This window comes from Thalassobaculum litoreum DSM 18839 (assembly GCF_900102465.1).
In the GTDB taxonomy this organism is placed as follows: Bacteria; Pseudomonadota; Alphaproteobacteria; order Thalassobaculales; family Thalassobaculaceae; genus Thalassobaculum; species Thalassobaculum litoreum.
The window spans coordinates 1-424,609 of record NZ_FNBW01000002.1 but is presented as its reverse complement, the minus strand read 5'-3'; the positions used below and the strand labels follow the sequence as shown (position 1 = coordinate 424,609).

At 68.0% G+C, this 424,609-nt stretch carries 397 protein-coding genes, 4 tRNA genes, 1 other RNA gene and 1 pseudogene; 217 read left to right on the top strand and 186 right to left on the bottom strand.

The window, feature by feature from the left end:
• A partial coding sequence (locus tag BLS34_RS05175; RefSeq protein ID WP_175474102.1) for a helix-turn-helix domain-containing protein occupies positions 1-245 on the bottom strand: 245 nt, incomplete at its 3' end.
• A 321-nt stretch (positions 246-566) separates the two neighbouring features.
• Here BLS34_RS05175 and BLS34_RS05170 point away from each other — a divergent pair.
• Positions 567-752, top strand: a complete 186-nt coding sequence (locus tag BLS34_RS05170) for a hypothetical protein (protein ID WP_093148642.1) — start codon at positions 567-569, stop codon at positions 750-752.
• A gap of 345 nt (positions 753-1,097) precedes the next feature.
• On the opposite strand, the gene BLS34_RS25275 is transcribed toward BLS34_RS05170, so the two are convergent.
• A complete protein-coding gene (locus BLS34_RS25275; protein ID WP_175474101.1) occupies positions 1,098-2,084 on the bottom strand; it encodes a hypothetical protein in 987 nt (328 codons plus the stop codon).
• Between the two features lie 654 nt (positions 2,085-2,738).
• On the opposite strand from BLS34_RS25275, the gene BLS34_RS25270 reads away from it, so the two are divergent.
• Entirely contained in the window at positions 2,739-2,987 is a 249-nt protein-coding gene (locus BLS34_RS25270) for a hypothetical protein (protein WP_139189097.1), read from the top strand.
• A gap of 147 nt (positions 2,988-3,134) precedes the next feature.
• Here the strand turns inward: BLS34_RS25270 and BLS34_RS05155 are convergent, their stop codons facing one another.
• The 3 genes from BLS34_RS05155 to BLS34_RS05145 all read right to left on the bottom strand — a co-directional run bounded on the left by BLS34_RS05155 (position 3,135) and on the right by BLS34_RS05145 (position 7,354).
• Positions 3,135-5,648 (bottom strand): AAA family ATPase, encoded by a 2,514-nt coding sequence (locus tag BLS34_RS05155; RefSeq protein WP_093148636.1) that lies wholly within the window; start codon positions 5,646-5,648, stop codon positions 3,135-3,137.
• 159 nt (positions 5,649-5,807) lie between these two features.
• Positions 5,808-6,005 carry a helix-turn-helix domain-containing protein gene (locus BLS34_RS05150; protein ID WP_093148633.1) on the bottom strand — a complete coding sequence of 66 codons (198 nt, stop codon included), beginning with the start codon at positions 6,003-6,005 and terminating at the stop codon, positions 5,808-5,810.
• A gap of 110 nt (positions 6,006-6,115) precedes the next feature.
• Positions 6,116-7,354, bottom strand: coding sequence for a tyrosine-type recombinase/integrase (locus BLS34_RS05145; RefSeq protein WP_093148631.1), 1,239 nt, complete (start codon positions 7,352-7,354; stop codon positions 6,116-6,118).
• 399 nt (positions 7,355-7,753) lie between these two features.
• On the opposite strand from BLS34_RS05145, the gene BLS34_RS05140 reads away from it, so the two are divergent.
• The 3 genes from BLS34_RS05140 (at position 7,754) to BLS34_RS05130 (ending at position 10,729) form a co-directional block, all read left to right on the top strand.
• Positions 7,754-8,875 carry an FAD-dependent monooxygenase gene (locus tag BLS34_RS05140; RefSeq protein WP_093148629.1) on the top strand — a complete coding sequence of 374 codons (1,122 nt, stop codon included), beginning with the start codon at positions 7,754-7,756 and terminating at the stop codon, positions 8,873-8,875.
• Between the two features lie 354 nt (positions 8,876-9,229).
• Complete coding sequence (locus BLS34_RS05135; RefSeq protein ID WP_038013835.1) at positions 9,230-9,760, top strand: nuclear transport factor 2 family protein; 531 nt, start codon at positions 9,230-9,232, stop codon at positions 9,758-9,760.
• Positions 9,761-10,117: 357 nt separating this feature from the next.
• Positions 10,118-10,729 (top strand): PAS domain-containing protein, encoded by a 612-nt coding sequence (locus BLS34_RS05130; RefSeq protein ID WP_093148627.1) that lies wholly within the window; start codon positions 10,118-10,120, stop codon positions 10,727-10,729.
• A gap of 53 nt (positions 10,730-10,782) precedes the next feature.
• Here the strand turns inward: BLS34_RS05130 and BLS34_RS05125 are convergent, their stop codons facing one another.
• The 3 genes from BLS34_RS05125 to rfaD form a co-directional block, all read right to left on the bottom strand.
• Positions 10,783-11,919, bottom strand: a complete 1,137-nt coding sequence (locus BLS34_RS05125; RefSeq protein ID WP_175474100.1) for a zinc-dependent alcohol dehydrogenase family protein — start codon at positions 11,917-11,919, stop codon at positions 10,783-10,785.
• 117 nt (positions 11,920-12,036) lie between these two features.
• Entirely contained in the window at positions 12,037-12,861 is an 825-nt protein-coding gene (locus tag BLS34_RS05120) for a metallophosphoesterase family protein (protein WP_093148623.1), read from the bottom strand.
• 19 nt (positions 12,862-12,880) lie between these two features.
• Positions 12,881-13,864, bottom strand: a complete 984-nt coding sequence (gene rfaD, locus BLS34_RS05115) for an ADP-glyceromanno-heptose 6-epimerase (RefSeq protein ID WP_093148622.1) — start codon at positions 13,862-13,864, stop codon at positions 12,881-12,883.
• 150 nt (positions 13,865-14,014) lie between these two features.
• Here rfaD and BLS34_RS05110 point away from each other — a divergent pair, with 150 nt between their 5' ends.
• The 14 genes from BLS34_RS05110 to BLS34_RS05045 all read left to right on the top strand — a co-directional run bounded on the left by BLS34_RS05110 (position 14,015) and on the right by BLS34_RS05045 (position 25,938).
• On the top strand, positions 14,015-14,383 hold the full coding sequence (locus BLS34_RS05110; protein WP_038013840.1) for an accessory factor UbiK family protein: 369 nt from the start codon (positions 14,015-14,017) through the stop codon (positions 14,381-14,383).
• A 310-nt stretch (positions 14,384-14,693) separates the two neighbouring features.
• On the top strand, positions 14,694-15,197 hold the full coding sequence (locus BLS34_RS05105) for a type III secretion system chaperone family protein (protein WP_028793707.1): 504 nt from the start codon (positions 14,694-14,696) through the stop codon (positions 15,195-15,197).
• A gap of 42 nt (positions 15,198-15,239) precedes the next feature.
• A complete protein-coding gene (gene proC, locus BLS34_RS05100; RefSeq protein WP_093148620.1) occupies positions 15,240-16,058 on the top strand; it encodes a pyrroline-5-carboxylate reductase in 819 nt (272 codons plus the stop codon).
• Positions 16,059-16,125: 67 nt separating this feature from the next.
• Complete coding sequence (locus BLS34_RS05095; protein ID WP_139189095.1) at positions 16,126-16,770, top strand: hypothetical protein; 645 nt, start codon at positions 16,126-16,128, stop codon at positions 16,768-16,770.
• Positions 16,771-16,872: 102 nt separating this feature from the next.
• Complete coding sequence (locus BLS34_RS05090; RefSeq protein WP_028793709.1) at positions 16,873-17,820, top strand: ribose-phosphate pyrophosphokinase; 948 nt, start codon at positions 16,873-16,875, stop codon at positions 17,818-17,820.
• A 115-nt stretch (positions 17,821-17,935) separates the two neighbouring features.
• Positions 17,936-18,613: a 50S ribosomal protein L25/general stress protein Ctc gene (locus BLS34_RS05085; RefSeq protein ID WP_028793710.1), complete on the top strand. Its 678-nt coding sequence runs from the start codon at positions 17,936-17,938 to the stop codon at positions 18,611-18,613.
• Between the two features lie 122 nt (positions 18,614-18,735).
• A complete protein-coding gene (pth, locus tag BLS34_RS05080) occupies positions 18,736-19,386 on the top strand; it encodes an aminoacyl-tRNA hydrolase (protein ID WP_093148618.1) in 651 nt (216 codons plus the stop codon).
• A gap of 4 nt (positions 19,387-19,390) precedes the next feature.
• Complete coding sequence (gene ychF / locus BLS34_RS05075) at positions 19,391-20,494, top strand: redox-regulated ATPase YchF (RefSeq protein ID WP_093148616.1); 1,104 nt, start codon at positions 19,391-19,393, stop codon at positions 20,492-20,494.
• A 24-nt stretch (positions 20,495-20,518) separates the two neighbouring features.
• On the top strand, positions 20,519-21,187 hold the full coding sequence (locus BLS34_RS05070) for a dienelactone hydrolase family protein (RefSeq protein ID WP_028793713.1): 669 nt from the start codon (positions 20,519-20,521) through the stop codon (positions 21,185-21,187).
• Positions 21,188-21,384: 197 nt separating this feature from the next.
• Positions 21,385-21,924, top strand: coding sequence for a hypothetical protein (locus BLS34_RS05065; protein ID WP_028793714.1), 540 nt, complete (start codon positions 21,385-21,387; stop codon positions 21,922-21,924).
• Complete coding sequence (locus tag BLS34_RS05060) at positions 21,921-22,640, top strand: SDR family oxidoreductase (protein ID WP_093148614.1); 720 nt, start codon at positions 21,921-21,923, stop codon at positions 22,638-22,640. Before BLS34_RS05065 ends, BLS34_RS05060 begins: the two co-directional genes overlap by 4 nt.
• Before the next feature lie 11 nt (positions 22,641-22,651).
• The gene (locus BLS34_RS05055; protein WP_093148612.1) at positions 22,652-23,752 is read left to right on the top strand and encodes a mandelate racemase/muconate lactonizing enzyme family protein; all 1,101 of its coding nucleotides are present in this window, start codon (positions 22,652-22,654) and stop codon (positions 23,750-23,752) included.
• Between the two features lie 81 nt (positions 23,753-23,833).
• Entirely contained in the window at positions 23,834-25,042 is a 1,209-nt protein-coding gene (locus tag BLS34_RS05050; protein ID WP_038013845.1) for a CaiB/BaiF CoA transferase family protein, read from the top strand.
• The gene (locus BLS34_RS05045) at positions 25,042-25,938 is read left to right on the top strand and encodes an HpcH/HpaI aldolase/citrate lyase family protein (protein ID WP_093148611.1); all 897 of its coding nucleotides are present in this window, start codon (positions 25,042-25,044) and stop codon (positions 25,936-25,938) included. Before BLS34_RS05050 ends, BLS34_RS05045 begins: the two co-directional genes overlap by 1 nt.
• A 69-nt stretch (positions 25,939-26,007) precedes the next feature.
• Here BLS34_RS05045 and BLS34_RS05040 read toward each other — a convergent pair whose 3' ends face one another.
• The 6 genes from BLS34_RS05040 to BLS34_RS05015 form a co-directional block, all read right to left on the bottom strand.
• Positions 26,008-26,364 carry a DMT family protein gene (locus tag BLS34_RS05040; RefSeq protein ID WP_245701916.1) on the bottom strand — a complete coding sequence of 119 codons (357 nt, stop codon included), beginning with the start codon at positions 26,362-26,364 and terminating at the stop codon, positions 26,008-26,010.
• Between the two features lie 111 nt (positions 26,365-26,475).
• Positions 26,476-27,450, bottom strand: coding sequence for a class I SAM-dependent DNA methyltransferase (locus BLS34_RS05035; protein WP_093148608.1), 975 nt, complete (start codon positions 27,448-27,450; stop codon positions 26,476-26,478).
• A 243-nt stretch (positions 27,451-27,693) separates the two neighbouring features.
• Complete coding sequence (locus BLS34_RS05030; RefSeq protein ID WP_093148606.1) at positions 27,694-28,386, bottom strand: class I SAM-dependent methyltransferase; 693 nt, start codon at positions 28,384-28,386, stop codon at positions 27,694-27,696.
• A 5-nt stretch (positions 28,387-28,391) separates the two neighbouring features.
• The gene (locus BLS34_RS05025) at positions 28,392-29,606 is read right to left on the bottom strand and encodes a BtaA family protein (RefSeq protein ID WP_028793720.1); all 1,215 of its coding nucleotides are present in this window, start codon (positions 29,604-29,606) and stop codon (positions 28,392-28,394) included.
• A gap of 128 nt (positions 29,607-29,734) precedes the next feature.
• Positions 29,735-30,121, bottom strand: a complete 387-nt coding sequence (locus BLS34_RS05020; RefSeq protein WP_028793721.1) for a hypothetical protein — start codon at positions 30,119-30,121, stop codon at positions 29,735-29,737.
• Positions 30,122-30,316: 195 nt separating this feature from the next.
• Positions 30,317-31,918: an ABC transporter substrate-binding protein gene (locus tag BLS34_RS05015; protein WP_028793722.1), complete on the bottom strand. Its 1,602-nt coding sequence runs from the start codon at positions 31,916-31,918 to the stop codon at positions 30,317-30,319.
• Between the two features lie 237 nt (positions 31,919-32,155).
• On the opposite strand from BLS34_RS05015, the gene ettA reads away from it, so the two are divergent.
• Complete coding sequence (gene ettA / locus BLS34_RS05010; protein ID WP_028793723.1) at positions 32,156-33,838, top strand: energy-dependent translational throttle protein EttA; 1,683 nt, start codon at positions 32,156-32,158, stop codon at positions 33,836-33,838.
• Positions 33,839-34,105: 267 nt separating this feature from the next.
• On the opposite strand, the gene BLS34_RS05005 is transcribed toward ettA, so the two are convergent.
• The 4 genes from BLS34_RS05005 to BLS34_RS04990 form a co-directional block, all read right to left on the bottom strand.
• On the bottom strand, positions 34,106-34,729 hold the full coding sequence (locus BLS34_RS05005; protein WP_084618748.1) for an MlaC/ttg2D family ABC transporter substrate-binding protein: 624 nt from the start codon (positions 34,727-34,729) through the stop codon (positions 34,106-34,108).
• 92 nt (positions 34,730-34,821) lie between these two features.
• Entirely contained in the window at positions 34,822-35,592 is a 771-nt protein-coding gene (locus BLS34_RS05000) for an MlaA family lipoprotein (RefSeq protein WP_245565576.1), read from the bottom strand.
• Positions 35,593-35,836: 244 nt separating this feature from the next.
• Complete coding sequence (locus BLS34_RS04995; RefSeq protein ID WP_139189093.1) at positions 35,837-37,525, bottom strand: tetratricopeptide repeat protein; 1,689 nt, start codon at positions 37,523-37,525, stop codon at positions 35,837-35,839.
• Between the two features lie 226 nt (positions 37,526-37,751).
• Complete coding sequence (locus tag BLS34_RS04990) at positions 37,752-38,684, bottom strand: hypothetical protein (protein WP_093148604.1); 933 nt, start codon at positions 38,682-38,684, stop codon at positions 37,752-37,754.
• A 48-nt stretch (positions 38,685-38,732) separates the two neighbouring features.
• Between BLS34_RS04990 and BLS34_RS04985 the strand changes: the two genes are divergently transcribed.
• Positions 38,733-39,218, top strand: a complete 486-nt coding sequence (locus BLS34_RS04985) for a thioesterase family protein (protein WP_093148602.1) — start codon at positions 38,733-38,735, stop codon at positions 39,216-39,218.
• 35 nt (positions 39,219-39,253) lie between these two features.
• Here the strand turns inward: BLS34_RS04985 and BLS34_RS04980 are convergent, their stop codons facing one another.
• Complete coding sequence (locus tag BLS34_RS04980; RefSeq protein ID WP_028793729.1) at positions 39,254-40,423, bottom strand: iron-containing alcohol dehydrogenase; 1,170 nt, start codon at positions 40,421-40,423, stop codon at positions 39,254-39,256.
• Positions 40,424-40,618: 195 nt separating this feature from the next.
• Here BLS34_RS04980 and BLS34_RS04975 point away from each other — a divergent pair, with 195 nt between their 5' ends.
• Positions 40,619-42,502, top strand: a complete 1,884-nt coding sequence (locus BLS34_RS04975; protein WP_051244257.1) for a monovalent cation:proton antiporter-2 (CPA2) family protein — start codon at positions 40,619-40,621, stop codon at positions 42,500-42,502.
• A 173-nt stretch (positions 42,503-42,675) separates the two neighbouring features.
• On the opposite strand, the gene BLS34_RS04970 is transcribed toward BLS34_RS04975, so the two are convergent.
• Positions 42,676-43,821: an alpha-D-ribose 1-methylphosphonate 5-triphosphate diphosphatase gene (locus BLS34_RS04970; RefSeq protein ID WP_093148599.1), complete on the bottom strand. Its 1,146-nt coding sequence runs from the start codon at positions 43,819-43,821 to the stop codon at positions 42,676-42,678.
• Between the two features lie 123 nt (positions 43,822-43,944).
• On the opposite strand from BLS34_RS04970, the gene BLS34_RS04965 reads away from it, so the two are divergent.
• A complete protein-coding gene (locus BLS34_RS04965) occupies positions 43,945-44,688 on the top strand; it encodes a DUF1045 domain-containing protein (RefSeq protein WP_093148597.1) in 744 nt (247 codons plus the stop codon).
• 270 nt (positions 44,689-44,958) lie between these two features.
• On the opposite strand, the gene BLS34_RS04960 is transcribed toward BLS34_RS04965, so the two are convergent.
• Together BLS34_RS04960 and BLS34_RS04955 are read right to left on the bottom strand one after the other, a co-directional pair.
• A complete protein-coding gene (locus BLS34_RS04960; protein WP_093148594.1) occupies positions 44,959-46,224 on the bottom strand; it encodes an Hsp70 family protein in 1,266 nt (421 codons plus the stop codon).
• Between the two features lie 133 nt (positions 46,225-46,357).
• Entirely contained in the window at positions 46,358-47,386 is a 1,029-nt protein-coding gene (locus BLS34_RS04955; RefSeq protein ID WP_093148592.1) for a GlxA family transcriptional regulator, read from the bottom strand.
• A gap of 278 nt (positions 47,387-47,664) precedes the next feature.
• Here BLS34_RS04955 and BLS34_RS04950 point away from each other — a divergent pair, with 278 nt between their 5' ends.
• A complete protein-coding gene (locus BLS34_RS04950; protein WP_093148590.1) occupies positions 47,665-48,333 on the top strand; it encodes a ferredoxin in 669 nt (222 codons plus the stop codon).
• A gap of 29 nt (positions 48,334-48,362) precedes the next feature.
• Here BLS34_RS04950 and BLS34_RS04945 read toward each other — a convergent pair whose 3' ends face one another.
• A complete protein-coding gene (locus tag BLS34_RS04945) occupies positions 48,363-49,091 on the bottom strand; it encodes a VIT1/CCC1 transporter family protein (protein WP_093148588.1) in 729 nt (242 codons plus the stop codon).
• A 168-nt stretch (positions 49,092-49,259) separates the two neighbouring features.
• On the opposite strand from BLS34_RS04945, the gene BLS34_RS04940 reads away from it, so the two are divergent.
• Positions 49,260-50,933: a formate--tetrahydrofolate ligase gene (locus BLS34_RS04940; protein ID WP_093148585.1), complete on the top strand. Its 1,674-nt coding sequence runs from the start codon at positions 49,260-49,262 to the stop codon at positions 50,931-50,933.
• A gap of 264 nt (positions 50,934-51,197) precedes the next feature.
• On the opposite strand, the gene BLS34_RS04935 is transcribed toward BLS34_RS04940, so the two are convergent.
• Positions 51,198-52,061, bottom strand: a complete 864-nt coding sequence (locus BLS34_RS04935) for a LysR family transcriptional regulator (protein WP_175474098.1) — start codon at positions 52,059-52,061, stop codon at positions 51,198-51,200.
• Between the two features lie 103 nt (positions 52,062-52,164).
• Here BLS34_RS04935 and acdA point away from each other — a divergent pair, with 103 nt between their 5' ends.
• The 3 genes from acdA to BLS34_RS04920 all read left to right on the top strand — a co-directional run bounded on the left by acdA (position 52,165) and on the right by BLS34_RS04920 (position 55,892).
• On the top strand, positions 52,165-53,403 hold the full coding sequence (gene acdA, locus BLS34_RS04930) for a 3-sulfinopropanoyl-CoA desulfinase (RefSeq protein WP_093148580.1): 1,239 nt from the start codon (positions 52,165-52,167) through the stop codon (positions 53,401-53,403).
• 40 nt (positions 53,404-53,443) lie between these two features.
• Entirely contained in the window at positions 53,444-55,069 is a 1,626-nt protein-coding gene (locus BLS34_RS04925) for a thiamine pyrophosphate-binding protein (protein ID WP_093148577.1), read from the top strand.
• 97 nt (positions 55,070-55,166) lie between these two features.
• Complete coding sequence (locus BLS34_RS04920) at positions 55,167-55,892, top strand: class I SAM-dependent methyltransferase (RefSeq protein ID WP_093148575.1); 726 nt, start codon at positions 55,167-55,169, stop codon at positions 55,890-55,892.
• 156 nt (positions 55,893-56,048) lie between these two features.
• On the opposite strand, the gene BLS34_RS04915 is transcribed toward BLS34_RS04920, so the two are convergent.
• The 5 genes from BLS34_RS04915 to BLS34_RS04895 form a co-directional block, all read right to left on the bottom strand.
• A complete protein-coding gene (locus tag BLS34_RS04915) occupies positions 56,049-56,501 on the bottom strand; it encodes a MaoC family dehydratase (protein WP_093148572.1) in 453 nt (150 codons plus the stop codon).
• Positions 56,502-56,506: 5 nt separating this feature from the next.
• Positions 56,507-57,640 carry a threonine synthase gene (locus tag BLS34_RS04910; RefSeq protein WP_245701915.1) on the bottom strand — a complete coding sequence of 378 codons (1,134 nt, stop codon included), beginning with the start codon at positions 57,638-57,640 and terminating at the stop codon, positions 56,507-56,509.
• Positions 57,637-58,701 carry a tartrate dehydrogenase gene (locus BLS34_RS04905; protein WP_028793739.1) on the bottom strand — a complete coding sequence of 355 codons (1,065 nt, stop codon included), beginning with the start codon at positions 58,699-58,701 and terminating at the stop codon, positions 57,637-57,639. The genes BLS34_RS04910 and BLS34_RS04905 overlap by 4 nt, the downstream gene beginning before the upstream one ends.
• An 88-nt stretch (positions 58,702-58,789) precedes the next feature.
• On the bottom strand, positions 58,790-59,689 hold the full coding sequence (gene panC, locus BLS34_RS04900; RefSeq protein WP_093148567.1) for a pantoate--beta-alanine ligase: 900 nt from the start codon (positions 59,687-59,689) through the stop codon (positions 58,790-58,792).
• 131 nt (positions 59,690-59,820) lie between these two features.
• On the bottom strand, positions 59,821-60,120 hold the full coding sequence (locus tag BLS34_RS04895; protein WP_093148565.1) for a hypothetical protein: 300 nt from the start codon (positions 60,118-60,120) through the stop codon (positions 59,821-59,823).
• 395 nt (positions 60,121-60,515) lie between these two features.
• Here BLS34_RS04895 and BLS34_RS04890 point away from each other — a divergent pair, with 395 nt between their 5' ends.
• The gene (locus BLS34_RS04890) at positions 60,516-62,030 is read left to right on the top strand and encodes an ABC-F family ATP-binding cassette domain-containing protein (RefSeq protein WP_093148563.1); all 1,515 of its coding nucleotides are present in this window, start codon (positions 60,516-60,518) and stop codon (positions 62,028-62,030) included.
• Between the two features lie 189 nt (positions 62,031-62,219).
• Positions 62,220-62,295: transfer RNA gene (locus tag BLS34_RS04885), tRNA-Ile, on the top strand.
• Positions 62,296-62,380: 85 nt separating this feature from the next.
• Here BLS34_RS04885 and BLS34_RS04880 read toward each other — a convergent pair.
• Entirely contained in the window at positions 62,381-62,950 is a 570-nt protein-coding gene (locus BLS34_RS04880) for a PAS domain-containing protein (protein WP_028793743.1), read from the bottom strand.
• Between the two features lie 296 nt (positions 62,951-63,246).
• On the opposite strand from BLS34_RS04880, the gene BLS34_RS04875 reads away from it, so the two are divergent.
• Positions 63,247-64,056, top strand: coding sequence for an alpha/beta fold hydrolase (locus tag BLS34_RS04875; RefSeq protein WP_175474097.1), 810 nt, complete (start codon positions 63,247-63,249; stop codon positions 64,054-64,056).
• Between the two features lie 11 nt (positions 64,057-64,067).
• Here BLS34_RS04875 and BLS34_RS04870 read toward each other — a convergent pair whose 3' ends face one another.
• A complete protein-coding gene (locus tag BLS34_RS04870) occupies positions 64,068-66,191 on the bottom strand; it encodes a PAS domain S-box protein (RefSeq protein WP_093148559.1) in 2,124 nt (707 codons plus the stop codon).
• Between the two features lie 360 nt (positions 66,192-66,551).
• On the opposite strand from BLS34_RS04870, the gene BLS34_RS04865 reads away from it, so the two are divergent.
• The 8 genes from BLS34_RS04865 (at position 66,552) to BLS34_RS04830 (ending at position 75,102) form a co-directional block, all read left to right on the top strand.
• Positions 66,552-67,208: a flavin reductase family protein gene (locus tag BLS34_RS04865; RefSeq protein WP_028793745.1), complete on the top strand. Its 657-nt coding sequence runs from the start codon at positions 66,552-66,554 to the stop codon at positions 67,206-67,208.
• 131 nt (positions 67,209-67,339) lie between these two features.
• Positions 67,340-68,122 (top strand): SDR family oxidoreductase, encoded by a 783-nt coding sequence (locus BLS34_RS04860; RefSeq protein ID WP_093148558.1) that lies wholly within the window; start codon positions 67,340-67,342, stop codon positions 68,120-68,122.
• Between the two features lie 122 nt (positions 68,123-68,244).
• Positions 68,245-69,357, top strand: coding sequence for an NAD(P)/FAD-dependent oxidoreductase (locus BLS34_RS04855; RefSeq protein ID WP_093148557.1), 1,113 nt, complete (start codon positions 68,245-68,247; stop codon positions 69,355-69,357).
• A 125-nt stretch (positions 69,358-69,482) separates the two neighbouring features.
• Entirely contained in the window at positions 69,483-69,941 is a 459-nt protein-coding gene (locus BLS34_RS04850) for a FecR family protein (RefSeq protein ID WP_038013871.1), read from the top strand.
• A 4-nt stretch (positions 69,942-69,945) separates the two neighbouring features.
• On the top strand, positions 69,946-70,992 hold the full coding sequence (locus BLS34_RS04845; protein ID WP_093148556.1) for an OmpA family protein: 1,047 nt from the start codon (positions 69,946-69,948) through the stop codon (positions 70,990-70,992).
• Between the two features lie 44 nt (positions 70,993-71,036).
• On the top strand, positions 71,037-73,931 hold the full coding sequence (locus BLS34_RS04840; protein WP_093148554.1) for a CHASE2 domain-containing protein: 2,895 nt from the start codon (positions 71,037-71,039) through the stop codon (positions 73,929-73,931).
• An 11-nt stretch (positions 73,932-73,942) separates the two neighbouring features.
• Positions 73,943-74,410, top strand: a complete 468-nt coding sequence (locus BLS34_RS04835; protein WP_093148553.1) for a hypothetical protein — start codon at positions 73,943-73,945, stop codon at positions 74,408-74,410.
• Complete coding sequence (locus tag BLS34_RS04830; RefSeq protein WP_093148551.1) at positions 74,407-75,102, top strand: HTTM domain-containing protein; 696 nt, start codon at positions 74,407-74,409, stop codon at positions 75,100-75,102. Before BLS34_RS04835 ends, BLS34_RS04830 begins: the two co-directional genes overlap by 4 nt.
• A 168-nt stretch (positions 75,103-75,270) precedes the next feature.
• Here the strand turns inward: BLS34_RS04830 and BLS34_RS04825 are convergent.
• Positions 75,271-75,347 (bottom strand) — tRNA-Pro (locus BLS34_RS04825).
• A 245-nt stretch (positions 75,348-75,592) separates the two neighbouring features.
• Here BLS34_RS04825 and BLS34_RS04820 point away from each other — a divergent pair.
• Positions 75,593-76,618 carry an Ldh family oxidoreductase gene (locus tag BLS34_RS04820; protein WP_093148549.1) on the top strand — a complete coding sequence of 342 codons (1,026 nt, stop codon included), beginning with the start codon at positions 75,593-75,595 and terminating at the stop codon, positions 76,616-76,618.
• Between the two features lie 80 nt (positions 76,619-76,698).
• Here the strand turns inward: BLS34_RS04820 and BLS34_RS04815 are convergent, their stop codons facing one another.
• Both BLS34_RS04815 and BLS34_RS04810 read right to left on the bottom strand, forming a co-directional pair.
• Positions 76,699-77,331 carry a glutathione S-transferase family protein gene (locus BLS34_RS04815; RefSeq protein ID WP_028793751.1) on the bottom strand — a complete coding sequence of 211 codons (633 nt, stop codon included), beginning with the start codon at positions 77,329-77,331 and terminating at the stop codon, positions 76,699-76,701.
• A 108-nt stretch (positions 77,332-77,439) separates the two neighbouring features.
• A complete protein-coding gene (locus tag BLS34_RS04810) occupies positions 77,440-78,468 on the bottom strand; it encodes a polyprenyl synthetase family protein (RefSeq protein ID WP_028793752.1) in 1,029 nt (342 codons plus the stop codon).
• A 140-nt stretch (positions 78,469-78,608) separates the two neighbouring features.
• Here BLS34_RS04810 and BLS34_RS04805 point away from each other — a divergent pair, with 140 nt between their 5' ends.
• From BLS34_RS04805 to BLS34_RS26620, 6 genes are all read left to right on the top strand, one after another.
• Positions 78,609-78,827 carry a putative signal transducing protein gene (locus tag BLS34_RS04805; protein WP_093148547.1) on the top strand — a complete coding sequence of 73 codons (219 nt, stop codon included), beginning with the start codon at positions 78,609-78,611 and terminating at the stop codon, positions 78,825-78,827.
• 176 nt (positions 78,828-79,003) lie between these two features.
• Positions 79,004-79,747, top strand: a complete 744-nt coding sequence (locus BLS34_RS04800; RefSeq protein ID WP_342739407.1) for a tRNA1(Val) (adenine(37)-N6)-methyltransferase — start codon at positions 79,004-79,006, stop codon at positions 79,745-79,747.
• 24 nt (positions 79,748-79,771) lie between these two features.
• Positions 79,772-80,614, top strand: a complete 843-nt coding sequence (locus BLS34_RS04795; RefSeq protein WP_093148543.1) for a S49 family peptidase — start codon at positions 79,772-79,774, stop codon at positions 80,612-80,614.
• Positions 80,611-81,141, top strand: coding sequence for a GNAT family N-acetyltransferase (locus tag BLS34_RS04790; RefSeq protein WP_175474096.1), 531 nt, complete (start codon positions 80,611-80,613; stop codon positions 81,139-81,141). Before BLS34_RS04795 ends, BLS34_RS04790 begins: the two co-directional genes overlap by 4 nt.
• 45 nt (positions 81,142-81,186) lie before the next feature.
• Positions 81,187-81,426: a hypothetical protein gene (locus BLS34_RS04785; RefSeq protein WP_093148539.1), complete on the top strand. Its 240-nt coding sequence runs from the start codon at positions 81,187-81,189 to the stop codon at positions 81,424-81,426.
• A gap of 23 nt (positions 81,427-81,449) precedes the next feature.
• The gene (locus BLS34_RS26620; RefSeq protein WP_281241201.1) at positions 81,450-81,575 is read left to right on the top strand and encodes a hypothetical protein; all 126 of its coding nucleotides are present in this window, start codon (positions 81,450-81,452) and stop codon (positions 81,573-81,575) included.
• Between the two features lie 171 nt (positions 81,576-81,746).
• Here BLS34_RS26620 and BLS34_RS04780 read toward each other — a convergent pair whose 3' ends face one another.
• The 3 genes from BLS34_RS04780 to BLS34_RS04770 form a co-directional block, all read right to left on the bottom strand.
• Positions 81,747-82,214 (bottom strand): DMT family transporter, encoded by a 468-nt coding sequence (locus BLS34_RS04780; protein WP_028793757.1) that lies wholly within the window; start codon positions 82,212-82,214, stop codon positions 81,747-81,749.
• 4 nt (positions 82,215-82,218) lie between these two features.
• A complete protein-coding gene (locus BLS34_RS04775; protein ID WP_093148536.1) occupies positions 82,219-82,776 on the bottom strand; it encodes a helix-turn-helix domain-containing protein in 558 nt (185 codons plus the stop codon).
• Positions 82,777-83,041: 265 nt separating this feature from the next.
• Positions 83,042-83,524: a PaaI family thioesterase gene (locus BLS34_RS04770; RefSeq protein WP_028793759.1), complete on the bottom strand. Its 483-nt coding sequence runs from the start codon at positions 83,522-83,524 to the stop codon at positions 83,042-83,044.
• Between the two features lie 212 nt (positions 83,525-83,736).
• Between BLS34_RS04770 and BLS34_RS04765 the strand changes: the two genes are divergently transcribed.
• Genes BLS34_RS04765 through BLS34_RS04755 form a run of 3 tightly spaced genes read left to right on the top strand, consistent with a single transcriptional unit; the run spans position 83,737 to position 87,717 of the window.
• Positions 83,737-84,663: a methylenetetrahydrofolate reductase gene (locus tag BLS34_RS04765; RefSeq protein ID WP_093148533.1), complete on the top strand. Its 927-nt coding sequence runs from the start codon at positions 83,737-83,739 to the stop codon at positions 84,661-84,663.
• A 31-nt stretch (positions 84,664-84,694) separates the two neighbouring features.
• Positions 84,695-85,603, top strand: coding sequence for a methyltetrahydrofolate cobalamin methyltransferase (locus BLS34_RS04760; protein WP_093148530.1), 909 nt, complete (start codon positions 84,695-84,697; stop codon positions 85,601-85,603).
• A gap of 56 nt (positions 85,604-85,659) precedes the next feature.
• The gene (locus BLS34_RS04755; RefSeq protein ID WP_093148678.1) at positions 85,660-87,717 is read left to right on the top strand and encodes an ASKHA domain-containing protein; all 2,058 of its coding nucleotides are present in this window, start codon (positions 85,660-85,662) and stop codon (positions 87,715-87,717) included.
• A gap of 187 nt (positions 87,718-87,904) precedes the next feature.
• Here the strand turns inward: BLS34_RS04755 and BLS34_RS04750 are convergent, their stop codons facing one another.
• The gene (locus tag BLS34_RS04750) at positions 87,905-88,426 is read right to left on the bottom strand and encodes a GNAT family N-acetyltransferase (RefSeq protein ID WP_084618753.1); all 522 of its coding nucleotides are present in this window, start codon (positions 88,424-88,426) and stop codon (positions 87,905-87,907) included.
• A gap of 35 nt (positions 88,427-88,461) precedes the next feature.
• Between BLS34_RS04750 and BLS34_RS04745 the strand changes: the two genes are divergently transcribed.
• From BLS34_RS04745 to BLS34_RS04720, 7 genes are all read left to right on the top strand, one after another.
• Positions 88,462-89,376: an SDR family oxidoreductase gene (locus BLS34_RS04745; protein WP_093148528.1), complete on the top strand. Its 915-nt coding sequence runs from the start codon at positions 88,462-88,464 to the stop codon at positions 89,374-89,376.
• An 88-nt stretch (positions 89,377-89,464) separates the two neighbouring features.
• Positions 89,465-90,448, top strand: a complete 984-nt coding sequence (locus BLS34_RS04740) for a metalloregulator ArsR/SmtB family transcription factor (protein WP_051244287.1) — start codon at positions 89,465-89,467, stop codon at positions 90,446-90,448.
• A 13-nt stretch (positions 90,449-90,461) separates the two neighbouring features.
• The gene (gene metF, locus BLS34_RS04735; protein WP_028793764.1) at positions 90,462-91,328 is read left to right on the top strand and encodes a methylenetetrahydrofolate reductase [NAD(P)H]; all 867 of its coding nucleotides are present in this window, start codon (positions 90,462-90,464) and stop codon (positions 91,326-91,328) included.
• Positions 91,325-92,221 carry a homocysteine S-methyltransferase family protein gene (locus BLS34_RS04730; RefSeq protein ID WP_175474095.1) on the top strand — a complete coding sequence of 299 codons (897 nt, stop codon included), beginning with the start codon at positions 91,325-91,327 and terminating at the stop codon, positions 92,219-92,221. Before metF ends, BLS34_RS04730 begins: the two co-directional genes overlap by 4 nt.
• A gap of 18 nt (positions 92,222-92,239) precedes the next feature.
• Positions 92,240-93,301: a homocysteine S-methyltransferase family protein gene (locus tag BLS34_RS26725; protein WP_028793766.1), complete on the top strand. Its 1,062-nt coding sequence runs from the start codon at positions 92,240-92,242 to the stop codon at positions 93,299-93,301.
• Entirely contained in the window at positions 93,298-95,961 is a 2,664-nt protein-coding gene (metH, locus tag BLS34_RS04725) for a methionine synthase (RefSeq protein WP_175474094.1), read from the top strand. The genes BLS34_RS26725 and metH overlap by 4 nt, the downstream gene beginning before the upstream one ends.
• 407 nt (positions 95,962-96,368) lie before the next feature.
• Positions 96,369-97,931: a glycosyltransferase family protein gene (locus BLS34_RS04720; protein ID WP_093148523.1), complete on the top strand. Its 1,563-nt coding sequence runs from the start codon at positions 96,369-96,371 to the stop codon at positions 97,929-97,931.
• Here BLS34_RS04720 and BLS34_RS04715 read toward each other — a convergent pair.
• Both BLS34_RS04715 and BLS34_RS04710 read right to left on the bottom strand, forming a co-directional pair.
• Positions 97,892-98,596 (bottom strand): gamma-glutamyl-gamma-aminobutyrate hydrolase family protein, encoded by a 705-nt coding sequence (locus tag BLS34_RS04715; RefSeq protein WP_038013894.1) that lies wholly within the window; start codon positions 98,594-98,596, stop codon positions 97,892-97,894. The genes BLS34_RS04720 and BLS34_RS04715 overlap by 40 nt on opposite strands.
• Positions 98,596-99,513: an amidoligase family protein gene (locus BLS34_RS04710; RefSeq protein ID WP_093148520.1), complete on the bottom strand. Its 918-nt coding sequence runs from the start codon at positions 99,511-99,513 to the stop codon at positions 98,596-98,598. The genes BLS34_RS04715 and BLS34_RS04710 overlap by 1 nt, the downstream gene beginning before the upstream one ends.
• Before the next feature lie 96 nt (positions 99,514-99,609).
• On the opposite strand from BLS34_RS04710, the gene cydD reads away from it, so the two are divergent.
• Positions 99,610-101,373: a thiol reductant ABC exporter subunit CydD gene (gene cydD / locus BLS34_RS04705; protein WP_175474093.1), complete on the top strand. Its 1,764-nt coding sequence runs from the start codon at positions 99,610-99,612 to the stop codon at positions 101,371-101,373.
• Positions 101,366-103,024, top strand: coding sequence for a thiol reductant ABC exporter subunit CydC (gene cydC, locus BLS34_RS04700; RefSeq protein WP_093148517.1), 1,659 nt, complete (start codon positions 101,366-101,368; stop codon positions 103,022-103,024). Before cydD ends, cydC begins: the two co-directional genes overlap by 8 nt.
• A 422-nt stretch (positions 103,025-103,446) precedes the next feature.
• Here the strand turns inward: cydC and BLS34_RS04695 are convergent, their stop codons facing one another.
• Positions 103,447-104,970, bottom strand: coding sequence for an ArnT family glycosyltransferase (locus BLS34_RS04695; RefSeq protein ID WP_175474092.1), 1,524 nt, complete (start codon positions 104,968-104,970; stop codon positions 103,447-103,449).
• A gap of 124 nt (positions 104,971-105,094) precedes the next feature.
• Positions 105,095-106,003 carry a potassium channel family protein gene (locus BLS34_RS04690; protein WP_093148511.1) on the bottom strand — a complete coding sequence of 303 codons (909 nt, stop codon included), beginning with the start codon at positions 106,001-106,003 and terminating at the stop codon, positions 105,095-105,097.
• 137 nt (positions 106,004-106,140) lie between these two features.
• On the opposite strand from BLS34_RS04690, the gene BLS34_RS04685 reads away from it, so the two are divergent.
• The 6 genes from BLS34_RS04685 (at position 106,141) to BLS34_RS04660 (ending at position 115,518) form a co-directional block, all read left to right on the top strand.
• A complete protein-coding gene (locus BLS34_RS04685; RefSeq protein WP_093148508.1) occupies positions 106,141-108,129 on the top strand; it encodes a methylmalonyl-CoA mutase family protein in 1,989 nt (662 codons plus the stop codon).
• The gene (gene scpA, locus BLS34_RS04680; RefSeq protein ID WP_093148506.1) at positions 108,129-110,279 is read left to right on the top strand and encodes a methylmalonyl-CoA mutase; all 2,151 of its coding nucleotides are present in this window, start codon (positions 108,129-108,131) and stop codon (positions 110,277-110,279) included. The genes BLS34_RS04685 and scpA overlap by 1 nt, the downstream gene beginning before the upstream one ends.
• Before the next feature lie 171 nt (positions 110,280-110,450).
• Positions 110,451-111,470, top strand: a complete 1,020-nt coding sequence (meaB, locus tag BLS34_RS04675) for a methylmalonyl Co-A mutase-associated GTPase MeaB (RefSeq protein WP_093148504.1) — start codon at positions 110,451-110,453, stop codon at positions 111,468-111,470.
• Positions 111,471-111,567: 97 nt separating this feature from the next.
• Entirely contained in the window at positions 111,568-112,584 is a 1,017-nt protein-coding gene (locus BLS34_RS04670) for a thiamine pyrophosphate-dependent dehydrogenase E1 component subunit alpha (protein ID WP_245701913.1), read from the top strand.
• A 13-nt stretch (positions 112,585-112,597) separates the two neighbouring features.
• Positions 112,598-113,569 carry an alpha-ketoacid dehydrogenase subunit beta gene (locus BLS34_RS04665; protein ID WP_093148503.1) on the top strand — a complete coding sequence of 324 codons (972 nt, stop codon included), beginning with the start codon at positions 112,598-112,600 and terminating at the stop codon, positions 113,567-113,569.
• A 215-nt stretch (positions 113,570-113,784) separates the two neighbouring features.
• Positions 113,785-115,518 carry a thiamine pyrophosphate-binding protein gene (locus BLS34_RS04660; protein ID WP_093148500.1) on the top strand — a complete coding sequence of 578 codons (1,734 nt, stop codon included), beginning with the start codon at positions 113,785-113,787 and terminating at the stop codon, positions 115,516-115,518.
• A 29-nt stretch (positions 115,519-115,547) separates the two neighbouring features.
• Here BLS34_RS04660 and BLS34_RS04655 read toward each other — a convergent pair whose 3' ends face one another.
• Positions 115,548-116,429 carry a DUF305 domain-containing protein gene (locus BLS34_RS04655; RefSeq protein WP_093148499.1) on the bottom strand — a complete coding sequence of 294 codons (882 nt, stop codon included), beginning with the start codon at positions 116,427-116,429 and terminating at the stop codon, positions 115,548-115,550.
• Between the two features lie 202 nt (positions 116,430-116,631).
• Between BLS34_RS04655 and BLS34_RS04650 the strand changes: the two genes are divergently transcribed.
• The 3 genes from BLS34_RS04650 to BLS34_RS04640 are packed head-to-tail and all read left to right on the top strand — an operon-like array spanning position 116,632 to position 119,421.
• Positions 116,632-117,252, top strand: a complete 621-nt coding sequence (locus tag BLS34_RS04650) for a glutathione S-transferase family protein (RefSeq protein WP_028793777.1) — start codon at positions 116,632-116,634, stop codon at positions 117,250-117,252.
• Between the two features lie 32 nt (positions 117,253-117,284).
• The gene (locus BLS34_RS04645) at positions 117,285-118,505 is read left to right on the top strand and encodes a CaiB/BaiF CoA transferase family protein (RefSeq protein WP_093148496.1); all 1,221 of its coding nucleotides are present in this window, start codon (positions 117,285-117,287) and stop codon (positions 118,503-118,505) included.
• On the top strand, positions 118,495-119,421 hold the full coding sequence (locus BLS34_RS04640) for a DMT family transporter (RefSeq protein ID WP_245565578.1): 927 nt from the start codon (positions 118,495-118,497) through the stop codon (positions 119,419-119,421). Before BLS34_RS04645 ends, BLS34_RS04640 begins: the two co-directional genes overlap by 11 nt.
• A 131-nt stretch (positions 119,422-119,552) precedes the next feature.
• Here BLS34_RS04640 and BLS34_RS04635 read toward each other — a convergent pair whose 3' ends face one another.
• Genes BLS34_RS04635 through BLS34_RS04625 form a run of 3 tightly spaced genes read right to left on the bottom strand, consistent with a single transcriptional unit; the run spans position 119,553 to position 121,825 of the window.
• Positions 119,553-120,023: a GNAT family N-acetyltransferase gene (locus tag BLS34_RS04635; protein ID WP_093148493.1), complete on the bottom strand. Its 471-nt coding sequence runs from the start codon at positions 120,021-120,023 to the stop codon at positions 119,553-119,555.
• 2 nt (positions 120,024-120,025) lie between these two features.
• Positions 120,026-120,865: a thioesterase family protein gene (locus tag BLS34_RS04630; RefSeq protein WP_093148492.1), complete on the bottom strand. Its 840-nt coding sequence runs from the start codon at positions 120,863-120,865 to the stop codon at positions 120,026-120,028.
• Positions 120,866-120,925: 60 nt separating this feature from the next.
• The gene (locus BLS34_RS04625) at positions 120,926-121,825 is read right to left on the bottom strand and encodes an amidohydrolase family protein (RefSeq protein ID WP_038013900.1); all 900 of its coding nucleotides are present in this window, start codon (positions 121,823-121,825) and stop codon (positions 120,926-120,928) included.
• A gap of 93 nt (positions 121,826-121,918) precedes the next feature.
• Between BLS34_RS04625 and BLS34_RS04620 the strand changes: the two genes are divergently transcribed.
• On the top strand, positions 121,919-123,016 hold the full coding sequence (locus tag BLS34_RS04620) for an ATP-dependent 6-phosphofructokinase (RefSeq protein ID WP_093148491.1): 1,098 nt from the start codon (positions 121,919-121,921) through the stop codon (positions 123,014-123,016).
• Positions 123,017-123,040: 24 nt separating this feature from the next.
• On the opposite strand, the gene BLS34_RS04615 is transcribed toward BLS34_RS04620, so the two are convergent.
• Positions 123,041-124,153 (bottom strand): matrixin family metalloprotease, encoded by a 1,113-nt coding sequence (locus BLS34_RS04615; protein ID WP_175474091.1) that lies wholly within the window; start codon positions 124,151-124,153, stop codon positions 123,041-123,043.
• A gap of 168 nt (positions 124,154-124,321) precedes the next feature.
• Between BLS34_RS04615 and BLS34_RS04610 the strand changes: the two genes are divergently transcribed.
• Both BLS34_RS04610 and BLS34_RS04605 read left to right on the top strand, forming a co-directional pair.
• Positions 124,322-126,379: a molybdopterin-containing oxidoreductase family protein gene (locus BLS34_RS04610; protein ID WP_093148485.1), complete on the top strand. Its 2,058-nt coding sequence runs from the start codon at positions 124,322-124,324 to the stop codon at positions 126,377-126,379.
• A gap of 241 nt (positions 126,380-126,620) precedes the next feature.
• Positions 126,621-127,508 (top strand): division plane positioning ATPase MipZ, encoded by an 888-nt coding sequence (locus tag BLS34_RS04605; protein WP_028793785.1) that lies wholly within the window; start codon positions 126,621-126,623, stop codon positions 127,506-127,508.
• Positions 127,509-127,580: 72 nt separating this feature from the next.
• Here BLS34_RS04605 and BLS34_RS04600 read toward each other — a convergent pair whose 3' ends face one another.
• Together BLS34_RS04600 and BLS34_RS04595 are read right to left on the bottom strand one after the other, a co-directional pair.
• Positions 127,581-128,027, bottom strand: coding sequence for a hypothetical protein (locus BLS34_RS04600; protein ID WP_093148482.1), 447 nt, complete (start codon positions 128,025-128,027; stop codon positions 127,581-127,583).
• Between the two features lie 340 nt (positions 128,028-128,367).
• Positions 128,368-128,862, bottom strand: coding sequence for a GNAT family N-acetyltransferase (locus BLS34_RS04595; protein WP_093148481.1), 495 nt, complete (start codon positions 128,860-128,862; stop codon positions 128,368-128,370).
• A 143-nt stretch (positions 128,863-129,005) separates the two neighbouring features.
• Between BLS34_RS04595 and BLS34_RS04590 the strand changes: the two genes are divergently transcribed.
• From BLS34_RS04590 to pgmG, 5 genes are all read left to right on the top strand, one after another.
• A complete protein-coding gene (locus BLS34_RS04590) occupies positions 129,006-129,749 on the top strand; it encodes a vWA domain-containing protein (RefSeq protein WP_093148478.1) in 744 nt (247 codons plus the stop codon).
• Positions 129,750-129,752: 3 nt separating this feature from the next.
• Positions 129,753-130,469 (top strand): DnaJ domain-containing protein, encoded by a 717-nt coding sequence (locus BLS34_RS04585; RefSeq protein WP_093148474.1) that lies wholly within the window; start codon positions 129,753-129,755, stop codon positions 130,467-130,469.
• 103 nt (positions 130,470-130,572) lie between these two features.
• Positions 130,573-131,442: a UTP--glucose-1-phosphate uridylyltransferase GalU gene (gene galU / locus BLS34_RS04580; protein WP_028793788.1), complete on the top strand. Its 870-nt coding sequence runs from the start codon at positions 130,573-130,575 to the stop codon at positions 131,440-131,442.
• 65 nt (positions 131,443-131,507) lie between these two features.
• Entirely contained in the window at positions 131,508-132,851 is a 1,344-nt protein-coding gene (locus BLS34_RS04575) for a UDP-glucose dehydrogenase family protein (RefSeq protein ID WP_093148471.1), read from the top strand.
• Positions 132,852-132,863: 12 nt separating this feature from the next.
• Positions 132,864-134,261: a phosphoglucomutase/phosphomannomutase PgmG gene (gene pgmG / locus BLS34_RS04570; protein ID WP_093148469.1), complete on the top strand. Its 1,398-nt coding sequence runs from the start codon at positions 132,864-132,866 to the stop codon at positions 134,259-134,261.
• A 75-nt stretch (positions 134,262-134,336) separates the two neighbouring features.
• Here pgmG and BLS34_RS04565 read toward each other — a convergent pair whose 3' ends face one another.
• The gene (locus BLS34_RS04565; protein ID WP_093148467.1) at positions 134,337-135,581 is read right to left on the bottom strand and encodes a D-alanyl-D-alanine carboxypeptidase family protein; all 1,245 of its coding nucleotides are present in this window, start codon (positions 135,579-135,581) and stop codon (positions 134,337-134,339) included.
• A 314-nt stretch (positions 135,582-135,895) separates the two neighbouring features.
• Between BLS34_RS04565 and BLS34_RS04560 the strand changes: the two genes are divergently transcribed.
• The 3 genes from BLS34_RS04560 to clpA all read left to right on the top strand — a co-directional run bounded on the left by BLS34_RS04560 (position 135,896) and on the right by clpA (position 139,374).
• Entirely contained in the window at positions 135,896-136,420 is a 525-nt protein-coding gene (locus tag BLS34_RS04560; RefSeq protein ID WP_051244314.1) for a phasin family protein, read from the top strand.
• Positions 136,421-136,682: 262 nt separating this feature from the next.
• Positions 136,683-137,009, top strand: coding sequence for an ATP-dependent Clp protease adapter ClpS (clpS, locus tag BLS34_RS04555; protein WP_028793793.1), 327 nt, complete (start codon positions 136,683-136,685; stop codon positions 137,007-137,009).
• Positions 137,010-137,013: 4 nt separating this feature from the next.
• On the top strand, positions 137,014-139,374 hold the full coding sequence (gene clpA, locus BLS34_RS04550; protein WP_038013901.1) for an ATP-dependent Clp protease ATP-binding subunit ClpA: 2,361 nt from the start codon (positions 137,014-137,016) through the stop codon (positions 139,372-139,374).
• Positions 139,375-139,504: 130 nt separating this feature from the next.
• On the opposite strand, the gene BLS34_RS04545 is transcribed toward clpA, so the two are convergent.
• The 5 genes from BLS34_RS04545 to mobB all read right to left on the bottom strand — a co-directional run bounded on the left by BLS34_RS04545 (position 139,505) and on the right by mobB (position 142,807).
• A complete protein-coding gene (locus tag BLS34_RS04545; RefSeq protein ID WP_093148464.1) occupies positions 139,505-140,245 on the bottom strand; it encodes a metallophosphoesterase family protein in 741 nt (246 codons plus the stop codon).
• Between the two features lie 93 nt (positions 140,246-140,338).
• Entirely contained in the window at positions 140,339-140,788 is a 450-nt protein-coding gene (locus BLS34_RS04540; RefSeq protein WP_028793795.1) for a molybdenum cofactor biosynthesis protein MoaE, read from the bottom strand.
• A gap of 2 nt (positions 140,789-140,790) precedes the next feature.
• Complete coding sequence (gene moaD / locus BLS34_RS04535; protein WP_093148461.1) at positions 140,791-141,042, bottom strand: molybdopterin converting factor subunit 1; 252 nt, start codon at positions 141,040-141,042, stop codon at positions 140,791-140,793.
• Entirely contained in the window at positions 141,039-142,298 is a 1,260-nt protein-coding gene (locus BLS34_RS04530; protein WP_093148458.1) for a molybdopterin molybdotransferase MoeA, read from the bottom strand. Before BLS34_RS04530 ends, moaD begins: the two co-directional genes overlap by 4 nt.
• On the bottom strand, positions 142,295-142,807 hold the full coding sequence (gene mobB / locus BLS34_RS04525) for a molybdopterin-guanine dinucleotide biosynthesis protein B (RefSeq protein WP_028793798.1): 513 nt from the start codon (positions 142,805-142,807) through the stop codon (positions 142,295-142,297). Before mobB ends, BLS34_RS04530 begins: the two co-directional genes overlap by 4 nt.
• 122 nt (positions 142,808-142,929) lie before the next feature.
• Between mobB and BLS34_RS04520 the strand changes: the two genes are divergently transcribed.
• Positions 142,930-143,463, top strand: coding sequence for a DUF2062 domain-containing protein (locus BLS34_RS04520; protein ID WP_245565579.1), 534 nt, complete (start codon positions 142,930-142,932; stop codon positions 143,461-143,463).
• A gap of 1 nt (position 143,464) precedes the next feature.
• On the opposite strand, the gene BLS34_RS04515 is transcribed toward BLS34_RS04520, so the two are convergent.
• Positions 143,465-144,661, bottom strand: coding sequence for an MFS transporter (locus BLS34_RS04515; RefSeq protein WP_028793800.1), 1,197 nt, complete (start codon positions 144,659-144,661; stop codon positions 143,465-143,467).
• 86 nt (positions 144,662-144,747) lie between these two features.
• Between BLS34_RS04515 and BLS34_RS04510 the strand changes: the two genes are divergently transcribed.
• Complete coding sequence (locus BLS34_RS04510) at positions 144,748-145,653, top strand: LysR family transcriptional regulator (protein ID WP_093148455.1); 906 nt, start codon at positions 144,748-144,750, stop codon at positions 145,651-145,653.
• A gap of 134 nt (positions 145,654-145,787) precedes the next feature.
• Positions 145,788-146,366, top strand: coding sequence for a CDP-diacylglycerol--glycerol-3-phosphate 3-phosphatidyltransferase (gene pgsA / locus BLS34_RS04505; RefSeq protein WP_028793801.1), 579 nt, complete (start codon positions 145,788-145,790; stop codon positions 146,364-146,366).
• Between the two features lie 309 nt (positions 146,367-146,675).
• Here the strand turns inward: pgsA and uvrC are convergent, their stop codons facing one another.
• The 3 genes from uvrC to BLS34_RS04490 form a co-directional block, all read right to left on the bottom strand.
• Complete coding sequence (uvrC, locus tag BLS34_RS04500; RefSeq protein ID WP_093148453.1) at positions 146,676-148,643, bottom strand: excinuclease ABC subunit UvrC; 1,968 nt, start codon at positions 148,641-148,643, stop codon at positions 146,676-146,678.
• Positions 148,644-149,075: 432 nt separating this feature from the next.
• Entirely contained in the window at positions 149,076-149,855 is a 780-nt protein-coding gene (locus BLS34_RS04495) for an SDR family oxidoreductase (RefSeq protein ID WP_093148452.1), read from the bottom strand.
• Between the two features lie 24 nt (positions 149,856-149,879).
• Positions 149,880-150,851 carry a calcium/sodium antiporter gene (locus BLS34_RS04490; protein WP_028793804.1) on the bottom strand — a complete coding sequence of 324 codons (972 nt, stop codon included), beginning with the start codon at positions 150,849-150,851 and terminating at the stop codon, positions 149,880-149,882.
• Positions 150,852-151,134: 283 nt separating this feature from the next.
• On the opposite strand from BLS34_RS04490, the gene BLS34_RS04485 reads away from it, so the two are divergent.
• The 3 genes from BLS34_RS04485 (at position 151,135) to BLS34_RS04475 (ending at position 155,488) form a co-directional block, all read left to right on the top strand.
• Positions 151,135-153,180, top strand: coding sequence for a monovalent cation:proton antiporter-2 (CPA2) family protein (locus tag BLS34_RS04485; RefSeq protein WP_093148449.1), 2,046 nt, complete (start codon positions 151,135-151,137; stop codon positions 153,178-153,180).
• A 69-nt stretch (positions 153,181-153,249) separates the two neighbouring features.
• Positions 153,250-153,492, top strand: a complete 243-nt coding sequence (locus BLS34_RS04480) for an HP1242/YdcH family protein (RefSeq protein ID WP_028793805.1) — start codon at positions 153,250-153,252, stop codon at positions 153,490-153,492.
• Between the two features lie 88 nt (positions 153,493-153,580).
• Complete coding sequence (locus tag BLS34_RS04475) at positions 153,581-155,488, top strand: AsmA family protein (RefSeq protein ID WP_093148448.1); 1,908 nt, start codon at positions 153,581-153,583, stop codon at positions 155,486-155,488.
• A gap of 34 nt (positions 155,489-155,522) precedes the next feature.
• Here the strand turns inward: BLS34_RS04475 and uvrB are convergent, their stop codons facing one another.
• The 3 genes from uvrB to BLS34_RS04460 form a co-directional block, all read right to left on the bottom strand.
• Positions 155,523-157,715 (bottom strand): excinuclease ABC subunit UvrB, encoded by a 2,193-nt coding sequence (gene uvrB / locus BLS34_RS04470; RefSeq protein WP_028793807.1) that lies wholly within the window; start codon positions 157,713-157,715, stop codon positions 155,523-155,525.
• Positions 157,716-157,822: 107 nt separating this feature from the next.
• The gene (locus BLS34_RS04465) at positions 157,823-159,241 is read right to left on the bottom strand and encodes an ATP-binding protein (protein WP_084618760.1); all 1,419 of its coding nucleotides are present in this window, start codon (positions 159,239-159,241) and stop codon (positions 157,823-157,825) included.
• Positions 159,242-159,392: 151 nt separating this feature from the next.
• Positions 159,393-160,130: an SDR family NAD(P)-dependent oxidoreductase gene (locus tag BLS34_RS04460; RefSeq protein ID WP_093148445.1), complete on the bottom strand. Its 738-nt coding sequence runs from the start codon at positions 160,128-160,130 to the stop codon at positions 159,393-159,395.
• A 168-nt stretch (positions 160,131-160,298) separates the two neighbouring features.
• On the opposite strand from BLS34_RS04460, the gene BLS34_RS04455 reads away from it, so the two are divergent.
• The 3 genes from BLS34_RS04455 to BLS34_RS04445 all read left to right on the top strand — a co-directional run bounded on the left by BLS34_RS04455 (position 160,299) and on the right by BLS34_RS04445 (position 162,858).
• A complete protein-coding gene (locus BLS34_RS04455; protein ID WP_175474090.1) occupies positions 160,299-161,486 on the top strand; it encodes a pyridoxal-phosphate-dependent aminotransferase family protein in 1,188 nt (395 codons plus the stop codon).
• A 95-nt stretch (positions 161,487-161,581) separates the two neighbouring features.
• The gene (locus BLS34_RS04450) at positions 161,582-162,175 is read left to right on the top strand and encodes a carbonic anhydrase (protein ID WP_028793810.1); all 594 of its coding nucleotides are present in this window, start codon (positions 161,582-161,584) and stop codon (positions 162,173-162,175) included.
• Between the two features lie 203 nt (positions 162,176-162,378).
• Entirely contained in the window at positions 162,379-162,858 is a 480-nt protein-coding gene (locus BLS34_RS04445; protein WP_093148441.1) for a hypothetical protein, read from the top strand.
• Between the two features lie 4 nt (positions 162,859-162,862).
• Here BLS34_RS04445 and BLS34_RS04440 read toward each other — a convergent pair whose 3' ends face one another.
• From BLS34_RS04440 to BLS34_RS04410, 7 genes are all read right to left on the bottom strand, one after another.
• Complete coding sequence (locus BLS34_RS04440) at positions 162,863-164,263, bottom strand: dipeptidase (protein ID WP_093148439.1); 1,401 nt, start codon at positions 164,261-164,263, stop codon at positions 162,863-162,865.
• Positions 164,260-164,943, bottom strand: a complete 684-nt coding sequence (locus BLS34_RS04435; RefSeq protein ID WP_028793813.1) for a phosphoribosylanthranilate isomerase — start codon at positions 164,941-164,943, stop codon at positions 164,260-164,262. Before BLS34_RS04435 ends, BLS34_RS04440 begins: the two co-directional genes overlap by 4 nt.
• Positions 164,940-165,650 (bottom strand): orotidine-5'-phosphate decarboxylase, encoded by a 711-nt coding sequence (pyrF, locus tag BLS34_RS04430; protein WP_093148437.1) that lies wholly within the window; start codon positions 165,648-165,650, stop codon positions 164,940-164,942. Before pyrF ends, BLS34_RS04435 begins: the two co-directional genes overlap by 4 nt.
• Positions 165,650-166,018 carry a LapA family protein gene (locus BLS34_RS04425; protein ID WP_051244330.1) on the bottom strand — a complete coding sequence of 123 codons (369 nt, stop codon included), beginning with the start codon at positions 166,016-166,018 and terminating at the stop codon, positions 165,650-165,652. The genes pyrF and BLS34_RS04425 overlap by 1 nt, the downstream gene beginning before the upstream one ends.
• 159 nt (positions 166,019-166,177) lie before the next feature.
• Entirely contained in the window at positions 166,178-166,399 is a 222-nt protein-coding gene (locus BLS34_RS04420; protein WP_093148435.1) for a hypothetical protein, read from the bottom strand.
• 83 nt (positions 166,400-166,482) lie between these two features.
• Positions 166,483-166,833 (bottom strand): hypothetical protein, encoded by a 351-nt coding sequence (locus BLS34_RS04415; RefSeq protein WP_093148433.1) that lies wholly within the window; start codon positions 166,831-166,833, stop codon positions 166,483-166,485.
• Between the two features lie 34 nt (positions 166,834-166,867).
• Entirely contained in the window at positions 166,868-167,485 is a 618-nt protein-coding gene (locus BLS34_RS04410; RefSeq protein WP_093148431.1) for an FMN-binding negative transcriptional regulator, read from the bottom strand.
• Between the two features lie 89 nt (positions 167,486-167,574).
• Here BLS34_RS04410 and pdxR point away from each other — a divergent pair, with 89 nt between their 5' ends.
• Positions 167,575-169,065, top strand: coding sequence for a MocR-like pyridoxine biosynthesis transcription factor PdxR (pdxR, locus tag BLS34_RS04405; RefSeq protein ID WP_038013907.1), 1,491 nt, complete (start codon positions 167,575-167,577; stop codon positions 169,063-169,065).
• Positions 169,066-169,149: 84 nt separating this feature from the next.
• Here pdxR and ihfB read toward each other — a convergent pair whose 3' ends face one another.
• From ihfB to aroA, 4 genes are all read right to left on the bottom strand, one after another.
• Complete coding sequence (gene ihfB / locus BLS34_RS04400; RefSeq protein WP_028793816.1) at positions 169,150-169,431, bottom strand: integration host factor subunit beta; 282 nt, start codon at positions 169,429-169,431, stop codon at positions 169,150-169,152.
• A 222-nt stretch (positions 169,432-169,653) separates the two neighbouring features.
• Entirely contained in the window at positions 169,654-171,357 is a 1,704-nt protein-coding gene (rpsA, locus tag BLS34_RS04395; protein ID WP_093148429.1) for a 30S ribosomal protein S1, read from the bottom strand.
• A 242-nt stretch (positions 171,358-171,599) separates the two neighbouring features.
• Positions 171,600-172,226, bottom strand: a complete 627-nt coding sequence (cmk, locus tag BLS34_RS04390) for a (d)CMP kinase (RefSeq protein WP_093148427.1) — start codon at positions 172,224-172,226, stop codon at positions 171,600-171,602.
• Positions 172,223-173,551, bottom strand: a complete 1,329-nt coding sequence (gene aroA, locus BLS34_RS04385) for a 3-phosphoshikimate 1-carboxyvinyltransferase (protein ID WP_093148425.1) — start codon at positions 173,549-173,551, stop codon at positions 172,223-172,225. Before aroA ends, cmk begins: the two co-directional genes overlap by 4 nt.
• 342 nt (positions 173,552-173,893) lie before the next feature.
• Between aroA and BLS34_RS04380 the strand changes: the two genes are divergently transcribed.
• Together BLS34_RS04380 and BLS34_RS04375 are read left to right on the top strand one after the other, a co-directional pair.
• Complete coding sequence (locus BLS34_RS04380; RefSeq protein ID WP_084618916.1) at positions 173,894-174,316, top strand: TIGR02300 family protein; 423 nt, start codon at positions 173,894-173,896, stop codon at positions 174,314-174,316.
• An 88-nt stretch (positions 174,317-174,404) separates the two neighbouring features.
• Positions 174,405-174,480: transfer RNA gene (locus tag BLS34_RS04375), tRNA-Ala, on the top strand.
• 205 nt (positions 174,481-174,685) lie between these two features.
• Here BLS34_RS04375 and BLS34_RS04370 read toward each other — a convergent pair.
• The 5 genes from BLS34_RS04370 to petA form a co-directional block, all read right to left on the bottom strand.
• Positions 174,686-175,108 carry a tetratricopeptide repeat protein gene (locus tag BLS34_RS04370; protein ID WP_093148423.1) on the bottom strand — a complete coding sequence of 141 codons (423 nt, stop codon included), beginning with the start codon at positions 175,106-175,108 and terminating at the stop codon, positions 174,686-174,688.
• Between the two features lie 6 nt (positions 175,109-175,114).
• Positions 175,115-176,002, bottom strand: coding sequence for an S-methyl-5'-thioadenosine phosphorylase (locus BLS34_RS04365; protein ID WP_028793821.1), 888 nt, complete (start codon positions 176,000-176,002; stop codon positions 175,115-175,117).
• A gap of 108 nt (positions 176,003-176,110) precedes the next feature.
• Positions 176,111-176,893, bottom strand: coding sequence for a cytochrome c1 (locus BLS34_RS04360; RefSeq protein ID WP_028793822.1), 783 nt, complete (start codon positions 176,891-176,893; stop codon positions 176,111-176,113).
• Complete coding sequence (locus BLS34_RS04355) at positions 176,893-178,146, bottom strand: cytochrome b (RefSeq protein ID WP_028793823.1); 1,254 nt, start codon at positions 178,144-178,146, stop codon at positions 176,893-176,895. The genes BLS34_RS04360 and BLS34_RS04355 overlap by 1 nt, the downstream gene beginning before the upstream one ends.
• A gap of 16 nt (positions 178,147-178,162) precedes the next feature.
• Entirely contained in the window at positions 178,163-178,693 is a 531-nt protein-coding gene (gene petA, locus BLS34_RS04350; protein ID WP_028793824.1) for a ubiquinol-cytochrome c reductase iron-sulfur subunit, read from the bottom strand.
• A 189-nt stretch (positions 178,694-178,882) separates the two neighbouring features.
• Between petA and BLS34_RS04345 the strand changes: the two genes are divergently transcribed.
• Complete coding sequence (locus BLS34_RS04345; RefSeq protein ID WP_028793825.1) at positions 178,883-179,335, top strand: tRNA (cytidine(34)-2'-O)-methyltransferase; 453 nt, start codon at positions 178,883-178,885, stop codon at positions 179,333-179,335.
• A 153-nt stretch (positions 179,336-179,488) separates the two neighbouring features.
• Here the strand turns inward: BLS34_RS04345 and BLS34_RS04340 are convergent, their stop codons facing one another.
• Positions 179,489-180,892 carry a M20/M25/M40 family metallo-hydrolase gene (locus BLS34_RS04340; RefSeq protein WP_093148421.1) on the bottom strand — a complete coding sequence of 468 codons (1,404 nt, stop codon included), beginning with the start codon at positions 180,890-180,892 and terminating at the stop codon, positions 179,489-179,491.
• A gap of 108 nt (positions 180,893-181,000) precedes the next feature.
• Between BLS34_RS04340 and BLS34_RS04335 the strand changes: the two genes are divergently transcribed.
• The 3 genes from BLS34_RS04335 to BLS34_RS04325 are packed head-to-tail and all read left to right on the top strand — an operon-like array spanning position 181,001 to position 184,620.
• Positions 181,001-181,834: a ferritin-like domain-containing protein gene (locus BLS34_RS04335; RefSeq protein WP_093148419.1), complete on the top strand. Its 834-nt coding sequence runs from the start codon at positions 181,001-181,003 to the stop codon at positions 181,832-181,834.
• 28 nt (positions 181,835-181,862) lie between these two features.
• The gene (locus BLS34_RS04330; protein WP_175474089.1) at positions 181,863-183,671 is read left to right on the top strand and encodes an adenylate/guanylate cyclase domain-containing protein; all 1,809 of its coding nucleotides are present in this window, start codon (positions 181,863-181,865) and stop codon (positions 183,669-183,671) included.
• A complete protein-coding gene (locus BLS34_RS04325) occupies positions 183,661-184,620 on the top strand; it encodes a D-2-hydroxyacid dehydrogenase (protein WP_093148414.1) in 960 nt (319 codons plus the stop codon). The genes BLS34_RS04330 and BLS34_RS04325 overlap by 11 nt, the downstream gene beginning before the upstream one ends.
• A 278-nt stretch (positions 184,621-184,898) precedes the next feature.
• On the opposite strand, the gene BLS34_RS04320 is transcribed toward BLS34_RS04325, so the two are convergent.
• Complete coding sequence (locus BLS34_RS04320; protein WP_028793829.1) at positions 184,899-185,363, bottom strand: DUF3429 domain-containing protein; 465 nt, start codon at positions 185,361-185,363, stop codon at positions 184,899-184,901.
• Between the two features lie 102 nt (positions 185,364-185,465).
• On the opposite strand from BLS34_RS04320, the gene BLS34_RS04315 reads away from it, so the two are divergent.
• The gene (locus BLS34_RS04315; RefSeq protein ID WP_093148413.1) at positions 185,466-186,227 is read left to right on the top strand and encodes an SDR family NAD(P)-dependent oxidoreductase; all 762 of its coding nucleotides are present in this window, start codon (positions 185,466-185,468) and stop codon (positions 186,225-186,227) included.
• A gap of 108 nt (positions 186,228-186,335) precedes the next feature.
• On the opposite strand, the gene BLS34_RS04310 is transcribed toward BLS34_RS04315, so the two are convergent.
• Complete coding sequence (locus BLS34_RS04310; RefSeq protein ID WP_028793831.1) at positions 186,336-186,782, bottom strand: metallopeptidase family protein; 447 nt, start codon at positions 186,780-186,782, stop codon at positions 186,336-186,338.
• A gap of 159 nt (positions 186,783-186,941) precedes the next feature.
• Between BLS34_RS04310 and BLS34_RS04305 the strand changes: the two genes are divergently transcribed.
• The 3 genes from BLS34_RS04305 to BLS34_RS04295 all read left to right on the top strand — a co-directional run bounded on the left by BLS34_RS04305 (position 186,942) and on the right by BLS34_RS04295 (position 189,304).
• Positions 186,942-187,727 (top strand): 3-hydroxybutyrate dehydrogenase, encoded by a 786-nt coding sequence (locus BLS34_RS04305; protein ID WP_093148410.1) that lies wholly within the window; start codon positions 186,942-186,944, stop codon positions 187,725-187,727.
• The gene (locus tag BLS34_RS04300) at positions 187,727-188,881 is read left to right on the top strand and encodes a patatin-like phospholipase family protein (RefSeq protein WP_084618762.1); all 1,155 of its coding nucleotides are present in this window, start codon (positions 187,727-187,729) and stop codon (positions 188,879-188,881) included. The genes BLS34_RS04305 and BLS34_RS04300 overlap by 1 nt, the downstream gene beginning before the upstream one ends.
• 117 nt (positions 188,882-188,998) lie before the next feature.
• Positions 188,999-189,304 (top strand): 4a-hydroxytetrahydrobiopterin dehydratase, encoded by a 306-nt coding sequence (locus tag BLS34_RS04295; RefSeq protein WP_028793834.1) that lies wholly within the window; start codon positions 188,999-189,001, stop codon positions 189,302-189,304.
• 11 nt (positions 189,305-189,315) lie between these two features.
• Here BLS34_RS04295 and BLS34_RS04290 read toward each other — a convergent pair whose 3' ends face one another.
• Together BLS34_RS04290 and BLS34_RS04285 are read right to left on the bottom strand one after the other, a co-directional pair.
• Positions 189,316-191,388 carry an elongation factor G gene (locus BLS34_RS04290; RefSeq protein WP_093148409.1) on the bottom strand — a complete coding sequence of 691 codons (2,073 nt, stop codon included), beginning with the start codon at positions 191,386-191,388 and terminating at the stop codon, positions 189,316-189,318.
• Between the two features lie 212 nt (positions 191,389-191,600).
• Positions 191,601-192,917, bottom strand: coding sequence for an MFS transporter (locus tag BLS34_RS04285; RefSeq protein WP_175474088.1), 1,317 nt, complete (start codon positions 192,915-192,917; stop codon positions 191,601-191,603).
• A 137-nt stretch (positions 192,918-193,054) separates the two neighbouring features.
• Here BLS34_RS04285 and msrP point away from each other — a divergent pair, with 137 nt between their 5' ends.
• From msrP to BLS34_RS04240, 9 genes are all read left to right on the top strand, one after another.
• Positions 193,055-194,056 carry a protein-methionine-sulfoxide reductase catalytic subunit MsrP gene (gene msrP, locus BLS34_RS04280; protein ID WP_093148405.1) on the top strand — a complete coding sequence of 334 codons (1,002 nt, stop codon included), beginning with the start codon at positions 193,055-193,057 and terminating at the stop codon, positions 194,054-194,056.
• Between the two features lie 106 nt (positions 194,057-194,162).
• Complete coding sequence (locus BLS34_RS04275; RefSeq protein WP_093148403.1) at positions 194,163-194,912, top strand: SDR family NAD(P)-dependent oxidoreductase; 750 nt, start codon at positions 194,163-194,165, stop codon at positions 194,910-194,912.
• Positions 194,913-194,937: 25 nt separating this feature from the next.
• Positions 194,938-195,750: a prolipoprotein diacylglyceryl transferase gene (lgt, locus tag BLS34_RS04270; RefSeq protein ID WP_093148674.1), complete on the top strand. Its 813-nt coding sequence runs from the start codon at positions 194,938-194,940 to the stop codon at positions 195,748-195,750.
• A 10-nt stretch (positions 195,751-195,760) separates the two neighbouring features.
• Positions 195,761-196,846: a class I SAM-dependent methyltransferase gene (locus BLS34_RS04265; RefSeq protein WP_093148401.1), complete on the top strand. Its 1,086-nt coding sequence runs from the start codon at positions 195,761-195,763 to the stop codon at positions 196,844-196,846.
• A 44-nt stretch (positions 196,847-196,890) separates the two neighbouring features.
• Positions 196,891-197,655 carry a peptidoglycan editing factor PgeF gene (pgeF, locus tag BLS34_RS04260; protein ID WP_093148398.1) on the top strand — a complete coding sequence of 255 codons (765 nt, stop codon included), beginning with the start codon at positions 196,891-196,893 and terminating at the stop codon, positions 197,653-197,655.
• Positions 197,656-197,678: 23 nt separating this feature from the next.
• A complete protein-coding gene (locus BLS34_RS04255) occupies positions 197,679-198,830 on the top strand; it encodes a M24 family metallopeptidase (protein WP_093148397.1) in 1,152 nt (383 codons plus the stop codon).
• 104 nt (positions 198,831-198,934) lie between these two features.
• A complete protein-coding gene (locus BLS34_RS04250) occupies positions 198,935-199,759 on the top strand; it encodes a hypothetical protein (protein WP_093148394.1) in 825 nt (274 codons plus the stop codon).
• Between the two features lie 204 nt (positions 199,760-199,963).
• Positions 199,964-200,395, top strand: a complete 432-nt coding sequence (locus tag BLS34_RS04245) for a phasin family protein (RefSeq protein WP_028793843.1) — start codon at positions 199,964-199,966, stop codon at positions 200,393-200,395.
• A 310-nt stretch (positions 200,396-200,705) separates the two neighbouring features.
• Entirely contained in the window at positions 200,706-201,059 is a 354-nt protein-coding gene (locus BLS34_RS04240; RefSeq protein WP_028793844.1) for a tRNA-binding protein, read from the top strand.
• A gap of 83 nt (positions 201,060-201,142) precedes the next feature.
• On the opposite strand, the gene BLS34_RS04235 is transcribed toward BLS34_RS04240, so the two are convergent.
• From BLS34_RS04235 to BLS34_RS04225, 3 genes are all read right to left on the bottom strand, one after another.
• Complete coding sequence (locus tag BLS34_RS04235; RefSeq protein ID WP_028793845.1) at positions 201,143-201,793, bottom strand: RraA family protein; 651 nt, start codon at positions 201,791-201,793, stop codon at positions 201,143-201,145.
• On the bottom strand, positions 201,790-202,389 hold the full coding sequence (locus BLS34_RS04230; protein ID WP_215906038.1) for a PAS domain-containing protein: 600 nt from the start codon (positions 202,387-202,389) through the stop codon (positions 201,790-201,792). The genes BLS34_RS04235 and BLS34_RS04230 overlap by 4 nt, the downstream gene beginning before the upstream one ends.
• A gap of 119 nt (positions 202,390-202,508) precedes the next feature.
• Positions 202,509-204,875 (bottom strand): methyl-accepting chemotaxis protein, encoded by a 2,367-nt coding sequence (locus BLS34_RS04225; RefSeq protein WP_051244339.1) that lies wholly within the window; start codon positions 204,873-204,875, stop codon positions 202,509-202,511.
• A gap of 254 nt (positions 204,876-205,129) precedes the next feature.
• Between BLS34_RS04225 and BLS34_RS04220 the strand changes: the two genes are divergently transcribed.
• The 4 genes from BLS34_RS04220 to BLS34_RS04205 all read left to right on the top strand — a co-directional run bounded on the left by BLS34_RS04220 (position 205,130) and on the right by BLS34_RS04205 (position 210,428).
• Positions 205,130-205,720: a hypothetical protein gene (locus BLS34_RS04220; RefSeq protein ID WP_093148392.1), complete on the top strand. Its 591-nt coding sequence runs from the start codon at positions 205,130-205,132 to the stop codon at positions 205,718-205,720.
• 186 nt (positions 205,721-205,906) lie between these two features.
• Entirely contained in the window at positions 205,907-207,109 is a 1,203-nt protein-coding gene (locus BLS34_RS04215) for a pyridoxal phosphate-dependent aminotransferase (RefSeq protein WP_093148389.1), read from the top strand.
• Between the two features lie 161 nt (positions 207,110-207,270).
• Positions 207,271-209,007 carry an IlvD/Edd family dehydratase gene (locus BLS34_RS04210; RefSeq protein ID WP_093148388.1) on the top strand — a complete coding sequence of 579 codons (1,737 nt, stop codon included), beginning with the start codon at positions 207,271-207,273 and terminating at the stop codon, positions 209,005-209,007.
• A gap of 146 nt (positions 209,008-209,153) precedes the next feature.
• Positions 209,154-210,428 (top strand): MFS transporter, encoded by a 1,275-nt coding sequence (locus BLS34_RS04205; RefSeq protein ID WP_245701912.1) that lies wholly within the window; start codon positions 209,154-209,156, stop codon positions 210,426-210,428.
• Here the strand turns inward: BLS34_RS04205 and radC are convergent.
• The 3 genes from radC to sfsA form a co-directional block, all read right to left on the bottom strand.
• Positions 210,425-211,123: a RadC family protein gene (radC, locus tag BLS34_RS04200; protein ID WP_093148386.1), complete on the bottom strand. Its 699-nt coding sequence runs from the start codon at positions 211,121-211,123 to the stop codon at positions 210,425-210,427. The genes BLS34_RS04205 and radC overlap by 4 nt on opposite strands.
• A 160-nt stretch (positions 211,124-211,283) precedes the next feature.
• Entirely contained in the window at positions 211,284-212,087 is an 804-nt protein-coding gene (gene map, locus BLS34_RS04195; protein WP_093148384.1) for a type I methionyl aminopeptidase, read from the bottom strand.
• A gap of 70 nt (positions 212,088-212,157) precedes the next feature.
• Positions 212,158-212,868, bottom strand: a complete 711-nt coding sequence (sfsA, locus tag BLS34_RS04190; RefSeq protein WP_093148382.1) for a DNA/RNA nuclease SfsA — start codon at positions 212,866-212,868, stop codon at positions 212,158-212,160.
• A 73-nt stretch (positions 212,869-212,941) separates the two neighbouring features.
• Here sfsA and BLS34_RS04185 point away from each other — a divergent pair, with 73 nt between their 5' ends.
• From BLS34_RS04185 to BLS34_RS04165, 5 genes are all read left to right on the top strand, one after another.
• A complete protein-coding gene (locus BLS34_RS04185) occupies positions 212,942-214,435 on the top strand; it encodes an ABC transporter substrate-binding protein (RefSeq protein ID WP_093148379.1) in 1,494 nt (497 codons plus the stop codon).
• On the top strand, positions 214,432-215,199 hold the full coding sequence (locus tag BLS34_RS04180; protein WP_028793855.1) for an SDR family NAD(P)-dependent oxidoreductase: 768 nt from the start codon (positions 214,432-214,434) through the stop codon (positions 215,197-215,199). Before BLS34_RS04185 ends, BLS34_RS04180 begins: the two co-directional genes overlap by 4 nt.
• A gap of 99 nt (positions 215,200-215,298) precedes the next feature.
• Complete coding sequence (locus BLS34_RS04175; protein ID WP_028793856.1) at positions 215,299-216,099, top strand: competence/damage-inducible protein A; 801 nt, start codon at positions 215,299-215,301, stop codon at positions 216,097-216,099.
• Positions 216,096-216,848, top strand: a complete 753-nt coding sequence (locus BLS34_RS04170) for an enoyl-CoA hydratase-related protein (protein ID WP_093148376.1) — start codon at positions 216,096-216,098, stop codon at positions 216,846-216,848. The genes BLS34_RS04175 and BLS34_RS04170 overlap by 4 nt, the downstream gene beginning before the upstream one ends.
• Positions 216,845-217,294, top strand: coding sequence for a hypothetical protein (locus BLS34_RS04165; RefSeq protein ID WP_093148375.1), 450 nt, complete (start codon positions 216,845-216,847; stop codon positions 217,292-217,294). Before BLS34_RS04170 ends, BLS34_RS04165 begins: the two co-directional genes overlap by 4 nt.
• A gap of 4 nt (positions 217,295-217,298) precedes the next feature.
• Here the strand turns inward: BLS34_RS04165 and BLS34_RS04160 are convergent, their stop codons facing one another.
• A complete protein-coding gene (locus BLS34_RS04160) occupies positions 217,299-217,727 on the bottom strand; it encodes a c-type cytochrome (protein ID WP_028793859.1) in 429 nt (142 codons plus the stop codon).
• Positions 217,728-217,973: 246 nt separating this feature from the next.
• Here BLS34_RS04160 and bchI point away from each other — a divergent pair, with 246 nt between their 5' ends.
• Genes bchI through BLS34_RS25265 form a run of 7 tightly spaced genes read left to right on the top strand, consistent with a single transcriptional unit; the run spans position 217,974 to position 224,893 of the window.
• Positions 217,974-218,939 (top strand): magnesium chelatase ATPase subunit I, encoded by a 966-nt coding sequence (gene bchI, locus BLS34_RS04155; RefSeq protein WP_342739386.1) that lies wholly within the window; start codon positions 217,974-217,976, stop codon positions 218,937-218,939.
• The gene (locus tag BLS34_RS04150; RefSeq protein ID WP_093148369.1) at positions 218,924-220,666 is read left to right on the top strand and encodes a magnesium chelatase subunit D; all 1,743 of its coding nucleotides are present in this window, start codon (positions 218,924-218,926) and stop codon (positions 220,664-220,666) included. Before bchI ends, BLS34_RS04150 begins: the two co-directional genes overlap by 16 nt.
• Before the next feature lie 9 nt (positions 220,667-220,675).
• The gene (gene bchO, locus BLS34_RS04145) at positions 220,676-221,626 is read left to right on the top strand and encodes an alpha/beta fold hydrolase BchO (protein WP_093148366.1); all 951 of its coding nucleotides are present in this window, start codon (positions 220,676-220,678) and stop codon (positions 221,624-221,626) included.
• A gap of 20 nt (positions 221,627-221,646) precedes the next feature.
• On the top strand, positions 221,647-223,188 hold the full coding sequence (gene crtI / locus BLS34_RS04140; protein ID WP_093148669.1) for a phytoene desaturase family protein: 1,542 nt from the start codon (positions 221,647-221,649) through the stop codon (positions 223,186-223,188).
• Positions 223,169-224,245, top strand: a complete 1,077-nt coding sequence (locus tag BLS34_RS04135) for a phytoene/squalene synthase family protein (protein WP_093148363.1) — start codon at positions 223,169-223,171, stop codon at positions 224,243-224,245. The genes crtI and BLS34_RS04135 overlap by 20 nt, the downstream gene beginning before the upstream one ends.
• A gap of 11 nt (positions 224,246-224,256) precedes the next feature.
• On the top strand, positions 224,257-224,730 hold the full coding sequence (locus tag BLS34_RS04130; protein ID WP_093148360.1) for a TspO/MBR family protein: 474 nt from the start codon (positions 224,257-224,259) through the stop codon (positions 224,728-224,730).
• 4 nt (positions 224,731-224,734) lie between these two features.
• On the top strand, positions 224,735-224,893 hold the full coding sequence (locus BLS34_RS25265; protein ID WP_139189089.1) for an SURF1 family protein: 159 nt from the start codon (positions 224,735-224,737) through the stop codon (positions 224,891-224,893).
• A 4-nt stretch (positions 224,894-224,897) separates the two neighbouring features.
• Here the strand turns inward: BLS34_RS25265 and BLS34_RS04125 are convergent, their stop codons facing one another.
• On the bottom strand, positions 224,898-225,716 hold the full coding sequence (locus BLS34_RS04125) for a carotenoid 1,2-hydratase (protein WP_245701911.1): 819 nt from the start codon (positions 225,714-225,716) through the stop codon (positions 224,898-224,900).
• 23 nt (positions 225,717-225,739) lie between these two features.
• Positions 225,740-227,353 carry a 1-hydroxycarotenoid 3,4-desaturase CrtD gene (gene crtD, locus BLS34_RS04120; RefSeq protein ID WP_093148357.1) on the bottom strand — a complete coding sequence of 538 codons (1,614 nt, stop codon included), beginning with the start codon at positions 227,351-227,353 and terminating at the stop codon, positions 225,740-225,742.
• A gap of 105 nt (positions 227,354-227,458) precedes the next feature.
• Here crtD and BLS34_RS04115 point away from each other — a divergent pair, with 105 nt between their 5' ends.
• The 12 genes from BLS34_RS04115 to pufC all read left to right on the top strand — a co-directional run bounded on the left by BLS34_RS04115 (position 227,459) and on the right by pufC (position 238,314).
• A complete protein-coding gene (locus BLS34_RS04115) occupies positions 227,459-228,328 on the top strand; it encodes a polyprenyl synthetase family protein (protein WP_093148355.1) in 870 nt (289 codons plus the stop codon).
• A 14-nt stretch (positions 228,329-228,342) separates the two neighbouring features.
• Positions 228,343-229,491 carry a methyltransferase gene (locus BLS34_RS04110; RefSeq protein ID WP_093148353.1) on the top strand — a complete coding sequence of 383 codons (1,149 nt, stop codon included), beginning with the start codon at positions 228,343-228,345 and terminating at the stop codon, positions 229,489-229,491.
• A gap of 112 nt (positions 229,492-229,603) precedes the next feature.
• Positions 229,604-230,545, top strand: a complete 942-nt coding sequence (bchC, locus tag BLS34_RS04105; RefSeq protein WP_425441422.1) for a chlorophyll synthesis pathway protein BchC — start codon at positions 229,604-229,606, stop codon at positions 230,543-230,545.
• Positions 230,542-231,513, top strand: coding sequence for a chlorophyllide a reductase iron protein subunit X (locus BLS34_RS04100; RefSeq protein ID WP_028793870.1), 972 nt, complete (start codon positions 230,542-230,544; stop codon positions 231,511-231,513). Before bchC ends, BLS34_RS04100 begins: the two co-directional genes overlap by 4 nt.
• A gap of 11 nt (positions 231,514-231,524) precedes the next feature.
• The gene (gene bchY, locus BLS34_RS04095; RefSeq protein ID WP_084618766.1) at positions 231,525-233,018 is read left to right on the top strand and encodes a chlorophyllide a reductase subunit Y; all 1,494 of its coding nucleotides are present in this window, start codon (positions 231,525-231,527) and stop codon (positions 233,016-233,018) included.
• A 3-nt stretch (positions 233,019-233,021) separates the two neighbouring features.
• Positions 233,022-234,485: a chlorophyllide a reductase subunit Z gene (gene bchZ / locus BLS34_RS04090; RefSeq protein ID WP_093148350.1), complete on the top strand. Its 1,464-nt coding sequence runs from the start codon at positions 233,022-233,024 to the stop codon at positions 234,483-234,485.
• 31 nt (positions 234,486-234,516) lie between these two features.
• Positions 234,517-234,744 carry a hypothetical protein gene (locus BLS34_RS04085; protein WP_038013917.1) on the top strand — a complete coding sequence of 76 codons (228 nt, stop codon included), beginning with the start codon at positions 234,517-234,519 and terminating at the stop codon, positions 234,742-234,744.
• A 138-nt stretch (positions 234,745-234,882) separates the two neighbouring features.
• Positions 234,883-235,110, top strand: coding sequence for a light-harvesting antenna LH1, beta subunit (gene pufB / locus BLS34_RS04080; protein WP_028793872.1), 228 nt, complete (start codon positions 234,883-234,885; stop codon positions 235,108-235,110).
• Positions 235,111-235,123: 13 nt separating this feature from the next.
• A complete protein-coding gene (pufA, locus tag BLS34_RS04075) occupies positions 235,124-235,255 on the top strand; it encodes a light-harvesting antenna LH1, alpha subunit (RefSeq protein ID WP_084618767.1) in 132 nt (43 codons plus the stop codon).
• Positions 235,256-235,453: 198 nt separating this feature from the next.
• Positions 235,454-236,278, top strand: a complete 825-nt coding sequence (gene pufL, locus BLS34_RS04070; protein WP_028793873.1) for a photosynthetic reaction center subunit L — start codon at positions 235,454-235,456, stop codon at positions 236,276-236,278.
• Between the two features lie 18 nt (positions 236,279-236,296).
• Complete coding sequence (pufM, locus tag BLS34_RS04065) at positions 236,297-237,256, top strand: photosynthetic reaction center subunit M (RefSeq protein WP_028793874.1); 960 nt, start codon at positions 236,297-236,299, stop codon at positions 237,254-237,256.
• A gap of 14 nt (positions 237,257-237,270) precedes the next feature.
• Complete coding sequence (pufC, locus tag BLS34_RS04060) at positions 237,271-238,314, top strand: photosynthetic reaction center cytochrome PufC (RefSeq protein WP_028793875.1); 1,044 nt, start codon at positions 237,271-237,273, stop codon at positions 238,312-238,314.
• A gap of 291 nt (positions 238,315-238,605) precedes the next feature.
• Here pufC and idi read toward each other — a convergent pair whose 3' ends face one another.
• Genes idi through bchF form a run of 15 tightly spaced genes read right to left on the bottom strand, consistent with a single transcriptional unit; the run spans position 238,606 to position 254,820 of the window.
• Positions 238,606-239,139 carry an isopentenyl-diphosphate Delta-isomerase gene (gene idi, locus BLS34_RS04055; protein WP_093148347.1) on the bottom strand — a complete coding sequence of 178 codons (534 nt, stop codon included), beginning with the start codon at positions 239,137-239,139 and terminating at the stop codon, positions 238,606-238,608.
• Between the two features lie 5 nt (positions 239,140-239,144).
• On the bottom strand, positions 239,145-240,365 hold the full coding sequence (gene hemA, locus BLS34_RS04050; protein ID WP_093148344.1) for a 5-aminolevulinate synthase: 1,221 nt from the start codon (positions 240,363-240,365) through the stop codon (positions 239,145-239,147).
• A gap of 31 nt (positions 240,366-240,396) precedes the next feature.
• A complete protein-coding gene (puhE, locus tag BLS34_RS04045; protein WP_215906037.1) occupies positions 240,397-241,236 on the bottom strand; it encodes a putative photosynthetic complex assembly protein PuhE in 840 nt (279 codons plus the stop codon).
• A 6-nt stretch (positions 241,237-241,242) separates the two neighbouring features.
• Positions 241,243-242,316, bottom strand: coding sequence for a magnesium-protoporphyrin IX monomethyl ester (oxidative) cyclase (gene acsF, locus BLS34_RS04040; RefSeq protein ID WP_038013921.1), 1,074 nt, complete (start codon positions 242,314-242,316; stop codon positions 241,243-241,245).
• On the bottom strand, positions 242,313-242,618 hold the full coding sequence (locus BLS34_RS04035; RefSeq protein ID WP_245565580.1) for a hypothetical protein: 306 nt from the start codon (positions 242,616-242,618) through the stop codon (positions 242,313-242,315). The genes acsF and BLS34_RS04035 overlap by 4 nt, the downstream gene beginning before the upstream one ends.
• Complete coding sequence (gene puhC, locus BLS34_RS04030) at positions 242,615-243,145, bottom strand: photosynthetic complex assembly protein PuhC (protein WP_175474087.1); 531 nt, start codon at positions 243,143-243,145, stop codon at positions 242,615-242,617. Before puhC ends, BLS34_RS04035 begins: the two co-directional genes overlap by 4 nt.
• A gap of 19 nt (positions 243,146-243,164) precedes the next feature.
• Positions 243,165-243,854, bottom strand: a complete 690-nt coding sequence (gene puhB / locus BLS34_RS04025) for a photosynthetic complex putative assembly protein PuhB (RefSeq protein WP_093148341.1) — start codon at positions 243,852-243,854, stop codon at positions 243,165-243,167.
• Positions 243,851-244,621 carry a photosynthetic reaction center subunit H gene (puhA, locus tag BLS34_RS04020; RefSeq protein ID WP_028793881.1) on the bottom strand — a complete coding sequence of 257 codons (771 nt, stop codon included), beginning with the start codon at positions 244,619-244,621 and terminating at the stop codon, positions 243,851-243,853. The genes puhB and puhA overlap by 4 nt, the downstream gene beginning before the upstream one ends.
• A gap of 15 nt (positions 244,622-244,636) precedes the next feature.
• Positions 244,637-246,073, bottom strand: coding sequence for a BCD family MFS transporter (locus tag BLS34_RS04015; RefSeq protein WP_028793882.1), 1,437 nt, complete (start codon positions 246,071-246,073; stop codon positions 244,637-244,639).
• Entirely contained in the window at positions 246,070-246,771 is a 702-nt protein-coding gene (bchM, locus tag BLS34_RS04010) for a magnesium protoporphyrin IX methyltransferase (RefSeq protein ID WP_028793883.1), read from the bottom strand. Before bchM ends, BLS34_RS04015 begins: the two co-directional genes overlap by 4 nt.
• A complete protein-coding gene (gene bchL / locus BLS34_RS04005) occupies positions 246,771-247,670 on the bottom strand; it encodes a ferredoxin:protochlorophyllide reductase (ATP-dependent) iron-sulfur ATP-binding protein (protein WP_051244858.1) in 900 nt (299 codons plus the stop codon). Before bchL ends, bchM begins: the two co-directional genes overlap by 1 nt.
• A 20-nt stretch (positions 247,671-247,690) precedes the next feature.
• Positions 247,691-251,437, bottom strand: a complete 3,747-nt coding sequence (locus BLS34_RS04000) for a magnesium chelatase subunit H (protein ID WP_093148338.1) — start codon at positions 251,435-251,437, stop codon at positions 247,691-247,693.
• The gene (gene bchB / locus BLS34_RS03995; RefSeq protein WP_093148334.1) at positions 251,412-252,986 is read right to left on the bottom strand and encodes a ferredoxin:protochlorophyllide reductase (ATP-dependent) subunit B; all 1,575 of its coding nucleotides are present in this window, start codon (positions 252,984-252,986) and stop codon (positions 251,412-251,414) included. The genes BLS34_RS04000 and bchB overlap by 26 nt, the downstream gene beginning before the upstream one ends.
• A gap of 2 nt (positions 252,987-252,988) precedes the next feature.
• Positions 252,989-254,275 carry a ferredoxin:protochlorophyllide reductase (ATP-dependent) subunit N gene (locus tag BLS34_RS03990; RefSeq protein ID WP_093148332.1) on the bottom strand — a complete coding sequence of 429 codons (1,287 nt, stop codon included), beginning with the start codon at positions 254,273-254,275 and terminating at the stop codon, positions 252,989-252,991.
• Positions 254,272-254,820 (bottom strand): 2-vinyl bacteriochlorophyllide hydratase, encoded by a 549-nt coding sequence (gene bchF / locus BLS34_RS03985; RefSeq protein WP_051244363.1) that lies wholly within the window; start codon positions 254,818-254,820, stop codon positions 254,272-254,274. Before bchF ends, BLS34_RS03990 begins: the two co-directional genes overlap by 4 nt.
• Before the next feature lie 290 nt (positions 254,821-255,110).
• Between bchF and BLS34_RS03980 the strand changes: the two genes are divergently transcribed.
• The 7 genes from BLS34_RS03980 to dxs all read left to right on the top strand — a co-directional run bounded on the left by BLS34_RS03980 (position 255,111) and on the right by dxs (position 263,339).
• Positions 255,111-255,971 (top strand): cobalamin B12-binding domain-containing protein, encoded by an 861-nt coding sequence (locus tag BLS34_RS03980; RefSeq protein ID WP_084618769.1) that lies wholly within the window; start codon positions 255,111-255,113, stop codon positions 255,969-255,971.
• 129 nt (positions 255,972-256,100) lie between these two features.
• Complete coding sequence (gene ppsR, locus BLS34_RS03975; protein ID WP_215906036.1) at positions 256,101-257,510, top strand: transcriptional regulator PpsR; 1,410 nt, start codon at positions 256,101-256,103, stop codon at positions 257,508-257,510.
• Positions 257,511-257,646: 136 nt separating this feature from the next.
• Positions 257,647-258,549 (top strand): chlorophyll synthase ChlG, encoded by a 903-nt coding sequence (chlG, locus tag BLS34_RS03970; RefSeq protein ID WP_093148330.1) that lies wholly within the window; start codon positions 257,647-257,649, stop codon positions 258,547-258,549.
• A 12-nt stretch (positions 258,550-258,561) separates the two neighbouring features.
• Positions 258,562-259,899 carry a BCD family MFS transporter gene (locus tag BLS34_RS03965; protein WP_093148328.1) on the top strand — a complete coding sequence of 446 codons (1,338 nt, stop codon included), beginning with the start codon at positions 258,562-258,564 and terminating at the stop codon, positions 259,897-259,899.
• Between the two features lie 11 nt (positions 259,900-259,910).
• On the top strand, positions 259,911-261,092 hold the full coding sequence (locus BLS34_RS03960) for a geranylgeranyl diphosphate reductase (protein ID WP_093148326.1): 1,182 nt from the start codon (positions 259,911-259,913) through the stop codon (positions 261,090-261,092).
• Positions 261,093-261,101: 9 nt separating this feature from the next.
• Positions 261,102-261,377: a hypothetical protein gene (locus BLS34_RS03955; RefSeq protein WP_028793892.1), complete on the top strand. Its 276-nt coding sequence runs from the start codon at positions 261,102-261,104 to the stop codon at positions 261,375-261,377.
• Between the two features lie 30 nt (positions 261,378-261,407).
• Entirely contained in the window at positions 261,408-263,339 is a 1,932-nt protein-coding gene (gene dxs, locus BLS34_RS03950) for a 1-deoxy-D-xylulose-5-phosphate synthase (RefSeq protein WP_093148324.1), read from the top strand.
• Here dxs and BLS34_RS03945 read toward each other — a convergent pair.
• Entirely contained in the window at positions 263,325-264,356 is a 1,032-nt protein-coding gene (locus tag BLS34_RS03945; protein ID WP_093148321.1) for an amidohydrolase family protein, read from the bottom strand. The genes dxs and BLS34_RS03945 overlap by 15 nt on opposite strands.
• 71 nt (positions 264,357-264,427) lie before the next feature.
• Here BLS34_RS03945 and BLS34_RS03940 point away from each other — a divergent pair, with 71 nt between their 5' ends.
• On the top strand, positions 264,428-265,273 hold the full coding sequence (locus BLS34_RS03940; RefSeq protein ID WP_093148319.1) for a flagellin: 846 nt from the start codon (positions 264,428-264,430) through the stop codon (positions 265,271-265,273).
• A gap of 6 nt (positions 265,274-265,279) precedes the next feature.
• On the opposite strand, the gene BLS34_RS03935 is transcribed toward BLS34_RS03940, so the two are convergent.
• From BLS34_RS03935 to BLS34_RS03910, 6 genes are all read right to left on the bottom strand, one after another.
• Complete coding sequence (locus BLS34_RS03935; protein WP_093148318.1) at positions 265,280-266,107, bottom strand: SDR family NAD(P)-dependent oxidoreductase; 828 nt, start codon at positions 266,105-266,107, stop codon at positions 265,280-265,282.
• 109 nt (positions 266,108-266,216) lie between these two features.
• On the bottom strand, positions 266,217-267,599 hold the full coding sequence (locus BLS34_RS03930; protein ID WP_028793896.1) for an aspartate aminotransferase family protein: 1,383 nt from the start codon (positions 267,597-267,599) through the stop codon (positions 266,217-266,219).
• A gap of 104 nt (positions 267,600-267,703) precedes the next feature.
• The gene (locus tag BLS34_RS03925; RefSeq protein WP_093148316.1) at positions 267,704-268,624 is read right to left on the bottom strand and encodes a glutaminase; all 921 of its coding nucleotides are present in this window, start codon (positions 268,622-268,624) and stop codon (positions 267,704-267,706) included.
• 75 nt (positions 268,625-268,699) lie between these two features.
• Positions 268,700-269,065: a hypothetical protein gene (locus BLS34_RS03920; RefSeq protein WP_093148314.1), complete on the bottom strand. Its 366-nt coding sequence runs from the start codon at positions 269,063-269,065 to the stop codon at positions 268,700-268,702.
• Positions 269,062-270,333, bottom strand: a complete 1,272-nt coding sequence (locus BLS34_RS03915) for an MFS transporter (RefSeq protein WP_093148312.1) — start codon at positions 270,331-270,333, stop codon at positions 269,062-269,064. Before BLS34_RS03915 ends, BLS34_RS03920 begins: the two co-directional genes overlap by 4 nt.
• A 134-nt stretch (positions 270,334-270,467) precedes the next feature.
• A complete protein-coding gene (locus BLS34_RS03910) occupies positions 270,468-271,262 on the bottom strand; it encodes a VOC family protein (RefSeq protein ID WP_175474086.1) in 795 nt (264 codons plus the stop codon).
• Positions 271,263-271,409: 147 nt separating this feature from the next.
• Between BLS34_RS03910 and BLS34_RS03905 the strand changes: the two genes are divergently transcribed.
• From BLS34_RS03905 to BLS34_RS03875, 7 genes are all read left to right on the top strand, one after another.
• Positions 271,410-272,651 (top strand): NupC/NupG family nucleoside CNT transporter, encoded by a 1,242-nt coding sequence (locus BLS34_RS03905; RefSeq protein ID WP_028793899.1) that lies wholly within the window; start codon positions 271,410-271,412, stop codon positions 272,649-272,651.
• A gap of 211 nt (positions 272,652-272,862) precedes the next feature.
• Positions 272,863-274,455 (top strand): ABC transporter substrate-binding protein, encoded by a 1,593-nt coding sequence (locus BLS34_RS03900; protein ID WP_093148308.1) that lies wholly within the window; start codon positions 272,863-272,865, stop codon positions 274,453-274,455.
• Between the two features lie 89 nt (positions 274,456-274,544).
• On the top strand, positions 274,545-275,534 hold the full coding sequence (locus BLS34_RS03895) for an ABC transporter permease (RefSeq protein WP_028793901.1): 990 nt from the start codon (positions 274,545-274,547) through the stop codon (positions 275,532-275,534).
• Complete coding sequence (locus tag BLS34_RS03890) at positions 275,527-276,474, top strand: ABC transporter permease (protein ID WP_215906035.1); 948 nt, start codon at positions 275,527-275,529, stop codon at positions 276,472-276,474. Before BLS34_RS03895 ends, BLS34_RS03890 begins: the two co-directional genes overlap by 8 nt.
• 4 nt (positions 276,475-276,478) lie before the next feature.
• On the top strand, positions 276,479-277,519 hold the full coding sequence (locus tag BLS34_RS03885) for an ABC transporter ATP-binding protein (protein ID WP_093148307.1): 1,041 nt from the start codon (positions 276,479-276,481) through the stop codon (positions 277,517-277,519).
• A complete protein-coding gene (locus BLS34_RS03880) occupies positions 277,512-278,615 on the top strand; it encodes an ABC transporter ATP-binding protein (RefSeq protein ID WP_093148304.1) in 1,104 nt (367 codons plus the stop codon). The genes BLS34_RS03885 and BLS34_RS03880 overlap by 8 nt, the downstream gene beginning before the upstream one ends.
• 112 nt (positions 278,616-278,727) lie before the next feature.
• Positions 278,728-279,648 (top strand): ribokinase, encoded by a 921-nt coding sequence (locus BLS34_RS03875; protein ID WP_093148302.1) that lies wholly within the window; start codon positions 278,728-278,730, stop codon positions 279,646-279,648.
• Here BLS34_RS03875 and BLS34_RS03870 read toward each other — a convergent pair.
• On the bottom strand, positions 279,610-281,571 hold the full coding sequence (locus BLS34_RS03870) for a hypothetical protein (RefSeq protein WP_139189087.1): 1,962 nt from the start codon (positions 281,569-281,571) through the stop codon (positions 279,610-279,612). The two genes, BLS34_RS03875 and BLS34_RS03870, sit on opposite strands and share 39 nt — an antisense overlap.
• A 196-nt stretch (positions 281,572-281,767) precedes the next feature.
• On the opposite strand from BLS34_RS03870, the gene BLS34_RS03865 reads away from it, so the two are divergent.
• Positions 281,768-282,997 carry a metal-dependent hydrolase family protein gene (locus BLS34_RS03865; RefSeq protein ID WP_093148295.1) on the top strand — a complete coding sequence of 410 codons (1,230 nt, stop codon included), beginning with the start codon at positions 281,768-281,770 and terminating at the stop codon, positions 282,995-282,997.
• A 35-nt stretch (positions 282,998-283,032) separates the two neighbouring features.
• Here BLS34_RS03865 and BLS34_RS03860 read toward each other — a convergent pair whose 3' ends face one another.
• Positions 283,033-283,257 carry a hypothetical protein gene (locus BLS34_RS03860; protein ID WP_028793906.1) on the bottom strand — a complete coding sequence of 75 codons (225 nt, stop codon included), beginning with the start codon at positions 283,255-283,257 and terminating at the stop codon, positions 283,033-283,035.
• 372 nt (positions 283,258-283,629) lie between these two features.
• Here BLS34_RS03860 and BLS34_RS03855 point away from each other — a divergent pair, with 372 nt between their 5' ends.
• A complete protein-coding gene (locus tag BLS34_RS03855; protein ID WP_093148294.1) occupies positions 283,630-284,808 on the top strand; it encodes a M20 aminoacylase family protein in 1,179 nt (392 codons plus the stop codon).
• A 150-nt stretch (positions 284,809-284,958) separates the two neighbouring features.
• Here BLS34_RS03855 and BLS34_RS03850 read toward each other — a convergent pair whose 3' ends face one another.
• From BLS34_RS03850 to BLS34_RS03815, 8 genes are all read right to left on the bottom strand, one after another.
• The gene (locus BLS34_RS03850) at positions 284,959-285,369 is read right to left on the bottom strand and encodes a hypothetical protein (RefSeq protein WP_028793908.1); all 411 of its coding nucleotides are present in this window, start codon (positions 285,367-285,369) and stop codon (positions 284,959-284,961) included.
• A gap of 31 nt (positions 285,370-285,400) precedes the next feature.
• Positions 285,401-286,312 (bottom strand): ABC transporter permease, encoded by a 912-nt coding sequence (locus tag BLS34_RS03845; RefSeq protein ID WP_245701910.1) that lies wholly within the window; start codon positions 286,310-286,312, stop codon positions 285,401-285,403.
• Positions 286,309-287,280, bottom strand: coding sequence for an ABC transporter permease (locus BLS34_RS03840; protein WP_093148290.1), 972 nt, complete (start codon positions 287,278-287,280; stop codon positions 286,309-286,311). Before BLS34_RS03840 ends, BLS34_RS03845 begins: the two co-directional genes overlap by 4 nt.
• Complete coding sequence (locus BLS34_RS03835) at positions 287,277-288,512, bottom strand: NADH:flavin oxidoreductase/NADH oxidase (protein ID WP_093148288.1); 1,236 nt, start codon at positions 288,510-288,512, stop codon at positions 287,277-287,279. The genes BLS34_RS03840 and BLS34_RS03835 overlap by 4 nt, the downstream gene beginning before the upstream one ends.
• 27 nt (positions 288,513-288,539) lie before the next feature.
• A complete protein-coding gene (locus BLS34_RS03830; RefSeq protein ID WP_084618775.1) occupies positions 288,540-288,704 on the bottom strand; it encodes a DUF2256 domain-containing protein in 165 nt (54 codons plus the stop codon).
• Positions 288,705-288,736: 32 nt separating this feature from the next.
• Positions 288,737-289,474: a pyridoxine 5'-phosphate synthase gene (locus BLS34_RS03825; protein ID WP_093148286.1), complete on the bottom strand. Its 738-nt coding sequence runs from the start codon at positions 289,472-289,474 to the stop codon at positions 288,737-288,739.
• 103 nt (positions 289,475-289,577) lie between these two features.
• Positions 289,578-290,987, bottom strand: coding sequence for an MFS transporter (locus BLS34_RS03820; protein WP_093148284.1), 1,410 nt, complete (start codon positions 290,985-290,987; stop codon positions 289,578-289,580).
• A 110-nt stretch (positions 290,988-291,097) separates the two neighbouring features.
• The gene (locus tag BLS34_RS03815) at positions 291,098-292,618 is read right to left on the bottom strand and encodes a methyl-accepting chemotaxis protein (RefSeq protein ID WP_093148282.1); all 1,521 of its coding nucleotides are present in this window, start codon (positions 292,616-292,618) and stop codon (positions 291,098-291,100) included.
• 161 nt (positions 292,619-292,779) lie between these two features.
• Between BLS34_RS03815 and BLS34_RS03810 the strand changes: the two genes are divergently transcribed.
• A complete protein-coding gene (locus BLS34_RS03810) occupies positions 292,780-293,406 on the top strand; it encodes a helix-turn-helix transcriptional regulator (protein WP_093148657.1) in 627 nt (208 codons plus the stop codon).
• A gap of 63 nt (positions 293,407-293,469) precedes the next feature.
• Positions 293,470-294,444 (top strand): NADPH:quinone oxidoreductase family protein, encoded by a 975-nt coding sequence (locus BLS34_RS03805; RefSeq protein WP_093148280.1) that lies wholly within the window; start codon positions 293,470-293,472, stop codon positions 294,442-294,444.
• 105 nt (positions 294,445-294,549) lie between these two features.
• Here BLS34_RS03805 and BLS34_RS03800 read toward each other — a convergent pair whose 3' ends face one another.
• Positions 294,550-295,185, bottom strand: coding sequence for a flavin reductase family protein (locus BLS34_RS03800; protein ID WP_051244383.1), 636 nt, complete (start codon positions 295,183-295,185; stop codon positions 294,550-294,552).
• Between the two features lie 204 nt (positions 295,186-295,389).
• Between BLS34_RS03800 and BLS34_RS03795 the strand changes: the two genes are divergently transcribed.
• The gene (locus tag BLS34_RS03795; protein WP_093148278.1) at positions 295,390-296,277 is read left to right on the top strand and encodes an AEC family transporter; all 888 of its coding nucleotides are present in this window, start codon (positions 295,390-295,392) and stop codon (positions 296,275-296,277) included.
• 19 nt (positions 296,278-296,296) lie between these two features.
• The gene (locus BLS34_RS03790) at positions 296,297-296,824 is read left to right on the top strand and encodes a hypothetical protein (RefSeq protein ID WP_093148276.1); all 528 of its coding nucleotides are present in this window, start codon (positions 296,297-296,299) and stop codon (positions 296,822-296,824) included.
• Positions 296,825-296,833: 9 nt separating this feature from the next.
• On the opposite strand, the gene BLS34_RS03785 is transcribed toward BLS34_RS03790, so the two are convergent.
• Both BLS34_RS03785 and BLS34_RS03780 read right to left on the bottom strand, forming a co-directional pair.
• Positions 296,834-297,988 carry a CobW family GTP-binding protein gene (locus tag BLS34_RS03785; protein WP_093148274.1) on the bottom strand — a complete coding sequence of 385 codons (1,155 nt, stop codon included), beginning with the start codon at positions 297,986-297,988 and terminating at the stop codon, positions 296,834-296,836.
• 43 nt (positions 297,989-298,031) lie between these two features.
• Positions 298,032-298,532, bottom strand: coding sequence for a transcriptional repressor (locus BLS34_RS03780; RefSeq protein WP_245701909.1), 501 nt, complete (start codon positions 298,530-298,532; stop codon positions 298,032-298,034).
• A 154-nt stretch (positions 298,533-298,686) separates the two neighbouring features.
• Here BLS34_RS03780 and BLS34_RS03775 point away from each other — a divergent pair, with 154 nt between their 5' ends.
• Genes BLS34_RS03775 through BLS34_RS03760 form a run of 4 tightly spaced genes read left to right on the top strand, consistent with a single transcriptional unit; the run spans position 298,687 to position 302,205 of the window.
• Positions 298,687-299,481 (top strand): DUF6134 family protein, encoded by a 795-nt coding sequence (locus tag BLS34_RS03775; protein WP_139189085.1) that lies wholly within the window; start codon positions 298,687-298,689, stop codon positions 299,479-299,481.
• Positions 299,478-301,001, top strand: a complete 1,524-nt coding sequence (locus BLS34_RS03770) for a cryptochrome/photolyase family protein (RefSeq protein WP_093148270.1) — start codon at positions 299,478-299,480, stop codon at positions 300,999-301,001. The genes BLS34_RS03775 and BLS34_RS03770 overlap by 4 nt, the downstream gene beginning before the upstream one ends.
• Positions 301,002-301,013: 12 nt before the next feature.
• Positions 301,014-301,766: an SDR family NAD(P)-dependent oxidoreductase gene (locus tag BLS34_RS03765; protein ID WP_093148268.1), complete on the top strand. Its 753-nt coding sequence runs from the start codon at positions 301,014-301,016 to the stop codon at positions 301,764-301,766.
• Positions 301,767-301,779: 13 nt separating this feature from the next.
• Entirely contained in the window at positions 301,780-302,205 is a 426-nt protein-coding gene (locus tag BLS34_RS03760; protein ID WP_028793922.1) for a nuclear transport factor 2 family protein, read from the top strand.
• A gap of 38 nt (positions 302,206-302,243) precedes the next feature.
• On the opposite strand, the gene BLS34_RS03755 is transcribed toward BLS34_RS03760, so the two are convergent.
• The 10 genes from BLS34_RS03755 to BLS34_RS03710 form a co-directional block, all read right to left on the bottom strand.
• Entirely contained in the window at positions 302,244-302,813 is a 570-nt protein-coding gene (locus tag BLS34_RS03755) for a DUF3833 domain-containing protein (protein ID WP_084618777.1), read from the bottom strand.
• Between the two features lie 3 nt (positions 302,814-302,816).
• The gene (locus tag BLS34_RS03750) at positions 302,817-304,184 is read right to left on the bottom strand and encodes an MFS transporter (RefSeq protein WP_245701908.1); all 1,368 of its coding nucleotides are present in this window, start codon (positions 304,182-304,184) and stop codon (positions 302,817-302,819) included.
• Positions 304,177-305,400: an SAM-dependent methyltransferase gene (locus BLS34_RS03745; protein WP_093148265.1), complete on the bottom strand. Its 1,224-nt coding sequence runs from the start codon at positions 305,398-305,400 to the stop codon at positions 304,177-304,179. The genes BLS34_RS03750 and BLS34_RS03745 overlap by 8 nt, the downstream gene beginning before the upstream one ends.
• 35 nt (positions 305,401-305,435) lie before the next feature.
• Positions 305,436-306,254 (bottom strand): DUF1365 domain-containing protein, encoded by an 819-nt coding sequence (locus BLS34_RS03740; protein ID WP_093148263.1) that lies wholly within the window; start codon positions 306,252-306,254, stop codon positions 305,436-305,438.
• A 9-nt stretch (positions 306,255-306,263) separates the two neighbouring features.
• Positions 306,264-307,586, bottom strand: a complete 1,323-nt coding sequence (locus BLS34_RS03735; protein ID WP_093148262.1) for an NAD(P)/FAD-dependent oxidoreductase — start codon at positions 307,584-307,586, stop codon at positions 306,264-306,266.
• A 72-nt stretch (positions 307,587-307,658) separates the two neighbouring features.
• Positions 307,659-309,113 carry a cryptochrome/photolyase family protein gene (locus BLS34_RS03730; protein WP_093148261.1) on the bottom strand — a complete coding sequence of 485 codons (1,455 nt, stop codon included), beginning with the start codon at positions 309,111-309,113 and terminating at the stop codon, positions 307,659-307,661.
• Positions 309,114-309,199: 86 nt separating this feature from the next.
• Entirely contained in the window at positions 309,200-310,387 is a 1,188-nt protein-coding gene (locus BLS34_RS03725) for an EAL domain-containing protein (protein ID WP_093148258.1), read from the bottom strand.
• A complete protein-coding gene (pdeM, locus tag BLS34_RS03720; protein ID WP_093148257.1) occupies positions 310,384-311,115 on the bottom strand; it encodes a ligase-associated DNA damage response endonuclease PdeM in 732 nt (243 codons plus the stop codon). The genes BLS34_RS03725 and pdeM overlap by 4 nt, the downstream gene beginning before the upstream one ends.
• 64 nt (positions 311,116-311,179) lie before the next feature.
• Complete coding sequence (hemF, locus tag BLS34_RS03715; RefSeq protein WP_028793928.1) at positions 311,180-312,028, bottom strand: oxygen-dependent coproporphyrinogen oxidase; 849 nt, start codon at positions 312,026-312,028, stop codon at positions 311,180-311,182.
• A gap of 81 nt (positions 312,029-312,109) precedes the next feature.
• Entirely contained in the window at positions 312,110-312,898 is a 789-nt protein-coding gene (locus BLS34_RS03710) for a class I SAM-dependent methyltransferase (RefSeq protein ID WP_093148256.1), read from the bottom strand.
• 217 nt (positions 312,899-313,115) lie between these two features.
• Between BLS34_RS03710 and BLS34_RS03705 the strand changes: the two genes are divergently transcribed.
• Positions 313,116-313,520: a nuclear transport factor 2 family protein gene (locus BLS34_RS03705; RefSeq protein ID WP_028793930.1), complete on the top strand. Its 405-nt coding sequence runs from the start codon at positions 313,116-313,118 to the stop codon at positions 313,518-313,520.
• A 495-nt stretch (positions 313,521-314,015) separates the two neighbouring features.
• On the opposite strand, the gene BLS34_RS03700 is transcribed toward BLS34_RS03705, so the two are convergent.
• On the bottom strand, positions 314,016-314,390 hold the full coding sequence (locus tag BLS34_RS03700; protein WP_028793931.1) for a DUF2852 domain-containing protein: 375 nt from the start codon (positions 314,388-314,390) through the stop codon (positions 314,016-314,018).
• 112 nt (positions 314,391-314,502) lie between these two features.
• A complete protein-coding gene (locus BLS34_RS03695) occupies positions 314,503-315,150 on the bottom strand; it encodes a TetR/AcrR family transcriptional regulator (RefSeq protein WP_093148254.1) in 648 nt (215 codons plus the stop codon).
• Between the two features lie 132 nt (positions 315,151-315,282).
• Here BLS34_RS03695 and BLS34_RS03690 point away from each other — a divergent pair, with 132 nt between their 5' ends.
• The gene (locus tag BLS34_RS03690) at positions 315,283-315,981 is read left to right on the top strand and encodes a putative 2OG-Fe(II) oxygenase (protein ID WP_028793932.1); all 699 of its coding nucleotides are present in this window, start codon (positions 315,283-315,285) and stop codon (positions 315,979-315,981) included.
• A gap of 12 nt (positions 315,982-315,993) precedes the next feature.
• Here BLS34_RS03690 and BLS34_RS03685 read toward each other — a convergent pair whose 3' ends face one another.
• The 5 genes from BLS34_RS03685 to BLS34_RS03665 form a co-directional block, all read right to left on the bottom strand.
• Positions 315,994-316,929: a sulfite exporter TauE/SafE family protein gene (locus tag BLS34_RS03685; RefSeq protein ID WP_093148253.1), complete on the bottom strand. Its 936-nt coding sequence runs from the start codon at positions 316,927-316,929 to the stop codon at positions 315,994-315,996.
• A gap of 126 nt (positions 316,930-317,055) precedes the next feature.
• Positions 317,056-317,586 (bottom strand): PAS domain-containing protein, encoded by a 531-nt coding sequence (locus BLS34_RS03680; protein WP_175474085.1) that lies wholly within the window; start codon positions 317,584-317,586, stop codon positions 317,056-317,058.
• Positions 317,587-317,638: 52 nt separating this feature from the next.
• Positions 317,639-318,199, bottom strand: a complete 561-nt coding sequence (locus tag BLS34_RS03675; RefSeq protein ID WP_028793935.1) for a PAS domain-containing protein — start codon at positions 318,197-318,199, stop codon at positions 317,639-317,641.
• Between the two features lie 39 nt (positions 318,200-318,238).
• Positions 318,239-320,179, bottom strand: coding sequence for an acetate--CoA ligase (gene acs / locus BLS34_RS03670; RefSeq protein WP_093148248.1), 1,941 nt, complete (start codon positions 320,177-320,179; stop codon positions 318,239-318,241).
• A gap of 181 nt (positions 320,180-320,360) precedes the next feature.
• Positions 320,361-320,939 (bottom strand): regulatory protein RecX, encoded by a 579-nt coding sequence (locus tag BLS34_RS03665; protein WP_028793937.1) that lies wholly within the window; start codon positions 320,937-320,939, stop codon positions 320,361-320,363.
• Between the two features lie 370 nt (positions 320,940-321,309).
• On the opposite strand from BLS34_RS03665, the gene BLS34_RS03660 reads away from it, so the two are divergent.
• Genes BLS34_RS03660 through BLS34_RS03645 form a run of 4 tightly spaced genes read left to right on the top strand, consistent with a single transcriptional unit; the run spans position 321,310 to position 324,995 of the window.
• A complete protein-coding gene (locus tag BLS34_RS03660) occupies positions 321,310-322,479 on the top strand; it encodes an aspartate aminotransferase family protein (RefSeq protein WP_028793938.1) in 1,170 nt (389 codons plus the stop codon).
• Positions 322,469-323,410 carry an ornithine carbamoyltransferase gene (argF, locus tag BLS34_RS03655; RefSeq protein ID WP_245701907.1) on the top strand — a complete coding sequence of 314 codons (942 nt, stop codon included), beginning with the start codon at positions 322,469-322,471 and terminating at the stop codon, positions 323,408-323,410. Before BLS34_RS03660 ends, argF begins: the two co-directional genes overlap by 11 nt.
• Positions 323,407-324,363: an Hsp33 family molecular chaperone HslO gene (gene hslO, locus BLS34_RS03650; protein ID WP_093148247.1), complete on the top strand. Its 957-nt coding sequence runs from the start codon at positions 323,407-323,409 to the stop codon at positions 324,361-324,363. The genes argF and hslO overlap by 4 nt, the downstream gene beginning before the upstream one ends.
• 32 nt (positions 324,364-324,395) lie before the next feature.
• The gene (locus BLS34_RS03645) at positions 324,396-324,995 is read left to right on the top strand and encodes a hypothetical protein (RefSeq protein ID WP_093148245.1); all 600 of its coding nucleotides are present in this window, start codon (positions 324,396-324,398) and stop codon (positions 324,993-324,995) included.
• 88 nt (positions 324,996-325,083) lie between these two features.
• On the opposite strand, the gene BLS34_RS03640 is transcribed toward BLS34_RS03645, so the two are convergent.
• Positions 325,084-325,557, bottom strand: a complete 474-nt coding sequence (locus BLS34_RS03640; protein WP_093148243.1) for an Hsp20 family protein — start codon at positions 325,555-325,557, stop codon at positions 325,084-325,086.
• A gap of 182 nt (positions 325,558-325,739) precedes the next feature.
• On the opposite strand from BLS34_RS03640, the gene BLS34_RS03635 reads away from it, so the two are divergent.
• Entirely contained in the window at positions 325,740-326,177 is a 438-nt protein-coding gene (locus tag BLS34_RS03635; RefSeq protein WP_051244412.1) for a DUF1465 family protein, read from the top strand.
• A 65-nt stretch (positions 326,178-326,242) separates the two neighbouring features.
• Here BLS34_RS03635 and rpmE read toward each other — a convergent pair whose 3' ends face one another.
• The 4 genes from rpmE to BLS34_RS03615 all read right to left on the bottom strand — a co-directional run bounded on the left by rpmE (position 326,243) and on the right by BLS34_RS03615 (position 329,865).
• Complete coding sequence (gene rpmE / locus BLS34_RS03630) at positions 326,243-326,461, bottom strand: 50S ribosomal protein L31 (protein WP_028793943.1); 219 nt, start codon at positions 326,459-326,461, stop codon at positions 326,243-326,245.
• 112 nt (positions 326,462-326,573) lie between these two features.
• Positions 326,574-328,259: a peptidoglycan -binding protein gene (locus BLS34_RS03625; protein WP_093148242.1), complete on the bottom strand. Its 1,686-nt coding sequence runs from the start codon at positions 328,257-328,259 to the stop codon at positions 326,574-326,576.
• Positions 328,260-328,262: 3 nt separating this feature from the next.
• On the bottom strand, positions 328,263-329,399 hold the full coding sequence (locus tag BLS34_RS03620; RefSeq protein WP_028793945.1) for a hypothetical protein: 1,137 nt from the start codon (positions 329,397-329,399) through the stop codon (positions 328,263-328,265).
• Between the two features lie 64 nt (positions 329,400-329,463).
• Complete coding sequence (locus tag BLS34_RS03615; protein WP_093148240.1) at positions 329,464-329,865, bottom strand: OmpA family protein; 402 nt, start codon at positions 329,863-329,865, stop codon at positions 329,464-329,466.
• On the opposite strand from BLS34_RS03615, the gene BLS34_RS03610 reads away from it, so the two are divergent.
• Positions 329,843-330,226 (top strand): hypothetical protein, encoded by a 384-nt coding sequence (locus BLS34_RS03610; RefSeq protein WP_093148238.1) that lies wholly within the window; start codon positions 329,843-329,845, stop codon positions 330,224-330,226. The genes BLS34_RS03615 and BLS34_RS03610 overlap by 23 nt on opposite strands.
• A gap of 402 nt (positions 330,227-330,628) precedes the next feature.
• Here BLS34_RS03610 and BLS34_RS03605 read toward each other — a convergent pair whose 3' ends face one another.
• Positions 330,629-331,435 (bottom strand): inositol monophosphatase family protein, encoded by an 807-nt coding sequence (locus tag BLS34_RS03605; protein WP_093148235.1) that lies wholly within the window; start codon positions 331,433-331,435, stop codon positions 330,629-330,631.
• A gap of 54 nt (positions 331,436-331,489) precedes the next feature.
• A complete protein-coding gene (gene efp, locus BLS34_RS03600; RefSeq protein ID WP_028793948.1) occupies positions 331,490-332,056 on the bottom strand; it encodes an elongation factor P in 567 nt (188 codons plus the stop codon).
• Positions 332,057-332,321: 265 nt separating this feature from the next.
• On the opposite strand from efp, the gene BLS34_RS03595 reads away from it, so the two are divergent.
• A complete protein-coding gene (locus tag BLS34_RS03595) occupies positions 332,322-332,690 on the top strand; it encodes a hypothetical protein (protein ID WP_028793949.1) in 369 nt (122 codons plus the stop codon).
• A 4-nt stretch (positions 332,691-332,694) separates the two neighbouring features.
• Here the strand turns inward: BLS34_RS03595 and thiE are convergent, their stop codons facing one another.
• From thiE to tkt, 4 genes are all read right to left on the bottom strand, one after another.
• A complete protein-coding gene (thiE, locus tag BLS34_RS03590) occupies positions 332,695-333,318 on the bottom strand; it encodes a thiamine phosphate synthase (RefSeq protein ID WP_093148234.1) in 624 nt (207 codons plus the stop codon).
• A gap of 11 nt (positions 333,319-333,329) precedes the next feature.
• A complete protein-coding gene (locus tag BLS34_RS03585; RefSeq protein ID WP_093148231.1) occupies positions 333,330-334,256 on the bottom strand; it encodes a class I fructose-bisphosphate aldolase in 927 nt (308 codons plus the stop codon).
• Between the two features lie 27 nt (positions 334,257-334,283).
• Entirely contained in the window at positions 334,284-335,291 is a 1,008-nt protein-coding gene (gene gap, locus BLS34_RS03580) for a type I glyceraldehyde-3-phosphate dehydrogenase (protein WP_028793952.1), read from the bottom strand.
• Between the two features lie 77 nt (positions 335,292-335,368).
• Positions 335,369-337,372: a transketolase gene (gene tkt / locus BLS34_RS03575; RefSeq protein WP_093148229.1), complete on the bottom strand. Its 2,004-nt coding sequence runs from the start codon at positions 337,370-337,372 to the stop codon at positions 335,369-335,371.
• A gap of 288 nt (positions 337,373-337,660) precedes the next feature.
• On the opposite strand from tkt, the gene BLS34_RS03570 reads away from it, so the two are divergent.
• The 21 genes and pseudogenes from BLS34_RS03570 (at position 337,661) to thiD (ending at position 356,236) form a co-directional block, all read left to right on the top strand.
• The gene (locus BLS34_RS03570) at positions 337,661-337,882 is read left to right on the top strand and encodes a DUF4164 family protein (protein ID WP_093148226.1); all 222 of its coding nucleotides are present in this window, start codon (positions 337,661-337,663) and stop codon (positions 337,880-337,882) included.
• A gap of 3 nt (positions 337,883-337,885) precedes the next feature.
• Positions 337,886-338,215 (top strand): cell division protein ZapA, encoded by a 330-nt coding sequence (locus BLS34_RS03565; RefSeq protein WP_028793955.1) that lies wholly within the window; start codon positions 337,886-337,888, stop codon positions 338,213-338,215.
• A 106-nt stretch (positions 338,216-338,321) separates the two neighbouring features.
• Positions 338,322-338,480: non-coding RNA, 6S RNA (ssrS, locus tag BLS34_RS03560), on the top strand.
• Between the two features lie 94 nt (positions 338,481-338,574).
• Positions 338,575-339,174, top strand: coding sequence for a 5-formyltetrahydrofolate cyclo-ligase (locus BLS34_RS03555; RefSeq protein WP_028793956.1), 600 nt, complete (start codon positions 338,575-338,577; stop codon positions 339,172-339,174).
• 3 nt (positions 339,175-339,177) lie between these two features.
• On the top strand, positions 339,178-339,993 hold the full coding sequence (locus tag BLS34_RS03550) for a TIGR00282 family metallophosphoesterase (RefSeq protein ID WP_028793957.1): 816 nt from the start codon (positions 339,178-339,180) through the stop codon (positions 339,991-339,993).
• A 314-nt stretch (positions 339,994-340,307) separates the two neighbouring features.
• On the top strand, positions 340,308-341,057 hold the full coding sequence (locus tag BLS34_RS03545) for a YebC/PmpR family DNA-binding transcriptional regulator (protein ID WP_093148223.1): 750 nt from the start codon (positions 340,308-340,310) through the stop codon (positions 341,055-341,057).
• Positions 341,058-341,099: 42 nt separating this feature from the next.
• Positions 341,100-341,558, top strand: a pseudogene (gene ruvC / locus BLS34_RS03540) (crossover junction endodeoxyribonuclease RuvC); the annotation flags it as partial.
• Positions 341,559-341,710: 152 nt separating this feature from the next.
• Complete coding sequence (ruvA, locus tag BLS34_RS03535) at positions 341,711-342,334, top strand: Holliday junction branch migration protein RuvA (protein ID WP_028793959.1); 624 nt, start codon at positions 341,711-341,713, stop codon at positions 342,332-342,334.
• The gene (gene ruvB, locus BLS34_RS03530) at positions 342,331-343,419 is read left to right on the top strand and encodes a Holliday junction branch migration DNA helicase RuvB (RefSeq protein ID WP_093148219.1); all 1,089 of its coding nucleotides are present in this window, start codon (positions 342,331-342,333) and stop codon (positions 343,417-343,419) included. The genes ruvA and ruvB overlap by 4 nt, the downstream gene beginning before the upstream one ends.
• The gene (gene ybgC / locus BLS34_RS03525; protein WP_038013939.1) at positions 343,412-343,828 is read left to right on the top strand and encodes a tol-pal system-associated acyl-CoA thioesterase; all 417 of its coding nucleotides are present in this window, start codon (positions 343,412-343,414) and stop codon (positions 343,826-343,828) included. The genes ruvB and ybgC overlap by 8 nt, the downstream gene beginning before the upstream one ends.
• Before the next feature lie 156 nt (positions 343,829-343,984).
• The gene (tolQ, locus tag BLS34_RS03520; RefSeq protein ID WP_038014659.1) at positions 343,985-344,656 is read left to right on the top strand and encodes a protein TolQ; all 672 of its coding nucleotides are present in this window, start codon (positions 343,985-343,987) and stop codon (positions 344,654-344,656) included.
• A gap of 3 nt (positions 344,657-344,659) precedes the next feature.
• On the top strand, positions 344,660-345,115 hold the full coding sequence (tolR, locus tag BLS34_RS03515; protein WP_028793962.1) for a protein TolR: 456 nt from the start codon (positions 344,660-344,662) through the stop codon (positions 345,113-345,115).
• Positions 345,116-345,194: 79 nt separating this feature from the next.
• Positions 345,195-346,286 carry an energy transducer TonB gene (locus BLS34_RS03510; protein ID WP_093148217.1) on the top strand — a complete coding sequence of 364 codons (1,092 nt, stop codon included), beginning with the start codon at positions 345,195-345,197 and terminating at the stop codon, positions 346,284-346,286.
• Between the two features lie 92 nt (positions 346,287-346,378).
• A complete protein-coding gene (gene tolB / locus BLS34_RS03505) occupies positions 346,379-347,722 on the top strand; it encodes a Tol-Pal system beta propeller repeat protein TolB (RefSeq protein WP_028793964.1) in 1,344 nt (447 codons plus the stop codon).
• 157 nt (positions 347,723-347,879) lie between these two features.
• Positions 347,880-348,383 carry a peptidoglycan-associated lipoprotein Pal gene (pal, locus tag BLS34_RS03500; protein WP_028793965.1) on the top strand — a complete coding sequence of 168 codons (504 nt, stop codon included), beginning with the start codon at positions 347,880-347,882 and terminating at the stop codon, positions 348,381-348,383.
• A 144-nt stretch (positions 348,384-348,527) separates the two neighbouring features.
• Positions 348,528-349,520, top strand: coding sequence for a tol-pal system protein YbgF (gene ybgF, locus BLS34_RS03495; protein ID WP_051244420.1), 993 nt, complete (start codon positions 348,528-348,530; stop codon positions 349,518-349,520).
• Positions 349,418-350,911 carry a tRNA lysidine(34) synthetase TilS gene (gene tilS / locus BLS34_RS03490; RefSeq protein WP_093148215.1) on the top strand — a complete coding sequence of 498 codons (1,494 nt, stop codon included), beginning with the start codon at positions 349,418-349,420 and terminating at the stop codon, positions 350,909-350,911. The genes ybgF and tilS overlap by 103 nt, the downstream gene beginning before the upstream one ends.
• Positions 350,908-352,833 (top strand): ATP-dependent zinc metalloprotease FtsH, encoded by a 1,926-nt coding sequence (ftsH, locus tag BLS34_RS03485; protein WP_028793966.1) that lies wholly within the window; start codon positions 350,908-350,910, stop codon positions 352,831-352,833. The genes tilS and ftsH overlap by 4 nt, the downstream gene beginning before the upstream one ends.
• A gap of 41 nt (positions 352,834-352,874) precedes the next feature.
• Positions 352,875-353,978 (top strand): dihydropteroate synthase, encoded by a 1,104-nt coding sequence (gene folP, locus BLS34_RS03480; RefSeq protein ID WP_093148213.1) that lies wholly within the window; start codon positions 352,875-352,877, stop codon positions 353,976-353,978.
• Between the two features lie 75 nt (positions 353,979-354,053).
• A complete protein-coding gene (glmM, locus tag BLS34_RS03475; RefSeq protein WP_028793968.1) occupies positions 354,054-355,415 on the top strand; it encodes a phosphoglucosamine mutase in 1,362 nt (453 codons plus the stop codon).
• A gap of 8 nt (positions 355,416-355,423) precedes the next feature.
• Positions 355,424-356,236: a bifunctional hydroxymethylpyrimidine kinase/phosphomethylpyrimidine kinase gene (gene thiD / locus BLS34_RS03470; protein ID WP_028793969.1), complete on the top strand. Its 813-nt coding sequence runs from the start codon at positions 355,424-355,426 to the stop codon at positions 356,234-356,236.
• 30 nt (positions 356,237-356,266) lie between these two features.
• On the opposite strand, the gene ggpS is transcribed toward thiD, so the two are convergent.
• Genes ggpS through BLS34_RS03455 form a run of 3 tightly spaced genes read right to left on the bottom strand, consistent with a single transcriptional unit; the run spans position 356,267 to position 359,663 of the window.
• Complete coding sequence (ggpS, locus tag BLS34_RS03465) at positions 356,267-357,793, bottom strand: glucosylglycerol-phosphate synthase (RefSeq protein WP_051244429.1); 1,527 nt, start codon at positions 357,791-357,793, stop codon at positions 356,267-356,269.
• Positions 357,790-358,545: an HAD-IIB family hydrolase gene (locus tag BLS34_RS03460; RefSeq protein ID WP_028793970.1), complete on the bottom strand. Its 756-nt coding sequence runs from the start codon at positions 358,543-358,545 to the stop codon at positions 357,790-357,792. Before BLS34_RS03460 ends, ggpS begins: the two co-directional genes overlap by 4 nt.
• On the bottom strand, positions 358,542-359,663 hold the full coding sequence (locus tag BLS34_RS03455; RefSeq protein ID WP_169400842.1) for an NAD(P)H-dependent glycerol-3-phosphate dehydrogenase: 1,122 nt from the start codon (positions 359,661-359,663) through the stop codon (positions 358,542-358,544). Before BLS34_RS03455 ends, BLS34_RS03460 begins: the two co-directional genes overlap by 4 nt.
• 205 nt (positions 359,664-359,868) lie before the next feature.
• Here BLS34_RS03455 and gghA point away from each other — a divergent pair, with 205 nt between their 5' ends.
• Positions 359,869-362,247: a glucosylglycerol hydrolase gene (gghA, locus tag BLS34_RS03450; protein ID WP_093148211.1), complete on the top strand. Its 2,379-nt coding sequence runs from the start codon at positions 359,869-359,871 to the stop codon at positions 362,245-362,247.
• Between the two features lie 9 nt (positions 362,248-362,256).
• Here the strand turns inward: gghA and BLS34_RS03445 are convergent, their stop codons facing one another.
• Entirely contained in the window at positions 362,257-365,817 is a 3,561-nt protein-coding gene (locus tag BLS34_RS03445) for a glycosyltransferase (protein ID WP_093148208.1), read from the bottom strand.
• A gap of 198 nt (positions 365,818-366,015) precedes the next feature.
• Between BLS34_RS03445 and BLS34_RS03440 the strand changes: the two genes are divergently transcribed.
• The 5 genes from BLS34_RS03440 (at position 366,016) to pseB (ending at position 372,181) form a co-directional block, all read left to right on the top strand.
• The gene (locus BLS34_RS03440; protein WP_038013942.1) at positions 366,016-366,309 is read left to right on the top strand and encodes a hypothetical protein; all 294 of its coding nucleotides are present in this window, start codon (positions 366,016-366,018) and stop codon (positions 366,307-366,309) included.
• A 94-nt stretch (positions 366,310-366,403) separates the two neighbouring features.
• A complete protein-coding gene (locus tag BLS34_RS03435) occupies positions 366,404-368,431 on the top strand; it encodes a type I secretion system permease/ATPase (RefSeq protein WP_093148207.1) in 2,028 nt (675 codons plus the stop codon).
• A 15-nt stretch (positions 368,432-368,446) separates the two neighbouring features.
• Complete coding sequence (locus BLS34_RS03430; protein ID WP_051244434.1) at positions 368,447-369,805, top strand: HlyD family type I secretion periplasmic adaptor subunit; 1,359 nt, start codon at positions 368,447-368,449, stop codon at positions 369,803-369,805.
• A 40-nt stretch (positions 369,806-369,845) separates the two neighbouring features.
• Positions 369,846-371,066, top strand: coding sequence for a UDP-4-amino-4,6-dideoxy-N-acetyl-beta-L-altrosamine transaminase (pseC, locus tag BLS34_RS03425; protein WP_093148205.1), 1,221 nt, complete (start codon positions 369,846-369,848; stop codon positions 371,064-371,066).
• Between the two features lie 98 nt (positions 371,067-371,164).
• Positions 371,165-372,181 (top strand): UDP-N-acetylglucosamine 4,6-dehydratase (inverting), encoded by a 1,017-nt coding sequence (gene pseB / locus BLS34_RS03420; RefSeq protein ID WP_028793977.1) that lies wholly within the window; start codon positions 371,165-371,167, stop codon positions 372,179-372,181.
• 86 nt (positions 372,182-372,267) lie between these two features.
• Here the strand turns inward: pseB and BLS34_RS03415 are convergent, their stop codons facing one another.
• Together BLS34_RS03415 and BLS34_RS03410 are read right to left on the bottom strand one after the other, a co-directional pair.
• Positions 372,268-373,239: an alpha/beta hydrolase family protein gene (locus BLS34_RS03415; protein ID WP_093148203.1), complete on the bottom strand. Its 972-nt coding sequence runs from the start codon at positions 373,237-373,239 to the stop codon at positions 372,268-372,270.
• 99 nt (positions 373,240-373,338) lie between these two features.
• On the bottom strand, positions 373,339-373,545 hold the full coding sequence (locus BLS34_RS03410; protein ID WP_093148201.1) for a DUF2842 domain-containing protein: 207 nt from the start codon (positions 373,543-373,545) through the stop codon (positions 373,339-373,341).
• 262 nt (positions 373,546-373,807) lie between these two features.
• On the opposite strand from BLS34_RS03410, the gene BLS34_RS03405 reads away from it, so the two are divergent.
• Positions 373,808-375,085 (top strand): MFS transporter, encoded by a 1,278-nt coding sequence (locus BLS34_RS03405; RefSeq protein WP_028793979.1) that lies wholly within the window; start codon positions 373,808-373,810, stop codon positions 375,083-375,085.
• A 164-nt stretch (positions 375,086-375,249) separates the two neighbouring features.
• On the opposite strand, the gene BLS34_RS03400 is transcribed toward BLS34_RS03405, so the two are convergent.
• The 6 genes from BLS34_RS03400 to BLS34_RS03375 form a co-directional block, all read right to left on the bottom strand.
• On the bottom strand, positions 375,250-376,197 hold the full coding sequence (locus BLS34_RS03400) for a dimethyl sulfoxide reductase anchor subunit family protein (RefSeq protein ID WP_093148199.1): 948 nt from the start codon (positions 376,195-376,197) through the stop codon (positions 375,250-375,252).
• A 14-nt stretch (positions 376,198-376,211) separates the two neighbouring features.
• Complete coding sequence (locus BLS34_RS03395; RefSeq protein ID WP_028793981.1) at positions 376,212-377,012, bottom strand: 4Fe-4S dicluster domain-containing protein; 801 nt, start codon at positions 377,010-377,012, stop codon at positions 376,212-376,214.
• Positions 377,009-379,903, bottom strand: a complete 2,895-nt coding sequence (locus tag BLS34_RS03390; protein ID WP_093148198.1) for a molybdopterin oxidoreductase family protein — start codon at positions 379,901-379,903, stop codon at positions 377,009-377,011. Before BLS34_RS03390 ends, BLS34_RS03395 begins: the two co-directional genes overlap by 4 nt.
• A gap of 166 nt (positions 379,904-380,069) precedes the next feature.
• Positions 380,070-380,552: a universal stress protein gene (locus tag BLS34_RS03385; protein WP_028793983.1), complete on the bottom strand. Its 483-nt coding sequence runs from the start codon at positions 380,550-380,552 to the stop codon at positions 380,070-380,072.
• Between the two features lie 34 nt (positions 380,553-380,586).
• Positions 380,587-381,339 carry a TIGR02186 family protein gene (locus BLS34_RS03380; protein WP_028793984.1) on the bottom strand — a complete coding sequence of 251 codons (753 nt, stop codon included), beginning with the start codon at positions 381,337-381,339 and terminating at the stop codon, positions 380,587-380,589.
• A gap of 304 nt (positions 381,340-381,643) precedes the next feature.
• Complete coding sequence (locus tag BLS34_RS03375) at positions 381,644-381,970, bottom strand: rhodanese-like domain-containing protein (protein ID WP_028793985.1); 327 nt, start codon at positions 381,968-381,970, stop codon at positions 381,644-381,646.
• 125 nt (positions 381,971-382,095) lie between these two features.
• On the opposite strand from BLS34_RS03375, the gene hutI reads away from it, so the two are divergent.
• Positions 382,096-383,319, top strand: a complete 1,224-nt coding sequence (gene hutI, locus BLS34_RS03370; protein ID WP_093148195.1) for an imidazolonepropionase — start codon at positions 382,096-382,098, stop codon at positions 383,317-383,319.
• On the opposite strand, the gene BLS34_RS03365 is transcribed toward hutI, so the two are convergent.
• Genes BLS34_RS03365 through BLS34_RS03355 form a run of 3 tightly spaced genes read right to left on the bottom strand, consistent with a single transcriptional unit; the run spans position 383,285 to position 385,763 of the window.
• Entirely contained in the window at positions 383,285-384,100 is an 816-nt protein-coding gene (locus BLS34_RS03365; protein ID WP_093148194.1) for an ABC transporter ATP-binding protein, read from the bottom strand. The two genes, hutI and BLS34_RS03365, sit on opposite strands and share 35 nt — an antisense overlap.
• A gap of 14 nt (positions 384,101-384,114) precedes the next feature.
• Complete coding sequence (locus BLS34_RS03360; RefSeq protein ID WP_093148192.1) at positions 384,115-384,696, bottom strand: glutathione S-transferase family protein; 582 nt, start codon at positions 384,694-384,696, stop codon at positions 384,115-384,117.
• A gap of 26 nt (positions 384,697-384,722) precedes the next feature.
• Entirely contained in the window at positions 384,723-385,763 is a 1,041-nt protein-coding gene (locus BLS34_RS03355) for a hypothetical protein (protein ID WP_051244442.1), read from the bottom strand.
• Positions 385,764-385,925: 162 nt separating this feature from the next.
• On the opposite strand from BLS34_RS03355, the gene BLS34_RS03350 reads away from it, so the two are divergent.
• Positions 385,926-386,291, top strand: a complete 366-nt coding sequence (locus BLS34_RS03350; RefSeq protein ID WP_169400843.1) for a PilZ domain-containing protein — start codon at positions 385,926-385,928, stop codon at positions 386,289-386,291.
• 63 nt (positions 386,292-386,354) lie between these two features.
• Here BLS34_RS03350 and BLS34_RS03345 read toward each other — a convergent pair whose 3' ends face one another.
• Together BLS34_RS03345 and wrbA are read right to left on the bottom strand one after the other, a co-directional pair.
• On the bottom strand, positions 386,355-387,059 hold the full coding sequence (locus BLS34_RS03345; protein ID WP_093148189.1) for a pirin family protein: 705 nt from the start codon (positions 387,057-387,059) through the stop codon (positions 386,355-386,357).
• Between the two features lie 196 nt (positions 387,060-387,255).
• Positions 387,256-387,867 carry an NAD(P)H:quinone oxidoreductase gene (wrbA, locus tag BLS34_RS03340; RefSeq protein WP_093148186.1) on the bottom strand — a complete coding sequence of 204 codons (612 nt, stop codon included), beginning with the start codon at positions 387,865-387,867 and terminating at the stop codon, positions 387,256-387,258.
• A gap of 145 nt (positions 387,868-388,012) precedes the next feature.
• On the opposite strand from wrbA, the gene BLS34_RS03335 reads away from it, so the two are divergent.
• Complete coding sequence (locus BLS34_RS03335) at positions 388,013-388,924, top strand: LysR family transcriptional regulator (RefSeq protein ID WP_245701906.1); 912 nt, start codon at positions 388,013-388,015, stop codon at positions 388,922-388,924.
• Positions 388,925-388,939: 15 nt separating this feature from the next.
• Here BLS34_RS03335 and BLS34_RS03330 read toward each other — a convergent pair whose 3' ends face one another.
• From BLS34_RS03330 to BLS34_RS03310, 5 genes are all read right to left on the bottom strand, one after another.
• On the bottom strand, positions 388,940-389,275 hold the full coding sequence (locus BLS34_RS03330; protein ID WP_028793992.1) for a hypothetical protein: 336 nt from the start codon (positions 389,273-389,275) through the stop codon (positions 388,940-388,942).
• Positions 389,276-389,424: 149 nt separating this feature from the next.
• Positions 389,425-391,503: a hypothetical protein gene (locus tag BLS34_RS03325; protein WP_093148184.1), complete on the bottom strand. Its 2,079-nt coding sequence runs from the start codon at positions 391,501-391,503 to the stop codon at positions 389,425-389,427.
• Between the two features lie 10 nt (positions 391,504-391,513).
• A complete protein-coding gene (locus BLS34_RS03320) occupies positions 391,514-394,288 on the bottom strand; it encodes a DUF4159 domain-containing protein (protein ID WP_093148181.1) in 2,775 nt (924 codons plus the stop codon).
• A 13-nt stretch (positions 394,289-394,301) separates the two neighbouring features.
• Positions 394,302-395,159 carry a DUF58 domain-containing protein gene (locus BLS34_RS03315; RefSeq protein ID WP_038013945.1) on the bottom strand — a complete coding sequence of 286 codons (858 nt, stop codon included), beginning with the start codon at positions 395,157-395,159 and terminating at the stop codon, positions 394,302-394,304.
• Between the two features lie 10 nt (positions 395,160-395,169).
• Positions 395,170-396,198, bottom strand: a complete 1,029-nt coding sequence (locus BLS34_RS03310; RefSeq protein ID WP_028793996.1) for an AAA family ATPase — start codon at positions 396,196-396,198, stop codon at positions 395,170-395,172.
• A gap of 284 nt (positions 396,199-396,482) precedes the next feature.
• On the opposite strand from BLS34_RS03310, the gene BLS34_RS03305 reads away from it, so the two are divergent.
• The 5 genes from BLS34_RS03305 to sugE all read left to right on the top strand — a co-directional run bounded on the left by BLS34_RS03305 (position 396,483) and on the right by sugE (position 400,306).
• Positions 396,483-396,950, top strand: a complete 468-nt coding sequence (locus BLS34_RS03305; protein ID WP_281169159.1) for a DUF1285 domain-containing protein — start codon at positions 396,483-396,485, stop codon at positions 396,948-396,950.
• Positions 396,947-397,621 (top strand): CoA pyrophosphatase, encoded by a 675-nt coding sequence (locus tag BLS34_RS03300; protein WP_245701905.1) that lies wholly within the window; start codon positions 396,947-396,949, stop codon positions 397,619-397,621. Before BLS34_RS03305 ends, BLS34_RS03300 begins: the two co-directional genes overlap by 4 nt.
• Before the next feature lie 24 nt (positions 397,622-397,645).
• Positions 397,646-398,878, top strand: a complete 1,233-nt coding sequence (locus BLS34_RS26615; protein ID WP_093148178.1) for a CCA tRNA nucleotidyltransferase — start codon at positions 397,646-397,648, stop codon at positions 398,876-398,878.
• Positions 398,875-399,636, top strand: a complete 762-nt coding sequence (locus tag BLS34_RS03290; RefSeq protein WP_175474084.1) for a fumarylacetoacetate hydrolase family protein — start codon at positions 398,875-398,877, stop codon at positions 399,634-399,636. Before BLS34_RS26615 ends, BLS34_RS03290 begins: the two co-directional genes overlap by 4 nt.
• A gap of 349 nt (positions 399,637-399,985) precedes the next feature.
• Positions 399,986-400,306, top strand: coding sequence for a quaternary ammonium compound efflux SMR transporter SugE (gene sugE / locus BLS34_RS03285; RefSeq protein ID WP_028794001.1), 321 nt, complete (start codon positions 399,986-399,988; stop codon positions 400,304-400,306).
• Here the strand turns inward: sugE and BLS34_RS03280 are convergent.
• From BLS34_RS03280 to BLS34_RS03270, 3 genes are all read right to left on the bottom strand, one after another.
• A complete protein-coding gene (locus BLS34_RS03280; protein ID WP_093148647.1) occupies positions 400,303-401,346 on the bottom strand; it encodes an alcohol dehydrogenase family protein in 1,044 nt (347 codons plus the stop codon). The genes sugE and BLS34_RS03280 overlap by 4 nt on opposite strands.
• Before the next feature lie 98 nt (positions 401,347-401,444).
• Entirely contained in the window at positions 401,445-401,894 is a 450-nt protein-coding gene (locus tag BLS34_RS03275) for a GNAT family N-acetyltransferase (RefSeq protein WP_093148174.1), read from the bottom strand.
• 96 nt (positions 401,895-401,990) lie between these two features.
• Positions 401,991-404,462 carry a ligase-associated DNA damage response DEXH box helicase gene (locus BLS34_RS03270; protein ID WP_093148172.1) on the bottom strand — a complete coding sequence of 824 codons (2,472 nt, stop codon included), beginning with the start codon at positions 404,460-404,462 and terminating at the stop codon, positions 401,991-401,993.
• Between the two features lie 135 nt (positions 404,463-404,597).
• Here BLS34_RS03270 and bcp point away from each other — a divergent pair, with 135 nt between their 5' ends.
• Positions 404,598-405,065: a thioredoxin-dependent thiol peroxidase gene (bcp, locus tag BLS34_RS03265; protein ID WP_028794004.1), complete on the top strand. Its 468-nt coding sequence runs from the start codon at positions 404,598-404,600 to the stop codon at positions 405,063-405,065.
• 182 nt (positions 405,066-405,247) lie between these two features.
• Here the strand turns inward: bcp and BLS34_RS03260 are convergent, their stop codons facing one another.
• Both BLS34_RS03260 and BLS34_RS03255 read right to left on the bottom strand, forming a co-directional pair.
• Entirely contained in the window at positions 405,248-405,952 is a 705-nt protein-coding gene (locus tag BLS34_RS03260) for an alpha/beta fold hydrolase (RefSeq protein ID WP_093148170.1), read from the bottom strand.
• Positions 405,949-406,872: a dihydrodipicolinate synthase family protein gene (locus tag BLS34_RS03255; protein ID WP_093148168.1), complete on the bottom strand. Its 924-nt coding sequence runs from the start codon at positions 406,870-406,872 to the stop codon at positions 405,949-405,951. The genes BLS34_RS03260 and BLS34_RS03255 overlap by 4 nt, the downstream gene beginning before the upstream one ends.
• Positions 406,873-407,036: 164 nt before the next feature.
• Here BLS34_RS03255 and BLS34_RS03250 point away from each other — a divergent pair, with 164 nt between their 5' ends.
• Entirely contained in the window at positions 407,037-407,423 is a 387-nt protein-coding gene (locus BLS34_RS03250) for a DUF427 domain-containing protein (RefSeq protein WP_093148166.1), read from the top strand.
• Positions 407,424-407,590: 167 nt separating this feature from the next.
• On the opposite strand, the gene BLS34_RS03245 is transcribed toward BLS34_RS03250, so the two are convergent.
• Entirely contained in the window at positions 407,591-408,655 is a 1,065-nt protein-coding gene (locus BLS34_RS03245; RefSeq protein ID WP_093148164.1) for a TauD/TfdA family dioxygenase, read from the bottom strand.
• Positions 408,656-408,885: 230 nt separating this feature from the next.
• On the opposite strand from BLS34_RS03245, the gene BLS34_RS03240 reads away from it, so the two are divergent.
• The gene (locus BLS34_RS03240) at positions 408,886-409,086 is read left to right on the top strand and encodes a hypothetical protein (protein ID WP_093148162.1); all 201 of its coding nucleotides are present in this window, start codon (positions 408,886-408,888) and stop codon (positions 409,084-409,086) included.
• Positions 409,087-409,123: 37 nt separating this feature from the next.
• On the opposite strand, the gene BLS34_RS03235 is transcribed toward BLS34_RS03240, so the two are convergent.
• Positions 409,124-412,078, bottom strand: a complete 2,955-nt coding sequence (locus tag BLS34_RS03235) for a bifunctional [glutamine synthetase] adenylyltransferase/[glutamine synthetase]-adenylyl-L-tyrosine phosphorylase (protein ID WP_093148160.1) — start codon at positions 412,076-412,078, stop codon at positions 409,124-409,126.
• A 135-nt stretch (positions 412,079-412,213) separates the two neighbouring features.
• On the opposite strand from BLS34_RS03235, the gene BLS34_RS03230 reads away from it, so the two are divergent.
• A complete protein-coding gene (locus tag BLS34_RS03230) occupies positions 412,214-415,360 on the top strand; it encodes a YhdP family protein (RefSeq protein ID WP_139189083.1) in 3,147 nt (1,048 codons plus the stop codon).
• Between the two features lie 21 nt (positions 415,361-415,381).
• On the opposite strand, the gene tyrS is transcribed toward BLS34_RS03230, so the two are convergent.
• Positions 415,382-416,635 carry a tyrosine--tRNA ligase gene (gene tyrS, locus BLS34_RS03225; protein ID WP_093148156.1) on the bottom strand — a complete coding sequence of 418 codons (1,254 nt, stop codon included), beginning with the start codon at positions 416,633-416,635 and terminating at the stop codon, positions 415,382-415,384.
• A gap of 121 nt (positions 416,636-416,756) precedes the next feature.
• On the opposite strand from tyrS, the gene BLS34_RS03220 reads away from it, so the two are divergent.
• On the top strand, positions 416,757-417,878 hold the full coding sequence (locus tag BLS34_RS03220; protein ID WP_093148154.1) for an anhydro-N-acetylmuramic acid kinase: 1,122 nt from the start codon (positions 416,757-416,759) through the stop codon (positions 417,876-417,878).
• Here the strand turns inward: BLS34_RS03220 and BLS34_RS03215 are convergent.
• A complete protein-coding gene (locus BLS34_RS03215) occupies positions 417,833-418,492 on the bottom strand; it encodes an alpha/beta hydrolase (protein WP_028794013.1) in 660 nt (219 codons plus the stop codon). The genes BLS34_RS03220 and BLS34_RS03215 overlap by 46 nt on opposite strands.
• Positions 418,493-418,854: 362 nt before the next feature.
• Here BLS34_RS03215 and BLS34_RS03210 point away from each other — a divergent pair, with 362 nt between their 5' ends.
• From BLS34_RS03210 to BLS34_RS03180, 7 genes are all read left to right on the top strand, one after another.
• Positions 418,855-419,316, top strand: a complete 462-nt coding sequence (locus tag BLS34_RS03210) for an Rrf2 family transcriptional regulator (protein WP_028794014.1) — start codon at positions 418,855-418,857, stop codon at positions 419,314-419,316.
• Between the two features lie 138 nt (positions 419,317-419,454).
• On the top strand, positions 419,455-420,558 hold the full coding sequence (locus tag BLS34_RS03205) for a cysteine desulfurase family protein (protein ID WP_093148645.1): 1,104 nt from the start codon (positions 419,455-419,457) through the stop codon (positions 420,556-420,558).
• A 64-nt stretch (positions 420,559-420,622) separates the two neighbouring features.
• The gene (gene tenA, locus BLS34_RS03200; RefSeq protein ID WP_093148152.1) at positions 420,623-421,309 is read left to right on the top strand and encodes a thiaminase II; all 687 of its coding nucleotides are present in this window, start codon (positions 420,623-420,625) and stop codon (positions 421,307-421,309) included.
• Between the two features lie 61 nt (positions 421,310-421,370).
• Complete coding sequence (gene mnmA / locus BLS34_RS03195) at positions 421,371-422,630, top strand: tRNA 2-thiouridine(34) synthase MnmA (RefSeq protein WP_093148150.1); 1,260 nt, start codon at positions 421,371-421,373, stop codon at positions 422,628-422,630.
• Positions 422,621-422,697 (top strand) — tRNA-Met (locus BLS34_RS03190). Before mnmA ends, BLS34_RS03190 begins: the two co-directional genes overlap by 10 nt.
• Before the next feature lie 189 nt (positions 422,698-422,886).
• Entirely contained in the window at positions 422,887-424,287 is a 1,401-nt protein-coding gene (locus tag BLS34_RS03185) for a tyrosine-type recombinase/integrase (protein WP_093148149.1), read from the top strand.
• 60 nt (positions 424,288-424,347) lie between these two features.
• A partial coding sequence (locus tag BLS34_RS03180) for a helix-turn-helix domain-containing protein (protein WP_175474083.1) occupies positions 424,348-424,609 on the top strand: 262 nt, incomplete at its 3' end.

The following is a 424,609-nucleotide window of genomic DNA, read 5'->3' as shown; positions in this document are numbered from 1 at the left end:
ATGTCCGGGCGCGCATCAACAAGATCGAGAATCTCGTCGCCAACGGCCTCGATCCGACCAGATCGCCGATCACCGCCCATCGGACGTGCTGACCAGGTCCCCGTCGATCGCCATTTCTGCACCCATTTGATCGCGGTCGACACACCGACGCCAAAGCGCTCTGCCGCCGCACGGCGGGACATCCCGCCCTCGACCGCCTGGATCACACGTTCTCGAAGGTCATCGGAAAAGGCTCGCGTCATCATGGCTGGCCTCCAATCCCCAGCCATGATGGTGAATCAGATTCGTGCCAAAAACGGAATCCCCTACGATTCCCTCAGGTGCGAAAATGCTCTAGATTGGACGGTTCGCCGGCTCCCACCCCGTCCATCCCGATCCTCACCCCTCATCAACTGCGGCTGGGCGGTACCCCCGCATTTCGAAAAAAGGGGGGGGCACAGGGGTTGCCCCCGCCGATGGCTTTGGCCGGAGGGGGATCTGGTGGCCCGGTAGTTTTGGGCAATTTCTAAATGCTTTAGGTTGGTCTTGGCGGCCTGCTGCGGTTTGTCCGCACAATGGAGGTGTAGATGAAGTGCTTGGCAGGCGTCGTTCTGGGCTTGATGATCGGGTCGGCAGCCGTGGCCACGGCGCAGTTCTCAGGTCGGTTTTCAAGAAACGTGACCCAACTGAACGCCGACGATATCGAGCAGATCATGGAGACGGCATTGGAGGCCTGTTCCGTGGGCCTTACGGGCGCGATCAGTTGTAAGTAGGGGCGGTGCTCCGCTTGCCGGGCCTCTAGCTGTCCCCGCCGGCCGCGACGGCTTCAATGGCCTCAATCTCGGTCACAAGTAGCGGCCGGATGTGGTGGAGCGTGTCCTGGACATTGTTGTTCGAGATTGCTGAAGTGGCATCAAGGACCGCCGGCGTGGCCCAACTTTGGAAAGGCCTAGGACGTCTGCTGGGTCCATTGGTGGCGCGGTAGGGGCAACCCTCTATTTCCCGAGATGTTGCCGTGAGCCGAGTATTGGGTAGCAAGTGCACCTCGCTCGGAGACTGATGCTTACCCTCATATTCGGATGACTTGGGTGGTGTTCGAGAACGAGGACGCGCAGGTATCAATCTTGCCAGTCGCTGAACCTAGCAGAAAGTTGAACATTGCAGACCCAGTATTTGTTCGCCATAAGGCCCCCAAAGGAATGTGGGTCGTCATTTTTGACTGCTAGTCCAGAAAAAAATTGCTCCCCATAAATTACATTTCTAAATATATCTTCAGAAACAAATACAATTTTTCCCCTAACAACGACATGTTTATTTTTTCCGGCAAAATTATCAATTGACATATTTGGCACCATGCAGCTCTCCTTTATTCCGGTTTTATCTGGTGGAACGGAGGGTCCATGGCTTTCTTTCCATTTTTTATTAAATTCTCCTCGAAGGGACATTTTTTCTTTGGTGTTATACTCAATAATTACATTCCACCTAAAGTTACGCGCCGGAGAGTATCCGTCATTCTGTGCTATAACTGTAATGTATGGATGTGCCTGTGGAGAATAAAAATGAAAAATACATTCACGTATTCTTGTGTATGGACTGATTTGTGCTTGTCCAATTTTCGTGACTGCGTTTGTCGCTGCCAAGGTCCAATGTAAATAGCATATGCCGACGAAAGTAAGGAGGGCCTGTACAGCAGCAATGATGGCCATCGCTTTAGCCGAGTAGGCCATATCGCTCTGAGCGTGCAAATCCTTCTCTGCACGCTGTTGAGTCGTTTCAGCATATGGGTCTGTGCCTATGGCTTCAAGCGCGACAGCGATGCGCTCCAGAAGATCTACAGCAACGAGGCTGGTTCCTTGATTAGCTTTTTGTGCGGACTGTTGCTCAACCTGTTCGGCGTTACGGTTATCGCTTTGGCTTTCACTTTCCTTTTGCCGGGCCTCAGGCTCTTGTGAAAAAGCCGTTCCCGATGCCGCTAGGCATCCCCCAAGGGCAATGATGAGCAACCAATAGCGACCGGACATTGCACCATGAAAGCAGCAGTGAATTTTCGGTGCGATAGTTAATGTGGGTATCCACCCCTTTTTGGGCCAAGCCGATATCGGCATGCCGGTCCACAAGCTGGGTATATGTCGTGCCCTACCGCCTTATTCCGTTGTTAGTGAGTTGCGCCTTGAGAAGCAAATAAGAGCATATGTCCTCCAATCTAGACCGCCGTCTTCTCGCGCGACAGGGCCGATATGGCGTGTTCCGGCATGCTGCATAGACACCAAACTGGCGGCCGCTGCTGATATGGGGCTAGGGGTATATGATGCTCGAGACCGAGTGAGTCTCCGGGTCGGGGCGCTTTAGTTGTGGTCAGCCGTGCCTGGGTGAGTGATTTGAAACTTCATAAATAGTTTCAAATGATTGGACGCGTACCCCTTTGGGGTATCGAAGCCCCGACTAGCTCGATGTCTTTCAAATCATCCGCAGTTACTGGACGATCCGCCTGGGATTCTGGTGATCCACTTAGGCGTTCGAAGAAACACACCTTGGAGAACCAACCCATGGCCACCGAACTAAAGCAGGACGCAGCCTCCGGCCCCTTTACAGCCCCCCCCCCCTCCCTCCGGGCAGCCAGCCTTGGTAGGCCCACAGTTGGCCGACTTCTGACTGATCAGGAGCGGACTTTTGCGAAGGTCTACGCTCAGACCCGTGACATAGCCAAAGCCTATGAGGAGGCCGGCCTTTCGACTGGGCAGGCGGTACCTGACGCTCTGATGGCCACTGGCCTGTTGGAGGAACCAGAACTCCGCCATGAGGTATTGAAACACATGGCCCGCGATGGGCTTGCCCTAGTTGGCACTGCCATCTCCGCCCTGGATGACATGATGACCGACCCCAAGGTGCCGGCCCCGACCCGGTTGGAGGCGATCCGCATGGCCTTCGAGGTCGGCAGATCAGCCCAGGTGGCCGTGATTAAAGACGAAGCTGCCAAACAGAGGGATACACCGGAGATGTACCTGTGATCGGTTGAAGGCCTTCAGCCTCTTTGCTGGACACCAGAGGTGGGGACAGGTGGGCGGACATGTGACACCCCTTAAGGGGGGTGTCCATGTCCGTCACAGCCAGCACCTCGCGACAATGTCCGACATGTCCGTGACATGTCACGGATGTCACTCCGCCAGATACAGGTGGTCTTCATGCTGGCCAATGTGATCGGGGGCAAGCCTATCCAAGGAACGCCGCCAAGCTTGGCGCGCTGCATCGTCTTTCATCCCCTGTTCGGACCGCAGCTTTTCGATCACCTGTTGCCTTGCCTCGGCCACAGGGATTGCGGGTAGTGTCAGAGGTCCAACTTGGATGGGGACGCCGTTGGCTTGGATTAGGCCCTTGAGCACTTCGAGAACCAATTTTGCCTGATCACTGAGGACTGTAGAACCGGGTGTACCTGCCAGTGAGTCGGCCTCACGGAGTACTGGAGCGGTCACCGTAGACTTGATCACCGTGCCGTCTCTCCTATGCCACTCGGTCTCACCCACATTTAAAGCGTCAATCTCGAAGTGCCCAAGGTCGTAGCCCTGAGGGCCGCGCTTATTTTTTTCCACATGGACGCAATGGCGCCCATTCTTCGCTTCCGCCTTGAGGACCGTCTGACTGTTGGTGTTGGCCACAATGGAGCCCAGCATGCCACGCCCCTGGTCCTTGCCAGAATGGTGTACGACCAAGACGCAGGCTTTGGTGTTGTGGGCCACTTGTTTAAGCAGGCCTTCAATCTTGCCCATCTCCTCCATCGAATTGAGGTCCACGCCGCGTGCGGCAGCCAGAAGGGTGTCAAGGATGACGAGTTGGACCGGACGGCCAATATCCTCTGCCTCACGCTTGATCAAAGCGGTCAGCATTTCGGCAGCATCAAGAGACGGAACACAGAATAGGTTGTCCGCTGCCGCGAAGCGGATGGGCAGATGATCGTTGTCCTCGCTGGCGCCCGACGCGACCAGTCGCCAGCCGAGGCCTTCAGAGTCTTCGCTAACAAGCATTAGCACCGCGCCGCCCCGGACTTCCTTGCCGAACCAGGGACGCTCCCTGGCCACGCACTCGGCCAAGTGGCTAGCAACCAGAGTCTTACCGCTTCCCCAGGAGCCGTATAAGTGGGCGACGGTCCCCTTGAATAGGAGCCCTTGAACCAGGTCGGTGTTATGACCGCTCCGCGCCATGGACTTCATGTCAGCGATTGTGTGCGTCTTGAGTAAGGCCTCGCCTTCGGTGGATGGTTGGTCGTTCTGATTATGGCTGCCACCAGCCACCATGGCCTCGACGTTGGCCACAGTCATTCTGACCATCTCCTGAATTCCGTTCAGAGCCCCTGGCCCAATCGGAATTCCCTCTGTCGACCAATAGAAGTCATTGGCCCGTGCCTGATCGAAGAGGTGCCCCACCCCCTTGCTGCCGTTGGGGTTGAGGGTGTCCCACTGGTGGTCAGCTTCCTCCCGGTCGTACTTGTCGGAGAGAGCGGACCACGCATGAAAGAACTCTCGGCCGTGCTCGCCGCATTCGGCCTTGATACCCGTGGCACCCGCGATCCATACAGCACGATCATCTGGCACCTCAAAGACCGGCTTGTTCAGTCGCTCGCCTTCCCGCAGAACCCCCAGAAGGCGCTGCGCTTTACAACGAGCGTCGGTGTTGGCGATCACCCCACCCCCTCCGTCCGATCCTCCCCCGGTCTCGGACCTATCGGAGCCTGTCGCTCGTGGCAGGGGGGAGGTCGCCGGCGAGGACGGCGCGTCACCCCAGAGCTCCAACAAAACTTCGACCGACGCGGGGTCTACTTCGTCAGGCAGCGCGTTGTTGGGGCTCCAAACTAAATGAGTTTGGTAGGGGTAGGTGTCGGGATGCCCTGCGACCTTGTCTTTGCTGCCCCAATTGATGGAGCCCGGAAGCCGCCATGCCTGGACCGGCTTGAAGCTGGCCCCGTCGACGCCGCTGTTGGGGTTGTTCCACCGGGTAGCGAAGTATCGAGCCGTGGCCACGCCAACGGGTCGGTCCAGGATCAGGTGGGCCTGGAAGTTTCCGGGGCTGGTCTCGACAATGAACGACGGAGGGAGGGTGAGGGCGTCGCGGACGCGCTCCACAGTCCAAGTCCCACCATCGAAGTCCGAGACGAGAGCGGGGACCGCAACCGCTTCCTTTTCAGTGCCAGTAGGCGCTTCGCCGCAAAAAAGTGGGTATCGGAAGTAGACGTTGAGTCGATGCTTTGGATCGAAACTTTTTTTGACCGCACCACGGTTGACCTTCGGTAGTTCGCTGGGGAGGAGCGGCGGCAGGGGCTCCCAACGGCCGTCGAATGCCTTCATTCCCCATACAGCCATGCCCTGGTCATCGGGGGCCATGACCTTGCCGAGCCGGGTGAGCAGTCGACCAAATGAGTCCACCAGTTCCTGATCCAGGTCATTCGGGTCAGGGTGGTGCCCTGCGGAGGGAGCGGGGGGGTCGCTCACGTCTGCCTGCGCGGTGCTAGGAGACTTCTGGGCGGCTTCCGTCGCCATTTGGGCAGTAGGGGCGGTGCCGGGCTCTAGGGGCTGTCCGTGGGCTTCCTGGGGGCGCTGAGGGGTATCGGCTTCAGAGAGGCGGTCTGTGGCCGATGCTTCGAGGGCGGAGTGGTCATTGAGTGCATTGGTGGGCGTCATGGTCTCATCCTCTCGGAGAGGTCGCCCGGTCCTTCATTGAGGATGCACATACCGTACAATCGTCCTAGTATTAGGACTGCTGGAGTATGGTGCGCTTTCGAGCGACGATTAAGGAAGAGGCCGGGGAGGGTGAACCCCGGCCTTTTTCATTGGCGAGGGTCAGGCCGCCTGCGCGTCGTCCTTGGTCGGCAGGCCAGCCATCCAACGCTCGAAGTCGGCGGCAGAGATCAGGGAGCGGTGCCCCAGCTTTGTGATTTTCAACCCACCCTCTTTCGCGCGGCGGTACAGGGTGGGTTTGCTGATGCGGGCAGCGTTGGCGGCTTCTTCGATAGTCAGGTACGTTTGAACGGTGGGCATGGCCTACCTCCAGGGTGTGAATGCAGGCGCCCTGTCGGCGCCCGCTCCACCCGTTCACTAAGCGGAGGTCAGCGGGGCTATCGTCCTGAATTTTGTTGAGTCGAGTTTTTTTATCCGGCCTTCATAATCGGTACGACGTTGCCCGCCACCTGAGACTTGGCCACGCTGGCCAGTAGCACGTTTTCCCAGCGCCGCAGGGCCGCGCCGGTTTCGTCCAGGCGCTGTGAGCGTTCATAGGTCGCGGTTACCCCCATCATGGTGCGGGGGGAGTGGGCGAGGATGCGGCCGATGGTGCTCTCTGCGATACCGGCTTCGCCCATGGCCGTGGCCACCCCCCGCCGGATATCATGGACTGTCCATGGCGCTGCGAGGTCTGCGGCTTTGGAGATGCGCGCGGCGGCCCTGCGCCAGCCGGCAAAGGCCTTGTTCCCCTTGTCGGTGAAGATCCAGCCCGCGTCGCCAACGCGGGGCATTGTGCTCAGGATCGAGGCGGCAGTCGGAGGGAGGAGGAGGGCGTGAGGTCGCTTCCCCTTCATCCGGTCGGCGGGGATAGAAAGCAATGTGCGCTCGCCTTCGGTCGTAACCTCGCCCCATCGAGCCTCCGTCCACTCCTGGCGTCGAAGGGGTACCAGTAGAAGCAATCGCAAGAGGGCTGAGACGTTAACCGAGGTGTCGGCTTCTGCGGCCCGCCAGATGGCCGCCAGTTCGTCTAGGGAGAGGGTGCGGGCAGTCCCCTCCTGCTGGCGCTTCAAGCTTGGCTCCGTGGCCTTCTGAGTTCCAGCGACGGGGTTGTGATCGGCTTCGCCTTCCTGGATCAACCAGTTGAACAGCGCAGAGAGAGAGGCCCGAACGCGGTTGGCTTCGGCGGGTAGGCCTTTGGTGTTACGGACATGGGCCAGAACCCGCGCCACATCCTTCCGTTCAATGGTCGCCACATCGCGTTCCGCCAGCTTCTCGAAGCCCAGCACATGCAACTCGAAGCGACGCTTCTCCTGGTCGCGAGAGCGCTTAGTGCTGTCGTCGTGGAACTTGGCCACCGCCTGTTTCAGCGTGAGTACGGGCCGGGGTGCGGGCTGAGGCCGGGGGTCGATGCTCTTGCGGGCGATCACCTTCTTTTCTTCGCCCTCTTGGCGGGCTTTGGCGAGGCCTAGAGCGGGGTATTCGCCCAGGTCTACACGGACGCGCTGGCCGCCCTTCACGTTGGCCCTGACGGACCATGAGGCGGTACCGCTGCCCCCCTGCACCCGAAGCTCCAGGCCACGCACACGGTCATCTCGGATGGCCTGGTCGGCGCCGGAGGTCCTGGCCACGGCAATGAGGCGGCGGATGGTGGTGTCGGTGACGGACATGGGTGGCTCCTGGCCAGCTTCTGGTCCGTCTCTGGTCCGTAAATCTGTGAGCGTTGATGAAATCTGACGGACCAGACTGAGACGGCTTGATCCATAAGCATATGGGTTTACAGGGTATATATCGTCAAGGCCTTACGTGTTGATACGCCATGAAATGATAGGATCAACGTCTCCCAGACGTGAAGCCTCCCTGTTCAACTTGCCGGGAACCTCGTGTTCCCGGCAGTTTTTTTATGTGCGACAGGCACATAGCCTCCGATCGATATCCGGCCCGATTGATCGATTCGGACACCGTTCCCGCCGTCGATCGATAGATCGTGGACGTCGACCAGACCTTTGCTCCCGCGGATCCCGGACCCATATCCCTCGAAACGGATAGTTCGGGACGCGAGCGCACGGATGCAGGTCGACGCAGTCATCGTTGGAGACGGGCCTACCGGCCGTCTCGCCTACAGGGTCCTGAGCGCGCTGGGCCTTGATGCCGTCGTCGTTGCACCCGCGAACGCGCACGGGACCGATCCGCGCACCACGGCCCTGCTGCCGTCCAGCGTCGAGGGCCTAGACCGCCTCAGGATCGACGTCCGGCCGAAGGCGACGCCGCTGCCTACGATGCTCATCGAATCCGTGGGACCGTTCGGGCTTACCGCGGAGCGGTTTTCGGCGGCGGAGGTCGACACCCCCTATCTCGCCCTCAACCTGCCGATCGGCGATCTCGTCGCGCTCATGCCGGTGGCGCATCGGGTGGAAGACAAGGTCGTCGGGGTCCGTCACGGTCCCGGCCGTGTCTCCGTCCTCACCGAGGGTGGCGCCCAGATCTCCGCGCGGCTGGCGATCGCCGCCGATGGCGTCCGCTCGCCGACCCGCGAGGCGGCGCGCATCCGCATGTGGCGGCGGCCGCTCGGTCTGAGCGCCCTCTGCGCGCCGGTCGAACTGGACGCCCCCCATCAGGGGCTCTGCATCGAGCGCTATGACGATACCGGGTCGATCACCGTGATCCCGGTCGGAGGCCGGGAGGGCTCGCTGATCTCCATCGCCCCGACCGCCGAAATCCAGCGGCTCGCGGCCGCCGGCGCCCCGGCGATCGAGGCGTCCGCCCGGATGCGCCAGCCGGCCTATGGCGCGATCCGCCTGGCCGCGCCGCCGGTCGTCTTTCCGGTGTCGCTTGGCTGGGCGCCCGCACCCGTCCGTCGCCGCGTCGTCGCGGTCGGGGAGGCGGCCCACACCGTTCCCCCCATCGGCGCCCAGGGATGGAACCTGGCGGTGCGCGACGTGCTGGCCCTGGCGGACGTGCTGAGCGACGCGGTGCGCACGGGTGGCGATATCGGCGGCAGCGACGTGCTCTCCCGCTATGCCCGCCGGCGCCGCTTCGACCTGCCCGGTCGTCTGGCGGCGGTGGGCATGCTCGCCGGGGTGGCCACCGATACGTCGCTTCCGGGGCGTCTGGCGCGCCAGGTGGGGCTGGGCATGCTGTCCCGCGTCACGCCGATCAAGCACGCGCTCATGCGTCGAGGGCTTGCCTGAGGCCCCCCAACCGGAGCCGAGCCGGCTGGCTACATGCCCGATCCCGCGGCCCTGGGACGGCCGCATCGAGATCGCAGTCTGTACGCCCGCCGGCCTTAAGACCATCCCGGTCGCCCTTTGCACAGCCGGCCCGATCGACTTGGGGAAGGCTCACCGTCTACTACCTGTCTTTACTGTTTTGCAAAAATCCATCGGATATCGTTAAGAATCCATACCAGATATATTAATGGAACGACTTCGGACGTGGGCGTAAAAGACATCATGGACAAACAAAGACGAGTCGTTGTTGCCGGTCTCGCCACAGCGTTAGCTGGCAGCGTCATTCCCGGAATCAGCGCGACTGGAGCGCCTATCATGACCGATCCGGCACTTATCAAGAAACTCGATGCTGTCTTCAATGCGCACATGGACGCCGAGCTGGCGGGCGATCTCGACAAGACGCTGGCCACCATGTCCCCGAATCCGCACCTCGTGAACATCCCGACGATGGTGGGCGGCCAGGGGACGGATGGTGTGCGGACGTTCTATGCCAATCGGTTAATCGGTCAGTTCTTCCCGCCGGACGTGACGTTCGAGACCATCTCGCGTACCTACAGCGAGGAGCGTCTGATCGACGAACTCATCATCTCCTTCAGTCATACGACGAAGATGGACTGGATGCTTCCGGGGGTCGAACCGACCGGCAAGAAGGTCGAGGTTGTGTTCGTGGTGATCGTCGGCATCGAAGACGGCAAGGTCTCCTATGAGCACATCCTGTGGGACCAGGCGAACGTGCTGGTGCAGCTCGGCCTCATCGACCCGACAGGGCTGCCGGTAGCCGGTGCGGGAGCCGCGGCCAAGCTGCGTAACCCCTCCACCCCCGACCCGTTCTTCAACGAAGGCTGAGGCCGAGGCGTCCGGATCCTTTCTAAGATGCCCACGGGGGTGACCGACGGGCGGGCCGCGCCTCATGCCCTACACGTCGCCCTTGGGTGATCCATCGCGAGGCTTCGGTGCCGGACAGCCTGGAGGCCTGCCGGGTCCCCAAGAGGGGCTGCGGCTACGATTGCGCGCGTTCGAGGCTAACCGTTTCTTCATAAATCTGCCTTAACCTTTAAAAAGAACCATAGGTGCACATCAAAGGTCACTCGTTATCAGGCGAGGCCACATGTAGCTGCCGGGCCTGTGCCGGCGGCAGCGGCCCCGGTCGGTACGGCATCTGAGTCAGGTAGGTCGGTGTCCATTCGAGATAACAACGCAATTATGGCGCTTCGTGAGAGCTGGCCCGGTGCCTTTCTCGGCGAGCCTCCGGCGCGCGACATGCGCCTGGAAGCGGAACGGGTGGCGACCGGGTTGGTGGAGGGCGATCGCCGCGAGCTCGACCGGCTGTTCGACACCATGGACAGCAACGCTCCCGAACTGGTCTGGTCGCCGGATCAGGCGGAACTGTCCTGCGACATCCTGGGGTTCCTGCGGCGCTACTGGATCGAGCGAAAGCGCGGCGATGACTTGCCGCTGTCGAGCGGGATCGACGCCATGGATCTCGTGCCGGCCCTCGGCTACGTCATGCTGATGGAACCGATGGACGGTGGAAGCGACTTCCTCTACCGGGTCTACGGCTCTCGGATCGTCGACTACTCGAAGACCGAGATGACCGGCAAGCGGGTCTGGGACGTGCCGTCGCCCCTGGTCGCGGCCTATTTCATGGCGACGTACAAGGCTGTCTGCATCCGGCGCGAGCCGCTGTACACCTTCCACCGGTCGCGGCTCGCCCAGTTCCACGCCCAGTGGGAGCGGCTGATCCTGCCCTTTGCGAATGCCGACGGACAGATCGACCGGCTGCTGGTCGGCAATGTGCCGCGCCTGCAGCGCTGATTAGCAGGGCCGGTCCGGGCCAGGACGACCCGGCCCGGACGCATGCGGCGGCGTCAGGCCGCGTGGGGGGTGAGGATCTGGCGTACCGCCTCGCCCGACACCAGCTTGTCGAAGCCGGCATTGACCCCGTCGAAGCCCACATGCTCGCCGATCAACCGGTCGACCGGCAGGCGGCCCTGGCGGAACGCCTCCAGGTATTTCGGGATGTCGCGCACCGGTACGCAGGAGCCCATGTAGCTGCCGCGCACGGCGATCTCGCGGCTGACCAGATCGGCCGCCGGGATCGGGAAGTCCGCGCCCTGGGGCGACAGGCCGACGGTGACGAGCTGACCGCCGGTCTTCAGGATGTCGTAGCCGGTCTTCAGCGCCGGGATCACGCCGGCCCCTTCCAGTGACACGTCCACACCGCCGCCGGTCAGGTCCTTGATCTGCTGGACATGGTCCGGCTCGCGGGCATCGATCGTGTGATGGGCGCCGAGCTGGCGGGCGAGGCCGAGCTTGGCGGGATTGATATCCACCGCGATGACCTGGGCCGCCCCGCCGAGAATGGCGCCGAGCATGGCCGAGAAGCCGACGCCGCCGAGGCCGATGACCGCGACCTTGTCGCCCGGTGCGACGCGGGCGGCGTTCAGGGCCGCCCCCACGCCGGTCATCACCGCGCAGCCGAAGATGGCCGCGGTCTCCAGCGGGATGTCGCTGTCGATCTTCACCACCGAGCCGCGGTCGACCACGGCGTATTCGGCGAAGCAGGACACGCCGGTCTGGTGGTTGATCGGCGCGCCGGTGGAGTCCTTCAGGCGCTTGCCGCCGCCCATCAGGTCGCCCTTGGCGCGGGCCACGGCATGGGCCTCGCAGATCTGCGGCCGGCCTTCCAGGCAGCGGATGCAGCGGCCGCAGGAGGCGGAGAACTGGAACACGACCGGGTCGCCCGCCTTGATGTCGCGGATGCCGGGGCCGACTTCCACGACCTCGCCGGCCCCTTCGTGGCCGAGCACTACGGGCAGCGGCCGGGGACGCGATCCGTTGATCACTGACAGGTCGGAGTGGCAGAGACCCGCGCCGATGATCTTGACCAGCATCTCGCCCGGACCGGGCGGATCCAGCTCCACCTCCTCGATGGCGAGGGGGACGCTCTTGGCATAAGGCATCTCTGCCCCGATCTCGCGCAGGACGCTGGCACGCATCTTCATCTGAATTTTCCTCCGGGCGCCCTGGAAAGGCGTCGATGCTTGGTGGGTTTGTGTGCGAGCCTATCGCGGTCCGTCGCCTCCCGCCAAGCCACGGAAACGCCGATCGTGCTTCAGCCTTCAGCCCACGATCGTGCGCAGATAGGGGGCGATGCCGCGTCCGTGGTCCCATTGCCGGGGATAGCCCAGCGACACCTCCTCGAAGCGGGTGTCGCCGCGCATGTCGGTGCGTCTCGTGTGCAGATGGCCGGTCACCACGGCATAGGCGTCGAAGCGGGCGTGCCAGTCCTCGGTCCGCACCGTGCCGCACCAGGGGGTGAAACGCGGCACGCGGGGGATGCGCACGAGGTCGCGGCGCAGCGGCCAGTGGTTCACCAGCACGGTGCGGGTGCCGGCGGGGATTTCCGCCCGCAGCCGCCGCTCCGTCCGCGCCAGCCGGTCGTGGCACCAGGCGATGCGGCTTTCAAAGGGGGCGGGCGACAGCAGGATCTCGTCGCTGCACACGTTGTGGGTCTCCTCCGCCCATTCGACCACCGCGTCCAGGGGCACGTCGTCCGGGCGGAAGCTGTAGTCGTAGAGCAGGAACATCGGCGCGACGGCCAACCGCCCGACCCCGTGCGGCAGCGGGCCGGGCCAGAGCGGGAAGGGGTCTTCCGGCGTGACGACGCCGAGGGCACGCGCACGGTCGACCAGGGCCTCGTAACGGGCGGCGCCGACCGGTTCGTCCGAGCTGGGCCGCGACCAGAGCTCGTGGTTGCCGGGCACCCAGATCACCTTCGCGAACCGGTCGGCCAGCAGGGCCAGAGCATCGGCGACCATGTCGATCCGTTCGGCCACGTCGCCGGCGACGATCAGCCAGTCGTCGGGGTGCGGCGGCAGGGCGTCCAGCGCCTCGCGGTTGACCGCCCCCGCCAGGTGCAGATCGGCGATTGCCAGCAGTCGCATCCGGCCCGCTCCCCGGCGCTCAGCGGTATGGGTCGTCGGAGGTGAGGAAGCCCTTCACATAGCGCCGCACCCCTTCCTCCAGGGTGGTGAACTGGTCCGGGTAACCGGCCTCGCGCAGCCGGTCCATGCGCGCCTGGGTGAAGTACTGGTAACGGTCTCGGATCGCCTCGGGCATGTCGATGAACTCGATCCGCTCCTCCTGGCCGAGCGCCGAGAACACGGCGCGGGCCAGATCGGCGAAGCTGCGCGCCGAGCCGGTGCCCAGGTTGAAGATGCCGTTCACCTTCGGCGACTCCAAGAGCCAGAGCATCACCCGTACGCAGTCGTCCACATAGACGAAGTCGCGGAGCTGGCCGCCATCGGGATAGTCCGGGTGATGCGAGGTGAAGAGCTTGGCGGGCTCCCCGGCGGCGATCTTCGGGGTGATCTGGGCGACGACGCTCTTCATCGTGCCCTTGTGGTACTCGTTGGGGCCGTAGACGTTGAAGAACTTCAGGCCGACCCATTGCGGCGGATGCACCCCCGCCGCCGCCAGCTTCACCGCCTGGCGGTCGAAGGCGTGCTTGGACCAGCCATAGGCGTTCATCGGCCGCAGCCTGGACAGACCCGCCGCACTGTCGTCGTCGTCGAACCCGGCGTCGCCGTCGCCATAGGTGGCGGCCGAGGAGGCGTAGATCAGCCGGGTGCGGGTCTCCGCGCACCAGTGCCAGAGCTTCGTCGGCAGGGCGATGTTCTCGCGCACGATCAGGTCGGCATCGCGCTCGGTGGTGGCCGAGATGGCGCCCAGATGGAAGATCGCCTCCACGTCGCCGCGATGGTCGTCCAGAAACGCGAAGATGTCCTCCGGCGGCACGATGGCGGCGAGGTCGCGCTTGGCGACGTTGCGCCACTTGTCGTCGGTGCCCAGCCGGTCGACCACGACGATGTCCCCGCCTACCGCCTCCTCCAGGCCGGCGACGAGGTTTGACCCGATGAAACCGGCGCCGCCGGTGACGATGATCATGGCTTGGACAGGCTCCTGCACGGACGGATCTCAGTTCGGCGACACGCTACACGAAGCGTTCTCATGACCCAACGGTTTGCGGCCCGGCCAACCCCGTGCTTGATCCCGCGGGCCGCCGGTGACATATCCACATGATCCAGGAGGTGAGCCATGCAGACCCGCAGCCGTTTGTTCGACGATCTCGCCCGGGTGGCCAACGGGGCGCTGAGCGCCGCCGCCGGCGTGCGCGCCGAGATCGAGCAACTCGTCCATCAGCAGTTCGAACGTTTCCTGGCCGACCGGGATCTGGTCACCCGCGAGGAGTTCGAAGCCGTCGAGGCGATGGCCGCCAAGGCGCGCGGCGAGCAGGCGGCCCTGGAAGCCCGCATTGCCGAACTCGAGGCGAAGCTGGGCGAGACGAAGAAGCCGGCGCCGAAACGCAAGGCCGCGGCCGGCGATCGGCGGCGCACGACGGCGGCCTCCCGACGCACGCCGACGCGCAAGACCAAGAGCGACGATACCCCGCCGAAAGACGAGTGATTCGCCGCTTTGCCGGCGGCACGCCGGGGTGGCGGCGACCGCGGCGGGCGTAGGCGCGATTTTTCGCCGAACGGCTTTTCTTCCGATATCAATGGCTTCCAACGCGCACTGAATATCGAGTGTGAAGCATCTCGCTGACGCAAAATCTTGTGTTGAATGCGCGAGTCCAGTTTGTGAGGCTATTCCTCGTGGTGATTCGGCGGCCCACACCACAAGATGTGGCCGACCTGAACAGAGTGTCGTCCGCTCTTTCCCGACCCCGGGCTGTCCCGACGCGCCGGTTCGCGCGCCAAAGGGGGACCATTCCGCCATGTCGGTCACCTATGTCGACTCCACCGTCGTTCATCAGAATCCGCTGGATCTGCTCGAAGAGCTGGTCGGGGCCAACGAATGGGCTTTCGATCGCGCCGGATCCGACGAGATGGCCGTGGAGATCTCCGGTCGCTGGTGCGACTACCGACTGTACTTCCTGTGGCAGGAGGACCTCGGCGCGCTGCATTTCTCCTGCCTGCTGGAAAGCAAGGTCCCGGTCGAGAAGCGGCGCGAGGTCAGCGTGCTGCTCACCTTGCTGAACGAGAAACTCTGGCTCGGCCATTTCGACCTCGGCTCCGATGACGGGGTGCCGCTGTACCGCCACACCCTGCTGGTGCGCGGCACCGGCGGCGTGTCGGTCGAGCAGATGGAGGATCTGGTCGAGGTCGCCCTGAACGAGGCGGAAAGGTTCTTCCCGGCCTTCCAGTTCGTAATCTGGGGCGGTAAGACGGCGGAGGAGGCGGTGGCCGCCTCCATGCTCGACGTCGCGGGAGAGGCCTGACAGCCTCTCCTCAACGGAGGCTGACAAGAAAAGGCTGAGGAAATGTCCAAACCCCTGGTGCTCATCGGCTGCGGCAAGATGGGCGGAGCGATGCTGGCCGGCTGGCTGGAGAGCGGAGAGGCGGCCGGCGGCGTGCATGTCGTGGAGCCCCATGCCCAGGCGATGGGCGATCTGGCCCGGCGCGACGGCGTGACCGTCTATGACAGCGCCGAGGCCCTGCCGAACGATCTGGCGCCGGGCGTCGTGATCCTGGCGGTGAAGCCGCAGATGATGGACGAGGCGCTGGTTCCGCTGGCCAGGTTGACCGGGTCGGGCGCCTATTTCCTGTCGATCGCCGCCGGCAAGACCATCGGCTATTTCGAGAAGAAACTCGGGGCTTCGGCGCCGATCGTGCGGGCCATGCCGAACACCCCGGCCGCGGTCGGTCGGGGCATCACCGCCTATGTCGCCAACGACCATGTGAGCGAGGCCCAGAAGGCCCAGGCGCACCGGCTGCTGGAAGCGGTCGGCGAGGCGGTCGAGGCCGAGACCGAGGACCAGATCGATGCGGTGACCGCGCTGTCCGGCGGCGGACCGGCCTATGTCTTCCTGCTGATCGAGACCCTGGCGGCCGCCGGCGTGAAGGCGGGCCTGCCCGAAGTCATGGCCATGCGTCTGGCCCGGGCGACGGTGTCCGGTTCCGGCGAGCTGGCGCGGCAGTCCTCGGAGGAGGCCTCCCAGCTTCGGATCAACGTCACCAGCCCGGGCGGGACCACGGCCGAGGCGCTGAAGGTGCTGATGGCCGACGGCACCGGCATTCAGCCGATCTTCGACGCCGCCATCGCCGCCGCCACCGCGCGCTCGAAGGAACTGGCCGGCTGAGCGCGGAAGACCGGCTTGGTGGTGCCGGCGTCTTGATGCCGGGCCGCGCGGAGACATATTCACCGGTATGACAGACGCAAGCGACATGGCGGGTGAGCCCGCGACGGCTGCCGACCTCCTGGCGGACGCGGCCCTGGAGATCGCCGGAACCGAAGGCTGGCGGTCGGTGACCCTGGCCGGAGCCGCCGCGCGCGCGGGCATCGATCCGCTGACCGCGCGGCGCACCCTGCGTTGCAAGGCGGGACTGCTGGCGGCGATCTCGGCCCGGGTCGATGCCGGCATGCTGGCCGCCCTGGACGAGGACGCGACCGACCCGGCGATTCCGGTGCGCGACCGCCTGTTCGAGGCGCTGATGGCGCGGCTGGACGTGGTGTCGGCCAACCGGGCGGCGTTCGTGTCGATTCTCGACGGCCTGCCGCGCGATCTGGGCACGGCCCTGGCCAGCCTGCCGAGCCTGGGCCGCTCCATGGCGCGCACCCTGGACGCGGTCGGCGAGCGCACCTGGCCGCCTTTCGGCCCGTTGAAGGTGAAGGGGCTCGCGCTGGTGTGGCTCGCGACTCTGAGGGTCTGGCACCGGGACGACAGCCCGGATATGGCGGTCACCATGAAGGCGCTGGACGGATATCTCGCCCGGGCCGAAGAGATGGCAAACACCTTCATACCGGGGGCCCGGGTGGTTAACGGGCCGGCCGATGCCCCGGAAGCGGTGTAACCGAACCGACTTCTAACTTGCGGGCCGGGATGACGCTGGGTAAGGTCGCGCCGCTTTTCCTGGGTGCGCTTTCGCCCCGCCCGTTACCTCGTCGGTAGGTCCATGTCGACACGCGCCCCGAAGATCCTGGCCTGCAATTCCAACAGGCCCCTGGCCGAGGCCATCTCCGCCTATCTGAACCTGCCGCTGACCAAGGCGGATATCCGACGGTTCTCCGACATGGAGGTCTTCGTCGAGATCCAGGAGAACATCCGCGGCGAGGATGTGTTCGTGGTGCAGTCCACGAGCTATCCGGCGAACGACAACCTGATGGAGCTGCTGGTCACGCTCGACGCCCTGCGCCGCAGCTCGGCCCGCCGCATCACGGCGGTGATCCCGTATTACGGCTATGCCCGCCAGGACCGGAAGTCCGGCCCGCGCACGCCGATCTCCGCCAAGCTGGTCGCCAACCTGATCACCAAGGCCGGCGCCGACCGGGTGCTGACGATCGACCTGCATGCCGGTCAGATCCAGGGCTTCTTCGACATCCCGACCGACAACCTGTTCGCCGCCCCGGTGTTCATCGACGACATCAAGGCGCGCTACGGCGACGAGCCGCTGGTCGTGGTCTCTCCCGATGTGGGCGGCGTGGTGCGTGCCCGTGCAGTGGCCAGCCGCATCCATGCCGACCTCGCCATCATCGACAAGCGGCGCGAGCGGGCCGGCGTGTCGGAGGTGATGAACATCATCGGCGACGTGGACGGCCGGCGCTGCGTGCTGGTGGACGACATCGTCGACAGCGGCGGTACGCTGTGCAACGCCGCCGAGGCGCTGATCCAGGCCGGCGCGATCTCCGCCGACGCCTATATCACCCACGGCGTGCTGTCCGGCGGTGCGGTCGCCCGCGTGACCTCCTCGCCGCTGACCTCGCTGGTCACCACGGATTCGATCCAGGCGACCGAGGCGGTGCGGGTGGCGCACAACATCCGCAAGCTGACCGTCGCCCCGCTGCTGGGCGAGGCGATCCAGCGGATCAGCGAAGAGCGCTCGGTCTCCAGCCTGTTCAACTGAGCTGGATCCGGCAGGCCGCTGCCGTTTTGGGTGGCGTCGCGCGAGGTTTCGCGCTATACGCCCCGCCTTGTCCGCCCGGCACCCCTGGAGGCCGGGCTTTTCATAGGAGACTAGCATGGCTGACGTTGCCACGTTGAACGCCAGCGTGCGCGATCGGGTCGGTAAGGGGTCCGCCCGGGCTGCGCGTCGCGAGGGGTTCGTTCCCGCCGTTATCTACGGCGACAAGAAAGATCCGCTTCCCATTCAGCTGGAGAAGCGCGAGCTCGACAAGCTTCTGAAAAAGCCGGGCTTCTTCTCGCACCTGATCGACCTGAAGGTCGGTGGCGAGAGCCATCGTGTCCTGCCGCGCGACCTGCAGCAGCACCCGGTCAGCGACTTCGCCTGGCATGTCGATTTCCTGCGTGTGTCGGCCACCAGCGAACTGACCGTCGACGTTCCGGTCGAGTTCATCAACGAAGACAAGGCCCCGGGCCTGAAGCGTGGCGGCGTGCTGAACGTCGTGCGCCACACCGTCGAGATGAACTGCCGCGCCGACAACATTCCGGAGAAGCTGGTCGTTGATCTGACCGGTCTCGCCATCGGCGATTCCGTGCACATCTCCGCCATCGCGCTGCCGGAAGGCTCGACGCCGGTGATCGACGATCGCGACTTCACCGTCGCCACCATCGCCGCGCCGACCGTCGTCGCCGAGGCCGATGCCGAGGAGACTGCCGCCGCCGAGGAAGCCAAGGCTGAGGACGAAGCCGAGGACGAGGCCGAGGGCGAGGGCGAGGAGGAGAGCGAGGAGAGCTGATCTCCGCGCCCTTCCGCATGAGCTTCGGCGCCCGCGATCCAGACCCCGGATCGCGGGCGCTGGCATTTTGAGCCTCCGGATGGCATCACCAGCCTGATCTTTCCGAAGCGCGAGGATTCCCCATGCTGCTGTTCGTCGGCCTCGGCAATCCCGGACCGAAATACGAAGGCAATCGCCACAATATCGGTTTCATGGCGGTGGACGAGATCGCCCGCCGCCACAGTTTCGGCCCCTGGCGCGCCCGCTTTCAGGGGCTGGCCAGCGAAGGCGTGATCGCCGGCGAGAAGGTCATGGCCCTGAAGCCGATGACCTTCATGAACGAGAGCGGCCGCTCGGTCGGCGAGGCGGTGCGGTTCTTCAAGCTGCCGGTGGACGCGGTCTCCGTGTTCTACGACGAGCTCGACCTGGTGCCCGGCAAGATGCGCCTGAAGCGCGGCGGCGGCTCCGGCGGCCATAACGGCATCCGCGACATCGACCGGCATATCGACACGAACTACCGCCGGGTGCGGCTCGGGATCGGTCATCCGGGCGACAAGAACAAGGTCCACAGCTACGTGCTCTCCGACTTCGCCAAGGTGGAGCGGAGCGCGTGGCTGGAGACCCTGATCGACGCGGTGGCCCGGGAAGTGGGCGAGCTGGTGCGCGGCGACGAGGCCCGGTTCATGAGCCTGGTGGCCCATGCCGTGTTCCCCCCGCCGCCGAAACCGGCTAAACCCGCGCCGGACAAGACGACAGACACACCGAAAGACACTCCAGCCAGCGACGGAGCGTGAGCCCATGGGCTTCAACTGCGGCATCGTCGGCCTGCCCAATGTGGGCAAGTCGACGCTTTTCAACGCGCTGACCGCCACCGCGGCGGCCGAGGCGGCGAACTACCCGTTCTGCACCATCGAGCCGAATACCGGTCGGGTGGCGGTACCGGATCCGCGTCTCGACGATCTGGCGCGCATCGCCAAATCGGCCAAGATCCTGCCGACCCAGATCGAGTTCGTGGACATCGCCGGCCTGGTGAAGGGGGCGAGCAAGGGCGAGGGGCTGGGCAACCAGTTCCTGGCCAACATCCGCGAGACCCACGCCATCGTCCATGTGCTGCGCTGCTTCGAGGGCGACGTGACCCATGTGGACGGCTCGGTCGATCCGATCCGCGACGCCGAGACGGTTGAGACCGAGCTGATGCTCGCCGACCTGGAGAGCCTGGAGAAGCGCATCGTTGCGCTGGAGAAGCGGGTACGCGGCCAGGACAAGGAAGCCAAGGCGCTGATGCCGCTGGCCCAGAAGGCGGTCGAGCTGCTGCGCGACGGCAAGCCGGCCCGGCTGATGCTGGCCGACCTGGACGCCGAGGAGACCCGGCAGTTCAAGCTGATGCAGCTCCTGTCCGCCAAGCCGGTGCTCTACGTGTGCAACGTGGAGGAAGAGAATGCCGGCATCGGCAACGCGCTGTCCGCCAAGGTGGCCGAGAAGGCTGCGGCCGAAGGGGCCGAAGCCGTCGTGATCTCCGCCGCCATCGAGTCCGAGATCGCCCAGCTCACCGATCCGGAGGAGAAGCGGGAGTTCCTGGACAGCCTGGACCTGGACGAGCCGGGGCTGACCAAGCTGATCCGTGCCGGCTACAAGCTGCTCGACCTGCTGACCTTCTTCACCGTCGGTCCCAAGGAGGCGCGGGCCTGGACCGTGCGCCGGGGCGCGAAGGCACCGGAAGCGGCCGGCGAGATCCATACCGACTTCCAGCGCGGCTTCATCCGGGCGGAGACCATCTCCTTCGCCGACTACGTCGCCACCGGCGGCGAGCAGGGGGCCAAGGACGCCGGCAAGATGCGGGTGGAAGGCTCCGAATACGTGGTGCAGGATGGCGACGTCTTCCATTTCCGCTTCAACGTCTGATCACAGTTATCCGAGGGGAACTTCATGGCCGACACGCTCAAGCTGAAGGCGTCCGACGGGCACGCGTTCGACGCCTACCTCGCCCAGCCGTCCGGCAAGCCGCGCGGCGGCCTGGTGGTGATCCAGGAGATCTTCGGCGTGAACAGCCACATGAAGAGCGTGGCCGACGCCTTTGCCGAGGACGGCTATCTGGCGATCTGCCCGGCCCTGTACGACCGCTACAAGCCGGGCATCGACCTCGGCTATGACGAGGACGATGTCACCGAGGGCCGCGAGATCCGGGCCAAGGTCGGCAACGACGATCCGCTGCTGGACATCGCCGCCGCCGCCGATGCCGTGCGCTCGGCCGGCCGGGTCGGCGTGGTCGGCTACTGCTGGGGCGGTACCCTGACCTGGCTCGCCGCGACCAAGCTCGACGGCTTCTCCGTCGCCTCCAGCTACTACGGCGGCGGCATCGGCGGTCTGGTCGACCTGCAGCCGAAATGCCCGGTGATCTTCCATTTCGGCGAGCAGGACCACGCGATCCCGATGGATGAGGTCGAGAAGCTGCGCCAGGCGCATCCGGACCTGCCGGTGCATGTCTACCCGGCCGGCCACGGCTTCAACTGCGACGCCCGCGGCAGCTACGAGCCGAAGAGTGCGGAGATCGCCCGCGAGCGCACCCTGGAGTTCTTCAAGCAGCATATGGGCTGAGGTCCCGCCGCCTCTTCGAAACCGGTTCCATCGACTGCCCCTGCCGCCTAGAGCAGATCGTGCGGTGACGGGATCGCTTCGTGATCGCGTCAGCGTGCGTGAACCTGCTCGATCTTATTGTTTTAGAGACAAATTCACCGACCGTATTGAATCATGAAATGAGTCGATACGGTCGGATTTGGCTCTAGAATGGGTGCATGGGGAGAGGTGCCGAGGACGGCGGGTGGCCGACTGACTGCGCCCAGTGCTTTGGTCTGTGCTGCGTCGCGCTTGCTCATCAGCCGGCGGCCGGGTTTCCGGCCGTCAAGGCGTCCGATACTGTCTGCTGTCACCTGAACGACGACTTCCGCTGCTCCGTCTTCGAGCGCCTGGAGGCGGAAGGCTTCCCGATCTGCCGCGCGTATGACTGCTACGGGGCCGGCCCGGTCGTCAGCGACCGGCTGCGCGCCGAATGGGGGCCGTGGACGCCGCCGATGGTCGCCGGCGCCGCGGGCCATCTGCTCGGCTTTCGCGAGTTGGCGCGTCTGCGCATGCTGATCGTCGCCCTGCGCCGGGAGGGGTCGCCGGAGGCAGTGGAGCTCGCCGCGCGGCTCGATCCGGTCGCCGACGCCTTCCGCCGGACCGGTCGCGTCGAGATCGATGCCGAGACCGCGCAGTTCATGCGTTGGCACGAGCCCTTGATCTCGGCCATTCTGGCACCGCTCAAAGAACAAACCAAACCCAGGGAGGGACCATGAGCGGTCTTGAAGGCAAGGTCGCCGTCATCACCGGCGCGACCAGCGGGATCGGCCTCGCCACCGCCGAGGCGCTGTCCGAACGCGGCGTGAAGCTGGTGCTGCACGGCCGCCGCGGCGAGATCCTGCAGGCCCATGCCGCCCGTCTGCCGAACTGCGACGTGCTGGCCGGCGACATCGCCGATCCGGCTACACCCGACGCCCTGGTCGACCTCGCCATGAAGCGCTTTGGTCGGATGGACATCGCCTTCGCCAATGCCGGGCTGATCGCCAGCGGCCCGGTCGACGACATCGACCTGGACGCGATGTCCGACATGCTGCGGGTCAATATCGACGCCACCTTTCGCTTCGCCTACACCGCCCTGCGCCACATGAAGAAGGCGGGCGGCGGCGACATGCTGTTCACCGGCTCGGTGCTGGGCACCAAGACCCGGCCGAATGCCGGCCCCTATGCGGCGACCAAATACGCGGTCGAGGCGCTGGCGGAATCCCTGCGCATGGAACTGGCGGGAACCGGCGTCCGGGTCGCGGTGGTCGAGCCGGGGCTGGTGCGCACCGACCTGCACCGCGACTACGAGGTCCGCCCGGAGATCGCGCAAAGCGTCCCGCAGCCGCTGACCCCGGCCGACGTCGCCCGGGCGGTGGTCTTCGCGGTGGAGCAGCCGGCCTCGGTGCTGATCCCGCGGATCATGGTCCTGCCGTCCGGCCAGAACGTCTGAGGAGCCCCCCCGTGAAGATCACCGGCCTGCGCACCCGCGCCATCGAGATTCCGTTCGACAAACCGATCGGCACCGCCATCCATCGCATCGAGGGAGTGGCCGGCCTGCTGGTCTGGCTCGACACCGACGAGGGCATCACCGGGGAAAGCTATCTCTGGGCCATCGGCGCCCACCGCCTGCCGGTGCTCGACGCCATCACCCGGATGCTGGGCGAGCGGATGATCGGCAAGGACCCGCGCGACACCACCGCCCGGTTCGACGAGATGTGGGGCGAGATCAACTTCCTCGGCCATAAGGGCGTGTCGCTGTTCGGCATCGCCGCGATCGACTGGGCCTGCTGGGACATCCTCGGCCAGTCGCTCGGCGCCTCGGTGTCCCGCCTGCTCGGCCGCCGGCGCGACCGGGTGCGGACCTATGCCTCGGGCGGGCTCTGGGCGTCGATGACGATCCCCGAACTCCAGGCCCAGGCCCGCGACTTCCTCGACCAGGGCTTCCAGGCCATGAAGATGCGCATCGGCAAGCCGGATATCGGCGAGGATATCGAGCGGGTCGCCGCCGTGCGCGACGCCATCGGGCCGAAGGTGGACCTGATGGCCGACGCCAACCAGGGCCTGAGCGTCCCCCATGCCACCCGCCTCGGCCGGCGGCTGGAGGACTTCAACCTGGTCTGGTTCGAGGAGCCGGTGCAGGCCTACGACCTGGAGGGCTCGGCCCGGGTGGCCGCGGAGATCGACACGCCGATCGCCAGCGGCGAGACCGAATACGGCCGCTACGGTTTCCGCGACATGCTCGAGCGCAAGTCGGCCGACGTGCTGATGCCGGATCTGGAGCGGGTCGGCGGCATCACCGAATGGATCCGCGTCGCCAACATGGCGGCGTCCTACGACGTGCCGGTCAGCCCGCATCTGTTCACCGAGCATTGCCTGCAGATCTGCGGCGCGGTGTCGAACATCAGCTACGCCGAGCACATGCCCTGGTTCCGGCCGCTGTTCAGCGAGCAGGTTGAGCTGGTGGACGGCGACCTGCTGATCCCCGACGTGCCGGGTCTGGGCTTCCGGTTCGATCCGGATGCGGTGGAAAGGTATGCACTGGACCGCCGGGCCCAGGGATGAAAAACATAAGCTGAAGAGATTGAGACGGGTCGGCGGGTTCTCCGCCGCCGCGATAATCCGGAATCTGGAGGAAATGGACGCATGAGTGGCGTCGAGAAGGAGTGGGTGGGCGACGTTCCCGGCGCCCTGGATGGAATTCGTGTCCTCGACATGTCGCGCCTGGTCGCGGGCAACGCGGTGACCCATCTGCTGGCCGATCACGGGGCCGAGGTCATCAAGATCGAGAAGCCGGACGGCGGCGACGACCTGCGGGCCTGGAACACCGCCGGGGTCACGACCCACTGGAAGGTGATCTGCCGCAACAAGAAGAGCGTGACCCTGAATTTCCGCCAGGAAGGCGCCATCGATCTGATGCTCGATCTGGTCGCCTCGGCGCGGGTGCTGGTGGAGAACTTCAAGCCCGGCACGCTGGAGAAGATGGGGCTCGGTCCGGACGTGCTGCTGGCGCGCAACCCTAACCTGATCATCATCCGGATCTCCGGCTGGGGTCAGGACGGGATGTGGTCGCATCGCCCGGGCTTTGGCTCGCTGGTCGAGGCGATGAGCGGGTTCGCCGCCATGAACGGCTTCGCCGACCGGCCGCCGGTGCTGCCGCCGCTGGCCCTGGCCGACATGATCGCCGGCCTCTACGGCGCCTTCTCCGCCATGGTCGCGATCCGCGAGATCGAGGTGAAGAACGGGCCGGGGCAGGTGATCGACCTGTCGCTGTTCGAGCCGGTCCATTCGGTGCTGGGCCCGATCGTCGCCAATTACGACCTCACGCAGACGGTCCCCGAACGCACCGGGTCGCTGTCGAACCAGTCGGCCCCGCGCAACGTTTACCGCTGCAAGGACGGCAAGTACGTGGCGCTCAGCGCGTCCATGCAGGCCATGGCGCAGCGGTTGCTGCGCACCATCGGCCGCGGCGATCTGGTGGACGACCCGAGGTTCCGCACCAATACCGACCGGGTCGCCAACCGCCACGAGCTGGACCCCATCGTCGGCGCCTTCATGGCCGAGCGGACCCAGGCGGAGAACCTGGCGATCTTCGAGGAGGCGGGCGTCACCGTGGGTGCGGTGCCGGATGTGGGCGAACTCGCCGAACATCCCTATCCGATCGACCGGGAGGCCATCGTCTCCATGCCGGATGCCGATGCCGGACGGATCGCCATGCACAACGTGATCCCGCGCATGTCGGGCAGCCCGGCGCAGCTCCGCACGCCGGCGCCGGAACTGGGCGAGCACAACGAGGAAATCTGGCCCGCACTCGGCCACGAAACCGATGCCCTGCGGGCGAAAGGACTGATCTGATGACCGCTGAATCTTCCCGCGCGGCACCTCTGTGGCGGTCGCTGCTCTACGTCCCGGCCAATGCCGACCGCTTCGTCGCCAAGGCAGGCGAACGCGGTGCGGACGTGGTGATCCTCGATGTCGAGGACTCGATCCCGCCGGACCGCAAGGAAGAGGCACGGGCGGCTCTGCCGGGCTCCATCGCCACCGTGGCCAAGGCGGGGACGGTCGAGGTCATGGTCCGCATCAACCGGCCCTGGCGGCTGGCGATCGCCGACCTGGAGGCCGCCGTGATCCCGGGCCTGGACGCGCTCTGCCTGCCCAAGGTGGACAGCGCCGACCATATCCGCGCCATCGACGAGGTGGTCGGCGAGCTGGAGGCCGAGCGGGGCCTGCCGGTCGGCCATGTGCGCTATGCCGTGCTGGTGGAGACCGCCAAGGGCGTGCACGAGGCCCGGGCCATCGCCAAGGCCAGCCCGCGGGTGGCGGCGATCACCCTGGGGGGCGAGGACATGGCCGCCGATCTCGGCCTGCCGGAGCCTGACCCCGCCGTGCTCGATCCCTATGATGCGCTGGTGCGGCTGGCGGCGCGGGAGGCGGGCGTCATCCCGCTCGGCTATCCCGGTTCGATCGCCGAGTTCAGCGATCTCGACGCCTTCCGCCGCGGCGCGGAGCAGGGACGGCGCAACGGCTCGGAAGGCGGGATGGGCATCCACCCGGCGCAGATCCCGGTGCTGAACGCCGCCTTCACGCCGAGCGAGGAGGAGATCGCCAATGCCGAGGGTCTGCTCGCGGCCTTCAAGGACGCGCTGGCCCAGGGCAAGGGCGCGGTGGCCTACAAGGGTAAGATGATCGACAAGCCGATCGTCGACCGCGCCGAGCGGATCATGGCGGTGGCCGCGCGGCTGAAACGGTAGGCGACTTCCCCGCATCCCCCTCTCGTCTTGCCGGCGCAAGGTCAGGAAGACGAGAGGGGGAGGGCACCGTCACCCCCAGGGCTTGAAGAACACCAGCGCCGCGCCGCCGGCGATCATCGCCAGGCCGAGGAGCTGACTCGGGGCGATGCTCTCCTTCAGGTACAGGAAGGAGAACGCCACGAAGACGGCGATGGTGATGATCTCCTGGATCGTCTTGAGCTGAGCGGCGCTGTAGACCCCGTGGCCGATCCGGTTGGCCGGCACCGCCAGACAGTATTCCGCCAGCGCGATGCCCCAGCTCACCAGGATCACGACGAGCAGCGGCGTGGCCTTGAACTTCAGGTGGCCGTACCAGGCGAAGGTCATGAAGACGTTGGACGCCACCAGCATCAGCGGCGGCAGCAGATAGCTCATGGTCGGGGTCACGCGGGTCTCCGGGGATCATGGCGGCCGCCTCCGGCCGACCGGGGAAGGAACACGCCCCAGCATATGCCGCGCGGCGGCTCGATTTCGACGCGAGACCGCGGGGACGTACGGTCAGGAGCTGATCCTGGGCTCCGGATCCAGCTCGCCCGACCCGGCCGCCACGACCGCGCCGTCGGCCGGACGCTGCACGGTGAAGACATGCGCCGACAGCGGCTTGCCTGCCTCCAGGCGCAGGACCTCGGTGCGCTGGTCGAGCACGGTCAGCCGGGCCGCCGCCGCCATCGCCCGCACGTACTCGGCCGAATGGCCGTAGCGCAGGGTCGGCAGCAGGCGCATCACCTCGCGCTCGGCCGCGCCGGACGTGTCCAGCGCCTCCACGGTGAAGACGGCACGGCCACCGGAACGCAGGGCCAGGCCGAGACCGGTCATGACCTGATCCAGCGCGCCCACATAGTTCAGCACATCGACGGCGACGATCCAGTCGTAGAGCCGCGGCGGGTCGAACAGGAAGGCGGCGACGTCGCCCTGGTACAGGCCGTCATAGATTTTCTTCGCCCGCGCCTTCTCCAGCATGCCGTCCGACAGGTCGATGCCGTCGAGCCAGGCGCAGTGCACGCGCAGGCGTTCGCCGACCAGACCGGTGCCGCAGCCGAGATCCAGCACGCTGCCCAGGCCGTCCGGCCCGCCGGTGCCGATCAGCTCGGCCGCCAGGGCCGGCCCCCGATAGGCGAGATCCTGCAGCAGCGAGCGATCGAACCGGTCGGAGAAGTCGTCGAACAGCGCCCGGACATAGGGCGTCTGCGTCATGTCCGGCGCCGGGGCTGCGCCGAGCAGGGCGAGATGGAGCATCGCCCCATGGCGGTCCGCATCGCTGAGGCCGAGATAGCGCCGGAAGCTGGCCACCGCCTCGTCCCGCAGGCCCAGCCTGGCCTGGGTCTCGCCGGTCAGGACGATCAGATCGACCCAGTCCGGCGCCAGTTCCCGCGTCTGGTCGAGCAGCGACAGCGCGCCGGCCAGGTCGCCCTGGTCGATCAGCATGCGCGCATAGCCGACGCGACGGTCGGCCCTGGGATCCCTGGATGTCATGATGTGAGCGACGGTACCTGCGCGCGCGGTCTACGCGCCTGGGCTGCCCGACCCTCCGAAAAGCCTGAGATGACGAAACGTTTACTCCCAAGCGCCCCCGGCGGATAGGGCCTTTGCTGCGTATTCGGATCCGCTCAGGCGCATGGGTCGGGGCGACGCCCGGCATTGATGCTCGCGGCGTCATTCGCGGGGCTGCTGTCGGCCGTGGCGGCGATCCGATTGGAGCGCCGGCGGTAGGGCCGATCAGGGCAGGCGGCGCAGATCGGCGCGGAAGGCGTAGCCGCGGAAGATCGGCCGGATATCGACCTCGGCCCGCCCGGACGCCTTCAGCTCGCGCAGATAGCCGAGCAGCTCCGGGCGCACATGCACGCCGAACAGGTCGAGCCACCGGAACAGCATACCCCGGAACCAGCCGGGCAGGCCGGCCTGGTCGCCGAAATCGACGATATGGACACGGCCTCCCGGCTTCAGCGAGCGCAGGGCGTGCTCGATCGACTCCCGCCAGGGCGGGATCATCGACAGGGAATAGGAGAACACGATCCGGTCCAGCGGCTCGGCCAGCCCGAAGGCGGCGGCCGGGTCGAACTGCTCGGCGAAGCCGTGCACCAGCGGCAGGCGGCCGGCGAGCCCGGCGCGGTCTGCCTTGGCCCGGGCGGAGCGCAGCATCTCGGTCGACGCGTCCAGGCCCATCAGCCGGGCCTGCGGGTATCGCCGGGCCATCAGCACCAGGTTGCGCCCGGTGCCGCAGCCGATCTCGCACACCGTCTCGCCCGGGTTCAGGTCCAGCTCGGCGATGAGCTGGTCGCGACCCAGGAGATAATAGGCGCGGCTCAGGTCATAGATATGGCGCTGCAGGCGGTACATGTCGTCCATCTTGCGATGGACGACACTGGTATCGCCGCCGGTCCCGTCCTGGCCGCGGACATCGTCCGCCATGCTGGTCAGTCCTTGAGCGTGTACAGGTGGAAGCCGCCATAGATCGACGAGCGGTCGGCGGCAGTGTGCAGCTTGCTCTCGGCCTCGTGGTACTGGAAGCGGTCGAGCATCTCGTTGGGGATGCGGCCCGGCAGGATGCTGTCCTCGCCGGCGGTGCGGAAGATCACCCGGGTCCCCGGCTTGGCGGTGCGCAGGATCTCGCCCCACAGCTCGTTGAGCTGCTCCGTCGTCATCCAGTCCTGGGCGTCGAGCAGCACGTAGCGGTCCAGCGACTGATCCGGCTGGGTCTCCAGGTAGGAGGTCACCGACGTCTGCTTGAACTCCACCCGGTCGAGCTTGGTCTGCAACTCGTCGTAGTGATGCTCCTGCAGGTAGCGCGGCACGGCGATGCGGTCGACCTTGTCGTAGCCGCGGCCGAAGGCCTGCCAGGCGAAGTAGTTGTCGGTGAACGGGAAGTCGCAGGCCAGCCGTTCCAGCCGGGAGCGCATCAGCCCGGCCATGTTGCCGCCGGAGGAGGCGGACAGCTCCTGGAACTGTGCCGGCGGGATGCCGAGGCCGAAATAGCTCACCGGCAGGCGGCAGATGGCTTTCATGACCGCCGTCTCGAAGATCGGCTCGATCAGCGTCTCGAACAGCCAGCGCTGCTCCGCCAGATTGCGCGCGGTCAGCAGCCGTTTGGGGTTCTTGCCGCTCAGCCGGGCGACCAGATGCAGCAGGCCGATGAACCGGCCGAGCACCCCGTGCTTGTAGATGTTGCGGGCGAACAGGTTGATCCGCCGGCCGGTCAGGCCGCGGCGCATCCAGTAGGCATGGGTCTCGGGGTCGAGATGATCGCGCACATGCTTGTGGAAGGCGCGCACGTTGCCCTTCTCGTCGGCATGGCCGAACAGCCGGAAGAACGACTCGTAGCTCGGCAGGTGCTTGAGCGCGGCGATCTTCAGGTGGCACAGCGCGATGTGGTGCGGATTGAGATCGACGGCGGTCACCCGCTCCGGGCTCTCGGTCAGATAGTTCAGAACGTTGCAGCCGCCGGACGCGATCGTCAGAATCCGGCTCTCCGGCGTCAGGCGCAGGGCCTTAAGGTCGACCTCCGGATCCTCCCAGATCTGCGGATACACCAGGCCGTGGAACATCACGATGAAGGCACGATCGAGCACGCCCCGCTTGGTGAAGCGGCGGTGGGGGGTCACGGCGTCCGACAGCAGGGGGTTCTTTTTCATCTCTCACGCCTCCAGGGATCGACGGCACACACTAGCCGAGACACGGGTTCACAGCGTCCGATCGAATGGCGATTTCATCAAATCTTCACGCCTGCCGCCATTCACCACGGAACACGGCCGTTTTCAGGCTATTTGCCGGGCGCTTTCGCGGTCTCGGGCTTCCCGGCAGCGCCGCCTTCGAGGGGATAGTACCCTATTCTGAGCGCGAATCGATTGCGGATCGACTCCAGCACCTTCTCGCTGTCCCGCGGCATCGGGATCTTGCGGTCGAGGGCGAAGAGGAGCAGGGCGCCGACGACTTCCTGGGGCTCGAACTTGACCTTGATCTCCACGCCGGAGTCCGGCAGCAGACGCAGCAGGCCGGTCGGGGGCGCCTCGCCGGCCACCCCGCCGACCGGGTCCGCTCCGACGACGGTTCCGATCGGCAGCTTGCGGCCGCTCTTCTGGCAGAACTTCACCAGGGCCTGCGCCGCCTCGTGCGGCGTGAAGACGATGAACCGGAACTCAGAGGGCATGGGAGGGCCTTCGTCGGGAAGCGGGCAGTCGAGCAAAGCTGTAGGGGACCGACGGTTAACGTCCCCATAACGCCGTCTGAAAAATGGCGGGGTGACGGCGGTTTCTGAATGCTTCGAGGGGGTAGCGTGAAAACGACCGCACCGACATCTCGAAGTGAGACGTCGGTGCGGAAGGTGTGGGACGTGCGGCCGCGATCAGTCGATCGAGACGTACCGCATGTCGAACTGGTTGTCGGCCCGCTGCTCCAGGGACACGTTGGCGCGCTTGCCCCAGGCCAGACCCTGCTGGTGCAGCGGGATGTAGCCCCGCTCGTTGTGCAGGATGGTGAAGGCTTCGCGGATCATCGCATCGCGCTTCTCCGCATCCGTCTCCGACAGGACCATATCGGTCAGCTCGTCGAAGCGGGCGTTGGAGTAGCCGCCGATGTTGAACTTGCCGCGGCCGCTCTCGTCCGGCGTGGCGATGATGTTGTACATCACGTTCCAGCTGTCGAACGAGCCCGGAGTCCAGCCCAGCAGATAGAAGCTGGTGTCGCGCTTCGGCGCCAGGATCTTGGCGAAGTACTGGGCCTTCGGCTGGGCCAGCAGGTTCACCTTCACATTGGCCCGGGCCAGCATCGCCACGACCGCCTGACAGATCGCCTCGTCGTTGACGTAGCGGTTGTTCGGGCAGTCCATGGTGACTTCGAAGCCGTCCGGATAGCCGGCGTCGGCCAGCAGCTTCTTGGCCATCTCGGCATCCGGCTCCAGCCGGGTGAACTCGTCCGAATGGGTGAACAGGAACGGCGAGATCATCAGGGCCGACGGGGTCGACAGGCCGCGCATCACCTTCTTCTGGATCAGCTCGACGTCGATCGCGCGGTAGAACGCCTCGCGGACGCGGGCGTCCTTGAACGGGTTCTTGCCCTTGATGTTGGAGTACAGAAGCTCGTCGCGCTCCTGGTCCATGCCCAGGAAAATCGTCCGCAGCTCGGGACCGGCCAGGACCTCGGCGTTGGGGTCGCTCTCGATGCGCTCCATGTCCTGCACCGGGACCGGATACATCATGTCGATCTCACCGGAGAGCAGAGCCGCGACGCGGGTCGCGTCCGAACCGATCGGGGTGAAGATGACCTCGGTCAGGTTGTGCTGCTTGTTCGCCGCATCCCACCAGCCCTCGTGAGGGACCAGGACGGTTTTAACGTCGGTCTCGCGCGACTGGATCATGAACGGCCCGGTGCCGTTGGCGTTCCGGGTGGCGTAGTTCTCGGTGCCGCCGGTGACGTCGGTCGGAGCCTCGGCGCCATTCGCCTCGGCCCATTCCTTGTCCATGATGTACCAGGTCGCCCACTCGTAGTGGAGGATCGGGTTCGGGGCCTCGGTGACGAAATCGACGGTGTAGTCGTCGACCTTGATGATGTCGGTCACGCCGGCAAGGCGGGTCTTCAGGTCCGAGCCGTCCTTGCGCACGCGCTCGGCCGAGAACAACACGTCGTCAGCGTTGAAATCGTTGCCGTTCTGGAACTTCACGCCCTGGCGCAGGTGGAAGCGCCACTTGGTCGGCTCCAGGATCTCCCAGCTCTCGGCCAGCCCCGGCTGAATTTCCAGCGACGAGGAGCGCCGGATCAGGCCCTCGTATACGTTGCCGAGCAGGCTGAGGGTGAAAGTTTCGTTCAGCGAGTAGGGATCAAGGGACTGGGCGTCACCCTGGAAGGCCCATTTGAATGTCTTGGCCTCGGCGAATGAGGCCGTCAGGAGCATAGCCCCGGCCCCCAGTCCAGCGATCAGGTATTGGGCGATTCCGCGTTTAGACTTCATAGTGGTTTTCTCCTCCATCCCCTGCTTAATGGTCGATCATAACCAGCGAACCTACCGTATGGAGAGAATGTCACCTATTCAAGCGGATGTCTGCATATTCGGGTACCGGGATCGGTCCGGTTTCGGGCGTCCGCGCCGCGGCAACCCGCGCGGCCCCACACCCGCATTGCCGCACCCCCGGCCTATGGGCTAGAACCGCCCCGTTCACACATCTTCGCCGTCAAAGGATCGTGCCGCATGGCCTCCTACCAGTACATCTATGTCATGAACGGGCTCTCCAAGGTCTATCCTGGAGGGCGCGAGGTGCTGAAGGACATCCGTCTGTCCTTCCTGCCCGGCGCCAAGATCGGCGTGCTCGGCGTCAACGGCGCCGGTAAGTCGACCCTGCTGAAAATCATGGCCGGCGTGGACACCGAATATAATGGCGAGGCCTGGGCCGCCGATGGGGTGAAGGTCGGCTACCTGTCGCAGGAGCCGCAGCTCGACACCGACACGGACGTCCAGGGCAACGTGATGCGCGGGCTCGGGCCGATCAAGGAACTGGTCGACCGCTTCAACGAGGTCAGCGCCCGCTTCGCCGAGGAAATGACCGACGACGAGATGACCGCCCTGCTGGCCGAACAGGCCGAGTTGCAGGAGCAGATCGACGCGGCCGACGCCTGGGACCTGGAGCGCAAGGTCAATATCGCCATGGACGCCCTGCGCTGCCCGCCGGGCGACGCGGACGTGAGCAAGCTGTCGGGCGGTGAGCGCCGCCGCGTGGCCCTGGCCCGCCTGCTGCTGTCGCAGCCCGACATGCTGCTGCTCGATGAGCCGACCAACCACCTGGACGCCGAGTCCGTCGCCTGGCTGCAGCGCATGCTCGCCGACTATGCCGGCACCGTCGTCACCGTGACCCACGATCGCTACTTCCTGGACGAGGTGGCGGGCTGGATCCTGGAGCTCGACCGCGGCCGCGGCATTCCCTACGAGGGCAACTATTCCGGCTGGCTGAAGCAGAAGCAGAAGCGGCTGGAGCAGGAGGGTCGCCAGGAAGTGGCGCGGATGCGCACCCTCAGCAACGAGCTGGAGTGGATCCAGCAGGGGGCGAAGGCCCGCCAGGCGAAGTCCAAGGCGCGCGTGCAGGCCTATGAGGAGCTGCTGGCCCAGAGCAAGGAGAAGGCGCCCGATACCGCCCAGATCGTCATCCCGGCCGGCCCCCGCCTTGGCGACGTGGTGATCGAGGCCGAGGGGCTGAGCAAGGCGTTCGGCGACCGGCTGCTGATCGAGGACCTGACCTTCAAGCTGCCGCCGGGCGGCATCGTCGGCGTGATCGGCCCGAACGGCGCCGGCAAGACCACCCTGTTCCGCATGATCACCGAGCAGGAGACGCCGGATGACGGCGTGATCCGGATCGGCGATACGGTGAAGCTCGGCTATGTCGACCAGAGCCGCGACAGCCTGGATGCGAACAAGACGGTCTGGGAGGAGATCTCCGACGGACTGGACGAGATCGACCTTGGCCGCCGCAAGATTCAGAGCCGCGCCTATTGCGGCCAGTTCAACTTCCGCGGCGGCGACCAGCAGAAGAAGGTCGGTCAGCTCTCCGGCGGTGAGCGCAACCGCGTGCACCTCGCCAAGATGCTGAAGTCCGGCGCCAACGTGCTGATGCTCGACGAGCCGACCAACGATTTGGACGTCGATACCCTGCGCGCGTTGGAAGAGGGCCTGCTGGAATTCGCCGGCTGCGCGGTGGTGATCAGCCACGATCGCTGGTTCCTGGACCGCGTCGCCACCCACATCCTGGCCTTCGAGGGCGACAGCCACGTGGAGTGGTTCGAGGGCAACTTCGAGGCCTACGAGGCCGACAAGAAGCGTCGCCTCGGCGAGGATTCCCTGCAGCCGCACCGCATCCGCTACAAGCCGGTGGTGCGCGCCTGATCCGGCCGGGGCTCATCGGAGCCGATTTCTTCAACGGGCGGGCCTTCGGGTCCGCCCGTTTCGCTTCGGGGGATGGACGGTTCGGTTCCCGTGGTTCCCTTCCAGCGCTCCCTCTCCGGCGCTCTCTTCCCCCACCACACACTCCCCGGAGTGAATCCGGGGAGTGTGTGGTGGGAAGAGGGACGGCTTCTCGCGCTCTCCTGAAACGCAAAGAGCCGGCCCAGGGCGATCCGGACCGGCTCTCGATGCTTCAGCAGTGGACAGGCGTCAGCCTCCGGACGACCTCAGGCCGGCCATCTGGCGGTTGAGCGCATCGATCAGCGCCTGGACCTTGCCGCCGTTGTTCTGGATCACCGAGGCGTATTCCTGACGCTGGGTGACGCTCATGCTCACCCCTTCGATCACGATGTCGACGATCTTCTTGCCGCCCTCGGTCTCGATCACCCGCCACTCCAGCCGGTATTCCTCGTTGCTGTTCGGGGAGACGATGCGGCTGGAAACGACGTCGAACCGGCCGTCCTCGCGGGTGCCGTCGATCACCAGCTTCTGGCCGCCATACTCGTCGAACCGGCGCGAATAGGTGTAGATCATGTTCTCGGTGAAGGCCTTCAGATAGGCCTCCTGCTCCGCTTCGGTGGCGGTGCGCCAGTAGCGGCCCAGCAGGAACCGTCCGATGCCGGGCATGTCGAAATAGTCCCGCACCAGCTTGCTGAACGCGTCGCGACGCTCCGCCGTGCTGACGTCCGCCGACACCAGGGCGATCGCCTTGTCGGCGAACTCTCCAACGAAGGCGCCGGCATCCGACGCCGCCCGGGCGGGGGCGGCCGGCCCGGCGGTCAGACCTCCGGCGATCAGAACAATGAGGGTCAAAGCCCGGAGAATACTGCCCATTTACCGATCCTCGCGTGTCAATCGAGTTTGCGTGACGGCGTCAGTGCTGCAATGGTCGGAGCTGGCTGCGGGTGCAGGACCGGTCCGGGCCGTCAATCGATCGACCGGCTTCCGCTCTGTTCGATCGGCGCATTGGACGGCTGGTACTCCTCGAACTCGCCGGACGACGAGCCGCCGGCTGCCGCCATCGGCGGAGGAGTGTTGTTGCGGATCAACGCCTCCCGGCGCTGCTTGTAGATCGTGCGGACGCGGGCGTAGTAGTCGACCGACGTGGCCTTCAGGTCGTTGATCTGCTGGAAGTTCTGCGCCCGGAAATCGACCGCGCCCACAACCCGACGCGCGACCTGGAAGCGGAAGCGGGCGTCTTCGTCGTCACCGATATAGTTGATCGGATCCATGAAGTGATCGACCACGAGGCCGCCGGTGTCCCGCAGGTTGGAGGGGCCGAACAGCGGCAAAACGATATAAGGGCCGTCTTCCGCACCCCAGACGGCGAGCGTCTGGCCGAAATCCTCCGGCCGTCGCTCCAGGCCGAGCCCGGTGGCACTGTCGACCATGCCGAACATCGGAGAGTTGGCAACGAAACGGGCGGCGTTGTGCTTCAGGCCGTCGAGATCGCCCTGCAGGGCGCTGTTGGCGATGTAGACCGGAGAGCTCAGCCAGTCGAGGAAGTTGCGCACGACCTCGCGGATCGGCGCCGGAACCACTTCCTTGTAGACGTAGGCGGTCGGCTGCAGCACCACCGTGTCGACGGCGTCGTTCACCGCGAAGACGAGACGGTTCGCTGGCTCGATCGGGTCGTAGACGGCACCGTCCTCGACGGTACCTTGCGACGCGCAACCGGCCAGCAAGAACAGGGCCAATGAGGTTCCAAACGTTACCCGACGCATCGAGGCCTAGCCCTTTCAATCCGCGCGGCTCAGATCCACGCCTATTTACACTGCAAGCGAACCAATGTCGCCACCGTCGATCTCGACGCGACTGCTCCCAGCGACGTTCAATTCGAGTATCACAAGGTGATTTCGTTTGCCAGTCTGCGGCAGGGCAGCGCCAAGGCTTAGGCGGGGGTGTTGCAGAAATGTCGCGTTTTCCGCAAGTATTTGTGGGTTACCTCACTCGACGTGCAAGGCCGTGCGCTTTGCGCTGCCATTCCACTGCACCCACCGCTCGATAAAGTCGCCCGGCCTGCACCAAAAGTGCCGCAGCGGTGGCGTTGTCCCGGTTGACGGCCAGCAGCCCGATCTGCAGCGCGGCGTCGGCCTCGGCCAGCCGGTCGCCGACGCTCTGGAACAGGATGCGGGCCTCGGCATAGGCCTCCTGCGCCTGCTGAAGGCGTCCCTGGGCGGCCTCAAGATCGCCGATCGCCCGCACGGCCGTGCCCTCGCCATGGGGGTCGTTGAGCTTGTGGTACATGCCGCGCACCTGGGCGTAATCGACCCGGGCCCGGTCGAAGTTCTCCATCAGCATGTCCAACTGGCCGATGTCCATCAGCGCCTGGGCCGCGTCGCGGGCGCCGCCGGCATTCTGGTAGTGGCCGTAGGCTTCCTTCAGCACCTCGCGGGCGGACCGCTTCTGATCGCGGGCGATATCGACATGCCCGCGTCCCTTCTGGGCGTCGGCGAGGATCAGAAGGTCGTTGGAACTCTTCGACTGGGCGATCACCCGGTCGAACAGGTTGCGGGCGTCTTCCAGGTTCCCGGCCATGCGCTCCATCTCGCCCAGGCCGATCATGATGCGGCTTTCGTTGTCCCGCTCGCCGGTTTCCACGAACAGGTTGCGCGCGGAGGTGCCGTTGCTGCGGGCCCATTCGAAGCGGATTCGGGCGCGCCGGGTATCGCCCCGGCCGGCGATCAGCTCGCTGTTGCCGACGCGGCGGCCGGCCTGTTTGAAGCGCAGGCAGGCTTCCAGGGCGGTCTCGCGGGCGTCGTTGCCGCGCTGCATCCGTCGGTAGGCGTCGGAGAGACAGAGCCGCACCATGCCTTCGCCCACGTAATCGCCGGTGCGCCGGTACAGGGCGAGCGCGCGCTCGAAACGGTTCTGCGCCTCGGCCATGTTGCGCTCCTGGCGGAACACTTCGCCTCGGGAATAGAGCGCGTGGGCCTCGCCGATCCGGTCCCCGACCTGGCTGAACAGGAATCGGGCCTGGTCCAGATGGCTGCCGCCTTCCTCGTTCTTCGACAGTCTTATGCAGGCCTCGCCCAACCCCATGAGGGCACCGGCCTCGCCGAACCGGTCGATATCGGCGGAGAAGGCCCGGCGTGCGTCCTCGAACTGCTGACGGGCGGCCTCGTAGCTGCGCCGCTGCAGGTTCATGGAGGCGAGGCCGACAAGCGCCCGGCCCTCGCTGCGCACGTCCTTGAGGTCCTTGGCGCCGGTCTCGGCGGCTCTGTAGTGGCCTTCGGCGGTCTCGTATTCGCCGGTCTCGGCGGCCAGATCCGCCTGGCTCAGTTTGACCAGGATCTCTCCGGCCCGGTCCTTGACCTCGCGGAACAGATTGGACGCCTCGTTGAAGTTCTTGCGGGCGTCGTCGGCGAGGCCGCTGAGCCGGAACCCCTCGCCCTGGGCCCAGAGCCGGCCGGCGGAGGCGCCGGGTCCGGTGGACAGCATGCCGCCGGAGCGCATCGCCTGAACGCCGCCGGCGCGCTTGATGTCGCGCCCGATCCACCAGTCGATGGCGATCACGATCAAGCCGATCAACCCGACCGTCAGCGCCGCCATGTGCTGGAAGTTGATGTTGCTGTCGATCGTGAAGATGTAGCTCACGCCCGCCGCGAACAGCGTGAGCGCGAACAGCACCAATCGGCGACGGAGAGCGCCCAGGTTCCCGCGTCTGCGGGCACTGTTGATAGCTCTCACCGTCCGATGTCCCTGTTGTTGAGCGTCGTCGCTGCTGAAACGCCTGCGCCGGGCTGACGCGGGATCACGGTCGGAACCGGAAATGCGTGCCAGGGTCACGAGTGAACAGTATCGCCGATTTTGCCGTCCCCTCCAACCGCAAGCCGCCCGCGAGGGCGCGATTCCGTCAGGTGGAAAGCCGGCGATAGACCGGCCGCAGGAGGGCCGGCAGCAGATAGATCGGAAACTGCAGGACGGCCAGATACAGGAAGGCGTCCGGATGAAATGCCGCAGGCGCGGCGCCCAGCACGATCGCCATGTTCCGGTTGCCCGCGATCAGCGCCACCGTCGTCGCGGTCCGGCGTCCGGCCGGGAGGAACAGCAGAAAGCCGAGTCCCTGCAGGATGAGGCTGACGGCGAACACCAGGGCGATCATCCCGGCGACCTTGACCGGGTCGGCGATCGCCGCCTGGGTCACGCCGTCCATGACCGCCACCGCGAAGACCAGCATGACCAGGACGAAGGCGCCGTCGAGGGCGTCGGAATAGCGCTGGATGCGGGCGCGGCCGGCGACCGCGCGGATCACGGCGGCGATGCAGCCGGCCAGGGCCAGCATGCCGGTCAGCCGCAGCATCAGCTCGCCCACCCCGATATGCAGATCGACCCCGATCAGACCGAGGATCAGCGGCGGCAGGGTCAGCGGCATCAGCAGCCCGCCCAAGGTCATCACCATCAGCGACAGCGCACCGTCCAGGCGCAGGATCGTCGCCAGCGCGGTGACCGAGACCAGCGGCGGCGAGGCCGTCCACACCACGACTGCGACCGCCACGCCGATGCCGAACATGCCTTCCAGGTCGAACGCCGAGACCCCGGCCCAGCCGATCGCCGGCGACACCAGCAGCACGAATCCGACCACCGGCAGCACCCGGCCGGGAGACCGGGCGGCCTCGACGATGGCGGCGGGCTGCAGGCGCAGCAGCGAGAACACCAGCATCACGACGATCGAAGGCACCAGCAGTGGCCGCGCCATCGTGGCGAGGTCCGGCAGGGCGAGGCCGACGAAGACGCCGGCGGCCAGCAGGGCCGTCGCGTGTTTGCCCATCCAGGCAAGCGCGGTCATGATCCGCCGCTCAGACGGATCTTCGAAACGGAACTATTGGAGCAAGGCATGAACGACGCGGGATGGTTCGACTCGGGGGCGGCCAAGGTGCGCCCGGATTGGATCGACTACAATGGCCACATGAATGTCGGCTACTACCTGGTCGCGTTCGATATCGCGACCGAGGAAGTGTGCGTTCATCTGGGGATCGGCGAATCCTACCGTCGGGCCAAGGACGCGTCGATCTTCGTTCTCGAGGCGCATGTGACCTATGACCGGGAGGTGGGCGAGGGCGCGCCGCTGGCATTCCGCTCGCGGATCGTCGACCACGACGCCAAACGCTTCCACCTGATCCATCACATGTACCATGCCGAGGAAGGCTTCCTGGCGGCGACCAACGAGCTGATGTGCATGCATATGGACCTGACGGCCAAGCGCTCGGCGCCGATGCCGGCGGAGGCCCTGGCCAAGGTCGAGGCGCTGTACGCCCAGCATCGGGCAGCGGGCGAGCTCGACGGTATCGGCCGCAAGATCGGCATCCGCCGCAAGGGCTGAGGTGGGAGAGGGCCGCCGCCCTCTCCCCCTGAAGTTTACCGGTTGGCGGCCCAGACCTGCTTGTACAGCTCGACGATCTCGCCGTGCTCCGGGATGCGCGGGTTGTTGGCGTGGGAGCCCGACGCGATGCACTGGGACGCCATGGTCTCCATCAGCCCGGTCCACTTCGCCTCCTCGATGCCATAGGCCGGCGGCGTGGGGACCTGCAGATCCTCGTTGGTCTGGTACAGCCAGTCCAACAGCTTGTTGGCGGCATTCTCGTCGCTGTCCTTGGCGTCGGCCGCCCCGATCAGACGGCCCGCCTGGGCGTAGCGGTCGAGGGCCGCCTCCAGCGAGAACTTGGTCACCGCCGGCAGCAGCATGGCGTTGGACAGGCCGTGCGGCACATGGAAATGCGCGCCGATCGGCCGGCTCATACCATGCACCAGGGCGACCGAGGCGTTGGAGAAGGCCAGGCCCGCCTGGGTCGCCCCCAGCATCATCTGCTCGCGCGCCGCGCGGTTGTCCGGCTCGAAGCAGGCGGTCTTCAGGTTGGCGCCGATCCGCTGCATGGCGGCGATCGCCATGCTGTCGGAATACGGGTTCCGCTTCTGGCTGACGAAGGCCTCCAGGGCGTGGGTGAAGCTGTCGATGCCGGTATCCGCGGTCAGGCGGAACGGCTTCTTCATGGTCAGCTCGAAGTCGACGATGGCCGCGTCCGCCTGGCCGGCCAGGCACATGACCAGCATCTTCTCGTCGGTCTCCACATCGGTGATCACCGTGCCGCGGGTGACCTCCGAGCCGGTGCCGGCGGTGGTCGGGATGCAGAGCAGCGGCACGGCGGCGGTATCGACGCCGTTCGGCACCTTGTAGTCGCGCATCTGCCCGCCATGGGCGGCCAGGATGTTCATCGCCTTGGCGGTGTCCATCGGCGAGCCGCCGCCGAAGCCGATCAGCCCGTCGAACCCGCCGGAGCGCAGCCGCTCGGTGCCGGCCGACACCACTGTGGTGGTCGGGTCGGGCACGGTGTCGGAGAACACGTCATAGGCGATGCCCGCCTTGGACAGCGGGTCGGTGAGCTGCGCGATCATGCCGGAGGAGACCATGAACGGGTCGGTGACGATCAGCGGCCGGCTGACCTGCAGCTTCGCCAGCACTTCGCCGACCCGGCCGATCGACCCGCCGCCGATCAGCATGATTCTCGGCCCAAAGATCGTGGCGCTCATGACGCATCCCCCAATAGCATTGCGATGTTTGATGATTGTGTGGGCGCGCACGATACGCGAGGCACGGAAAAAGCCGCAAGCGCCGCTGCAGCACTCCCACTCGCGGGTCTCTCACCGCGCCGAGGCCCATCCATGTTAAACTGATCCGACCGGGCATCAATTCGGCCCGACACCGACGATTGAACGGGAACGCGCATGGCCGGCATCCAGGACACGGTGGTCTTTCTGACGGCGGCGGTCATCGCCGTGCCCGTGTTCCGTAAGGCCGGCCTCGGCGCCCTGCTGGGATATCTCGGCGCGGGGATCGCGATCGGCCCGTCGGTGCTGGGATTGATCGACGACGTCGATGCGATTCTGCACTTCGCCGAGTTCGGTGTGGTGCTGCTCTTGTTCATCATCGGGTTGGAGCTCATGCCGGCCCGTCTCTGGGCCCTGCGGCGGCCGATCTTCGGACTGGGCACCGCCCAGGTGGCGATCAGCGCGGCGCTCATCGGCCTCGGCTCCTATGCGCTTGGATTCGGCGTGCAGACGGCGATCGTCATCGGGCTCGTGCTGGCCCTGTCGTCCACAGCCTTCGCCGTGCAGACCCTCGCCGACCGGGGCGAGCTGCGCACCCAGCAGGGCCGCGCCGCCTTTTCCATCCTGCTGTTCCAGGACATGGCGGTGATCCCGCTCCTGGCCGTGCTGCCCTGGATCGCCCAGGCGCCGGGGCTGGTGGAGGAGGGGGCGACCGAGGCGGTGCTGGCGGATACCGACTATCTTTCCATCGCCTATTCCATCGTCACCGTCGCGCTGATCATCGTGGTCGGCCGCAAGGTGCTGCGGCCGCTGCTGCGGGTGGTGTCCAGCACGGGGGTGCAGGAACTGTTCACCGCCGCCGCCCTGCTGGTCGTGCTGGGCATGGCGCTGGCGATGGAGCGGATCGGCCTGTCCATGGCGCTCGGCGCCTTCCTGGCCGGCGTGCTGCTCGCGGACAGCGAATACCGCCATCGGCTGGAAGCGGATATCGAGCCGTTCAAGGGCCTGCTGCTCGGCCTGTTCTTCATTGCCGTCGGCATGTCGATCGACCTGGCGCATTTCTTCGACGCGCCGCTCAAGACCTTCGGCGCCGCACTCGGCCTGGTCGCGGTCAAGGGGCTGGCGATCTTCGTCCTGGCCCGGGCGGTGCGGATGAAATGGGAGGCGGCCCTGGCGCTGGCCGCCGTGCTGCCCCAGGGCGGCGAGTTCGCCTTCGTGCTGTTCGGCGAGGCGATCAATGTCGGCGCGGTGGATCGCTCGACCGCCGATTTCCTGATCCTGGTGGTGGCGATCTCCATGGCGATGACGCCCTTCGCCGTCCAGCTCGCCGATGCGGCGCGAAACCGGTTCTCCCGCAAGGTGGCCGGCCCCGCGACGACGGAGGAAATGGAGGATCACGACGCCCAGGTGATCATCGCCGGCTTCGGCCGCTTCGGTCAGATGATCGGCCGTATGCTGAACATGCGCCGGATCAAGTTCGTGGCGCTGGACAGCGACCACGATCGCATCGCCATCGCCCGGCGCTTCGGCAACGACGCGTATTTCGGCGACGCCTCGCGCCTGCAGATTCTGGAAGCCGCCGGGGCGGGGCGGGCCAAACTGCTGGTGATCGCGGTGGACGATCCGGAGCGTGCGGATTCGGTGGCGCGCGTCGCCGGCATGCATTTCCCGAACCTGAAGCTCTTCGCCCGCGCCCATGACCGGTTCCACGTCTACCGGCTGATGGAACTCGGGGTCGACCAGGTGGTGCGCGAGTATTTCGACAGCAGCCTCGACATGGCCGGTCGGGTGTTCCGCGAACTCGGCGTTCCGGGCCGCAAGGCCGACCAGATGGTGAAGCGCTTCAAGGAATACGACGAGCAGCTCCTGCGCGAGCAATACGCCATCCATCGCGACGAGGCGGAGATGATCCGCACCCAGAAGGAAGCCGCCGCCCATCTCGCCAGCCTGTTCGAGCACGACCAGGAAGCGGCCGAACTCGAGGCAGAAGAGGAAGCGGCCAAGGCCTCGGGCGAGGCCCCGCGTCCGGTGGAGCGTCCTCGTCAGACGGCGGCGGAGTGACGGCACAAGGAGCGGGTGGCAAAGCTTCTTACTAACTTGTCCCGTCATCCCGGATCATCCCCGGGCTTGCCCCGGGGTGAGGCCGGGACCGTGCTTCACCCGCTGGGTCCCGGCCCGCCCCCGGATCAAGTCCGGGCGCGTCCGGGATGACGATTATTTTCGGAAAAGGTCGACTACGCCGCCGTCCGATACGCGTCTCGTCCTTCAACCACCGTGGCCAGGACCTTCGCCGGCACGCCGTTGCGCTGGTCGAGCACCACCAGATCGGCCCGCTTGCCCGTCTCCACCGTGCCCCGGTCGTCCAGCCCCGCCGCCCTTGCCGGGTTGGTGGAGACCAGTCCCCAGGCCGTCGCGAAATCGCAGTCGCCGTCCTGCACCAGCCGGAACGGCGCCTGCACCAGCGCCGGATAGTAGTAGTCGGACACCAGGATGGTGCAGCGTCCTTCCTTCACCTCGGTCGCCGCCCGCACGCCGCGCGTCCCCATATGGCTGCCGCCGCGGATGATGTTCGGCGCGCCGCAGATCACCGGATCGCCCAGCGCCACCGCCTTCTCCGCCGTCGGCGTGTTCATCGGAAACTCGGCGATGCGGCAGCCCAGGCCGTGGTACCAGCTCCGCAGATCCGGATCGTCGTCGTCATGGCTGGCCAGCGCCACGCCGTTGTCCAGCGCCGCCTTCGACAGCCGCTCGATGGAGGCCGGCACGTCCGGCTGGCGGCCGCAGACCTCGCGCAGCAGGTCCATGAACTGGTCGTGGCTGAGGCCGGTGCGGCCGACATAGGTGGCGGTCGACTTCCCGTTCTGCTCGATCTCGCGCAGGCTCACATGGCTGTGGTCGTTGAAGGCCAGCAGGTCCACCGTGCCGTCGGCCAGCCAGTCCAGCACTTCCTTCTCGGCGGCGAGGTTGTGGGTCTCGTGGCGCAGGTGGAAGCGGGTGTCGCAGCCGAGACGCGGCTTGGCCGCTTCGATCGCCGCCTTGACCTTCAGGGTCGACTCCCGACCGCGCAGACCCGGCTCCCAGGAATAGGTGACGCCGTGATAGGCGGTGGAGATACCGTTCGCCAGCATCTGCGCGTCGGTATCCTGCAGGGCGAGGTCCATCGGGAAATGCACGCCCGGCCGCGGCATGATCTGGCGCTCGAAGGCGTCGCCGTGCAGATCGATGACCCCCGGCAGCACCCAGGCGTCGCCCGCGTCCCAGACATTGCCGGAACTTTCGGCGCCGATGGCGGAGATCGCACCGTCCTCGATCGTGACCACCGTATCCGCGACCGTGCCGTCGGCCAGCAGCACGCGCCGGCTCGCGATCCCTCTTTTCATCGCCGTCTTCTCCTGTGGGGGCACGCATGGCATAACCGGCGCGCCGAGAGGCTGGTGCTTCTAGATACCCGTTTCGGGCCGGTTCGCGCCATATGCCAGAGTGAATTTCACCGGAGTGTCACAATGGTCGAGTTCCCCAGCTTTCCTGGCGGCGCAACAGACGAACCGGACCCGGCGGCGCCGCGCTACGCCCTGTATGTGGCGCCGGAGCCGGGATCGCCGCTGGCGGAGTTCGGGGCCGACTGGCTGGGGCGGGACTGCGCGACCGGCGAGCGCCGGGTTCAGCCGGCCGTCGAGGGGCTGAGCGCGGACCGGTTGGCGGAACTGACCGAGAGCGCGCGCGGCTACGGCTTTCACGCCACCATCAAGCCGCCCTTCTACCTCCGCGCGGGACGCAGCGAAGACGAGCTGCTCGCCGCGTTTGCCGACTTCGCCAAGGGGCGTGAGCCGTTCGAGGTACAGCTCGGACTGCGCTCGCTCGGCGGGTTCCTGGCGCTGATGATGACGCCGCCGGACCATCGGATGAGCGCATTGGCCGCCGATGCCGTGCGCGATCTGGACCCGTTTCGAGCCCTGCCCGGCGACTCGGAGCTGGCGCGGCGGCGGACGGCCGGCCTGTCGGCCCAGCAGGAGACCCTGCTGCAGCAGTGGGGGTATCCCTATGTGATGGGCGAGTTCCGCTTCCACATGACCCTGTCGGCCCGCCTGCCGGACGGTCCGGAGCGCGACGCGATGGTCGCCGCCCTGACCCCGCGCGCCGAGACGGTCACCGCCGAGCCGTTCCGGGTGGACGCGGTGGCGCTGTTCAAGCAGCCGCGCAAGGGGGCGGATTTCATCCAGGTCGAGCGGTTCGGGTTTGGAGGGTAGCGACCGCCCTCACGCTCATCCCTCTCCCGTCATCCCGGAGAGCCCCGGACCTTATTCGGGGCTGGGGGCCGGGACCCGGTATACGGCGTTGGGGACTGGGTCCCGGCCGATCTCCGGGTCGAGCCCGGAGGTCGCCGGGATGACGGTGTTTTAATTAGTTAAATCATAGCTCTACCCGTCATCCCGGACGACGCCGGACCTGATCCGGGGACGGGCCGGGACCCGAACGTCAGCAGCTCGGTCCTGAATCAAGTTCAGGGCGACGATCGGCTATTTGACCGCAGCCGCCTTCGCCAGCCCGTTCACCACGCCGCAGAACGGATCCGACGACACCAGCTTGGCCCCCGGAACCCCGGCCGCCAGGGTGTCGCGCACCACCGGGAGCAGCGTGGTGCCTCCCGTCAGAACCATGTGGTCGATGTCGCGCGCGTCCACGCCGGCAAGCTCCAGCGTATGCGTCACCGCATGGCGCAGGCTCTCCAGCTCGTGGCGGATGGCGTGGCGCAGCCGACTTTCGTCGACCACCGGCGCGGGCGCACCGTCCAGATCCGGCAGGGCCAAGGTGGTCTCACCGCCGGAGCCCAGGCGGATCTTCAGCGCCTCCACCCGCGCCGCCAGCCGGTGACCGAGCCGGCGATCCATCACATGCAGCAGCCGGTCTATCTTCTCCGGCTCCAGCGCCAGGCGCTGGATATCGACGATCTCGCTGCGGTTCTTGGCCGAGTAGAACAGGTGGATCTTGTGCCAGGTCGCCAGGTCGCTGAAATACGACGCGGGCACCGGCAGGATCTCCTTCGACGTCAGGCTGCGGGTCTGCGAGCCCAACCCGAGCAGCGGCATCGCCGTGTCCAGGGAGATGCGCCGGTCGAGATCCGTGCCGCCGATGCGCACGCCGAAATTCGCCAGGATCTCGAACCGGTTCTCGCTGCTGCCGGTGCCGACCGGATGCCAGCGCGCGACCGAGAAGTCCGAGGTCCCGCCGCCGATATCGGCGACCATCACCAGCCTTGGATCCTCCATCAGGTCGCCCGCGTCGATCATCGCGGCGACCGGCTCGTAGACGAACCGCACCCGGGAGAAGCCGGCATCCCGGAAGATCCCGTGCAGATAGGCCTCGGCCTCGGCGTCGCGCTCGGGGTCGTCGTTGAACCGTACCGGCCGGCCGGCAACCAGGGTGGTGACGGAGGCGCCCTCCCGGCGTTCGACATCCGCCTTCAGGAAGGCCACGAAGCGCAGCAGAAGCTGGCGGAACGGCCAGGGGCGACCCCCGAGGATGGTGCGCTCCTCCGTCAGGCTGGTGCCCAGGATGCTCTTCAGCGCCCGCAGATAGCGGCCGTCATCCTCGGCCAGGAAGCAGGCTTCCGCCTGGGTTCCGAACAGCAGGGCGCGTTCGTCCTCGCTGTAGAACAGGGCGCTGGGGACCAGGGTGCGGCCGTCCTCGAAGCGGTGCAGCACCGGCGCGCCGTCGCGCACGAATCCGATCGCGGAATTCGACGTGCCGAAATCCAGCCCGGCCGCCAGCCCTTGCGCGCCCATGAACCCGTCCCCCCGCCCGATCGACCAAAGCATAAAAGGGCCCCTGCGTCGGCAGGGGCCCGTGAGATGTCCTGAAAATCGAGGCGGACCCTAGTCGATTTGCCGCCGGGCTGTCACTCGGAAGTGTCTCGGCTCAGGCCTGTCCGGCCAGCACCGGCAGCTCGTCGGCAATCAGCGCGATCCGCGCGCTGCCGGTCACCCCGCCGATCGCCCGCTCCGCCCGCGGCGTGCGGCCGAAGCATTCGCGGTAGCACTTGGAGAAGTGGCTGGCCGACACGAAGCCGCAGGCCAGCGCCACCGACAGGATCGACATCGACGTCTGGGTCAGCAGCTGCCGCGCCCGCTGCAGGCGCAGGGTCAGGTAATAGCGGGTCGGCGTGGCATTCAGATACTTGCGGAACAGCCGCTCCAGCTGCCGGGTGGACAGGCCCGCCCGCTCGGCCAGATCGGTCTGGGTCAGCGGTTCCTCCAGGTTGGCTTCCATCTCGCTGATCACCGAGATCAGCTTGGGGTGGCTGACGCCGATCCGGGCGCGCAGTTCCATGCGCTGGTGGTCGTGCGGCTCGCGGATGCGATCGTGGATGAACTGCTCGGACACCTGGTTGGCCAGGGTCTGGCCGTGCTGCCGGCCGATCAGGTGCAGCATCATGTCCAGCGACGCGGTGCCGCCGGAGCAGGTGAAGCGGTCGCGGTCGATCTCGTACAGGTCGGAGGAGACCTCGATCTCCGGGAACTCCTCGGTGAAGCCGCCCAGGTTCTCCCAATGGATCGTGCAGCGCCGGTCGTCCAGCAGCCCGGCCTTGGCCAGCACGTGGCTGCCGGTACACAGCGCGCCCACCGCCCGGCCCTGGCGCGAGGCGCGGCGCAGGAAGCCCAGCACCCGCTCGTCCTCGAATTTCTGCACGTCGATGCCGGCGACCACGGCGACCACCTTCTCGCGGTCGAGCTGCGCCATCGGCCCGTCCGGCACCACCTCGATGCCGTTGCTGGCGGAGACCGGCCTGCCGTCGACGCTGTACACCCGCCACTCGTAGAGGGTCTCGTTCGCCATGCGGTTGGCCGAGCGCAGCGGTTCCACCGCCGAGGCGAAGGCCATCATCGAGAAATTGTTGACGAGCAGAAACCCGATGCGCGTCGGAATTTCGTTTGGATCATCAAACATCGCGAGACTGCACTCCCAGCTAGCCTCATTGGACGCTTTGACGGCCCGGGTGCGTGAGCATCAGGTGTCGGGCGCAGACTACTGCGATTCCCGGATCCCACGCATTCACAAAATCGTCTCAGGTCCCGAAAAAGGGTTAACGCCGTATACACTTACAGCGGCCGAGAGCAAGTGCGATCATGCTTCGGCCGCCGGGAGACGGTCGCGCGAGGCCGGCCGGCGCCCGCGTCTTGGTCGGATCCTGGCAAGAGAGTTGCCGTCGGGGAGGGCGTCCGGGAATGATCGTGTCGTCCTATGCCGATCTCGCCGCCGAGCTGTCCGCGCTCGGCCTGATCGCGCGCGGCGGCCTCGCCGTTCGGCCCGAGGACGGCCTGGATGGCGTCGCGACTCTGGTGCTGGTCGGCAACGCGGGACCCGCATTCTGGCCGGCCTTCGCGGCGGGGCGTCGGGTCGAGCCGGATCCGCTGGATGCCTGGGTGCGCCGCGCGCTGGAGCCGGTGGCGCGCCGCGTCGGCGCCCGGGTTGCGATGCCGAATGACGGGCCGCCCTATCATCCGTTCCAGCAATGGGCGATGCGCGCCGAGCCGGTGCATCCCGCGCCGCTGGGCCTGCTGATCCATCCCGCGTACGGGCTCTGGCACGCCTATCGCGCGGCGCTGCTGTTCCCGACCGCGATCGGGCTGCCCGAGCCGCCGACGGCGGCCGGTCCCTGCGAGACCTGTGTCGGGCGGCCGTGCCTGTCGGCCTGTCCGGTCGGCGCGTTCGACGCGTCCGGCTACGACGTCGCCGCCTGCCGCAGCCATGCCGGCGGCCCCGACGGAGCGGCCTGTCGAGACGGCGGCTGCCTGGCCCGCCATGCCTGCCCGGTGGGCCGGGACTACGCCTATGGCCCGGAGCAGCAGGCCTTCCATATGGCGGCCTTCCTGCCCCGGTCCCGACAGCCTTAGATACGGGCCTCGGAGAATGGAGGCTGGCCTTAGAGGCCGGCGTCGCCGACCAGCCCGCGCAGCAGATGGCCGACCGCATAGGCCAGCCCGGCGGCGGCGAGGCCGATGGCCAGGGTCTCCGCACCCGAGCGCCACCAGGGGGCCAGGGACCAGCGCGCCTTGGCCGAGCCGATGGCGAAGAACACCGCCGCCGTCACCGCCGTCGACACCGCGAGTCCGCCGCCGGCCATGTACGGGATCAGCGGCACCAGTCCGCAGACCACGAAGGCGGAGAACGTCACCCACGCCGCCGTCCAGGGCGAGCGGGTGACGGGAGCCAGGTGGTGCTCCTCGACCAGCATGGTCTTGGCCCAGCGCTCCTCGTCGGCGGTGATGGTGTCGACGGCGCGCTCCAGGGCGCGGCCCTCGAACCCCTTGGCGGCGAAGATCTGCCGGATCTCCTCGCGCTCGCCGTCCGGTTCGGCGGCGATGTGTCGGTGCTCCATGGCGAGCACCCGGGCGGCGTCGTCCTTCTCGGCCTTGGTGCCGGAGTAGTTGGCGGCGGCCATCGAGAACCCGTCGGCGATCAGGTTGGCGAAACCGAGGATCAGGATGACTCCGACCGACAGCTCGGCTCCGGCCACGCCGGCAACGATGGCGAAGGTGGTGACGGCCCCGTCGATCCCGCCATAGATCCAGTCGCGCAGATACATCGCGTCCGGCCGCCCGGCGATGCGGCGGCGGATGGAGGCGGGGTCATGGGCGTGTTCGAGCGGCATGGGCGGTAGTGTAGCGGCGAACCCCGTTTCGCGACACGGCGTCCCTAAGCCCATGAGTGTCGCAATTCGGCAACCACATCCCCGGCCGTTGCCGCTAGTCTCCGGCGCGTAGCGTCAATCAACCCATCGAAACCGCCGATGGGGATCGCCCGAAGGGAGGGGCCGGCCATGGTGAAGTCCGACATCGAGATCGCCCGCGAGGCCAAGATGCAGCCGATCATGGAGATCGGCGCCAAGCTCGGCATCGCGCCCGAGCACCTCATGCCCTACGGCCATACCAAGGCGAAGATCGATCTCGGCTATATCGAGAGCCTGGCCGCCAATCCCGACGGCAAGCTGATCCTGGTCACCGGCATCAACCCGACGGCCGCCGGCGAGGGCAAGACCACCACCACCGTCGGCCTCGGCGACGCGCTGAACCGGATCGGCAAGAAGGCCGCCATGTGCCTGCGCGAGCCGTCGCTCGGTCCCTGCTTCGGGGTCAAGGGCGGGGCGGCCGGCGGCGGCTATGCCCAGGTGGTTCCGATGGAGGACATCAACCTCCACTTCACCGGCGATTTCCACGCCATCGCCGCGGCCAACAACCTGCTGGCGGCGCTGATCGACAACCACGTCTATTGGGGCAACGCGGTCGGGCTCGACCCGCGGCGCATCGGCTGGCGCCGGGCGCTCGACATGAACGACCGGGCCCTGCGCTCGATCGTCAACTCGCTCGGCGGGGTGGCCAACGGCTTCCCGCGCGAGGACGGGTTCGACATCGTCGTCGCCTCGGAGATCATGGCGATCCTATGCCTGTCGACCTCGCTGGACGACCTGAAGCGCCGGCTCGGCCAGATCGTGGTCGGCCAGACCCGCGACCGCGACCAGATCTTCGCCCGCCAGCTCGAGGCCGACGGCGCGATGACCGTGCTGCTGAAGGACGCGCTGTCGCCGAACCTGGTGCAGACGCTGGAGAACAACCCGGCCTTCATCCATGGCGGCCCGTTCGCCAACATCGCCCATGGCTGCAACTCGGTGATGGCGACCCAGACCGCGCTGAAGCTAGCCGATTACGTGGTGACCGAGGCCGGGTTCGGCGCCGATCTGGGGGCGGAGAAGTTCTTCGACATCAAGTGCCGCAAGGCCGGCCTGTCGCCGGCGGCCGCCGTCGTCGTCGGCACGGTGCGGGCGCTGAAGATGCATGGCGGGGTGGCCAAGGAGGATCTCGGCCACGAGAACCTCGAGGCGGTGCGCAAGGGCGTGTCCAACATCGCCCGCCACGTGGAGAACACCCAGAAATTCGGCGTGCCGGTGGCGGTCGCCCTGAACCGCTTCATTACCGACACCGATGCCGAGATCGAGGCGGTGCGCAAGGAGCTGGAGAGTCTGGGCGTGGAGGCCATCGAGTGCACCCACTGGGCCGACGGCTCGGCCGGTACCGAGGCGCTGGCCCATCATATGGTCGGTCTGGTCGAGGGCGGCACGGCGGCGTTCAAGCCGCTCTACGGCGACGAACTCGGCCTGAAGGACAAGATCCGCACCATCGCCAAGGAGATCTACCGGGCCGACGACGTGGTGTTCGAGGGCAAGGCGTCCACCGCCATCGCCGATATCGAGAAGAACGGCGGCGGTTCCTACCCGGTCTGCATCGCCAAGACCCAGTACAGCTTCTCCACCGACCCGAACGCCAAGGGCGCGCCGACCGGCCACACCCTGCCGGTGCGCGAGGTGCGGCTGTCGAACGGGGCGGAGTTCGTGGTCGCGGTCTGCGGCGAGATCATGACCATGCCGGGCCTGCCGCGCGTCCCGGCGGCGAACAAGATCACCCTGAACGCCGAGGGTCAGATCGAGGGGCTGTTTTAGGCCCGACCCTCTCCCCACAACTTGTCATCCCGGACAAGCCCGGACCCGATCCGGGCTTGGGCCGGGACCTTGATGGGCGCGGCGGTGCTGGGTCCCGGCCCGCCCCCGGATCAAGTCCGGGGCCGTCCGGGATGACGGGTTTGGTTTTCGGCCGTCCTATTCCTCAACCCCTCCCGTCGTCCTGATGAAGGTCAGGACCAAGCTGCCGGCGCCGGTGCACCGCAGATCCTGATTGCCATCAGGATGACGGGGGGAGATGCGGAGCTAGCCTCCCGCCCGCAGCTCCTCCAGCAGCAGCGCCGTCGCCGCGGTCACGTCGCCGCGCTCGCGTTCGACCAGGGCGACCCGGCGCACGACCGCCGGATTGCCGAACGGCACCGTGCGCACCGTCTCGCGCAGTTCCTCGGTCACCGACTCCGCCGGGGCCACCGCCACGCCGAGGCCGCGCGAGACCATCGCCAGGATCGCCTCGATCGAGTCCAGCTCCATCGCCTCCGACACCACGATCCGGCGCTGGCGTAACGCCGTGTCGATCACCCGGCCGACCCCCGTGCGCCGGTTGAAGCGCACGAAGGGCAGGGTGCGCAGCAGGTCCCGGTCGGTGCGCCCAGTGGCCCCGATCGGGGCGGCGACCACCAGCGGCTCCTCGTGGATCGGGTTCAGCACCAGTCCGCGCTCCAGCCGCGGTGTCTCGGTCACCACGGCGGCGTCCAGCGCGCCCTGAGCCACCCGGCGCAGCAGGTCGGCGGACAGGCCCGATTCCACCCGGATGCGCAGCTCCGGTGCCCGCACCGCCAGCCGGGCCAGGGCCGCCGGCACCAGCCCGGTCGCCGCCGTCGGGATGATCCCCAGCCTCAGCCGGCCCCGCGCGCTCGTCCCCGCCGCGACCGCGCGGATATCCTCCGACAGCCGTACCAGCTCGCGCACCCGGGACAGCAGCCCGTCGGCGGTGTCGTTCAGCACCGGCGGCCGCCGCGCCCGGTCGAACAGGGCGGCCCCCAGCTCCTCCTCCAAGGTCTTCATCTGCATGGAGACGGCCGACTGGGTCACGCCGACCCGCTCGGCGGCGGCGGCAAAACTGCCGCTGTCGGCGATGGCGAGCAGGGTCTCGAGATGCCGGATGTTCATGGCATAAAGTAAGGATAACTGAAGAAGATGATCAAGATTATTCGCTTGTTTGAAGTCGGGTGCGGCGCGAGGATAGCTCACGCTTTCGTGAGGGAGGAAATCCATGAGCTTTGCCCTGACCGCCGCCCAGGAAGAGTTGCGCGCCAAGGCCCGCGATCTGGCCGAGACCGTGATCGCGCCGCGCGCCGCCGAGGTCGACCGCAGCGAGCAGTATCCCTGGGACAACGTGAAGGCGCTGACCGAGGCCGGCTTCATGGGCATGACCGTGCCGAAGGAACTGGGCGGCGCGGGCCACAGCTTCCTCGACGTGGTGCTGGTCATCGAGGAGATGGCGGCACAATGCGGCGTCACCGGCCGCATCGTCGTGGAAGGCAACATGGGCGCGATCTCCGCGCTCCTCCAGTACGGCAGCGAGTGGCAGCGCAGGATCGCCGCCGAGCATGTGCTGTCCGGCGACAAGCTGGCGATCTGCATCACCGAGCCCGATGCCGGCTCCGCCGCCACCCAGATGACAACCCGCGCCGACCGGAAGGGCGACGCCTACGTCCTGAACGGCAAGAAGCACTGGATCACCGGCGGCGGGGTGTCGAAGCTGCACCTGATCTTCGCCCGGGTGTTCGACGAGAGCGGCGAGGAACTCGGCATCGGCGGGTTCATCGCCTTCCGCGACGAGGACAAGGGGCTGGTCATCGGCACCCGCGAGCCGACCATGGGCCTGCGCGGCATTCCCGAGACCGAAGTGCTGTTCCAGAATCTGGAACTCTCCGCCGACCGGCTGGTGATGCCGCCGAGCGGGCTGAAGCGCGGCTTCGCCGACCTGATGAACGCCTATAACGCCCAGCGAGTCGGCGCCGGCACGGTGGCGCTGGGGCTGGCCGAGGGCGCCTATCGCCGGGCGCTGACCTTCTCCAAGGAGCGCGAGCAGTTCGGCCGGCCGATCGCCGAGTTCCAGGGCCTGCAATGGATGCTGGCCGACATGAGCGTGCAGGTGGAAGCGGCCCGTGCCCTGATCTGGCGGGCGGCGGCGACCGAGGGCACCAACGGCAGCCCGTTTCCGGATAGTCTGGCGGCGGCCCAGTCGAAGATCTTCGCCTCGGAGATGGCGATCAAGGTGACGACCGACGCCCTGCAGGTGTTCGGCGCGCGCGGCTATTCCCGCAACTACCCGATGGAGCGGATCCAGCGCGACGCCCGGATGTTCACCATCGGCGGCGGCACGGCCCAGATCCTGCGCACGGTGGTCGCCTCGCGCCTGCTGGAGCGCAAGCTGCCGCAGACTCGCGACGGCCACCACAAGCTGGCCGAGGCCGAGCAGGCCGCCCGCATCCAGGCCGCCGAATAAACGCCGCCATATAGCCGCCGCCATACAGCCGAGGACTCCCATGACCGAGATGGTGCGCGCCGCCGACCTGCTCGCGCGGCGCCTGTACGAAGCCGGTTGCCGCTACGCCTTCGGCATCCCCGGCGGCGAAGTGCTGACCATCGTCGACGCGCTGGAGAAGGCGGGCATCGAGTTCCGCCTCGCCAAGCACGAGAACGCGGCTGGCTTCATGGCCGAGGGCGTGCACCACATGACCGGCGCGCCCGGCATTCTGGTCTGCACCGTGGGTCCGGGGGCGGCGAACGCGGTCAACGTCGCCGCCAATGCCGAGCAGGACCGGGTGCCGCTGATCGTCATCACCGGCTGTGTCGACGAGGACGAGACGGTCACCTACAACCACCAGGTCTTCGACCACCAGCAGATCTTCCGCCCGATCACCAAGGCGAGCTTCCGGGTCAGCGCCGGCGCGATCGACGCCCTGGCCGACAAGGCGGTGGCCATCGCCCTGGACCAGCGTCCCGGCCCGGTGCATCTGGATCTGCCGATCGCCGTCGCCGCCGCCGAGGTGCCCGTCCCCGCGCGGCCGATCCGCCGGGTGCCGGACATGGCCGCCGTGCCCGCGGCAGGCCCCGACCTCGAGACCGCCTGCGCGTGGCTGGCCGAGGCGGAGAAGCCGGTGATGGTCGTCGGCCTCGACGTGGTGACCCAGGGTTGCGCCGACGAGGTTCGGGCCTTCGCCGAACGGTTCGCCATCCCGACGGTCGCGACCTACAAGGCGAAGGGCGTGGTGCCCGACGACAGCCCGCTGTCGCTGGGCGGGGCCGGGCTCTCCCCGGTCGCGGACAAGCAGATCCTGCCGCTGCTGAAGCAGGCCGACCTGATCCTGCTGGCCGGCTACGATCCGATCGAGATGCGGGTCGGCTGGCGCGATGTCTGGGACCCGGCGGAACAGCGGGTGATCGACATCACCGCGGCGCCCAACACCGCTTATATGCACCAGGCCTCCCTCGCCTTCGTCGGCCATGTGGGCAAGACCCTGTCGGTAATCGGCGACCGTGTGACGGCGAAGCCGACCCGCTGGCCGGGGGGAGAGCCGGCGGCGGCCCGTCAGGCCCTGGCCGGCGCCTATGGCCAGAACGAGGCCTGGGGTCCTGCCGCCATCGTGACCACCGTGCGCAAGGCGCTGCCGCGCGACGGCGTGATCACCGTGGACAGCGGCGCCCACCGCATCCTGGCGAGCCAGGTCTGGGAGAGCTTCGTGCCGCATGCGGTGCTGCAATCCACGGGGCTGTGCACCATGGGCTGCGCCCTGCCGCTGGCCATCGGCGCGAAGATGGCGGCACCCGATCGTGGGGTGGTCGCCTTCACCGGCGATGCCGGGCTGGAGATGATCCTGGGCGAGCTGGTCACCCTGCGTGACGCCAAGGTGCCGGTGGTGGTCGTGGTCTTCGTGGATGCGTCCCTGGCGCTGATCGAGCTGAAGCAGCGCGCGATGACCTATGCCAATGCCGGGGTGGACTTCCCCGAGACCGACTTCGCCGCTCTGGCGAGGGTGCTCGGCGGCCGCGGCGTGGTCTGCGAGGACCGGGAAAGCCTGGGGACGGCAGTGAGCGAGGGTCTGAAGGCTGACACCTTCACCGTCTGCGCCTGCCGCATCGATCGCAAGAGCTACGACGGCCGGATTTGACGCGGGGGGACGCTCACCCTTCGGTTCAAATTTCGTCATCCCGGCCAAACCCGGACTTGATCCGGGATTGGGCCGGAACCCAGCACCGGAGACCGACATGTCCGATCCCGTCTGGACCGAAGACACCAGCGCCGCCTTCCGCGACCTCGCCCACTACGCCGTGCCGGAGCGCGAGCTGCAGGTGGAGACGATCCTCTCCCTGATCCCGCAGCCCGATGGTGCGGCCCTGGCGATGGATATCTGCTGTGGGGCGGGTGGGCTGACGGCGGCGATGCTGGAGCGGATTCCGACCCTGCGGGTGCTGGCGCTGGACGGGTCGCAAAGCATGCTGGAAACCACCCGGACGGCGGCCGGCAGGGACGCGGAGCGGCTGGACGCGGCACTCATCGACATCGCCGACACGGCCTGGCGAACGCCTCCCGAGCCGTTGCACGCGGTCGTTTCGTCGCTGGCGATCCACCATCTGGACGGGCCGGGCAAGCAGCGGCTCTTCGCCGACATCCATGCCGCGCTGAAGCCCGGCGGCGTGTTCGTCATGGCCGATCTGGTCGAGCCCGTGACGGCGGCGGGTCGCAGGATCGCCGGCGATGCCTGGGACGCCGAGACCCGCCGCCGGGCGCTGGACACCGACGGCACGCTGGGCGGCTACGAGCGGTTCGTGGCCGAGGACTGGAATTACTACCGCCTGCCGGGGCCGGACCCGTTGGACAAACCGTCGAGCGTGACGGACCTGCTCGACTGGCTGCGCGGCACGGGGTTCCAGGGCGTCGACCTGCACTGGATGAAGGCCGGCCACGTGATCATGAGCGGGGTCCGGGGCTAGGACCCGGTTCTGTTGCGCGTTCACCGTCATCCCGGACAAGACCGGGCTCGACCGGGGCTTGGGCCGGGACCAAGGGTTTGTTCGGCTGGGTCCCGGCCGACCTCCGGGTCAAGCCCGGAGCTCACCGGGATGACAAAGGTAGGAGTGATAAGGGCGTTATTCGCTGGGCCGCGTCGCCAGCAGGTGGTGCATCTCACAGGTCATCACCACCTCTTCGTTCTGGTTCTTCGTCGTATAGGCCAGCTTCACCCGGCCGAACGGGCGGGACGAGGAGGGTATCAGCTCCATCACCTCGGCCGTCGCCGACAGGGTGTCGCCCGGACGCACCGGGCGGGGCCAGCGCAGGTTGTCCATGCCGGTGCCGCCGACATTGGTCTCCTGATGCGGGCCGGCCTGCCAGATCAGGCGGAAGGTCAACGCCAGGGTATGGAAGCCGCTGGCGATCAGGCCGCCGAACATCGTCGCTTCCGCATCCGGCTTGGAAACGTGGAACGGCTGCGGGTCCCATTTGAAGGCGAAGTCGACGATCTGGCTTTCGGTCACCGTCACCCGCTGGCCGGTGAGCACGTCGCCGACCTGGAAATCCTCGAAATACTTCTTCTCGCGCACGCGGCCTACTCCATCAGGGCGTCGAGGCTCTTCAGCCCGTTGCCGGTCATCACCACCACCGTGTCCTGGTCCGGGGAAATCGTCCCGTCGGCGACGAGCTGGTCGTAGCCGGTGGCGGCGAGCGCGCAGGACGGCTCCACCAGCGCGCCCTTGGACGCCAGCATGCGGACCGCCGGCAGGATCTTCTCCTCGGCGACGGCCACGGCTCCGCCGCCGGTATCCCGCAGGGCGGCGACGCATTCGGCCGTGCGCACCAGCTTGGCGGCGGCCACGCCCTCGGCGATGGTGGGCTGCGGGGTGAAGTCGACCGGCGTGTCGGCATTCGCCACGAACGCCCGGACCAGGGCGCCGACATTGGCCGGCTGGGCGGCGAACAGGCGCGGCACCCGGTCGATCTCGCCGCGCCGCTTCAACTCGTCGAAGCCGATCCGGCAGCCCAGCAGGTTGGAGCCATAGCCGACCGGGATCACGATGTTGTCCGGCACGGTGAAGCCGGACTGTTCCCAGATCTCGTAGGCCAGAGTCTTCGTACCTTCGATGAAGAACGGCTGCCAGTTGTGGGAGGCGTAGAACACGCCCGCCTCGGCCAGCTTCAGCGCCTTGGCAGCCACGTCCTGGCGGGTGCCTTCGACCAGCTCGACCACGGCCCCATAGGCCCGCATCTGCGCCACCTTGGCGGCAGAGGTCCTGGCCGGCACCAGCACCGTGCATTTGATCCCCGACGCGCCGGCATAGCAGGCCAGCGAGCCGGCGGCGTTGCCGGAACTGTCGAGCATCACCTCGCTGATGCCGTGGGCTTTCAGGTAGGCGACGAGCACCGCCATGCCGCGGTCCTTGAACGAGCCGCTGGGCATCAGGGATTCCAGCTTCAGGCGGACATTGCCGCCCTCCAGCGCCATGGGGATCAGCGGGGTGCAGCCCTCGCCCAGCGGCACCCGGGACGCCTTGTCGACCCGGATCGCCGCCGCGTAGCGCCACAGCGAGCGCTCGGTCGTGTCGATGTCGCCCCGGCTCAGGCCCTCGCCCTCGGTGAGGTTGACCGGCGCCCCGGTTTCGGGGCACCGCCAGATCGGCGTGTCGACCGGATAGCGATGGGCGCCGTCGCGGGTGACATAGGCGGTCAATTCTGGCGCGCTCACTTCACGGCAGCCGCGATCGCATCGCCCAGATCCTTGGTCGCCGCCTGACCGCCGATATCCGGGGTCTTCGGGCCGGCCTCGGACAGCACGGTTTCGATCGCCTTGACGATGTCGTCGGCCGCCGCCTGATGGCCGAGATGCTCCAGCATCATCGCCCCGGACCAGATCTGGCCGATCGGGTTGGCGATCCCCTTGCCGGCGATGTCCGGAGCGGAGCCGTGCACCGGCTCGAACATGGAGGGATAGTCGCCCTCCGGATTGATGTTGGCCGAGGGCGCGATGCCGATGGAGCCGGCCACGGCCGGGCCGAGATCGGACAGGATGTCGCCGAACAGGTTGGAGCCGACCACCACGTCGAACCAGTCCGGATGCAGCACGAACTGCGCGGTCAGGATATCGATGTGGAACTTGTCGGTGGCGATGTCCGGGTATTCCTTGGCGATCGCCTCGAAGCGCTCGTCCCAGAACGGCATGGTGTGGATGATGCCGTTCGACTTGGTGGCCGAGGTGACCTTCTTCTTGCCGACCCGCTGGCACAGGTCGAAGGCGTAGCGCATGACCCGGTCGCAGCCCTTGCGGGTCATGACCGTCTCCTGCATGGCCATCTCGTTGTCGGTGCCCTGGAACAGGCGGCCGCCGATCTCGGAGTATTCGCCCTCGTTGTTCTCGCGCACGACCCAGAAGTCGATGTCCTCGGGGCCGCGGCCGGCCAGCGGGCACTTCATGCCCTTCATCATCCGCACCGGGCGCAGGTTGATGTACTGGTTCATCGACCGGCGGATCGGGATCAGCAGGGACCACAGGGAAACGTGATCCGGCACGCCGGGGAAGCCGACGGCGCCGAGGAAGATCGAGTCGTGGGTCTTGAGCTGCTCCAGCCCGTCATCAGGCATGAACTTGCCGGTCTTGTGGAAGCGCTCGCAGCTCCAGTCGAACTCGGTGAAGTCGTACTCCAGGCCGTGCTTGGCGCCGACGGCCTCCAGCACCTTGATGCCCTCGGGCACGACTTCCCAGCCGATGCCGTCGCCCGGAATCACCGCGATCTTCAACTTCTCGGCCATGCCGCCTGTCCTCCCGCGTGTCGATTGGCTCTCTTAAGACCTTGTCCGCGGTTATAGAGGGCAGGCGTTGGCGGCGGAAGGGGGCGACTCACACCCCGATATTGTCGATCAGCCGGGTTTCGCCCAGACGGGCGGCGGCGAACAGGCGGGCCGGACGGATGACCGGATCGGTGCCGGTGAGGGCGGCCAGGGTCTCGGCGTCGCGCAGCTCGATATAGTCGATCGGCCCGAAGCCCTCGGCGGACAGGGCGGCGATCGCATCGGCGCAGGCGGCGGAGATGTCCCCGTCGCCTGAGCGGATGCGATGGGCCACCTTCACCATCTCCTGGTGCAGCCGCGGCGCCTGGGCGCGTTCGGCGGCGGAGAGGTAAGTGTTGCGCGACGACAGGGCGAGCCCGTCGGCCTCGCGCACGGTCGGGCAGCCGATGACGTCGATGGGTATGTCCAGATCTGCGGCCATGCGGCGGACCACCAGGAACTGCTGGAAGTCCTTCTCGCCGAAGAACGCCTTGTCGGCGCCGGACTGCAGAAACAGCTTGGCGACCACCGTGGCCACCCCGTCGAAGAAGCCGGGGCGGGCGATGCCGTCGAGACAGTCGGTCAGGTTGGCGACGGAGACCGTGGTGGCATGACCCGCCGGGTACACTTCGGACGGGATCGGCGCGAAGACCGCATGGGCGCCGACGTCGCGCAGGGCGGCCAGATCGCTATCCCAGGTGCGCGGATAGGTGTCCAGATCCTCGCCCGGCGCGAACTGCTTCGGATTGACGAAGATCGACACGATGGTGCGGTCGCAGACGTCCTGGGAGGCGGCCACCAGGCTCAGATGCCCGGCATGCAGGGCACCCATGGTGGGGACGAGGCCGACCGATAGTCCCGCGCGGCGCCATGCGGCGACGAGGGAGCGGAGATCGGCAATTGTGCGGGCGACGACCGGCTCATCCTTCGGCGAGCGGGAGGCGGCCCCGGGGGCGGGGGTCTGGGTCATGGCGCCGGTCTATCAAACCGGTCGGCGGGCGAACAGTCTCCGACTGCGCATGACGTGATGCCCCGTTCCGCATACCGCCCCCGCATACCGCCCCGACACTGGCCGGGGCGGATGCGACGGGGTGTTGCCGCTCAGTGGTGCGGCTTGGCGGCGGGCGGGTTCAGATAGGCGCCCAGCGCCCGAAGGCCGATGATGGGCAGCCGGAACAGGCCCACGACACAGCGCCGGACTTCCTCGGCGCGCATGCGCTCGCCGCGGCGCATGTGCATGCGGATCACGGCGTCGTCGATCACGGCGACCGGCTTGGTGAGAGGGGGGACAGAGGCGCTGCTGGCCGAGGCTTCGCTAGCATTGCGGCCGGACAGCCACTCGTTTTCCTGCGCGGTATAGGGATGCATGTGGATCACCTTGGTGTGTTGGCAGACGTCCACCTCCCGGATCTAGGCTTCTTATTGCTCCCCTGACCATCGTTTCTCGACGGCTCACGCGATTACGTCCTGACGCTGAAGATAGCCTCTTTGCTGCGATGCACAAGGGAAATTGTGCATCGCAGCAAAGGTCAGTGATGCAGACCTATTTTGCAGTTTTGTGTCGGTCGCACGTTCGGCTTGTCACGATGCGCCGGTGTGGCTATCAATCGGTGTCCCTGATGCCGAAGAAAGAAGGGGGAAGCCGGTGCTCTACCAGCGCTTCCATGACCGTACCCGAGGACCTGTCCACGCCCCGCGCCTGATCTCGCGGGGCTGACCGGGAAACGCATCGCCGTCTCATCCGTCAGCCTCTCCGGCGCGCGTGTCGCGCCATCCTGACTTCCGATGAGACCGTCATGTCCCTGATCGCCGTCAAAGACCTTTCCCTGATTCGCGCCGAGCCCCTGTTCGCCGGGCTCGACCTCTCGATCGCCCGGGGCGACCGCCTCGGCCTTGTCGCCGCCAACGGGCGCGGCAAGTCCTCCCTGCTGCGCATCCTGGCCGGCGGGGAGGACGCCACCACCGGCGGCGTCACGCGCTCCCGGGGGCTGGTTGTTGCCTTCGCTCCCCAGGATCCGCCCGAGCGCCTGCTGTCCCTCAGTCTGTACGATGCGGTGCGCGACGCGCTCGCGCCGGAGATCGCCGACACGGAAAGCTGGCGGGTGGATATCCTGCTCGAGGACCTCGCCGTGGAGCAGGCGACCCGGGACACCGCAGTCGGCCGTCTGTCCGGCGGGTGGCAGCGAACCATGCTGCTCGCCCGCGCGGCGGTGGTCGAGCCGGACCTGCTGCTGCTGGACGAGCCGACGAACCATCTGGATATCGGTCGCATCGGCGTGCTGGAGCGGTTTCTGGCCGGCCTGCCGCGGGATTGTGCCGTGGTGGCGGCCAGTCACGACCGCGCGTTTCTCGACGATGTGACCAACCGCACCCTCTTCCTGCGCCCCCAGGAGAGCGCCGATTTCGCCCTGTCGTACACCGCCGCCCTGCACGCGCTGGAGGAACGCGATGCCGCCCGCGACCGGCAGTTCGAGAACGACATGCGCAAGGTGAAGACCCTGCGCCAGCAGGCGGCCAAGCTGAAGAACATCGGCATCAACTCCGGCTCCGACCTGCTGGTGGTGAAGACCAAGCAACTTTCCGACCGGGCCGACCGGCTGGAGGAGCGGGCTCGCCCCGCCCATCACGAGCGCTCCGCCGGCAACATCCGCCTGACCGCAAGCGGTACCCATGCGAAGGCTCTTGTCACGGTGGAAGGGGCCGAGATCGCCACGCCGGACGGACGCGTGCTGGTGAAGATCGGCAAGGCGCTGATCAAGAATGGCGACCGGGTGGCGCTGCTGGGTGAGAACGGCAGCGGCAAGACCCGGCTGGTCGAACGGATGCGGGCCGCCCTGTCGGACGCGGACCCGCAGATCCGCGGCGCGGCAAGCCTCAGGCTCGGCTATTCGAACCAGGCGCTGTCGCAGCTCGACGGGTTCGCCACGCCGTGGGAAGCGGTCAAGCAGTCCAGCGGGCTGAGCGACCATGTGGCGCGTTCGCAACTGGCCGGGGCGGGGATCGGCGTCGATGCGCAAACCGCCCCCATCGCCCGTCTGTCGGGCGGTCAGCGGGCGCGGTTGGCGATGCTGCTGCTTCGTCAGACGGAACCGAACTTCTTCCTGCTGGACGAGCCGACCAACCACCTGGACATCGAAGGGCAGGAGATGCTGGAGGAGGAACTGATCCGCCACCAGGCCGCCTGCCTTCTGGTCAGCCACGACCGCGCCTTCGTGCGGGCCGTCGCCACGCGGATCTGGGTGATCGAGGACAGGCGGCTGGTCGAGGTCGACGATCCGGATCCGGTCTTCGACCGGCTGATGGCCGGATGATCCGGTGCCGTGGGAACCGGGCGGCCGGGAGACGGCGCCACCGGGTCCCGTTCCGGGGCGCCTGTCATCGGCCCCGATGCGGGCGACGAAAGCGGCCCGGATGCGGTCGATCCGGTTACGCGCGTTGACAATGTGGCGACAGCGCGACGATAAGTGGTGGCGGAGGTTGCGGCTTCGCGCCGCGGCCGGGGGCCCGTAGTTCAGCGGTCAGAACGCGCCGCTCATAACGGTGTTGTCGCAGGTTCGAATCCTGCCGGGCCCACCATTTCCAGGGTGGCCCGGCTATCGGGCGTCGGACCTTGCGGGGGCGGTTCGCCCCGCCGTGTGGCAGCGCCGGTCGAGGTAGCCCCTCACAGCATCAGGCAGCCCGGGCAGGGCAGGTTGCGGATCGGCAGAACGATCGGCTTTGCGCCGTCGATGAATTCGGTGTCGGTGCTCGGCGCGGCGGTCGGACGGCGATACAGCGTCGCGCCGTAGACAGACGTCACCACGCCGTCCTCCGCCATCGGCAGGGCCAGGCGCTCGGTGTGCAGGGGATACATGCCGGCCCGGTAGAGCGGCCCCACCGCATAGTGGATCGCCGGGGTGTCGATCACCTCGCTCAGGGCGAGGTGCATCTCCGTCTCGTGGTCCTTGAACAGGTCGTCCACGTAAATGTCCGCCACGCGGCGGTTGAACAGCGCGCGGATCTGCTCGCCGGCCAGCAGGAACTTGTAGCGGCCGGTGCCGGGCTCGCGCTGAATGATCCAGAAGCGGCTCAGCAGGGACGGGACGCGCGTCGGGTCGAAATCCTTGCGCTCGGGCACGCGGCCGTCGACGTACAGCGTCAGCCAGTACCGCAGGAACCCCTTCAGCGTGTCGTCGCCGAACCTGGGAAAGGCCGCCGGGATGTCGCCGCGGTCGCACGCGCAGGCAGGCACGTATTCTCCGAGGGGCAGCTTGCGGCCGGCGCACAGCTCCCCACACTGAAGGTTATTGGTCCCAGGGTTCGGCACCTGCACATCCTCCAATCGCGATCTGTTGTGGACCGTAAGGGCCAAGTCATAAGAACTAATTAATTTAAATTGCTGCATATTCGTTACCGTCGAATCCCGCCCAGCGGAAATGGGGCGCGCGCGCGTTAAGCCATTGATGGGGAGCCAGGTTGGCTCTACGGATGGTAAAGCCCGCCTCAATGCCTCCCGGAACGGGCCGGACTTCTTCGGAGTTGACGCCCATGGCCTTCCCCGACCGCCAGACCCTCGACCTCGACCATGGCCGCATTTCGTACCGGCAGGCGGGATCCGGACCCGATCTGGTCCTGCTGCACGGCCTCGCCGGAAATTCCCGCACCTGGGAGGAGCAGATCGAAGCGTTTTCCGGCTCGTGGCGCGTGACCGCGTGGGATGCGCCCGGATACGGGCTGTCCGACACGGTCGCCCCGACCGCGGACGCCTATGCCGCGACGCTGGCGGCACTGGTGGACGCGCTGGATCTGCCGACCTTCGTTCTGCTCGGCCATTCGATGGGCGGCGTCGTCGCCGGACGCTTCGCCGGCACGTATCCCGGCCGGCTGCGCGCGCTGGCCCTGTCCTGCACGCTGCTGGGCCGGCGCCAACCGGCGGGCACGCCGCTCAGCGAGCCCTATCTCGCCCGTCTGACGGAACTGGAAACCCTGCCGGCACGGGAATACGGCGCGCGGCGGGCGAAGAGCATGGCGGCGCCGGGCTGCGCCCCGGAGATCATCGAGCGTCTGACCGGCATCGCGGCGGAGACCCGGCGCGAGGGGCTGGCGGAGGCCATGCGCCTGATCGCCGAGGCCGACAACGCCGACGCCCTGGCCGCCCTGTCGCTTCCGGTCCTGGTCCTGACCGGGGAAGAGGATCGCACGGTCACCCCAGATCTGAGCGGCGCTCTGCTGGATGCCCTGGCGCGCGGGTCGGCGCGGGTTCGCACCGCCGTCCTGCCGAGGGTCGGCCACGCGCCGTATCTGGAGGACACCGCCGCCTATAACGCCGCGCTGAAGTCCTTCCTCGACGGCCTCTGATCGCGTTCCGCTCACCCGTTGGTGCCGGAGCGGAACTGCTCAATCTGCTGCTGGGTCTCCGAGATCAGGCTGGCGATCTCCGTGGAGAGTTCGGCCGAGCGCGACGCCAGGATCTTCACCTCGGAGGCGACGACGGCGAAGCCGCGACCCGCATCCCCGGCCCGCGCCGCCTCGATCGTGGCGTTCAGGGCCAGCAGATTGGTCTGTTCCGACACGCCCGAGATGTTGCCGGCGGTGACATGGATGCGGTTCAGCACCTCGTCCATGATCTCCCGGGTCTTCTCGATCGAGGTCCGGCTTGCCGTGGTGTCGGTGGCGTACATGACCACCCGCTGCAGAGAGCCGTGCACGTCGCGCAGCGGCTGGACGGTCGCGGCGAGATAGAGCCGGGCTGCGTTGTCGATATTCACCGACAGTTCGCGCACCACGGCCTCTCCGGCATGGAGCTGATCGCGTGCCGCCGGGTCGAACAGGCTGTCGAGCGACAGCCCGGCGATGCTCCGCGCGGCGTCGACCGACCGCGCGCCGAGCGCGCTCAGGGCCAGTTCGTTCGCCGCCGACAGCCGGCCCTCGCTGTCCCATTCCAGGACGAGGTTCGACTGCTCGATCGCGGTGATCCGGGCGCCGGCTTCCAGGGCGCGCAGCTTCGTCTCGGTGATGTCGACCTGCACCGACACATAGCGCTCGAGCTCGCCCGTCTTGTCGAAGACCGGGTTGATCGACAGCGAGATCCAGTGGGGCTGGCCGTCCTTGGTGTAGTTCAGGATCTCTTCGACGAAGGGCTTGCGCAACGACAGGTTCTCGCGGATCCGCCGCACCGTCTCGGAATCGGTGTTCTCGCCCTGCAGCATCCGGCCCGGGATCTTGCCCATGGCCTCGTCCGCGCCGTAGCCGGTGAGCCGGGTGAAGCCGGCGTTCACATACTCGATCCGGCCTTCCGCGTCGGTGATGATGACGCTATTGTCGGTCTCGTTGGCGACCAGGGACAGGATGTTGAAATGCTCTTTCTGGCGGATATCCGCGGTGATGTCCGTGGCGTATTTCACCACCTTGAACGGCCGGCCGCTCATATCGAGGATGGGATTGTAGGAAGCCTCGATCCAGACCTCCTGGCCGTCCTTGCCGATCCGCTTGTACTGACCCGACTGGTAGTGGCCGAGGCCTAGATTGGTCCAGAAACTCTCATAGGCGGAGGCCTTGGCCTCGTTCGGCGCCACGAACATCCGGTGATGTCGACCGACCACCTCGTCGGCCGAGTAGCCCATGGTCTTCAGGAAGTTCTCGTTGGCCTTCAGGATCGTGCCGTCGAGGTCGAACTCGATGACCGCCTGGGATTTGTTGATGGCCTCGATCTGGCCCTCGACATCGGCGAACCGCAGCTTGGAACTGGTGATGTCGGAGGCGAACTTGACCACCTTGTACGGCCGGCCGGCGGCATCGAGGATCGGGTTGTAGGTCGCGCGGATCCAGATCTCGCGCCCGCCCTTGGCCAGCCGCCGGAATTGCCCTTCATGGAATTCGCCGCGGCCGAGGGAATCCCAGAACTGATTGTATTCGCCGGAGTGCTTTTCGGTGTCTTCGACAAACATCGAGTGGTGTTTGCCGACGACCTCCTCGGCCGAGTAGCCCATGGTCGTCAGGAAATTCTCGTTCGCTTCCAGGATCGTGCCGTCGAGCGCGAAATGGATCACCGCCTGGGACCGGCGGATGGCGTTGATCTGCCCCTGGACTTCGGCGGCGCGGCGCTTTTCCTCCGTGATGTCGGTGGCCAGCTTCACCACCTTCACCACGCGCCCGCCCAAGCCCTTGACCGGGTTGTAGGAAGCCTGCAGCCAGATCTCCGAGCCGTCCTTGCGGACCCGGCGGAATTCGCTGCGCAGGAACTGACCTTTGGCCAGCGTCTCCCAGAATTCCCGGTATTCCTTCGATCCCGCATAGTCCTTGCTGACAAACATCGAGTGGTGTTTGCCGATGACGTCGCCCGGCCGGTAGCCCATCGCGTCCAGAAAGTTCTTGTTGGCCCGCAGGATCTTGCCTTTCGGGGTGAACTCGATGATGGCCTGTGATTTGCTCAGCGCGCCTAGAGTCGCGCCAGTCGAGCGCATGCCCAGACCGCCGGTCAGAAGCTCAAACAATGCAACTCTCCTAGTGTGTGTATTCCGGAGTTCCGATCAGCCACATGCTGCTCTCTTGGGCGGAGCGGTGATGGGAAAGTTGAACGGGCGAAGATTGGCGCCGAGTGCTTAGCACTACTCTGCCCGCCGAGGGAATGGATTGTTGAATACAATCATACGATCCTCGGCTTTGATCGGATCATGCGAGGCCCAGGATTTTACAGCTGCCTATATTCGTAAAATCCTAGATATATTGGTTAATTTCTCCGTTGGGGTGAAATTTTCCGGCGGTCGTCGCATCCCCGGGCTCCGCGCATCGACGCGGTTTCGCGGCGCGCTGATCTCTCCTACGGTCTTGCGACAGCGACGAGGAGACACCCGATGCATTACGCCCCCGCGAGCGAGCCCTGCCCGCTGCCGTTCTCGCCCTTCAAGAGCTGCACGGTGCCGCGGCCGATCGGTTGGCTGTCGACGGTTTCCACCGACGGCGTGCCGAACCTGGCGCCGTACAGTCAGTGGCAGAATCTGACCTTCGATCCGCCGATGGTCATGTTCGCCGCCAACCAACTCAGCGACGGGCGGCGCAAGGACACGGTGGTCAACGCCGAGCAGACCGGCTGGTTCGTCTGGAACATGGCCACCTACGACCTGCGCGAGGCGGTGAACATCACCGCCATGGAACTGCCGTGCGAGGTCGACGAGTTCGAGCGCGCCGGGGTGACCAAGGCGCCCTGTATCGACGCCCCGGGACCGCGGGTCGCCGAGAGCCCGGCGCATTTCGAGTGCCGTTACCTGTCCACGCACCGTCTTCAGGGCAACTCGAACCACGGCTGGGTCGACGTGGTCTATGGCGAGGTGGTCCGTATCCACGTGGATGACGCGGTGGTGACGCCGGAGGGCAAGCTCGACATTCCCAGGATCCGGCCGCTCGCCCGCCTCGGCTATTACGACTACACCAGCGTGACCGAGGTCTTCGAGATGCGGGTCCCGGGAGCGAGCGGCGCGGCGGCGGCCGGGTTGGAGGGGCGGTCGCGCTGAACCGGCCCGGCCTCGGGAAGGCGACCGGTTGAAGCGACGGTCCGTGTGCTCCAGAGCCCGATCAGGTGTTTCCATCCGATCGGGATTTGCTCTAGGAGGCCATATCCGCATCCACCGCGCCGAGGCTTCCCATGTATAGCGAAGACACGTTCCGCGACGCCCGTGTCGTCATCACCGCCGGCGCGTCCGGGATCGGTCTGGTCTATGCCCGCCGCTTCGCCGCCGCGGGGGCCAGGGTGGCGCTGTGCGATGTCGACGCGGCCGCCGTGGCCGCCGCCGGCGCGGACATCACCGGGTCGATCGCCCGTCCGGCCGACGTCACCGACGAGGCCCAGATGGGGGCGTTCTTCCTGGAGGTGGAGGAGCGATGGGGCGGCGCCGACGTGGTGATCGCCAATGCCGGCACCGGAGGGCCGGCCGGCCTGATCGAGAGCCATAGCCTGGAGGCGTGGCGCGCCTGCATCGCCGTCAACCTCGACGGTGCCTTCCTGACCTGCCGCTGGGCGGCCCGGGTGTTGAAGGAGGGCGGCGGCGGCTCCCTGATCCTGATGTCGTCCTCGGCCGGGCTGCACGGTTATCCGAACCGCAGCCCCTATGCCACGTCCAAATGGGGCATCATCGGCCTGATGAAGACCCTGGCCATGGAACTCGGGCCTTACGGTGTGCGGGTGAACGCGATCTGCCCCGGCTCGGTGGAGGGCGAGCGCATGGACCGGGTGCTCGCCAACGAGGCGAAGGCGACGGGCCTGACCGAGGCGGAACTGCGGGCGCGATACGTCGCCGGCGTGTCCCTGCGCAGTTGGGTGAGCGCCGACGATGTGGCCGATGCCGCCCTGTTCCTGGCCTCGCCGGCGGGGGCGAAGATCTCCGGCCTGGCCCTCCCGGTGGACGGGCACACCCATTCCCTCGCCTGACGGTTCCGGCCCTGGCCTGACGGTCCCGGCCCGAGCCATCATACTGCATTCAGCCCCTGGCGCCCGGCCCGGGCATCTTCGAAGATGGCGCCGTCGCAACGGTACGGCCCACGGGAGATCGCATGACCCTCATCATCGGCGGCGGCGTCTACGGGGCGGCCGTGGCGTGGCATCTGGCCAAGCGTGGCGAGGCGGTCGAGCTCCTGGAAGCGAAGACGGTCGCCTCCGGCGCCTCCGGCGGGCCGGGACGGCGCGGCGTGCGGGCCAACTGCCGCGATCATCGCGAGCTGCCGCTGATGGCACGGGCGCGGCGGATCTGGCCCGAGCTGCACGAGACCCTGGGCACCGAGCCGCTGTTCGAGCAAACCGGACATCTACAACTGATCGAACGGCCGGTGGACCTGCCCAGGGCGCAGACCCGCGCCGCCCTGCAGACCCGGTTCGGCATTCCCACGTCGTTCCTGAGCGAGGCGGAAATGCGGGAGCTGGAGCCCGGCGTCGCGCCGTTCGTTCAGGCCGCCCTGCACTGTCCGGGGGACGGGGTGGCGTTCCACGCCCGAACCACAAAGGCCTATGCCGAGATGGCCGTGAAGGCGGGTGCGACGATCCGCGAAGGCGTGAAGGTTGAGCGCCTGGTGACGCGGGACGGCAAGGTGGTCGCCGTGGCGACCGCCGACGGCGATGAGATCCCGGTGCCGGGGCGCCTGTTCATCCTGGCCAACAGCGGCGTGCGGTCGCTGATCAGTCCGTGGCTCGACCTGCCGACCTGGAACCTTGCGCTGCAGGTGCTGGTCTCCAAGCCGCTGACCGACAACCCGGTTCGCCACCTGGTCGGCCATGCCAGCCGCATCCTCTCGCTCAAGCGCGAGCCCGACGGGCGGCTGATGATCTCCGGCGGCCGGCTCGGCTCCTGGAACCACGCCACCGGCCGCGGCACGCCGATCCCGGAGGAGGTCGCCGCCAACGTCGCCGACGCGGTCGCGGTCTATCCCGCCCTGGAGGGCATCGAGATCGACGCGGCGGATACCGATCACCTGGAGGCGGACTCCATCGACGGCATTCCGGTGATCGACCGGCTGCCCGGCAATCCGCATGTGATCTACGCGGCAGGCTGGACCGGCCACGGTTGGGCGATCGCGCCGGCGGTCACCGAACTGCTGGCCGACTGGGCGCTCGAGGATCGCCGCCCGGATCTGCTCGCCCCGTTCGCCTTTGGCCGTTTCGCGGCCGGCTGACAGGTCGTCGGTACGCGCTGTCCAGATTGCAGCGGAACTGTCGACCGCGTTGCTCCGGGAAGGTAGAGTTCCGCCTTAGCCCGCACGGGGGTGGGGGCAATAAGAAACGGACAAAGAGACAGAAAATGCGTGGGTTGCTCTTGGGGCTTCTCCTCGCGCTCTCGGTCGTGTTGCCGACAAGCGCGCAGGATTTCGGGCCGGCCATCGGGACGGTCAAGGTAGTAGATGGCGAAGCGGCCGTGGAACGGGCCGGCGCTGTGATCGTGGCGGTCGAGGGGCTGGATGTCCATCGGGCCGATACCTTGCGGACCGGTGCGGCCGGCGCGGTCGGCGTCACGTTGAACGACGGCACTCTTATTTCGTTGGGCCCGAACTCGCGGTTCGAGCTGTCCTCCTTCGAGTTCGCGCCGCAGCGCGACGCGTTCGGCTTCTTCGGCCAGATCCTGCAGGGAACCATGGTCTATCAGTCCGGCCGGATCGGGAAGATCGCGCCGGAGAACATCCAGATAAAGACGCCGCTCTCGGTCGTCGCGGTCCGGGGCACCCGGTTCGCGGTCCGCGTGCCGGCGCCGGCGGGGAACTGATGCCATGACCGTTCATCTCGCACCGCTCGTCCTTCGCCTCCGCCGCCTCGCGGTCGTGGGGGCGCTCTTGAGCCTTGCCGCCTGCGCGGTCGGCCCCTACGACACCGACGGCCTGTCGGACCTGCCGCCGCAGGACTCGCCGTTCCTTCGGGATCTGAGCCGCGAATACGCGGCGCTCGGCGACATGGAACGCGCCGAGTACGACTGGCCGGACACGGCCCGCTTCTACGACCGGGCGATCCGCGCCGCCAAGGGCGAGGCCTTCCCGCCGGAGCGGCTCGACGACCGCGCCCTGTCCGACGCGGCGCAGGAGGAACTGGGCGCCGCCCGGGCCCGTCTGGTCGCTCTGTTCGGCGCCGGCGCGCGCTCGATCGTGGGGCCCGACAGCGCCCGCGGCCAGGCGGCGTTCGACTGCTGGATGCAGGAACAGGAGGAGGGGCATCAGGCGGACGACATCGCCCGCTGCCGCGAGATCTTCCTGGCCGCCGTGACGGCGATCGAGTCGGCGGTCGACGGGGCGCTGATCGTGCTGCTGCCGGACACCGACGGGGTGGTCGGCATGATCCGGGTGGAGACCCCGCAGGGTTCTGTGGTGCTCGAGCGCGAGCGCGAAAGCGCGGTGACCGGCGATACCCAGAGCGCGCCGCAGTCGACCGGAACCTTCCTGGTCGCCGATGTGGAGGCCGTGTTCGGCGCGGCCCTGGCCGCCGGACCGACGCCGCCGGTCGCCTTCCTGCTGTATTTCGAGCAGGGGACGGACCGTCTGACGCCGGACTCGGCCCGCAAGCTGAGCGAGGTGCTGGAGGTCGTGGGCCAGCGCAAGCTGCCTCAGGTCGAGGTTTCCGGCCATACGGATCGGAGCGGCTCGGCCGCGTTCAACGACCAGCTCGCCCAGGATCGGGCGGAACTGGTGGCCCAGGAGGTCCTCGGCCTCGGCGTGCCGGAGCGGGTGGTGACGGTCGTCTCCTATGGCGAGCGCGCGCCGGTGGTACCCACCGCCGACGGCGTGTCCGAGGCCCGCAACCGCCGGGTCGAGATCGTGGTCCGGTAGGACGGGAGACGGGTCGCACGTATGGGTCAACGGCTGAGGGAGCGATGGAGAGCAGGACACCGGGCAGCGCCGACATCCGGCAGGTCGGGGTGACGAGCGAGTTCCAATGGCTCGACGAGCCGGAGGACGGCCGACTCTCCCGGCTCGTGCGCCATGGCCGGCTGATCGCCGCCGGCCTGCTGGGGGTTCTGCTGATCCTGCGCGTCCTCGACGTGGCCCCGCTGCAGATCCTGCGGCTCTGGGGGTTCGATCTGCAGCTGCAGACGCGCGCGCCCGCCGCCGATCCCTCGCCGGTCCTGGCGGTGGACGTGGACGACCGCAGCCTCGCCGCCATGGGCCAGTGGCCCTGGCCCCGGCGCCATCTGGTCGATCTCGTCGACCGGCTGTCCGCGGCCGGCGTCGGGACGGCCGCGTTCAACATCCTGTTCGCCGAGCCGGACCGGATGTCGCCGACCGTGCTGGCCCGGTCGCTGCCGGACCTCGACATCGAGCTGCGCCGGGAACTGGAAGCCCTCGGCGGATACGACGAGGCGCTGGCCCGCGCCATGTGGCGGGTGCCGAGCGTCATCGCCGTCGCCGCCATTCCGGGATCCGGCGATGCCACGCCCGGACAGGGCGCCCACAACCGGATCGCCGTACGCGGCCATCAGGATCTCGAGAATCTTCCGGCCATCGGCGCGATCATCGAGAACGTCGCCCCGATCCATCAGGCAAGTCGTGGGCAGGGGGTGGTCAGTCTGCTGCCGGAGCCGGACGGCACGGCCCGGCGGGTTCCGACGATCTTCCGGGTCGGCGCCACCCTGCAGCCGGGCATGGCGCTGGACATCGCGCGCGTGGCCCTGCAGCAGCCGAACATGCTGGTCGAGATGCCGTCGCCCCTGGGCATGACTGGCGTGTCGGTCGGCCCGCTGTTCGTGCCCACCGATTCCCAGGGCAGGCTGTGGGTCGATACCGCCCGGCCGGACCGCGTGCCGACGGTCTCGGCGCTCGATGTGCTGTCCGGCGGGGTTCCGGGGGCGGACGTCGCCGGGCGCATCGTGGTGATCGGCAGCTCCGCCGCCGGGGTGGGCGACCGGGTCCGCGTCGGCTTCGGGGGGGCGGTCTCCGGCCTGCAGTTTCAGGCGCTCGCGGTCGACACCATCCTCACCGGCCGCGCACCCTGGCGCGATCCGATCTTCGGCTGGGTCGAGCTTCTGGCCACGGCCCTGGCCGGGCTGCTGCTGATCGGCCTTCTGCCGCGCCTCAGCCCGCATCTGAAGCCCGCCGTCGGCGTCGGGCTCATGGCGGCCGCGCTCGGCGTGTCCGCCTATGCCCAGGCCGGTTTCGGCGCCCTGGTGGACCCCACCTTCTTCTCCGCGACATCGATCCTCCTGGTCGGCAGCTTCGTGATCGGCGACTACCGTACCGAGACCGTGCTGCGCCGGCGCAACGAGGCGGCCCTGAAGCGCCACGACGCCTATATCCGCGAGGTGATCGACGCCAGTTTCGACGCCATCGTGACGATCGGCGACGACGCCCGGATCCGCACGGCGAACCGGGCGGCCTGCGCCCTGCTGGGGTACCCACAACAGGGGCTCTTCGGTCAGCCGATCTATCAGCGGCTCACGGGGCCCTGGGCGGCGGAGCTGGAGCGGGAGCCGGTGGCGACCCTGTCACGCGCGGCCGACCGGCCGGAGACCATTGAGGTGGAATCGCACGGGCCCGAGTGTTCCGGGACGGTGCCGACCGAAATCACCCTTGCCGAATCCATGGCCGGGTCGGAGCGGATCTACATCCTGGTGCTGCGGGACGTCAGCGCCCGCCGGGCGGCGGAGGCCTTCGCCGCGCTGTCCACCCAGCGGCTGCACGACGCGGTCGATGCGATCTCCGACGGCTTCGCCCTGTTCGCGCCGGACGGACGGCTGCTGCGCTGCAACGACGCCTATTGCGACATGCTGGATGCCGAGATCGACGGCTCGGACGGTACTCCCTACGGCACGCTGCTGCAGACCCTGGTCGCCGGGCGCCATTGCCCGGCCGAGGCGGTCGGACGAGAGGCGGAGTGGATCGAGGCCCGCCTGTCGGTCTTCGCCGCCCACAGCCAGCGCTACGAGATGGCGACCACGGACGGCCGCTGGTACCAGGTGGACGAGCGGCGCACCGCCGAGGGCGGCATGGTCTGCATCTACTCCGACATCACGGTGATCAAGGACCGTGAGGGCGAGCTGCGGACGGCCATGGAGCGGGCCGAGCTGGCCAGCCAGGCCAAGTCCCAGTTCCTGGCCAATATGAGCCATGAGCTGCGCACCCCGCTCAACGCCATCATCGGCTTCGCCGACATGCTGCGCAGCCAGCCGTTCGGTCCGCTCGGCAGCGACCGCTATCTCGGCTATGCCCGTGACATTTCCGGCAGCGGGTCGCGCCTGCTGAAGATGATCGAGCAGATCCTGGAATTCGCCCGGCTGGAGCGATTGCAGTCGAATATCGACGAGAGCGGCATCGACGTGACGGCGGCGGTCCTCGCGGCGGTGACCGACCTGACCCCCACGGCGCGCACGCACGGCGTGCAGATCGATCCCTCGATCCAGCCGTCGCTGCCCGCCCTGCGCGCCGACCCGCAGATGCTCTACCAGATCATCCAGAACCTGCTGGCCAATGCCGTGAAGTTCTCCGCCGAAGGGTCCCGGGTCCGGGTCGCGGTCGGCCTGGACGAGCAGCGCCGCATCGTCCTGACCGTTGCGGACGAGGGCATCGGCATTCCGCAGGACCTGATCGGCCAGATTACCCAGCCGTTCTGGCAACACCCCGACGCGATGACCAGCTCGCACGAGGGGGTCGGGCTGGGCCTTGCCATCGTCAGCGGTCATGTGCAGGCCCATGACGCGGACCTCTCGGTGGACAGCAGGCTGGGAGAGGGCACAACCATGACGGTGACCTTCCCGTCCTATCGGACGGTCTGAGTCGGCCCGCCATGCTGCACGCGCTCAAACTGCTGATGCCGGCCCTGTTCCCGTCCTGGCGGTTCTTCGATGTGATCGCGCCGTCGCCGCGCATCGAGGTGGCGATGGTCGACACTCCGGCGCTGGGCGAACCGGACGAGGACGCCTGGCGCACGTGCCGGCCGGCGCCGGCGCGCCTGGGTCCGATGGACCGGATCGTGTCGTTCTTCTGGAATCCGCACTGGAACGAGACGCTGTACCTGGCCACCTGCGCCGAGCGGCTGATGCAGGACGCGGGCGAACACCCCGGCCGGGAGATCCGCCGCCGGCTGCGGCGCGATCTGGCCTCGCAGAGGGACGAGTCTCAGGCGGCCGAGGAGCCCCGCGCGGCCTATTTCCGCTTCCGCCTCGTTTTCGTCAGCCGGCAAGGCGAGCGCCTGCGCCGGGACGTGGCCTATGTCTCGCCGGCCTATCCCACGGTCGATCCGCAGGACCGATGATCCTCGACGACGCCATCCGCCTGACCGAGATCCTGCTCTCGGTCGCCCTGATCCAGCAGAGCCTGGAGCACCTGTTCGGCCTGCCGGACGAGCGCCCGCATTACGCCCTCCGCCTGATCCTGGCGGCCCTGCTGATCGCCGGCGTCCAGCCCGCCTGGATCTGTGCCGCCCTGTTCGTCAACGCCCTGTTGATCCTGCGCCGGTTCCAGGGGCCGTATAACGGGGGCAGCGACCTGCTCAGCCTGCTGCTGATCACCGCCCTGTGCGCGGTTCATCTGATGCCGACCGCGCGCTGGCAGGAGTATGTCTTCGGCTATCTCGCCCTGCAGGTGATCTTCTCCTACTTCAAGTCGGGCTGGTCCAAGGTCGTGCAGGCGGACTGGCGCAGCGGTCGGGCGCTGCGGGACGTATTCCTGTTCTCGGCCTATCCGGTCAGCGCGGCGACGCGCGGCTGGACCGGTTGGCCGCGCCTGCTCTGCGCCATGTCCTGGGCGGTGATCCTGCTGGAGCTGCTGTTCCCCCTGGCGCTGATCTCCCAGCCGGCGCTGGTCGCGGCCCTGGCGGCGATGCTCCTGTTCCACCTGGCGAATTTCGTGCTGTTCGGGTTCAACCGCTTCGTCTGGGTGTGGGTCGCGGCCTATCCGTCGCTGATCTGGCTGCAGGCCCGGCTGGAGCCCTTCTGGCAAGGGTGAGCAGACGGGGTTGAGCAGACGGGGTTGAGCAGGCGGGGTGAGCAGACGGGAGAGCCGGGGCATGGCGCCGCCGGATGTCGAGGCCAGGGACCGCGTCGTGAGCCGGCCCGGAGCTTTTTTCGGGGAGGCTGCGCGCAAGGCAGACACGTGCCTCGGGCAGCGAGAAGATGGTCGGGGAGAGAGGATTCGAACCTCCGGCCCCTGCCTCCCGAAGACAGTGCTCTACCAGGCTGAGCTACTCCCCGACCGGACCTTGAGACGGGCCGAATGATGGCCCGCCGGGAGGCGAGGGCGTCATATAGCGGACCGGCTGCGGCGCATCAAGAACGAACTCACCGCTCGATGCACTTCCTTGGCGATCGGCCCGGGCTTCGCGATCGGCGCGGATCCGGCAAACTCCGGGGTTCCGCCGGCCGCCCGGCTCTGCTTTGCTGGCTGCCTGGTCGGCGGGGCGCCGGCCCGATCCCAACGGCACCACGGAGGCCCGCCCATGTCCGCCGGCGACAGCGCGACCGTCACCCTCACCCTGGACGAGGTCCGCGACCTCACCATCCGGTGTTTCCTGGCCAATGGCTGCGACGCGGCCAATGCCGAAGCGGTCGCCGACGTGATCCACAATGCCGAACGCGACGGGGCGAAGAGCCACGGCCTGTTCCGGGTGCCCGGCTACGTAAAGTCGCTGAAGAGCGGCAAGGCGAACGGCCATGCCGTGCCGGTGCTGGAGGACCTGGCCCCGGCGGTGCTTCGGGTGGCGGGCGACGGCGGTTTTGCCCCGCTGGCCCAGCAGCTCGGCCGCGAGCCGCTGATCGAGCGCGCCCGGTCCCAGGGCGTGGCAGCCCTTGCGATCACCAACGTCCACCATTTCCAGGCCCTGTGGTACGAGGTCGAACCGCTGGCCGAGGCGGGGCTCTGCGCCTTCGCCTTCACCGCCGCCTTCCCCTATGTGGTCCATCCGGGCGGGCGCACGCCGATCTACGGCACCAACCCGATGTCCTTCGGCTGGCCGCGGCCGGGTAAGCCGCCGATGGTGTTCGACCAGGCCTCCTCCGCGCTTGCCCGGGGCGAGATCATGATCGCCGCCCGCGACGGCCACGACGTGCCGCCGGGCACCGGGATCGACCGGGACGGCAACGAGACCACCGACCCCAAGGCGATTCTGGACGGCGGCGCTCAGCTCCCCTTCGGCGGCTACAAGGGGGCGTCCATCGCGCTCATGGTGGAACTGCTGGCCGGCGCGCTGATCGGCGACAAGTTCAGCTTCGAGGCGTTCGAGAGCGATCCCAAGGACGGCGGCCCGCCCAATGGCGGCGAGTTCATGCTGGCGATCGACCCGGGGCGTCTCGGCGACACCAACGGCTGGGCCGCCCATGCCGAGCTGCTGTTCGAGCGCATCCTGGCCGAGGCGGGAACCCGCCTCCCGGCGGGCCGCCGCCACGCCAACCGGGCGAAGACGGCGACCGAGGGTGCCGCCATCCCGGCGGCGCTGCATGCGGAAATCGTTGGGCTCTGCGGGTAGGGAGCCGTTGTTCTGCGCGAGTCACCCACCGTCGTCCTGAATTCAATTCAGGATGACGGGTGGGGCCCGGGAGTGACCCCTTAAGGCAGCCCGTTCCTTCCGTGCTTCAGATAGGCCGGCCGTTCGCTCAGGGTCTCGTAGTATCGGGCGACGCTCGGATAGTCCGGCTTGCCGTCGAAGCGCAGGTTGAACCAGCGGTTCACCACCAGCCCGATCGGGATGTCGGCCAGGGTGAAGCGTTCCCCGGTCATATACGGCCCGGTCCGGGAGAGATGGGCGTCGAGCTGGCCGACTTCCCTGGTGATGTGCGCGCGGCCCTGCTCGACGAACCAGGGGTGGTTCCACGGCGGCTCGTCGAGCTGGCCGCCGAGAAAGGCGCCGCGCAGGGAGATGGAGGTCTCGTAATTCGCCCAGTCCATCCACTGTTCCACCCCGGCGCGGGCGACCGGGTCGACGGGATACAGGGCGGTGTCGCCGGACACCGTGGCCAGGTAGCGGATGATCGTGTTGCTCTCGCGCAGCACGGTGCCGTCCTCCAGCACGACGGCGGGGACCAGGCCGATCGGGTTGATCGCCTGGAACTCGGGATCGGTGGTCGGCCGGAAGCCGCGACCCCAGTCCTCGCGGGTATAGGCCACGCCGAGCTCGTCGCTGGCCCAGAGCACCTTGCGTACGTTGAAGGAATTGGCCCGGCCGAGAATGCGGATGGTCATGGGGTTTGCCCCTCTCTGTTGAGGAGCCATGCTCGGTTGCATGCGGTTGCCGGACAAGGGCGCTTCAGCGCATGAGGTCCATGCTTGCTGAGAAGAGGCGGCCGCCGCTCAGTACGCCCGGTCGACGCAGAAATCGATGACCTCCTCCATGGCCCGGCGGTGGGCGGTGGGGGCGAAGAGGTCGAGGTCGCGATGGGCCGCCTCGGCGTAGTCGCGGGCCCGGTTCAGGCTCTTCGCCAGGGTCCCGTGCTTGGCCATCAGCGCCTGGGCGAAGGCGAGGTCGCCCTCGTCCTGCTCCATGTCGCCGATCACCCGGCTCCAGAACGCCCGCTCTTCGGCGTCGCCGGCGGCATAGGCCAGGATCACCGGCAGGGTCATCTTACCCTCGCGGAAATCGTCGCCGACCGTCTTGCCCAGCGCTTCCTGCTGGGCCGAGTAGTCGAGCACGTCGTCGACGAGCTGGAACGCCACGCCCAGGTTGCGGCCGAAGGATTCCAGCGCCCGCTCCTCGCTCTCCGGGCGCTCGGCGACCACGGCGCCGATCTGCGAGGCGGCGGCGAACAGCACCGCCGTCTTGCTCTCGATCACCTGGAGATAGGCGGCTTCCGTGGTCTCGATGTCGTTGGTGGTGACGAGCTGATGCACCTCGCCCTCGGCGATGACGGCCGAGGCGTCGGACAGGATCTTCAGCACCTTGAGCGAGCCGTCGGCCACCATGAGCTGGAAGGCGCGGCTGAACAGGAAGTCGCCGACCAGCACGCTGGCCTGATTGCCCCAGACCGCGTTGGCGGTGTCCTTGCCCCGGCGCAGGTTGCTCTCGTCGACCACGTCGTCATGCAGAAGGGTGGCGGTGTGGATGAACTCCACGCAGGCGGCGAGGTCGATGTGCCGGCTGCCCTCGTAGCCGACCAGGCCGGCGGCGGCGAGGGTCAGCATCGGCCGCAGCCGCTTGCCGCCCGACGCGACGATATGGCCGGCGAGCTGCGGGATCAGCGCCACCGGGCTGTGCATCTCGCGGATGATGGTCTCGTTGACCTTGGCCATGTCGTCGGCGACCAGGGCGCGCAGGGCGTCGAAGCTGGGCCTGCGGTCGGCGGCCTCGGGGCCGGACTGGGATGCCGATGCGGTAACGGACACGGGTTCGCTCCTGCGGCGTCGCTTGACGCCTCTGTGTGCTGTGCGAGCATAGAAAGAGCGGTCGCGAGGCGAAGTCAACCGCGTCTCGCCCCGGCCCTGCGCCACAACCGTCCACCGCGAACGTCCGGAGGCAGTGCCGTATGCGGGAACTTCTGCGCACCAACGATCTGGTCCGGCTTTCCTATCTTCAAGCCCTGCTGACCTCGGAAGGCATCGAGCCCCTGGTGCTGGACGGCGGGATGAGCGTCATGGAGGGCAGTGCGGGGGCGATTCCACGCCGGCTGATGGTGGCAAACGACGATTTCGCCGCCGCCAAGGCGCTGCTGGAAGAGGCGGGCGAGGCCCTGGACCCGAAATAGGGCTCAGACTCCTTAACCTTCCTCCCCATACCCTTGTTTCACTCCCCGGATTCATTCTGGGGCCTACTTGTGGGCTTTCCGGATGCCGGCGTTCTATCTTCCGCAATCAGTGCCGCGTTTTGGGTAGGCCCCGGAATCAATCCGGGGAGCGACTGGAGGTTGGGGGTGAATGGTAGGTGAGTGATTTGGGCGCTATGGAAACCACCGAGGATCTGCTGCTCGACGGCCGGGTACGGCTGATCCAGCCGAAGACCGGATACCGGGCCGCCGTCGATCCGGTGCTGCTCGCCGCCTCGGTCCCGGCGCGGGAGGGGGAGCGGGCGGTGGATCTCGGCTGCGGCGCGGGGGCCGTCTTCGCCTGTCTCGCCGGCCGGGTGGCCGGGGTGGAGGTGATCGGCGTCGAGCGCGATCCGGCGATGGCCGATCTCGCGCGCCGCGCCCTGGACCTTAACGGCTTCACCGGACGCATCGAGACCGCCGATCTGACCGACCTGCCGGCCACCTGGGAGGCGGGCAGGATCGACCACGTGGTGGCCAACCCGCCCTATCTGCCGTCGGACCGGGCCGACCCCTCGCCGGATGCCGGTCGCGCGGCTGCCGGGGTGGAGGCGGGGGCCGACCTCGCCGACTGGATGGCGGCGGCGCGGCGCTGCCTGCGGCACAAGGGGACGGTGACCGTGGTGCACCGGGCCGACCGGCTGGACGACATCCTGTCGGCCCTGTCCCGGGGCTTCGGATCGGTCGTGGTCTTCCCGCTGTTTCCCAAGGCCGGACGGGATGCCGGGCGGGTGCTGGTGCGCGCCGTGCGGGGCGGGCGGGCGCCGCTGCGCCTGGCGCCGGGGCTGGTGCTGCACGAGGCCGATGGCGCCTATACCGCGGCGGCGGAGGCGATCCTTCGGGGCGCGCCTCTCGATCTTTGAGGTCCGCCGCCTTATCTATCCGCCATGGCAATTCTAGATCCCATTCTCGACCGGTTCCGCAAGCGTCCGCCGACCGTGTCCGTCGTCACCCTGCGCGGCGTCATCGGCGGCCTCGGCCCTACGCGGCGCGGCCTCTCCCTGGAAACCGTCGCTCCCGTGCTGGAGACGGCCTTCAAGGACAAACACACCACCGCCGTCGCGCTGATCGTCAATTCCCCCGGCGGGTCGCCGGTGCAGTCCGATCTGATCGCCCGGCGCATCCGCGACCTGGCGGCCGAGCACGAGAAGCCGGTCACCGCCTTCGTGGAGGACGTCGCCGCATCCGGTGGCTACTGGATCGCCTGCGCGGCCGACGAGATCCTGGTCAACCCGGCCTCCATCGTCGGGTCGATCGGCGTGGTCAGCGCCGGGTTCGGCTTCGTGGAGGCGCTGGACAAGCTGGGGGTCGAGCGGCGCATCCATACCGCGGGCTCGCGCAAGGCGCTGCTCGATCCGTTCAGCCCCGAGCGCGAGGAGGACGTCTCCTACCTCAAGGCGGTCCAGGTCGAGCTGCACCAGCTCTTCATCGACTGGGTCCGCAAGCGGCGCGGCGACAACCTCAAGGCCGAGGAGGAGCCGGAGCTGTTCGAGGGCAAGTTCTGGACCGGAACGCGCGGCATCGCCATCGGGCTGGCCGACGGCGAGGGCGAGCTGCGCAGCGTGATGCGCGCCCGCCATGGCGACAAGACCCGGTTCCGGCAGGTCGAGCGCCGCCGCTCGCTGTTCGAGCGCCTGCGGTTCGGCGCGTCGGCGGATCCGGTCGCGATCGGCGAGGGCACCCTGACGGCGATCGGGGAGCGGGCCGTGTGGTCCCGGTTCGGCCTGTGAACACGACGGCGGCGGTATTCGCCACGGTCGAGACCGACCGGCTGATCCTGCAGCCGGTGGACGAACGCCACCGGGCCGACCTGATCGCCTTTCTCGGCACGCCCGAGGTCATGAGCGTGCGCAAGCTTGGCGTGCTCGACGCCGCCGCCGCATCGGCGGTCGTCGATGACATGATCGTCCATTGGCGGGAGCACGGATTCGGCATGTACGCGGTGATCGAGCGCGACAGCGGCGCGTTTCTCGGGGAGTGCGGCCTGCGTTTCCTGGAGGACGGGACCGTGCCGGAGATCAGCTACGGTCTGCACACGTCGGGGCGCGGCAAGGGCTATGCCCGCGAAGCGTCGGTGGCGACCATGGGCCACGGCTTCGGCCCGCTTGGCCTGCGACGGATCGTGGCCTTCGCCCGCGGCGACAACGTGATCTCGCGCACGCTGCTCGAATCCCTAGGCTTCTCGCTCGTGTGGGAGCGGGAGAAGGGCGACTATTCGGTCGTCCATTATGAAGCGCTGGCACCGGCGGGACCGTGACCATGGGTCTTGCGCGGGGCCAGCTCCTGGGTCAATTCTAGGTTCATGTTCAGTATCTCTAAACTCGTAGCCCTTGCGGCCATCATCGGCATCGTCTGGTTCGGCTTTCGCCTGATCGGTCGCCTCGACGCGGCGCGCAAGGCCAAGGCTTCCGAGAAGACCGACGGGCGCCAGGATCGCGGCCGGCCCGAGGGGACCCATGGGCGCGACGATGTCGTCGACCTGGTCCGCGACGAGCGCACCGGCGAATACGTGACCCGCGACAGACGGGACGAACGGACCTGACCGAGCCGCCCTCCGTCGCCGCGGTGCGTCCGTTTTCCGACGCCGAATACGACGCCCGCCTCGCCATGGGCCTCGGCGAAACGGTGGTGGTCACCGACGGCGCGCCCGAGGTGCTGGATGGGTTGTCGCGGGAACTGGTGCGCGCGTAATCCGACGGTCTTTCTTCTGACACATCTCCTTATCTTCCAGCACTCCCCGGATTAATCCCGGGGCCCACCCCTCAGCGTGAAGGGTCGCCGGGAGCAGCTTTTCGGGTGCCGGTGCCATCCGCTTGCGTAGGCCCCGGAATAAATCCGAGGAGTGCGCGTGGAATCAATGAGCTACCGCTCCCATACGATCAGCGCCAGCCCGCCGACCAGCAAGGCAATCCCGACCATCTTCGTCACCGTCAGCGCCCGCACCGCCAGCCCGAAGGCGCCGAACTGGTCATAGGCAATGGCGGCCATGAGCTGGCCGGCGATGACGGCGGTCAGGAACGCGACGACGCCGATCTTCGGCACGGCGGTGATCGACAGCATCACCTGATAGGCGCCGATCAGCCCGCCGGCCCAGACCCAGACCGGGGCCGCGCGCATGTCGGCCAGCTTCGGGAACGGCGCGCCGGCGACCAGGATCAGGCCGATCAGCGCGCTGGTGCCGATGGTGAAGGACAGCAGGGCCGCCGGCAGGGTGCCGCCGACACTGCCGGCCAGCCGGGCGAAGATCGGCCCCTGGGCGGCGATCAGCGCGCCGCCGATCACGGCCAGCAGGATGAGCAGGGCGGTACCGGCCCCGGGAACGGCGGCCATCGCGCTACACCAGGAACAGCAGGTACCGGGCCGGCGCATCCGGTCCGGCCTGGAAGACGGTCGGCCCGTGCAGCCGGTAGCGCAGGCAGTCGCCGGGACCGAGCACGTGATCGGCCCCGTCCACCGTCAAGGTCAGGCCGCCCGACTGCATGACCAGATGGTGCTCCAGTCCCTCCACCGGCGGGACCTCGTAGGCGATCCGAGCACCGGCCGGCAACGTGCCCTCGATCACCTCGCCGCGCAGCGCCTCGGCCGGCGGGGAGACCGCGCGGCGGGCGAATCCCGTGGCCGGGTCGTGCCAGGCGGTCTGGGCTTCGGCCGGCACCTTGGCGGCGAAATCCTGCTCCACCATCTGGATCAGCCGCGACATCGGCATCCGGTAGGCGGCGCAGAGCTTGCCCAGCGCCTCCGCCGAGGGGCTGACCTCGGCATTCTCCATGCGAGACAGGGTGGCGCGGCTGACCCCACTGCGTTTTGCCAGGGTGTCCAGCGACCAGCCGGCCTCCTGGCGCAGACGCTTCAGCCGGTCGGCGAGGCGGGGAGTGAAGTCGTCGAAAGGCATGAGATTCTCATATCGGGGAGTATTTCCCGATTATGGGATAATGCGACGGCCGTCAGTCAAGCGACTTTCGCTCTCACGCTTCACCTTCCTCGTCTTCCCGGCCCTGAGCCGGGATCTAGAAGCGGGAGAAGCCGGAGCGGTCGAGAACGCTCTGCGGCGCTCCGGCGGGCGTCACCCTCGGTCCCGGCGCAGGGCCGGGAAGACGGGCGAGGGGAGGTGCGGCGGTCCTCTGCGGTGGGGCGGTCCTCTGCGGTGGGGCGGTCCTCTAAAGGATCAGGCACGTCGTCGTCGCGTGCGCGAAGACCTTGCCCGTGCCGTCGACCAGTTTCGCCTCCGCCGTTGCGGTGCGGCGGCCGCTGTGGACGACCTGTCCCTCCGCCCGCAGCACGCCCGTGTCCGGTCCGGCGCCCCGGGTGATGTGGACCTTGTATTCCAGCGTCGTATAGCCGGTGCCCGCCGGCAGCGTGGAATGCACCGCGCAGCCCATGGCGCTGTCCAGGATCGTGCCGTACCAGCCGCCATGCAGGGTGCCGGCCGGATTGGTGAGAAACGCCTGCCAGTCGCCCTCGAACACCGCCCGGCCCTGGCTGACCTCGGCCAGGCGAAAGCCCATGGTGGCGGCGATGCTCGGCGCCGGCAGGTCGCCGTCCTTGATCCGGGTCAGCAGGGTCAGGCCGTCCAGGGTACGGGTCGCCTCGCTGAGCGGGGCGGGGTCGGCCCAGGAATAGGTGCGGCTGCGCTCGGACATCGGGTCTCGCCTTCGTAAGAGTGATGGTCGCCGAGGTTCCTGTGCCCCAGGCGGTGCGGGCGCGCAATCCAATCCTCGTCATGGCCGTTTGTCGGATTTGGGATTGAGGATGGCGAGATGCGGCAATCCGTCTCGGCCGGCTGGCCTCATATAGGGCGGGAGACCGGCGCGACCCGAACGAACTGGGGCCGGCAGGGAAAAAGGGGATTGGGATGGCACCTGCGAGCGCGCGTGACGTGATCAGCCTGATCGACGGCTTCTCCGTCGAGACCACGCCGGCCTCCGCCGCGAAGGTCGACTGCTTCGCCGACCATCTGGCCCCTGGAACCACGGTCAACGTCACCTTCCTGCCGGGCAGCGCGATCGACGACACCATCGCCGTGGCGACACGCCTGCGCCGCGAAGGCTTCGAGCCGGTGCCGCATATCGCCGCCCGCTCCATCGCCGACAGCGCGATGCTGGACCGTACGCTCGGCCGGCTGAAGGACGAGGCCGGGGTGACCCAGGCCCTGGTCATCGCCGGCGGGCTCGACCACCCGCTGGGCGCGTTCGCGTCGTCCATGGATCTGCTGGCCACCGGCCTGTTCGAGGCGCATGGGATCGCCAAGATCGGAGTCGCCGGCCATCCCGAGGGCAGCCCCGATATCGACGAGACGGCCCTGAAGGACGCGCTGCTCTGGAAGAACCGCTTCGCTGCCGAGCGCGGGCTGGAGATGTATATCGAGACCCAGTTCTGCTTCGACGCCGCCGCCATCACCGCCTGGGACAGGCGGATCCGGAGCTGGGGCAACACCCTGCCGATCCATCTCGGCGTGCCGGGCCTGGCGACCCTGAAGACCCTGCTGAAATTCGCCCAGATGTCAGGCATCGGCCCGTCCATCCGCGTGCTGACCCGACAGGCGCGGAACCTCGCCAAGCTGATGCTGGTGCAGGCGCCCGACCGGCTGCTGCTCGATCTCGCGGCCTACCAGGCCGGCGACCCGGATTGCGGCATCGAAAAGCTGCACTTCTACCCGTTCGGCGGCCTCGCCAAGACGGCGGAGTGGGCCAACGCGGTGGCATCCGGCGACTTCATCGTGGACGACCGCAAGGCCGCTATCCTTCTCGGCGCGTCCGACCAGGCCCACGCGGCCTCCTGACCCCGCCATCCCGCATCCGGAGACGCGCCCCATGGTCGATACCATCGTCAGTTCCGCCACCAAGGAAATCGCCATCGGCTTCGAGCGGCCGTTCTGCGTGATCGGCGAGCGGATCAACCCGACCGGCCGCAAGCTGCTGGCCGCCGAAATGGCCGCCGGCGACTTCAGCCGGGTCGAGTCCGACGCCCGTGCCCAGGTCGAGGCCGGCGCCACCATGCTGGACGTCAACGCAGGCATCCCGCTGGCCGACGAGCCGGCGATCCTGGCCCAGTCGATCAAGCTTGTGCAGTCGATCACCGACGTACCGCTGTCGATCGACAGCTCGATCGTCGAGGCGCTGGAGGCGGGGCTCGCGGTCTATCAGGGCAAGGCGCTGGTCAACTCCGTCACCGGCGAGGAGGAGCGCCTGGAGGTCGTCCTGCCGCTGATCAAGAAATACGGCGCCGCCGTGGTCGCGATCTCCAACGACGAGACCGGCATCTCCGAGGACCCGGACGTGCGTTTCGAGGTGGCGAAGAAGATCGTCGAGCGAGCCGCCGATTTCGGCATCTCCCGGGCCGACGTGGTGGTCGATCCGCTGGTGATGCCGGTCGGCGCGCTGAACAGGGCCGGCCATTCCGCCATGCGCCTGATCCGCCGGCTGCGCGACGAACTCGGCGTGAACACCACCTGCGGCGCCTCGAACATCTCCTTCGGCCTGCCGAACCGCCACGCGCTGAACGCGTCGTTCCTGTCGATGGCGATCGGCTCCGGCATGACCTCGGCGATCATGAACCCGCTGCATGCCGAGGAGATGGCCGGCGTCATGGGCGCCGACGTGATGATGGGCCACGACCCCGAGTGCCGGCGCTGGATCAAGCGCTTCCGCGAGCCGGCGGCGGAAGGTCAGGACGCACTGGGCGCGCGCGGCGGCCGCGAGCGCCGGCGCCGCCGGGCCTGAGGAGAAACCGACGAGCCACACACCGGAGAAACGCCGCAGCGCCTATGGATGACGTGATGCCCACCGCCGGCCCGACCGGGCCCGCCTCGAACGACGAGGCGGGGGAGGCTTTCGTTGTCTTCACGCCATCCGGCCGCCGCGGCACCTTCCCGATCGGAACGCCGGTGCTGCAGGCGGCCCGGGCGCTCGGTGTCGATATCGACTCGGTCTGCGGCGGGCGCGGCATCTGCGGCCGCTGCCAGGTCACGCTGAGCGAAGGCAGCTTCACCAAGTTCCAGGTCGACAGCCGGGCCGCCAACCTCTCCGAGCCGGCGCGCAACGAGCTGCGCTACCGCGACAAGCGCGGCCTTGCTCCCGGCCGGCGGCTGTCCTGCTCGACCCAGCTTCTCGGCAATGCCGTCATCGACGTGCCGGAGACCAGCCAGGTCCACCGCCAGATCGTGCGCAAGCGCGCCGAGGTTCGGGCGATCGAGATCAACCCGATCCACAAGCTGCATTACGTGGAAGTGCGCCAGCCCGACATGCACGAGCCGTCGGGCGATTTCCGGCGCCTGTGCGAGAGCCTGCGCGAGCAGTGGCCGGACTGGGGCATCGCCGACGACGTGAGCTGCGACCTGCCGGTGCTGGGCTATCTGCAGAAGGCGCTGCGCGAGGGCGACTGGAAAGTGACGGTCTGCCTGCGCGAGGGGCGGCGGGTCACCGGCGTGTGGCCGGGCTTCAAGGGCAAGATCTACGGCCTGGCCGTCGATATCGGCTCCACCACCATGTCGGCCCATCTCTGCGATCTCGCCACCGGCGAGGTGGCGGCGTCCAGCGGCGTGATGAACCCGCAGATCCGCTTCGGCGAGGACCTGATGAGCCGGGTCTCCTACGTGATGATGAACCCGGGCGGCGAGGTCGAACTGACCAAGGTCGTGCGCGAGGCGGTGAACCACCTGTCTTCCCAGGTCGCCCAGGAGGCCGGGATCGACGTGGAGGACATCGTCGATCTGGTCTTCGTCGGCAATCCGATCATGCACCACCTGATGCTGGGCATCGATCCGACGGAGCTGGGCGGCGCGCCCTTCGCGCTGGCCATCGACACGGCGGTGAACGTGCATGCCGGCGAACTCGGCATCACCCTGCATCCCGACGCCCGCGCCTACGGGTTGCCCTGCATCGCCGGGCATGTGGGCGCCGATACCGCGGCGGTGATCCTGTCGGAGGGCCCGCACCAGCAGGATGAGATGACCCTGATCGTCGATGTCGGCACCAACGCCGAGATCGTGCTGGGCAACCGCCAGCGGCTGCTCGCCGCGTCGTCGCCCACCGGCCCCGCCTTCGAGGGCGCGCAGATCACCTGCGGCCAGCGCGCCGCCCCCGGCGCCATCGAGCGGGTGCGCATCGATCCGGAGACCCTGGAGCCCCGGTTCAAGGTGATCGGCGTCGATGTCTGGTCGGACGAGGACGGCTTCCAGTCCGAGGCCTGGCGCACCGGGGTCACCGGCATCTGCGGTTCCGGCATCATCGAGGTACTGGCCGAGATGGTGCTGACCGGGCTGCTGAAGACCGACGGTACGATCGACGGCGCCATGGCGGCGCGTACGCCGCGGATCGAGAGCGACGGCCGCACCTTCTCCTACCGCCTGTCGCCGGAGGTGGTGATCACCCAGACCGACGTGCGGGCGATACAGCTTGCCAAGGCGGCGCTTTATGCCGGGGCGGCGCTGCTGATGGACAAGCTGGGGGTGGAAACCGTCGACCGGATCATCCTGGCCGGCGCCTTCGGCAGCCATATCGACACCAAATACGCCATGATCCTGGGCATGATTCCGGACTGCCGCCTGGACAAGGTCTGGTCGGTCGGCAACGCCGCCGGTACCGGCGCCCGCATGGCGCTGCTCAACGCCGAGGCGCGGCGCGAGATCGAGCGCGTGGTGCGCCGGGTGGAGAAAGTGGAGACGGCGGTCGAGCCGAAGTTCCAGGAGCATTTCATCGATGCGATGGCCTTGCCGCACCGCACGGCACCGTTCCCGAATCTGTCGGCAGCGGTGACTCTCCCCGAGCGGTCCGACCCGGCCGAGGCGGGCAGCGAGGGCGACGGCCGTCGACGCCGGCGCAGACGGGGGGGGTAGGGCGGCTTCTTTCAGCCTCCCACCCGTCTTCCCGGCCTTGCGCCGGGATCCAGGGGGACGCTTGCCGGAACCCCTCAGAGATTTCTCGACCGCTCCAGCGGCTCTCATTCTCGGTCCCGGCGTAAGGCCGGGAAGACGGAATAGGGAGAGTGAGAGGGTGAGAGAGCGGGTAGAGAAAGCGCCCCCCTCACATCCCGCTCAGCTTCTTCGCCAGCTTTACCGACCCCCGTCCAGCTTCGGCCATCTCGACCCAGCCCTGGGCGCGGTAGAACCGCTCGGCCCGGGTCTCCCGGGCGGTGACCAGCCAGGCGATGCGGTGGCCGAGGCGGATCAGATCGCCCAGGGCCCGGCGCATCAGGGCACGGCCGATGGTCTTGCCCTCATGGGCGGGATGCACGTACAGCATCTCCACCGACCCGGCCCTTGCGTCGACGGCGACGAATCCGACGATGGCCGGCCCGATCGACAGCACCCAGCACAGCCCCGCCTTCAGAAACGGATGCACCGCCGCGTCGAAGCTGGCCGCCGTTTCGAACTGACGATTCTCGCGCACGGCGGCGACGATCTGGTACAGGCGCTCGATGTCCTCCGGCACACCGCGCCGCGACCGTGCCTCCACCGGCGGCGCTGCCTGTTTGCGTCCGATCAATCCCATGGCATCGACGATACCCGGGTGGCGGCGGGTGGCAATATGCCGAACGCGTGACATGTTGAAGGCGTCCCGTTTGATCCAGAGGCGCCGCCATGCCCGACCTTCCCGCTCCGACCGTCGCTCCCGGCCACGTCTTCTTCTTCGGCCTCGGCTATACCGCCCTGCGCCTCGCCCGACGGATGTGCGATGCCGGCTGGAGCGTCTCCGGCACCGTGCGCTCGGCGGAAAAGGCCGCCGCCGTGTCGCAGGCGGAAGGGATGACCGTCCACGCCTTCGACGGCACGGCCCCCATCGCCGCCGCCGACCCGTTCGCCGGGGTCACCCATCTGGTCGACACGGTGCCGCCGCGCGAGATCCTGGTGCCGGCACTGGACCGGCACGGCACCGACCTGCGGGCCTGCGAGACGTTGCGCTGGATCGGCTATCTCTCCACCCCGGCGGTCTATGGCGACCGGCAGGGCGGCGTGGTGACGGAGGACGAGCCACCGACCCCCGGCAGCCGACGCGGTGAGCTGCGGTCGGCGGCGGAGCGCGCCTGGCTCGACGCCTTTGCCGACTCGGACGTCGCGGTGCAGGTGTTCCGGGTCGCCGGCATCTACGGTCCCGGCGAGGGGCGCAACGCCATCGAGCAACTGAAAGCCGGCAAGGCGCGGATCATCGACAAGCCGGGGCAGGTCTTCAACCGCATCCATGTGGACGATATCGGCTCGATCCTGCTCGCCTCCATGGCCCGGCCGCGCGACGGGGGGATCTATAACGTGGCCGACACCGAGGCCTGTTCCCCCGCCGACCCGATCGTCTTCGCCGCCGGCCTGCTCGGCATCGACCCGCCGCCCGCCATCCCCTTCGACAGCGCCGAGCTGTCCGAGATGGCGCGCAGTTTCTACAGCGAATGCAAGCGGCTCGACACCAGCCGGCTGACCGGGGAACTGGGCGTGCGCCTCACCTATCCGACCTACCGCGAAGGCCTGCGGGCCATCGCTCGGGAGGCCGGTGTGTCGTCATGAAGACAGTTTCGGTCGAATGAGAACGGAATTCGGTCTTGCTTCGATAAACACATAAAGATATCCTTATGTTGTTATTGGAGGTGACCGCATGGATGACGTGCTTGCAGGACTGAGGGCGATTGCCGAGCCGACCCGGCTGCGGATTCTCGTTCTGTGTGCGCGCTCGGAGCTGTCGGTCACCGATCTGGTCGACATCCTGGGCCAGAGCCAGCCGCGGGTGTCGCGCCATCTCAAGCTGATGGTCGAGGCCGGCGTGCTGGAGCGGAACCGCGAGGGCGCTCGCGCCTACTACCGGGTGGCGGAGCGGAGTTCGGGCGGCGCTGTCGCCCGGGCGCTGACGCCGCTGGTGCCGGTGGACGACGCGATGATGGCCACCGATCTGGCCCGGCTGGAGACGATCCGTACCCGCCGCTCGGAGCGGGCCGTCGCCTATTTCCAGGAGAACGCGGTCCGTTGGGAGGATCTGCGCGGCCTGTATGTGGACGACGGTCTGGTGGATGCCAGCCTGATGGAAGCGGTGCGGGCCGAGCCAGTGGACAGCCTGCTCGATATCGGCACGGGCACCGGCCGGGTGCTGGAGCAGCTGGCCGATCACGTGACCAGTGCGGTCGGCATCGACAACGCCAAGCCGATGCTGGAGATCGCCCGCGACAAGCTGGACCGGGCCGGCGTGAACAACTGCCAGGTCCGCCTGGCCGACATGTATCACCTGCCGTTCCCGGCCGACCGGTTCGACGCTGTGACCCTGAACATGGTCCTGCATCACGCCGAGATGCCGGGCGAGGTCCTGCGCGAGGCAGCCCGGGTGCTGAAGCCGGGCGGCCGGGTGATCCTGGTCGACTTCGCCCCGCACGAGCTGGAGGAACTTCGCGAGCAGCATACCCATCGCTGGCTCGGCTTCTCCGGCGAGGAAATCGGCCGGATGGCGCACAGCGCCGGTCTCGGCCTGGAACCGGCGGTGAGCCTGACCGGCGACCCGCTGACCGTCTGCCTGTGGAGCGCCCGCAAGGCCGACAGCACTGATCTGACAACCGGAAACACCGGCGCCGCAGAATTGCGCGCGGCGTCCTGAGGGGATGAGCGTCATGTCCGACACTCCACGCGTTAGCTTCGAATTCTTCCCGCCCAAGGACGAGGACGGCGAGGCCAAGCTGTGGCACACGGTTGCCCGGCTGGAGCCCTACTGCCCGTCCTTCGTCTCGGTGACCTACGGGGCCGGCGGCAGCACCCGCGAGCGCACCAGCCGCATCGTCAAGCGTCTGGCCCGCGAGAGCAGCCTGACCCCGGCGGCACATCTGACCTGCGTCGGTGCCACCCGTGAGGAGGTCGACGACATCGTCCGCGAATGGCAGGCCGCCGGCATCAAGCATATCGTCGCCCTGCGCGGCGACGCCCCGGCCGATGCGGAGAAGTACGAGCCGCATCCCGGCGGCTACGCCAACGCGGCGGAGCTGACCGAGGGCTTGCGCCGCATCGGCGATTTCGAGATTTCCGTCGGCGCCTATCCGGACGTCCATCCGGACAGCCCGACCCCGGCGGCCGACCTCGACAATCTGAAGCGCAAGATCGATGCCGGGGCCACCCGGGCGATCACCCAGTATTTCTTCGACGCCGACACCTTCCTGCGGTTCCGCGATGTCTGCGACAAGGCCGGGATCACCGTGCCGGTCGTGCCGGGCATCCTGCCGGTGACCAACTTCAAGACCGTCGTGCGCTTCTCCAACGCCTGTGGCGCGATCGTTCCCGCCTGGATGGCCGAGCTGTTCGACGGTCTGGACGAGGATCCGGAGACCCGTCAACTCGTCGCTGCCACCACGGCCAGCGACCTGTGCATGAAGCTGATGGAAGAGGGGGTGGAGGATTTCCACTTCTACACCCTCAACCGGCCCCAGCTCACCGCCGCGATCTGCCGACGTCTCGGCCTGCGGCCGGAAATGGAGGCCGCGGCGTGACAACTCGCTTCACCGAACCCAAGGCTGGCTCCAGGACCGGCCCCGCGCTGGTCTCCGGCGGGTTCGGGGAGCTGTCGGCGCGTGCCGGGTCGTCCTGCCTGGAGGAGCTGAACATCACCGACCCCAAGGCGGTGATCGACGTGCACCGCCGGCATCTGGACGATGGCGCGGAGATCCTGCGCACCAATACCGGCGGGGCTTCGCCGGAGCGGCTGGACCGCTACCGCATGCATGACGAGGCGTTCATCGTCTCCTACATGGCGGCCGAACACGCCTCCAAGGCGGCACGGAGCCATGGCGGCGACCGGCGGGTGATGGGCGTGGCCCGGGTGGAAGCCCTGGCGCCGCTGATCGGCTTCCTGCCGCTCGACCGTGTGGAGGCGGCGTCGCGCACCATGGCCTCCGGGCTGGTGGGCGGCGGTGCCGACCTGCTGCTGCTGGAGACGGCGCAGTGTCCGGCGCGGATCGTCGCCGCCATGGCCGGCGCCCGGCGCGGCATGGCCGATGCCGGCCGCGCGGTCCCGGTGCTGGTGAAGCTGCGCTACGAGACGCGGCTGGGCGCGCTGGCGCGCGGTGCGATCACCGACGGGCTGGCCCGGGCGGCGGCGGCCGTCGCCGGGATCGGCGCCCAGGGCCTGGCTCTGGCGCCGGACAACCTGGACCGGCCGTATGCGGAGACCCTGCGGGCGGTGGCCACGGCCTATGGCGGCCCGCTCTTCGTCGATCTGTCGCCGTCCTCGCCCCATTGGGCGGCGGTGGCGGAGACGGATCTACGGCGCCGGATCGCCTGGGCTGCCGGGCGCCGCCTGGAGCCGTTGGACGATACCGAGGCGCCGGCCCGTCCGGCGCCGGCGAACGATGCGGGCCCGAGACCGGCCGCCCGCAGCTACTGACCGATTTGGAGAGTCCGAATGACTGAAGCGGCACGAGAACTCTCGCGCCTCGCGGAGCAGAGGGTTGTGATCCTGGACGGTGCCATGGGCACCATGATCCAGGGGCTCAGCCTGACCGAGGAGCACTTCCGCGGGGATCGCTTCACCGACGCGAACCACGACCTGAAGGGCGACAACGACATCCTCAACCTCTCCCAGCCGGAGATGATCGAGGATATCCACCGCCAGTATTTCGAGGCCGGCGCCGATATCGCGCAGACCAACACGTTCAACGCGACCTCGATCAGCCAGGCGGATTACGGCCTGTCGCACCTGGCCAAGGAGATCAACGTCGAGGGTGCGCGGATCGCCCGGCGCGCCGCCGACAAGGTGCGCGAGGAGGAGGGGCGCCCGACCTTCGTCGCCGGCGCCCTCGGCCCGACCAACCGCACCGCCTCGATTTCGCCGGACGTCTCCGATCCGGGCGCGCGCAACACCAACTTCGACGAGCTGCGCGAGGCCTATCTGGAGGCCACCCTCGGCCTGATCGAGGGCGGCGCCGACATCATCCTGGTGGAGACCATCTTCGACACGCTGAACGCCAAGGCGGCCCTGTTCGCCGTGGAGCAGGCGTTCGACGAGAGCGGCACCAGGCTGCCGATCATGATCAGCGGCACGATCACCGACCGGTCCGGCCGCACCCTGTCCGGCCAGACGCCCGAGGCGTTCTGGAACTCGGTGCGTCACGCCAACCCGTTCAGCGTCGGCTTCAACTGCGCGCTGGGCGCCAAGGACCTGCGCCCGCACGTGGCCGAGCTGTCGCGGGTGGCCGACGTCCGGGTCTCCGCCTACCCCAATGCCGGTCTGCCGAACGAATTCGGCGGCTATGACGAGAAGCCGGAACAGACCGCCGCCCATCTCGGCGGCTGGGCGGAGGACGGCTTGGTGAACGTCGTCGGCGGGTGCTGCGGCACAACGCCCGCGCACATCGCCGCCATCGCCCGGCAGGTCAAGGCGGCCGCACCGCGGGTGGTGCCCCAGCTCTCAATCCGCATGCGTCTGTCCGGCCTAGAACCTTTCGATCTGAGGAGTGCATTTTGACCGAGCGCCAGGGAACTTTTGTCAATATTGGCGAACGGACCAACGTCACCGGCTCCGCTCGCTTCCGCAAGCTGATCGCCGAGAGCGAGTACGAGACCGCGCTGGAGGTCGCCCGGCAGCAGGTCGAGAACGGCGCCCAGATCCTCGACGTGAACATGGACGAGGGCCTGCTCGACAGCGAAGCGGCGATGACCACCTACCTCAACCTGATCGCCAGCGAGCCGGATATCAGCCGCGTGCCGATCATGGTCGACAGCTCCAAGTGGAGTGTGATCGAGGCCGGGCTGAAATGCCTGCAGGGCAAAGGCATCGTGAACTCGATCAGCCTGAAGGAGGGCGAGGAACAGTTCCTGCAGCAGGCGCGTCTGGTCCGCCACTACGGCGCCGCCGTGGTGGTCATGGCCTTCGACGAGCAGGGCCAGGCCGATACGGCTGCGCGCAAGTTCGAGATCTGCAAGCGGGCCTACGACCTGCTGCTGGAGAAGGTCGATTTCCCGCCTGAGGACATCATCTTCGACCCGAACATCTTTGCCGTCGCCACGGGCATCGAGGAGCACAACAACTACGCCGTCGATTTCTTCGAGGGCACCCGGATGATCAAGGAGAACCTGCCGCACGCCCTGGTTTCCGGCGGCGTGTCGAACGTGTCCTTCTCGTTCCGCGGCAACAACGCGGTGCGCGAGGCGATGCACGCCTGCTTCCTGTACCACGCCATCAACAATGGCATGGACATGGGCATCGTCAACGCGGGCGCCCTGCCGGTCTATCAGGACATCCCCGAGGATCTGCGCGAGCGGATCGAGGATGTGCTGCTGAACCGGCGCGAGGACGCGACCGACCGGATGCTGGAGATCGCCGAGCAGTATCGCGGCGCCGGCGGTGCCGCCAAGGTGATCGACGACAAGTGGCGCGAGGAGCCGGTCGAAAAGCGTCTGGAGCATGCCCTGGTCCACGGCATCGGCGATTTCGTCGAGGCCGACGTGGAGGAGGCGCGCCTGAAGGCGGACCGGCCGATCCACGTGATCGAGGGCCCGCTGATGGACGGCATGAACGTCGTCGGCGACCTGTTCGGCGCCGGCAAGATGTTCCTGCCCCAGGTGGTGAAGTCGGCCCGCGTGATGAAGAAGGCGGTCGCCGTCCTGCTGCCGCATATCGAGGCGGAGAAGGACGAACATCAGAGCGCCAAGGGCAAGATCCTGATGGCGACCGTGAAGGGCGATGTCCACGACATCGGCAAGAACATCGTCGGCGTGGTGCTGCAGTGTAACAACTACGAGGTCATCGACCTCGGCGTGATGGTGCCCTGCGCGAAGATCCTGGAGGTCGCCGCCGAGGAGAAGGTGGACGCCATCGGCCTGTCCGGCCTGATCACGCCCAGCCTGGATGAGATGGTCTATGTCGCCTCCGAGATGCAGCGCGAAGGGCTCGACCTGCCGCTGCTGATCGGTGGGGCGACGACCTCGAAGATGCACACCGCGGTCAAGATCGACCCGGCATATGCCAAGGGTCCGGTGGTGCATGTGATCGACGCCAGCCGCGCCGTCGGCGTGGTGCAGGAGCTGCTGTCGCGCGACCGCAAGGCGGCCTACGCGGAGGGCATCCGGGCCGACTACCAGAAGATGGCCGAGAAGCGGCGCACCGGCCGCGTCGATCGCGACCGCATCAGCATCGCCGATGCGCGGGCCAACAAGGCGAAGATCGACTGGAGCGGCTACCAGCCGCCGAAGCCGGCCTTCGAAGGCATCAAGACCTTCGAGGATTATCCGCTGCAGGACCTGGTCGACCGGATCGACTGGCAGCCGTTCTTCGCCACCTGGGAGCTGCGCGGTCGGTTCCCGGACATCCTCGACGACCCGAAGGTCGGCGAGGCCGCACGGCCGCTGTGGAACGACGCCCAGGAGATGCTGAAGCAGATCGTCGAAGGCGGCTGGGCCAAGCCGCGGGCCGTGATCGGCTTCTGGCCGGCCAAGGCCGAGGGCGACGACATCCGCCTGAAGACCGAGGCGGGCGAGACGGTGGTGCACACCCTGCGCCAGCAGATGCCGCGCGGCGCGGAGTCCGAGAACCGTAAGCCGAACCTGGCCCTGTCCGATTATATCTCGCCCGAGGGCGGCGACTGGCTCGGCGGCTTCACGGTGACCACCGGCCTCGAGATCGAGCGCAAGGCCAAGGAGTTCGAGGACGACGGGGACATGTACAACTCGATCCTCGTGAAGGCCCTGGCCGACCGTCTGGCGGAGGCCTTCGCCGAGCACATGCACGAGCGGGTGCGCCGCGAGTTCTGGGGCTATGCCGCCGACGAGACGCTCACCAATGAGCAGCTCATCGCCGAGGATTACCAGGGCATCCGTCCGGCGCCCGGCTATCCGGCCTGCCCGGACCACACCGAGAAGGGCACGCTGTTCGAGCTGCTGGACGCGGAGAAGCAGACCGGGGTCGAGCTGACCGAGTCGTTCGCCATGTGGCCGGCGTCGTCGGTCTCCGGCTGGTACTTCTCCCATCCCGACGCCCGCTATTTCGGACTCGGTCGGATCGAGCGCGACCAGGTCGAGGACTATGCGCGCCGCAAGGGCATGTCCGTCGAGGAGGTCGAGCGCTGGATGGCGCCGTCGCTTGCCTACGATCCGGACGAGGAACGCAACAAGCGCGAAGCCGCCTGAGGCGTCGCGCGAGAGATCTGGGTCCCGGACGCCCCTTTGTGGGGACTCCGGTCGGACGAGGGAATGGCCTCACCTCTCCCTCGATCGGAGACGCGACAGCGTCGTCCGGGACCTGGTGCCCATTTTGGATGGTTTGACCTATCCGGTTACAAACCCACCCCGTTGCTCTCGGATCACTCCCCGGCCTTGTGCCGGGGTCGACCCGTCAAACGCGGATCGGCTGGACTTCCGATCCCGACCGCCGGTGCCGGGTGAGGCGTGGCCCCGGCACAGGACCGGGGAGTGCGGGTAGGGGGTACGGCAGCAACTCGCCGCTGCGGTTACCCCACCCCCGCCTGCCATCCCGCTTGCAGCCTTTGGCGTCCCGTGGTTGAAGCCTTGGGTCTTCGATCGCCGTCCCGTGGCCCATGTCCCGTCTGCTCAGCTTCCTCGACCGTCCCATCGCCGCGGCGCTCGCGCTGAGCCGTGTGCGGGTGTTCCTCGCCGCGGTCGCGCTGTACTACGGCGCCGGCTGGCTGATCCGGATGGTGCTGCTGTCGGGATCGTCGGGGGACGAGGCCCAGCTTATGCTGTACGGCCAGAGCTTCGCGCTCGGCTACGATTTCGGGAATCCGCCGGTCGCCGGGTGGCTGGCGGCGGTGGCGGAGTGGGCGGTCGGGCCGACCCTGGGGGCGACAGTGGCGATCCGCTACGGCCTGCTGGCCCTGTTCTTCGCCGCCATGCTGGGCGCCGCGCGCGAGGCGATCGCCGACCGCCGGCTGGCCGTCGCCGCCGCCCTGTCGCCGGTGGCGTTCTGGTTTCTCGGCTGGGCCTCGCTGACCGTCTACATGGACAGCCTCGCCCTGATCGTCGCCCTGGCCACGACCGTCTGGCTGATGCTCAGGCTGTCGCGTCTGCCCACGACGGCGGGCTTCCTCTGCCTTCTGCCGGTGATCGGCTTGGGGCTGCTCAGCAAGTTCAGCTATGGGCCGGTCCTGGTCCTGCTGATCCTCTCGGCCCTGGCGGTGCCCCGGATGCGGGCGGTGGTGGCCGACCGCCGGTTCTGGATCGCGGTCGCCGGCGGCGTGATCCTGGCCGCACCGGCCCATGGCTACGTCCTCGCGCAGATGGAGACCTGGCTGGCGGTGGCCGAGGCCCGCATCCTCGACGGTGCGATCGCCGAGCATCCGCCGGAGGGGCCGCTGGAGCGCGGGCTGCTGGCGCTGAAGGCGGCCTTTGACTTCTCCCTGCCGCTGCTGCCGCTGTTCGTTCTGTTCTTCGGCCGGGCGCTGTGGACGCTGCGCACGCAGGCGCTGCCCGACACCCAGCGCCCGATTGTCCTGTGGCTCGGCCTGTGGGTGGTCCTGGTGCTGTTCTCCCTGGGCCTGGCCATGGCGGTCGCCGGCGTCGACAAGCTGCGGGAACACTACCTGTTCGTGCTGATCCCGCTGCCGATCCTGCTGTTCGCGCTGGTGCCGCCGGGCGGGGTCGGGGGCCGGGTGGTCGGCGGGTATACCGCCGCGCTCTGCCTCCTGGCGGTCGCCGCGCTGGGCGGTCTGGCGGCCCAGGCAATGGTCGCGCCGTTCGACTGCAGCAAATGCCGCCTGGTGATGCCGTGGTCGGACTATGCAGGGCAGCTGCGCGCCGCCGGTTTCGAGCGCGGTACCATTGTCAGCTTCGACTCGCCGTCGACGGATGCGGGACCGAATCTGCGGCGCCATCTCGAGACCGTCCGCGTGTGGACCAACAAGCGCCCGTTCTATTCGCCACCGCCTCTGGCGGAGCCCGGCGGCTGCGTCGTCGTGTGGAACGAGACGCGCTATCCCGCCACACTCGCCTCGCTGCGCGCGGCGCCGGTCAGTCAGATCGGAGAGCCCCTGCCGGCGCATGCGGTGGTGGGCACATTGACCGCGGACCTGCCGCTGACCGGCCGACCCGCCCCCGTGCTCGGCTACGCGCTGATCGCCGAGGGGATCGGCGGCTGCCGGTAGTCGCGCCGGCGCGCGGCACCGATCAGGGTCGAGAAGACCGCCCGATGGCGGCTGCTCCAGGGCATGAGCTCCGGATGCCACTGGACGCCCAGCCGCATCGGCCCGTCCGTCGTCTCCACCGACTGGATGAACCCGGCGGTCTCCCGCGCGGCGACGACCAGCCCGTTACCGACCACGTCGACCGCCTGATGGTGCAGGGCGTTGATGGTCAGCGGCTTGGTTCCGGTGATCCGCGACAGCAGGGTCTGTTCCTTGATCTCCACCGTCTTGCAGGGGAACAGCGATCGCTTGTTCCGATAGCCCGGCTTGGCGGTCACGATATCGCGCAGCAGGGTGCCGCCGCGATGGACATTCAGAAGCTGCATTCCGCGGCAAATCCCCAGGATCGGCGCGCCGACCGCATCGGCCCAGGCGATTCCGGCCAGTTCCAGCGCATCGCGGTCCGGGTCGTAGGGCCATTCGTCGCTGGTGTCGACGCCGTAGAGCCGCGCCTCGATATCGACGCCGCCGCCGATGATGAGCCCGTCCAGATCGTCGAAGCTCTCGCGGATGCCAGGACCGATGGTCACGGGCCAGCCCCCGGCCAGCAGCACGTTGAACGCGTTGGCCAGACGCATCGCCCGGCCCTTGCGCTTGCCGGTGGTGATGCCGATACGCGGGCGCATCAGATGCGTTCCAACCACGGTCGGGCCCGCTCCCGGGCCCAGGTGTCGATCCGATCCGACAGCGCCCGGTCGTCGAGCGCCAGCGCCTCCACGGTCAGCCAGCGTTCCCACTCGCGGGTGATCGACCAGAACGGGCTCTCGAGATCGGCGTTCGGCAGGCGCCAGTGGAAGGTCGGACGGCTGGAGATCTTCTGGTCGTGCAGCCGCGCACGCACGCGCCGGCCGTCGATATGCGCGAAGACCGGCAGCATATCCAGCTCGCGATTGCGCGTCGGATTGAACGAGATGTAGTCGTCAATCAGGGTATCCATGTCCGGAGCATAGTCGTTGCGGAGCATATGACGCATGTAATCGTCGCCGAACGTGGCGACGAAGGGCAGAAGCGACCGGGTGAAATCGACCTGTATCGCCTCGCGCAGGCCGGCCGACATCAGCAGATAGGCCTGCAGCACTTTGCGGAGCGCCGTGGCGTTGAGGTCGGTTTCCCAGAGTTCCGGGTTGAGATGCATGCCGAAGCCGTTCAGCAGCCCGGCGCGGGTTCCCTTGGCACCGTTTTCGGCCAGCGCGCGCACCAACTGGTCCAGCTCCCCGATCCTGTCGCCCTCCAACGGTGGAGCCACGATCTCGGTCGGGACCACGTCGCGGCCGAGATCGGCCAGCAGTTCCTTGGTCTGATCGAGGATGCCGCCGTCGTCGCCGGCCTTCTGGATCCACGACCAGTCGAGCTCGACGGACACGTCGCCGATGGAGGTGTCGCGGATCACGGCGGCATACGGGCTGGAGTGCTCGACGGTGCCGCCCAGCCGGTCGGCCACGATCCAGGCGGTTTCCAGGGTTCCGACACCGCCGAATTCGATCTCGACGCCAACCTTTCGGTCGACGCTCCGGCCCAAGGCCGAGGGAGGGGGGACAGCCATAGTCTGGGAAATATGAACTTCTTTAGCCTTATCAACCAGCCCCCCGGAATACGGGCGGGTTTGACACTCCCCCGCCCCCGCGCTACCGCAACGCCGATGGTCGAGATCTCCGCTTCCGCCCCGGCACCCGCCGCCGCATCGCCTTCCACCGCCGCCGCCGGCGATCGACCGGCGGAGCGTCGGCGCACGGCCTGGTTGAAGCGGCTTGCCACCGGTCAGGGAGCGGCGCTCGCGGCGATGGTGGGCGCCGGTCTGCTGGCCGCTGGCGTCGCGGTCGTCCAGGCGTGGGTGATCGCCGGTCTGATCGCCGATGCCATAGACGGCGCCGGTCTCTCCGCCCTGTGGCCGCCGGCATTGTTGGCTCTTGTCCTGATCGTCCTGCGCGGTGCGCTCGCTGTCGCCTCGGAGGTCGTCGGTGCCGCCGCGTCCCATCGGATCAAGCAGGCGGTGCGCGGGCAGGTTCTCGCCGCCCTGTCCGATCTCGGTCCCGCCTGGTTCGACCAGCGCGCCAGCGGCGCCGTGGCGACGACGGCCGTCGATCAGGTCGAGGCCCTGGACGGATTTATCGCCCGCTTCTATCCGGCCCAGATCCTCGCCGGCGCGGTGCCGGTCGCCCTGCTGGTGCCGGTGTTCCTGGTCGACCCGCCCTCGGGCTGGATGCTGTTGGCGGCGGGGGCGCTGACCCCGGTGATCATGGGGCTGGTCGGCTGGCGCACCGGCGTGCACGCGCGCTCCCAGGTGACCGCGATGAAGCGCGCCAACGGCTACTTCCTCGACCGGCTGCAGGGGCTGGCCACCCTCAAGCTGTTCGGCGAGATCGACCGCGAGCGCGGCCGCATGCGCGCCGTCTCCGATGATCTGCGCCGCCGGACCATGGGCGTGCTGCGGCTGGCCTTCCTGTCCTCCACGGCGCTGGAGCTGCTGTCGTCCCTGGCCCTCGCGCTGGTGGCGGTGCATCTTGCCGGCGGCCTGCTCCAGGGCGACGGCATGGCGCTGGCCGAGGGGCTGTTCCTGCTGATCCTGGTGCCGGAGATCTTCCAGCCGCTGCGCCGCCTCGGCACCCACTATCACGACAAGGCCGCCGCCGTGGGCGCGGCCGAGGCGCTCCTGGAGATCCTCGACGCCGCTGCCGACCTGCCGGCACGCGCCGTCCCCGTGTCGCGCACCGGGGCGCCGGGTCTCGCGTTCGAGGGTCTGTCGCTGGCCTATCCCGGCGGGCGGCGGACGGCGCTGGACGGCGTGAGCTTCCAGGTGGCGCCCGGCGAGGTGGTGGCTCTGGTCGGAGAGAGCGGGTCGGGCAAGTCGACCCTGCTGTCCGTCCTGCTCGGTCTGCGCCGGCCGACCGCCGGTCGGGTGCTGGTCGACGGCGTGCCGCTGGACGGCAGGGCGCTGGTGCCGTCGCTCGCCTGGGCGGGGCAGCGGGTGCGCATCCTGTCGGCCAGCCTGCGCGACAATCTGACCCTCGGCCGGCCGGGCGCGGCTGATGCCGTGCTGACCGAGGCGCTCGACGCCGCCTCCCTCGGTCCGGTGGTCGACCGGTTGCCGGATGGGCTCGACACCGTGGTCGGCGAGGGCGGGCGGGCGCTGTCCGGCGGCGAGGCGCGGCGGGTGGCGCTGGCCCGGGCCCTGGTCCGCGACGCCCCGCTGGTGTTGCTGGACGAGCCGACGGCCAATCTCGACCGGGACAGCGAGGCGGCGGTGCTGTCGGCGCTGCGCCGCCTGACCCGGGGCCGCACGGTGCTCGTCGCCACCCATTCCCCCGCGGTGATCGCCCTGGCGGACCGGGTGGTGCGGCTGGAACGGGGCCGCGTGGTCGAAACCCGCGCGGCCGGGCATACCGAGGGGGCGCCGAATGGCTGACCTCCTGTATTTCCTGGGTCTGACGAAAGGTCGGGCGGGATGGATGCTGCTCGGCACCGTGCTTGCGGTGCTGGTGGTCGGGCTCGGGCTGGCCCTGCTCGGGCTCGCCGGGGCGGTCGCGGTCGGCGCGTTGGCGGGCGGGGCATGGCTGCTGCGGCCGGTGGCGCTGGGCCGGTCGGCGGCGCGCTATCTGGAGAAGCTGACCACCCACGAGGCGACCTTCCGCATCCTCGCCGATATCCGGCTGTGGTTCTTCGACCGTCTGGTGCCGCTGGTACCGGGGCGGATCGGCGGACAGGCGACGGGGGGATTGCGTGCCGGCGATCTGCTGTCCCGGCTGGTGGGCGACGTGGACGCGCTGGACGGGCTCTACATCCAGCTCGTGACGCCCAGCGTGGTGGCGCTGCTGGCGGCGCTGGCCCTGGCGGCGATCCTGTCGGCGGTGGCCCCGCCGGTCGCCGTCGCCGTGCTGCTGATCCTGGCGCTGGCCGGGCTCGGCGTGCCGGCGCTGACGGAGCGGGCGGGCCGGTCCGCGGGGCTCGAGCAGGTGCGGCGGGCGGCCGAGCTGCGCCAGCAGGTGATCGACCTGACCCAGGGTCTCACCGACCTGATCGCCCATGGCGCGGTCGGTCGGGCGCTGGCCGAGATCGATCGGGTGTCCGAGCGCCATGGCGCGGCGGTGCGCCGCCAGGCGGTGATCGCCGCCGTCGGCGCCGCGGCGACGCAGATGCTCACCCAGGCGGCGCTGGTCGCCGTGCTGCTGGTCGGCGTGGCGGTCGCCGGCGGGGCCGGAGAGGGCGTCGGGCCGATGCTGGCCATCGGCGCGTTCGTGACCCTGGCGGCGTTCGAGGCGGTCGCCCCCCTGCCGCTGGCCTATCAGATGCTCGGCCGCACGCGGGCGGCGACCCGGCGCCTGCGCGAGGTGGCGGAGATGGCGCCGACGGTCACCGATCCGTCCCAGCCCCTGTCCCCACCCAAGCCCCTCTCGGAGGGCAGCGATATTCGGCTGGAGGGTGTGCGCTTCGCCTATCCGGGCGCCGTCCGGCCGGCACTGGACGCGGTCGATCTGGAGATCGAGGCGGGCGAGCGGGTGGCGATCGTCGGGCCGTCCGGTTCCGGCAAGTCGACCCTGTTCGCGCTACTGATGCGGTTCCACGATCCCGACTCGGGTACGGTGCGGGTCGGTGGCGCGGACCTGCGCGCGCTGACCCAGGCGGATCATCACGCCCGCCTGGGCGTGCTGTCCCAGGGCACGCCCATCCTGGCCGGCACCCTGCGCGACAACCTGCTTCTGGGCTCCCCCGAGGCGGGCGAGGCGTCCGTGGCCCGCGCCCTGCGCATCGCCGGGCTGGACCGGATGGTCGCCGATCTGCCGGACGGGCTCGACACCTGGCTCGGCGAGGCGGGGGTGGCGCTGTCCGGCGGCGAGGCCCGGCGGGTGGCGCTCGCCCGGGTGATCCTGCGCGACGCCCCGATCCTGCTGCTGGACGAGCCGACCGAGGGCCTGGACGCGGAAGCCGAGCGGGCGGTGCTGGCCGCCCTGGACGAGGTGATGGCGGGGCGGACCGTGGTGATGATCACCCACCGCCCGGCGGTGACCGCGGCGATGGACCGGATCGTGCGCATCGAGGACGGGCGGCTGGTTCCGTAGGTCGAGGGTCTGCGGCGTTCCGGCCGTGCGCGGTGATTTGCCGTGTGCGGGGATTTGGGGGCCATCCGCCGAGACGATATCGGCGGGGTTCCAGCGGTCTCCCCTCTAGGTCCCGGCGCAAGGCCGGGAAGACGAAGGAGGTTGCTACCGTCAACCCCCCCCCCCGTCTCCCCGGGGTCAAGGGTTGCGATCCGTTGGAGCGTCGACAGTGACGCGGGGGTGTTCCGGTTGTCCTGCGCCCCAACTCCGGGAAGCTAGAGCCAAATCCGACCATATTGATTCATTTCATGATTCGATATGGTCGGTGAATTTGTCTCTAAAACAATGAGATAGAGCAGATTCACGCACGCTGACGCGATCACGAAGTGATCCCGTCACCGCACGATCTGCTCTAGGTTGCGGTGAAGGGGGGCGTCGCCGCCCTATTCCCAGCCCTTGAAGCCGCTGACCAGCCAGACCTCCAGGCGCCTGGTGCGCCCGTAGCTGGTGATGGAGATCACCCGGACCTGCTCGGTGGCCTCGAAATGGTCGAGGATCGCCGCCGGCGTCTCCCATTCGGTGATCATCAGCGCCCGGTCGGTCTTTTCCGGGTCGTAGGGGACGGCAAGCTCGTAGTGATGTTCCGGCTGGCGGTTCCAGTCCCAGACATAGACCGGCCGCTTGCCCGGCTGCAGATCGCCGACGCCGAGCTGATCGCGCATGTAGTACAGCAGCGAGGCCATGGCGATGCGGTCGGTCATCAGGACCGGCAGGTCCGGATTGGTGAGGATGTCGGGCCGGGCGGCCTCGGCCACTTTTTCCCAGCCGGCCATCCGCGAGAAGCCGCGGTCGGTCAGCGGGATCCGCAGGGTCGGCCAGACCGCGACGACCACCGCGAAGGCGAGGCAGGCGACCACATGCGGCACCAGCGTGGCGTAGCGCATCCAGCGCGGCGCCTGTCCCACCAGCCATAGCGCCACCAGCACCGTCGCCGTGGGGTAGGCGGTGGCCGCCCAGTTGGCGTTGGCCCGCGACAGGAAGGCCTGGAAGGTGATGACCGCCAGCGGCGGCAGGGCGATGGCCAGCAGGAACTTCTCGGTGTCGCTCGCCCGACCGCGGATCCAGGCGATCAGGCGCCAGGCGAGGATGGCGAACGGGATTGGTCCGAACACGCCGGCCTGCTCGCCGAGGAACTGCAGCGCCTTGGAGATCCGGAACTTCTGCGACGGGTCGGCGCCCAGGTTGGTGTTGTCGCCGAGATGGGCGACCGTGGCGAAGTGGTTGGCGGCGTTCCAGTACAGGTTCGGCGACAGGATCAGCAGCGCCAGCGCCAGGACCAGCAGGCCCCGCAGGTCGCGCAGGATCCAGCGGTCGCGCGGGCTGACCACCAGATGCAGCGCGATGCCGAGAAAGGCATAGGCCATGGCGTATTTCGCCAGCATGCCGACGCCGATGGCGAGGCCGGCCACCACGGCCCAGCGCCAGGCGCGCGTGTCCAGCAGCCGGCGGTAGCCTGTGGCGGCCAGCGCCCAGCAGAACAGCAGCGGCACGTCGGTGGAGACGATCAGGCTGGAGAAGGCGATCGAGGGCAGGGTGATCCAGATCAGCGCCGACCACATGGCGACCCGGCTGTCGGCGACCGACCGGCCGAGCCCGTACAGCGCCAGGGCGGTGCCGGCATGCAGCAGCGGCGAGGAGGCGCGCACGCAGGCCTCGGCGTCGCCGCAGACCGAGGTGGTGGCGGCGATGATCCAGGCGATCAGCGGCGGCTTGGTGAAATAGCCGAGGTCGAGGGTCTGGGCCCAGGTCCAGTACTGCGCCTCGTCGCCGTAGAGCTCCAGCCCGGTCAGCGCGTTGGCGAAGAGCCTCAGCGTCGTAAGGCCGATCACCCAGGCCAGCGCGATGCGCAGATGGGTGGTCTCCGGCAGGGGCGGGGAGGGCTGGGTCGGCGTCGCAGGGGAGGTCATGCAGCCTCGGGGTCGGTCGCGTCTAGAGCCTTTCCCGATCACCCGTGAGCGGGAAAGGCTCGCCATCTATTGAAGATAGAGCAGACTCACGCGAGCAGATGATTCCATCTGATCGCGATCTGCTCTATGTGTCCCGCGTGGCGCGCAACACCGCCTGGAAGCCGAACAGCAGCAGGATGATGCCCAGCACGATCTGCACCGCCACCACGGCCCGTACCGCATAGGTCAGCGGAACGATGTCTCCATACCCCACCGTGGAGAGCGTGACGATGGAGAAGTAGAGGCTTTCGGCGAAGCCGATGTCGCGGGCCAAGCCGGAGAAGCTGAAGGTGTCGACGCCGTCCAGCCGGTCGATCAGCCGGTACAGGGCGGCGAAGACCACGGTGATCAGCGAATAGAAGGTCAGGAAGGCGAAGGCCGGTTTGATCAGCCGGGCCGCGGTCTCGTAGAAATCCTCGAACAGCAGGCCGGTATCGACCAGGAACACAGCCACGCTGTGCCCGGCGAAGAAAATCACCATGGCGATCACCGACATCGCCCCCAGCAGCCACGCCCCCCGCTGCAGCACATCCCAGTTCTCCAGCGGGACCAGGAAGTTCAGCACCCCGATCGCCGTCACCGGCAGCAGCCACAGAAACACCCGCCCGAACCGGGTTTCGATGCGGGGGTGTTCGGACAGGATCACCGACCGGATGCCCTGGCGCCGGAGATAGACCGCCAGCGCGAAGCCCAGGATCGGCAGCAGGAAGGCGACCACCTCGATCAGCCGGCTGGTCGGCGCGAACCGCGCCTCCAGAAAGGAGACGTAGACGCAGGCATAGACGCTGATCGCGTTGGCGAAGGTGATCGAGAAGAACCGGCTGCCGGGCAGCAGGCGGTGCAGCAGGGCCACGACCACGGCGACCGTGATAAGCACGACGGCCGTGAGCTGCCAGTTCGCGCCGCCCGCCGACGTCGCCACCAGGACGAGCAGGATGACGGTTGCGATGGCGGGGGCCAGCCAGTGCGGGCGGTGGTCGTCGCTCGGTCTCATGGTGTTCTTTTGCCACCAACGCGGCGTCGGGTCACGGGTTCTGCCGTTTCCGGAATGCGCTCGGTCGGTTGCCTCTTTGCTGAGCAAGTCGTATCTGATGAATGACGGTTCATGCAGAGACGGGCACGGGGACTGCCATGAGTGACGCCGATACCGAAGCGCTGACGCTCGCTGCCGATTTCCCGGCGGCCGATCGCGAAGCCTGGCGCAAGCTGGCGGAAGCCGCACTGAAGGGCGCTCCGTTCGACAAGGCGCTGACAAGGCGCCTGGCCGAGGGCATCGTCACCGACCCGATCTATGCCGCCGATACTGGTCAGACGCCGGCCGATGCCGCGACCCGCAATGCCGGGGCGCTGGAGCGGGTGGCCCTGGGCTGGGATATCCGCCAGCTCCACGCCCATCCGGACCCCGAGGCGGTGAACAAGTCTGCGCTGGCCGACCTGGAACGCGGCGTCAATTCGGTGATCCTGCGCCTGGACAAGGCCGGCCGGCGCGGCGGCACGGCGGCGGGTGATCCCGAGAATGCCGGTGTCGACGGCATCCTTCTGCACTCCGTGGATGCCCTCGACACCGCCCTGAACGGCGTGTTCCTGGAAGCGGCCACGGTCTCGCTGCAGCCCGGCGGAGCCTTCGGAGCCACCGCCGCGATGATGCGGGCGCTGTGGGAGCGGCGCGGGATCGGCAAGGCGGAGGTGCTGGGCCATCTGGGCGCCGACCCGTTGGGTGCGCTTGCCGCCGAGGGCATGCTGCCGGAGCCCTTGGACGCCTCGCTGAACCGGATGGCCAAGCTGGCCGCCGACACGGCGAAGACCTATCCCAACGTCACGACCGTCTCCGTCGATACCTCCGCCTATCATGGCGCCGGGGCGAACGAGGCGATGGATCTGGCCTACGCCCTGGCCACCGGTGTCGCCTATCTGCGGGCGATGGAGGCGGCGGGTCTGTCGGTGGAAGTTGCCGCCCGGCAGATCGAGTTTTCGCTCCCGGTGGGTGTGGACGTGTTCCTCGGCATCGCCAAGCTGCGCGCCGCCCGTCGGCTCTGGGCCGAGATCCTCGGCGCCTGCGGCGTGGCGCAGGACGCCCGAACGATGCGCCTGCACGTCGTGACGGCGCCGAATGCCTGGGCCGGCCGCGATCCCTGGGTGAACATGCTGCGGGCGACGGTCGCGACCTTCGCCGGCGCGGTCGGTGGGGCGGACAGCATCACCGTGCTGCCCTACAGCCATGCCTGCGGCCTGCCCGACGGCTTCGCCCGGCGCATCGCCCGCAACACCCAGATCATCCTGGCCGAGGAGAGCAATCTGGCGAAGGTCGGCGATCCGGCCGGCGGCAGCTGGTACGTGGAAAACCTGACCGACCAGCTCGCGGCCAAGGCCTGGGATCGGTTCCGCGCGATCGAGGCGGCCGGCGGCATGTCCAGGCACCTGACCTCCGGTGCCGCCGCCAAGGACTGCGCCGAGGCCTGGGCCGAGCGCGAGCGGCGGATCGCCGGGCGGCGCGAGGAGCTGACCGGCGTCAACGCCTTCCCGAAGGTGGACGAGACGCCGGTCGATGTGGAGAGCGTGGACCGTAAGGCGCTGGTCGCGGCCGCCGCCCAGGGGCTGGCCGGCGATCAGACGCTGGACGGGCTGCTGGGAGCCGAGGGTGCGCCCGAAACGATCACCGCGCCGACCGCCCACCGCCTGGGCGAGGCGTTCGAGATCCTGCGCGATGCCGCCGACGCCGCCGCCAGACGGCCGACGGCCCTGCTGGTGCTGCTCGGCGGCCCTGCCATGTCGACGGCGCGCGCGACCTTCACGCGCAACCATCTGGGCACCGGCGGCGTCGCCTGTGTGGATGCGGACGGCGACACGGGCGACCTGAAAGCGGTCCTGGCCAAGGCCGGGACCGATTTGGCCGTGATCTGCTCCAGTGATAGCATCTATGCCGAGCGTGCGGCGGAGACCGCCAAAGCCCTGAAGGCCGCCGGCGCCCGCGAGGTGCTGCTGGCCGGGCGTCCCGGCGACCACGAGGCCGCCTGGGCCCAGGCTGGGATCGACGGCTACCTCTTTGCCGGCGACGACACGCTCGCCACGGTGCGCGGCGTGCTCAGCCGTCTCGGCGTTCTGAACGAGGGAGGCCAGTGATGAGCCGGATACCCGATTTCGCCAGCCTCGACCTGGGCCGCGGCGCCGCCGCTTCTGCCCCCGACGCCGAGCCCTGGGTGACCCCGGAAGGCATCGCGGTGAAGCCGTTCTACACGGCGGAGGACCTGGAAGGCCTCGACCACCTGAACACCTGGCCGGGCATTCCGCCGTTCCTGCGCGGCCCGTACCCGACCATGTATGTGACCAAGCCGTGGACGATCCGCCAATACGCGGGCTTCTCGACGGCGGAGGAGAGCAACGCCTTCTACCGCCGCAACCTGGCGGCCGGGCAGAAGGGCCTCTCCATCGCCTTCGACCTCGCCACCCACCGCGGCTACGACAGCGACCATCCGCGCGTCGCCGGCGATGTCGGCATGGCCGGCGTGGCGATCGACAGCATCATGGACATGCAGACCCTGTTCGGCGGCATCCCGCTGGACGAGATGAGCGTGTCGATGACCATGAACGGCGCGGTGCTGCCGGTGATGGCGCTCTACATCCTCGCCGCCGAGGAACAGGGTGTGGCGCCGGAGAAGCTGAGCGGGACCATCCAGAACGACATCCTCAAGGAGTTCATGGTCCGCAACACCTACATCTACCCGCCGATCCCCTCCATGCGGATCATCTCCGACATCTTCGCCTTCACCTCGGAGAAGATGCCGAAGTTCAACTCGATCTCGATCTCCGGCTATCACATGCAGGAGGCAGGGGCGACGGCGGACCTTGAGCTCGCCTACACCCTGGCGGACGGCGTGCAGTACATCCGCGCCGGCATGGATGCCGGGCTGGACGTGGACCGGTTCGCGCCGCGCCTGTCGTTCTTCTGGGCGATCGGCATGAACTTCTTCATGGAGGTCGCCAAGATGCGGGCCGCGCGCCTGCTCTGGGCCAAGCTTGTGAAGGAGTTCGGGGCGAAGTCGGACAAGTCGCTGTCCCTGCGCACCCATTGCCAGACCTCCGGCTGGTCGCTGACCGCCCAGGACGTGTTCAACAACGTGACCCGCACCTGCGTGGAGGCGCTTGCCGCCACCCATGGGCATACTCAGTCGCTGCACACCAACGCCCTGGACGAGGCGCTGGCCCTGCCGACCGACTTCTCGGCGCGCATTGCCCGCAACACCCAGCTTCTCATCGCCCAGGAGACCGGGACGACCCGGGTGATCGACCCGTGGGGCGGCTCCTACTATGTGGAGCGACTGACCCGCGATCTGGCGGAGAAGGCCTGGGCGCATATCCAGGAAGTGGAAAGCTACGGCGGCATGGCCAAGGCGATCGAGGCCGGCATTCCGAAGATGCGCATCGAGGAGGCGGCCGCCCGCACCCAGGCGCGCATCGACAGCCGGCGCCAGACCATCGTCGGCGTGAACAAGTACCGGACCGACGATCCCGAGAACATCGAGATTCTGAAGGTCGACAACGCCAGGGTCCGCAAGGGCCAGCTCGAACAGCTCGCCCGCCTGCGGGCCGAGCGGGACCAGTCCAAGGTCGACGCCACCCTCGACGCGCTGACCAAGTCGGCGGAGACCGGGGAAGGCAACCTGCTGGCTCTGGCCGTCGACGCCGCCCGGGCCCGGGCGACGGTCGGCGAGATCTCCTTGGCGCTTGAGAAGGTCTGGGGCCGTCATGTCGCCGAGGTGAAGGCGATCTCGGGCGTTTATTCCAAGGAAGTGGGGGAGAGCGCCGTGGTGAACCAGGTCAAGCAGCTCGTCGCCGAGTTCGAGGAGCAGGAGGGCCGCCGGCCCCGCATCCTTATCGCCAAGATGGGCCAGGACGGCCACGACCGCGGCCAGAAGGTGATCGCCACGGCCTTCGCCGATCTGGGCTTCGACGTGGATATCGGCCCGCTGTTCCAGACCCCGGCCGAGGCAGCGCGCCAGGCGGTGGAGAACGATGTCCATGTGGTCGGCGCGTCGTCGCTGGCGGCGGGGCATCTGACGCTCGTGCCGGAACTGCGCGAGGAACTGGCCAAGCTGGGGCGCGAGGACATCATGGTCGTTGTCGGCGGCGTGGTGCCGCCGCAGGATTACGACGCGCTCTATGAGGCCGGCGCGGCGGCGATCTTCCCGCCGGGCACGGTGATCGCGGAGGCGGCCATCGACCTGCTGAAGAAGCTGCTCGACACCTTCGGTGACGAAACCCGCGCGGCCTGAGGGAAGCGCACACCCTCTTTCTCTTCACCCACTCCCCGGATTTATTCCGGGGCCTACCCGCCAGCGTGCCTCACCTTCAACGATCGAGCGAACTGACGGGTGGGCCCCGGAATAAATCCGGGGAGTGAGTGCAGGGGGAATGCTCAAGATACAGTTCATCCGAAGGATCCCATGACAGACGCCCCGGCCCCATCGCCCCGCCGCCGTACCCTGTCGGTCGACGACTACGTCGCCGGCGTGCGGTCCGGCGACCGGGCGGTGATCGCCCGCGCCATCACCCTGGTGGAGAGCCGCAAGCCGGCCCACCGGGAGCTGGCGCAGGAGATGCTGGTCCGCCTGCTGCCCCATGCGGGGGCGGCCCACCGGGTCGGCATCACCGGTGTGCCGGGCGTGGGCAAATCCACCTTCATCGAGGCGCTCGGCAAGCACCTGACCGGCAGCGGCCATAAGGTCGCCGTCCTCGCCGTCGATCCGACCAGCGGGCGCTCCGGCGGCTCGATCCTGGGCGACAAGACCCGGATGACCGATCTCGGCCAGGACGAGAACGCCTTCATCCGTCCGTCGCCCTCGGCCGGCACCCTGGGCGGCGTCGCCCGTGCGACCCGCGAGACCATGGTGGTGGTGGAGGCCGCCGGCTTCGATGTCGTGCTGGTGGAGACCGTCGGCGTCGGCCAGAGCGAGGTCACCGTCGCCGACATGGTCGACATGTTCATGGTGCTGATGCTGCCGGGCGCCGGCGACGAGCTGCAGGGCATCAAGAAGGGCATCCTGGAGATCGCCGACATGCTGGTGATCAACAAGGCCGACGGCGACAACAAGGACCGCGCCCAACGGGCGGCCCGTGAGTACAAGGGCGCCCTGCATATCCTGCAGCAGGCCGACCCCGATTGGTCGCCCCGGGTGCTGACCTGCTCGGCCCTGGTCGAGCAGGGGATCGACGAGGTCTGGGGCACGGTGAAGGAACACCGCCAGGCACTGGAGGCGGCAGGCTCCTTCGAGCGCAAGCGCGCCGGCCAGCAGGTCCGCTGGATGTGGGCCATGGTCCGCGACCGGCTTATCGGCGCACTGGAGGGCCACCCGGAGGTGAAGGCCCTGGTGCCCGAGTTGGAGGCCGCCGTGGTCGACGGCGATACCACCCCGGCGGTGGCGGCGACCCGCATCCTGGAAGCGTTCGGGCTCGACCACGCCTGAGCACCCCACAACCATCGTCGTCTTGACCCCGCATCGCGCCGCTCTCTAAGGTTTCGCCACCCGGCGACAAGATCGGGGTTCCTGCGGGGAGGTACTCGTGACGGCAGACCCACGCGCGCCACAGGCGGCGCGGAATCTCGATCTCGACCGGTTGCTCGCCCATCACAAGCTGATGTGGCGGATCCGCGCCTTCGAGGAGGCGGCACTCCGGGCCAATACCGATAAGCTGGTGCTGGGCGCCATCCATCCCTCCATCGGCCAGGAAGGGGTCGCCGTCGGCGTCTGCTCGAACCTGCGCACCGACGACATCCTGGCTTCCACCCATCGCGGCCACGGCCACACCCTGGCCAAGGGCGCCGATCCCACCGCCATGATGCGCGAGCTGTTGGGGCGCGAGGGCGGGACCAGCAACGGCAAGGGCGGGTCCATGCACATCGCCGACTTCTCGGTCGGGATGCTCGGTGCCAACGGCGTTGTCGCCGCCAACATCCACATCACGGCGGGGGCCGCCCATGCGATCAAGCTGCGCGGCGAGGACCGGGTCGCCTGCTCGATCTTCGGCGACGGCGCGATCAACCGGGGACCGTTCCTCGAAGGGCTGAACTGGGCCAAGGTGTTCGAGCTGCCGGCGCTGTTCGTCTGCGAGGACAACGGCTACGCCTCGACCACCCGCACCGCCGACATGACCGCCGGCAAGGGCCCGGCCGCCCGGGCCGAGGCGATCGGCCTGCCGGCGATGGAGGTCGACGGCAACGACGTGGTCGCCCTGGACGAGGCGGTGCGCGACGCGGTCGCCGCAATCCGCGCCGGCGGCGGGCCGCGTTTCATCAACGCCAAGACCTACCGGTTGACCGGCCATACCGCCGCCGACCCGGACGGCTACCGCGCGCGCGACGACGTGGCCGCCGCCTGGAAGCGCTGCCCGATCACCCGCCTGGCCCAGACCCTGGCCGATGCCGGGGTACGCGGCGACCAGCTCGCCTCCCATGAGCGCGACGCCATCGAGGAGATGGACGCGGTCTATGACGACGCCAAGGCGGCCCCCTGGCCGCCGCTCTCCCGCGCCTTTGCCGATGTCCAGGACGTCGGCGATCCGCGCAACGGCGCCTATTGAGGAGGCCCCGCATATGGTGACGATGACCTACGGCGAGGCCGCCAAGAACGCCCTGCACGAGGAGATGCAGCGCGACCCCACCGTCTGGGCGCTGGGCGAGGACCTGCGCCGCGGCGGGGTGTTCGGCCAGTACAAGGGCCTGCCCGAGATCTACGGCCCCGACCGGATCTCCGACGCGCCGATCTCGGAGGCCGCAATCATGGGCGTGGCGGTAGGGGCCGCCCTGTCCGGCACCCGGCCGGTGGTGGAGATGCGCTTCGCCGATTTCGCGCTCTGCGCCGTCGACGAGCTGGTGAACCAGGCGGCCAAGGCGCGCTACATGTTCGGCGGCCAGGCCAAGGTGCCCATCGTCGTGCGCGAGCCCATGGGCATGTGGCGGTCGTCCGCCGCCCAGCACTCCCAGAGCCTGGAGAGCTGGTACACCCATATCCCGGGGCTGGTGGTGGTCTGCCCGTCCAGTCCGGTGGACAATTACGGCCTGCTGAAATCCGCCATCCGCTGCGACGATCCGGTCGTCTACATGGAGCACAAGAACCTCTGGGCACTGGAGGGCGAGGTCGACAACAACGACCCGCTGCCGCTGGGGCGCTGCCGTTTCCTGCGCAAGGGGACCGACATCACCCTGGTGTCCTGGTCGGCGACGGTGCACGAGACCATGGCGGCGGCGAAGACCTTGAACGATGCCGGCGCGTCGGTGGAGGTGATCGACCTGCGCACGCTGTGGCCCTGGGACAAGGAGCGGGTGTTCGACAGCGTGAAGAAAACCGGCCGGCTGATCGTGGCCCATGAGAGCGTGCAGGCCGGCGGGTTCGGCGCCGAGATCGCCGCGACCGTGTCCGATGTCTGTTTCCGTGAGTTGAAGGCCCCGGTGAAGCGGCTGGGCGCGCCGCGGGTGCCCATCGCCTATGCCCCGCCGCTGGAGGATACGGTGCGGGTCACCGCCGCGATGATCGCGGAGACGGCGCGGAAGCTGATGAAGATGTGACGGACGGTTCTTCGACACGCCCCGGCCCCGCCCCATCCGTCGTCCTGACGCACGTCAGGACCAAGCCACGAACGGCGGAGCCGGGGGAAAACGGAAGCGTCGATGGTGGAGCGTTGATCCTGACGTGCGTCAGGATGACGTGAGGGTGGCCACGAGCGGATACAACGACACAGACGTTCGTCAGGATGACGACATGAAATTGCAGGAGTGAACGCATGACCACCAACGAGATGACCGGCGGCGAGGCTTTGGCGCGGATGCTGCAGGCCTTCGAGATCGGCCCGATGTTCGGGATGGGCGGCTTCCAACTCCTGCCGTTCTACGACGCCGCCCGCCGCCTCGGGCTCAAACATTACCTGATCAACGACGAGCGCTGCGGCGCCTTCGCGGCAGACGCCTATGCCAAGGTCACCGGCCGGGTGGGCGTGGTCGACGCCACCTTGGGCCCGGGTGCGACCAACCTGGTCACCGCCCTGGTGGAGAGCTTGAACGCCGGCATTCCCATCGTCGCCCTGATCGGCGACAGCCACCGGATGCATTCCTGGAAGAACATGACCCAGGAGTCCCGCCAGCTCGACATCCTGCGCCCCGCGGTGAAGGAGGTGCTGCGCGTCGAGTATATCGAGCGCATTCCCGAACTGGTCCGCCGCGCCTTCGCCGTCGCCACGTCCGGACGACCCGGCCCGGTCGTGCTCGACGTGCCGGAGGACATCTGCCACGGGACCTACGGCTTCGACGAGGAGGAGTTCGTCGTCGATCCGATCCACCGCGCCGCCCCGGCCCTGCGCAGCCGGCCGGACGCCACCGCGCTGGATACCGCCGTCGACATGCTGGCCTCGGCCGAGCGGCCTTTGATGCTCTGCGGCGGCGGCGTCCATATCAGCCGGGCCGCCGACAGCGTCACCGCCTTCGCCGAGGCGACCAACATGCCGGTGGCCCATACCATGTCCGGCAAGGGCGCCATCGCCTGCACCCATCCTCTCTCCGCCGGTCTGTTCGGCCGCTACGACCGGATCGCCAACAAGCTGATCGAGGAGGCCGACGTCCTGTTCGTGGTCGGCTGCAAGCTCGGCGAGATCGCCACCAAGCGCTACACCGTGCCGCCCAAGGGCAAGACCGTCATCCACCTGGACATCGTCGCCGAGGAGATGGGCCGCACCCTGATGCCGGCGCTGAGCCTTTGGGGCGACGCCAAGGCGACTCTGGACGAGCTGCGCGTCGCTCTGGGCAAACGCGGCCTGAAGGACAAGCTGGCCGACTGGGCCGCCGACGTGCCCAAGCGCATGGCCGCCTGGCGTCAGGACGTGGACGGCCGGCTGAACGACGAGTCCTCGCCGATCAACATGGCACGGCTGCTGAACGAGCTGAACAAGGCGCTGCCCGCCGACGCGACCCTGGTGGCCGATGGCGGCTTCGCGGCCCATTGGGGCGGGCTGGTTTACGACACCAAGCAGGCCGGGCGCGGCTTCGTGCCGGACCGGGGTTTCGCCTCCATCGGTTACGGCGTGCCGGGCGGGATCGGCGCGACCCTGGGCGCCCGGCATGACGGGCTCGGCCCGGTGGTGGCCCTGACCGGCGACGGCGGCTTCAACATGGTGCTGGGCGAGCTGGAGACGGCCCGGCGCCTGGGGCTGGCCTTCACGGTGATCGTGGTGAACAACGCGGCGTCGGGCTACGTGAAGGCGCTGCAGCACCTGATGTACGGCGAGGGCAACTACCAGTCCTCCGACCTGGCGGAGACCAACTACGCCGAGGTGGTCAGCGCGTTCGGCTGCCAGGGCATCCGGGTGGAGACGCCGGACGAGATCGCCCCGGCGCTGGCCAAGGCCCTGGCGGAGACCGGCCGGCCGACGGTGCTCGACGTGGTGGTGACGCGCGACCCGGCGAAGATGCTGCCGGCGGTCGATAACCGCACCGTGCAGGTCAAGAAGGGCGACCGGGTGGCCTAACGAGCGGCCCGTCCGCCGGAGCCGAGCCTTCAGCCTCGGCAGGTATAGTAGCCGCTATATCCCGCCGTCAGCCCACGCTCCAGATTCAGCACGAGATCCGCCTCCACGGGCTCTCCCGGTCCCTCGGATGCGAGCTCGCCACCGTCTCTGCCGGAGACACGAAGGGTGATGCCAGGGGCTGACAGGACCGGGGCGTTTGCGGTGGAGCGCGCGTCCGGCGAGAGCCGCACGAGGTCGCCGCTGATCTTCAGGAGCGCGGCTGCGCTTCCCTGCTGGTTGCCCACGGCCAGGACCGAATGGCTGTCCGGGGTGTAGGTGAAGATACAGTCCGGTTGTCCGGCAAAGAGCTGACCCATCTCCTCATCCCGCATGAATTCCGGGTCCAGGACGGACACCTCCGCGGTGGATAGCGCCTCCTCAAGGGAGACGATCGTGGCTGGAGCCGGATCCGCCTCCGTGCCGTCGCCATTGCGGTCGATATCGGAGATCAGATACCGCATCTCGGCGATTTCCTTATCCTGGGCGAAGATGATCTCGTCGGCCAGTTTCCGGACCCGCGGGTCGGAGATGCCGGCACGTGTCGACGTCATGATCGCGATCGAATGGTGAGGGATCATTGCGCTCATGTACGACCGGTCCTGGACCGTTGCCTGCCCTCGGACCAGCCAGAGCGAGCCGCCAAAGAGCAGGGCCGCTCCGATGAAGATCGCGGCATTCGCGGCGCGGTTCGTGTACATGGAGAGCATGAACGCCAGCATGACAATGGCCATCGTCGCGCCCATGAGGATCGCCATATACGCACGCGTTTCCGACCAGAAGACATGACTGAAGAGGTAGGTGTTCAGATACATTAAGCCGAGCATCACCACAGTCGACGTGGCGATCATTGCGAAAAATCGGCGGTATTTCATGACAACCTCCTGATAGTGTCATGAAGTGCCAACGTCGTTACCGCCCTGGAAGGTTGCGTAATTCGTGAAATTTCTTACGGGCAGTTAGACCTGGGGTGACCAGCGGCGAGGTGTTCCATCGCTGTTCAAATCTGTCCCCTGCCACGACGCGCGCACTGAGGTAGGGTGGCGGCCGCTCAGAAGAACCGACCGGGAGGCCGCCATGAAGCTCTACTACACCCCGAACTCGCCCTATGCCCGGATCTGCCGGATCACCGCGATCGAAGGCGGTTTGGGCGACCGGCTGGAGCTGGATTGGGTCGGGCTGCGCACGCCGGACAGCCCGGTCATTTCCATTTCGCCGCTCGGCCGGGTGCCGCTGCTGGAGGATGGCGACCTCGTCCTGTCGGAGGCGCGCCACATCTGCGCCTATCTCGACGAGAAATCCGGCAAGCGGACCGTCGCCCGCTACGGCGACTGGCACGCGGTGGCGGCCGAGGCCCAGTCGCTCGCCTTCCTCGACGTCGTCACCGTCTGGTCCCGCGAGACCCGGCGCCAGGAGGAGGACCGCTCGAAGTTCATGCTCGACGTGGCCGACATTCAGGTCCGGCGCGGCCTCGCCCACCTGAACAAGACCGTGACGGTCCCCGAGGGCGCCCCGCCGATCAGCTTCGACGCGCTCTGCCTCGTCGCCGGGATCGGCATGATGGAGTTCTACGAACTGGTGCCGGACTGGCGCGAGACCTATCCGACCCTCGCCGCCTGGTCGGACGCCTACGACACCGTCGAATCCATCGCCACCAGCAAGCCCAGTCAGGACGCGCTGCGGCCTCTGACGCGCTGAACAGCTCACCCAGACCCGCATACGAGGCCCCCATGTCCGCTCTTCCGCTCGACGGCGTCCGCATCTTCGATCTGACGCGCATCCTTGCCGGCCCCACCGCCACCCAGCTTCTCGGCGATCTCGGTGCCGACGTGATCAAGATCGAGCGGCCGGGCCAGGGCGACGACACGCGCAAGTGGGGCCCGCCCTATGTGAAGGGCCCGGACGGCGAGGACACTTCCGAGAGCGCCTATTACCTCTGCGCCAACCGGTCCAAGCGCTCGATCACCATCGACCTCGCCAGCGCCGACGGCATCGCGTTGGCGAAGCGGCTGATCGGCGAATGCGACGTGCTGGTGGAGAACTTCAAGGTCGGCTCGCTCGCCAGGCTCGGACTCGGCTACGACCAGCTCAAGGACGAGTTCCCCGGCCTGGTCTACTGCTCCGTCACCGGCTTCGGGCAGACCGGCCCCTATGCCGAGAGGGCGGGCTACGACTTCCTGGCCCAGGGCATGGGCGGGATCATGTCGGTGACCGGCACGCCGGGGGTGGAGCCGGTGAAGGTCGGGGTCGGCATCGCCGACGTGATGACGGGCATGTACGCCGCCACCAACATCCTGGCCGCCCTGCGCCACCGCGACCGCACCGGCGAGGGCCAGCATATCGACGTCTGTCTGCTCGACACCCAGGTCGCCTGGCTGGTGAACGAGGGGACCAACTACCTGGTCTCCGGCGAGGTGCCGAAGCCGCTGGGCAACGAGCATCCGAACATCGTGCCCTACAAGGTGTTCCCCACCGCCGACGGTCACGTGATCCTGGCCTGCGGCAACGACCGGCAGTTCCAGGGCTGGTGCGACGTGGCCGGGGCGGACGAGCTGAAGAACAATCCCGACTACGCGACCAACCCGCTACGCCTGAAGAACCGGGTCGCGCTATATGCCGCCATGCCAGACTACATGATGACCAAGACCACCGACGAATGGGTCGCGGCGCTGGAGGCGGCGAAGGTGCCGTGCGGGCCGGTGAACACGATCGACCGTGCCTTCGCCGACCCGCAGGTGCAGGCCCGAGGGATGCGCATCGACCTGCCGCATCCGCTGGCCGGCGAAGGGACGGTGCCGCTGATCGCCAACCCGGTGAAGCTGTCCGGCACCCCGGTGCGCTACCGCTACGCGCCGCCGACCCTGGGCCAGCATACCGACGAGGTGCTGGCGGAGATCCTCGGCCTGTCCGAGGCGGAGATCGCCGCCGAAAGGGACAAGGGTGCCGTCTGACCTGACGATTGAGCAGGTTTCCGCGCGCCGCCGGTTAACGGTCGCCGCCCTGTTCATGACCGGGGCGGCCTCGCTGGTGGCCGCCACAACGCTGATGGCCAAGGTGCTGGGCCAGGATCTGCTGGGACCGCCGCTGCCGGGCTTCATGGTCAGCGCAGGGCGCTTCCTGTTCGCCTGGATGGCGCTGGTGCCGGTGATCCTGGTGATGCGGCCCGGCTTCCAGGGCACGCGCTGGCGCCTGCACGCGGCCCGCTCGGTGGCGGGATGGGCGACGGTGACCTGCATCTTCACGGCTGCCGCCCTCATGCCGCTGGGGGATGCGACGGCGATCTCCTTCCTCAACCCGCTGATCGCCATGGTTCTGGCGATCCCGCTGCTGGGCGAGCGCGTGGGGCCGTGGCGCTGGGGCGCGGCGGGCATGGCGGTGCTCGGCGCGCTGGTTCTGATCCGGCCCGGCATGGCGGCGTTCCAGCCGGCGGCGCTGATCGCGCTCGGCGCGGCGCTGTTCGGGGCGTTCGAGGTGATCTTCATCAAGATGCTGACCGGCAAGGCGGAAGGCGGTGGCGAGCCCGCCATCCGCATCCTGTTCGTCAACAACACGATCGGTGCCACCGTGGCGCTCTGCGTGGCCCTGAGCGTCTGGCAGTGGCCGACACCGCAGCAGTGGCTGCTGTTGGTCGCCATCGGATTGGTCATGGTCACGGCACAGAGCCTGTTCATCCAGGCGATGAAGCGGGCCGACGCGAGCTATGTGATCCCGTTCTTCTACGCCGCCCTGGTCTTCGCCGCCCTGTACGACGCGGCGGTGTTCGGCGTGATCCCGGTGCCGCTGTCCATTGCCGGCGCGGCGCTGATCGTCACCGGCGCCATCGTACTGGTCTGGCGCGAGCGGGTGAACCGGGTGGCGGAGAGCTAACCGCCTCAAAAAAACTCCCCGGATTAATTCCGGGGCCCACGGTCAACCTGCGTTTCGCTTCAAGGGATCGTGCGACCCTGGGCGTGGACCCCGGAACAAATCCGGGGAGTGTGAAGGGGAGGGGGAGCGGCTCACCCCAACTCCAGCGTCATGAACACGCTGTACGGGTCCTCCCGGTAATCCCCGAACGGGCCGCACTCGGTGAAGCCGTAGCGCGCGTACAGCGTCCGCGCCGCCGCGAAGCCGTCGGGCGATCCGGTCTCCAGGCTGAGCCGCGTGTAGCCCCGCGCCTTGGCCGTCGCGATGGCGTGCTCGACGATCTTCCCCGCCACGCCCTTGCCGCGATGGGCGGCGGCGGTGTGCATCGACTTGATCTCGCCATGCTCGGACGACAGCTCCTTCAGCGCGCCGCAGCCGATCAGGGCGTCGCCCTCCCACACGCTCCAGAACGTCACCTCGGCCACCTGCAGGCCGCTCAGGTCCAGCGCATGGCGGCTTTCCGCCGGCGAGTGCAGCGCCATGGTGTCGAGATGGGTCTGCAGCAGGGCGTGGACCTCGGCCAGGTCCAGGCCGCCCTCGCGAATCTCGGGCAGGGCCGTCATCGTCACTCTCCCCCAAGGGCGCGCGCGGCCTCGGCGATCTCCGTCGGTATGGACGAGGGGCGCCGGGCGTTCATGTCCAGATGCACGCCGAACTGGGACAGCTCGGCCACCAGGTCGCCGGTATCGGCCCGGATCATCCGGTGCACCATGCGCATGGAGGAGCGGCCGATGGCGCCGATGGTGGACTCGGTGTCCAGCGGCACGCCGACCCAGGGCAGGGCGCCGAGCGTCATCTGGAACTCGAAGGTGGAGTAGCCGACCCGGTTGTCGCGCATATGGCTGGCGGTCCAGCCGATGGCGTTCAGCAGGTGTCCGCCGGCCGCGGTGAAACGGTGGACCATGGCGTCGAGGGTCAGGCGTCCGGCCGCGTCCACGTCCTTGGGCAGCACCACATCGGTGGCGGCCGGGACCCAGGTGGCCCCGGCGCCGACCGCCGGCCGTTCCTCGCGGACCTCGCCGTCCCAGTCGGCATAGCCGTCGAGGGAGACCGGGCTGTCCAGGGCGAAGGTCTGCTCGGTCGTCGCGGCGACGGCGTCCGCCTCCATGTCGATCAGCTTGTGGCCGATGGTCAGGCCGCCGCCCCAGCCGCCGCCAGCATCGCCGCCGGTGGCGCGGATCGGGGCGGAGACGATTCGGTAGGTGTCGCCGGCCCGCAGCTCCTTCTTGTAGCGGGTGTAGCAGGAGGTGGTCCGCGCCTCCTTGGCCAGCACGCCCAGGCCGAGCAGGGCGCGGTCGCCGGCGGCGCGGAACTTCTCGTAGTAATAGGCCACCGTGAAATGCTCGACGATGTCGCATTCCCAGGGCGGGACGGCGGATCGGAAGGTCTCGTGGAAATCGGTCACGCGGTCGTCCCCCAAAGGCTCGTGGCAATCTCAGCTGGTGGCAGTCTCAGTCGGTGGCAGTCACAGACGATAGAAGCGGGTGGCGGTGTCGTGGAAGACCGCGTCCAGCTCCGGCCGGGTCAGGCCGGACAGGATGTCGAGGAAGCCCTCCAGCTGGTCGCGGAAGCCGACGCGCAGGCTGGCCGGCGGGAAGTTGGAGGCCCACATGCAGCGCTCCGGGCCGAAGATCTCCAGCGCTTCCAGCACCACGGCCCGGTTGCTCTCAACGCTCCAGGGCGCATCCTTCAGCCCGAGTTCCGACAGCTTCAGGTGAACCCAGGGGATCCGGGCGATGCGCTTCATCTCGACCCGCCAGGCGGCGAGTCCCTCCGGCGAGCGGTCCCAGGGGAAACCGGTATGGTTCACCACCACCGGGATCTCCTGATGCTTCTCGATCAGCTCTGCGGCCTCGCCCAGATGCCAGAACGGCACCCGCAGGTCGTAGCTGAGGCCGTATCGTCCGAGCGCTTCGTAGCCGCGGCGCCAGGCCGGGTCGGTGAGGCTGCGCGGCCCGTCCGGACGGGGGGCGTCGAGTGTCGCTGACGTCACCGGTTTGGAACGGATGCCGCGCATCAGCGGCGAGCGGCAATGGCCCTCCAGCTTTGCTTCCACATCGGGGTCGTCCAGCCAGACATGGCCGACGATGGCATTCGGCATTCCGTCGCGTGCGGCGAGGCCCGTCAGCCATTCGGTCTCGGCGACCTGATTGTCCCGATCCCACTCGGCTTCGCAGTGCACGGTCTTGACGATGTTGAAACCGACCGCATCTCGCTTGTAGTCCTCTGGAAGATAGTTGCGTTTCAACGCACTGTAGTCGCCGAGGAAGAAATGCGGTTCCGGGCGGTCGCTGAGCCAGGGGTAATAGTTCGCCTCCAGGTCCCAGAGATGGTGGTGGGAGTCGACAATCTTCAGGTCGGTCATGCGGCGGGTCCGGCTCAATCCTGTTGATCAAGCATGGCACGGGCCGGCGCCGCGGGCCAAGGGATGCACCGGTAACATGAGCGAGGAACAGGCATGACCAAACGGATTGCGGTACTGACGAGCGGCGGCGACTGCGCCGGCCTGAACGCCGCGATCCGCGCGGTCGTCCTGCACGCCAATACGATCTACGGCTGGGAGGTGATCGGAATCGAGGATGGGACCCGCGGCGTGATGGAGCGTCCGATGCGGGTCCATCCGCTCGCCCCGTCCAATTTCGACGGCCACATGCTGCGCCGCGCGGGCACGATGCTGGGCAGCGTGAGCACCGGCGACCCCTTCGCCTTCCCCTCGCCGCACGGGCCGGTCGACCGCTCGGAGGAGATCGTGACCGGGCTGAAGGATCTCGGCATCGACGGGCTGATCGGCATCGGCGGCGACGGCAGCATGCAGATCCTGGACAAGATCATGCAGCGCGCCGATCTGCCCTTCGTCGGCATCCCCAAGACCATCGACAACGACGTCTTCGGCACCGACACGACCATCGGCTTCGACACCGCGGTTACCGTGGCGGTGGAGGCGCTGGACCGGCTGCATCCGACGGCGCAGAGCCACAACCGGGTGATGATCCTGGAGGTCATGGGCCGCGACGCCGGCCATATCGCCACCCATGCGGCGGTCGCCGGCGGCGCCGATGTCTGTCTGATCCCGGAGTTCCGCTATTCCATCGACGGCGTGGTCGAGGCGATCCAGAGCGTGGGCCATCACGGCCGCCGCTTCTCGCTGATCGTGGTGGCCGAGGCGACGCCGAAATCGGACGGCACCCAGGCCATGCGGCCGCGTCCCGGCGGCGGCGAGCGTTATGGCGGCATCGGCGAGTGGATCGGCGACGAGCTGGAGAAGCGGATCGGCGCCGACGTGCGGGTGACCACGCTCGGCCATGTCCAGCGCGGCGCCGAGCCGAACGCCGCCGACCGGGTGCTGGCCAGCGCGCTGGGCGTGCATGCGGTCGACCTGATGGCCAAGGGCAAGACCGGCCGGGTCGCGGTCTGGCGCAACCGGGGCGTGGGCGACGTGTCCATCGAGGACGTGGTGTCGAACAAGCGCCCGGTCTCGGCCGACGACATCGTCGTGCGGACGGCCCTGGGGCTGGGAATCTACCTCGGGGACGTGCCGTTGGCGCACCAGCCCTGAAACGGTCCGGACGGAGAGACGGCCCTACGTGACGTAGTCGACGAATGCCGAGACGTCGGAGACCGATACGCCGACCAGCTTGATGGTGGTGCCCGAGGTCAGACCGACATAGGTCGCGTCGGTTACGGGAGAAATGGAGGTGATCGAGACCGATCCGACGAGTTGCAGGCGGTCCTGTGTCACGTCGAAATCGACGATGTAATCGAACCCTTCGTTGGCGTCGGTAAAGACGAAGATGTCGGCGCCGCGATTGCCGTACATGTCGTCCTGGCCCTGTCCGCCGAAGATGCTGTCGTCGTCCTGTCCGCCGTAGATGGAATCCCACCCGTCGCCGCCGACGAGGACGTCGCTACCCATATTTCCGTAGATCACGTCGTTGCCGTCGCCGCCGCTCAGAGTATCCCAGCCGTCGCGCTGGGCGAGCGGGGCGCCTCTCGGTGTTCCGTCGTTCTGTCCGCCGTAGAGGGTGTCTGCGCCTGCGCCGCCCAAAATGTGATCCGTGCCACGGTTGCCGTAGAGGAGATCGCCGGCCCATCCGCCGGACAGGGTGTCCTGACCGCTGCCACCCCAGAGCGTGTCGCGGGCTCCTGTACCGACGAGGATGTCGGCCACGTCCGTGCCGGTTTGCTGGGTGACGATGGTCCCGCCGGCACCGTAGATCGACTGGATCACCTCAATGTCGTAGGCGGTCAGCTCCTCCTGCCCGTCGGCGAAGGTCGACATGATCGAGGGCGTATGGTCGATATGGCCGAGTCCGAGGGCGTGCCCCACCTCGTGCACCGCCGTCGCGTAGAAGATCCAGGTGTCGTTCGGGTCCATGGCGATCTGCGAGAACTCGAACTCGGAGGAGCCGAGAATGCCGTCGCTGTCGTAGTCATAGTTGGCAGCCCATCCGAGCACGCCGAGATAGCCATCGGAAAATGGGTCCCAGCCGATGATCCAGTCGGCAGTCCAGGGGTCCGAAATCTCCTGGTATGTGATATTGGCGACGGCCGACCATTGCGACATCGCCGCCTCGAACAGGGACCGGTAGGACGCCGAGAACTCGGAGGCTCCGGTCGCGCCGACGTTGAAGGAGTAGGTGATCGGCTGTCCCACTTCCCAGTGGGCGTCGAGATAATCGGAAGCTTGTGGCATGGCTCGATACGGCTCCGGTTGGCGGGGACAGGGCGTCCGACTGCGCATTGACGACAAGCAAAATCTGGACCAGTCCAGCCTAGACATTCCTGCGCACCGGGCATTTCCGATGGCGCGTGCAGAAACACCCGGTGACGTCCCATCCGGCTACGTTTACGCTCCCCCCCCATGCTGCTCGACACCGTCCCCTCCGTCTGCCCGCACGACTGCCCCAGCGCCTGCGCCCTGGAGGTGGAGCGGATCGACCGTTCGACGATCGGACGGATCCGCGGGGCCGCGGCGAACGACTACACGGCCGGGGTGATCTGCGCCAAGGTCGCGCGCTATGCCGAGCGGGTGCACCATCCCGACCGGCTGATGAAGCCGCTGCTGCGCACCGGGCCGAAGGGCTCCACCCAGTTCAAGGAAATCGCCTGGGACGAGGCGCTGGACAGGGTCGCCGGCGCCTTCGCCGAGGCTACGGCAAAGCACGGTGCCGAGACGGTCTGGCCGTACTATTTCGCCGGGACCATGGGCCTGGTGAACCGCGACGGGATCAACCGCCTGCGCAACGTCATGGGCTACTCCCGCCAGGACGCCAACATCTGCACCACGGTCGTGCGCGCCGGCTGGATCGCCGGGATGGGCGACGTGAAGGGCACGGACCCGCGCGAGATGGCCAAGGCGGACCTGATCATCATGTGGGGCGGCAACCCGGTCTCCACCCAGGTCAACGTGATGACCCATGTCGCCCGCGCCCGAAAGGAGCGCGGCGCCCATTTCGTAGTGGTCGATCCCTACCGCACGCCCAGCGCTGAGGCGGCGGACGAGCATGTGATGGTGCGGCCCGGCACCGACGGGGCGGTGGCCGCCGCGATGATGCATGTGCTGTTCCGCGACGGCCACGCCGACCGCGCCTACATGGCCCGCTTCGCCGAGAACGTGGCGGAGTTGGAAGCGCATCTGAAGCCCCGCACCCCGCAATGGGCCGAGGCGATCAGCGGCGTGCCGGCCGCCCAGATCGAGGCGCTGGCCAAACGCTATGGCGAAACCCAGCGGGCCTATATCCGGGTCGGCTACGGCTTCGCGCGCTCGCGCAACGGGCCGATGCAGGTCCACGCCGTCGCCTGCCTGCCGACCGTCGGCGGCAAGTGGCAGTACGAGGGCGGCGGGGCGCTGTGGAAGGTCGACGGCTACTACAAGGTCGACAAGTCGCTGATCGAGGCGACCGACCGGCTCGACCCGTCGACCCGGGTGCTCGACATGTCGCGCATCGGCCCGGTGCTCACCGGCGAGGACGCGGTCGTGTGCCAGGGCCCGCCGGTCACCGCCATGCTGATCCAGAACACCAATCCGGTCGCCGTGGCACCGGATACCGGCCGGGTGCTGAAGGGCTTCAACCGCGACGATCTGTTCGTCGCCGTGCACGAGCAGTTTCTCACCGAGACCGCCCGCCATGCCGACGTGGTGTTGCCGGCGACCACATTCCTGGAGCATGCCGATCTCTACACCGCCGGCGGGCACCCGCACCTGGAGGTGCACGACGCGGTGATCGACGCGCCCGGGGAGTGCCGCAGCAACCACCGGCTGCTGAACGAGCTGACCCTGAAGCTCGGCGGCGACCATCCGTCCTGCCACATGAACGAGGCCGAGCTGCTGGACGCCACGCTGAGGAGATCCGGCTATCCGGGCTTCGCCGAGATGGTCGAGCGGCGCTGGCTCGATATCGGGCCGAAGGAGGAGGCCGACAGGCGCTTCGCCAACGGCTTCCCGACGCCCTCGGGGAAATTCCGGTTCCGCGCCGACTGGTCCGCCCTAGGGCCGAGCGGTGCGGGGATCGAAGGATTCCCCGATCATGTGGACATCGTCGACCGGGCGACCGGGGACAAGCCGTTCCGCATGGTCACGGCTCCCGCCCGCAACTACCTGAACACCTCCTTCACCGAGACGGCGACCAGCAAAAAGCGCGAAGGGCGGCCGACGGTGATGCTGCATCCCGATGCCGCCGCCGAGCTGGACGTGGAGGAGGGCGCACGGGTGCGGCTCGGCAACGGGCAGGGCTCCGTGGTGCTGCACGCAAGGCTGTTCGATGGGGTGCAGAAGGGCACGGTGATCGTCGAATCGGTCTGGCCGAACGCGGCTTTCGAGGAGGGGGTGGGCATCAACCTGCTGACCTCCGCCGACAGCCCACCTCCGATGGGTGGGGCGGTGTTCCACGACACCGCGGTCTGGGTGCGGAAGGCTTAGGCGCTCGCCCCCACCTCCACCGTCTCCCTGGCCTTGCGCCGGGGCCCAGAGAGGCCATCGCCGGAGCGTCGGAGACTCATCCCGACCCCTCCAGCAGTTCTTGTTTTGGATCCCGGCGCGGGGCCTGGAAGACGAGAAGGCGGAACGGGGTCCACCCCCGTCCACCGCACCCCACGCTTGCGCCGAACCCGTTCCGCCTGTAACGAGTCATAGTGATGAAATCGCATGGAATAAAATCGCCGTGGCCGATACAGCCGTAGACTCGACCCCCGCCAACGACGCCCTGCCGGGCGAGCCGGCGCACGTCATCGTCGTCGGCTGCGAGAAGGGCGGGTCCGGCAAGTCCACCACCTCCATGCACCTGACGGTGGCCCTGCTGCGGCTCGGCTACGCGGTCGGCACCATCGATCTGGACGCGCGCCAGTGGACACTGACCCGCTACCTGTCGAACCGGGCGACCACGATCCAGCGTGAGAAACGCAAGCTGCCGATGCCCCGGCACTTCTTCCTGGCCCCGTCCGAGCAGCCGGTGCGCGACGAGGCTCGGGCCGAGGACCGGGCCCGGTTCGAGGCGATCCTGGAGAAGCTGCGCGGCTTGGTCGATTACGTGGTCATCGACTGCGCCGGCACCGACAGCTACCTCGCCCGCGTGGCCCATTCCTATGCCGACACCCTGGTCACCCCGGTGAACGACAGCTTCATCGACCTGGACGTGGTCGCCCACGTGGACGGCCAGACCGGCGAGATGGCCCGGCCCAGCGTCTACGCGGAAATGGTCTGGGATCAGCGCAAGGCACGGGCCCAGCGTGACGGCGGCTCGATCGACTGGATCGTGATGCGCAACCGTCTGTCCACGCTGGAGGCGAACAACAAGAAGGAAATGGCCGATGTGTTGCAGCGCCTGGCGCGCCGCATCGGCTTCCGCATGGCGCCGGGCTTCAGCGAGCGGGTGATCTTCCGAGAGCTGTTCCTGCAGGGGCTGACCATGCTGGACATGTTCGACGACAAGGCCCGCCCGGACGCCGCGCGCCCGCGCATGTCCCATGTCGCCGCCCGTCAGGAGGTGCGCGCGCTGATCAATGCGCTGCAGCTTCCCGAGCGCCGGCCGCGGGCCCGCCAGACCGGCTGACCTCTCCGCCCGCGGTGCGGATCGCCGCGACCAGTTTCGTCATTTCCTCCGCGTTGTGCGCCACGCGGCGAATCATCTCGGTGATCGAGGCCCGTGCTTCGGCGGAGAGCGTCCAGCCGAGCGGCGGCTCGATCTTGAACGTGTCCTCGCAGCCCGCCATCTGCCGGCCGGCAGGATAGAGGCGAGCGCCAGGAACAGCACCGGGGCCGAGCCCACCGCGAAGCCATAGGCGACCGGGTCGGCCAGTGCGAAGACCCCGCCGACGGCTGCGGTGAGCAGCGACAGTCCGACCGTCACCGGCACGATCAGTCCGAGGCTTCCCCGTCCCTTCCAGTTGGCCCCGGTCTGAAACCGCGGCTTGCCGATGGCCGTACGCTTCCAGACGGCGACCAGGTAGACCGCCGCAAGGGCGACCGCGACCAGTGTCAGCCAGTCGGCGACCCCGTGGGTGGTCGCCAGGATCGAGATGGCGCAGAGATAGGCGATCAGGCCGAGCAGGCGCCGATACCAGGAGACCACCCGGCGCTCGCCGGGAGAGAGGGGCGGTGAGACCGCCTCCGCCTCGACGGTCTCGGCACCCCCCGGCGCCGGTCCAGGCCGCGGGCGATCAGGATGTAGCGCGCCCAGAACCAGCTCTGCCAGGCCCACAGGCCCACCCCGAAATAGAACAGCCCGATCTCCTGCGCCACGCCGCGCGACAGGCCGAGGACGATGTCGGCTCCCTGGCTGGCGCCGATCAGGAAAAAAGGGCACCGACGGCGATGACCAGAAGTCGGACGCCATGGAAACCTCCCTCCAGCGATATCTGTCGCGGGAAAGAGTATCCTGTTATGTAGGTATAGATTAGTGAAATTGCCCGCTATGAGAGAGTGATCCGTGCCATTGCCGCGTCCGCCAGCTCGAAATCCGCAGCGGCATAGCGGCGGGCGCCGATCGCTTCGTAGAAGGCGATCGCCTCGACGTTGCGCGGATGCGCCTGCCAGGTCACCCAGTCGCCGTCGCGCGCTCGGGTGGCGCGGGCCACGGCGGCGAGCAGGGCGCGGGCGATTCCCCGCCGCCGGTGGCCACGGTCCACGTACAGATCCATCAGCACGCTTCCCGGTCGGGCCCGGCCGATATGAAAACTCTCGTGGAACAGGGCATAGCCCACGGCCTTGGCGCGCCGCTCGGCGACCAGGGCGGCGAACCGGGCGTCCGGCCCCAATCCCCAGCGGACGAGCGAGGCGGCGTCCATCGGCGGCGGCGGCGCGCCCTCATGGGCGGACAGGGCGGCGATCATGGCGATGACCCGATCGGCGTCATCCGCGTCCATGGGCCGGATCGAGAAATCCGGGCGGTCGGCCTGCTCCTGCATCGCTTCCTCTCCCCGGTCGCCGCGTTCTTGGCGCTATAGTGTTGGCATCGGACGCCGGAGCACCGATCTTAAGGGGACGGACCCCTGTAAGGGAACGCACGGCCCCGTATAGGCGGCGGTCAGACTCGCGAAACGGGCATGTGATGGGTACCAAGGAAGACCGCGACCGCAAACTCCCGGTGGAGCCTGGACAGGCCGGCGGAGAGATCTCCACCAGATCGGAGGTCGACGCCTTCCTGTCCACCGTCCGGTCCATGCCGAAACAGGAGCCGACCGGCCGGCGCGGCCGGCTGGTCTTCGCGCTCGACGCCACCGCCAGCCGCGAGCCGACCTGGGATCGGGCCTGCCACATCCAGGCGGAGATGTTCCACCAGACCGCCGCCCTGGGCGGGCTCGACGTGCAGCTCGTGTTCTATCGCGGCTTCGGCGAGTGCAAGGCGTCCAAGTGGCATTCCGACCCCAAGGCGCTGGGCAAGGTGATGACCGGCGTGCGCTGTCTCGGCGGGCAGACCCAGATCGCCAAGATCCTGAAACACGCGATCAAGGAGACCAAGCGCGAGAAAGTCGGGGCGCTGATCTTCGTCGGCGACGCGTTCGAGGAGGATATCGACGCGGTGTGTAATTCGGCCGGCGAGTTGGGGGTCCTGGGCGTGCCGGTCTTCGCCTTTCACGAGGGCGGGAACCCGGTGGTCGCGCGCGCCTTCCAGCAGATCGCCACCCTGACACGCGGCGCCTACTGTCCGTTCGACCTGTCCAGCGCCGACCGGCTGAAGGAACTGCTGGCGGCCGTCGCCGTCTATGCCGCCGGCGGGCGCCGGGCGTTGCTGAGCTACGGCGAGGGGCGGGGCGAGGCGGTGAAGCTGCTGACCCGCCAGGTCGGGGGCTGACCGGTGCAGTATGTGGTTCTGGCGCTCTGTGTGGTCGTCGGCCTCGCGCTCATGGGCCGATGGCTGCTGAACGCCGAGCCGCGTCATGTCCTGCGGGCGGCCAAATGGCTCGGCCTCGTCGTCGTGGCCGGCGTCGCCGGGTTCATGCTGTTCCGCGTCGGCCTGCAGGGTCTGGCCATCGCCGTGCCACCGCTCCTGGTGTTCCTGTTCCGTGGGCGGCGCATCTGGCAGGCGCTGCGCAATGCCGCCAAGGCGGCGCGCGGGCCGACGCCGGGGCAGAGCACCGGGGTCCGCACGCACTGGCTCGCCATGACCCTCGACCACGACACCGGCGCCATGGACGGGGAGATCCTGCAGGGCCCCTTCGCCGGACGGTGGCTCTCCGAGCTTTCTCCCCAGGAGCTGTCGGCCCTGGCGGATGAGCTGGACGGCGATACCGAGTCCCGCCAGGTGTTCGACGCATGGCTCGACCGGATGGGCCCGGAGACCGGGGATGCCGGGCCGGACGCGCCGCCGCCGCCCGGGAGCGACGACGAGTCGGTGATGACCGCCGCGCGCGCCCGCGAAATCCTCGGGGTCGGACCCGATGCGGACGACAAGGAGATCCGCGAGGCCCATCGTCGGCTGATGCTGGCAAATCACCCCGATCACGGCGGATCCTCGTGGCTCGCGACCCAGATCAACCTCGCCAAGGACGTCCTGCTGCGCCCGGGTTCATAGAGCGTTCACAGGGGCGCGCTTGCGCGAGACCTTGGCATTGCGCGATAACCCCCCAACTCATAGGCACATCCCGTCTAACTGATACCCGGATTGTGAGGAGACGATGCCTGTACCCGTCCGCAAGGCCATTTTTCCTGTTGGTGGCCTCGGTACCCGCTTTCTGCCGGCAACCAAATCCATGCCGAAGGAGATGCTCACCGTTGTCGACAAGCCGCTGATCCAATACGCGGTCGAGGAGGCGCGCGAGGCCGGTATCGAGGAACTGATCTTCGTGACGGGACGCGGCAAGAGCGCCATCGAGGACCATTTCGACGTCGCCTACGAGCTCGAGGACATGCTGACCTCGCGTCAGAAGCATGACGCGCTCAAGCTCCTCAGCGCCACCATTCCCGCGCCGGGCAGCACCGCCTTCACCCGCCAGCAGGAGCCCCTGGGCCTCGGCCACGCGGTGTGGTGCGGCCGCAACTTCGTCGGCTCCGAGCCGGTCGCCGTTCTGCTTGCCGACGACCTCATCCTGTCGGAGCCCGGCTGCCTGAAGCAGATGATCGAGGCCTATAACGAGGTCGGCGGCAACATGGTCGCGCTGATGGAAGTCGAGCGCGACGCGATCTCCGCCTATGGCGTGGTCACGCCGGGCGAGGTCACCGGCAATCTGGTCGAGGTCCGCGGCATGGTTGAGAAGCCGAAGCCGGAAGAGGCGCCGTCCAACTACGCCGTGATCGGCCGCTACATCCTGCAGCCGAAGGTGTTCGAGGATCTGGGCCGCATGGAGAAGGGGGCCGGCGGCGAGATTCAGCTCACCGACGCGATGGCCCGCCAGCTCGGCCTGCAGCCGTTCAACGGCGTGCTGTTCGAGGGCCGGCGTTTCGACTGCGGCAACAAGGTCGGCTTCCTGGAGGCCAACCTCGCCTTCGCCCTGGCGCGCGACGATATGCGCGATGACATCAAGGCGTTCCTCAAAGAGTACGTCTAGCGTCTGCTGACAGAGTTGCGGAGGGTCCGGCATGAGCGGCCGGGCCCGGGGACAGGGAGACATCGATGCGCATCGCGATGATCGGCACGGGCTATGTTGGCCTTGTCACCGGCGCATGCTTTTCAGAATTCGGCGTGGACGTTGTCTGCGTCGATAAGGACGAAGAGAAGATCCGCCGGCTGAAGGCCGGGGAGATCCCGATCTTCGAGCCCGGCCTGGACGATCTCGTCGCCAATAACGTCAAGGCCGGCCGCCTGTCCTTCACCACCGACCTCGCCGAGGGGATGAAGGGCTGCGACGCGGTGTTCATCGCCGTCGGCACGCCGAGCCGGCGCGGCGACGGCCATGCCGATCTCAGCTACGTCTACGCCGCCGCGGCCGAGATCGCCGACAACATGGACCGCTATACGGTCGTCGTGACCAAGTCGACGGTGCCGGTCGGTACCGGCCGCGAGGTTGAGCGCATCATCCGCCAGCGTCGGCCCGACGGCGATTTCGACGTCTGCTCGAACCCGGAATTCCTGCGCGAGGGCGCGGCGATCAACGACTTCATGCGCCCCGACCGGGTGGTGATCGGCGCCGGCAGCGACCGCTCCCGCGAGGTGATGCGCCAGCTCTACCGGCCGCTGTTCCTGATCGAGACCCCGATCGTCTTCACCGAGCTGGAGACGAGCGAGATGATCAAGTACGCCGCCAACACCTTCCTGGCGACCAAGATCACCTTCATCAACGAGATCGCCGACCTGTGCGAGCGGGTGGGCGCGGACGTGCACGACGTGGCCAAGGGCATCGGCCTCGACGGCCGGATCGGCCGCAAGTTCCTGCATCCGGGTCCCGGCTATGGCGGCTCGTGCTTCCCGAAGGACACCCTGGCGCTGGTCAAGACCGCTCAGGACTACGGCTCGCCCCTGCGGATCATCGAGACCGTCGTCGACGTGAACCACAGGCGCAAGCGGGCGATGGCCGAGCGCATCGTCGCCGCCTGCGGCGGGTCGGTCGACGGCAAGACGGTCGCCCTGCTCGGCCTGACCTTCAAGCCGAACACCGACGACATGCGCGACAGCCCGTCGCTCGACATCGTGCCCGAATTGATCAGGGCCGGTGCAACGGTGCGCGGGTACGACCCCGAGGGCATGGACGAGGCGGCCAAGCTGTTGCCCGACATCAAGTATTGCCAGAGCGCCTACGAGGCGATGGACGGGGCTGACGCGGTCGCCATCGTCACCGAGTGGAACGAGTTCCGCGCCCTCGACATCAACCGGATCAAGACCTTGCTGAAGGCGCCGGTGATGATTGACCTGCGCAATGTCTACGACCCCCAGGAGATGCGGGCCGCCGGCTTCGCCTATACCTGCATCGGGCGCGGTACCGAGCGGACCGGCGGCGCCGCCAGCGAGGCGGCCCAGTAAAGGGCCGGAGCGATGGCGGAGTCGGTATCGTCTTCTCACCGGTTCGACCCGACCATCCTGCGCGAGTACGACGTGCGCGGAATTGTCGGAAGCACTCTGCACGCGGCCGATGCCCATGCGCTTGGTCATGCCTTCGGCACGATCGTCGCGGAAGGCGGTGGGCGCCGCGTCGCCGTCGGCCGTGACGGCCGGATCTCGTCGCCGGAGATCGCCGCTGCCACCATCGAGGGATTGCAGGCCGCCGGAATCGACGTCCTGGACGTCGGCGGATGTCCCACCCCGGCGCTGTATTTCGCCGTTCACCATCTGGCGGCGGATGGCGGGATCATGATCACCGGCTCCCACAACCCGCCGGACTACAACGGCTTCAAGATGATGCTGGGGACCGCCCCGTTCTTCGGGGCCGACATCCAGCGGCTCGGCGAGATCGCGGGCACCGGGAGCTTCGCCACGGGGCAGGGGGCGGTCGAGGCGGCCCCGGTGCTGGATGCCTATGTCGCCCGCCTGCTGCGGGATCACCGGCCGGGGCGAGCGCTGTCGGTGGTGTGGGACTGCGGCAACGGGGCGACCGGTCCGGTGATCACGGCGCTGGCCGAGGCACTGCCGGGCACCCACAAGGTTCTGTATCCCGAGGTCGACGGCACTTTCCCGAACCATCACCCCGACCCCACCGTGCCGGAGACCCTGGAGGGCCTACGGGCCGCCGTGGCGGATGCCGGTGCCGACCTGGGCATCGCCTTCGACGGCGACGGCGACCGCATCGGCGTGATCGACGAGACCGGGCGGGCGATCTGGGGCGACCAGTTGGTGGCGATCTATGCCACCGAGATCCTTGCCGCGCAGCCGGGCGCGACGGTGATCGCCGACGTGAAGGCCAGCCAGGTGCTGTTCGACCGGATCGCCGAGTTGGGCGGGGTGCCGCTGATGTGGCGCACCGGCCATTCGCTGATCAAGACCAAGATGGCCGAGACCGGCGCGCCCCTGGCCGGCGAGATGAGCGGGCATCTTTTCTTCAAGGACCGGTACTACGGCTTCGACGACGCCCCCTACGCGGCGGTTCGGCTGCTGGCGCTGATCGGCGCCTCGGACCGGCCGGTCTCCGCCTGGCGCGACGACCTGCCCACCGTCCTGAACACGCCGGAGCTCCGCTTCCCCTGTGCGGAGGAGCGCAAGTTCGGGGCGATCGCCGAGGTGAAGGCCGCGCTCGACGGCCGGACCGATGTCTCGGTGAACGACATCGACGGGGTGCGGGTCAGCTCGGAGGACGGCTGGTGGCTGCTGCGCGCGTCGAACACCCAGGACGTGCTGGTGGCGCGCTGCGAGGCGCAGAGTGCCGTGGCTCTGGAGCGGCTGAAGGATCAGGTGCGCGACGCGGTCCGCGCCGTCGGCCTGGACGTTCCCGACTTCTGAGAAGCCAAATTCCGAGAGAACGGCGCCCGAGAGAACGGTGCCAGAGAGACTGGCGCCTGAGAGACCGGCTGGCGTTCAGCCGCCGGCCGGTACCGGCACGCAGGGGAGCTTGCGGCGCTTCAGATCGAGACAGACCGACCGGGCATCCTTTTCCAGCAGGCCGATGAGGCGGGCCCGGTAGATCGGGATGTCGCGGTTGGTCAGCGGCTCGACCTTGCCTTCGGTCTCGTTCAGCAGGCTGGGCAGCAGGCCGCGGGCGGTGGCGATGGAGCGTTGGGCGCGGACCTCGGTGGAGTAGGCGCCGACCTGCACGCCCCAGGCGCCGGAATCGTCGCGGGAGCCGACCTCCTCCTCCGGATTGTCGCGGGCGGCGACGTCGTCCTCGCGGGCGTCGCTGAGCGCGGCGACCAGCCGCGGCGCGGGCGCCGGTGTCGGCGCGACGGCCGCGGCCATGATGGTCGGGCGGGCGACCGGCAGGGGCGGCTTGAAGGACGCGATCCGGATCTTCTCGGCCTGCCTGAACCCGTCGGTCAGAATATCCTTCATATGGGCGTTGCGCCGGGTGCCGGAGCGACCGCCGAAGACCACGCCGATCAGCCGGCTTCCGTCGCGCACGACGGAGGCGACGAGGTTGAAGCCGGAGGCGTTGATGTACCCGGTCTTGATGCCGTCCGTACCCTCGTAGTGGCCGAGCAGCTTGTTGTGGTTGCTGTAGGTCCGACCCTTGTAGGTGAAGCTCCGGGTCGAGAACTCGCCGTAGTAGCCCGGAAAATCGCGGCGGATGGCGATGGCCAGCCGGGCCATGTCCCGCGCGGTCGTCACCTGCCGGCTGTCGTGCAGGCCGGACGCGTTCATGAACCGGGTCGAGGTCATGCCCAGTTCCCGCGCCCGCTCCGTCATGGAGACGGCGAAGCGGTACTCGGTGCCGCCCAGCGCCTCAGCCACCGTGACGGCGACGTCGTTGGCGGACTTGGTCACCAGGGCCTTGATGGCGTCGCGGACCTGAATGGTGTCGCCTCGGCGCAGACCGAGGCAGGAGCAGGCCTGCCCCTCGGCGCGGGCGGAGGCGGTCAGACGCTGGTTCAGCGACAGTTTGCCTTTCTCCAGGGCCTCGAACACCATGTAGAGGGTCATGATCTTGGTAAGCGACGCCGGATGGCGCTTGGCGTCCGCATGGCGGGCGAACAGCACCTTGCCGCTCTCGACGTCGAGAACGAGGGCCGCGTATTTCGTGGCTGCATTGGCTGGGGCCGCCGTCAACCCGGCCAACAGACCGAGGACGAGGAACGGTATTGCCAAGACCGGACCGATCCGCCGCATGCGTGCACTCCATTGCCGTTTGGGCTGGGGCTCGAACGGAACTGGGGTCGACGCTGCGACCACCGAATCAACAGACAGTACCCTAGACGTCGCATGAGCTTCTGTCCATAACCGATTGATTCAGTATCACGAGTTTGCCGAGGCCCCGGGTCGCTGGGTCTCTCGTTCTGCTGCGTTGCGGGAGTTTATTGTGCGGTGCACAAAAAATCCCTTGACCCTTTCGCCGGATTTCCTACATATCGGTCATGTTGCGATGCACAATTCCGGATCCCGTATCCGGATCGCGACGCGCCATCGACCGAATGGAGAGACAGATGACCACGAAGAAAACCACTGCACGCAGTGCCACGCCGGTCGACGCAGCCGTCGCCGCTGGTAAGGAGACCATGGAAAAGATGACCAAGCTGACTCAAGAGACCGGCCAGAAGAATTTCGACCAGGCCGTGACCGTCGCCAAGGAGAACATGGAGAAGGCCTCGGCCGCCGCGTTCAAGGGCTACGATCAGTACGCGACCTACTCCCAGGCGAACTACGATGCGATCACCAAGTCCTTCGGCATCATGACCAAGGGCTTCGAGGACGTCTCCAAGGCCTGGTTCACCTACACCCAGACCTCCGTCGACGCCGGCGTCGACTTCTCGAAGAAGGTGATGGGCGCGAAGAGCGTCAACGAGATCGTCGAAATGCAGAGCGATTTCGCCAAGTCGTCCTTCGACAGCTTCGTCGCCGAGAGCACCAAGCTCTCCGAGATGTCGGTGAAGACCGCCAACGAGGCGATCGAGCCGATCAAGGCCCGGGTCGACGAGACCGTGGTCAGCATCTCGAAGGTTGCCGCCTAAGACGGCCGGTGCGCGCTGCGGCGCGCCCGCCATAGCCATTGAGCATCAGAGGCCCGGGCGGTTATCGCCCGGGCCTCTGCGCGTTCTGGCCGGTGCTGCCGGCGAATTGACCCAAGTGCCACTGCGCCCCCTTCCCCCGGGGCGGTTGAATCTCATATTCTCAAGGGAGCGGCGCCGCCTGCGCGGTTCCACGGCCGCGCACCTTTCGGCGGCCGGGGGCTGCCGAACGCCGGGGATATCACCAGACGCCCACGGGTTTAGAATGAGTGACGACGATCGCGGAAACGGCAACGGCACCAACACCGGCGTGGTCGTTAAGACGCGTCCGAAGACCAAGAAACCGTCGATGTACAAGGTCATCATGCTGAACGACGATTACACTCCGATGGAGTTCGTCGTTCACGTGTTGGAAAGATTCTTCAATAAGAATCGTGAAGAAGCGACCCGCATCATGCTGCACGTACACCAGCGCGGGGTGGGGGTGTGCGGGGTCTTCACCTACGAGGTGGCCGAGACCAAGGTCACGCAGGTCATGGACTTCGCGCGTCAGCATCACCATCCTTTGCAGTGCACCTTGGAGAAAGATTGACGACATGCTGTCGAAGAACCTCGAAGAGAGCCTGCACCGCGCCCTCGGCCTTGCGAACGAGAAGCGCCATGAGTACGCCACGCTGGAGCACCTGCTGCTCTCGCTGACGGACGATCAGGATGCGCTCGCCGTTCTCAAGGCCTGCGGTGTGGACGTCACCAAATTGCGTGACGACCTGATCACCTACATCGACACCGAGCTCAACGGCCTGGTCGGCAGTGCGCTCGAGGAAGCCAAGCCGACCGCCGGGTTCCAGCGCGTGGTCCAGCGCGCGGTGATCCATGTGCAGTCGTCCGGCCGCGAGGAGGTCACCGGCGCCAATGTGCTGGTCGCCCTCCTGTCCGAGCGCGAGAGCCATGCGGTGTTCTTCCTGCAGGAGCAGGAGATGACCCGCTTCGACGCGGTCAGCTACATCAGCCACGGCATCGCCAAGGTCCACGGCCAGCAGCAGGCCGAGCCCAAGCGCTCGGTCGACGGAGCCGACGAGGAGTCCAAGGGCGAGCAGGTCAACAAGCAGGGCCACGAGGCGCTGGACGCCTATTGCGTCGACCTGAACAAGAAGGCCGCGTCCGGCAAGATCGACCCGCTGATCGGCCGCGAGCACGAGGTCGAGCGCACGATCCAGATCCTTTGCCGCCGTACCAAGAACAACCCGCTCTATGTGGGCGATCCGGGCGTCGGCAAGACCGCCATCGCCGAGGGGCTGGCCAAGCGCATCGTCGACGGCGACGTGCCGGAAGTGCTGATCGACGCCCAGATCTTCTCGCTCGACATGGGCGCGCTGCTCGCCGGCACCCGCTACCGCGGCGATTTCGAGGAGCGGCTGAAGGCCGTCGTCAACGAGTTGGAGCAGAACCCGCAGGCGGTGCTGTTCATCGACGAGATCCACACGGTGATCGGCGCCGGGGCGACCAGCGGCGGGGCGATGGACGCCTCCAACCTGCTGAAGCCTGCGCTGCAGTCGGGCGGCCTGCGCTGCATCGGCTCGACCACCTACAAGGAGTACCGCAGCTACTTCGAGAAGGACCGCGCCCTGGTGCGCCGGTTCCAGAAGATCGACGTCAACGAGCCGTCGATCCCGGACGCGATCAAGATCCTCAAGGGCCTGAAGCCCTACTACGAGGAGCACCACAAGGTCCGCTACACCAACGACGCGCTGAAGACCGCGGTGGAGCTGTCGGCCAAGTACATCGGCGACCGCAAGCTGCCGGACAAGGCGATCGACGTGATCGACGAGGTCGGTGCCGCGCAGATGCTGGTCTCGCCGTCGAAGCGCCGCAAGACCATCGGCGTGAAGGAGGTCGAGGACATCGTCGCCAAGATCGCCCGCATCCCGCCGAAGAGCGTGTCGACCGACGACAAGACCGTGCTCGCCAACCTGGAGCGCGATCTGAAGACGGTGGTGTTCGGCCAGGACGAGGCGATCTCGTCCCTGTCCACGGCGATCAAGCTGGCCCGTGCCGGTCTGCGCGAAGCCGACAAACCGATCGGCAACTACCTGTTCTCCGGCCCGACCGGCGTCGGCAAGACCGAGGTGGCCCGCCAGCTCGCCCTGATCATGGGTGTGGAGCTGATCCGCTTCGACATGTCGGAGTATATGGAGCGGCACTCGGTCAGCCGCCTGATCGGCGCGCCTCCGGGCTATGTCGGCTTCGACCAGGGCGGCCTTCTGACCGACCAGATCGACCAGCATCCGCACTGCGTGCTGCTGCTCGACGAGATCGAGAAGGCGCATCCCGACCTGTTCAACGTGCTGCTGCAGGTCATGGATCACGGCAAGTTGACCGACCACAACGGCAAGAACGTCGATTTCCGTAACGTGATCCTGATCATGACCACGAACGCGGGCGCCGCCGATCTCGCCAAGGAAGCCATCGGCTTCGCACGGTCGCAGCGCGAGGGCGACGACACCGAGGCGATCAACCGGATGTTCACGCCGGAGTTCCGCAACCGCCTCGACGCCATCGTCGGCTTCAAGGCCCTGGGACCGGAGGTCATCAGCCGGGTCGTGGACAAGTTCCTGATCCAGCTGGAGGCCCAGCTTGCCGACCGCGGCGTGACGATCGAGGCGAGTCAGCAGGCCCGTGCCTGGCTCGGCGAGAAGGGGTACGACCGGCTCTATGGGGCGCGGCCGCTGTCGCGGATCATCCAGGAGCACATCAAGAAGCCCCTGGCCGAGGAACTGCTGTTCGGCCGCCTGGTCAAGGGCGGGGTGGTCCGCATCGGCCTGGTCGACGGCAAGCTGGCCTTCGACTTCGACGACGACCCGACCCCGGAGAAGCCGGAAAAGCCGACCAAGACCAAGGGCCGCAAGGGCGGTGGCGGCGGCAAGGACACCGGCAAGGTCGAGGAACTGGTCGACTAGGCCGGGTTCTCCTGACACCAAGTTCGCGGCCCTCTCCCCCACGGGAGGGGGCCGTTTCGATTGACCAGCTCCCCCGTCATCCTGACGTGCGTCAGGACGACGGGGAAGGTCAGGGAAGGGAGGTACGCTGCTACCGGATCCAGCCGCTGTCCAGCGCGCTGGCCCAGGCCTTGTTGCCCCGCTCGGCCGCCAGGCGGGACATCGCCTGATTGTCGTAGGGCACCTGGCGGAAGGTCACGCTCCAGCGGCCGCCGGCCTCCTCGAGGATCGCATAGGCGGCATCGGGGGTGCCGGCCTGCATGACATGCGGATTGGGCGGTGTGGGGTCTTCGTAGCCGGGGCAGCCGACGCTGCCGGGGTTCACCACCAACCGCCCGTCCGACAGGCGCACCGCCCGTGGGATGTGGCTATGGGCGCAGAGCAGCAGCGGGACGTCGATCCCCGACGCCGCCGCCTCGATCGCGTCGATCCGGTTCATGGTCATGCCGCCGTCCAGCACCCGCTCCAGCCAGTAGGTGGTGTCGTCGGCCGGGGTGCCGTGACATAGGAAGATCCGATCCTCCACGGTCCGGGTCGCGGGCAGGGCGGCGAGCCAGGTCTTGTGCGCCTCGGTGAGCTGATCATGGGCCCAGCGATCCGACGCTCCCATCTGCTGCGGCGTCTTCTCCAGGATCCAGCGGTCGTGGTTGCCGCGGATCGAGATCATGTCGGTCGCCAACAGCAGGTCGGCGGTCTTGCCCGCCTCCAGCGGCGCACTCAGGTGGTCGCCCAGATTGACCGTCAGATCGACCCCGACCCGCGCGATATCGGCCAGCACGGCCTGGAGCGCCAAGTGGTTCCCGTGAATGTCGGCAATGGCCGCAATGCGCATGCATCTTTCCTCAACCGTCGGTTCGATCGACCGATCTTCGATTGGAGAGAGCCGGTTGGCAATCCGCGGAAGGGGGCGTCCGGGGAAGGTCGCTCAGCCCCAGCGGGCGGCGGCCGTGTCGTCGGCTTCGCGGGCATCGACCCAGCGCGCGCCGTCCGGTGTGTCCTCGCGTTTCCAGAACGGCGCCCTGGTCTTCAGCCAGTCAATGAGAAAGCCGGTGGCGTCCAGGGCGGCCTGGCGGTGGGCGGAGGCGCAGGCGACCAGCACGATGTTGTCGCCGGGGGCCAGGTCGCCGACCCGGTGGATGATCAGGCTCGCGTCCAGCGGCCAGCGGGCATGGGCCTCGCGCTCGATCTCCTCGAGCTGCCGCTCGGTCATGCCGGGATAGTGCTCCAGCGACATGGCACTCACCGACTGGCCGCCGGCGATGTCGCGCACCAGGCCGACAAACACGCCGAGCCCACCGATGGCGTGATTGCCGGCGGTCAGCGCGGCCAGCTCGCGGCCGATGTCGAAATCCTCCTCCTGGACGCGGACGGCCATGGTCAGCCTCCGGTCACCGGCGGGAAGAAGGCGACCTCGTCGCCCGACGCCACCGGGTGGGTCGGCTCGACATACTCCTGGTTCACCGCGTAACGGATGGCGCGGGTGTCCTTGAACGCCTCCGCGTAACCGGGGCCGCGGGTCTTCAGCCAGGCGACCAGACCCTCCACCGTGGCCGCCTCGGCCGGGGCCTCGACGGTCTCGCTCGCGGCGCCGATGCGCTGGCGCACCCAGGCGAAATACATCAGTTTCATCGCATCACCTCGTTGAACGGCAGATAGGCGGCCGTCTCCCCCTTCGCCAGCCCCTCGGAGTCCTCGCCCAGGTCGATCAGCCCGTCGGCGGCGGCCAGGGCGGACAGAATACCGGAGCCATCGGGGCCGGCCTTCACCGCGACCGGCGGCCGGCCCAGCTCCAGGCCCGGCTCCAGGCGCACCCGCAGGAACTCGCGGCGTCCGGGCTTTTTCGCATGGCTGAAGCCGGCCGTCACGGGGTAGCGGGCCGGTGCCGCGATCCGCGCGCCTGCCAGCGCCAGCAGCACCGGCCGGGCCAAGGTCACAAAAGCGACGACGGCGGCGACCGGATTGCCCGGCAGGCCGATGAAGGCGCGGCCGCCGATCACGCCGAGGGCGACCGGCCGGCCCGGCTTCACCGACAGCCGCCAGGCGTCGATCCGGCCATGGGCGGCGACGGCGGCGCGGACGTGATCCTCCTCGCCGGTCGATACCCCGCCGGAGGTCATCACCACGTCGTGGTCTTCCGCCGCCGCCGCCAGCGACCGGGCAATGGTGCCGGCGTCGTCCTCCAGGATGCCGAGATCGGTGACGGCGCAGCCGAGCCGGGCGAGCAGGGCCTTCACCGTGTGGCGGTTGGCGTCGAAGACGGCGCCGGGGCGCAGGTCCTCGCCCGGCTCGGTGACCTCGTCGCCGGTCGAGGCGACGGCCACCCGCAGGCGCTTGCGCACCGTCAGCGCGGTGCGGCCGATCGAGGCCGCGAGGCCGAGATCACCCGGGCCGAGCCGTCGTCCGGCGGCAAGCGATACCGCGCCGCGTCGCACATCCTCGCCCCGCAGCCGGACATTGGCCCCGGGGCGCAGGCCGACCGGCAGCCGCACCCGGCCGTCGCTCTCCCAGCAGTCCTCCTGCATGACCACCGTGTCGAATCCCTCGGGAACGGGCGCGCCGGTGAAGATCCGCAGCGCCGCCCCGGCCGAGGGCGTCCGGTCCAGCGGATGCCCCGCCGCCACCCGCCCGGCCACCGCCATCTCGCCGCCGCCGGGCGCGAGGTCGGCGGACCGCACCGCGTAGCCGTCGACCGCCGCATTGTCGTGGGGCGGGACGTCGATCGGCGACACCACGTCCTCGGCCAGCACCCGGTCCAGGCCGGCGTCCAGGGGCACGGTCTCGGTGCCGGTCACCGCCTGCAGCCGGTCGCGGATCCGCTCCAGCGCCGCCTCCACCGTCAGCGGGACGGGATCGGCGGCGAAGCAGTCGTCGGCCAGCCGCGTCATTGAGTCGCTTCCATTTCTGCGGCCCTGTCGAGCACCATGGCGGCGATCGAGGCGATGTCATCAAGACCGAAGACGGGGCGCTCGCAGTTCGGCAGGGGGACATCGGCGGCGATGGCGACGATATGGGGCTCGCCCGGCCAGATCGGCGGCTTGCCGAGGGCGGGGCGATGAACTTCAAGTTTGGGCACGGGGTCGAACTTGAAGCCTTCGACCAGCACGATGTCGACCGGCCCCAGCCGGTCGACGAGTTCGGCCAGGGTCGGTTCCGGCGCGTCGCGCAGCTCGTGCATCAGCGCGAAACGGTGGCCGGAACTGATCATCACCTCGTGGGCACCGGCGGTGCGGTGCAGGTAGCTGTCCTTGCCCGGCCGATCGATGTCGAAATCGTGATGTGCGTGCTTGATCGTAGACACGGTAACCCCACCTTCGCAGAGAGCCGGAATGAGCGCCCGAAGCAGGGTCGTTTTCCCACTGCCGGACCAGCCGGCAATCCCAAACACGCGTTTCATCGTACCGGATTTACGAGTTCGACATAAATGCTTGGATAAGGTTGTTTCGAGCGGATCGCAAATATAGGTTCGCCAGCGTTGTTGGTTCCGGGGTGAGGCGCGTGCGGCGATTGCAGATCAGAATGGTGGGCAAGATCCTGCGTCAGTGGCGCAGGACCAGCATGTCTCCCGGTGTGATCTCGCGATCCATGTGCATGGGCATGGCGGTCGGCTTTTCCCCGACCGTCGGGCTGCAGGCGGTGCTGTGCTTCGTGATCGCGCTGGTCTGCAACCGGTTCTGGCGCCCGGCGATGTTCGACTGGGTGATCGCCCTGGTCGGGTCGCTGGTGGTCAACCCGCTGACCATGGTGCCGACCTATACCTTCTACTACTGGATCGGCTGCCAGGCGATGACCTGCTCCAGCTTGGTCGAGTTCAAGGACGCCGAGCATATCAAGGACTTCATTTTCGCGCTCGGTGAGGGCACCGGCGCCATTCTGCTCGGCTCTGTGCCCTTCATGGTCGCCGGCCTGCCCGCCGGCTACTTTCTCGGTCGGGTGATCGAGCGGCTGCTGGAGGCCCGCGCGCAGCGCCGTCGGGTCCGTCTGCTGGAGCTCGCCCGCCGGCGCCGGGAGCAGGAACTGCGCGCCGCCCAGTCCATCCAATCCGCCCAATAGGTCACGCGGAGAGCAGCCGGACCTCGCGAATCGGCCAGTGCAGCACGGCCGAGAGAACGCCAAGCGCGACGCTGAGCTGCCACATCACGTCGTAGGACTGGAAGACGTCGAAGGCTACACCGCCGATCCAGGCGCCGAGAAAGCTGCCGATCTGGTGGCCGACAAAGACCAGCCCGAACATCATCGACATATAGCGGATGCCGAAGATCGTGCCGACCAGCCCGCTGGTGAGCGGGACCGTGCCGAGCCAGGTCAGCCCCAGCAGTCCGGCGAGCACCAGAACCATGGCAGGGGTCATCGGCAGGATCAGGAAGCCGGCGAAGACGGCGGCGCGGATCAGGTACAGGACGGCCAGCACGTTCTTCTTCATGTACCGATCGCCCAGGGCGCCGCAGACGTAGCTGCCGATGATGTTGGCGAAGCCGATGACGGTCAGGGCCGCCGCTCCTAGCCAGTGCTCGAAGCCGCGGTCGGACAGATAGGCCGGCAGATGGATGGCGACGAACGCCAGGTGGAAGCCGCAGACGAAGAAACCGCTGTTCAGCAGCCAGAAATCCCGGGACGCCAGGCCCTGTGAGAAGGCGTCGCCCATGCTCTGGCCGCTCTCGGTCTGGCCATCCAGGCTCTGGCCGTCCGGGCTCTCGGCTGGCCGGCCGGCGGTGCCGAGCGCCAGGGGGACGATCAGCAGGGCCGAGGCGGCCAAGATCAGCAGGCTGGTCTGCCAACCGGTGCCGTCGATCAGGAAATGGACATAGGGCAGGGCGAGGAACTGGCCCAGGGATCCGCCCATCGCCGCCAGACCGAGCGCCTTGCCGCGCTGCTCCGGCGGTGCCGCCCGTCCGACCGCACCGAGCAGGACCGTGAAGCCGCTGCCGCTGAGCCCGAGCCCGATGAGCACGCCGCCTGCCAGCAGCCCGTCCGCGCCGCCGATAACCATCAGCCAGAGCCCGAGCGCGTAGGCGAGGCCGCCGGCCGCCGCCACCCGACCCGGCCCGTAGCGGTCGGCAATCGCACCGGCGATGGGCGCCCCGAGCCCCCAGCACAGGTTCATCAGGCCCATGGCCAGCGCGAAGGTCTCCCGCCCGCCGAACTCATCGCTGAGGAAGGGCAGGTAGAGGCCAAGCCCCTGCCGGAAGCCGATGGCGATGCCCATGATGCTGCCGGCACACAGGACGAGGATCAGAAGTCTGAGGGCCATCGCATGGCGCTCCGATCAGTTTGTGTAGGCGAGACGGTAGCGACCGGTCTACCATTCCAGAAGCGAATTAATCTGATGGATTCATCATGAAAACTGATGTGAAAATCCAGCCCGAGGCTCAGGTACAGGAACAGGGGCTTGGGGTTTCCCTGCGCAGCCTGGATCTCGATGTCCTGCGCGCCTTCGTCATGGTGGCCGAGACCCGCAGCTTCACCCGGGCGGCGGAGCGGCTGAACCGGGGCCAGTCCGCCGTCAGTATGCAAATGAAACGGCTGGAGGATCTCACGGGCTGCCAGATCCTGTCGCGAGCCCGGCGCTGGGTGGAGTTGACCGCCGACGGCGCGCATCTGCTGTCCTATGCCCGCCGGCTGCTGCGGCTGAACGACGAGGCGCTGGGCTCGCTCGATCGGGGCGCGCGCACCGGGCGGGTGCGTGTCGGGGTGACCGACACCTCGATGATCTATGTCAGCCGGATCCTGCGGGCCTTCGCCGAACGCTGCCCGCTCGTCCAGGTGGAGATGACCTGCGGACGCAGCTGGGAGGCGCTGGCGGATCTGGAGGCGGGCAAGATCGACCTCGCCCTGGTCACCCAGCCCTGCGACCATGAGGGCGGGCGGTTGCTGTGGCGCGAGCCGCTGGTCTGGGTTGCTTCGGTCGATGCGGAGGCCGAGGCGCGCGAGCCCCTGCCGCTTGCCCTGTTCGCCCCGGGCTGCATCTATCGCGACGCAGTGCTGCAGCAGCTTGACGCGAATGGGCGGGACTATCGGCTGGTCTACAGCAGCGCCAACTCCCTGGGGTTGAGCGCGGCGGTGACGGCGGGTATCGCGGTCACCGTCATGCCGGTCAGCGCCGTCGGGCATGGACTTCGGATGGTCGGCGACGCGGCTTCCCTGCCGGACCTGCCGCAGCTCGATCTGCTGCTCTACTGCCCCGAGCCGCCGTCGGCCGGACCCGGCGCCTTCGCCGACACCTTGTGGGATCTGTTCACCTGAGGTTTCGGTGGCATAAGGTGCACACCGGATCGCCCATTTCCTTCGCCTGCATGCTATGGCGTAATGCCACTTCAGAGGCCGTTCGGCCTTAGGGCCGACAGACTTAACCGCCTGAAACGGCGGATTGGATCGAAATGCTAGCCCAATTGCCCAATCTGCTGACGATTTCCCGCATCCTGGCGGTTGTCCCGGTGGTCGTCTGCCTGTGGTTCGGTGGCGAGACATTGCGGTGGGTGGCGCTCGGCTTCTACGCCTTCGCCAGCATCACCGACTACCTGGACGGTTATCTCGCCCGGGCCATGCAGGTGCAGTCCGGGTTGGGCCGGCTGCTCGACCCGATCGCCGACAAGCTTCTGGTGGGGGCCTCGCTGCTGATCCTGGTGGCGCTGGACCATATCTCCGGGCTGACGGTGCTGGCAGCCCTGGTGATCCTGTTGCGGGAGATCCTGGTGTCGGGCTTGCGCGAATTCCTGGCGGAGCTGCGGGTCAGCATGCCGGTCAGCCGGCTCGCCAAGTGGAAGACGACGGTGCAGCTCCTGGCCATCGGCTTCCTGATCATCGGCGACGATTCGCCCGCGTGGATCGATTCCCGCCTGGTGGGCGAGATCGGATTGTGGATCGGGGCCGTGCTCACGCTCTATACCGGCTGGGACTACCTGCTGGCCGGCCTGCGCCAGGTCTCCGCCCAGGCGGATCGCGCGCCGGGGGAGTAGGGGCTCCCAATACCCCACCGATGATCTTCCTTCCGTCTCCCCGGCCTCGCGCCGGGGCCTAGAATAAGCGCAGCTGGAGCGCTGGCGCGTTCATCGAACCGTTCCGGCAAGCGGCGCCCTCGGTCCCGGCGCAGGGCCGGGAAGAGAGGCGAGGTGGAAGTGCACTGCTCCTTCCTCTTCTTTCACTTCCCGGATTCATTCCGGGGCAAGCGTTGAGGCTGGCGCGAGGCCTATCCAGGTCGCAGCGAGCTTGAGGGTGGGCCCCGGATTAAATCCGGGGAATGACCAGGTGGGGCAATCGAATGCTCCTCACCCGTCCTCGTGGAAATGGTCGTAGACCTTGCGGGCCACCGCCTTGCTGATCCCTTCCACCGCCTCCAGATCGCCGAGCCCGGCGCGGGAGACGCCGCGGGCGGAGCCGAAATGGTGCATCAGCGCCTTCTTGCGCTTGGCGCCGATGCCGGCGATCTCGTCCAGCGGGTTGGCGCCGATCGCCTTGGTTCGTTTGGCTCGGTGGGTTTCGATGGCGAAGCGGTGGGCCTCGTCGCGCAGCCGTTGCAGGAAGTAGAGCACAGGGTCGCGCCGCTCCATCAGGAACGGCTCGCGGCCGGGCATGAAGAACCGCTCGCGCCCGGCGTCGCGGTCCGGCCCCTTGGCGACGCCGACCACCGCCACGTCGTCGATGCCGAGTTCCGCGAAGACCTCGGTGGCCACGGTGAGCTGTCCCTGGCCGCCATCGACCAGGATCAGGTCGGGCCAAACGCCGGTGGTGCGGTCGGGATCCTCCTTCAGGGCCCGGCCGAACCGCCGGGTCAGCACCTGGCGCATCATCGCGTAGTCGTCGCCCGCCTCGACCTCGGCCAGGCCTTCCTGCGCCGTGCTCTCGCGGCCGGTGACATTGCGGATGTTGAACTTGCGATAGGCGCTCTTCATCAGCCCGTCGGGGCCGGCGACGATCATCGCGCCGACCGCGTTGGAGCCCTGAATGTGGGAGTTGTCGTAGACCTCGATCCGCTCCGGCGTGGTGTCCAGGCCGAAGGCGGCGGCGACCCCCTCCAGCAGCTTGCGCTGGGAGGCGCTCTCGGCCATGCGGCGGCCCAGGGCCTCGCGGGCGTTGGTCAGCGCGTGGTCCATCAGCTTGCGCCGGCCGCCGCGCTGCGGACGCGACAGCTCGACCTTGCGGTCCGCCCGGGTCGACAGCGCCTCGGCGATCAGGTCCTGCTCCGGAATGTCCTGGCTGATCAGCACCAGCCGGGGCGGCACCTTGTCGTCGTAGAACTGGCCGATGAAGGCGGCGAGCACGTCCTCCGGCTCGGTCTGCTTGTCATGGGCCGGGAAATAGGCGCGGTTGCCGAAGTTACTGCCCGCCCTGAAGAAGAACACCTGAATGCAGGTGTTGCCGCCTTCGCCGTACATGGCGATGACATCGGCCTCCTCCAGACCCTCCACGTTGATGTCCTGGTTCGCCTGCACGGCGGTGAGCGCGCGGATCCTGTTGCGGTAGATCGCGGCGGTCTCGAACTCCAGTTGCTCGGCCGCCTCCTGCATGCGGGCGGCGAACTCGCGCTGGATCTGGTTGCTCTGGCCGGTCAGGAAACGGGTCGCGTCCTCGACCTGGCGGGCGTATTCGGCCTCGCTCACATAGCCCACACAGGGGGCCGAGCAGCGCTTGATCTGGTACTGCAGGCAAGGGCGCTGGCGGTTGGAGAACATGCTGTCGGTGCAGTTGCGTAGCAGGAAGCCGCGCTGCAGGGCGGTGATCGTGCGGTTGACCGACCCGGCCGAGGCGAAGGGGCCGAAATACTGGCCCTTCCGCTTGCGCGCACCGCGATGCTTGGTGATCTGCGGGTAGGGGTGGTCGCCGGTCAGCAGGATGTGCGGGAACGACTTGTCGTCGCGGAGCAGCACGTTGAAGCGCGGTTTCAGGCGCTTGATCATGTTGCTCTCGAGCAGCAGCGCCTCCACCTCGGTGTGGGTGCGCACGATCTCCATGGACGCGGTCTCGCTGACCATGCGGAAGATCCGGTGCTCCAGCTTGGCGGCGTGGGTGTAATTCACCACCCGCTTCTTCAGGCTGCGTGCCTTGCCGACATAGAGGACGTCGCCGTTCTCATCGAGCATGCGGTACACACCGGGAGCATTTGGCAGCGTGCGTACCTGATTTCGGATGACGGAGACCCCGCGTTCGATATCCGGAACGGTCTTCCGGCCGCGCCGTGCCCGCTCGGTGCCCGAGGGGGGATCGCTAATATCGGGGTCTTCCAAGGACTTGGTCATGGACTCTTCAACGCGCTCTTCAAAGTGAATTCCAGGCCTGCCTGAACACGCACAACGTGCGGCTTCGTAATCCACTGTTCCTGTGGAAAACTGGGTGGAAAAGCCAGGAGGAGCCATCTGGAAACCGCAGACTCCGTGGCCCAACACCCGAATGCCTAAATTTTGGGCATCAAAATAACTCCTTGTATTTAAACGAATTTATTTGTCGTGCCCGGCCCTGCGTCATCTCTGTACGAAACTTCCATTACAGCTAGGTTACGCGCCTTCCCCGGACCAGTCCGTGTGAACAAGTGTCGGGGTGGACTTGGCCGCTATCGCAGTCCGTACAAGATCTTAACGAAAGGTATCTTGTCGGTTATTTCACGAAATCGAGTGGAAGATTAAACGATCGTCGGGACCGCCGCGCCACCTTTGTCCCGGGGGACGGTCGGATCAGTCGCGCGGCGTGTCCGGTCCGGGCGGCGCCCAGCCCAGATGCTGCCCGCCGTCGACGGCGATCATCTGGCCGGTGACCGACGGCGCCGCGGCCAGGAACACCACCGCCGCGGCGACCTCGTCCGGGCTGGCGCCGTGCTGCAGCGGTGTCGCCCGCGCCTGGCTGTCGAACCGGTCCTGGTCCTGGTGGACGCTCGGCAGGATCGGACCGGGGCCGACCCCGTTCACCCGGATCCTGGGCGCCAGTTCCAGGGCCAGGGTCCGCGTCGCCCCCCACAGCCCGACCTTCGACATCGTATAGGACAGGAAGTCCTCGTTCAGGTTCCAGACCCGCTGGTCGATGATGTTCACCACCGCCCCGTCATTGCCCTGCGGCAGGCGCGCGGCGAAGTCCTGCATCAGGACCAGCGGCGCCCACAGGTTCGGGTCGATGTGCCGGTCCCAGGACGCGCGCGTGGCCGTCGCCAGGCTGTCGCGCTCGAAGGTGGAGGCATTGTTGACCAGCAGCCCGACCGGGCCGAGTGCGGCCTCGCACCGTTCGATCAGGCTGCGGAGGTCGGTCTCGTCGGAAAGGTCGGCGCCGATCGCCTCGGCACGCACGCCCAGGGCCTGCAGCTCCCGGGCCGTCTCCTGTGCCGCATCGCCGGACGCGCCGTAATGAACGGCCACGTTCCAGCCGTCGCCCGCCAGAGCCAGGGCGATCGCCCGGCCAACCCGGCGCGCCGCCCCGGTCACCAGCGCTGTTTTCGGAACGGGCTGCGGGACGCGCTGTGCCATGGCGATACTCGACAGTAGCGGAACTCAGTAGGACGCGAAGTTCAAGGTGTCGACCGGGACGAACTGATTGGTAATGAATGCCACATAGGTGGCGAAGAAGACCAGCGCCCAGGGCCGGCTGAACGACGGCAGCTTGATCGCCATGGCGACGAACACGATGGTCACGCCAAGCATGAACCACAGGTCCAGGGACATCACCTCCGGCGGTATCGGCAGCGGGCTGACCAACGCAACCGTCCCTAGAATCCCCAGCGTATTAAAAATGTTCGACCCGATGATATTGCCCAGGGCCACGTCGCTGTGCCGGCGCAGCGCCGCGACCAGTGTCGTGGCCAGCTCCGGAAGCGACGTGCCGACGGCGACGACGGTGATGCCGATCACCGTCTCGGAAATGCCGGCCCGGTTCGCGACCTCCACGGCGCCGTCCACCAGCAGGCGGGCGCCGACCAGGACGCCGATCAGGCCGCCCACAGTATAAAGGACGCTGCGCCAGGTGCTGGTCGGCAGGGCGTCGAACTCCTCGACCTCCTTGGCGTGGACGCTGTCCGGGCGCCGACGCTCCTCGAAATAGCAGTAGAGGAGATAGGCGACGAGCAGCGCCAGCATCACCGCGCCGTGCCAGCGCTCGATGATGCCGTGGAGCCCGACGCCGACGAACAGGATCGTACCCAGCACCAGGGCAAGCCCGTCACGGCGCAGGGGCGCACCGCCGCAGACAAAGGGCGAGATCACGCCGACGGTGCCGATCATCAGCAGGATGTTGGCGATGTTGGAGCCGATGACGTTGCCGATGGCGATGCCGGGCGACCCGTTCATCGCCGCCTTGAGGCTGACGAAGAGCTCGGGCGCCGAGGTGCCGAAGGCAATGACTGTCAGGCCGATGACGTGGGGACTGATGTTCAGGCGCCGGGCAATGGCCACGGCACCGCGGATCATCGTTTCCGCGCCGACCAGAAGCAGGACCAGTCCGGCAAAAATCAACCCTGCCGATATCATGCCGCCCTCCAGGAACAATCGCCGGTCGAGTGCATTCGGACTTCTCTGTCTTGGCACGTCGGGGCGGTCTGGCGGGCTGGCGATCGGGTCATGTAAATCTGAGGGTTAGTGGCGGGATCGTGGCGCGCGTGACCCATAGGAATGGGGAGCGGCGACGAAATTTCAATGATTGTATACGCAGAGATTTCGTGGTGCCGGTAGCCCGTTCCGGAACGATTGTCTAGGATCGCTCCGCCGGTCGCCGGGACCGGCATTGTGCCGAGACCCATTTGGAGAAAAGTCGTTGGAAAGCCTGCTGGACGCCTTCGACACCATGCAGTCGAGCGGCCATGGCAGCCCGATTGGCGATGCTCTGATCTTTCTGGCGGCGGCGGTCCTATTCGCCCCGTTGCTGCGCCGCCTGAAGTTCAGTCTGGTTCTGGGATATCTCGCGGCCGGTGCGATGATCGGCCCGCACGGGCTGTCGATCATCGACGACGTCACCGAGACCCGCGAGCTGGCCGAGATCGGTGTCGTCTTCCTGCTTTTCACCATCGGCCTGGAGCTGTCCTTCGCCCGCCTGAAGGTCATGCGCCGCCTGGTCTTCGGGTTCGGCACCGCCCAGGTGGTGCTGACCGGCTTTCTGGTCGCCGTCATATCCCTGTTCATGGGCCAGACCTACGGGGCGGCGGTGACCATCGGCGCCGCCCTGGCCCTGTCCTCCACCGCCTTCGTGCTGCAGCTGATGAACGAGCGCGGCGAGCTGGCGACCCGTCACGGCCGCGCGGCGTTCTCCGCCCTGCTGTTCCAGGACCTCGCCGTGGTGCCGATCGTCATCGTCGTCCCGCTCCTGGGGCGCGAGATGGACGGCCTAACGATCCTTCTGGAACTGCTCAAGGTTACCGGCACCGCCTTCGTGGCTCTGGCGGTCATCGTCGTCGCGGGCCGCCAGCTCCTGCGGCCGCTGTATCATGTCATCGCGTCGGCCGGCGCGCCGGAGCTGTTCACCGCCATGACGCTGCTGGTGGTGCTCGGCATCGGCTGGGCGACCCAGCAGGTCGGGCTCTCCATGGCCCTGGGGGCGTTCCTTGCCGGCCTGCTGCTGTCGGAAAGCGAGTTCCGGCACCAGGTGGAGGCCGATATCGAGCCGTTCCGCGGGATCCTGCTCGGCCTGTTCTTCATGACCATCGGCATGTCGATCGACCTGGGCCTGGCGTTCCGCGAAGTGTTCACGGTGCTGGGCTATCTCGGCGGACTGGTCGCGCTGAAGTTCGTGGTGGTGCTGGGACTGGCGATGGCCTTCCGGATGCCCTTCGCGGTCAGCCTGCGCAGCGCGGCCCTGCTGGCCCAGGGCGGCGAGTTCGCCTTCGTCATTCTCGGCATCGCCGCCGCCTCTTCGGTGGTGGCCGACGATACCGTCAATCTCATGTTCCTGGTGGTCGCCATTTCGATGGCCGTCACCCCCGTCATCGTCTGGGCGATCGGCAAGGCGGCCGTGCTCTTCGAGAACCACGAGAACGCCCAGCTGTCGGCCGATTTCGACGGCGGCCATAAGATGCACGACCACGTGGTGATCGCCGGGTTCGGGCGGGTCGGCCACACCATCGCCCGCCTGCTCGACGCCAAGATGGTCCCCTATGTGGCCGTTGATACCGACGCCCAGAACGTACGCGACGGCCGGCGCGACGGGCACAGCGTCTATTACGGCGATGCCAGTCGGCCGGAGGTGCTGCACAAGCTCGGCGGCGAGAACGCGCGGGCGGTCGTCCTGACCATGTCCACGGGCGGTCATGCGGTCGAACGCACGGTACAGCATCTCGTCAGCCGCCTGCCCGACCTGCCGATCTTTGCCAGAGCCCGCGATCCGCTGCATGCCCGCCGGCTGGAAGAGCTCGGCGCCGCCGGCACCGTGGTGGAGACGATGGAGGCCAGCCTTCAGCTCGGCGGCGCGGTCCTGCGGCAGACCGGCACCGAATGGGGGGAGATCGAGGACCTCATCAAGAGCCTGCGCATGGTGGACGGCATCGGCCGCAAGATCGGCGAGCGCCCGGACGGCGACTCCGGGGCCGCGGCCCCGCCGGAGGATCCGCTGCTGGCGGCTGCCCTGTGGGCGGAGGAGGAAGAGGAGAAGGCGCGCAACCGCAAGCCCGACGCCTCCATGCCGGCGACCACGCCCGAGGTGGAGGCGTCCCAAAGTGCTCCCTCAAAGCAGGACGAGGCGATCGGCGACCCGCGGCTGACGGACGAGACGTCCGACGCCGACCGCTCCCGCGGCGCCGAGGCCGGGGACAGCGAAGCGACGGCAGCCCCGGTGCGTGACGACGCCGCAGAGAGACGCTCGCGGGATTGATCTTGGTCAAGGACCCGCCCACCTGACCCTCATAGCGTCACCGCATCACGACGCGAGAAGGGACACACCATGACAACGGATCTGCATCACGACATCGGCACGGAATTCCCGGAGCTGAAGGACAAGATCCACGTACTCAAGACCGAGAACGCGCATTTCGCAAAACTGTTCGACGCCTATCACGAGGTCGACCGCGAGGTCGCGCGCATCGAGGCGGAGGTCGCGCCGGCTTCCGACGCCTATGCCGAGGAGTGCAAGAAGAAGCGTCTGGCCCTGAAGGACGAGATCTTCTCCATGCTGAAGGCCGGCTGATCCCCGACGGCGGAAAGCGAGGGTCGGGAACCCGGCGACAGATCGCGCGTTCCCCAGAGCGTTCTCATAAAACAGGAACCCTGGGCGAATGCGCGTCCTGCTCATCATCTTGGGCGGCCTTGTGGTGGTCGTCACTGCCGCGCTCGCCACGGGAATGTGGTGGCTGACCACCGACGGCGGTCGCGACTGGGCCGCCGGTCAGGTGAGCGAGCGCGTCGGCCGCGACATCATCGTCGAAGACATGCGCATCGACTGGGGCTGGCGTCCTGAGGTCGAGGTGACCGGGCTGCGGCTCGCCAATGCCGACTGGGCCCGCGCCGACGACCTGATCCGGGCCGAGCGCGTTGCGTTCCAGATCCATCCCTGGCCGCTGCTGCGCGGCGACATCGTGCTCGACTACCTCACCCTGCAGGCTCCGCGGATCGATCTCGAGCGCAACGCCGAAGGCCGGGCGAACTGGAGCATCGGCGAGAACCCGTTTGCCGGGGCCGCGGCGGAGAGTGTCTCCCCGGAGGACCGCGACGATGCCCCGCGGATCGGCCGCCTGGAGATACGCGACGGGCGCCTGGCCTATCGCGATCCCGCACGCGGGATCGAGGTGGAAGGCACCGTGGCGACCGGCAGCGGCGAGATGGACGCCCCGGAACCGCTGGCCCTGAAGCTGGAGGGAACGCTGCAGGACCGGCCGCTCGCCATCGATTTCACCGGCGGTTCCATCCTGGAGCTGCGCGACGGCGACGAGCCCTATCCCGTCGAGCTGAAGATCCTCGCCGGCGGCACCGACTTCGCCATGACGGGCACCTTCGCCGATCCGATCGCCCTGGAAGGCGCCGATGTGGCGATCGATTTCAGCGGCCCGAACCTGGCCGACCTCTTCCTGCTGTTCGGCGTGCCGACCCCGCCGACCCCGCCCTACTCGCTGGCCGGCCGGGTCACCCGCGACGGTAAGGTCTGGCAGGTGACGAACCTGGACGGGCGAATCGGCGACAGCGAAATCGCCGGCTCCGCCACTCTCGACTATCGACCCGAGCGGCCGATGCTGACGGCCGATCTGGTGTCGCAGAAGCTGGATTTCGACGATCTGGGTCCCCTGGTCGGCGCCACGCCGGCCTATGGCGAGGGCGAGACGGCGTCGCCGGACCAGGAGCGCATCGGCCGCAGGCTCGTGGAGGAAGGCAAGCTGTTCCCGGACATTCCCATCGCCGTCGAGCGCCTGCGATTGATGGACATGAACGTCACCTTCGACGCGCCCAACGTGCTCTCCCGCACCGAGCTCGCCATCACCTCCCTGCAGGCGACGGTGACGCTCGATAACGGACGGGCGGTGGCGAATCCCTTCCGGATGGGCGTGGCCGATGGCGTGCTCTCCGGCGAGTTGGTGTTGAACGCCCGCGACGAGGTGCCGTCCGCCGACGCCGATGTGACCTTCCAGGACCTGGCGCTCGCGGCGTTCTTCGAGGACAGCAAGTATTTCGAGACCATGGGCGGCACCCTGTCCGGCGCGCTGTACATCATCGGCAGCGGACGGTCGCTGGCCGATATCATGGCGACGGCCGATGGCGACGGGGTGATCGAGGTGTCCAAGGGCGCCTTCAGCGGCCTGCTGATCGAGGCGGCCAGCGTCGATCTGGTGGAGACGCTGATCCTGTTCGTCGGCGACGACGCACGGGTTCCGATCCGCTGCGGCGCCGGACGGGCGGTGGTCAGGGACGGGGTGGCGCAGTTCGACCGGGTGGTGGTGGATACCGCCGACTCCGTGCTGTACGCCCGGGGCGGGGTGAATCTGCTGGACCAGACGGTGGATCTCTACATCACCGCCGACGCCAAGGATTTCAGCCTGATCGACCTGGAGGCGCCGGTCCGGGTCAGGGGCCCGCTCGGCAGTCCGGAGACCAGCATCGAGCCGGACAAGCCGGATCTGCCGTTCTTCGAGATGGGCGAGGCCCAGGACGTCGACTGCGGCGCCCTGCGCCAGCAGGTGATGCAGGGCGAGTGATGGAGCGCGGGTAATAGAACTCGGCTGAGGGCTCTCAGCGCCCCCGACGCTTCCGCGTCTTGCCCTTGCCGCCGCTGCCCTTCTCCGGCGGGCGGCCGCTGGGCGGCTGGATGGCGATCTTCAGGCGCACCACGCCGCCGCGGGGCAGGGGCTTGCCGTCGGTGGTCACGCCCAGTTCCGCCGCTTCGAGGCGCTTGAGTTCGTCGCGGATGCGGGCCGCCTCCTCGAATTCCAGGTCCGCGGCGGCCGCCTTCATGCGGACCTCCAGCTCCTCGATGATCTGGCGGATCGGCTTGTCGATCAGCTCGCCTTCGCCGGTACCGGTGTCGACCGACACGTGGTCGCCGCGCTCGTAGACGCTCTGCAGGATGTCGCCGATGTTCTTCTTCACGCTTTCCGGCGTGATGCCATGCTCGGTGTTGTATTCGATCTGGCGCTGCCGCCGGCGCTCGGTCTCGCTCAGCGCGTATTCCAGGCTGGCGGTGATGGTGTCGGCGTAGAGCAGCACCCGGCCGTCCACGTTCCGCGCCGCCCGGCCGATGGTCTGCACCAGGGACGTCTTGGAGCGCAGGTACCCCTCCTTGTCGGCGTCGAGGATGCAGACCAGGGCGCATTCCGGGATATCCAACCCCTCGCGCAGCAGGTTGATGCCGATCAGCACGTCGAAGATGCCGAGCCGCAGGTCGCGGATGATCTCGATGCGCTCCAGCGTGTCCACGTCGGAGTGGATGTAGCGCACCTTGATGCCGGCCTCGTTCATGTACTCGGTCAGCGCCTCGGCCATCTTCTTGGTCAGGACGGTGATCAGCACCCGGTGGCCGCGAGCGGCGGCGTCCTGGCATTCGGCGATGCAGTCGTCGACCTGGCTCTTGGTCGGGCGGATCTCGCAGACCGGATCGATCAGGCCGGTCGGCCGCACGAGCTGCTCGGTGAACACGCCGCCGGTCCGCTCCAGCTCCCACGGGCCGGGGGTGGCCGAGACGAACACCGTCTGCGGCCGCATGTCCTCCCACTCCTCGAACTTGAGCGGGCGGTTGTCCATGCAGGACGGCAGGCGGAAGCCGTATTCCGACAGGGTGTACTTGCGGGCGTAGTCGCCCTTGAACATGCCGCCGATCTGCGGAACCGTCACATGGCTCTCGTCGACGATCAGCATGGCGTTTTCGGGCAGGTATTCGAACAGGGTCGGCGGCGGCTCGCCCGGATTGCGGCCGGAGAGATAGCGCGAGTAGTTCTCGATCCCGGCGCAGGAGCCGGTCGCCTCGATCATCTCCATGTCGAAAGTGGTGCGCTGCTCCAGCCGCTGGGCCTCCAGCAGCTTGCCGGCCCGGTTCAACTCGTCGAGCCGCACCTTCAACTCCTGCTTGATCAGGCGCACCGCCTGCTGCAGCGTCGGCTTCGGCGTCACGTAGTGCGAGTTGGCGAAGACGCGCACCTGATCGAGGGCCGAGGTCTTCTCGCCTGTCAGCGGGTCGAATTCCTGGATCGCCTCCAGCTCGTCGCCGAACAGGGACAGCCGCCAGGCGCGGTCCTCCAGGTGGGCCGGGAAGATCTCCAGGCTGTCGCCGCGCACCCGGAAGGTGCCGCGGTGGAAGCTGGCGTCGTTGCGCTTGTACTGGAGCTCGACCAGCCGGCGCATGGTGGCCGTGCGGTCGACCCGCTCGCCGACCTTCAGCTTCAGGATCATGTTGCCGTAGGTCTCGACCGCGCCGATGCCGTAGATGCAGGACACCGAGGCGACGATGATCACGTCCTCGCGCTCCAGCAGGGCGCGGGTGGCGGCGTGGCGCATCCGGTCGATCTGCTCGTTCACCGAGGATTCCTTCTCCACGAAGGTGTCGGTGCGCGGCACATAGGCTTCCGGCTGGTAGTAGTCGTAATAGGAGACGAAATACTCCACCGCGTTATGCGGGAAGAAGCTCTTCATCTCGCCGTAGAGCTGGGCGGCCAGCGTCTTGTTCGGCGCCAGTATCAGCGCCGGGCGCTTCACCTCCTGGATGACGTGGGCCATGGTGAAGGTCTTGCCCGAGCCGGTCACCCCGAGCAGGATCTGATCCAGCTCCTCGGCATGGATGCCCTTGATCAGTTCCTGTATCGCCTGGGGCTGGTCGCCGGCCGGCGTGTACTCGGACACCACCTGAAACGGCACCCCGGCGTCCTGGGCGGCGACATCGGCCTTGATCTCGGCGGTGATCGCCCGGTTCGTGGCCGTCACCTCCTGACGCATGCCGCGGAGATGCTCAAGCTGGGCTTCGATCAGGTCAGTGCTCATGGGGGGAAGATAGGGCCGGGGGTACGAAAAGGGAACACCTTTGCGGCCTGTCTAAGGGCGGATCAGATCGGCAGCCGGATCACCGCCCTGAGTCCTCCGAGCGGCGAGTCCTCCAGGGTCAGGTCGCCGCCGTGGCTGCGCACGATGTCGCGGCTGATGGTCAGACCCAGGCCGGTGCCGCCGGTCTCCTGGTTGCGCGAGGGCTCCAGGCGCTTGAACGGTTGGAACGCCTCCTCGCGCCGGTCCTCCGGAATGCCGGTGCCGTCGTCGTCGACGGTGATCTCGACGATCTCGCCGGCGCGCACCACCGCCACGTTGACCCGTGAGCCGTAGCGTGCCGCGTTCTGGATCAGGTTGGCCACCGCCCGGCGCAGGGCGTCGTGGCGGGCCGGCAGCACCGCCGCGCCGTCGTCCGGCTGCTCGTAGACGATGCGGGTGCCGCCGCGCCGCTCGTTGGCGATCAGGTCGTTCACCAGAATGCCGACATCGATCTCGACCGGCACCTCCGCCCCCTCGCCGCGGGCGAAGGCGAGGTAGCCCTCGACCATGCGCTCCATCTCGGTCACGTCCGCCTTCAACTCGGCGATGTCCTCGTTGTCGCCGAGCATGGCCAGTTCCAGCTTCATGCGGGTGAGCGGCGTGCGCAGGTCGTGGCTCACGCCGGCCAGCATCTCGGTGCGCTGCGAAAGCTGCCGGTTGATGCGGTCGCGCATCTGCAGGAAGGCGGCCGAGGCCTGCCGCACCTCGGTCGCGCCCTCGGGCTTGAAGCCGGTGACGTCCCGGCCGAGGCCGAAGGCCCGGGCGGCGATCGACAGCCGGCGGATCGGGCGGATCTGGTTGCGCATGAAGACGATGGCGATGGCGAACAGCACCAGCGACGAGCCGATCATCCACAGCATGAAGACGTAGGTGGTCGAGGTGAACAGCCGCTTCTTGTGGGCGAGGACCTGAAGGACGCCGGAGGGGAGCTGCACCAGGATCTCGATGCGCCTGTCGATCAGGTCCGTGTTCATGATGTAGGGGCGGTGGACCTTGGTCTCCATCGCGTCCTTCATCGCCTCCTGGGTCTGGTCGAAGACCGAGTAGCTCGGCTGGTTCGGCAGGATCGCTTCGGGCTGCCAATGCAGCTCGATGTCGAAATGCCGGTCGGCGCGTTCCGACAGTTCCGCCACCCATTCCTGGCTGATCGGCGGCCTCAGTTCCTCGATCAGGAAGGCGATGTCGCCGGCCAGGCTGTGCACCAGACGCCGGGTCATGATCTCCCAGTGGCGCTCGTAGAAGACGTAGGTCGAGATGACCTGCATCAGCACAAGCGGGGTGACGATGATCAGCAGCGCCCGGCCGAACAGCGTCTTCGGCAGGTAGCGCTTCAGCCGCTTCTTCGCCGAACCGGGCGGGTCGGCGGCGCGTGGCCGGCTCAGCGAGGCCTCGTCGGTCCGTGCGCCGGGAAGGGAGGGGCCGTCTCGGGTGATCTCCGCCATGGGACAGATGCTCCGGGCCTGGGCGTTGTCACTCGACGTGACACCTGGGCGTTGTCACTCGGCCCGATAGTAGCAGGTCTGCGACCGTCTCGCGCGTGCGACGAATGTGATCAGGGGTCGACCCGGAGCCGTCATGTGCAGTGGCGGGCGGTCAGCCGAAGTTCTGACCGCCGTCCACGGCCACGGTCTGACCGGTGACCCAGCCCGCCGCGTCGGAGACCAGGAAGGCGGCGACCCGGGCGACCTCGTCCGGGGTGCCCATGCGGCCGAACGGGATCTTGTCGCGGGTGGCGAAATACTTGCTCGGGTCGTTGTAGCGCCGCCACTCCCAGCTTCCGCCGGGGAACTCGATCGAGCCCGGGGCGATGCAGTTCACCCGGATGCGCTGCGGGGCATAGTGCAGGGCATGGGACTGGGTGAGCTGGATCACCGCCGCCTTCACCGCGCCATAGGGGATCGACCCGCTCGGGCCGATGCCGGAAATGGACGAGATGTTCAGCACGCTGCCGCCGGTCTTCTCCGGATGCGGGGCGGCGGCCCAGGTGGCGCGCACCACGCCCATCAGGTCGACATCGATGCCCTTCTTCCAGCCGTCCTCGTTGTCGGTTGCGCCGAAGCCGGAGGGGTTGTTGACCAGCGCATAGAGACCACCCAGGGCCCCGGCCGCCGCGTCGACATAGGCGGCAAGCGCCTCGGCGTCGCCGACGTCGCAGATGGCGCCGTGGGCTCCTTCCCCTAGCTCGGCCAGGGCGGCATCCAGCGACTCCCGGCTGCGGCCGCAGATCGAGACCGTCGCCCCTTCCGCCAGGCAGGCCCTGGCGATGGCGAGGCCGATACCCCGTGTGCCGCCGGTCACGATGACGCCCTTGCCCGCAAGTCCGAGATCCATATCCGTCTCCTGAAAACGATGAGCGGTGACTTTAGGTGCGGTGCAAGGCAGCGCCAAGACACCCAATGCCCCTCCGCGCGATCGGCCGCAGGTCGGCGAAGAGCCGGTCTTGCCGAAACCGCCGCCCCCTGCTTCGATAGCGTTCCAACCGCTTGCCGAGAACCGACGATGACCGATTCACGCGCTGCCTCCTCCGGTGCCACTGCCGGGGTGGCGTTGCCCTATCGACTGCGCCTCCCGGGGCCGACCGCAGTGCCCGAGCGCGTGCTGAAGGCGGCGTCGCGGCCGATGGTCGCCCATCGCGGGCCCGAGTTCCTGGACCGGTTCCAGGCGATCCAGCGCCGGCTGCAGCCGATCCTGGGACGCAGCGGCGTGCCGCCCTTCCTCTTCGCCTCCACCGGCATCGGCGCTATGGAATCCGCCATGGTCAACGTCGTCGGGCCGGGCGCCAGGGTGCTGATCACCACCAACGGCCAATGGGGCCCGGTGTTCCGCCGGCTCGCCGAGGCGATCGGCGCCGAGGTCGACGAGGTCGTGTCCGACCGGGGCGCGCCGATCGACCTGGACGGCGTGCGTCGGGCGCTGAACGACAAGCGCTACGACGCCGTCTTCACCGTGCACAGCGAGAGCTCCACCGGCGCGCTGACCGACCTGAAGGCGCTGGGCGCCATCGTCGCGGAGAGCGAGGCCGTCTTGGCCTGCGACAGTGTCAGCGGCCTGGGCGGGGCCGAGATGCGGGCCGACGAGTGGGGCGTGGACGTGGTCGTCTCGGCCTCGCAGAAGGCGCTGATGTGCCCGCCGGGCCTCGGCATCGCCAGCATCAGCGAGAAGGCCTGGGATCTCATCAACCGCGACGACCGGGGGCCGCGCAGCTATTTCGACTACCGCCGCTTCCGGCCCATGGCGGAGAAGGGGGAGCCGACCTACACCGCCCCCGTCGCCATGCTGAATGCCCTGGACGAGGCGCTGACCATGATCGGCGAGGAGGGGATCGAGGCGGCGATCGCCCGGCACGCACGGCTGAACGCCGCGCTGACGGCGGGGCTGGAGGCCCTGGGCTTTTCCGTGTTCCCCACCGGCACGCCGAGCCCGACCCTGGTGGTGGCCAAGACCCCGGAAGGTCTGTCGGCGCCGGCGCTGATCGAGCGGCTGTCCGACGGCTACAACGCCATGATCGCCGGCACCCGCTTCGAGGACCTGAAGGACCGGCTGGTGCGCATCGGGACGATGGGATACGTCACCGACGGCGAAATCCTGACCGATATCCACCAGATCTCCCAGGCGATGACCGATCTCGGCCGCAATGCCGACGAGGGCGGCGCGATGGCTGCAACCGCCGCCAAGCTGTCGGCCTGACCCGTCGGCGCCCGTGCGGTGGATTTTTCGCCGGACGTGAACATTTTGATGCCGCTGTGATATAGGCATCGAAACGGTCAAAGCGCGGGTGATTAATGGACGAATTCGAGAAGATCCTGGATCGCAATCGCCAGTGGGCGGATCGCATCAAGGCGGCCAATCCCGACTATTTCGCCAAGCTGTCGCTGCAGCAGGCGCCGGACATCCTGTGGATCGGCTGCGCCGACAGCCGCGTCCCGGCCAACCAGATCCTGGACCTGCCGCCGGGCGAGGTCTTCGTTCACCGCAACATCGCCAACGTCGTGGTGCCGTCGGACCTGAACTGCCTCTCCGTCCTGCAGTTCGCCGTCGAGGTCCTGGGCGTCAGCCATATCCTGGTTTGCGGCCATTACGGCTGCGGCGGCGTGCGGGCGGCGATGGCCGAGGACGACAACGGCCTGATCGACAACTGGCTGAACCACATCCGGCTCGTCCACCGCCTGCATGCGCGCGACCTGCCCGAGGACATGCTGCAGGAGGAGGCGCTCGACCGCCTCTGCGAACTCAATGTCGTCGAGCAGGTGGACAATGTCTGCCGCACCACCATCGTCCGCGATGCCTGGGCGAAGGGCAGCAAGCTGCAGGTGCACGGGGTCGTCTACAGCCTGAAGGATGGCATTCTGAACGAGCTTTGCCTGCGCCAGTCGTGACCGGAACGGGCGTGATCCCGAGACCCGGAAAGGATTTGTTAACCAGTTAAGCGCTAGTCTGAGCGGAAGAGTGAAGACGCATGCCGGCAGATGGGTTGGGGGCCCGTCGGTATTGTGAACCAGGGGGATGCATGTACGGCTTGCAGCTTGAGGCGTCGTCGCCGGACCTTACCGAAGGTTGGGCACGGGCCGCATATGGGCGGGTGTCCGCCGATACACTCGACCCGGACAACCCGGTTCGGCAGTTCGACCGCTATTACCGGTCCTTGGCCGGGGGCGGGCTGCCGCGCTGGGATCAGTTCGACATCTGCGCCGTCCCCTCGCATGTCGTGGCCCATATCGCCCTGGGCCAGCCGGCCTACGAAGCCGACGATGCGCCGACGCCCGACCATTTCGTCTACACGCTGCAAGGTGGTGCGGTGCGGGCCCTGCTGGGCACCTCGGTGATCGGCCAGAAGGTCGGTCACGTCCTGCAGTACAACATCACCTACACCCTGCGCGCCGAGATTGCGGAGGCGGTGGACAGCGGACGCGCCATCCTGTCCCGCTCTGACATCGCCAAGGGGGATTGGCCCGCGATTCAGATCACCCGCGGGCTGTTCCTGTTCTCCGGGGTCGAACGGCCGATCGGAAAACTCGTGCTGGTGCTGAACAAGCGGTACACCGCCGACTCAGCGCCCTGACGCGCTATCCCCGCAGCTCGGCGATCCGGGCGAGTACGGCGGCGTTCGAGCGGATGCCGTTGTGGAAGCACACCAGCTCGAACTTCTCGTTCGGCGAGTGCACCCGGTCGTCGGCCAGCCCGAAGCCGAGCAGGATCGACTCGATCCCAAGATACCGCTTGATCGAACCGACCGCCGGGATCGAGCCGCCGGAGCCGATCAGGTAGGCGTCGCGCTCGAACACGTCCTTCAGCCCGGCCTGAGCCGCCTGCAGGAACGGGGAATCGGTCGGCACGCGGATCGCCGGCGCCTCGCCCAGCTCGACGAAGGAGGCGGTGTATTCCTCCGGCAGCCGGTCGGTGATGAATTTCTTCAGGTTGTTGAGCACGGCACGCGGATCCTGGTCCGGGACCAGGCGGCAGGAGATCTTCACCATGGCCTCGCGGGCGATCACGGTCTTCGCCCCGTCGCCCACATAGCCGCCGAGGATGCCGTTCACATCGCAGGTGGGGCGGCCCCACTGCCGCTCCAGCGCGCCGACCCCGGCCTCGCCGCCGGCCGTCTTAAGTCCGACCTCGCCGAGGAACCCGGCCTCGTCGAAGCCCAGCGCCTCCCACTGGGCGCGCTCGTTCTCGCCGACCGGAATGACGTCGTCGTAGAAATGCGGGATCTGGATCCGGCCCTTCTCGTCGTGCAGTTCGCCGACGATGCGGCCGATCAGGTTCAGCGGGTTGACCATGGTGCCGCCGAACAGGCCGGAATGCAGGTCGCGGTCCGGTCCCTTGATCGTCGCCTGCAGATAGGCGAGGCCGCGCAGGCTGTAGGTGATCGCCGGCTGGGCGACATCCCACATGCCGGTGTCGCAGACGATGCAGGCATCGGCCTTCAGCTCGTCGGCATTGGCCTTGATGAAGGCGTCGAGCGACGGGCTGCCGGTCTCCTCTTCGCCTTCGAGCAGCACGGTGATGCGGCAGGGCAGGGTGCCGTGCACGGCGATCCAGGCGCGGAACGCCTCGATCCAGGTCATGACCTGTCCCTTGTCGTCCACCGCGCCGCGGGCGACGATCCGCTTGCCGCGCTCGGCATCGACCAGCACCGGATCGAACGGACCGGACTCCCAGAGATCCAGCGGATCGGCCGGCTGCACGTCGTAATGGCCGTAATACAGGATATGCGGCGCGTCGCCGCCCGGACCGGCGTGATGGGCGACCACCATCGGATGACCCTTGGTCTCGCGCACCGAGGCCTCGAAGCCGAGCCCGCTCAGGGTGTCGGCCATCCACTGGGCACCGCGTTGCACTTCGGCGGCGAAGGCCGGATCGGTCGACACGCTGGGGATCCGCAGAACGTCGAACAGCCGCTCCACCGACGCGTCCAGGTTGGCATCCACATGCTCCAGAACCTTCGCGGTCGGCAGGGCGGTCATGTCGCGGTCTCCAGATGGGTTTGCTTGACCGCGGCCAGGAAGGCGCGGATCCGTTCGGGGCTCTTCACGCCGGGCTTGTCCTCCACACCGGACGACGTGTCGACGCCGGGCGCGCCGGTCAGGCGGATGGCTTCGGCCACGTTGTCGGCCGTCAGGCCGCCGGACAGCATCCAGGGCATGTCGATCTTGAGGCCGTCCAGCAGGGTCCAGTCGAAGGTCAGGCCGTTGCCGCCGGGCAACGCACCCTTCATGTCCTTCGGCGCCTTGGCATCGAACAGCAGGTGATCGGCCGCCCCGAAAAAGGCCTCGGCCTCGCGGATATCCTCCTTCGTGGCGACCCTCAGCGCCTTCATCACCGGCAGGCCGGTGCGCGCCTTCAGTTCGGCCACCCGTGCCGGGTCCTCCTTGCCGTGAACCTGGATCATGTCGATCACACCGGTCGCCGTGATCGCGTCGATTTCCGCATCCGTGGCGTCGACGACGATGGCGACCCGGGTGACGCCGGTCACTTCCTCCCCCAGCGCCTGGGCCAGATCGGGCGTCACCGCGCGGCGGCTGCGCGCGTAGAACATGAAGCCGATCATGTCGGCCCCGGCATCGACGGCGGCGTCGACGACGGTAAGCGTGTTCAGGCCGCAGATCTTCACCAGCGGCTGGGTCGTTTTGCGGGAACGGGTCACAACAGGCTCTCGGCGATCGCTTTGGCGGCGGCGGCGGGGTCGGCGGCCTGGGTGATCGGCCTGCCGATGACGATATAGTCGGCCCCGGCGGCGACCGCATCGGCGGGGGTCATCTTTCGCTTCTGGTCGTCCTCGGCCGCGTCGGCCGGCCGGATGCCGGGCACCACCAGCGTGAAGTCCTCGCCGCAGGCGGCATGCAGCGCCGCGATCTCGTGCGGCGAGCAGACCACCCCGTCGCAGCCTGCCGCCTTGGCCAGCAGGGCGAGGCGCTTGACCTGGTCGCCGGACGGCGTGGCCTGGCCGACCGCGTCGAGATCGCTGTCGTCGATGCTGGTCAGCACGGTGACGGCGATCATCAGCGGCGGTTCGATGCCGATCTTCTCCGCCGCCTCTTTGTTGGCGGCGACGGCGGCCCGCATCATCGCCGGTCCGCCCGACGCGTGGATGTTGATGATCCTCGGCCGGCAGGTGGTGACGGCGGAGCGGATCGCGCCCGCCACCGTGTTCGGGATGTCGTGATATTTCAGGTCGAGGAACAGCGGCGTGTCCCCGGCGATCTCGCGCACGCCCTCGGGGCCATTGGCGTTATGGAACTCCATGCCCAGTTTGATGCCGCCCACATGCGCGCGCACCCTGGCGGCGAGCGCCCGGGCCGTCGCCATGTCGGGGGTGTCGATGGCGACCAGGATTCTCTCGTGGGGCTGCATCAGCTCGCTCGTTTGTCGACCAGGGCGGGACGCTTCGGCGAAGCGGGCACCTGAGCCCGGATCTCCTCCTCGCGAATCCGCATCACCGCCAGCTCGCGCTCCAGATCCTCGGCGCGTTTCTCGGCCCGGTTCGCCCGCATCTTGTGGCCGAGCTCCCCGCTCCAGGCGATCACCGCGCCCAGGATGAAGCCGGCGACGACCGCCAGCAGGAAGATCAGCGACAGCGGCGCGTCCAGCGCTCCCGGCAGCGGCCAGAGCTCCATCGACACCGGCTTCCAGTTCGACACGGCGAACAGCACGACCACGACGGTGATCGGAAGCTTGATGCAGAAGGAGATCAGGGCAGTTGCCCAGTTGCGATGCCCCATGGCGTACCTCGACGGTTACGGTGGCCACAATCTAGCGACGCTGCGCCGTTAGGACAACGCTACAGGGGGACGCAGGTTTCCAAATCGGGACGGTCGAGTGCTGGGGGAAGATCCTAAGACAAGTATGGGATGACGAAGATTAAGAGTTCCAAGGAGTCGTCAAGGTGCGCGCCAGGGGCCGCTGTCCCGGAAAAACGCGTAGGCAAACATGAACCCCAGAATTGATGCCGTCGAGAATATCCAGAGTCCCTGGGAATTGCCCGCCCGCAGACAGGCGATGGCGATCGCCCCTGAAGCGCTTGCCGCGAGGAAGCTCGCGACCATGGCGCGCTTGCGTGTCCGCAAGGCCCAACGGATCAGATCAGCGACGTAGCTGTTCATTCGAGCCTTCATGTATGGGTCGATATCGGCTCAAGGATGTTCGACATCGCGCCGTGGTGACCGGCACCATTCCAACGCTTCCTCTAGCCTAATCGCTTCTCGTACTCGTCGCGATACCGGCGGCGGTTCGACGCTCGCGCAAAGCAAGCCGCCATCAGGGCGACGGACATGGTCACAATTCCGGCAATGGAGCCGAATATCCAGGCTGCCCGAGCGTTGTCGGCTGCCCAACAGGCGTAGGCAAGCCACCAGAACATCGCTGCGAATAGGATGTTGAGGGCCAGCATGACCAACGGCCATCGCATCAAGTGCGTCATGCCCAAGCGGGCCATGATTTGAGCTTGCGCCTGTCCCGGACGGATTAGGCCGCTGCCCTGCATGTCGGCCAGGACCGAACGCCACAGGCGTTCGCGCTGTCGATCGATCTTCGCCACGCGTCACCGCTCCCAAACTGGTGGGGGGCAGAGTTTATCCCTCCATGATCTGCGCAACTGCGATATTCCCCACATCGCCGCGGCCACGCAGACCCTTCACCGCTCCGGTGATGTCCTCGGGCTTCTTGTTCTGGGCCATCTTCGACTTGGCCTCCAGCCGCTCGACCGGCAGTTCGAAGGCCAGCACGCCCTTGATCATCCGCGCCATCAGACCGTCGCGCATCTTTCCGTGGGTCCATGGCCGTTTCGGCGCCAGCGGGGTCTCATGCTCGACCGAGAGATCGGCGAGCAGGGCGGTCGTGTCCTCCGCCGCCGGCACGGCCTGCAGGCGCCCGCCGGCATGCACGGCCACGTAGTTCCAGGTCGGCACCTGATCCGCGCTGGCGTACCAGTCCGGCGAGATATAGGCGTGCGGTCCGCTGAACACGGCGGTGGCCGACGCCCCGGCCTCGATCAGGGCGACGATCGGATTGGCCCGGGCGACGTGGCCGCGGATGACCAGGTCCGCGCCGCGTTCCTCGACCATCAACGGCAGATGGCTGATCTCCACCGTCTCGCCCCGATGGGCGACCAGCACGGCGAAGGCGTTGTCGCGCATCACCGCGACGATGGCGTCGCGGTCCTCGAGGCGGAAGGCGGGAGGGATGTACATGGCGCGGCTCCGGTCCGTTGGTTGGGTTGTCTACCGCTCTTTTGGTCGTATGATATGCACCAAAGTCCGTTTCGATATGGGTCCAAGAGATGGCCGATGCCTTGCCCGTCTGGGGCGTGTTCCAGCCCGACCGGGGCGATCCGACGCCGCTGCAGGAGCAGATCGCCGGTTTCTTCCGTCGCTCGATCGCCGAGGGCCGGCTGGCGCCCGGCGCCCGCCTGCCGTCGAGCCGCCAGCTCGCCGAGCAGCTCGTGGTCGCCCGCAACACGGTCAGCCTCGCCTATGAGCGGCTGACCGCGGAGGGCTATGTGGTCGGCCGGCGCGGTGGCGGTACCCGGGTCGCCCACGACCTGCCGGACCTGAAGCCGCCGGTTCCGGCGCAACCGGCCCCGGCCGTGCCTCAGGCACCGGTCCGGCTGTCGGGGGCGGCGCAGAAGATGATGGCAGAGCGGGTCGGAATCGGCGCGGTGGACGGACCGCTGCAGCCGGGGCGCCCTGGCCTCGACGCCTTTCCGGGCCGGATCTGGGCGCGGCTGGCCGGACGGTTCTGGCGCGAGACGCCGGCGACCGCCTTCGGCTATGGCGATCCGGCCGGCTTCATCGATCTGCGGCTTGCGATCTCGCGTTATCTCGGGGCCTTCCGGGGACTGATCGTCGATCCGGACGCGCTGATCGTCACGTCGGGCGCGCAGCAGGCCATCGACCTGATCTCACGCGCCCTGCTCGACCCGGACGATACCGCAGTGATCGAGGAGCCCTGCTATCCCGGACTGCGCGGCCCGATGGTCGCCACCGGCGCCCGCCTGGTCACCGTACCGGTGGATGCCGACGGGCTGGATGTGGCCCGCGCCCGGTCACTCGCCCCCGATGCGCGGCTGGTGACGGTCACCCCGACCCACCAGTTTCCGCTGGGCGTCACCCTGTCCCTGTCGCGGCGCCGCGCCCTGGTGGACTGGGCCATGGGCGACCTGGCCAGCGGCGGCGGCCCCTTCGTGCTGGAGGACGATTACGACGGCGAGTTCCGCTATGCCGGCAAGCCGGTGCCGCCGTTGAAGGCGCTCGATGGCGCCGACCGGGTGCTCTATGTCGGCACCGTGTCAAAGGCGCTGGCGCCGTCCCTGCGCATCGGCTTCATCGCCGCCCCGCAGCGGCTGGTCGACCCGCTGGTGCGGCTGCGCGGCCATTTCGACCGGCAGCCGGCGCTCGACACCCAGGCGGTGCTGGCCCGGTTCCTGGACGAGGGGCACATGGCCGGCCACCTGCGGCGGATGCGGACCCTCTATCGCGAACGCCGCGACGCCCTGGCGGATGCCCTGGAGGCGGTGCTGGACAGCCGCTTCACCGTGGAGCGGCCGGAGACCGGGATCAATCTGGTGGTGTCGCTGGAGGGCGGACCTGAGGATCGGGCGGTGGTGGAGAAGGCCATGGCGCTCGGCGTGCGGCCGGCGCCGATCTCCACCTATTTCCGCGATCCGACCCGGCGCAATGGCCTGCTGGTCGGCTTTGCGTCGCTGCCCCGGGCGCGGGCGCGCTGGGCGGCGGGCTGCGTGAAGGCCGCGATCGACGCCGCCCGGACGTGACGGAACCCATGCGGGATCGCCTGCGGGCGGTCGTATAGGGAGATTGGGGGAGAGGGAGGCCCTATCGCGGGCCTTTCAGGAGGATCAGTCGCTGTTCAGCTTTTCGCGGAGCAGCTTGCCGGTCTTGAAGAACGGAACGGATTTGCTGTCCACCTTCACGGACTCGCCGGTACGGGGATTGCGCCCGACCCGCGCTTCACGCTGCTTGACGGAGAACGCTCCGAAGCCGCGCAGTTCGACCCGATCACCCCGCGCCAGGGCCTCGGCAATCTCTTCGAACACAGTCGAGACGATCCGCTCGATGTCCCGCTGAAAAAGATGCGGATTTGCTTCCGCAAGGCGCGCAATCAGTTCGGACTTGGTCATGATTCCGAGCCTCCGCGAGGTCAAATCGCGGAGCGGCCGGTACGTACCAAGTCGACGCACCTTTCCGCCCCATCGAAAATGTGCCAGCGCGTCCCGGTAGCGTCAAGTCTAAGTATCTCTAATAGAACCATTTTCGCCTACTCAGTTAGAACGCGCCCAAAAAGAGAGGCCGCCCGCGGTGCGGACGGCCTCAATTTTAGGGGTTTCTAAGCAAAAGGAGACTTATTCGTCGCCCTTCGCCGCCTCTTCGCGCTGCTTCAGCGCGGCACCCAGGATGTCGCCCAGGCTGGCACCGCTATCGGACGAACCGAACTCCTGCATCGCCTTCTTCTCCTCCTCGACCTCACGGGCCTTGATGGAGAGGGTCAGCTTGCGGGTCTTGTTGTCGATATTGGTGACCTTGGCGTCGACCTTCTCGTCCACGGCGAAACGCTCGGGGCGCTGCTCGGAACGGTCACGCGACAGCTCGGCCTTCCGGATGAACCCGGTCATGCCTTCGCCGACGCTGACCTCGATGCCGCCATCGGTGATCTGGGTCACCGTGCAGGTCACGACAGCGCCCTTGCGGACGCCGGCCGAGCCGGCTTCGAACGGATCGGTGGTCAGCTGCTTGATGCCGAGCGAGATGCGCTCCTTCTCGACATCGACGTCCAGGACCTTCGCGCGAACCATGTCGCCCTTCTTGTAGGTCTGGATCGACTCCTCGCCCGGGGTATCCCAGTCGATGTCGGAGAGATGCACCATGCCGTCGATCTCGCCGGGCAGGCCGATGAACAGGCCGAACTCGGTGATGTTCTTGACCTCGCCCTCGAGCTCGGTGCCCGCCGGGTACTTCTCGACGAAGTCCTCCCACGGGTTGCCCAGGCACTGCTTGAGGCCAAGCGAGATGCGGCGCTTGTTCGGATCGACGTCCAGGATCATCACCTCGACCTCCTGGGAGGTGGAGACGATCTTGCCCGGATGGACGTTCTTCTTGGTCCAGCTCATCTCGGAGACGTGGACAAGACCCTCGATCCCCGGCTGCAGCTCCACGAAGGCGCCGTAGTCGGTGATGTTGGTGACGCGACCGGTGAACTTGGTGCCGACCGGGTAGCGCAGCTCCACGCCTTCCCACGGATCCGCCTCGAGCTGCTTCATGCCGAGGGAGATACGCTGGGTTTCCGGGTTGAAGCGGATCACCTGGACCTTCACGGTCTGGCCGATCTGCAGGGCCTCGGTCGGGTGGTTGATGCGGCGCCACGCGATGTCGGTGACGTGCAGCAGGCCGTCGACGCCGCCCAGGTCAACGAACGCACCGTAGTCGGTGATGTTCTTGACCACGCCCTGAAGGACCATGCCCTCCTTGAGCGAGGCGACCAGCTCGCTGCGGGCCTCGGCACGGCTCTCTTCGAGAACGGCGCGACGGGACACAACGATGTTGCCGCGGCGGCGATCCATCTTGAGGATCTGGAACGGCTGCGGGGTGCCCATGAGCGGACCGATGTCGCGCACCGGGCGGATGTCCACCTGGGAGCCCGGCAGGAACGCCACCGCACCCGACAGGTCGACGGTGAAGCCGCCCTTGACGCGCGAGAAGATCACGCCGGTGACCCGCTCGTTGTCGTTGAACGCCCGCTCCAGCGCGGCCCAGGCCTCTTCGCGGCGGGCCTTGTCGCGGCTCAGCATCGCCTCGCCGTTGCGGTCCTCGAGGCGCTCGACATAGACCTCGACTTCGTCGCCCGGCTTCAGTTCGGCCTTCTGGCCCGGGGCGGCAAATTCCTTCAGCGCGACGCGGCCCTCGGACTTGAGGCCGACATCGATCAGTGCGTGGTCGTTCTCCACCTCGACGACGATGCCTTTGACGACACTGCCTTCGATCGAGGTGACCTGGCCGAACGACTCCTCCAGCATGGATTCGAATTCGTCGGCGTAAGCGGCTTCAGCCATTAGTTCTCCTCAGAAACACGTATACGGACCATGGCCCAAGGCTTCGGGCGGCATGTCCGGTTAGCGGCGGCTTGCGATGTCTGGATCGAATCTCCGTCCGAGGCTGTTTCGGCCATCGGGAAGATAATGTGCCCGATCCTTCGCGGGCGGCCCGACTCTCCTGTGTCGGGCATCGACCGAATTCCGCGGCCGCCGGGTTGGTTGACATATGCCGGTCCTCCATCTCGGAGGCGGTCGGCGCCTTAGCTCGTTCCTGCCGCCTCGATAACGGCGAGCGCACGCTTGAAAACGTCCGACGGCGAGAGATCCGAGGTATCGATCTCGACGGCATCGTCGGCCTTGCGCATCGGAGCATCCGCTCGACCCGCATCGCGTGCGTCCCGCGCCTCAATATCGGCGAGAACGCGCGCATATATACTGGCCTCGCCCCGCTCCTGCAACTCCTGATGCCGGCGCTGCGCCCGCACCGCCGCCGAGGCGGTCACGAACAGCTTCGCCTCGGCCTCAGGGACGACCACGGTTCCGACGTCGCGGCCGTCCAGCACGGCCCCTGGCGGGCGGTGGGCGAAATTGCGCTGGAAATCCAGCAGGGCGGCCCGCACGGCGGGGATGGCGGCGACCTTGGAGGAGGCGGCGCCGACCTCGGCCGAGCGCAGGTCGGGGCTGTCCAGGATGGCGGTGTCGAGGGAGCGGGCGGCCCGTTCGGCCGCGGCCGGATCGTCGGGGTCGCCGCCGGCCCGCAGCACGGCGAGCGCCGTCGCCCGGTAGAGCGCGCCGGTATCCAGGTGCGGGTAGCCTAGATGGGCGGCGAGCGATTTGGCGAGCGTGCCCTTGCCCGCGCCGGCCGGACCGTCGATGGCGACGATCATGCGCCGGTCCCGATGGCGGCACCCGCCCCGTTCATCAGCTCCCTGAAGCCGGGGAAGGAGGTGGCGATGGCGGCCTCGTCGTCGATGGCGACCGCATCGGCCGAGACCATGCCCAGCACCAGGAACGCCATGGCGATGCGGTGGTCGAGATCGACCGGGATGGTGGTCCCGCCGGCCACCCCGTTGTCGGCGCCGTGCACCGTCAGGTCGTCGCCGTCCACCTCGACCCGGGCGCCGCAGGCGGCCATGCCGTTGGCGGTGGCCGCGAGGCGGTCGCTCTCCTTCACCCGCAGCTCGTCCAACCCGCGCATGATCGTGGTGCCCTCCGCATGGGCGGCGGCCACGGCCAGGATCGGGTATTCGTCGATCATCGACGGCGCACGCTCCGCCGGAACCTCGATGCCCTTCAGACGGGAGTGCCGCACGACAAGGTCCGCCACCGGCTCGCCGGCCTCGATGCGTTTGTTGGTCAGCTCGATGTCCGCTCCCATCTCCAGCAGCGTCTCGAACAGGCCGAAGCGCAGCGGGTTGGTGCCGACACCCGGCAGCAGCAGCTCGGAGCCCTCCACCAGCAGCGCGGCGACGGCCGGGAAGGCGGCGGAGGAAGGGTCGGCGGGGACCACCACCGGTCTGCCGGTCAGCTCCGGCTCGCCGACCACGGTGATGCGGCGGCCCTCGGCGGTATCCTCCACCCGGACCTCGGCGCCGAAATGGCGCAGCATGGTCTCGGTGTGATCGCGGGTCCATTTCGGCTCGATCACGGTGGTCTCGCCCGGTGCCGCGAGTCCGGCCAGCAGGATCGCCGACTTCACCTGGGCGGAGGCGACCGGCAGGGTGTAGGTGATCGGGGTCAGGATCTCCGGCCCGGTGACGGCCAGCGGCGGGCGGCCGCCCTCGCGGGCGACGATCCTCACGCCCATCTGGGCCAGCGGCGCACCGACCCGACCCATGGGACGGCGGCGCAGGGAGCCGTCGCCGGTGAAGAAGGTGGTGATCGGCTGGCCCGCGGCCGTGCCCATGAGCAGGCGCATGCCGGTGCCGGCGTTGCCGCAGTCGATCACGTCGGCCGGCTCGTCCAGCCCGCCGACGCCGCGGCCGACGACGCGCCAACTTCCCGGACCGAGATGCTCGACGGTGGCGCCGAAGGCGCGCATGGCGGCGGCGGTGGCGAGCACGTCCTCACCTTCCAGCAGCCCCTCGATCCTGGTCTCGCCGACGGAAAGCCCGCCGAGGATCAGCGAGCGGTGGGAAATCGACTTGTCACCGGGAATGCGCAGGGTCCCCGTCAGCGGACGGGCGCGCGACGAGATCAGCGGCTGCGGCATGGGTAGTCTCCGGCGGGCGGTTGGGTCGGAACGGTTCAACTGCGGCCGGTCATATCACGCCCGATTGTCCATCGCGAGCGGCTGCGCGTCCGTCTGGCGTCTCGGCAAAATGGACGCGTTTGGTGCGACGGGGTGCACAGGCCGGCCTTTATGCATTAAACGGAGGGCGGCCTCGGCTTTCCCGGTGTGATCCGGGCGGGTTTTGCGGGCTGCTGTGAAGGCGCATTTGCATCGGTCCGGTCCCGGGCCGGCAAATTTGCCTTTGACATGGTTTGGCTATCGTGGATATTCCCGCGCCACACCGTAAAGGTAGGTTTCTGATGAAGCGACGCGGAGTTGACCGTGGCGAAGCCTGAATGGGGAATCAAGCGGGTCTGTCAGTCCTGCGGCGCTCGGTACTATGACCTTGAGCGTCTGCCGATCGTCTGCCCGGCCTGTGACACGCCATATGATCCGGAAGCGGTTCTGAAGAGCCGTCGCACCCGATCCCTCCCGCCTGAGGAGAAGCCGAAGAAGCGTCCGGTGGACGAAGAGGCGGAAGATCAGGAGACGGAGGACGAGGAGGACGTCGAAGAAGAGGAGGAGGAAGACCTTCTCGACGACGACGTTCCCGTCGATGACGAGGAGGAGGAAAGCGACGTCGTGAAGAAGCGTCCGGTCGTCGATCCGCTCGCCGACGACGATGATGACGACGAGCTCCTCCCGGATGACGACGACGATGAAGAGCTGCCGATCGACGGCGAGAATGACGACGAAACTAAATGATTTTTTGTGCCGCTAACCTCTTGATCATCGAAGACCGAGGGGATAGATAAGCGGCCTCCGGCGGCACCCAGAGCCGCCAGCGAGATACGGGGCCATAGCTCAGCTGGGAGAGCGCTACAATGGCATTGTAGAGGTCAGGAGTTCGATCCTCCTTGGCTCCACCAACCGGGGCCCCTTGGGAAACCAAGGGGCCCCGACTCGTTTCTAAACCCCGACTTTTCCTTCCTCGTCATCCCGGCGAGCGTCGGGCTCGACCCGGATGTCGGCCGGGACCCGGTTGGCCGCGCAGGCAGGTCCCGGGCAGTCCCCGGATCAAGCCCGGGGTCTCCCGGGATGACGGCTATTGAGAAAGGGGGAGAGAGCGGACCGCTACCGCCGGGCGTGGGCGACCAGTGCCTCGCGGGCGCCGATATGCTTGGGGTCCAGGGCCAGGCACTGGCGCCAGCACACTTCGGCCTCGCCGATGCTGTCCAGCTCCTCGAAGGCGCGGCCCAGCCCGTACCAGGCCTCCGGGTTCACCGGGTCCACGTAGATCGCCCGGCGCAAAGCATCGACGCAATGGCTCCACCACCCGGCCTTGGCGCAGACCTTGGCCAGGTGGAAGAGATAGGCGTATTCTGCCGGTTCGATGACCAGGGCGCGGCCGATCAGCTCGGCCGCCTCGTTCGGCCGGTCGTTGTCCAGCGCCATCACGGATTTGACGTTCAGCGTGCGCGCGCCGTCGGGCGTGTCGGCGGTGACCCGGTTGTAGAGCCCCTCCAGCCGCCCGATTCCGTCGCCACGTCCCGCCATGACCGCTCAGCCCTTCAGCACGCGTCCGGCGACCGCGTCCAGCTTGGCGACCATCTCCGGGTCGCGCGCCTCGGGATGGGTGATCAGCGCGAACTCCAGGGCGTGATCGCCGCCCTGCGCGTCGACCAACGGCCGGTCGTAGATCTTCGGCGCCACGGTCTTGACCAGGGAGCGGGCGTTGTCCGCGTTGGCGGTCAGCACCTTGACCACGGCCTCGACGGTGACGTGATCGTGGTCCGGGTGCCAGCAGTCGTAGTCGGTGACCATGGCGACGGTGGCGTAGGGGATCTCCGCCTCGCGGGCGAGCTTCGCCTCCGGCATGTTGGTCATGCCGATCACGTCGGCTCCCCACGACCGGTACAGGAACGACTCGGCCTGGGTGGAGAACTGCGGGCCCTCCATGGTCACGTAGGTCCCGCCGCGGGCATAGGGGAGGCCAAGCTGCTTGCAGGAAGCCTCCAGAGCATCCATGAGGCGGGTGGAGACCGGATGGGCCATCGACACGTGGGCGACGCAGCCGGTGCCGAAGAAGGTCTTCTCGCGGGCGAAGGTGCGGTCGATGAACTGGTCGATCAGCACGAAATGGCCGGGCGCGTATTCCTCCTTCAGCGAGCCGACGGCGGAGACCGAGATGATGTCGGTCACGCCGGCGCGCTTCAGGGCGTCGATATTGGCGCGGTAGTTGATCGTCGTCGGACTTAACCGGTGACCGCGGCCGTGGCGCGGCAGGAAGACCAGCGGCTGGCCGTCGAGCTCGCCGAACAGGAGCTCGTCCGACGGCTCGCCGAAGGACGAGGTGACGGTCTGCCAGCGGGCGTTCTCAAGGCCGTCGATATTGTAGACGCCGCTGCCGCCGATGACCGCGACGAGGGCCTTGCGTGTTTGACTGCTCATGTCCGTCCCGTTCCGAATGTCTGTGCCACAGGTATACCGCGCCGGGCCCGGAACGCGAAAGGCCGCGGACGAACCGCGGCCTCTGCAATTGCCTGATTGTGCCGGCGCTTAGTGGACGTCGGCCCAGATCTTCCGCTTGGTGGCGTAGAGCAGGCCGGTGAAGACCAGCAGGAACAGCAGCGTCATGACGCCCGCCCGCTTGCGCTCATCCATCTCCGGCTCCGAAGCCCAGGCGAGGAAGGCGGCGACGTCCGCCGCCTCCTGCTCGATCGTGCTCGGGGTGCCGTCCTCGTAGGTCACGTCGTCGCCGTAAAGCGGCTTAGCCATGGCGATCTGGTGACCCGGGAAGTAGGCGTTGTAGTTCATACCGGCCATCAGGTTGAAGTCGGCCGGCGGCTCGGTATAGCCGATCAGCAGGGCGCGCACGTAGTTGGCGCCGTCCGGACGGGCCTTGACGATCAGCGACAGATCCGGCGGATAGGCGCCGCCATTGGCCGCGCGGGCCGCCTGCTCGTTCGGGAACGGCGAGGCGAACCTGTCGGACGGCTTGCCCGGCCGCTCGAACATCTCTCCGTCGTCGTTCGGGCCGTCGGTCACGCTGGCTTCGGCCGCGATCGCCTTGACCTCGTCCTCGTTGTAGCCGAGGTCCTCGAGGTTGCGGTACGCGACGTAGCTGAGTGCGTGGCAGCCGGCGCAGACGTTCTTGTAGACCTGGAAGCCACGCTGCAGCGCGCCGCGGTCATAGGTGCCGAACGGGCCGCTGAACGACCAGTCGTGCTGCGGCAGATCGATCGCCTCTCCCGCGGCCGAAGCCGGGGTGGAGAGAGCGAAGGACCAGGCGCCGGCCGCGATCGCGACGGCCGCGATGGTGGTGGTGAGACGCGCGATCATCAGACTTTCTCCCTCGGTGCGGCGGTGGCTGCAGCGAATCCGCCCCCGGCGCCAAGCACCGGCTCGCTGATCGACTTCGGCAGCGGCTTGGGCGTCTCGAAGATGCTCAGGGCCGGCAGAATGATCAGGAAGTGGATGAAGTAGTAGGCGGTGGCGATCCGGGAGAGGATCACGTAGATGCCCTCCGCCGGCTTGCCGCCGAGATAGGTCAGCGCCACCACGTCGACCACCAGGATCCAGAAGAAGATCTTGAAGATCGGGCGGAACTGGCCGCTGCGCACCGGCGAGCGGTCGAGCCACGGCAGCACGAACAGCACGGCGATGGCGCCGAACATGAACAGCACGCCGCCGAGCTTGTCGGGGATCGCACGCAGGATCGCGTAGAACGGCAGGAAATACCACTCGGGCACGATATGCGCCGGCGTCACCAACGGATTGGCCGGGATGTAGTTGTCCGGGTGGCCCAGGAAGTTCGGCGCGAAGAAGATGAAGGCCGAGAAGAAGATCAGGAACACACCCAGTCCGAACGCGTCCTTGATCGTGTAGTACGGATGGAACGGGATCTGATCCTTCGGGCCCTTCACGTCGATGCCCAGCGGGTTGTTCGACCCGAAGCGGTGCAGCGCGACGATGTGCAGCACGACCACGCCGACGATCACGAACGGCAGCAGGAAGTGCAGCGAGAAGAACCGGTTCAGGGTCGCGTTGTCGACCGAGAAACCGCCCCACAGCCAGGTGACGATCGACTCGCCCACCAGCGGGATCGCCGAGAACAGGTTGGTGATCACGGTGGCGCCCCAGAAGCTCATCTGGCCCCACGGCAGCACGTAACCCATGAACGCCGTCGCCATCATCAGCAGCAGGATGACCACGCCGAGCATCCAGAGGATTTCGCGCGGCGCCTTATAGGAGCCGAAATACAGGCCCCGGAAGATGTGGATGTAGACGACGATGAAGAAGAAGCTGGCGCCGTTCATGTGGATGTAGCGGATCAGCCAGCCGTAATTCACGTCGCGCATGATGCGCTCGACGCTGGCGAAGGCGTAGTCCACGTGCGGCGTGTAGTGCATCGCCAGCGTGATGCCGGTGACGATCATGATCACCAGGGCGATACCGGCCAGCGACCCGAAGTTCCACCAATAGCTCAGGTTCTTCGGGGTGGGGTACTCATGCAACTCGTGGTGCATGAAGGTGAAGACGGGGAGGCGGTGGTCGATCCACCGCACCACCGGATTTGAGAAATTCGCAGCCATGCTCCGGCGCTCCCTCTTAACCGATACGGACGACGGTGTCGGAAATGTACTGATATTCCGGCACGGCGAGGTTCAGAGGCGCCGGGCCTCGGCGAATGCGGCCCGACGTGTCGTAGTGCGAGCCGTGGCACGGGCAGAACCAGCCGCCGAAATCGCCCTTGGGGTCGGACACGCTCTGGCCGAGCGGCACGCAACCGAGGTGCGTACAGACGCCGACCATCACCAGATACTCGGGCTTCTCGGCACGCTCGGCGTCGGTCTGCGGATCGCGCAGGTCGTCGAGCGGAACCTCGCGCGCCTCCTCGATCTCCGCGGGCGTGCGATGCCGCACGAACACGGGCTTGCCGCGCCAGGTCAGCGTGACCGACTGGCCTTCCGCGACTGTCGAGACGTCAAATTCGATGCTGGCGAGCGCCAGGGTGTCAGCGGCCGGGTTCATCTGGTCGATGAACGGCCAGGCGACGCAAGCCGCGCCCACCGCGCCTACGGCGGTGGTCGTGATAATCAGGAAGTCGCGGCGGGAGTCGCCTTCGTGGGTTTCGGCCATGGTTCTCCACTCGTCTTATGTGGCGCTCGACGGGTTTCCGGCCCGCGTGCCGGATCGTCAGGCACTATCGACCAATGGCGCAGGAACGCAACGCGACCCGCTGTCGCAAATACCTCCGCCCCGATCCGGCATGCGTATAGCGCAGAGGTTTGCCTTTTGCAAAGCATCGCGAGGCGTTTAGATGCGGCTATGCGCCTCGTCCTGTACCAGCCCGACATCCCCCAGAACGCCGGAACGATCCTTCGGCTTGCCGCCTGCCTCGGTGTCGGCGTGGATGTGATCGAGCCCTGCGGCTTCGTATGGTCGGAGGGCCGGATGCGCCGTGCCGGCATGGATTACCTGGAATTCGCCGCGGTGCGACGGCACAGCTCGTGGGACGCGTTCCTGGCCGCGCGGGAGCCGGGACGGCTGGTCCTGGCGACCACGAAGGGCGCGGTGACGCTCCCCGACGCGCGGTTCGACGCGGAGGATCATCTTATCCTCGGCCGCGAGAGCGCCGGCGTGCCCGACGACGTGCACGCGGCGGCCGATCTGGCGGTGAAGGTGCCGATGGTGGCGGGGGCGCGGTCGCTCAACGTGGCTGTGAGTGCGGGGATCCTGCTGTCCGAAGGCCTGCGTCAGACCGGCGGTTGGCCGGGGTAGGGGCACGGTCACGGCCCATCCCCGGATCAAGTCCGGGGCTGTCCGGGATGACGATGCGGGGAAGACGCGGATCCCAAACCCGTCATCCCGGTCGCTCCCGGACTTGATCCGGGGGCGGACCGGGACCCGGTGCCCCGGTCTGCCGACGTTACCTCACTTTCCCGGGAAACCCTCGCCCAGATCCCAGAACAGGCCGGTCATCATCTCCAGCCCCTCGCGCATCAGATGCGGCAGCACATGCTCGTTCGGGGCGTGCTGGGAGCAGCCGGTATAGCTGTGCGGCACCCAGATCGTCGGCATGCCGATGCCGTTGAGGAAGATGTCGTTCGGCAGGGAGCCGCCGGCGTTGGGGATCACCGTGACCGTCTTGCCGGTGGTCTTCTCCATCGACGCGACCGCCCACGGCACCGCCGGGTGGTCCGGATCGAGCCGCGAGGCGCGCAGCATCGACATGCGGGCCGGCTCCACGGTGATGTCGCCAAAGCCGTTGGCTGCCAGATGCTCGCGGATCGTCGGCAGGAAGACGTCCGGGTCGGTGTCGACCACGAAGCGGATCTGGCAGATCGCCTCGGCGAAGGGCGGCACGGCGTTCTGCGGCTTCTCCGGGTCGCCGGTGATGAAGGACAGCACCTCGAAGGTGTTCCAGCCGAACACCTTCTCCGCCAGGGTCAGCCCCGGCTCGCCCCACCACGGGTCGATCTCGGGATCGTCGGGACCGGAGACGACCTTCACGTGGCCGAGTGCGTCGCGCACCGAGTTCTTGATCTGAGCCGGCTTAAGCTCCGGCAGCAGGATCTTGCCCTCGCGGCCGACGATGCCGGTCAGTGCGTGCATCAGCACGATCGCCGGGTTGGCCAGCAGGCCGCCCCAGTTGCCGGAATGGTGGCCGCCCTCGCGGTATTCCAGGCGGAAGCGGATGTTCAGCCCGCCGCGGGTGCCGAGCTTGATGTCCGGCCCGTCCGTCGAGAAGCGCGGCCCGTCCGACGCGATCAGCAGGTCGGCGGCGAGCATCTCCTTGTTGTCGCGGCAGAATTCCGCCAAGCCCGGCGAGCCCATCTCCTCGGCCATCTCGATCAGGAAGGTGACGTTGTAGCCGAGCTTGCCCCGGGTCTCGATGACGTGACGCATCGCCTCCATGTTGATGGCGTGCTGGCCCTTGTTGTCGGCGGTGCCGCGGCCGTACCAGCGCTCACCGGACGGCGTGTCTGCCACCTCAAGGCGCCACGGGTTGCGGTCGTCGGCCCAGCGGCCTTCCTCGCCCGGCACCGTGTCGCCGTGGCCGTAGCAGAACAGGGTCGGCAGGCTCGGATCCTCGATCCGCTTGGCGACCAGGAACGGCGCGCGGTCGAGCAGCGTGTTCTGATGGATCTCGACGCTGAAGCCCATCGCCTCGAAGCGCTGGCGCATCAGCCGGTCCAGATAATCCATCAGGTCGGCGCGATGCTCCTCCTCGCGGCTCGATGTCTGAACGGCCACCCGTTCGGTCAGTTCGGTGCGGAAACCGCCCGTGTCGAAATACTCCCGCACCGCATCGAGCGCGGCTTCACGCGTAGTCATAGGGACTCACCTCTGCATTGGATAAACGCCCTAGTCGGGGCTTGGGTGTGAGCATAAGCGTCGCGGCGGGTGCACGGAATACGCAGTCGCGCTACATCATGTCCCGCCATGGAGTTCTCCGATCTCAGCCAGGCCGCCGTCGCGGTCCTCCGAACCGCCGATGCCCGGGCGAAGGCCGAACTCGGCCGTCGCGCCGCGGCAGCCTGGCGGTCCGGCGCGCTGCCCTTTGCCTATTCCGTCTTTCCGCCGGACCGGCCGGGTCGGCCGGATGAGCCGCCGTTGCTGCCGCCCAGGCGGGTTAAGAAGCGCAAGATCACTGCCGAGACGCGCGGCCGGGTGGCCCTGCTGCACGCGCTGGCGCATATCGAGCTGAACGCCATCGATCTCGCCTGGGACGCGGTCGCGCGGTTTCCCGACGCCGGCTTCCCGCGCGCCTATGCGGACGACTGGGTGCGTGTGGGGGACGAGGAGTCGAAGCATTTCCTGCTGATCGCAGACCGCCTGGAGGCGCTGGGATCACGCTATGGTGCTCTGCCGGCCCATGACGGGCTGTGGCAGGCGGCGGTGGAGACGGCGGACGACCCCCTGGCCCGCCAGGCGGTGGTGCCGCTGGTTTTGGAGGCGCGCGGCCTGGACGTCACCCCGCCGATGATCGCCAAGCTGCGCGAGGTCGGCGACGATCCCTCTGCCGACATCCTGCAGGTCATCCATGACGACGAGATCGGCCATGTGGCCGTCGGCAAGCGCTGGTTCGACCATCTCTGCGCGGAACGCAAGCTGGAGCCAGTCGCCACCTGGCAGGCGATCGTGCGCGCCCGGTTCCGCGGCGGGGTGAAGCCACCGTTCAACATCCCGTCGCGCGAGGCGGCCGGGTTCGACGCGGCCTTCTACGGTCCGCTCGGCGATGAGTATCTCGACAGCCAGCGGGGCGCCGCCGAGTGAGGAGAGGCCCGTGAAGAGCCATTCGCCCATGAAAAGCCATACGATTGTGTGGGAGTTCGATCAGCCGCCGGACGTGATATGGCCGCTGTTCGCCGATACCGGGCGTATCAACGAGGCGGCGGGTCTTCCCAAGCATCGGATCCGCGAGGTCGAACAGGCCGACGGCACGGTCCGGTTCTTCGCCGAAGCCAAGGCCGGTCCGTTCACCCTGGCCTGGGAGGAGATTCCGGTCGAATGGGTGACCGATCGCTGGTTCCGGCACGAACGGCGGTTCTCCCGCGGCCCCCTGGCCGTGCTGATCGCAACCGCCGAGTTCGAACCGACGCCGGGTGGATGCCGCTGTATCTACCGCATGGAAGCGGCGCCGGCCAATCTGATCGGCCGCCTGTTGCTGGCGACCCGCTTCTTTGACGACGCCGGGAAGAATTTCGACAGGTTGGTGGACGATCTTCGCCAGTTCGCGGCGGGAGCCAGCAAGCGCCCCTTTCTGACCAAGCGGGTGGTGTTGGACCAGGCGCGTGCGCTGCGCCTGGAGCGGATCGTCGCCGAGATCAATGCCAGCCCGAACGGGCACGGCCTGGGGACCCGGCTGGCCGACTACGTTCTCGACGCGCAGGAAATGGACCTGATCCGGATGCGTCCGCGCCGGCTCGCCCGGGAGTGGGGAGAGGAGGACCTGCCGGTCATCGAACTCTGCCTGGAGGCGGTCCGGGACGGGCTGCTCGAATCGCGCTGGGACCTGCTCTGTCCGCGCTGCCGCGGCGCCAAGCTCTCCGCCTCGTCGCTCGATCAAGTGCCCGAGACCGCCCATTGCGACTCCTGCAACATCACCTACGACCGCGACTTCTCCCGCAACGTTGAGCTCAGCTTCCAGCCGGCCCCGGCGGTCCGGCCGGTACAGGACGGCGAGTTCTGCCTGTTCGGACCGATGTCGATGCCGCATGTGATCCTGCAGGTCGCCCTGGACCCGGGGGAGAGCCGGACCGTCCCGGCCGATCTTGCGCCCGGCGCCTACCGGTACCGCACACTGGAAACCGGCGGACAGTGCGACGTGGCGATCGACGGGCCGGCGCCGAGGGTGATCGTGAACGGGGCGGTCGTCCAGGCCGGCGAGCCGTCGGCGCCCGGCACCGTGACGCTGGAGAATCAGGGCGCCGCGCGCCGCACCCTTGTGGTGGAATCCCGCGCCTGGGTGGCCGACGCGCTGACGGCGCACGAGGTCACGACCCTGCAGGCGTTCAGGGACCTGTTCTCCAATGCCGTTCTGCATCCGGGCGATCAGGTGTCGATCGCCCAGATCGCCCTGATGTTCACCGATCTGAAGGGATCCACCGCGCTGTACGAACGGATCGGCGACGCCAGCGCCTACCATCTGGTCCGCGAGCACTTCGCCTATCTCGGCCGCATCGTGCGCGGCCACCGGGGGGCCATCGTCAAGACCATCGGCGACTCGGTGATGGCCGCCTTCGCCGAGCCGGCGGATGCGGTGCGTGCCGCGCTTGATGTGCAGCAGGGTACCGAGGCGTTCAACCGGGACCAGGGCGGCGAGGCGATCTCCATCAAGATCGGCGTTCATGCCGGCGCCAGCATTGCTGTCACGCTGAACGACCGTCTGGACTATTTCGGCTCCATGGTGAATCTGGCCGCCCGGGTCCAGGGGCTCGCCGCCGGCGGAGAGGTGGTGGTGAGCGGCCAGCTCGCCCAGGACCCGTCCGTCGCCCCGCTGGTGGCGGAGGGTCGGCGCGAGCGCGCACGGGTCCGGGGCATCGCCGAGCCGGTCGAGGTCGTGAGGCTTCCCGGCGATCCAGTTGTTGAGGAGAAGACGAATGGCGGATAAGCCGCTGATGCTGCTGTGGACCGACGGCGCGCCGATCTATGTGGAGGCGCTCGCCGTCGCGGGGTTGGGCGACCGGCTCCGGCTGGAAGGGATCGACCGGTCCGAGGCACCGAGCGACGCGCAGAAGGCGGAGGCCGAGATGATGCTGGCCTGGGGCGCGCCGGCCGGGCTGCTGGCCGAGATGCCGAAACTGCGCTGGGTGCAGACCACCACCGCCGGTGTGGAGGCCTGGCTGTCCCGCCCGGACCTGTCCGATGGCCTGCTGCTGACCGCGGCCAAGGGCGTGCACCGGGTGCAGATGCCAGAGAACATCCTGGCCGCCCTGTTCCATGCGACCAAGCCGATCGCCGCCGCCGCCATCGACCAGCTTTCGTCGACCTGGACTCGCCGGGTCGCCGTGCCGCTGGCCGGCCAGACCCTGGGCATCCTCGGCCTCGGCACCATCGGCGCGGAGCTGGCCCGCAAGGCGGCCGCGCTGGAGCTGCGGGTGGTCGGCGTGCGCCGCTCGCCAGGCGAGGTCGAGCATGTCGACACCGTCTACGCGCCGCAGGACACCGACCGGATGCTGGCGGAGTCCGATTTCGTGCTGAACCTGCTGCCGGTGACGCCGGAGACCGTGGACTTCTTGAACGCCGAGCGCTTCGCGGCGATGAAGCCGGGGGCGTGGTTCCTCAATTTCGGGCGCGGCGCGACGGTGGTCGATGCCGACCTGATCGCCGCCGTGACCGGCGGTGCCATAGCCGGGGCGGTGCTCGACGTGTTCCGGCAGGAGCCGCTGCCGAGCGACGACCCGTTCTGGACCACGCCGGGGATCAGCGTATGGCCGCATGTGGGCGGCCTGCATCCGGACCGCGACGCCATCGTCGCCGGGCTGGTGGTGGAGAACACGGCCAGATATCTCGACGGCCGCGCGCTGCTGCACCAGGTCGACCGCGAGCGGGGGTACTGAGGCGCTCGATCCTCTCCATGTCGCCTTCCCGGCCCTGAGCCGGGACCGAGCCCAAAGCGTGCTGGAGCGTTTCAGGATGATTCCCAACGCTCCAGGTCGACCGCGAGCGGGGGTACTGAGGCGCTCGATCCTCTCCATGTCGTCTTCCCGGCCCTGAGCCGGGACCGAGCCCAGAGCGTGCTGGAGCGTTTCAGGATGATCCCCAACGCTCCATCACATCCCTTTCCGGGACCCCGGCGCATGGCCGGGGAGACGAGAGGAGGGAGCGGTTTCGGTATTTACGCGAGCACCTTGATCAGACTCGCCCCCAGGCTGGCCACCGCGATGGCCGAGAGGACCTTCCGCAGTACCCCGTACCAGGCCGGGAACCACCCCAGCGCCGTGGCCGAGCGGTCGACCATGAACGCCGCGACCAGCCCGCCGATCAGGATCACGAGCGCCAGGTCCGGCTTGGCGAAGGCGGCGACCCAGGCCAGCAGGCAGGGCGTCACGCTCCAGGCCAGCGGCCGCCACAGCGCCTCGCCCTCCATGCCGCCCTCTATCCCGCCGCCCAGCGCGCGGCCCCAATGCACCGCGCCGAGGAAGGAGAGGATCACGCAGCCGTAATAGACCTGCGCGTTCAGCACGACCCAGTCCCAGGGCGTCTCCAGCACCCAGACGCCGGCCGCCCCGGCGATAAAGGGCAGGGCGCCCGCGAATCCGAGCGTTCGGGCGGGGGTCGGGATATCGCTCAGGGTCGCCATGGGGTCTGGGTCTCCATCTCATGCGGCGTGGCTCGTGCGGTCCGGCGCGATCTGATATCACCGGTGCCGCGTGAACAGATAGACCGCGACCGGAGGAAGACGATGGATCTCAAGGGCAAGGGCGCATTGGTGACGGGCGGCGGCAGCGGCCTCGGGGCGGCGACGGCGCGGGCGCTGGCGGTGCGCGGGGCCAAGGTGGCGCTGCTCGACGTGAACCTGGATGCCGCCAAGGCTCTGGCCGACGAGATCGGCGGGCTGGCGCTGTCCTGCGACGTCGCCGACGCGGCCTCGGCCGAAGCGGCGGTGGCGCAGGCGGGCGAGGCCCATGGCGCGCCCCTCGTGCTGGTGAACTGCGCCGGCATCGCGCCCGCCAAGCGTATCGTCGGCCGCGACGGGCCGATGGATCTGGCCGATTTCAAGAAGGTGATCGACGTCAACCTGGTCGGCAGCTTCAACCTGATCCGCCTCGCCGGCGCGGCCATGGCCGGCAACGAGCCGGACGGCGACGGCCAGCGCGGGGTCATCGTGTCGACCGCCAGCGTGGCCGCCTTCGAGGGGCAGATCGGCCAGTCGGCCTATGCCGCGTCCAAGGGGGGCGTGCATTCGCTGACCCTGGTGGCGGCCCGCGAGTTCGCCCGCACCGGCATCCGGGTCTGCGCCATCGCGCCGGGGATCTTCGGCACGCCGATGGTGCTCGGCATGCCGCAGGAGGTGCAGGACAGCCTCGCCGCCCAGATCCCGTTCCCCTCGCGCCTCGGCAAGCCGGAGGAGTTCGCCCGGCTGGTGGAGAGCATCGTCGACAACCCGATGCTCAACGGCGAGACGATTCGGCTGGATGGGGCGATCCGCATGGGGGCGAAGTAGGGGCGCCGCGCCTCCACCCATCCCGTCATCCTGACGCATGTCAGGATCTGGGCTCGGCCCGTCGGCGTGGGCGGCTTGGTCCTGAATCGAGTTCAGGACGACGGGTGTTTATGCCCGCCCGGCCGGCGCGTTGGTCTCTTCCTCTTCGGCAAGGCGCTCCAGCTCTTCCATCTCGCTGTCGCTGTAGCCGTAGTGGTGGCCGATCTCGTGGATCAGGACGTGGCGCACCACCGAGTAGAGGTCGTCGCCGCTCTCGATCCAGTAGTCGAGGATCGAGCGGCGGAACAGGAACACCCGGTCGAGATCGGCCGGCGTCTCCCCCGTCGAGCGGTGACCCAGCGGCACCCCCTGGTACAGGCCGAGCAGGTCGAACGGCGTCTCCAGGTCCATGGCCTCGCAGATCTCCTCGTCGGGGAAGTCCTCGACAAGGATCGCGAGCCCGGAGAGCGGCTTCAGCAGCTCCTGGGGAACGTTCGACAGGGCGTCTTCCGCCAGCGCCGCCATCTGGTCGATGGTGGGGGCGAGGATTCCGGGACGGGCTTTCTGTGCGCACATGAGCGCAGCTATAACCGCTTCCGCGGCACAGGGAAAGTTTGCCGCACCGCGGGGACGGGCTGATAGGGTTGTACCCGTGCCGAAGCGTCTCAATTTGTGCGGTGCAACGTATTCTCGGCCGGCCCAATCCGCCGTCCCACGAACCAGAGGAAAATCGACATGAGCCTCAAGGGTAAATCCGCCGTCGTCACCGGATCGACCAGCGGCATCGGTCTCGGAATCGCCAGGGCGCTCGCCGGCGCCGGCGCCGACATCATGCTCAACGGTTTCGGCGATGCGGGGGAGATCGAGCAGATCCGCGCCGGCCTGGAGACCGAGTTCGTCGTGAAAGCCGCCTTCAGCGGCGTGGACCTGACCAAGGGCGACCAGGCGAAGAAGCTGGTCACCGACGCGGAGGCCGCATTCGGCAAGGTCGACATCCTGGTGAACAACGCCGGTATCCAGACGGTGGCGCCGGTCGACGAGTTCCCCGAGGACCGCTGGGAGCTGATCGTCGCCCTCAACCTGTCGTCCAACTTCTACACCACCAAGGCCGCCCTGCCGGGGATGAAGCAGCGCGGCTGGGGCCGGATCATCAACATCGCCTCGGCCCACGGTCTGGTCGCCTCTCCGTACAAGGCCGCCTATGTCGCCGCCAAGCACGGGGTCGTCGGCTTCACCAAGGTGGTGGCGCTGGAGACCGCCGAGCAGGGCATCACCTGCAACGCGATCTGCCCGGGCTTTGTGAAGACTCCGCTGGTGGAAGGCCAGATCGGCGAGCAGGCCAAGGCCAACAACATGACCGAGGAACAGGTCGTACGTGAGGTCATCCTGGCCAGCCAGCCGACCAAGAAATTCGTCGAGGTCGACGATCTGGGCGCGCTGTCGGTGTTTTTGGCCGGCGATCATGCGGGCTCGATCACCGGGGCCGCTCTGCAGGTCGATGGCGGCTGGGTCGCCCGCTGATGGCTCCCCGCCCCAAATCCCCGGGGCGCAGGTCGGACGGAAAGGACGATCCCGCCCGCCACGAGGCCAAGGTTCCGGCCCGGCTCCGCGCGGAGGCGGAGGCGGCCGTCGAGCCGAAGCGGCCCCGCTCGAAGGCCGGCCCGCAGGTCAAGCGGATCAACCTGGCGCTCCAGGGCGGCGGCTCGCACGGGGCCTTCACCTGGGGCGTGCTCGATGCGCTGCTGGAAGACCCGCGGGTTACCTTCGACGCCATCTCGGGCACCAGTGCCGGTGCGATGAACGCCGTCGTCCTTGCGGCCGGCTGGGCGGAGAACGGGCGGCAGGGGGCCCGCGACAAGCTTGACGCCTTCTGGGAGGCGGTCGCCGACGCCGGCCGGTTCAGCCCGATCCAGCGTACCTGGACGGACCGGCTGCTGGGCAACTGGCGGGTGGACAGCTCGCCCGGCTACCTGACGCTGGATTTCCTCAGCCGGTTCCTGTCGCCGTACCAGACCAATCCGCTGAAGATAAATCCGCTGCGCGATGTGCTGGTGGATCTGGTCGATATCGACAAGGCCAGGCACGAGGCCGACATCAAGCTGTTCATCAGCGCCACCAACGTGCGCTCGGGCAAGATCCGGGTGTTCGAGAATCACGAGCTGTCGATCGACGCGGTCATGGCCTCGGCCTGCCTGCCGACCATGTTCCAGGCGGTGGAGGTGGAGGGCGAGCACTATTACGACGGCGGGTATATGGGGAATCCGGCCCTGTATCCGCTGATCTACAATTCCGAGTGCCGCGACATCGTCATCGTGCAGATCAACCCGATGTACCGTGACACCGTCCCCACGGACGCGCGGGAGATCATGGACCGGGTGAACGAGATCTCATTCAACTCCACCCTGATGCGGGAGATGCGGGCGATCCATTTCGTGAACCGGCTGATCGCCGCCGGCAAGCTCGACCCGGAGGCGTACCGGGTGACCCGCATCCACATGATCGAGGCGTCGGAGGAGATGCAGGACATGCATGCGTCCTCCAAGCTCAACGCGGAGCGGGCGTTCCTCCACCATCTGCGCGACATCGGCCGCACCGTCGCGACCACCTGGCTGGAGGAGAGCTTCGGCTGTGTCGGCACCCAGTCCTCGATCGACGTGCGGGGCACGTTTCTGTAGGCGCGCCCTCCGGCCGGCACCTTGCATCGCGGTGACCTGCCCCAACCTTGACGGGGACGGGGCCGCTTCCGGTCCCGCGCCAATCCAACACCCAACCGGACGGGAGACGACACCGCAATGGCCGAGAAACTCACCGCCGACGACCGCACCGCCCAACTCGCCGCCATGGATGGATGGGCCGAGGCGCAGGACGGCAAGGCGATCACCAAGACCTTCAAGTTCGACGGCTTCGAGGCCGCCTGGGGCTTCATGACCCGGGTGGCGATCAGGGCGCAGAGCATGGACCACCACCCGGACTGGTCGAACGCCTACAACAAGGTCGTGGTCGAGCTCAGCAGCCATGACGTGGGCGGGGTCACGACGCTGGATATCGAACTGGCCGAGTACATGGACGTGGCGGCCTCGCAGACCGGGGCGAAGTAGCGGCCGGGGCGCTACCCCGCCGCCGCCATGTGATGCTCCACCACCTTGTCGGCCAGCCGGCCGGTCAGCTCCTGCAGGTGGTCGAAGGTCCAGGTGAAGGACGCCAGCCCCTGGCTCTGGGCCCGCAGGTCCAGGATCAGGTCGTGCATCTCCGCCTCGGGCAGATAGGCGGTCACCGCGTCCCAGCCGGGCCAGCCGTCCTTGGCGTCGAAGCCCAGGATCTGCCCGCGCCGGGACGACAGGATGCCGTGCACCTTGCTGGTCGCTTCCGACGGCACGGCGATGGTCACCTGATGGATCGGCTCCAGCAGCACCGGGCCGGCCTTGGCCAGCGCATCCTGAAGACCTGAGCGGGCGGCGATCTTGAACGCCATGTCGGAACTGTCGACGGAGTGATGCTGGCCGTCGGTCAGGGTCACCTTCACGTCCACCACCGGGAAGCCGAGCGGGCCGCGTTTGCAGCCCTCGCGGCAGCCTTCCTCCACCGCCGGGATATAGTTCTTCGGCACCGAGCCGCCGACCACCTTCTCGGCGAAGGCGAAGCCCGATCCGCGGGAAGTGGGCTCCACGCTGATGCGGATATCGGCGAATTGGCCGTGGCCGCCCGACTGCTTCTTGTGGCGGGCGTGCTCGTCCACCGGATTGCGGATGCTCTCGCGGTAGGCGACCGCCGGCTCGCTCAGGCTCACATCCAGCTTGAAGCGCGATTTCAGCCGTTCCACCGTCACCCGCAGATGGGTGTCGCCCTGCCCCCAGATCGTCAGCTCGCCCAGCTCCTGGTCCTGGCGCACCAGCAGCGACGGGTCCTCCTCGGCCAGTTTGGCCAGCGCGCCGGACAGTTTCACCTCGTCGTTACGCTCCGACACGCTCAACGCCCGGGCGAAGACCGGCTGCGGCACCTCCGGCCAGCCGAGGCCGCTATCCGGCATGCCGCCGCTCGGCGTCAGCACGTCGCCGGTCTGGATCGGGTCCATGCGGCCCAGCGCCACCACGTCGCCGGGGGCGGCCGAGGGGCGCTTGTCCAGCTTGCCGCCGCTGGCGGCATAGATGCCGGAGACTTTCGCGCCGTTCAGGGTGTCGCCGTCCTTCACCGTGCCGCGCCAGATTCGGACATGGGACAGCTTGCCCATATGCGGCGCGTGGATGGTCTTGAACACCTGCGCCATCGGCACCTCGCCGTCGCCGAGGCCGCGTCGCTCGACCGTGGCGGTGTGGTCCGGGGTCTCGTGGCGCAGCAGTTTCAGCAGGCGCTGCACGCCATGGTCATGCTCGCCGGCGCCCAGCAGGACCGGTACGAGCTTGTCGGCGCTCAGGGTCTCGGCCAGATGGGCGTAGACCTCCTGCTTGTCGAGATCCATCTCCTCCAGCAGCTGCTCCAGCAGGTGATCGTCGAAATCCGCCAGGGTCTCCAGCAGCTCATTGCGGGCCTCGGCCTCGCGGCCGGCAACGGAGCCGGGCAGCTCGATCAGGGCGGAAGGTTCGCCCTCGCGGTACCGGTAGGCCCGCTCGCTCACCAGATCGACATAGCCGGTCACCTTCTCGCCGTCGCGGATCGGCACCTGGCGCAGCGCCAGCGGGCGGGATGAGGAGCCCTGCAGGGCGGCGAGGATGTCGCGCACGCTCTCGGACGCCTGATCCATCTTATTGATCAGCACCACGTGCGGGATGTCGTGGTCGTCGAGGAACTTCAGGATCGGGCCGGCGGCCGCGGCCTTGGCCGCCTCGGGCTCGACAACGACGACGGCGACGTCGGCGATCATGCAGGCGTGGCGGGAATCCAGGGTGAATTCGATGCCGCCGGGCGTGTCGATGAAGGTCCAGCTGTCGCCCAGATAGGTGCCGTGGCCGATCGACAGCTCCGTGCTCGCCCCGCGCTCCCGCGCCTCGGGGGCCGTGTCGCCGACCGTGTTGCCGTCCTTGACCGTGCCTTTGCGCTCCACGGTGCCGGTGGCGTGGAGCAGGGCCTCGAGGAGGCTGGTCTTGCCGGACTGGTAGGGGCCGAGGATCGCGGCGCAGCGGGTCGCGCCGCCACCTTCTCTGCCGCGTTCTGTCGCTCCGGGTGTGCCGTTGGGATTGGAGGCCATGCTGTCTCTCCCTTCGCTCGCCCGGGTGGAGATCCCCGAGGGAGGCCTGGGAAAGGCGCTAAACGGGGGTGTCCCGGGTCATGTGCCCGAGGCCGCCCCGAGGACCCGATGGCAAGCGCCGGGACGACCGGCGTCTATGTCCGGGTATTGAAGGACTCCCAAGGCGAGGGTGCAAGCCGATTCGCCCGCCCGTCGGCTCGCCCCGCGGCCCGTCAGCCGGATGGCGCCATCCGGCTGGCCTTCGGCATGGTGCGCGACAGCACGAAGCCCAGTCCCGCGAGCCCGCCGAGCACGACGACCGTGGTCGCGACGCTTGTCGCCTCGGTGACGATGCCGAGCCCCATGAAGCCGATGGCGACGATCCCGGCGGCGGTGTTGGAGAAGGCGATATAGAGCGGCCGCTCGTTCTCCGGGGCGCCGTCGGCCAGATAGGTCTTGCGCCCGAGCCGAACCCCGGCCACCGCCACGCCCAGCACCAGGAACACGCCCGCGAATGCCCAATGCCGGATGTCTTCGGGCACCAGCGCCGGTAGCGCCAGGGCGGCGGCCGCGGCGACCACGCCGAGCGCCGCGCTGGTGGTCATCACTTTGCGGGCGGAGTCGTCGGAGAAGGCACCCCAGAACGGGCTCGACAGCACCGCCGCCAGACCGGTCGCCACCATGTAGAACCCGAGATCGTCGAGGGTTGCGCCCGCGTGTTCCTGCGCGAACAGGACGAAGATCGGCGTCGCGACCTCGATCGACAGCAGCGCCGAGCGAGCGGCGAGGAAACGGCGGAAGCCGGTGACCTGGCGCATCAGGGCGAGGCCGCGGCGCATCTCCTCCAGCGGGTCGCGTCCCTCGCCGGGCTCGCTCTTCTCCTCCGGGATCGCGGCGAACAGGATGGCAGCGGCTGCCCAGAGCACGGCCGCGGCTCCGATCAGGGTCAGCAGCGGGGCCAGCGCGTCGGTGCCCTTGACGCCGGTGGAGAGCCAGATGCCGGTCGCCAGCGCGAAGGCGCCGCCGATGGCCGACCGGTTCGCCAGCATCCGGCCGCGCGCGCCCGACGGAACGGTCTTCGGCGTCACATCCTGGAAAGAGACCGAACCGCAGCCGCTGGCGATGCTGAAGGCGAGCAGGAGGCCGGCGATGCTCCACCCGGCCGATGCGGCGGGTAGCCAGAGGGCGGCCGCGACCATCGCGGTCAGGCAGAGCGCCTGGAAGGCACCGGCGGCGACCCAGACCCACTTGCGCCGCGGGCGGGTGCGGATCCAGCCGGAGATCATGAGCTGCGGCAGCAGGGAGCCCGACTGCTTGGCCGGCATCAGCATGGCGGCGATCCCGGACGGCGCGCCGATCGCGCCCAGCAGCCACGGCAGCACCAGGTCTGGCCCGGCCAGTTTCTCCGCCAGTTTCGTACAGGCGCCATTGGCCACGTTGAGCAGATAGGCGCGTGTCGCCTTCGGCTGCGCGGCCAGGGCGTCGGCCGCGTCTCCGGCGAGCAGATGGATCAGTTTCGAGGGGGCGGGGGCGGGCGTGTCGGTCGTCATTCGGTCAAACATGGACTGCGGCCGCGAAAAGGCAAAGGCCCTGCGACTGGGGAAAGCCTCTCACCCCGAGTTGATTTGGCGTGCGCGACGCCGCGCGCTACCTGTCTGATACGAATGCGACAAGGGAGTGCGTGACCATGCTGATCAAGCGGCCCAAGGGGTGGGAACTGCCGGAACGCCTCGCCACGCCGGAGAGCGTGTACATGAACCGCCGCGCGCTGCTGCGCGGCCTCGGCATCGGCACGGTGCTGGCCGGGACCGGCGCACTGGCCGCCTGCGGCGACGAGGCGTCCGCCGACAACGAGGCCGTCCAACTGGCCGACCTGCCGCCGGACCCCTCCGCCGGGCTGTATCCCGTGAAACGCAACGAGCGCTACACGGTCGACCGGCCGATCACCGAGGAGGATCTGGCGACCACCTATAACAATTTCTATGAGTTCGGCTCGTCCAAGAACATCTGGCGCGCCGCGCAGGATCTGCCGATCCGCCCCTGGACCGTGACCCTGGACGGCATGGTCGAGCAGGAGCGCACCGTCGCCATCGACGATCTGCTGGCCGCCATGCCCTTGGAGGAGCGGGTCTACCGCCACCGCTGCGTGGAGGCGTGGTCGATGACCGTGCCGTGGTCGGGCTTCGCCCTGAAGTCGCTGGTCGAGTACGCCAAGCCGCTGTCCTCGGCCAAATACGTGGTCATGCAGACCTTCCAGAATTCCGACATCGCCCCGGGGCAGAAGCAGGTCTGGTATCCCTGGCCCTATGTGGAGGGGCTGACGATCGAGGAGGCCACCAACGAGCTGGCCTTCATCGCCACCGGCCTCTACGGCAAGCCGATCCCGCGCCAGAACGGGGCGCCCCTGCGGCTGGCGGTGCCCTGGAAATACGGCTTCAAGTCGGTCAAGTCGATCGTCCGCTTCACCTTCACCGACAAGCGCCCGGTCTCGTTCTGGGAGGAGCTTCAGGCCAGCGAGTACGGGTTCTGGGCCAACGTGAACCCCGAGGTCTCCCATCCGCGCTGGAGCCAGGCGTCCGAACGGGTGCTGGGATCCGGCGATAAGGTGCCGACGCTCCTGTACAACGGCTACGGGGAGTATGTGGCCGACCTGTATAAGGGGCTGGAGGGCGAGAGCCTCTATATGTGATCCTCCCCGGCAACGGGGCGCGCTGAACCGATAGGGCCGGGACCGCCGTGCGGTGCCGGCTTTGTCGTCTTCGGCGCCCCGACCGAAAAAGCAGGGAGGGAAAGACATGGGCAGGCTCGACGGAAAGATCGCGATCATCACCGGGGCGGCGGCCGGCATCGGCAAGGCCTCGGCGGCGCTGTTCGCCCGCGAGGGGGCGACGGTGGTGATGGCCGACGTCAAGGCCGATCTCGGCGAGACCGCCGCCGCCGCGATCCGAGATGCCGGTGGGACGGCCGAGTTCGTGACCACCGACGTCTCCAAGGAGGATGACGTCCGCGCCCTGATCGACGGCACGGTGGAACGCCACGGCCGGATCGACGTGCTCTACAACAATGCCGGCGGCGCCACGCCGAAGGACGGCAAGGTGACCGAGATGCCGCTGGACGAGTTCTGGCGCACCATCTCGGTCGACCTGTTCGGCCCGTTCCTGGGTTGCCGGTTCGCCATCCCGCATATGGAGCGCCATGGTGGCGGCTCGATCATCAACACCACGTCCATCCGGGCGCTCACCGGGACCGCCGGGGCCGACGCCTATTCCTCGGCCAAGGGCGGGGTGATCGCGCTGACCAAGGCGCTGGCCATGCAGTGGCACACGGCGGGCATCCGGGTGAACGCCATCGGGCCGGGCATGGTGCTGACCGAGCGGGTGGCGGCGATGCTCGACCCGGAAACCAACCCGATCGCCATCAAATCCCTGATGGGACCGATGGAACCGGATGACATCGCCTATCTGGCGCTGTATCTCGCCAGCGACGAATCACGAAAGATCACCGGCGCGATCTATCCGGCCGAGAGCGGGGCGAGCGCGCACTGACACCTGCCGCGAAGGCCGAGCCATGATCTTGCCAGCCATTCCGTTCCCGGTGATCGACCCGGTCGCGATCGCCATCGGGCCGTTCGCGATCCGCTGGTATGCGCTCGCGTATATCGCCGGGATCCTGCTGGGCTGGAAATACGCGGTCTGGCTGGCCAGGCGCCGGCCGGTCTTCTTCGAGGCCAAGCTGATCGACGATCTGGTGTTCTACGCCACCCTCGGCATCGTGCTGGGGGGGCGGCTCGGCTACGTGCTGTTCTACAACCCGGGCTACTACCTCTCCCATCCGCTCGAGATCTTCATGGTCTGGCAGGGGGGGATGTCGTTCCACGGGGGCTTCCTCGGCGTGGTCGCGGCCACCGCCCTGTTCGCCCGCAAGGTGGGGGCGCCCATGCTGGCGATCGGCGATCTGGTCGCCGCCGCCGCCCCCATCGGGATCTTCTTCGGGCGGATCGCCAATTTCATCAATGGCGAGCTGTTCGGCCGGGTGGCTCCCGACGTGCCCTGGGCCATGGCGTTTCCCCATGGCGGGCCGATCCCGCGCCATCCCTCCCAGCTCTACGAAGCCGCCCTGGAAGGACTGCTGCTGTTCGTCGTGCTGTTCCTGCTGGCGCGGCGCGAGAGCATCCGACGGAAACCGGGCATCGTCATCGGCGCGTTCTTCGCCGGCTACGGCATCGCCCGGACGATCTGCGAGTTCTTCCGCGAACCGGACGTGCAGCTCGGCTTCATCCTGCCGCATGTGACCATGGGGCAGATCCTCAGCCTGCCGATGATCGTCGTCGGGACCGCGATCATTCTGTGGGCGGCGCGGCGGGACCCCGTCGTCTCGAAGTGACCGGCTGCCAATGAGCCTGCTCGATCATCTGCGCCGGCGGGTCTCGTCCGAAGGGCCGCTCTCCGTTGCCGACGTCATGGCGGATGCCCTGACCCATCCGCGCTTCGGCTACTACGCGACCCGCGATCCGTTCGGCGCGGCCGGCGATTTCGTCACCGCGCCCGAGGTCAGCCAGATGTTCGGCGAGCTGATCGGACTATGGGCGGCGGTGGTCTGGCAGCAGATGGGGTCGCCCGGCCGGGTGCATCTGGTCGAGCTCGGCCCCGGACGTGGCACGCTGATGGCCGACGCCCTGCGCGCCACCCGCGCGGTTCCGGGCTTCCATGCGGCGGCCGATCTCCATCTGGTGGAGGCGAGTCGGACCCTGCGGGAGATGCAGGGCCGCGCGCTCTCCGGCTACGCGCCGCGTTGGCATGACGACATTTCCGGCGTGCCGGACGGCCCAGCCATTGTCATCGCCAACGAGTTCTTCGACGCGCTGCCGATCGTCCAACTCATGCGCACGGGCGCCGGATGGCACGAGCGGCGCCTGGCCTTCGATCCGGAGGGCGGTGCGCCGATCTGGACCCTGACGCCGGGGATCAGCCCCTTGGCGGCGCTGCTGCATCCCAGCGTGCTGATGAGCGCCCGGCCCGGGGAGATCGCGGAGGTATCGCCGACCTCCCTGTCGGTGGCCGATGCTCTGGCCCGGCGGGTCGTGCGCGAGGGCGGGGCGGCGCTGGTGATCGACTACGGTCACGGCGAGAGCGCCGCTGGCGACACCCTGCAGGCGGTCAAGGCGCACGAGCCGGTGGACGTGCTGTCGACCCTGGGCGAGGCGGATGTAACCGCCCATGTGGACTTCGCCGCCCTGGCGCGGGCGGTGACCCAGGCGGGTGGGGTGGCCCATGGTCCGCTTTCCCAGGGCGTCTTCCTCTCCGCCCTCGGCATCGCCCAGCGGGCCGAGGCACTGGCCGCACGGGCGACACCGGCGCAGGCACGCGATATCGAGGCGGCGAAGGTCCGCTTGATCGACCCCGGCGAAATGGGCACCCTGTTCAAGGTCGCAGCCTGGACCGGTCCGGCGGCCAGCCCCCCGCCCGGGTTCGAGGCTTAGGCCCCGGCCCGACACCAGGATCGGCCGACAGCGAGACACGGTTCTTGTTCCAGATCGACGGTTTCGACGAAAACGGCATCGCCCACGCTTTCTTCTCGCGCCGCGGCGGGGTGAGCCGTGGTCTGTACACCTCCCTGAACTGCGGGCGCGGGTCGCGCGACGATCCCAAAGCGGTGGAGGCGAACCGGGCGCGGGCCGCCTCGGCCCTGGACATGCCGCCGGGCACCCTGTTCACCAACCACCAGATCCATTCCAACAAGGTCGTCGTCATCGACGAGACCGCCGAGCCGGATGCCAAGCGCGAGGCCGATGCCCTGGTCACCAACCGACCGGGCATCGTGATCGGGGCGCTCGCCGCCGACTGCGCGCCGGTACTGTTCGCCGCCCCTGGCGACCGGGTGATCGGCGCCGCCCATGCCGGCTGGCGCGGCGCGCTGGACGGGGTCTGCGACGCGACGGTCGACGCGATGATCGACCTCGGCGTGCGTGCCGACGGGATCAAGGCGGCGGTCGGCCCTTGCATCGGCGTGGAGTCCTACGAGGTCGGCCCGGAATTCCCGGCCCCCTTCCTGGAGCAGGATTCGGCCAACGGACGGTTCTTCGAGAAGGCGGAGCGCGACGGGCATTTCCTGTTCGACCTGTCCGGCTATCTGGTGCACCGGCTCTCGCGCCTCGGCCTCGGCGAGGTCGTGCGCATGGCCTCGGACACCTGCCGGGACGAGGCCAACTTCTTCAGCTACCGCCGGTCCCGCCACCGGGGCGAGCCGGATTACGGGCGGCAGCTCGCCGCCATCACGCTGGGCGTCTGATCGCCCGTTCCCAGGGGGGCACAATGGCATTGCATTTCACCCGCGCCGAGTTCGACGCGCGCAAGACCCAGACTTTGGCGGCGATGGAGAAGGCCGGCCTCGACGGGCTGCTGATGTTCCGCCAGGAGAGCATGTTCTGGCTCACCGGCTACGACACCTTCGGGTTCTGCTTCTTCCAGTGCCTGTATCTCGGGTCTGACGGCAGGGTCGTGCTGCTGACCCGCGCGCCGGACCTGCGCCAGGCGCAGAACACCTCCACGATCGAGGACATCCGCATCTGGGTCGATCGCGATGGGGCGACCCCGGCCGACGACCTGCGCGAGGTGCTGGCGGAGGTCGGCGCGCGCGGCACGCGTCTGGGGGTGGAGTACGACGCCTATGGACTGAACGCCCGCAACGGCAAGCGGCTGGACGCCGCCCTGGACGGTTTCGCCGCCCTGGAGGACGCCTCGGAGCTGGTGTCGCTGCTGCGGTTGGTGAAGTCGCCGGCGGAGCTGGAGTATGTCCGCCGCGCCGGCGTGCTGGCCGACGACGCCCTGAAGGAGGCGCATCGGCTGACCGGGCCGGGGGTGGACGAAGGCGAGATCCTGGCCGCCATGCAGGGGGCGGTGTTCAAGGGCGGCGGGGACTACCCGGGCAACGAGTTCATCATCGGCAGCGGCGGCGACGCCCTGCTGTGCCGCTACTTCACCGGCCGTAAGACCCTGGCGACGCAGGACCAACTCACTTTGGAGTTCGCCGGGGCATACCGGCACTACCACGCCTGTATGATGCGCACGATCCCGGTCGGACCGGTGCCGGATCACCAGGTCCATATGTTCAACGCCTGCGCCGAGGCGCTGGAGGCCTGCAAGGCCGCGCTGCGCCCCGGCCGGCCGATCGGCGAGGTGTTCGACGCCCATGCCAGGGTGATGGACGCCAACGGCCTGCGCCATGCCCGGCTGAACGCCTGCGGCTATTCCCTGGGGGCGGTGTTCGCGCCGATCTGGATGGACTTCCCGATGTTCTATCACGGCAATCCGGTGGAGGCGGCACCGGGCATGGTGTTCTTCCTGCACATGATCCTGATGGACAGCGATGCCCAGCTCGCCATGTCCCTGGGCGAGACGGTCATCGTCACCGACGGCGCGCCGGAACGGCTGTCGGCCATGCCGCTCGAACTCGTGACCAAGTAGCTCTTGGCAAGACCGGGTGCGGCGCGGCATACCACCGCCATGCCGCATCTGTGGATCTTTCTCGGTTTCCTGTTTCTGGGCCTGCTGGTGAGCTGCGTCATCGTATGATCGTGCGTCTGCTCTTCCTGCTGTTCGCGCTCGTTGTCCTAGCCGGTTGCGGGCAACTGCCGCAGCCCTTTTCCAAGGACGAGGCGAACCTCGCCAAGGCGCCGTTCCTGATCGCTCCGGCGACCGAGGGCGTGCTCGTGTGGCCGATGGTCGGCGTCCCCGACGACACCGCCGAATTGATCACCGAGATGACCGTCGACGCGCTGCAGAAGCGGGGGGTGGCGGCGAGCTCCAACGCGTCGAACCGGTCCAGCCTGATGCTCAGCACGTCGGGCGAGCGGCAGGCCGACGGGGCCTTGAAGATCATCTGGACCCTGAGCCGGCCGAACGGCGAGATCGTCGGTACCCGGGTGGACGCCATCGCCAGCGACACCCGCTTCGAGCAGGCGGTGACCCAGGTCGCGCGCTGGATCGTACCGAATGCCCGGCGCACGGATATCGAGCCGCCGCCGTTCTCCGTGACGGTCTACGAGGTCGGCGGCGCGCCGGGCAACGGCAACGACATGTTGCGCCGGGCCATGGCCTTCGCCCTGAAGCGGGCGGATGTCGCGGTCGCCGACTTCCCGCCGCCCGACGGGTTCGTTGTCCAGGGCTACGTGTCGATCGAGCCGAAGGAGCTCGGCGGCGATCTGGTGAAGATCTCCTGGACGGTGATGGACGGCATCGGGCGGGAGCTCGGTACGATCGACCAGTCCAACACGGTCGCGTCCGGGGCCCTGGACACGGACTGGGGGCCGGTGGCCTCGCCGATCGCCAAGGCGGCGGTGCCCGGGATCGTGACCCTGATCGAGCGTCATCTCGAGCTCATTTCGAGCCAGTAGATCAGCCGGTTTCCGGCCGAACTCCGCGGCTTTCGCCCTGCTCGGCGCCTGCAGTTGCGCATTTTATGCTGCAGCGCACAAAATTCGATTGACTCTGGTCCGCACCGGTCCCATTTATCTGTGGTGATTGTGCAGTGCAGCAACGACTGCGCCGGCTGGGCCTGCCTCCCGCAAGTTCCCAGCCGTTCAAAGAGGAGAGTGGAAATGGCCGAGTTCAAGAACCCCTTCATGGACTTTGACGTTCAGAAGATGATGGGCGAGTTCAAGATCCCGAACGTGGATGTCGACGGCATCGTCGCCGCCCACAAGAAGAATTTCGATGCGATCGCGCAGGCGAACCAGATCGCCGCCGAGGGCATGCAGGCTATCATGAAGCGCCAGAGCGAGATCGCTCAGGCCGCCATCGTCGAGGTTCAGTCGAACCTGCAGGCGATCGCCACCCAGGGCGCGCCGGAAGAGAAGCTGGCGCAGCAGGCCTCGATCGCCAAGTCGACCCTCGAGCAGGCGCTGGGCAACCTGAAGGAGCTTCAGGAGATGGTCGCGAAGTCCAACGCCGAGGCGTCGGGCATCATCAACAAGCGCATCATGGAGTCGCTCGACGAGGTCAAGACCGCGATCGAGAAGACCAAGTCGTAATCACGCGATACTCAAGCCCTGTCCCGAGGGGCGCGAGGTGCAGGGGCCGTCCGAGCGATCGGGCGGCCCCTTTTCGTTTCTAGAGCCAAATCCGACCATATTGAATCATTTTATGATTCAATATGGTCGGTGAATTTGTCTCTAAACCAATAAGATAGAGCAGATTCACGCACGCTGACGCGATCACGAAGTGATCTCGCCACCGCACGATCCGCTCTAGCAGGACTGCGGGCGGCGCCGCATGGTTGCGGTCGGACGGTGGCGCGTGCTACCGGCACTGCCTGTGGCAGCCAATCAGTCGGGAGCGAACATGGCGGACGCGCGGGCACCGGAGATCACCTACGACGATTTCCTGAAGGTCGACATCCGGGTTGGGACGGTCGTCGAGGCGCAGCCGTTTCCGGAGGCGCGCAAGCCGGCGATCAAGCTGTGGATCGATTTCGGCGAGGAGATCGGGGTGAAGAAGACCTCGGCCCAGATCACCGTGCATTACACCCCGGAGGAACTGGTCGGCCGGCAGATCGCCGCGGTCGTCAACTTTCCGCCGCGCCAGATCGGCCCGTTCATGAGCGAGGTGCTGACCCTCGGCTTCATGGACGAGGAGGGTGCGGTGGTTCTGGTCTCCCCGACCACCAAGGTCCCGAACGGCGGCCGCCTGCACTGAGCGGCGGGGCGAACGGGCATTTCCGACCCAGATGACTCCCCCGGCCCTGGGCCGGGGAATGGGGTGAGGGTGGTTGGAGCGCCTCAGATCTTGGCGAACTTGGCCAGCGCCTCGCGGAAGGTGAGGCCGTTGTCCATTTCCTTCATCGCCTGGGCGTCGTCGTCGGCGTAGCGCCGGGTCATCTCCAGGATCTCGGCGGCCCGGTCGATCGGGATCACGCAGATGCCGGACCCGTCGGCGACGATCAGGTCGCCCGGCCGGATCAGCACGCCCTCGATGGTGATCGGCTCGCCGATGGCTTCCACCTTCAGGCGGGTCTTGCCGGGCGTCGGCACCATGTGGCGGGCGAAGATCGGAAAGCGGAACTCCTGCTGCTCCTCCCAGTCGCGCACGCCGCCCTCGACCAGCAGGCCTTCGATGCCCTGGATCTTGGCCGCGTAACTCGCCATGCCGCCCCAGGTCGAGACCGGGTTGCCGCCGTTGTCGACGACGATCACGTCGCCCGCACCGGCCGCTTCGATCATGTGACCGACCTTGAAGTCCTCCACCGGGAAGGTGCCCTTGGCGCCGGTCTGCTGGCGCACGGTGACGGCGGGGCCGACGGCCTTGGTCCCCGGAACCACGGCGTTCAGACCGGTGATCACGCCGTTCAGGTCGAGCTCGTCGAGGGCATTGGCGATGGTGGGGGTTGCGATGTCGCGGAATCCGGCGACCAGCGAGGCAATATCCGTCATTCTTCCAGTCCAGGCGGGGGAAACGCATCGAAGTAGAGCACGCCGATGGTCATATCGACCGTGCGACCGTCCGTCGCGAGCGGACAGTGGACACTATCGAAGCTGCGCCAGGATCCGTCCACCGGCCATTGCACCCAGCCGCAGCGGAAGACCGGTCGGCGCTGGAGGACGGGATTGCGGAAGGTGGCGACCATGGACTCCCGGGATTCGCCGAAGCTGCATTCCGAAATCCACTTGCCGGTGTAGTCGCGATCCCGGAAGGCGGTGATGTCGGTCCCGATCATCCGGTAGCGGAAATCCTCGGCATCCGGTCCGACATCCATGATCAGCACATGGCCGAACCAGCGCTTCAGATCCTCCACCGGAAAATCCCCGCGCGACGGCAGGCAGGCACCCTGGCGCCTGGAACCCCAGAGCGCCGCGAAATCGGCGACACCGTCGTGCCGCGGCCGCTCCTGAACCTCCAGGCTGTCGTAGGTCGCGTCGTACCGACGCCGCTCTATATCCGGCGGCACGCCGTCGTTGCCCGGCACCACTGTGACGGTCCAGGCGGTCGACAGCGACGGAAGGCCCACCAGACGGCCCGACGTCGTCACATCGGCATCCACAACGGGAGAGCTCTTGGAAGGGGACACGCTCTTCACCTAGATCGCCGCAGAGAAGACAATTTCACGATGTCGGGCATGATTCGTCAAGTAATTGGGGCGAATTTACCTCAACTTGATCGGATGCGCTGCAGGAAGCCGGACACCTCTCGTTCCAGGGTTTGCATTTCGGCCTCCAGGACATTGCAGGTGCTGAGAACCTCACCGGCGCTCTGTCCGGTTTCGCGCGACGCTTCGCTGACTTCGGCGATCTCGGAAGAGACCTTGGAGGTCTGAGCCGCGGCCTCCTGGCTGTTGCCGGCGATTGTCGAGGTGGTCGCCGCCTGTTCCTCGACGGCCGCGGCCACGGCGGCGTTCATGTCGTCCAGCCCGGCGACCGCCCGGGCGACGGTGTCGATCGCCTTGACGGCCTCGCCGCTGGCGCCCTGCATCTGCTCGATCTGCTGGCGAATATCGTCGGTCGCCTTGGCGGTCTGGGTGGCGAGGTTCTTCACCTCCGAGGCGACGACCGCGAATCCCTTGCCGGCATCGCCGGCGCGCGCCGCCTCGATCGTGGCATTGAGGGCCAGCAGGTTGGTCTGTTCGGCGATCTCCTGAATCAGGGCGATCACCGCACCGATCCGGGTCGCGGTCTCCGCCAGGGCGGCGATCCGCTCGTTGCCGATGCCGGCCTGGGTGCTCGCGCCCCGGGCCATCTCGGCGGCGCGGGCCACCTGGGACCCGATCTCCGAGGAGGCGGCGGCCAGTTCGTCGGCCGCCTCGGAGACGGCCTGCACGTTGGCGGTCGACTGCTCGGAAGACGCCGCCACCGCATCGGCGCGCGACAGCGAGGCGTTCGAGGACGTGGCCATGGCCTCCGCCCGGGCGCGGACATCCGCCACCTGGGCGGTCAGGCCCGCCACCAGCGTGCCCACGGACTGCTCGAAGCTCGCGGCCAGGGCTTCCAGCGACCGGCGCTTCTCGGCCTCGGCGCGGGCGTCCGCCTCTTCCTGCTCCTGCTCCAGGCGCCGGACCCGCTGGGCGTTGTCCTTGAACACCTGCACGCAGCGCGCGATGTCGGCGATCTCGTCCTTGCGGTTCACGCCGGGGATCTCGACGTCCAGGTCGTTATCCGCCAACCGCTCCATGGCCTGGGTGATCGCCCGTAGCGGACTGGTGATCCCGCGACCCAGGAACAGGGCCAGGATCACGGCCAGCACCGCGGCCGCGGCGGTTCCGGCCAGGATCAGCAGGGTCGACAGCAGCTTGTCGTCGGTGCGGGTGACGATGGAGGCGGCGACGCTGGCCTCGACCTGCTCGGCCACGGCCGCGGCCGCGGCCGTCATCTCCTCGGCCGCCGCCGTCCGAGTCTGCAGGGCGGTCACCAGGGTGTCGAATTTCTTCTTCGCGGTGACCACCATGTCGCTGAACTGATCGATGGACGATCCTTCCGGCAGGCTGCCGGCGAGGGCGCGAATGGTGTTCTCGAGGGCTCCGAAGGCGAAGACCTGCGCCATGGCAGCGGCACCTTGGCCGTTGGCGGCGACAACCTCTTTGGTGTTCGCGTCGATCTTCTTGACCGCCGTCAGCAGATCGGCGGCCTGGGTGGCGATGTCGGACGCCGCCTGGGCCTCCGCCGTCGCCGCCTGGGCCGCGGCACGGGCCTTTGCATAGGCGGCGGTCTCCTTGCGGGCCAGGGCGGTCGCGAAGGCGTTGATCTTCTTCGACACGCTCTCGAGTTCGGCGACGACCTCCGTTTCGTCCTGACCCGCCTCGACGGCGGCGAACATCGCCTCCAATGCCTTGCGGTACCCGCCGACCGCCGCGGCCAGCAGGGCCACGGGCTTCTCGTCGTCGGTCCCTGCGGTGAGCTTTTTCAGTTTGATCGCCGTCAGGAACATGTCCTTGGTGCCCTCCCGCGCGGCGGCGGCGTCCTCCGCGGACCGGGTCCGCAGATAGACCGCCTCGTCGCGGCGTGCGCTCAGCGTCGCCATGATCAGCGTGCGGGTCAGTTCCTCGATCTGCAGCTTCTCGTTCTGCTCGGCCAGGGCGGCGTCGCGCTGCGTGCTCAGCGCGGTGCGGCGGTTGTCCTGATCCCGGCGGATATTGGTGGCCACCCGCTCGAACTCGACATTGTTCGACTGGATCTCGGCGATCAGCTGGTCGGCGCTTGCGCGGGCGGCGACCAGGGTGTCGAACTGCCGGCGGTATTCAAGGATTGTCCCCGCCGTGTCCTGCTCGCCGACGGCCTCAGCCAGGGCGGCCGCCTGCTCCAGATGGGCAAGCGTCGCGTCCCGCGCGGCCTGCTCCCCGGACAGGCGATAGGCGCTGGCCGAGATCTGCGCGCTTCGGATCAGTCGCTGGATGTCGGCGACCCGGTCCGCCTGGGAGACCTGGTCGGAATACCGCTCCAGTGCCAGCCACCCCGTGGCGCCGAGAACTAGGGTTAATGCGACGACCCCAGCGAAACCTGCTCCGATCCGAAATCCAATGCGCATGTGATGCCCCTTCACGCTGTGCGACGGTTAACGGTATTCGCGTATCGTTAAGAAGACGTTTATTAAAGTATATTGCTTTTCTGTCTCACTCTTTCGGGGCTTTTAGTTTTTATTAATACCTTTGAGTGCAGTTTCGGAAGTGAAGTCGGGCTTCCATGGAAACGAGTGTTCCTTTGTCCGTCTCGAAGCTACGTCCGCTGACAGCCCGTCAGAGAATGTGGCAGGCGAAATAAAGAGATAAGGGAGAAACCTAGATGACCTTGGGTCGATATCTGAAAGCGCTGGGTGTGGTGGCGACGGTCGTGGCCTTTAGTGCCGGAGCAGCGTCCGCCAATGATTTCGCATCGCAGATTACTGACGTTCTGAGCAAACAGGTGAGGCCCTGGTTGAGCGATCCGACGGTCATCGAGGCCGTGAAGGCGCAGAACGCCGAGACCGCCGGCCTCTCGGAGGCCGAGATCGATGCCCTCGACAAGCAGTGGCGCGCCGAGGCCGAAGCCGGCAGCGGGCCGCTGATCGACAAGGTGCTCGCCGGCAAGCTCTCCGCCTTCCTCAAGAAGAAGAAGGCCGCTTCCGACGGCCTGTATTCGGAAGTCTTCGTCATGGACGCAAAGGGCCTGAACGTGGGTCAGAGCGACGTCACCTCCGACTACATGCAGGGTGACGAGGACAAGTGGCAGAAGACCTATCCGGTGGGTCCGGACGCGGTCTTCATCGACGAGGTCGAGTTCGACGATTCCAGCGGCCAGTTCCAGAGCCAGGTCAACGCCACCATCGCCGATCCGGCGACCGGCCAGGCGATCGGCGCCATCACCATCGGCATCAACGTCGAGAAACTGGACTGAACGCAGCGACGCATGCCCGACGGGGAGAGGCGTCTCCCCGATCCCTCCCGGGTGCTCCCTCGGGCCGGTTTCCCAACCGGCCCGTTTTTTTGTCTCCGGGACGCCCGGCTACCTTGCTTTGCGAATAGGTCGGGCGTAGCGTGCCCGGCATTCCGCGAACCGCGAATTCCTGGGAGTTTTCGAGAGATGGGCATCCTTGCCGAGCGGCTGAGCCGCGTGAAGCCGTCGCCGACGATCGCCGTCAGCACCAAGGCCATGGAACTGAAAGCGGCGGGTCACGACGTGATCGGCCTGGGCGCCGGCGAGCCGGATTTCCCCACGCCCCAGCACATCAAGGATGCCGGTAAGGCGGCGATCGACAACAACAACACCAAATACACCGCCGTCGGCGGCACGCCGGAGCTGAAGGACGCCATCGCGCTGAAGTTCAAGCGCGACAACGGGCTTGAGTACGCCCGCAACCAGATCGTCGTCGGCACCGGCGGCAAGCAGGTCCTGTACAACGCCTTCATGGCGACCCTGGATCCGGGCGACGAGGTCATCATCCCCGCTCCCTATTGGGTCAGCTATCCGGACATGGCGATCCTGGCCGAGGGCAAGCCGGTCTTCATCGACTGCCCGCAGGAACAGGGTTTCAAGCTGCAGCCGGAGGACCTCGAGAAGGCGATCACCCCGAAGACCAAATGGGTGGTGCTGAACTCCCCGTCCAACCCGACCGGCGCCGGCTATACCCGCGCGGACATGAAGAAGATCACCGACGTGCTGATGAAGCATCCGCATGTCTGGGTGATGACCGACGACATGTACGAGCATCTCGTCTACGACGATTTCGAGTTCTGCACCCCGGCCCAGGTCGAGCCCGGCCTCTACGACCGCACCCTGACGGTCAACGGCGTGTCCAAGGCCTATTGCATGACCGGCTGGCGCATCGGCTTCGCCGGCGGCCCGGCGCACCTGATCAAGGCGATGACCGACATCCAGTCGCAGTCGACCTCCAACCCGTGCTCGGTCAGCCAGGCGGCCTCCGTGGCGGCGCTGACCGGCGATCACGGCTTCATCGCCGAGAACAACAAGGTCTTCAAGGAGCGCCGAGACCTGGTGGTCTCCATGCTGAACCAGGCGGCCGGCATCACCTGCCCGACCCCGGACGGCGCGTTCTATGTCTACCCGTCGGTGAAGGGCTGCATCGGCAAGAAGACGCCGGACGGCAAGGTGATCGAGAGCGACAGCGACTTCGTCACCGCGCTGCTGGAGAGCGAGGGCGTGGCCGCCGTGCAGGGCGAGGCCTTCGGCCTGAGCCCGCATTTCCGGATCTCCTACGCCACCTCGACCAAGGTGCTTGAGGAAGCCTGCGAGCGTATCCAGCGGTTCTGCGGCTCGCTGAGCTGAGCTCTACAACTGTCGCATTCCTGGCGCCGGCGCGGGTCTCTCGCGCCGGCGTTTGCCTGCCTTGACCCAGGCGCCCGACACAGCGCACCCTTCCGCTCGCCGGCCTCCAAGAATTCCATCAAAAAGGGCCGGCGCTCTCGCTCGACCGGAGGAAATGCGCGATGACCGACCGTCCCGATCCCATGAAGGGCAAACGCCGCTCGTCACAGTGGTATGGCAAGATCGACAAGGACGGGTATGCCCACCGGTCCTGGATGAAGAACCAGGGCTTTCCGGCCGAGGTCTTCGATGGCCGGCCGATCATCGGCATCGCCAACACGTTCAGCGAGTTCAATCCCTGCCACGGCCATTTCCGCAAGATCTGCGAGCATGTGAAGCGTGGCGTGTGGGAGGCGGGCGGCTTCCCGCTCGAATTCCCGGTCTTCTCCAATTCCGAGAGCCAGCTGCGGCCGACCTCGATGCTGTACCGCAATCTCGCGTCCATGGACGTGGAGGAGGCGATCCGAGGCCTGCCGATGGACGGCGTGGTGCTGCTGGTCGGCTGCGACAAGACCACGCCGGCCCTGCTGATGGGCGCGTCGAGCTGCGATCTGCCGACCATCTGCGTATCCGGCGGCCCGATGCTCAACGGCTATTACAAGGGCGAGAAGATCGGCTCCGGCACCCATGTCTGGAAGTTCTCCGAGGCCGTCCGCGCCGGCGAGATGTCGATCGAAGCCTTCATGAGCGCGGAGCAGGACAACCACCGCTCCGCCGGCCACTGCATGACCATGGGTACCGCCTCGACCATGGCGTCGATGGTGGAGAGCCTGGGCGTGTCCCTGCCGGCCAACGCCGGGATCCCGGCGGTGGACAGCCGCCGCTACGTGCTGGCCCACATGTCCGGCAAGCGCATCGTCGACATGGTGATCGAGGATCTGCGCCTGTCGAAGATCCTGACCAAGGACGCCTTTGAGAACGCGATGGTGACCAACGGTGCCATCGGCGGATCGACCAACGCGGTCATCCATCTGCAGGCCATTGCCGGCCGCCTCGGCGTCGACATCGGCCTCGACGACTGGGACCGGCTGGGCAAGGACATGCCCTGCCTGGTCAACCTGATGCCGTCGGGCGAGCACCTGATGGAGGATTTCTATTACGCCGGCGGCCTGCCGGCGGTGCTGCGGGAGATCGGCGACTCCCTGCACAAGGACGCGATCACCGCCAACGGCAAGACCATCTGGGAGAACGTGAAGGACGCGGAATGCTACAACCGTGACGTCATCTTCCCGCTGAAGGAACCGTTCAAGCCGAATGGCGGCATCGCGGTCCTGCGCGGCAACATCACGCCAGACGGCGCCATCCTGAAGCCGTCGGCCGCAACGCCGGAGCTGATGGTGCATACCGGCCGGGCCGTGGTGTTCGAGGATATCGACGACTACAAGGCGCGGATCGACGACGAGGATCTCGATATCGACGAGACCTGCATCATGGTGCTGAAGAACTGCGGTCCGATCGGCTATCCGGGCATGGCGGAGGTCGGCAACATGGGTCTGCCGCCGAAGGTGCTGCGCAAGGGCATCACCGACATGATCCGCATCTCCGACGCCCGCATGTCCGGCACCGCCTACGGCACGGTGATCCTGCACGGCGCGCCCGAGGCGGCGGCCGGCGGACCGCTGTCCCTGGTGCAGAGCGGCGACATGATCGAGGTCGATGTGCCGAACCGTCGCCTGCACCTGGACGTGTCGGACGCCGAGCTGGAGAAGCGCCGGGCCACCCGGGCGGCCTTCAAGAGCCCGTACGACCGCGGCTATTCCAAGCTCTATGTCGAGACCGTCAACCAGGCGGACAAGGGCGCGGATCTGGACTTCCTGGTCGGCAATTCCGGCACCCCGCTGATGCGCGAGAGCCATTGAGGCGGGCGCGCATTTAATAAACTTCCCCTTCCCCGGCGTTGCGCCGGGGCCTAGACAAGAGAAGGGCCGGAGCGGACGGGGTTCGCTTCGGCCTTTGTTGTTGCCCTGACCCTGGGGCCCGCCCCAAGAACGAGTCCCCCTCCGTCATGAGCCAGACCGCCGTTCCGCCATCCACCGCCATGCCCTCCCGCACCCTGCTCGGGATCGGCTGGTTCCTGTGCGCGCTGTTCTTCTTCTACGCCTTCGTCCAGCGGGTCGCGCCCTCGGTCATGGTCGACGAGCTGATGCGCGACTTCGCGGTCGGCGGGGCGTTGGTGGGGAATCTCTCGGCCTTCTACTACTACGCCTATGCCGGCTCGCAGATCCCGGTCGGGGTGATGCTCGACCGCTTCGGGCCGCGCCGGCTGATCACCGTGGCCGTCGGCCTGGTGGCGGTCGGCAGCTTCGTCTTCGCCGGGGCCGAGACCCTGTGGATGGCCTATCTCGGCCGGATGCTGATCGGCTTCGGCTGCGCCTTCAGCTTCGCCGGCGCCCTGAACTATGCGGCGATCTGGATGCCGGCCCACCGCTTCGCCACGCTCAGCGGCGGCGCCCAGATGCTCGGCGTGATCGGCGGCATCACCGGTCAGGCGCCCCTCGGCGCGGCGGTGGAGGCGTTCGGCTGGCGGCCGATGATGCTGGTGGTCGCCGTGTTCGGCGCCGCCCTGGCGATCGCCTGCGGCTTCATCCTGCGCGACCGTCCGCGTGTCGACGGTGCGGCGCCGCGGCCGCGCCTGCTGGCCGGGCTGAAGCGGGCGGCGGGCAGCGGCCAGGTCTGGCTGGCGGCCATGTTCGGGCTGGCCATGACCAGCGCCATGCTGGCCTTCGGCGGCCTCTGGGGCGTGCCCTATGTCATGCAGGCCTACGACCATCCCAAGGCCGAAGCCGCGCTGCTGGTGAGCTGCCTGTTCATCGGCTGGGGCGTGGGCGCGCCGCTGTTCGGCTGGCTCGCCGACCGCTATCGCCGGCGCAAGCCCTTCATGATCCTCGGCGCGATCCTGTCCACCGCCGGCATCGCCGCGGCCGTCTACCTGCCCCATGTCAGCGACGTCACCCTGGCCGCTGCGTTGATCGTGCAGGGGCTGGGGGCCTCCTCCATGGTGCTGTCCTTCTCGGTCGGCCGCGAGAACACGCCGCTCTGGGCGGCCGGGGCCACGATCGGGATCATCAACGGGTGCGTGGTCGGCTCCGGTGCCGTGCTGCAGCCGCTGCTCGGCTGGGTGCTCGACCTCGCCTGGGACGGCACGATGCTGGAGGGTGCCCGGGTCTACACCGCGGCCGCCTATGAGCGCGCCTTCCTGGTCCTGCCGGTGATCGGCGTTTTCGGTCTGCTGGTCGCCCTGGTGGTGCGCGAAACCCACGGCAAGTCGGTCGAGTCCTAAAGCAACCCCTTCGCGCGGAAGCTGGCATGGCCGTGCCGGGCGACGATCAGGTGGTCGTGCAGCACGATGCCCAGGGTCGCCGCGGCCTCCTTGAGTTGAGCCGTGGTTGAGATGTCCGCCTGGGACGGCGTCGGGTCGCCCGTGGGGTGGTTGTGCACCACGATCAGCGCCGACGCGCCCAGGTCCAGCGCCCGCTTCACCACCTCGCGCGGATAGAGCGGGGTGTGGTCGATGGTGCCGCGGCCCTGCATCTCGTCCTGGATCAGCTGGTTGCGTTTGTCGAGATAGAGCACGCGCACGACCTCCACCGGCTCGTGCGCCATGGCGGCGTGACAGTAGTCGAGAAGCTGTTTCCAGCCTGACAGCACCGGCCGTTTCAGCAGCGGTTCGCCCAGCAGCCGGTCGGCCGCCGCCTTGGCGGTCTTCAGCGCGGCGACCGAGGCCTCGCCCATGCCGTCCACCTTCGCCAGTTCCCGAGGCTCGGCGCTGATCGTCTCGGCGAAGGACCCGAACCGGGCGATCAGCCGCTTGGCCAGCGGTTTGACGTCACCGCGCGGCTTGGCCAGGAACAGCAGAAGTTCGATGAGTTCGTAATCCGCAAGCGCATCCGCCCCGGCGGCGAGGAACCGCCTGCGTAACCGTTGCCGGTGGCCCTCCGGCCCGGGATCCTGCACTTCGCCCAACCCGTCATACACGCCCGACCTCCCTGGCTCGCGGTCACGGCCGGGCTATGGAAGGGGCGGGGGCGGAATGGGACGGCACTCAGCCTTCCCCCGTCATCCTGACGCACGTCAGGATGACGACTCGAACGCCCGCAGCTCGGTCCTGACGTGCGTCGGGACGACGGGGGATTTCTCAAATGTACGGCGGCTTGGTATAGCCCTTGGGCGACAGGGTGAAGATCTCGAACCCGGTCTCGGTCACGCCGATCGAGTGCTCGAACTGGGCCGACAGCGACCGGTCGCGGGTCACCGCCGTCCAGCCGTCCTCCAGGATCTTCACCGCGAACTTGCCGGCATTGATCATCGGCTCGACGGTGAAGAACATGCCCGGCTCCAGCATCGGGCCGTCGGTCGGGTGGCCGTAATGCAGCACGCTCGGCGGCGCGTGGAAGGTGCGGCCCAGGCCATGCCCGCAGAAGTCGCGCACCACCGAGAAGCGCTGCCCCTCGGCGAAGGTCTGGATGCGGTGGCCGATGGCGCCCAGATGCACGCCCGGACGGATCACCTCGATGCCCAGCATCATGGCGTCGTAGGTCACCTCCACCAGCCGCTTGGCCTTCACCGGGATCTTGTCGCCGACGAGGTACATGCGGCTGCTGTCGCCGTGCCAGCCGTCGAGGATCACGGTCACGTCGATGTTGACGATCTCGCCTTCCACCAGCTTGCGGTCGCCCGGAATGCCGTGACAGACCACGTGGTTGATGGAGGTGCAGATCGACTTCGGGAAGCCCTTGTAGCCGAGCGGCGCCGGGGTGGCGCCATTGGCCAGCGTCATCTCGTGGCAGAGCCGGTCCAGCTCGTCGGTGGTCACGCCAGGGGCGACATGGTCGGTGATCATGTCGAGGATCTCGGCCGCGAGGCGTCCGGCCTTGCGCATACCCTCGAAATCCTCAGGCCCATGGCGCACGATCTGGCGCGCTTCGGCGAGCTGCTGCATCGCGATCTTCCTTGCTTCGTAACGTGGCTGCAATCTGCTGCCACCGGGCGGGAAGGTCAAGGTTCGGGGCTTATTCCGCCACCGGCACCGGGCGGTTCAGCACCACGCGGCCCAGCGTCACGTCGCATTCCCAGGCCAGCGCCTCCACCCCGGCGGCGCGGGCCCGGTCGAAGGCGAGGCCGTATTTCGGGTCGATGTCGCGGGCCAGGGTCAGGCGGTCGCCGTCCATGCGCTGGATGCAGAACAGCATCACCGCCCGGTGTCCCGCCGCGACCATGGCCGCCAGCTCGTCCAGGTGCTTCGCCCCGCGCGCGGTCACGCTGTCGGGAAACTCGTGGGCGCCGGGATTGGGGCCGTCCGGGCGGACCAGATGCACGTTCTTCACTTCCACATAGCAGGGCGGCCGGCCCGGAGCTTCCAGCAGCATGTCGATGCGGCTGTTCACCCCGTACTTCACCTCGCGGCGCAGGGTCTCGTAGCCGGCCAGCTCTGGGATCAGCCCGGCGGCGATTGCCTCGGCGACGATGGCGTTCGGCCGCCCGGTATGGATGCCGACCAGCCCGCCTTCGGTCTCGACCAGCTCCAGGGTGTAGGGCAGCTTGCGCTTGGGATCGGGCGAGCGCGACAGCCAGACCCGCAGGCCGGGATCCTTCAGGCCGGTCATCGCACCCGGGTTCGGGCAATGGGCGGTCACCACCGCGCCGTCGAGATCGATATCGGCGAGGAAGCGCTTGTAGCGCCTGATCAGGCGGCCTTCGTGCAGGGGAGTGGGCAGGTCCATCGCCGGACGCTAGCCGGGCGCCGGGTCGATGTCATCCCTTCCGCCCCGCGGCGGTTCGTGGTTAGACGGAACGATGACCGACCATGCCGTGATCCTGCAGGCCTCCGTCGACCTCCGCGACCCGCACGACTGCACCGACAGCGGCGATGCCCTCGCCCTGTTGGAGGCGGTGTTCGATGCCCCGGTCCGCCGGCGGGCCGACGGGGGCTACGCGCCGGCGCTGGCCGAGAGCTGGACCGTCTCCGATGACGCCCGCACGTGGACCCTGACGCTCCGCGCGGCGCTGACATTCCATGACGGACGTCCGCTGGATGCCGTCGCCATGGCGGCCTCCATCGCGCGGATGAAGCGGCCGGATGTTGGGGCCACCCTGGGCGCGCCGGCGGTTTGGGGCCAGTACCTCGCGGGTGCGGCGATCCAGGCGGTCGATGCGCGGACGGTCTCGATCACCGCCACGGAGCCACTGGCCGATCTGCTGGACATTCTCGCCTCCGCCTATGCCGTCCCGCCGGAGGTGGACGACCCGGACTTCCGGCGAACCCCGATCGGCACCGGCGCCTACCGGGTCGAGTCGTCGCGTCCGGGCGAGGAGGTCCGGTTGGTCGCCAATCCGCACTGGTGGGGCGGGCCGGTCGAGAACGCCGGACTGGTCTTCCGCTGCGAGCCGGACGCGGATCGGCGGGCGGCGGCCGTCGCGTCGGGACAGGCCGCCCTGGCGACCCGGTTGCGGGCGTCGCCGCAGCGGGCGGCGGTCGAGCGCGCGGGCCGGTTCTGGTCCGGGTACACCGATCCCACATCGATCATCTACCTGCTGAACGCCGCGCACGGTCCCTGCGCCGATGCCCGCGTCCGGCGGGCGCTGACGCTGGCGGTCGACCGGTCCCGGCTGATCGACACGGTGCTCGGCGGCGACGGCGACGGGCTGGAGGGTTTCGTCAGCGCCGCCCATTTCGGTGCGCCGACGCCGTCGGGCGATGGGGCGCCGGGGGATGGGGCGCCGGGTGGGCTGTTCGATCCGCAGACGGCGCGGGCCTTGCTGGCGGAGGCCGGGCATGGCGCGGGACTGGTTCTCACGGTGGACACGCCGACCCGTCTGCCCGACGAGGCGCAGGCGCTGACCGCCGCGCTGGGCGAGCAACTCGCCGCGGTCGGCATCACCCTGCAGCCCCGCGTGACCGAAGACCGCGTCGCCTATGCCGAACGGGTGCGCGACAAGCGCATCGGCGACCTCTGCGTCTTCGACTCCAGCCCGATGAGCACCTTCCGGGTGCTCTACGAGAAGATCGACAGCCGGGTCGCCGGCTCCTGGTGGCAGGGCTATGCCAATCCGACGGTGGAGCGCCTGCTCGACCAGGCCCGCCGGACGGTGGAGGACGGCGCGCGGGGCCGGCTCTACGGCGATGCCTACCGTGCCCTGCAGGCGGACCCGGCCTGGCTGCCGCTCTATCATCATCGCCTCGGCGTGGCGTCCACCGTGGCGCTGGACACCTGCCCGGTGCGCGGCGACGGCGTTCTCGACGTAACATTGCTGCCGGCCCTTACGGGCGGAGAGGGAGAACGGACATGACGCAGAAGGTGGCCATCGTGACCGGCGCGGCGCGCGGTATCGGGCTGGCGGTGACCAGGCGGTTCCTGGCCGAGGGCTGGCGGGTCGTCATGGTCGATATCGAGGTCGAGGCGCTGCTCGCCGCTGAGGCCGATCTCGACAGCGGGGACGCGGTGGCCCAGGCCTGCGACGTGTCCGACCCGGTGCAGGTGCGCCGTGTCGCCGGCGTCGCCATAGAGCGGTTCGGGCGGATCGACGCGGTGGTGAACAACGCCGGGATCGCCGTCTTCAAGCCGCTGCTCGACACCAGCTACGACGAGTGGTCGCGGGTGCTGGCGGTCAACCTGAACGGCCCGTTCCTGATGGTACAGGAGACCGCCCGGCTGATGGCGGAGACCGGCGGCGGGGCGGTGGTGAATATCGGCTCGATCTCCGGCCTGCGCGCCAGCACCCTGCGGGTCGCCTACGGCACGTCGAAGGCGGCGCTCATGCACCTGACCAAGCAGCAGGCGACCGAACTCGGCGAGATCGGCGTGCGGGTCAACCTGATCGCCCCCGGGCCCGTCGACACCGCCATGGCCAAGGAGGTCCACACCCCGGCGATCCGGGCCGACTATCACGACGCGATCCCGCTGAACCGCTACGGGCTGGAGGAGGAGATCGCCAACGCGGTGTTCTTCCTGTGCAGCGACCGGGCGAGCTACATCACCGGCCAGACCCTGGCGGTCGATGGCGGCTTCGACGCGGCCGGCATCGGCCTGCCGACCTTACGGCAGGACGGCTGAGCAATTCGGGTCGATCCGGGGCCGGCGCGCGCTGGTCCCTTGCTGTCGGCGGGTCGCTGCACCATCCTCTGTCGCCCTACCGTCCGCCTGGAGCCCGCAATGACCGATCCATCGCCCCCGACCATCACCGCCGCCATGCTGATCATCGGCAACGAGATCCTGTCGGGGCGCACCAAGGACAAGAATGTCGGCTACATCGCCGAGGAACTGACGGCGATGGGCATCCGGCTGTCGGAGGTGCGCGTGGTGCGCGACGACGAGGCGGCGATCATCGAGGCGGTGACGGTGCTGTCGGAGCGCTACACCTACGTCTTCACCTCCGGCGGCATCGGCCCGACCCATGACGACATCACCACCGCCTGCATCGCCAAGGCCTTCGGCGCCGCGGTGGAGCGCAATCCCGAGGCGATGCGCAGGCTGACCGCGCACTACGCCAACAGCGGGGTGGAGTTCAACGCCGCCCGGCAGAAGATGGCGGAGATCCCGGTCGGCGCCGATCTGATCGACAATCCGGTCTCGGCGGCGCCGGGGTTCATCCTGAAGAACGTCCATGTCATGGCCGGGGTGCCGCGCATCCTGCAGGCGATGTTCGAGGGGCTGAAGCCGATGCTGACCGGCGGCGCCGAGATGCTGTCGCGGACCGTGGCCTGCACGGTCGGCGAGGGCACCGTGGCCGGCGGACTGGGCCAGATCCAGGTCGGATTCCCCGATATCGAGATCGGCAGCTATCCGTATTTCCGCGCCGGCGCCTTCGGCACGAGCCTGGTCCTGCGCGGCACCGACGAGGCCCGGCTGGAGGCGGCGACCGAGGAGGTGCGCAAGCTGGTCCGCTCGCTGGGCGGCGAGCCGATCGACATCGACGACGGGTCGGAGAAAGGGGTCGAGGAGGCCGCGTCGTGAGCCACGTCCGCGTCGAACGCTACGAGCATGTCGCCCGCGTCACCCTGGACCGGTCGGCCAAGCGCAATGCGATGAGCAGCGATGTCGCCGCCGAGCTGACGGCGGCGTTCCTCGCCCTGGCCGATGCCGACGACCTGCGGGTGGTGGTGCTGTCCGGGGAAGGGCCGAGCTTCTGCGGTGGCGCCGATGTGAAGGAACTGGCCGCGCTCACGCCGGAGACGGCCGACTCGTTCATCCGCGGTCTGCACGCGGCCATCGCCGCCGCCATGACCTGTCCGGTGCCGGTCATCGCCGCGATCCGTGGTGCCTGTGTCGGCGCCGGGCTGGAGCTGGTGGCGGGCTGCGACATGCGGATCGCGACCCACGACGCGCATTTCTCCATGCCCGAGGTGAAGATCGGGGTGCCCTCGGTAATCGAGGCGGCGCTGCTGCCGCGTTTGATGGGCCGGGGCAAGGCGGCGAGGATGGTGCTCACCGGCGAGACCATCGACGCGCAGACGGCGTTCAATTGGGGGCTGGTCGAGGAACTGGTCTCCGCCGACGATCTGATGTTCCGCGCCGGCGCCCTGGCCGCCGAGATCGCCGAGGCCGACCCGCTGGCGATCCGGGCCCAGAAGCGGCTGATCCGCGCCTGGGACGACATGACCATCGAGCAAGCGGTGGAGGCGAGCGTCCGCGAATTCGCCGACAGCTACCGGACCAGCGCGCCGCGCGACCGGCTGGCGGCGGCGATGGCCGGCCGGAAATGAGCTGGGCGGAAACGATCTGGGCGGAAATGATCTGGGCGGACGTGATCCGGCGGAAAACGACCGGCCTGGCCGCGGTCCTGGCGCTGGCACTGTTGCCGGGGACGGCCGCCGCGGCGGCGTCGCTCGACGGCATCTGGGGGATGGACCGGGGCGGCACGGTGGACTGCGCCACCCTGGTCATGGTGCTGCGCGACGGCACCTACGCCAAGGCCATGCTCGATGTCGGCACGACCCAGGGCAAGCGCGACAGCGTCGCCGGGACCTCGACCTACGCCGTTGCCGGCGACCGGGTCGAGATCGCGCCGACCCTGTCCTTCGCCCGGCCGGAGCCGCGTCAGGTGTTCCATTGGGATCCGGTGGCCGATGTGCTGCTGCGCCTGGAGCCGGCACCCCGGCTCACCTACAGGCGCTGCCCCGACCGGCCGCTGAACCCGATGACCCGGTAGGCGTCTACCTGCCCTCTTCCTTGCCTTCGAAGAACGGCTGCAGATAGGCCAGGATGTCCTCGGCCTCCTTCTCGTTCTTCAGGCCGGGAAAGGTCATCTTGGTCCGCGCCTTGTCCTTGCCGATCACCGAGCCGATGTAGCCGTTCGGATCGACGATGTACTGCCTGAAGTGGTCCGCGTCCCACGGGTCGATCGTGTCGCCGGCGGCGGCCATGTCGTCGGAATGGTTGAAGCCCGGGAAGCTGCCCGCCTTGCGATTGAACAGATTGTAGAGGGACGGCCCCACCTTGCGCTTGCCGTCCGCCAGCGAATGGCAGGCCTGGCATTTCACGAACAGCTTCTTGCCGGCATCGGCGTCGCCCGCCGCATGGGCGGCGCCGGGCAGGGCAAGACTGATCAGGAGGGCGGCGGCAGTCGATACTCGAACTAGCACGATTATACTCCCTTAAGTCGATTTATCGCGTCGACCTATCTGTTCCGCCGACTTCGAGTGTCAAGCCTACGCGACACGTCCGCCGGCGGGCAAGGCCTGCCGTTTGTGTGACTCGCGCAAACGCCGCCGTCATAAATTCCCTGGTTTCCGCGCTTGTGATCAATCGCACTACGCGACATCATGGAATCTATGGCGCCTTTGTATCCCTTCAGTGCGATCGTCGGACAGTCGGAGATGCTGCTCGGCTTGACAGTTGCATCTGTCGATCCGAGCGTCGGCGGCGTGCTGATCTTCGGCGAGCGCGGGACGGGAAAATCGACCGCGATCCGGGCCCTGGCCCATCTCCTGCCGACGATGAAGGTCGTCGACGGCTGCCGCTTCAACTGCGACCCGGCCAAGCCCGCCGACCTCTGCGGCCACGCCTGCGGCAAGCAGGGCGGACGGCCGAAGACCGGCGAGATACCGATTCCGGTGGTCGACCTGCCGCTCGGTGCGACCGAGGACCGGGTGGTCGGCGCCCTTGACCTGGAAGTGGCCCTCAGCCGTGGCGAGAAGCGGTTCGAACCCGGATTGCTCGCCCGCGCGCATCGCGGTTTCCTGTACATCGACGAGGTCAACCTGCTGGAGGACCATCTGGTCGACCTGCTGCTGGACGTCGCCGCCTCCGGCGAGAACGTGGTCGAGCGCGAGGGGCTGAGCGTGCGTCATCCGGCGCGCTTCGTTCTCGTGGGCAGCGGCAATCCGGAGGAGGGCGAACTGCGCCCGCAGCTGCTCGACCGCTTCGGTCTGTCGGTGGAGGTGACGACGCCGAAGGACCTGAAGGACCGGGTGGAGGTGGTGCGCCGCCGCGAGGCGTTCGAGCGGGACAGGGACGGCTTCGTCGCCGCCTGGACCGGCAAGGAAGCCGCGATCCGGCGCAAGATCGTCCGCGCCCGGCGCCTGCTCTCCCAGATCGAGATGCCGGACGGCGTGGTGCAGCGGGCGGCGGAGATCTGCCTGGCGCTGGGCACCGATGGACTGCGGGGCGAGCTGATCCTGATCCGCGCGGCCCGGGCCGTGGCGGCGCTGGAGGGTGCCAAGGTGGCCTCCGTCGATCACCTGCGCCGGGTCGCCCCCATGACCCTGCGCCATCGCTTGCGGCGCGACCCGCTGGACGATGTCGGTGCCAGCGTCCGGGTCGAGCGGGTGCTCGACGAATGCTACGCGGCGTGAACGCGTCGGCGCCACCGCCCCTCTGCGATGCCGCGCTGGCGGCGGTGCTGCTCGCGGTCGATCCGGCCGCATTGGGCGGTATCTGGGTGCGGGCGCGGATCGGGCCGGCGCTGGATGGGTGGACGGCGTTCCTGCGCGCCTGCCTGCCGGACGAGACGCCGGTGCGCCGGTTGCCGATCCATGTGGCCGACGACAGGCTGATCGGCGGGATCGACCTCGCCGCCACTCTGCGCAGCGGCCGGACCGTGGTCGAACGCGGCCTGTTGGCGGCGTGCGACGGCGGCGTGCTGATCGTGCCGATGGCGGAACGCATGACCGGCGCCACCGCCTCCCGGCTCGCCGCCACGCTGGACACCGCGACGGTGGTCGCCGAGCGCGAGGGGATCAGCGCCGTCTGGCCCGCTCGGATCGCCGTGGTCGCGATCGACGAGGGACGGGACGATGACGAGCCGGTGCCCGCCGCCCTGCTCGACCGTCTGGCGCTCGCCGTCGACCTCGCCGCCGCGCCGGATGAGTATCCCGGGGCGATGCCCGACGCCGTCGACCGGGCACGGCGCGGTCTTGCCGGAGTCCGGGTCGAAGAGCGGGAGCGCGAAGCCCTCTGTGCCGCCGGTCTGGCGCTGGGGGTCGACTCCATGCGCATGGCCGTGGCCGCCCTGAGAACCGCCCGAGCGCATGCCGCCTGGGTCGGACGGCAGACGGTCGAGGGCGCGGATCTCGAGGCAGCGGTGCGGCTCGTCTTCGCCTTGCGGGCGACCCGGATGCCGGCGGAGCCGGCAGAGGCGGCCGCCGAGGATGCCGACCCGCCGCCAAGCGCGCCGAACGAAACCGACCAATCCCCCGATCACGCCGATAGCGACCCGGCCGGTGACCGTCTGGTGGAGGTGGCCCGCGCCGTCCTGCCGCCCGATCTTCTGGCCCGGCTGGCCGCCGGTCTCGTGCCGCGGCGGCCGGGAAACACCGCCGGGCGTCGGGGCGAGGGGGCGGCCTCGCGGCGCCGCGGCCGACCGCTGGGCAGCGTGCCCGGCGATCCCCGGCGCGGCGACCGTCTGAACCTCGCCGACACCCTGCGGGCGGCGGCGCCCTGGCAGCGGCTGCGCGGACGGCAGGGAGCGGCGGTCATCGTCCGGCCGGAGGATTTCCGCGTCGTGCGCTACCGCCACCGCAGCGAGAGCGTGACCGTGTTCGTGGTCGACGCCTCCGGCTCCTCGGCGCTGCACCGCCTCGCCGAGGCCAAGGGCGCGGTCGAACTGCTGCTGGCGGAATGCTACGTGCGCCGCGATCAGGTGGCGTTGCTGGCGTTCCGTGGAGAGGCGGCCGACCTTCTGCTGCCGCCGACCCGTTCGCTCGTCCGCGCCAAGCGGATGCTAGCCGGGCTGCCCGGCGGCGGGGGCACGCCGCTGGCCTCGGGCCTCGACATGGCGGCGGGGCTGGCGCGGGCGATCCGGCGCGAGGGGCGGTCGCCCTCCCTGGTCGTGCTGACCGATGGGCGGGCGAATATCGGCCGCGACGGTGCGCCCGGCCGCGAGTCCGCCAGCCGTGACGCCACCGATGCGGCCCGGCGGATCGCCGGCGAGAGCCTGCCCGCCCTGGTGCTGGACACCAGCCCGCGGCCCCGGCCGGAAGCGGCCGACCTCGCCCGCGCCATGGCCGGGCTCTACCTGCCGCTGCCCCAGGCGGATGCGGCCGCCGTGTCCCGGGCGGTGATCGCCGCGCGCGGCGGCTAGGCCGGATGCATGACCTCCGGCCGCGACCTCGACTGGAACCGGGACGGCCCCGACTGGCCGAACGCCGTCCACAGCCGGTTCGTGCGTGCGGGCCGGCTGCGCTGGCATGTGCAGGTGGCCGGCGCCGGCCCGGGTCTGCTGCTGCTGCACGGTACCGGCGCCTCGACCCATAGCTGGGCCGGCATGGTCGAGGAGCTGGCGCGGGATTTCACCGTGGTCTCCCCCGACCTGCCCGGCCACGGCTTTACCGGGGCCGCGTCCCAGTATGGTCTCTCCCTGCCGGGCATGGCCCACGGGATCGCCGAGCTGGTCGACGCCCTGGAGGTGCGGCCGGCCATGGGCGTCGGCCATTCGGCGGGCGCGGCCATCCTCGCCCGCTGCACGTTGGATCGTCGGCCGTCGCTCCGGGCGCTGGTCAGCCTGAACGGTGCGCTGGTGCCGTTCGCCGGGGTCGCCGGACGCCTGTTTTCCCCCCTGGCCAAACTGATGGCGATCAACCCGGTGACGCCGGGCTTCCTGTCCTGGCGCTTGTCCCGACCGGAGGCGTTCGGGCGGCTCATCGCGAGCACGGGGTCCAGCGTCGATCCGTCCAGCGCGGCGCTCTATCGGCGTCTGGCGTCCAGTCCGCGGCATGTGGCGGGCGCTCTGGGGATGATGGCCAACTGGGACCTGCGGCGCCTCGCGCGGGAACTGCCGGAACTGGGCATCCCCTTGCTGCTGGTGGCGGCGGCCGGCGACCGGACCGTTCCGCCGGGCCAGGCCGCCGACCTCGCCGGCCGCATCCCGTCCGCCAGGCTGGAGACCCTGCCATGGGGCGGCCATCTCGCCCATGAGGAACGGCCGGCGGAGATCGCCGCCCTGATCCGCCGCGTCGCCCGCGAGTCCGGCGTTCTGCCCGCGCCGGGCGATATGGCCGCTTCGTGCTTGGAAAATAAAATGGACACACGTACTGTAAATTAATGGATACACTCGATCTCCCGATGGGGCGTGTTGACCGGCAGCGCCCCCCGACGCGGGTGCCCGACCGGCCGGGCGATCCACGGCCTCATGCGGTGGTGATCGGCGCGGGGTTCGGCGGACTGGCCGCTGCCGTCCGACTCGGCGCGCGGGGCTATCGGGTCACCGTCTTGGAAAAGCTCGACGCCCCCGGCGGCCGGGCTTTCGTCTTCCGACAGGACGGTTTCACCTTCGACGCCGGTCCGACCATCATCACCGTGCCCCATGTCTTCGAGGAACTCTGGACCCTGGCCGGCCGCCGGATGTCCGACGACATCGACCTGCACGAACTCGATCCGTTCTATCGCATCAGCCTTGCCGATGGCCGGTTCATCGACGTCTGCCGCGACGAGGACGAGATGCGGGCCCGTGTGGAGGCGCTGTTCCCGGGAGAGGGGGCGGGCTTCGTGCGGTTCCAGGCGGAATGCCGGCGGCTCTGCGATCTCGCCTTTCTCGGCCAGGGCGATCGGCCGATGCACGACCCGCTGGGCATGGCCAAGCTGGCCCCGGACCTGCTGACCCACGGCGCGCTGCGCTCGGTGCACGGGCTGGCGGCGAAATACGTCCGCGATCCCGGCCTGCGGGCGATCCTCAGCTTCCATCCCCTGCTGATCGGCGGCAATCCCTTCGCCACCACCGCGGTCTATGCCCTGATCCCGGAGCTGGAGCGACGCTGGGGGGTGCATTTCGCCATGGGCGGAACGGGCGCCCTGGTCAAAGGCCTGGCGGGCCTGATCGCGGGGCAGGGCGGGACGCTGTGCTGCGGCGCCGAGGTCGACGAGATCGTCACCAGCGGCCGCCGTGCCGTCGGCGTGCGTCTGGCGTCCGGCGAGACGGTCGCGGCCGATCTGGTCGTCTCCAACGCCGATCCGGGCTGGACCTATGGGCATCTGCTGCGGCGCACGGACCGGCGGCGCTGGACCGACCGGCGGGTCGCCCGGGCCCGGTATTCCATGAGCCTGTTCGTCTGGTATTTCGGCACCGACCGGCGCTACGAGGACGTGCCCCATCACAGCATCCTGCTCGGTCCGCGCTATCGCGGCCTGCTGGAGGACATTTTCCGGCGCGGCGTGCTGGCCGATGATTTCAGCCTGTATCTGCACCGGCCGACCGCCACCGACCCGGCCCTGGCACCGCCGGGCCACGACGCCTTCTACGTGCTGTCGCCGGTGCCCAACCTGGCCGCCGGCATCGACTGGGAGGCGGCGGCCGAGCCCTATCGGCGGCGCATCGAGGCGCATCTGTCGGCGACAGTGCTGCCCGGTCTGGAGCGGTCGGTGGTGACCTCGCGCGTGGTCACGCCGCCGTATTTCCGCGACAGTCTGAATACGCCGCTGGGCGCCGGGTTCTCGCTGCAGCCGCTGCTGACCCAGAGCGCCTGGTTCCGGCCGCACAACCGTTCGGAGGAACTGGAACGCCTGTATCTGGTGGGTGCGGGTACCCATCCCGGCGCCGGCGTGCCCGGCGTGCTGTGTTCGGCCAAGATTCTCGACGCGGTGGTGCCCCATGCCGATGCGATCCGCTGACATGATGCGGGAGGCGGCGGACCGCGAGGCCTGCCGGGCGCTGATCGCCCAGGGGTCGCGCAGCTTCCATGCCGCCTCGCGCCTGCTGCCGGCCGCGGTCGCCGAACCGGCCCTGGCGCTTTACGCCTTCTGCCGGACCGCCGACGACGCAGTGGACGAGGCCGAGCCCGGACAGGTGGAGGCGGCTGTGGAGTCGGTGCGGCGGCGCCTCGACCGGATCTATGCCGGACAGGCGGATGGCGACCCGGTCGACCGCGCCTTTACCCGGGTGGTGGAGCGCTTCGCCCTGCCGCGGGCGCTGCCCGATGCGCTGGTGGACGGTTTCGCCTGGGACGCGCTCGGTCGGGACTACGAGACGATCGGCGAACTGCGCGCCTATGCCGCCCGGGTGGCCGGCAGTGTCGGCGCGATGATGACGGTGCTGATGGGCGCCCGCGCCGGGCCCGTCATCGCCCGCGCGGCGGATCTGGGCGTCGCCATGCAGCTCACCAACATCGCCCGTGATGTCGGCGCCGATGCGCGGCTCGGACGGCTCTACTTGCCGAAGGCGTGGATGCGCGAGGCCGGACTCGACCCTGAGGTCTGGCGCGCCGCCCCACGGCACGATGCGGCCCTCGGCCATGTGGTGCGCCGGCTGCTGGACGAGGCGGACCGGCTCTACGTCCGCTCCCATGCCGGCATCGGCCAATTGCCGATCGGCTGTCGGACCGGCGTGCGGGCGGCGCATCTGCTCTATGCCGAGATCGGCCGCGAGGTGGCCCGGCGCGGTTATAACGGCGTGGACGGCCGCGCGGTGGTCGGACGGCAACGCAAACTGGCCCTCCTGGCCCGCGCCATACTGACCGGGCAGCGCATCATGCCAGGCCTGCGCGACGAGCCCCTGGCGGAGACCCGGTTCCTGGTGGCGGCGGTGGAGGCCGGTCCGGCCCCGCGTCCGCAGCCCGGCCGCAGCTTCGGCGAGCGCGCCGTGTGGACCGCCGATCTGGTCATGCGCCTGGAACTCAACGATCGAAGGCCTAGATCGGTGTCGGGTGGAGCGTCGCTCGGCCAGGCCTGAGGGAGATAGTCTTGTTCGATCCGGCCCTGATCGTTTTCATCGTCGCCTGCACGGCGGCCGCGCTGACCGGCGTGCTGTTCAAGCCCGGCCAGTGGTACGAGCAGCTCGCCAAGCCGTGGTGGCGGCCGCCGAACTGGCTGTTCGGTCCGGCCTGGACGATCCTCTATGCCATGATTGCCATTTCGGGCTGGCTGGTCTGGAAAGCCTCGTCCTGGCCGGCCATGGCGCCGGCACTGACGATCTACGGGGTGCAGCTTCTGCTGAACGCCGGCTGGAGCCCGCTGTTCTTCGGACTGCGCCGGCCGGATCTGGCGTTCTACGAGCTGCTGCTGCTGTGGACGTCGATCCTGGCGACCATCATCGCCTTCCTGCCGATCTCGCCGCTCGCGGCCGGGCTGCTGGTTCCCTACCTCGCCTGGGTGACCTTCGCCGGGGCGCTCAATCTCAGCATCGTCCGGCTGAATCCGGTCGAAGCCAGGGGGTAGGGCCGTGTCGTCGGACATGCTGGCGCTGATCGAGCCGCTGTTCATCGTGGTGGTCGCATTCGGGCTCGGCTTCTGGCAGCTGCGGGAGCTGAACCAGTTGAAGCGGGAGCGCGAGCGCCGCGAGCGCGAGGCGGCGCGCGATAACGAGACGGAGCCGTGCTGAGCGGTCAGGGCAGACCGGCGGTCCAGCGCGGCATGCGGAACGGCAGCATCAGCCTGACCACCGGGTGGGCGAAGCGGTCCAGGTCCAGACTTTCGTGGATCGCCACCGACTCCGTGCCGTCCAGGCGCAGGTCCAGCATCTCGCGGGTGTAGAACGGGCTGTCCTCCAGCACCCGGCGGATGACCGCGCCGTTGGTGGTATCCGCCCGGGTGTTCCGGCGCACGCCCCAGAACCCGTCGGGCAGGCAGATCTGCGGCGGCGGCACGAAATCCTCCACCGCGCCGTCGGGATCGAAGCGCAGGGCCATGCGCAGGTCGCTGCCGTCCCGGCGCTCGGCGTCGTAGAGGACGACGGCGCCGTCGCCTCGGCGCAGCCGCGACCAGTCCCACCGGCGAAAGCCGTCTTCGAGAGGCTCCTCGCCACGGTTGGCGTCCAGATAGGCGTGGCCCTGCCACCGGGTGCGCGGGCTGTCGAGCGCGACGGTCACCCGGGCCAGCGGCGCGATCGGCCGCCAGACGTGACGGCCCTCGGGGTCGAGCGGGTACTGCCGGCCGGGCAGGACCTCCGGGGTCAGGGTGACGGTGCCGCGGATCGGGGTCAGATGCGGTGTGGCCCGTTCATCGAGCTCGATGACCAGCTCGGTGCCGGTCCAGTGCAGCGAGGAGCCGGCGAGGGTGAAGTGGTTCGTCGTCCGGCCGAGGGCGCCGCGGCCTCGCTCGGTCATCGCCCAGCGATCCGACCGGGCGCCGTACAGCGCCACGTTGATCGCGCAGTGATCCTCCGGCTCGCGGCGGCCGGCCCAGGCGTAATAGGGCGAGAACACGCTGCCGACGAAGGCGATGATCGTCAGTCCGCAGGTCCCGTCGTCGCTGATCGCATCGACATACCACCAGGCATAGCCACCCGGCGGGACCGGTTGCGCGAAGTCAGGTCCGTCAGGATCCGCTCGGCCGCGCGCCGGCCCGACAGCGCCGCCATCGCGATTCCCGGCCCCGGATGCACGCTGCCCCCCGCCAGGTACAGCCCCGGCAGCCGGGTCTGCGCCCCGTTCCTCTCGAACGCCGCCTTCCACCCGTGTCCCGCCGGTCCGTAGATCGCGCCCCCCGTGCCGGGAAACCGGCGCGCGAAATCCGCCGGACTCGTCACCACCCTCTGCGCCGGGGTGCCGGCGAGGGTGAGGCCGCAGCGCGCCATCAGGGCCGTCGCGCTCTCTGTGCATCGCTGTGTCTCCTCGTCCTCGAAGGTCTCGGTGTCGCCGGTGGCGGGGGCATTGATGATGGCGAACAGTCGCTCCGGCCCGGTTGTGCGGTCACCCTCGCCGTCCCCGGCATCCCGGTCCTGGGCGCATAGATAGACGGTGGGCCGGTGCGGCAGGCGGCGGTGCCGGAACAGGTCCTCGAACTCGCCGCGATAGTCGTCGCCGAAAAAGACGTTGTGCCGGACCAGGGGGAACCCGTCGGTCTCGGCCACCATCGACAGGGTGAGGGCGGACAGGGAGCGCCTGCCCGGTGCGGTGGCCGTCGCGGCACCGCGCACCGCCTCGCCCAATAGGCCGCTACCCAGCGCGCTGACATCGCCGCAGAACAGCACGGCGTCGGCGCGCAGGGTTTCGCCGTCGTCCAGCCGAACGCCGGTCGTCCGTCCGCCGTCGGTCAGGATCGTCTCCGCACCGGTGGAGAACCGGAACGCGGCGCCGTGGGATGCCGCGACGGCCGTCATGGCCTCCGGCAGGCGCGTCATGCCGCCGTCGATGGTCCACACGCCGGACTGCTCCACATGGGCGATCAGCATCAGCGTCGCCGGCGCCGCGAAGGGCGAGGCGCCGCAATAGGTGGCATAGCGGGCATAGAGCTGGCGCAGCCGCGGGTCGCGGAACCGTCGGCCGAGCGCGTCCCACAGGGTGGCGAAGGGCTGGGCGGCGGCGAGGTCGCGCGCGCCCGACAATCCGCCGGCCAGGGAAAGGCCGATCGGCGTGGGGCGTGGCCCGCGGATGAACGGCGCTTCCATGCTGCGGTAGACCCGCGCCGCGTGGTCGCAGAAGTCCCGGTACCGGTCGGCTTCCGCGATCCCGGCGAAATCGGCGATCGCCGCGGCCGAGCGTTCGGGATCGGCGAACAGGTCCAGGCGTTCGTCCCGGCTCCAGGCATGGCGGGCCAGGATCTCCGCCGGCCGCAGTGTCAGATGATCGTCCAGCCGGGTTCCGGCGTCGTCGAACAGCTCCTCGAAGGCCCAGCGCATGGTCACCACGGTCGGGCCGGAATCCACTGGCCGGCCGGCGACCGGAACCGCCCGGATCTTGCCGCCGGCATGATCCGCCGCTTCCACCACCGTGACCGCGAGGCCGCGCGCCGCCAGCAGCACGGCGGCGGACAGGCCCGCCATTCCCGCGCCCACGATGATCACCCGGTCGCTCGTCGGGGCCGGCTCGTGGGAGATGCGCTTCCGGTCCGATCGGATCATGGGGTCGCAATCGTTCGTTGCCGGGGAATTCAACGTGTGTATAGAATAATTGACACATTAAAATGTCCAATAAGAAATACACAGAAAAACACGAGGGAGGCGGAGATGGACATCAGGCTCAGGATCGAGCAGGCCCTCGAGGCGGCAGTGTCGGCGGGAGAGACCCAGGAGGCTCCTCCCGGACTGGCGGCCGCCATCCGTTATGCTGTGTTCCCCGCCGGGCACCGGATCCGACCGCGGATCCTTCTCGGTGTTGCCGCCGCCTGCGGCGACGACGCGCCGGAGGTGAGCGACGCGGCGGCCGCGGCGATCGAGCTGCTGCACTGCGCGTCCCTCGCTCACGATGACCTGCCCGCCTTCGACGGCGCCTCGACGCGGCGGGGCAAGCCGTCGCTGCACCGCGCCTATGGCGAGCCGCTTGCCGTGCTGACCGGCGACGCACTGATCGTGATGGCCTTCGAGACCCTGGCGCGTGGCGCGGGCGGTCGGCCGGAGCGTCTCGGCCCCTTGGTCGCGGCCGTGGGCCGCGCGGTGGGCACACCGGGCGGCATCTGCGCCGGTCAGGCCTGGGAAGGCGAGGCCAAGGTGGATCTGTCGGCCTATCAGCGGGCCAAGACCGGCGCCCTGTTCGCCGGCGCCGCCGCCGCCGGGGCGATCGCCGCCGGTCGCGTTGGAGAGCCCTGGATGGCCTTCGGCAACGGCCTGGGCGAAGCGTATCAGGTGGCGGACGATATCTGCGACCTGATCGCCGACCCGGAGGTGATCGGCAAGCCGGTCGGACAGGACCAGGCGCATGCCCGTCCCAACGCCGCCCGAGAGCTTGGACTGGAGGGGGCGAAGAAGCGGCTGGCGACACTGATGCGCCGGGCCGTCGAGTCGATCCCCGACTGTCCCGGCCGTGACGGCCTGTGCGCGATGGTCATGGCCGAGGGCGGCAAGATCCTTCCCAAGGGCGCGGTCCGCCACGCCGCCTGACGGCGGCACCGGCCATGGCCGATCACGCGACCCCGATCCATCCCCCTGCGTCCGGCTCCTGGCGGGATCGGTGGCAGAATTTCCGGATACGGCTGATCGCCGATCCCACCTTCCAGCGCTTCGCCGCGGGGTTTCCGCCGACCCGCTGGATCGCCCGGCGCAAGGGACGGGCGCTGTTCGACCTCTGCGCCGGCTTCGTCTACTCCCAGATCCTTGTCGCCTTCGTGCGGCTCCGTGTGGCGGAACATCTGGCCGGCGGTCCCCGCCCGGTGGCGGCGCTTGCCCGCGACCTGTCGCTCGATGCCGATGCGTTGGAGCGGCTGCTGCGGGCGTCCACCGCCCTCGGCCTGACGCGTCGCTGCGGGGAGGGGGTCTACGGGCTGGCCGATCTCGGCGCCGCCCTGCTGGGCAATGCCGGCGTGGCCGAGATGATCGAGCATCACGCCGCCCTCTACGCCGACCTCGCCGATCCGACCGCCCTGCTGCGCGGCGGTTCGGGGGAAAGGGCGCTGGAACACTATTGGGGCTACGCCACCGCCGAGGCGGCGTCGGGGCTGAGCGGCGACCGGGTCGCGGCCTATAGCGAGCTGATGGCGGCCTCGGTGCCGATGGTCGCCGAGGACGTTCTGGATGCCCATCCCCTGGACGGCCGCAGGCTGCTCATGGACGTGGGCGGCGGGTCGGGCCGCTTCGTCGCCGCCGCTCTCCATCGCCACCCCGGACTGCACGCCGTCGTCGCCGATCTGCCGTCGGTCGCGGAGCTGGCGCGGGACCGGTTCGCGGCCGAGGGGCTCGAGGGGCGGGCGCAGGTCGCCGGACTGGATTTCCATCGCGATCCGCTGCCCGTGGGGGCGGATGTCGCGACCCTGATCCGGGTGTGCTTCGACCACGACGACGCGCGTGTCGCCCGCCTGCTCGGCCAGGTGCGCGCGGCCCTGGCGCCGGGTGGCCGGCTGCTGCTGGCCGAGGTGATGACCGACGCTGAGAGGCCCGAGCCGATCGGCGACGCGTATTTCGGATTCTATCTCCTGGCCATGGGGCGAGGGCGCTGCCGGAGCGTCGAGAAACTGCGGGACATGCTGCGCAAGGCGGGCTTCCGGGCGGTCCGCGAGGTGCCCACCCGCCGGCCGATGCTGGCCCGTCTTCTGACGGCCGAGGTGTAAGGCAATTGGTTAAGAAAAGATGTCAAAAAGATTTGACACTCTAAAATGTAAAGCTAGACTGACAACACTAGATAGAGCGGACCCAAGCCGCCGACCCGGAGGAACCCGTCTGATGATCTCCGCTACCGCCATCGTCCTCGAACAGCCCGAGCGCCTGTCGTTCCGCGCGGTCGATCTGACCGAGCCCGGCCCGGACGACGTGGTGGTGAACATCGACTGGACCGGGGTCAGCACCGGGACCGAGCGCTTGCTGTATTCCGGCCAGATGCCGGCCTTCCCGGGCATGGGATATCCGCTGGTTCCGGGGTACGAAACGGTCGGTCGGATCGCCGGTGGTGCCCGATCGGGCGAGCGGGTTTTCGTTCCAGGCGCCCAGTGTTTCGGTGAGATCCGCGGCCTGTTCGGCGGCTCCGCCTCGCGCTTGGTGGTGCCCTCGGCCCGGGCCGTGCGGATCGACGACGGACTGGGCGAGCGCGGTACGCTGATGGCGCTGGCCGCCACCGCCTACCACGCCCTCGCCGCGCCCGAGGCGCGCCTGCCGGAGCTCATCGTCGGGCACGGCGTGCTGGGTCGCCTGATCGCCCGGATCACGACGGTTCTCGCCGCCGAACGCGGCACACCCGCACCGGTGGTGTGGGAGACCAACGCCGGCCGCCGGTCCGGCGCCGTCGGCTACGAGGTCGTGCATCCGATGGATGATGACCGCCGGAACTACCCGGTGATCTGCGACGTCAGCGGCGACTCCGAGATTCTGGACACCGTCATCGCCTGCCTCGCCCCGGGTGGCGAGATCGTGCTGGCGGGGTTCTACAGCAAGCCCCTGGGCTTCGCCTTTCCGCCGGCCTTCATCCGCGAGGCGCGCATCCGCATCGCCGCGGAGTGGAAGCCGGCCGACCTCACGGCCGTGATCGCGTTGATCGACGAGGGTCGGCTGTCGCTGGACGGCCTGATCACCCACCGCGTCGATGCCGCCCAGGCCGAGGGTGCGTACCGCACCGCCTTCGAGGATGCCGACTGTCTCAAGATGATCATGGATTGGAGAGCGTTCTCATGACGCCGACCCTGACAGCTCACGCCACGCTCGCTACCGACACCGACATCGAGCATGCGCCGGCCAAGAAGACCGAGGTCATCGCGATCTACGGCAAGGGCGGGATCGGCAAGAGCTTCACGCTCGCCAACCTCAGTTACATGATGGCCCAGCAGGGCAAGCGGGTGCTGCTGATCGGCTGCGATCCGAAGAGCGACACCACCTCGCTGCTGTTCGGCGGGCGGAGCTGCCCGACGATCATCGAGACGTCCTCGAAGAAGAAGGCGGCCGGCGAGACTGTCGAGATCGGCGACGTCTGCTTCATGCGGGACGGCGTCTTCGCCATGGAGCTCGGCGGTCCCGAGGTCGGGCGCGGTTGCGGCGGACGCGGAATCATCCACGGCTTCGAACTGCTGGAGAAGCTCGGCTTCCACGACTGGGACTTCGACTACGTCCTGCTCGACTTCCTGGGCGACGTGGTGTGCGGCGGCTTCGGTCTGCCGATCGCCCGCGACATGTGCCAGAAGGTCATCGTCGTCGGCTCGAACGACCTGCAGTCGCTCTATGTCGCCAACAACGTCTGCTCGGCGGTCGACTACTTCCGCAATCTCGGGGGCAATGTCGGCGTCGCCGGGCTGATGATCAACAAGGACGACGGCACCGGCGAGGCCCAGGCCTTCGCCAAGGCGGTCGGCATCCCGGTCCTGGCCGAAATCCCGGCCCACGAGGACATCCGCCGCAAGAGCGCCAACTACGAGATCATCGGCCGGCCCGGCACCGAATGGGCCTCCCTGTTCGAAGGTCTCGCGGCCCGTGCCGCCGAGGCGCCGCCGGTGCGTCCGACCCCGCTCAGCCACGACGACCTGCTCGGCCTGTTCAAGGGCGACGCGGTCGGGCGCGGCGTGACCCTGCAGCCGGCGTCCCTCGCCGACATGTGCGGGGCCGCCTACGCCCCGCGGCCGTCCCTCGAAGTCGTCTACGAAGGCGTGTGAGGGCAGTCGAGATGCAAGATATCGGTCCCGATCCCCGCAAGGCTTCAGCGCCTTCCGCCGCCAAGAAGAAGGCGGAGAAGGCCCTGCTCGGCTGCCATGCCGGCCCCGGCGTGATGGAAGACGCGGCCCGGTCGGCCGGCAAGAGCGACACCCTCGACCAGCTCGCCGCCGATTATCCCAAGGGCCCGCACGATCAGCCGCAATCCATGTGTCCGGCCTTCGGCGCCCTGCGCGTCGGCCTGCGGATGCGACGCACCGCGACGATCCTGTCCGGCTCTGCCTGCTGCGTGTACGGCCTGACCTTCACCTCGCATTTCTACGGTGCGCGACGCACGGTCGGCTACGTCCCGTTCAATTCGGAGACCCTGGTCACCGGCCAGCTCTACGAGGACATCCGCGACGCCACCAAGGAAATCGCGGATCCGGAGAAGTACGACGCGGTCGTGGTCATCAACCTGTGTGTGCCGACGGCGTCGGGCGTCCCGCTCGACCGGTTGCCGCCGCAGATCGACGGCGTGCGGATCATCGGCATCGACGTCCCCGGTTTCGGCGTACCGACCCATGCGGAAGCCAAGGACGTGCTGGCCGGCGCGATGCTGCGCTATGCCCGCAAGGAAATCGAAGCCGGGCCCGTTGCCCGCCCGCGCTCGCTCAAGGACGACCGGCCGACCGTCACCCTGATCGGCGAGCTGTTCCCGGCCGATCCGGTCGGCATCGGCGCGCTGCTGGATCCCATGGGCCTGTCGGTGGCGCCGCAGCTTCCCTCGCGGGAATGGCGCGACCTCTATGCCTGCCTGGACAGCCGCGTGGCCGCCGCCGTGCATCCCTTCTATATCGCCAGCGTGCGCGAGTTCGCGACCGCCGGTCGGCCGGTGGTCGGCTCCGGCCCGGTCGGGGTCGACGGCACGGCCGCCTGGCTGGAAAAGATCGGTGCCGCCGCCGGCGTGTCCGAGAAGCAGATCGATGCCGCTAAGTCCGCCGCCCTGCCGGCGATCCGCGGCGCGCTGGCCGGCAATCCGGTGAAGGCGACGGTGACGGTCTCCGGCTACGAGGGCTCCGAGCTGCTGGTCGCCCGCCTGCTGATCGAGGCCGGCGCGCGGGTGCCTTATGTCGGCACCGCCTGCCCGAAGACCGAGTGGAGCAAGGACGACCGCGAGTGGCTGGAGGCCAAGGGCTGCCACGTGCAGTACCGCGCCTCGCTCGAGCAGGACCTCGCCGCGATGAAGGACGTCAAACCCGACCTCGCATTGGGGACCACGCCTCTGGTGCAGGCTGCCAAGGAGCAAGGAACGCCGGCGGTCTACTTCACGAACATGGTCTCCGCCCGGCCCCTGTTCGGTCCCGCCGGTGCGGCCTCAATGGCCGGCATCGTGGCGGCACAGACCGGGGGACGGGCCCGCTTCGCCGACATGGTCGACTTCTTCGACGGTGTCGGCACCGGCGAGACCGCCGGCTACACCGTGCCGTCCCGCGCGGCGGCGTCACCGATGTCGGCGGGAGACTGAGCCATGCTGGTCCTCGATCACGATCGCGCGGGCGGCTACTGGGGGGCGGTCTATGCCTTCACCGCCATCAAGGGTCTGCGCTGCGTCATCGACGGCCCGGTGGGCTGCGAGAACCTGCCGGTCACGGCCGTCCTGCACTACACCGACGGCCTGCCGCCGCACGAGCTTCCGGTCACCGTCACCGGCCTGTCCGAGGACGAGCTGTCGATGAACGGCACCGAGCAGGCGCTGCGCCGCGCCAGTGCCACCCAGGACGAGAGCATCCCGGCGGTGGTCGTCACCGGCAGCATCGCCGAGATGATCGGCGGCGGCGTGACGCCGGAAGGCTCCAATATCCGCCGCTTCCTGCCGCGCACCATCGACGAGGACCAGTGGCAGAGTGCGGACCGCGCCCTGTACTGGCTGTGGACCGAGTTCGGCCCGAAGAAGGTGCCGGCCCGTGCCGAGATGAAGAAGAAGGAGGGGGCCAAGCCGCGCGTGAACATCATCGGCGCGATCTACGGCACCTTCAACATGCCCTCGGACCTGGCGGAGATCAGCCGGCTGGTGGAAGGCATCGGTTGCGAGATCAACATGGTCTTCCCGCTGGGCAGCCATCTGAAGGACATCAAGAAGCTCCCCGACGCGGATGTGAACATCTGCCTGTACCGGGAGTTCGGCCGAAATCTCTGCGAGGAGATGGACCGGCCCTATCTGCAGGCGCCCATCGGGATGCACGTCACCACGAATTTCCTGCGCAAGCTGGGCGAGCTGACCGGCCTGGATCCGGAGCCGTTCATCGCCCGCGAGAAGCAGACGACGCTGAAGCCGATCTGGGACCTGTGGCGCAGCGTCACCCAGGACTTCTTCCCGACCGCGTCCTACGCCGTCGTGGCGACCGACACCTATACCCGCGGCCTCACCCAGTTCCTGACCGAGGAACTCGGCATCCCCTGCGCCTTCTCGGTATCGCGCACGGCCGGCACCAAGTCGGACAACGTCGCCGTGAAGGACGCGCTGGCCAAGACCCCGCCGCTGGTGCTGTTCGGCTCCTACAACGAGCGGCTCTACGCCGCCGAGCTGGGCTGCCGGGCGCAGTACATTCCGGCCTCGTTCCCGGGCGCGATCATCCGACGGTCCACCGGCACGCCGTTCATGGGCTACGCCGGGGCGACCTACGTGGTGCAGGAATACTGCAACGCCCTGTTCGACGCCCTGTTCCACATCCTGCCTTTGTCGGTCGACATGGACCGGGTCGATGCGACGCCGGTCAAGGCGGCCCACGCGTCCACGCGTCCCTGGGACGCCGACGCGCAGGGGATGCTCGACCGGCATGTGGAGGCCGTCCCCTTTCTGGTCCGGATCTCCGCCGCCAAGCAGCTGCGTGATCGCGTCGAACGCGACGCCCAGGCGGCCGGCGAGGACCGGATCACGGTGCAAAGAGTCACTCAGGCGCTGTTCGCCATGAAGGAGGGACGGGCGGCCTGACGATCGTAAGACAAGACGGGAGGAATAGCAGATGCACACGCACAAGCCTCCGCGGCGAAGCGGCCACGGCACGGACGACCGGGACTACCGGCTGCTCTTCGTCCTCACTCTGCCCTTGTTCCTGTCGGCGGCCATCGTCGCGAAGGTCCTACCTGCGCGCTGGCGTCCCTGGCCGCCATCCGACCAGTCCACCCGCTCCATCTTCGCGGAGGCACGCGCCGCTGCCGGCGCTTACCTGCCCTACGCGATGATGGGCTAGCGGGTCCCGAGGTTCGTCCGGTTCCGGCCGGACGGGCATCCGCCGAGATTGATCGGGCCTAGCCCGGCATCGACGGATTCTCTGCCGTGCGGGAGAAGCGCGGTAACGCATACGAGAAAGAATCCGAAGGGAAACAAAATGGTAGATTCCAATCGGGCCGACTCTCTTTCGGGACTCACCGAAGGTGAGGCGCAGGAATTCCATCGCTTCTATATGCAGGGGTTTCTGATCTTCACGGCGATCGCGGTGGTCGCTCACATCCTGGTGTGGATGTGGCGCCCCTGGATCCCTGGTCCTGACGGCTATGCGCAGTCGATGATCGACGGCGTCAAGGTCGCAGCGACTTCTTTGGTCAACCTGGTCTAGGGAGGGACGGGCAATGTGGAGAGTTTGGCTAATCATGGATCCGAGACGGGTGCTCGTAGGGCAGTTCGTCTTCCTGGGGATCCTGGCCTTCTTGATCCATTTCATCCTGTTGAGCACAGATCGCTTCAACTGGCTGGGTGGCTGACGACGGCTATGCCGGGACGATCGTGATCGGAGGCTCAGACAATGAACCTGCCGATCCAGACGCCCGGCACCCAATTCGGGAACGGACGGTGCGCCTCAACAGCCCCGTCCGTCCCCAAAACCGCGGGACTCCTTCGGCCGCTGACCGACCCTTTTCCCTGCGGAGTGACAACAAGGCGGCCATGCGAGGAGCGCGACAATGGCTTTGCTCAGTTTCGAACGCAAATATCGGGTCCGCGGCGGAACGCTGATCGGTGGTGACCTCTTCGACTTCTGGTTTGGTCCCTTCTATGTAGGATTCTTCGGCGTCCTGACGATCTTCTTCTCGGTGCTCGGCACCGCCCTGATCTTCTGGGGGGCGGCCCTGGGCCCGACCTGGAATCCCTGGCTCATCTCCATCGCGCCGCCGGACATCAGTTACGGCCTGGCGCTGGCGCCGCTGGCCGAGGGCGGGCTCTGGCAGATCATCACCATGTGCGCCATCGGCGCCTTCGTGTCCTGGGCCCTGCGCGAGGTCGAGATCTGCCGCAAGCTCGGCATCGGCTATCACGTGCCGATCGCCTTCGGCGTCGCGATCTTCGCCTATGTGACGCTGGTGGTGATCCGGCCGTTCCTGCTGGGGGCCTGGGGACACGGTTTTCCCTACGGCATCTTCAGCCACCTCGATTGGGTGTCGAACGTCGGCTACCAGTTCCTGCACTTCCACTACAACCCGGCGCACATGCTGGCGGTGTCGTTCTTCTTCACCACCTGCCTGCTGCTGTCGCTGCACGGGGCCGTGGTCCTGTCGTCGGTCAACCCGCAACCGGGGGAGACCATCAAGACGCCGGAACACGAGGACACCTATGTCCGCGACACGATCGGCTACTCGGTCGGCACGCTGGGAATTCACCGGCTCGGCCTGTTCGTGGCGCTGAACGCCGGGTTCTGGAGTGCAGTCTGCATCGTCATCAGCGGGCCCTTCTGGACCCGCGGCTGGCCCGAATGGTGGAACTGGTGGCTCGACCTGCCGGTCTGGGGTTAGTCGGGGGAGGAGGGAGAAATGGCTCATTATCAGAATATCTTCACACGCGTCCGGGTTGAGGGACATCCGCACTACGGTGTCCCGCTACCCGCCGGCGACGAGCCGAGGATCGGTACGCCGATCGTCGCCCCGTTCCTCGGATGGATCGGCAACGCGCAGATCGGGCCGATTTATCTGGGGTCGCTGGGCCTCGCCTCGCTCGCCTTCGGACTGACGGCCTTCGTCACCATCGGGCTCAACATGTGGGCCTCGGTGGACTGGAACCCGATCGAGTTCGTCCGACAGCTTCCCTGGCTCGCCCTGGAGCCGCCGTCACCGGAATACGGGCTCTCCATCCCACCGATGAACGAGGGCGGCTGGTGGCTGTTCACCGGGTTCATGCTGACCACCTCGATCATGCTCTGGTGGATGCGCATGTACTCCCGGGCCCGCGCGCTCGGCATGGGCACCCATGTGGCCTGGGCCTTCGCCGCGGCGATCTGGCTGTACCTGGTGCTCGGCTTCATCCGGCCGCTGCTGATGGGGAGCTGGTCGGAGGCGGTACCGTTCGGGATCTTCCCGCACCTGGATTGGACGGCGGCCTTCTCGATCCGGTACGGCAACCTGTTCTACAACCCGTTCCACGCCCTCTCGATCGTCTTCCTGTACGGCTCGGCCCTGCTGTTCGCCATGCACGGCGCGACGATCCTGGCCGTGGGCCGCTACGGCGGCGAGCGCGAGATCGAGCAGATCGTCGACCGCGGTACGGCTTCGGAGCGTGCCGCCCTGTTCTGGCGCTGGACCATGGGCTTCAACGCCTCGATGGAATCGATCCATCGCTGGGCCTGGTGGTTCGCGGTGCTGTGTCCGCTGACCGGCGGCATCGGCATCCTGCTCACCGGGACGGTGGTCGATAACTGGTACCTGTGGGCGGTGAAGCACGACTTTGCGCCGGCCTATCCGGAAATGTGGGCGCCCACCCCGGATCCGACCCAATAAGGAGGGCCTGTGTGATGAAAAACTTCGGCATCTTAGCGGCCATCCTGCCCTTCGCGGCCCTCCTGGTGATCGCCTTCCTCTTCACCGTGGGCTGGGAGCGTCCGCCGATCGGCTACGAGCAGACCGGGTACCGCGGTACCGGCATGCAGGAGCCCAACAACCCTCGGGAACAGGCCATGCTGGCCGCGCTGAACGCGATCCCGGAGGAGATCTATCCGCTCGACAGCCCGGCCGACCTGGCCCAGGCGGACAAGGCGGGCGATGTCTACGAGAACGTCCAGGTGCTGGGCGATCTTCCGGAGCCGCAGTTCATCCGCCTGATGACGGCGATCACCGAGTGGGTGTCGCCGGAGCAGGGATGCAACTACTGCCACAACCCGGACAACCTGGCGGATGACTCGGTCTACACCAAGGTGGTCGCCCGCCGGATGATCCAGATGACCCGTGACGTGAACGCCAACTGGCAGGACCACGTCAAGGAGACCGGCGTGACCTGCTACACCTGCCACCGGGGCAATCCGGTGCCGGAGAACGTCTGGTTCGACGAGGAGCCGCAGCGCTATGCCGGCAAGGGCATGCTGGGGTGGAACCACGACCAGAACCGTCCGTCGGCGCAGAACGGCTATACCTCGCTGCCGGCGACCTCCCTGGCCAGCTATCTGGCGGGGGACGGCAACATCCGGGTCCAGGCCACGGCGGCCCTGCCGACCGATGCCGGTGGCGCCTCGATCAAGCAGACCGAGGAGACCTACGGGCTGATGATGCACATGTCCAGCAGCCTCGGGGTCGGGTGCACCTACTGCCACAACACCCAGGCGATCGGGAGCTGGGAGATGAGCCCGCCGACCCGCACCACCGCCTGGCACGGGATCCGCATGGTCCGCGGCATCAACGCCGACTACCTGGCGCCGTTGCAGGGCACGTTCCCGGAGAACCGTCTGGGCCCGACCGGCGACGTGGCCAAGGCGAACTGCGCCACCTGCCACCAGGGTGTCTTCAAGCCGTTCTACGGCGCGACGATGCTCGACAAGTACCCGTCACTCGCCCCTATGAAGTGACGGCGTCCGGGAAGAGCGCCAATCCAAGCCGGCGCCCTTCTCATCCCTCTCCTTGGGCCGGATCCAGCGTACCGCTGACCGGCCCAATTTTTTTGCCCGGTGCAGCCGACCCTCGCCGCCTCCCGCTCTCTCCCCGGATTTATTCCGGGGCCCACTGGTCCGCAACACGGACGCTGGCGGTTGCGCGGTGAGTTCACTGCCGCAGAAATGCGTGGACCCCGGACTAAATCCGGGGAGTGCGCGGGTGGGGAGGGTTGGAGAAGGGGTGAGGCAGATGTTCAGGTTATCGGATCAGCCCATCAGGTCGGGTCGGCGGTCGGCATAGATCAGGAACCACGGCGCGAACCGCGAGGCGTCGCTCCCCAGCTCGCCGCGCAGCTCCTCGACGCCGATCCAGCGCGTGTCGGAGACCTCTTCCGGATCCGGGTCGAGCGTCAGGGCGTCCGGGGCCGCGCCATGGAACAGGTGGACATGCTCGTGCTCGACCAGCCCGCCGCCGACATCGGCCCGATAGGCGAGTTCCCCCATGGGGCTGAGCGTGACACCGGTGATGCCGAGTTCCTCGGCGAGGCGCCGGCGGGCCGCATCGGCCGCCGTCTCGCGCCAGTGGGGGTGGCTGCAGCAGGTATTCGCCCACAGCCCGCCACAATGGTATTTCGACAGGGCGCGGCGCTGGATCAGCAGCCGTCCCCGACAGGTCACGAAGATCGATACCGCCAAGTGCAGGACGCCCTGGCGGTGCGCCGCCATCTTGCCGATCGGGTAGAGCGAGCCGTCGGCGGCGACCGCCGGGATTTTCGGGTCCTGTACGGCCGCCGTGCCCATGCCGCTCAGGCCACCATCCGGCTCCGGCCGCAGCGCGCCCAGACCTTGCCCAGCGACGTCAGCAGATGGTCGATGTCGGCGTCGGAGTGGATCGGCGACGGGGTGATGCGCAGCCGTTCCGTGCCGCGGGCCACGGTGGGATAGTTGATCGGCTGGACGTAGATTCCGAACTCGTCGAGCAGGGTGTCGCTGATCTGCTTGCAGTGCACCGGATCGCCCACCATCACCGGCACGATATGGCTCGGGTTGGCGAGATGGGGAATGCCGGCGGCATCGAGGCCGGCGCGCACCTTCGCCACCCGGTCGCGCTGGCGCTCCCGCTCCACCTGGCTGGTCTTCAGGTGGCGGATGCTGGTGGCGGCGCCGGCGGCGACCGCCGGCGGCAGGGCGGTGGTGAAGATGAAGCCGGAGGCGAAGCTGCGCACGAAGTCGCACAAGGCGTCCGAGGCCGCGATGTAGCCGCCCATGACACCGAACGCCTTGCCGAGCGTGCCCTCGATCACCGTCAGCCGATGGGCCAGGCCCTCGCGCTCCGAGATGCCGCCGCCGCGCGGACCGTACAGGCCGACCGCATGGACCTCGTCCAGATAGGTCATGGCCCCGTGGGCCTCGGCCACGTCGCAGAGCTCGGCGATCGGCGCGATGTCGCCGTCCATCGAATACACGCTCTCGAAGGCCACCAGCTTCGGCCGGTCCGCCGGCAGGGCCGCCAGCCTGCGGTTCAGATCCTCCGGATCGTTATGGGCGAACAGGATCTTCTCGGCCCGGCTGTGGCGGATGCCCTCGATCATGGAGGCGTGGTTCGACTCGTCGGACAGCACCGCGCAGTTCGGGATCCGCGCCGCCAGCGTGCTGAGCGCCGCCCAGTTGGACACGTAGCCGGAGGTGAAGAGCAGGGCGGCCTCCTTGCCGTGCAGATCGGCCAGCTCGCGCTCCAGCAGCACGTGGTGGTGGTTGGTGCCGGAGATGTTCCGCGTCCCGCCCGCGCCGGCGCCGCACTGGTCGAGCGCGGCGTGCATCGCTTCGAGCACCGGCGGGAACTGGCCCATGCCCAGATAGTCGTTCGAGCACCAGACCGTCACATCGCAGGGGTCGGATCCGTCCTCGGCATGGCGGCGCGCCCGGGGGAAGGCACCCCGGTGGCGCTCGATATCGGTGAAAACCCGGTATCTGCCCTCGGCCCGCAAGGCCTCCAACTGGCCTTCGAAGAAGGATTCGTAGTTCATGGTCACCTCCTGTGTCGTCGCGGTGCCGGGCTCATCCAGAGCCGGTCGCCGGGGTCGGGCGTGGTTCGAAACGGGTCGTTTCCGGGTCGATCGATGCCGGCGCCGTCGGCGCGGTCCGCCCGGCGGCCCAGCGCCAAAGGGCGGCGTCGCGGATCGGCAGCACCATGAACCAGTGCTCGACCGCGCCCAGCAGCAGCAGGCCGGCGATACAGATCAGCCCGGCCACCGCAACGGGCGCGGTGCCGGGATGCCAGGCAGCGGCCAGAGTCAGGGCGGCGGCCGCGGTGATCGCGGTCACCGACAGGGGAAACAGCGGGTTGATGGCCCGCACGGCGAAATAGCTGCGCAGATGCAGCAGGTGGTCGGGCATCAGCTCGTCGGCGAAATGCGGGACCCCCAGGAACAGGTTCAGCTTGGCGCTCAGCCGGCTGGCGAACAGGGCGAGGAAGGTCCAGGCCGCAACCTGGTTCTCCGCCCCCCAGGTCAACACGAACAGCAGGCCGGCCGTCGCCGCCAGGGCGACCTCGTGATAGGCGATGGCGGCGGTGGCCTGGCGGAACCGTTCGGCGCCGGTCGCACCGGGCCGAAGGGCCGTCTTGCGCGGCCCGGTAACGAGCCCAAGCAGGAAGACCAGCTCGTGCCAGCCCCACACCGCCAGGGCCGCCGCGAAGCCGTGGTAACCGGCAGCGGTATCGTCGGCGGTCCGCACGATGGCGATCAGGGCGACCGCCAGCACCGTGGTCGCACCGGTCAGGACGACCGGCCGGTGCTGCCGCGGCAGCCGGACCAGCCACAGGATCAGCCCGGTGCTGAACCACCACAGCCCCAGCGCGAACAGCAGGGGCAGGGCGTATGTGGCGAGGTCCGGCACCGCCGCCTACCAGGTCGGGGCCAGACGGATCGAGGCGGGCACCTCGTGGTCGCGCACCGGATGCAGATACAGCCGCAGCAGGGTTGCCCCGGCCGCCGCCGTCAGGCCGATCCGGCGCAGGCCGCCCATGAGGCCGCCTTCCGCCCGGGCCTCGGCGATGCCGTCGGCGATCCGCCGCAGCCGCTCCAGCCCGGCGCGGAACGCCGGGGCGTCGGTCTGCAGGGTGAAGGGGAAGACCTGCTTGGAGATCTCCGAGGTGACCCGGAACACCTGCAGATCGTACTCGGTCGGATCCAGGCCGAGGGCGGCGTGGAAGTGCGGGCGGTTGTGGTCGCGCACGTACATGGTGGCGTAGACCGCCAGCAGGAAGAAGCGGATCCACAGCTTGTTGCGGCCCTTGAGTAGGTGCGGATTGGCCCGCATCAGCAGGGCGAAGGCCTCGCCGTGCCGGAACTCGTCGTTGCACCACTCCTTGAACCATTTGAAGATCGGGTGGATCCGGTTCTCCGGGTGCTTCTCGAGCTCGCGGTAGATCGTGATATAGCGGGCGTAGCCGATCTTCTCCGACAGGTAGACCGCGTAGAAGATGAATTTCGGGCTGAAATACTTGTACTTCTTGGACTTGGTCAGGAAGCCGAGGTTCACGCCGATGCCGAAATCCTTCAGCGTGTCGTTGATGAAGCCGGCGTGGCGGGATTCATCCCGGGCCATGAAGCGGAACAGCCGCTTGATCTCCGGGTTGGCGACCCGCTTCTTGGTCTCGGCGTAGAGCACGCAGCCGGAAAATTCGGATGTGACCGAACTGACCAGGAAGTCGACCAACTCGCGCTGCAGTTCCGGCGAGTAGCCGTCGAAATCGACCTCGCCCCATTCCTGCGTCCGCTTGAAATGGCCGCGGTTGTCGTCGGCCTGGAACTCCTCCATCAGGCGGTCCCAGTCGGCGCGTACCGGCTCCACGTCGATGCGGTCCAGGGCGTCGAAATCGGTGGTGTAGAAATGCGGGCTCAGCACGGTGTCTTCCCGCGCCATGCCCGTGGTGTCGTAGCGCGCGTCCAGCGCGTCGGCGACGGCGGCGTTCATAGATCCCTCCGTTCGGTAAAGCTGAGATCGTAGAGCTCGGTCAGTTCCAGATGGGCGGCGAGGCGGGTCCACTGCTGCTCGAGCCAGCCGGCCCGGGTCACGGTGGCCCGGCGGGTGATCTGCCGCTTCTCGCCATAGGGCACGGTGATCGGCTCGCCATGGACGAGCACCTGATCGCCGGGCTGGAGCGTGCGGTCGCCCTCGAACTCGACATGGGCGTGGAAGCTCTCGATCGAGCACTCCACGTCGATGGTGCAGTCGACGTCGAATACCTGACGGTCGACCAGGAACATCCCGATCATGGGCGTGCCTCCTTCATCTGGGCTGTGGATCCTGCCGGGCCGGGCAGGAAGGTGGCGAATTCGTGCACGTTGGCGAAGCCGTAGGCCGCCAGATGCAGCACGCTGCCGGTGGCCGGGTCGCTCAGGGAATAGCGGCCGTCGGACCAGCGGGTCAGGGTGAACGGGATCTCGGCGCCCACCCCGTGGACGTAGCGGTCGCGCGAGAGACCCCGCAGCATGCCGCGCACGAAGCCGTGGGTGCCCGGGGCGAGGTCGGCGATCACCTCTCCGGAGGCGGCGTCCAGCACGGCGATGCCGCGGTCCGTCCGGTCCTGGAAGATCAGCGCCCGGCTCTCGACCGTCTCGGCGGCGGGCGGCGCGATGGTGTGGCCGCCCTGCAGCCGGGTGGCGCCGGCCAGCGCGATGGAGAAGGCCACCAGGATGCCGGCGGCGATCAGCGCGCCCCTGGGAACGTCGTTATGAGGAGCGTCGTTTTGGGGCGCGTCGTCGCGGGGGGCGCCGCTGGCTGGGGGGGCTTGGGTGGCCATCGTCATCCTCCCTCGTCTCTCAGCCCGCCGCCGCGGCGACGGAGCCGGTGTCCCGTGCCGGCGCTTTGGCGGCCGACTCCTGCGCCGACTCCTGCGCCGACGCCTTGGTCGTCTGGCGGGCCAGCATCCGGCCGATCGTCTCGGCGACGGCCTCTGCGTCCGGCACGGCGCGCAGCGCGGCCTGGGGCCGGCTGAAGCACCAGGGGCGGGCATGCGGCCACAGCACCGAATAGGACAGGCGCTGCTCCGGCAGGACGCCGATCAGGATGTCGCCGCTACCGTCGGCGTTGCGCCGCAGGTCGATGGTGTCCACCAGGCCGACCGGGACGGTGACGGTCATCGGCATGGCCACGCCGATGCGCAGGACGATCCGCCGCGTCGTCACCGTGTAGCGGGTGCTCCGGGCGACCAGCCTGGCGTAGAGCGCCAGGAAGGCCAGGACCGGAACCGCCAGGCACAGGGTCCAGGCGGCGGAAATCAGACCGGCGTCGGCACCCTGTCCCGCCACCAGATCGGCGGCGAAACGGGCGGCCATGATCACGGCGAAATACAGGGCGATGGTGCGGAGCTTCATCACCGACAGGGCGAAGCGCCGCCAGTCCGGCGCGCCCTGCCACACGATCCGCTCGTCGCCGGCCATGGCGGCCGGGGCGTCGGTTACCGGGCGGGAGTCGTCGAACTCGCCGAAGATCACCGCGCTGTTGCTCATAGCAGCGGCTCCTGCCGGCGCCAGTCGGCGTAGAGCAGCCCGGCGCCGAAATAGGCCATGATCCGCTCTTCCTCCAGCCGGGTGATCCGGTCGGGACCGGCGATGCCGGGGACGGCGGCGAACTGGGTGGACAGGATCGACGGCACCGAGACCCGGCCGCGCCCGACCTCGGCGAAGCCGGCGGGGAGCAGGACCTGGGTGGCCTCCTCTCCGGTACCGAGCCGGACCTCCAGGAAGCGGATCAGCACCTCGGCGGTATCGACCCAGAGCTCGGTGACCGTGCCGGCGACCTTGCCGTCGCCGGCGACCACCGGCATGCCGCGCGGATCGGGATCGCCCTCGACCACGCCGAAATCGTCGACGGAGCGCATCGGCACGATCCGGGGGGCGCCGTCGGCGGTGAGGTCGGGGATGTTCTTGCGCTCGGCCCAGGCGCCCGGACCGACACCGGCCAGCATGGCGTCGCCGACCGGGCGCAGCGGAGCGCCGGGGAAGCGGGCCACCGGTTCGGCATTCAGGGTGCGGGCCTCGCGCAGGTAGTTCGGCGCCTCGGCATAGCCGCCTTCCGGCAGGGCGAAGCGCTTGACCGGAGCCATCGTCAGCGCGCCGACCGGCCACATCTTGCCGGTGACCGCGTCTTCCAGGGGATAGCCCTCCCGGCGATCCTCGCGGCGCAGGTAGTAGATAAGCCCCGCGAAGAAGATCCAGAAGGCGTAAAGGACGACCTGCGCCACATCGATATTGCCAATCACTGAGCCGATTTCCATGGCTTCCTCCCTCCCTTATCCGGGGAATTGCGCGAGCCCGAACTTCTGCCGTGACGGTCCCGGTTGTCCGCCGGCATAGCGGACGAGGGGACCGACGACGGCCAGGGTCGCGAACAACAAAACGATTTCGAGATGGTAGACCGCGCCGTATCCGGTGGCGGGGTGGTTCAGGGCGGTGCCCAGCAGGTCCCGTGCGGCCAGTTGCGAGACCAGATCGCGCAGCGCGCCGCCGACCATGATGCCGCCGCCGGCCGCGGTCGCCTGGACCGCGCCCCAGGCGCCCAGCGCCAGGCCGCCGCCGCCGGCTTCCGCCAGGGACATGGCGGCGACCAGCGTGCCGATGGCGAACATGCCGCCGCCCAGCCCGATCAGCACGGTGCCACCCTGGAACAGGGCGGCCGACTGCAGGGGCGAGGCGAAGACCAGGGCGGAGAAGGCGAAGACGCCGACGACGCAGCCGAAGGCGGCGAGCTTGCACGGATCGCCGCCCTGGGCCAGATCGCGGGCGGCGATGGCGAAGCCGGCCAGGGTACCGGCAGCGAACAGCGCGGTCAGCCGCGTGGTCTCGCCGACCGACATGGCCAGGATCTCGCCGCCATAGGGCTCCAGCAGGATGTCCTGCATGCTGAATGCGGCGGTGCCGAGGAACACGGTGAGCAGCAGCCGTCCGGCCCGGCCGCCGCGGACGAAGTCGGTCCAGGACTCCCCGAAGCTCGGCCGCGCCCGGTCGGGGCGGGTGCGCGACGGATCCCGCGCCTCCTGCTTCCACAGGGCGATCAGGTTCAGCACGATGGTCGCCACCGCCGTACCCTGGATCACCTTGATCAGCCGCAGCTGGCTGAAATCCTGCAGCAGTCCGCCGACCACCAGGGCCGACACGCCCATGCCGACCAGCAGCATCACGTAGAGCATCGCCACCACCCGCGGCCGGGACTCCTCGGTCGCAAGATCGCAGGCCAGCGCCAGACCGGCGGTCTGGGTGGTGTGCAGACCGATGCCGACCAGCAGGAAGGCCAGGGCGGAGGCGACATAGCCGACCCATTGCGGGCCGGTGGTGATGTCGCCGGACAGGATGATGAGCGCGAAGGGCATGATCGCCAGCCCGCCGAACTGCAGCAGCGAGCCCATCCACAGGAACGGCACCCGGCGCCATCCGAGCAGGGATCGGTAGGTGTCGCTGCGGTGGCCGACCAGCACGCGGAACGGCGCGAACAGCAGCGGCAGCGAGATCATCATCGCCACCAGCCAGGTCGGCACGCCCATTTCGACGATCATCACCCGGTTCAGGGTGCCGTTCAGCAGCACGATCGCCATGCCGACGGAGACCTGGAACAGCGACAGGCGCAGCAGCCGGCCGAGCGGCAGGTCGGGCGTCGCCGCGTCGGCGAAGGGCAGGAAGCGGGGACCCACCTCCATCCACAAGGCCGACAGCTTGCGACGCTTCTCCGTCATGACCGGGCGAGCTCCATGGCCTGGGAGATGTAGAAGCCGCTGTCGATCCGCTCGCTGCGGCAGGGACGCATGCCGGACACCCAGCCCTCGCGGTCGAGGGCCGCGCGCAGGCGGGCATGGGCGGTGGGCTGGATCGACGGGGCGCGGTCGCCCCGGGGGAACAGCCGGCCGGCCGTGTGCATGACCGTCAGCAGGGCGGTGCGCGGGGCGAAGGTGAAGACGATCGAGCCGGCGGTCCGCGGCGCCAGTCGGCCCAGAGCCTGCACGGCGTCCTCGGTGCGGTAGTGGATCAGGCTGTCCATCGCCACCACGTGGTCGAAGCTGCCGAGCGCCGGGTCCAGCATGTCGCCGACCAGGAATTCCACCCGTCCGGCGCCGAGGTCCTCGGGCGTCCGCTCGCGCGCGAGTTGGATCAGCGTCGGCGAGATGTCGATCGCCGTCACAAGGGCACCGCGGCGCGCCGCCTCGACCGCCAGGGAACCCGTGCCGCAACCGGCATCGAGGACTCGCCGGCCCGCGAGATCCTCGGGGAGCCACCCCAGCAGGAGGCGGCGCATCCGGTCCCGTCCGGCCCGCACGGTCGCCCGGATGCCGCTGACCGGTGCGTCGGAGGTCAGCCGCGCCCAGGCATCGGCGGCGGTGCGGTCGAAATAGGCTTCGACCTGTTGGCGGCGATCCGTGTAGGTGGCGCTCAGCATCAGTCGAATCCCAGGAGTTCGAAGAGGTCGCGGTCGCGCATTGCCGTGCCTTCCATCGGCTCGACACCGGCCCACAGGGCCGCGGCCAGCCGCAGGTATTCGGCACGAACCGCTTCCAGTTCCGGCGCGTCGTCCATCTCGAAGATCGTCGCCTTCTTCAGTCGGCTGCGGCGGATGGCGTCGAGGTCGGGGAAATGCGCCATGGTCTGCAGGCCGGCGACGGCGTTGTACTTGTCGACCTGGTCGGTGGCGTTGCTGCGGTTGCAGATCACCCCGCCGAGCCGGACATCGTAGTTCCGCGCCTTGGCCGTGATCGCCGTGACGATGCGGTTCATAGCGTAGATCGAGTCGAAATCGTTGGCGGTGACGATCAGCGCCCGGTCGGCATGCTGGAGCGGGGCGGCGAACCCGCCGCAGACCACGTCGCCGAGCACGTCGAAGATCACCACGTCGGTGTCGTCGAGCAGGTGATGCTCCTTGAGCAGCTTCACCGTCTGGCCGACCACGTAGCCGCCGCAGCCGGTGCCGGCCGGCGGACCGCCGGCCTCGACGCACATGACGCCGTTGTAGCCCTCGTAGACGAAGTCCTCGACCCGCAGCTCCTCGGGGTGGAAGTCCACGCTCTCCAGCACGTCGATGACCGTGGGCACCAGCCGCTTGGTCAGGGTGAAGGTGCTGTCGTGCTTGGGATCGCAGCCGATCTGCAGCACCCGCTTGCCGAGCTTGGAGAAGGCGACCGACAGGTTGGACGAGGTCGTGCTCTTGCCGATCCCGCCCTTGCCGTAGACCGCGAAGACCTTGGCTTTGCCGATGTCGAGCGCCGGGTCCATCTTGACCTGGACGCTGCCTTCGCCGTCCTGGCGGGGGCCGGTTCCGGTGATGCCGTCTGGCGGTGTCATGGTGATGTCCTTTCCGTGCCTCATGCTGCGGCCGTCCCGGTGGTGACGCCCTCGAGCCGGTCTTCCAGCTCGTCCCCCGCCTCGCGCAGGGCGGACAGGGTGTCGGGATCCGGTGACCAGTAGTGACGCTCGTGGGCTTCGAGCAGGCGGTTGGCGACCCGGGCCGAGGCCTTCGGGTTCAGGGTGGCGAGCCGTTCGCGCATGGCGGCGTCGAGCACGAAGGTCTCGGTGATCTTCTCGTAGACCCAGGGGGCGACCTGTCCGGTCGTCGCCGACCAGCCCATGGTGTTGGTGACCTGGGCCTCGATGTTGCGGACACCCTCGTAGCCGTGCTCGAGCATGCTCTCGTACCATTTCGGATTCAGGACCCGGGTGCGGCTCTCCAGGGCGACCTGCTCGCCGAGGCTGCGCACCAGGCCGGCGCCGCGGGTCTGGTCGCCGATATAGACCGGCACCTCCGACCCCCGGGCGCGGCGCACCGCGCGGCCGATCCCGCCCAGCGTGTCGAAGTAATGGTCGACCGTGGTCACGCCGAGCTCGACCGATTCCAGATTCTGGTAGGCGAGTTGGACGTCGCCGAGCACCCGCTCCAGCAGGTCGTGCTGGCGCTGCTGGCGGCCGGAGCGGCCGTAGGCGTAGCACTTGCGGTTGGTATAGGTTTCCGCCAGCTCGTCCTCGTCCTGCCAGGCGCCGTTGTCGATCATCAGGTTGACGTTGGCGCCGTAGGCGCCGTCGGCATTGCTGAAGACCCGCAGGGCGGCGGTCTCGAAGTCGCAGCCCTGGGCCGCCTGATAGGCCAGCGCGTGCTTGCGCACGAAATTCATGTCGGCCGGCTCGTCCTCGGCCGCCGCCGCCTCGTAGGCGGCCTCGGCCAGCAGCTTGGTCTGCAGCGGCAGCAGGTCGCGGAAGATGCCGGACAGGGTCATCATCACGTCGATCCGGGGCCGGCCCAGTTCCTCCAGCGGGATCAGGTCGGCGCCGCAGAGCCGGCCGTAGCTGTCGAAGCGCGGCCGGGTGCCGAGCAGGGCCAGGGCCTGGCCGATCGGCGCACCGGCGGATTTCAGGTTGTCGGTGCCCCACAGCACGATGGCGATGGTCTCGGGCAGGGCGTTGCCGTCCTCGATATGGCGGGCGATCAGCCGCTCCGCCTGAGCAGCGCCGTCCGCGACGGCGAAGGCGCTGGGCAGCCGGTAGGGATCGAAGCCGTGGACGTTGCGGCCGGTCGGCAGGATCGACGGGGTGCGCAGCAGGTCGCCGCCGGCCACGGGGCGGATGTAGCGGCCGTCCAGCGCTCGCAGCAGGGCATCGATCTCGACGCATTCCTGCAGCTTGGCGTTCATGTCGGCGAGCAGGGCCAACTCCTCTCGGAGCGCCGGTGCCTGCGCGTGAGCCGCGGCATCGGATGCGGCACCGGCGACCACCGCACGGACCAGGGCGGGGTCGGGCTCGACACCGGTGCGGGCCTCGCTCACGGCCATCAGCAGGTCGAACCGCTCCTCCGGGCCGGTCGGCTTGCCCACGATATGCAGGCCGTGCGGGATCAGGGTGCGCTCCAGTTCCGTCACTTGGTCGGCGAGCCGGAGGATGTTCTGTTCGGCCTCGGCGTCGCTCCAGGCCGGCTCGGCCTCGGCCATCTCGAATCCGGCGGCCTGGGCCTGGATCACCGGCGCGAGGCGGGCGCGTTCGGTCTCCGCATCGGGCGGCAGCTGGCGCCACGTCGTCACCGCCTCCTTGAGATCGATCAGGCCCTTGTAGAGCCCGGCATTGGTCACCGGCGGGGTGAGGTAGCTGACCAGGGTCGCCGCCGCCCGGCGCTTGGCGATCGTGCCCTCCGACGGGTTGTTGGCGGCGTAGAGATAGATGTTCGGCAGGTCGCCGATCAGCCGCTCGGGCCAGCAGGCGCCGGACACGCCGGTCTGCTTGCCGGGCATGAATTCAAGCGCGCCGTGGGTTCCGAAATGCAGCACCGCATGGGCGGCGAAATCCTCGCGCAGCCAGCGGTAGAAGGCGGAGAAGGCATGGGTCGGCGCCAGACCCTTCTCGAACAGCATCCGCATCGGGTCGCCCTCGTAGCCGAAGGCCGGCTGGACTCCGACGATGACGTTTCCGAAGGCGGCGCCCAGGACCTGGATCGCGCGGCCGTCCGTCTGATGCCGGCCCGGGGCCCGGCCCCAGACCGCCTCGATCTCGCTCAGATACCGCTCGCCGCGCACATGGTCGTCGGCCGGGATGCGGGCGAGCACGTTGGCGTCGGCCCCGAACTGGGCGGCGTTGCCGGTCAGGATGCGCTGTCGGAGATCCTCCACGTCGGCCGGCAGCTCGACGCGGTATCCGGCGGCGGCCATGCCCTTGAGCACCCGGAACAGGGATTCGAAGACGGAGAGATAGGCGGCGGTGCCCGTCGCCCCGCTGTTGGGCGGGAAGTTGAACAGGACGACCGCGACCTTGCGGTCGTCGATCGGCGTATGGCGCAGGGCCACCAGCTTCTCCACCCGGCTGGCGAGGCTGTGCACCCGCTCCATGTCCGGGCACATGGCCCGCGCGCCTTCCCGGTTGGCGCAGAAGCTCGGGTCGCAGTCGGCGCAGCGGGTCGTGGTCCCCGTGCGGCCGCCGAACACCGTCGGGGCGATCGCGCCGTCGAGCTCGGGGATCGCCACCATGATGGTGCTTTCCACCGGCAGCAGGCCCCGGTCGTCGGCGCGCCACTGCTCCAGGGTCTGGAACTCCACCGCCTGGGCGATCAGGTAGGGCACGTCGAGCCGCGCCAGCATGTCCTCGGCCGCGGCGGCGTCGTTATAGGCGGGGCCGCCGACCAGGGAGAAGCTGGTGAGGGACAGGACCGCGTCCACCGTGGCCTTGCCGTCCTTCATGAAGAACGCTTCGACCGCCGGGCGGCAGTCCAGCCCGCTGGCGAAGGCCGGCACGACCTCCAGACCCCTGGCTTCCAGGGTCTGAAGCATGGCGTCGTAGTGCCCGGTGTCGCCGGCCAGCACATAGGAGCGCAGGACCAGCACGCCGACCCGGCCCTTCGCCCCCTTGCGGCGCGGAAGCTGGTCCAGTCGCTCGGCGATCCGGCCCTCGATCGTCGGGTGGTAGAGGCCCACATCGGGATAGTCGATCGGCGCGCCGACCTTCAGGCTGCCGCGCAGGACGCGCCGGGGCCCGTCCGCATAGCGGTCGACCAGCAGCCGGACCATGTTGGCGACGTTGACGTCGGAGCCGGCGAGCCAGAACTGCAGGCTGAGGAAATAGGCCCGCATGTCCTGGGCGGTGCCGGGAATGAAGCGCAGGATCCGCGGCAGCCGGCGCAGCATGGCCATCTGGCCGGCGCCGCTGCTGGACTTCGAGTTCTTCGACCCGCGCAGCTTCTTCAGCAGCGCCAGCGGTCCCTTCTGGCTGCCGTCCATCTTGAAGCTGCCGAGACGGGTGAGGCGGACGACCTCGCCCTCGGACAGGCAGCACACCATGGCGTCGCAGTGGTCGCGGCGCGCCCGCAGATCCTCCAGGATCGGTTTGATGTGTTCCTCGATGAACAGCATCGTCACGATGACGATGTCGCCCACCGCGATGTCCGCCTTGCAGCGTTCCAGGGCGCTCGGATTGTCGCCCCAGTCCGAAGCGGCGTGATAGTCGATCCGAAGGCCCGGCAGGTCGCGGCGCAGCTCGGCGCCGGCCCGCAGCACGACATTGGCCAGATGGCTGTCCATCGTGACGACCACCACCCGCACGGGCGGGGCGGCCCTATCTCGCGAAATGGGCTTTGGCATCGTACAGCGTCTCGATGGTGATGGTGTCGAACCCGCGCTCCCGCGCGAAGGTCTCGGTGTTCCGGCGGGCCTTGCCGCGCACGAAGAAGGGGATCTTGCGCAGCTCGCGGTCGGCGTCCTGGCTCCAGTGCGGGCCGTCGGCGTCGTTCGCCGGCTGCTCCGGCTCCGGCTCGGGCGCCGGCTCGGCCGGGCGGGCGGTGGCGGCGGCGCCGTGGTGCGAGGCACCAGCGTCGTCGTGGAACTCGAAATCGCCCCGGAACATCCCGAGCAGGTGTTCCTCCAGCCCCATCATCAGCGGATGGACCCAGGTGTCCCACAGCACGTTGGCACCCTCGAACCCCATCTGCGGCGAGCGGCGGGCCGGGTAATCCTGCACATGGACCGGGGCGGAGATCACGGCGCAGCCGATGCCGAGCCGCTTGGCGATGTGGCGCTCCATCTGGGTGCCCAGCACCAGCTCCGGCCGCAGCTCGGCGATCCGGTCTTCCACTTCCAGGTAGTCGTCGGTGATCAGCGCCTCGGTGCCGAGTTCCTCGGCGACCGCGCGGACATCCCGGGCGAAGCTGCGGTCGTAGGTGCCGACCCCGACCACCTCGAAACCGAATTCGTGGGCCGCGACCCGGGCGGCGGCAACCGCATGGGTCGCGTCGGCGAAGATGAAGACCCGCTTGCCGGTCAGGTAGGTGCTGTCGATCGAGCGCGAGTACCAGGGCAGGCGGGACTGCTCGCGGTCGAGCTCGGCCGACGGATCGATGCCGGCGAGCTCGGCCACCTCCCGGATGAAGGCCCGGGTGGCGCCGATGCCGATGGGCACCGTCTGGGTACGCGGCTGACCGAAGGTCTTCTCCAGCCAGCGCGCCGTCGCCTCGCCGGTCTCCGGATAGAGCACCACGTTGAAATCCGCCTCCCCCAGCCGGGCCAGGTCGGCGGGCGACGCGCCCCGCGGGGCGGTGACGCGCACCTCCACGCCGAGGCGCTGGAGCAGAAGCGTGATCTCGTCCACGTCGTCGCGGTGGCGGAAGCCGAGCGCCGTCGGGCCGAGGATGTTGCAGCTCGGGCGGGCGGCCGGATCGCGCGGCGGACGGGGCGTCCCCGGCTCCGGCGCGTTCGCCCCGGCGAAGGCGCGGACGAGCTGGTACAGCGTCTCCGACGCGCCCCAGTTCTCCTTGCGCTGATACGAGGGCAGTTCCAGGGGCACCACCGGCACCGGAAGGCCCAGGGTGCGCCCGAGTCCGCCGGGATCGTCCTGGATCAGTTCCGCCGTGCAGGAGGCGCCGACCATGATGGCCTGCGGCTTGAAGCGCTCGTAGGCGTCGCCCAGCGTGCGCTTGAACAACTCGGCGGTGTCGCTGCCCAGGTCGCGGGCCTGGAAGGTGGTGTAGGTCACCGGTGGCCGGTGCGGCAGCCGCTCGATCATGGTGAACAGCAGGTCGGCATAGGTGTCGCCCTGGGGCGCGTGCAGGACGTAGTGCAACCCGTGCATCGCCGTCGCGACCCGCATGGCGCCGACATGGGGCGGTCCTTCGTAGGTCCAGACCGCGAGCTTCATGGTCAGACCTCCAGCCGCGTGCGGCGGTCCAGCGGGCGCGAGAACAGACCGGCGAGGTCGCCCGCCTGCTCGTAGCCCTGGACCGGGGTGAAGACGAGCTCGATCGACCACTTGGTGGCCATACCCTCGGCCTCCAGCGGATTGGCGAGGCCGAGGCCGCAGACCACGAGGTCGGGCGCGTCGGCGCGGCAGCGGGCGAGCTGGCGGTCGACATCCTGGCCCTCGGACAGCCGTGTGCCGTGCGGCAGCAGCGCCAGTTCCGGATCCATGATGCCCCTGTGCAGATAGGGCGTGCCGACCTCGACCGGGCGCATCCCCAGTTCCTGCGACAGGAAGCGGGCCAGCGGGATCTCGAGCTGGCTGTCCGGGAAAAAGAAGATCGAGCGTCCTTCGAGTGCCGCGCGGTGATGCTGCAGGGCGGCTACGGCCCGCGCCCGGGGGCGCTCGGTGACCGCCTGGAACCGCTCTTCAGAGACGCCGAAGGCATCGGCCGCGGCCCGCAGCCACTCGGTGGTGCCGTCGGCGCCGAGCGGGAAGGGAGCCGCCAGCCGCGTGGCGCCACGCGCCTCCAGCAGGCGGGCGGTTTCCGGCAGATAGGGCTGGGCCAGCAGGAACCGGGTGCCGGGGCCGACCCGCGGTTGATCGCCGGCCCGTCGCGCCGGGAGGAACGCGGGGGCCGGCATGCCCAGCCCTTCGAACAGGCGACAGAGCTGGTCTTCGACAACATCGGCGATGGTCCCGGCCACCAGAAGCGACGGCGTGTCGGCGTCCGCCTCCGGAAGCGTCGGCACCAGGGAGGCGAGGCAGTTGTCCTCGCCCTGGGTGAAGGTCGTCTCGATGCCGCTGCCCGAGTAGTTCAGGATCCGCACGTCTGGCGTATAACGCTGCGACAGGCGCGCCGCGGCCCGCGACAGGTCGAGCTTGATCACTTCCGACGGGCAGGATCCGACCAGGAACAGCAGCTTGATGTCGGGCCGCCGGGCCAGCAGCCGTTCGACCACCCGGTCGAGCTCGTCATTGGCGTCGGACAGTCCGGCCAGGTCGCGATCCTCGATGATCGCGGTGGCGAAGCGGGGCTCGGCGAAGATCATCACGCCGGCGGCCGACTGCATCAGATGGGCGCAGGTGCGCGAGCCGACGATCAGGAAGAACGCGTCCTGGATCTTTCGGTGCAGCCAGATGATCCCGGTCAGACCGCAGAACACCTCACGCTGGCCGCGCTCCCGCAGGATCGGGGCGTCGAGACAGCCGGACGCGGCCGGCGAGCCGGGTTTCAGCGCGACGGTCATCGTGCCATCTCCAGCGCCGAAGCGGATCGGATCTCTGAGGACCCGGCCTCCGAGGACCCGGCCCGGCCGGGGACCTGGCGCCGGGCGGCGCGGAGCTTCAGGAGGAACTGGCCGGCGTTCACGACATACGTGGCGTAGGCGGCGAGCGCGATCAGCATCTGCGCGGTCGTCGACCCCCAGCCGGCGATCAGGGCCACGACATAGGCGGTGTGCAGGGCGATCACCACCATGCTGACCGCATCCTCCCAGAAGAAGGCCGGTACGAAGAGGTAGTTGCCGAACACCGCCTTTTCCCAGAGCGAGCCGGTTACCATGATGGCGTAGAGAAACAGGGTCTTCACGACGATGGAGGCGGCGGCCAGCCCGGCGCCTTCGCCGGTGGCGAGAAACCGCAGCACCAGGGCCAGGCTGATCAGGAAAACCAGGAACTGCGCCGGGGCGAGGATTCCCTGTACCAGGGTCCATCGGGTTTCGTCCCGCCGCCGCCGTTGCTCCGCCGTGTAGATCGGGCGGACGGGTCGGCTCGGAGTCCTGGATACAGACATCGTCCATCTCCCTTAGAGGCCTGCCGGGATTGCTTCCCGGTCTCCTTGTGCAAACACTGTAAGAGCGATTTAACGGGAGTGTCAAACAAACTTGACGTCAAATAATTTGTACATTCACGCTTGAATCTGACGTAATCTGCTGCAGCAAGCGGTGTGTGCTGGCGCGAGTACGGGAGATGGCAGGGAAATAGCGAGCCGATGCGGGTGTCCGAAGATTTGGACTTACACCCGTGTCAAACCGGTGTACCGTTAAGAAAAGCTCGATAAAAAACTACGGGGGGTTGCATACCATGCCGGAGATTCGAGCAGCTGTAGATGGCCTGTATCGTGCGATAGACCATGCTCTGCTGACAGCAAGCCGTGAGCCGCCGAAGCGGGATCGAAGCCCGCCCTCTGCCGGCCGTCTCATGCGGACCATAGAAAGCGAGGTCATTCCCCGCCTTCTGTTGATCCACGGCGTCAGCCCGGCGGAGCCGCGGTCCCGGTCGGGGGTGACGGCGGCCGATGTCGAGTTGCTGGCGTCGCATCTGCTGGCGCGCTCCGACAACTTCGTCGACGCGTTCGTGCTGGAGATCGAGGCGCGCGGGGTCGACCTGGAGACTCTGCTGCTGGATCTGCTGGCACCGAGTGCCCGGTTGCTGGGGGTGATGTGGGAAGAGGATCTGTGCGACTTCACCGACGTGACGATCGCGCTGGCCCGGCTGCAACGTCTGCTGCGCACGGTGTCGGGCCGATTCGAGATGACGGAGGAGTGGAATCCGAGTGGCCCGACGGTCCTGCTGGCGGTGACGCCGGGCGAACAGCACACCTTCGGACTGACGCTGGTCAGCGAGTTCTTCCGGCGCGCCGGATGGTCGGTGTTCGACGAGATTCCGGAGACCGAGACCGAGGTCGTTCAGCGGGTTCGCCAGCAATGGTTTTCGGTGGTCGGATTCTCGCTCAGCGGCGAACTGTTGCGAGACAGATTGGCCTCGGTTATCAAAAGCGTACGAATGTCTTCGCGAAACCGGAAGGTTGGAGTCATTGTCGGCGGAGCGATGTTTCAGGAGCATCCGGAGTGGGTCAGCCTTGTCGGTGCCGACGCATCGGCGAATGACGGTCTGGAGGCTGTTGTCCAATCGCAAAGCCTGTCGCGGCTCAAGGGAGAATAGAGCCGCTGACCGACACGGACGGCTAGAAACTACGGGGTTTTAGAACTCAGGCCGCCGGCCCGCGGCTTGTCATTGAAAAAGCTGAGTGAGTCGCGAGTGGTCATTAACCTACCTACGCTAGCCGAAGTGTTGAACCCTTTCAAATCGCCGCGCAAGTCCATCGGCGACCTCGATGCGGACATCGCAGCGATGGCGATCGGCATGGCCGCGGATATCGCTCTGATCGTCGACCACGAGGGCGTGGTCAGCGACATCGCGTTCAGCAATTCCGATCTCGAGGGCCGAAAGTTCGATCAGTGGATCGGGCGCCGCTGGGGCGAGACCGTCACCAAGGAAAGCCGGGACAAGGTCGCCGAACTGCTGGCCGAAGCCGCGACGGGAACGGCGACGCGCTGGCGCCAGGTGAACCATCCGTCGCCCACCGGCATCGACATGCCGGTCCGCTACGTGGCGCTGCGCATGAGCGACGAACGCATCCTCGTTCTCGGCCGCGACTTGAGCGCGATGGCCGACCTGCAGCAGCGGCTGATCGACGCCCAGACCACGATGGAGCGGGAATACGCCAAGCTGCGGCATGCCGAGACCCGCTACCGGCTGCTGTTCCAGGTCGCCTCCGAGGCGGTGGTCATCCTCCATGTCACCAGCCGCAAGATCGTCGAGGTCAATCCGGCCGCCGCGCGCCTGCTCAACCAGGACGCCAAGGCGCTGAGCGGACGGTCGCTGAAGGATCTGATCGCCGAGGGCAGCCACGACGACATGAACGCCCTGCTCGGTTCGGTCGGGGCCACGGGCCGCGCGGGCGCCACGTCGGTGCTGGTGGCCGGGCAGGACCTGAAGTTGGAAATGGGTGCCTCGATCTTCCGTCAGGGCAACGACGCGCATTTCCTGCTGCGCTTCGGCCGGACGGATTCCCTAGCGCCCGTCGAGGCCGAGGATCAGGTCCGGGCGTCCCTGCTGCGGGCGATTTCGGAAATTCCCGACGGGTTCGTAGTCACCGACATGGATCAGCGGATCATCGCCGCGAATTCCGCGTTCCTGGATCTGGCGCAGCTGGCGACGGAGGAACAGGCGTTGGGCGAACCGCTGAGCCGCTGGCTCGGCCGCTCCGTCGACGTCAACGTCATCTCGGCGAACCTGCGCAAGCAGGGATCGCTGCGCCAGTTCGCGACGGTCATCAATGGCGAGTTCGGCGCCCGCGAGCCGATCGAGCTGTCGGCGGTGTCCGTGTCCGGCAACGACGACGCCTGCCTGGGGTTCGCCATGCGCCCCGTCCGCAGCCGCATCGACATCATCGGCGGCGAGCCGACCGCGCTGCCGCGCGACGCGTCGCAGCTCACCGCGCTGGTCGGCCGGGTGACCCTGAAGGATCTGGTGCGCGAGACCACCGACGTCATCGAGCGGCTGTGCATCGAGACGGCGCTGAAGCTGACCGGCGACAACCGGGCCTCGGCGGCGGAGATGCTGGGGATGAGCCGGCAGAGCCTGTATTCCAAGCTCCGCCGCTACGGCTTCTCCGACCTGGATTCCCCCGAAGACTGATTTCCGGACCGATCTCAGGTCTGGTCTCAGGGCGATACCTGCCCCACGCCTCCGATAGATCACCGGCGGCGCTTTCTCGTATTTCGAGTGTAAAGATAAATTGACATTCCAAAGTGTCAATTTTAACGTTTTCTCCATGGTCGATACGCTCTCATCCCGGGCTACGCAGTCCCGCCATCCGGCGCCGGGAGCGCTGCTGGAACTGCTCAAGCCGATCACCTGGTTCGCGCCCATGTGGGCCTTCATGTGCGGCGTGGTCTCCTCCGGCGTGCCCATCCTTGATGCCTGGCCCATGCTGATCCTGGGGGCGCTGCTGGCAGGGCCGCTGGTCTGCGGTACCAGCCAGGCGGTCAACGACTGGTTCGACCGCCATGTGGACGCCATCAACGAGCCGAACCGTCCGATCCCCTCGGGCCGGGTGCCGGGCCGGTGGGGCCTCTATGTCGGCATCGTCTGGTCCGCCGTCTCCTTGGCCGTCGCGACGCTGCTCGGCGTGTGGGTGGTGGCCGCGGTGTGCGTGGGCTTGGTACTCGCCTGGCTGTACAGCGCGCCGCCGATCCGTCTGAAGGGCAATGGCTGGTTCGGCTGCCTCGCCGTCGGTCTGTGTTACGAGGGGCTGCCCTGGTTCACCGGCACGGCGGCGATGATCGGCGGCCTGCCGGACACGCCGGTCCTCCTGCTCGCCGGGCTCTACAGCCTAGGGGCGTTCGGCATCATGACCCTCAACGATTTCAAGGCGGTGGAGGGCGATCAGGCGCTCGGCATCCGCTCCCTGCCGGTGCAACTCGGCGTGCGGCCCGCCGCCTGGCTCGCCTGCGTGGTGATGGCGCTGCCGCAGGTCGCCGTCAGCCTCCTGCTGTTCTCCTGGGGCGCGGCCCTGGCGGGCGCGATGGTCGCCGCCCTGCTGGCCGTCCAGATCGTGCTGATGGTGCGGCTGCTGGAAGACCCGCGCGCCTATGCCTCCTGGTACAACGCGACCGGCACCACGCTCTACGTCCTCGGCATGCTGGCCGGCGCCGTGGCGCTGCGCGGGCTCTAGGGGGTGGGCGCGATGGCACCGGCGCTGGGATGGATCGGCATTCTGCGGCTGGGCCTGGTGCAGACGGCTCTGGGGGCCGTCGTGGTGATCTCCACCTCGACGCTGAACCGGGTGATGGTGGTGGAGCTTGCCCTGCCGGCCATGGTGCCGGGGCTGCTGGTCGCCGCCCATTACGCGGTGCAGATCCTGCGTCCGCGCTGGGGGTACGGCTCCGATGCCGGAGGCCGGCGCACCCCCTGGATCATTGGGGGCATGGCCCTGCTCAGCCTCGGCGGGGCGGGGGCAGCGCTGGCCACGGCCTGGATGTCGGTGGATCCCGTGCTCGGCCTTGTGGCCGCCGCGGTCGCCTTCCTGATGATCGGTGCCGGTGTCGGAGCGGCGGGAACGTCGCTGCTGGTGCTGCTGGCCACCGAGGTGACGCCCGAGCGGCGCCCCGCCGCGGCCACCGTGGTGTGGCTGATGATGATCGCCGGCTTCGCCCTCACCGCCGGTACCCTGGGCGCACTGCTCGATCCCTATTCGCCGGAACGGCTGGTCGGCCTCGTCGCGGCGGCCTCGGCCATCGCCTTCGCGGTCGCCACCCTGTCGGTCTGGGGGGTGGAGCGCGCACGCCGCATGCCGGTGGACGAGGCCCCGGCGCCGCCGTTCCGCGCCGCCCTGAGCGAGGCCTGGCAGGATGCGACGGTCCGCCGGTTCGCGGTGTTCGTGTTTCTCTCCATGCTCGCCTACAGCGCCCAGGACCTGATCCTGGAGCCGTATGCCGGGTTGGTGTTCGGCTTCACGCCCGGCCAGTCGACCGCGCTTTCGGGCGTTCATCACGGCGGCGTGCTGCTGGGCATGCTGGCGGTCGGTGCGGTCTGCACGCTGCTCGGCCGGCGACGGGAGGGCTCCCTGGGACTCTGGGTCGTCGGCGGCTGTCTGTGCTCCGGCGTGGCGATGCTCGGACTGGCCCTGGCCGGCGGTGCCGCCGCGTGGTGGCCGCTGCGGGCCAACGTCTTCGTGATGGGCGTGTCTAACGGCGCCTTCGCCGTCGCCGCCATCGCCATGATGATGTCTATCGCCGCCGGCGGCAGGACGCGGCGGGAGGGCACCCGCATGGGCGTCTTCGGTGCCGCCCAGGCCATCGCCTTCGGCCTCGGCGGCTTCCTGGGCGCGGTCTCCGTGGACCTGGCCCGGCTCGTCCTCGATTCAATTCCCGCAGCCTACGGCACCGTCTTCGCCGTCGAGGCCGGGCTGTTCGTGATCTCCGGTCTGCTGGCCCTGCGTCTGGGGCGGACCGGCGACGCAGCGACGCAAGGGATCGACCGCCTCACTCTCGGGCGCGGCGTGATCGCCGGTGTGGTCCGATAGGAGGGCGGGAGATGGCTGAGCGGAAGGTTTATGATGCGGTGGTGGTCGGCGGCGGGCCGTCGGGCTCGACGGCGGCGGAGACGCTGGTGCGCGCCGGCCGTTCCGTCGTGCTGCTGGACCGGGGCGGCCGGATCAAACCCTGTGGCGGCGCGATACCGCCCCGGCTGGTGCGCGATTTCGCGATCCCCGACACGCTCATCGTCGCCAGGGCGCGCGGGGCGCGGATCATCGCCCCGTCGTCACGCACCGTGGACATGCCGATCGAGGATGGCTACGTGGGCATGGTCGACCGCGAGCATTTCGACGAGGCCCTGCGCCGGCGCGCGGCGCGGGCCGGGGCCGAGCGCCGGACCGGCACCTACGATCACATCACCCGGCGCGGCGACGGCACGGTCACCGTGCAGTACCGCTGCGGCGAGGCGGGCGACCTTCTCTCGGTCGATGCCCGGGTCGTCATCGGCGCCGACGGTGCGCGCTCCCAGGTGGCGCGCCAGGAGGTCCCGGGCGGCGGCAAGGTGAAATGCGTCTTCGCCTATCACGAGATCATCGACACCCCGGACGGCATCGCCGAGGACCGCTGCGACGTCTATTACCAGCGCGACCTGTCACCCGATTTCTACGCCTGGATCTTTCCCCATGGCCGCACCGCCAGCGTCGGCACCGGCAGCATGCGGAAGGGTTTCCCGCTGCGTCAGGCGACGGCCGCCCTGCGCGCCCGCGCCGGGCTCGACGGGGCGACGACCATACGCTGCGAGGGCGCGCCGATCCCGCTGAAGCCGCTGAAGCGGTGGGACAACGGCCGCGACGTGGTGCTGGCGGGGGATGCCGCCGGCACGGTGGCCCCGGCCTCCGGCGAAGGGATCTACTACGCCATGGCCGGCGGACAGATGGCGGCCGACGCCGCGCTGGCGTTCCTGGAGAGCGGCGACGCCCGGGCCCTGGCCGGTGCGCGGAAGACCTTCATGAAGGCCCATGGCCGGGTGTTCTGGGTGCTCGGGATCCTGCAGTCCTTCTGGTACACGACCGACCGCCGGCGCGAGCGGTTCGTCAGCATCTGCGCCGATCCGGACGTCCAGCGCCTGACCTGGCAGTCCTACATGAACAAGGAGCTGGTCCGGTCCGACCCGCTCGCCCATCTGCGGATCTTCCTGAAGGACTCGGCCCATCTGCTGGGCCTGGCCCGGGTGCGGTGAGGGCGGGCGATGGTCGAGGCGCTGTTCATCGACGGGCGGATCTATGACCTGATCCTTCTGGTTCTGGCGCTGGAGGGCGGCCTGCTGTGGTGGCACTGGCGGCGTACCGGGCTCGGTGAGCGGCCGTCGCGGCTGCTGCCCTTCCTGCTGTCCGGCGGCGCGCTGGTGGCGGCATTCCGGGCGTCGTCCCTCGACGCGCCCTGGCCCTGGATCGCCGGGTTCCTGGCCTGCGCCTTCGCCGCCCACGCGCTGGAACTGCATCACCGCTGGCGCAGACGCGCCTAGCGCGCGACCCGCCCAACCGAGGAGAGTGACATGGCCGATACGCGAACCCCGCTTCTGGACCGGGTCACCCTCCCTGGGGATCTGCGCACGTTCAGCCCGGCCGAACTCAAACAGCTCGCCGACGAGCTGCGCCAGGAGACGGTGGACGCGGTCTCGGTCACGGGCGGCCATCTGGGGGCCGGTCTCGGCGTCGTCGAGCTGACGGTGGCGTTGCACCACGTCTTCGACACGCCGAACGACAAGGTTATCTGGGACGTGGGCCATCAGGCCTATCCGCACAAGATTCTCACCGGCCGGCGCGACCGCATCCGCACCCTGCGCCAGGGGGGAGGCCTGTCCGGCTTCACCAGACGCTCCGAAAGCGACTACGACCCGTTCGGGGCGGCCCACTGCTCGACCTCAATCTCCGCCGGTCTCGGCATGGCGACGGCGCGGGATCTGCGCGGCGACGATTTCGACGTGGTCGCGGTGATCGGCGACGGCTCGATGAGCGCCGGCATGGCCTACGAGGCGATGAACAACGCCGGCGCCTCGGACAGCCGGATGCTGGTGATCCTGAACGACAACGACATGTCGATCGCCCCGCCGGTCGGCGCGATGAGCGCCTATCTCTCGCAGATCGTCGCCTCGCGCTCCTACTGCTCGCTGCGCGAACTGGCCAAGCAGATGGCCAAGCGCTTCCCGCGGGCGCTGGAGAAGACGGCGGCCCGGGCCGAGGAATTCGCCCGCGGTCTGGTCACCGGCGGCACCCTGTTCGAGGAGCTGGGATTCTTCTACGTGGGGCCCGTCGACGGCCACAATCTCGACCACCTGCTGCCGATCCTGCGCAAGCTGCGCGGGCGGCGCCACGGGCCGGTGCTGCTGCATGTGATCACCGAGAAGGGACGCGGCCATCCGTTCCCCGAGGCCCATGCCGAGAAGTACCACGCCGTCGCCAAGTTCGACGTCGTGACCGGTGTCCAGTCCAAGCCCCAGGCCAACGCGCCGACCTATACCCGGGTCTTCGCCGACAGCCTGATCGCCGAGGCCGAAGCGGACGAAAGCATCGTGGCGGTCACCGCGGCCATGCCGTCGGGCACCGGCCTCGACCTCTTCGCCAAGCGATACCCGGAGCGCTGCTTCGACGTCGGTATCGCCGAGCAGCACGCGGTGACCTTCGCCGCCGGAATGGCGACGGAGGGGCTCAAACCCTTCGTGGCGATCTACTCCACTTTCCTGCAGCGCGCCTACGACCAGGTGGTGCACGATGTGGCGTTGCAGAACCTGCCGGTACGGTTCGCCCTGGATCGGGCCGGGCTGGTCGGTGCCGATGGCGCCACCCATGCCGGCGCCTTTGACCTCGCCTATCTCGGCTGCCTGCCCGGTTTCGTGATCATGGCCCCGTCCGACGAGGCGGAGCTGCGGCACATGGTGGCGACGGCGGCGGCGATCGACGACGGCCCGTCCGCCGTGCGGTTTCCCCGCGGCGAGGGCGTCGGCGTCGAACTGCCGGCGCGCGGTGTGCCGCTGGAGATCGGCCGGGGGCGGATCGTGCGGGAGGGGACGACGATCGCCCTGCTGTCGCTCGGCGGCCGGCTCGAGGAATGTCTGAAGGCGGCCGACGCCCTGGCCGCGCGCGGGTTGTCCACCACGGTGGCCGATGCCCGCTTCGCCAAGCCGATCGATAGCGACCTGGTCCGGCGCCTGGCGCGGGAGCACGCGGTGCTGATCACGGTGGAGGAAGGGTCGACCGGCGGCTTCGCCTCCCAGGTGCTGCACGACCTGGCCACCAGAGGTCTGCTCGACCGAGGGTTGGTGGTACGGCCGATGACCCTGCCGGACCGGTTCATCGACCACGACAAGCCGGAGCTGCAATACGCCCAGGCCGGTCTCGACGCGTCCGCCATCGTGGCGACGGCGGTGTCGGCCCTGCCCGATATGCGCCAGGCGCGGCGCCTCGTGCCCGATTCAGCCGGCGACTGAGGATCGGCCCTCGGGTGCGGGGAAGCGCCACAGCTCCGCCGCGTTGTCGATCAGGATCCGGTCGCGCAGCCCCTCGTCCTCGCACCATTGGTCGAGCAGTGCCAGGAGCTGGCCTTCCGGCGGCCGCAGCCGGTCGCGGATCGGATCGGTGCCGACCAGGCGCGGCCAGTTGCTGCCCCAGACCAGCCGTTCCGGCGCGAAGCGGATCAACATGCGCGCCAGCCGCTCGGCATGGGGATAGCGCGGGTGCTGCGGATCGCTCTCCTCCGGCCCGGAAAGCGTCACCCAGACCTTGTCGGCGTCGATCAGGCGCAGCAGGGCGCGGAAGCCCGGATCTCGGTCGCTGACCGGGCCGAGGAAGCAGCCGATATGGTCGAGCACCACACGGCCCGGCCAGCTCCGGATCCGGTCCTCCACCTCCATCAGGAAGCGGCCGTCCATCTGCAGCCCCACATTCCAGTTCAGCAGATCGTGGACCCGCGCGGCGATGCGGCCGGTGTCGTTCCAGTCGATCCGGCGCCAGGGCTCGCGCATCTGGAAATGGGTGGCGACGCACCCGCCGGCATTCAGGTCGCGCAGCTCGGCGTCGCTGACATCGGAACCGACGGCGGCCACCCCCCTGCTCCGGTCGGCGCCGAGATGCTCCAGCGCGTCGAGCAGGGCGTCATGGTTGGTGCCGTAGATGCAGGACTGCACGACCACGGTCCGGTCGAGCCGCAGCCGGTCGCGCGTCCGCACGTAGTCCGCGACGGGGTGTTCGCCGGGGGTAAGGGCCGCGTCGGCGGCAGGGGAGAAGCGCTCGGGGTCCGGGAAGACCTGGATGTGGCTGTCGCAGGTCCCGGGGCGGGGCGGGGCGGTGTCCTCCGGCTCGCGGTCCTCCTCGTGCTGCTCGTCCTCCTCGGCGTCGCGCAGAGAGGACAGCCGCGCCTGAAAGCTGGGCGGCGGCTCGCTGCCCGGCGGCGGCGGCAGTTCATAGAAGGACGGATCGGACGGCAGGATCAGCGGCGTTTTGACCATGGCGGGACTATATAGGGCGCGGGTTCGTGTGTGTTTGACTATTTCGGCACGCGTTTTGCTTGTGTAGCGCCATGACGCTGTCGATTCGCACCAACCCGGAAGCTCTTGCCGCGCTCAGGAACCTGACCGTGGCGGGATCCCGTGTGGCCGAGGCCAGCCGTCAGGTTTCCACCGGCCTGAAGATCCGCGGTGCCAAGGATGACGCGTCGAACTTCGCGATCGCCCAGGGTCTGCGCTCCGACGTGCGGGCCCTCAACGCGGTGGTGCAGGGCCTGAACAACGCCAAGGGGATTGCCAAGGTCGCACTGGCTGGCGCGACGGCGGTGTCCGACCTGATGACGGACATCCGGCAGAAGATCACGGAAGGCGCGAACGAAGGCAACACCGCCCAGCAGCAGCAGATCCTGCAGAACGACTATGACGAGATGATTGCCCAGATGCGTCAGATCCTGGAGAACAGCGAATTCAACGGCGTCAACATCCTCATCGAGGTGGCCATCCCGTTCAACCTGGCGATCGGGACGGTACGTGACGTGGATGTGCTGTCCAATCTGGAGGGTGGAACGCTGACCTTGAACGGTCAGCGTCTTGACGTGACCTATGCCCGGCTGGCGAACGAGGACATCTCCTCGCCCGCCAACGCCCTCGCCGCCCTGAGCACCTTCGAAACGGAGGAGGAGAACGTCGCCACGGCGCTCGGTAGTCTCGGCGCCGACCTCCGCGCCCTGGATCTGCAGGTCAACCAGGTGCAGGCGACGCTGGACGAGATCGAGAAGGGGCTCGGCAATATCGTCGATGCCGACATGGCGCGCGCCTCGGCCGAACTGACGGCGGCCCAGGTCCGCCAGCAGCTTTCGGTCCAGACCCTGGGTGTGGCCAACAACGCGCCGCAGATCGCCCTGGGGCTGTTCCAGTAGGTCGTCTCAGGGCTCGAAGGCGTCGAAGGCGTCCTTGTAGGCAGGGTCCCATCGCGACAGCGGCGACCGGTTCTCGGTGATGTCGCCGGCGGCCCAGAGGATGCGCTTGCGGTCCATCTCCGTCGTCGTCTCGTTGTCCGGGCACAGAATGTAGAAGTCGCCGGCCTCCAGCCCCGTCAGCATGTGATCCACGACCTGTTCGGGCAGCCAGGCGCCGGGCTTGTGCTCGCGATCGCCGGTCGTCGTCCAGCCCGGGATCAGCAGATGGGCGCTCACCCGGCAGCCCGGTGTGTTGCGCAGGTCGTGCTGCAGGCCCTCGGTGTAGGCCTTCACCGCCGCCTTGGTGACGTTGTAGGCGGTGTTGCCCGGCGGGTTGGTGATGCCCTGCTTGGAGCCGACAGTGACCACATGCGCCCTGGCCCCGGCCTCGATCATCGACGGCACGAAGCAGCGCACGCCGTTGATCACGCCCCAGAGGTTCACCTCCACCGCCCGATGCCAATCGGCCGACGGGTTCCAGATGCCGCCGCCGACCCGTGTGACGGCGTTGTTCATCAGGAAGGACGGGGCGGTGGACACGGCGGCGACCCGCTGGGCCGCCCGGCGCATCTCGGCCTCATCGGAGACGTCGCAGGGCAGGGCGACCACGTGATCCGGCTCGGACGCATGTTCGGCCACCGCGGCCCGCGCCGCGTCGAGCGCCGGGCCGGGCAGGTCGAGCAGGTAGACCCGCATGCCGGCCCCGGCGAGCCGGGAAGCCGCCGCCTTGCCGATGCCGCTGGCGGCCCCGGTGATGACGGCGGCCTTGTCCCGGGCGATGGCGGGATGGGGCATGGGCGGTTCCTCCTGCGCGCTGGTTGTCTTGCGCCAGTATGCCACAAACGAGAACGGGCCCCGATCCTGCGACCGGGGCCCGTCGGAACCGTCGTCGGCGGGTAGAGGCTTACGCCGCCGCCGCCTTGTGGATCGCGCCGGCCGCGTCGTCGAGCGCCTTGGTCATCTTGTCGAACAGCTCGTTGATCTGGCTCTCGGTGATGATCAGCGGCGGGGTGAAGGCGATGCTGTCGCCGATGGCCCGCACGATCAGGCCGTGTTCGGTCGCCGCGGCACCGGCCTTGGCGCCGGCGCCGACCTTCGGGTCGTAGGACGCGCGCGTGCCCTTGTCGGCGACGATCTCCAGCGCGCCCATCAGGCCGCGGCCCCGGGTCTCGCCGACCAACTCATGCTCGCTGAGCGCATGCAGACGCTCCTGGAACAGCGGAGAGACCGCCCGGACGTGGTCGAGGATGTTGTCTTCCTCGTAGATCTTCAGGGTCTCCAGCGCGACGGCGGCGCAGACGGGGTGGGCGGTGTAGGTGTAGCCGTGGCCCAGCACGCCGAGATCCTGGCTCTGGTCGGCGATCGGCTGGTACACGTCCTCGCTGATCATCACCGCCGAGATCGGCAGATAGCTGGAGGACAGGGCCTTCGCGCAGGTCAGGATGTCCGGCTTGATGCCGACGGTCTGGCTGCCCCAGAACTCGCCGGTCCGGCCGAAACCGCAGATCACCTCGTCGGCGATCATCAGCACGTCGTACTTCTTCAGGACCGCCTGGATCTTCTCGAAATAGGTCTCCGGCGGCACGATGACGCCGCCGGCACCCATGATCGGCTCGGCGATGAAGGCGGCGACCGTCTCCGGACCCTCCTCCAGGATCATGGTCTCCAGGTCCTGCGCCATCCGGGTGGCGAAATCGACTTCGCTCTCGCCGGACTGACCGAAGCGGTAGTAGTGCGGGTTGGAGGTGTGCTTCACGCCGGCGATCGGCAGGTCGAAGCCCGGATGGTTCACCGGGGTGCCGGTCAGCGAGGCCGAGGCGATGGTCACGCCGTGATAGCCCTTGATGCGGCTGATCATCTTCTTCTTGGCATGACGGCCGCGGGCGTTGTTGTAGTACCACACCAGCTTCATCGCGGTGTCGTTCGCCTCGGAGCCGGAGCCGGCAAAGAACACCTTGGACATCGGCACCGGCGCCAGGTTGATCAGCTTCTCGGCCAGATCGATCCCGGGCAGGTGCGCCTTATGGGCGAAGGTGTGGTAGTAGGGCAGGGTCTCGAGCTGCTTGGTCGCGGCCTTCACGAGACGGTTCTCGTTGAAGCCGAGGGACGCGCACCACAGGCCGGCCATCGCCTCCAGGTACTGCTTGCCGCCGTCATCGTACACGTAGACGCCGTCACCCTTGGTGATGATCATCGGACCGTTTTCTTCATGGGCCCGGGCGTTGGTGTAGGGGTGCAAGACGTAAGCAACGTCCCGCGCGGCCGGCGAGTTCGGCTGGAAGCTCATGGCGTCCTCCAAAAGGAAGCTGGGATTATCGTCGGAAATGACTTGGCGGAAGCATACCACGCTAATCCGGCGGCGAAAGGGGGCGAATCCCCGGCCGTTTGTCGTCAGAACACCGACCAGCCGGTCTCCCTTGCCAATTCCTCCAGCGCGATGGTGCCGGCGTGGGAGTTGCCGCTGTCGTTGAGGCCCGGCGACCAGACCGCGACCGCGGCGCGCCCGGGGGCGATGGCGAGGATGCCGCCGCCGACGCCGCTCTTGCCCGGCAGGCCGACGCGGAAGGCGAAGTCGCCCGAGGCGTCGTAATGCCCGCAGGTCATCATCAGCGCGTTGATCCGGCGCGCGCGGTAGTCGGCGACGACCCGTCGTCCGGTCACCGGATCGACGCCCCGGTTCGCCAGGAACAGCCCGGCCCGCGCCAGTTGGACACAGGACAGGGACAGGGCGCACTGGTGGAAGTACACATCCAGCGTGTCGGCGACCGGTCCGTCGATCGTGCCGAACGCCTTCATGAAGTTGGCCAGGCTGACATTGCGATAGCCGGTCTCCGCCTCCGAGGCGGCAACCTCCGCGTCGATCGCCACGGTGTCGTCGTCCGCGAGCCAGCGCAGGAAGGACAGGATCTCTGCGATCGTCTCCTTCGGCCGTCCGCCCGCCAGCAGGATGTCGCTGACGACGATGGCCCCGGGATTGATGAAGGGGTTGCGCGGGATTCCATGCTCCCGTTCGAGCTGGACGATGGAGTTGAAGGCCGAACCCGACGGCTCCCGGCCGACCCGCTGCCACAGGTCGCTGCCGGCCCGTCCCAGCGCCAAGGCCAGCGTGAAGACCTTGGACACGCTCTGGATCGAGAAGGCCTCGTGGGCATCGCCGGCCGTGTACAGGTTGCCGTCCAGGGTGGCGACGGCAATGCCGACCTTCGACGGCTCGATCCGGGCCAGAGCGGGGATGTAGTCGGCGACCCGGCCCTGGCCGACCTCGGGGCCGATCCGGTCGAGAATGCTGGCAACCATGGCATCCAGGGACATGACGCTCCTCCTGTCGGTATGGGGCAGACGCGGTCCGGATGTCGGCTACAGGCGCCCGGCTACAGGTGAATCCCGCTACAGGTGAATAGTGTCGTCCGCGTCGTCGGCCATGATGTCCTCCGCCAGGTCCGCCACCGAGGCGTCGTCGTCGAGGATGCGATTCAGGGCATCGCGCAGGGTGCGCAGGAGGTCGTCTGCGGCGCGGTCGTCGATGTGACGGAAGATCGCCTCGTAGTCCAGCAGCTCGCGGTCGAGCATGGCCTCGCGGTCGGTCTCATTGCCGGCGATGAGATGGTCGAGCTGGCGGCGCGCCTCGTCGACCAGTTCCACCGCCTCGTCCCGGCGCAGCACGCCCTTGGACACCAGGGCGCGCATGGTGTTGACCTGCAGGATGAAGGAGGCCATGGCGAAGGCCTCCGTCTTGATGTCGCGCTTGATCAAACGCCCGTGTCCTCCTGATGGCCGCTGGGCCGGCCCGCCCCGGCCAAGGCGTACCACAGAAGGCTGAGGATCTGCAGGGCCAGGATGCCCCCGAAAACCGCCTGATAGGCCTCGGGCCGGTAGCCGCCGGTCGCCAGCGGCTCCCACAGGTCGATCGCCGCCCCCATCAGGTACTGCCCGGCGAAGGCGCCGAAGAACGCCAGGGTGTTGAGCCCGGTCGACGCCCGACCGGACAGCGCCAGCGGAAAATGCCCGTTGAGCAGCGGGTAGACCAGCGCCGCGCCGTTCGCCAGCAGTCCGAACGCCACCCAGGGCAGCACGCTGGTCGGGGCGAGTTCGAAGACGATGACCGCCTGGCTCGCCATGAACAGGGTGGTCAGCACCAGGATCACCCGCGACAGGGGGATGCCGCGCCGGGTGCAGCGGTCGGCGATCATGCCGGTGACCACGAAGCCGACCGTCATGGCGGCGGCGAGCCAGAGCAGCGCGTCGGCCGCCCCTTCGATGTCCATGCCGCCCACGTCGCGCAGCCACGGGCCGGCCCACAGGCCCTGGATCGCCAGGTTGGCCGCCATCGTGGTGACGGTCAGCGGGGCGACGCGCCAGAACAGCAGGTCGGCGAAGACCCGCTTCAATCCGGCGAGCTGCTCGCCCAAGGTGTCTCCGGCGCCGTGGATCGGACGCTCCGGCACCGCCAGACGGATGGTCAGGGCGACCAGCACGGTGACCACGGCAAGGCCGAGGAACACGCCGCGCCAGTCGGTCACGTGCAGCGCCATCTCCAGCGGCCTGGTGGCGGCGACGGCGCCGAGCCCGCCGATCGCCATGAAACAGCCGTTGATCAGCGGCCAGCGCTGCTTGGGGAACCACAGGGTGATCGCCTTGAACGACGCCATCAGCCCGCCGGCCACGCCGAGGCCGATGAAGCCGCGCGCCACGGCCAGCGCCACCAGGGAGTCGCCGAGCGCGAACAGGGTGGCGCCCAGCGCGGCGGACAGCAGCAGCACCGACTGCACCCGGCGCGGCCCGTACCGGTCGAGCAGCAGGCCGAGCGGCAACTGGAACCCGGCGAAGGCGAGGAAGTAGGTGCTGGTCAGCAGTCCCAGATCGCCCGCGTCCAGTCCGATCTCGGCGATGAGCTGCGGCGCGATCACCGCGTTGGTCGAGCGGAACAGGTAGGACAGGAAATACCCGCCGGCGAACGGCATGAACACGACGAGCAGCAGACGGGCGACTGTCGGGTGGGCGGGGTGTGTGGTCCGGGTCATTGGCGGCCTCTTGTTTGGGCGAACCTTAGACCACGGACGGTCGCGGGGTGTCGAGATTGGTGGCGGGACCGGATCTGTTCGGGCGTGGGAGGCTTGGTCCTGACGCACGTCGGGACCAAGCCTGTGGCGCCGGTTTACCGCATGAACCGCACCGACACCCCGGTCAGCCGCTCCGCCGGGACCACCAGCGTATCGGCCTCGCGCTGGGCCGCCGGGAGATGGGCGGCGGCGGCGTCCAGGTCCGCCACCCGGACCGTGATCTCCGGAAACGCCGGCGCGCCCTCCTCCAGGGTCAGCGCGTCGCGGTCCAGGGCGATATGGGTGGTCCGCCGGCCGCCGGAGAAGGCGCGCAGGAAGGTGTCCGCCGCCTCCGGATCCGGACCCGTCACCTGAACCGAGGCGATGCGCTGGGCGCCGTTGGCGTGGACCTGATAAGCCGGCTTCCAGAACACCTCCGGGGTGTGCTGCTGGCAGGTGAAGAACCCCAGACCGGGCAGGGACGGCTCCGAGGCGAAGGCCAGCGAGAAGGCGACCCGCTGGCTACTCCCGTCGGGCTGTTTGGCCTGCCGCTCGAAATCGAACGGCTCGTACACGCGCAGGCCCTGCGTCCGCCAGTCGGCGAGGTCGGCGTCTCGGTCGCCGCTGGCCAGCACCAGCATCGACATGCCCTCGCCGCGCTGCGCCAGGAAGTCCCGGTTGTGGCCGGCGAAGGAGAAACGGTCGCCGGCCGCCTCCTCGATCCGGCTGGCGTCGTCGATCTCCAGCAGCTCGACGAAATTGCCCTGGAGCTGGATCAGCGAATTGGCCGTGCCGAACGGATGCACCGCGCGCGGCGTGCAGGTGAAGCCGCAGGCGCTCCAGGCTGCCTGGGCGGCGGCGAGGTCGCGGGTCATGACCACGATGTGGTCGATATCGCGGGGCGTGGGCATCCGGCGTCTCCCTCTGTGCGTGACGGTCCTGTGGTTCTCGGGCCAACCCTGGGGTCGACGGCCCCAGGCTGGCAACGTAGAAATCCTGAGACGGTCCGTCAGCCCCTGTGGGGCGGGAGCCGGCGGTGCGCTGAACGCGGGGGTGACATGGCGCAGCTTCATTCCGGGATCGGGCTGCTGGCGATCTTCGCGATCGCCTGGGCGTTGAGCGAGGAGCGACGGGCCGTCGGCTGGCGGGTGCCGCTGGTCGGCATCGTGCTGCAGATCGGCCTCGCGCTCGCCATGCTGAAGGTCGCGTTCCTGCGCGACGCGGTGGCGGCGCTGAACGACGCCTTCCTGGCGCTGCAGTCGGCGACGAAGGCCGGCACCTCCCTGGTGTTCGGCTATCTCGGCGGCGCCCCGCTGCCGTTCGAGGAGAGCTATCCCGGTGCCGCCTTCGTGCTGGCGTTCCAGGCGCTGCCGCTGGTGATCGTGGTCAGCGCGCTCACCTCGGCGCTGATCCACCTGCGGATCCTGCCCTGGATCGTCCGCGGCTTCGCGGCGGCGCTGGAGCGGGCCTTCGGGGTCGGCGGGCCGGTCGGGCTGGCCTGCGCCGCCAACGTGTTCTTCGGCATGGTGGAGGCACCGGTTCTGGCGCGCGACTACCTGAGCAAGCTGGATCGGGGCGAGCTGTTCATCGTCATGACCACCGGCATGGCGACCATCGCCGGGACGGTCCTGGCGCTGTACGGCGGATTCGTCGCCCCGGTGATCGAGAACGGCATCGGACACCTGATCACGGCCTCGCTCATCAGCGTGCCGGCGGCCATCGCCATCGCCGCCATCATGGTGCCGCGCCGCGGTCCGCCGACACCGGGCGAGCTGGAGATCGTTTCGCCTGCGGCGAACCTCATGGACGCGATTACCCAGGGCACCGAACAGGGGCTGAAGCTGTTCCTGTCCATTCTCGCCATGCTGCTGGTGATGGTCGCCCTGGTCAGCCTGGTGGACACGGTGCTCGGCCTGCTGCCGGACGTCCAGGGGCAGCCGGTGTCGCTGGGCATGGTCTTCGGCTGGCTGTTCAGCCCGCTGGTCTGGCTGATCGGCATCCCCTGGGCGGAGGCCGGCGAGGCCGGGCGGCTGATGGGCATCAAGACCGCCCTGAACGAGCTGCTGGCCTATCTGGAACTGTCCAAGCTGCCGGAAGGCACGCTCAGCGAACGCTCGGAGCTGATCATGCTCTACGCTCTGTGCGGCTTCGCGAATTTCGGCAGCCTCGGCATCATGATCGGCGGCCTGGCGACGATCCTGCCCGCTCGGCGCGGGGAGATTGCCGGGCTGGCTCCCAAATCGCTCGTAGCGGGGACGCTCTCCACGCTCTCGACCGGCGCGGTTGTGGGGCTGATCTGAAACGCTGTAAGAAATGCGCAATCCGAACCAAAAGTGCTGCATGCGCGCATTGACGCGCTTGCTGTCCCCCGGTTAAGTCCCCCCGACGTGCCGGGCCGGGGGCCCGGCGCCAACGATGCGAACGTCGGCCTCACCGGTTCCGATTCCGCCTTTTCGGATCGGCGATGTGTTGGATCGACGTCCATTGGCACACACGTGGGAGCTATTTGTAATGCGTAAAACTTTGCTGGCCGCCGCCGCGGCGGCGGCAGTTCTTGGGGCTTTTGGCGCCTCCTCGGCGGATGCCAAGACCTTCAAGTGGGCCTTCCAGGGCGATGCCCAGTCGCTCGATCCGTATTCGCTGAGCGAGACCTTCACCCTCAGCCTGCAGGGCAACATCTACGAAGGTCTGATCCGCATGGATCCGGACCTGCAGATCGAGCCGTCCCTGGCTGAGAGCTGGGAGATCGTCGAGCCGACCCGCTGGCGCTTCAAGCTGCGCCAGGGCGTGAAGTTCCATAACGGCAACGACTTCAACGCCGACGACGTGCTGTTCTCCGCCGAGCGCGTGCGCAAGGACGGCTCCGACCTCAAGGGCCGCCTAGCGGGCGTGGTCGATGTGCTCAAGGTCGACGACTACACCGTCGATTTCGTCACTGAAGTGCCGGTCCCGACCCTCGTGAACGAGTGGGGCACCTGGTACATCATGGACAAGGAGTGGTCCGAGGCGAACGGTGCCGAGGATCCGACGGACGTGACCGCCGGCAAGGAGAACTTCTCCACCCGGAACGCCAACGGCACCGGCCCGTTCATGATCCAGTCGCGCGAGACCGACGTGAAGACGGTCCTGGTCCCCTATGAGGGCTGGTGGGATGCCGCGAACAAGGAGCACAACCTGACCGAGGTGATCTTCACCCCGATCGGCTCCGATTCCACCCGCGTCGCCGCCCTGCTCTCGGGCGAGATCGACATGATGTATCCGGTCCCGGTTCAGGACATGAACCGTCTGGAGAACGACCCGAACACGGAAGTGCTGGGCGGTCCGGAGCTGCGCACGATCTTCCTGGGCATGGACCAGGAGCGCGACGAGCTTCTGCACTCCAGCGTCAAGGGCAAGAACCCGTTCAAGGACGTCCGCGTCCGCGAGGCGTTCTACCGCGCGATCGACGTCGAGCTGATCCAGAAGAAGGTGATGCGCGGCCTCTCGACCCCGTCGGCCCTGATGATCTCGCCGCTGCTGTTCAAGTATTCCGACGAGTTCAAGCGCCTGGAGCCCGACGCCAAGCTGGCCAAGGAACTGCTGGCCGAGGCGGGCTATCCGGACGGCTTCGAGATCACCCTGGACTGCCCGAACAACCGCTACGTCAACGACGAGGCGATCTGCCAGGCGGTCGTGGCGATGCTCGCTCGCATCGGCGTGAAGGTGAACCTGCTGGCTCAGCCGAAGGCCCAGTACTTCGCCAAGATCCTGGCGCCGAAGCGGGACACCAGCTTCTATCTGCTGGGCTGGACCCCGAGCTCGTTCGACAGCTGGAACGTGATGTTCAACATCATCGGCACTCCGGACCTTGAGAGCGGCCGTGGCAAGTTCAACAACGGCGGCTACTCCAACGCCCGGTTCGACGAGCTGACCGACCTGGTCCTGTCCGAGACCGATCAGGACAAGCGGAACGAGTACATCCGCGAGGCCTATCAGATCCTGCACGACGAGCGTGGCTACATCCCGCTGCACCAGCAGGCTCTGGCCTGGGGCAAGCGCAGCAACATTTCGCTTGTGCAGCGCGCCGACAACCAGTTCATGCTTAACTACGTCAAAGTGGACTGACGCGTCGGATACTAAACCGGTCCTGGTCCGCCTGAGGGCGGGCCGGGACCATAGATTTTGACCTTGTTCGGTTTCAGGTTGCGGGCCCTATGGTCGCTTTCATTCTAAGACGGTTGATCCAATCGCTCTTCGTCATGTTCTTCGTGGCGCTGGTGTCGTTTTCGATGTTCCGGTTCGTTGGCGATCCGGTGAACCAGATGGTCGGCATCGAAACCAGCATCGCCGAGCGCGAAGCGCTGCGTGAGCGGCTCGGCCTCAACGATCCGTTCATGGTCCAGTTCGGCCGCTACATCGGCAAGGCCGCGACCGGCGAGTTCGGCATCTCCTACCAGCACAAGCGCCCGGTGGCCGAAATGCTGGTGGAGCGGATGCCGGCGACCCTTGAGCTGGCGCTGGTATCGGCGGTGTTCTCGCTGCTCCTCGGCGTGCCCATGGGCGTGTACGCCGGCCTGAACAGAGACGGATTCATCTCCAAGGTCCTGCTGTCGGTATCCTTGGTCGGCATCAGCCTGCCGACCTTCCTGATCGGTATCCTGCTGATCTTCTTCTTCTCGGTTCAGCTCAATCTGCTGCCCTCCTTCGGGCGCGGCGGGCTGATCGATATCGGGCTGTGGAAGACCGGGCTTCTGACGATCGACGGCTGGAAGTCGCTGATCATGCCGTCGATCACGCTGGGGCTGTTCCAGCTCACCCTGATCATGCGTCTGGTGCGCTCCGAGATGCTCGAAGTGCTGCGCACCGACTACATCAAGTTCGCCCGGGCCCGGGGGCTGACCAACCGGGCCGTCCATTTCGGTCATGCGCTGAAGAACACGCTGGTCCCGGTGATCACCATCACCGGCCTGCAGCTCGGCTCGATCATCGCCTTCGCGATCATCACCGAGACCGTGTTCCAGTGGCCGGGCATGGGCCAGATGTTCCTGCAGGCGGTGACCACCGTCGATATCCCGATCATGGCGGCCTACCTGATGCTGATCGCGTTCTTCTTCGTGGTGATCAACCTGATCGTCGACCTGCTCTACTACGTTGTGGACCCGCGCCTGCGCGTGGATACCGGAAAGGCCAGCGGCCATGGCTGATACGAACATGACCTCGGGTTCCGGCTTCATGGACGGCATGCGCCGCTTCTTCGACGGCGACATCTGGTACAGCTTCACCCGCTCGCCGGTGACCATGGTCGCCGCGGCGATCACCTTCCTGTACTTCTTCATGGCGGCCTTCGGACCGCTGGTGGCGCCGCACGATCCGTTCGACCTGGCGTCGATCACACTGCTCGACGCCTCCCTGCCGCCGGCCTGGATGGAGTACGGCGACCCCCGCTTCCTGCTCGGCACCGACATCCAGGGCCGCGACGTGCTGTCGGCGATCATCTACGGCAGCCGGGTCTCGCTGCTGATCGGTTTCGCCAGCGTGATCCTGTCGCTGATCCTCGGCGTCGGCCTCGGCCTGATCTCCGGCTTCGTCGGCGGCGCGATCGACGCCTTCATCATGCGCGTGGCGGAGATCCAGCTCTCCTTCCCGTCGATCCTGATCGCTTTGCTGATCAACGGCGTGCTGCGCGGCGTGATCGAGCTGCAGAACCAGGCGGACCTGGCCTATGCGGTGCTGATCCTGTCGATCGGTCTGTCGAACTGGGTGCAGTACGCCCGTACCGTGCGCGGCTCCACCATGGTCGAGCGCAACAAGGAATACGTCCAGGCGGCCCACGTCATCGGCATCCGGCCGGTGCTGATCATGTGGCGCCACATCCTGCCGAACGTGCTCGGCCCGGTTCTGGTCATCGCCACGATCCAGCTCGCGCTGGCGATCATCGCCGAGGCGACGCTGTCCTTCCTCGGTGTCGGTCTGCCGCCGACCGAGCCGTCGCTCGGCACGCTGATCCGCGTCGGCAACGACTACCTGTTCTCCGGCGAGTGGTGGATCACGATCTTCCCCGGCGCCGCCCTCGCCATTCTGGTGCTCGCCGTCAACCTGTTGGGCGACTGGCTGCGTGACGCCCTGAACCCGAAGCTGCGCTGATCCGATGCCTCTGCTTGAAGTCGAAAACCTCGTCGTAGAGTTCCCCACCCGCCGGGGCACGCTCACCGCCGTCAACGACATCTCGCTGCACATCGACGAGGGCGAGGTGCTGGGCGTGGTCGGTGAGTCCGGCGCCGGCAAGTCCATGACCGGGGCCGCGATCATCGGCCTGCTGGAGCCCCCGGGCCGGGTCGCCAGCGGCCGGATCCTGCTCGAGGGCGAGCGGATCGACAATCTGCCCTACGAGAAGATGCGGCGGATCCGCGGCAAGCGGATCGGCGCGATCTTCCAGGATCCGCTGACCAGCCTGAACCCGCTCTATTCGGTCGGCCGACAGCTGGTGGAGACGATCCAGACCCACACCGACCTGTCGCCGACCCAGGCGCGGGCCCGGGCGATCGAGCTGCTGACCGAGGTCGGCATCCCGGCACCGGAGCGCCGGGTCGACCAGTATCCGCACCAGTTCTCCGGCGGCATGCGGCAGCGCGTGGTGATCGCCTTGGCGCTCTGCGTGAACCCGCGGCTGATCATCGCCGACGAGCCGACCACCGCGCTCGACGTGTCGATCCAGGCGCAGATCATCGCACTGCTGAAACGTCTGTGCCGCGAGCACGGCACGGCGGTGATGCTGGTCACCCACGACATGGGCGTGATCGCCGAGACCGCCGACCGGGTGGCGGTGATGTATGCCGGCCGGATCGCCGAGATCGGCCCGGTCCGCGAGGTGATCAAGAACGCCAAGCATCCCTATACCCACGGCCTGATGGGCTCGATCCCGTCGATCGGCCACGACAGCGAACGCCTGGAGCAGATCCCCGGCTCGATGCCGCGGCTGACCGACATCCCGACCGGCTGCGCCTTCAACCCGCGCTGTCCGCACGCCTTCGACAAGTGCCGCACCGTGCGGCCGGACCTGCTGCCGATCGAGGACAGCTGGACCGCCTGCTGGCTCTATGACGGCGAGGAAGGGCGCAACAAGGAAGCCTCGAAGAAACTGGTGGCCGAGACCAAGGCGGACGCGGTGCTGGAGGGAAACAATGGCTGAAGCAGTCGCCAAGAAGCGCGAGGCCCGGGCGAAGATCCGCGATGCCGGCGGCCACGAGGTCGCCATGCTCAAGGTGCAGGGGCTGAAGCGGTATTTCGACGTGTCCGCCCCCTGGCTGAACCGGATGATCGAGCGCCAGCCCAAGCAGATCCTGCGGGCGGTGGACGGAATCGATTTCGAGATCGGCCAGGGCGAGACCTTCGGCCTCGTGGGAGAGTCCGGCTGCGGCAAGTCCACGGTGGCGCGGCTGATCGTCGGCCTCTACGGCCCGACCGAGGGCTCGATCGAGTTGGAGGGCCGGGACATCGCCGGCCTGAGCCGGCAGCAGATGGCGCCGATGCGTCGCCGGCTGCAGATGATCTTCCAGGACCCCTATGCCAGCCTGAATCCGCGCTGGCGGGTGCGTGACATCATTGCCGAGCCGATCCGTGCCTTCGATCTGGCCAAGGGACAGGCGGCGATCGACGCCCGGGTCGGCGATCTGCTGGAAACGGTGAAGCTGAACGCCCGCGACGGCGAGAAGTACCCGCACGAGTTCTCCGGCGGCCAGCGCCAGCGCATCTCCATCGCCCGTGCGCTCGCCTCGGAGCCCGAGTTCCTGGTCTGCGACGAGCCGACCTCGGCGCTGGACGTCTCGGTGCAGGCGCAGATCCTGAACCTGATGAAGGACCTGCAGCGCGAGTTCGGGCTGACCTATCTGTTCATCAGCCACAACCTGGCGGTCGTCTATCACATCAGCGACCGCGTCGGCGTGATGTATCTCGGCAAGCTGGTCGAGGTGGCGCCGGCGAAGACACTGTTCACCACGCCGCGCCACCCGTATACGCGGCTGCTGCTGGACACGATTCCGGACCTGGACATGAGCGGGCGCGAGCGGACGCCGGTGGCCGGCGAAGTGCCGAACCCGATCACCCCGCCGCCGGGCTGCACGTTCCATCCGCGCTGTCCCTTCGCCAACGAGCGCTGCCGCGCGGAGATTCCCATGCCGCGTCCACTGAGCGACGGCGCCATCGTCGCCTGCCACGGCATCGAGGAAGGCCGCATCCCTGACGGCCCGATGCTGACGCTACCGGCAAGGCCGGAAGGGCTGGCCTGACAACGACGGCGCCTTCGGGCGCCGTTTTCTTTTGCGCGGGACCGGCGGACTGGCCACCGTCTGCGGGCCGGTGCCACCATGGCACAGCAACGAACCCGCACAAGGCTCGGACATGATCACCGTCTTCGGCTCCCTCAACGTCGACCTGCTGTTCAATCTCGACCGGCTGCCTGCCCCCGGCGAGACCGTGCTTACCCGGGAGATCGTTCAGCTTCCCGGCGGCAAGGGCGCGAACCAGGCCACCGCCGCGGCCAAGGCAGGCGCGCCGACGCGGTTCGTCGGTTGTGTCGGAGAGGACGGGCTGGGCGCCCCGGTTCTGGCGTCCCTGACGGCGGCCGGATGCGACGTCTCAGGCGTGCGCGAGGTGCCAGGCGCCACGGGGACGGCGGTGGTCATGGTCGAGCGCTCGGGCGAGAACCAGATCGTCGTCGGCAGCGGCGCCAATATGGCGGTGGTGGCCTCGATGCTGGAGAGCGTCGCCCTCGGCCCCGGCGACACGCTGGTCTGCCAGATGGAGATCCCGCCCGAGGCCACGGCCGCGGCGCTGGCGGCGGCCCGCCGGGCGGGCGCACGTACGATCCTCAACCTGGCGCCGGCCCGGCCGCTGCCGCCGGAGGTGCTGGCCGATGTCGATCTGCTGATCGTCAACGAGGGCGAGGCGGCCGTGCTGGCCGGGAGTGCAGCGCCGCCCCTGGAGACCGCGCGCGGCCTCGCCGCGGCCCATGAACTGACCTGCGTCGTCACCCTGGGGGGCGACGGCGCCCTCGCGGTGACGCCGGACGGCCGGGGCTGCCGGGTGGGCACGCTGGCGGTACAGGCGGTCGATACCGTCGGCGCCGGCGACGCGTTCGTCGGCGTCCTGGCGGCTTCGCTCGATGTCGGGATGGGGCTGCCGAATGCCCTGCACAGGGCCTCGGTCGCGGCCGGTCTCACCTGCACCCGGCCGGGCGCGGCGGCGGCTCTGCCGGACGCGGCAGAGATCGACGGCCGGTTGTCAGCCCTGGCCCGGCCGGTGGATCTCGGTGACGGTTAGCGGGAACGCACTGCCCCAGAACGCCTGTTGAAGCCGGCCGGCGTTGATCCGGAAGGCGGTGACCGGCGCGCCGGCGGCCTCACCCTCGAACAGGGCGCGGACCTCCTGCGGTGTGGTCATGAGCGGCGAAACCGGGAAGCCGGCGCCGAGCTGGCCGGGCACCAGCCGGTGGATCTGCTCGCTGCCATCGGCCCGGCGCAGGGTGATGGTGAGCTGCGGCGGCTTGAACGCGAGCCCGAAGGCGCGGCCGAGCAGGGTCGGACGGATCCCGCCCTTGACCTGAAGGATGGTGCCCGGAGCGGGAGCGGGCAGCTCGATCCAGCTGTTGTAGCGGTTCTTGCCGTCAACCAGCTTGCGGGTCTCGAGCGTCAGCGGCTCGGCCCGGCGCTCGATCACGAGGCCGAGGGGGACCTGGTCCACCGGGTTGTAGAGCGACAGGAACTCCGGCCAGAGATGGCCGCCATCGGCGAGGGGCGGGCGGTTGTCGATGCTGCCGACCTGCAGGACATAGACCTCCGCGCCCGTGCGGCGGACCTCCTTCACGTCCCGGTCGGCCAGCGCCGGCATATAGGACTGGTAGGACTGGATCACCGGCCGGGGGTGGTACGGCAGGCCGGCCAGGATCGGCGGAGCGATCATGTAGGAATAGACATCGACCGAGGCGGCCGACGCGATCCGGGGATGCGGGCCGCCCAGAAGCGCGCGCGACTTGTCAGCGTAGTCACGGTAGTGCGCCGCCTTGCCCTGCTGCGACAGCAGATCGTTGGCGATCCCCAGCAGCAGCGCCGGCGCATGGACGACGCGGCTGGCGATCTGCCGGTCGATCGTGTGCTCGCTGGGCGTCAGGCGCGTATGCGCGACCGCCAGCCAGCCGACGGCGCCGACCAGGGCCAGCGCCTGCAGGGCGAAGAGCTGCCCGGTGCCGCGATGCGGCGGCAGGCCATGCGCAACGACGAGGGCGGCGGCGGCCACGGCCATCTCGAAGGGGAAGACCGCGTGGCCGTCATGGCGCACGAAGCCGGCCTTGGCCACGAACATGAACAGCGCCAGCCAGCCCAGCACGACGATGGCCTTCACCGCCAAGGCGGACTGGGTCCGGAACCCGACCCAGACCCCAAGCAGCAGGAGCACGACGAGTGCGCCGTAGACCGCGAGGTCATAACGGTTGCTGGTCAGGGACATGGCGGCCGCGTAGCCGCTGCCGACCTCGAACGACACGCGCACCCAGTCGGCGAACCCGGACAGTTCCTGGCCGGCACCGATCCACAGCAGCACGATCGCGGCGACATAGAGCGGGATGGCCAGCAGCGCCATGGGGTCGCGGCGGAAGGCGGCGGCGGCGGTCCAGGCGATCAGGGCGGTCACCCCCATCACCAGGAAGGAGAACTTGGCCAGGGTGGCGAGCGCGATCGCCGCCACCAGCAGCACGATCAGCAGCGGCGGCGCCCTGCGGTCGTCCACGGCGAGGCCGATCAGCAGGAAGGAGGCCAGCATCCAGATCCCGTCGGGACCGGGCACCAGGGCGGCGGCCGCCAGCAGGGCGAGGCCGCAGGCCAGCACCCGCCACCCCAGACCGGGGCCGGCGACCACCCGCAGCGTCCAGACCAGGGCCACCGCCAGAACCACCGCATGGGACAGGCGTATCGCGTACCACAGGCCGACGAGATCGGGATGGTAGAGCTGAGCGTAGAAGGCGCCGTAGGGGCCGTGCGGGAAGACGATGTCCCGGCCGACCTGAAGATCGTGCAGCCAGGCGAACTGAAGCGCCGCCTGCCAGGCCCCGTCGAGGGACTCCGGCGGCGTGGCGTGGAACGCGCCGAGCTTCAGCATCAGGATGAAGCTTCCGATCGCGGCGACGGTCGCCAGCGTCCAGTCGACCGCCTTCGAAGCCATCCCGGTGGAAGCAGGTGTGTCATTGCTCACAGTGAGGCTCCGCGGACCGGTGCAGATTGAGGAAGGCGAGAGATCGCCCGCTCACTGTGTATAGACGTTAGACGAATATCGTCGCCAGAGCCACGCGCTTGTCTGCGGCCGCCGATCGAAGCGGACGTGCGGGCTTGTGGTGGCCTGCGGCGATCGGATAAGCGGGGGCAGCAACCCATTAATAGGAGAGCCCTGAATGGCCACCTTGTACTCCGGCGGACGCGTCATCGACGGCGCCGGCAATGTCCACGACGACCACGGCGTACTGGTCGAGGGGGCGAAGATCACGCGGTTCGCCCCGCTCGCCGAGTTCGCCGGCTTCTCGGGCGAGCGGGTCGACACCTCCGGCGGCACGCTGCTCCCGGGCCTCGTCGACTGCCACGTCCATCTCTGCTACGGCGCCGAGGGCAATCCTTGGGCCTCGATGATCGCCCTGCGCGAGAGCCAGCTCACCATGAAGGCGCTGGACAATGCCCAGACCTCCCTGCGCGGCGGCATCACCGCGGTGCGCGACTGCGGCGGCAAGGACTATCTGGAATTCGCCGTCCGTGACGCGTGCAACACCGGCCGGCAGCTCGGACCGACCATCCGCGCCTCCGGCAAGGTCGTGTGCATGACCGGCGGCCACGGCCACCGCAATGGCCGAATCGCCGACGGCGTCGACGAGGTGATCAAGGCGGTGCGCGAGCAGATCCATGCCGGCTCCGACCTGATCAAGATCATGGCGACCGGCGGCGTGATGACCCCGGGCGTGAACCCGGAGGACGCCCACTACACGGCCGAGGAGATGAAGGCCGGCATCTCCGAAGGCCATCGCTTCCACCGCACCTGCGCCAGCCATGCCCAGGGCTCGGAGGGCATCCTCAACGCGGTGCGCGGCGGTGTGGACTCGATCGAGCACGGCATCTTCATGACCGACGAGTGCGTGGAGGAGATGCTGTCCCACGGCACCTATCTCGTCCCGACCCTGGCGGCGGTGAAGAACATCCTGGCCAACAAGGACCACGGCGTGCCGGCCTATGCGGTGGAGAAATGCGAGCGGGTCGTCGTGCACCACGTCGCCTCGATCAAGAAGTTCTACGAGGCCGGCGGCAAGATCGCCATGGGGACCGACGCGGGCACCCCGTACAACAAGCACGGCGAGAACGCGCTGGAGCTGGAGTACATGGTGGCGGAAACCGGGATCAGCCCGATGGACGCGATCACCGTCTCCACCCGCAACGGCTGCGACCTGATGCGTCTTGAGGACCGCGGCACCATCGCCGACGGCAAGGCCGCTGACCTGCTGATCGTCGACGGCGACCCGCTGGCCGATATCACCAAGGTCGCGCGCCGGGCCAACCACCGCATGGTGGTGAAGAACGGCGTGGCGGTGACCGGTGCCGCGACCGAACGGCCGGCTCTCGGCCCGACCATGACGCCGTGACGTCGCCCTTCGGGACGGCTCGACCGGATCGCCGGTCAGCCGTCCTGAAGGACTGCAAGCCGGTCGTGCAGATCGGTCAGGATGCCGGCGGCCACCGCGTCGGAGGTCGACGACTCGTCCTCCAGAGCGACCTGCAGGGTCCGCAGGATCTCGGCGATCTGTTCGTGGCTGATCGACGGAGAGTCTAGTCTGCAGCTGGGACCGTTGCAGAGGCCGGCATCGGTCAGCATTTCCGAGACGCAGCGGGTGATCGTCCGCATCGTGTTCCGGTGCGGTTGGCCTCCGTCTCTCGGACATGTCGGGATTAGGTTTTGCAAGGCACTCAAAAGCTTGGCGGCCGCTTCTGCGGCGCACCAGGTCGTGTCGACGGACACAGGCAACTCCTTTAACAAACCGGAGAAGCCCTTCTCGCCGGCCGGCAGCGCGCAGTTCTGATGCCTTTTCCCCGGCCCCCTAGAGCACGTCCGGGATTCCGCGTGCGGTGCACCCTTTACGGCGATTTCGCGCTTCGGTCGTGCGCTGAATCCGCGCCCCAGCCTTTCGCGCAATGCATGACTTTGTTGCCTCGCAGCATGGATGACACCGGCAGCGTGCAGGCCTAATCTGGCGGCAACGACATCCGGAGCGCTGCCATGCCCATCATCAACCGAATCGCCGATTTCCACGCCGACATGACCGAGTGGCGCCGGTACCTGCACGAGAACCCGGAACTGTGCTTCGAGGAGGTCCTGACCTCCGACTTCGTAGCCAAGAAGCTGGAGGAGTTCGGCGTCGAGGTGCATCGGGGCCTGGCGAAGACCGGCGTGGTCGGCAAGCTGATGGGCAAGACCGACAGCGGCCGGGCGATCGCCCTGCGCGCCGACATGGACGCGCTGCCGGTCTACGAGGCGAACGACATCCCCTACAAGTCGAAGACCGAGGGCAAGATGCACGCCTGCGGCCATGACGGGCACACCACCATGCTGCTCGGCGCCGCCAAGTATCTGTCGGAAACCCGGAACTTCGACGGCACCGTCTATTTCATCTTCCAGCCGGCCGAAGAGGGCGGCGGCGGCGGCCGGGTGATGATCGAGGAGGGCCTGTTCAAGGACTTTCCGGTCGAGAGTGTGTGGGGCATGCATAACTGGCCGGGTCTGGAAGTCGGCAAGCTCGCGGTGATGCCGGGGCCGATGATGGCGGGCACCGGCGTGTTCGACATCACCATCCACGGCAAGGGCGGCCATGCCGCCATGCCGCATCAGACGGTCGATCCGATCGTCGTGGCCTCCCAGGTGGTCGGCGCGCTGCAGTCGATCGCCAGCCGCAACACCCATCCGGTGGACAGCCTCGTGGTCTCGGTCACCCAGATCCATGCCGGCGACGCCTACAACGTGATCCCACCCTCGGTCGTGCTGCGCGGGACCGTGCGGACCTATTCCGAGGAGGTCATGAAGATGGCCGAGGAGCGGATGCGCGCGATCGTCGAGGGTATCCCGGCGGCCAATGGCGGCAGCGGCGAGTTGAACTTCCGCTACGGCTATCCGGCGACCGTGAACAGCGAGGCGGAGTCCGTTGTGGCCGCCGACGTCGCCGCCGGCCTGATGGGCGCGGACAACGTGGTAGGCGACCTGCTGCCGAGCATGGGCGGAGAGGACTTCGCCTACATGCTGCAGGAGAAGCCGGGCGCCTATGTCTGGATCGGCAACGGTCCGGCCGGCCCGGGCGAGGGCCTGCACAACCCGGGCTACGACTTCAACGACGAGGTCCTGACCTGGGGAGCGAGCTACTGGACCGAACTGGTCGAGACCGTGCTCGGCGACAAGGCGGCGTAAACTCTCCCGCAGCCCGTCTTCCCGGCCTTGCGCCGGGATCCAGGCATCTGCGCGCTGGAGCGCTATCGCCAGTTGGTCTGACTTTCCAGCGGCTCGTTTCCTGGGCTCCGGCTCAGGGCCGGGGAGACGGGAGGGGTAACTGGGGACGCGCTACCGGCAGGTCGCCGAATAGGTGAACCCGTCGCCGTTCGGCCGGGCGAAGATCTCGATCGCCTCGTCCACCGTGGTGTAGCAGCTGAAGATCGGCATGGTGACGAAGTTGGTCACCACCAGCGTCACCGTGTAGTTCCCGAAGGTCGTCCCGTTCAGGCACAGCCTGGTGGTCTCGTTGCGGGCCAGCCGGAAGGTGGCGCGGTTGTTGTTCTTCAGTTCGATCCGACCGGTGATGGTGAACGGTGCGCGGTTGCGGACCACCGCGCAGAGATCGCCGGTATAGTCCGGCCCCTTCGGCGGAAGGCCGGCCCGGTGGTTCTGCGGGCCAGTCGCCGTCGGCTCCTCCTCGCAGGCGGCGAGGCCGAGGGTCAGCACGAAGACGGCGAGCAGGGTAAGGGTGCGAATCATACCTGCAGAGTGGTCAGCGGGTCGGCATTCGTCAACGCACACGCTCGGGTGTCGCCGCGGCCCGCGCCGACGGGCGCCGGGCTGTCCTCGGATCGAGCCGGTCGCGCAGCGCATCACCCAGCAGATTGACGCTGACCACCGTGGCGAAGATCAGGACGCCGGGCCAGATCGCCAGCCGCGGCGCCTCCCAGATCAGTTCCTGCGCACCGGTCAGCATGTTGCCCCAGCTCGGGGTCGGCGGCCGCACGCCGAGGCCGAGGAAGGACAGCACGCTCTCGAACAGCACCACATTGCCGACCGACAGGGTGGCCGCCACCAGAATGGGGCCGAGCGCATTGGGCAGCACGTGACGCAGGGCGATCCGCCAGGACGAGAAGCCCAGCGCGCGCGCCGCCTCCACGAACTCCCGCTTGCGCAGGCTGAGGGTCGAGGCGCGAACCAGCCGGGCGGTCACCGGCCAGCCGACCAGGGAGACCAGCACCACCAGCCGCACCAGCGACGCGGTCTCGGACTGCGCCATGTCGGCGGGCAGGCCGAGCTTGGAGAGGTCGACGGCGGCCAGGACGATCAGCAGCGGCAGCAGCGGCAGGGCGATCACCCCGTCGGCGGTCCGCATCAACACCGCGTCCAGCCGACCGCCGATATAACCCGCCGCCAGTCCGATCAGCGTGCCGATCGCCGACGCCACCAGGGCGGCAGAGAGGCCGACCGACAGGGACACCCGCCCGCCCTCCAGCAGGCGCAGCAACAGGTCGCGGCCGAGCTCGTCCGTGCCCAGCGGGTGCGCCGGCGAGGGTGGGGCGAGGCGGTTGAACAGGTCGACCGCCTCGGCATCCAGGCCCATGGCCGCCTCGATCAGCGGCGCGAAGACCGCCGCCAGGGCCAGCGTGACCAGTATCAGCAGGGCGAGCAGGGCCAGGGGATCGCGCAGCATCCGTCTCATGCGCCCGGCTCCGCGCGGTAGACGATGCGGGGATCGAGCTTCGCATAGGCGATATCGGCGCCCAGATTGCCGATCAGGGTCGCCGCCGCCGCGGTCAGCAACCCGACCAGAGCGAGGTTGTAGTCGTTGCCCATCACCGCGTCGTAGATCGTCTTGCCCATGCCGAGCTGGGAGAACATGGTCTCGGTGATCAGCGCGCCGGACACCAGCGAGCCGAGGTCGAGGCCGATCAGCGTGACCACCGGCAGCAACGCATTGCGGAGCGCGTGACGGGTCATCACCCGGCGCTCCGGCACGCCCTTGGCCCGGGCGGTGCGGATGAAGTCCTCGCCCAGCACCTCGATCAGGGCCGAGCGCAGGTGGCGGGTATAGGCGGCCACCGTCGCCGCCGACAGGGTGAGCACCGGCAGGATCAGGTGGCGGGCGCGGTCGAGGATGCCCCCGTCGCCGCTGGACGAGGACATCCCGCCGGCCGGCAGCCAGCCCAGCGTCACCGCGAACAGGATGATCAGCAGCAGGGCAAGCCAGAACGGCGGCACCGACACCCCGGCGAAGCACAGCAGGTTGATCGTCCGGTCCACCAGCCCGCCCGGGCGGCGCGCCGCGACGATGGCGGCCGGCAGGGCAATCGTGAGGGCGACGCCGAGCGACAGGCCGATCAGCAGGATGGTGGTCGGCAGCCGGTCGGCGACAATGTCCAGCACCGGGCGGGCGTAGAGGCGGGAATAGCCGAAATCGCCCTGCAGCGCCGAGGACAGCCAGGTCAGATAGCGCTCCCAGATCGGCCGGTCGAGCCCATAGAGCGCCTTGAGTCGGGCGATGTCGGCGGGGGTGACGTCCGGGTCGGCACCGGCCATGAGGTCGACCGGATCGCCCGGCATCAGCCCCAGCAGGCCGTAGGTCGCCGCCGACAGAAGCAGCAGGACGAGGATCGTCTGCAGCAGGCGGCCGACCAGAAAGCGACTCATTGCGCCGCCGCGGCCCCCGCCTCGCCGAGCAGGACGGCGAAGGCCGCCGCGCTCTCCGGCCCCGGCCGGTTGAAGCCCATGGCCTGCTGCCGGTCGCGCAGGTCGAGGCGATGGGCGTATTCCTCGGGCATCAGCCGGTTGGCGCCGGGTACACCCAGCGCCTTGGCCGCGTGGGCCGCCCAATCGGCGTTCCAGATGAACTCGCGGGCGATGGCGATGATGTCGGCGCGCTCGCGGACCAGAATATCCTCGGCATGGCGCGGATCGGTGATCATGCCGACGGCGACCACCGGCAGGCCGGTGGCGGCGCGGATACGCTCGGCGAAGGGGACGTGATAGCCCGGCGTGCGCGGCAGGGCCGGCATGTCGGTCTCTCCGCCGATGCCGCCCGACGAGATGTCGAGCACGTCGATGTCGCGCTCCTTCAACGCCTGGGCCAATGCCAGACTGTCCTCCAGGCCCCAGACCCCGCCCTTGCCGTCGACCACGGAGAAGCGGACGAAGACCGGCCGGTCCTTCGGCCAGACCGCCCGCACCCGCTCGGTCACTTCCAGCAGCAGGCGCATCCGCCCCGCCCGGTCGCCGCCATAGCCGTCGGTGCGCCTGTTGGTGATCGGCGACAGGAACTGATGCAGCAGGTAGCCGTGGGCACCATGCACGTCGATGATGTCGTAGCCGGCATCGACCGCACGCCGCGCCGCCTCGCCGAAGGCGTCGATAACCTCGCGGATGTCGTCGGTGTCCATCTCCTTCGGCGCCATGAATCCGGGGCCGTAGGGGATCGGGCTCGGCGCCAGGCCCTGCCACGGCGGACGCCCCTCGGCGGCATCGGCCTCGGTCAGCGGCGCCCAGTCCTTCACGGCACCGTGGCAGCCGGCCTTGCGCCCGCAATGGCCGATCTGGATCGCCGGCACCGCGCCCTGCTGGCGGATGAACTCGGTCAGGCGGGCGTAATGCGGGATCTGGGCGTCGTCCCATAGGCCGGCGCACTCATGGGTCTTGCGGCCACGCGCCTCGACGGCGGTCTCCTCGCCGAACAGGATGCCCGCTCCGCCGACCGCGAGCCGGCCCAGATGCATCATGTGCCAGTCGGTCGGCGATCCATTCACCGAGTGGTACTGGCACATCGGCGAGACCATGACCCGGTTGCGCGCCGTCACCCCGCGCAGGGTGATCGGCTGGAACAGTTTCGGCAGCGCGGCCGCGGCGTCCGGGGCGGGACGGTCGGTCATGGGTAACTCTCCGGTTGGTGGCCCACGCTACCGCCTGGGTGGCGGCTCGGGCAACCGGCCGCGCGTGCGTCGGCAGCGGTCCGAGCAATAGCGCACCCGCTCCCAGTCGCGGGCCCATTTACGGCGCCAGGCGAAAGGGCGGCCGCAGGCGGCGCAGATCTTGGTCGGCAGGGACGGTTTGCTGTGGGCCATCGGAGGGTAAGATGGTCGCAACAATCGGCCCGTCAAACGGCGAGGCAGTCCCTGTAGGCCTTCACTACGCCGTCCAGCCCCATCCACAGCGCCTCGCCGATCAGGTGGTGGCCGATGGAGACCTCGTCGATCCACGGCACCGCCTGGGCCAGGGTGGGCAGGTTTTCCAGGGTGAGGTCGTGGCCGGCATTGATGCCGAGCCCCAACGCGCGCGCGGCTTCCGAGGTGTCGACGATCGCTTTCAGGATCGCCGCGTTCTCCGGCGTGCCGAAGGTCTCGAAATAGGGGCCGGTATAGATCTCGATCCGGTCGGCCCCGGTCTTGGCCATGGCCTCGGCGATCGCCGGTTCGGCATCGGCGAACAGCGAGACCCGGCAGCCCATGTCCTTCAGCTCGGCCACGATCGGGGCGAGGAAATTGTGCTGGGCCGGCAGGTCCCAGCCATGGTCGGAGGTCGCCTGATCGGGGGCGTCGGGCACCAGCGTCACCTGATCGGGCTTCACCCGGCGGATCAGGTCGAGGAAGCGGTCGTCGGGGTAGCCCTCGATGTTGAACTCGCGGCCGGCATAGGCCGCCTCCTTCATCACATCCGCCAGGTCGAGGACGTCCTGTTCGCGAATGTGGCGGGCGTCCGGGCGCGGATGCACGGTCACACCGGCGGCGCCGGCATCAAGGACCGTGCGGGCGGCGCGGACCACGGACGGGTCGTCATGCGGACGCGTGTTGCGGAGGGTGGCGACCTTGTTGAGGTTGACGCTGAGGGCGATCATTCGAGGCTCCGGGGAAGGCTCCAGGCTTTTGGCTTGGTCATTGTAGCAAGAATGATCAGGCGGGTGGGGCCATCAGCGCGCGAAGGCTTTTGGTCCAAGGCGCTCAGCGATGCTCCGGGATGGTCCGCAGCGCGTTACCGAGCGCTCCGAGAATGGCCAATCCGATCGCCGGCAGCAAGGCGAGATAGGTCCAGCGCGCCGCCGCCTCGATCACCGGCGCGTCCGGCGTGCCGGACAGCCCGACCCGGTCGCCGACCACGCCGACTGCGGCGGCGCCGAAGGCGAGGCCCAGGGACTGCATCGTCGGCATGGCCGAGCCGACCCGGTCGCGGTCGGCCTCGCCGGCGGCGTCGAATACCCGTTTGGCCACATGGCCCCAGGCGGTGCCGATGCCGAAGCCGAGCAGGCCGATGGAGGCGATGGCAAGGGGCAGCGGCCCCTGAGGCAGGAACAGCAGCGTGCCGAGGCATCCGGCGGCGGTCAGGATCGGCCCGGCGACAATGGCGATCCGAGCCCGCCGTCCTGCAAGGCCGGAGAACAGGATGGCCGCCGTCGTCCAGCAGAGCGACTGGACCGTGACGGTATAGCCGGCGACCAGCGGCTGCACGCCGTGCAGGAGTTGGAGGAAATAGGGGCCGTAGACCCCGGTCGCCACGGTACCGAGGGAGACGAAGAAGAAGTAGCTGACACCGGCGCCCAGCGGGGTGGACGGCCGGAACATGTCGCGCGGAAAGATCGGCGTCGCCGAGCGCCGCTCCCACACGATGGCGGTGATCAGCACGGCCAGGGCGCAGACGGCGAGCGCGATCTCCTCATGGGCGTGGGCGCCCTTGCCGGTGGCGCCGACCAGCAGCGCGGCAAGGCCGATCAGGCCGAGACGGAAGACCGGGGCGAGGCCGGCGCGTTCCTCGTGCGGACGGTCGGTGACCGTGCGCAGGACCATCGCCAGAAACACCGCGCAGACCGGCACCATGGCGAAGAAGCCCCAGCGCCAGTCCTGCAACTCGGCGAAGATACCGCCGATCAACGGGCCGGACAGCGCGGCGATGCCCCAGGCGCCGGAGATGGCGGCGAACAGGCGGGCCCAGCTCTTGGCCGGGAACAGGTCGCGGATCAGCCCGTGGGAATTGGCGACCAGCAACCCGGCGCCGAGCCCCTGCAGCGCACGGGCGGCGAGCAGCCATTCCATGGTCGGCGCCAGGCCGATCCCGGTCGAGCCTGCGGCGAAGCCGAAGATCGAGATGGTCAGGGCCCGCCGGGCGCCGATATGGGCGCGCACCAGGCCGCCCGCGGCGGTCGATACGATGGAACAGACCACGTAGAGCGTGGTCGCCCAGGGCAGCAGCTCCAGTCCGCCGATGTCGCGCACGACGCTCGGCGCCAGGGAGGAGAAGACGAAGAAATTGACCGCATTGAGCAGGATGCCGAGGGCGATCATCACTGTGGCGACCCGGTAGCGCGGCCCCAGCAGCTCGCCCCAGCGCAACAGTCGGTCGTCCGAGTGATCGGTCATGCGTCCCGCCCCAGGATTATAGCAAGCGTATTATAGCAACGTTTTGCTTGTTATAATTCTGGGGCGGGACCGGCGAAAGTGTTTTTCGTGGACGCCTGCCGGACGCCGGATCAGGCCGCCTTCCTGGACTTCAGTTCCTTGATCTCGTTGCGCACGGTCGTCGAGGCGGTATCCGCGATCTGGATCGACGCGCGGATCTCGTTGATGCCGTTATCGATCTGGCTCACCGCTTCGGAGGTGGCCTGCATGTTCTGGGAGATCTCCCGGGTCACGGCGGCCTGTTCCTCGACCGCACCGCCGACGCCGGTCACGCTGGACTCGATCTCGGCGATCGAGGTCTTGATGACCGCCAGCGCCTTTACCACAGCGTCCGACACGGACTGCATGGTGTCGATCTCCGTGGAGATCCGATCCGTGGCGGTGGCGACCTGGTTGGCCAGCGACTTCACCTCGCCGGCGACCACGGCGAAGCCCTTGCCGGCTTCTCCGGCGCGGGCGGACTCGATGGTGGCGTTCAGGGCGAGCAGGTTGATCTGGGCGGCGATGTCCTGGATCAGTTCGATGATGCCGCCCATGGCGTCCGCCGATTTCGCCAGGTCGGAGACGGCGCTGTCGGCCGAGCCGGTCTGTTGGATCGCCCGGGCTACCTGCTCGGTGGACATGGCGGTGCTGCGGGCGATCTCCTGTACCGAGCTGTCGAGTTCCTCGGCGCCGGAGGCGACCTGCTGCACCGTGGCGGATACCTCGTGCGAGGCCTCGGCCGTGGTGGTGAACTTCGCGTTGGCGACCTGAACGGCGTCGCCGATGTTCTCCATGTTCTCCAGAACGAGGGCGGCGAGCTTTTCGTTCTGCTGCCGGGCGCGCACCGCTTCGGTGATGTCCACGGCGAACTTCACGACCTTGAACGGCTTGCCGTTCATGTCGAGGATCGGGTTGTAGGTCGCCTGGATCCAGACCTCGCGCCCGCCCTTGCCGAAGCGCTTGAACTCGGCCTGCTGGAACTCGCCGAGCCGCAGGGCCGACCAGAAGGACTGGTAGGCCGGGCTCGCGCCGTAGCTGTCCTCGACGAACATCCGGTGGTGCTTGCCCACGATCTCGTCGAGCCGGTAGCCCATCGCGGTCAGGAACAGATCGTTCGCATGGAGGATGGTGCCATCCATGTCGAATTCGATGGTCGCCTGGGACTTGCCGATCGCCGCCAACTGGCCGGCAATTTCGGCATCCTTCAGCTTGCGCTCGGTCACGTCGGTGGCGAACTTGATCACCCGGTAGACCTTGCCCGACCCGTCCAGCAGCGGGTTGTAGGTGGCCTGGATCCAGACCTCCTCGCCGGACTTGCCGAAGCGGCGGAACTCGGCCTGCTGAAACTGGCCCTTGCGCAGCGAGTCCCAGAAGGCCGAGTACCGGGGACTCTCGGCTTCGGCCCGGTCGACGAAGATCCGGTGGTGCCTGCCGCGGAGCTCTCCGATGGAATAGCCCATCGCCGAGCAGAAATTTTCGTTTGCATCCAGGATGGTGCCGTCCGGCGCGAACTGGATGACCGCCTGGGACATGTTCAACGCCTGATAGATCGCCTTCAGGTCGGCCGATGAGGCTTTGTGAGCCTCTTTACCCCAGAAATTCCAGCTCATCACGGGCTCCCCGCTGGAGAAATTTGGTTAAGGCAGAATTCCACGAGTTCAATAACATCCGGTTAATTTGTGGTTGTCGTGCCGACAAAATTTCGCCGCCTGGAAATCTCCGGCCAGAGTCGCTATTTACAAGGGTGAACTTGGCTAAACGAGTGAACGAGATGTCCGAGACGACGGTAGATCGCATCCTGTTCCGCCTGAAGACGCGGGGCCCGGAGAGCATCGCCGACCTCAGCGCCGCGTTCGGCGTGACCAGCGAGGCGGTGCGGCAGCTTCTGGTTAAACTGGAGGCCGATGGTCTGGTCTCTTTTGAGGACCAGCGCGTCGGACGGGGCCGCCCGAGACGGTTGTGGCGCCTGACCGCGACCGGTCATGCCAGATTTCCCGACCGCCACTCAGACCTCTCTGTCGCGCTGCTCGACGCGATCCGAGAGGAGTTCGGCGATGCAGGGCTCGACCGTCTGATCGCGCGGCGCGAGACCGAGCAGCGCCAGATCTACGTGCAGGCCACTGCCGGGGCCGGCAGTCTGGAGCAGCGGGTGGCCCGTCTCGCCGATTTGCGTGATCGCGAGGGCTACATGGCCGAATGGCGGCGCGAGGAGGACGGGTCGCTGCTGCTGATCGAGAACCACTGCCCGATCTGCGCCGCCGCTGCCGCCTGCCAAAATCTGTGCCGCTCCGAGCTCAGCGTGTTCCGCGAGGCGCTCGGCCGCGACGCCGTGGTGGAGCGGGTGGACCACGTGCTCGCCGGCGGGCGACGTTGCGCCTATCGGGTGACCGCCGCCTGAGCCACACTCGGCGGATTGCCGCCGCTCAAGCCAAGACAAACAAGCATCATCAGGGAGAAAGACATGCGCGCCGTGCTGTGCAAGGCCTATGGCTCGATCGACGATCTCGTGGTCGAGGAGGTGGGCTCCGCACCACTGGAGGCCGGGCAGGTCCGCCTCAAGGTTGCCGCCTGCGGGGTGAACTTTCCGGACGTTCTGATCACCCAGGGCAAATACCAGTTCAAGCCGGAACCGCCGTTCTCTCCCGGCGGCGAGGTCGCCGGCACGGTGGTCGAGGTGGCGTCGGACGTGACCGAGTTCGCGGTGGGCGATCCGGTCATCGCCACGACGACCTGGGGCGGTTTCGCCGAGGAGATCGTCACCACTCCGGACCGGCTGCTGAGGCGTCCGCAGACCATGGACGAGGTGACGGCGGCCGGCTTCGCCATCACCTACGGCACGTCCTATCACGCGCTGGTGCAGAGGGCGGCGATCCAGCCGGGCGAGACCCTGCTGGTGCTCGGCGCGTCGGGCGGGGTCGGCGTGGCGGCGATCCAGATCGCCAAGGCGCTGGGGGCGAAGGTGATCGCCGCGGCCAGCACGGCCGAGAAGCTCGCCGTGGCCCAGGCGCAGGGCGCCGACGAGGTCGTGAACTACGCCGAGGAGGGGTTCCGCGACCGGCTGAAGGAGATCACCGTCGGACGCGGGGTCGACGTGGTCTACGACCCGGTCGGCGGCGACCTGCTGCAGCCGAGCCTGCGCTCGATGGCGTGGAACGGGCGCTATCTGGTGGTGGGATTCGCCAGCGGCGAGATCCCGCAGGTGCCGGCGAACCTGACCCTGCTGAAGGGCTGTGCGGTGGTCGGCGTGTTCTGGGGCCAGTTCCGCCGCAACGAGCCGGACGTGGACGCGGCCAATTTCAAGGCGCTGTTCGACCTGCACGCGGCGGGGAAGATCAAGCCGCTGGTGAGCGAGACCTATCCGCTGGAGAAGGCCCGCGACGCCCTGGCGGCACTGTCGGCCCGCTCGGTGACCGGCAAGCTGGTGCTGAAGGTTTAGGGGCCTTACCCCAAACCACCAGCCATAACGCACTCCCCGGAATAAATCCGGGGAGTGCTCTGAGGATGATGGGAGGGTCAGAGCAGGAGGGAACTCACCCCCCCCTCAGGTCGGGCGCGGCGCGCCTTCCGGGCGGAACATCTCGAACACCTCGGTCACCGTGGCGTAGTCGTAATAGCCCAGCCGCGAGACCGGCTGCCACTTGGTGACGTCCGCCTTGCCGTCGACCACCACGTCCTCGGACACGTGGATTCCGATCACCGTGCCGATCAGCATGTAGTTCTTATGGGAGGCGTCCCAGCATTCCATCTCGATCGTCTGCCGGTAGACGCATTCGAACGCGATCGGCGCCTTGGCGACCCAGAGCGGCTTGACCAGGCGCGAGGCGGCACCCTCGATTCCGGCCGTCTCGAACTCGCTCTCGCCATGGGGCAGGGCGGCCGAACTGGCGTTCATGTCGTCCTTCAGCGCATGGCCGACGATGCTGAGGGTGAACTGCCCGGTCTGCTCGATGTTGAGCTGGCTGTCCTTCTTGCTGCCGTCAGGCCGGCTGCCGGTACCGAACACCACCTGGGGCGGGTTCGAGGCCATGGCGTTGAAGAAACTGTAGGGCGCGAGGTTGGTGCGGCCCTGATCGTCGATCGAACCGATCCAGCCGATCGGGCGCGGGCTGACGAAGGCCTTGAACGGATCGTGGCTGAACCCGTGCTCTTTGTGCTGTCCCGGCTCGTAGAAGATCATGCGCCTCTCCTGATGTGTCTTATTGGTTGCCGCACAGGTGCCGCAGCCGCCGGCGTTTGACAAGGGGCCGCGCGGAACGGCAGTCGTGCCCGGAGGCGCGGGTCATCTTGCAGGTGCGAAGGCGATGGCGTGACGGCGCCCCCCGGCTCCGCTACATAACACCGATTGCCCGGTCACGGGCCACCCGCACCGGAGACGCCCCGCTTGATCCTGCTCGACCTACTCGCGCTCGTCTCACCGGTTTTCGCCTGCGCGGCGATCGGCTGGGTCTGGCGGCGCATGGACCGGCCGTTCGACAGCGAGACGGTGACGGGGCTCACGGTCAATATCGGCACGCCCTGCATCGTGTTCGACACCCTGACGCGGCTGGATGTGTCGCTGGGCGATTTCGGGCTGATGGCGGCGGCCTCCCTGACGGCGATCGCCGGTTTCGCGGTGGTCGGGCTGATCTGGCTGATGATCGCCGGGTTCTCCAAGGCGGCCTTCCTGCCGGCGCTGATGTTTCCCAACTGCGGCAATATCGGCCTGCCGGTCTGCCTGTTCGCGTTCGGAGAGGCGGGGCTGGCGTCGGCGGTGTCGTTCTTCGCGGTGATGATCGTCCTGCAGTTCACCGTCGGCGTGGCGATCGCCGCCGGCAAGGCGTCGTTCCGCCTGCTGCTGACCTCGCCGGTGGCCTATGCGCTGGTCCTGGCCCTGCTGGTCATGAGCTTCGAGATCACCGTGCCGGAACCGATCGCCAAGACCACGCAGTTGCTGTCCGGCGTGACCATCCCGGTGATGCTGATCGCGCTCGGCGTGTCCATCGCCCAACTGCGGATCTCCTCGCTCGGCGAGAGCCTGGCGGTGGCGGTGACCCGCATGGTGATGGGATTCGGCATCGGCACGGCGACCGCCTGGGCCTTCGACCTGCCGCCGGTGATGGCCGGGGTGCTGATCATCCAGTCGTCCCTGCCGGTGGCGGTGTTCACCTACCTGTTCGCTTTGCGCTACGGTCGCTCGCCGGAAACCCTGGCCGGAGCGGTGGTGCTGTCCACCCTGTTCAGCTTCGTCTCGCTGCCGCTGGTGCTGTACCTGGTGATGCCGGGAACCTGAGCGAGGAAGTGTGACCGCGATGCGTAAGCTGCTGCTGTGCCTGTTGGGACTTTGGCTCGGACTAGGAGCGGCGGCCGCCGTCGCCGACGACCGGGGGGTGGCCCATAACCGGACGTTCCTGGAGGCCTTCCTGACCCGCTGCATGCCGGCCGCCCATAACCAGACCCCGATCGTCACCGAGGGGATGATCGAACTGCCGGACGAGCTGGCCGAGCAGTGGCTGCAGGGCCAGCCGGGCCGGGTATGGAAGTACAACACCCAGCACGACGTGCTGGTCGCCTCGGACCGGCCGGACCATTGCTTCGTGGTCTCTAAGTACAACGACATCGACAACCTGCGCGACCAGGTCGGATTCTGGTTCTCCAAGGACGCCCTCGGCTTCACTCAGGATATTTTCGAGACCAAGCAGAGCGGGGAGTTCCGCGCCTCCTACTCGCTCGACCAGGGCGACGGCTGGCGCCGCCGGATCCTGATCCAGGCCCGCCCGGTGCCGTACAGCGGCGGCATCGCCATCATGGGCACCGCCGGGTTCGTGCCGGGGAAGTGATCCGCCCGCTTACGCGAACTCCAGCGCCAGGTAGCTGTTGAAGATCCGGGTCATCTGATCCTGTTCCATGTCGCGGGCGATGATCACCAGCTTGGAGCGGCGGTCGTCGTCGGGCCAGGCGTCGAGCTTGGCCGGCGGGTGGAACAGGTGCTGCACCGCGTGCACCACCACCGGCTGGTCGATCTCCACGACGTTCAGAATGCCCTTCATCCGCAGCAGGTTGGCGCCGTGGGTCTGGACCAGCATGTCCAGGGCCGGCGCGATCTTATTCCACGGAAACGGCTCGTCGAAGGTCAGGCAGAACGCCCGGATGTGGTCGTCGTGCCGGTTCACGTCGTGATGGTGATGGCCGTGGGCATGGTCGTGGCTATGGTCGTGGCTATGGTCGTGCCCGTGATCATGATGATGGTGTCCGTCCTCGGCCTCTTGTTCCCCGGGGCGGTGATAGACGTGGCCCTCGGTGTCCCGATAGGCCTCCTCCTTCAGCCAGCGCTGCACATCGGAGGATTTGGTCATCGGGTTGTACAGGCCGGCGTTGAACAGCTCGGCCGGGTCGATGTCGCCGCTGATCACCCGCAGCACCGGGGCGGCGGGATTGATCGCCGTGATCCGCTGCTCGACCGCCTGGGCGGCCTCCTCGGGGATCAGGTCGGTCTTGGTCAGCACAACCCGGTCGGCGACCGCCGCCTGTTTCACGCTCTCGAACTGGCGATCGAACTGGGTCATGGCGTTGACCGCGTCGACCACGGTGACCACCCCGTCCAGGGTGAAGCGGGTGACCAGGAAGCCGTCGGACATCATGGTATGCAGGATCGGCGCCGGATCGGCCAGGCCGGTCGTCTCGATCACGATCCGGTCGAAATCCGCCACCTCGCCCTTGGCCCGGCGCTTGTACAGCGACTTCATGGTGTCCAGCAGGTCGCCGCGCACGGTGCAGCACAGGCAGCCCGAATTCAGCAGGATGGCGTCCTCGTCCACGCTTTCGATCAGCGTGTGGTCGAGGCCGATCTCGCCGAACTCGTTGATGATCACCGCCACCCGGTTCATCCCCGGATGGGCCAGCAGCGCCTTCAGCAGGGTGGTCTTACCGCTGCCGAGAAAGCCGGTGAGGATGGAGACCGGCATCCGCTCCAGCGGGGAGGGAGGGGCTGTATCGTCGGGCATGGGAGGCTCCCGTGAGAGGCTTGTTGTCTGGTCGTGGGCTTGTCTAGGCGGTGGCCGGCTCGCGGCAATCCGCGCAGAGCCCGGCCACCTCGATGGCGATCCGCTTGACCTGGAAATCCAGACCGTCGGCGTAGTTCCGCAGTTCCCGGTCCAGCGCGCCGCCGGCCAGCTCATGCGCGGCGCCGCAGCTCTGGCAGATCAGGAAGTAGCCGCGATGCGGCCGCTCGGGCTCCGCGCAGCCGACGAAGGCGTTCAGGCTTTCGATCCGATGGACCAGCCCCTGCTCGATGAGGAATTCCAGGGCGCGGTACACGGTCGGCGGCGCGACGCGGCCGTCCGCGCCGTCATCGGCGCGGGCCCGGCTCAGCTTGTCGATCAGGTCATAGGCGCCGATCGGCGCGTGGCTGTCCCAGATCAGCTCCAGCACCCGGCGGCGCAGGTCCGTCAGCCGGGCACCGCGCTGCATGCACACGATCTCGGCCGAGGACAGGGCATCGGCGACGCAGCGGTCGTGATCATGGTCGCTATGGGGAAAGCTGCTCACCGGCCTCGGATCCGTTCGTGTGTCTGCTCCCCAAGATATAGCGCAGCGCCCCCCATCCCACCACCCGGGCAACCGTCACACGGGTGATCCGTTCCTTGCCGCGTACCGTAGACAGGCGCGAAGCCAGGGGGCGCAGACCGGCAAAGAGATCAGCATGAGCGGCACTATCTCCCGTCCACATACCCATCGGCCGTTTTCTCGGCGGCCGTTCTCCCGCCGCGCGGTCCTCGGTGGCTTGGCGGCCACCGGGGCGGCGACGCTCTGGGGTGGGTCCGATGCGATGGCGGCGCCGTCGCTCGCCTCCGCCTATCCCAGCATCCTCAAGTTCCAGGTGACGCGCGACGGCAACCCGATCGGCCATGTGATGGAGCGCTACCGCCCCGTGGGGCAGGACCTGCAGGTCGATGTCTTCATCGGGTTCATGGTGTCGCTGGCCTTCATCCCCGTCTACCGCTACGAGCACCGGTCCCGCGAGACCTGGCGCGACGGCCGTCTGGTGCGGCTTGAGACGGTGACCAACGACAACGGCGACGCGCAGCAGGTCAAAGGCCGTGCCGTGCCGGGCGGCTTCGACGTGGAGGGGATGGAGGGGCCGGTGACGGCGCCGGCGGACATCCTGCCGTCGAGCTACTGGCACCCGCGCTTCACTGACTCCTCCCGCATGCTGGACAGCCAGCTCGGTCGGATCCTGGAATTCGACATCGCCAGGGTCGGCAGCGAACGGATCGAGGCGATGGGCCGGCCGGTGGAGGCCGACCGCTTCGCCATGCGCGGGGATATCGACCTGGACTTCTGGTACGACGCGGACCGGGTCTGGCAGAAGATGGCCTTCACCATCAAGGGCGGCTTCATGGAGTACACACGGGTCGCGCCGGCGCCGGAGGACGAGGGGCAGTTCGGCTCGCCCCTGTCGACCGGCATCGCGCTGCCGCCGCCGGGGACCGCGTGACGGTCCTGCGCTTCGTCCTCGGCGACCAGCTTGACCGGGCACTCTCCAGCCTGACGGATCTCGAGCCGGACGCGGACGTGGTTCTGATGGTGGAGGTGGCGGACGAGGCGACCTATGTACCGCACCACCCCAAGAAGATCGCCCTGATTCTCGCCGCCATGCGTCATTTCGTGGCCGGGCTGGAGGCAGACGGCGTGGCGGTCGACTACGTGCGCCTCGATGATCGGGACAACACCGGCAGCTTCACCGGCGAACTCGCCCGGGCGGTCAAACGCCATGGGCCCGACCGTGTCGTGGTGACGGAACCGGGCGAATGGCGGGTCGAGCAGGACATGAAGGCCTGGGAGACGGCGCTGGGCGTGGCGGTGGAGATCCGGGCCGACGATCGCTTCCTGTGTTCCCGCGACGCCTTCTCCGCCTGGGCCGAGGGGCGCAAGACCTTCCGCATGGAGCATTTCTATCGCGAGATGCGCAAGCGCACCGGCATCCTGATGGACGGCAGGGCTCCGGCCGGCGGGGAATGGAACTTCGACAAGGAGAACCGCAAGTCGCTGCCGAAGGGGCTGCGGGCGCCGGGCTTCGAGGGGTATGCGCCGGATGCGGTCACCGAGGAGGTTCTTGCCCTGGTCGCCGACCGGTTCGCGGATAATTTCGGCGATCTGGACGGCTTTCGCTTTCCGGTCACCCGGGAGCAGGCGCTCGACCTGCTCGACCGGTTCGTGGAGCACGGACTCGCGCGGTTCGGCGACTATCAGGACGCCATGGCGGTGGGCGAGCCGTTTCTGTTCCATTCGCTGATCTCGCCGGCCTTGAACATCGGATTGCTGCGGCCGCGCGAGGTGATCGAACGGGTCGAGGCGGCCTATCGCGACGGTGCGGCTCCCCTGAACGCGGCGGAAGGGTTCATCCGCCAGATCCTCGGCTGGCGGGAATACGTGCGCGGCATCTACTGGCACGCCATGCCGGACTACGCCGACACGAACGCCTTTAGTGCCGACCGGCCACTGCCGGGCTTCTACTGGAGCGGCGAGACCGACATGCGCTGTCTTGCCGAGGTGATCGGCCAGACCCGGCGCGAGGCCTATGCCCATCACATCCAGCGGCTGATGGTGACCGGCTGCTTCGCGCTGCTGATCGGCGCCGACCCGGTCGAGGTGAACGACTGGTACCTTGCGGTCTACGCCGACGCGTTCGAGTGGGTGCAGCTTCCCAACACCCATGGAATGGTGCTGCATGCCGATGGCGGCATGCTCGGCTCCAAGCCCTATGCGGCGTCGGGCAAGTACATCGACCGGATGTCCGATTACTGCCGGCACTGCCGTTTCGACGTGACGGAGACGGAAGGGGAGAACGCTTGCCCCTTCAATGCGTTGTACTGGCGGTTTCTGCATCGCCACGGCGACCGCCTGCGGGACAACCGGCGGATGGCGATGATCTACCGTACCTGGGATCGGTTCGACGCCGAGAGGCGCGACGCGATCCTGGAGCGCGCCGAGACATTTCTTGAGACCTTGAGCTGAAATGCGGATGCGATGAGCGAACGGACAGTCTGGATCACCGGCGCCAGTTCCGGCATCGGCCGGGCGGTTGCCCTGCAGATGGCACGCGACGGCTGGCGCGTTGTCGGCTCCGCGCGGCGGCAGGAGGCGCTGGACGAACTGGCGGCGGAGGGACCGGCCGGACGGATCACCGGCGTCGCGGTCGACGTCACCGACCCGGAGGCGACAAAGGCGGCCGTGGCCCGTATCGAAGCCGAGATCGGGCCGATCGACCGGGCTATCCTGGCCGCGGGCACCCACATCCCGACCTCGGCCGACGACTTCAAACCGGAGGATTTCCGCACCCTGGTGGAAGTCAACCTGATGGGCGTGGTCAACGCCACGGCGGCCGTCCTGCCGGGGTTCAAGCAGCGCCGCGCCGGCCATCTGGTGGTGGTCGCCAGCGTCGCGGGCTATGGTGGACTGCCGACCGCCGCCGGCTATGGTGCTACCAAGGCCGGGCTGATCAACTTCACGGAGTCCATGAAGTTCGATCTGGACGAATGGGGCGTGAAGACGCAGCTCGTCTGCCCCGGTTTCGTGCGCACGCCGCTGACCGACCGGAACGAGTTTTCCATGCCGTTCCTGATGGAGGTCGAGGATGCGGCCGAGGCGATGGTGAAGGGCATGGAGGGCGGCGGTTTCGAGATCACCTTCCCCAAGCGTTTCACCTGGCTGGTCAAGGCCATGTCGGCTCTGCCCTATGCGCTGTATTTCCCGATGGTCCGCAAGGGAACCCGGAAATGAGGGGGATTCGGGGATGATCGACGGCCGACGCAACCTGGATGCCTATCTTGCCGCCTATGAGCTGATGGGGCCGGACCGGCTCGACGTGTTCGACGATGTCTGCGACCCGGATGTGCGGTTCGTGGACCCCTTCAACGACCTGCATGGCCTGGAGAGGTTCAAGGACGTGTACCGGCACATGTACGCGACCCTTGAGAACCCGCGCTTCACCATCCTCGACCGGGCCGCGGGAGACATGGCGGGCTATATCCGCTGGCGGTTCGATTTCGGTCTGCGCGGGCGGGCGATGACGATCGACGGGATGTCGGAGGTCGTCTTCGGACCGGACGGGCGTGTGGTGGCCCATATCGATCACTGGGACGCCGGCTCTCAGGTCTATGCGCGCGTACCGGTGCTGGGCGCGCTGATCCGCTGGGTGCGGGGCAGGCTGGCGGTTTAGCTCTCCTCCTCCGCCGGGCTGACGAGGAGGGCTAGAGATTAAGCCGCCTCCCGGTCCTCGTCGGTATCGGCCTTCTGGGCGTTCCGCTTCTGGAAGAACAGGGTCACGGTGCCGAGTTCGATGCCGAATTTCGTGACATGGGCCCGGTTCACCATCACGCCGTCCGGCTGCAGGAACATCCAGTCGTCGAACCGGACCTTCACGTCATGGCCCTGGATGTTGAGTTCCATCTCGTAGGTCCAGCTGAAGGCCGACCCCTCGGTCTGTCCCTCCGCGGTGCCGATGACGTCGCTGGCCCGCCCGACATAGCTGTTCTCGCCGACCTTCTCGATCCGCCAGACCCGCTGGTCCTTCTCGCCGTCGGCGTAGTCGAAGCGCTCGTCCAGCGTGAGCGTTGTTCCGTCCCACTCGCCCGTGATGTCCACGACGAACTGGCGCCGCAGATTGCCGAACCGGTCCTCGAAGATGCCCCAGGCCTTGGTCTTGCCCGCGAAATACTCCTCCAGAACAAGCGTCGGCGTGGTTCCTTTGAAATCGTCGATCTGCATTGACTGACACCCCCCCAATATCAGGAGAACCGATACTGCATACGCGATTCGGTGGAACATGGATCAGCCTCCAGCCTTATTTTCAGTCTCTTTACGCAGGATCTCGGTGCGCAGATGAGCATGGGTGTCGCGATCGAGTGGGAAGCGCCACATCAGGGCGATCGCCACCGCCTTGAGCAGCACCGGCAGTCCGCCATAGAGCAGGGCCAGGACCAGCAGCGGCCCCTCCGCGTTGGTTCCGGCCGCCTCGAAGCCGGCGACGTCCAGCAGGCCGAACGCGATGCCCACCGCCAGCGCCAGGGCCAGCTTCGTCGCCATGCCCCAGAAGGCGAAGTAAAGCCCGGTCCGCCGGCCGCCGCCGCGGGCGGTGTCCACGTCCACCACGTCCGCCTGGATCGCGCTCGGCAGAGTCAGGTCGGCGCCGAGGCAGAGGCCGGTCGCCACGCAGATCGCCAGAAAGATGGTCGCGTCGCCGGTGCCGAGCAGCGGGACGAAGGCGAAGATGGCCGCGTTCAGGATCATGGCGGTGCACCAGGTCCGGTGCTTGCCCAGCCGGCGTGCCACCAGCAGCCAGAAGGGGACGCCGAGGATGCCGCACAGGAAGTAGACGAAGAGCAGCAGTCCCTGTTTCTCCGGCGCGGCCAGCACGTGCTCGACGAAGAGCAGGAACAGGGTCGCGGGCAGGCCGTTGGCCAGCCCGTTGATCAGATAGGCCACGATCAGCCGCAGGAACGGGCGGTTGCGCAGCAGCAGGCGCCGGGATTCCGACCAGGGAAGCGGGTTCGGCGCGGCGGTTCGGTGGTCGGGCACGACGGAGGCCGCGGCGGCGATGGTTGCCGGCAGCACCAGCATCAGCGCGATGGCGAGGGCGCCCAGCGCCGTCCCCGGGCGCACGTCGCCGTCGATCCCGAGGAACACCGGCGTGCCGGCGGCGAGCAGCGTGCCGATGACCACGCAGGCCTCGCGGGATCCGGCGATGCGGCTGCGCTCGTCGTAGTCGTCGGACAGCTCGGCGCCCCAGGCGCCGTGGGGTAGTTGGATCATGGTCCAGCCGAGATAGAGCGCCAGGCTCCAGCCCAGCAGATGCCAGGCGCCGGCGTCCTCCGGCGGGCGGAACACCATCCAGACCGCCAGCATGACCAGCGGGACGGCGGCGATCATCCAGGGCCGGCGCCGTCCGAACCGGCTCCGCGTGCGGTCCGACAGCGCGCCGATCACCGGATCGGTCACCACGTCCCACAATCGCGCGGCCAGCAGGATGGTCCCCACCGTCGCCAGGGAGAGGCCGACCTCCTGGGAGTAGAAGGTCGGCAGGAAGATGAAGAGCGGCACGCCGAGCGCGCCGACCGGCAGTCCCGGCAGGCCATAGGCGATCACCCGGGCGGGCGACAGGCTCCCGCCGACGCCCGCGGGCCGGGCGTCATCAGCCACGCTGGAACGCGAAATGCCGGACGTCGATGTTTCCGGAGCGGAACCCGCCCTCGCAATAGGCGAGGTAGTAGAGCCACATCCGCTTGAAACGCTCGTCGAAGCCGAGACCGGCGATCTCCGGCCAGGTGTTCAGGAACCGGTCGCGCCACTCGGCCAGGGTACGGGCGTAGTCCAGCCCGAACGCCCGCTCGTCCTGCGGGGTCAGCCCAACCTGGGCGGCATGGTCGATCACGTGCTCGCGGGTCGGCAGCATGCCGCCGGGGAAGATGTAGCGCTGGATGAAATCCGGGTTGCGCCGGTAGTCGTCGAAGGAGTCCGGTTCGATGGTGATGATCTGCAGCGCCGCCCGGCCGCCGGCCGTCAACCGGTTCGTCACGGTCTGGAAGAAGGCCGGCCAGTATTTCTCGCCGACCGCCTCGAACATCTCGATGGAGGCGACCGCGTCGTAGCTACCCCGCACGTCGCGGTAGTCGCACAGCTCGACGGTGATCCGATCGCTGAGCCCGGCCGCGGCCGCGCGATCACGGGCATAGGCGAGCTGCTCGGTCGACAGGGTGACGCCGTGGACCCGCGCGCCGTAGTCGCGGGCCGCCACCTCGGCGAACCCGCCCCAGCCGCAGCCGATCTCCAGCACGCGCTGGCCGGGCTGCAGGTCGAGGTCCCTGGCCAGCCGGTGGTACTTGGCCTGCTGCGCCGCCTCCAGGTCCTGCTGGGTGCCGTCGAACAGGGCGGCGGAGTAGGTCATGCTGGGGTCGAGCCAGCGCTCGTAGAACGCGTTGCCCAGGTCGTAGTGGTAGCTGATGTTGCGCCGCGCGCCGCTGCGGGAGTTCCGGTTCAGCACATGGATGGCCCGGCGCAGCAGCTTGGCCAGCGGGTGGGCGCGGGTGTGATGCTCGATCGCCGCCTTGTTACGGCAGAACAGCTCGACCAGGGCGGTCAGGTCGGGGCTCTCGGCCTCGTCCTCGATGAAGGCCTCGGCGAAGCCCAGGTCGCCGCCCATCATGAATCGGCGGACCACGCCGGTGTCCTTCAGGCGGACCGTGGCCGAGGGACCCGGCTCGCGGCCCTCGAAGGTGAGCTGCCGGCCGTCCGGGAACTGGACGGTCAGCCGGCCGACGGCAAGGCGGGTCAGCAGGGACATGCCACGGCGGGTCCAGGCATCGAGCCCGCTGAGGTCGAACTGAGCAAGCGGTGTGGACACGGCGGTGTCGGACATCGGTGCGACTTCCCTCTTGTCTGGCGCTGTTGCTTCTAGGCGGCCTTCGCCGGCCGCGCGTGTGTGTGCCGCGCGGTGCCGCGCGACACGGGGTCATCCGGCGGCGCCGGTCGGGAATGAAACTTCGCCTTTTTCGACCAGAGCCGAAGCGCTTCCCAATGAATCCCGGCGATCACCTTGATCGTATTCAGCGGATGCGTGATTAACGTGGCCAACAGGGCGCTGTCGTTCAAGGCGCGGCGCTCGGCCCTGTGGGTCGCGATCATACGGTCGGCGCCGTCCGGGCCGACGAGGCGGATCAGCAGCCCCAGAGTGTCCGACGGCTCGCCGGTGCGGAAACGGTAGCCGCCGGCAACGTCGAAGAACGGCGAGACATAAAGCAGCTTCTCCGCCTCCTGGACCAGCGGTTCGCCGGGCACGTGGTCCGGCCCGGCGGGTACGAAGTAGCAGTGCTGGTCGCCGAAGGTATTCTTCACCTCGTAGAGCACCCCGGCGAGCGATCCGTCGGCCCGGTAGCCCCAGTACACCGTCAGCGGATTGAAGGCGTAGCCCAGGGTGCGGGGGATGCAGAAGCACAGCACCCGGCCGCCGGGAATGGCGCTGCCCTGGTCGGCGAAGACGGCCTCTACCCAGGGCTTGAGCGCGGCGCCGTCGCGCGGACCGTGGTCGCGCTGGTGGAAGGAGAACAGGTTCGCGCGATCCACCGAGAAGACCCGCAGGCCCCGGTCCAGATCCGCAAGCTCGTCCAGATCGACCAGCAGCGAGGCGACCCGGTATCGGAACCGGTGACGCTTCGGGGCGAGGCGACAATGCATCACCTTGCCGAGATAGAGGGCGGAGCGGCGAGCGGTCATCGCGTGTCCTCAGTCGGCGGCTTCGACGGACCGGGGCGTCGCGGACAGCGGCATGCCGTCCGCCGGCTCGACCGTCTCCGCCCAGGGCGGCGTGCTGCCGAGCGCCTTGGCCACCGCGATGCCGGCCCGCAGGCCGTCCTCGTGGAAGCCCCAGCCGCAATAGCTGCCGCAGAACCAGGTCCGGTGCCGGCCCTGGATCTCCGGCAGAAGTCCCTGGGCGCCGATCGCGGCGGTGTCGAAGACAGGATGGTCGTACTCGACCCGGGCGAAGACGCTGGCCGGATCCGGCTCGGTCAACGGGTTGAGGCTGACGAAGAGTGGATACCGCCGGTCGATGTTCTGCAACCGGTTCATCCAGTAGGAGACGGCGACGTCTCGCCCGCCGCCGCTACTCGCCGACAGGTAGTTCCAGGACGCCCAGAGCCGCTTGCGCCGCGGCATCAGCGACGCGTCGCGGTGCAGGATCGCGGTGTTCTTCTGGTAGGAGAAGCAGCCGAGGATCGAGCGTTCCCGGGGATCGGGCTGATCCAGCATGGCCAGGGCGGCGTCGCCATGGGTGGCGATCACCACCTCGTCGAAGCGCTCGCTGCCGTTGTCGGTCACCACGTCGACGCCGAAGCTGTCCCGCCGGATCCGCCGCACCGGCGTGGACAGCCGGATCCGTGACGCGAAGGGTTCGGAGATCCGCCGCACATACTCCCGCGACCCGCCGGTCACCGTGTGCCATTGCGGCCGGGCGGCGAAGTCGAGCAGGCCGTGATTGCAGAAGAACCGCACGAAGGAGCGCGCCGGAAAGGTCAGCATCGTCTCCACCGGGCAGGACCAGATCGCGGCGGCCATGGGCAGCAGGTGGTCCTCGATGAAGCCGGGGCCGTAGCCTTCACGCGTCAGGTATTCGCCAAGGGTGGGGGAGTCGTCGTTCGCCGGTCCCAGAAGCAGGGCCGGGGCGGTGCGGTAGAACCGGATCAGGTCGCGGATCATCCGCCAGTAGCGCGCGCTCATCAGGTTGGCCGGCTGGGCGGTGAAACCGGCGAAGGAGCCTTCGTATTCGAGCCTGCCCCCATCCACCGAGACGGCGAAGGACATGTCGCTCCTCTCGGTGGCGACGCCGAGTTCGGCGAACAGCGCGATCAGGTTCGGATAGGTGCGCTCGTTATAGACGATGAAGCCGGTATCCACCGGAATCGGGGTGCCGTCATAGTCGACCTCGAGGGTGTTGCTATGGCCTCCGAGCCGGTCGGCGGCCTCGAACACGGTGACCTCTTGATCGCGGTTCAGCAGCCAGGCGGCGGAAAGACCCGAAATTCCGGACCCGATGACGGCGATGCGCATAGGCTGTCTCTCTCCCTTGGTGGCTCCCATCATACGAGCCGGAGCGGAGCCCGGATCAGGGAGACGGCGCGATCACCGCTTCTTGATCGTCTCCAGCGCCTCCAGCGCCCGCTTCCGCGCGCCCGCATGATCGACGATCGGACGCGGGTAGGTCTTGCCCAGGGTAACGCCGGCCTGCGACAGCTCCATCGGTTTCGCCTCCCATGGCTTATGGATCACCGCGTCGGGAAGCTTCGCCAGTTCCGGAACCCAGCGCCGGACATAGGCGCCGTCGCCGTCGAACTTCTCGCCCTGGAGCACCGGGTTGAAGATCCGGAAATAGGGGGCGGCATCCGCCCCGCAGCCGGCGACCCACTGCCAGCTCGCGGCATTGTTGGCGAGGTCGGCATCGACCAGGGTGTCCCAGAACCAGGCTTCGCCCTCGCGCCAGTGTATCAGCAGGTCTTTGATCAGAAACGAGGCGGCGATCATCCGGACCCGGTTATGCATCCAGCCGGTATGCCAGAGCTCGCGCATGCCGGCATCGACGATGGGATAGCCGGTCCGTCCCCGCTGCCACGCCGTCAGGCCGTCGGGATCGTCGCGCCAGGGAAAGTCCTCGAACTCGCGCTTCAGCGAGACCTCCGGCAGGTCGGGATTGTGGAACAGCAGGTTGTAGGAGAACTCGCGCCAGCAGATCTCCGACAGGAAGCTCGCCGTGCCGCGATCCATCGGATCGTTGCTGCGGGCCTCGCTGGCCAGCCGGGCGGCGTGCCAGATCCGTCGGGGCGAGATCTCGCCGAAATGCAGATGCGGCGAGAGGGCGGAGGTGGCCGCGGTGCCGGGGATATCGCGCTTGGCCTTGTAGTCGGGAACGGCCTCGTCGAGGAACCGCTCCAGGCGCTCAGCCGCCCCGGCTTCGCCCGGCGTCCAGGTCGCGCGGAGGCCGCCGGCCCAGTCAGGCCGCGTCGGCAGCAGGGACCAGTCGTCGAGCCCCTCGCTGCCCGTGGCCGTCGCCGGCGCGCGGAGCGTCTTCGGCGCGGCCAGCGGCGCGGCCGGGTCGCCCTTGGCCTGCACCGCCCGCCAGAACGGCGAGAAGACCTTCAGCGGCGTACCCTGTTTGGAGACAATCTCCCAGGGCTCGTAGAGCAGGCTGCCGTTGAAGCTCTGCGCCTCGATGTCGCGCTTCTTCAGGGCCGTCTTGATCCGGCCGTCGCGCTCGGTCGCCCAGGGCTCGTACCGCCGGTTCCAGTAGACGGCGTCGGCGCCGGTCTCCTGAATGACGGCATCGATCACGTCGGCGGCCTTCCCGCGCCGCAGGATCAGCGGGCTGCCAGCCTTCGACAGGGCCTTGGCGAGGTCCTCCAGCGCGTGGTGCAGCCACCAGCGCGACGCACCGCCTGGACGCCAGTCGCCCGCGTCGTCATCGTCGAGAACGAACAGCGGGATCACCGGCCCGCCGCGCGTCACGGCGGCGGCGAGGGCGGGATTGTCGTCCAGGCGCAGGTCGCGTCGGAACCAGAGAAGGGTCGGGGCGGTTTCAGGCATGAAAGGCTTGGGCCGGTTGCGGTCGGTAACATGAGGTACGCGGCCGCGCGCGCGCCGGATCAGGCCGACGCCCGGTCTGGAGACGGCTAGCGCCGCTGGGACCGGGGTTTCCGGCCATGGGGCGCTGTCGTCGCGGGCTTTTCGGCCGCGACCGGGTGGCTGAGACGGGCATCCACGCCCCATCCCTGGACCAGATGGATTCCGAGGGCCAGCGCGGTCTCGATCGCGGCCTCGTCCGGGCAGTGGTGCAGAACGATACGATCACGGCCGATGCGGTCCAGCATCTCAGTCAGCCGGGTGCGGGCGTCACCGTCGAGGCTCGCCAGGTCCGGTGCCCATTCGACCTTGATAAACCGAATATCGGACGAAGCCTCGGCCATGTGCGCCAAGGACGTCCAAGGCACGGCGTCCACCGCGACCGTCGCCTCGAGATCGGTGAAGCGGCGAAGGGCCGCGGCGAACCGATCCGGCGCGTCGATCATCTCGATATGGGACAGCTCGAAGATCAGATGCCGGCGCCAGTCGAAGCGCTGGTCGAGCAGGAAGGTCTCGAAGCTGTCGGACAGGACCGTGGACAGATGGATGTTGATCGACAGCCGCCGGTCGGTCTGGGCGCGGTCGCGCGAGAGGTGGAGCAGCATGCGCCGGTCCAGAATCTCGGTGACCCGGTCAAAAAGCCAGGGATTGCGGGTCAGCGGGATGCCGTAGAGCGTCTGGACCGCCTGAATGGAGGTGAAGATCTCGATCGCCAGGATCGACGGCGCTGCCGGGTCCGACAGATCGACGATCGCCTGTTCGCGTAGCAGGTTCGAGATATCCGCTGCGGCGAGATTGCGCTCGATCGCCAGGAACGCGGCCAGGGCCCTGCCGTCGTCGTCCTCGGCTCGGAAATCCGGGCGGTTCTCGACCGCCTTGGCCATCTCCCGGCAGGCGGTCAGGAACGGCTCGGGGCGGGTCTGCAGGGCGAACCTGGTCTCTTGGATCGGCGGTTTGCCGTGGGCCACCAGGAGGGACGAGAGCGATTTAACGGCGGTCTCAAGCGTCGCAGCGTCGCTGGTGCGGACAACGAAGCAGATCCGGTGGTCCGCCAGATCGAAGCGCTGGGCATCGAGCTGTCGGGCGCGCTCCTGCAGCCGGCCGACCAGGACGCGGAAGAACGCCGGATCGTCGATATGCGGCACGTGGGACAGGTCGACGAGCAGCGCGGTCGCATCGGGGTGCTCCTCGGCGGCCTTCACGGCCAGGGCCAGCAGGTCCGCCTCGCGCGTTCTCATCGCACGCTCTCTCGCCGTTCCACGGGCGTGCCGATTTGCGCCGGCGGTGGGGACAGAAGCTCGGAGGAGGGAACGCGCCAGACCCGTCCCGACTGCATCAGCGCCACCTCGAACCGGCGCGCGAACAGCCGGCGCAGATCCGGCGCGCACACATCGAGGCCGCCGGTATAGGCACCGAATGCCGGCAGGATCAGCCGCGCGCCGTCATTCACGAAGCAGCGTCCGGAGACGGTGCGGCCCTTGATCCGCAGCCGGGCCACGGGGTGGTAGTGGCCGGAGATCTCGCCCGGGCCGCCGGTGTCCCTGGCCTCGTGACGGAAGGTCAGCGGGCCGTCCACCACCCCGTCGGTGACGATGCCGCCGAGGCCGCTCGGCGGGCCCGGGTCGTGATTGCCGGTGATCCAGATCCACGCCACCGTCTCGACCAGGCGGGCCAGCGCGGCGCGGTCCATGTCGTCGAGCCGGGCGGATCCGGCCGCATCGTGAAAGCTGTCGCCGACACAGATCACCCGGCGCGGCCGATGGGCTTCGATGGCGGCGGCCAGCCGGGCGACGGTCGCCCGGGTGTCGTAGGGCGGCAGCAGCGTGCCCTTGCGCGCCAGGCTCGAGCCCTTCTCCAGATGCAGGTCGGCCACGATCAGCGTTTCGCGCGCCGGCCAGATCAGCAAGCCGCCGGGATCGGCCAGCAGTTCGGCACCGTTCAGGATCAGGGAGACGGGTTTGGTCATCTGTTGACGGTAGCGGCGGGATGCGGCCGGTCAAGCGCCACGTGGCCGTCCCTGGACGCCGGTCTCAGGGCCAGCGCACTTCCGGCGGCAGGCTCATCAGAATCGCCTCCACGTTGCCGCCGGTCTTCAGCCCGAAGATCGTGCCGCGGTCGTAGAGCAGGTTGAACTCCACGTAGCGGCCGCGCCGCACGAGCTGGTGCTCGCGCTCGGCTGGCGTCCAGTCCTCGTTCATCCGCCGGGCGGCGATCTTCGGGTAGGTCTCCAGGAAGGCCAGCCCGACATCCTTGGTGAAGGCGAAGGCGCTGTCGAAATCCTGGTCCAGGTAGTCGTAGAAGATGCCGCCGATGCCGCGCGGCTCGTCGCGGTGCTTCAGGTGAAAGTACTCGTCGCACCATTCCTTGAACCTCGGATAGTACGCCGGGTCGTGCTTGTCGCAGGCGGCCTTGAGGCCGGCATGGAAGGCGTCGGTATCGACCTGCTCCGGCACCATCGGCGTCAGGTCGGCGCCGCCGCCGAACCAGCTCTTGGTGGTGGCGATGTGCCGGGTGTTCATATGCACGGCCGGCACCTTGGGCGACTGCATATGGGCGACCAGGGAGATGCCGGTGGCGAAGAACCGCGGGTCCTCGTCGGCGCCGGGGATCTGCTTGCGGAACTCCTCGGAGAACTCGCCGTGGACCGTGGAGATGTTGACCCCGACCTTCTCGAAGACCCGGCCCTTCATCACGGACATCACCCCGCCGCCGCCGCCGTCCCGCTCCCAGGGCTTGCGTTCGAACCGGCCCGGCGCGCGGTCCCTCAGCGGGCCGTCGTAGCTGTCCTCCAGCGCTTCGAATGCGGCGCAGATCCGGTCGCGCAGTTCCTCGAACCAGCTCTGGGCGGTGGTGCGCTGATCGTCGGACGAGAGGTACATGGCGCCGCTCCTGCCGGGCTTCGGGACTGAGCAGAGAGAAGCACCGCCGACCGCACAGGGCAAGCACCTGCGCGCCGCCGGTCAGTGTCCCTTGTGCCGGGGCCGGGTGGCGTAGAGGGCGGAGAAGGCGAGGCGCTCCTCGAACAGTCCGGTGGGCTCCAGGGCAAGCAGGCGGGAGCGGGCATCTATCGCGAAGCTGTCGACCCGCGTTCCGAGACGCTTGGGATTGAAATACGAGGTGGAGAACATGTGACCGATCGCGTCGTCCACGGTCCACCGCCGCGCCACCGGATACAGTACCCGCTCGACCTCGCTGAAGGTGGAGGCGTGCAGGAACACTTCATGATGGCCGCGGCTGGCCGCGCCGGGGATGCCGCCCGGGCACCAGTCCCGCTTCAGGGCCTCGACCACCTGTCCGATCCGCGTCTCCGATCGGGTCCTGGTATCCTCATGCACGATTACCACGCCGCCGCCGGGCTCGAGCACCCGCTCCAGGCGTGCCAGGACCAGCGCCCGGTCGGCCCAGTGGAACGACCGGCCGAACAGGGCGACCCGCGCCGGGCCGTCCTCCGGCCCGACCGCCTCGGCGGTCTTGTTGGCGAAGAGGATGTCGGCGCCGAGTTCCGCCGCCTTGCGTTGGGCGGCGGCCAGCATGGCGCTGTTCGGCTCGATCCCGGTCACCGTCACCCCCAGATCATGCAGCCCGAAGGTCAGGGACCCGGGACCGCAGCCGATGTCGAGGACCCGGCCGATGCCGTCCTCCAGGGTGAAGCGCCTGACGATGTCGGCGATCATCTCCGGCGGATAGGCGAGGCGGTGGCGGACGTAGTGATCGACGGCGCTGTCGAAGAGAGTGGTGGTGTCGACCATGACGGGGCGGGCCGTAGGATGGTGAGGGAACCGCGAGCATACCCGATCCGCATGACGGATCGAGGTGCGGATCGACCGTCGCCCGCGCGGGCACCGGTTCCGTCATTGTCCCTTGGGCGTGCCCCATTGCCCCTTGGGCGTACCCAGGGGCCCCTGTACTCTGGCGCCAACCGATCCATGTGATCGGGGTGACAATCCATCGATGCAGGAGGACTCCATGACCAAGGCCTATGCAGAAATCACCGAGCTGATGCAGCGCTACTTCGACGGCTTCTACAACGGCGACGTGGAACTCCTGAAGACGGTGTTCCATCCGAGCTGCCATCTGCTGTCGGCCCGCGACGGCTCGCTCACCGATGACGACATGGACGCGGTCTACGCGCGGGTCGCCGGTCGTGCGGCCCCGGCCGCCAACGGCGAGACCAATCGCGACCGTATTCTGTCGATCGACCTCGCCAACCCTGAACTGGCCCTGGCCAAGGTGCAGATCGCCATCGGCCAGAAGCTGTTCACGGACTATCTGAACTGCATTCGGATCGGCGGCGAGTGGAAGATCATCTCCAAGGTCTTCACCTACGACCTGATGGATCAGGCTACCGTGAGCGCCCAGGCTGCCGAATAGGCGCGGTGACGGATTTGGGGTGAAGGTCTCGGGCGGTTGAGGGAAGTGTCGCTTTCCTCGACCTTCCCGTCTTCCCGGGCCTGCCCCGGGACCGAGACATCGGCGTGATGGAGCGCCGGAGACTGTTCCCTTGCCGTTCCAGCGGTTCCGATCCTCGGTCCCGGCGCGAGGCCGGGAAGACGGTTGAGAGCGGGGGAAACTCGCCGGCCGGGTAGCGCATCCAGCCTTAGGGAAAGTTCCCCTTAGAGACCGACTCCCCACGTTCTGCCGATGTTTCTACCTGCCGATGCTTCTGCGGGATGCTTTTTGTTTTTCAATTTATTAATGCTCTAAATGCAGAGGTTGCATCCATCACGGCGCCGTGTGAACTGGCTCGTTGACCGAAACTTTTTCTAGTTGTGACGTCCTGCTGGCGGGGCCCGAAGACGACGAAGGCCCGCTCCAGGCGGGCCTTCTCTCTTTCGGTCATGTGTGCCGCATCGGGCCCGGGGCGTGTCAGGCCGGGGTCGCGTCCGGCGACGGGCCGTCCGGGCGGGACCGGCGCTGGGACATGAACTGGTCGAACTCGGCCTTGTCCTTGGCCCGGCGGAGCTGCTCCAGGAAATCCTGGAACTCCTGCTGCTCTTCCTCGAGCCGGCGCAGGGTCTCGGCCTTGTAGTCGTCGAAGGCGGCATTGCCGCTCGATCCGCTGGCGCGGGACTCTGACTTCCACCACTGACCGCGGCTACGCTTGAAACAACCCATCCGTCCACTCCACATCATGTAACCCAGGATCGCGAGGCCGATCGGCCAGAAAACGACGAAGCCGGCGACCATCAGCCCGATCCAGGCCGGTTTGCCGTATTCATCGAGCTTGTGAACCAGCTCCATAGAACCTCCAATGTTAATGTTTATAACATTTACATAAGAGATCGCGCTGGGCGTATCAAGAAGGACGGGCGGAAAAATTCGTGTGAGAAATCCCGCAATCGTCGGCGCGTCGTCAGCGCTGGTGGACCGGCAGTCCCAGGCCCTGCAGATAGACCAGCACGCCGGCCTCCAGCAGCTCTTCCGGCGTCATCGGCAGGGACCGTGAACCGCCGGCGTTGCGGGTGAACAGGGAGGCGACCCCGTGGGCCAGGCTCCAGACATGCAGGGCGACCATCAGGGCCGGCGGTCGTTCGCCCTCCGGCGCCAGTGCACATAGGGTGTCGGCGGCCCGGCGCAAGACCGAGAAGGCCTCGTCCGAGGCGCGGCGCAGCTCCGGCGTGGCGTTGCGGTCGATCCCGGCCTCGAACATCGCCGAATAGTGGGACGGCTCCTCGCGGGCGAAGGCGAGATAGGCCTGACCGGTGCGCTCGAAGGCGGCGAAGGGATCGGGCTTGCCGTCGTCCCAGGCCGCCGCGAGCTTGTCGGCGAACAGGATGAAGCCGCGCTCGGCCACATCGGCGAGCAGGGCGTCGCGGTCGCGGAAATGCCGGTAGGGGGCGGCCGGGCTGACCCCGGCGGAGCGGGCCGCATCGGCGAAGCTGAAGCCACCCGCGCCCTTTTCGGCAATCAGGTTCAGGGCGGCCTGTATCAGGGCCTCCTTCAGATTGCCGTGGTGATAGCCGCGCCGCGGGCCACCGGATCCGTCTCTCGACCAGCTCATGAACGCCTAATTAGGCCATCGTCCGGGGGAATGCAGCCGCAATCGTCGCCCGGATGGTTGACGGGGGCGGTTGACGCGGGAGCGGGGCGATAGCATTGCTGTGCCATCGACTGATCCGCTGCCGAGGGCGCGATGGCCACCATCCTGAACTGCTTTCCGCTGACCGTGTACAAGGACCGGCTGGGCCTCGACCAGGCCTATCGCCGCCAGATCGGCGACGCGGTGATCAACGCCTACCGCACCGGCTCCAAGGCGGGGGTGTCCAAGACCAGCGCCTGGACCGGCGACCGCAACGGCCGCGAGTTCCTGCACCTGGAACCGGCGATGGCGCCGATGTTCAAGGGAGTGCATGCCCGGATGGTGGACTATCTGCGGGCGCTGAAGATCGACCCGTCGAAGCTCGACCTGCACTACACCCGGTCCTGGGGCACGGTGAGCGAGCCGGGCCAGTCGATCCGTCGCCACCGCCACAACCAGAGCCACATCTCGGTGGTGTACTACCCGGTCAAGGATGCCGGCACCGGCAATCTGGTGTTCCACCTGCCGGACCCGCTGAACGAATTCTCGCCCGGCCTGTTCGAGCAGCATTCCCGCGACATGGGGCTGATCACCGAGAGCAACATCCTGAATTCCGAGATGGTCGACCTGCCGGTGGAGGAGGATGACATCGTCATCTTCCCGTCGAAGACCTATCACGGCACCGAACCCAACAACACACCGGGCACCCGGATCTCCATCGCCATCGACGTGGTGATCACCCTGAAGGACAGCGGCGGCGTGGAATACCTGATGCCGCCGGCGGAGAAGTGGCGGAAATCCCAGGACGTGTGAGCCGGCCCGGCCTCAGTGACCGTTGAGGACCTCGGGATGCAGGGACTCGACGCTGAACAGTTCCGTCGGCGTGGCGGTGAGATCGACGGCGAGCTTGAGGCTGACCGCCAGCACCATCAGGGCCAGCAGGCCGCGGAGCTGTTCGCCGCGCAGGTTGGCGCCGAGCCGGGTGCCGATCTGGGCGCCGACCACGCCGCCGATCAGCAGCACGATGGCCAGAACCACGTCCACGGTCTGTGTATTGATCGCCTGCAGGAAGACGACGTTGGCGGTCACGAAGATGATCTGGAACAGCGAGGTGCCGACGACCACGCTGGTCGGCATGCCGAGCAGGTAGATCATCGCCGGCACCAGGATGAAGCCGCCGCCCACGCCCATCATCGCCGTCAGCGTGCCGATCACCACGCCCACGCCCAGCGGCAGCAGCACGCTGATATACAGCTTCGACTTACGGAACCGCATCTTGAACGGCAGCCCGTGCAGCCAGGTGTGCTGATGGATCTTGCGTCGCCGCGGCGTGGCCGAGCGGGTGCGCCGGATCGAGCGAATGCTCTCGTTAAGCATCAGCCCGCCGATGCTGCCCAGCAGGATCACGTAGCTGAGCCGGATGACCAGATCGATCTGGCCGATCGAGCGCAGCGCGTTGAACAGCACGACGCCGATCGTCGAGCCGAGAATGCCGCCCAGCAGCAGGACCGTGCCCATGCGCAGGTCGACATTGCCGCGCCGCCAGTGGGCGAGCACGCCGGATACCGAGGCGCCGACGATCTGGTTGGCGCTGGTCGCCACCGCCACCGCCGGCGGAATGCCGATGAAGATCAGCAACGGGGTCATCAGGAAGCCGCCGCCGACGCCGAACAGTCCGGAGAGGATGCCGATCGCGCCACCCAGCCCAAGGATCACCAGAAGGTTCACGGAAACCTCGGCGATCGGCAGGTAGACGTGCATGGCGTGCTGCCCGGTTTGAGAAGCGGATCGTATCTTATGCGCCCGTTCCCGTGGGGCCTGTCAATGACCCGACGTCATTCGCCGCGACTCTGGCAAAGATTTTCAGGTCGCAGAGACCGGTGGGTCTCAGTCGGGGATGCCGGCGCCGATATCGAGAAACCGTCGGTCGAGCACCTCGGTGACCGTTGCCACCCCGTCATTGCCGAAATCGAAATCCGGCTCCTGCGACGGCTCGGTTGTCGAACAGGAGTAGAACCAGCGCACGCCGGTGTCGTCGCGCACCGGAAAGCCGAGCGAGACCCGCTCCATGGTCAGCCCGCGCCAGGCGACCGAGCGCATGCGCGTGTACATGCCGCAGGGCGTCGCGCAGGCAGCGAAGAACGGCCGGGCGGCGGCCTTGCGGCGATCCGCGGGCACCATGTCGAGATAGTTGCGGCCGGTGATCTCCTCGTCATAGGCGCGCCCGATCACCGTGCCCACGATCCGCAGGCGGATGTCTGTGGGCGAGATCAGCTCGTGCACCACCATATGGGCCAGCGCACGGCCAAGCCGCTCGGGGTGGAAGTCGCGCCGATGGGGGACGAGGCCGGTCTTCGGCAGGGCGGCCCAGTGGTCGGCGAACGTCTGCAGGGTGGGATTGAGGCCGAGATCCGTCACGCCGTAACCTCCTCGACGCGCAATGGCGCGCGCCGCGGGACGTGGGTACCGTTCAATCGTTGAACTCCGGCACGCCTGCCCCGATGTCGATATAGCGCCGATCGAGAACGTTCATCACCTTCAATGCGTCGCGGGCGTCGACATAGGTCTTCCGCTCCACCGCCGGGTTGGAGCAGAAATAGACGAGCTTCGCCGTGCCGTGGTCGTCGCGCATGGGAAAGGCGATGGACTCCCGGGTGAGAACGGTGCCGTTGGCGGCGGTCGAGCACAGGTGCACCAGCATGGCGGCCGGCTGTTCGCAGACCAGGAAAATCGCCCGCGAGGCCTTTTCCCGCCGGGCCTCGTCGACGAAATCGAGATAGTTCCGGCCGGTGATCTCCTGGCCGTAATCGTCGACCACCGCCGTGCCGACCAGCCGCAGCTTCAGGTGCTCTGGCGAGACCAGTTCGTGAATCACCAGGTTGGCCAGCAGCCCGGGGATGCGTTCCGGCTCGAAATGCCGGCGGCTGGGGATCAGGTCGACGGACGGCAGGGACAGCCAGTAGCGGGCGAACGCGACGGACAATTCCGTCGCGTTCTCTAGGTTGGCCATGATCTGGTCGTCTCGCGACATTCCCGCTCCCCTTTCGAGGATGGGCCAGATGCCTGACGCCTATCCCCTGTTCATCCGGTTTTCGACCAGGTCATCGACCACGGCCGGATCTGCCAGGGTGGAGGTATCGCCGAGCTGATCATGCTCGTTTGCGGCGATTTTCCGCAGGATCCGTCGCATGATCTTGCCCGATCGGGTCTTTGGCAACCCCGGTGCCCATTGGATGAGGTCCGGCGAGGCGATGGGTCCGATTTCCTTGCGCACCCACTGGACCAGTTCCTTGCGCAGCTCCTCGCTCGGCTCCTCGCCGGCGTTAAGGGTGACATAGGCGTAGATGCCCTGACCCTTGAGGTCGTGCGGATAGCCGACCACGGCGGATTCCGCGACCTTGGAATGGGCGACCAGCGCACTCTCGACCTCGGCGGTCCCCATCCGGTGGCCCGAGACGTTGATCACGTCGTCGACGCGGCCGGTGATCCAGTAATAGCCGTCGGCATCGCGCCGGCAGCCGTCGCCGGAGAAATAGCGGCCCGGGAAGGTTGTGAAATAGGTCTGGATGAAGCGCTCGTGGTCGCCGTAGACCGTGCGCATCTGACCCGGCCAACTGTCCTCGATGCAGAGGTTGCCCTCGGTCGCCCCCTCCAGGTCGTTGTGCTCGTTGTCGACCACGACCGGCTTGATGCCGAAGAACGGCAGGGTGGCGGAGCCGGGCTTCAGTGAGGTGGCGCCGGGCAGCGGCGAAATCAGGATGCCGCCGGTCTCGGTCTGCCACCAGGTGTCGACCACCGGGCAGCGCTCGTCGCCGACCACGCGGTGATACCACAGCCAGGCTTCCGGGTTGATCGGCTCGCCCACGGAGCCGAGCAGGCGCAGCGACGAACGGTCGGTCTTCTTTACCGGGTCCTCGCCCTCGCGCATCAGCGCGCGGATGGCGGTCGGGGCGGTGTAGAAGGTGTTCACCTTGTGCTTGTCGACCACGTCCCAGAACCGGCTGGTGTTGGGATAGTTCGGCACACCTTCGAACATCAGCGTCGTCGCCCCGTTGGCCAGCGGGCCGTAGAGGATGTAGCTGTGGCCGGTAACCCAGCCGACATCGGCGGTGCACCAGTAGACCTCGCCCGGCTTGTAGTCGAAGACGTATTCGTGGGTCATCGACGCATAGACCAGATAGCCGCCCGAGGTGTGCAGGACGCCCTTGGGCTTACCGGTCGAGCCCGAGGTGTAGAGGATGAACAGCGGGTCTTCCGCGCCGATCTCCTCCGGCGGGCAGTCCGGCGAGGCCGCGGCGGTGACGTCGTGGTACCAGTGGTCGCGACCCTCGACCATGGTGACGTCGTCGCCGGTGTGCTGGACGACGATCACGGTCTTGCAGTTCGGGCAGTGCTCGAGCGCCTCGTCGGCGTTCTTCTTCAGCGGGATGTGACGGCCGCCGCGCATGCCGGCATCGGAGGTGATCAGCACCGTGCTGTCGCAATCCTCGATGCGGCCGTGCAGACTCTCCGGCGAGAAGCCGCCGAACACCACGGAGTGAATCGCGCCGATCCGCGCGCAGGCCAGCATCGCGTAGGCGGCCTCGGGGATCATCGGCATGTAGATGGTGACCCGGTCGCCCTTCTTGACGCCCAGATCCTTCATCGCGTTGGCCAGGCGGCAGACCTGCTCGTGGAGTTCGCGATAGGTGATCGTCCTGCTGACGTTCGGCTCGTCGCCTTCCCAGATGATGGCGGCCTGGTCGGCCTTGTCGGCGAGATGGCGGTCGATGCAGTTCGCCGCCACGTTCAGCGTGCCGTCCTCGTACCAGCGGATGTGCAGGTCGCTGGCGTCGTAGGAGACGTCCTTCACCTTGGTATACGGCTTGATCCAGTCGATCCGCTTGCCGTGCTCGCCCCAGAACCCTTCGGGGTCCTCGATCGAGCGCTTGTACATCTCCTGGTACTTGGCGGTATCGACCAGGGCGTTGGCGGCGAACTCCGCTGGTACCTCAAGGATGTCTGTGGACATGCGATCGCTCCCTCTGCCCTCTGCTTTTCTACCCCTGTCCGGGGAGGTTTTCAGACCGCAGTATCTGCATCGGGCGCGTGGTTAACAAGATGCGGGTCCGAAGTTTCCCGACGATAGGACGGATTATGTCAAGGAACGCGAAACCTTGCGGCCGGTTCTGTCAAAGGATTTACAACACGGTTTACAGCGTATCGCCGCGCATCGCCTCCTCCAGCGCGTCCGCGTCTTCCAGGTCCAGGACCCGCCGGGCGATATCGAGGGAGAAGCCGGCGCGGGCCAGCGCGGCCATGTCCCGGTCCCGGCGGTCCTCCCGTTCCTCCGGAGCGCGCAGCGGCCCGAGCCGGCGCCGGCGGGCGAAGCGGCAGGCGGCGGCGATCTCGGCTGCCTCGCTGTCCTCGCCGTCCTGTTCCTCCAGCACCGTGTCGATCAGCTCGCCGTCGACACCCTTTTCGCGCAGCTTGAGCGCGATCCGGCGGGCGGAGTCGCCGCGGCGGCGCAGGCTGGCGGCCTTGCCTTCGGCGAAGCTGCGGTCGTCGACCAGGCCCGAGGCGGCGTAGCGCGCGACGACGTCCTCGACCCAGGGCGTCGCCTCGGCCGGATCGCAGCGTTCCTCCCACGCCGCCTTGTCGACACGGCGCATCAGGACGCGGCGCAGGCCTTCCACGGAGCTGGCATAGCGTTCCAGATAGTGCAGGGCGGCGCGCTCCAGATAGGCCTTGGTCAGCGGGCCGCGCTTCTTTCCACGAGGGGGCTGTCTCATGGGGCGAGACTAGCACGCCTGGCCCTTCGATACGCCCCTGGGGGCGCGTAGGGCGAGGGGGCTCTCCCATTCGAAAATCCCGTCATCCCGGACGCCTCCGGACCCGATCCGGGGGCGGGCCGGGACCCGGTGGTGGCGCTCGGGTTCGCCGGGATGACCGCATGTCTTTGACAGGGGCTCGAACTCGCTCGAGAGGAACTCGAGGATCGGGTGCCGTGAATACACCTGTAAATATTAATCGAACGATCACGCGGTTCACGTTGACAAGCGCCGGACGCATACTGAGTATCACCGTTTTCGCCGGTCCGGGGGCGATTCGCGCAGACCCGGCGGCAACAAGTGAGGAGTAAGTGTCGTGGTGACTAGCGTGATGCCGACCTATGGCCGGATCGACATCGCCTTCGAGCGGGGCGAGGGACCCTACTTGTACAGCACCGACGGCCGACGATTCCTCGACTTCGCGACCGGCATCGCCACCAACTCCCTGGGCCATGCCCATCCGAAGCTGGCCAAGGCGATCGCCGACCAGGCCGCCAAGCTGATGCACGTGTCCAACCTGTACAGGATTCCGGAGCAGGAGGCGCTGGCCGACAAGCTGGTGGCGACGTCCTTCGCCGACACCGTGTTCTTCTGCAACTCCGGTGCCGAGGCCCTGGAAGGTTCGATCAAGGTGGCGCGCCGCTACCAGTTCCATGTGGGCCAGCCGCATCGGACCAAGGTGATCTGCTGCAACCACGCCTTCCACGGCCGGACCCTGGGCACCCTGTCGGCGACCGACAAGGAAGCCTATCGCGAGGGCTTCGGCCCGCGGGTGCAGGGCTTCACCCATGTCGCCTTCGGCAATCTGAACGAGATGCGCGACGCCGCCGCTGCCGACGATGCGGCCGCCATCCTGGTGGAGCCGGTGCAGGGCGAGGGCGGAATCTTCGTCGCCCCGCCGGAATACCTGCAGGCGCTGCGCGAGATCGCCGACGAGTTCGGCCTGATGCTGGTCTTCGACGAGGTCCAGTGCGGCATGGGCCGGACCGGCAAGCTGTGGGCCCACGAGTGGTCGGGCATCGTTCCCGACATCATGGCGACGGCCAAGGGTCTCGGCGGCGGCTTCCCGGTCGGCGCGGTGATGGCCAGCGAGAAGGCGGCCTCCGGCATGAAGCCGGGGCTGCACGGCTCGACCTATGGCGGCAACCCGCTGGCCATGGTCGCGGCCAAGACGGTGGTCGACATCGTCTCCGAGCCGTCCTTCCTGGAGCACGTGGTCAAGACATCGGAGTCGCTGCGCGATCAGCTGAAGAAGCTGGTGGCGAAGCATCCCGGCGTGATCGAGGAGGTGCGCGGCTCCGGCTTCCTGATGGGCCTGAAATGCGTCGTCCCTGCCGGCGATCTGCAGACCGCGCTGCGCGAGAAGGGCCTGCTGACCGTGGGTGCCGGCGAGAACGTGCTGCGGGTCCTGCCGCCGCTGACCATCGAGGAGAGCCATGTGTCTGAGGCGGTCGGACTGATCGACGCGGCCTGCGCCGGGCTGGCCCGTCATGCCGCTTGACCGGGCGGGCGAACCGATGACCGGGGGGGTGAAGCACTTCCTCGATCTCGATCAGGTCGATGCCTCGACCCTGCGCGGGATGATCGAGCAGGCGAAGGACTTCAAGCGCGGCGACGGGTTGGCCGAGCGTCCGCTGGACGGCAAGGTGCTGGCCCTGATCTTCGAGAAGCCCTCGACCCGCACGCGCGTCTCCTTCGAGGCCGGCATGAAGCGCCTCGGCGGTGAGGTGGTGGTGCTGAACGGGGCGGATCTCCAGCTTGGCCGCGGGGAATCCGTGGCCGACACCGCCCGTGTGCTGTCGCGCTATGTCGACTGCATCATGATCCGGACCTTCGCGGAGACCACGCTGATCGAACTGGCGGAGAACGCCACGGTGCCGGTGATCAACGGGCTGACCGACCGCACCCACCCGTGCCAGCTCATGGCCGACGTGATGGCGTTCGAGGAGCATCGCGGGCCGATCAAGGATCGGGTGATCGCCTGGTCCGGCGACGGCAACAACATGGCGGCCTCCTGGATCCAGGCGGCGGTGCAGTTCGACTTCGTGCTGCGCATCGCCTGTCCGCCGGAACTCATGCCGCCGCAGGACGTGGTCGACTGGGCCCGGGCCCAGGGCGGCCGGGTGGAGATCACCCACGACCCGCAGGCGGCGGTGTCCGGTGCCGACGCTGTGGTGACCGACACCTGGGTCTCCATGGGCGACGCGGATTCCAACCGTCACAACCTCCTGGCACCCTATCGGGTGGACAGCGCGCTGATGGCGAAGGCCAGGCCGGAGGCGGTGTTCATGCACTGCCTGCCGGCCCATCGCGGCGAGGAGGTCACGGCGGAGGTGATCGACGGCCCTCAGTCCATCGTGTTCGACGAGGCCGAGAACCGCATGCACAGTCAGATGGCCATCCTGCACTGGTGCCTATCGGAGACGAGATGAGAGAACGCGAAGCGCTGTTCGAGAACACCGGTCGCGACGACATCATCCTGCCTTTCCAGATCGACCCCTACGGACTGCGCGGCCGCGTGGTCCGGCTCGGGTCGGTCATTGACGGGATTCTGGGCCGCCACGCCTATCCGGAAGCGGTGTCGGTGATGCTTGGGGAGACGGCGGCGCTGGCCGCCTGTCTCGCCGGGTCGCTGAAGTACGAGGGCGTGTTCACCCTGCAGACCAAGGGCGACGGACCCATCGGCGTGCTGATGGCCGACGTGACCACGGCCGGCGCGGTGCGCGCCTATGCGACCTTCGACGCCGATCGGGTGGCGCAGCTCGACCCCGCCGACGTGGCGGCGCGGTCCGTGCCGCGCCTGCTCGGCGGCGGCTACATCGCCTTCACCGTCGACCAGGGCGCCAACACCGACCGCTATCAGGGCATCGTGGAGCTGTCCGGCCGGACGCTGTCGGAATGCACCCATGCCTATTTCCAGCAGTCGGAGCAGCTCGATGCCGGCGTCCTGATCGCCGCGGGCCGCCGCGACGACGGCTGGCGCGCGGGCGGCATCATGGTTCAGCGCCTGCCCTATTCCCGCGACCTGCCCGGGCGGCCCAGCGAGGACGAGTACGACGACCTGTGGCGCACGGCGGTCACCCTGATGAGCAGCGCCCGCGCCCAGGAACTTCTCGCCGCCGACCTCGCGCCGGACCAGTTGCTCTACCGGCTGTTCCACCAGGAGGGCGTGCGGGCCTACGAGGCCCAGCCGATGACCGATTCCTGCCGCTGCTCGCGGGAGCGGGTGGAGCGCGTCCTGCTGTCCTTGAATCAGGACGAGATCGAGGACATGAAGGTCGACGGCGCGCTGATCGTTAACTGTGAATTCTGCAAGCGCGAATGGCGCTATGATGACGAGGCGCTCGAGGCGTTGCGCAAATCGGCCGCGTCTCCGGGTTTCTGATATTCCACCGATCGAGAAGAGGACACGCCCCCATGCGCCTCGACCGCCGTACCCTGATGATTTCCGCCCTGGCCGCCGCCGGTGTCGGCTCGCTGCCGGCCTGCACCACGCCGAACCCGACCCCGGTCTATCCGGACCTGACCTTCGTGAACCGGCAGCCGATCCGGCTGAATGTGGGCACCCTGCAGATCGTCGACGAGGTGGTGCCGCCGATGACGGCGCCGAATGTCGAACATCTGGCCCCCGTCGCCCCGGCCGCCGCGATGGAGCGCTGGGCGCGTGACGTGCTCCAGGCCGGCGGCAGCTCCGGCCGGGCGGTCATGGCGATCCGCCAGGGCAGCATCGTGGAGGAGCGGCTGAAGACCACCACCGGTCTGAAGGGGGCCTTCACCACCGATCAGTCCGAGCGCTATACCGTGGCGATGGCGGGCAAGCTCGACCTGTTCGACGGGGCGGGCATCCGCCTGGGTCAGGCGCTGGCCGAAGCGGAACGCTCCAAGACCATCGCCGAGAACGCGTCGCTGAACGACCGCGAGCGGCTCTGGTACGATCTTGTCGAGGCGACCGCACGCGATTTCGCCACCGCCATGGAACGCGCGATCAAGCGCGAGCTCGCCGCCTACGTCTATTAAGGCCGTATTTGACCCAGCGGCAGTTCCGGGCATGAAAAAGGCCGGCTCCCTCGGGAGCCGGCCTCGTTCGTCAGAGGCGGGGCGCCGGTCAGGCGGCCTGCGTGCCCTCCAGGCGCTTGGTCGACACGCCGCTGGCGATCTCGACCTTGCGCGGCTTCTTCTCCTCCGGAACCTCGTGGACGAGGTCGACGTGCAGGAGGCCGTGCTCGACACTGGCGCCGACCACCTTGATGGTCTCGGCGAGCTGGAAGCGGCGCTCGAACGCGCGGGTGGCGATACCGCGATGCAGGAAGCTGCGGTTGGCCTCCTCCTCGGTCTTCTCCACCTTGCCGGAGATCACCAGCGTGGTGTCTTCCACGGTGATGTCGAGGTCGCCCTCACCGAAGCCGGCGACCGCCATGGTGATGCGGTAGTCGTCCTCACCGAGCTTTTCGATGTTGTAGGGCGGGTAGGCCGGAACGTTGGCGGCATCGCCGGCACGCATCATGTCATCCATGAGCCGCGCCATGCGGTCGAAGCCGACCGTGGACCGGAAAACGGGGGTAAAATCAATCGTACGCATGCCACATCCTCCTCAGAAGCGAAGTGGTTTCAGACCCATGCCCGCCATACTGGCCGGGCGGTTCACTGCCGGGACCCGATCATCGGCGCCCCGGCGACTATCCAGATAGGCACAGCATAATTTCAGTTCAAGAGGGGTATCTCGGGTTGGACATCCACTCGGCCTGCCCCATACTTGTTTTGATGACGCAACAAATTAACCAAAGGACCGCGGTTGCTGCGGTCGTGGTCCTCGATGGCCCGTATCGGGAGGTCATGGACCTTTTGGAGCAGGCCCGAAGCCACGCCGAGCGCAGCCGCAGAACCGGTTATCCCCGTCGGATGCCGCCCTCGCGCGGCCGCACGCGGGCGAGTTGCGAGGCGCTGCGGGTCACCACCCGGTTGTCGCAATGTCTGGCCTGGCTGATGGTGCAGAAGGCGATCCATGCTGGCGAGCTGCCGCCGGAGGCCGCCCGCGACCCGGGCAACCGGCTCGACGGGCATGACGTCTGCTCCGTGACGGATGCCGAGCAGGACCCCGAGATCTCGGACGAGCTGCGCAGCCTGCTGACCCGCAGCCGCCGCCTGTTCGAGCGGGTGTCGCGCCTGGACGACCGCATCGGCGGCGGCCGCCGATCATGATCAAGTCCTGAAAACGAAAACGGCGGCCCGAAGGCCGCCGTCCGTAAACCGTCGTTCCGTATGGATCAGATGCCGAGGCCGGCGAAGCGCTTGTTGAAGCGCGCGACCTGACCGCCGCTGTCGACGATGCGGTGCTGGCCGGTCCAGGCCGGATGCGACTTGGAGTCGATTTCCAGCTTCAGCACGTCGCCCGGCTTCCCGTAGGTGGAGCGGGTCATGTACTCGGTGCCGTCGGTCATGACGACCTTGATCTCGTGGTAGTCCGGATGGATATCGGCTTTCATCGGGTCTCTCCCGTCACGTCGTCGAGGCGCCCCAACGGTCGCCGGTGCATTTCAGAACGCGGGTAATTACCCGAGAGGGTGGGTTTGCGCAAGGGGCAGTCGGCAATTTCTTCTAACGTTGGGTCAGTTTCAGCTCGATGCGCCGGTTGCGGTTGATGTTCTCGGTGTCGATCGGCTGGAACTCGCCGTATCCGGTGGCCGACAGACGGCTCGCCGGAATGCCCTGTTCGATCAGGAACTCGACCACCGAGATCGCCCGGGCGGCGGACAGCTCCCAGTTGTTGGCGAACTGCTCGTTGTAGATCGGCACGGTGTCCGTATGACCCTCGATCTGCAGGATCCAGTTGATGTCGTCGGGGATCCGCCCGGCGATCTCCTGCAGGGTGCTGGCGAGCTGGGCGAGGGACTCGCGGCCGTTCTCGCCGATCTCGGCCGAGCCGGACTCGAACAGCACCTCCGACTGGAAGACGAAGCGGTCGCCGACGATGCGGATGTCCTGACGGCCGGACAGCACCTCGCGCAGGCGGCCGAAGAACTCGCTGCGGAACCGCGCCAGCTCCTGCACCTTCGTGGCCAGCGCGGCGTTGAGGCGCTTGCCGAGGTCGACGATGCGCGACCGCTTCTCCTCGTTCTCCTGTTCGGAGATCTCCAGCGCCTTCTCGATCCGGGCGAGCTGCTGGCGCAGGGCGGCGATCTGGGCGTTCAGGAGTTCGACCTGCTGCTGGGCCTCGCTCGAGACCTCCTCCTCGGCACTCAGCGCGCTGCGGGTCTGGACCAGGGTCTCCTGGGTCGCGCTCAGCTCGCTGAACAGCTCCTCCAGACGGATATCGCGCTGCTCGATCTCGCGCTGGGCGAGCAGGGTGCGCTCGGTCTGGTCGGCGAGCTTCGCCTCCAGGGCCTTGGTCCTGTCGCGCTCGGCGCCGAGGTTCTGGTCGAGCTCGGCGATCCTGTCGGCGGCGGCGGCAAGCTCCTCGCGCAGGGCCTGGCGGGTGGCCTCCAGTGCCGCGCGCTCGGCGCGCAGCTCCTCCGCGGTCTTCTGCTCCACCTCCAGATCCGATTGCAGGGCCTCGACCGACTGCTCGGCGGTGTCGAGATCGGCCTGCAGCCGCTCGCGCAGGGCGGCGAGGCTGGAGACCTGATTCTCCAGGTCGTCGCGGGTCTTGCGCAGGGCGGCCAGATCCCGGCGCAGACGCTCCAGGTCCTTGAGCTGCAGCTCTATGGTCTCGCGGTTGGCCTGAACCACCTCCAGCGCCCGGTCGAGATCGGTGGCGATGGCGTCGCGCTCGGAGGTGGCGATACGCTCCTTCTGCTCGGTCTCGGCCAGCTTGCCCAGCAGGGCGTCGCGCTCCTTCAGCACCTCCAGCAGCCGCGCGTCGACGCCGGTGCGTCCCGCCTCCAGGCTGTCGATGCGGCCCTGCAGGACGGCCCGCTCGCGGGTAAGCTCCGCCAGCCGGCTCTCCAGGGTCGACTGGGCCGCGGTCAGGCGATCGACCTGGGCGCTGAGCCGGTCGCGGGTGGACAGTGAGGTCTGCAATTCGGCGGAGAGTTGGGCGACGGTCACGCGCAGTTCCGCGTTGGCCTCGCGCTCCAGCGACAGCAGGTCGGACAGCTCGGAGATCTGCTGGTTCAGCCGCGCCAGGGTCTCGTCCTTACCGGACAGGATCTGAGTGAGGTAGAACTGGGCGACGATGAAGATCATCAGGACGAAGATGATCACCATCAGCAGCGACGCGAGCGCGTCGACGAAGCCGGGCCACGTGTTGGTATCCCGATTGCGTCGGCGGGACAGCGCGGACATGGATCAGTCCCGCCGTTCTTCCTCGGCCAGTGCCGCGATGGTACGCGCCACGAGCCGGATCTCTCCCCGCAGTTCCTCGGTCATCTGCGCCCGGCCGTTGCCGCTGTCCTCCAGCATCCGCGCCATATAGGCCTCGATGTTGCGCAGGTGGCTGCGCACGATCTCGTCGCGTCCGCCGCCGCTGGCATCGGCCAGCCGTGACAGCACCGGCCGCAGGTCGTCCTGGGCGGAGACCATCCGGTGCAGCATGTCCCGGTCGGTGTCCAGCTTGTCGGTCAACTCGCGGAGCTGTTCGACCAGGGCGACCATGATGGCGTTGTTGCTGCGCCGATCGTCCTCGCCGCGCGACATGATGCGCTGCAGCTTGTCGAGGGACTCCGCCGTCTGCTCCATCAGCGCCTGCTGGTAGGCGGTGGCGGAATGCTCGCCGTCGCCGATGATCGAGGAGCCGCCCAGGCGGGTGAAGCTCGACAGCCACTCCTCCAGCTCGTTGTAGAACCGGTTCTGCGCCTTGCCGAGCTGCAGGTCGAGGAAGCCCAGTACCAGCGAGCCGGCGAGGCCGAACAGGGAGGAGGCGAAGGCGGTGCCCATGCCGGACAGCGGCGACTGCAGGCCGGCCTTCATGTCCGAGAACACCGTGCCGAGATCGCCGCTTTCGATCGACAGGCCGTTGATCACCTCGCTCACCGCGCCCACCGTGCGCAGCAGGCCCCAGAACGTGCCGAGCAGGCCGAGAAAGATCAGCAGGCCGATCAGATAGCGCGAGATGTCCCGCGACTCCTCCAGACGCACGCTGATGCTGTCCAGCAGGGAGCGCAGCGACATGGCCGAGAGTGTGCTCTGCCGGCCGCTCGACTGGCGCTCGTTCAGCAGGGTCGCCACCGGCGCCAGCAGCACCGGGTCGCGCTGCATCGACATGTTGTTGCGGAAGCTGTCGATCCAGGAGGCTTCCGGGGCCAGCAGGAAGACCTGCTGAAAGACGAAGAGGATGCCGATCAGCGCCACACCCAGGATCACGCCGTTCAGGGCCGGGTTGGCCATGAAGGCGTCGATCAGCGCTCCGAACAGCACGCCCGCCACGACCAGAACCGCGACGAGGAAGATGATCATGCGGACCAGATAGCGACGCGGATCGGTCACGAGGCGGTACGTCCTTTTCTTCGTCGGCCCCCGGGGACGGAGCCGGTGGCGGTCAGGCCATCGATCAGCGGTTTATGACGACGAGATCGACCCGGTCGGCCGGACCGTCATCGGCCCGATTGCCGAGGGCGCGGACATCCATGCGCGTGCTGGCGATGTCGTTGTCGATGAGATACGCGCGGACGGCCAGAGCCCTGGACAGGGACAGACGGCGGGCCTTGTTGGCGCCGTCCTGATCGCCGTTGGCATAAGCCATGAGCTGCAGGCGCAGCCCGCTGTCCTCTTTCAGCTTGGCGATGACCGGATCGAGCTTGGCCGCGGCGTCGCCGGGAAGCTGGGACTGGCCGCCGGGGAAGGCGATGCGGGTGGTGTCGCCGCTGGCGCTCTGCGACGACGGCTGCGGCGCCGGGTTCGAGGTCGTGGCCACCGGGGCGGAGGCGGGCGTGGCCTCCTGCCGCTTCGGCACGGCCGGTGGCGGAGGCGGTGGGGCCGCGGAAGCGCTACGGGTCGGCTTCGGCTCGCTCGGCGGCGGGGGTGGCGGCGTGGCGCCGGCGCTGCTGCTAGCCGAGGGCGCCGGAGGCGGCGGCGGCGGCGGTGTCGGCGCGGCCGATGCGCTCTGCTGCGGTTGCGGCTTCGGCGTGACCGGTTTCGGCACGGCGGTGCTCGACGCGGCGGTCGAGGAACTGGACGGGCGCGGCGTGGGCTGGCGCAGCTCCGGCGCCTGGGTAGAGGCGGAGGCCCGCGGCACGGCGGCGACCGAGCGCGACGGTGCGCTGCCGCTGCGGCCCTGGATCAGCGCCTGGACCGCCGGGGGCGGGGCCGCGTAGCGCGGCGCATCCGGCCGCACCAGGAATGTGGGGACGTTGTTCGGCGCCCCGGTCGTCACGCCCGGCGTCGGATAGGCGCCCGGAGACGGCATCGGTGGCGCGTAGCCCGGCATGGTTCCGGCGGACCCGCCATAGCCGTCGAGTACGCTCAGATCGACCGTAACGTTCGGATTGGTCTCTATGTATGGGCTCGTGACCGTCTGCGCCCGCAGCGGAGCGGACCCGCCCGTGGCGGCGATGGCGGCGGCGATAAGCGTCAGTGCGACGTGCGCGCGATGTCCCCGCATCGTTCCTCCCGAACCAGCGATTGCCCGCCGGTTATACCAGAGGTGGGGAGTCCGACAACAGCGCCGCCGAGTCGCAGCGGCGGCTAAATCACTATAAATGGCAGGGGAACGCGCTTTATGCGGACTTCGCGCCGCGCAGAAGCTTCAACAGAGGCGCGTGCAGCGCGTCGTTGGCGGCAACAACATCGCCCGATTCGAGGACTTCGGTGCGGCCGGCGAAGTCGCTGACGTATCCGCCAGCCTCCTTCACCAGGAGGAGGCCGGCGGCGATGTCCCACGGATTCAGCTTGTGTTCCCAGTACCCGTCGAAGCGGCCCGAGGCGACCCAGGCCAGGTCCAGGGCGGCGGCCCCGAACCGGCGCACGCCGGCGGTCGCTCCCATCACCGCAAGCTGCTGGGCGATGAAGGTATTGTGGTCGCCGCCGAGCCCGGTGACCGGAATGCCGGTGGCCATCACGGATTCCTGCATGTTGCGGCGTCCGGAGACCCGCAGGCGGCGGTCGTTAAGATAGGCGCCGGCACCCTTCTCGGCCCAGTAGAACTCGTCGGTCAGCGGTTGGTAAACGGCGCCGGCGATGATCTCGCCCTTTTCCTCCAGGGCGACCGAGATGGCGAAATGCGGAATGCCGTGCAGGAAGTTCAGGGTTCCGTCCAGCGGGTCGATGATCCAGCGCTGCTTGTTGGGATCGGTGCCCTCGACGGTGCCGGACTCTTCCATCAGGAAGCCGTATTTCGGCCGGGCGTGCTTCAGCTCCTCGTACAGCAGCTTCTCGGCCTGCTTGTCGGCGGTCGACACGAAGTCGGCCGGTCCCTTCTTGGAGACCTGCAGGTTCTCGACCTCGCCGAAGTCGCGGCGCAGGCTGCGGGCTGCCTTCTGGCAGGCCTTGAAGACGACGTTGTACAGGGCCGAGCGGACGGCCATGGGCAGATCCTCGATGGTTGGATGCGGGGCCCGGTCCGGCCGGGCCGCCGATACTCAGTCTTTCGCGCGCTCGACGTAGGTGGAGTCTTCCGGCTTCACCACGATCCGGGTGCCGGACTCGATGTGCGGCGGCACCATGACCCGCACGCCGTTCTCCAGAACGGCCGGCTTGTAGGAGGAGGAGGCGGTCTGCCCCTTCACCACGGCGTCGGCCTCGACGATCTGCATCACGACGGTGTCGGGCAGGGTCACCGAGAGCGGCTCTTCCTCGTAGGACTCGATGGTCACGGCCATGCCGTCCTGCAGGAAGGCCTTCTGCTCGCCGACCATCTCGGTCTTGACCATGATCTGCTCGTAGGTCTCGCCGTCCATGAAATGCAGGTTGTCGTCATCGGCATACAGGAAGGTCGCCTGACGCTGTTCGAGGCGCACGCGCTCGACCTGCTCGTCGGCGCGGAAGCGCTCGTTCAGCTTGGTGCCGCTGCGAATGTCCTTCATCTCGACTTGGTTGAAGGCGCCGCCCTTGCCGGGCTTCACCGCCTGCGTCTTGGTGACGACCCAGAGCCGGTTCTGGTGCTCGACCACATTGCCGATACGCACCGCGTTGCCGTTGATCTTCATTGAAGTCCCGTCCGCGAAAAGAAGTGCCGGAAATCGCGGCGGCTTGTATCAGGCGGGGCGCGCGGTGTCCACGCTTTGCCCCCCGCCGCGGGCGTCTCCCGGAACCCGGAAGGGATCGTCGGTCGACCTTCGGGTTGACCGGGCATGGATCACAAATACGTGTCGGGCCGACAAAGTGTGGAGTCTCAGATGTTTGCTGCGAATACTCGGTTGTAGGTGTACACTTGATAACAACTCGACCCGGTGATTTGGGAGGCTCCCACCCATGGCCCGTGCGCCCGGTAAGACCGATAGGCTCGACAACAGTACCCGCCGCAGCCTGACCGTGCTGGCCGACGCCACCGCGGAGGTGGTCGGCCGCAACGACGTCTACGAGGCGATCGCCAAGGTCGCCGAGGAAGGCGGGGGCGGCGACTATGAGACGGCCCGCGACAAGTTCGACCACATGAATGTGGACGACCGGGCGCGCATCCGCTCCCAGGCGATCGAGACGCTCGAAGGCAGCGAGAAGCACCAGGACAAGGATGCGCCGGCCAAGGCCGAGGAGCCGGAACAGCTCGACTGGGCCAAGCAGATGATGGGCAACTTCCCCAAATTGTCCGAGGGCCTTGACGGAGATAAGGGCGAGAAGTAGGGCCTCAGCCCTTCAGCACCGCCTCGAACGCTCTCACCCCGGCGGCCGGACCGTCCGGGTATCCCCAGACCGCATTGATCACCGCCAGGAAATCCGCTCCGGCCTCGACCAGCGGGGCGCAGTTCTGCTGGGTGATGCCGCCGATGGCGACGCAGGGCACGGTCATCATCTCCGCCCACCACTCCAGAACCTCGACCGAGGCCATGGTGGTCTCGTCCTTGGTGGAGGAGGGGAAGAAGGCGCCGAAGGCGACGTAGTCGGCCCCGGCCTCGCCGGCTTCCATGGCCAGGTGCCGGCTGTTCTTGCAGGTCACGCCGATCTGCGCACCCGGGCCCATCAGCTTGCGCGCCTGGGCATAGGGCGTGTCCGACTGGCCCACATGGCAGCCGTCGCAGCCCGACGTGATCGCCAGATCCGGGCGGTCGTTCATCAGCAGCGGCACGCCGCGCTGGTGGCAGACCGGCAGGATCGCGTCGGCGGCGCGCAGGATGGCGTCGTCCTCCACGTCCTTCAGACGAAGCTGCAGGCAGGCGACCGGGCCGGCGTCGAGTGCGGCCGCCAGGTCCTCGCAAAACGCCGCCACGTCGGGAAGACGCGGCGGCGTGATCAGGTACAGTTCGGATGCCATTGAGGCTTGGCTCACTTGCCTTTGTAGATGTCGATGATCTGGTCGAGCATCGCCAGGGCCTCGTCGCGCGGGCGCTGGAAGGTGTTGCGGCCGATGATCGAGCCGTTGGCGCCGCCCTCGTACAGGCCGCGGACCTCTTCCATCAGGCCGTCCAGGCCCTTGGCGTCGCCGCCGGAGAACACCACGATGCGGCGGCCGTTGAAGCTCGCCTGCATGACGTGCTTGATCCGCTCGGCCAGGGTCGAGGTCGGGATGCCGTTGCTCTCATAGGCCTTGCGGGCGGCCTCCAGGCCAATGCCATCCTTCGGCGGCTTGACCTTGATGATGTGCGCGCCCATCAGTGCCGCCATGTGGGCGGCATAGGCGCAGACATCGACCGAGGTCTCGGCTTCCTTCGAGAGGTCGCCGCCGCGCGGGTAGGACCACATGACGACGGCGAGGCCGAAAGCCTTCGCCTCTTCGGCCATCTCGCGGATCTGGCCCATCATCTCGAACTGGGAGTCCGAGCCCGGGTAGATCGTGAAGCCGATGGCCGAGCAGCCGAGACGCAGGGCGTCGCCGACCGAGCCGGTGATGGCCTGGGACGGGCCTTCCTTGTCGCGGGCGAGGCTGTTGGAGGAGTTGACCTTCAGGATGGTCGGGATCGCCCCGGCGAAGCTGTCGGCTCCGGCCTCCAGCATGCCCAGCGGCGCGGCGTAGGCGTTCAGGCCCGCGTCGATCGCCAGCTTGTAGTGGTAGTGCGGGTCGTAGCCTTCCGGGTTCGGCGCGAAGCTGCGCGCCGGGCCGTGCTCGAAGCCCTGGTCGACCGGCAGGATCACGACCTTGCCGGTGCCGCCGAGCTTACCCTGCATCAGGATGCGGGCGAGGTTGGTCTTGGTCCCGGGATTGTCGCTCTCGTAGCAATCCAGGATCTTCTTGACCTTCTGGGTGATCTTCATGGGTGCTCTCCTCGGATCGCTCGTGTCTTAGAGGGTTTTCGCCAGCGCAGCGGTGGTGTCCAGCATGCGGTTGGAGAAGCCCCACTCGTTGTCGTACCAGGACAGCACGCGGACCATCTTGCCCTCGATCACCTGGGTCTGGCCCAGATCGAAGGTCGAGGAGTGGCTGTCGTGGTTGAAGTCGGTGGACACCAGCGGCTCGTCATTGATGCCGAGGATCCCCTTCAGCGGACCGTTGGCAGCATCGGAGATCGCCTTGTTGACCTCTTCGATGCTGGTGTCGCGCTTCGGCACGAACTTGAAGTCGATCAGGCTGACATTCGCGGTCGGGACGCGCACCGAGGTACCGTCCAGCTTGCCGGCCAGCTCCGGCAGCACCAGGCCGACGGCCTTGGCCGCACCGGTGGAGGTCGGGATCATCGACTGGGCCGCGGCGCGGGCGCGGTGCAGGTCCTTGTGCAGCGTGTCCAGGGTCGGCTGGTCGCCGGTATAGGCGTGGATCGTGGTCATGTAGCCACGCTCGATGCCGATGGCGTTGTTCAGCACGAAGGCCACCGGGGCGAGGCAGTTGGTGGTGCACGACGCGTTAGAGATGACCTCGTGCTCGGCGGTGAGCTGGTCGTGGTTCACGCCGTAGACGACGGTCAGGTCGGCGCCGGTCGCCGGGGCGGAGATGACGACCTTCTTGGCGCCCGCCTCGAGGTGCTTGGCGGCCTGCTCGCGCTTGGTGAAGATGCCGGTGCAGTCCAGCGCGATGTCGACGCCGAGATCCTTGTGCGGCAGGTTGGCCGGGTCGCGCTCGGCGGTCACCTTGATCTTGCCGAGGCCGATATCCATCCAGTCCTCGCCGGTGGTCACCTTGCCCGGGAAGCGGCCGTGCACGGTGTCGTAGCGGAACAGGTGGGCGTTGCTCTCCACCGGGCCCAGATCGTTCACCAGAACAACCTCGATATCGTCGCGCTTCGATTCGTACAGCGCGCGCAACACGAGGCGGCCGATCCGTCCAAACCCGTTGATCGCAACCTTCGTGGCCATCGTCTCTCTCCTCCGAGTGTCGTCACATAACTGATTGTCAGGTGGGGATATGGGTCAGATCGACGCCAATAACACCACTAGATCCGTGCCTTTACCGCACCGGCGACGTCGCCGGCCGTGATCCGGAAGTGCGCGTACAGCTCCTGATAGGGGCCGGACTCGCCGAAACCGGACATGCCGATGAAGACGCCGTTCTCGCCGAGCAGGCGGTCCCAGCACTGCCGCACACCGGCTTCCACCACCACGCGTACGCCGGAGCCGAGCACCTCCTTGGTATAGGACGGACCCTGAGCGGCAAAAAGTTCAAGCGACGGCATCGAAACCACCGCGGTCGGCACGCCCTCGGCGTCGAGCTGGGCCTTGGCGGCCATGGCGATCTCGATTTCGCTGCCGGTGGCGATCAGGGTCGCCTTGCGGGCGCCCTCGGCCTCGGCCAGCACGTAGCCGCCCTTGGCCGACAGGTTGGCCTCGGAATGCTCGGAGCGCACCGTCGGCACGTTCTGACGGGTCAGCGCCAGGACGCTCGGGCCGGAGACCCGTTGCAGGGCAAGCTGCCAGGCCTCGGCGGTCTCCACCGCGTCGGCCGGACGGAACACCGCCAGGTTCGGGATCGCGCGCAGGGCGGCCAGATGCTCCACCGGCTGGTGGGTCGGGCCGTCCTCGCCCAGGCCGATGCTGTCGTGGGTCATGACGAAGATGCAGCGGATGCCCATCAGGGCTGCCAGGCGGATCGACGGGCGGCAATAGTCGGTGAACACCAGGAAGGTGCCGCCATAGGGGATGACGCCGCCATGCAGCGCCATGCCGTTCATCGCCGCAGCCATGGCGTGCTCGCGCACCCCGTAATGCAGGTAGCGGCCGCCGTAGTTCGACTTGTCCAGGATCTCCTGGGAGCCGACCTTAGTGTTGTTCGAGCCCGACAGGTCGGCCGAGCCGCCCAGCAGCTCCGGCACCACCTGGGCGATCACTTCCAGCGCCTTCTGCGACGACACGCGGGTGGCCAGCTTCGGCTGCTCGGCGCTCAGGCTTTTCTTGTGGGCGTTGATCGCCTCGGCCAGTTCCTTCGGCAGGGCGCCGGACAGGGCGCGCTCGAAATCGTCCTTCTTGCCCGACTTGGCGAGGTGGGCGGTCCAGGAATCGTAGGCGTCCGCACCGCGGTCGCCCAGCGACAGGCCGAGCTCGGTGACCGCGTCGGGGATCTCGAAGGGGCCGTGCGGCCAGTTGATGGCGGCGCGGGTGCCGGCGATCTCCTCCGCACCCAGCGGCGAGCCGTGGGAGGAGGACTTGCCGGCCTTGGTCGGGGCGCCGAAGCCGATGGTGGTGCGGCAGGCGATCAGCGACGGGCGCGGATCGGCCGCGGCCTCGGCCATGGCGGCGGCCAGCGCCTTCGGATCATGACCGTCGCAGGACACCACGTGCCAGCCGTAGGACACGAACCGCGCCGGCACGTCGTCGGACAGGGTCAGGTCGGTCGGGCCGTCGATGGAGATCTTGTTGTCGTCCCACAGGACGTTCATGCGGCCGAGGCCCAGATGGCCGGCCAGCGAGGCGGCCTCGTGGCTCACGCCCTCCATCAGGCAGCCGTCGCCGGCGATGACCCAGACCCGGTGGTCGATCAGGTCGTCGCCGAAGCGGGCGTTCAGGTGGCGCTCGGCGACCGCCATGCCGACGGCGTTGGCAAAGCCCTGGCCGAGCGGGCCGGTCGTGGTCTCGATGCCGGCGGCGGCGCCGTATTCCGGGTGGCCCGCGGTCTTGGAGCCGAGCTGGCGGAATTTCTTCAGCTCCTCCAGCGGCATGTCGCCATAGCCGGTCAGGTGCAGCAGCGAGTACAGCAGCATCGAGCCGTGGCCGGCCGACAGGACGAACCGGTCGCGGTCGGCCCAGTCCGGATGGCGGGGATCGAAGCGCAGGAACTGCGAGAACAGGACGACGGCGGCGTCGGCCATGCCCATCGGCATGCCCGGGTGCCCCGACTTCGCCTGTTCGACGGCATCCATGGAAAGCGCGCGGATGGCGCTGGCGAGGCTGGCGTGGTCACCGTCCGAGAGGGCGGCGCCGGAAATCGGTGCGGAAGCGGTCATGGTACGGTTCGCGGGCTTTTGGCGGGCGTCCAGCGACCGCCGGCGCCTCGGTGGCGCGGAACATGCCGAGGCATCGACGCTCCGTCAAGCGGGCCGGGGGCTCCGAGGCGCAATATATGCGGGGTGCGGAACCCCACATGCCGGTTCGATTGACGGTAGGTGGGACCGGCGGATATCATACGGCACCTCAAGGACGGGACTTAACTCCTTCGTTTCAGGGGGTACATCGCGGGTTTCGGGCGACGAATCGCCGGCGGTGGACGGGATTGGCGGACCAGGACGGCGGGAATGTCTCGGCTGAATGCGGCACGTGAACGGCTGGACAAGGCGGTCTCCCGTCTTGAAAAGGCGCTGGAAGGACTCGACGAATCCGGTGGAGACGGCTCCGCGGTGACGGGCGAGTTGTCCGAAATGCGTCGGGATTACGCCAAACTCTCCAAGGCGGCCGATCAGGTCGAGCAGCGGCTCGACAAGGCGATCGGTCAGCTCAAACTCGTGTTGGAGCCCTGATCCTTGGCCCAGGTCGATATCAGCATCAACGGCAAGTCCTACCGCATCGCCTGCGAGGACGGCCAGGAGAAGCGGCTCGGCGAGCTGGCCCAGATGGTCGACGCCCATGTGGCCGACATGGTGGAACAGGTCGGCCAGGTCGGCGACACCCGCCTGCTGGTGATGGCCAGCCTGCTGGTGGCCGACGAGCTCATGGACCTGCGCGATGCCGCCAACGAGGTCGACGAGGGGGACGAGGAGTTCTCGCCCAACGAGCTGGAGGACATGTCGCTCGCCATCGAGGGTCTGGCCGAGCGGATCGAGCGGATCGCCGGCCGCCTGGAAGGCGCCTGAACCGCCGTTTCGTGGCCTTCCCCCGGTGCCGTCTTCGATGCCGACCGCACTGACAGCTACATCTTCGCTTGAATTTGCCGGGTCCGGGTTTACGTTGGGATCAGCGACGGGGCGGCGCGGTTTGTCAGGCCGCACTTTACCCCTGGGGCTATAATCTCTCTGAGGGAGCTGCCTCTTTCGGGACCGTGGTCTCGGAATCGCGGCGCCCACCTGCTATGCAGGCCACAGAGGGTATGCAAATGCCAACGGCCGAGGCGGCTCCGTCGCACTGAACTTCCTAGGGCATGTGCCCAGCGGGCCGCGTGTCTTCAGAGGCCGTGCGGCTGCGGGAATCCTTTCGACCTGACCCTAGAGCCGTGATGACCGATCCCATTCTCGACCCAGAAGAACTCAGCCGCGCCAAAGCCGAGCTGCGTCAGCGCATGGCCCGCCAGCGCGAGGCGCTGGCCGCCGACACGGCCGACGCGGCCAACCGGCTGGCGATGCATCTTTCCGGGGCGGTTGCGCCGTCTTCCGGGACCGTGGTCTCCGGCTACTGGCCGATGCGCGACGAGATCGACCCGCGGCCCTGCCTGACCGCGCTCTGGTCGGCCGGCTGCCGCATCGCCCTGCCGGTCGTGCCGGACGACAAGCAGGCGCTGATCTTCCGCGCCTGGGAGCCGGACGAGGAGCTGGTGCCCGGCCCCTACGGCACCTCGGAGCCGGGGCCCGAGGCCGAAGTGGTCTACCCGACCCTGCTCCTGGTGCCGCTGCTGGCCTTCGACCGAAGGGGACGGCGCCTGGGCTATGGCGGCGGCTATTACGACCGCACGCTCGCGGCCCTGCGCGAATGGCAGACGATCCAGGCGATCGGCGTCGCCTTCGCCGGCCAGGAGGTCGACGCGGTGCCCGCCGGGGCGCATGACGCCTTGCTGAACGGCTTCGTGACCGAGGCCGGCTTCATCGATATTTCGGAGTAGAACGTGCGTCTGTTGTTCCTCGGCGACATCGTCGGACGGTCCGGCCGCGAGGCGGTCATCCATCATCTCCCCGCGCTGATGCGGGACCTGAAGACCGACTTCGTCGTTGTCAACGGCGAGAACTCGGCCCACGGTTTCGGCATCACCGCCAAGATCTGCGGCGAGCTCTACGACGTCGGCGTCGACGTGATCACCACCGGCAACCACGTCTGGGACCAGCGCGAGATCCTCGACGCCATCGCCGACGACGACCGTCTGGTGCGCCCGATCAACTTCCCGCCGGGCACGCCGGGCAAGGGCGCGGTGGTGCACGAGACCCGCGACGGCCGCCGGGTGCTGGTGATCAACGCCATGTGCCGGCTGTTCATGGATCCGCTCGACGACCCCTTCGCCGCGGTTGAGAAGGCGATCGACGGCACCGCGCTGGGCGGCGACGTGGATTTCATCCTGCTCGACATCCACGGCGAGGCGACCAGCGAGAAGATGGCCTTCGGCCACGCCTTCGACGGCCGGGTGTCGCTGGTGGTCGGCACCCACACCCATGTGCCGACGGCCGACGTCATGGTGCTGGCCAACGGCACGGCGTATCAGAGCGACGCCGGCATGTGCGGCGACTACGACAGCGTGATCGGGATGAAGAAGGAATACCCGGTCAAACGCTTCACCACCAAGCTGCCGACCCCGCGGCTCGAGGCGGCGGACGGCGAGGCGACGGTCTGCGGGATTTTCGTGGTGACCGACGACCGCACCGGCCTGGCGATCAGCGCCGAACCGGTGCGGGTCGGCGGGCTGCTGGCGGAGACGATGCCGGTGGGGTGAGGGGGCACGTCCTCTATCCAACTACCACGTCATCCCGGACGAGACCGGACATGATCCGGGCTCGGGCCGGGACCCAGCCCGTCCGGTCGAGTGCTCGGTCCCGGCCTTGCCCCGGATCAAATCCGGGCCAAACCGGGATGACGGACGTGAGATAAACGCGAGGCAGTTCACCCCACACCCCCGCCTGTGCTACACCCCCGCGCGGCGCCGCGTCGGTGCCGGGGCGACAGGGCTGAAGCCGTGCGTCGAACCCCTACATCTGGTATAGAGAAGCGATTCGCGCCACGAACGGTCGCGGACGGGAGCGTTTGGAAATGGCCGGTCATTCCCAGTTCAAGAACATCATGTACCGCAAGGGCGCGCAGGATAAGAAGCGCGCCAAGATCTTCACCCGCCTGACCCGAGAGATTCAGGTCGCGGCGAAGACCGGCGGCGACGATCCGGCATCGAACCCGGCGCTGCGCACCGCGATCGCGGCCGCGCGCAAGGAGAACATGCCCAAGGACAATATCGAACGCGCGATCAAGAAGGGCTCGGGCGGCGGCGACGACACCAACTGGGAGGACGTGCGCTACGAGGGCTACGGCCCCGGCGGCGTGGCCATGATCGTCGACGCGCTGACCGACAACCGCAACCGCACCGCCTCGGAAGTCCGCGCCGCCTTCTCCAAGTTCGGCGGCAACCTGGGGGAGACCAACTCGGTGTCCTTCATGTTCAACCGGGTCGGTCAGATCATCTATCCGGCCGAGGTCGGCAGCGCCGACGAGGTGCTGGAGGCGGCGATCGAGGCCGGGGCCGAGAACGCCGAGAGCACCGAAGCGGAACACGAGATCACCTGCCCGGTGGAGGACTTCAACACCGTGCGCGAGGCGCTGGAAGCCACGCTGGGCGAGCCGCAGTCGGCCGGCCTGACCTGGAAGCCGCTGAACACCGTCGCGGTGGACGAGGACCAGGCGGGCACGCTGATCAAGCTGTTCGACACCCTGGAAGACAATGACGACGTGCAGCAGGTCTCGGCGAATTTCGACATCGCCGACGACGTCATGGCGAAACTATCCGCCTGATCCCGGAATCGGGTTGCAGGAGGCGGCATCACGGAGACGCGCATGCGGCTGATCGGGCTCGACCCCGGCCTCAGGAATACCGGTTGGGGGGTGATCGAGACCGACGGCGTGCGCCTGCGTCACGTCGCCGACGGCACCGTGCATTCCGACGGCAGCGCCGATATCGCCACCCGCCTGGTGCAGCTCTATGACGGCATCCTGGACCTGATCGACCGCTTCAAGCCGGACGAGGCGGCGGTCGAGGAGACCTTCGTCAACCGCAACCCGGAGAGCACCTTGAAGCTCGGGCTGGCCCGGGGCGTCGTGCTGCTCGCCCCTGCCAAGGCCGGGCTGCGGGTCGCCGAATACGCGCCCAAGCGGGTGAAGAAGGCGGTGGTCGGCACCGGCAACGCGGCCAAGGAACAGGTGCAGGCGATGATCGCCACTTTGCTGCCCGGTGCAGTTATCAAGAGCCCGGACGCCGCCGATGCCCTCGCCGTGGCGGTCTGCCACGCCCATTACGTCCAGTCGCGCGCCTCCTTCGGTCAGTCGGCCGGGGTGGCGGCGCGCAAGACCGGGGCGGTGACCGACATGGCGCCGGGGCTGGAGCGGGCGATCGCGGCGGCGCTGGCCAAGGAAGCGGCCGCCAAGGAACCGGTAGGAGGAGGCGGCTCATGATCGCGCGCCTGAAGGGCATTCTCGACGGCTCCGGCGACGGTCAGGCGGTGATCGATGTCAACGGCGTCGGCTATCTGATCTTCTGCTCCGGCCGCACGCTGAGTGCGCTCGGAAATGTGGGCGAGGCGGTGAAGGTCGAGGTGGAGACCCATGTCCGCGAGGACCACATCCACCTCTACGGCTTCTCCAGCGGCTCGGAGAAGGCGTCGTTCCGTATGCTGCAGACGGTGCAGGGGGTGGGCGCCAAGCATGCGCTGTCGATCCTGACCGTGCTGTCGCCGGACGAGCTGTTCACCGCTATCGCCGCCCAGGACCGCACCCTGCTGACCCGCGCCGACGGGGTCGGCCCGAAGCTGGCGACGCGCATCGTCAACGAGCTCAAGGACAAGACCGTCAACGTGGCGCTGGGGATCGCCGCCGATGCGCCGGCCGCGGCCCGCAACGCGGCGGTCAAGGCCGCCGGCGGCGACACCCTGAACGACGCCGTCTCCGCCCTGGTCAATCTCGGTTACGGCCGGGCCGAGGCCTATGGCGCGGTGCAGGTGGCCCAGGCGGCGCTCGGCGCCGACGCGGCCCTCGACCGGCTGATCACCGGCGGGCTGAAGGAACTGGCCGGATGAGCGGCGACTGGGACGAGGAAGCGGAGGACGCCGCGCTTGAGGATGGCGACCGCCTGATCGACGGCGACCGGCTGCCGGAGGATATGGCGGAGACTACGCTGCGCCCGCAGACCCTCGACGACTTCACCGGCCAGAAAAAGCTGCGCGAGAACCTCAAGGTCTTCATCGATGCAGCGCGGGGGCGCAGCGAGGCGCTGGACCATGTCCTGCTGTTCGGCCCGCCGGGGCTGGGCAAGACCACCCTGGCGCAGATCGTGGCGCGCGAGCTCGGCGTGAACTTCCGCGCGACCTCCGGCCCGGTGATCGCCAAGGCCGGCGATCTCGCGGCCCTTCTGACCAACCTGCAGCCGCGCGATGTCCTGTTTATTGACGAAATACATCGCCTTAATCCTGCCGTAGAGGAAGTGCTGTATCCCGCCATGGAGGATTTTCAGCTCGACCTCATCATTGGCGAAGGGCCAGCCGCGCGATCGATCCGCATCGATCTGGCGCCGTTCACGCTCGTCGCCGCGACGACCCGGTCGGGCCTGATCACCACGCCCCTGCGCGAGCGCTTCGGCATTCCCCTGCGCCTGCAGTTCTACGAGCCGGAGGAACTGACCCGGATCGTCAAGCGCGGGGCCGATCTGCTGTCCTTCGGCCTGACCGAGGACGGAGCCGGCGAGATCGCCAGGCGCGCCCGTGGTACGCCGCGCGTGGCCGGCCGGCTGCTGCGCCGGGTGCGGGACTTCGCCGCTGTCGCCGGCAAGAAGGTCGTCGACGCGGTCCTGGCCGATGCCGCTCTGACCCGGCTCGACATCGACAAGCGCGGTCTCGACGCCATGGACCGGCGCTACATGGGCTGCATCGCCGAGAACTACGGCGGCGGCCCGGTGGGGGCGGAGACCCTGGGGGCGGCGCTGGGCGAACAGCGCGACGTGATCGAGGAGGTCATCGAGCCGTATCTGATGCAGCAGGGGCTGATCCAGCGCACGCCGCGCGGTCGTATCCTGTCGGCGGCGGGCTGGCGCTATCTCTGCCTCACGCCGCCGAAGGCGATCGAGCCGCAACTCGACCTGCTCGGCCGAGGGGAGGACGATGTCTGATCCCTTCCGGTTCCCCGTGCGTGTCTATTACGAGGATACGGATGCGGGCGGGGTGGTCTACCACGCCAATTATCTGCGGTATGCCGAGCGGGCGCGGACGGAATTCCTCCGCGCCGGCGGGGTCGAACAGCGTGAGATGCGCGAGCAGGAGGATTTCGCCTTCGTGGTGCGGCGCTGCACCGTCGACTACCGCGCACCGGCGGTGCTCGACGACGCCCTGGAAGTCGTCACCCGGATCACCGGGGTGCGCGGCGCGGCGCTGGAGGCGGTGCAGGAAGTGGTCCGCCAGGGCGAGTCCGAGCCCCTGGTGGTGCTGGACCTGGTGATCGCCGGGGTGAACAAGCGGGGGCGGCCGGTACGGCTACCCCAGAGAATACGGGATCTGGTCGGCGGCGGTGCCCCGGCCTGAAGTTACGGACTTGACGGCCGGGCATCGGCAGCGAGGAAGAGGAAGTCGATGGAGCAACTTGCACAAGCGGTGGTCGATACGACCCAGAACGCGGCCTCGGGTCTGGCGACGCCGGGACTTGCGGCGCCCGCCGTGGCCCTGTCCCACGAGATGAGCATGTGGGGCCTGTTCATGCAGGCCGACCCCGTGGTCAAGGTGGTGATGCTGCTCCTTGTCGTGGCGTCGATCTGGAGCTGGGCGATCATCTTCGAGAAGATCCTGAAGATGCGCCGCATGCGCCGCCGCGCCCATGAGTTCGAGGACGCATTCTGGTCCGGCGGTTCGCTGGAGGACCTGTACGACCGCATGGGCAGCCACCCGGCCGACCCGATGTCGTCGATCTTCTCCTCGGCCATGCGCGAGTGGCGCCGCTCGGCGGCCAAGGGCCTGACCCAGCGGTCCAACGACCTGCGCGCCAGCCTGCGCGACCGGCTCGACCAGATCATGAATCTGACCATAAACCGGGAGATGGAGGCGCTGGAGAAGCGCATGACCTTCCTCGCGTCGGTCGGGTCCACGGCGCCGTTCGTCGGTCTGTTCGGCACGGTCTGGGGCATCATGAACAGTTTCCAGGCGATCGCCGCCTCCAAGAACACCAGCCTCGCGGTCGTCGCGCCGGGCATCGCGGAGGCGCTATTCGCCACCGCCCTCGGCCTGGTCGCGGCCATCCCGGCGGTCGTCGCCTACAACAAGCTGTCCAGCGATCTGGCCCGGTATTCCGGCCGGCTGGAGGGATTCGCCACCGAGTTCGGCTCGATCCTGTCGCGGCAGCTGGACGAGGGACGGTAGGACGTGGCCGGCGGACTCATCAAACGGGGAACCGGGCACGGCTCCCGCCGTCGCCGGAACCCGCCGCTGAGCGAGATCAACGTCACGCCGTTCGTCGACGTGATGCTGGTTCTGCTGATCGTGTTCATGGTGACGGCACCGCTGCTGACCGTCGGCGTGCCGGTGGACCTGCCCAAGACCAAAGCGGCCCAGCTGACCGACGAGGTCGAGCCGCTGGTGGTGACCGTCCGGGCCGATGGCAGCCTGTACCTGCAGGAGACCGCCATTTCCCGCGACGAGCTGGTCCCGAAGCTGATGGCGGTGTCGGGTGCGAATCCCGATCTCAGAATTTTTGTCCGTGGCGACAAGTCTATTGCCTACGGATCCGTCATGGAGGTCATGGGCCAGATCAGTTCTGCCGGGTTCTCCCGGGTCGCTCTTCTGGCGGAGCTTCCGGAGGAGTCGGCGGGCGCCAATTGACGGCCGGATCGCAGGGTCCGCGGATGGACCTTGTCGTGCCGGACCGGTGACGGCCCAACGAGGAGCGTGACGAGCGAACATGAACGTGGCTCTGATCTTTTCGATCCTGCTGCACGCCGGAGTGCTGGCGCTGGCCGTTTTCGGCCTGCCGAAGCTTGCCCGCGAGGAGCTGATCGAGAACCGTCTGGTGGTCGTCGACGTGGTGACCGTCGCTGAGGTCACGAACGCGCCGCCTCCGGTGGAGAAGACCACGCCGGACAAGACGCCGCCGCCGCCGCCGGACTCCGCGTCCCAGCCGGATCGCACCCCGCCGCCGCCGCCCCCGCCGGCGGCCAAGCCGACACCGCCGCCGCCTCCGGCCCCGAAGGAGACCGCGAAGCCCGCGCCTGCTCCGGCGCCGACCCAGGCCGCCAAGGCCGCGCCGCCGCCCGAGCCGGCCCCGGCGGTGAAGGCCGAACCCGTGCCCGTGCCGTCGACCAAGCCGGAGCCGCCGAAGCCCGAGCCGGAAAAGCCGGAACCCATCCCCGTGGAGAAGCCCGAGCCGGACGTGCCCAAGCCGGAGGTGCCGAAGCCCGAGCAGCCCGAGGTCGCGAAGGTCGAGCGCGTCGAGGACCAGGCGCCGGCACCGGTCCCGGTCACCCGGCCGACCCCGCCGGAGCGCCCGAAGCAGGTCGCCGAGAAGGAAGCGCCGAAGACTCCTGAGAAGGAGGAGCCGGAGAAGAAGGCGGACAACTTCCTCAACGTGTTGAAGACGGTTCAGAACCTGAAGAAGGACGCGCCGAAGCCGGCGGCCGAGTCGCCGCCGTCGCCCGACTCGAAGACGACCGCACGCAATTCCAGCTTCGATCCGAACCAGAAGCTCTCGGTCTCGGAGATGGACGCGATCCGCCAGCAGATCAGCAGCTGCTGGCTGGTGCCGGCCGGCGCCAAGAACGCCGCCAACCTGGTGGTCGAGATCGAAGTCACGATGAATCCGGACCGCACCGTGCGGTCCTCCAAGGTGGTGGATACGTCGCGGATGCAGAACGATCCGTTCTACCGGTCCGCCGCCGAGTCCGCCCTGCGGGCACTGAAATCGCCGAACTGTTCCCCGCTGCAACTTCCGCCGGAGAAGTACGACACATGGAAAAACTTCACGATCACCTTCGATCCGAAGGACATGCTGTCATGACCGACAGCTCCGACGCCGCCCTGGCCGCGGTTCCCCTGTCGTCCGAACCGGTGACCGCGCCGCGTCCGCCGCGCCCGACCGTCGACGTCTCCATGTCACGGCGCGATCTGGCCCGCCTGTCGCTGGCCGGTCTGGTCGGCGCGGCCGGCGTCGGCGGGTTCGCCGCTCCGGCGCGCAGCGAGCTGCGGATCGACATCACACAGGGCCGGGTCGACCCGCTGCCCGTCGCCATCGCCGACTTCAAGGGCGAGGGCGTGGAGGCCACCCGGGTCGGCCGGACCATGACCGAGATCATCTCCTCGAATCTGGAGCGCTCGGGCCTGTTCAAGCCGATCAACCCCAAGGCGTTCATCCAGAGCGATCTCGATTTCGACACGCCGCCGCGATTTGGCGACTGGCGTCAGATCAGTGCCCAGGCCCTGGTTCACGGCCGGGTGACGATCCCCTCTCCGGGACAATATAGGATAGAATTTCGCCTATGGGATGTGTTCGCCGAACAATACATGACCGGCACTTCGCTGACGGCGATCGAGGAATCCCTGCGCCGGGCGGCGCACATCGTGTCGGACATGATCTACAAGCGGATCACCGGCGAGGACGGCTATTTCGACACCCGCTTCGTCTACATCGCCGAGAGCGGCCCGCAGAACCGGCGCAAGAAGCAGCTCGCCATCATGGATCAGGACGGGGCGAACCATAAGTTCCTGACCGATGGCAACACCCTGGTGCTGACCCCGCGCTTCTCGCCGACGGTGCAGGAGATCACCTATCTCGCCTATTACCAGAACCGGCCGCGGGTCTACATCTTCAACCTGGATTCCGGTCAGCAGGAGGTCCTGGGCGACTTCCCGGGCATGACCTTCGCGCCGCGCTTCTCGCCGGACGGAAACCGGGTGATCATGAGCCTGGCCAAGGACGGCGTGACCGACATCCACACCATGGACCTGCGCACCCGACGGGTGGCGCAGCTCACCAACACCCGCTCGATCGACACGTCGCCGACCTACGCGCCGGACGCCAGCCAGATCGTGTTCAACTCCGACCGCGGCGGCTCGCAGCAGCTCTACACGATGGCGGCCGACGGCTCGAACGTGAAGCGGATCAGCTTCGGCGACGGCCGCTATGCCACCCCGGTCTGGTCGCCGCGTGGCGATCTGATCGCGTTCACCAAGATCACCGGCGGCACCTTTCACATCGGTGTGATGCGGCCCGACGGGTCCGGCGAGCGCCTGCTCAGCCAGGGCTTCCTCGTGGAGGCGCCGAGCTGGTCGCCGAACGGGCGCGTTCTGGTGTATTTCAAGCAGACGCCGTCCGACCGGAGCGGCCGCGGTGGCACCTCAAAGTTGTACACGATCGACCTTACCGGCTATAACGAACGGGAGGTGATCACCCCCCTGGATGCATCCGATCCGGCGTGGAGCCCCTTGCTTCGCTAATCAATTAGAAGCTATAAGGAAAAACGCTCGTGGTCGGCTGTCGGGAAACTGTGCAGTCCGGCTCGACGAGTCCGGGCCCGGACAGGCCGGGTCATTTGGACCACGAGGGGGGCGGGGCGCCCGGCACCACAGAATTCTCCAGAGGGACACACCTATCATGCGCATCAAGTTTCTCAGCGTATTTGCTGCCGTCGCGCTGCTCGCCGCTTGCGAGACCGCACCCGACGAGTCGGCAAATACCGGTTCGGGCGGCAACGTGCAGCCGACCAGTTCCACCACGGCGACGGCCCCGACCGGTCCGGCTCCGGGTAGCGCCGAAGATTTTGTCGTCAATGTTGGCGATCGCGTCTTCTTCGACTTCGACAGCTCCGCTCTTGACGGCGAGGCCCGCACGACGCTTGAGCGTCAGGCGTTCTTCCTGCGCAAGTATCCAAGCACGTCGGTCACCATCGAGGGCCATTGCGACGAGCGTGGCACCCGCGAGTACAACCTGGCGCTTGGCGAGCGTCGCGCCTCCGCCGTCAAGGATTACATGGTTTCCCTCGGCATCGACCCGAGCCGTCTGAACACCATCTCCTACGGCAAGGAGCGTCCGGTGAACCCGGCGTCGACCGAGCAGGCCTGGGCCGAGAACCGCCGCGGCGTCACCGTCCTCAACTGACGGTTCGCGATCGCGTAATGGACGGCGGTGCCCAGACAGGGCGCCGCCGTTCTTTTTTGACCGGTTCGTTTTGGCGGAGCGGTTGCGGCGGCATTCTGGCCACCGCGCCATAATTCCGCCGCGAGCATCCTGGAGACTGGGACCATGATGCGCTTCGTAGTGTTGATCCTCCTCTTGTCCGCCGCCGTTCCGACGGTCGCCTCAGCTCAGCAGGACGTCAGCGGCCTGCTCAACCGGATGGCACGGCTTGAGCGGGAACTGGCCGATCTCCAGCGGTCGGTCTATGCCGGCGGCCAGCCGCCCGCCTCGGTCACGGCGAACCAGACCACCCAGCTCTCCCAGCCCGACGGTGTCGGCGGCTCGCCGCTGGCGCGGATCGAGATTCGGCTGCAGCAGATCGAGGCCGATCTGCGCCGGGTCACCGGCCGGGTCGAGGAACTGGGCTATCAGGTTCAGAACGTCTCCGACCGCATGGACCGAATGCAGACCGACACCGACATCCGCTTCCGCGAGTTGAGCGGCGATGCCGGTGCGGCATCCGGGCAGCAGGACGCCACCGGCCAGACCGGCCCGCGCACCGAGGCGACGCCGCCCGCCACTACCGGCGGATCGACGACGGGGCCGACCACCGGTGCGAAGCCGCAGGATCTCGGAACGCTCACGGGCAACGATCTCTCCACCCTGAAGGCGACCACGCCGCCGCCGAGCGACACGGCGGCCACCCAGACGGCGCTGCTGCCGGCGGACGCGTCCGTCGAGGACCAGTACAAGGCCGCCTTCGACCATCTCGTGAAACATGATCTGCCGACCGCCGAAGCGGCCTTCAAGGCGTTCCTTGAGGCCCATCCGGACGATCCCCTTGCCGGGAACGCCCAGTACTGGCTCGGCGAGACGTACTACGCGCGCGAACGCTACGAAGAGGCGGCCGTCGCGTTTCTGGGGGGCTACCAGAGCTATCCGAAAAGTCCAAAGGCGGCCGATAATCTTCTGAAGCTCGGCATGGCCTTGGCCCGGATCGACCGCAAGGAGGAGGCGTGCACGACCTTCGCCAAGCTCAACGAGGACTTCCCCAAGGCGCCCACCAACATCAAGCGCCGCATGATCAACGAGACCAAGGCACTGAACTGCGGCGGATAGTCTCGGCCGCCGGGGAGGAGACGGACCGGGCCGACGCCCCGCTGGATGAGCCGGACGGGATAGCCCTGCTGGACGCCGTCCTGCACGAGCAGCCGGATGCCCCGGACCGCCATGGACCGGTCGCGCTGGCCGTATCCGGCGGGCCCGACAGCACCGCCTTGCTGTATTTCGCCGATCGGTGGTCGCGGCTCCGGCAGCGGCCGCTGCTGGTCCTGACCGTGGACCATGGCCTGCGCCCCGAGGCCACGGCGGAGGCCGCCGAGGTGGCCCGGCGGGCGGCCGAGCTGGGGCATTCCCATCGGATACTCGCCTGGAACGGCCGCAAGCCCAGGGCGGGCCTTCAGGCCGCGGCCCGGGAGGCGCGGTTGGCGCTGCTGACGGAGGCCTGCCACGGCGCCGGTGCGACGACCCTGCTGCTGGCCCATCATCGCGACGACCAGGCCGAGACGGTGCTGCACCGCATAGACCGCGATACCGGTCCCGAGGGGCTGGCCAGCATGGCGCCGGTGACGTGGCGGGGAGGGATCAGGCTCGTCCGCCCGTTCCTGGCGCTGCCGAAGGAACGTCTGGTCGCGACCTGCCGCGTCGCCGGCCTCGCTTATGCCGAGGACCCCTCCAATGCCGACCCTCGGTTCACGCGGGCCGACCTGCGGCGGCTGCGGCCGGCCCTGGACGCGGTCGGCCTGACGGCGGACCGGCTGGCCCGTCTGGCGGAGGCCATGGGCTGTGCGCGCCGCGCCATGGACCGGGAGGTGCGGGGCTGGCTCGTGCGCCATGCGGTGATCCATCCCTGTGGCACCTGCAGGCTCGACCGCACCGCCCTGGACGCGGCGCCGCCGGACTTCACCGCGGCGATACTGCGCGCCGTGCTGCGGATAGCGGGCGCGGCGGGGTATCCGCCCGGCACGGCGGCGATGGCCGGGCTCATGGACTGGCTGGCGGACGAGGCAGCCGCCCGGCGTCGGACCCTGCGGGGATGCCTGCTCCAGATCGACGGCGACACCCTCACCGTGATGCGCGAGGAAGTGGCCTGCGCGCCGCCGCTGTGCATACCGGGCGGACAGACGGCCTGTTGGGACGGTCGCTTCCTCATACGCAACAAAACGGCGGCGCCGATAAATGTCGGACCCTGCGGGGCGGAGGGCTGGCGGCGGATCAAGCGTTTAGGTCTGGACGCGCGGCTTCCGGACGCCGCGCGCGCCCTCCCGCACCCGGCCAGACTCGCCTGGCCGATTGTGACTGACCTTGACGGGGTGGTTGCGCTCCCCCACCTTGTGCTTGGCGAACGGAGGGCGCCCGACTCGCATCAATTTGGGGTGGTGATCCACCTGCTGGCGACGCGTGAGCGACGGATCGATGGGCCGATGGCCAATGGAAGGCTGAAGACGTGAACAATTTCGGCAAGAATCTTGCTCTCTGGATCATTATCGGCGTCCTGCTCGTGGCGCTGTTCAACCTGTTCCAGGGATCCTCCCCGCGTACCGGCCTGCGCAGTCTCGCCTATTCGGACTTCCTGTCCGAAGTCGAGAGCGGGCGCGTGAACCAGGTCACCATCCAGGGCCAGCAGATCTCCGGCCGCTTCTCCGACGGCAGCACCTTCCAGACCTATGCGCCGCAGGATGCCGAGCTGGTCCCGAAACTGAACACCTCCGGCGTGCGCATCTCCGCGGCCCCGCCGGAAGAGGGCACTTCCGGGCTGTTCCAGATCCTGCTGAGCTGGTTCCCCATGCTGCTGTTCATCGCGGTGTGGATCTTCTTCATGCGCCAGATGCAGGGCGGCGGCGGCAAGGCCATGGGTTTCGGCAAGAGCCGCGCCCGGCTGCTGACCGAGAAGACCGGGCGCGTCACCTTCGACGACGTCGCCGGCATCGACGAGGCGAAATCCGAGCTGGAAGAGATCGTCGAGTTCCTGAAGGACCCGCAGCGCTTCCAGCGTCTGGGTGGCAAGATCCCCAAGGGCTGTCTGCTGGTGGGCCCTCCGGGTACCGGTAAGACGCTGCTGGCCCGCGCCATCGCCGGCGAAGCCAATGTGCCGTTCTTCACCATCTCGGGCTCCGATTTCGTCGAGATGTTCGTCGGCGTCGGCGCCAGTCGTGTCCGCGACATGTTCGAGCAGGGCAAGAAGAACGCCCCCTGCATCATCTTCATCGACGAGATCGATGCGGTCGGCCGCCATCGCGGCGCCGGCCTCGGCGGCGGCAACGACGAGCGCGAGCAGACCCTGAACCAGCTCCTGGTCGAGATGGACGGGTTCGAGGCGAACGAGGGCGTGATCCTGATCGCCGCGACCAACCGTCCGGACGTGCTCGACCCGGCGCTGCTGCGTCCGGGCCGCTTCGACCGCCAGATCGTCGTGCCGAACCCGGATATCCTGGGCCGCGAGAAGATCCTGAAGGTGCATATGCGCAAGGTGCCGCTCGGCCCCGACGTGGACGCGCGCACCATCGGCCGCGGCACCCCCGGTTTCTCCGGCGCCGACCTCGCCAACCTGGTCAACGAGGCCGCGCTGCTCGCCGCCCGCAAGGGCAAGCGCGTGGTCGGCATGGCCGAGTTCGAGGAAGCCAAGGACAAGGTCATGATGGGCTCGGAGCGCCGCTCCATGGTCATGACCGACGAGGAGAAGAAGCTGACCGCCTATCACGAGGCCGGTCACGCCATCGTCGCGCTGCACTGCCCGGACAGCGACCCGATCCACAAGGCGACCATCATCCCGCGCGGCCGTGCCCTGGGCATGGTCATGCGCCTGCCGGAAGGCGACCGGATCTCGCTCTCCAAGGCGAAGCTGGAAGCCGACCTGCGGGTCGGTTGTGGCGGCCGGATTGCCGAGGATCTGATCTTCGGTGCGGAGCGGATCACCACCGGTGCCTCCTCCGATATCCGCATGGTGACGGAAATGTCGCGCCGGATGATCACGGAATGGGGCATGAGCGACAAGCTCGGCTTCCTGGCATACTCCGCCGATCAGCAGGAGGTGTTCCTCGGCCATTCGGTGACCCAGCAGAAGAACGTCTCCGACGCGACCGCCAATGTGATCGACGAGGAGATCCGCCGGGTGACCGACGAGGCGTATGACGACGCCCGCCGGATCCTGGAAGAGAACATGGACGACCTGCACACCCTGGCGAAGGGCCTGCTGGAATACGAAAGCCTGTCGGGCGACGATATTCAGGAACTGCTGGCGAGCGGGACGATCGATCGCGGCGGCCGCGACGAGCCGTCCAAGCCGAGCGGCCCCGGCCGACGCGCCTCTGTGCCGACCGGCGGCACCGCGCCCGGTGGCGGCATGGAGCCCGATCCGCAACCCGGCGACTGACCTGCCCGGCTAGGGTCTGCCCACCGGAGAGGGTCTCTCCCATGACACTGCCCATCATTTTCGAGCCCGCGCCCAGGCGCGGGCTCTCGGTATCTGCCCTTCCACAGCCTGGATATGCCCGTCCCGCGGACCTGGTCTACGGTGCTTCCGCCGAGGCTGCGGTGGCGGCCGGCGACGGCCTGCCTTTGGCGGGCGGACCCATCGCCTTCCGGTCGCTCGATCTGATCCGCCGGGATGTCGACGCGGTGCGGCTGCAGACCGTGCCGGTGGCCGATCTCGATCCGGATATCTTGCCGTCCGGGCTGCTTGACCGCCTGACCGTGCCGCGTGACCCCGTCTGGAGCACGGACGGGCCGGCGATCATGGGGATCGTCAACGTTACCCCGGACAGCTTCTCCGACGGCGGCCGCTTCGCCTCGCGGGACGCCGCCATCGCCCAGGGCCGCCGGCTCGCCGAAGAAGGGGCGCGGATCCTCGACATCGGCGGGGAGTCCACCCGTCCGGGAGCAGCCGAGGTGTCGATCGACCAGGAGATCGACCGGGTCGTACCGGTGATCGAGGTGCTGGCGGGCGAGGGGCATTGCGTGTCCGTCGATACCCGCAAGGCGCCGGTGATGCGGGCGGCACTGGACGCCGGGGCGTCGATCGTCAACGACGTCTCCGCGCTGACCCACGATCCCGACGCTCCGGCGCTGCTGGCCGCCCGGAACTGTCCGGTCATTCTGATGCATATGCGCGGCGAGCCGGGAACGATGCAGGCCGACCCGCGTTACGAGTGCGCGCCGCTGGAGGTCTATGACGAGCTCCACGCCCGTCTGGCGGCGGCGGAGGCGGCGGGGATCGCCCGGGAGCGGCTTGTCGTCGATCCGGGCTTCGGGTTCGCCAAGACCGCGATCCACAACATACAGGTGACGGCCTGGCTGGCCCTGCTGCACGGGATGGGGAGGCCCGTATTGTTCGGTGGATCGCGCAAGAGCTCCATCGCGGTCCTGTCCCGCGGCGAGCCGGCCGATGACCGCTTGCCCGGGTCGCTGGCCCTGGCCCTGGCGGGCGCCGACCTGGGCGCCCAGACGGTGCGGGTACACGATGCGGCGGAGACGGCACAGGCTTTCGCTCTGCGGCGGGCGATCCTGCAGGAATGTTGAGCCCGACGCGTTAATCCCCTTTAAAGATGCAATACGTTATAAATGTCGAAACGATCGAAAGATTCTGAAGCGCCCATGGCCCGTACACTCTTTGGAACAGATGGCATCCGCGGCCGCGCCAATGCCGAGCCGATGACACCGGCGACCGCCATGGCCGTGGCCATGGCCGCCGGCGCCCGGTTCCGATCCGACCACGGCCGCCGCAACCTGGTTCTCATCGGCAAGGACACCCGGCTGTCGGGCTACATGATCGAGCCGGCGATGGTGGCGGGCTTCACCTCCATCGGTATGGACGTGGTGCTGGTCGGCCCGATGCCGACCCCGGCGGTGGCGATGCTGGTCCAATCCATGCGGGCGGATCTCGGCGTCATGATCTCCGCTTCGCACAATCCGTACTACGACAACGGCATCAAGCTGTTCGGCCCCGACGGCTACAAGCTGTCCGATGCGGTCGAGGCCGAGATCGAGGAGATGGTGGCCCGCTGGCAGACCCTGCCCCTGGCCGGTTCCGACGCGCTCGGCCGGGCTCGGCGCCTGGAAGACGAGCAGGGCCGCTACATCGAGGTGGTGAAGTCGACCTTTCCCCGCGACCTGCGCCTGGACGGCGTGAAGGTGGTGATCGACTGCGCCAACGGCGCCGCCTACCGGGCGGCCCCCCGCGTGCTGTTCGAACTCGGCGCCGAGGTCATCCCCATGGGAGTGTCGCCGGACGGCTTCAACATCAACGACGGCTGCGGCGCCACCGCGCCGGAAGCGATGATGGCCCGGGTCGAGGCCGAGGGCGCCGATGTGGGCATCGCGCTGGACGGCGACGCCGACCGGCTGATCCTGGCCGACGAGACCGGCCACAAGCTGGACGGCGACCAGATCCTCGGCCTGATCGGCGGCTCGTGGCTGGTGGACGGACGTCTCAGCGGCGGCGGCGTGGTCGCCACGGTGATGTCCAATCTCGGGCTGGAGCGCTATCTGAACGGCATCGGGCTGGAGCTGGTGCGCGCCAAGGTCGGCGACCGCTACGTGCTCGAGGCGATGCGCGAGGGCGGCTACAACGTCGGCGGCGAGCAGTCCGGGCATATGATCCTGTCGGACCACGGCACCACCGGCGACGGCCTCGCGGCGGCGCTGCAGGTGCTGGCCGCCATGAAGCGCGCGGACAAGCCGCTGTCCCAGGTCGCCCGCGTGTTCGAGCCGATGCCGCAGATCCTGCGCAACGTGCGTTTCGCCGGCGGCGATCCGCTGGCCACCGATCCGGTGAAGGCGGCGATCGAGGCGAGCAAGACGAAGCTGGGCGATGCCGGACGTCTGGTGATCCGCAAGTCGGGTACGGAGCCGCTTATCCGGGTCATGGCCCAGGGCGACGACGAAGGTGAAGTGGTGGCCGCGGTCGATCGGGTCGTGGACGCAATCGAGCAAACTGGAACCAGAGCGGCGGAGTGACAGCGGTCATGCCAAGGTCGATGCGAGGGCGTGTTCTGATTGCCGCCGGGTCCGATTCCGGCGGTGGGGCGGGTATTCAGGCGGATATCAAGGCGGTGACCGCGCTCGGCGGTTACGCGATGACCGCCGTCACGGCGCTGACGGCGCAGAACACGAAGGGTGTCTTCGGTGTCCATCCGGTGCCGATCCCGTTCCTGCGTCAGCAGCTCGACCTGCTGTTCGACGACCTCGGCGCCGATGTGATCAAGACCGGGATGCTGCATTCCGGGCCGGTGATCGACACGATCGTCGACGTGATCGAAGAGAAGGCCATGCATGTCCCGCTGGTGGTCGACCCGGTAATGGTCGCCAAGGGCGGCCATTCGCTGCTCGATCCGGATGCCATGCAGGTACTGAAGGCTCGGCTGATCCTGCGCGCCCATCTCCTGACGCCGAACCTGCCGGAGGCGGAGCTGCTGACCGGCATGACGATCAAGGACGTGGACGACATGCACCACGCCGCCGAGATGCTGCTGTCGCTCGGCCCGCCGGCGGTCCTGCTCAAGGGCGGGCATCTGTCGTCGGATACGGTGGTCGACCTGCTGGCGACGGAGGACGGCGTGCGCGCGTTCAAGAGCCCGCGCATCGCCGGCACCAGCACCCATGGCACCGGCTGCACCCTGGCTTCGGCCATCGCCACCGGCCTGGCGCAGGGTCTGGCGGTGGAGAAGGCGGTGGAACGGGCGCGGAAATACGTGACCACGGCGATCGCCACGGCACCGGGCTACGGCGCAGGGCACGGTCCGCTGAACCACGTCCATACGGTCAAGGAAAGCGCCTGAGCCGGTCGGAAGAGCCCGGCGCCGACGTATCTATTCGGCGGCGGCGGACTTCTTGTGGCTGACCGGCCGTCCGGCGCGGCTCTCCGCCAGTTCTTCGAAGCGTTGCATCGTATGCTGTGACCACTGCACGATGTCGTAGTGGCTCACGTTGCGGCGCATCATCTGCATGCGGGCGCGCTGCTCCTCCGGTTTCATGTCCAGCGCCTGGTCGATGGCGGCATCCATGAAACGCTCGGAATAGGGATTGGTCATCACCGCGTAGGGGAGCTGCACGGCGGCGCCCATGAACTCGGAGATCACCAGGCAACCCTGCTCGTCGATCCGGGCGGCGCAGTACTCCTTGCAGACCAGGTTCAGCCCGTCGCGCAGCGGCGTCAGCCAGCACACGTCGGCGGCGCGGAAATAGGCGATCAGGTCCTCCAGCGGTACCGCACCGGTGAACAGCATGATCGGCGTCCATTCGAAGGTGCCGAAGCGGCCGTTGATGCGGCCCACCAGGCCCTCGATCTCCTCCTGCACCCGGCGATAGACGGCCATGTTCTGGTTCGCCAGCACAGAGACGCACATCAGGCGGATCTCGCCGTGCAGGTCCTCGCGGCGCTCCAGCAACCGCTCGAAGGACTCCAGCATCTCCTTGGTGCCCTTGGTGTAGTCGGTGCGGGCCACGGAGACGATCAGGCGCTTGCCGGCGAGTTCTTCCTTGATCTCCGCCAGCTTGGTCTCGGTCGCCTCCGAGCGGGCGACCTCCTCGATGTAGTTGACGTTGGTGCCGACCGGGAAGGCGTCGATGTTCACGTGCTGGTCGTGATACTTGAGGCGCGTGATGATCGTCGGCTCGGACAGGGCCATGCCGCGGGGCGACATCCCGTCCTCCACCTCGATCTCCTCCTCGACGGAGACCTCGAACAGGGTGCGGGCGGCATTGGCGAAGTTCACCGCATAGCGCGGGATGTGGAAGCCCACCTGATCGCAATGCAGCAGGCTGTCCATGATCTCGTTGCGCCAGGGCAGGATGTTGAACACGTCGGGCGAGGGGAACGGCGTGTGGTGGAAGAACGAGATCCGCGCGTTCGGCTTCATCTGCCGCAGGTAGACCGGGACGAGCCACAGATTGTAGTCGTGAATCCAGATGATGGCGTCGTCGGCGGCCTGCTCGGCGGCGGCCTGGGCGAACAGGAAGTTCACCTCCTGGAAGGTCGGCCAGTCCACCGGGCCGTAATCGTAGGCGTCGACGAAGGAGTGCAGAATCGGCCAGAGCGCCTCCTTGGAGGTGACGGCGTAGAAGCTGTTCACCTGATCCGCGGTCAGGGCGAGGCGCGAGACGCTGTAGTCGCCGAAATCGTCGCTGATGGTGACCACCTGCTCCCAATCCGCCATCTCGCCGTATTCGCGGAGCTTCCAGGCGATCCAGGACCCGTGAGAGACCTCGCCGAAGAAGCTCTTCAGGGTCGGCACGATCCCGTTCGGGCTCTTGTTCGGCCGGAGTTCGATCTTTCCGTCGACCTCGACTTCCTCGTAAGGCTGACGATGGTAGACGATGACCAGATCGGATTTCATGCCGCTGCCCCCCGAAGGCTTGTCAGTGTTTCGATCACCTCGTGAATACCGGCGGCGCCATTGCCGCGGCTGATTGTGGTGTTCTCCAAGGACCTAACGCGCGAGACGAGGTCCGGTTCGCTGTTTGCGACCGCCACGCCGCGCAGCCCGGTCTCGAACAGCGACAGGTCGTTCATGGTGTCGCCGGCGACCAGCACGCGGTCCGGATCGATGTTCAGATGATCCACCAGCCGCAGAAGGGTCGGACCCTTGCTCACGCCCTTGGGCAGCACGTCCAGATAGGTGCCGGCCGAGGTCAGGCAGTCGAAGCCCGCCGCCTCGATGCGCTCGGCCACCGCCGGGTCGTACCGGTCCGGATCGTAGTAGTAGCTGACGCGGTAGCGGAACGGTGTCGGCTGCAGGTCCAGCCAGTCCACATCGGCCAGCATCTCGCGGACCCGGTCGCCGGCATCGCCCCAGCGCCGGGCGATATCGGCCTCAAGTTCGGGCACGGTATCGAAATCCGCACCCTGGACGATGGTGGTGCCCACATCGCCGATCACGAAGTCCGGCTTCGGCACCCAGCCGTCGCCGGTCAGTTCACGGATGAAGGGGATGTCGCGGCCGGTGACGAAGACCAGGGACACCCGATCGCGGTTCGCGTCGATCGTGGCGTAGAGCCTGGACCGCTCCTCGTCGGTGCCGCCGAGGAAGGTGCCGTCCAGATCGGTCGCCAGGACGACGTCCGCCTTGCTGGGGTCGGTCCGGGTCATGGCAGCATCTCCGATACGTAGTCCTCGACGTCGTCTTCGTTCCCGTGCGGGATGGTGATGTTCATCGCCGCCGGCTCGGCCTTGAGCGGACGTTCCATCAGGCGGCCGATGGCCTCGGAGATCTCCACGCCGTCGGCGACGATGGAGCGCACCGCCTCGCAGATCGGCATCTCCACGCCCAGCTTGCGGGCGAGGTCGGTGACGGAGACGGCGTTGACCACGCCTTCCACCACGCTGCGGCGGTTGCTGAGCAGATCCTCCTGACGCTGGCGCTCGCCGAGCGCCTTGCCGAAGGACATGTTGCGCGACTGTTCCGAAGAGCAGGTCAGCGCGAGGTCGCCCATGCCGGACAGGCCGGTGACGGTCTCCCGCCGGCCGCCCAGGGCCTGGGCCAGGGTCTTCATCTCGTCCAGGCCGCGGGTGATCAGCGCGGCCCAGGTATTGGCACCGAAGCCCGACCCGCTGGCGATGCCGCAGGCGATGGCGATCACGTTCTTCACCGCGCCGCCGACCTCGACGCCGATCAGGTCGTCGGAGATGTAGGGGCGGAAGGAGGGGGTGGCCAGGGCCAGGGACAGCCGTGTGGCGAGACCGTCCTGCGGGTTCTCCGCGGCATCGGCCGAGGCGATGGTCACCGCCGTCGGATGGCCGCCGGCGACCTCGGAGGCGAAACTGGGACCGGAGAGCACGGCGATCGGCCGGCCGGGCATGGCCTCGGCCACCACGGTGGTCATCAGCTTGCCGCTCTCGCGTTCCACGCCCTTGCTGGCCAGGACCACGGGGACGCCTGGGGCGGCAACGGCATGCACGCGCTCGCCGATATCGCGAATGGCCTGGGAGGGAACGACCAGCAGGATCGCGTCGGCACCGGCCACGGCTTCGGCCATGTCGGAGGTCGCGCTCACCGCGTCGGGGATGTCGTAGCCCGGCAGCAGTTGGGCGTTGATACGGTCGCGGTTGATGGCGGCGGACAGGGCCGGATCGCGGGCCCAGAGAGTGACCTCGGCGCCGGCGCGGGCGGCGGTGATGGCAAGCGCGGTGCCCCAGGCACCGGCGCCGATCACGGCGAATTTCTTGATCGCCAGGGCGTCGTTCTTGTCGGAGGGGAACGCGTTCATATCGGGTATGGGGGCATCTCCAAGGATATCATTCAACCCTTCTAACATGCACCGCAGCGCGGAATGATCAAGGGTTGACGCCTGGTTTCGGCTCCCCAGTTGCTGCGGTGCAGCACTGTCCGGGTTGATCCCCCGGCACTCTCCCGGTTAGCACTATGCTGGTCCAGCGGGGCATCCTTACCACTTTGAAGAGGAAGGAATCGCGATGACGACCGCGGTCACTCAGAACGAAGAACGGACACGGGAGCTGGTGGCGTGGTGCCGCAACGCGCTCGACACCTCGGCCACCCATTTCGATGCCGGTCTTCAGATCGCCCGCGGTCTCGGCGCCCATAAGCGCGATGGTCTGTGCGAAGTCGGATTCTGGGCGCCGGAGCTGCTCGACCGCCGGGTTCCGGACGGCGACATCTTCCTGGAGGTGCTGGAGCCGGAGGAGCCGGTCGACCTGACCGTCTCGCGCCAGACCCTGAGGATGCAGCGCCAGCTCGTTCCGATCGGCCGCTGCGAGGCGTTCTGTTTCGCCGCGGTGGAGGGCATGCGGGCCGGCACGCGCGACGAGATCGGCTCGTTCTACGCGCTCGCCTGGCGCGACGACGACGGCTGGCACCGCATCCTCGACCCGCTGGCCGCCTCGCTGCCGTTCGGCGTCTTTGCGCCGGCCGAGTACTATGACATCGTGGCGATGCAGGCGCAGCGCGGCGACCGGGCCTATTTCGAAAGCCTGCCGGAGGGCGACCCGGTCAAGCTCGGGCCTCCGGTGAACATCCTGCAGATCCACGTGGCCACGGCGACGGCCGGCGGCACCCTGGCCAGCCTGACCCGCCGGTACGAACACCTCGCCGAGCGCGTGCGCATGAAGCTGCCGGTGGAGCCGGCGGACCGGATCTTCCTCGGCTATGATGGGGTTCAGCTGCTCCCGGTGGAGCCGACCACGGTGTTCGAGACCGGTCCGGACTTCTGGGAGGAGATCGCGGACGCGGATCCCGACGATGACAGCGTCACCGTCGAGCTGCACCGTCCGAACACCACCAACTGGGGCTACGACATCGTCATCGCCGGCATGGGAGCGGTGAACCCGGCGATCCTGGAGACGGGACGGCCGGACGAACTGGTCGACCTCGCCGCCGTGCTGCACACCTTCCCGGGCGGGCCGAAGAAGCTGGTCTTCGACGTGGTCTTCGGCCACAGCGACAACCAGGGCCTGAAGGCGCTGAACCACCACTATTTCGCCGGCCCGAACATGTACGGGCAGAATCTCAACTACCGCAACGGCATCGTGCGCGCCGTGCTGCTGGAGATGCAGCGGCGCAAGGCGAATTTCGGCGCCGACGGCATCCGGGTCGACGGCGCCCAGGACTTCACCTACTGGGACAGCAATACCGAACAGGTCGTGCATGACGACGAGTACCTGCAGTCCATGTCCGACGTGGTGCAGGAGGTGGCGGGGCGCCGCTACCGGCCCTGGTTCGTGTTCGAGGACGGTCGCCCCTGGCCGCAGGAGGACTGGGAACTGTCCTCGACCTACCGCGCGGTGATCGACGCCCAGCGCGACGACGACGTGTTCCAGTGGGGGCCGCTGACCTTCGCCCACAACACGCCGTTCCTGTACACGTTCTGGCTGTCCAAGTGGTGGCGGATCCGCGAGATCATGGAGCATGGCGCGCACTGGATCTCGGGGTGCGCCAATCACGACACCCTGCGCCGCGGCACCCAGATCAACCCCAAGCTCAACGTCAATACCCGCCTGGGCGACACGCGGATGGAGATCCTCGACAAGGCCTATGACAATCCGGCCGTCTCGCTGATCACCTACGGCGTGTTCCCCGGCGTGCCGATGGACTTTCTCAACGCGTCGGCGCGGGCGAGCTGGGGCTTCATCCGCAACCAGGACGACCAGTACGGGGTCAAGGTGGTGGCCGAGGAGGCGATCTCGCTGAAATGGCAGGTCGACAACTACTCCTACTCGGTGCCGATGGCGTTCCGCCGGCTGAAGGCCATGGGCTTCGAGGACCGGGACAGCCTGGTGCGCTTCATGGAGTTCCTGCCCGCCCTGGTCGAGGTCACCGGCTACGACCTGGACGTCATCGCCACGCTGCTGAACCAGGTCGACCCGCCGCTCGCCGGCCCGGCGCCGTTCACCGTGCCGATCCTGAAGGAGATCGCCCGGGCCTGGATGGACGACATGCACGACTACTGCAACGTGTCGGGCTACGAGGCGGCGCTGAGCGAGAGCCAGACCGCGTTCAACCTGGGTCTTCGGGCGTTCCGCCATGCCCGCCCGTGGCTGCGCGACAATCTGCGGCCCGAGGATGTCTACGAGTATCGCGAACCGGTGGACGGCCGGGTGCTGTTCGGCACGCTGCGCCATGGCCCGGACGGCGAGCAGGTCTTCGCCATCGCCCATCTGGAAGGCGGGGCGATGGAGGATTTCGACCCGCTCACCCTGCCGATCAAAGGTCTGGCGGGAGACGGTTGGAACGTCGCCCTGCGCACCCCGCCGATCGGCGGGGACTACATCGGCGGGCCGATCACCCTGTCGGACAGCATGGGCGTGCTCTACACCCGCAGCGCCGACCGGCGCTGATGGGGGCGATCAGGCGGATTCCGACCGGTCCTCGCTATCCTCGTCGCCGGGCTCCCAGGGCTTGGGCACCCGCGGCGGGATGGCGAAGGTCGGGGTCTCCTGATCCAGGCTGAGGTTCGGATTGAAATAGGGGTCGGCGTCGAGCGCGTCGCCCCATTTGTTCCGCATCCACATCATCTCGCCGCGGAAGCGGTCGCGCTTCTCGGCGGTGTCCTCCAGGCCGCGCGACACCGACTCGTGGTGGTACAGCTCGGCATAGGGGGTGAGCACGATGCGATGCCCGGCGGCGCGGATCTTCAGGCAGAAGTCCACGTCGTTGAACGCCACCTTCAGCTCGTTCTCGTTCATGCCACCGATCTGCCTGTAGATCTTCTTGGTGGTCAGTAGGCAGGCGGCCGTGGCGGCGGAGACGTTGTGGATCAGCTGGGCGCGGCTGAAATAGCCTGGAGCCTCGCGCGGCAGATGCTTGTCGAAATGCCCGGCGACGCCGCCGATGCCGGTAGTCACGCCCATATGCTGGACGGTGTCGTTGGGATAGTAGAGCTTCGCGCCGACCGCGCCGACGCCCGGCCGTTGGATCTGGCGCACCATCTCCTCCAGCCAGCCGTCGTCGATCGGCTCGATGTCGTTGTTCAGCAACAGCAGCAGCGGGCCCTTGGCCTGCTCGGCGGCGCGGTTGTTCAGCCGGGAGAAGTTGAACGGCTCGTCGTCGCGCAGGACGGTGATCCGGTCGTCCTTCTGAATCTCGGCGAAGTATTCCAGCGTCTCCGCCTTCTGCGAGCCGTTGTCGACGACGATCAGGTCCCAGTTCGGATAGCCGGTCTTCTCCAGCAGCCCGGTGACGACCATCCGCATCATGTCGACCCGGTCGCGGGTCGGCACGATGACGGTGACGTGGGGCTTGCGGGTCGGCAGGGCCGGGCGCACCCGGTGGCTCAGCCCGTCGCGGCCGGCGACGACCTCGGCCTTCACGCCGCTGCGCTCCAGGTGTTCGGCGATCGCCTTGCGGGCCCGCTCGTACGGATAGGTCTTCTCGCCGGTGCCCAGCGCCACGCTGCCGGCAACCATGCGCCAGTGGTACAGCACCGCCGGAATGTGGCGCACCCGCTCCGGACTGGTCTGCTCCAGCACCCGCAGGGCCAGATCGTAGTCCTGGCTGCCCTCGAAGCCTTCGCGGAAGCGGCCGGCCTTCTCGACCAGCGTGCGGCGGTAGACCCCGAGATGGTTGAGCATGTTCTGCGACAGGAACAGTTCCGGCGACCAGTCGGGCTTGAAGTAGGGATCGGAGACCCGTCCTTCCTCGTCGATCTTGTCCTCGTCGGAGTACAGGATGTCGGCGTCGGGATCGGCCTCCAGGCTCGCGGCCATCCAGTACAGCGCGTCCTCGGTCAGCTCGTCGTCATGGTCGAGCAGGGCGATCCATTCGCCGGTGGCGACCTCCAAGGCGGAGTTGCTGGCGGCCGAGATATGGCCGTTGGTCTCGCGGAAGACGACCTTGATGCGCGGGTCCTGCGCGGCATAGCGCTCCAGCATTCCCCGGGTTTCCGGGCTCTTGGAACCGTCATCGGCGATGCACAGCTCCCAGGCGTCGTAGAGCTGCGCCTTCACGCTTTCGATCGCCTTCTCCAGCAGGGCCGGCGGCGTCTCGTAGGTCGGCATGACCACGGAGAAGACCGGCCTGGTCGCCATACGCGCGACATGGGTCCGGATCGCCGCCCGGTCGCTGTCGGTGAGCGCGTAGAACATGTCGCGCCAGTCGTCATAGGTCTCGATCGGCTTGGGCAGCTTCTTGATCAGGAACTCCTTGAGTCCCTGGACGCCGCCGCGGCGCAGGTTGCCGAAGATCGGGCGGATGCCCTCCTGGGAATAGGCGTTGGCGATCAACACCCGCAGCAGTTCCAGGCGGCTAATCTCCCGCGCCCGGATCGGCCCCATCTCGAACCGGCCCTTCCAGCTGATCGGGTCGAGGCGCAGGCCCTTCACGTCGTCGGGCAGCCGCACGAAGCAGGTGACCGTCTCGCCCTTGGTCACCGGCAGCCGCTTGCGGTCGATCTCCGAGGTGCCGGCTCCGAGATCCGCGAACAGGGACGGGGCGGCGATCTTGTCGGCCTTGATGCAGTAAGTGAGTTCGACCCACCCGCTCGGCATCCGGCCGCGGCTGGAGCGCAGCACCATGATCGAGAACGTGTCGGTCGCTTCCCAGACATCGCCCTCGACATGGTCCATGCGAAACAGCTCGCCGGGGGTGAGCGTGTGGGTCACCCGGCGCAGACGTCGCACCCAGTTGCCGACCTTGCGCATCGGCGCGGTGATGCGCCAGGACGTGGAGCCTTCCAGGGCGGCGATATGGTCCTGAAGCTCAGTGCGGGCGGCCGCCAGATTGTGGATGTGGCCGTCGCGGGTCTTCACCTCCTGCTGAAGGTCGTCGATGTCGTCGCGCAGTTCGTCGATCGTTCCGTTGAGGCTCTCGATCACATCGTTGCGGTCGATGATCGTCCGGTCGCGCTCGGCGATCTGGCGTTCGCGCTCGGCGATCCTGAAATCGCGTTCGGCCACCCGGCCGTCGCGTTCCTGCACGCTGTCGTCGAGCAGTCGGATGCGGCCGTCGCGGGTCTCGATCTCTTCGCGCAGGCGCAGTTCGCGCCCCGCCCAGTCGGCGAAGGTGTCGTCGAAATAGTACGAGGCGCGGTCGATCTCGTCCTGAACCTCCCGGGCCGCCGCCAGGGCGGTCTCCCGGTCGCCGTCATCGGCCAGGCGCACCGCGTCGTAGACCCGGCCGACCCAGGCGGCGAGTGCCGGCTCGCTCTTCAGAACATCGTCGTCCAGCGCATGATGACGCAGCCCGACATCGAGGAACCCGTCGATCTCGGCGCCGACGCCGTCCATTCGCCCGGCGAAGCCCAGGTGCAGGTCGCCGTCCACCCGGTTCATCTCGTCGCGCCAGCCGGCCATCAGCCGGTCGAAGCTGGCCCAGGACTGGGGCGCGCCGTCGCTGGCGGTCAGGGACTCGATCTGATGGCGCAGCCACAGCATCAGCGCCCGGCCGCGGGGCATGGCGTCGCGGCGCTCCAGGGAGCGGGCGATTTCCAGCGGGTGCCGCAGCATGTGCAGCACGGTCATCCGCACCCCCCGCGCCGCCAGCATCTCGCGCCAGAGAGGCAGCAGGCGGCACATGCGGGGATCCTTCACCCCCCACAGCGCCGCACCGGAGAACTCGGCGTCCAGAATCGCTTCCAGGTCGCTGCGGGCGGCCAGGGTCGCCGGATGCGTCAGCCAGTCCCGGGGCATGGCGCGCGGGTCGTCCCATCGCATTCCCAGATCGGCCAGGAGCCGGTCGTGGCGGGTGACGACGCCCTGATGTTCCCAGAATCCGCGTTCGTTGTTGCCTTCCGCCGCCTCCATGAGGTCGGTGCCCAGCTCGACGCCGAGGAGGTTGACCACACGCGTCAGGGCGGAGGTGCCGCTGCGGTGCATGCCGAGAACCAGCAGGGCGGTCGAAGCGACCTTGTCATGTCGGGGAGTATTCCCGCTCTCCTCATCGGCGGCGGGCGTGTGGGGTGTTGAAGGCATCGGCGATCCGGACAATTGGCTTCCAGTCTCCGTCGGGCGACTGAGGATTTGCAACAATTCCCGTTTCGTAACACACTCCGGAGCGGGCGTGGGGATGACAATTCCCTTTTAATGGATGTGCTGGTTTGGCTATAAGCCAAGACAGCCAAATCGGCCCCCATCCATGATGCGGCCACCATAGCGATTGCGGACGACACAATGGGTAAATATCTCGACGATCTTTGGAACGACCTGGAGAAGACCTGGGATCTCGCCATGGAGATCAACGACCTTCCCGAGGCGGACCGGAGCGATGTTGCTGCCGCTTGGGAGAAGTTCAAAGGCTCGGACCTGGTCGACGCCGCCCGAACCGAGACTGAATCCGGCGAGACCAAGCCGCCGGTCAAGGTGTTCTGCACGAACATCTACGGCATTCAGTACAACAGCGAGACGAAGTACTGGATCCCCTTCCGGCATGGCGATATCGATCTCGCGAAGTTTACGGAAGATTGAATATAGGGAGACCCCTGCTGGCGGGGTCGGCCGGCGGTACTCTTTCGGGCGCTAAAGCCCCCGCCTCAACGAGGCCGGAAACGTCGGTGCCGCGATGAAGAAGCAAGAACCAGTATCCGTCCACAATCTGCTGAAGGCCTGTTACACGGCCTTTTTCGCCTGTGGCATTTTCAGCTTCTTCGTCAATCTCCTGATGCTGACCATGCCGCTGTTCATGTTCCAGGTCTTCGACCGGGTGCTGGCCAGCCGAAGCGAGTCGACGCTCTTCCTGCTGCTGATGATCGCCGCCTGCGCGCTGGCCGTTCAGGCGGCACTCGACAGCGTGCGATCCTTCGCCTTCGTACGGATCTCGCGTTGGATCGACCGACGGATCGCGCCTCTGTTGCTGTCGTCCGCCGTGGCCGAGGCCCTGGACCGCTCGAAGACGGCCAACAGCAATGCCCTGCGCCAGCTCTCCGTCCTGCGGAACTTTCTGACCGGACCGGCGATGCTGACGGTGCTCGACGTTCCCTGGGTGCCGATCTTCCTGCTGCTGATCCTCTACCTGAACCTGCCGATGGGGTTGGCCGCGGTCGGTGGGGCGCTCGTGATGCTGGCGCTCGGCCTGACCAACGATCACCTGACGCGCCCGGCCCTGAACGAGGCCCAGGCCTATTCCAACCGGGCCTATGCCGCCGCCGACGCCGCGGTACGCAACGCCTCGGTGGTCGAGAGCATGGGCATGCGCCAGTCGGTCATCCGGCGCTTCCTCACTGAGAACGAGGCCGTGTTGGCGCTGCAGAGCCGGGCGAGCGACCGCGCCGCGATCTTCCTGGCGATCTCCAAGTCGACCCGCATGCTGATCCAGATGCTGATCATGACGGTGGCGGCGACCCAGATCATCGATCCGCATACGCCGATGACCGGCGGCATGATGATCGCCAGCGTGCTGATCCTCGGACGCGCGCTGCAGCCGATCGAGCAGGGCGTGGCCCAGGCCCGCGGCATGGTCGAGGCCTTCACCGCCTACCGGCAGATCGAGCAGACCCTGCTTACCGCCCAGGACCAGCCGGAACGCATGCGGCTGCCGGATCCGGAAGGCAGGATCACGGCGGAGAACCTGTTCTATCAGCCCCAGGGCCTGGCCAAGCCGATCCTGCAGCGTATCCAGTTCGAGGTCGAACCGGGGGAGACGCTCGGTATCGTCGGCCCGTCGGCCGCCGGCAAGTCGACCCTGGCGCGGCTGCTCGTCGGGGTGCAGCAGCCGACCGTCGGCTCGGTGCGGCTCGACGGCGCGGACATCTATTCCTGGGATAACGAGGCGCTGGGCGCACATATCGGCTACATGCCCCAGGACGTGGAGCTGTTCTCCGGCACGGTGGCGCAGAACATCGGCCGGCTGCAGGAGAACCCCGACCCCGAAGAGGTCGTCAAGGCGGCGAAGCTCGCCGGCTTGCACGACCTGATCCTGCGCCTGCCGGACGGCTACGACACCGAGATCGGCTGGGGCGGCCAACTCCTGTCCGGGGGACAGCGTCAGCGCGTGGCCCTTGCCCGCGCCCTGTTCGGCGGGCCGAAGGTGGTCGTACTCGACGAGCCCAACGCCAATCTCGACAGTCAGGGCGACGACGCGCTGGTTCAGGCCCTCAAGGCGATGAAGGCGGCGAAGGTCACGGTGATCCTGATCACCCACCGGCCGTCGACCCTGGCGCTGATGGACAAGATCCTGGTGCTGAACGGCGGTACGGTGCAGCGCTTCGGCCCGCGCGACGAGACCCTGTCCTTCCTGCAGCAGGGCCGACGTCCGGCGCTGGAGGGACCGGCCTCGCAGATTACCGACGGGCGAGAGCAGCGCCCGCGTCCGTCCGAGCCGGAGCGGCGGCCTTCCGAGTCGGGTCCCACCGTCGCGGCCGAGCCCGACGTCGAGCGTCTGGAGGAGACGTCCCGGGCGACATCCCAGAACGCGGAAGGACCGACGGAAATCCAGGAGCCGCCGACCCCCGAGGACGACGCCCCCGACGCGCCGAAGGGCCCGCGGGGCCGCGGCGCCGTGGTCCGTCCGCCGTCGTCCTACAAGGCCCGGGCGACCTCCTTGCAGGTGCAGAGCGTTCGAGCCATTTCGGCCGATCCGACCAAGGACTGAGCGAGGAGCGACGTCATGGCGATGGTGCGTAGCGAGGAGTCGAGGGACCTGACCCGGTGGGACGACCCGCTGGGCCACGATACCGAGCGCAACCCGATGTCCTGGCGCTTCGTCCTGTGGGTCGGGTACGCGATTCTGTTCCTGTTCTTCGGCGTGTTCGGCGTCTGGGCGGCCTTCGCGCCGTTGGGATCGGGCGCCATCGCCACCGGTCAGGTCCAGGTCGCGGGCAGCCAGAAGGTCGTGCAGCATCTGGAAGGCGGGATCATCAAGGAGATCCGTGTCCGGGAGGGCGACACGGTCCGGGAGGGCGATGTCCTGATGGTCCTCCAGGGCACCCAGGCCACGGTCAATCAGGGCCGGCTCGTCCAGCGCATGTTTGCGCTGATGGGCGAGGAGGCCCGCCTGATCGCCGAACGGGACGATCTGCCGACGGTCGACTTCCCCGACGCGCTCACGAGCAAATCCGACGATCCGTATGTCCAGTCCATCCTGGAAGGCGAACGCCGCCTGTTCGAGGGGCGCGGTGCCGCGTTCGAAGGGCAGCAGGGGCTGCTCGACAAGCGGGTGGCCAAGAGTCGCGAGGAGATTGTTGCCCTCAAGGCGCAGCAACGCTCGGATATCCGCCAGCTCGCCATCATCGAAGAAGAGATCTCGGGCGTGCGCGAGCTGTTCGAGAAGGGGCTGGAGCGCAAGCCGCGCCTGTTGGCCCTACAACGCGAGCAGGCAGCGCTGCAGGGGTCGATCGATAACCGCGAAGCTCTGATGGCCCGCGCGGAACAGACCATTGCCGAGACGGAATACCAGCGGTTGACCCTGCGGGAGCAGAACCGCTCGGACATCGAAACCGATCTGCGAGAGACGCAGACCCAGCTGCGCGACCTGCGCGAGCAACTCGTCTCGGCCGACGATTCGATCGCCCGCAACACGGTGCGCGCGCCGATCGGCGGCAAGGTCTACGGGCTGCGCTTCCATACCGAGGGCGGGGTGATCGGGCCGGCCGAACCGCTGATGAACATCGCGCCGGAGAACGACGAGTTGATCGTCCGTGCCCAGCTTCAGCCAACGGATATCGACGTGGTTCAGGTCGGCGCTCCCGCCACCGTCCGCCTGACCGCGTACAGCCAGCGTACCGCCAAGCCGATCGACGGCCGGGTGATCGACATCTCCCCCGATGTGATGCAGGCCCAGGAGGGTGGCCAGCCCTATTACGAGGCCCGCGTCCGGCTGAGCAAAGAGATGATGCGCCAGCACGGCGTGGAACTGGTCCCGGGCATGCAGGCGATGGTGATCATCTCCACCGGCGACCAGACGCTGCTGGAATACTTGATCTCGCCGCTGACCCGGTCGCTGGAGACCGCCCTGCGCGAGCAATGACCCCCTCAGCGCAATAACCCCCGGTTGGAGCAATAACACGATGAGCGTTCCGCCGCCCTTCCTGCCCTACGGCCGCCAGTGCATCGACGAGGCCGATATCGCGGCGGTGGCGGAGGTGCTGCGCGGCGACTTTCTGACCACCGGCCCGACGGTCGACGCCTTCGAGACGGCCTTCGCCGCCGCCGTCGACGCGCCCTTCGCCGTCGCCTGTTCCAGCGGGACCGCCGGCCTGCACCTCGCGATGATGGCGCTGGGGGTCGGCCCGGGCGACGCGGTGGTGGTCCCGACGGTGACGTTCCTCGCCAGCGCCAACTGCGCGGTCTATGTCGGGGCGCAGCCGGTCTTCGCCGATGTGGACCCGGAGACCGGGCTGACCACGCTCGAGGCGATCGCCGAGGCGGTGGCGCGGGCCGGCCGGGAGCGGGTGAAGGCGATCGTCGCCGTCCACCTGAACGGCCACTGCGTCGACGTGGCGGGCCTGGCGAAGGCGTTTCCGGAGATCCCGATCGTCGAGGATGCCTGCCACGCACTCGGGGCGACGAATGGCGGGGAGACGGTCGGGGCCTGCACCCGGTCCGCCATCGCCATGTTCTCCACCCACCCGGTCAAGACCGTGGCGAGCGGCGAGGGCGGGGTGCTCTGCACCCGCGACCCGGTACTGGACGAACGCATGCGCCGCTACCGCAACCACGGCATGGTCCGCGACCCGGCCCGGTTCGCCGACCGCGAGGCCGGATTCGACGCGTCGGGAGAGCCGAACCCCTGGTACTACGAGATGCCGGAGCCGGGGTACAACTACCGGCTCTCCGACATCCATGCCGCCCTCGGCCTGTCCCAGGTCGGCCGGCTGGCCGGCTTTGTCGAGCGCCGCCGTCATCTGCGCGGTCTCTACCAGGCGGCCCTGGCGCGGTGCGGACCGCATGTCCGGGCCCTGCCGGTGGCGCCGGGCTGCGATCCGTCCTGGCACCTGTCGGTGGCGCTGATCGACTTCGCAGCCCTGGAGGTGGAGCGCGGTACCGTCATGCGCCGGCTGCGCGACGACGGGATCGGAACCCAGGTCCATTACCACCCGGTCCACCGCCAGCCCTATTACCGCGAGACCGCCCCGAGCCCAGAGCTGCCGGGTGCCGACCGCTACTACGCCCGCTGCCTGTCCCTGCCGCTGTTCCCGGCGATGGCGGACGCGGATGTGGAGCATGTCGTCTCGGCGCTGAGGCGCGCCGTCGGAAACGGCGGCGGCATCGGCGATGGGGCCGTGTGACGCCCAACTTGCCGCCGGCGCCGCTGAGCGGGACAATACGGGGTGATTCGCGCTTCCCCTGAAGGGGATAGGGTGCGGGATCGAGGCGGGAGGGCCGCATGCGGCAGTTCGATCAAAACTTCATCGATTTGAACGGCAAGACGGTGCTGGTCACCGGCGGCACCGGGTCGTTCGGCAAGCAGTTCATCCGGACCGTGCTGGCGAACTTCAAGACGCGGCGCTGCATCGTCTTCTCCCGCGACGAGCAGAAGCAGTACGAGATGGGCCTCGAGATCCCGGTCGAGAAGCATCCGGAGATGCGCTACTTCCTCGGCGATGTGCGCGACGTGGACCGGCTGGAGATGGCCATGCGCGACGTCGACTACGTGATCCACGCCGCCGCGATCAAGCACGTGCCGACGGCCGAATACAACCCGTTCGAATGCGTGATGACCAACATCCACGGTGCTGAGAACATCGTCAAAGCGGCGATCCGCAGCAACGTGAAGCGGGTGATCGCGCTCTCCACCGACAAGGCGGCCAACCCGATCAACCTGTATGGCGCCACCAAGCTCGCCTCGGACAAGATCTTCATCGCCGCCAACAATCTGTCGGGGGCCGGAGGCTGCATCTTCTCGGTGGTGCGCTATGGCAACGTGATCGGCTCGCGCGGCAGCGTGATCCCGTTCTTCAAGCAGCTCATCGCCGACAAGAAGGACCATCTGCCGATCACCGACGACCGGATGACCCGGTTCTGGATCACCCTGCAGCAGGGCGTGAACTTCGTGCTCAGCAGCCTGGAGATGATGAAGGGCGGGGAGATCTTCGTGCCGAAGATCGCGTCGATGAAGATCGTCGACGTCGCCTCCTGCCTCGGCCCGGGCCTCCCGCACAAGGTGGTCGGCATCCGCCCCGGCGAGAAGCTGCACGAGGTCATGGTGCCGGAGGACGACGCCCGCACCACGGTGGAGATCGACGACCGCTACATCATCCTGCCGGCCTTCACCGACGGCCCGCGCGCGATCTGGACCAGGGCGGGCGCGAAGCCCGTCGACCCGGAGTTCCGCTATGCCAGCGACAGCAACGACGAATGGCTGTCGGCAAGCGATCTTGAGGGTATGGTCGAGGTGGTCTAGGGGCGTACTCCTCTGACCGCCCTCCGCTCTCCCTGTATTTAATCCGGGGAGTGCATGGAGTGGCAGGAAGGAGCGGAAATCCGCCCTCAATCCTCCGGCGGGATCGGCAACCGCGCCTGGATCTCGGTCGACGACACCCCGTCCACGCACCACTGCACCACCTTGAACCCGGTCAGACCGAGGCCGTGGAATGATTTGCCCGCGCCCTCGGCACGGATCAGGGCCACCTCATGGCCGGCGGCCGCCACCGCCTGTGCATAGTCCTGCTGGGTGAAGAACGGCGTGTTGCGGTCGCGCGGATCGCCGACCACGACGATGCGGCGGCGCGGGTCGGGCAGGATCTCGGACACGTGCTCGATCGGGTCGAAGTAGTCCCGGTATCCGGTGATGTCCCGATCCCAACCGTGATGGCGGGCGCGCTGGGCGACGGACACGACGCCTGAGGTGATCACCGCGCAGTCGATATCGTCGCGCCGGGTCAGCAGGGAGGCGACCACATGCCCGCCGCCCGACTGGCCGCTGACGGCCAACCGGTCGATCCGGTAACGGGCCTTCAGGATATCCAGGGCGGCGTCGAGGATGTCGGCTTCTCGCTGCCGCCGACGCTGCTTGTGAAAGCCGGAGGACCCATAGGTCCCGGGGCGGGAGACCCGGAGATAGGGCAGGCCATACGTCTGGTTCTCGCGTATTGCGAAGGCCTTCAGGGTCCCGGGCGTGAGGGTTTCGTAGCCGCTGAACCAGCCGCTGCGGCCATCCAGGTACTGCCACATCACATCGCCGTGGAAATGTACCGACACGATCGGATTGGCGGCGCTGTCGAGCCCGGCCAGGACATAGCGGATACAGGTCCCATCCTGCGGGTCCCAGTCGGGATCGAGGGCAACCCAGACCGTCCCGGCGCCGGCCCAGGCCTTGTCGGCGGCGGTGCAGGCTTCCCGGTCCATCACGCTGCCGGACAGCATGCGCTGCGGCTCCATCGTGTCGGCATTGCGCATGACCGGCGTGACGCAGCCGGCCAGGGCCAGCACGGCCCACAGAAGACAGAAGAGGCGCGGCATCGGCGGGGTCCTCCGGAGGCCATGCGGCGATGGCGGTCCGGGGATTGTTCCCGATTTTTTCGTTGTATGCGAGTGCCGGTAGGGGACAAGAAGAAATTCTCAGCCTTGCTGAGAACCGTCATCCTTACGTGCCCAGCCGATGACGGAGACCGCAGGCCAGATCCAGACGATTCCGGTCACGACGTAGTAGAGCGTCTCGGCCAGCACATGGTCCGGCACGAATTCGGCGAGCGTGACCACGGCGACGACGTAAAGCACTAGCCCGGCGATGATCGCCAGGCCGGCGAGGGGAGATCTCCAGCGCATGGCGGCGACATAGCGCGGCGGACGGAAGACGGCAAGCGTTGCTCCTAAACCCTCCCGATTTCGCCGGATCTGTCGCTCCTGAGAGAGCGTCTGTCATAATCCCATGCTACCCGTACCGGAGCATTGACTCTGACGCGCGGCTGAGAGACCTCCTCAGACGTCTGGAACACAGGCGCCCCACTGCCGGTCGAGCTCGGCCGCCCTGCCAGACCCGACCCGCGCCCCGACTTACGGCGCGGTCCATCCCGGAAAGGCCACGCCCATGCCCGCCCTCTCCCCCGCCGTGGTCGCCCTGCTGCTCAGCGTGGTCCTGCTGCAGATGGCCAACGGGATGTTCTCGTCATTGCTGGGCGTGCGGCTCGGGATGGAGCCGGAGATCAACTCCCAGGTCGCCGGTCTCGTGATGTCGGGATATTTCGTCGGCATGGTGCTGGGCTGTCTCGCCGTGCCGCGGATCATCGAGCAGGTCGGGCATGTGCGCACCTTCGCCGCCCTGGTGTCGATCATGTCGGCAGCGTCCATCTCCCACGCCTTCTATGTTGACCCCTGGTACTGGTTCATCCTGCGGGTGATCTACGGGGTCTGCGTGGCCGGTGCCTACATGGTCGCGGAATCCTGGCTCAACGGGGCCGCCAGCAACAACCAGCGCGGCTCGCTGCTCTCGATATACATGGTGGCCCAGTACCTGGCGATGACCGGTGCCCAGTTCCTGCTGAACTTGGCGCCGCCGTCGAGCTTCATCCTCTATGCGCTGGTGTCGATCCTGTTCAGCCTGGCCCTGGTGCCGCTGACCCTGTCGCGCTCGGCGGCGTCGTCCTCGGTCACCCGCTCGGCGTTGAGCTTCCGCCAGCTCTACCGGATCTCGCCGCTGGGCATGGTCGCCAGCTTCGGCAGCGGCATCCTGAGCGGTGCGCTGTTCGGCGCGTCCTCGGTCTATGCCACGGCGATCGGCTTCTCGGTGCCGGAGGTGGCGATCTTCGTCTCCGCCGTGCTGGGGGGCGGGTTGGTCATGCAGTGGCCGGTGGGCAAGATGTCCGACCTGATGGACCGGCGCACGGTGATCGCGGGAACCCTGATGCTGTCCGCGGTGCTCGGGCTGCTGCTTGCCTTCCTGCCGTTCCCCGGCTTCTGGGTCTTTGTGACCATGGCCGGGCTCTATGGCGGACTGTGCATGACCGTGTATTCGCTCGCCATCGCCCATACCAACGACTACGTGGAGTCGACCGACCTGGTGGCGGCGAGCGCCGGGTTGCTGCTGGCCTTCGGCATCGGCGCGGTCGCCGGGCCGATCGCCGCCACCTCGGCGATGCAGTGGGTCGGCAACTGGGGCTATTATGGCTTCGGCGCGCTGACCGCCGGGTTGCTCGCCCTGTTCACCGTCTGGCGGATGGTGCAGCGCACCGCCCTGCCGGTGGAGGAGCAGGGGCCGTGGGTCTCGGTCTCCCGGACCACGCCGATGGCCGCCGAGCTCGATCCGCGCTGGGAGCCGGAGGAGGAGACCGGCGGGGACGATCCGAAGCCGACCCCGGCCGCGGGGTGAGGGATACGCCCTGAACGCAAATGAGCGTCTTCCCGGCCTCGCGCCGGGACGCAGCCATCCGGGCGTAGGAGCGCCGGCGATCGTTCTTCGGCGCTCCAGCAGACCGCGCCCTCGGTCCCGGCGCAAGGCCGGGAAGACGTGAGGATGTTGTGGAAGGAGGTGCCCTAAGCCGCTTCCGCACCGTAGTAGGTCGTCACCACGTGGGTCGCCTGGGCGAAGAACAGCCAGCGTTCCACGACCACCCCGAGCGAGCCGCACAGGGCGGCCAGCAGGGCCGGGATCCAGCCGCCGGCCGTCCCCATGATCCCCGCCACCATCAGCAGGGCGAAGGGAACCACCAGGCCTGCGACGGCGGCGATCATCCGCAGCTTGTGGACGTGCTTGCGGGCGACCCGGTAGCCCATCTCGCGCATGACGAAGTTCTTCGAGGTGGAGGGGCCGTCCAGCATCCGGACTTTCCCGAGATGACCGAGACCGGTGGCCGTGCCCGCCGTGGTGACTGGGGCGTCGGTGTCGATCTTCGACCAGTAGGTCCATTTCACTGCCGCCGCGGCCGCGCCGGCGACGATGGTCGTCCAGATTAGAAACGTGACGTCGCCGCCGAAGGCACAGACCAGTACCGTCATCCACAGCCCGCCGGTATAGAGCGAGAACAGCAGGTAGCCGGGCAGCACCAGCGGGTGGTGCCACTGGCGGATCGTCCGCAGCGAGGCGTAGATCATGCCGGTGCACACAACGGTGACGACCGCGCCGGCGCTGGCCAGGATGCCGAACACGCCCCAGAACCCGCGGGCCTCGCCGGCGAGGACCCAGCCGAGCGCGTAGATGCCGGCCGGCAGGTAGGTCACGATCGAAGCCATGCCCTCGCGCGACAGCCAGGAGGAGCGCCACTGGGACATCGCCCGCCAGGCCCGCTCGGGGTGGCCGAGATGGAAGGTGGAGGCGAGCAGGCCGGCGGTGATCAGTCCGAAGGCGAGGGCGAAGCCGACCAGCCCGGACCACAGCCCGGCGGGCATCAGACCGGCGGCACCGGCGAGGCCCATCAGGAACAGCAGGCCGTAGCCGGCACCGGACGCGGTGGTGAAGAAGATGACGGAGGAAGCGGGATGCATCTCTGGTCCCTCCCTCAGCGCGACAGCATGGCGTCGACCCACGCCAGGAAGCCGTTGCCTCCGGCGTTGGACGGCACGGCGTCGGCGGCCTCGGCGGCCAGCGCCTCCAGCTTCGTCGGCGCGCCGGTGTCGCCGGCGTTGGTCTTGCGCGGACGCGGCGGCAGGTACTTGTTGGTCGGCTTGTAGCCCATCTCCGGCATCAGGTCGTAGCCGCCGCGCTCGGACACGAGCTTGGAGACCGCACTGCCGGGATCGCCGAGATCGCCGAAATGACGCGCGCTGGCAGGGCAGGTCGAGACACAGGCCGGCACCCGATCAACCTCTTCCAGATTCTCGTTGTAGATCTTGTCGATGCACAGGGTGCATTTCTTCATCACCCCGTCGGTGTAGTCGTACTCGCGCGCGCCGTACGGACAGGCCCAGGAGCACAGCTTGCAGCCGATGCAGGTGTCCGGGTTGACGAGGACGATACCGTCCTCCTCGCGCTTGTAGCTCGCTCCCGTCGGGCAGACGGTGACGCAGGCCGGCTCCTCGCAGTGCAGGCAGGAGCGCGGGAAGTGGACGGTGCGGCTCTCCGGGGCGTCGCCGACCTCGTAGGTGTGGACCCGGTTGAACCACACGCCCCAGGCGCCGGCATCGTCGCCGTCCTCGCTCTCGGTGCCGGAATAGGCGTTCCAGTCGGTCATCGGCGCGGAGTGTCCGCCCGAGTTCCATTCCTTGCAGTTCACCGCGCAGGCATGACAGCCCACACAGATGTCCAGGTCGATGACGAGGCCGAGCTTCTTCGTCGGCGCTTTGGTGGGAAGCGAGGTCATTCCGCGGCCTCCCCTTTGATCTTGGCGCCGTAGCGCAGGGTGCCGGGACCCGCTTTGCCGCCCGGCGGTTTGGGCAGCGGGGCGAAGCGCGGCTCGGCCTCGCTACCCGGCGCGTCGGCCTCGGCCCGCTCGATGCGGACCCGCAGGTCATACCAGGCGGCCTGGCCGGTGACCGGGTCGGCGTTGGCGTAGCGGTATCCGCCTCCCTTGGGCGGCAGCAGCTCGGAGATCAGGTGGTTCAGCAGGAAGCCCTTATTGGCCTCCGGTGCCTTGGGGTCGAGGCCCCAGGCACCCTTGAGCTTGCCGATGGCGTTCCAGGTCCAAACGGTGTCCGGGTTCACGCCTTCCATGAGCTGGACCTGCGCCTTGATGCGGCCGTGGTGGGAGGTCACATGGACCCAGTCGTCCTCGCCGATGCCCATCTCGGTGGCCCGCTGCCGGCTCATGTACAGCCGGTTCAGGCCGTGGATCTGCCGCAGCCAGGCGTTCATCGAGCCCCAGGAGTGATACATGGCGGCCGGGCGCTGGGTGATGGCGTGCATCGGGAAGCTGTCCTGTTCGTCCAGCATCTCGCCCTCGAACGGCGCGTACCAAAACGGCAGGGGATCGAAATAGGTCTTCACCCGCTCGCGGTGGTGTTCCGGCGGCACCACGGGGCCATGGCCCTCGGCGGCGAGGCGGAAGGTCTGCAGCGGCTCGGAGTAGATCTGGTGGATGATCGGGTTCGCCGCCCCGATCAGGCCGAGCGACACCGCCTTCTCCAGATACTCCTTGTTGGCGTGCTTGAAGTAGCGCTCCGACGGCGCGAACTCGTGACGCCAGAAGCACTGATTGTCGACATAGCGCTGGAGCTGGTCCGGGTTCGGCTCGCCCTTGCCTTCCTTGGTGCCGTCGACCCCGCGGAAGCCGGCGAGCGGACCCACGCCGGGCGCGCGCTCGTGGTTGGCCAGGTAGTCCGGATAGCCGCCGGGATATTTCGCCGTGCCGTCATCCTTGGTCAGGCCGGGCAGGCCGAGGCGCACGCCGATCTCGATCAGCGCGTCCTGGAACGGCCGCACGTCGCGATCCGGCTGCACCACCGGTTGGCGGATCGAGTCCGCCGCCCCGTCGGCATCGCAGATCGGCCGGTCGAGCAGGGAGATGCAGTCCCAGCGCTCCAGATACGTGGTGTCCGGCAGGATCAGGTCGGCATAGGACACCATCTCAGAGGCATAGGCGTCGGAGTAGATGATCTTCGGGATCTTGTACTCGCCGGTCTCGGGGTCCTTGTCGGTCAGCATCTTCATGGTGCCGGCCGAGTTCATCGACGAGTTCCAGCTCATGTTCGCCATGTACATGAACAGCACGTCGATCGGGTACGGATCGCCGGCCCAGGCGTTCTGGATCACCATATGCATCATGCCGTGGGCGGCGACCGGCGCGTCCCAGGAATAGGCCTTGTCGATTCGGCGCGGCGTGCCGTCGGCCTCCACCAGCAGATCTTCCGGCGAGGTCGGGAAGCCGAGCGGCGGGCCCGCCATCGGCTTGCCGGGTTCGATCTGGCCTGCCTTGCCCGCGGGCTTCAGCGGCGGCGGCACCGGACGCGGGAAGGGCGGCTTGTAGCGGAAGCCGCCCGGCGCATCGATCGAGCCGAGCAGCAACTGCAGCAGGTGCAGCGCGCGGCAGGTGTGGAAGCCGTTGGAATGGGCGGAGATGCCGCGCATGGCGTGCATCGCCACCGGACGGCCGATCATCTTCTCGTGGCGCCGTCCGGCCCAGTCGGTCCAGGGCTGGTCGATCACCACCTCCTTCTCGAAGGCGGCGTGGGCCAGCTCGGCGGCGATGCGCCGGATGCGGTCGGCGTCGAGGCCGCAGCGCTCGGCCACCGCGTCGGGGGCGTACTCGTCGGCGGTGTAGCGGTCGTAGAGAAGCTGGAACGCCGGCACCGCCTTGCGGCCGTCGGCCAGGGTGTGCTCCCCGACCAGGGCCGGGGCGACCTCGGCGGTCATGGCGTTGGCCAGCGCGCCAGCCTTCTTGTCGAAGCACAGCGGCGCGCCCTCGGCATCGCGGGCGAACAGGCCGTGATCGGCGGCACCCGGATCCTGGATCACCAGCCAGGGCGCGTTGGTGTAGCGCACCAGATAGTCGAGATCGACGCGGCGCGCCTTCAGCAGCTCGTGCATCAGCGCCATGACGAACAGGCCGTCGGTGCCCGGCCGGATGCCGACCCACTCGTCGGCGATGGCGGAATAGCCGGTCTTGACCGGATTGACCGAGACGAACTTGGCGCCCCGGGTCTTGATCGTGCCGAGGCCCATCTTGATCGGGTTGCTGTCATGGTCCTCGGCGACGCCGAACATCATGAAGTATTCGGTGTGCTCCCAGTCCGGCTCGCCGAACTCCCAGAACGAGCCGCCGATCGTATATAAGCCGGCCGCCGCCATGTTGACCGAACAGAACCCGCCATGGGCGGCGTGGTTCGGAGTGCCGAACTGGCTCGCCCACCAACCGGTCAGCGACTGCGACTGGTCGCGCCCGGTGAAGAAGGCGAGTTTCCGCGGATCGGTTTTGCGCACATCGCCCAGCCATTGGGCGGCGGTGGACAGCGCTTCCTCCCACTCGATCTCCTGGAACTCGCCCGATCCGCGCGGGCCGACCCGCTTCAGCGGCTTGGTCAGCCGCGCCGGCGAGTAGTGCTGCATGATCCCGGCGGACCCCTTGGCGCAGAGCACGCCCTTGTTCACCGGGTGGTTTCGGTTGCCCTCGATGTAACGGATCTTGCCGTCCTTGAGGTGAACCTTGATCCCGCACCGGCAGGCGCACATGTAGCAGGTCGTGTAGGCGACTGAATCGGAGACGGCCGGCGAGGTTTCTACGACCTCGCTCACGGTCTCCAGGGGATTTGAAAACATTGCCTCATCCGGGCTGGGAAAGTATGGCACCGGAGCATCGCAGTCCGCGGCACGGCCGGTCAAGCTGTGGCCCGGTGCCCAAATGCCCGCCGCCGGCCGGCCCTGCCCGCATCCGATGTATATCCCGACGGGCCTGCCCGTGGCTGTGGACGGTGCGGCCCGCCGCTCAGGTCAGCGCGTCGATCTCGGCGTCGGTGAGGGAGCCCGGAACGATCGTGATCGGTATCCGCAGGCGCGAGGCCGCCTTGGTCATCAGGTGACTGACCAGGGGACCGGGATTGTCGGATTTTGGAGCCGCCGCTAGCACGAGAATGGAGATCGTCGGCTCCTCCTCGATCAGCTTCAGCAGTTCGTCGCGGGCGGTCCCCTCGCGGATATAAACGACCGGGATCGATCCGGAGAGGTCGATGACCTGCTGGCTGACCCGCTCGAGCAGCGTCTCGGCCTCCTGCCGCGCCTCCTCGCGCATCAGTTCGCCCACGCCCATCCAGTGCTGGAACTCCACGGGCTCGACGCTGCGGAACAGCGCCAGACGGCCGCCGGTGTGACGGGCGCGCTGGCACGCGAAGCGCAGCGCCACATTCAGCTCCTCGCTGTCGTCAACGACGACGAGGAATACACGTTGACTGTCGTCCGACGTCTCGCTCATGTCCGCTCGACCCTGACCCCACGAGCCTGATCGCTCACCCGACCTTACGACCGATCCATGCCGCGAGCCAACCCGCAGCAATGGCGATGATGATCGCCAGGACACCATAGGCGGCGGAGTTGCCGTGGGCGAACAGGAAAATATCGGCCCCGATGCCGGTCTTGGAGACCACCAGCGGCGTGGTCTGGGCGTGGACGGCGGATCCGTCGCGCAGGAAATAGACGGCGACCGTATAGGTGCCGGTCACCACATTCGCCGGCAGATGGATGCGGGTGCGGAACAGCCGGTTGGACAGCACGGTGATCGGCAGGACCTCGCCGGCGTACAGGCCGACGGCCTGCTTGTTGCGGATCAGGCCGGCCCGGAAGATCGCCGCCGTGCCCGGATCGATCTCCGGATCCTCGGGCCGAAGAAACAGGTTCTCGATCCCGATTTCCTGGCGCTGGCGGATGTCGGCGCTCGCGACGTTCTCCAGCGGCTCGGTGGACGCGACCGCGTAGAAGGAGGGCGTATTGGCGAAGGTTACCGCTTCCACGTTGGCCCAGACCCCGGCGACACGCTCCTGGCGGCGCACGGTGACGTCGGTGCGCGGGCCGGTGACCGTGACGACGATCTCGCCCTCGCCCTCCACCGCGCCGAACAGCAGGACGTCGGCTCCGGTGAAGCCGGTGGTGATGGCGACCAGGTGATCGCTGAGATCGGCGACCAGATCCTGCTGCGCGCGGGCGGGCATGTCGCCGAGCAGTCCGGCGGCAAGCGCCAGAAACAGGAGGATACGCCCGGTCATCGCCCGGACCCGCCATCTGTATCGGGGGTGCTCCGTCGCGGCCCCATCGATCCGCCCGCCCCCGGTACCGGGAACTCGATCACCGACAGCTCGGCGAGGGGCAGAAAGATGATGCATCAGGCGCCCGATCCGTGGAGGACTGAAGTCCGACTGGGCCGACGACCGTTTCTGGCGATGGTTTCCGCCGGCTCAAACGAGATCGCGCCCCACCGTGAATGACGGGGGGCGACGAAATATCCCTACACCCATACGCCCGGTCTTGAAAGGTTTATTTATTTGAGGGCCTTAGCTCGGGTGTTTTCGGTCAGGCGCCGGGCTCGACCGTATGGCCGGACTGGACCCAGCCCAGGATGCCGCCCTGCAGCCGGTAGAACTGGCGGTCGCTGCCGTTGGCGATCATCCGGTCGGCCGCATGGCCGCAGCGCACGCCGCTCTTGCAGTGGAACACGACCTTCTTGTCGGCAGGCAGCTCGACCGCGTCCGGATCGAATCCGGACAGGGGAATCAGCCGGGAGCCGGGGATGCGCGCCTGGGCGAACTCCGCCTCTTCGCGCACGTCGATCAGGTCGACGGAACCGTCGGCCAGCCAGGCGGCCAGGGTGTCGGCATCGATGAATTCGGGCGTCGCCATGGGGTATTCCTTGTTGCGGAGGGAACGGGCCGCATCCTGGCGTCGACATGCCGTCATCACAAGCCTTGGCAGGCCGATGGCGGGCGACTTAGGCTCACCGGACTGTCGACGGTGGGGGCTGGAAGATGTGGGACGCGCTCTGGATCGACATTGATATCGCCACCTGCGCGACGCCGGGCGCGTACGGGCGGATCGAGGACGCGGCGATCGGCGTCAAGGACGGGCGCATCGCCTGGATCGGTCCGCGCGGCGAGCTGCCGGGACCGGTGGAGAAGCTCGCCGCCGTGCTGCACCAGGGCGAACAGAACTGGGTCACGCCGGCGCTGATCGACTGCCACACGCACCTGGTCTATGGCGGCCAGCGGGCCGGCGAGTTCGAGAAGCGGCTCTCGGGCGTCAGCTACGCCGATATCTCCCGTGCCGGCGGCGGCATCCGCGCCACGGTCGCCTCGACCCGTGCGGCCAGCGAGGCGGAGCTCCTGCGCTCGGCCCTGCGGCGGCTGGCGCCGCTGATCGCCGAGGGGGTGACCGTGGTCGAGATCAAGTCGGGATACGGTCTCGACCTCGACACCGAGCTGAAGATGCTGCGCGTCGCCCGGGCCATCGAGCGCGAGGCGCCGGTCGAGGTGATCACCACCTTCCTCGGGGCCCATGCGGTGCCGCCCGAGTTCGAGGGCGATGCCGACGGCTATATCGACTTCGTCTGCGACGAGGTGCTGCCCGGCGCGGTGGAGCAGGGGCTGGTCGACCAGGTCGACGCCTTCTGCGAGACGATCGCCTTCTCGCCCGAGCAGGTCGAGCGGGTCTACGAGGCGGCGAAGCTGTTCAACCTGCCGGTCAAGCTGCATGCCGAGCAGCTCAGCGACACGGGCGGCGCCGAACTGGCCGCGGCATACGGCGCGCTCTCGGCCGACCATCTGGAGTACCTGTCGCCGGCCGGCGTGCGGGCGATGGCCGGGGCCGGAACCGTCGCGGTGCTGCTGCCGGGTGCGTTCTACATGCTGGGCGAGACCCAGGCGCCGCCGGTGGCTCGGCTGCGCGATGCCGGGGTGCCGATCGCGCTGGCCACCGACAGCAACCCCGGCTCATCGCCGGTGACGTCGCTGCTGACGACGATGAACATGGGCTGCGTGCTGTTCGGGCTGACACCGGTCGAGGCGCTGGCCGGGGTGACCCGCAACGCGGCCCGGGCCCTCGGTCTCGGCGACCGGCGGGGTACCCTGGAGGTGGGCAAGGCCGCCGATTTCGTGATCTGGGACATCGAGGAACCGGCCGAGCTGGCCTACCGGGTCGGCTTCAATCCCTGCGTGGACGTCATCCGGGCAGGAGTTCCGACTCTCGTCGGCTGACATCCGTCTGGGACGCGGACGGCCGGCTCGCCGCCAGGGCCGCCTCCACCGCGCCGCGCGCCTCCATGAAGGCGGGCGACAGACGCAGGGCGTCGTCGCGCGGGTGGTCGAAGGGCACCGCCACCTCGGCCACCACCCGGCCCGGACGCGGCGACAGCACCACCACCCGGTCGGCCAGGAACAGCGCCTCCTCCACGTCGTGGGTCACCAGGATCACCGTCGCCGAGGTGCGCTGCCGCACCCGCTCCAGCAGGGCCTGCATGTCGCGCCGGGTCAGGCTGTCGAGCGCGCCGAACGGCTCGTCCAGCAGCAGCAGGTCCGGCTCCGGCGCCAGTGCGCGGGCCAGGGCGGCGCGCTGGGCCATGCCGCCGGACAGGGTGGCCGGCAGGGCCTTGGCGAAATCGGCGATGTCGACGGCGGCCAGCCAATCGGCCGCCCGCCGGTTGCCCTCGGCCTTCGGCACGCCCTGCTCGTCCAGGCCGAAGCGGACATTGGCGGCGATATCGAGCCAGGGGAACAGCGCCGGCTGCTGGAACACCATGCCGCGCTTGGGATCGGGGCCGGTCACCGGCGTCCCGTCGACGACGATACCGCCGCCGGTCGGGGCGACCAGCCCGGCGACCAGACGGAGCAGCGTGGACTTGCCGCAGCCGGACGGCCCCACCAGGGCGACGAACTCGCCGCGCGCCACGCTCAGCCCGAGCGGGCCGAGCACACCGAGCGTGCCGAAACTATGGGAGACGTCGCGCAGGTCGACGGCGGCAAGGGGCGATGCAGGCATCTGGCAGTGTCCGGTCAATCGAGTTTCAGCACACCCTCGCACCGCGCGATCCAGTTTCCAACCGCCGGTCTTGCGCCGAGGTCGAACCCACCCTCCCCGGCAAGCCGCGTATAGGCCAGCAGCGCGATGTCGGCGATGGTCAGGTCCGCGCCGATCAGGAAGTCGCGGCCGGTCAGCGCCCTGTCCATGGCATCTAGGGCGGCCTCGCCGCGCTCGACCCGCCAGGCCTCGCGGGTCTCCTTCGGCTGGCCCCTGTAGACCATGTGGAAGCGGCAGACGGCGATGTAGGGCTCATGGCTGTACTGCTCCCAGAACAGCCATTCCGCGACCCTCGCGCGGTCATAGGCGTCGGACGGCAGCAGCGCGGTGCCCTCGGCGAGGTACTGCAGGATGGCGTTGGACTGGCCGAGCGCACGGCCGTCGTCGAGCACGATGACGGGAACCTGGCCCATGGGGTGGAGGGCTAGGAACTCCGGCGTCCGGCTCTCGCCCTTCAGGATGTCGATATCGGTCCAGGCGTAGGGGAGCCCGAGATGGTCAGCCGCGTATTTGACCTTCAGGCAGTTGCCCGAGGCGGTGTCACCGAGAATGCGCATGGTCGGGGCTCCGGCGGAGGGGAGGGTCAGATTGGGGTGACTGTGGGGGCGGTGCGCTGGATGTGGCGGATCTTGTCGAGGCCGGGGACCATTTCGGCCAGCAGCCAGTCGGCGCGTTTGTTCGGGCTGCCGCTCTCGCCGGGGAAGTCCTCCTGCCAGCGGATCATCTTGACCGACAGGGCGCAGAGGATGCCGCCGATGGTGCGGTGGTTGCTGGTGACGAGTCTGCGAAGGTGGGCGTAGCGGTATTCCGACAGATCCTTCCAGAACTCCGCGCTGGCCTCGTCGAAGGCCTTGAAGCGCAGCATGGTGAAAGCGATCGCCTCCTCCATCTGGGCATCGACGATCTCGGTATAGCGCATCGCGTCCTTGTTGTGCCGCAGATGGGAGTTGCGGATGCCCTCGTCGGTCCAGGCCTTGAACCGCTCGAAGGTCGGCCGGATCTCTTCCAGGGTGCGCTTGAAGTATGAGAGCGACAGGAAGATGTCGCCGTAATCCTCCAGGAAGCCGGGGATCTGGTCGACCTCGATGCCGAGGGCGTCGGAGATCGACCGGATCCGCTTCAGCGCCACGTCCCGGTCGACGCCGCGGAACATCTCGAAGATCTCCGTGGCCGAGGATACGTCCTTGGTATCGCTGCCGAAAACCTTCTGGATCAGCGGCCGGGTGAAGACCCGCATATATTCGGTCAGTTTCTCCTGGGTCTGCGGCGACAGACGCAGGTGCTGGGCCTCGTCGACCTTGATGTTGTGGGACCGCAGCGCCAGGCGCAGGGAATAGACGTCGAAGCTGGGTTCCTGGGACAGCACCTCGACGATGGTGCGGTCTTCCTCGAAACTCGGCGCGGAGGTATCGAAATAATCGCCGAGCGCGCGGATGTCGATCTGCCCGGAGCCGGCCCGGTTGTCCTTGAACAGCTCCACCACCGTGTCCAGCCGGGCGTTCTTCACAAGCCGGGTGCGGCGCATGCCCGGGGTGTGAAGAGGGATGATCGCGAGGGGGAGGATGTGCAGCGCATCCTTGTCCTCGGCGCTATATCCCTCTGTGTCGATCGCCTCCGTCGACATCAAGCCCCCTAAAATGCCGGTAAAATATCGCCAAACCGGCTTATCATTCGAACACTTATCAGAACCGTCGGTGGACGAACAACAATGGTGCACCGCGTAATCCACGGATCACGCATCGCGCGCAACGCGGTCCGACGGTACCATGTGATGTTGGAGGGTAAGATGTCGATTGTCACATGGATACGTGGAAAGCTTTCGAAATCAACGCCTGGCGAGGGCGATCGCCGTCGAAACGAGCGCTATCCGGTCAGTTCGGGCCTTGAAATCATCGTCGACGGGGTGGCGTCGGACTGCCGGGTCGACAACGTGTCCGCCGGCGGGGTGCGGGTGCTGCCGGCGGTGGCCGCGCCGCTGGGGGCAGTGGTCACCGTGCGCGACCCGGCCACCGGCATGAGCCTCGATGGCGAAGTCCTCGGTCACGAGGGCGGGGGGACGCGCCTGCGCTTCGCCTCCGAGGATGCCGGGATCATCGTCTCCACCTGGATGCGGATGGCCGCCGAGGACGGTCCGCGCCCAACGCCGGGCTGACGGCGCAACGCAAACGGGGCGGCACAGCCGCCCCGTCGTCGTCAGGTCAGTGGCAGGCAAGGCTCAGGGCACGTCCACCAGAACGACCTCGGCATCCTCGGTGGCCGTGATCTCCACGGTCTCCACGTCGGCGATGGCGACACCGTCGCGGGCCTGGGCCGCCACCCCGTTCACCTCGATGGCGCCCGCCGCGGCAACCAGATAGGCCTTGCGGCCCTTGGCCAGCGTGTGGGTCACGCTCTGCCCGGCCTTGACCGTCGCGCCGAGCACGGCGGCATCCTGGTTGATGCTGAGCGCGTCGTTCCCGGCGTCCTGGGCGCGGCCCGAGGCCAGCACCACCAGATCGCCCGACCGGTCGCCCTTCGGGAACTGGCGGGCATCCCAGCGCGGCTCCAAGCCGCGCCCCGAGGGCTCGATCCAGATCTGGAAGATCTGGGTCTGGTCCGGCTCCTCGTTGTACTCGGCGTGGACGATGCCGGTTCCGGCCGACATCACCTGCACGTCGCCGGCCTCGGTCCGACCCTGGTTGCCCAGGCGGTCCTGGTGGGTGATCGCCCCTTTGCGGACATAGGTGATGATCTCCATGTCTCGGTGCGGATGCGGATCGAACCCGGTGCCCGGCTCGATCGTGTCGTCGTTCCACACGCGCAGGGCGCCGAAGCCCATGCGCTTGGGGTCGACGTAATGGCCGAAGCTGAAGTGATGGCTGGCATTCAGCCAGTCGATCCGGAACTTGCCGAGGGAATCGAATGGACGCACGTCGATCATGGTCGCCTCCTGACGTCACACCGCCTGAGACAGCACGGCGCGGGTGATGCGCCGCCTGTCTCCAGCGCGGCGCGGGATTACGCCTAGAGCAAATCACGATCAGATGGAAACATCCGATCGTGTGAATTTGCTCTATTTTAAATAGGTTAGAGGACGATTCACGGTTCAGATCGATTCGATCTGAACCGATCGTTCTCTAGCTCTTCAGCCCGGCGCTGACGCCCGCCGCGATCTTCGCGACATGGGCGCCCTGGAATTCCGCCAGGGCCAGCTCTGTGGCCGACGGCTGGCGGCTGCCGTCCGAACCGGCGATTGTGCCGGCACCATAGGGCGACCCGCCCCGGAACTCCTCGATATTCAGCAGCTCCTTGGCTGAGTAGGGCAGACCGACGATCACCATGCCGTGGTGCAGCAGGGTGGTGTGGAAGGTGGTGGCGGTGGTCTCGTTGCCGCCGCCGGTGGCGGTGGAGACGAACACGCTGCCGACCTTGCCGATCAGCTTGCCGTTGGCCCACAGGCCGCCGGTCTGATCGAGGAAGTTGCGCATCTGCGCCGCCATGTTGCCGAAGCGGGTCGGCGTGCCGAAGATGATGGCGTCGTAGTCGGCGAGCTCGTCCGGCGTGGCGATCGGCGCATCCTGGTCGAGCTTGACGCCGGCCTTCTTGGCCACGTCCTCGGGCATCAGTTCCGGCACGCGCTTCACCGTCACCTCGACGCCGAGCACGCTGCCTGCACCCTTGGCGACGGCGCCAGCCATGGTCTCGATATGGCCGTAGCTCGAATAATACAGCACCAGAACCTTGGTCATTCATCTCTCCTTCGCACCGCCTGCCATCTCTGTGGCACGGCCGGCGCTTGTTGATCCGTTGACGTCATATCTGGTGTTCTCCGGAGGGATATAAAATAGGATATATGGCAACGTATTGTTTCCTTCTGGGGATAATGAGGCATTCATGATCGATCATCTGACGGCCATGGCGGTTTTCGCCCGCGTGGCGGAATCCGGAGGCTTCTCGCGGGCGGCGGAGAGTCTGGGCATCTCGAAATCCGCGGTTTCCAAGCAGGTCTCCCGCCTGGAAGACCGGTTCGGCACCCGGTTGCTCAACCGGACCACCCGGCGGATCAGCCTGACGGAGGCCGGGGAACGGGTGCTGGAGCACAGCCGCCGGGCGATCGCCGAGTTCGAGGCGGCCGAGGCGGAGGTCGGCGCCCAGCGGGACACCCCCTCCGGGCTGCTGCGGGTGAGCGCCGGCGTCTCCTTCGGTCAGACCGAACTGGCCCCGGAACTCGCCCGGTTCCTCGCCGGCTGTCCCGATCTGTCCATCGACCTGGTGCTGAACGACCGCCGGGTCGACCTGGTGGAAGAGGGGTACGACGTCGCCCTGCGGATCGGCGAGCTGGAGGATTCCAGCATGATGGCCCGCCGCCTGGGCTCGGTGCGCAGCCTGACCGCCGCAGCCCCGTCCTATCTCGCGCGGCGCGGCCGACCGCAGACACCGGCCGATCTGTCGGCCCACGACTGTCTCGGTTACAGCTACCTGAACGGCGGCGGCCTCTGGGCGTTCGAGGGACCGTCCGGCCAGATCCGCCACAAGTTCAAGCCGCGCCTGATGTCCAACAACGGCACCGCCCTTGCCGCGGCGGCCGAACAGGGCCTCGGGGTGGTGCAGATGCCGGCGTTCATCATCGGGGATGCCGTGCGCGCGGGACGGCTGGAGGAGATCCTGGTCGAGTTCCGCAAGCCGGATGTGGGGATCTACGCGATCTATCCCGCGGGCCGGCCGCTGGCGGCCAAGGTGCGCGCCTTCATCGACTTCTCGGTGTCGGTGTTCGGCGACGGGGCAACCATTGGGGCCGGCCGATAGGCGCCGGCAAGATCGTCACTCGGGGATATCGATCGCCAGGAAGACTTCATTGGCGAACTCCGCGCCGTCGGCATAGTCCTTGCGCTGCCAGTCGGCACCGTCCCAGACCTCAAGCACGACCGGACGCCGGACCGCCTTCAGGGCCATCATCAGCCCGTCCACGGTGCCCGGATCGACGCCGTCGGCCGCCAGCCGCACCCGCACGCCGCCGTCGTCCCAGGCGACGGCCGCATAGCCCAGATCTTTCAGGGCATACCAGATCGCCTGCTCGCCAGACTTATCGCGTATGATGTTACTCAGAGACAGTGTTCTGCCGGATTGATCGATCCAATGGTCAAAGATTCCGTCCATTGCATGCTCCCTCCCTCGGACCATGCGGGACTATTGCAACGCACGTATGCACGCGTCACGTCAAAATTCTGATCGGAATTGTGCGAATTGTTCTGAATGAGTATTCACTTATTTGATTGTGTGTGGTGATGCTTTAGGCACCGCTTCGGTCAGTCGCCCTCGCGGCGCCACGCCAGAACCAGGGTGCCCAGCACCAGGACCAGCGCCAGACCGGCCGGCAGCGCGGGCAGGAGCGACACGCCGGCGACCACGTAGTCGCCGTTCTCCCGCAGCCCGATCCAACCGCGTCCGGAGGCCGTGCGGCCGGGCGACACGCGCCGCAGCGAGGGCGTGCCGGCCTCGGAGACCCAGGTGACCGAGCCGCCTGTCGCCTCGGCCATTGGGCCGAGATGGGCGTCGGTGGTCGCGACATCGGTGAATTCGACCGGGTTGAGGGCGCCGACCGCCACCAGCGCGTCCTGCTCCCCGTCGCTCAGGCGGTACAGACCCGGGCGGTCCACGTCGAGGGTGGCGCGGGCCCGCCCCGGCTGGGTGACCTCCAATTCGACCGATACTTCGCTGCCGTCCGGTCCGGTCACGCGGACCGGCGGCACGGTGTCGCCCAGGGTCCGGCGCTCGATCTCGATCGACCGGCCCCGGGAGATCGCCCGCAGGTCGTCCTCCTCCAGGTCCGGCTCCTCCATCAGCCAATGGGCGGTGCGGCGGAGCACTTCGGCCTGCGGCCCGCCGCCCTCGAAGCCACGGCTCCACAGCCAGATCTGGTCGGAGAGCAGATGGGCGACCCGGCCCTCGCCGACCCGGTCGAGCACCAGCAGAGGCCGGCCGCCGACACCGCTCATGACCGCGTTGCCGTTGGTGCCCTGGCCGTCGATCTGGCGGAACCAGCGGCCCCAGACCGGCTCGGTCGTGGGGCCGGCATTGGCGCCGGCCAGCGCGCTGGTGACCGGATGGCGCTGGCCGATATCGGTGACCTTCGGTCTGAAGCCCTGTTCGATCACCCCGCCGGTCGGGTTGACCGGCAGCACCTCGCCCAGCGGCGTGCGGGCGAGGCTGAGCCGGCCGGCGAAGGTGGGGCCGGAGGCTTCCAGCAGCGCGCCGCCGTCTCGGACATAGTCGGCGATGTTCTTCAGGTAGAGGCGCGGCAACACGCCCCGCCGCCGGTAGCGGTCGAAGATGATCAGGTCGAACTCGTTCAGCTTCAGCTCGAACAGCTCGCGGAACGGGAAGGCGATCAGCGACAGCTCGCGGATCGGCGTACCGTCCTGCTTCTCCGGCGGCCGCAGGATGGTGAAGTGGACGAGGTCGACCGACGGATCGGATTTCAAGATGTCGCGCCAGGTGCGCTCGCCGGCATGGGGCGCGCCGGAGACCAGCAGCACCCGCAGCCGGTCGCGCACGCCACCGACGCCGACCACGGCACGGTTGTTCTCCAGGGTCAGCTCCGCCGGGCCGGGCTCCACGGACAGCTCCACCACCGTCTGGCCGGCATGGTCGATCGGCAGCTCGATCTCGTGGCGGGTATTGGCCGGTATCGGCAGGTCCGGTCCGGGCTCGCCATCGATGGAGAGCCGCAGGGTGACGGGCTCGCCCTGGGGCGTGGCCGGATCGACGACCTCGACGGTCAGGGTCACCGTCTTGCCGACCATGCCGAAGCTCGGCGCCTGCACGACTCGCAGGCGGCGGTCCTGTTCCCCCTGATCGCCGGTCAGCAGCACATGCAGGGGCGCGTCGGTCAGGCCGGTCAGCCGCTCGGAATCGTGGACCTGGCCGTCGGTGACGGCGATCACGCCAGCGACCCGCGCCTCCGGCACGTCGCTCAGCGCCTCGCGGACGGCGGCGCCCAGACGGGTACCTTCCGTCGTCTCGCCGATGCCACCGTCGCGGACGGTGACCTGCTTCACCCGCAGTCCCGTAAGACGGGCCAGCCGTTCCTCCAGGGCGCTCACCGCCGCGTCGGTGCGCTCGGTGCGCTCGCCGATGGACTGGCTGGTGGTGCGGTCGACGGCGAGCACGACCACGTCCTCGCGCGGCTCGCGGCGTTCGGCGATCAGGGTCGGGTTGGCCAGGGCCAGGGTCAGCACGGCGAGCGCGGCGGTGCGCCAGACGATGCCGTTGGCGCCCCGGATCCAGCCCAGCGCCAGCACGAGCAGCGCCAGGATGCCGAGCCCGATCACCAGGGCCCAGGGAACCAGGGGGGCGAAACTGACGGAGAGGGAATCCGCGATCATCGTATCCGCCTCACTGACCGAGCCGTTCGAGGATGGACGGCACGTGGACCTGATCCGCCTTGTAGTTGCCGGTCAGGGCGTACATCACGAGGTTGATGCCGAACCGGGTCGCCATCTCGCGCTGCAGCTCGCCGCCGGGCACCACCGGGAAGCGCGGGCGTCCCTGCTGGTCGCGGGCCCAGGCACCGGCCCAGTCGTGGCTGCCGACCATCACCGGCGAGACCTCGGTGTCGGACGAGCGCACCCGTTCGTCCTCCAGCCAAACCGTACCGCCGACATAGCGGCCGGGAAACGTGTCCAGCAGATAGAAGGCGCGGGTGAGCACGTGGTCCGGTGAGGCGGGGGCGAGCGGCGGGATGTCGAGGCTCTGGCTGAGCTGGGCCAGCCGGCGCAGGCCGGAGCCGCCGGCCGCGCCCGGCACGGTGACCTCGTACTGGTCGCGGGTGTCGAAGATGATGATCCCGCCGTTGCGCATGTAGTCGTTCACCCGGGCTACCGCGGTTCCGGACAGTTCCGGCTGTTCGCGGGTGATCGGCCAGTACAGCAGCGGGAAGAAGGCGAGCTCGTCGCTCTCGATATCGACGCCGAAGGGCGGGGCGGGCTCCACCGCCGTGCGCCGGGTCAGCTCATCGCTGAGACCGGCCAGCCCGTCATGGCTGATGCCGTCGATCCAGGTGTCGCCGGTCAGCACATAGGCCAGGCGCATCTCCGCGGCGGCCTGCAGGGCGAAGGCCTCCGGATCGGTCGGCTGCTGCGCCTGCTGGGCCTGTCCACTGCCCGGCGCCAGCAGGGCGGCGGCCAGCAGGATCGCGGCGGCCCCCCGGCCGCCGGCCGTCAGGAACCGCCCGGTCAGCAATCCGCGCAGGGCGAGGCCGATCAGGGTGTCGATGATCGCCAGAAGCAGCGCGAGCGCCAGGGCCCAGCCCTGCAGTTCGGTGTCGCGCCCGGCCTCCAGCGGCTGGCGCGCCGCGCCGTCCGGCGTGCCCGAGGCGAGCGCCGCGCCGTCCAGCGACGGCCCCAGGTTCAGCGCCTCGCGTGCGCTCTCGTCGCCGTAGAAGCCCGGCGGATGGCGCGGGCCGATCGCCGGCATGCCAAGCTCCGCCCGCGCCGCCGCCGAGGGCAGGGGCTCGGTGCCGGAGACCGGGCCGCCGAGCGTGCCGAATCCGTCCAGCAGGGCGTAGGGCGGCATCGCCCGCTCGTTCGACCCTCCGATGCCCTGGCTCAGCGCCACGATCCGGCGCAGCATGGCCACGAACAGGCCGGAGAGCGGCAGGTTGCTCCAGTCCGCGTTGGCGGTGGTGTGGACCAGCACCAGCCAGCCCTCGCCCCGGCGTTCCGCCGTCACGATCGGCGTGCCGTCGAGCAGCCGGGCCCAGGTCTTCTCGCCTAGGTCGATCGACGGCTCGGCCAGCACCTGGCGCGACACCGTCACGTCGTCCGGGACCTCGAGCCCGGCGAAGGGGCTGTCGGCGTCGAACGGCGCCAGTGGCTCCGGCCGCGACCAGGACAGGGCCCCGCCCAGGGTGCGGTCGCCCCGGCGGACGCGCACCGGCAGCAGGGTGTCGGTGCCCTCATCGGCCCCGGAGGCCGCCAGCCGCTCGCCGGCGAAACGCAGCACCACGCCGCCGGCCTCCAGAAAGCCCTCCAGCGTCTGGCGCTGCTCGAAGGTGATGCCCCCGGCATCGGCCAGGACGATCACCGCGAGGTCTCGCTCCAGCAGGGAATTGATGTCGCCGCGCCGCACCTCGGTGAACGGATCGAGCGCCCGGTCGAGGTAGTACAGATCGTCCAGCAGCGGCTGCGACCCCTCGAAATCCCGGGCCGAGACCAGCCCGACCGGCCGGCGCTTGTAGCGCTCGTCCATCAGGAAGACGGACGCCGCGGTGTTCTCGTCCTCCACTTCCAGCCGGGCGACGTCGTTGCGCAGCTCGGTCGGCAGGTCGATGGCGACGGTGAGCCGATCCGTCTCGGCCTCGAAGGCGGCGCTCTGCCGGGTCAGCACGCGGCCGTCCTCGGCGATGGCGCGCACGCCGACCACCCGGTCGCCGACGCCGGTGCCGCGCCGCAGTTCCGCCGTCAGGGCCAGTTCGGCCGGATCCGGATCGTCGAGCCAGACCGGGCCGCTGTCGGCGCTGTCGATCACCACCACCGGACCGATCTGCGAAAGCCGGTCGCCGAAGGCGTCGGCACCCGGCGCCTCGATCGCCTCGCGCAGCCAGACCACTGTGGTGTCCGGTGCAAGGGTGGCGCCATCGAGCACCTCGCCCACCGCCACCAGATTGCGGCCCCAGGGCTTGGGCTGCAGGGCGCCGAGCGTCGAGCGCAGGGCGCCGGCCGGAGACAGGTCGACCTCGCGGCGCTGGCCCGGCATCGGATCGGCGGTGGTCAGCAGGGCGACGGCACGGTTCTCGCGTTCGGCCTGGTCGAGGATGCGCAGGGCGCGGTCGCGCCGGGCCTCGAAATCGCGGGCCGAGGACCAGCCGTCGTCGAACACCAGCAGGATCGGGCCGCCGGCCGGGATCGCCGTGCCCGAGGGGATCAGCGGCCGGGCGATCGCGAGGATCACCAGGGCGGCGATCAGCAGCCGCAGCAGCAGCAGCCACCAGGGTGTGGAATGGGGCGTGTCCTCCTCCGGCCGCAGCCCTTCCAGCAGCCGGATCGCCGGAAAGCTGATGCGCTTGGGCGCCGGCGGGATCACCCGCAGCAGCCACCACAGGACGGGCAGGACGGCCAGGGCGGCGAGCGCCCAGGGAACGGCGAAGGCGAGGGGACCGAGGGTCAGCATCGCGGCACTCCCCTCAATCCGGCCGTTGGGCGATCACGGTGTACAGCGCGAGCAGCGCCGCCTCGGCCGGCCGGTCCGTGGTGTGATGGGCGAAGCTCCAGCCGGCGCGCCGGGCGATCTCCTCCAGACCGGCGCGGTGGGCGGCGAACCGGCTCGCATAGTCGTCGGCCACCCGCTCGGCCCGGCCGAGCAGTTGCGGCAGCTCGTGCTCCAGCCCCTCGAACCGCACGCGGCCGTGGAACGGGAAGCTCTCCTCCGCCGGGTCCGTCACCTGCAGAATGTGGCCGCGGATGCCTTCGGCGGACCAACGCTTCACCAGGGCGTCGACCTCGCTCAGGGGATCGAACAGGTCGCCCATCAGCACGGCGGTGCCATGGCGGGGCAGCGGCTCGTAGACCGGTAGAGACCCGGCCGCGTCGGACGTCATGGTGAGCAGGGCGGCCAGGGGCTCCAGTGCCGGCCGGCCGGTGCGCGGCGAGATCTGCTCGCCCACCAGCCCGACCCGCTCGCCCGCCTCGATCAGCAGGACGGCCAGCGCCATCGTGAGCAGGGCCGCGCGCTCGCGCTTTTCCGGCAGGTTGCGGTCGGAACGCCAGCGCATCGACGGCGAGGCGTCGCGCCAGAGGTAGACGGTCTGAGCCGTCGCCTGCTCGCGTTCCCGCACGAAGGTAGTCTGCCCCATGGCGGAGCGGCGCCAGTCGATGCTGCGCACGGAGTCGAACGACTGATAGGGACGGAACTGCCAGAAATCGTCGCCGAGCCCCGCCCGACGGCGGCCATGGGCGCCGGGCGCCACGGTATGGGCCACGCGCTGCGCCGCCACCAGAAGCGGGGGCAGGGTCGCAGCGAGGTCCTGGGCCTGTTGGCGCATCAAGGCTCCGTCAGCGGTAAGGGGCGCAGAGGCTGTCGATGACCGAGTCCAGGGACACGCCCTCGGCCCGGGCGGCGAAATTCAGGGCCATGCGATGGCGCAGCACCGGATAGGCCAGCTCCAGCACGTCGTCGATCGACGGCGCGAGCCTGCCGTCCAGCACGGCGCGGGCACGGATCGCCAGCATCAGCGCCTGGCTGGCGCGGGGACCGGGGCCCCAGGAGACGTGACGGCGCACCGCCTCGATCTCGCTGCTGTCCGGACGGCCCGAACGCACGATGCCGAGGATCGCCTCGACCAGGCTCTCGCCCACCGGCAGGTAACGCAGGAGTTTCTGGGCAAACAGCAGGTCGGCAGCGCTCAGCACCTGTTTGGGTTTCGCCTCGTCGGACCCGGTGGTGGCCAGCAGCATCGCCCGCTCGGCGTCCATGTCGGGATAGCCGACGCTGACCTGCAGCAGGAAACGGTCGAGCTGGGCCTCGGGCAGAGGATAGGTACCCTCCTGCTCGAGCGGGTTCTGGGTGGCCAGCACATGGAACGGGCTGGGCAGCGCGTGGGTGTGGCCGGCGACGGAGATGCTGTGCTCCTGCATTGCCTGCAGCAGCGCGGACTGGGTGCGCGGGCTGGCGCGGTTGATCTCGTCCGCCATCAGCAACTGGGCGAAGACCGGGCCTTCGACGAAGCGGAAGCTGCGTCTGCCCTCGGCATCCTCGTCCAGGATCTCCGAGCCCAGGATGTCGGACGGCATCAGGTCGGGCGTGCACTGGATGCGCTTGTCGTCGAGGCCGAGGACGATGCCCAGGGTCTCGACCAGCCGGGTCTTGGCCAGACCGGGAACGCCGATCAGCAGGGCATGACCGCCGGCCAGCACTGTGACCAGGGTCTGGTCGACCACTTCCTGCTGGCCGAAGATGATCTTCCCCACTCCGCTGCGCACGGTGGTGAGCGTGTCGGCGAGCGTCTCGATCTCCTTGATGAAGGCGGCACCGTCCTTCGGAATACCGTTCGCTCGGGGGTCAAGGGTGGTGGTATCGCTCATCGCGGCTATATTTCCTTTACAGGGGCGCGGCTTCCGGTCGCGTCCGACCCGAACCGGCCGACGGCGTCTGGAACGATCGCACCTTCAGGAACGATCAACGAGGAACGCGGCCGGGTCGATGCACGCCAGAAGCGGACATGAGAGACATGGGGCAAGACAGCGTTCGGTCCATCCATGACATTGAGCGTAGCGTGACCGGGGCTTCGCACAAGGGGCCATCCGACGATCACAACGAAACGTGTAGCGCGGCGGACACGGTTTCCGACGCGCCCCGAGAGTTCGGATTGCGGATCGGCCGGGACGGCACCTGGTACTATCTGAATTCGCCGATCCAACGCATGCCTCTCGTCAAACTGTTCGCCACGGTCCTGCGCCGGGACGACGAGGGCCGGTTCTGGCTCGTCACCCCGGTGGAGCGCGGGATCATCCATGTGGACGACGCGCCCTTCGTGGCGGTCGACGTGGATATCGATCCGCCGGAAGATGCCGCCGGACCCGACGCGACCCTGACTTTCCGGACCAATCTTGACGAAACCGTGGTCGCCGGTCCGGATCATCCGATTCGGCTCGACGTGGACCGGGAAACCGGCGAGCCCGCCCCGTACGTGATGGTGCGCGACCGGCTGGAAGCGCTGATCAACCGGGCGACCTACTACCGGCTCGCCGAGATGGCGGTCGAGAGCGCGGACGGCTCGGGTGTTCTCGGTGTATGGAGTGGTGGGGTGTTCTTTCCTCTGGGCAGGGCCGAGTGAGCGACGCAGCACAATTGGACATTCCGGACAGCCACGAAGGCTTCCGCCGACAGTTCCTGGGCGCCGCCGAGGGTCGCTTGACCGACGGACTGCCCCACGCGGTCTCCCCCATCGTCCACTACCGCGGCGACCACGACCTGAACCCGGGCATGGCGGTGCCCGCCGATCCGCGTCAGGCGGCGGTGCTGGTGCCGATCGTGCAGCGCGACGGACACCTGACCGTGCTGCTGACCCGCCGCTCCGACGACCTGCCGGTGCATAAGGGCCAGATCAGCTTCCCCGGCGGCCGCGTCGAGGAGGAGGACGGCAGCCATATCGACACGGCCCTGCGTGAGAGCGAGGAGGAGATCGGCCTGGACCGCCGCGAGGTCGAGATCGTCGGCCGGCTGGACACCTACGTGACCCGCACCGGCTATTCCGTGACGCCGATCGTCGGCTTCCTGCGCCCGCCGCTGGCCCTCACGCCCTGCCCGGTGGAGGTGGCGGAAATCTTCGAGGTGCCGCTGTCCTTCCTGCTCGATCCCGCCAATCAGGAGCGGCACAGCCGCACCTGGCAGGGGACGACACGGCACTTTTTCGTGCTGCCCTACGAGCACTACTACATCTGGGGCGCCACGGCGGGCATGCTGGTGAACCTGTCCGACGTCATGCACGCCGCCTCGCAGCGCTGAGCGCAAATCTATGATAACGGGTCCATGAAACCGGCCGAGACCATCGCCGTCGCCGCGTGGATGCGCCATCCGGCGGCGACCGCCGTTCTGTCGGTCCTGGCGCAGGGCGGTCATCGCGGACGCTTCGTCGGCGGTGCTGTGCGCAACCATCTGCTCGGCCTGCCGGTCACCGATTTCGACATCGCCACCGACGCCAAGCCCGAACGCACGCTGGACCTCTGCACGGCGGCCGGGCTCAAGGCGATCCCCACGGGCATCGAGCACGGCACCGTCACCGTCGTGATCGACCGCGAGCCGGTGGAGGTCACCACCCTGCGCCGGGACGTGGAGACCGACGGCCGCCGTGCCGTGGTCGCCTTCACCGACGACTGGGCGGAGGACGCGGCCCGCCGGGACTTCACCCTGAACGCGCTGTATCTCGACGCCGACGGCACGCTGTACGACCCGACCGGGGCCGGGATTGCCGATGCCCGCGCCCGCCGGATCCGCTTCGTCGGCGAGCCCGAGACCCGGATCCGCGAAGACGTGCTGCGGATCCTGCGGTTCTTCCGTTTCCATGCCGCCTATGGCCGCGACGGGCTGGACACCGCCGGTCTGGCCGCCTGTTCCGCCCTGGCGCCGAGCACGGCGCGGCTGTCCGGCGAACGGATCTGGAAGGAGCTGTCCCGCCTGCTGGTTGCCGAGCGGGCGGCGGAGGTGCTGGTCGCCATGGCCGAGGCCGGCGTGGCGAGGCATCTGTGGGACGGACCGGTCGATGCCGGCCGGGCGGTGGCGCTGATGAATCTGGAGCGGGCCCTGGGTCTGGCCGGCGATCCGCTGCGCCGCCTGGCCGCCCTGGTGGCCGAGCCGGACGGGGCGGAGACGGTGGCCGCGCGGCTGAAACTGTCGAATGCCGAGGCCAAGCGCCTGGCCGCGGCTCTGGCCACGCCGCCCGATGCGCCGGCGGATGCGCGGGCGCGTCGGGCCGCGATCTATCGCGTCGGCGCGGAGGCCTTCACCGATGCCCGATTGCTGCGCGCGGCCGAAACCGGCGAGGATGTCGCCGACGATCTCGACACCGCCCGGACCTGGACGCGTCCCGTCTTCCCGCTCGGCGGCGGCGACGTGACCGAGCTCGGCATCCCGCCGGGGCCGATTGTCGGAGATTTGCTGCGCCGTGTGGAAGCATGGTGGATCATGGGGGACTTCGCCGCAGACGCGGAGGCCTGCCGGTCGGAATTGCGCCGTCTGGCGTCAGAGGGAGGAATGAGAACATGACCAGCCCGTTCGCCGCCGCGATGATCGAGGCCCGCAGTGCCGGGTCGCGGATCACCCTGCCGCAGGGTGTCCCGGCGGACCGTGCCGCCGCCTTCGCCGCCCAGGTGGAGACGCTGGGTGGCCTGGGTCTCGGCGTCGCCGGCTTCAAGGTCGGCGCCTCCGGCCGCACCGGTGAGCCGACGGCCGCTCCGCTGGCCACCGATACGGTGTTCCGGGACCACACCCGCATCGTGTCCACCGGCACCCGTCCGCTCTGGCTGGAGGCGGAGGTGGCCATGGTGGTCGGCCGAGACCTGCCCTGCGACCACGGCACCACCCAGGAGGAGGTGCTGGACGCCATGGAAGGCCTGGCCGCCGCCATCGAGATCGTCGAACCGCGCATCATCGAATGGCCGAACATCCCGCCGCTCGCCGCCATGGCCGACTTCCAGGCGAATGGCGGCACGGTGGTTTCAGCCGTCGGCCGGTCGGCGACCGGGGTGGCTGTGGAAGACCTCAAGGTGATCTTCGAGATGGGCACGGTCCATGTGGAGGTGCCGGGCAAGAACTATCCGGGGCAGGACATGAACCGGCTGCCGACCTGGCTGGTCAACCACATGGCCGGCTGGGGCCCGGAGATGGCGGCGCGCGGCCTGAAGAAGGGCGACGTGATCATCACCGGCTCCTGGGTCGGCGTCATCCCGGCCGAGTCGGGCGAGACCGCGACGGTCACCGTTCCCGGCATCGGCTCGGTCAGCGTGGAGGTGGCGGCGGGGTAGGATCTCCTCGCGGCCCCCTCCTCTCCGACACCCGCAACCGCTCTTTTCAAACACTCCCCGGCCTTGCGCCGGGGCAATCCGTAGGGACAGGCGCGACCGACGACGCCCCGTCGCGCGGACGGGATCACCCCGGCACAAGGCCGGGGAGTGTGTAAACGGAGACTAAGGAGCGGGGAGAGCTTCCGACGGCTCGCCGTTCGCGACTGCCCCGCCGCCAACCCTCTTGATTTCCGCGACGACGGCGGTATATCGCGCCGTCGCGAGGCCACGTCCTCCCCCGCCTCGGGTCGAAGTCCGGGCACGGGTAGAAGTCCGGGACGGCCCGGCAGTCCACCGCGAGGAGGCTGCCATGCCCTGGATCATTCTCACCGTCGCCGGCCTGTTCGAAATCGTCTGGGCCTTTTCGATGAAGCAGTCGGCCGGGTTCACCCGGCTCGGCCCGTCGATCGTCACCCTGGCGGCCATGCTGGTGAGCTTCGGCCTGCTGGCCTGGGCCATGCGGTCGCTGCCGCTCGGGACGTCCTACATGGTCTGGACCGGGATCGGCGCGGTCGGTGCCTTCGTCGTCGGCATCGTGTTCCTGGGAGAGGCGGTGAGCCCGCTGCGCCTGGTCGCGGCCCTGCTGATCGTCTGCGGCCTGGTGCTGATGAAGCTGTCGAGCCCGGCCTAAAGGGTCAGCACGATCTTACCGATATAGCCCTTCTCACCGAACGCCCGCTGCGCCGCCTGGATTTCCGCCAGCGGATAGGTTTCGGCCACCAGCGGCCGGATCTCGCCCCGCTCGATCCGGCCGACCAGGTTGGCGAAGACTTCCGGCTCCAGCGCCGTACAGCCGAAGAAGCTGAGATCCTTGAGATACAGCGTGCGCAGGTCGAGCTCGACCAGCGGCCCGCCGACCGCGCCGGAGACGGCATATCGGCCGCCCGGACGCAGCAGGTCGAGCAGGGACGGCCATTTCGGACCGCCAACCAGGTCGACCACCGCATCGACGCTGTTCCGGCCGAGGGTTTTCACGAAATCGTCGTCGCGGCTCAGTATCCGTTCGCCGCCCAGTTCGGCGATGGACGAGGCCTTCGCGGCGCTGGTGACCGCCACGACACGGGCACCGCGCGCCCTGGCGAGCTGCACCGCGGCCGATCCCACGCCGCCGGAGGCGCCGGTGACCAGCACAGTCTCGCCGCTGGTCACACCGGCGCGGGTCAGCATGTTCTCGGCCGTCGAATAGGAGCAGGGGAAGGACGCCAGCTCGGCATCGCTCAGTGTGCTGCGCACCGGATAGGCATGCCGTGCGGCGACTCGGGTGTACTGCGCGAAGCCGCCGGGGCAGTCGGAGCCGAGAAACTTCGGCATGTCCAGGGTCCGGCCCCCGGCTTCGCGCAGGCAGGGCTCGATCAGCACGCGTTCGCCGATCCGGGCCGCATCGACGCCGTCGCCGACCGCGGCGATCCGGCCGCAGACATCGATCCCCTGGATCAGCGGAAAGGCGATCGCCGAGCCGCTCCAGCCCGCGTCCTCTTCCGGCGAGCCGCTCTTCGAGTACCAGCCGACCCGGGTGTTGATGTCGGTGTTGTTGACTCCGGCGGCGGCGACCTCGACGACGACGTCGCCCAGGCCCGGGACGGGGACCGGCAGGTCCTTGCGCCACTGCAGCATCTCCGGACCGCCATGCCCCGTCAGGATGACGCCGTTCATCTGGTCGGGCAGGGGCATCGGCTTCGCCTCGGTCAATGTCAATTGCGGATCTTCAGGTAGGGTGTTCCGGCCCGGGGTCAAACGGCCTCCCGAAGGGGCGCGCCTGCCGCGCCCGGCTATGCCAAAGGCCGGAACGCCTCCAGCCGGTGGAAGAACGGCCGGCACCCCACGGCCTGCCAGAACGCCTGACCGGCCGGGTTGCTCTCCAGCACGTCCAGGGTCACCCGGCCGCCCGGCTCCAGCCGCATCTCCATGAACAGCTCGAAGGCGTCGCGGCCGAGACCGTGGCGGCGATAGGCGCGGTCGATGCAGAACTGGCGGATGAACCGCTCGGGGACCTGCGGATCCAGCGGGTAGGGGTTGAGGCCGTGCACGATGTAACCCACCACCATGCCATCGACCTCCAGGATGTCCTGGGTCCATTCGCCGGTACCGAGCCAGTCCCGGTGCCGGTCGACCAGGTCCGGCAGGGTGACCGGGGAGGGGTGGCCCTCGCCGTCGAGCAGCTGGCGGTTGAGCACGGCGAGCGTCTGCAGGTCGTCTTCGCCGGCCGGGCGCAGCTTCATGATGGACACGTCCAACCCCCCCCCGATCGCGCTCTAACCCATTAAAGATAGAGCACATTCACACGAGCAGATGTTTCCATCAGATCGTGATTTGCTCTAGATCTGCAGGCTCCCCTGCATGTCGCCGCCGATCGCCTCCTCGATGAGGGTCTCCGCGAAGTCGTCCATCAGCGCCTCGATCGCCCCCCCGGCGACCTGTTCCTTGCCGACCTCCAGCAGGATCGGCACCGCCAGCGGCGACACCCGGTCGAGCCGGCGGTGGACGATCTTGCCCTGCACGCCGACCAGCAGGTCGGACAGCCGACGGATGTCGGTCAGCCCGCGCGCCGCATCCTCCTGGGTCGCCTGCAGCAGGATGTGATCCGGCTGGTGCTTGCGCAGGACATCGTAAATCAGGTCGGCATTGAACGTCACCTGACGCCCGGTCTTCTCGTGCCCCGGCAGCTTGCGCTCGATCAGTCCGGCGATGACCGCGACGTTGCGGAAGGTGCGCTTCAGCAGGGAGGATTCCGCCATCCATTCCTCCAGGTCGTCGCCCAGCATGTCCTGGTCGAACAGCGCGTCCACGTCCTCGCAGGCCTTCACCGACCACACCGCGATGACATAGTCGGTGGCGACGAATCCGAGCGGCCCCAGCCCCATGCGCTCCATCCGCCTTGTCAGCAGCATGCCCAGGGTCTGGTGGGCGTTGCGCCCGGCGAAGGTATAGGCGACCAGGTACTCCCGGTCGGCCCGCGGGAAGGTCTCCACCAGCAGGCTGTCCGCCCTGGGCAGGACCGAGCGCCAGCGCTGCAGCTCCAGCCATTCCTCCACTGGTCCCGGCAGGGTCGGCCAGGACGCGCTGTCCTCCAGCATCCCCCGCACCCGGTGGGCGAGCTGCGTGGTCAGCGGCAGCTTGCCGCCCATATAGGCCGGCACGGCGGGCTCGCCCTCGCCGCCGGGGGTGCAGTCGACGAAGTTCTCGCGCATCGCCTGGAAGGTCAGCAGCCGGCCGGCGAACAGGAAGGTGTCGCCCGGCCGAAGCCACTGGACGAAATACTCCTCGATTTCGCCCAGGATGCGGCCGCGCCCCATCCGCACCTTGACGGTCACCGCCTCGACGATGGTGCCCACGTTCATGCGGTAGGACTGGGCGACCCGCTTGTCCGCCACCTCCAGCCGTCCGTCGGCGTTCGGGCGGATGCGCTGGAACCGGTCATAGACCTTCAGCGCGTAGCCGCCGGTGCGCACGAACTCCACCACCGCATCGAAACTCTCGCGGTCGAGATCGGCGTAAGGCGCGGCGGTGATCACCTCGGCATAGAGGTCGGCCGGATCGAACGGGGCCGCGCAGGCGGTGCCGAGCACGTGCTGGGCCAGCACGTCGAGCCCGCCCGGACGCGGCGGATCGCCGTCCAGCTCGCCCGCCCGCATGGCGTCGAGCGCGGCCTTGCATTCCAGCACCTCGAACCGGTTGGCGGGGACCAGCAGGGCGCGCGAGGGCTCGTCCAGCCGGTGGTTGGCCCGGCCGATCCGCTGCAGCAGCCGCGAGGTGCCCTTGGGCGCGCCCACCTGCAGCACCAGGTCGACCGCGGCCCAGTCGATGCCGAGATCCAGCGAGGACGTGGCGACCACGGCGCGCAGGCCTCCTTTGGCCATAACCGCCTCCACCTTGCGCCGCTGCTCGGCGGCCAGGCTGCCGTGGTGCAGGGCGATGGGCAGGTGATCCTCGTTGGCATGCCACAGGGCCTGGAAGATCAGCTCCGCCTGGGCGCGGGTGTTCACGAAGACCAGGGTGGTCCTGTGCGCCTGGATCGCCGCGTAGATCCGGTCGATGGCGTAGAGCCCCATATGGCCGGACCAGGGCAGGCGGTCCTCGTCCTTTTCGCCGCCCGGCAGCAGGATTTTGACCTCGGCTTGAGCCGCTTCGCCGCCGCGCACGACGGTGACGTCCTCAGCGGGGGCGCGGCCGGTCTTCGACAGATACGCCTCCAATGCTGCCGGATGGGCGACGGTCGCCGACAGCCCGACCCGCCGGGCCTCGGGCGCCAGCGTGCCGAGCCGGGCCAGGGCCAGGGCCAGCAGCTCGCCCCGCTTGGTGCCGGCCAGCGCGTGCAGCTCGTCCACCACGACGCAGCGCAGGCCGGCGAAGATCTCCCCCGCATCCGGATAGGACAGCAGCAGGGCGAGGCTCTCCGGCGTGGTGAGCAGGATATGCGGCGGCTTGCGGCGCTGGCGCTGGCGTTTGGAGGCGGGGGTGTCGCCGGTGCGGGTCTCCGCGGTGACGGCGAGGCCCATCTCCTCGATCGGGGCGGTGAGGTTGCGGTGGATATCGACCGCCAGCGCCTTCAGCGGCGAGATGTACAGCGTGTGCAGCCCCGCCCGCGGATCCTCCGCCAGCTCGACCAGCGAGGCGAGAAACCCCGCCAGCGTCTTGCCGCCGCCGGTCGGCGCGATCAGCAACGCCGACCGCCCGGCCCGGGCGGCTGCGAGCATCTCAAGCTGATGCGGATGGGGCGCCCATCCCTTGGCCGCGAACCACGCCTGGAAGGCGGGCGGCAGGGTTGGCAGGGGTGGGGTGTGGTTCATGGCAGGAGTATGTGGGGCGGGGTGACGTGGGGGCAAACAGGGATAGCGCCTCCGCCGGGGCCGACCTCACGACAATTGACACGATGCCCCCACCGACCGACATCTGTGACCGCTTAACCAGCAGGAGACCCGATCATGAGCCTCGAAGTCGGCGACAAGGCCCCGGACTTCACCATGCCCACCGATGGCGGCGGCGAGGTGTCGCTGGCCAAGCTGAAGGGCAAGCCGGTGGTGCTTTATTTCTACCCGCGCGACGACACGCCGGGCTGCACCAAGGAGGCCTGCGGCTTCCGCGATGCGCTGCCCGACTTCTCCGGTGCCGGCGGGGTCGAGATCATCGGCGTCAGCCGCGACACGGTGGCCAAGCACGACAAGTTCAAGGCCAAGTACGACCTACCCTTCACCCTGGGCGCCGACGAGACCGGCGCGGTCACCGAGGCTTATGGGGTCTGGGTCGAGAAGTCGATGTACGGCCGGAAATCCATGGGGATCGAGCGCGCGACCTTCCTGATCGACGGCGACGGCGTGATCCGCGGCATCTGGCGCAAGGTCAAGGTGCCGGGCCATGTGGACGAGGTGCTGGCGGCGGCGAAGGACCTCTAGCCGCTCATTTCATCACTTTCACCCGTCATCCCGGGCAGCACCGGACTTGATCCGGTGGTGGCCCGGGACCCAGCATCTCACCGTCTCTCGGTCCCGGCCCGTCCCCGGATCAAGTCCTGGACCGGCCGGGATGACGAGCGGAGATTTAGATACGAAAACGTTACGCCAAAGGGCTCCCGGCGTTACGCATACTTAACAAGAATCTCGGTCAGTTCCTCCGGCGCGTCGACCATGACGTCGTGGCCGCAATCGACCGCATAGGTGTCGTAGTCGTCGTCGCGGAACGCCTCCAGCGTCGCGTCGAACTGCGGCGCCGGATATCCCGCCGCGCGGATGTAGACCCGGGTCGTGATCGCGTCGATCGCGCCGGACAGGTAGAGCGGCTCGGTGAAGCAGGCGAGCGGCAGGTCGGTGCACTTGCTGTCGACCCAGGCCTGGTCCGCCTCGTTCACCATGAAGGTCGCGGCCGTGGTCGGCGGGATGCGCCAGCCGTTGCCCGTGGCCTTGGCGGCGGCATAGGCGGCCTCGACCTGCTCGGGGCGGCGGACGTCCATCGCGCTCTGGCCGTGGGCCGGCACCAGGGCGTCGAGATAGATCAGGGACTTCACCCGGCCGACGGCCCGGTCGGCGGCGCCGGTGATCACCACCCCGCCATAGGAATGGCCGACCAGCACCACATCGCTCAGCTCCTCCCACTCCAGCAGCCCGACCACGTCCTTGATGTGGGTCATCAGGCTGAGCGTCGGGCTCATCAGGTGGGAGCGGTCGGCGAGGCCGGTCAGCGTCGGCGTAAACACCGTGTGGCCGGCGGCGCGCAGCCGCTCGGCGACGCGGACCCAGCACCAGCCGCCATGCCATGCGCCGTGAACGAGAACGAAGGTGGTCATTGTCCAAGCCTCCCGAGGTCGCGGGACCAGTGATCCAGAATGGCCATCCCCACCGGGTGCGGGGCCTGGGCCGGGCCGCGGTCATGCACCTCGGAGAGCCCGATGCGCCGCGCGGCCAGGCGCTTTCCGTAGCACAGCAGATGGTCGATCGTATGCATCAGGAAATGCAGCAGCGGCAGAATCTCGCGGAACGCCCGGTCGGCATCGTTGGCGCGGCCGGCCATGTGGAGATCGTAGATCCGGCTCTCCACGTCGCAGGCCTCCACCCCGGGGATCAGCCCGGCGCAGCCGTGGCGCAGGCTGTCCAGCAGCTCGATGCCGTTGCGGCCGTTGAACAGGGTGAAGGCGCCGCCGGACTCCTCCGCCAGCCGGCCGATATACAGGCCGGTGCCCTCGGCCTTGAGGATGGAGATTGTGGGGTGTCGGCGGTTCAGTTCGATCAGCCCGGCATTGGACAGGCCGATGCCGATATACTCCGGCGCGTTCTGGATGCCGATCGGGATCGGCGAGGCGTCGGCGACCGCGCCGAAGAAGCGGATCAGCTCCTCCTCGCTCGCCGATTTCACCGGCGGGGGCTGCAGCACCGCCCAGGCGGCCCCGGCCTCGGCGGCGCGTTTGACGCTCTCGATCTGGCCGCCGACCGTGTTGTCGGAGACGGTGACGCTGACCGGCACCCGGTCGGAAGCCGCCTTTGCCGCCGCCTCCAGGGTCCAGCGCGCGTGGTCCCGCCGTTCCTCCACCGTGAGCTTGTTGCACTCGCTGGCGAGACCGCCGACCGCGAGCCCATGGACGCCGCCGGCGATGCAGGCCTCCACCTGGGCGTCGTTGGCGCCCCGGTCGAGCGAACCGTCGGCGGCGAACAGGGCATAGAGCATGGGATAGATGCCGCGGAACGGGCCCTGTCCTTGCGGGTCGGCCATGGGTCTCCTCCTGCTTTTTCCTTGCGGGCGGCTCTCTTCGCCTGCGGCGGGCGCCTTGCGATGCAGGATGCACGGGGCCGGCCTGTGCTGGCAATGGCGGCGCTTGGCCCTTGCCGGAGGGCTTCCGATGGCCAACCTTGCTGGGATCAGTTGAGGAGGAACCCATGCCCGACGCCGGAACCAACCCCGCCCCGGGGTTCGTGAAGAAGCCCGAGCATCAGGTGCGCCTGACCCCGGCGGACAAGCGGGTGATGGTGATCCTGGGCGGCGAGACCGTGGCCGACAGTACCGCCGCGCTGCTGTGCGAGGAGACGGGGCACGACCCGGTCTACTATGTGCCGATGGTCGACACCCGGGCCGACGCCTTCACGCCGACCTCGCGCTCGACCTACTGCCCGTACAAGGGCACGGCGAGCTACTGGTCGATCGGCGCCGGCGGAACGAAGGCGGAGAACGCGGCCTGGTCCTACGACCTGCCCTATGACGAATGCGCCGCCCTGGCCAAGCACGTGGCGTTCTACGGCGACAAGGTGGAGGTGCGGGAGGTGTGACCGCGCCCCGCTCCCGTCTCCCTTAGGTCGCCTTCCCGGCCCCGCGCCGGGACCGAGGGCGACGCTTGCCGTAGCGTTCGGGCGAGGTTTCCGGCGTTCCGGCGGCTCCTTTCCTGGATCCCGGGGCGAGGCCGGGAAGACGGGAGGGGGACGGGGCGGTCGCGGGCCTACCCAGCCGCCTGACCCACCCCGCCGCGCAGCGCGCCCGGCCGGGTCGAGCCCCAGAGCACGTCGAAACCCTCCGGCAGCGCCCGGCTGTTGGCCACGCTGAGCCAGAGCCGCAGCAGGCAGCGCACCTGGCCCGAGGTCCGGTCGTCCGCATAGGCCGTGCGGCCGTGATAGACCACGTGGTTGTTCAGGAGCTGGATATCGCCCGGCGCGAAGGCCGAGTGCAGGCAGCTCTTCTCCGCCACCTCGGCCAGCATGTCCAAGGCCTCGTTCTGGGCCTCGGTCAGGCGCGGCACCGACGGGGTCTCCTGGGCCTGTTCCACATAGGTGCGGGAATACTGGCTGGTGATCTTGCCGTCGCGCACGCCGAAGACCGGCAGGGCGAAGACGTTGTCCTCGGTCTCGCCATCCTCGTCGGCCGGGCGCGAGCGCCAGTAGTCCTGCATCAGCAGCGCGTGCAGATCCGGACGGCGGGCCAGGATCGTGTTGTGGATATGCGGGATGCTGGCGAGCTTGCTGACCCCGCCGTCGATGCCGTTGGCGATGCAGAACAGGGTGATCACGTCGCAGCGATCGGTGTGGAAGCGCAGCGGGCCGGTGGAACGGGCCCGGGCGCGCGAGGCGAGCACCTTGTCGGAGCCGGTGCGGTGCTCGGCGAGCTGCTGGGTGACGCGCCCGTCGTCATGCGACTCGTCGCGCACCTCACCCAGAATCTCGCCGAACGCCGTCTGGTTCACCGGCGTGCCCAGATGCTGGCCGATGCCCCAGAAGATCAGCCGCAGCTCGTCCTCCTCGTAACGCTCGACCGGGAAGCCGGTGATGCGCACCGCACCGCGCCCGTCCTCCAACTCGTCGAGCACGTCGGCGAAGAAACCCTTCAGTCCCGGCAACGGGAAGTCGCCGGCGGTTACCTCGGTCAGTCCTTTGCCGCTCGCCTTGGCCCGGGCCAGGGCGGCGTCGATGGCGGGAAACGCGTCCTGCGGCCAGGTCCGCAGCCAGTCGCCGGTGGCTTCCAGTTCGGGGCCGGTCCATACGCACCGGCCTTTGATCGGTTCAGCCTGCATGATGTCCTCCTTCGAATATCGGCGAACTTTAGGAGCAATCGGCGCCCAGGTCACCGCAGGTTCTGCGGTCGAATGACGGTGCCGCCTGCCGGTCGCCGTGGGAGGGGACGATCGTCGCGGTATGGGAAAATCTTTTCTTAATCGTCTTGCGGGATACTGAAGCTGGAGATTCAGAAAATGCCCCCGACGGTCGCGCAAGTCCGTCCGGAACCGTCATCCCAGGAGCCCGCGTGTCCAGTCTGCAAATCACCTTGGCCGTCGTGTTCCTGGTCGCGGCCGTTCTTGCCGCCGGTCTTGCCTCCTGGGGGATCTCCGGGCTGTTTCCGGGCGGCTCCAAGAAGGCGTCGGCCGACCCGGCCGAGCCCGAGGATTACGCGACCCGGCTGGAACGCAAGAACCTCGCGGCCAAGCGCACCCATAACGGCGACTGATCCAGCCGCGGTGCGGTCGGGCCCGGCGCGGTACGGGTCAGCGGCGCGACACCACGTAGCGGTCGTAGGTCCGCATCACCACCGCGCTCATCTTCTCGATCACCCGTTCCAGGGTGTTGAAATCGATCGCCCGGCTGGTCTTGGCGAGCCGGGTCTTCAGCGCTTCCGGCGCGGTCTCCGGATCGAACTCGTTGCCGACGGTCAGGCGCAGCAGGCCCTGAATGTTGCGCCAGATATGCACGGAGTTCGACAGGAAGGCGGCCTCGTCCTCGGGCAGGATCCCGGCCGCGCCCAGCTTGAGGAAGGCGTTGGCGGTATTGCCGTCGAGCACGTTGGGATGCTCGTGGGCATGGCGTAGCTGCAGGAACTGAGCGGTGAACTCCAGGTCCAGCAGCCCGCCGCGCCAGTGCTTCACGGTCCAGGGACTGTCGGCCTTGTGCTCCTTGGCGGTGCGCTCGCGCATGTCGGCGACCTCGCCGGCCAGCGTCTTCGGGTCGCGCTTCTGGGTGAGGATGTGGCGGATGCAGTCCTCGATCCGGCCCTTGAAGCCCTCGGGCGCGGCGACGACCCGGGCGCGGGTCAGGGCCATGCGCTCCCAGGTCCAGGCATCCTCGTCGTGATATTTCTGGAAGGCCTCCATGCTGATGGCGACCGGGCCCTTGTTCCCGGTCGGGCGCAGCCGCATGTCGACCTCGTACAGCGCGCCTTCCGCCGTCTTGGCGCTCAGTGCGGAGATCAACCGCTGGCCGAGGCGGATCATGTAGGCCGAGGTGTAGAGCGGCTTGTCGCCGTCCGACTCGGTATCCAGCGGGGCGTCGTACAGAAACACCAGATCGAGGTCCGAGCCGTAGCTCAACTCCCGGCCGCCGTACTTGCCGAGCGCGATCACGGCCAGGGCCGGCGTCTCGATATCGGGCAGCCGGCCGTGGCGGCGGGCGAAATCCTTTTCCACCCAGGGCAGAAGCGCGTTGATGGTCGCGTCGGCGACGTCGGAATAGGTCGTGCCGGCCCGGTCGGCGTCCAGGTGCGAACGGATGATCTGCACGCCGACCTGGAACCGCCGGTCGCCTGTCCAGCGGCGGGTGACGTCCAGCGCCAGCTCGTAATCGTCGGTCGCCTCCAGGTGCCGCACCAGCTCCTTGGTCATCGTCGCCGCATCGGGCAGCGGCTGCAGCACGTCATGGGTCAGGATGCCCTCGAACAGGGCGGGCTCGCGGCCGAGCTGGCCGGCGAGCGACGGCGCCATGCCCAGGATCTCGGCGACCACCTGGATCAGGTTCGGGTTGGCGTGGAACAGGCTGAAGATCTGCACGCCGGACGGCAGGGCGTCGAGAAACCGGTCGAGCCGTCGGAACGCCTGATCCGGCTGAGGCATGCGGCCGACGGCCTCCAGCAGGGCCGGGGTGATCTCGGTCAGGATCTGTCGCGCCCGTTCGCTGCGGGTGGCCCGGGTGCGGCCACGGTGCCAGCCGCGCACCGTCTCGGCCACCGCCGAGGGATCGGTGAAGCCGAGCTGTTTCAGGGTCTTCAGGGTATCGGGGTCGTCCTCGCTCCCGGTGAAGACGAGGCTGCCCGCCTCGCGGGTCGGAACGGACAAGGCCGGGGCCTCCTCGAACAGGCGGCCGTAATGATAGGCCACGGTGTGGAGATGGTGGGCGAGGTCGCCGCGGAACCCCTTGGGGTCCTCGTAGCCGAGAAAGGCGGCGAACCGGTCCAGGGCGGCGGGATCCTGCGGCAGTTCCTGGGTCTGCTTGTCCTCGATCATCTGCAGGCGGTGCTCGACCTTGCGCAGGAAGCGGTAGGACAGCTTCAGGTCGCTGGCGACCTCCTCGCGGACCCGGCCTGCCTCGACCAGGGCCTTCAGCGCGTCCTCGGTGCCGCGCACCCGCAGCCGGGCGTCGCGGCCGCCCCAGATCAGCTGCTGGGTCTGGGCGAAAAACTCGATCTCCCGAATGCCGCCGCGGCCGAGCTTCACGTTCTGCCCTTCCGCCTTCACCACCGCCGCCTTGCGATGGACGGCGATCTGCCGCTTGATCGAATGCACGTCCTGGATCGCCGCGAAATCGAGATGGCGGCGCCAGATGAACGGCGTCATGGCCGACGCGAAGTCCGCGGCCGACGGCCCGTCCGAGGCCACGGCCCGCGCCTTTATCATGGCGGCGCGCTCCCAGTTCTGGCCCATGCTCTCGTAATAGGTCTCCGCCGCCGTCAGTGAGATCGCCGGGGGCGTGGAGGACGGATCGGGGCGTAGGCGCAGGTCGGTGCGGAATACGTAGCCGTCGGCGGTGCGCTCCTCCATCAGCTTGACCATGGTCTGGGTCGCCTGCACGAAGGCGTGGCGCAGCTCCCAGTGGTCGGCATAGACCGGCAGCGTGTCGTCGAACAGCACGATCAGGTCGATGTCGCTGGAGTAATTCAGCTCCCGCGCGCCGAGCTTGCCCATGGCGAGACAGACCAGACCGGAGCCCTCGATCAGGTCGCCCTCGTCGATGAGCGGCAGCTTCTTTCGCCGGATCGCCTCGGCGAGGGCGTGGCGCCAGGAGACGGCCAGGGTGCGTTCCGCGACCTCGGAGATCGCGCCGGTCACCTCGATCAGGTTCCACAGCCCGGCGATGTCGGCCAGCGCGATGGTCAGGGCGGCGCGGCGCTTGGCCACCCGCAGGGATTTCATGATCTGCGCGGTATCGCCCCGCGGGTCGACGGCGTCCAGGTCGCTCCAGATCCGCGCCATCGCCGCGTCGACCCCGTCGGCGAAGATCGCACCGGTGAAGGCGAGCTCGCGGACGATCTCGCGGGTCAGATAGGGGGAATGGACGGCGATCCCCTCGATCAGGGACCGGCAGCCGGCATCGTCCAGCATGCCCGCGGCCCGATCGGCGTCGGCGCTGTCGGTCAGGTCGGCAAGCCGTTCGTGGCAGCGCTCGAGCCCGATGCCGGCGGCCTCGGAATCAATGGCGATCGGGACGATCCGAGGAATGAGGGAATACGACACACCGGACTCTGGTCAAATCATGGAAACATCGTGAGAGTGCGGAGATCACGCGCCTGCGGTCAAGTCGCCCGGTCGAACAGTTCCAGCGTTCATGATAGGAAATTCATTGGTTCACGCGATCCGGACGGCCGGCTTTTGATAAGACGCACGACGGTCCTTTTCCTGGAAGTACTCATCGCCCTGGTGATCGTGGCGGTCGTAGGGATCGGTGCGTTCGCCTGGCGGCTGTCCGAGGGCCCGATCGAGATCGACTGGGCGCGCCCGCACCTGTCGGAGGCGTTGAGCGATCCCGCGCCCGGCATCACGACCCGCATCGGCAGCGCCAGCGTGCAGGTGAGCACCTGGGACCGGGCCTTCGATGTGGTGGCCGAGGATGTGGTCGTGCTCGGCCGAGACGGGGCGGTGCGGGCGCGGATCGGTGCCATCTCCGTGGCCCTGAGCCCGGAAGCGCTGCTGGCGGGCCGCCTCGCGCCCAAGCGGATCGACCTGCTCAACCCGACCGTGACCGTGGTCAAGGGGGCGGACGGCAACTGGACGCTGACGCCGAACGACCCGGACACCGGCGAGGCGCGCGATCCGGTCGATCTGGGAGCGGTGCTGCGCGCCATGCTGGACGATCGGTCGGGGGCCGGGACGCTTCGGTACCTGCGGGCTGCGGAGGTGCGCGGCGCGCGGGTCCGGCTGGTCGACGACGCACGCGCCCGGACCCAGACCCTGACAAACGTGTCCGGCGGGATCGAACTGGTCTCCAGCGGGATGAGCTTCCGCATGAGCGGCCGAGCGGAATGGCCCGACGCGGAGCCGACGCCGATCTCCCTGTCCGGCGACTACCGGCCGGAGACCGACCGTGTGAGCGCGGCGATCCGCTTCGAGGCCTTGCAGCCGGCGGCGGTGGCGGCGCTGGAGCCCCGGCTCGGCCGGCTGTCCGGCCTCGATCTGCCGCTGTCCGGCACGGTGGAGCTGGACTCGGCCCTGGACGGCAGTGGGCTGGGGGGCAAGGCCAGGCTCACGCTCGGTGCCGGTCGGGTGCGCGTTCCCGAGGTCAATCCCGAGCCGCTGACGGTCGCCGGGGGCAGCCTCACCGTGAACGTGGCGCCGGACGCGGAATGGATCTCCATGGACGGCTCGCTGGAGATCGAGGAGACGCTGCTGGCACTGAAGGCGCGGGCGAGCCGCGACCGTGCCGGCTATGCGCTGATCGTCGATGCGGCGGTGACCAACTTCGCCGTCAACTCGATCGGCGACTTCTGGCCGGCCGACATCTCCGACGGAGCCCGCGAATGGGTGACTGAAAACCTCCTGGAGGGCCAGGTCACCAGTGCCACCTTGCGGGCCGAGGGCTGGGTCGACAGCACCGATCCGAGCATCCACGAACTGGACACCCTGACCGGTTCGATCGACTTCGAAGGCGTGGAAACCCACTACTTTCGGCCGTTGCCGCCGGTTCTGGATACCCACGGCACCGCCACCTTCGACGCGACGAGCATGCAAATCACCGTGCAGGGCGGGCATCTCGGCAATCTCCAGGTTCAACCGTCGGACATCGCCCTGGTCAATCTGGACCAGGACACCGGCGAGACGGCGCATGTCGAGGTCATGGTGCGGGGGCCGGCACGCGAGGCGCTGGAGCTGATCGACCGCAAGCCGCTCGGCTATCCCAGCGAGATCGGCCTGGAGGCGAAGAAGACCGCCGGTACGTTCGGCGCCCGGCTCAAGCTGGAGATCCCGCTGCTGCGGACCCTGGATGTGGAGGATATCGGCATCACCGTCTCCGCCAACCTGAAGAAGGCGGTGATACCCGACGTCCTGCGCGGCGAGCCGCTGACCGACGGGGATCTGCAGCTCGATCTCACCGCCGCCGGCATGTCGCTCTCCGGCAACGCGCAGCTCGGCGGCGTGCCGGTGCAGCTGACCCATGAGGAGCGGTTCCGACCGGACGGGCCGTTCCAGTCCCGCTCGAACCTGACGGCGACCGCCGATGTCTCGAGATTCGCCACCTTCGGTCTCGATCTCAGTGCCTACGCGGCCGGCCCGGTGGCGCTGGTGGCGTCGGTGACGACGGACGTCTCCGGCAATCTGACGGCGGTCATCGAAGGCGATCTGCAGGCGACCTCGGTGACGGTGCCCGACCTCGCCTGGTCCAAGCCGGCCAATACCGCCGGGATCGCCCGGCTGGAGGTGACCCGCAGCAACGAGGACGTGCTGGCCATCCCCGGCTTCGAGTTTCGCGCCGGAACCCTCTACGCCGCCGGGGCGGTGGATTTCCCCGTCGGTGGCGGGTCGATCACCTCGCTCTCCACCTTCCGCCTGGGCCGCACGGAAGCCGCCGGCCGGGTCGAGAGCGAAGCGGATGGGAGCCTGCGGATCGCCATGGAGGGGCCGGTCATCGACCTCGTGCCCCTTCTCGACGCCGAAGAGGAGGGCGGCACGGGCGGGCCGTCGGGCGACGCCCGGAAGGTGGAGGCGCGTTTCGTCGCAAACGAGCTGCACCTGCTGGAAGATATCAGCCTGACGTCCGGCACCCTCGCGGTGCGTCAGACCGGAGCGCGGATCGAGGACCTCAGCGTGACCGGCACTCTGAACGGCGAGCCGATGCGCCTGATGGTTCAGCCGGCCCAGAACCGCCGTCTCGTCACCGTCGCCACCAACAACGCGGGCAGTTTCCTGCGGGCCTTCGGCATCGCCGACTCCATCCAGGGCGGTCGGCTGCGGGTGGACGGGGAGCTGATCGGCGACGGACTCGACGACGCCATGGATCTGGCGGTGCGGATCGACGACTTCCGCATCGCGGACGCCCCGGTCTTCGCCCAGCTGCTGTCGGTCGCGTCCTTCACCGGCCTGTTCGACACCCTGTCCGGCGACGGTATCCGGTTTGCCCGGGCGACGGCCCATATCGCCCTGACGCGGGAGACCATCCGCATCGACAACGGCGTCGCCTACGGGCCCGGCCTCGGGTTGAAGATCAACGGCACCCTCGGGCGCAAGTCCGAGGTGGTCGACGTCGAGGGCCTGATCGCGCCGGCTTATTCCCTGTCCCGGCTGATCGATGTGGTGCCGGTGATCGGCGAACTGCTGACCGGCGGCGAGGGCGAGGGGCTGCTGGCGACCTCCTTCGCCGTCTCCGGCTCGCTCGAGAACCCGGAGATCAGGGTCAATCCGCTCACGGCGCTGGCGCCGGGCTTCCTGCGCGACATCCTCGACTCGGCCAGGCATCCGTCCGACGGCCCGGCCACCTGGACGCCGCCGCCCGGCACCGAGGTGGACGAGAGCCGAACCCGGTAGGCTCGGACCGTCGACTGTCGGTCAGACGGCCCGCAGCAGGGCGTGGCGCTTCTTGCCGGCGGAGAGCTTGATCACGCCGTCATCGCTGAGCGCGTCGCCGCCGATCGTGGCCGCCTCGTCGGACACCGCCGCGTCGTTCACCCGGGCACCGCCGCCGCGGATCAGCCGCCGGGCCTCGCCCTTCGACGCCGCCAGCCCGGCCTGGACCAGCGCGTCCACCATGGCGAGACCGGCCTCGATCTCGCCGCGGGCGATTTCCACCGTCGGCAGTCCCTCGCTGGCCGCGCCGGCCTCGAAAGTCTGCTGGGCGGTCTGCGCCGCCGTCTCGGCCGCCTCGGCGCCGTGGCACAATTTGGTGATCTCGGTGGCCAGGATCTTCTTGGCCTCGTTGATCTCGGCCCCGCCCAGCGTCTCCAGCCGGGCGATCTCGTCCAGCGGCAGCTCGGTGAACAGCTTCAGGAACCGGCCGACATCGCCGTCCTCGGTGTTGCGCCAGTACTGCCAGAAGTCGTAGACGCTGAGCCGGTCGGCGTTCAGCCAGATGGCTCCCTGGGCGGTCTTGCCCATCTTCGCGCCCGACGCGGTGGTGATCAGCGGCGAGGTCAGGCCGTAGATCGTCTGCTGGTCGACCCGGCGGGTCAGCTCCACGCCGTTGACGATGTTGCCCCACTGGTCCGAGCCGCCCATCTGCAGCAGGCAGCCGTAGCGCCGGCGCAGCTCCAGGAAATCGTAAGCCTGCAGGATCATGTAGTTGAACTCGAGGAAGCTCAGCGACTGCTCGCGGTCCAGCCGCAGCTTGACCGAGTCGAAGCTGAGCATCCGGTTCACGGAGAAATGGGCGCCGTAGTCGCGCAGGAACTTGATGTACTCGAGCTTGTCGAGCCAGTCGGCGTTGTCGACCATCACCGCGTCGGTGGGGCCGTCGCCGAAGCTCAGGTACTTGTCGAAGATGGTCTGGATGCCGGCCTTGTTGCGGGCGATGTCCTCTTCGCTCAGCAGCTTGCGCGCCTCGTCCTTGAACGACGGGTCGCCGACCTTGGAGGTACCGCCGCCCATCAGCACGATCGGCTTGTGGCCGGTCTTCTGCAGCCAGCGCAGCATCATGATCTGCAGCAGCGACCCCACATGCAGGCTGTCGGCGGTGCAGTCGAAGCCGATATAGGCGGTGACCATGCCCTCGGTCAGATCGCGGTCCAGCGCTTCCAGGTCGGTGCACTGGTGGAAGAAGCCACGCTCGATGAGCGCGTTCAGGAAATCCGATTTGGGCGTCGACATGGCTGGATCCGCCGATTGCGTGGGTTGCGGGCGAGGCGATGTAGCACAGCGGGGGGGAGGGATGAAGGGTGTGGGCACGGGCCGGGTGACATCCGACCCCGACTCACCCAAAACTGCCGCCATGGACACGAATGACACCTACACCGCCATCGGCCTGATGAGCGGCACCTCCATGGACGGCGTCGATGCCGCGGTCCTGGTCACCGACGGGCGCGACCGGGTGGAGCAGGGGCCGGCGCTGACCATCCCCTACGACGACGCCTTCCGCGCCCGGCTGCGCGCTGCAATCGCCGGGACCGGCGACATGGATGCGGTCGAGGTGGAGATCACCGACCTGCACCGCGATGCCGTCCGGGCCCTGATGGAGCGGGCCGGTCTGTCGGCGGATCAGGTCGATATCGTCGGCTTCCACGGCCATACCGTCCTGCACGAGCCGGAGGTCGGCCGCACCCGGCAGATCGGGCTGAGCCAGCGGCTGGCCGATCATCTCGGTATCGACGTGGTCGGCGACCTGCGGCTGGCCGACATGGCCGCCGGTGGGCAGGGTGCCCCGGTCGCCCCGGTGTTCCACCGCGCCCTGGCGGGGCCGGAGGGGCGGCCGGTCGTCGTGCTGAACATGGGCGGGGTGGCCAACGTCACCTGGCTCGGCCCCGGGGAGGCAGACCTGCTCGGCTTCGACACCGGGCCCGGCAACGCACCGATCGACGACTGGTGCTGGCGCGTGGTTGGGCGGATGTATGACGCCGACGGCGCTCTGGCCAAGGCGGGAACGGTGGATCAGGTACGGCTGGCCCGAATGCTGGCGGATCCGTATTTCGACCGAAAGCCGCCGAAATCCCTGGACCGCGATGCCTTCCATGAACGGGTCGCCGAGGCGGTCGACGGGCTGTCGCCGGAGGATGGCGCGGCCACGCTGGTGGCGTTCAGTGCGGAGACCATCGCCGGCGCGGCCCGCTGGTTTCCGGCACCGCCGACCCGCTGGATCGCCACCGGCGGCGGCCGGCACAATCCGGCGCTGATGGCGGTGATCGCCGAGGCGGTGCAGGGCGAGGTCGTCGATGCCGACGCTCTGGGCTGGGACGGCGACGCGCTGGAGGCGCAGGCCTTCGCCTATCTCGCCGTCCGCTCGATCCTGGGGCTCGACATCACCTTCCCGGGGACGACCGGCGTGGCCGAACCCCGGACCGGCGGCAAACGCTATTTCTCTTCGGTCTCGGCCGCCGGGACGTTGGCGTCGAGATAGCCGCCGACCATCCGGCTCAGATCGTCGATCTGCGGGCCGAAGAAGTGGTTGGCGCCCTTGATCACGTTGTGGGTGATCGTGATGCCCTTTTGGGTCGACAGCTTGTCGACCAGCTTCTTCACGGAATCGGCCGGGACGATCTCGTCCTTGTCGCCGTTGATCACCAGCCCGGAAGCCGGGCAGGGGGCGAGGAAGGTGAAGTCGAACAGGTTGGCCGGCGGGGCGATGGACACGAAGCCGCTGATCTCCGGGCGGCGCATCAGCAGCTGCATGCCGATCCAGGCGCCGAAGGAGAAGCCGGCGATCCAGCAGAACCGGGCGTTGGGGTTGTAGGTCTGCACCCAGTCCAGGGCGGAGGCGGCGTCGGACAACTCGCCCTCGCCGCCGGAATAGACGCCCTGGGAGCGCCCGACGCCGCGGAAGTTGAACCGCAGGGTCGAGAAGCCGCGGGCGACGAACGTCTGATACAGCGAGTACACCACCTTGTTGTTCATGGTGCCGCCGTGCTGCGGATGGGGGTGCAGCATCAGGGCGATCGGCGCGCCGGGGTCCTGGGCGTGTAGGTAACGCGCTTCGATGCGGCCTTCGGGGCCGTTGATCATGACCTCGGGCATTCTGGTGGAGTCCTCCGGATCGGCATTGAACCAGACCAAATAGCGCGGCCAGCGCTGCTTGTCTAATGCGCTGCTGCGTCTCGCCTCAAGCCGAGATCGGATCGCCCCCGCTCCGGATCAAGCCCGGGCCATTGCTATCCGCTTCGAACGAGTGCGGTGACGCGGCGAGGGATCTTTGCGATTTCGCACGATATCATTGTGAAATCGTCCAGCATGTCTGATTTATCCTTGAATACCCGTACTAACCAAATTAGTTTTTTCTCGGCTCGGTAAGGCGACAGGAACGGGACCTCCTCTCGCCAATATCAATCTTGGGGTGACAACCGCGAGTATTTGCGGTTGCCAAGTGGAGAGGTCTGATCGTGAAACTCAGCACGAAGAGCCGGTACGCCGTGATGGCGATGTGTGATTTGGCGTCCAGTGCCCAGGGCCGGCCCATCTCGCTCGCCGAAATCGCCCTGCGCCAGGACATTTCCCTGTCTTATCTGGAGCAACTCTTTGCGCGCCTGCGTCGCGCCGGTCTGGTCAGCAGCGTGCGCGGCCCCGGCGGCGGGTATCTCCCGGGCAAGTCCCTGGGTGACATGCGGATCGCCGAGATCGTCCAGGCCGTCGACATCGATACGCCACGGGGCAGTTGCACCCCGGGCGCGCCCCATTGCTGTTCCGGCAAAGGCGCCACCTGCCAGACCCACGATCTGTGGGAACAGCTTGGCAAGCAGATGCTGTGGTTCCTGAACCGGGTCACCGTCGAGGACGTGCTGGCCGGTCGGGTGCCCGGCGCCACCACGACGAAAGATCCCAAGGCTCAGGCCGCGGCGGATTGAGGCGGACGCCGGTCGTTCGGGTCGCCGGCTGACCCGATCCCGACCGGCCGAACCGACCGCCCAGCGCTTACGGCCTGCGTTGACCGCGTCGGCCGGGACGCTTAAGCCTCTCGCTTGCCGCTGAACAGCGATGGCGAGATGACGACCTATCTCGATTACAATGCCACCGCGCCGATCCGGCCGCCGGTGATCGAGGCGATGACGGAGGCGGCGCGCTGCCACGGCAACCCGTCCTCGGTCCATGCCATGGGCCGGGCCGCCCGTCACCGCATCGAGGCCGCACGGCGCGCCGTTGCCGCCCTGGTCGGCCGCGAAGACGTCGACGTCATCTTCACCTCCGGCGGGACGGAAGCCGATGCCCTGGCGGTCCGCGGGCTCGGGCGCGAGACGATCCTGGTCTCCGCCATCGAGCATGACGCCGTGCTCGCCGCCGCGCCGTCGGCCGCCCGCGTGCCGGTCACCGGTGACGGAATCGTCGATCTCCACGCCCTTCAGGACATGCTCGAGGACACGCAGTCCGGCCTGCTCTGTGTCATGTGGGCCAACAACGAGACCGGGGCGGTACAGCCGGTCGCCGAGATCGCGCGGCTTGCCCATGCCGCGGGCTGGCTGCTGCATGTGGACGCGGTCCAGGGGGCGGGGCGGCTCGACCCGGCGGATCTGGCCGAGGCCGATTCCATCGCCCTGTCCGCCCATAAGATCGGCGGCCCGCCGGGCGTGGGTGCCCTGCTGATCCGCGAGGGGCTCGCGGTGACCCCGATGATCGCCGGGGGCGGTCAGGAGCGGGGCCGGCGCTCGGGCACCGAGAACGATGTCGGCATCGCCGGCTTCGCCGTGGCCGCTGCAGCCGCCGCCGAGGAACGGGACGCCGAGGCGATGCGCCTCCGTGCCCTGCGCGACCGGATCGGGCAGGGCGCACGCGCGCGCGCGCCGGAGGCCCGCATCATGGCTGGGGCGGCCGAGCGGCTGTGCAACACGCTTTCGCTTGCGCTGCCCGGCGTCGCGGCGGAGACCCAGGTCATGGCCCTCGACCTCGCCGGCGTCGCCGTCAGTGCCGGCTCGGCCTGTTCCTCCGGCAAGGTGAAGCGCTCCCACGTCCTGGATGCCATGTTCCCGGACGATCCGATCGCCGGCCAGGCGATCCGCGTCAGCCTCGGCTGGGCCAGCACGGACGAGGATGCCGATCGCTTCTTGCATGCCTGGGGGGCGATGCGCGACCGTCTGTCCCCCGCGGTCCGCTGACACCCGACCACCCGACGTCCGATGACACCCGACGCCCGATGACACCTGACGAAAGACCCGCCCGATGACCGAGATCGTGCCCGCCGGCAGCTTCCTTGGCCGCCTGATCGACGCCTGCCCCGATGCCTGGTCGCGCTACACCGACCACCCCTTCGTGCGCGGCATAGCCGACGGCACCCTGCCCGAGGCGGCCTTCCGTCATTATCTCGCCCAGGATTATCTCTTCCTCATCCACTTCGCCCGGGCCTACGCCCTGGCGGTGTACAAGGCGGACGACCTGGCCGACATGCGGGCGGCGGCGGCCACGGTCAACGGCCTGCTGGACACCGAGATGAGCCTGCATGTCCAGTACTGCGCCGGCTGGGGCCTGACCGAGGCGGAGATGGCCGCCATCCCAGAGGATCCGGCCTGCGTGGCCTATACCCGCTACGTGCTGGACCGGGGCATGGCGGGAGACCTGCTCGACCTGCAGGCCGCGCTGGCGCCCTGCGTGGTCGGCTACGGCGTGATCGGCGCCCGGCTGGCGGCCGATCCGGCGACACTGCGCGGTGAGGCCAATCCCTACGAGGCCTGGATCGCCATGTATTCCGGCGAGGACTATCTGGACATTGTCCGCGCCTCGGTCGCCCACATCGACCGGCTGGCGGAAAAGCGGGGCGCCGCCGCCCGGTTCGCGTCGCTGGCCCGGACCTTCACCGCCGCCACCGAACTGGAGGTCGATTTCTGGCAGATGGGACTGAACGCGGTCTGACGGCCGCCCGAGCGGCCGCCGGGCTTGCGATTCGGGCCGCTCGCCTGCATATCTCTGCCCCATGAGCGACGCTTTCCCCGATCTGGATCTCGGCCTGCCCGGCCCGCGCAGCGCGCGGCGCGTCGTCGTCGCCATGTCCGGCGGCGTCGACAGCTCGGTGACGGCGGCCCTGCTGAAGGAAGCCGGCTACGATGTGGTCGGCATCACCCTGCAGCTCTACGACCATGGCAGCGCCGTCGGCCGCAAGGGCGCCTGCTGCGCCGGCCAGGACATCTACGACGCCAGCGTGGTCGCCGAGCGGGCCGGCATCCCGCATTACGTCCTCGACTACGAAAGCCGGTTCCGCGAGAGCGTGATCGACGATTTCGCCGACAGCTATCTGCGCGGCGAGACGCCGATCCCGTGCGTGCGCTGCAATCAGACCGTCAAGTTCCGCGACCTGCTGGCGACGGCCCGCGATCTGGGCGCCGACGCGCTGGCGACCGGACACTATGTGCGCCGGGTGGTCGGGGAGGCCGGCCCGGAGCTGCACCGGGCGGTCGATCCGGGCAAGGACCAGAGCTATTTCCTGTTCGCCACCACGGCCGAGCAGCTCGATTTCCTGCGCTTCCCGCTGGGCGGGCTTACCAAGGAGCAGACCCGCGACCAGGCGCGGCGTCTCGGCCTGGAGGTCCAGGACAAGCCGGACAGCCAGGACATCTGTTTCGTGCCCAACGGCAACTACGCGGAGATCGTCAAGAAGCTGCGCCCCGGCGCGGCCGATCCCGGCGAGATCGTGCATATGGACGGCACGGTGATGGGACGGCATGACGGCATCGTGCACTACACCATCGGCCAGCGCCGCGGCCTCGGCATCGGCGGACGCAAGGGCGAGGACGGCGCGCCGGACACCGATCCGCTCTACGTGATCCGCCTGGAGCCGGAGACCCGCCGTGTCGTCGTCGGCCCCCGCGAGGCGCTGGGGGCCTGCGAGGTGCGCGTCGGCCGGCTCAACTGGCTCGGCGATGCGACTCCGGCGGGGGGCAGCGGCGGCGACGGCATCCGCGTGGCGGCGAAGCTGCGTTCGGCCCAGGCCTCGGCGACCGGTACGCTGTATCGGGACGGCGCGGCGGCCCGGCTGGTCCTCGACGACCCGCAGTTCGGTATTTCCGCCGGCCAGGCCGCGGTTTTCTACGACCCGGAGGCCGGTACCCGCGTGCTCGGCGGCGGCTGGATCCTGGGGACGGGAGACCGAACGGGCGACGCCGGAAAAAACACAACGTCCCCGCGCTTGACACCGGCGATGCCCCCCCGTATATCGCCGGTCTCCGTGGCGGAGTAGCTCAGCTGGTTAGAGCAGTGGAATCATAATCCACGTGTCGGGGGTTCAAGTCCCTCCTCCGCTACCATTTTCCCTTATAATTTCAATGTGTTATGAAGCTTCGCGCCGCTCAAATGGCGTAGCGCACCTGTAGCGCACTCATTGGCTCGTGCTCCGGCAGCTTTGACGTTAAGTTTTCTGTGTCCAACACAGCGTTCCAAATCGCTGTCGGAACACATTTTTTGTAACCGCACGCGCTTGGGTTCGCCCTATCGACATGCCGAAACTCGCTCCAAATACGCAAACCGTGCTCGATGGGGATGTCCGCCTGTTCAAGCGGGACCGCAGTCGGGCCTGGCAGGCAACGTTCAAGATGGGCGGACGGTGGGTACGTATCACCACCAAATGCAAGCAGCTGGCCGACGCGAAGAAGCGGGCGCGGGAGCTGTACTACGAGTATCAGGCGCGCGAGAAGAACGGGCTCCCCATCATCAGCAAACGATTTGCGGATGTGGCGAAAGTGGTCATTGCCGACATGGACAAGCAGCTTGCGGCGGGCGCCGGGAAGCGGAGCTTCAAGGACTATAGGGCGGTTCTGGAAAAGTTTTTGATCCCATACTTCGGCGATAAATTCATCACCTCGATAACCTACGAGGATCTGCAGAAGTTCGCGAAATGGCGCCATGAAAAGACCGGGCGTGAGATCAAGGCTTCGACCATCAACACGCAAAATTCGGCGCTTAATCGCGTTTTTGACGAGGCTGTAGCGCATGGATACATCAATCGCACCCATGTGCCCGCACTGATCAACAAAGGGCGTGACAGCGAGCGCAGACCCGACTTCCGGCGCGAGGAATATCGGAGCATGGTCGCTCGCTTCCCAAGCTGGATCAATGACGGGCGAGAGGGCAAATCGCGCGAAATGCGGCACCTGCTGCGCGACTATGTGCTGATCCTCGCCAACACGGGCATCCGTCATGGGACGGAGGCCGAGAACCTCCGCTGGAAGCACATCGAGCTGTTCGAAGAGAACGGTTTGACGTACCTGGAGATGCACGTAGATGGGAAGACCGGCCCTCGGGATCTGATGTGCCGGGCGAACACAATCGGCTTTCTCAAGCGCCTCCAGTCTCGCTCACCGGATATCGCCCACTTGAGCTTTAAAGAGTTGATGAAGAAGCGGGTCGATGAGCCCGTATTTCGCCTGCCGGATGGGACGGTGACGAAGAACCTCCGCCAGACCTTCAAGAAGCTGATGGACGATACGGGCTTGTTGGTTTGCCCTCGCACGGGCAAGCACCGAACCCTGTACAGTCTCCGCCATACCTACGCGACATTTGCACTGCTCAACGACGGCATGGATATCCACACGCTGGCGGTTCAGATGGGCAACAGCATTCAGATGATCGAGAAGCACTACAGCCATCTGACCCCTCGGCTTCGCAAGGACATGCTAACGGGCAAGCGGTACGATCAGAGCAATGAGGAGTACCGTCGGCAATTCGGCAAGAAGGCTATGGCGGTCGAAAAAGCTGATATCGACCGCACCGTTGTTGAGGTCGACGAGCTTGAGGGAGATCTGCCGAACAGTCCTGAGGTGGAACCCGATGTTGGAGCGGGCGAGTTTTCGACAGGTACAAGTCGAGTTAGAGCATTTTCGCACCTGAGGGAATCGTAGGGGATTCCGTTTTTGGCACGAATCTGATTCACCATCATGGCTGGGGATTGGAGGCCAGCCATGATGACGCGAGCCTTTTCCGATGACCTTCGAGAACGTGTGATCCAGGCGGTCGAGGGCGGGATGTCCCGCCGTGCGGCGGCAGAGCGCTTTGGCGTCGGTGTGTCGACCGCGATCAAATGGGTGCAGAAATGGCGATCGACGGGGACCTGGTCAGCACGTCCGATGGGCGGTGATCGGCGATCTGGTCGGATCGAGGCCGTTGGCGACGAGATTCTCGATCTTGTTGATGCGCGCCCGGACATTACGCTGGCGGAAATCT

Coding starts and splice junctions, on each gene's coding strand:
- BLS34_RS05170 (WP_093148642.1), top strand. CDS start 567: ATGAAGTGCTTGGCAGGCGTCGTTCTGGGCTTGATGATCGGGTCGGCA.
- BLS34_RS25275 (WP_175474101.1), bottom strand. CDS start 2,084: ATGCCGATATCGGCTTGGCCCAAAAAGGGGTGGATACCCACATTAACT.
- BLS34_RS25270 (WP_139189097.1), top strand. CDS start 2,739: ATGGCCACTGGCCTGTTGGAGGAACCAGAACTCCGCCATGAGGTATTG.
- BLS34_RS05155 (WP_093148636.1), bottom strand. CDS start 5,648: ATGACGCCCACCAATGCACTCAATGACCACTCCGCCCTCGAAGCATCG.
- BLS34_RS05150 (WP_093148633.1), bottom strand. CDS start 6,005: ATGCCCACCGTTCAAACGTACCTGACTATCGAAGAAGCCGCCAACGCT.
- BLS34_RS05145 (WP_093148631.1), bottom strand. CDS start 7,354: ATGTCCGTCACCGACACCACCATCCGCCGCCTCATTGCCGTGGCCAGG.
- BLS34_RS05140 (WP_093148629.1), top strand. CDS start 7,754: ATGCAGGTCGACGCAGTCATCGTTGGAGACGGGCCTACCGGCCGTCTC.
- BLS34_RS05135 (WP_038013835.1), top strand. CDS start 9,230: ATGACCGATCCGGCACTTATCAAGAAACTCGATGCTGTCTTCAATGCG.
- BLS34_RS05130 (WP_093148627.1), top strand. CDS start 10,118: ATGGCGCTTCGTGAGAGCTGGCCCGGTGCCTTTCTCGGCGAGCCTCCG.
- BLS34_RS05125 (WP_175474100.1), bottom strand. CDS start 11,919: ATGAAGATGCGTGCCAGCGTCCTGCGCGAGATCGGGGCAGAGATGCCT.
- BLS34_RS05120 (WP_093148623.1), bottom strand. CDS start 12,861: ATGCGACTGCTGGCAATCGCCGATCTGCACCTGGCGGGGGCGGTCAAC.
- rfaD (WP_093148622.1), bottom strand. CDS start 13,864: ATGATCATCGTCACCGGCGGCGCCGGTTTCATCGGGTCAAACCTCGTC.
- BLS34_RS05110 (WP_038013840.1), top strand. CDS start 14,015: ATGCAGACCCGCAGCCGTTTGTTCGACGATCTCGCCCGGGTGGCCAAC.
- BLS34_RS05105 (WP_028793707.1), top strand. CDS start 14,694: ATGTCGGTCACCTATGTCGACTCCACCGTCGTTCATCAGAATCCGCTG.
- proC (WP_093148620.1), top strand. CDS start 15,240: ATGTCCAAACCCCTGGTGCTCATCGGCTGCGGCAAGATGGGCGGAGCG.
- BLS34_RS05095 (WP_139189095.1), top strand. CDS start 16,126: ATGACAGACGCAAGCGACATGGCGGGTGAGCCCGCGACGGCTGCCGAC.
- BLS34_RS05090 (WP_028793709.1), top strand. CDS start 16,873: ATGTCGACACGCGCCCCGAAGATCCTGGCCTGCAATTCCAACAGGCCC.
- BLS34_RS05085 (WP_028793710.1), top strand. CDS start 17,936: ATGGCTGACGTTGCCACGTTGAACGCCAGCGTGCGCGATCGGGTCGGT.
- pth (WP_093148618.1), top strand. CDS start 18,736: ATGCTGCTGTTCGTCGGCCTCGGCAATCCCGGACCGAAATACGAAGGC.
- ychF (WP_093148616.1), top strand. CDS start 19,391: ATGGGCTTCAACTGCGGCATCGTCGGCCTGCCCAATGTGGGCAAGTCG.
- BLS34_RS05070 (WP_028793713.1), top strand. CDS start 20,519: ATGGCCGACACGCTCAAGCTGAAGGCGTCCGACGGGCACGCGTTCGAC.
- BLS34_RS05065 (WP_028793714.1), top strand. CDS start 21,385: ATGGGGAGAGGTGCCGAGGACGGCGGGTGGCCGACTGACTGCGCCCAG.
- BLS34_RS05060 (WP_093148614.1), top strand. CDS start 21,921: ATGAGCGGTCTTGAAGGCAAGGTCGCCGTCATCACCGGCGCGACCAGC.
- BLS34_RS05050 (WP_038013845.1), top strand. CDS start 23,834: ATGAGTGGCGTCGAGAAGGAGTGGGTGGGCGACGTTCCCGGCGCCCTG.
- BLS34_RS05045 (WP_093148611.1), top strand. CDS start 25,042: ATGACCGCTGAATCTTCCCGCGCGGCACCTCTGTGGCGGTCGCTGCTC.
- BLS34_RS05035 (WP_093148608.1), bottom strand. CDS start 27,450: ATGACATCCAGGGATCCCAGGGCCGACCGTCGCGTCGGCTATGCGCGC.
- BLS34_RS05030 (WP_093148606.1), bottom strand. CDS start 28,386: ATGGCGGACGATGTCCGCGGCCAGGACGGGACCGGCGGCGATACCAGT.
- BLS34_RS05025 (WP_028793720.1), bottom strand. CDS start 29,606: ATGAAAAAGAACCCCCTGCTGTCGGACGCCGTGACCCCCCACCGCCGC.
- BLS34_RS05020 (WP_028793721.1), bottom strand. CDS start 30,121: ATGCCCTCTGAGTTCCGGTTCATCGTCTTCACGCCGCACGAGGCGGCG.
- BLS34_RS05015 (WP_028793722.1), bottom strand. CDS start 31,918: ATGAAGTCTAAACGCGGAATCGCCCAATACCTGATCGCTGGACTGGGG.
- ettA (WP_028793723.1), top strand. CDS start 32,156: ATGGCCTCCTACCAGTACATCTATGTCATGAACGGGCTCTCCAAGGTC.
- BLS34_RS05005 (WP_084618748.1), bottom strand. CDS start 34,729: ATGGGCAGTATTCTCCGGGCTTTGACCCTCATTGTTCTGATCGCCGGA.
- BLS34_RS04990 (WP_093148604.1), bottom strand. CDS start 38,684: ATGACCGCGCTTGCCTGGATGGGCAAACACGCGACGGCCCTGCTGGCC.
- BLS34_RS04985 (WP_093148602.1), top strand. CDS start 38,733: ATGAACGACGCGGGATGGTTCGACTCGGGGGCGGCCAAGGTGCGCCCG.
- BLS34_RS04980 (WP_028793729.1), bottom strand. CDS start 40,423: ATGAGCGCCACGATCTTTGGGCCGAGAATCATGCTGATCGGCGGCGGG.
- BLS34_RS04975 (WP_051244257.1), top strand. CDS start 40,619: ATGGCCGGCATCCAGGACACGGTGGTCTTTCTGACGGCGGCGGTCATC.
- BLS34_RS04970 (WP_093148599.1), bottom strand. CDS start 43,821: ATGAAAAGAGGGATCGCGAGCCGGCGCGTGCTGCTGGCCGACGGCACG.
- BLS34_RS04965 (WP_093148597.1), top strand. CDS start 43,945: ATGGTCGAGTTCCCCAGCTTTCCTGGCGGCGCAACAGACGAACCGGAC.
- BLS34_RS04960 (WP_093148594.1), bottom strand. CDS start 46,224: ATGGGCGCGCAAGGGCTGGCGGCCGGGCTGGATTTCGGCACGTCGAAT.
- BLS34_RS04955 (WP_093148592.1), bottom strand. CDS start 47,386: ATGTTTGATGATCCAAACGAAATTCCGACGCGCATCGGGTTTCTGCTC.
- BLS34_RS04950 (WP_093148590.1), top strand. CDS start 47,665: ATGATCGTGTCGTCCTATGCCGATCTCGCCGCCGAGCTGTCCGCGCTC.
- BLS34_RS04945 (WP_093148588.1), bottom strand. CDS start 49,091: ATGCCGCTCGAACACGCCCATGACCCCGCCTCCATCCGCCGCCGCATC.
- BLS34_RS04940 (WP_093148585.1), top strand. CDS start 49,260: ATGGTGAAGTCCGACATCGAGATCGCCCGCGAGGCCAAGATGCAGCCG.
- BLS34_RS04935 (WP_175474098.1), bottom strand. CDS start 52,061: ATGAACATCCGGCATCTCGAGACCCTGCTCGCCATCGCCGACAGCGGC.
- acdA (WP_093148580.1), top strand. CDS start 52,165: ATGAGCTTTGCCCTGACCGCCGCCCAGGAAGAGTTGCGCGCCAAGGCC.
- BLS34_RS04925 (WP_093148577.1), top strand. CDS start 53,444: ATGACCGAGATGGTGCGCGCCGCCGACCTGCTCGCGCGGCGCCTGTAC.
- BLS34_RS04920 (WP_093148575.1), top strand. CDS start 55,167: ATGTCCGATCCCGTCTGGACCGAAGACACCAGCGCCGCCTTCCGCGAC.
- BLS34_RS04905 (WP_028793739.1), bottom strand. CDS start 58,701: ATGGCCGAGAAGTTGAAGATCGCGGTGATTCCGGGCGACGGCATCGGC.
- panC (WP_093148567.1), bottom strand. CDS start 59,689: ATGACCCAGACCCCCGCCCCCGGGGCCGCCTCCCGCTCGCCGAAGGAT.
- BLS34_RS04890 (WP_093148563.1), top strand. CDS start 60,516: ATGTCCCTGATCGCCGTCAAAGACCTTTCCCTGATTCGCGCCGAGCCC.
- BLS34_RS04875 (WP_175474097.1), top strand. CDS start 63,247: ATGGCCTTCCCCGACCGCCAGACCCTCGACCTCGACCATGGCCGCATT.
- BLS34_RS04865 (WP_028793745.1), top strand. CDS start 66,552: ATGCATTACGCCCCCGCGAGCGAGCCCTGCCCGCTGCCGTTCTCGCCC.
- BLS34_RS04860 (WP_093148558.1), top strand. CDS start 67,340: ATGTATAGCGAAGACACGTTCCGCGACGCCCGTGTCGTCATCACCGCC.
- BLS34_RS04855 (WP_093148557.1), top strand. CDS start 68,245: ATGACCCTCATCATCGGCGGCGGCGTCTACGGGGCGGCCGTGGCGTGG.
- BLS34_RS04850 (WP_038013871.1), top strand. CDS start 69,483: ATGCGTGGGTTGCTCTTGGGGCTTCTCCTCGCGCTCTCGGTCGTGTTG.
- BLS34_RS04845 (WP_093148556.1), top strand. CDS start 69,946: ATGACCGTTCATCTCGCACCGCTCGTCCTTCGCCTCCGCCGCCTCGCG.
- BLS34_RS04840 (WP_093148554.1), top strand. CDS start 71,037: ATGGAGAGCAGGACACCGGGCAGCGCCGACATCCGGCAGGTCGGGGTG.
- BLS34_RS04835 (WP_093148553.1), top strand. CDS start 73,943: ATGCTGCACGCGCTCAAACTGCTGATGCCGGCCCTGTTCCCGTCCTGG.
- BLS34_RS04830 (WP_093148551.1), top strand. CDS start 74,407: ATGATCCTCGACGACGCCATCCGCCTGACCGAGATCCTGCTCTCGGTC.
- BLS34_RS04820 (WP_093148549.1), top strand. CDS start 75,593: ATGTCCGCCGGCGACAGCGCGACCGTCACCCTCACCCTGGACGAGGTC.
- BLS34_RS04815 (WP_028793751.1), bottom strand. CDS start 77,331: ATGACCATCCGCATTCTCGGCCGGGCCAATTCCTTCAACGTACGCAAG.
- BLS34_RS04805 (WP_093148547.1), top strand. CDS start 78,609: ATGCGGGAACTTCTGCGCACCAACGATCTGGTCCGGCTTTCCTATCTT.
- BLS34_RS04795 (WP_093148543.1), top strand. CDS start 79,772: ATGGCAATTCTAGATCCCATTCTCGACCGGTTCCGCAAGCGTCCGCCG.
- BLS34_RS04785 (WP_093148539.1), top strand. CDS start 81,187: ATGTTCAGTATCTCTAAACTCGTAGCCCTTGCGGCCATCATCGGCATC.
- BLS34_RS04780 (WP_028793757.1), bottom strand. CDS start 82,214: ATGGCCGCCGTTCCCGGGGCCGGTACCGCCCTGCTCATCCTGCTGGCC.
- BLS34_RS04775 (WP_093148536.1), bottom strand. CDS start 82,776: ATGCCTTTCGACGACTTCACTCCCCGCCTCGCCGACCGGCTGAAGCGT.
- BLS34_RS04770 (WP_028793759.1), bottom strand. CDS start 83,524: ATGTCCGAGCGCAGCCGCACCTATTCCTGGGCCGACCCCGCCCCGCTC.
- BLS34_RS04765 (WP_093148533.1), top strand. CDS start 83,737: ATGGCACCTGCGAGCGCGCGTGACGTGATCAGCCTGATCGACGGCTTC.
- BLS34_RS04760 (WP_093148530.1), top strand. CDS start 84,695: ATGGTCGATACCATCGTCAGTTCCGCCACCAAGGAAATCGCCATCGGC.
- BLS34_RS04755 (WP_093148678.1), top strand. CDS start 85,660: ATGCCCACCGCCGGCCCGACCGGGCCCGCCTCGAACGACGAGGCGGGG.
- BLS34_RS04750 (WP_084618753.1), bottom strand. CDS start 88,426: ATGTCACGCGTTCGGCATATTGCCACCCGCCGCCACCCGGGTATCGTC.
- BLS34_RS04745 (WP_093148528.1), top strand. CDS start 88,462: ATGCCCGACCTTCCCGCTCCGACCGTCGCTCCCGGCCACGTCTTCTTC.
- BLS34_RS04740 (WP_051244287.1), top strand. CDS start 89,465: ATGGATGACGTGCTTGCAGGACTGAGGGCGATTGCCGAGCCGACCCGG.
- metF (WP_028793764.1), top strand. CDS start 90,462: ATGTCCGACACTCCACGCGTTAGCTTCGAATTCTTCCCGCCCAAGGAC.
- BLS34_RS26725 (WP_028793766.1), top strand. CDS start 92,240: ATGACTGAAGCGGCACGAGAACTCTCGCGCCTCGCGGAGCAGAGGGTT.
- BLS34_RS04720 (WP_093148523.1), top strand. CDS start 96,369: ATGTCCCGTCTGCTCAGCTTCCTCGACCGTCCCATCGCCGCGGCGCTC.
- BLS34_RS04715 (WP_038013894.1), bottom strand. CDS start 98,596: ATGCGCCCGCGTATCGGCATCACCACCGGCAAGCGCAAGGGCCGGGCG.
- BLS34_RS04710 (WP_093148520.1), bottom strand. CDS start 99,513: ATGGCTGTCCCCCCTCCCTCGGCCTTGGGCCGGAGCGTCGACCGAAAG.
- cydD (WP_175474093.1), top strand. CDS start 99,610: ATGGTCGAGATCTCCGCTTCCGCCCCGGCACCCGCCGCCGCATCGCCT.
- cydC (WP_093148517.1), top strand. CDS start 101,366: ATGGCTGACCTCCTGTATTTCCTGGGTCTGACGAAAGGTCGGGCGGGA.
- BLS34_RS04695 (WP_175474092.1), bottom strand. CDS start 104,970: ATGACCTCCCCTGCGACGCCGACCCAGCCCTCCCCGCCCCTGCCGGAG.
- BLS34_RS04690 (WP_093148511.1), bottom strand. CDS start 106,003: ATGAGACCGAGCGACGACCACCGCCCGCACTGGCTGGCCCCCGCCATC.
- BLS34_RS04685 (WP_093148508.1), top strand. CDS start 106,141: ATGAGTGACGCCGATACCGAAGCGCTGACGCTCGCTGCCGATTTCCCG.
- scpA (WP_093148506.1), top strand. CDS start 108,129: ATGAGCCGGATACCCGATTTCGCCAGCCTCGACCTGGGCCGCGGCGCC.
- meaB (WP_093148504.1), top strand. CDS start 110,451: ATGACAGACGCCCCGGCCCCATCGCCCCGCCGCCGTACCCTGTCGGTC.
- BLS34_RS04665 (WP_093148503.1), top strand. CDS start 112,598: ATGGTGACGATGACCTACGGCGAGGCCGCCAAGAACGCCCTGCACGAG.
- BLS34_RS04660 (WP_093148500.1), top strand. CDS start 113,785: ATGACCACCAACGAGATGACCGGCGGCGAGGCTTTGGCGCGGATGCTG.
- BLS34_RS04655 (WP_093148499.1), bottom strand. CDS start 116,429: ATGAAATACCGCCGATTTTTCGCAATGATCGCCACGTCGACTGTGGTG.
- BLS34_RS04650 (WP_028793777.1), top strand. CDS start 116,632: ATGAAGCTCTACTACACCCCGAACTCGCCCTATGCCCGGATCTGCCGG.
- BLS34_RS04645 (WP_093148496.1), top strand. CDS start 117,285: ATGTCCGCTCTTCCGCTCGACGGCGTCCGCATCTTCGATCTGACGCGC.
- BLS34_RS04635 (WP_093148493.1), bottom strand. CDS start 120,023: ATGACGGCCCTGCCCGAGATTCGCGAGGGCGGCCTGGACCTGGCCGAG.
- BLS34_RS04625 (WP_038013900.1), bottom strand. CDS start 121,825: ATGACCGACCTGAAGATTGTCGACTCCCACCACCATCTCTGGGACCTG.
- BLS34_RS04620 (WP_093148491.1), top strand. CDS start 121,919: ATGACCAAACGGATTGCGGTACTGACGAGCGGCGGCGACTGCGCCGGC.
- BLS34_RS04615 (WP_175474091.1), bottom strand. CDS start 124,153: ATGCCACAAGCTTCCGATTATCTCGACGCCCACTGGGAAGTGGGACAG.
- BLS34_RS04610 (WP_093148485.1), top strand. CDS start 124,322: ATGCTGCTCGACACCGTCCCCTCCGTCTGCCCGCACGACTGCCCCAGC.
- BLS34_RS04595 (WP_093148481.1), bottom strand. CDS start 128,862: ATGCAGGAGCAGGCCGACCGCCCGGATTTCTCGATCCGGCCCATGGAC.
- BLS34_RS04590 (WP_093148478.1), top strand. CDS start 129,006: ATGGGTACCAAGGAAGACCGCGACCGCAAACTCCCGGTGGAGCCTGGA.
- galU (WP_028793788.1), top strand. CDS start 130,573: ATGCCTGTACCCGTCCGCAAGGCCATTTTTCCTGTTGGTGGCCTCGGT.
- BLS34_RS04575 (WP_093148471.1), top strand. CDS start 131,508: ATGCGCATCGCGATGATCGGCACGGGCTATGTTGGCCTTGTCACCGGC.
- pgmG (WP_093148469.1), top strand. CDS start 132,864: ATGGCGGAGTCGGTATCGTCTTCTCACCGGTTCGACCCGACCATCCTG.
- BLS34_RS04565 (WP_093148467.1), bottom strand. CDS start 135,581: ATGCGGCGGATCGGTCCGGTCTTGGCAATACCGTTCCTCGTCCTCGGT.
- BLS34_RS04560 (WP_051244314.1), top strand. CDS start 135,896: ATGACCACGAAGAAAACCACTGCACGCAGTGCCACGCCGGTCGACGCA.
- clpS (WP_028793793.1), top strand. CDS start 136,683: ATGAGTGACGACGATCGCGGAAACGGCAACGGCACCAACACCGGCGTG.
- clpA (WP_038013901.1), top strand. CDS start 137,014: ATGCTGTCGAAGAACCTCGAAGAGAGCCTGCACCGCGCCCTCGGCCTT.
- BLS34_RS04545 (WP_093148464.1), bottom strand. CDS start 140,245: ATGCGCATTGCGGCCATTGCCGACATTCACGGGAACCACTTGGCGCTC.
- BLS34_RS04540 (WP_028793795.1), bottom strand. CDS start 140,788: ATGGCCGTCCGCGTCCAGGAGGAGGATTTCGACATCGGCCGCGAGCTG.
- moaD (WP_093148461.1), bottom strand. CDS start 141,042: ATGAAACTGATGTATTTCGCCTGGGTGCGCCAGCGCATCGGCGCCGCG.
- BLS34_RS04530 (WP_093148458.1), bottom strand. CDS start 142,298: ATGACGCGGCTGGCCGACGACTGCTTCGCCGCCGATCCCGTCCCGCTG.
- mobB (WP_028793798.1), bottom strand. CDS start 142,807: ATGAAACGCGTGTTTGGGATTGCCGGCTGGTCCGGCAGTGGGAAAACG.
- BLS34_RS04520 (WP_245565579.1), top strand. CDS start 142,930: ATGGTGGGCAAGATCCTGCGTCAGTGGCGCAGGACCAGCATGTCTCCC.
- BLS34_RS04515 (WP_028793800.1), bottom strand. CDS start 144,661: ATGGCCCTCAGACTTCTGATCCTCGTCCTGTGTGCCGGCAGCATCATG.
- BLS34_RS04510 (WP_093148455.1), top strand. CDS start 144,748: ATGAAAACTGATGTGAAAATCCAGCCCGAGGCTCAGGTACAGGAACAG.
- pgsA (WP_028793801.1), top strand. CDS start 145,788: ATGCTAGCCCAATTGCCCAATCTGCTGACGATTTCCCGCATCCTGGCG.
- uvrC (WP_093148453.1), bottom strand. CDS start 148,643: ATGACCAAGTCCTTGGAAGACCCCGATATTAGCGATCCCCCCTCGGGC.
- BLS34_RS04495 (WP_093148452.1), bottom strand. CDS start 149,855: ATGGCACAGCGCGTCCCGCAGCCCGTTCCGAAAACAGCGCTGGTGACC.
- BLS34_RS04490 (WP_028793804.1), bottom strand. CDS start 150,851: ATGATATCGGCAGGGTTGATTTTTGCCGGACTGGTCCTGCTTCTGGTC.
- BLS34_RS04480 (WP_028793805.1), top strand. CDS start 153,250: ATGACAACGGATCTGCATCACGACATCGGCACGGAATTCCCGGAGCTG.
- BLS34_RS04475 (WP_093148448.1), top strand. CDS start 153,581: ATGCGCGTCCTGCTCATCATCTTGGGCGGCCTTGTGGTGGTCGTCACT.
- uvrB (WP_028793807.1), bottom strand. CDS start 157,715: ATGCGTCAGGAGGTGACGGCCACGAACCGGGCGATCACCGCCGAGATC.
- BLS34_RS04465 (WP_084618760.1), bottom strand. CDS start 159,241: ATGGCGGAGATCACCCGAGACGGCCCCTCCCTTCCCGGCGCACGGACC.
- BLS34_RS04460 (WP_093148445.1), bottom strand. CDS start 160,130: ATGGATCTCGGACTTGCGGGCAAGGGCGTCATCGTGACCGGCGGCACA.
- BLS34_RS04455 (WP_175474090.1), top strand. CDS start 160,299: ATGACCGATTCACGCGCTGCCTCCTCCGGTGCCACTGCCGGGGTGGCG.
- BLS34_RS04450 (WP_028793810.1), top strand. CDS start 161,582: ATGGACGAATTCGAGAAGATCCTGGATCGCAATCGCCAGTGGGCGGAT.
- BLS34_RS04440 (WP_093148439.1), bottom strand. CDS start 164,263: ATGACCGCCCTGCCGACCGCGAAGGTTCTGGAGCATGTGGATGCCAAC.
- pyrF (WP_093148437.1), bottom strand. CDS start 165,650: ATGCAGCCCCACGAGAGAATCCTGGTCGCCATCGACACCCCCGACATG.
- BLS34_RS04425 (WP_051244330.1), bottom strand. CDS start 166,018: ATGGGGCATCGCAACTGGGCAACTGCCCTGATCTCCTTCTGCATCAAG.
- BLS34_RS04420 (WP_093148435.1), bottom strand. CDS start 166,399: ATGAACAGCTACGTCGCTGATCTGATCCGTTGGGCCTTGCGGACACGC.
- BLS34_RS04410 (WP_093148431.1), bottom strand. CDS start 167,485: ATGTACATCCCTCCCGCCTTCCGCCTCGAGGACCGCGACGCCATCGTC.
- pdxR (WP_038013907.1), top strand. CDS start 167,575: ATGGCCGATGCCTTGCCCGTCTGGGGCGTGTTCCAGCCCGACCGGGGC.
- ihfB (WP_028793816.1), bottom strand. CDS start 169,431: ATGACCAAGTCCGAACTGATTGCGCGCCTTGCGGAAGCAAATCCGCAT.
- rpsA (WP_093148429.1), bottom strand. CDS start 171,357: ATGGCTGAAGCCGCTTACGCCGACGAATTCGAATCCATGCTGGAGGAG.
- cmk (WP_093148427.1), bottom strand. CDS start 172,226: ATGATCGTCGCCATCGACGGTCCGGCCGGCGCGGGCAAGGGCACGCTC.
- aroA (WP_093148425.1), bottom strand. CDS start 173,551: ATGCCGCAGCCGCTGATCTCGTCGCGCGCCCGTCCGCTGACGGGGACC.
- BLS34_RS04370 (WP_093148423.1), bottom strand. CDS start 175,108: ATGGCGGGACGTGGCGACGGAATCGGGCGGCTGGAGGGGCTCTACAAC.
- BLS34_RS04365 (WP_028793821.1), bottom strand. CDS start 176,002: ATGAGCAGTCAAACACGCAAGGCCCTCGTCGCGGTCATCGGCGGCAGC.
- BLS34_RS04360 (WP_028793822.1), bottom strand. CDS start 176,893: ATGATCGCGCGTCTCACCACCACCATCGCGGCCGTCGCGATCGCGGCC.
- BLS34_RS04355 (WP_028793823.1), bottom strand. CDS start 178,146: ATGGCTGCGAATTTCTCAAATCCGGTGGTGCGGTGGATCGACCACCGC.
- petA (WP_028793824.1), bottom strand. CDS start 178,693: ATGGCCGAAACCCACGAAGGCGACTCCCGCCGCGACTTCCTGATTATC.
- BLS34_RS04345 (WP_028793825.1), top strand. CDS start 178,883: ATGCGCCTCGTCCTGTACCAGCCCGACATCCCCCAGAACGCCGGAACG.
- BLS34_RS04340 (WP_093148421.1), bottom strand. CDS start 180,892: ATGACTACGCGTGAAGCCGCGCTCGATGCGGTGCGGGAGTATTTCGAC.
- BLS34_RS04335 (WP_093148419.1), top strand. CDS start 181,001: ATGGAGTTCTCCGATCTCAGCCAGGCCGCCGTCGCGGTCCTCCGAACC.
- BLS34_RS04330 (WP_175474089.1), top strand. CDS start 181,863: ATGAAAAGCCATACGATTGTGTGGGAGTTCGATCAGCCGCCGGACGTG.
- BLS34_RS04325 (WP_093148414.1), top strand. CDS start 183,661: ATGGCGGATAAGCCGCTGATGCTGCTGTGGACCGACGGCGCGCCGATC.
- BLS34_RS04320 (WP_028793829.1), bottom strand. CDS start 185,363: ATGGCGACCCTGAGCGATATCCCGACCCCCGCCCGAACGCTCGGATTC.
- BLS34_RS04315 (WP_093148413.1), top strand. CDS start 185,466: ATGGATCTCAAGGGCAAGGGCGCATTGGTGACGGGCGGCGGCAGCGGC.
- BLS34_RS04310 (WP_028793831.1), bottom strand. CDS start 186,782: ATGTGCGCACAGAAAGCCCGTCCCGGAATCCTCGCCCCCACCATCGAC.
- BLS34_RS04305 (WP_093148410.1), top strand. CDS start 186,942: ATGAGCCTCAAGGGTAAATCCGCCGTCGTCACCGGATCGACCAGCGGC.
- BLS34_RS04300 (WP_084618762.1), top strand. CDS start 187,727: ATGGCTCCCCGCCCCAAATCCCCGGGGCGCAGGTCGGACGGAAAGGAC.
- BLS34_RS04295 (WP_028793834.1), top strand. CDS start 188,999: ATGGCCGAGAAACTCACCGCCGACGACCGCACCGCCCAACTCGCCGCC.
- BLS34_RS04290 (WP_093148409.1), bottom strand. CDS start 191,388: ATGGCCTCCAATCCCAACGGCACACCCGGAGCGACAGAACGCGGCAGA.
- BLS34_RS04285 (WP_175474088.1), bottom strand. CDS start 192,917: ATGACGACCGACACGCCCGCCCCCGCCCCCTCGAAACTGATCCATCTG.
- msrP (WP_093148405.1), top strand. CDS start 193,055: ATGCTGATCAAGCGGCCCAAGGGGTGGGAACTGCCGGAACGCCTCGCC.
- BLS34_RS04275 (WP_093148403.1), top strand. CDS start 194,163: ATGGGCAGGCTCGACGGAAAGATCGCGATCATCACCGGGGCGGCGGCC.
- BLS34_RS04265 (WP_093148401.1), top strand. CDS start 195,761: ATGAGCCTGCTCGATCATCTGCGCCGGCGGGTCTCGTCCGAAGGGCCG.
- BLS34_RS04255 (WP_093148397.1), top strand. CDS start 197,679: ATGGCATTGCATTTCACCCGCGCCGAGTTCGACGCGCGCAAGACCCAG.
- BLS34_RS04250 (WP_093148394.1), top strand. CDS start 198,935: ATGATCGTGCGTCTGCTCTTCCTGCTGTTCGCGCTCGTTGTCCTAGCC.
- BLS34_RS04245 (WP_028793843.1), top strand. CDS start 199,964: ATGGCCGAGTTCAAGAACCCCTTCATGGACTTTGACGTTCAGAAGATG.
- BLS34_RS04240 (WP_028793844.1), top strand. CDS start 200,706: ATGGCGGACGCGCGGGCACCGGAGATCACCTACGACGATTTCCTGAAG.
- BLS34_RS04235 (WP_028793845.1), bottom strand. CDS start 201,793: ATGACGGATATTGCCTCGCTGGTCGCCGGATTCCGCGACATCGCAACC.
- BLS34_RS04225 (WP_051244339.1), bottom strand. CDS start 204,875: ATGCGCATTGGATTTCGGATCGGAGCAGGTTTCGCTGGGGTCGTCGCA.
- BLS34_RS04220 (WP_093148392.1), top strand. CDS start 205,130: ATGACCTTGGGTCGATATCTGAAAGCGCTGGGTGTGGTGGCGACGGTC.
- BLS34_RS04215 (WP_093148389.1), top strand. CDS start 205,907: ATGGGCATCCTTGCCGAGCGGCTGAGCCGCGTGAAGCCGTCGCCGACG.
- BLS34_RS04210 (WP_093148388.1), top strand. CDS start 207,271: ATGACCGACCGTCCCGATCCCATGAAGGGCAAACGCCGCTCGTCACAG.
- BLS34_RS04205 (WP_245701912.1), top strand. CDS start 209,154: ATGAGCCAGACCGCCGTTCCGCCATCCACCGCCATGCCCTCCCGCACC.
- map (WP_093148384.1), bottom strand. CDS start 212,087: ATGCAGCAGCTCGCCGAAGCGCGCCAGATCGTGCGCCATGGGCCTGAG.
- sfsA (WP_093148382.1), bottom strand. CDS start 212,868: ATGGACCTGCCCACTCCCCTGCACGAAGGCCGCCTGATCAGGCGCTAC.
- BLS34_RS04185 (WP_093148379.1), top strand. CDS start 212,942: ATGACCGACCATGCCGTGATCCTGCAGGCCTCCGTCGACCTCCGCGAC.
- BLS34_RS04180 (WP_028793855.1), top strand. CDS start 214,432: ATGACGCAGAAGGTGGCCATCGTGACCGGCGCGGCGCGCGGTATCGGG.
- BLS34_RS04175 (WP_028793856.1), top strand. CDS start 215,299: ATGACCGATCCATCGCCCCCGACCATCACCGCCGCCATGCTGATCATC.
- BLS34_RS04165 (WP_093148375.1), top strand. CDS start 216,845: ATGAGCTGGGCGGAAACGATCTGGGCGGAAATGATCTGGGCGGACGTG.
- BLS34_RS04150 (WP_093148369.1), top strand. CDS start 218,924: ATGCTACGCGGCGTGAACGCGTCGGCGCCACCGCCCCTCTGCGATGCC.
- bchO (WP_093148366.1), top strand. CDS start 220,676: ATGACCTCCGGCCGCGACCTCGACTGGAACCGGGACGGCCCCGACTGG.
- crtI (WP_093148669.1), top strand. CDS start 221,647: ATGGGGCGTGTTGACCGGCAGCGCCCCCCGACGCGGGTGCCCGACCGG.
- BLS34_RS04135 (WP_093148363.1), top strand. CDS start 223,169: ATGCCGATGCGATCCGCTGACATGATGCGGGAGGCGGCGGACCGCGAG.
- crtD (WP_093148357.1), bottom strand. CDS start 227,353: ATGATCCGATCGGACCGGAAGCGCATCTCCCACGAGCCGGCCCCGACG.
- BLS34_RS04115 (WP_093148355.1), top strand. CDS start 227,459: ATGGACATCAGGCTCAGGATCGAGCAGGCCCTCGAGGCGGCAGTGTCG.
- BLS34_RS04110 (WP_093148353.1), top strand. CDS start 228,343: ATGGCCGATCACGCGACCCCGATCCATCCCCCTGCGTCCGGCTCCTGG.
- bchC (WP_425441422.1), top strand. CDS start 229,604: ATGATCTCCGCTACCGCCATCGTCCTCGAACAGCCCGAGCGCCTGTCG.
- BLS34_RS04100 (WP_028793870.1), top strand. CDS start 230,542: ATGACGCCGACCCTGACAGCTCACGCCACGCTCGCTACCGACACCGAC.
- bchY (WP_084618766.1), top strand. CDS start 231,525: ATGCAAGATATCGGTCCCGATCCCCGCAAGGCTTCAGCGCCTTCCGCC.
- bchZ (WP_093148350.1), top strand. CDS start 233,022: ATGCTGGTCCTCGATCACGATCGCGCGGGCGGCTACTGGGGGGCGGTC.
- BLS34_RS04085 (WP_038013917.1), top strand. CDS start 234,517: ATGCACACGCACAAGCCTCCGCGGCGAAGCGGCCACGGCACGGACGAC.
- pufB (WP_028793872.1), top strand. CDS start 234,883: ATGGTAGATTCCAATCGGGCCGACTCTCTTTCGGGACTCACCGAAGGT.
- pufA (WP_084618767.1), top strand. CDS start 235,124: ATGTGGAGAGTTTGGCTAATCATGGATCCGAGACGGGTGCTCGTAGGG.
- pufL (WP_028793873.1), top strand. CDS start 235,454: ATGGCTTTGCTCAGTTTCGAACGCAAATATCGGGTCCGCGGCGGAACG.
- pufM (WP_028793874.1), top strand. CDS start 236,297: ATGGCTCATTATCAGAATATCTTCACACGCGTCCGGGTTGAGGGACAT.
- pufC (WP_028793875.1), top strand. CDS start 237,271: ATGAAAAACTTCGGCATCTTAGCGGCCATCCTGCCCTTCGCGGCCCTC.
- idi (WP_093148347.1), bottom strand. CDS start 239,139: ATGGGCACGGCGGCCGTACAGGACCCGAAAATCCCGGCGGTCGCCGCC.
- hemA (WP_093148344.1), bottom strand. CDS start 240,365: ATGAACTACGAATCCTTCTTCGAAGGCCAGTTGGAGGCCTTGCGGGCC.
- acsF (WP_038013921.1), bottom strand. CDS start 242,316: ATGAACGCCGCCGTCGCCGACGCGCTGGACGCGCGCTACGACACCACG.
- BLS34_RS04035 (WP_245565580.1), bottom strand. CDS start 242,618: ATGATCGGGATGTTCCTGGTCGACCGTCAGGTATTCGACGTCGACTGC.
- puhC (WP_175474087.1), bottom strand. CDS start 243,145: ATGGCCACCCAAGCCCCCCCAGCCAGCGGCGCCCCCCGCGACGACGCG.
- puhB (WP_093148341.1), bottom strand. CDS start 243,854: ATGAGCAACAGCGCGGTGATCTTCGGCGAGTTCGACGACTCCCGCCCG.
- puhA (WP_028793881.1), bottom strand. CDS start 244,621: ATGGAAATCGGCTCAGTGATTGGCAATATCGATGTGGCGCAGGTCGTC.
- BLS34_RS04015 (WP_028793882.1), bottom strand. CDS start 246,073: ATGACGGAGAAGCGTCGCAAGCTGTCGGCCTTGTGGATGGAGGTGGGT.
- bchM (WP_028793883.1), bottom strand. CDS start 246,771: ATGCTGAGCGCCACCTACACGGATCGCCGCCAACAGGTCGAAGCCTAT.
- bchL (WP_051244858.1), bottom strand. CDS start 247,670: ATGACACCGCCAGACGGCATCACCGGAACCGGCCCCCGCCAGGACGGC.
- BLS34_RS04000 (WP_093148338.1), bottom strand. CDS start 251,437: ATGCCAAAGCCCATTTCGCGAGATAGGGCCGCCCCGCCCGTGCGGGTG.
- bchB (WP_093148334.1), bottom strand. CDS start 252,986: ATGAAGCTCGCGGTCTGGACCTACGAAGGACCGCCCCATGTCGGCGCC.
- BLS34_RS03990 (WP_093148332.1), bottom strand. CDS start 254,275: ATGACCGTCGCGCTGAAACCCGGCTCGCCGGCCGCGTCCGGCTGTCTC.
- bchF (WP_051244363.1), bottom strand. CDS start 254,820: ATGTCTGTATCCAGGACTCCGAGCCGACCCGTCCGCCCGATCTACACG.
- BLS34_RS03980 (WP_084618769.1), top strand. CDS start 255,111: ATGCCGGAGATTCGAGCAGCTGTAGATGGCCTGTATCGTGCGATAGAC.
- chlG (WP_093148330.1), top strand. CDS start 257,647: ATGGTCGATACGCTCTCATCCCGGGCTACGCAGTCCCGCCATCCGGCG.
- BLS34_RS03965 (WP_093148328.1), top strand. CDS start 258,562: ATGGCACCGGCGCTGGGATGGATCGGCATTCTGCGGCTGGGCCTGGTG.
- BLS34_RS03960 (WP_093148326.1), top strand. CDS start 259,911: ATGGCTGAGCGGAAGGTTTATGATGCGGTGGTGGTCGGCGGCGGGCCG.
- BLS34_RS03955 (WP_028793892.1), top strand. CDS start 261,102: ATGGTCGAGGCGCTGTTCATCGACGGGCGGATCTATGACCTGATCCTT.
- dxs (WP_093148324.1), top strand. CDS start 261,408: ATGGCCGATACGCGAACCCCGCTTCTGGACCGGGTCACCCTCCCTGGG.
- BLS34_RS03945 (WP_093148321.1), bottom strand. CDS start 264,356: ATGGTCAAAACGCCGCTGATCCTGCCGTCCGATCCGTCCTTCTATGAA.
- BLS34_RS03940 (WP_093148319.1), top strand. CDS start 264,428: ATGACGCTGTCGATTCGCACCAACCCGGAAGCTCTTGCCGCGCTCAGG.
- BLS34_RS03935 (WP_093148318.1), bottom strand. CDS start 266,107: ATGCCCCATCCCGCCATCGCCCGGGACAAGGCCGCCGTCATCACCGGG.
- BLS34_RS03930 (WP_028793896.1), bottom strand. CDS start 267,599: ATGAGCTTCCAGCCGAACTCGCCGGCCGCGCGGGACGTTGCTTACGTC.
- BLS34_RS03925 (WP_093148316.1), bottom strand. CDS start 268,624: ATGTCCCTGGATGCCATGGTTGCCAGCATTCTCGACCGGATCGGCCCC.
- BLS34_RS03915 (WP_093148312.1), bottom strand. CDS start 270,333: ATGACCCGGACCACACACCCCGCCCACCCGACAGTCGCCCGTCTGCTG.
- BLS34_RS03910 (WP_175474086.1), bottom strand. CDS start 271,262: ATGCCCACGCCCCGCGATATCGACCACATCGTGGTCATGACCCGCGAC.
- BLS34_RS03905 (WP_028793899.1), top strand. CDS start 271,410: ATGGCGCAGCTTCATTCCGGGATCGGGCTGCTGGCGATCTTCGCGATC.
- BLS34_RS03900 (WP_093148308.1), top strand. CDS start 272,863: ATGCGTAAAACTTTGCTGGCCGCCGCCGCGGCGGCGGCAGTTCTTGGG.
- BLS34_RS03895 (WP_028793901.1), top strand. CDS start 274,545: ATGGTCGCTTTCATTCTAAGACGGTTGATCCAATCGCTCTTCGTCATG.
- BLS34_RS03890 (WP_215906035.1), top strand. CDS start 275,527: ATGGCTGATACGAACATGACCTCGGGTTCCGGCTTCATGGACGGCATG.
- BLS34_RS03885 (WP_093148307.1), top strand. CDS start 276,479: ATGCCTCTGCTTGAAGTCGAAAACCTCGTCGTAGAGTTCCCCACCCGC.
- BLS34_RS03880 (WP_093148304.1), top strand. CDS start 277,512: ATGGCTGAAGCAGTCGCCAAGAAGCGCGAGGCCCGGGCGAAGATCCGC.
- BLS34_RS03875 (WP_093148302.1), top strand. CDS start 278,728: ATGATCACCGTCTTCGGCTCCCTCAACGTCGACCTGCTGTTCAATCTC.
- BLS34_RS03865 (WP_093148295.1), top strand. CDS start 281,768: ATGGCCACCTTGTACTCCGGCGGACGCGTCATCGACGGCGCCGGCAAT.
- BLS34_RS03860 (WP_028793906.1), bottom strand. CDS start 283,257: ATGCGGACGATCACCCGCTGCGTCTCGGAAATGCTGACCGATGCCGGC.
- BLS34_RS03855 (WP_093148294.1), top strand. CDS start 283,630: ATGCCCATCATCAACCGAATCGCCGATTTCCACGCCGACATGACCGAG.
- BLS34_RS03850 (WP_028793908.1), bottom strand. CDS start 285,369: ATGATTCGCACCCTTACCCTGCTCGCCGTCTTCGTGCTGACCCTCGGC.
- BLS34_RS03845 (WP_245701910.1), bottom strand. CDS start 286,312: ATGAGACGGATGCTGCGCGATCCCCTGGCCCTGCTCGCCCTGCTGATA.
- BLS34_RS03840 (WP_093148290.1), bottom strand. CDS start 287,280: ATGAGTCGCTTTCTGGTCGGCCGCCTGCTGCAGACGATCCTCGTCCTG.
- BLS34_RS03835 (WP_093148288.1), bottom strand. CDS start 288,512: ATGACCGACCGTCCCGCCCCGGACGCCGCGGCCGCGCTGCCGAAACTG.
- BLS34_RS03830 (WP_084618775.1), bottom strand. CDS start 288,704: ATGGCCCACAGCAAACCGTCCCTGCCGACCAAGATCTGCGCCGCCTGC.
- BLS34_RS03825 (WP_093148286.1), bottom strand. CDS start 289,474: ATGATCGCCCTCAGCGTCAACCTCAACAAGGTCGCCACCCTCCGCAAC.
- BLS34_RS03820 (WP_093148284.1), bottom strand. CDS start 290,987: ATGACCGATCACTCGGACGACCGACTGTTGCGCTGGGGCGAGCTGCTG.
- BLS34_RS03815 (WP_093148282.1), bottom strand. CDS start 292,618: ATGAGCTGGAATTTCTGGGGTAAAGAGGCTCACAAAGCCTCATCGGCC.
- BLS34_RS03810 (WP_093148657.1), top strand. CDS start 292,780: ATGTCCGAGACGACGGTAGATCGCATCCTGTTCCGCCTGAAGACGCGG.
- BLS34_RS03805 (WP_093148280.1), top strand. CDS start 293,470: ATGCGCGCCGTGCTGTGCAAGGCCTATGGCTCGATCGACGATCTCGTG.
- BLS34_RS03800 (WP_051244383.1), bottom strand. CDS start 295,185: ATGATCTTCTACGAGCCGGGACAGCACAAAGAGCACGGGTTCAGCCAC.
- BLS34_RS03790 (WP_093148276.1), top strand. CDS start 296,297: ATGCGTAAGCTGCTGCTGTGCCTGTTGGGACTTTGGCTCGGACTAGGA.
- BLS34_RS03785 (WP_093148274.1), bottom strand. CDS start 297,988: ATGCCCGACGATACAGCCCCTCCCTCCCCGCTGGAGCGGATGCCGGTC.
- BLS34_RS03775 (WP_139189085.1), top strand. CDS start 298,687: ATGAGCGGCACTATCTCCCGTCCACATACCCATCGGCCGTTTTCTCGG.
- BLS34_RS03765 (WP_093148268.1), top strand. CDS start 301,014: ATGAGCGAACGGACAGTCTGGATCACCGGCGCCAGTTCCGGCATCGGC.
- BLS34_RS03760 (WP_028793922.1), top strand. CDS start 301,780: ATGATCGACGGCCGACGCAACCTGGATGCCTATCTTGCCGCCTATGAG.
- BLS34_RS03755 (WP_084618777.1), bottom strand. CDS start 302,813: ATGTTCCACCGAATCGCGTATGCAGTATCGGTTCTCCTGATATTGGGG.
- BLS34_RS03745 (WP_093148265.1), bottom strand. CDS start 305,400: ATGTCCGACACCGCCGTGTCCACACCGCTTGCTCAGTTCGACCTCAGC.
- BLS34_RS03740 (WP_093148263.1), bottom strand. CDS start 306,254: ATGACCGCTCGCCGCTCCGCCCTCTATCTCGGCAAGGTGATGCATTGT.
- BLS34_RS03735 (WP_093148262.1), bottom strand. CDS start 307,586: ATGCGCATCGCCGTCATCGGGTCCGGAATTTCGGGTCTTTCCGCCGCC.
- BLS34_RS03730 (WP_093148261.1), bottom strand. CDS start 309,113: ATGCCTGAAACCGCCCCGACCCTTCTCTGGTTCCGACGCGACCTGCGC.
- BLS34_RS03725 (WP_093148258.1), bottom strand. CDS start 310,387: ATGAGAACGCGCGAGGCGGACCTGCTGGCCCTGGCCGTGAAGGCCGCC.
- pdeM (WP_093148257.1), bottom strand. CDS start 311,115: ATGACCAAACCCGTCTCCCTGATCCTGAACGGTGCCGAACTGCTGGCC.
- hemF (WP_028793928.1), bottom strand. CDS start 312,028: ATGTACCTCTCGTCCGACGATCAGCGCACCACCGCCCAGAGCTGGTTC.
- BLS34_RS03710 (WP_093148256.1), bottom strand. CDS start 312,898: ATGGTCGACACCACCACTCTCTTCGACAGCGCCGTCGATCACTACGTC.
- BLS34_RS03705 (WP_028793930.1), top strand. CDS start 313,116: ATGACCAAGGCCTATGCAGAAATCACCGAGCTGATGCAGCGCTACTTC.
- BLS34_RS03700 (WP_028793931.1), bottom strand. CDS start 314,390: ATGGAGCTGGTTCACAAGCTCGATGAATACGGCAAACCGGCCTGGATC.
- BLS34_RS03695 (WP_093148254.1), bottom strand. CDS start 315,150: ATGAGCTGGTCGAGAGACGGATCCGGTGGCCCGCGGCGCGGCTATCAC.
- BLS34_RS03690 (WP_028793932.1), top strand. CDS start 315,283: ATGGCCACCATCCTGAACTGCTTTCCGCTGACCGTGTACAAGGACCGG.
- BLS34_RS03685 (WP_093148253.1), bottom strand. CDS start 316,929: ATGCACGTCTACCTGCCGATCGCCGAGGTTTCCGTGAACCTTCTGGTG.
- BLS34_RS03675 (WP_028793935.1), bottom strand. CDS start 318,199: ATGTCGCGAGACGACCAGATCATGGCCAACCTAGAGAACGCGACGGAA.
- acs (WP_093148248.1), bottom strand. CDS start 320,179: ATGTCCACAGACATCCTTGAGGTACCAGCGGAGTTCGCCGCCAACGCC.
- BLS34_RS03665 (WP_028793937.1), bottom strand. CDS start 320,939: ATGAGACAGCCCCCTCGTGGAAAGAAGCGCGGCCCGCTGACCAAGGCC.
- BLS34_RS03660 (WP_028793938.1), top strand. CDS start 321,310: ATGCCGACCTATGGCCGGATCGACATCGCCTTCGAGCGGGGCGAGGGA.
- argF (WP_245701907.1), top strand. CDS start 322,469: ATGCCGCTTGACCGGGCGGGCGAACCGATGACCGGGGGGGTGAAGCAC.
- hslO (WP_093148247.1), top strand. CDS start 323,407: ATGAGAGAACGCGAAGCGCTGTTCGAGAACACCGGTCGCGACGACATC.
- BLS34_RS03645 (WP_093148245.1), top strand. CDS start 324,396: ATGCGCCTCGACCGCCGTACCCTGATGATTTCCGCCCTGGCCGCCGCC.
- BLS34_RS03640 (WP_093148243.1), bottom strand. CDS start 325,557: ATGCGTACGATTGATTTTACCCCCGTTTTCCGGTCCACGGTCGGCTTC.
- BLS34_RS03635 (WP_051244412.1), top strand. CDS start 325,740: ATGACGCAACAAATTAACCAAAGGACCGCGGTTGCTGCGGTCGTGGTC.
- rpmE (WP_028793943.1), bottom strand. CDS start 326,461: ATGAAAGCCGATATCCATCCGGACTACCACGAGATCAAGGTCGTCATG.
- BLS34_RS03625 (WP_093148242.1), bottom strand. CDS start 328,259: ATGTCCGCGCTGTCCCGCCGACGCAATCGGGATACCAACACGTGGCCC.
- BLS34_RS03605 (WP_093148235.1), bottom strand. CDS start 331,435: ATGGCCGTCCGCTCGGCCCTGTACAACGTCGTCTTCAAGGCCTGCCAG.
- efp (WP_028793948.1), bottom strand. CDS start 332,056: ATGAAGATCAACGGCAACGCGGTGCGTATCGGCAATGTGGTCGAGCAC.
- BLS34_RS03595 (WP_028793949.1), top strand. CDS start 332,322: ATGGCCCGTGCGCCCGGTAAGACCGATAGGCTCGACAACAGTACCCGC.
- thiE (WP_093148234.1), bottom strand. CDS start 333,318: ATGGCATCCGAACTGTACCTGATCACGCCGCCGCGTCTTCCCGACGTG.
- BLS34_RS03585 (WP_093148231.1), bottom strand. CDS start 334,256: ATGAAGATCACCCAGAAGGTCAAGAAGATCCTGGATTGCTACGAGAGC.
- gap (WP_028793952.1), bottom strand. CDS start 335,291: ATGGCCACGAAGGTTGCGATCAACGGGTTTGGACGGATCGGCCGCCTC.
- tkt (WP_093148229.1), bottom strand. CDS start 337,372: ATGACCGCTTCCGCACCGATTTCCGGCGCCGCCCTCTCGGACGGTGAC.
- BLS34_RS03570 (WP_093148226.1), top strand. CDS start 337,661: ATGTCTCGGCTGAATGCGGCACGTGAACGGCTGGACAAGGCGGTCTCC.
- BLS34_RS03555 (WP_028793956.1), top strand. CDS start 338,575: ATGACCGATCCCATTCTCGACCCAGAAGAACTCAGCCGCGCCAAAGCC.
- BLS34_RS03545 (WP_093148223.1), top strand. CDS start 340,308: ATGGCCGGTCATTCCCAGTTCAAGAACATCATGTACCGCAAGGGCGCG.
- ruvA (WP_028793959.1), top strand. CDS start 341,711: ATGATCGCGCGCCTGAAGGGCATTCTCGACGGCTCCGGCGACGGTCAG.
- ruvB (WP_093148219.1), top strand. CDS start 342,331: ATGAGCGGCGACTGGGACGAGGAAGCGGAGGACGCCGCGCTTGAGGAT.
- ybgC (WP_038013939.1), top strand. CDS start 343,412: ATGTCTGATCCCTTCCGGTTCCCCGTGCGTGTCTATTACGAGGATACG.
- tolQ (WP_038014659.1), top strand. CDS start 343,985: ATGTGGGGCCTGTTCATGCAGGCCGACCCCGTGGTCAAGGTGGTGATG.
- BLS34_RS03510 (WP_093148217.1), top strand. CDS start 345,195: ATGAACGTGGCTCTGATCTTTTCGATCCTGCTGCACGCCGGAGTGCTG.
- tolB (WP_028793964.1), top strand. CDS start 346,379: ATGTCACGGCGCGATCTGGCCCGCCTGTCGCTGGCCGGTCTGGTCGGC.
- pal (WP_028793965.1), top strand. CDS start 347,880: ATGCGCATCAAGTTTCTCAGCGTATTTGCTGCCGTCGCGCTGCTCGCC.
- ybgF (WP_051244420.1), top strand. CDS start 348,528: ATGATGCGCTTCGTAGTGTTGATCCTCCTCTTGTCCGCCGCCGTTCCG.
- folP (WP_093148213.1), top strand. CDS start 352,875: ATGACACTGCCCATCATTTTCGAGCCCGCGCCCAGGCGCGGGCTCTCG.
- glmM (WP_028793968.1), top strand. CDS start 354,054: ATGGCCCGTACACTCTTTGGAACAGATGGCATCCGCGGCCGCGCCAAT.
- thiD (WP_028793969.1), top strand. CDS start 355,424: ATGCCAAGGTCGATGCGAGGGCGTGTTCTGATTGCCGCCGGGTCCGAT.
- ggpS (WP_051244429.1), bottom strand. CDS start 357,793: ATGAAATCCGATCTGGTCATCGTCTACCATCGTCAGCCTTACGAGGAA.
- BLS34_RS03460 (WP_028793970.1), bottom strand. CDS start 358,545: ATGACCCGGACCGACCCCAGCAAGGCGGACGTCGTCCTGGCGACCGAT.
- BLS34_RS03455 (WP_169400842.1), bottom strand. CDS start 359,663: ATGAACGCGTTCCCCTCCGACAAGAACGACGCCCTGGCGATCAAGAAA.
- gghA (WP_093148211.1), top strand. CDS start 359,869: ATGACGACCGCGGTCACTCAGAACGAAGAACGGACACGGGAGCTGGTG.
- BLS34_RS03445 (WP_093148208.1), bottom strand. CDS start 365,817: ATGCCTTCAACACCCCACACGCCCGCCGCCGATGAGGAGAGCGGGAAT.
- BLS34_RS03440 (WP_038013942.1), top strand. CDS start 366,016: ATGGGTAAATATCTCGACGATCTTTGGAACGACCTGGAGAAGACCTGG.
- BLS34_RS03435 (WP_093148207.1), top strand. CDS start 366,404: ATGAAGAAGCAAGAACCAGTATCCGTCCACAATCTGCTGAAGGCCTGT.
- BLS34_RS03430 (WP_051244434.1), top strand. CDS start 368,447: ATGGCGATGGTGCGTAGCGAGGAGTCGAGGGACCTGACCCGGTGGGAC.
- pseC (WP_093148205.1), top strand. CDS start 369,846: ATGAGCGTTCCGCCGCCCTTCCTGCCCTACGGCCGCCAGTGCATCGAC.
- pseB (WP_028793977.1), top strand. CDS start 371,165: ATGCGGCAGTTCGATCAAAACTTCATCGATTTGAACGGCAAGACGGTG.
- BLS34_RS03415 (WP_093148203.1), bottom strand. CDS start 373,239: ATGCCGCGCCTCTTCTGTCTTCTGTGGGCCGTGCTGGCCCTGGCCGGC.
- BLS34_RS03410 (WP_093148201.1), bottom strand. CDS start 373,545: ATGCGCTGGAGATCTCCCCTCGCCGGCCTGGCGATCATCGCCGGGCTA.
- BLS34_RS03405 (WP_028793979.1), top strand. CDS start 373,808: ATGCCCGCCCTCTCCCCCGCCGTGGTCGCCCTGCTGCTCAGCGTGGTC.
- BLS34_RS03400 (WP_093148199.1), bottom strand. CDS start 376,197: ATGCATCCCGCTTCCTCCGTCATCTTCTTCACCACCGCGTCCGGTGCC.
- BLS34_RS03395 (WP_028793981.1), bottom strand. CDS start 377,012: ATGACCTCGCTTCCCACCAAAGCGCCGACGAAGAAGCTCGGCCTCGTC.
- BLS34_RS03390 (WP_093148198.1), bottom strand. CDS start 379,903: ATGTTTTCAAATCCCCTGGAGACCGTGAGCGAGGTCGTAGAAACCTCG.
- BLS34_RS03385 (WP_028793983.1), bottom strand. CDS start 380,552: ATGAGCGAGACGTCGGACGACAGTCAACGTGTATTCCTCGTCGTCGTT.
- BLS34_RS03380 (WP_028793984.1), bottom strand. CDS start 381,339: ATGACCGGGCGTATCCTCCTGTTTCTGGCGCTTGCCGCCGGACTGCTC.
- BLS34_RS03375 (WP_028793985.1), bottom strand. CDS start 381,970: ATGGCGACGCCCGAATTCATCGATGCCGACACCCTGGCCGCCTGGCTG.
- hutI (WP_093148195.1), top strand. CDS start 382,096: ATGTGGGACGCGCTCTGGATCGACATTGATATCGCCACCTGCGCGACG.
- BLS34_RS03365 (WP_093148194.1), bottom strand. CDS start 384,100: ATGCCTGCATCGCCCCTTGCCGCCGTCGACCTGCGCGACGTCTCCCAT.
- BLS34_RS03360 (WP_093148192.1), bottom strand. CDS start 384,696: ATGCGCATTCTCGGTGACACCGCCTCGGGCAACTGCCTGAAGGTCAAA.
- BLS34_RS03355 (WP_051244442.1), bottom strand. CDS start 385,763: ATGTCGACGGAGGCGATCGACACAGAGGGATATAGCGCCGAGGACAAG.
- BLS34_RS03350 (WP_169400843.1), top strand. CDS start 385,926: ATGTCGATTGTCACATGGATACGTGGAAAGCTTTCGAAATCAACGCCT.
- BLS34_RS03345 (WP_093148189.1), bottom strand. CDS start 387,059: ATGATCGACGTGCGTCCATTCGATTCCCTCGGCAAGTTCCGGATCGAC.
- wrbA (WP_093148186.1), bottom strand. CDS start 387,867: ATGACCAAGGTTCTGGTGCTGTATTATTCGAGCTACGGCCATATCGAG.
- BLS34_RS03335 (WP_245701906.1), top strand. CDS start 388,013: ATGATCGATCATCTGACGGCCATGGCGGTTTTCGCCCGCGTGGCGGAA.
- BLS34_RS03330 (WP_028793992.1), bottom strand. CDS start 389,275: ATGGACGGAATCTTTGACCATTGGATCGATCAATCCGGCAGAACACTG.
- BLS34_RS03325 (WP_093148184.1), bottom strand. CDS start 391,503: ATGATCGCGGATTCCCTCTCCGTCAGTTTCGCCCCCCTGGTTCCCTGG.
- BLS34_RS03320 (WP_093148181.1), bottom strand. CDS start 394,288: ATGCTGACCCTCGGTCCCCTCGCCTTCGCCGTTCCCTGGGCGCTCGCC.
- BLS34_RS03315 (WP_038013945.1), bottom strand. CDS start 395,159: ATGCGCCAACAGGCCCAGGACCTCGCTGCGACCCTGCCCCCGCTTCTG.
- BLS34_RS03310 (WP_028793996.1), bottom strand. CDS start 396,198: ATGAGCGATACCACCACCCTTGACCCCCGAGCGAACGGTATTCCGAAG.
- BLS34_RS26615 (WP_093148178.1), top strand. CDS start 397,646: ATGAAACCGGCCGAGACCATCGCCGTCGCCGCGTGGATGCGCCATCCG.
- BLS34_RS03290 (WP_175474084.1), top strand. CDS start 398,875: ATGACCAGCCCGTTCGCCGCCGCGATGATCGAGGCCCGCAGTGCCGGG.
- sugE (WP_028794001.1), top strand. CDS start 399,986: ATGCCCTGGATCATTCTCACCGTCGCCGGCCTGTTCGAAATCGTCTGG.
- BLS34_RS03280 (WP_093148647.1), bottom strand. CDS start 401,346: ATGCCCCTGCCCGACCAGATGAACGGCGTCATCCTGACGGGGCATGGC.
- BLS34_RS03275 (WP_093148174.1), bottom strand. CDS start 401,894: ATGAAGCTGCGCCCGGCCGGCGAAGACGACCTGCAGACGCTCGCCGTG.
- BLS34_RS03270 (WP_093148172.1), bottom strand. CDS start 404,462: ATGAACCACACCCCACCCCTGCCAACCCTGCCGCCCGCCTTCCAGGCG.
- bcp (WP_028794004.1), top strand. CDS start 404,598: ATGAGCCTCGAAGTCGGCGACAAGGCCCCGGACTTCACCATGCCCACC.
- BLS34_RS03260 (WP_093148170.1), bottom strand. CDS start 405,952: ATGACCACCTTCGTTCTCGTTCACGGCGCATGGCATGGCGGCTGGTGC.
- BLS34_RS03255 (WP_093148168.1), bottom strand. CDS start 406,872: ATGGCCGACCCGCAAGGACAGGGCCCGTTCCGCGGCATCTATCCCATG.
- BLS34_RS03250 (WP_093148166.1), top strand. CDS start 407,037: ATGCCCGACGCCGGAACCAACCCCGCCCCGGGGTTCGTGAAGAAGCCC.
- BLS34_RS03245 (WP_093148164.1), bottom strand. CDS start 408,655: ATGCAGGCTGAACCGATCAAAGGCCGGTGCGTATGGACCGGCCCCGAA.
- tyrS (WP_093148156.1), bottom strand. CDS start 416,635: ATGTCGACGCCCAAATCGGATTTCCTGAACGCGCTCATCGAGCGTGGC.
- BLS34_RS03220 (WP_093148154.1), top strand. CDS start 416,757: ATGGACACGAATGACACCTACACCGCCATCGGCCTGATGAGCGGCACC.
- BLS34_RS03215 (WP_028794013.1), bottom strand. CDS start 418,492: ATGCCCGAGGTCATGATCAACGGCCCCGAAGGCCGCATCGAAGCGCGT.
- BLS34_RS03205 (WP_093148645.1), top strand. CDS start 419,455: ATGACGACCTATCTCGATTACAATGCCACCGCGCCGATCCGGCCGCCG.
- tenA (WP_093148152.1), top strand. CDS start 420,623: ATGACCGAGATCGTGCCCGCCGGCAGCTTCCTTGGCCGCCTGATCGAC.
- mnmA (WP_093148150.1), top strand. CDS start 421,371: ATGAGCGACGCTTTCCCCGATCTGGATCTCGGCCTGCCCGGCCCGCGC.
- BLS34_RS03185 (WP_093148149.1), top strand. CDS start 422,887: ATGCCGAAACTCGCTCCAAATACGCAAACCGTGCTCGATGGGGATGTC.